Source organism: Hydrogenophaga sp. UC242_50, assembly GCF_042697355.1.
GTDB lineage: Bacteria > Pseudomonadota > Gammaproteobacteria > Burkholderiales > Burkholderiaceae_C > Hydrogenophaga.
This window is the reverse complement of sequence record NZ_CP170553.1, coordinates 411,525-853,436: the sequence shown is the minus strand read 5'-3', so window position 1 is coordinate 853,436 and position 441,912 is coordinate 411,525. Positions and strand designations below refer to the sequence as shown.

Below are 441,912 nucleotides of genomic sequence, written 5' to 3'. Positions count from 1 at the left end.
CGAGGACGAGTGGGGCGAGCTGCGCTACAGCGAGCACGGCCCCGAGGGCGCGCGCGTGGGCTGCCTGCATTTCGACTTCCACAACGGCGCCATGTCCACCGGGCGCTGCGAGCGCCTGCGCGCGGCCTGGCAGGCGGTGCGCGAGCGGCCGGTGAACGTGCTGCTGCTCATGGGCGGCGAGGACTTCTTCAGCAACGGCATCGACCTCAACGCCATCGAGGCCGCCGCCCACCGCAGCGGCGACAGCGCGGCCGACGCCTCGTGGCGCAACATCCAGGCCATGAACGACCTGGCCCTGGCGGTGATCGAGACCACCGACCGCCTCACGGTGAGCCTGCTGCGCGGCAACGCGGGCGCGGGTGGCGCCTTCCTCGCGCTCGCGGCCGACGAGGTGTGGGCGCACGAGGGCGTGGTGCTCAACCCGCACTACAAGAACATGGGCAACCTGTACGGCTCGGAGTACTGGACCTACCTGCTGCCACGCCGCCTGGGCGAGGCCGGTGCGCAGGCGCTCATGCGCCAGCGCACGCCGCTGCGCGCGCTCGACGCCTGGCACCTGACGCTGATCGACCACTGCGACGGAACGGGACGCGAGGGCTTTGAAGACCGTTGTCTGCAGCGCGCGCTGGCGCTCGCGGCCTCCTACAATCTGCCGCAGAGGCTGGCGGCCAAGCAGGCCACCCGCGAGCGCGACGAAGCGCGCCGCCCGCTGGCCCACCACCGCGAACAGGAACTCGCGCGCATGCACCGCAACTTCTACGGCTTCGACCCCAGCTACCACGTGGCGCGCCACCATTTCGTGCACAAGCTGCCGCACGCGTGGACGCCCCGGCATCTGGCCGTGCACCGATGAACGCGCCCTTCCCCACCGACGTGTTGCCCACCGTGCTGGTGGTGGACGATGAGGTGCGCTCGCAGGACGCGATGCGCCGCACGCTGGACGAGGACTTCACCGTGTTCACCGCCAGCAGCGCCGACGAGGCGCGCGGCCTGCTCGAACGCCAGCCGGTGAGCGTGATCCTGTGCGACCAGCGCATGCCCGGCATGACGGGGGTGAGCTTCCTCAAGGAAGTGCGCGAGCGCTGGCCCGATGCGGTGCGCATGGTGATCTCGGGCTACACCGACAGCGAAGACATCATCGCCGGCATCAACGAGGCCGGCATCTACCAGTACATCCTCAAGCCCTGGGCGCCCGACCACCTGCTGGACTCGGTGCGCAACGCGGTCGAAGCGCAGGCCCTGCAGCGCCAGACCAGCCGACTCGACCTGGAGCTGCGCACCAGCACCGGCGTGCTGCGCCAGCGCACCGCCACGCAGATCGACCGCGCGCGCGCCAGCTTCGGTTTCGACCGCCTGGTGCGCGCCCCCGGCAGCCCGCTGGACGGCGTGTGCGCGATGGCGCAGCGCGTGGCGCGCTACGACCTCTCGGTGCTGGTGCTCGGCGAATCGGGCACCGGCAAGGAGCTGCTGGCGCGCGCGATCCACTACGCCTCGCCGCGCCTGACCGGCCCCTTCGTGGTGGAGAACTGCGCCGCCATTCCCGACACGCTGCTGGAGTCCGAGCTGTTCGGCCACAAGCGCGGCGCCTTCACCGGCGCGTACGAAGACCACCCCGGCCTGTTCCAGCGCGCGCACGGAGGCACGGTGTTCCTCGACGAGATCGGCGAGACCTCGCCGGCCTTCCAGGTGAAGCTGCTGCGCGTGCTGCAGGAAGGCGAGGTGCGGCCCGTGGGCGGCGCGCGCCCGGTGCCGGTGGACGTGCGCGTGATCGCCGCCACCCACCGCGACCTGGAGCAGCGCGTGCGCGAAGGCCTGTTCCGCGAAGACCTGTACTACCGCCTCGCGGGCGTGAGCATCACCGTGCCGCCGCTGCGCGAGCGCGCGGCCGACATCGCGCCCATCGCCCGCCAGCTGCTGCAGGACGTGGCGCGCGAACTCGGCCACCCCGGCGCCACCCTGCCCGACGCCACGCTGGCCTGTCTGCTGGCCTACCCCTGGCCCGGCAACATCCGCGAGCTGCGCAACGAGATCGCGCGCGCGCTCGCGCTGCAGGACGGCAGCGCGCTTGACGCCGCCGCGTTTTCGGGGCGCGTGCTGCAGGGCCATGGCAATGGCGGTGACGACCTGCAGGCCGCGCTGCCCACCAGCGGCACCCTGGCCGAGCGGCTGGACGTGATCGAAGCCATGGTGCTGCGCGAGACGCTGCAGCGGCACCGCTGGAACAAGACCCGCGTGGCGCAGGAGCTGGGCCTCTCGCGCGTGGGCCTGCGCGGCAAGATGCAGCGCCTGGGATTGGAGAAATGACATGGCACTGAACGTCCTGTGGTTGCAATCCGGTGGGTGTGGTGGCTGCAGCATGTCGCTGCTGTGCGCCGACACCACCGACTTCCAGGGCCACCTGCGCGACGCGGGTGTGAACCTGCTGTGGCACCCCTCGCTCTCGATGGAAAGCGGCGACGAGCTGCTGGACCTGCTGGACGCGGTGCTCGATGGCCGCACGCGGCTCGATGCGCTGTGCGTGGAAGGCTCACTGCTGCGCGGGCCCAACGGCACCGGCCGCTTCCACATGCTGGCCGGCACGCAGCTGCCGATGATCGAATGGGTGAAACGCCTGAGCGCGCGCGCCAAGCACGTGCTGGCCGTGGGCAGTTGCGCGGCCTGGGGCGGCATCACGGCGGGCGGCGACAACCCCACCGACGCCTGCGGCCTGCAGTACGAGGACGACGAAGCCGGCGGCCTGCTGGGCGCAGCCTTCCGCTCGGCCAGCGGCCTGCCGGTGATCAACATCGCGGGCTGCCCCACGCACCCGAGCTGGGTGATCGACACGCTGATGGCGCTGGCCGCCGACGGCTTCGGCGCCGGCGAGCTCGACCCGCTGAACCGCCCGCGCTTCTACGCCGACCAGCTGGTGCACCACGGCTGCACGCGCAACGAGTACTACGAGTTCAAGGCCAGCGCGGAAAAACCGTCGGACCTGGGCTGCATGATGGAGCACATGGGCTGCAAGGGCACGCAGGTGCACGCCGACTGCAACACGCGGCTGTGGAACGGCGAAGGCTCGTGCACGCGCGGGGGTTATGCCTGCATCGCCTGCACCGAGCCCGGCTTCCAGGAGCCGGGCCACCCCTTCCACGAAACGCCCAAACTCGCCGGCATCCCCATCGGCCTGCCCACCGACATGCCCAAGGCCTGGTTCGTCGCGCTGGCCTCGCTCTCCAAGAGCGCCACGCCCAAGCGCGTGAAGCACAACGCCGTGGCCGACCACCTGGTGGTGACGCCGGCCATCCGGAAGACCCGCCTCAAATGAGCCGTCTTCTGGTCGGTCCTTTCAACCGCGTCGAGGGTGATCTCGAAGTCCAGCTCGACGTGCAGGGCGACCGTGTGGCCTCGGCCCAGGTCAACGCCACCATGTACCGGGGTTTCGAGCAGATCCTGCAGGGCAAGGCGCCGCACGACGCGCTGGTGTACGTGCCACGCATCTGCGGCATCTGCTCGGTGTCGCAGTCGGTCGCCTCGGCGCGCGCGCTGGCCGCGCTCGGCGGCATCACCATGCCGGCCAACGGCCAGCACGCGAGCAACGTGATCCTGGCGACCGAGAACCTGGCCGACCACCTCACGCACTTCTACCTGTTCTTCATGCCGGACTTCACGCGCCCGGTGTACGCGGCCCACGCCTGGCACGCCGAGGCGGTGCGCCGCTTCGCGCCGAACCATGGCGAGCAGGTGCGCGCGGCCACCGCCGCGCGGCAGCGCTGGCTCACGCTGCTGGGCACGCTGGGTGGCAAGTGGCCGCACACGCAGTCCATCGAGCCGGGCGGCTCCACGCGGCCGATCGACGCGGCCGAACGCGTGCGCCTGCTCTCGCGCGTGCGCGAGTTCCGCGCCTTCCTGGAGCGCCAGCTGTTCGCCACGCCGCTGGAGGCCGTGACCGCCATCGCCACCGAAGACGCGCTGTGGGACTGGCACGCGCGGGACCCGCTGGGCGGCGACCTGCGCTTTTTCCTCACGCTGGTGCGCGACCTGCAACTGCAGACCCTGGGCCCCGGCCCGGGGCGTTACCTGAGCTACGGCGCCTACGCCCAGCCCGAGGGCGGCTTCGCCCTGCCCGGTGGCGTGTGGCGGGCAGACACCGCGCGGCTCGACGCGGTGGACGCGGCGGCCATCACCGAGGACGCCACGCACGCCTGGCTGGCCGACGGCGCCGGCCCGCTGCACCCACTGGTGGGGCAGACGAAACCCGACCCCGACAAGGCGCGCGGCTACACCTGGAACAAGGCGCCGCGCCTGGCCGGCGAGGTGGTGGAGACCGGCGCGATCGCGCGCCAGCTCGCGGCCGGCCACCCGCTGGTGCGCGACGCCGTGGCGCGGCACGGCGGCAACGTCTACACCCGCGTGCTGGCGCGCGCGCTCGAACTCGCGCGCGTGGTGCCGCTGATGGAGGACTGGCTGGGCGCGCTGCGGCCCACCGAGCCATTCTGCGTGCCCTCGGACCTGCCCGACGAGGGCAGCGGCATGGGCCTGTCGGAAGCGGCGCGCGGCAGCCTGGGCCACTGGGTGGTGGTGCGGCGCGGGCGCATCGCCAACTACCAGATCGTCGCGCCCACGAGCTGGAATTTTTCGCCGCGCGACGCCGCCGGCACGCCCGGCGCGCTGGAGCAGGCGCTGGTGAACGCGCCGGTGCGCGAGGGCGAGAAGACGCCGGTGGCCGTGCAGCACATCGTGCGCTCCTTCGACCCCTGCATGGTCTGCACGGTGCACTAGATGCGCACGAAAAAAGCGCGCGCCAAGAGTCCCTTGCCCACCGTGCCGATGGAGGGCGTGGACGAGTCCACCTGGATGGACGTGATCCAGAAGATGGACGAGGTCTACACCCGCCTGATCGACGACGAGGTGGAGCTGGAGAAGAAGAACACCGAGCTGGAGCAGTCGCAGCAGTTCATCTTCAGCGTGCTGACCTCGATGTCGGACGTGCTGGTGGTGTGCGACGCGAACGGGGTGATCGAACAGGCCAACGCGGCGCTGTGCGAGCTGACCGGCCGCCCCGAGGAACAGCTCAGCGGCACGCCGCTGTACGCCTTGCTGGCCGACGACGCGAGCCGGGAGCTGGCGCGCGCGGCCATGGAGAAGGCCGACGCGCCGCGCGCGGGCGAGGCGATCGAGCTCAACCTGCTGGACCGCCAGGGCCAGGCCGTGTCGGTGGACGCGAACTGCACGCCGCGCATCGGCGACAAGGGCCGGCGCGTGGGCACGGTGTGGGTGGGCCGGCCCACGGCCGAACTCAAGCGCGCGTACCACGAGATGCGCGCCGCGCACGAGGCCCTCAAGCGCACGCAGCAGCAGCTGCTGCACTCGGAGAAGATGGCCTCGCTGGGCCAGCTGGTGGCGGGCGTGGCGCACGAGCTCAACAACCCGATCAGCTTCGTGCTGGGCAACGTGCACGCGCTCAGCAAGTACAGCGAACGGCTGCGCACCTACCTGGCCGCGATGCACGCGCACGAGCCCGAGGCGGTGCTGGACGAGATGCGGCGCAAGCTGCGCATCGAGCACCTGCTGGCGGACCTGCCTTCGCTGATCGAGGGCACGCTGGAGGGCGCGCAGCGCACGGCCGACATCGTGCACGGGCTCAAGCGCTTCTCGGCCATGGACTCGGAAGAGCGCAAGCCGGTGAACCTGGTGGAGGTGATCGAGCGCGCGATCCACTGGGTGCAGAAGGGCCGCTCGGCCCCGGTGGAGGTGCAGTGGCAGGCCGGCGAGACCTGCACCGTGATGGGCAGCGCGGGCCAGCTGCAGCAGGTGATGATGAACCTGCTGCAGAACGGCTTCGACGCCGTGGGCCAGCGCGAGGCGCCGCGCATCGTGGTGTCGCTGGAGCGCGCGGACGGCACCGTGCGCGTGGCGCTGCGCGACAACGGCCCGGGCATCCCGCCCGAGCACCTGCTGCGCATCTTCGACCCCTTCTTCACCACCAAGCCGGTGGGCAAGGGCACCGGCCTGGGCCTGTCGATCAGCTACGGCATCGTGGAGCAGCACGGCGGGCGGCTGAGCGCGCGCAACGTCGAGGGCGGCGGCGCGGAGTTCGTGCTGGAACTCCCTCAGGCATAGGCCTCGGCCATCGCGTCCAGCGGCACCGGTTTCATCTTGCCGGCCTGCCCTGCGCTGCCGAAGGCCTCGAAGCGCTCGCGGCACACGCCGCGCGCGGCCTTCTTCGCCGCCAGCAGCGCCTTGCGCGGGTCGAACTCGCTGCGCTCTTTGGCGAAGGTCTGGCGCATGGCACCGGTCATCGCCAGGCGGATGTCGGTGTCGATGTTGACCTTGCGCACGCCGTTCTGGATGCCGCGCCGGATCTCTTCCACCGGCACGCCGTAGGTTTCCTTGATGTCGCCGCCGTGCTCGCGGATGATGGCCAGCCACTCCTGCGGCACGCTGGAGCTGCCGTGCATCACCAGGTGGGTGTTGGGCACGCGGGCGTGGATGGCGGCGATGCGGTCGATCGCGAGGATGTCGCCGGTGGGCTGGCGCGTGAACTTGTAGGCGCCGTGGCTGGTGCCGATGGCGATGGCCAGCGCGTCCACGCCGGTGCGGCGCACGAAGTCCTCGGCCTGCTCGGGGTCGGTGAGCATCATGTCGTGCGTGAGCTTGCCCACCGCGCCCACGCCGTCTTCTTCGCCGGCCTCGCCGGTTTCGAGCGAACCGAGGCAACCGAGTTCACCTTCCACCGACACACCGACGGCGTGCGCGAGCTCGCAGACGCGGCGCGTCACCGCGAGGTTGTAGTCGTAGGTGGCGGGCGTCTTGCCGTCCTCGCGCAGGGAGCCGTCCATCATCACGCTGGTGAAGCCCGAGCGGATGGACTGCATGCACACGGCCGGCGTGGCGCCGTGGTCCTGGTGCAGCACCACGGGCAGGTCCGGGTGGGCTTCCACCGCCGCCAGCACCATGTGGCGCAGGTAGGCCTCGCCCGCGTACTTGCGCGCCCCCCGCCGAGGCCTGCAGGATCACCGGGCTGTCGGTCTCCTGCGCGGCCTCCATGATGGCCAGGATCTGTTCGAGGTTGTTGACGTTGAAGGCGGGCACGCCGTAGCCGTGTTCGGCCGCGTGGTCCAGCACCTGGCGAAGGGAAACGAGCGCCATGGGAAAGCTCCTGGGTGAAGTGAAAAGGAAAAAAATCAGGCCGCGCGGCGTTCGAGGACCTCGAAGGCCGGCAAGGTCTTGCCTTCGAGCACCTCGAGGAAGGCGCCACCGCCGGTGGAGATGTAGCCCACGTCCTTCTCGATGCCGTACTTGGCGATGGCCGCCAGCGTGTCGCCACCGCCGGCGATGCTGAACGCGCTGCTCTTCGCAATGGCGTCCGCGATGGCCTTGGTGCCGCCCTCGAAGGCCGCGAACTCGAACACCCCCACCGGGCCGTTCCACACGATGGTGCCGGCCTGCATCAGCTGCGCCGCCAGCTTGGCTGCCGTCTCGGGGCCGATGTCCAGGATCAGGTCGTCGTCCGCCACCTCCGTGGCCTTCTTCACCGTGGCCGGCGCGTCGGCCGCGAAGGCCTTGGCCGTGACCACGTCGGTGGGGATCGGCACTTCGGCGCCGCGCGCCTTCATGGCCTCGATCACCGCCTTGGCCTCACCCACCAGGTCGGCCTCGGCCAGGCTCTTGCCGATCTTGAGGCCGGCCGCCAGCATGAAGGTGTTGGCGATGCCGCCGCCCACGATCAGGTTGTCCACGTTGTTCGCCAGGCTCTTGAGGATGGTCAGCTTGGTGCTGACCTTGCTGCCGGCCACGATCGCACCAGCGGGCGCTTCGGGGCCGCGAGGGCCTTGGCAATCGCGTCCATCTCGGCGGCCAGCAGCGGGCCGGCCGAGGCGATGGGCGCGGTCTCGGCGATGCCGTAGGTCGTGCCTTCGGCGCGGTGGGCGGTGCCGAAGGCGTCGTGCACGAAGATGTCGCACAGGGCGCCGAGCTTCTTCGCCAGTTCGGGGCTGTTCTTCTTCTCGCCCACGTTGAGGCGGCAGTTCTCCAGCAGCACGACTTCGCCGGGAGCGACCGAGAAGTCGCCGTCGATCCAGTTGGCGACCAGGCGCACCGGGCGGTCCAGCAGCTCGCCCAGGCGCGCGGCCACGGGGGCCAGCGAGTCCTCGGGCTTGAAGGCGCCTTCGGTGGGGCGGCCCAGGTGGCTGGTGACCATCACGGCCGCGCCGGCGTCCAGCGCCAGCTGGATGGCCGGCAGGCTCGCGCGGATGCGCGTGTCTTCGGTGATGCGGCCGGCGCCGTCCTGCGGCACGTTGAGGTCCGCCCGGATGAAGATCCGCTTGCCGCGCGCGAAGCCGCTCGCGCACACGTCGCCGAAACGCAGCGCGCTCATGCGAAACCGCCCACGACGCGCGCCATCTCCAGGCACTTGTTGGAGTAGCCCCACTCGTTGTCGTACCAGCTCACGACCTTGATGAAGGTCTTGTCCAGCGCGATGCCGGCGTCGGCATCAAAGATCGAGGTGCGCGTGTCGCCCCGGAAATCCGTCGCCACCACCTTGTCCGTCGTGTAGCCCAGCACGCCCTTCAAGGCGCCTTCGCTCTGCGCCTTCATCTCCGCGCAGATCTCTTCGTACGTCGCGTCCTTGTTCAGCTCCACCGTCAGGTCCACCACCGACACGTCGCTGGTCGGCACCCGGAAGCTCATGCCCGTGAGCTTCTTGTTGAGCTCGGGAATCACCACGCCCACGGCCTTGGCCGCGCCCGTGCTGCTGGGGATGATGTTCTCCAGGATGCCGCGGCCACCGCGCCAGTCCTTGTTGCTCGGGCCGTCCACCGTCTTCTGCGTGGCCGTGGCCGCGTGCACCGTGGTCATCAGGCCGCGCTTGATGCCCCACTTGTCGTTGAGCACCTTGGCGATCGGCGCCAGGCAGTTGGTGGTGCACGAGGCGTTGGAGATGATGGCCTCGCCCTTGTAGGTCTTGTCGTTGACGCCGAAGACGAACATCGGGGTGTCGTCCTTGGAGGGGGCCGAGAGGATGACCTTCTTCGCGCCCGCGTCCAGGTGCTTCTGGGCCGTGACCTTGTCCAGGAACAGGCCGGTCGATTCGATGACGACGTCGGCGCCGACTTCGTTCCATTTGAGGTTGGCGGGGTCGCGCTCCTGCGTCAGGCGGATCTTCTTGCCGTTGACGATCAGGGTGTTGCCCTCGACCTTGACTTCGCCCTTGAAGCGGCCGTGCACGCTGTCGTACTGCAGCATGTAGGCCAGGTAGTCGGGCTCGAGCAGGTCGTTGATCGCCACCACTTCAATGTCTTGGAAGTTCTGGATGGCGCTGCGCAGCACGTTGCGGCCGATGCGGCCGAAGCCGTTGATGCCGAGGCGGAGGGGAGCTTTCTGTGTCATGGGGGTTCAGTTCAGCAGGGCGGAGAGGTCGGGAATGACGCGGTCGGGCGCGCAGGCGGTGATGGGCTCGCCCATGTTGTAGCCATAGGGCAGGGCCCAGACGCGCACACCGGCGTTGCGCGCGGTGGCCACGTCGATGGACGAATCGCCCACGAAGAGCGCGCGCTCGGGCGGCACCTGGAACAGCGCCAGGCAGCTGTGGATGCCGGCCGGATCGGGCTTTTTGGTGGGCAGGGTGTCGCCGCTGATCACACGGTGAAACAGGGGCGCGAGGCGGTGCGCGTCCATCACGGTGGCGGTGTAGCGGCTTTCCTTGTTGGTGACCACGGCGAGTTTCACGCCGCGTTCGCGCAGGGCGGTGAGGGTTTCGCGCACCTGGGGGTAGAGCTGGCTGCGCGTGCCGCAGCGGCGCTGGTAGTGGCGGTCGAACTCGGCGGCGATCAGCGGCAAGGCGCTGCTGGCGCGCACTGCGGCCACCTCGGTCTTGCCGGCCGAGGCCAGGGCCTGGATCAGCAGCTCGCGCGTGCCGTGGCCGATCCAGCGCTCCACCTGCACCGGCGAGACGGCGGGCAGGTCGAAGCGCACCAGGGTGTCGTTGACGGCGTCGCCGATCTCGCCGGCGGTGGCGACCAGCGTGCCGTCGAGGTCGAACATCGCCAGGTCGATGGCGCTCATGGTGAAACCTCCGTGCTGCGCACTGCGGTGCGAGCTGGCTTGGGGCGGCCCGGCGCGGCGCTCATGCGGCCTCCGCCTCGATGCCGGCCCGCACACGGGGGGCGCGGATGCAGCAGCGCGCGCACCTCGTCGGCCACGCGCGCCGCGGTGATGCCGAAGTGCGCGTACAGGTCTTTCGCGGGAGCCGATTCGCCGAAGCTGCTCATGCCCACGACACGGCCCGTGCGGCCTACGTACTTGCGCCAGAAGTCGGGGTGCGCGGCCTCCACCGCCACGGCGGGCAGCGCGGGCGGCAGCACGGCGTCCTGCCAGGCGGTGTCCTGCCGGTCGAACACGCTGGTGCTGGGCATGGAGATCACGCGCACGGCGATGCCCTCGGCCGCGAGCGCGGTCTGCGCCTGCAGGGCCAGCACCGTTTCGGAGCCGGTGGCGAGGATGAGGGCCTGCGCGCCCGGCATGTCCGAGAGCACGTAACCGCCGCGCTGGATGGCGGTGGCGCGGGTCTCGTCGCCCAGCGGCGGCAGGTTCTGGCGCGAGAGCGCGAGCGCGGTGGGGCCGTCGCGGCGCTGCAGGGCGTGGGCCCAGGCCACGGCGGTTTCCAGCGCATCGCCGGGTCGCCACACGTCCAGCCCCGGGATGAGGCGCAGGCTGGGCACGTGCTCCACCGGCTGGTGGGTCGGGCCGTCTTCGCCCAGGCCGATGGAATCGTGCGTGAAGACGTGGATCACCTGCAGCTTCATCAGCGCGGCCATGCGCACGGCGTTGCGGCTGTAGTCGCTGAAGGCGAGGAAGGTGCCGCCGTAGGGAATGAAGCCGCCGTGCAGGGCCAGGCCGTTCATGATCGCGGCCATGCCGAACTCGCGCACGCCATAGCTCAGGTGGTTGCCGCCGGTGAAGCGGCCGGCCTTGTCGGGGCCGGCGGTGACGCAGCCCTTGAAGTTCGTGAGGTTGGAGCTGGTGAGGTCGGCGCTGCCACCGAAGATTTCGGGCAGTTGCGGCGCCAGGGCGTCGAGCGCGAGCTGGCTGGCCTTGCGCGTGGCGATGGCGTCGGTGCGCCGGCCCAGGGCCGCGACGAGCGCGGGCAGGCCGTCGGCGAAACCCTCGGGCAGTTCGCCGACCAGGCGGCGGTGAAACTCGGCGGCCTCGGCCGGGTAGGCCTCGCGGTAGGCGGCGAAGCGCGCCTGCCAGTCGGCTTCGAGCGCGTGGCCGCGTTCGGTGGCGTTCCAGGCGGCGGCGATGTCGGCCGGGATCTCGAACGGCGCGGCGGTCCAGCCCAGGGCCTCGCGCGTGGCCTGCACTTCGGCCGCACCGAGCGCGGCGCCGTGCACGTCGTGGCTGCCCTGTTTGTGGGGCGCGCCCTTGCCGATGATGGTCTTGCAGCAGATCAGCGTGGGCTTGCCTTCGGCCTGTGCGCTGGCGCTGCGCGCGCGGCGCAGCGCCGCGTCGATCGCGCCGGGGTCGTGGCCGTCCACCGTGACCACCTGCCAGCCGTAGGCGGCGAAGCGGCGCGGCGTGTCGTCGGTGAACCAGCCCTGCACGTGGCCGTCGATGGAGATGCCGTTGTCGTCGTAGAGCGCCACCAGTTTCGACAGGCGCAGCGTGCCGGCGAGCGAGCACGCTTCGTGGCTGATGCCTTCCATCAGGCAGCCGTCGCCCAGGAACACGTAGGTGTGGTGGTCCACGATGGCGTGGCCCGGCCGGTTGTACTCGGTGCGCAGCAGCTTCTCGGCCAGCGCCATGCCGACGGCGTTCGCCAGGCCCTGGCCGAGCGGGCCGGTGGTGGTTTCCACGCCGGGCGTCACACCGACCTCGGGGTGACCGGCGGTCTTGCTGTGCAGGCGGCGGAACTGGCGCAGGTCGTCCATCGACAGGTCGTAACCCGTGAGGTGCAGCAGCGCGTAGAGCAGCATGGAGCCGTGGCCGTTGGAGAGCACGAAGCGGTCGCGGTCGAACCAGTTCGGGTTGGCCGGGTGGTGGCGCAGGTGGCGGTTCCACAGCACCTCGGCGATGTCGGCCATGCCCATGGGCGCGCCGGGGTGGCCGGACTGCGCGGCCTCCACCGCGTCCACCGAGAGCAGGCGGATCGCGTTGGCCATGCGGCGCGCGAGGTCGAGGTTCGGGGGTTGGCGCGCGCTCATGCGAACGCCCTTTGTTTGCGCTCCATCATGCGCCAGATGAAGGGCGTGAAGATCAGCTGCATCGCCAGCTCCATCTTGCCGCCGGGCACCACGATGGTGTTGGCGCGCGACATGAAGGAGTCGTGCACCATGCTCAGCAGGTACTGGAAGTCGATGCCCTTGGGCTTGGCGAAGCGGATCACGACGAAGCTCTCGTCGGGCGCCGGGATCTCGCGCGCGATGAAGGGGTTGGAGGTGTCCACGCAGGGCACGCGCTGGAAGTTGACGTGCGTGTGCGCGAACTGCGGGCAGATGTAGTTCACGTAGTCGGGCATGCGGCGCAGGATGGTGTCGGTGACGGCCTCGGTGCTGTAGCCGCGCTTGGACTTGTCGCGCCAGAGCTTCTGGATCCATTCGAGGTTGATCACGGGCACGACACCGATGAGCAGGTCGGGGTGCTGGGCGATGTTGACTTCGGGCGTGACCACGGCGCCGTGCAGGCCTTCGTAGAACAGCAGGTCGGTGTCCTGGGGCAGCTCCTGCCAGGGCGTGAAGGTGCCGGGCGCCTGTTTCCAGGGCGCGGCCTCTTCGGCGTCGTGCAGGTACTTGCGCGACTGGCCGGTGCCGCTGCGGCCGTAGCTGGCGAACAGCGCCTCCAGCTCGGGGAACAGGTTGTTCTCGGGGCCGAAGTGGCTGAAGTGGCCGTTGCCCGCGCGCTCGGCCTCGGCCTGGCGCAGCTTCATTTGCTGACGGTCGTGGCGGTGGAAGCTGTCGCCTTCGATGATGGCGGCGGTGACGCCTTCGCGGCGGAAGATGTTCTCGAAGGTGCGGGTGACCGAGGTGGTTCCCGCGCCCGACGAGCCGGTGATGGCGATGATGGGGTGGCGCTCAGACATGGTGATGTCCCGTGGAGTTGAAGAATCGGTGCCAGCGCAGGTCAGACGCGGAACAGGCTGCGCTCGTGGAACAGGGGGTTGTCCAGGTCTTTGCGCGCCGGCGGCTCGGCGTGGTAGCGCTCGATGCGCTCGACCTCGTGCTTCGAGCCGAACACCAGGCCGATGCGCTGGTGCAGGCCGTCGGGCTGCACGCCCAGCATGGGCACGCGCCCGGTGCTGGCGCGGCCGCCGGCCTGCTCCATGATGAATCCGATGGGGTTGGCCTCGTACAGCAGGCGCAGGCGGCCGGGCTTGGCGGGGTCCTTGCTGTCGCGCGGGTAGAGAAAGACACCGCCGCGCATGAGGATGCGGTGCGCCTCGGCCACCATGCTGGCGATCCAGCGCATGTTGAAGTCCTTGGCGCGCGGGCCGGTCTTGCCGGCCAGGCACTCGTCCACGTAGCGCTTGACCGGCGCTTCCCAGAAGCGGCTGTTGGAGGCGTTGATGGCGAACTCCTGCGTGTCGGCGGGCACGGTGAGCTCGGGGTGGGTGAGCATGAACTCGCCCAGGTTGGGGTCGAGGGTGAAGCCGGTCACGCCGTTGCCCACGGTGAGCACGAACATGGTGGTGGGGCCGTAAAGCGCGTAGCCGGCGGCCACCTGCTGCGTGCCGGGCTGCAGGAAGTCGGCCTCGGTGACTTCGCGGTCCTCGCTGGCCGGCGCGCGCAGCACCGAGAAGATGCTGCCCACGGAGACGTTCACGTCGATGTTGCTGGAGCCGTCGAGCGGGTCGAACACCAGCAGGTACTTGCCGCGCGGGTAGGTGCCCGGGATCTGGTACGGCGCGTCCATTTCCTCGGAGGCCATGCCCGCGAGGTGGCCGCCCCACTCGGTGATGCGCAGAAAGTAATCGTTGCTCAGCACGTCCAGCTTCTTCTGCGTCTCGCCCTGCACGTTGACCGAGCCGCCGGCGGCGGCGGCGTGGTTGCCCAGCACGTCGCCCAAAGCCCCGAAAGCGACGGCGCGCGCGATGGCCTTGCAGGCCATCGCCACGTCGAGAATGAGGGCGTTGAAATCGCCGCTGGCTTCGGGGAAGCGGCGGCGTTCTTCGATGAGGTACTGGGTGAGGGTCTTGCGGCCGGTCAGTGGCATGGCGTGGTTCTCCGCGGGGCGTTGCTGGAATGGAAGTCCGGGGTGGTGGCGGCGTGGCGCATCGCGCTCATGACGCCGTGGTAGCCGCCCGCCGCGTCGGCGGCGCCGAAGATGGCGCTGCCGGCCACGCAGATGTCGGCGCCGGCCTGGACGATCTCGCCGATGTTGTCCAGCTTCACGCCGCCGTCCACCTCCAGCCAGATCGGCTGGCCGCCGGTGGCGGTGTGGGCGTCGATGCGGCGGCGCGCCTCGCGCAGCTTGTGCAGGGTGTGGGGAATGAAGGCCTGGCCGCCGAAGCCCGGGTTCACGCTCATGAGCAGCACCAGGTCCAGTCTGTCCATGACGTGCTCCATCCAGGCCAGCGGCGTGGCGGGGTTGAGCGCGAGGCCGGCCTTGCAGCCGTGCGCGCGGATCAGCTGCAGCGTGCGGTCCACGTGGCGCGAGGCCTCGGGGTGGAAGGTGATGCAGTTGGCGCCGGCCTTGGCGAACAGCGGGACCAGCGCATCCACCGGCTCCACCATGAGGTGCACGTCGATGGGGATCTGCACGTGCGGGCGAATGGCTTCGCAGACCTGCGGGCCGATGGTGAGGTTGGGCACGTAGTGGTTGTCCATCACGTCGAAATGCACGAAGTCGGCGCCGGCGGCTTCGATGGCGCGCACCTCCTCGCCCAGGCGCGCGAAGTCCGCCGAGAGGATGGAGGGCGCCAGGCGCACGCTGGGCGACGGGGTGAACTTGGGCGGGCGGGACATCGTGGGGCGACTCTGTGTTGGAAAAAAGAAGCTCAGGCCGACTCGAACAGCGTGGTGCCGGCGTGCCAGCGCCGCAGCGCCTCCACCGTGACCCAGCGCTGCTCCATGCCGGCCACGCCGCTGGGCAGCAGCTGGTCCACGTCGCCCAGGTGGGGCAGCACGAGCAGGGCGTCGTCGAAGCGGTGGTCGGCCGTGTGCACGGTGGGCGTGACCAGGGTCTGCAAGCCGGCGTCGGTGGCCGCGCGCAGGCCGTTGGCCGAGTCCTCGAAAGCGAGGCAGGCGCTGGCCGGCAGCCCCAGCGTGGCGAGCACCTGCTGGTACACCTGCGGGTCGGGCTTCTTGCGCGGCGCGGTGGACGCGTCGCCGATGGCGGCGAAGTGGCGTTTCCAGTCCGGGCCCAGCGGGGTGCGCAGCAGGGCGTCGATATTGGCCGGCGTGGTGGTGGTGGCGATGGCCAGGCGCAGGCCGCTGGCCAGGGCTTCGCGCATGAGCCGCAGCACGCCGGGGCGCAGCGCGAGCTGGCCGCCGCTCACGCGGTTTTCGTAGAGGCGCGTCTTGATGGCGTGCACGCGCTCGATGGTGGCTTGCGCGGCCTGGCCGCCGGCCACGTCGGGCTCGACCATGCGCCAGTGGTGGGCGATGCGCTCCTTGCCACCCGAGACCTGCAGCAGGCGGATGTAGGTGGCGTCGTCCCAGTGCCAGCCCAGGCGCACCTCGGCGAAGGCGGCGTTGAAGGCGGCGCGGTGCGCGGCCTCGGTGTCGGCCAGGGTGCCGTCCACGTCGAAGATGAGGGCCTCAAGCATGGCCGGCCCCTTCGGTGTCGCTGAACAGGCGGCTGGCCAGGATGTCGGGCGCCTGCAGCGTGGTGAGTTCTTCGGCCGTGAGCTCGCGCTGCGGCTGCGCGAACAGGCGGCTGGCCTGGCGCAGGCGCGCGCGGTCCAGCGCGTTGCGCACGCTGCGCGCGTTGGCGAAATGGGGTTGCTGCAGGCGCAGGCCCAGGTAGCGCTCGAAGGCCTCGGCGGCCTCGGGGCTGAAGCGGTAGTTCTGCTCGGCCAGCATCTGGCGCGAGATCCGCATCAGTTCGTCGGCCGAGTAGTCCGGGAACGCCAGGTGGTGCGCGATGCGCGAGCGCATGCCGGGGTTGGACTGGAAGAAGGTGTTCATGCGGTCCTCGTAGCCGGCGAGGATCACCACCAGGTCGTCGCGGTGGTTCTCCATCACCTGCAGCAGGATCTCGATCGCCTCCTGGCCGTAGTCGCGCTCGTTCTCGGGGCGGTAGAGGTAATACGCCTCGTCGATGAACAGCACGCCGCCCATGGCCTTCTTGAGCACCTCGCGCGTCTTGGGCGCGGTATGGCCGATGTACTGGCCCACCAGGTCGTCGCGCGTGACGGCCACCAGATGGCCTTTGCGCACATAGCCCAGGCGGTGAAGGATCTGCGCCATGCGCAGGGCCACCGTGGTCTTGCCGGTGCCGGGGTTGCCCGAGAAACACATGTGCAGGCTGGGCGGCTGCGAGGGCAGGCCCAGGCCGGTGCGCAGCTTGTCGATGACGAGCAGCGCGGCGATGTCGCGCACGCGCGCCTTGATGGGCGCCAGGCCCACGAGCTCATCGTCCAGCTCCTGCAGCACGGCCTCGACCTGCGTGTCGGCCAGCACGGCACCGACCGAGCGCGCGGGCGGTGTGCGCAGCCGATGCCGCCGCGGTGGTCACGGCGGCATCGGTGGACAGCGGCGGCGGCGTGCTGCCGGGGATGAGGTACGACATGGCGGCGCGCTCCCCGGTGATCAGGCGGCGGTGTCGCGGTAGCGTTCACCCTCGGGGCGGTCGGCACCGTAGCCGCGCGTGGTGTAGCGCAGGCTGCGGCCGTTGACTTCCTGGCGCTCCAGCATGAAGCCGGGCTCGCTGGCCGGGCGGTTGACGATGAAGCTCATGGCGATGGTCTCGACGTTGCGCGTCGAATCGAAGGCCATCAGGCGGATGTAGTGGCGCGGGAAGGCCTTGCGGCAGGCCTGCAGCTCCTCCAGCACGCCGGCGGCGTCGTGCAGGTCGAACATGGGGTTGCCGTACATCGACCAGTAGGTATTGCGCGGGTGCGGGTCGTCGGTGTATTCCACGCTCCAGGCGTAGCCGCGCTTGAGGCCGTATTCGATCTGCGCGGTGATTTCCGGGTCCGTGAGGTCGGGCAGGAAGCTGAACTGGCCTTGCGTGATGCGGCCGGTGGCGTTGGTCATCATGGTGTGCGGTCCTCGAAGTGAATGGGTTCAGGCCATCGCGGGCGTCGCGACGTAGTCGCTGCTGTCCGTGCTCTGGTAGTTGAAGCTGATCTCGCCCCAGGTATCGAGCGCGGCCTTGAGCGGGCTGCAGTGCTGCGCGGCCTGCTTGAGGATGGAAGGGCCTTCCTGCAGCAGGTCGCGCCCTTCGTTGCGCGCCTTCACCATGGCTTCGAGCGCCACGCGGTTCGCCACCGCGCCGGCCTGGATGCCCATGGGGTGGCCGATGGTGCCGCCGCCGAACTGCAGCACCACGTCGTCGCCGAAGAGCTCGATCAGCTGGTGCATCTGGCCGGCGTGGATGCCGCCCGAGGCCACGGGCATGACCTTCTTGAGGTCGGCCCAGTCCTGGTCGAAGTAGAGGCCGCGCGGCAGATCGGTCTTGGTGTAGCTGTCGCGGCAGACGTTGTAGTAGCCCTGCACGGTGAGCGGGTCGCCTTCGAGCTTGCCGACGGCGGTACCGGTGTGCAGGTGGTCGCAGCCCGCCAGGCGCAGCCACTTGGCGATCACGCGGAAGCTCACGCCGTGGTTCTTCTGCCGCGTGTAGGTGCCGTGGCCCGCACGGTGCATGTGCATGATCATGTCGTTCTTGCGACACCAATTGGCGATGCTCTGGATCGCGGTGTAGCCGATCACCAGGTCCACCATCACGATCACCGAGCCCAGCTCTTTCGCGAACTCGGCGCGCTCGTACATGTCTTCCATGGTGGCGGCGGTCACGTTCAGGTAGCTGCCCTTGACTTCACCGGTCTCGGCGCTGGCCTTGTTGACCGCGTCCATCACGAACAGGAAACGGTCGCGCCAGTGCATGAAGGGTTGCGAGTTGATGTTCTCGTCGTCCTTCATGAAGTCCAGCCCGCCCTTGAGGCCTTCGTAGACCACGCGGCCGTAGTTGCGGCCCGAGAGGCCCAGCTTGGGCTTGGTGGTGGCGCCCAGCAGCGGGCGGCCGAACTTGTCCAGGCGCTCGCGCTCGACCACCAGGCCGGTGGGCGGGCCCTTGAAGGTCTTCACGTAGGCCACGGGAATGCGGATGTCTTCCAGCCGCGCGGCCTTCAGCGGCTTGAAGCTGAAGACGTTGCCGATCAGGCTCGCCGTCATGTTGGCGATGGAGCCTTCCTCGAACAGGATCAAGTCATACGCCACCCAGGCGAAGTACTCGCCCGGGCGGTTGGGCACGGGCTGCACCTTGTAGGCCTTGGCGCGGTAGCTGTCGCAGGCGGTGAGGCGGTCGGTCCACACCACTGTCCAGGTGGCCGTGCTCGACTCGCCGGCCACGGCGGCCGCGGCCTCCTCGGGGTCCACGCCATCCTGCGGGGTGATGCGGAACAGGCACAGCGTGTCCGTGTCCTTGGGCACGTAGTCGGGCATCCAGTAGCCCATCTGCTTGTACTTGAGCACGCCCGCGCTGTAGCGCTTCTTGGCGTCGGTGATCTCGGTTGAACCAGTGGGGGCGTTGCTCATCGGTGGCTCCAAAAGTGGGGTTTGTCTGGGGTGGAGCGGACTGTAGATTTCGGATTGAATAAAGTAAATTCACGATTTTTAGAAGTTCGATTAAGGAATTGCTGAATGAAGAACGCCACCTTTCGGCAGCTGCGGGTCTTCAGCGAGGTGGCGCGCCACCTCAGCTTCGCGCGCGCGGCGCAGGTGCTGCACCTCACGCCGCCGGCGGTGACGATGCAGGTGAAGGAACTGGAAGGGCACGTGGGCATGCCGCTCTTCGAGCGCAACGGCCGCAAGGTGGCGCTGACCACCGTGGGCGAGTACATGCTGGTCTACGCGAGGAAGGTGCTGGCGACGCTGAAGGACGCGGAGGACGCGGCCGCGCGGCTGCAGAAGCTGGAGACCGGCACGCTGGTGATCGGCATGGTGAGCACGGCCAAGTACTTTTTGCCGCACCTGCTGGCCGAGTTCCGGCGCGAGCATGGCCGCATCGACATCCGCCTGGCGGTGAGCAACCGCGAGCAGCTGGTGAAGATGCTGCATGCCAACGAGGTGGACATCGCCATCATGGGCCGCCCGCCCAAGGAACTGGCGACGCGCGCCGAGCCCTTCGCGGCGCACCCGCACGTGTTCGTGGCGCCGGTGGACCACCCGCTCGCGCACGCGGGCCATGTGCCGGCGGCGCTGCTGCGGGAATACGACTTCATCGTGCGCGAGCAGGGCTCGGGCACGCGCGCGGCGCTGGAGAAATTCCTGGCCGACGAGCACGTGGAGCTGCGCGTGATCATGGAGATGGCCAGCAACGAGACCATCAAGCAGGCCGTGATGGCCGGCATGGGCCTGAGCTTTCTGTCGCTGCACACCATCGGCCTGGAGCTGAGCAACCAGCTCATGACCGTGCTGGACGTGGAGGGCGCGCCGGTGGTGCGCGCCTGGAACGTGGTGCACACGCAGTCCAAGCTGCTGTCACCGGCGGCGGAGGCGTTCCGCTACTTCGTGCTGGAGCGCGGGGAGGCGTATCTGGCGGAGAGTTTTCCCGCCCCACCGCCGCCCGCGCGCTGATGGGGTTTGAAGCGGCCCAGGCCGATCAGGACACCCGCCGGTCGTGGGAGCCCACCTCGATCACCCACCGGATGCCTTCTTCGCCCAGGTGGGTTTCGAAGGTGTCCAGCAGCCGGTCGTACCGGTCGACCGCCTCCGCATCACCACGCCGCAAAGCCGCGGCACGGACTGGCACACCTTCGCAGTTTTTCGGCCAGCAGCAGCGCCTGGAGTTCCCGGGGCTTCAGGCTGTCTTTCAACCACTCCAGCGCGAAGCCATGGAGATGGAACTGCTCGGCCGTCCCCCCACAACAGCACCTGGTGAAGGGCTTGGGCGTTCGTCGCGCACTGACGGGGATCGCGGAGTGCCTCGATCGTCTTGCACAGCAACTTCGAGGCTTGCACGGCCTCTTCGATGGACATCGTCTGCCGAAGCTGGGGATGCTTGTTCAGATAGGCGAACCATTCCAGGCCAGGCTCATGGTTGCCCCATTTCGCCTGCACGTTCCGCGCTTTCTCCAGCATCATCCCGCGCTGCATCGCGTCCTGGGCGAAGTACTGGCGAGCGTGGTCGAAGCTCAAGGGGGTCTCGGAACGGTCCTCTTCCAGGAACTGGACGGTGTCGGGGCTGTAGTTGTAGTAGTCGCGGGCAGCCTCCAGGTTGAAGCTCGGAGTCGGATGGGAGATCGGGTTCATTCTGAAAAAAAAGTCGGTAAGCAAACGGGAAACGTCGATTCCCTCGACCGTGCAGGCGCACGGCCGAGGGAACCACGGCAAAAGTGCGGCGCGGCGTGAATTGGTTCATTCAGGACATTTCATCCCGCGGACCGCCATGCCCCGTCGTCTCCCCTGGGCTTCGACCGTCGATCTCAGAAGTGGTGGCGCAGGCCCACTTCGTAGCCACTGGAGCTGGTGCCGGGCGCATTGCCGGCCGGGCCGCCCGAGATGGCGAAGGTGGCCCGCCCTTTGTTGGAGACGTGGCCGGCGTTCACGTACACGGCCGTGCGTTTGGAGAGGTTGTGCACATAACCCACCGCGAAGCGCTGGGCGTCGTCGGCGGCGATGCTGGCGCCCGCCGCGTCCCGGCCGCTCTGGTCCACCTTGACGTAGGAGGCCTTGATCACCCCCACGCCCACCGGCACGCTGAGGCCGACCAAGAGCGCCTTGTGCTTGGAGCCCAGGTAGGCCGATTGCGTGAAGCTGCCCGAGAGGATGGCCCCGCCGAAGTGGTACGAGGCGCGCGCGCCCGATTGTTTGAACTGCGCGTTGGTCGCGTCGATGCGGGTGTTGCCGTAGAAACCGCCGACGTCGAACGGGCCCGCCGCGTAGCCCAGGCGCGCCCCGTGGTAGTCGTAGCTGCCCTGCGCGTTGCCCTCCTCGCCCGGCGCGACCATGAGCTGCCCGTACACCCCGCCCAGGTTGGTGGGCAGGAGGTATTGCAGGGCATTGTTGGAACGCGACAAGGTGGTGGCGCCCGCGCCGAAGGCCCGGCGCAGCGCGACGGAGGGGGCCGAGGCCCACATGTTGATCGCGCCACCCACGCCGACCACCACGAAGGGGTCGGTGCCGGCCCAGGACAGGAAGGCCGGGTTCCAGTCGCGGCCGAGCCGCACTTCACCCCAGGGGCCAGCCAGGCCGACGGTGGAGCGGCGGTCGAAGAACTGGTTGCTCACGGCGGAGGTGCCGGTGTCGGCGTTGAAGGCGCCTTCCAGCCAGAAACTGGCTTTCAGGCCGCTGCCCAGGTCTTCCACGCCGCGCAGGATGAAGCGCGAGGTGGAGTTGCTGCCACTGGCCAGGGAGGTCAGCGAGCCTTGTGAGTTGGTGCTGTGGCGCACCGCGGCGTCCACCACGCCGGTGAGCGTGACGTTGGATTGGGCGCTCGCGCCGGCGCCGAGCGCGCACAGCACCGCGCCAGCCAGCAGCTGGTTGCATGTCATTGGTTTGTCTCCGGGGGAAAAGGAAGGGGAAGTGAAACGGGCGCGGCTGCGCCCTGGCATCAGTCGAGCTTCACGCGGCCCGACTTGATGATCCTGTCGAACTGCACGATCTCGCGCGCCGTGACGGCGCTGAGTTCCTGCGGCGTGCTGCCGATCGCGCTGTAGCCCTGCCCCTCGAGCAGCTTCTGCACCGAGGGTTGTTTCAGGGCCGCGGCGAAGGCGCTGTTCAGTTTTTCCGTGACACCGGCAGGCAGACCGGCCGGGCCGAAGTAGGCGAGCCAGCCGGAGGCGGCCACGCCGTCCACACCCAGTTCCTTGAGCGTGGGCACGTCGGGGAACAGGCGCCAGCGCTCTTCGCCCGAGGTGGCGATGACGAGCAGCTTGCCGCTGTCCACGTAGGGTTTGACGCTGCCGCTGATGAGCACGAACTGGACCTGCCCGCCGAGCAGGTCGGTCACGGCCGGCGCTTCGCCCTTGTAAGGCACATGGACCGCCTTGATGCCGGCCGCCTCCAGGATGGTCTCCGACCAGAGGTGGGAGCTGGTGGCGTTGCCCGCCGAGCCGTAGGCCATCTCACCCTTGAGCGAGCGCGCGTAGGCCACGAAGTCCTTGAAGTTGCGCGCGGGGATGCGGTGCGGGTTGATGGCCAGCCCGACCTCGGTGCGCACGGCGATGGTGATGGGCGTGATCTGCCGGTTCAGGTCGGCGTAGCGCGGGTCGGTGACGGGCAGCAGGGACAGGGTGGCGGGCACGCCCAGGCCGATGGTGTAGCCGTCTTTCGGCGCGCGCACGATGGCGTCGGTGCCGATGCGGCCGCTGGCCCCGGTGCGGTTGTCCACCACCACCGTCTGGCCCAGGGTCTTGCTGACTTCGGCGGCCAGGGAGCGGGTGACGTTGTCGGCGAAGCCCCCGGGCGGGTACGGCACGATGAGGGTGATGGGCTTGCTCGGCCAGGTGTCGGCCATCGCCAGGTGGGGCAGCACCGCGAGCGCGGCCATGGCCGCCAGGCGGCCCAGGGTCTTGTGAAGGGGGCTCATGGAAACGGTCTCCGTTCTTGTGGGGGGCGATGATGGGCGTCGGTCAGTGCGCGGGGGCCGTGCGGCCGAGGAAGGACAGCAGCACCTGGTGGTACTCGTCGGGCCGCTCGGCCCAGCCGAAGTGGGCCACGCCTTTCATCTCGTGGTACTCGCCCCGCTTGAGCAGGCCGGCCATGCGGCGCATCACCGCAGCGGGGCAGGTCTCGTCGAGTTCACCGGCGATGCACAGCGTGGGCGCGGCGATGCGCGACAACACGTCTTCTTCGAGGTAGGCGGCCGTGGCCTGGATGGCTTTCTGGAAACCGGCAGCGTTCATGAGGCGGACGTTGTGCAGCACGTGGTCGATGGCGGGGCCCTGCGCGCCCGGTCCCATCATCGAGCGCAGCATTTCGGGCGCGTAGTCCGCGATGGCGCGGCCCTGTGTCAGGGGCGCCACGGCGCGTGGCCAGGAAGTTGGCCTGCCATTCAGGGCCCGAGTGGTTGAAGGTGTGCGCGGTGGCCGAGAGCACCAGCGCCTGCACACGGTCGGGAAAGAGGTCCGCCGTTTTCTGCGCCACCATGCCGCCCATGCTGTGGCCGAGCACCACGTTGCGCCCCGTGCTGGTCGCGCCGATCAGGCGGCCGGCCACGCGCGCCATGTCGGTCATGCTGAGGGTGTCGGGCACCGGGCTGGTGCCGTAGCCGGGCGCGTCCCAGGCCACGACGCGGTAGCCGGCCTGGTTGAGCGCCTGCGTGGTGCAGCGCCAGTATTCCTTGGCGCCGTAGGCACCGTGCAGCAGGTAGACCGTGGTCGGCCCTTCGCCCGACACCAGGTAGTCGGGCAGCTCATAGGTTCGCATGTCGGGATCCTTGGTTCAAAGAGAGGACGTGGCGGCGACCCAGCGCGCCAGATGGGCCGCCAGCGCCTCGGGCTGCTCCAGGGGAAGCAGGTGGCCGGCGCCGGGCACGGTGTGGAATTCGGCCCCCGGAATGCCCTGCGCGAGCGCGCGCTGGTGCTCGGGCGCGAACAGCTTGTCGTGCGAGCCGGCGACGATCAGCGTGGGCACGCGGCCGTCGAGCAAGGCGCCGCGCTCGGGCCGCGCGAGGCTGGCTTCCTGGTGCGCCATGAAGCGCTCGGCGCCGTAGGCGGCCACCATGGCCGTGCGCCGCTGCATCAGCAGCGCATCGCCCAGGCTGTCGGGGTGGAAGGCGGCCGCGGTCTGCGCCGCGACCAGCTGGGCGTCGCACCGTTCGCCGCCGTGTCAATGGCCTGGCGGCGCGCGGCGGCCTGTGCCGCCGTGTCGGCCTGGGGCCCACTGCAGACCAGGCCCAGGCCGCTCAGGCGCTCGGGGGCCAGCGCCCGCATGGCCAGCGCGACGTAACCCCCGAAGGAGAAGCCGACGAGGTGAAAACGCGCGGGCAGCGTCTTGAAGAGCGCGGAGGCGATCGCGTCGACGTCGGCCAGGGCCGGCAGTTCGGGCGTGTGGACCGCGAGGGTGGAAGGCAGGGCGCTTCGCACGCCATCGAAGACCGCGGCGGTGGTGTTCAGGCCGTGCAGGAGCACGAGGGGATGCGAGGGCATGGTGCTCACGCCAGCGCGGCCGGGTCGCGGTGTTCGCCGTCGATGCGGTCGCCCTCGACCCAGCAGGCGTGGGTGCCGACGCACATGCGCTCGGGCAGCACGATGGTGGCCAGCGGGCCGCGCGCGACGTCGGCCGCGTCGAGCACCAGCACCTCGGAGCGGTTCTGGCGCATGTCGGCCACCATCACGACGACGTAGCCGTCGTCCTCGGCCTTCGCGCCCAGGCGGCGCGCCACCTGCGGCTCGCTGCCGTAGCGGCCCTCGCCGTATTCGTAGCGCTGCGCCGCGCCGGTGAGCAGGTCGAAGCGCTTGAGGCCGGCGAACAGCCAGTCGCCGGGCTTGTACAGCACGTTGTAGCTGTAGCGGTAAGGGCGGCCCACGTAATCGTTGCTGCAGACCGGGAACTCGGTGACCTCGTCGTCGAGGTACTGCTCGGTGGTCTGGCCGGTCTTCAGGTTGAAGCGCCAGCGGTGCATCAAGGTCTTGTTGTGGTGCTTGTCGAGGTTGGCCAGGATGCGGTCGTACACGTTCATGTCGGCGCTCACCGGGATCTTCTTGAAGTCCGGCATGATGCAGCCGTCCATCACCACCTCGTCGCCGTCTTCGTAGCAGTTCGAGAGGTGGAGGATGAAGCAGGGCTTGGCCTCGAACCAGCGCACCTGGCTGCTGTCCCCATGGCGCGGGATGACGCCGAAGCGCGCCGCCTGGTCGCGGTTGAACACCAGATCGTGCTCGCCGGTCTTGAGCTTGACCGGGTCGAAGTACAGCGGCAGGTCGTGCAGGATGGTGTAGTGCTTCGTGATGCCCAGGTCGTGCGGCCAGCGCGCGCCCGGCAGCTCGATCGGCACGTAGTGCACCAGCTGGTTGTGGCGATCGACCACGCCGTAGTGCATGTACGGCCATTTCTCGGGGTAGTTGAAGAACATCATCTCCCCGGTTTCCGGGTCGACCTTGTAGTGCGAGCTCACGCCCTCGGGCACCTTGCGCGCCCAGTTGGCGTCGGGCCCGAGCGTCTCCAGCGTGCGCGGGTCCAGGCGCCAGGGTTCGCTGCCTTGCGACATGCTGGCGATCAGCTTGCCCGCGTGGCAGATCACGTCGGTGCCCGCGTTGTCCTTCATGGCGCCGATGGCGCCCCAGCCGCGCCGCGAGGCCAGGTGCGGCTGCAGCAGGCCCGGCCACAGGGAATGGCCCGCGCCCTTCTCCGCCAGGTAGCCGGTGGTGCGCACCAGGCGGTTGCGGTAGGTGGCGCGGCCGTTCTCGAAATGCACCGCGTGCAGCATGCCGTCGCCATCGAACGGGTGGTAAATGCCCAGCGGTTCGTGCACCTGGTTGTGCGTGTTGCGCACGTAGATGCCGTGCAGGTCCTTCGGGATCTCGCCGATCACCTGCAGGCTGTCGGTGTCGGCCGTGTACTCGTTCGCGTTGGGCGTGAACGGGCCCTGAAGAAAAGGGTTGTCGTTGTCCGCCCGGATCGTCAGGGCGATCCTGTCCACCACCTCAATCATTTGCCCACTCCAATGGTTGCCTGTGCCAATCAATGAAGAGAGTATCCGGCAATCAATTGCTTGTGGCAAGCAATTTTCGATCGATAATGGAAAGTACCTAGCACGCACCGACGACATGACCAAAAAAGCCAAGTCACCGCCTGTCCAGAGCACCATCTTCCTGTGGCTGGGCAAGGCCTACCACGCCGCCACCAACGCCTTCGAGGAGAGCACGGGCGTCACGGCCGCGCGCTGGCGGCTGCTCTTTCTGATCCACCGGCAGCGGGGCTGCACGCAGAAGGCACTGATCTCGGAGATCCGCGTCGACCCCGGGTCGATCACCCGCCAGCTCAAGGCACTGGAGGCGGAGAAGCTGATCGTTCGCGAAGACGATCCGGCCGACAACCGGCTGACGCGCGTCTCGCTGTCCCCGCTGGGCGACAAGCTGGTGCAGGGCATTCTGGAGAAGCGCAAGCGCTTCCTGGAGACCATGCTGCAGGGCATTCCGCCCGAGGAGGTGGACGCCTGCATCCACGTGCTGGAGCGCATCAGCATGAACGTCGGGGACGACCGCCCGATCCCCTGAGGCGGCGGCCGCGTGGCGTGACGCCGGCTCAGCCGTGCCGCAGGCAGAGCCTGTTGACCGGCGCCGACACGCGAGGCAGGGCCATGGTGGTGCACAGGCCGGCGGCAAAACTGGCGACGCTGGCGGTGCGCAACGGCACATAGTCCAGGCCGTTGTGCTGGCAGGCGCGCTGCAGCGCCACGGCGGATTCGCGGTCCACGCAGTCCAGCGGCGCGACAACGAGGTCGGCCCAGGTCAGCGCGGCCAGCAGCAGTTCGTTGCGCGGGTCGATGACGCTGCCTTCATGCCGCCGGTACTCGCCGCCGTGCCGCTCCACCAGCGCGCGGATGGACGGATTGGCGCTGGGGCGTCCGCCCACGTAGAGCAGCTTGCGGCCACGGATGAGCGGCCCGAGCGACGTGGGTTCGGCGCCTTCGCCGTTCATCCAGCCGCGCAGCTGTTCTTCCACCACCGTCAGCTCGCGCCCGAGTTCGCCGAGCTGGACCTGGAGCTGGATCGTTTCCTGCTCCAGGCGCAAGGCGTTGGCCTCGGCAGCGAGCGCGGCGACTTCGGCCTGCTCCCGGCGACCGCCCTGGAACATCAGCGCCGACGACAGCGACTCGGCCCGCTCCCGCGCGTCCCTGGCCGCTTCGAGCAAGGTGGCGCTCAGCCGCCACGATTCGTCGATGGCCGCCACCTGCGTGCGCAGGGCGCCGATCTCGGCCGCGTCGCGTTCGCGCTGCGCGCTCGCGGCGCTGGTGAGCGCCTCGATGTCGCGCGAGATCAGTCCGCTCAGCCGGGGCGTGCTGCGGCGGTCGGTGAGCAAGGCCCAGCAGGCGCCGCGCACCTCCCCCGCGCGGGTGGCCGCTTCCCACAGGCTCAGCAGATCGGCCTCGGTGCGGGCCCGGGAGCACTGCTCGATGGCCTCCCGATGCCGCTGGTCCAGCAGGCCCTGCAAGGCGCGGGCCACGCCGGCGTGCTGCGAGGCGAGCCGCGCGGCCTCGCACCGCAGCGCGAAGTCCGACGGGTTCAGCACGTCGGTGAAGGGCGCCATGAGCTGCCGCAGACCGTGCGCGGGCAGGCAGGTGCGCAGCACCATGCCCTGCAGATGGGGGGCGAGACAGACCCAGTGCAGACGGTGACCGGGATGGGCAGTGGGGGATGGCATGCGGTGGGCGCTTTCGATATATACAACCGAATATAGCGATACTGTAACCGAGCCCCCTGGTGCCGCGGGGTCGAACCGGCCCCCCTGCCGTTCGCCGTTTCCCGTTCTCCCTCGTGAAAATTGCCACAACTCCTACACGGCGATCGCGTCCTGCGTCATATTCTTGCCGCGCAACGGTGGCAGCATGTGCGAAAGAAGTTTCAAGTGCATGCGACCCATCCCTTGTCCAATTGCTTCTGGGAGTGCTTTCGTGTTTATCTACAAGATTTTTGGTGAACAACCCGGCTTTGCCGAAGGGCTGATCTTCAACAGCTGCGTGAAGAACCTGCAGAACCAGCCCGACCTGTGGCTCGACGAGTGTCCGTACCTCTACCCGCGTTCGTCCTCCCGGCTGCCCGAAGGCTTGCGCGTGGTGCAGCTCGGCACGGCCGAAGAGCACGCGCCTCAACAACCCAGCCCCCCGCGCTGGATGCTGGCCGCCTGAGCCCTCGGGCCGCCCGCCCCTCTCTTGGAGGGGTTTTTGTCATGTGGGACATCTCCTACATCCGCATTTTTGGTCTTCCTACAGAGTCGCCCGAGGTTCAAATCCACACTCGTCTCCTGCTGTCACGGACCGTTACCGTTGATTCAAGGAGATGGCGATGAAAGAATTTTTCAAGCTGTACGTGATCACGGTGGCCGGCATGGCGGCCATCGCCTCTCTCCTTCACTTGGCCGTGGCCCTGGGCCAGGACCAGTCTCCCTGGAACGCGCTGATCTACCTGGGCATTTCCAGCGGCGCACTGGGTCTGATGGGCCTGCTGGACATGGAGAAGCGCATCGACCAGATGACCGCCTGACGGCCCGGGCGGTTGGCCCGTTCAGGCGGCCGTTCCAGCGGCCCGCTCGCAGCGGCGGAAGAAATCGCGCATCAGCGCGGCGCATTCGGCGGCGTGCGTCTCCAGCAGAAAATGCGGCCCATCCAGGATGTGGGCTTCCATGCGCGGCAGGGCCTTCATCCACGAAAGCGTTTCGGCCAGATCGAAAAAGACGTCGTGCCGGCCCCAGAGCATCAGCGCCGGAGGTTGCCAGTGGGCCAGGCAGTCGGCGATCTCGCCAAAGCGCGCGTGGTGCTGGCCGTAGTCGAGCACGAGCTGGCGGTGCATCTCGATGCGCCCGGGCAACGACATGACGCGCCAGTCCTCTTCCCACACACTCGAATCGATGCGCCGCGCGATGTCGTCGGGCACACCCCCCACGTACTGGTCGCGCGTGCCCGCCCGGGTCAGGTGCGCCGTGGCCGCCGCGGCGCGCTCGGGCGTGGGGTCCTGAGGTCCGCGAAACCCGCGAAGGACGGGGGATCGATGGGCTCGGACTGCCCGAAGCCGGGCAGGTCGGGCGCGATGACGAAACAGTCCTGCGCCAGCCCGTCGATGACGTTGCGGAAGGACGCCGACGAACTGGGGAAGCCGTGCAGCAGCAACAAGGCCGGCCGGTGGGGGTCGCCCGCAAGGCGCAATGCCACGCGGATGCCATCGATTGACAGGGTGTCCATGCGGCGCCGGCTCAGGATGCCTTGGGCTTCCTGGCGTGCTGCTTGTGCCAGTCCTTGAGCGAGAAGTCGGGGTACCCGTCAAAGCGCTGGTCGCCCTTGCGGCCTTCCACGCGCACCCACGGGGCTTTGGAGTCCAGCAGGATGTGCACGTTCGCGGGCGGCTCGGGCAAGGGCGTGTCGATGGCGCCCGCGTGCGGGTGCACCAGCTCGGGCCAGCTCGGGTCGTACAGCCAGAGCGCGGTGCCGCACACGCCGCAGAAATGGCGCTGGCCGGTGCTGTGCCGCACCTCGTCGCCCTCGGTGATGCTGGCCTGGTAGACGCGCAGGTGCCGCTTGCCTTTCACCTTCAGCGTGCGGTGGTCGGCGCCCAGGTTGATCGCGTAACCACCGGTGCCCGCGGTCTTGCGGCAGATGGAGCAGTAACACCGCATGAAGGGCACGGGCTCGGCCGAGTCGACCGAGAAGGTCACGCGGCCGCAATGGCAAGAGCCTTCGAGCTTCATGGCGATCTCCTTGCAAACCCCCATTGGGCCCGCCCGATGCCTCGAAGGCTGTCGGACAACGCCCTGCAACGACGGGCGGCCCTACCGGCTCAGTTGCGCCAGCGCCGCTTGCAGCCCCTGCAGGCCACCCACGCGCTGGTCGTTGATGAAGATCTGCGGCATCTGCCGCACGGAGGGCCCGCACTTTTCGTAGAAGGCCATGCGTTCGGCTTCGTCGTCGATCTTGATTTCCTCGAAACCGAGCGAACGGGATTTCAGCAGCATCTTGGCCGACTCGCATTGCGGGCAGGCGGACTTGGAGTAGACGACGATTTTGAGTGACATGGCTGAGAGTTTACGGGGGGAGGGTATGCGCGACAGGGCAAAAAATCGGCATAGAACTTTCGATCGACAACGCGGTACTCAGGCCGCCATGGGAGTTTTTTTGACAGGCCTTCAGCGCAAAGCGCCTGGTTCGCGACCGTTCATGACGAGATGTACTCACTGGATACCCGATACGCATTCGACACCGAATACCAAGACCTGCGACATCAAGAAGAAGATGATGATTCATCAGACGAGCGCGTGGCACTGCGTCTGCTGATGCAAAAGGGCGAGATCGCCACCCTCTCCCGCTTTCCCATCCAAGACCCCAAGCAAACCGCCGACCTCTGCCTTGAGTTGGTCATGGACCACCCGGAGTCCGTGGCCGTCCTGCTGTGGAACCGCGAGGTGCGGGATGCCTTCGCCACCCTGCTGGGCAAACCGATGCACAGGCATCGTGGCCAGGACCGCTGGGAACGCGCCACGATGCTGGCGCTCGACACGGGGCTGCCGCCCGAGTGGTTCAGCGGCGCCCGAAGTGACCAACGCAGAAAATCGTTCCACACCCACGTCGCCGAAAAGAGCGCGAAGCACAAGAACCACACCTGGCAGGTTCCGGGGAGGGTATCCAAGGTGTACGAGGTCGGGAAGCCCGCTCCCTACCGAGGTCTGCACGTGAACTCGCTGTTGAATCAAAACGGCAAGATCCGGGACGCGTTGTGCCGCCACATGGCGTGGGAAGCGACCATGGCCTTCATGCAAGGTTGCGAATGCTTCAAGCAGTTCTTGTGCAACGTGGCTGAAGGCACCTACCCCTTCGACGTCGACACACTGGAGCATCTGCATTACGAGCACGTGTGCGACAGCAGCGACAGCCGTGTCCAGTTCACGCCACAACACTTCGGCCGCCTCCTCGTGCGCCTGCTCTCGTGCATGAAACCGGGTGAGCGCCAAGGACACTTGATCTGCTGGAACATCCCGAACGACCTCCATGCTCACGGCCACGAGATGGCCGTGTTGCTCGAGAAGGGGGACGATGGGATTGACAAGGTCTGGCTGTACGACCCCAATGTTTCCGGCAATGCCCTGCACATCAAGACCTCGCCCGACGGACTTTCAAGCCACAGCATCGCGCTCTATGACGCGCTGGGCTACATCGTCAAATCGGCGAACGTGCTGTCCATGGACATCGGCAACCGGACACTGGCCAAAGCTCGGGCAGGTCACTTCATCGAGTCGGACGACATAACGCTTCTGGAAAGCTTCGTGGAAGCCCTGGCCAACGGCACCGTGCATGAAATGGCGGCGGCACTGAAAACGATCAGGAACTGGAACGCCTTCGCTCACATGCACGCGGAGGTGCGGCGCGCCCTGACCATGGCGGTGCAATGGGGCCACGTGCAGGCCATCGGATGGCTTGCACAATGGCTGCACACCACAGAGGTGCATGAGAGCTTCCAGGAAGCGATCGATGAGGATCCCGAGCAGGCGGCGAAGCTGTGGAGCTTGGCGTTGAACAACGAGACCATGCTCGATCTGCTCACCCGCGAAGAAGAGGTTCCTTTGCGCACCGCAACCGCGCTGGCCTACCTGAATCTGCTCGCAGGCGCTTCACGGCACATGAACAAGGCCTCGAAGCGGGAGCTGTACAAGATCCTGCATGCCTTTCAGAACGGCTCGCCCTGCTGCTACGAGAGGCTCTCTTGGGGCCACCAACTCCTGAGTCGCGACGCCGGCTTTCGCACCGCGTTCGAGCAGCTCATGGCGAAGCTGAAGTTCTGGTGAACCCCGGGCCGCCCCGCGTCCTCAGTCGATCTGGATCTTCGCGTCGCGCACGATGCGCGCGTAGGTCGCGATCTCCTTGGTGATGTAGGGTGCGAACTGCGCCGGGCCCATGGGCGCGGCGATGAAGCCTTGCGCACCCAGGCGCTCGGTCACCAGCGACGAGCGCATGGCCTTGGCGCTTTCTTCCGTGAGCCGCTTGCTGATCGCCTCGGGCAGCTTGCCCGGCGCCCACAGGCCGTACCAGGTCACCATCTCGAAACCGGGAATGCCGGACTCGGCCACGGTGGGCACGTTCGGCATGCTCGGAAGGCGCGCCTTGGTGGTGACGGCCAGGGCCTTGAGCTTGCCGCTGGCAATGTGCGGCGCGGTGGACGGCAGGGCGTCGATGATCACGCTGATCTGGCCGCCGAGCAGGTCGTTCAGGGCCGCCGCCGTGCCGCGGTACGCGACGATGGGCATCTCCAGCTTGCCGCCGAACTTGATGGCTTCGAGCGAGACGTGCATGGGCGAACCGATGGCCGAGGTGCCCAGGCTGAAGCCCTGCGGTTTGGCGCGCGCGGCTTCGAGGAAGTGCTTCAGGTCGTCGGCCGGCACGCTGGGGTGCGCCGCCACCACCATGGGCACGGAGCCCAGGAACGAGACCGGCGTGAAGTCCGTGACCACGTCGTAGGGCACCTTGCGCACCATCAGCGGGTTGGCGATCAGCGTGGGCGACTGCACCAGCAGCGTGTAGCCGTCGGCCGGGGCCTTGGCCGACGAGGTCGCTGCCGATGACGCCGCTGGCGCCCGCGCGGTTCTCCACCACGAAGGGTTGTCCCATCTGCTCGGTGAGGCGCTGCGCGAGCACGCGCGCCACCAGATCGACCGTGCCGCCGGGCACGTAGGGCACGATGATGCGCACCGGGCGGTTCGGGTAGGTCTGGGCGTGCGCCGCGAGGCCGGTGGCGGCGAGCAGGCCGGCCAGCAGCGCGCGGATCCATGGGTTCTTCATCGTCGTGTCTCCTTGAAAGGTGGGTGTGGCGACTAGCAGCAGGGCATCTTCAGCAGGCGCAGCGCGTTGCCGAAGTAGATGCCCTCGCGCTCTTCTTCGGACAGCTTGAGCGAGTCGATGGCTTCGGGAATCGTGCGGATGAACATGGGGCCGCCTTCGGGATCGAAGGGGCAGTCGGACGCGAACACCACCTGCTTCGCGCCGAAGAACTCGAGCCCGCATTGCAGCCCCGCGCGCCCACCGGCCAGCGCGGTGTCCGCGTAGAACAGGCGGAAGTAGTCGATCGGGCGCTTGGCCGATGCTTTTGAGCAGGCCTTCGTAGTCTTCGTCCGAGGTGCGGCTGCCGAACTGGTCCAGCCCCGGGCCGACGCGGCCGTCGAAGAACGGGATCATGGCGCCCATGTGGTGGGTGATCACCTTGAGTTCGGGCAGCCGGTCGAAGAAGCCGGAGAACACCATGCGCGTCATGGCCGCGCTGGTTTCGTAGGGCCAGCCGAAGGTCCACCAGATCTCGAACTTGGACTTCTTCTCCGAGGCGTAGTCGGGCATGTTGGCGCCGCGCGCCGGGTGCATCCACACCGGCACGTCGTGGGTCTTCACGGCGGCTTCGAAGATGGGCCAGAACTCGGGCTCGTCGAGCGGGCGGCCGTTCACGTTGGTGAACACCTGGATGCCGCGCGCGCCCAGCACGTTGATGGCGTATTCCATTTCTTCCAGGCAGGCGGCCGGGTTGTTCATGGGCAGCGAAGCCACGAAGGCGGGGAACTTGTCCGGGTGCGCGTCGCGGATCTTGGCCATCTCCTCGTTGGCCAGGCGGGCCAGCGCGGGCGAGTCCTCGGGGCCGGCGATCAGCTCGATGGGCGGGTTCGACAGCGTGAGGATCTGCTGGTACTCGGGAAAGCCTTCCATCATCTTCAGGCGCGCGTCCAGGTCGTACAGCACCGGAATCGTCAGCCAGCGCTTGATGGCGCCCTTGTCCTTGGCCAGCTCGGCCATGCGCTCGAAGTACTTGCGCGGCAGGATGTGGGCGTAACTGTCGATCTTTCGCATGGGCTTTTCTCGCTCTTTATTCACCAATTGGAGAATTATAGGGAAAAGCAAAGGGGCGTGGGGCCCCCGATTTCCCCTGGTTTTCCCTGAGCAGTGAAGAAAGCCGCTACGCGAGCACGAACGCCGAGATCACCTCGGTGATGTGGGCCAGCCGCTGCGTGAGCTGCTTGGGCGCCTTGAAGTCGCGGTTGAAGCCGGCCGAGAGGGTGTGGATGTTGGAGAGGTAGAAGTACGAGCAGCCGGCGATGGTGATGTAGAGCTGCACCGGGTCGATGCCGGCGCGGAACAGGCCCGCCTTCTGGCCGCGCTCCAGGATGTCGCCCAGCGACTGCACCAGCGGCGAGTTCAGCTCGCGGATGCGCTGCGAGCCGTGCAGGTGGCGCGCCAGGTGCAGGTTCTCGCTGTTGAGCAGGGTGATGAACTCGGGGTGGGCGATGTAGTAGTCCCAGGTGAATTCCACCAGCCGGCGCAGCGCGATCAGCGGCGGCATGCCCTGCAGGTCCAGGTAGAGCTGGGCGTTGCGGATCTCGGCGTAGACGCTCTCCAGCGCGGCGGCGAACAGGCCGTCCTTGTCCTTGAAGTAGTAGTAGACGAGCTTCTTGTCCACCGCCGCCTTCTCGGCGATGCGCTCCACGCGCGCGCCACCCAGACCGGTGCGGGCGAATTCTTCGCGCGCGGCGACCAGGATGGCGGCCTTGGAGCGCTCGGCGTCGCGGATCTTGGGCTCGGAAGGGGCCTTTCTGGCGGTCACGGCGGAGGTCCTTGTGCGGGGGAAAGTGGGGCGGGCAATGCCGCCACAGCGTACCCGAACTCCCCCGCGCAGCCCTTTATTCACCATTAAGTGAATAAAGGGCTTTGCCAGGGCGCACCGCCAGGCGCCACAGGCGCGCGGCGCGGCCGATGAAGAAACCCGTGAACGCGCCGTACAGGGCCGCGACGCACAGCACGTACTGCGTGTCCCGGACCAGCTGCGGCGCCATGGTGAGATCGACCCCGACCACGTACTTCACCAGAAAGATGCCCACGATCAAGCCCAGCGGGACGGTGCTGCCCGGCAGGCGGTACAGGCGCCGCGCCGGGTCGTACTGGGCGCCATCGGCGCGGCCGCGCGCGACCAGGGCGAAGGCCAGCACCGCGGCGATGAGCCAGGCCGAAACGGCAAGGCCCCGGTGGGGCGTCGCACCGAAGGCCGAATACGTGCCCGAGACCGAGAAGAGCGTCATCGCCAGGGGCATCAGCGACACGCGGGCCAGGCTGGCGCTGCGCTCGCGCAGCTGGCTGGCGCCCAGCGCGAGCAGCGCCACGAGCAGGCCCCACACCCACAACGGTGTCTGGCGCAGGACGGGGACGACGGCTTCGGGGTGGTTGGCGAGCAGTTGCAGCAGCATGGTGGGCTCCGCGAGGAAGGGGTTGAGGGAGGACGCACTGTGCCGGGGGCGAGGGCGCCTGGCGATCCCGTTGCGACGAAACTGCGTGGGTGCGGCGCGAAGAGCCGTCTGACGAGGGCGAACGGCGGCGGCCGCGTCGGACGCCTCCGACACACGACCCCGCCAAGCACCCCCTGTTGCCGCGCCTCCCACTGTGCCAAGCTGTAGGGCATCGGATCTTCGCTTGATCCGGCAACTTCAAGAGTGCGCCTGTGAACAAAACCTTCGAGTTCGTCAGCGTGCGCGGCGCACGCGAACACAACCTGAAGAACGTCGATGTCGACGCGCCCCGCAATGCACTGGTCGTCTTCACCGGCATCTCCGGCTCCGGCAAATCCTCGCTGGCGTTTGGCACCATCTATGCCGAGGCACAGCGGCGCTACTTCGACTCGGTGTCGCCCTACGCCCGCCGGCTGATCGACCAGGTCGGCACGCCCGATGTGGACAGCATCGAAGGGCTGCCGCCCGCCGTGGCGCTGCAGCAGCCCAGGGGCTCGGCGGGCTCGCGCTCCACGCTCGGTTCGGTCTCGATGATCTCCAACATGCTGCGCATGCTGTACTCGCGCGCCGGTTGGTACCCGCGCGATCAGCCCATGCTGTTCGCCGAGGACTTTTCGCCCCACACGCCCCAGGGCGCCTGCCCGGTCTGCCAGGGACTGGGGTTTGTCTACGACGTGACCGAGAAGGCCATGGTGCCCGACGACACGCTGAGCATCCGCGAGCGCGCCATCGCCGCGTGGCCGCCGGCCTGGCATGGGCAGAACCTGCGCGACATCCTGGTCACGCTGGGTTACGACGTCGACACGCCGTGGCGCGATCTGCCCAGGAAGGACCGGGACTGGATCCTGTTCACCGAAGAGCAGCCCACCGTGCCGGTGTACGCCGGCTTCACCCCGGCCGAGACGCGGGCCGCGTTGCGCCGCAAGATGGAGCCGAGCTACCAGGGCACCTTCACGGGCGCGCGCAAGTACGTGTTGCAGACCTTCGCCACGACCTCCAGCGAACTGATGAAGCGCCGCGTGGCGCGCTTCATGTCCGGCACGGTGTGTCCTTCGTGCCAGGGCAAACGCCTGAAGGCCGAGGCACTCTCGGTGACCTTCGCCGGCCTGGACATCGGCGAGCTCTCCCGCTTGCCATTGACCCGGCTCGCGCAGGTGCTTGAACCGGCGGCCGCCGGCCGGCTCGCATCCACTTCGGCGCCAGCGGCCACGCCCAGGGGCCGCGCCCGCCGGGCCATGGCCCCGCGCCCGGGTCATGAAGGCGCTCCCGACGTGCGGCGAACGCCCCACCTCTCGGAAGAGAAACGCATCGCCGCACAACGGATCGCCCAGAACGTGCTGGAGCGCGTCAAGACCTTGGAGGACATCGGTCTGGGCTATCTGTCGCTCGACCGGCAGACACCCACCCTGTCGTCGGGCGAACTGCAGCGCGTGCGGCTGGCCAGCGCAGATCCACGCGAACCTCTTTGGCGTGCTCTACGTGCTGGACGAACCCTCGGCAGGCCTTCACCCCGCCGACGGCGTGGCGCTGCTGGCGGCACTGGACCGCCTCAAGCGCGCCGGCAATTCGCTCTTCGTGGTCGAACACGATCTCGCGGTGATGAAACACGCCGACTGGATCGTGGACGTGGGCCCTGAAGCGGGCGAGAACGGCGGGCGCGTGCTGTACAGCGGCCCGCCGGCGGGCCTGCGCCGCGTGCCGGACTCCCACACCGCGCGGCACCTCTTCGCCGCGCCGCCGCCGCGCAGGCGGGCCGTTCGCCCACCGCGGGGCTGGCTGAAGCTGACCGGCGTCAGCTGCAACAACCTGCACCGCCTCGACGCGGCTTTCCCCATCGGCGTGCTGACCGCGGTGACCGGTGTCTCCGGCTCGGGCAAGTCGAGCCTGGTGGGCCATGCCCTGGTGGACCTCATGGCGGACCACCTCGGCCATGAACCGCCCCAGCGCGACACGGGCGACACGGCGGAGGACGCCGAGGTCGGCGGCGCGGTGGTGAGCGGCGGCCGGATCGAAGCCGGTGCCGATGCCTTTCGCCGCCTGGTGCGGGTTGATCAGAAACCGATCGGCCGCACGCCGCGCTCCAACCTCGCCACTTACACGGGCCTGTTCGATGCGGTGCGAAAACGCTTCGCCGCCGAGCCTGCGGCGCGGTCGCGGCGATGGGGCGCAGGGCGCTTTTCGTTCAACGTGCCGGGCGGTCGTTGCGACACCTGCGAAGGCGAAGGTTTCGTCCATGTGGAACTGCTCTTCATGCCCAGCGTGTACGCACCCTGCGCCACCTGCGGCGGGCAGCGCTACAACGAGAAAACCTTGCAGATCACCCATGCCGGCAAGAACATCGCCGAGGTGCTGGCCATGACGGTGGAGGAAGGCGTGGCCTTCTTCCAGGAAGACCCGGCGATCCACCGGCCCTTGAAGCTGCTGCAGGACATTGGCCTGGGCTACCTGCGGCTGGGGCAGCCCGCCACCGAACTCTCCGGCGGCGAGGCACAGCGCATCAAGCTGGCCACGGAGCTGCAGCGGCCCAACCGCGGGGACACGCTCTACGTGCTCGACGAGCCCACCACCGGCCTGCATCCCGCCGATGTGGATCGGCTGATGGCGCAGCTGAATGCACTGGTGGACGCCGGCAACACGGTGGTGATGGTGGAGCACGACATGCGTGTCGTGGCCGCCAGCGACTGGGTGATCGACGTGGGGCCGGGCGCCGGCCATGAAGGCGGCCGCATCGTCGTGGCGGGCACGCCCGACGCGGTGGCGGCCTGCCCCGGCGGCCCGACGGCACCCCATCTGGCGGCGGCGCTCGGTGCACGCTGACCGACAATCGCCCCATGCAATTCCAGCCCATCCTCGAGGACATCGTCGCCACCCTGCGCCCGACCCTGGGGGCGCAGGGCCGGGTGGCCGACTACATTCCCGCGCTGGCGCGCGTGCCCGCGGCGCAGTTCGGCATCGCCTTGCGCACCTGCGACGGCGAGGAGGCGCAGGCCGGCGACAGCGCCACCCCCTTCTCGATCCAGAGCATTTCCAAACTCTTCGCCCTGACCCTGGGCATGCGAGCCATGGGCGAGCGCCTGTGGGAACGCATCGGACGGGAACCCTCCGGCAACCCCTTCAACTCCTTGGTGCAGCTGGAGGCCGAACAGGGCACGCCGCGCAACCCCTTCATCAACGCCGGCGCGATCGCCGTCACGGACCGGCTGGTCAGCCAGGGCGATCCCAAGGCGGCCATGCTGGAGCTGGTGTCCAGCCTGTGCAACGAGCCGGTGCACTTCGACGAGGAGGTGGCGGCATCGGAGGCCGCGACGGGCTTTCGCAACATCGCGCTGGGCAACTTCATGAAGAGCTTCGGCAAGATCGACAACGACGTCGCGGCCGTGCTGGACGCCTATTTCCACCACTGCGCGGTGCGCATGAGCTGCCAACAGCTGGCGCGCGCCACCGGCTTCCTGTGCCGCGACGGCCGCCACCCTTTCAGCGGCGAGCCCCTGCTGAGCGAGCGCCAGACGCGCCGGATCAACGCGCTGATGTTGACCTGCGGCACCTACGACGCGGCAGGGGAGTTCGCCTTCCGGATCGGCCTGCCCTGCAAGAGCGGCGTGGGCGGGGGCATCGTGGCGGTGGTGCCCGACCGCCTGAGCCTGTGCGTGTGGTCACCCGCGCTGGATGCCACGGGCAACTCGCTGCTGGGCATGCAGGCGCTGGAACTCTTCGCCTCGCGCACCGGGCTGTCCGTGTTCTGACGGAGCGCGCGGCGTCACCCGCGAGGCTGGCTGCCGCAAGCCAGCGCCAGGAACGATTCGACCAGGGGGTTGTCGCGCCGCGCCTGCGTCGCGAACGCCAGGCTGTAGCGCAGCGGACGCCGGCCTTCCAGCACCGGCACGTAGGTCACGTGGGGCATCTGCATCGCGGCGAAGGAGCTCGGCACCAGCGCGACGCCGACACCGCTGGCCACGAGCATGATCTTGGTCACCATCTGGGAGACCTCCTGCACCACCTTCGGAAAGAAGCCGGCCCGCTGGCAGGCGGCGAGAAAGATGCTCTCGAAGCCGGGCCCCGCCGAGAACGGGAACGAGATGAACGACTCGGTGCGCACCTGGCTCAGCTGGATCGACTTGCGCGACGCCAGCGGGTGCCAGGACGGCAGGGCGATGACGATCTTTTCTTCCTTGAAGTGGTCGACGACCAGGCCCTTGGAGTCCTGCAGCGGCGCGACGATCAGGGCGATGTCCGTGGCCCCTCGCCGCAGCGCCTCCAGCTGCCCGCCGGTGGTGTCGCTGTCCAGCAGGACTTCGACGCCCGGGTACTCCTTGCGAAAGAGCAGCACGAGATCGGGCAGTGGCCCGAGCGCGGCGCTGGCCACAAAAGAAAGCCGGATGCTGCCGGCGGTGCCGTCGGAGGCCCGCTGCGCCAGGCTCATGCCGTGGGCCGCCTGCGCCAAGGTGCGGCGCGCTTCACGCAGGAAGATCTCGCCGACCGGGGTGAGCCGCACGTGGCGCCGGCCCCGGTCGAACAGGGGCTTGCCGACCGCTTCTTCAATGCGCTTGATGGCATGGGACAGCGGCGGCTGCGACATGTGAAGGCGCAGGGCCGCCCGGCGGAAGTTCAACTCTTCAGCGACGGCGACGAACTGGTGCAGCTGGCGCAACTCGATCATGTTGATATCTTTGAGCTATCAATAAATAGCAAAACGGTATTAGAAGTATCACTGAACCGTCCGCAGAATGGGCGCTCATCCATCAAAAAGAAGCGGTCATGAGCGACAAAAAATCCGTTGAAACGTGCGCCTTGCAGCTCACCCATTTCGGCGCCGCGGGCTGGCGGATCACCGACGGCAAAACGGTGCTCCTGGTCGACCCCTACTTCTCCCGCGTGCGTTACGCGGGCAAGACCTTCGGCGACCCCGACGCCCCGATCTCCCCCGGCGACACGCGGCCGATCTTTCGTCCGCAGGACGTGTTGTCGTCCGACACCGGGCTGGTCGACCGGCACATTGACAGCGCCGACTACATCGTCATCTCGCACTCGCATTTCAACCATTGCATGGACATGCCGCACATCGCGCGCAAGACCGGCGCGCTGGTGATCGGGACGTACAGCACCACCAACATCGCGCGCGCCAACGGCGTGGACGAGCAGCAGCTCATCACGGTGAAGGGCGGCGAGGACTACCAGTTCGACGATATCGCCATCCGGGTGGTGAACAGCCTGCACTCGCCGCTGGCGGCCAAGCGCTACTTCGAATGGGGCGAGGTGCCGCGCGATGTGGATCGGCCGCTGCGCATGATCGACTACTGCGAAGGCGGCACGATGGGTTATTACATCCGCTGGGGCGGGCACCGCATCGTCGTGTTCGGCTCCATGAACTACATCGAGCGCGACCTGCTGGACATCGACGCCACGATCGCGCTGGTGCCCGCCGCGCGCCCCCGGCTGCATGTGCGCGACTACACCGACCGCCTGCTGCGCCGACTGGGCCTGCCCAAGCTCGTGATCGCCACCCATTGGGATGTGCAGACCGCGCCGTATGGCGCCTCGCAGGCCGAGGCGCTGGCCCAGGCGGAGACTTTTGTGCAGGAGGTGAACACCACCTCGCCCGACTCCCAGGTGATCGTGCCGCTGCACTTCGACACGGTGCATGTGGACGCCAGCGGCCATGCCTGGAAGGTGGACCACGGGCAGGCCTGACTTGTGCTTCAGGCTCAAGTCGCTCCACCCTGGAAACGTCTCGGCGGTCGGTAGAGGAAGACAAGAAAAAGCGCGATGTGCTGCGCCCTGGTTTGCCCCCGGGCGCGCGGGTTCTCTGCGGGCAAATGGAGTACTTTCATGAATCAGATGGTCAAGACATGGGTCCAGGCGACCCTCGGTGCGGTCCTTGCCGGGTTGGTGTCCAGCGCGGCGGCCACGGACTTCCCGGTGCGCCAGGTGCGCCTCGTGGTCCCGGTGGCGCCGGGTGGTCCGAACGACACCTTCGCGCGCACGCTGGCCCCCAAGCTGGGCGCCGGCCTCGGGCAGCAGGTGGTGATCGAAAACATCCCGGGCGCCGGGGGCAACCTGGCCACCGCTTCGGTGCTGCGACAGCCGCACGACGGCCACAACCTGGTGCTGCACGGCATGACCTACGCGGTCAACCCGTCGATCTTCGGCGCCGCGTCGTCCTACAAGGTCGGCGACTACACCGCCGTCTCCATCGTGGCCAAAGGCCCGCTGGTGCTGGTGGCGCACCCGTCCCTGGGCGTGAAGAACGTCAAGGAGCTCATCGCCTACCTCAAGAGCAAGCCGACCGGCGTGGACTACGCCTCGGGCGGTCCGGGCACCTCGCCGCACCTGGCGGCCGAGCTGTTCAAGCTGGCCGCCGGCGTCAACATGCAGCACATCCCGTACAAGGGCACGGGCGCCTTCATGCCCGACCTGCTGGCCGGGCGCGTGCCGGTGGCTTTCGTGAGCCCGCTGGTGATCAAGCCGTCCATCGCATCGGGCCAGCTCATCGGCCTGGGGGTGACCGGCGCCCAGCGCAGCAAGGGCTGGGATCTGCCGACCATCGCCGAGGCGGGCGTGCCGGGTTTTGACTTCGAGGCCTGGTACGCCATCATGGCGCCCGCCGCCACGCCGCCCGATGTCGTGCTCAAGCTCAACAAGCTCATCGACGACGCCGTCAACACGCCGGAGGCCCAGGAGAAGTGGCAGAGCCTGGGCGTGGAAGTCATGCGCGGCACGCCGCAGGAAGCCCAGGCCTACGTCATGAGCGAGTACGCCAAGTGGGCCAAGGTGGTCAAGGCCGCCAACATCAAGGCCGACTGACGCATGCTGTATGAAAACGGAACCGTCTTCGACGGGCGCGATGTCCTGCCCACGGGCCACGCGGTGCTGGTGGAAGCCGGCCGCATCCACGCGGTGGGGCCGGCCGACCGCTTCACCGGTTACCAGGGGCCGCGCTTCGACCTCGGCGGCGACACCCTGCTGCCCGGGCTGATCGACTGCCATGTGCACCTCACCATGTCGGGCGACGGCAAGACCGTCACCGGGCAGGGCAACGACCACGCGGCGCTGACGCTGCAGGCGCTGGAGAACGCGCAGGCCTCCCTGCGCGGCGGCATCACGGCCCTGCGGGACTGCGGCGGCGTCGACCACGTGGAGTTCGCCGTGCGCGACGCCTGCAACGCCGGGCGTTTCCTCGGGCCGTACATCCGGGTGTCGGGCAAGGTGATCTGCATGACGGGCGGCACCAAGTGGAAGATCGCGCGCGTGGCCGACGGCCCGCAGGAGGTCGTCAAGGCGGTGCGCGAGCAGCTGCTGGCGGGCTGCGACTGCGTCAAGCTGATGGCCACCGGCGCCGTGCTGCACGCCGGCACCGACATCGAGGACGCGCAGTACACCGAGGAAGAGCTGGCCGCGGGCGTGGCCGAGGCCCGCCGGTTTCGCAAGCCCACCGCCGCCCATGCGATCGGCACCCAGGGCATCCTGAACGCCGCGCGCGCGGGCGTGACCTCGGTGGAGCACGGCATGTTCATGACCGACGAGACCGTGCGCCTGATGCTGGAGCGGCAGATCTTCCTGGTGCCCACGCTGGCCGCGGTGGAGCAGGTGCTGCTGAACCCGCAGGCCGTGTCGCCCGCGTCGCTGGCCAAGGCGCAGCGCGTGGCCGCGCGGCACCGCGAATCGGTGGGCCTGTATTACCGCGCCGGCGGCCGCATCGTGATGGGGGCCGACACCGGCACGCTGTGCAACCCGCACGGCAACAACGCGCAGGAGCTGCGCTACATGGTGGCCTGCGGCATGTCGCCGCTGGCCGCGCTGGTCGGCGCTACCTCGCTGGCGGCCGACCTGTTGAACCTGCCCGACCGGGGCGCGCTGGTGGCCGGCCACATCGCCGACATGCTGATCGTGCGCGGCGATCCCTTCACCCAGATCGAACAAGTGGCGGATCGGCGCCACCACCGCTTGGTCATCAAGGCCGGGCAAGTGGTCGCCGGCCCCGAATCGGGACTGACATGAACCTGCCTTTCGATTTTCAGAACCCCTACGCGAGCGTCCGTCTGCCGGGCTTTTTCAGGAACGTGGTGTCGACCTCCACGCCACTCGGCGCGCAGGCCGGTCTTCGCATGCTGCTCAAGGGCGGCAACGCGGTGGACGCGGCCATCGCCGCCGCCGCCGCGCTGACCATCACGGAGCCCGTGAGCAACGGGCTGGGCAGCGATGCTTTCTGCATCCTGTGGGACGGCCAGGGGCTGCATGGCCTCAATGCCTCGGGGCCGGCGCCGGCCGGCTGGTCGACGGACTATTTCCGCCGCAAGTACGGTGAAGACCCGAAGACGCCGCCCAAGCGCGGCGTCGACGCGGTGACCGTGCCCGGCGCCGTGGCCGCGTGGACCACGCTGCATGCGCGCTTCGGCAAGCTGCCGTTCGCCGACCTGATGGAGCCCGCCATCGAGGCGGCCGAGGGCGGCTATGGCGTGCCCCCCGTGGTGCACCAGAAATGGAAGGCCGGCGCGCCCGAGCTGGCGGCGCAGCCCGGCTTCGCGCAGAGCTTCCTGCCCTTCGGCCGCGCGCCGGACATCGGCGAGCGCTTCCGCTTTCCCGCGGCGGCCCGCGCCCTGCGCGCCATCGCCGAGACCCGGGGCGAAGCCTTCTACCGCGGCGAGGTGGCGGCGGCCCTCGTGCGTTTCGTGAGGGACGCCGGCGGCGTGCTGAGCGAACAGGACCTGGCCAGCTTCCAGCCCGAATGGGTCACCCCGATCTCGCGCGACTACCGGGGCTACACGCTGCACGAGATACCGCCCAACGGCCAGGGCATCGCCGCGCTCATGGCGCTGGGCATCCTGGCGCAGTTCGACCTGGCGTCGTTGCCGGTGGATTCGGCCGACTCGCAGCACCTGCAGATCGAGGCCATGAAGCTGGCCTTCGCCGACGTGTACCGACACGTCGCGGACAGCCGCCACCTGCAGGTCACGCCCGAGCAGATGCTGGACAACGGCTACCTCGCGTCCCGCGCGCGGCTGATCGACATGGGCCGCGCCCAGACCTTCGGCGCCGGCAACCTGGTGCGCGGCGGCACGGTGTACCTCACGGCGGCCGACGAGAACGGCATGATGGTGAGCTTCATCCAGAGCAACTACATGGGCTTCGGCTCGGGCTGCGTGGAGCCGGGCTTCGGCGTCAGCCTGCAGAACCGGGGCCATGGTTTCAGCCTGGACCCCAGCAGCCCCAACGCCGTGCAGCCGGGCAAGCGGCCGTTCCACACCATCATCCCGGCCTTCCTCACCCATAGCGGCCAGCCGGTGATGAGCTTCGGCGTGATGGGCGGCAACATGCAGCCGCAGGGCCACATGCAGACGCTGGCGCGCATGCTGGACTACGGCCAGAGCCCGCAGGCCGCCTGCGACGCGCCGCGCTGGCGCTTCGACCAGGGCCTGGACATCAACGTCGAAGGCGCGATGAACCGCCAGACCGTCGCCGAGCTGGAGCGGCGCGGCCACCGCGTGAAGACCATCGACGACGCCTACCAGGACTTCGGCGCCGGGCAGTTCATCTGGCGCCTGGACGGCGAAGGGGCGGGCTACGTGGCCGCCAGCGACCCCCGGCGCGACGGGCAGGCCGTGGGCTGTTGAAGGACGCTCACTCCGGCTTGAACCCGGCCTCCTTCAACAAGCCCGCGCTCTGCGCCACATCGCTGGCGATGTACTTGCGGAAGGTGTCCACCGATTCCACCACCGGCTCCACGCCCAGCGAGGCGAGCGAGCCGGCCTTGGCCAGTTCTTCCGTGGCTTTGTTGATGGCCTTGTTGAGGAACTGCACGCGGTCGTCCGGCGTACCCTTGGGCGCCCACACGCCGTACCAGGACACGTACACCAGGCCGGGGTAGCCGCTCTCGGCGGCCGTGGGCACATCAGGGGCGATGCTGCTGCGCTTGGCGCCGGTCTGGGCGATGGGTTTGACGCGGCCGCCCTTGGCCATGGGCTGCAGCGAGATGATGGAATCCACCAGCACCTGCACGTGGCCGCCGGCCACGTCGGTGGCGGCGGGCGCCGTGCCGCGGTAGGGCGTCATGGTGAAGTTGACCTTGCCCTGCTTGGCCAGCAGCAGCGTGGCGAGGTGGCTGGGCGCGCCGAGCGCGGGGATGGCGGCGTTCCAGTGGTTGCCGGATTTGCCGGCCGCGTCGATCACCTCGCGCAGGTTCTTCTGCGGCGCGGTGGGCGGGATCACGATGAGCAGCGGCGCCTCGCCGGTGCGGGCCACGGGGGTGAAGTCGGTCACCGGGTCGTAGGGCGGCGTGGCCAGCACGTGGCTGGCGAGCACGTGCGTGGCGGCCGAGAACAGCAGGGTGTAGCCATCGGGGTGCGCGGTCTGCACCGCCTTGCCACCGATGGTGCCGCTGCCGCCGGCGCGGTTGTCCACCACCACGGTCACGCCCAGGTCGGTCTGCAGCTGTTTGGCGAGCAGGCGCGCCGCGCCGTCCACGCCGCCACCGGCCGCGAAGGGCACGATGAGCTTGATCATGTTGTCGGGGAATTTCCCCTGGGCCAGGGCGGGTGCCACGCCCACGGCGGCGAGGGCGAGGCCGGTCATCCAATGCTTCATCCACTTCATGTCTGTCTCCTTCGGGTTTGTGGTCAATCGGGTTGAGGGGCGGGGGTGCGGCGCGCGCGGCGCCGTTCGAAAACGCTCAGCGTGGCGTCGATGTCTTCGGCATCGATGCCGCGCGTGATGAACACGATGCGCGTGCGCCGGTCGTCGCTGGGCCAGCGCGGCAGCGTCTCGGGCGGGTGGAACAGGTGCTGCACGCCGTGGATGACGAGCGGGTGCTCCGGGTCGTCGTCCAGGTGCACGATGCCCTTGACGCGCAGCAGGTCGTCGCCGCGCATCTTCGCGATCATGTCCAGCCAGGCGAAGAAGCCTTCGCGCGAAAGCGGCCGATCGCGCACGATGACGTGCGAGCGGATGCGGTCGTCGTGCCGGCTGGCACCGTGCCCGCCGGACGCGGGAAAGAAACTCGATCGGCCGGTGTCGGGCACGGCGGTGAAGGCGGCGGCCGGGCGCGCCAGCAAGGCCTGCAGGGCGTTCAGGGCACCGTCGGCGTCGGTGCGGATCTCGGCCAGCGGGTTGATGTCGCGCAGCCGCTGCACCAGCGGTTCGAGCTCGGGCGCCGCCGCGAGATCGGTCTTGGTGAGCAGCAGGCGGTCGGCCACCGCGGCCTGTTTCACGGCCTCGGGGTGCTGGTCCAGCGTGGCCATGGCGTGGCAGGCGTCCACGGTGCAGGCCACGCCCGCCAGGCGCCACGCACCCTGCAGGCGCGGGTCGCCCATGAGCGTGTGCAGGATGGGCGCGGGGTCGGCCAAGCCGGTGGTCTCCAGCACCACGTGGCGCAGCTCGCCACGCTGCGCGGCCGGTGTGGCGGCCAGCCGCTCGAAAGCTTCCACCAGGTCGCCCCGGATGGTGCAGCAGATGCAGCCGTTGGCCAGCAGCACCATGTTCTCTTCGGTGTGGTCGACCAGGTCGTGGTCGAGCCCGACGGACCCGAACTCGTTGATGACCACGGCCGTGCCCTGCATGCCGGGCTCGCGCAGCAGGCGGTTGAGCAGCGTGGTCTTGCCGCTGCCGAGGAAGCCGGTGAGCACGGTGACAGGCACAGCCTTCGTCATGACATCTCGCCCATGGGGCCATGCAGCTTGGCAAACGATTCGAGCGTGCGCGCCAGCCGCGTGAGCAGCCAGTCGGCATCGGCTTCGTCGGCCTCGCCCGCTTCCAGGCGGGTGAGCAGCTGCATCACCGGCTGGCGCTGTTCGGCGATCGGCCCGGGCTGCAGCAGGAAGGCCTCCACGCTGGGCACGCCCAGGCGCTCGCTCTCGGCCCAGAGGTAGTCGGCGATGTCGAGCTCGAAGTCCTGCAGCGAGACGCTGACCCCGCCCACGCCGCAGCCGCAACCCGAGCCCAGCGTGACGTGCTGGGCGCTCAGGCGGCTCCACAGGCCCAGCAGGCGGGCGGCGCGGGGGTCGGCGGCGGCCACGGTGGCGGCGTCCATCTCAGGCCTGCGCGGCGGCGGCGCGCAGCCGGGCCGTGGCGGCGGCGTCGAGCTGCTGTTGCCCGTCGAGCGCCACGCGGTAGACCTCGCGCGCCACCTCGGCGCTCACATAGCCTTCGCGCACGTCCTCGGCCACCTTCTCGGCCTCGCGCTCCAGCGGGCTGCCGAAGCCACCGCCGCCGCCCGAGAGCATCTTGTAGGCGTCGCCGCGCTCCAGGCGCACGTTGAAGATCTTGGCGTTGAGGTGGTCGCTCTTCCACTCGCCCTTGTGGCGCACGGCCAGGCCGTTGCCCATGGCGTCGCCGCCGCCTTCCAGGCCCCAGGGCTTGCAGTGCACGCGGTCGATGCGGGTGGTGACGGTGAAGGGCGAGAGCGCCTGCACCACCATCTCGGCACCCAGGCCGCCGCGGTACTTGCCGGCGCCCGCGCTGTCCTGGCGGATCTCGTACTTCTCGACCAGCACCGGGTACTTGGCTTCGAGCTGTTCGGTCGGGCTGTTGTGGGTGTCGCCGTCGTTGATGCAGACGGTGACGGACACGCCGTCTTCGGTGCTCTTGGCGCCCCAGCCGCCGCCCAGCGGGCCGATGCCCACGATGAACAAACGGCCGTCTTCGGGCGAGATGCCGTGGATGTTGGGGAACACCAGGTCGGCGTGGTGGCCGGCGATGGCGCGGTCGGGAATCGCGGGCGCGAGCGCCTTGAAGATGGTGTCGATCACCGTCATGGGGAAGGTCATCCACACGCGCATCGGGTAGGGGCGCTCGGCGCTGATGACGGTGCCCATAGGCATGATGACCTTGAGCGAGCGGAAGCTGCCGTCGTTGACCGGGTAGTCGGTGGGCGTGGTGAGGCACTTGTAGGCCACCTGCGCGCAGGCGATGCCGGTGGTGAAGCCCGAGTTGTAGAAACCGCGCACCTGCTTGCTCACGTCGGAGAGGTCCACCGTCATCTCGTCGCCCTTCACGGTGACCTTGACGCGGATGGGGATGCGCTTGCCGATCTCCAGGCCGTCGTCGTCCATGTAGGACTCGGCTTCGTACACGCCGTCGGGGATCGACAGCGTGTTCTTGCGCGCCACGGCCTCGCTGGAGTCCATGATCTGGCGGATCGAGCCGTTGACCGCGTCGGCACCGTAGCGCTGCAGCAGCTCCACGTAGCGGCGCTCGCCGGTGGTGATGGCGGTGATCTGCGCGCGCAGGTCGCCCAGCGCGCGCTCGGGCATGCGCACGTTCATGGCGATGATGTCGATCAGGTCCTGGTTGACCACGCCTTCGCGCTGGTACTTCACGATCGGGATCTGGATGCCTTCGCTGAAGATGTCGGTGGTCACGTTGCCCAGGGTGCCGCCCACGTCGAGCCAGTGCGCCATGCAGCAGGTGAAGCCTTCGAGCTGCCCTTCGTGGAACACCGGCATGGTGAAGGTGAAGTGGTTCAGGTGGCTGCCAGTGGTGTAGGCGTCGTTGGTGACGAGGATGTCGCCCGGCTTGATGTTCTCAACACCGAAATGTTTGATCTTCGCCTTCACCGTCTCGGCCATGCCGCGGATGAACATGGGCAGACCCAGGCCGATGGAGACGGTGTCGCCTTCCTTGGTGAACAGGCCCACCGTGAAGTCCAGCGCTTCATAGATGATGAGGTTGTAGGCGGTGCGCGTGAGGTTGGTCTTCATCTCCTCCGTCACGGCGAAGAGGCCGTTGCGGATGATCTCGACGGTGACGGGGTCAACCGTCGTGCTGGGCAGGTCTCGTGTGTTCATGAGCGGTCACTCCCGATGGCGATTTGCAGGTTGCCCAGGCCGTCGACGCGCAGTTCGTCGCCGGGCTGGACCACGGTGGTGGAGGCGTGTTCTTCGATGAGGGCCGGGCCGCTGATGAGGTTGCCGGCGCGCAGCAGGTCGCGTTTGTAGATGGGCGTGTCGGCCCAGCCGCCGGCGCGGAAGTACACCGGCTTGGTGCCGCGCAGGGCGGCGGCTTCGGGCTGTGCCGCGCCTTCGTCCACATGGTGGCGCGGCGGTTTCTTCATGGTGCCGAGCACGGTCACGCGCAGGCTCACGAGGTCGGCCGCTTCCTGAGGCGCGGAGGTGCCGTAGCGCACCTTGTGCACCTGGTCGAAGTGGTTCTTGATGGCCGAGCGGTCCTTGTCGACGAAGAAAGCGCCGGGCAGGTCCACCGTGACGGCATGCTCCTGGCCCACGTAGCGCATGTCGGCGGCGCGCTCGATCACGATGCCGTCGGGCGTGATGCCGGAGGCGGCGAGCGCGGCGCGGCCTTCGTCTTCCATGCCCTTGTAGAGCGCTTCGATCTCGTCGAAGGACACGTCGTTGAGCTTGCGGAACACCGAGCGCACGTAGTCGTAGCGCAGGTCGGAGAACAGCATGCCGTAGGCCGAGAAATAACCCGGCGCGTACGGGATGAGCACCTTGCGGATGCCGATCTCGCGCGCGATGGCCGAGGCGTGCAGCGGGCCGGCGCCGCCGTAGACCACCATGGTGAAGCTGCCGGCGTCCAGACCGCGCTCGGTGGTCACGGCCTTGACCGCGTGCGACATCTGGGTGACGGCGATGCGCAGGATGCCGTCGGCGGCGGCGGTGGTGTCCAGCCCCAGGGGCTTGGCGCAGCGCGCTCTTCCATCTGGCGCTGCGTGCCGGCCAGGTCGAGCTTGAGTTCGCCGCCGAGGAAGTGGTCGGCGTCGAGGCGGCCGAGCACCAGGTTGGCGTCGGTCACGGTGGGTTCGGTGCCGCCGCGGCCGTAGGCCACGGGGCCGGGGATGGAGCCCGCGCTCTGCGGGCCCACGCGCAGCGCGTTGCCGGTTTCCACGCGGGCGATGGAGCCGCCGCCGGTGCCGACCTCATGGATGTCCATCATCGGGATCTGGATCGGCAGGGCGCGCTCGTAGCCGCCGATGAGCGCGCTGCCGGTGGTCAGCGGCCGGCCTTCGCTGATCACGCCGGCCTTGGCGGTGGTGCCGCCCATGTCGAAGGCGATGGCGTCGCCCATGCCGAGCTGGGCGCAGATGGCCTGGGCGCCGATCACGCCGGCCGCCGGGCCGGACTCCAGCATGCGCACGCAGTCGCGCCGCGCGTGCTCGCTGGGGAACAGGCCGCCGGTGGACTGCACCACGTAGAAGTCGCCCTCGAAGCCCTTGTTGCTCAAATGCTCTTCGAGCTGGCCGAGGTAGGCCGAGACGCGCGGGCCCACGTAGGCGTTGGCCACGGCGGTGGAGACGCGCTCGAACTCGCGGTATTCCTGGCTCAGCTCGTGCGAGGCGCAGACGAAGGCGCCGGGCAGTTCCTCCTGCAGGATCTGTTTCACGCGCTGTTCGTGCGCCGGGTTGCGGTAGGAGTGCAGCAGCAGCACGGCCACGGCCTCGATGTTTTTTCCGCCGAGTTCGCGCGCCAGCTCGCGCACGGCGGCCTCGTCCAGCGCCTTGTGCGTGCTGCCGTCGGCGCGCAGGCGCTCGGCCACTTCGTAGCGCAGCGAGCGCTTGACCAGCGGCTCGTGCTTGTTGAAGAACAGGTTGTAGGCGTCGGGCCGGTTGACGCGGCCGATCTCGTAGATGTCGCGAAAGCCCTCGGTGATCAGCAGCGCGGTCTTGGCGCCGTTGCGCTCCAGCAGGGTGTTGATGGCGATGGTGGAGCCGTGCAGGAACAGGTGGCCGTCGCGCAGGTCGATGTTCGCGCTGTCCAGCGTGGCCTGGATGCCGTTGACCAGCTGGCCATGGGTGGACAGGGCCTTGCCGAACAGCAGCTGGCCGGTGACTTCGTCGAAGGCGGCCATGTCGGTGAAGGTGCCGCCGATGTCGACGGCGACGCGCAGCCGCGCGTCATGGGGGGTGAGGTTGGTGTTGCTCATGGTGTGTTCCTCGGGTGCGTGCGGCCAGTCATGCCGTGACGCCGATCGGGTTGCGGAGAATTCCGAGGCCGGTGATCTCGACCTCGACCACGTCGCCTTCTTTCATGTAGAGCGGCGGCTCGCGGCGGTCGCCCACGCCGCCGGGCGTGCCGGTGGCGATCACGTCGCCGGGCGAGAGCGGCGTGAAGCGCGAGATGTAGGCCACGATGGTCGGGATGTCGAAGATCAGGTCGCCCACGCTGGCGTGCTGCATCACCTGGCCGTTGACGCGGGTTTCGAGCTGCAGCTTCGTCACGTCGGGCACCTCGTCGCGCGTGGCCAGCCAGGGGCCGAAGGGGCCGGTGCCGGGGAAGTTCTTGCCGGGCGTGAACTGGTGGGTGTGTTTCTGCCAGTCGCGCACGCTCACGTCGTTGAAGCAGGCATAACCGGCGATGTGCTCGAAGGCGTCTTCCTTCGCGATGTGGCGGCCGCCCTGGCCGATCACGAAGGCGAGTTCGCCCTCCCAGTCGAAGCGGTCGGAAAACGCGGGGCGCAGCACGGTGTCGCCGTGCGCGGCCAGGCTGTCGTTGAAGCGCAGGAACAGCGAGGGGTGTTCGCTGTCGGCGCGCTTGGTCTCGGCCACGTGGCTCTTGTAGTTCAGGCCCACGCAGATCAGCTTGCCGGGGTTGGGGATCACGGGCAGCAGGCGCACCTGCTCGGGCGCGAGCGAGGGGCCGGCCAGGCCGTTCAGTTCACCGAGCGCGTTGGCGGCGATGGCGGCTTTCAGGTCGGCGTGGCGCGCCTGGAAGGCGGCGGGCACCGGGGTGTGGCGGCCGTCGCTGCCGACCACCCCGTAGGTGGCGCGGCCGTCGGTCTCAAAGCTGGCGAAACGCATGGTGGGCTTGTCTCCGGGTGGGGCGCTGCGGGCAGCGCGGGGGTGATGGGGACGCAGTCTAGGAAAGCGCCCGCCATCTGCCTAGAATGCAAACGGAGATTTCAGACATGCCTTGATTGGCATATCAGAACCGGAGACCCCATGAACCCCAACGACTTCCGGCTGTTCCTCGAGGTGGCCGAACTCGGCAGCTTCACCAAGGCAGCGGCGCTGCGCCAGACGGTGCAGTCGCACATCAGCCGGCAGATCGGCGAGCTGGAGAAACAGTGCGGCGGCGCGCTGTTCCGGCGCACCGGGCGCGGCGTGACGCTGACCGACCTGGGCCGCCACGTGGAGGCGCGCGTGCGCGGCTGGGTGCGCGACACGGACCAGCTGCTGGCCGACATCCGCATCGACGCCGGCGAGCCCATGGGCGAGGTGCGGCTGGGCATCCTGCCCTCGGCGGCGCACCCGCTGATCACCCACGTGTTCCTGCGCCTGCAGGCGGAGTTTCCGAAGATCAAGCTCAACGTGCGCGAGGGCCAGGGCGGCGAGCTGGACACGCTGCTGGACATGGGCAGCGTGGACATGGCCGTCCTGTTCCGCTACCAGAAGCCCACCAGCGCGGACGAGCAGCTGCTGGCCGTGGCGGGCACCTACCTGGTGTCGCGGCCGGACGACCCATTGACGCAGAACGACACCTTCGAATTCGCGCGCCTGGCCGGGCTGCGCCTGGTGCTGCCGCGGCGGCCCGCGCACTGGCGCGCGGTGCTGGACGAGACGGCGCGCAGCAAGGGCTTCGTGCTGCAGGCCGAGGTGGAGGCCGATTCGCTGCGCGTGCAGCGCGAGCTGGTGGCGCACACGCGCGGGCTGTACTCGCTGCTCGGGCCGTTCTCCATCGACGCCGAGCTGCGCGCGGGCCGGCTGCGCGCCTCGCGCGTGGTCAACCCCGACCTGCGGCGCCACGTGACCCTGGCCCTGCCCAAACAGGGCCAGCTCACGCCGGCGAGCAAGATCGTCGCGCGCATGCTGCGCGAGACGGTGGAGGGCTGGGGCAACCGGCTCAGCGAACCCGGCGGTTCACCCGCCCTCTAGTCCCGGTTCACCAGGGCAGGGTGAAGGTCTTGCCGTTGCAGAAGGACTTCATGGCCTCCTGCACGCCTTCCTTGTAGCCCAGGCCCGAGTCCTTGATGCCGCCGAAGGGCGTGAGTTCGATGCGGTAGCCTGGCACTTCCCACACATTCACCGTGCCCACCACCAGCTCTTTCGCGAAGCGCGTCGCGTGGTCCATGCGGTTGGTGCAGATGCCGGACGAGAGACCGTAGGCCGTGCCGTTGGAGATGCGGATGGCTTCGTCGATGTCGCGGAAGGTGATGATGGGCGAGACCGGGCCGAAGGTTTCCTCGCGCACCACGGTCATCTCGGGCCGCACGTTGTCGAGCACGGTCGGTGCGTAGAGCGCGCCCTCGCGCTGGTTGCCGGTGAGCAGGCGCGCGCCCTGCGATACGGCTTCGTTCACCAGGGCCTGGAAGCGCTCGGCGGCCTGGGCGTCGATCACGGTGCCCATGTCCATCTTGGCGTCCATGGGGTCGCCGTGCTGCCAGCGGCGGGTCTTCTCCACCACGAGTTCGGTGAACTCGGCCGCCACCGAGGCCTGCACCAGCATGCGCTTGACCGCGGTGCAGCGCTGGCCCGAGTTCTTGTACGAGCCCTGCACCGCGAGGTCGGAGGCCTTGTCGAGGTCGGCGTCCTCCATCACGATCAGCGGGTCGTTGCCACCGAGTTCGAGCACGATGCGGCGGTAACCGGCCTTCTGCGCGATGTACTTGCCGATGGGCACCCCGCCGGTGAAGGTGATCAGGTCCACGTGCTCGTTGACCAGCATCTCGTCGGCGATCTCGCGCGGGTCGCCGGTGATGACCTGGAACATCTCGGGCGGCAGGCCGGCCTCGTACAGGATGTCGGCCAGGAAGTAGGCCGAGAGCGGCACCTTCTCGGAGGGCTTGAGCACCATGCGGTTGTTGGTCGCGATGCTGGGCACCACCTTGTGCGCCACCTGGTTCATGGGGTGGTTGAACGGCGTGATGGCGGTGATCACGCCTTGCAGCGGCTCGCGCATGGTGATGACCTTGCGCTTCTTGCCGTGCGGCGTGAGGTCGCAGGAGAACACTTGGCCGTCGTCGCGCAGCGCCTCGTTGGCGCCGAACACCAGCACGTCGGCCACGCGGCCGATTTCGTACATCGAGTCCTTCTTGCACAGGCCCGACTCCAGCGTGATCAGCGTGGAGGCCTCGTCGGCGCGCGCGCGCAGCAGGGCCGAGGCCTTCTGCAGGATGCTGGAGCGCTCGTAGCGCGTGAGCTGGGCCTGGTAGGCGTGGGCGATGTGGTACGCGCGGCGCACGTCGTCCAGTGTCGCCAGGGGCACGGTGCCCACGCGCTCGCGGTTGTAGGGGTTGATCACGTCGAGCGTGCGTTCGCGCGCGATGCGCTCGCCGCCGATGCGCAGCGCCTCGGCGCGGAAGTGTTCGCTGTCGCGCAAGGGGTTGCGTGCGTTCATGCCAGGGTCTCCTCGGCGCTGCCAATGAAATTCTTGCCGCGCGCGCCACCCTGGGCGTGCAGCACCATCTGTTCGGCTTCTTCGTCGCTCACGCCGTAGTCGCAGAAGCGCGTGCCGACGCCGAACTGTTCGATGAAGCGCGCCAGGCGCACGGGGGCGCTGGACAGCGGCCCGCCCAGCGCCTGCTCGAGCACCGCGTCGCGGTCGTCCCGGCGGCCGATGGCGCGCGCCAGCACCATGGGCAGCGGGAAGGAGCAGGCGATGCCGTGCGGCAGGCCGTAGCGCAGCGTCATCTCGTAGGAGATGGAGTGCGCCAGCGCCGTCTTGGTGTTGGAGAACGCCATGCCGGCCTTGAGCGCGGCCAGCGCCATGCGCCCGCGCAGCTCCAGGTTGCCGAGCTCGCGCATCAGGCGCGGCAGCACGTCCAGGATGTCCTTCACCGCCGAGATCGCGAACGCGTCCGAGACCGGGTTGGCGTTGACGTTCCAGATCGATTCGAGCGCGTGCGACAAGGCATCGAGCCCGCTCTGCAGCGTCACCGCGGGCGGCAGCGAGAGCATCAACTCGGGGTCGATGAGGGCCGCCGTGGGCCAGGTCTGCGGCAGGTGCAGCGAGTACTTCTTCTGGCTTTCCCGGTCCCAGATGGTGGCCCAGGGCGTGACCTCGCTGCCGGTGCCGGCGGTGGTGGGCACGGCGATCAGGGTCTTGACCGCGTGCGGCGTGAAGGCCGCGCCGGTGGCCAGCAGGTCGACCAGCTCCTGGAAGCGGCCGCTGGCGGTGCCGACCATGAGCGCCTTGGCGGTGTCGATGGCGCTGCCGCCACCGACGGCCACGATGACCTCCACGTCGGCGTGTTCGCGCCAGAAGGCCTCGTGCGTCGCGGCGAGCTCGGCCACGTCGGGGTTGGGCAGCACCTGGTCGATCACGCAGGCCAGCTGCGCGCCGAGCACGCCCTCCAGCCGGGCCAGCAGGCCGAGCTGGCGCGCCTCGGGGAAGGTCACCAGGGCGGCCTTGCGGCCCCCCAGCAGCTTCGGCAGAGACAACAGGGCCCCTGGCCCGTACACGCTGTGCACGGGATTGAAGTAGTTCGCGGTCATGGAAAGCCTTCAGGCGGTCGTGAGCACGGCGTGGTTGAGCGCCAGGTCGAAGATGTCGAAGTTGCGCAGCCGGCGCCCGGGGAGCAGGCCTTGCAGCTTCCGGTTGAACAGCAGCGGCACCTTCTGTTCGGACAGGCCGCCGTGCGAGCGCAGCGGCACGGTCAGGCCGCTGAGGTCGTGTTCGGCGGCGCGCGTGCCCAGCACGGTGAGGTGGTCGGAGATCACCACCAGGTCGCCGATGCGGTCGGGCGGCAGCTCGAAGCGGTCGGCGGCCTCGTCGCGCGTGAGCACGGCTTCGATGCCGTCGTGGCTCATGAGGGCGCTGGCGATGGTGCGGGCGTTCGCGCCGCGCGGCAGGTAGACGGTGGCGAAGGAGCCGAGCGCGCCGTGGTGCACCACGTAGGGGTCGGTGATGGGCAAGATCACGCGGCTGCCATCGGCCCCGGCGGTTTCGTCCAGCACCTCCTGCAGGAAGACGATGCGCGGCTGGCCGGCGGCGTCGGTCTTGGGGCTCATGCCGTGGTCGGCGGTGAGCGCGATCACGGCACCGAGCGCGTCGAGTTGGGCGAGGTAACCGTCCATCATGGCGTAGAAGTCGTTCGCGCCCTGCGTGCCCGGCGCGCACTTGTGCTGCACGTAGTCGGTGGTGGAGAGGTACATCAGGTCGGGGCGGCGCGCCTCCAGCAGCTTCACACCGGCGGCGAACACGAACTCGCTCAGGTCGGCGCTGTAGACCGAGGGCACGGGCTTGCCCACGAGCTCGAGCACCCGGTCGATGCCGCTGTCGGCCACGGTGGCCTTGTCGGCCTTCTCGGCCGAGAAGCAGATGCCGCCCTGGAGCTGGTGGCCCAGCAGGGTGCGCAGCTTGTCCTTGGCGGTGACCACGGCCACGCTCGCACCGGCCCGGGAGAACGCGGCCAGCAGCGTCTCGGCCCGCAGGTAGGCCGGGTCGTTCATCATCACTTCCTTGCCCAGCGCGGTGTCGAGGAAGTAGTTGCCGCAGATGCCGTGCACCGAGGGTGGCGCGCCGGTGACGATGGACAGGTTGTTCGGGTTGGTGAAGCTGGGGACCACGCAGTCGCCGACCAGCGAGGTGCCCTTGGCCAGCATCTTTTTCAGGAAGGGTGCCACGCCGGCCTGGATGGCCTGCGTGATGTAGTCGGGCTCGCAGCCATCGACACACACCACCACCACCGGCTGCGCCGGCTTGTTGTACTCGCGGTCATTGACCTTGAGTTTGAATTGGTCCGGGGCCATCAACGTGCTCCTTGTTGGATCCAAGCGCGAAGCTTGCTGGAAACGTAATCGGCGGTCATGACCATGGCCACGATCACGAGAATGCAGGTGGCCGTGTCCTGGTACTGGAACAGCTTCATGCTGCCCACCAGTTCGAAGCCGATGCCGCCCGCGCCCACCATGCCCAGCACGGTGGCCTGGCGCAGGTTGGTCTCGAAGCGGTAGAGGATGACGGCGATCCAGGTCGTGACCACCTGCGGCAGCACGCCGAAGATGATGATCTGGATCGGGCCCGCGCCGGTGGAGCGCAGGGCTTCGATCGGGCCCTGGTCGATGTCTTCGATGGACTCGGCGAAGAACTTGCCCAGCATGCCGGCGCCGTGCAGCGCGAGGGCCAGCACACCGGGGAACGGGCCCAGGCCGACGGCGGCGACGAAGATCAGCGCGAGGATGATCTCGTTGATGCCGCGCATGATGTTGAGCACCTGGCGCATGAAGTGGAACACCACGGGGTGCGGCGAGAGGTTGCGCGCGGCCAGGAAACACACCGGCACCGCGAGCACGAAAGCCAGCAGCGTGCCCCAGATCGCGATCTGCACGGTCTCGATGGCGGGCGTGACCAGCTTGGACGCGAATTCCCAGTTGGGCGGGAACATGCGCGAGAGGAAGTCGCCGATCCAGGGCGCGCCCTTGACCAGTTCGCTGAAGCTGACCTGGCTGCCGATGGCGGCCCACCAGATGACGGCGAGCAGGGCCAGGCCGGTGACGGCGTATTTCCACCAGCCGTCGTTGCCGCCGCTCTTGGCGACGAGCAGGTTGTAGCGTCCGATGCCGATCATGGTTGCTCCAAAGCCAGTTGGGGAGCGGCGTGCGCCGCGACAGGGGACGGCGCGGCCACCGAGGCCGCCGGTGCGTCGGGTGGGGTCGGGCCTTCGAGGCCGCCGGGGTAGATGCGCTGCAGCACCTCGTCGGTGAGTTCGTCGGGCCGGCCCTCGAACACGATGCGCCCGCCGGCCACACCGATCACGCGCTGGCCGAACTCGCGCGCGTAGTCCACCTGGTGCAGGTTGCAGATCACGGTGATGCCGGAGTCGCGGCTGGCCTGCTGCAGGTAGCGCAGCACCTTGCGCGAGGTCTTGGGGTCCAGGCTGGCCACGGGCTCGTCGGCCAGGATCACCTTGGGGTGCTGCGCCAGGGCGCGGGCGATGCCCACGCGCTGCTTCTGCCCGCCCGAGAGGGTGTCGGTGCGCACGTCGGCCTTGTGCTCAAGCTCGACGCGGCGCAGGCATTCGCGCGCGGCGTCGATGTCCTCGCGCGGGAACAGCTGGAACCACGACATCAGCGCGGGCATGGAGCCCAGGCGGCCGGTGAGCACGTTCTTCAGCACCGAGAGGCGCGGCACCACGTTGTAGTGCTGGAAGATCATGGCCACGTCGCGGCGCACCTTGCGCAGGCCGGCGCGGTCGCCGCGCGAGAGCTCGCCGTCCACCCGGATCTCGCCGCCCGAGGGCTCGGCGAGGTGGTTGATGCAGCGCAGCAGCGTGGACTTGCCCGCGCCCGAGGCGCCCAGGATCACCACGAACTCGCCCTTGCGCACGCTCAGGCTGACGTCGTGCAAGGCCACGAAGTCGCCGTAGCGCTTGGTGAGGTTGCGGATCTCGATCATTTCATCTTCCTCAGATCGAGGTTGAGCAGCTTGGCGGTGTCGCGGATCACGTTGTAGGCCGCGTCGTTGGTGGGGTGGAAGCCGTTGAGCTGGCCCTGGTCGGACCAGGGGATGTCCTTGACCTGCAGGAAGGCGGCCTGCACGCGCTTCTTGAGATCGGCCGGCAGGTCGGTGCGCCACACGGTGGGCGACTCGGGGATGGGGTCGGACTTCCACACCTCGACCAGGTCCTCGCGCTTGGCCAGGCCCTTGGCGATGGCCGCGTCCAGGATGCGGTCGGCGATGGCGGCGGCGTCCACCTTCTTGTTCTGCACGGCGATCGCGCTGGAGTCGTGCGAGCCCGAGAAGATCACGCGGCCGAAGTCCTTGTCGGTGTCGAAGCCGGCCTTCATGAGACCGGCCTTGGGGAACAGGTGGCCCGAGGTGGAACTGGGGTCGACGAAGGCGAAGGTCTTGCCCTTCAAGTCGGCCACGGTCCTGATGCCGCTGTCCTTGTGCGCGATCACCTGGCTGTAATAGAACGTGCGCCCGGCCTTCTTGGTTTCGGCCACGGCGAAGGCCTCGATGGGCGCGATGGTGGCGCCGAGCACGTACGAGAACGGGCCGAGGTAGGCCACGTCCAGGCGCTTGGAGCGCAGCGCCTCGATCACGCCGTTGTAGTCGGCCGCCACGAAGGGCTTGACCGGCATGCCCAGCGCGGCGGACAGCATGTCCATCATCTTCTGGCTGTTGGCGATCATGGCGCGGGAGTCTTCCGACGGGATCAGGCCGACGGTGAGCACCTGTTGCGAGCGGGCGGGGAAGGCGATCGTGCCGGCCACGGTGGCGGCGGTGCCGATCAGCACCTTTCTGCGATTCATCATGAGCTTGTCTCCGGGGGTTTGTAGGGGCATGAAAATTCTCCATCTTCGACTGAGCGGACTTGCCCGGCTTGGAGTTTTTCAGCCGGGTGTGACGCGCCTGTGACAACGATGAAAAATCACGAGCGTCCGGTGGTTCTGTCGACTCCTGCACCGCTCTGGACGCAGTAAACCACCGCCGTTCAGCCGAGACCAATTCAAAGATTGGCGGAGTTCTATACAATTTTTCTATGCGACTGACTCAGCTCCGATCCTTCTACGCCGTGGCCCGCATGGGCAGTTTCACCAAGGCCGCGGAGCACCTGCACGTGAGCCAGCCCACCATCACCACGCAGGTGCGCTTTCTCGAGGAGAGCTACAAGGTGGAGCTGTTCCACCGCAGCGGTCGCCGCGTGCAGCTCACGCAGCTGGGCGAACAGCTGATGCAGCTGGCGCAGAACATCTTCAGCCTGGAGGGCGACGCGGTGAGCCTGCTGCGCGACGCGGGCGAGCTGCGCACCGGCCAGCTGCGCGTGGCGGCCGTGGGGCCGTACCACGTGACCCGGATGCTGGCGGACTTCAGCCAGCACTACCCGGCCATCAAGGTCAGCGTGAGCACCGGCAACTCGCAGGACGTGCTGGACCGCCTGCTCGACTACCGCGCCGACGTGGGCGTGCTCGCGCAGCTGGTGAAGGACGACCGTTTCCTCTCGGTGCCGTTCAGCCGCCACCCGGTGGGCATCTTCACCTCCAGCGAGCACCGCTTCGCGCGGCGCCGCAGCATCCGGCTGGCCGAGCTGCAGGGCGAGCGCATGATCCTGCGCGAGCAGGGCTCGACCACGCGCAAGGCGCTGGAGCTGGCCTTGCACAAGGCCGGCGTGGAGCCCGAGGTGGTGATGGAGATCAGCAGCCGCGAGGTGATCCGCGAGGCCGTGTCGCAGGACATCGGCATCGCCGCGGTGTCCACGGTGGAGTTCGTGCCCGGCCCGGGCCTGCACCTGGTGAGCATCAGCGACGCGGACATCTACACCTACGCGCACGTGCTGTGCCTGGCCGAGCGGCGCAGCGCGCGCATGGTGCACGCGTTCTTCGAGACCGTGTCGCCGCCCACCGAAGGCGTCCACCGGCCGGCCCGCAAGAAAGGCAACGGACGGTAGGCGCGAAGGGACGGTTTTACCGAAGGGGCGGGCTCTTCACCTGCAGCGCGCCCGGCGGCGAGACCACGGCCGGCGCCTCGACGATCCCCGTGGCGTCGTCCATGCCCGTGCGGTGTCGGTCGCGCACGAAGAGCGCGCCGATGAGCACCGCGAGGGCCGACACCGCCACGGTGTAGACCAGCCCCTGGAAGATGTTGCCCGAGGCGACCACCATGGCCGTGGCGATGAAGGGGGCGAAGCCGCCGATCCAGCCGTTGCCGAACTGCAGGGCCACCGAGACGCCGCTGTAGCGCACGCGCGTGGGGAACTGCTCGACCAGGAAGGCGCCCATGGGGCCGTAGACCATGGTCGCCAGGAACACCAGGCAGAACAGCATCAGCACCACCATGGGCGCGTTGATGCGCGCCGGGTCGGCGCTCACCGGCATGCCGCGCTCGATCAGCGCCTCGCGCAGCGCGGCCTGGTCGAAGCCGTCCCAGCGCTGCTCGCCCAGCACCACGCGCAGCTCGCCGCTGGCGGGCTGGATGGTGTAGGGCACGCTGTTGGCCGCGAGGAAGGAGCGCGCGCGCGTGCAGGGCTTGGTGGCCTTGGGCTGGAACAGCTGGCCGATGAAGGTCTGGTCTTCGCGGCAGTCGCCGCCTTCGATGACCACCACCGTGCGCTCGCGGAATTCCTGCAGGCCCGGGTTGCCGTACTTCGCCATGCCTTCGAAGATGGGAATGAAGAGCAGCGCGGAGAGCAGGCAGCCCGTGAGCATGATCCACTTGCGCCCGATGAGGTCGGAGAGCCAGCCGAAGAACACGAAGAAGGGCGTGGCGAGGATGAGCGCGATGGTGAGGTAGGCGTAGGCCGACTGGGGCGGCAGCTTGAGCGTGGCGGTGAGGAACTGCAGGCTGTAGAAGTGGGCGGTGTACCAGATCACGGCCTGGCCGGCGACCGCGCCGAAGATGGTGACGAGCACGATGCGCAGCGTGGGGCCGTGCGCGAAGGTGTCCTTGATCGGGTTGCGCGAGCCCCGGCCTTCGGCCTTCATCTGCTGGAACACGGGCGACTCTTCGAGGCGCGCGCGCACGTACATGGAGTACGCCAGCAGCAGGATGGAGAGCATGAAGGGCACGCGCCAGCCCCAGGCGAGGAACTGCTCGGGGCTGAGCACCGAGCGCAGCGCGAGGATGACCGCCAGCGACAGCAGCAGCCCGATGGTGCCGGTGATCTGCAGCCAGCTGGTCATGAAGCCACGTCGGCGCACCGGCGAGTGTTCGGCGATGTAGGTCACGGCACCGCCGAACTCGCCCCCGAATGGCCAGGCCCTGCAGCAGGCGCAGCGAGACCAGGATGGCCGGCGCGGCCCAGCCGATGGTCTCGAAGGTCGGCAGGAAACCGATGGCCGCGGTGGCCACGCCCATGATCATCATGGTGATGAGGAAGGTTTTCTTGCGCCCCACCGTGTCGCCCAGGCGGCCGAAGAACACGGCGCCGAAAGGCCGCAGCACGAAGCCCGCGCCGAAGGTGGCGAGCGAGGCGAGGATGGCGGCGGATTCGTTGCCCTGCGGAAAGAACAGGGCGCCGAAGAACACGGCCAGGCTGCCGTAGATGAAGAAGTCGTACCACTCGAACACGGTGCCGAGGGCGGCGGCGAAGACGACGCGGCGCGTCTCGGCGGGGGAAGGTGTTGTTGTGCTCATGATCTTGTCTCCGTGATGGTGTTTATTGAACCGCAGGAAGCCGGCCGATGAAGTGGCGCAGGCCGTCGTTGAACTCGGCCGGCTGCTCCAGCATGGGGAAGTGCGCGGCCTGCGGGATCAGCAGCAGCTCGGCGTGCGGCAGGCCCTGGGCCAGCGCGCGCGATTCGGCGGGCGGCGTGATGCGGTCCTCTTCGCCGCAGACCACCAGCGCCGGCAGCTGCAGCCGGGCCAGCTGCGCGCGCGAGTCGGCCGCGTTGAGCGAGGCGATCGCCTGGCGGGCGACGAAGGCGGGCGTCTGCGTCACCTCCTGGCGCGCGAAGTCGATCAGCGCGCGCGGCGCCACCGAGCCGAACGAGCGCTCGATGACCGCCTGGCTGGCCGGCTCCACGCCCAGTTCGTCGATCGCCTTGAGCACGTTGTCCACGCGCACGTCCGGCCCCAGGCCGTGGGGCGTGGCGCCCACGAGCACCAGCGCGCGCAGAAGGTGGGGGGTTCTTGAGCGCGAAGGCCTGGGCGATCGTGCCCCCCATCGAGAGGCCGATGAGCACGGCCTCGGTGATGCGCAGCGTGTCGAAGACCCGTTCGAGGTCGCTCACGAAGGCCTCCATGGTGTAGTCGCGGTGGGCCGGGCGCGGCGAGCTGCCGTGCCCGGGCAGGTCGATGATGACCAGCCGGTGGGTGGTCGAGAAGGCCTCGATCTGTTCGCGCCAGAACGCGCCGGTGGTCGTGAAGCCGTGGCACAGGAACAGGGTGGGGCCGCTGCCGTGCACCGTGACGCGCGTGTCGCCGATCAATGTGGAACTCATCTTGGGGTCTCCAGGGTTGGGCTGAGAAAAGCCGCCGCCAGGCGGCCTGCCCGTCTTCGCACGACATGTGCCAGTGCGCGCCTCGGCCGCCCCGCGAGGCAAGACCGTTGTTTCTCAAGGGAAAAACCGCGCGTTGGGCCCGATTGACGGTTTCGCGGCCGGCGGCTAGTCTCAAATTCGCGTCTCAAATCTGAGAACCGAGAGGAACCCACCATGCCCTTTCCCGACTGGTTCGGCTCCGGCCAGAACGAGGCGGTCTTTCTGCGCCGCCTGCTGGACCACGTGTCGGACTGCCTGGTCGCCGTCGACACCGAAGGGCGCGTGGTCCTGATCAACGAGCCCTACTGCCGCCTGCTCGGCGGCCGGCAGGAGGATTTCATCGGCCGCCACATCACCGAGGTGGTGTCGGAGAAGACGCGCCTGCACCTCGTGGCGCAGGGCGAGGCGGTGGTGACGGGCGTGCCGCTGGAGGTGCGAGGGCAGCAGCTGTTCGCGCGCCAGGTGCCGGTGTACCAGGACGACCGCATCATCGGCGCGGTCGGGCTGGCGCTGTTCTCCAACCTGAATGCGCTGAAGAAGGCGGTGGCGCTGGCGGCGCAGCAGGACCTGTCGATCCGCAGCGCGGGCAGCGGCTGGGTGGCGCGCCACGGCGTGCAGGACCTGATCGGCACGGGCGCGCGCATGGACGCCCTGCGCGCGCGCATCGTGCAGGCCGCGCAGCACGCGCTGCCGGTGCTGATCCAGGGCGAGAGCGGCAGCGGCAAGGAACTGGCCGCGCACGCCATCCACGCGCACTCGGCGCGGGCGCGGCGCCCCTTCGTGTGGGTGAACTGCGCCTCCATCCCCGAGGGCCTGATCGACGCGGAGCTGTTCGGCTACGAGAGTGGCGCCTTCACCGGCGCGCGCGCCCGGGGCAAGCCCGGCAAGTTCGAGATCGCCAACGGCGGCACGCTGTTCCTCGACGAGATCGGCGACATGCCGCTGCACCTGCAGGCCAGCCTGCTGCGCGCGGTGCAGAACCAGGAGATCGTGCGCCTGGGCGGCACCGCGCCGATCGCGATCGACACGCGCATCGTCTGCGCGACCCACCGCGACCTGCCCGCCCTGGTGCGGCGCGGCGCCTTCCGGCTCGACCTGTACTACCGCCTGAACGTGGCCGGCCTGCGCATGCCGGCGCTGCGCGAGCGCGACGACCTGGCGGACTTCATCGGCCTGCTGCTGCAGCGCGTGGCGCAGCGCGAGGGCCTGGAGCCGCGCCGCATGCCGGCGGCGGTGCTCGCGCGCTTCGTGCAGTGCCCCTGGCCGGGCAATGCGCGCCAGCTGGAGAACGCGCTGCTGCGCTTCCTGCTCTCGGGCGAGGTGGCGCTGGACGAGGACGCCGGCCTGGGCGCCGACACCGGGCGCCCCGTGGCGGATGCAGCGAATGCGGCGGACGGCGGCTACTCGCTGCAGGCCGGGCTGGACCGCGAGCGGGACGCGCGCATCCGCCAGGCCCTGCGCGCGGCCGAGGGCCGGAAAGACGAGGCCGCGCGGCTGCTGGGCATCAGCCGGGCCTCGCTCTACCGCGAGCTGCGCCGCCTGGGCGCGGGCTGAACCGCGGCGCCGCTCAGACCCAGCCTTCGAGCACCACCTTGCCGCGCGCCTTGCCCGATTCGATCAGGGCGTGGGCGCGCTTCAGATTCGCGGCGTTGATGGGGCCGAAGTGCTCGGCCAGCGTGGTGCGGATCAGGCCGGCATCGACCAGCGCGGCCACTTCGTTGAGCAGGCGGTGCTGGCCGATCATGTCGGCGGTGCCGAACAGCGCGCGGGTGAACATCAGCTCCCAGTGCACCGAGACCGACTTGCGCTTGAACTTCGTCACGTCCAGCGAGGCCGGGTCGTCGATCAGGCCGAACTGGCCCTGGGGCGCGATCGCCTCGACGATCTGATCGAAGTGCGCATCGGTCTGCGTGAGGCTCACGATGCGGTCCACCTGGGGAAAGCCGATGCGCTTCAATTCCGCGGCGATCGGCTGGCTGTGGTCAATCACGTGGTGCGCGCCGAGCGCCTTCACCCAGGCCTGCGTCTCGGGCCGCGAGGCGGTGCCGATGACGGTGAGACCGGTCAGCCGCGTGGCCAGCTGCGTGAGGATGGAGCCCACACCGCCCGAGGCTCCGATGATGAGCAGCGTGCCCGCGGTGGGCGACTTGCCGGGGGCGACACCCAGGCGGTCGAACAGCATTTCCCAGGCGGTGATGGCGGTGAGCGGCAGCGCCGCGGCCTGCGCGAAGTCGAGCGACTGGGGCATGCGGCCGACGATGCGCTCGTCCACCCGATGCAGCTCGCTGTTGGTGCCGGGGCGCGCGATGGAGCCGGCGTACCAGACGCGGTCGCCCGGCTGGAACAGCGTGACCTCCGGGCCCACGGCCTTGACGATGCCGCTGGCGTCCCAGCCCAGCACCTTGTGGGCCTCGCCCTCGGCCGGCGCGCCGCTCTTGCGCACCTTGGCGTCCACCGGGTTGACCGACACGGCTTTCACCTCGACCAGCAGGTCGCGGCCCGCTGCGCACGGGGTCGGGCAGGGTGATGTCGATCAGCGAATCGGCGGCGCTGATGGCCTGGGGCTTCTGGTATCCAACGGCTTTCATGGGGGTGCTTTCAATTGAGAAGGGAATAAGAAGGAACTCAGGCAGCGACAGCGTAGTCCGTGTAGCCGCGCGCGCCGCCGCCGAACAGCGTCGTCGGGTCGATCTCGGCCAGCGGCAGGTTGGCCGCGAGGCGCGCCGGCAGGTCGGGGTTGGCGATGAAGGAGCGGCCGAAGGCCACGAGGTCGGCCAGACCGGCCTGCAGGATGGCCTCGGCGCGCGGCGCGTCGTACTTGCCCGCGACGATCACGCGGCCCTGGTAGGCGCGGCGCAGTTCGCGGCGGAACGCTTCGGGCACCTGGCGCGCGTCGTCCCAGTCGGCTTCGGCCAGGTGGAGGTAGGCCAGGCCGATCTCGTCGAGCTGTTTGGCCAGGTGCAGGATGGTGGGCACGATCTCGGGGCAGTCCATGTTGCGCTGGGTGATGAAGGGCGCCAGCCGCATGCCGGTGCGCTCCGCGCCGGCCTCGCTGGCCACGGCGGCGGCCACCTCGGCGGCAAATCGCGTGCGCTGCGCCATGCCGCCGCCATACGCGTCGGTGCGGTGGTTCGAGGTGGTGCGCAGGAACTGGTCGATCAGGTAGCCGTTGGCGCCGTGGATCTCCACGCCGTCGAAACCGGCGCGCATGGCGTTGGCGGCGGCGCGGCGGTAGTCACCGATCGTGGCCTGGATGTCCTGCAGCGTCATGGCGCGCGGCACCGGGGCATCCACCATGCGGCCCACGCCGTCCTCGCCCATCACCCAGACCTTGGCGTCGGGCGAGAGGGCCGAGGGCGCCACCGGCAGGCCGTCGGCATGGAAGCTGGCGTGCGACATGCGGCCCACGTGCCACAGCTGCAGCACCATGCGCCCGCCCGCCGCATGCACCGCGTCGGTCACGCGGCGCCAGCCGTCCACCTGGGCTTCGCTGTGGATGCCGGGCGTGAAGCTGTAGCCCTGGCCCTGCGGCGAAATCTGGGTGGCTTCGGACACGATCAGGCCCGCGCCGGCGCGCTGCGCGTAATAAGTGCGATGAGCTCGTTGGGCACGTTGCCGGGCTGGCTGCTGCGGCTGCGCGTGAGCGGCGCCATCACCAGGCGGTTGGGCAGCTGCAGCGGGCCGAGTTCGAGGGGGCGGAACAGGGTGGAGGTCATGGTGGGCTTTCGGTGAAATGGGAATGAACGGATGGTCTCTCGATCCGTTCATTTGAAAAACCACCTGGCCTTTGAATGCATCTTCAAGCAGAATTTGAAGATCATGAAAGCCCTGCAGGACCTGGACATCTTCGTGCGCACCGTCGACAGCGGCAGCCTCTCGGCCACGGCGCGCGCGCTCGACCTCACGCCGGCCGCCACCAGCGCGGCGCTCAAGCGGCTGGAGGCCGAACTCGGCGTGCCGCTGTTCGTGCGCTCCACCCGCAGCCTGCGGCTCACGCAACAGGGCGAGCGCTTCCTGGAACAATGCCGCCCGGCGCTGGAGGCGCTGCAGCAGGCCAGCCAGCAGATCGGCGCGGGCGAGCAGGCCTTGCAAGGCGTGCTGCAGCTCGCCGCGCCGTCGGACCTCGGCCGCAACCTGCTGCTGCCCTGGCTCAACGAGTTCCAGGACACGCACCCGAAAGTGGACGTGCGCCTGCTGCTCTCGGACAGCATCGCCAACGTCTACAGCAACCCGGTGGACGCGGCCTTGCGCTACGGCAAGCCGCGCGACTCCAACCTGGTGGCCCTGCCGCTGGCGGCCTCGCACCGGCGCGTGCTGTGCGCCTCGCCGGCCTACCTCGCGCGCTACGGCGCGCCCGCCACGCCGCACGAGCTCAGCGGGCACGACTGCCTGTGCTTCATGCTCAACGACGAGGTGCACGACCGCTGGCGCTTCTCGCGCGGGGACGGCGAGGCTGAGATCACGGTGCGCGTGAAGAGCGTCAATGTCTCCAACGACGGCGACGCCGTGCGGCGCTGGGCCCTGCTGGGTAAGGGCATCGCCTACAAGTCGTTTTTCGACGTGGCCGACGACCTGGCGCAAGGCCGCCTGCAGGCCCTGTGCATCGACTGGACCACCGAAGCCGTGCCGCTGTTCCTCGTGCTGCCCAGCCGGCGCCAGCTCACACCGCTGATGCGCTGCCTGCGCGACTTCATCGCCGAGCGCACCGCGCCCTTGCTCGCTCAGGCGCCGGTCTGACGGTTCAGCCGCGCCAGCAGCTCGGCGCGGATGTCCTTCTTCATCACCTTGCCGACCTTGGAGCGCGGCAAGTCGGGCCAGACCTCGACCCGCTTGGGCGCCTTCACGCTGCCGATGCGCGCCTTCACGAAGGCGATGATCTCCTCGGGCTGCAGGCTGCGGCCCGCGTGCGGCTGCAGCACCGCCACCACCGCCTCGCCCCACTTCTCGTCGGGCAGGCCGATCACGGCGCTGTCCTGCACGTCGGGGTGCTGCATCAGCGCCTGCTCGACCTCGACCGAGTAGACGTTGAAGCCGCCGGTGATGATCATGTCCTTGGCACGGTCCACGATGTAGAGGAAACCGTCCGCGTCCAGGCGGCCGATGTCGCCGGTGTGGTGCCAGCCGAAGCGGCCGGCCTCGGCCGTGGCTTTCGGATCCTGGTAGTAGCCCATCATCACCAGCGAGCTGCGCACCACGATCTCGCCGGTCCCGCCCGGGGGCAGCAGCACGCCTTCGCTGTCCATGGTCGCCACCTGCACCAGCGGGCCGGGCCGCCCGGCGGACGAGAGGCGCTCGCGCGCCACGCTGCCGTCGGCGTGGAAGTGTTCGCGCGGCGACATCATGGAAATCATCATCGGCGCCTCGGTCTGGCCGAAGAGCTGCGCCATCACCGGGCCGATCTTGCTCAAGGCTTCTTCCAGCCGCGCGGCCGAGATCGGCGCGGCGCCGTACCAGAAGCACTGCAGCGAATCGAGCTGGGTCGTGGCGCAGCCGCTCGTGCTGCAGCAGCATGTAGATCAGCGTGGGCGGCAGGAAGGTGTGGGTGACGCGGTGGCGCTCGATCAGCGACAGGAACTCGCCCAGGTCGGGCTTGGGCATGATGACCACGCGCCCGCCCAGCGCCATCACCGGCAGGCACAACACGCCGGCCGCGTGCGTGAGCGGCGCGAGCGCGAGGTAGGTGGGCCGGCCGTCGAACGGGTAACCCATGAGCGTGAGCGCGCTCATGGTCTCCAGGTTGCGGCCCGAGAGCATCACGCCCTTCGGGCTGCCGGTGGTGCCGCCGGTGCCCGCGATCATGGCCAGGTCGTCCACCGGGAGCACCTCCACCGGCTCGTCGCTGGTGCCGTCGGCCCATTGCGCCCAGGAGGGCGCGAAGGGCAGCACGGCGTCGAGGCACACGTACACGCGCACCTTGGGCAGCTGCGCGCGCATCTGCTCGACCATGGGCGCGTAGGCGCTGTGGAAGATCAGGCAGCTGCAGTCGAAGGCGTCGAGCACGTAGCGGTTTTCCGAGGCCTCGTTGCGCGGGTTCACCGGGCACCACACGGCGCCCGCGCGCGAGATGCCGAACACGCAGGCAAAGGCCAGCGCGTCGTTGCTGGAGAGCACCGCCACCTTGGCGCCGGGGTCGATGCCGGTGCGCGCCAGCGCGCGCGCCACGCGGTGGCTGATGCGCCGCACGTCGTCGTAGCTCAGGTCCATGCCACCCATCGAGAGACAGGGCGCGTCCGGGCCGAGCATGGCCCCCTTGTCGAGGTAGTCGATCAGTCGCATGGAGGGGCCCGTTTCACACGTGCACGGTCAGCACCGGGGCCTGCACCAGGCCGAAGCCGCGCAACGCACCGAGCAGCTCGTGGTGGCCGAAGGCCTGGCAGCCCGAGGCGAAACCCACGCGCTTCGGTGGCTGCTGCAGCAGCCAGTTGGCGGCGAAGGCCTGCATCATCCCGGTCTGCTTGTAGTTGCAGTTGCCGAAGATGACGCAGTGCGCGCGACCCAGCGGGCCCGAGGCGTGCACCGAGTCGACCGACTTGTTGATGCGCGGGTTCTCGCGCGGCGGCATGGTGTTCATCACGCCGGCCGCGGTCTGCGCGAGCGCGGCGTAGCGGTCGTCGGGGTTCATGTCCTTGGTGGCTTCCAGCGCGGCGGCCACGATCAGCGGCACGCCCTGCATCAGCGGCTTGTTGAACACGCCGCCGAGCACCTTCACGTTCGCCACGCGCGGATCGCGCTTGAACCACACCGGGTGCGAGGTGCCGCCCCAGGGCAGGGCCAGCGCCATCTCGTGCTGGCCGGGAATCGCCAGCTGGTAGAGCCCGGCGTCGGGCTGCCATTCGACGAACTGGTTCTGCTGCAGGTGGTAGGCCTTGGCCATGGCGGCATTGACCAGGATGGTCTGCGTGGACGCGATGGTCGGGCTGCCGCCCCAGAACACCGCGATGTCCAGCGTGTCCAGGCCGGGCGTCTCCAGGCAGAGCTGCGCGGCGATCTCGCCGGTGGTGTACATCTGCGCCAGGCCGGGCGAGAGCAGCAGGCCGGCGTTGGCGAACTTCTCGCCGTACTGCTCGTCCAGCGTGATCAGCCAGTCCTGCTCGCCGGTGGTGTCGGTGTAGTGGCACTTCGCGGCCAGGCAGGCCTGCACCACCTCGGGGCCGAACTTCGCGAACGGGCCGACGGTGTTGAGCACCACCGAGGCGCCCTTGAAGAGCTCGGTGAGCGCCTTGACCGAGTGCTCGACCTCCACCACCTCGAAGCTCGCGGTCTCGATGCCGGGCACGTTGGCCTGCATGGCGGCGTTGAGCTTGTCGGCGCTGCGGCCGGCGGCGATGAAGGGGATGTTGTACTCGCGCAGGTACTCGCAGACCAGGCGGCCGGTGTAGCCGGAGGCGCCGTAGACGATGACGGGTTTCTTGCTGGTTTTGCTCATGGTGTTCTCCCGGTTCACATGCCCATGCCGCCGTCGACCGGCAGGCCCGCGCCGTTGATGAAGCGCGCCGCGTCCGAACAGAGGAAGACCACCGCGTCCGCCATGTCGCCCACCTCGCCCAGGCGGCCCGAGGGGGTCTGCTCGATGATCGCGCCCACCGCCGCGTCGGGCGAGGCGAACAGGCCGGCGGCCACCACGTCGGTGGCCAGCTTCATGCCCATCTCGGTCGGCACCAGGCCGGGGTAGATGCAGTTCACGCGCACGCCGTAGCCGAGTTTGCCGGCTTCCATCGCGGCCACGCGGGTGAGGCGGTCCACCGCCGACTTGGTGGCCGAGTAGCCCGCGATGGCGGGGAAGGCGATGGTGGCGGCGACCGACGAGATGTTCACCACCGCCCCACCCTGGCCGGCGGCGCCGTTGGGCCGCATGGCGCGGAAGGCGTGCTTGAGGCCCAGCGCCGTGCCGACGATGTTCACGTCCAGCATCTTGCGCAGCGACTCGGGCTCGATGTCGGCCACCAGCGCGGTGACCTCGATGCCGGCGTTGTTGATCAGGATGTCGAAGCCGCCCAGCGTGTCCACCGTGGCCTTCACGGCGGCCTGCCAGTCGGCCTCCTGCGTCACGTCGAGCTTCACGAAACCGGCTTTCGCGCCGCCGGTGACGGGCAGCTTGCCCGCCGTCTCCTGGCCGAGCGACGTGAGCACGTCGCCAATCATCACCGAGGCACCCGCTACCGCGAGCGCCTGTGCCATGCCTTCGCCGAGGCCGCGCGCGCCCCCGGTGACCAGGGCCTTGCGGCCGGTCAGATCGAACTTCGCCATGTTTGTCTCCTGGTGTGTGTGGACCGTGTTCTTCGAGGAACGGCTCCATGCTACGGAGCTTTCTTGACAAGTGTCAAGATTTTTCTTGACGACTGTCCAAATTCGAATGGCGCGGGCGGGCGGCCGTCCTTACAATGGCCCGATGAGCAAAGCGCCCCCCCGCAACGACAAGTTCAACGAACGCCGCGCCGAACTCGGCGAGGCCGCGCTGCAGACGCTGGCCGACCTGGGCTACGCGCGCACCAGCCTGCGCGAGATCGCGCAGAACTCGGCGTTCTCGCACGGCGTGCTGCACTACTACTTCACCGACAAGCTCGACCTGATCCTGTGCAGCGTGCGCCAGTACAAGGCGCGCTGCGTGACGCGCTACGACGAGGTCACGACGACCTCCACCCACTTCGAACAACTGCTCGACGGTTTTGCCGAGGCGCTGGGCGAGACGCTGCGCACCGAGACCACCATGCACCGGCTCTGGTACGACCTGCGCTCGCAGGCGCTGTTCGAGGAGGCGCTGCGCGACGACGTGGAGGCCATCGACAAGAGCCTGGAGAAAATGATCTGGCGCGTGATGCAGCGCCTCTCGGAGCTCGCGGGCGCGCCGGTGAAGGCGCCGAGCGAGGTGGCCTACGCCCTGCTCGACGGCCTGTTCCAGCAGGCCCTGCTCAAGCACCTCTCAGGCGACAGGAAGGCCATCGCCACCCTGCAGGCCGGCGTGCGCCTGGTGGTGCTGCAGATGATCGACGCGCCCGCCGCCGCCACGCCCCAGCGCGCGAAGAAGGCGCCCAAGCGCAAGCTCGCCATCGCCTGAGCCGGCGCTACGTCGTGGCCTTGAGGCCGGCCACGCCGACCAGGATCAGGCCCATGCAGGCGAGCCGGAACGGGTCGCCGCTCTCCCCCATCCAGGTGATGCCCGACAGCGCCACCGTCACGCAGCCCACGCCCACCCACACGGCGTAGGCGGTGCCCATGGGCAGGTCGCGCAGGGCCAGCGTCAGCAGGCCCAGGCTCAGCGCGACCACGCCGAGGCCGATCACGCTGGGCCAGAACACGGTGAACTCCTGCGAGCGCTTGAGCGCGATCAGCCACACCGGCTCCAGCAGGGCCGCGAAGAGCAGGATCAGCCAGGCGGTTTTTTCCTGAGAGGCGATCATGCGGCGTACCCCCCGTCGACGGCGATCGATGCGCCCGTGATGAAGCGCGCGCCGTCGCCGGCCAGGAAGGCCACCAGCGCCGCCACCTCGTGCGGCTCACCGTACCGGCCCAGCGCCACATGGGCGCGCTCGCCCTCGGCCTGCGGGCTGTCCGCCGGGTTCATGTCGGTGTTGATCGGGCCGGGCAGCACCAGGTTGGCCGTGATGCCGCGCGGCCCGAGGTCGCGCGCCAGGCCCTTGGTGAGGCCGACCAGCGCGGCCTTGCTCATCGCGTACAGGCTCCAGCCCGCCTCCGGCACGCGCTCCGAGAGGCAGCTGCCGATGCTGATCACGCTGCCGCCCGGCGCCATGTGCGGCACCGCGGCGCGCGTGGCGATCACCGTCGCGGCCATGTGCACGGCGACCAGCGCGTCGAGCTGCGCATCGGTGGTCTCGTCGATGGCGCCACCGGCGTAGATGCCCGCGTTGTTGACCAGGATGTCCAGCCGGCCGTGCACCTCGCGCGCGCGGCCCACCGCGGCGGCCAGGGCCAGGCGGTCCGCGCTGTCGGCCTGGATGGCGCTGCAGCGCACGCCCTCGGCCACGATGGCGTCGTGGGTGCGCTGCGCCTGCGCCGAGGCGTGCTGGTGGGTGAACGCCACCTCGGCGCCGTGCTGCGCGAGCTGGCGCGCGATGGCCGCGCCGATGCCCCGGCTGCCGCCGGTGACGAACGCCACTTTGCCCTGGAGCGGTTTCATGTCGAGTCCTTTTCGTAGTGATGACTTCAAAATGGTAGAAAGGCGGACCGGTTCGCGTCCGGCCCGAATTCTTCGACCACTCATACAGAAAGGAAACGCCATCGCGCCCGAGGTCGCCCACCCGGTTTCACGCGCGATGCCGTGCTCGCCAAGGCCATGCTGGTGTTCTGGGACCGCGGCTACGACGGCACGTCCATCGCCGACCTCACCACGGCCATGGGCATCAACCCGCCCAGCCTCTACGCGGCCTTCGGCTCCAAGGAAGCGCTGTTCCGCGAGGCGGTGGACCTCTACGAGCGCACGGAAAACCCCGAGGCCGAGCTGGCGCTGACCGACGAGCCCACGGCCTTCGAGGCCATCGCGGCCATGCTGCGCAGCCACGCCATCGCCTACGTGAACCCGAGCCGGCCCAGCGGCTGCATGGTGGTGCTCGGCGCCACCGTGGGCGTGCCGGCCAACGAGAAGGTGCGCGCCCACCTGCGCGAGCTGCGCCTGCGCGCGCAGGACGCGATCCAGCACCGCATCGAGTGCGGCATCGCCGACGGCGACGTGCCGCCGCAGGTCGACTCGGCGCTGCTCGCGATGTACTACACCACGGTGCTCGAGGGCCTGTCGATGCAGGCGCGCGACGGCATGGGCGAGGAACAGCTGCTGCGCATCGTTGACTGCGCGATGGCCTCGTGGCGCAGCTCGGTGGTGGTGGCGTCGAAGCGTTAGCGCCGGGCGCGGTTGCGCCGTTGATCGGGTGAAATATGACGATCATCATATTGACGGCTACAATCCCGCCACCATGGAAATCGCGCCCAACCGCAAGGCCCTCACGCACGAACGCATCGTGGACACCGCGTCGCGGGCGATCCGCCGCGCGGGTTTCCAGGGCGTGGGCGTGGCCGACATCATGAAAGAGGCCGGCCTGACCCACGGCGGCTTCTACGCCCACTTCGCCTCGCGCGACGCGCTGCTGGCCGAGGCCCTGGCGCACGCCGGGCAGCAGAGCGCGGCGCGCATCGCCAAGGGCAACGCCGCGCGCGAGGCCGAGGGTGCGAGCCCCCTGCGCGCGCTGGTGGACGGTTACCTGTCGGAGCGCCACCTGAGCGGCACCGAAAACGGTTGCGCGGTCGCGGCCCTGGTGTCGGAGATGCCGCGCCAGTCGCCCGATGTGCGCGCCGCCGCCGCCGAGCGCGTGCGCGGCCTGGTGTCGGCGGTCGAGCGCGCGCTGCCCGAGGGCGCGGCCCCTGGCCTGGCCGCCGCCATCGCCAGCCAGCTGGTGGGCGCGCTGCAGCTGGCGCGCGCGCTGGGCGACAACGCCGAGGGCAAGGCCCTGCTGGCCGACAACCGCCGCGCCCTGCTGGCGCGGCACGACGTTTCTTCTTCCCCTTCCACCTGAACCCTGCCGGCTTTCATGTGCCCCGTTTTGCTTCGCCCACAAATATGACGATCGTCATATTCACCTTGTCTCCCTTCCTTCATTGACTGGACTTTCACCATGCAGCTTCACAACGCCACCGTTCTCATCACCGGCGCCAACCGGGGCATCGGCCTGGCCTTCGCGCGCGAGGCGCTGGCGCGCGGCGCGCGCAAGGTCTACGCCGGGGCGCGCAACCCGGCCAGCGTGACGCTGCCGGGCGTGGAGCCGATCGCGCTGGACGTGACCGACCCGGCGGCGGTCGCCGCCGCGGCGCGCCACGCGAGCGACGTGACGCTGGTGGTCAACAACGCCGGCATCGCTTCGCTGGGCGGCTTCCTCGCCGATGGGGCTGAGGCCTCGGCGCGCGCGCACCTGGAGACCAACTTCTTCGGCCTGCTGCGCGTGAGCCAGGCCTTCGCGCCGGTGCTCGCGGCCAACGGCGGCGGCGCGCTGCTCAACGTGCTGTCGATCGCGAGCTGGATCAACTCGCCCATGCTGTCGGTCTACGGCGCGAGCAAGTCCGCCGCCTGGGCGCTCACGAACGGGCTGCGCCACGACCTGCGCGCGCAGGGCACGCAGGTGCTGGGCCTGCACATGGGTTTCGTGGACACCGACCTCACGCGCGGCATCGAGATGCCCAAGTCCACGCCCGAGGCCATCGTGCGCCGCGCCTTCGACGCGCTGGAAGCCGGTGCCGAGGAGGTGCTGGGCGACGAGCTCACGCAGCAGGTCAAACGCGGCCTCTCGGCCGAACCCGGCATCTACCTGCGCGATGCGCGCGCCTGAGCGGAGCCCCCCCATGAGCGCTGTCCTGCCCGTCGACGCACCGCGCGCCGACCCCGCCCAGACCCGCGTGCAGCAGATGCTGCACGCGCCGCTGCTGCCCACGCTGTTCCGGCTGCGCGCGCCCAATGTGATGGGCCTGTTCGCCATGACCATCGTGATCGGCTACGACGGCTACATCCTCGGGTTGGTGGGGGCGGACGCGCTCGCCGGCATCGCGCTGGTGTTCCCCTTGTCGATGCTGATGCTGCAGATGTCGGCCGGTGGCATCGGCGGCGCGACCACCGCCGCCGTGGCGCGCGCGCTGGGCGCGGGCCGGCGCGAGGACGCGAGCCGGCTGGCGCAGCAGGCCTTGTTGATCGCCGCGCTGCTGGCAGTGCTGTTCATGGCGGCCATGCTCGGCGGCGGGCGCGGCATCTTCGCCGCCATGGGTGGGCGCGGGCCGGCGCTGGAGGCGGCGCTGGCGTATTCGAACGCGCTGTTCGCGGGCGCCGCGGTGATCTGGTTCACCAACGTGCTGGCCGCCGTGGTGCGCGGCGCGGGCAACATGCTGCTGCCCTCGCTGCTGCTGGTGGCCACCGCGCTGATGCACCTGGGCCTGAGCCCGCTGCTGGTGTTCGGCTGGGGCCTGGTGCCGGGCATCGGCGTGGCCGGCGCGGCCCTGAGCACGCTCACGGTGAACGCGCTGTCGGCCCTGGTGATGGTGGCCTGGCTGCTGCGCCGCGACGGCGCGGTGCACCTGGGGCGCACACCGTGGTGGCCCCAGCGCTCGCTGTGGCGCGAGATCCTGCGCGTGGGCCTGCCGGCCTCGCTCAGCCCGGTGATCAGCAACGCCTCCATCGCGGTGCGCACGGCGTTCGTGGGCCACTACGGCACTGCCGCGCTCGCGGGCTATGGCGTGGCGGCGCGACTCGAGTACATCCTGGTGCCGATCGCGTTCGGCTTCGGCACCGCGCTGACCGCGATGGTCGCGACCAACATGGGCGCGGGGCAGGCCCCGCGCGCGGTGCGCGTGGCCTGGGCCGGTGGCGCGGTGGTGGCGGCCATCACGGGCGCCATCGGCGTGGCGACCGCGATCGCACCCGGGCTGTGGATGAACCTCTTCACGCAGGACGCCGCGGTGCTGGCCTTCGGCGCCAGCTACCTGAACATCGTCGGCGGCTGCTACGGCTTCTTCGGCCTGGGCCTGGCGCTGTTCTTCGCTTCGCAGGGCGCGGGCCGCATGTTCTGGCCGCTCGCGGGCAGCATGGGCCGCCTCGTCATCCTCGGGGTGGGCGGCTGGCTCTGCGTGCATGTGTTCCAGACCTCGGCCAGCGGCCTGTTCGCGGTGGTCGCGCTCAGCCTGGTCGTTTATGGTTCCACCCTGGCGATCGCGATCCGGCTGGGCAGCTGGACGCGTTGAGCCCCTCGCCCTTTCATTCCAAAAGACAGGAGACCCGCATGACCGATCTCACCGAACAATTCAACCAGCGCGGCGTGGGCAAGCTGCCGGGCCATCTCGGCCTGGTCTTCACGCAGGTGAGCCCGCAGGAGGTGCGCGCCGAACTCGCCGTGCAGCCCCACACCATGGCACCCAATGGTTTCCTGCACGCGGGCAGCGTGGTCACGCTGGCCGACACGGCCTGCGGCTACGGCTGCGTGGCGAACCTGCCCAAGGAGGCCAACGGCTTCACCACCATCGAGCTCAAGAGCAACCACCTGGGCACGGCGCTGGAAGGCACCATCGACTGCGCTGCGCAAAACCCGCGCACCTGGGCCGCACCACGCAGGTGTGGGACGCGGTGGTCACGCACCGCGAGACGGGCAAGACGATTGCCCTGTTCCGCTGCACGCAGATGGTGCTGTACCCCAAGGCGGCGGGCTGAGCGCGCACCGGGTTGAATCCAGTGGCGGGATGAGCGCGTATCCAGTGGGCAAGCCAACGCCGGCACCGCCGGCACAACCCCAAGGAGCCTCCCATGAAACTCGCCCGCCTCTCCCTCATCGCCCTGGCCCTCTCCACCGCCTGCGCCGGCATGGCGCTGGCCGCCGACGCTGCGTCGCCCAAGACGCGCGACCAGGTGCGCGCCGAACTCGCCGAAGCGCAGCGCAACGGCACGCTGATCGCCGATCGCCAGACCGGTGCCACCTACCGCGACCTGAACCCTGGCCGCTACGCCACCATGCCCATGGCATCGATGAAGACCCGCGCCGACGTGCGGGCCGAGCTGCGCACCGCCTGGGCGCGTGGTGAGCTGGTGGCCGACGGCCAGACCGGCATCACCTACCGCGAACAGGCGCCGCACCGCTACATGACGCAGACCCTGGTGGTGGTCCAGCGCTGAACGGCCCGCCCACCGGAGCCCCGGCGTCTTTCAGCGATGTCGGGGCTTCGGCGCATGGGGTGCGCGCCGCGCTACAGTTCAACCCCATGCCCCGCATTGCTGTCATCGACTTCGAAACCACCGGCATCTCGCCCACCATGGGCGACCGCGCCACCGAGGTGGCGCATCGTCATCACCGAACAGGGGCGCGTGGTGGACCGCTACCAGAGCCTGATGAACGCGGGCGTGCGCATCCCGTCTTTCATCACGCAGCTGACCGGCATCACCAACGCCATGATCGAGACCGCGCCACCGGCCGACACCGTGATGCGCGAGGCCGCGCGTTTCGTGGGCGAGGTGCCCATGGTGGCGCACAACGCGGCGTTCGACCGCCGCTTCTGGACAGCCGAGCTCGAGCGCGCCGGCGCGCCGGCGCCGCAACCCTTTGCCTGCACCGTGCTGCTCTCGCGCCGGCTCTACCCCGAGGCGCCGAGCCACAAGCTGGGTTCACTGGTGGATTTTTTTCGGCTGCCGCGCACCGGTCAGGCACACCGGGCCTTGGCCGACGCCGAGATGGCGGCCGAGCTGCTGGGCCGCATCCAGCACGACCTGCGCGCACGCCATGGTGTGGACGAGCCCGATCACGGTTTTCTGATGGCCCTGCAGCGCTGCACGCGCGCCGCCCTGCCTCGTTTCATCCAGACGCACACACAGCGCCCGGATGCGCAGGCCCTCAAACCACGCGCAGCTTGATCGGCCCCAGCGACCAGGGCTGCCAGTTCATCGCCACGTACGAGGTGGTCTTGTGCACGCTGTTGTCGTAGGCGCCGGCCATGTAGGACAGCTCGGCGCTGGTGCGGTACTCGGCGCCCAGGCCCAGGTTGTTCTCGTTGTAGCCGTTGTGGCGGGCAAAGTGGCGCGAGAAGCCGCCCACGTTGATCCAGACCTCGTTCTTGAAAGGCTCCAGCACCATCGCGGGCGGGTCGCTGGGCGCGGTCGTCTGCGCCAGGGCCGGGCCGCTGCCCAGGCACACTGCCACGAGTCCGAGGTAAAAGGTCTTCATCGTCCTGTCCATCTTCCATCGCCCACGCGGTGGGGCTGTCTCTGTCTATCTCGACCGCGCGCTTCGGCGCCTGAAACCGCCCATGCCCCAGAATCCACCGAACGTGACCTTTTTGCGCGCCCACGGACCTCGGGCCGCTTCTTTGTCATCCGCCCGACATTTCGATCTGCCATGAAAACCCACACCCCGCACACCGTCCTGTCCACCCACGACACCACCCGCATCGACGACCTGCGCATCGGCGCGGTGCGCCCCCTGATCACGCCGGCCCTGCTGCAGGAATGGCTGCCCGCGCCCGATCCCGCGCAAGCCCTGGTGGAAAGCAGCCGCGCCGCGATCTCGCGCGTGCTGCATGGGCAGGACGACCGCCTCGTGGTCGTCGTCGGTCCGTGCTCCATCCACGACCACGCCCAGGCCATCGACTACGCCGAGCGCCTCAAGGCCCAGGCCGACGCGCTGCAGGAGGACCTGCTGGTGGTGATGCGCGTGTACTTCGAGAAGCCGCGCACCACGGTGGGCTGGAAGGGCTACATCAACGACCCGCACCTCGATGGCAGCTTCGCGATCAACGAAGGGCTGGAAATGGCGCGCGCGCTGCTGCTGGAGGTGCTCGCGCTGGGCCTGCCGGTGGGCACCGAATTCCTGGACCTGCTCAGCCCGCAGTTCATCAGCGACCTGGTGAGCTGGGGCGCGATCGGCGCGCGCACCACCGAGAGCCAGAGCCACCGGCAGCTCGCCAGCGGGCTGAGCTGCCCGGTGGGCTTCAAGAACGGCACCGACGGCGGGGTCAAGGTCGCGTCCGACGCGATCCAGGCCGCGCGCGCCGCGCACGCCTTCATGGGCATGACCAAGATGGGGCAGGCCGCGATCTTCGAGACGCGTGGCAACGACGACTGCCACGTGATCCTGCGCGGCGGCGCGCAGCCCAACTACAGCGCCGCGGACGTCGCCGGTGCCTGCGGCCTGCTGCAGAAAGCCGGCCTGCGCGAACAGGTGATGGTCGATGTGTCGCACGCCAACAGCAGCAAGCAGCACCGCCGGCAGATCGACGTGGCCGCCGATGTGGCCGCGCAGATCGGCGCGGGCGAGCGCCGCATCGTCGGTGTGATGATCGAGAGCCACCTGCACGAAGGCCGGCAGGACATCGTGCCCGGCCAGCCCCTGCAGGCGGGCGTGAGCGTGACCGATGCCTGCATCTCGTTCGAGCAGACCGTGCCGGTGCTCGAAGGCCTGGCGGCCGCCGTGCGGGCCCGGCGCACGCGCGGGTAGGCACCATGGCCCTGCGCTGGCGCGGTCCGCCCACCGTCAACCTGGCCCTGCAGGGCGGCGGCGCGCACGGCGCTTTCACCTGGGGGGTGCTCGATGCCCTGCTGGAGGATGGGCGCCTGCGCTTCGACGGCGTGAGTGGCACCAGCGCGGGCGCGATGAACGCGGTGCTGCTGGCGCAAGGCCTGATGGCCGGGGGAGCGGAGGGCGCGCGCGCCGCGCTCAGGGGCTTCTGGAGCGCCGTGGCGGCCAGCATGCCGTTCGAGGTGGCCTTGCCCACGGCCGACGGCAAGGACATGCGGCTGGCGCCGGCCATGCAGCTGATGCTGCAGTGGACCCACTACTTCTCGCCCGAGCAGCTCAACCCGTTCGACCTCAACCCCTTGCGCAAGATCCTGTCGAGCCAGGTCGATTTCGAGCGCCTGCGCGCGCGCAGCCCGGTCAAGCTGTTCGTCGCGGCGACCAACGTCAACACCGGCAAGCTGCGGCTGTTCCGCTCGGGGGAGCTCACGCCCGACGCGGTGCTGGCCTCGGCCTGCCTGCCCACCATGCACCGCAGCGTGGTGATCGATGGAGAGCCTTACTGGGATGGGGGTTACGCGGCCAATCCGGCGGTGTTCCCGCTGTTCCACGAGTGCCGCGCGCGCGACATTGTGCTGGTGATGCTGGCCCCGCTCAAGCACAGCGCCACGCCGCAGTCGGCGGCGGACATCAAGAGCCGCATGATGGAACTGGCGTTCAACGCCACCTTCCTGCGCGAGATGCGCATGTTTGCCCACCTGCGCGAGCGCGCGGCCCACAGCCCCTGGTGGCGCCGGGGCGAACTCGACCGGCGCCTGGCCGGCACGCACTTTCACGTGATCGAGGCCAGCGAGGTCATGCGCGAGCTGAGCGCCGAGAGCAAGGCCGCGGCGAACATGCGCTTCTTTGAAATGCTGTTCGCGCTGGGCCGCGAGCACGGCAGCGCCTGGCTGTCGGCGCACCACGCCGACGTGGGCCGACGCAGCAGCGTCGACCTGCAGGCGCTGTTCTACTGAGAAAACGAAGGATCAGCGCGGCTTGCGCGGCACCATCGGGCCGCGGCCTTCGATGTGGCGGAAGTTGATGCGGCCCTTGGTCAGGTCGTAGGGCGAGAGCTCCAGCGACACCCGGTCACCCGCCAGGATGCGGATGTGGTTCTTCTTCATCTTGCCGGCCGAATAAGCGATCAATTGATGACCGTTGTCCAGCGTGACGCGAAAGCGCGTGTCGGGCAGCACCTCGTTGACGATGCCCATCATGTCGATCAGTTCTTCTTTGGCGATGGTGTTTCCTTTGCTTGAAGTGTATCGGTCAGTTCGGGCGGGCGGAAAGGCGGACCGAGTCGTGCACCCAGTCAATGCCTTGCGCAAGGGCGTAATCGGCCGCCGCGTCGTGTGTGGGAAAGGCGCTGTCGAACCGGATCACCCGGTCGGTGGACGCGCTGCCATGGCCGCTGGCAATGGAGACCTGCGCGGCAAAAAGGCCGTTCCGGCAGAAGGCGGGGCAAAGCCGCGATGCGGTATTTGCCCATGGTGAGGGGAGACAGTCTCGTAATCGTTGTGTCGTTCGTGTGAATCATCAAAAACATCAGTGGGCGGGACGCGCGGTCGGTACCGTGGCGTCGTGGATGCCCGAAACAAATAACAGGTGGCAGCCCCATGCGCCGGGGTGCCCCACCGGTTCATCCGATCTCGGCGTGGCGCGGATGCGTCAAGCCAGAACCGGCGCACGAGCCACGGCAGAGGCATCGGCAACAGCAGGGAGGAAGAAGGCCACGGTGCTGTGAGAAAGCGGTGTGGCGGCACCTTGGAGGGGCTGGACCAGCAGCCCCTCTGCCGGGGGCGGTTGCATCCTGGCAGTGAAGTCGGGATGCGGCTGGTCGCTCAAGGCGACTGCGTAATGTAACACAAAAGAGCCAGCCGCGCTGGCTGCCCTCAGGCGCCGCCTGACGCCTGGGCCCCAAAGGAAGAAATGGTCTCCTGGATGAGATTCGCCAGTTTTTCGTAGGGCAGGGGCTTGTAGGCGATGACAACGGCGGTGGCGGTGCTTTCCGGGCCATGCCGGATTTCCACATCCCCGGTCAGCAGAATGGACGGGATTTGTGCCCCGGCCCGCTTGCGGACCCGTTTGATCAATTCATAGCCGGACAGTCCGGCGTCCAGATGAAAGTCGGTCAGGATCAGGTCGATCGGGCTGGACGTCATTTCCAGCTTGGCTTCCAGGCCAACCCAGTCGCACGCGGCGATGACGCGGCAACCCCACTCCTCCAGCGTGCGCGCCATGCTTTCCAGCACGATTTCATCGTTGTCCACGACGACGATGCGCAACCCACGAAGGTAGGTGTCCTTGGCGGGTGCGACCACCGCCTGCAGGTCCTGGCTGCGGGGCAGGGTCAGGAAGAAGGTGGTTCCCTGCCCCACCAGCGATTCCACCTGAATGGGGGCTTTGATGAGATCGGCCGTCTGTTTGACGATGCGCAGAACCGAGCCCGATGCCATCCACCGAGTCCTTTCGATAAGGCAATCGGACAAAAGGCTCGAATATCTTGTTCAGGTCGTCCGTCGGGATGCCGATCCCGTTGTCCGCGACGGTGATCACCACCGACTGGGGCGCCGGCGACGTGGCAGTGATCCGCACCAGGCCGCGCGACGAATACTTGATGGCGTTGGACAGCAGGTTCGTCAGGATCGTTCTCAGATGATGGGGATCGGTCAGCACGCTCAGTTCGTGCGCCTCGAAAACGACGCTCAAACCGCTGGTGCTGGCCGTCTCTTCAAACTCATTGGCCAAGGAGCTGAACATCTTTTCCAGCGAGATGGCCTCCGACAACGTCGTGACCTGCCCGGAGTTCAGCCGTGTGACGGCCATCAACATGGTGAGGGATTTCGAAAGCGAGTTGACCACTTCGTTCACCGCTTCGACCTCCAACGCATCGCACGCGGGCGCCTCATTCGCCACAAAGGAAGTTCCATGAAGACCCCATTCCGCGTTCTGCTGCTTTGCGCCGTCGGCCTTGTGGGCCAGCAAGCACTGGCTGCCAATGTCAGCGCCACCTTCAACGCCTCTGTCACGCTGACCTCCGTCTGCCGGGTCAAGACCGGCTCGGACAACCAGACACTCAATTTCGGCACCTACACCGCGTTCCAGGGCGGCGCACAAAACGCCGCCGGCATCAATATCGATTTCGAATGCACGCGCGGTTTTGCCGCCGCCCCCACCGTGGCCTTCGACACCGGCACCGACATGACGAGCACCGCTGCGGCAGCCACGGCGACGGGCGAAGGCGTGGTTGCCGGCCTGCGCTACACGCTGGCCGTGGCAGCAGGTGCCATCACAGCGGGCTCGGCAGCCACGACCTCCAGCATCGGCACGGCCGACACCTACCGCTATGCCGTGTCAGGCGCCATGCCTCCAGGCCAGGCAGGCACTCACAACCCAGGTCTGCAGACGCAGGCGCGCCAGCTGATCATCACCTATTGACGCCCGAGATGTCATGAACGCAGTCTGCAGCACCCACCGCCGAGCGGTGGGTGTGTTGTGCGGTCTTCTTCTGACGTGGCCCCTCGCGGCCGGCGCCGCAGCCACGGCGGGCTTTCACGTCGCGGTGAAGATGGCATCGACGTCACAAGGCACCTGCGTGAGTGAGCCTCTGAACGAAGCTGCCGATTTCCAGGTGACGTGCACCAGCGGTCAGTTCGTGGACATCTTGCCAATGCCCCTCCATGCCTTTGTGGGCACATCGGGCGGCCATTTTCGCTATCTCATGATGCGCGGAGCGTCCGACTCGGCCCGTTCCGCCCGTTTCCCGGTCTCGCGGGATCCACCAGCCTCCGTCACCGCGATGCGAGTGTCCTCGGGCCACGAGCGGACCGACGAGCCGGTGGAGATCCTGGTGTCTTTCTAGTGTCTCTGTACTTCCTGCGGAGGATGCCCGTTCCTTGCAGAGCAGGCTCAAGCCCATGAACGTTTCTGCCTCTCTCGCCCGATCGACGTGGCTCCGGTGTCTTGCACTTGCTTTCTCCACGCCCGCCTTGGTATGGGCCCCTGCGGCCGAGGCGGGTGCCTTTTCGATTTCGCCGGTCCGCATCCACATGACCCCACGCGAGCGGGTCGTGGCCGTGTCCATCAGCAACGAGGGTGAGACCGAGGTGGCCTTGCAGGCGGACCTGCACCCGGTCCGCAGGCGATAGCAGCAACCTGAGCTACCGCCTCAAGGCGGACGACGGGCTCAACGCAACGTCCTCTCAGCCCTTCCGGCGTGTGCGCCTGAGCAGCAGCTCCAACTACCTCAGCTACTCCCTGCGCCGCGGCGGCACTTGCAACAACAACACCAACTGGCGCGCGCCCGCCACGGGCACAGGCAATGTGGAAACCGGCACTTTGAACTTTGGTGCCGCCTTGACGGCCACGACCACGCTGACCTATTGCATCCGGGTTCAGGTGGGCTTTGGCGGCAACCCCTCCTCACCCGCGGCCGGCGTCTACAGCGACACCTTCAACATCTTCGCGCAATACCCCAACAGCAACGCGGGCGCGCTCAGCCCCAACGCACCGGTGGTGATGACAGTGGGCGTGAACAACCAGTGCGTGTTCAACACCTACCCGGGCAACCTGGCGTTCAACTACACCGCGTTCAGCGCCACAGCACAAACCTCAACCACCAGCTTCATGTTGCGCTGCAGCTCGGGCCTGCCGTGGACCATCTCTGTGAGCCCGAACCCCGCCGTGCTCCAAGGTCTGCGGTACACCATCACCCCGTCGCCCGCTTCGGGCAGCGGCAACGGCAACACCGGCCAGGCGGTCACGCTCACCGGCAGCATGCAGGCGGGTCAGGCAGGCACCTGCACCGGGCCCACATGCTCGGGCACCCAGGCGCACACGGTGTTCATCACCTACTGAACGCCCGTGTGACCGTGGTCAAAAAAACCGTTTTCGAAAACCGGGTGCCGGGGAGACAATGGCGGTCGATCCCAGGAGACGCAGCATGGACCGATTCACGGGTGGTTGCCTGTGCGGCAACGTTCGAATTGAAGCCACCGGCCGACCCCATCGGGTGGGCCTGTGCCACTGTCTCGACTGTCGGAAACACCACGGCGCGCTCTTCCACGCCTCCGCGATCTTTCCGCAGAACGCCGTGACCGTCGAAGGCGAAACGAGCGACTACGCCGGCAGGTTTTTCTGTCCTCGCTGTGGTTCGTCGGTGTATGGGCGCAGTGGCGACGAAATCGAAGTCAACCTGGGCACCCTCGACGCGCCCGACCAGTTCGTGCCCACCTACGAACTCTGGACCGTGCGCCGCGAATCCTGGCTGCCACCGTTCCCACTCGCCAGGCGGTATGAGCGCGACGAGGAGGAAACGGGCCGTCCCGAGGCATGAGCGGCGAATCCTTGCGCCCTCTGCGGCCGCGATGCTGCCGCGGCTAACATCTGGCGATGTCAGAAACCCAGCAATGCAAAACGATACTGGCCGTGGACGACCACGAACTGGTGCGGATGGGTCTGCGCCAGGTGATCGATCAGCACTTCGCCGACCGTTTCCATGTGGCCGATGCGCACAGCCTGGAGCAGGCCCTGCTGTTTCTGAAGCAGCGCGCCGAGGAGGTCTTTCTGCTGTTGCTCGATCTGAACCTGGGCGACACCCGCGGCCTGACCGGCCTCAAACTCCTGCGGCAGCTCTATCCGCAGTTGCCGATCGTGGTCGTGTCGGGCACGCACGATCCCCGCGTTCGCGAAGAAGCCTTGGCGCACGGTGCCTGGGGCTACTTCTGCAAGACGGGCGATACCGATGGATTGAAGGGCATGCTCGCGGCGATTGAGAGCGCCTCCACGGCCAGCCATCGCCCGGGGAAACACGGCGCGGCGGCCCGCAGCCAGAACCTGAGGCCTGGCGTCCGGTTGACCGACCGCCAGGTCCAGGTCCTGGAGCTGCTGCTCAGCGGCCTCGACAACCAGGCGATCGCCGCCGAAACCGGGCTGGTGCTGGGCTCGGTGAAGAATTGCGTTTCGACGATTTTTCTCGTCTTCAACGTTCGCTCCCGCGCCGAGCTGATCGGGCTGTTTTCCTGAGCCTGGTGTGATCGAGAAGCTGCTGACGAGCATTCACCGGGCGCTGGGCGTGCAAGCCCGGTCGCCACTGACCGTGCAGCGCATCCAGCTCGCGCTCCTGCTGCAAAAGACCGGGCCGGTGCGCATCCTCTCGCCCATCCCTTTCGCCACGCCGCTGGCGATCCTGTTCTACCTGAATGGGACGTCCCTGCTTCCCCTGGTCTGGCTCGGCCTGTTCTACATCGTCGTCTTCACGAGCTACGTGCAGCGCAGAAAGCTGGAGGCCCACGGCCCCCTGCAGGACCACGAGTTGCCCCGCATCCTGCAAGGCCGTGTCCGGGACATCTTTCTGCTGGGCGCCATGTGGGGGGCCGCACCCTGGCTGCTCAACGCGCACCGGAACGTGGACCCTCTGATTCTCATCTCCGTGTTCATCATGGGTGCGATATCGCTCGGCTCCGCGATCGTCTCCACCCACCGCCAGACCATCGCCGCGTTCAGCGTCCCGGCGGCGGTCGGCATGATCTCCGCCTGCCTCTGGCACGGTGGCCTGGTCGGTTCGGTGCTGGCCTTCTGCATGACGCTTTTTCTGGTGATGACGCTCAAGTGGACGTTCCAGCAGGCGGACCTGCTCGAGCAGTCGCTGACGGTGCGCTTTGAAAAGGAAGACCTCGCCCGCCGCCTGGCCCAGCAGGTGGAACTGGTCGAAAACGCCAACCGGGAAAAAAGCCGCTTTCTCGCGTCCGCCAGCCACGATCTGCGCCAACCGCTTCATGCCATCTCGCTGTTCACCTCGGTGCTGGAACGGTCCCAGCTCGATCCGGACAGCGCACAGACGGTCACGCGGTTGAGCCACTCGGTGCGCATGCTGAACCAGTCGCTGGACACCATGCTCGACATCTCCCGGCTGGATGCGGGCGCCGTGCAACCCGCGCTGGCGCCCGTGCGCGTGCACGAGCTGTTCCTGTCGCTGAACCACATGTTCTCCGGCAGCGCCCAGGAGCGCGACCTGCAGCTTCGGTTCCGGGCGCCGGGCGATCTGGTCGTCGTGAGCGACGTGCAGCTGCTCACGCGCCTGCTCGGCAATCTGATCGACAACGCCATCAAATACACGCGCACCGGTGGTGTGCTCGTCGCGGCAAGGGCGGGGGTCCCCGCGGGACGGGCCGGTTGGGTCCGCTTCGAGGTGGTCGACACCGGCATCGGCATCGCGACAGAACATCAACAACGGGTGTTCGACGAGTTCTACCAGCTGGCCAATCCACAACGCGACCGCGCATCCGGTCTGGGCATCGGCCTGTCCATCGTCAAACGGCTCTCGAGCCTGCTGGAACATCCCATGGCGCTCTCATCGATGCCGTCGCGAGGCACACGCTTTCGGGTGTGGGTGAAACAGGCCGACGGGCGCAGGCTCCATCCAGCAAGCCCTGCAGACGCTGGCCTTGTTCCCCCGGTTCACGCCGCGAACAGCCTGCCGCGCCATGTGCTCGTCATTGACGACGAGCCGGCCAGCCGCGAGGCCATGGCATTGGTGCTCTGCGCGCGCGGTTGCACGGTGTACCCCGCCAGCGATCTGGCGCAGGCGCAGCACCTGCTGCAGCGACACCCGATCGACGCCGTCGTTTCCGACTTCCGGCTCCCGGGAGAACGCAACGGCCTGGACTACCTCCTGGTCCTGCGCAACACCTCACCCCACCTGCGCACCTTGCTGGTGACCGGCGAGACCGCGCCGCAACGCATCACCGACATCCGAACCAGCGGTGTGCCCTTCCTGCACAAACCTGTGCAAGCGCAACAGCTGCTGGACGCGCTGGCGCGCTGATCTGCCGTTCTCACCCGCCGCCATGTGACCGGGGTCACTTCACGCCAGGGAGGGTCGCGATGAATACTCGCGATCGTCTGTTGACCATCTCTCCTTCCGACCCAACCACGTCCCGCCCCGGACCCGTTCCCATGCGCAAACTCCTTCTTGGCCTGACCCTGTCCTTGCTCGCCGCCGTGTCCGTCGCGGCACCCGATCCGCAGTGTGCCGAGTACGACAAGCTCCGCACCCAGAGAGACAACGCATTGCGCGCGAAGAACTTCAAACTGTATTGCGATGCCCTGTCGGGTTTGATCAAGCTGATGCCGGCAAAACCGCCCGAACAGGCGCGGCTCCAGTGCGAAGCCAAGGCCACGAACATGAAGGTCGAGACCTGGCTCGGCATCCGCCCCGAGGTGGTGTCCACCATGACGAGCACGTTTGACGAGCAATGCAGGTGACAGGGGGCATGCAGTAAGGTGTCGTGAGGGCCGAGCACATCCATCGCTGGGGCCTGGTGCCCGACGGCCCGCCTGTCGTCACGAACAGCGGGCAGCTCCTGCCCGTGCGGTTCCACGGGACGCCCGCCATGCTGAAGCTGGCCACCCAACAGGAGGAGCGGGCCGGCGCGGCATTGATGGCCTGGTGGCAGGGCGACGGTGCGGCCAGGGTGCTGGCCCACGAGGGCCCGGCGCTGCTGTTGGAGCGCGCGCCAGGCGGCATGGCGCTCGCCGAGATGGCTCGCCATGGGCGCGACGATGAAGCCTGCAACATCCTGTGTGCCGTGGTCGCCCGACTGCACGCGCCCCGGCCAGGGCCGCCACCGGCACTCACCGACTTGCCCACCTGGTTTCAAGGGCTGGAGGCCTGCGCGGCAGCAAGAGGCGGCATCTTCGCCACGGCCGCAGCGACCGCACGGGACTTGTTGGCCTCGGCGCGGGATGTCGGTGTGCTTCACGGGGACATCCACCACGGCAACGTCCTGGACTTCGGTCCACGCGGTTGGCTCGCGATCGACCCCAAGGGCCTGTGGGGCGAACGCGGTTTTGACTACGCCAACCTCTTCTGCAATCCCGACGCTGAGACCGCCACCTCGCCGGAGCGGTTTCTCCGCCGGCTGGAGGTGGTTGCCGCCTCGGCGGGTCTCGAGCGCAGGCGGCTGCTTCAATGGATCCTGGCCTGGGCGGGCCTTTCCGCTTGCTGGCATCTGGAGGACGGCTCCGCGCCGGACACGGCCTTGGCGATGGCCCACATGGCATCGGCCCATCTCTGAGCGGTCACGAGCACCGTTTCTTCTCCAGCCGCATGGCGCCCGAACAGGGCCGCTTCACAGGTCCTGTTCAGGCCCGCGCCAATGCCGTGAGAGGAGAGGCGCGGCTGAGGCGGTTCACGGGGTCACAAGCTCGAAACCTATAATTGTGGGGCTCACGCGCCAGGTGTGAGGCCGAATGGGGACGACCCCATCGGCATGGATTCAACCGCGAGGGACGGCCCCCGCACTGCTTGTGAAAGTGGTCGCCATGGTCAACGCCTCCCCCCTCCACCCACCCGCCGCGCGCGCGCGGCTCATCTCTCCAGCCACCTGGGCGCTTCTGCTCGGTGCATGGGTTGTGGTGGGGTTGTTCTCTTTTTACGGTTCCTCCTGGCTGGCCGCGCCACTCACACCCGGTGTCGCCGGCCTGAGCTTCGCCGTGCTGCTGGCGCACCATCGTGGCGGCATCGTTTGGTGTCGTGCATGAGGCGGACTACCTGGCGCACAAACTGGGCGAGCCGTACGGCACGCTCATCCTGACGCTGTCCATCGTGTCCATCGAGGTCATCCTGATTGCCTCGGTGCTCTTGGGTCCGGGGGAAGCTCCCACGATCGGGCGCGATTCCATTTTTGCCGTGTTGATGATCATCCTGAACCTCGTGATGGGGATCTGCCTGGCGGTGGGCGCTGCCCGGCATGGCGAACAGGAGTTCAATGCGCAGGGGGCGACGGCCTACCTGTCGATGATTGCCCTGTTGACCACGGTGGCCCTGGTGCTGCCCAAGTTCACCAGCACAGCGGGTGAATTCGGGCCTGAGCAGGCGATGGGCATCGGTGTCCTCACCGCGCTGCTGTACGCGGCCTTCCTGTGGAAGCAGATCGGCAGCCACAAGCGCCTCTTCGTTCAGCCCCCTCCCGGGGCGATGGTGGTGCGCCGCATGGAACGCACCTCCAGGGCGCCGACCGAGACCGAAAAGGCGGAGGGTTCTGTCCAGCAAAGCAGGAAGGATGTCTGGGTGCATTCGCTGCTGCTGCTGGCCATGATTGTTCCGATCGTTCTGCTGGGCCACCACCTGGCCGTCGTGCTCGACTACGGCATTGCGGCCGCGGGCGCGCCCGTGGCCGTGAGTGGCGTGCTCATCGCCCTGATCGTGTTCACCCCCGAGTCCTTGACCGCCGTGCGCGCGGCGCTGGGCAATGAGATGCAGCGGGCCGTCAACCTGTGTCTGGGTGCCTTTGTCTCCACCGTGGGGCTCACGGTTCCCGCGGTGCTGGCGATTGGCTTGTTGTACGACAAGCAGGTCGTCATGGGCATCTCCCACATGGACACGGCCCTGTTTGTGCGCACCGCCGTGCTGAGCATGCTCACCTTCAACGGCCAGCGCACCTCGGCGCTGCAGGGTTACATGCACCTCGCGCTGTTTGCCGTGTTCGCCGTGCTGTTGTTCTTTCCCTAGCCGCGCCATGGGCGGCCCACGGTGGATGCGGTCGAAACATCTGCGAACAGCATTTCAGCGGCCATGCGGGCAGACTATGGCCCATGAAAATCCTTGCCCTCGTCTTCTCCCTGAGCGCCGTGGCGTTCGCGCCCATCCCGGTGATGGCGCAGCAGACCCCCGCGAAGCCCGCCGCCAAGCCAGCGGCCAAACCCACCACCACGACCAAACGCGCGCCGCTGGCGCGCTCCGCGGCCAAGGCCGTGGAAGAAGTGACACCGATCGAAGAGGATTCCAGCGTGAACCTCACCGAAGCCGATCTCGCGGTCGCGCAGCGCGTGTACCTCGGCAACATCCCCTGCGAACTGGGCTCGGCTGTGGAGATCGTGCCCGCCAAGCGGCAGGGGTTCTTCATCGTGCAGGTGAAGAACATGCGCAACGCGCGGTACTACATGCACCCGGTGGAAAGCCGCACCGGTGCCATCCGGCTCGAAGACCCGAAGCGGGGCGCCATGTGGCTGCAGTTGGGCAACAAGTCCATGCTCATGAGCCAGCAACTGGGCAAGCGGCTGGCCGATGAATGCATGAGTCCCGAGCAGCTGACGCTGGCCGGTGAGATGAAGCGCAACCCGCCCAAGGGCCTGCTGGATCCGGTGGACCCCCCACCGGCCGCCGCGCCACCCACCCCGCCGGCCAACCCCAACTAGCCGCCGTCCACCTTGAGGCGTATATAATTCATATACGTTTCATATATAGGTGATGAATGGGGATCGTCAAGATTTCGGACCTGATGCACGAGAACCTGCGCGTGGCGGGGAATGCGCTGAGCAGGTCCATCAATGCGCAGGCCGAACACTGGATGCGGGTTGGCATGCTGACCGAGCTTCACCCGGCGCTGGACCACCGGGAGATCTGCCAGCTGTTGGTGCGGGCGGAACTCGCGGGGGGCCTGGACATCACCGTGGCGGCCGCGACCCCACCGGGCAAGTCCCGCACAGCCCCGGCGGGCCAGCGCTAGTGGCTCGCGGCATCACCATCAAGTCCGCCGAGGACATCGAGATGGCGCGGCGCGCCGGCAGGCTGGCCGCGGAGGTGCTCGGCATGATCGAGCCCCACGTCGTCCCCGGGGTCAGCACGGAGACGCTGGACCGGATCTGCCACGACCACATCGTGAATGTCCAGGGCGCCATCCCGGCCAACCTGGGGTACCACGGGTACCCCAAGACCATCCTCACCTCCGTCAACCAGGTGGTCTGCCACGGCATCCCCTCGCCCGACAAGCTGCTGAAGAAGGGCGACATCATCAACATCGATGTGGCCGTCAACCAGGACGGCTGGTTCGGCGACACCAGCCGCATGTACTTCGTCGGCACACCCAACGTGCTGGCCCGGCGTCTGGTGGAGACCACCTACGAAGCCCTGCTGGCCGGCATCCGGCAGGTCAGGCCCGGCGCGACGCTGGGGGACATTGGCGATGCCATCCAGTCCGTCGCCCATCGAGAGCACTTCAGCGTGGTGCGCGAGTACTGCGGGCACGGCATTGGCCGGATCTACCACGAAGAACCGAACGTGCTTCACCATGGCCGGCGCGGCGAGGGGCTCAGGCTGGAGCCGGGGATGGTCTTCACCATCGAACCCATGCTCAACGCAGGCCAGCGCGAGACCCGGACCTTGGCCGATGGGTGGACCGTCGTGACCAAAGACCGCTCCCTGTCCGCCCAGTGGGAACACATGGTGGCCGTCACGCCCGAGGGACACGAGGTGCTCACGCCCTGGCCGGGTGGCACGGGTGCCCGCGCACCGGTGTGACGCCCGGGTTTTGACCCTCTGATAGACTGCGACGCTCTGCGGGAGAGCGAGGCGTGTCGCGCCTCCGCCGAAGGCGCAAACTCCCATGATCGCTCAGGCCACCGGACCGCAGACACATTTCGCCGACTGGAGAGAGGCCGAGCCGCACCGCGCGCGCACCGGCACACCGAAGGGGCAGACTGCCGACGCAGTCGAAACTCTCAGGTAAAAGGACAGGGGGAGAGGCGCTTTCACCTGAGCCTTGCCCATGTTCTCCTTTCGAACCCCTTTCACGGCCCGGTTCTTCGCCGCGCTGGCCCTTGGCCTGTGCATCGGCGTTGCCCTCGGCGCCGCCCATGCCTTGCACCGCCTGTGGCAGCAGGTGCCCGAGGTTGGTCACCTGGCCCACTACGAACCGATGCTGCCCATGCGCATCCACGCCAGGGACGGCAGCCTGCTCGCCGAGTACGGCGAAGAGCGGCGCGAGTTCGTGCCGATCGAGCGCATCCCGTTGCGCATGCAGCAGGCCTTGCTGGCCATCGAGGACGCGCGGTTCCACGAACACGGGGCGGTGGACTACGCGGGCCTCGTTCGCGCGGCGCTCGGCAACCTCCTGGCCGGTGGGCACGCGCAAGGTGGCAGCACCATCTCCATGCAGGTCGCGCGGGTCTTCTTCCTGAGCCGGGAGAAGACCTACCGGCGCAAGGTCATGGAGATCATGCTGGCCTACAAGCTCGAATCGGTCTACAGCAAGGACAAGATCCTGGAGCTGTACATGAACCAGATCTACCTGGGCGAACGGGCCTACGGTTTCGCGGCGGCCGCATCGGTCTACTTCGACAAGACGCTCGACCAGCTCAGCGTCGCCGAGGCGGCCATGCTGGCCGGCCTGCCCAAGGCGCCCTCCGCCTACAACCCGGTCGCCAACCGCGAGCGCGCCACCGTGCGCCAGCAGCACATTCTCAAGCGCATGCGCGAGCTGGGGCATCTCGATGAGCCGGCCTATGAGCAGGCCCGCGCCGAGCCCCTGACCTTGGCGCTGAACCACCCGTCGACCGACCCGGCATCGGCCTACGCGGTCGAACAGGTTCGCAAGATGCTGGTGGAGCGTTATGGGGACGAGGCCTACTCGCGGGGCCTGGATGTGACCACCACCATCCACGTGGCCGAGCAGCGCGCCGCCACCCATGCCTTGCGCGCCGGCCTGTTGAATGCACAGCACCAGCGCGGCCCCGCGGGGCCGGAAGGCCATCTGAAGCAAGCCGTGCAGGCCGACGACCCGGCCGGCATCCGCCGGGCCCTCGCGCCCTACCGGGACAGTGGCGCCTTGCGCGTGGCGCACCGTGCTGGAAGCCTCGACCTCCGCCGGCATCACGGCCGCCCTGCGCGACGGCACCGTGATTCGCATTGCACGCCACACGCTGAGCCCGGGCAGCAGCGCGCTGCTCAAACCCGACGCACCGGCGCGCAGGCGCATCGAACCGGGTGCCGTCGTTCGTGTCGTGGCCGACACGGCCGGGCGCTGGCGGCTGACACAGCTGCCGCAGATGCAGGGCGCGCTGGTGTCCATCGATGCGAGGTCGGGTGAGATCCTGGCACTGGCCGGGGGCTTCGACTTTGCGTTCAACCAGTTCGACCACGCGGTGCAGGCGGTGCGCCAGCCGGGATCGACCTTCAAGCCCTTCGTGTTTTCCGCCGCGCTGGAAAAAGGCTATTTCCCCGGCACCCTGGTCGACGACACGCAGCGGCTGGTCACGCCCTCGGCGCGCGGCCGCAAGGCCTGGCGACCGCGCAACTACGGCAACCAGTACGAAGGCTTCATCACGGCCCGGCGGGCCCTGGCGCGCTCGAAGAACGTGGTGGCGGTCAACCTCATGGACGCCGCCGGCACGGAATATGTGCAGCAGTTCGCCACCCGTTTCGGTTTCGCGGCCGAGCTCAATCCTCCGATCCTGCCGCTGGCGCTGGGCGCGGGTGCGGTGACCCCGCTGCAGCTCACCGAGGCCTACGCGGTGTTCGCCAACGAAGGAGAACGGGTCGAGTCCCGCCTGGTGCTCAAGGTGAGCGAGCGCGGCGGTGCGGTGCTCTACGAAGCGCCGCCGGTGTCGCCCCGCGGCCAGGTGATCTCCCCACGCAATGCCTACGTGATGGACAGCATGCTGCGCGACGTGGTGCGGCACGGCACGGGGCGGCGAGCGAGCGCACTCGGGCGCGAGGACACAGCCGGCAAGACCGGCACGTCCAACGACGCACGCGATGCCTGGTTCGCCGGTTATTCATCGGGCGTCGCTTCGGTGGTGTGGATCGGGTACGACCAGTCGCGCAGCCTGGGCAACGCGACCGGGGGAAGCCTGGCATTGCCCGTCTGGACGGATTACATGAAGGTCGCCGTCGCCCAGCGGCCCGAGCAGGAGCGCCGCATGCCGGCGGACCTGGTGCCATGGGGCGACGACTACGTCTACCCGGAATCCCTGGAGGGCCCCTGCACCGTCGAGCCCCACACCTTCATCCAGGGCCCGTTCGAATGCCGCAGCGGCATCCCGGCCCCGGGGGAATGAAAAAGCGGCGTTGCTCGGCCCCGATTTGCCCCAACAAACAGGCCCAGAGGAGAAGCCAGACAAGCTGGAAACCGCGTCCTTGCACCCTTCCAGCAAGAACATAGCAGCGCCGCGAAACCCGGGATGGGTGCGGCTCTTCCACCGCATCACGCCAGCAAGCCGGCGCCACCCCCTAGAACATGGAGTCTAGGAATTGGCGGATGTTCCGCGCACCGGTGGCATGAAGTGGGCTGAAAACGGCCCGAGATGGGGAATCGGAGGCGCGAACTGCAAAAGTTCACCCGATCCGCCATCGATCACTTGCGGTCGGGCAGCTCGATCTTGACCTCGAGCACGTCCAGGTTGTCCTGGCGGTCGAGCTGGACCTTGATGTCGTCCGGGTTGATCTTGATGTACTTGCCGATCACCGCGACCAGCTCGCGCTGCAGCGCGGGCAGGTAGTCGGGCTCGGAAGCGCTGCGCCCGCTGCGCTCGTGCGCCAGGATGATCTGCAGGCGCTCCTTGGCGACGCTGGCGGTTTTCTTCTTTTCACCCAGCAGGAAAGACAGGATCGACATGCCTTACTTCCCTCCGAACAGGCGCTTGAAGAAGCCCACTTTTTCGGCCTCGATGAAGCGCAGTGGTTTGTCGGCACCGAGGAAACGGTCGATCACGTCGCTGTAGGCCTCGGCCACGTCCGTGCCCTTGAGGTGGATGGCCGGCATGCCCTGGTTGGAGGCGGTCAGCACGCTTTCGCTTTCCGGGATCACGCCGATCAGCTTGATGCGCAGGATGTCCTGGATGTCGCTGAGCGAGAGCATCTGGCCATCGGCCACGCGGCCCGGGTTGTAGCGCGTGATCAGCAGGTGTTCCTTGATCGGCTCCTTGCCCTCGATGGCGCGCTGCGTCTTGCTGCCCAGCATGCCCAGGATGCGGTCGGAGTCGCGCACGCTGGAGACCTCGGGGTTGGTCACCACCAGCGCCTCGTCGGCGTAGTGCATCGCCATGAGCGCACCGGTCTCGATGCCGGCGGGCGAGTCGCAAATGATGTACTCGAAGCCCATGGCCGACAGGTCGGTCAGCACCTTGTGCACGCCTTCCTGGCTCAGGGCGTCCTTGTCGCGCGTCTGGCTGGCGGCCAGCACGAACAGGTTGTCGCACTGCTTGTCCTTGATCAGGGCCTGGTTCAGGTTGGCCTCGCCCTGGATGACGTTGATCAGGTCGTACACCACGCGGCGCTCGCAGCCCATGATCAGGTCCAGGTTGCGCAGGCCCACGTCGAAATCGATGACGGCGGTCTTGTGGCCGCGCAGGGCCAGGCCCGAGGCGAAGCTGGCGCTGGTGGTGGTCTTGCCCACGCCGCCCTTGCCGGAGGTGACGACAACAATCTTGGTCATGGTGAAAGTCCTTCGATTCGAATAAGGGGTGAGACTCAGACGCCGATGGCGTCGATCACGAGTTTGTCGCCATCGGGCCCGGGCACCAGGCGCACCTGCGCGGTCTTGCCCTGGACCGATTCGGGCAAGGCCACTTCGCTGGTGCGGTAGATGCCGGCGATGGAAATGAGTTCGGGCGCCATGGACAGCGCGAAGATGCGCGCCTCCCCGTAGCCGCGCGCACCGGCGATGGCCTTGCCACGCAGCGGCGCGTACACGTGGATGTTGCCGTCGGCGATCACCTCGGCACCCGGGTTGACCATCGCCATGACCACCAGGTCGCGGCCGCGCGCGTAAACCTGCTGGCCCGAGCGCAGGGGCTTGTCGATCACCAGCGCACCGGGCATGGGCATCGGCTGGGGCGCGGCCACGGGTTCCGGCGAGGCGGTCTCGGTCGGTACCGCCGACGGGGCGGCCCGTTGCACGGTGGCATCGGGCGCGGGCGTGAGGCCGGCGGCCACGGCCAGCGCGGTCTGTTCGATGGTGCCGCCGCGCACGGCCAGGGGCGTGAGGCGGTGCTGGCGCAGCAAGGTCTGCAGCGCGCCGAAGTCGGGCAGGGCATGGGCCTCGGCCACGTTCAACGGGTGCAGGTCGATGACCACCGGATCGTGGTCGAAGAAATCGGGCATGTCGCCAAAACGCTGGGCGAACTCCTGCGCCAGGAGATCCAGGTTGGACGACTTGAGCATCAGGGCCACCAAAGGCAGGTGGGCGCTCTTGATTTCGAAGGTGGCGGGCGCGTTTCCTGCGAGGGCGACAGACATGGGCGAAACAGATCCAAAAACGGGCCAGCCGCAGGAACGCCGGGTCGGCAGGTCTGGCTGTGAAGCGGCGCATCTTACCAGCCGGGTTGACGGGTTTTGGCCCGGGAAGGTGTGCAGGTGTCAGGGCATGTTTCAGCAACCGACGAGCGGGTTTTGCACAAACCTGTGAATAATTTTTTAACAACGCATGAGTTATCCACAGAAAAGTGGGTAACTGCCTTGTTATCCCCGTTTCGAGCGCCAAGGAACCGTGCCCTTCACACAGGCTTCTGAGCGAGCCAAGTCCTTGATCCAGCAAGAAAAAGGGCGCTTGTCCACACCGGACAGCGCCCTCTACTACTACTGCTATTTTGTATTTAAAGATTTAGAAGAATAGTGGAACGGGAACCCGGCGCGGTCCGGGCGCCTGTTCAGGTCGGCTTTTTCACGCCCGGTTGCTCGCCGTGGTGCCGATGCTCACCCCGGTGGCCGCGGTGCATGCCGGCGCGCTGGAAGCCGCCCAGGTGTTTTGAATCAAAGACTTTTTGTTGATCGGCGTTCAACACCGCGTAGAAGCTCTTGATCGCGTCGACGCGTTTGGCCATCGCGGCGTCGCGCTCGGCTTTCAGGGCCTGCATCTTGTCCAGGCGCTGCGGGGTGGTCAGCTTGGACCAGTCTTCCCGGGTGCCCTGGCGCGGCATGGCGCCGACCTGAGGCTGGGTGCGGGCGATGAAGGCGTTCCAGGCCGGTTCCTGCTCGGGGGTGAGCTTGAGCTCGGCCTTGAAGGCCGCCTGGCGCTCGGCCATGCGCTTCTGCATCTGGGCGTGGCGTTCGGCGCGTTTCTGGTCGCGCTGCTCGGCGGTGGGGGCAGCGGGTTTGACGGCCGGCTTGGCCGCCGTGTCGGCCTGGGCCACCACGGTGACGGTGTTGGCCGTGCCGGCGGCCAGGGCCGAGGGGTGCAGGGCCGAGGCCTGCACCAGGGCGGTGGCGAAGGTGCCCACCAGGGCGGTGGCCAGGGTGGTGGCGATCAGCGCGCGTTTCGGAAGCGATTTCATGAGGACTCCTGGTGTCTGTTGAGGATGGATCTCCACAGGACAGGTGTCGGGCTGCGGAGTGGTTTCAGTGTCTGGCGCGCGTGTTTCCACCCCGTGCCGCCGATGTGGCGGGTTTGTAAAGTTTTGTGCTGCTTTTTGCAGCAACTGTGCAAGCGGGGTGGCTCAGGTCGTCGAGGATGGGACAGTCGGGTCGGTCGTCGCCGGGGCACAGGTGCAGCAGCTGGTCCAGCGTGCGCTGCATGGCCTGCAGGGCTTCGATGCGCTGGGCCAGTTCGTCCAGGTGTTTCTGCGTGATGCGCTTGACGCTGGCGCTGCTGCGCCGGCGGTTGTGCCAGAGGCTCACGAGCTCGGTGATGGCGTCCAGGCCGAAGCCCATGTCGCGCGCACGGCGGATGAAGCGCAGCGTGTGCACGTCGGCCAGGCTGTACTGGCGGTAGTTGCTGTCGGTGCGGGGCACGGGCGTGAGCAGGCCCAGGCTCTCGTAGTGGCGCAGCATCTTGGGCGAGATGCCGCTGAGCTGCGCCGCCTTGCCGATGCTGACCGGCCAGTGGATCAGCGCGTCGCCCGGGTCTTGCTCGCCGGCGGGGGCCAGCGCGTGCAGAAAGCGGTCGGTGCGCATGGGGTCAGGCCGCCACTTGGTAGCCTTCTTCGCGGATCGCTTCGACCAGGGCTTCGCGCGTCTGCGTGCTGTTCACCTCGACGCGGTTCTGGCCGCGGTCGATGCGGACTTCGGCCTGGGGATCGAGCAGCTTGATGGCGGTGGTCACGGACTTTTCGCAGTGGCCGCAGGTCATGCCGTGCACATCGAGGACTTGTTTCATGGTGTCTTTCTTCAAAGGTGGATGGAACATGAAGCCATTGTGATCCTTGACATGGTGTCAAGGTCAAGCGGTGGTCGCGCTGTCACAGTTCGCTACAAGCGCGTTTGACCTTCCCATGGTGGTAAAGCTTATGCTGACCCCATGAACACGATCGCTGCCTCTCCCGACGCCGGTGCCACCTTCTCGACCTATCCATTGACCCAGATCGATCTGGGTGTGGGTGGCATGACCTGCGCCTCGTGCGTGACGCGGGTCGAGAAGGCCTTGCGCAAGCAACCGGGCGTGAGCGACGCCACCGTGAACCTGGCCACCGAGTCGGCGCGCGTCACGCTCAGTGGCGTGGACGAGGCCGAATCGCTGGCGCGCATCAAGCGCGCCGTGCGCGACGCGGGTTACGAGCCGCGCACGCTGGAAGCCCTGGACGAGGAGGACACCGAGCGCGTGATGGGCGTGCCGCGCGACCTGCTGCCGGTGCTGATCGGTGTGTTGCTCTCGGCACCGCTGGTGCTGCCCATGGTGGGGGACCTGTTCGGCCAGCACTGGATGCTGCCGGCCTGGATCCAGTTCCTGCTGCGCACGCCGGTGCAGTTCGTGTTGGGCGCGCGTTTCTACCGCGCCGGCTGGCACGCGCTCAAGGCGCGCACCGGCAACATGGAACTGCTGGTGGCGATCGGCACCACGGCCGGTTGGGCGCTGTCGACCTGGCTGTGGTGGCGCGCCGAAGCGGGCGAGGTGCCGCACCTGTACTACGAGGCCTCGGCGGTGGTGATCACGCTGGTGCTGCTGGGCAAGTGGCTGGAGGCGCGCGCCAAGCGCCAGACCACCACGGCCATCCGCGCGCTGCATGCGCTGCGGCCCGAGCGGGCCCACCTGTTGCCCGATGGCATTCGCCGCACCGAGACCACCGATGTGGCGGTGGACGAGCTGCTGCCGGGCGATGTGATCCGCGTGTTGCCGGGTGAGCGCTTCGCGGCCGACGGCACGGTGGTGCAGGGGCACACCCAGGCCGACGAGTCCATGCTGACCGGCGAGTCCCTGCCGGTGTCCAAGGACGTGGGCGATGGCGTGACCGGCGGCTCGCTCAACGGCGAGGGCGCGGTGGACGTGCGGGTGCGCGCGGTCGGCGCGCAAAGCGTGCTGGCCCAGATCATCGGCCTGGTGCAGGACGCGCAGGCCGGCAAGGCACCGGTGCAGCGCATGGTGGACCAGGTGGCGGCCGTGTTCGTGCCGGTGGTGCTGGTGATCGCGCTGGTGACGCTGCTGGGCTGGCTGGGGACTGGCGCACCGATGGAAGAGGCCTTGCTGCACGCGGTGGCGGTGCTGGTGATCGCCTGCCCCTGTGCCTTGGGCCTGCGCAGCACCCGCGGCCATCATGGCCGGCACCGGCGTGGCGGCGCAGCACGGCATCCTGATCAAGGACGCGCAGGCGCTGGAGATCGCGCACAAGGTCGACACGGTGGCCTTCGACAAGACGGGCACGCTGACCGAGGGCCACCCGCGCCTGACGGTGATCGAGGCCGCACCGGGCGTGGACGAGATCGCCGTGCTGCAGGTGGCGGCGGCGCTGCAGGCGCAGAGCGCGCACCCGCTGGCGCGCGCGGTGCTGGAGGCCGCGGCCTCCAGGTCCATCAAGGTGGCGCCGGACGCCGCGCAGGACGTGCAGGCGGTCTCGGGCCGGGGCAGCCAGGGGCGCGTCAACGGCGCGCTGCTGGCCCTGGGCAGCCTGCGCTGGATGGGTGAGCTCGGCGCGAAGCTGGGCCCGCTGGACGAGCGCGCCAAGGCCTTGCAGGCCGAGGGCGCGACGGTGTCGGTGCTGGCCAGCCAGACGCCGGGTGATGCGGCCTCGGCCGCCACCTGGGCGCCCCTGGCCCTGCTGGCCTTCGGTGACGAGCCCAAGGCCGGCGCGGCCGAGGCCATTGCCGGCCTGCGGGCGCAGGGCATGCGGCTGTTCATGGTCTCGGGCGACAACCGCGGTGCGGCGCTGGCGATGGCCTCGCGGCTGGGCCTGCGCGCGGACCACGACGAGGTGATCGCCGAGGTGCTGCCGGGCGACAAGGCGACCGTGGTGCGCAAGTTGCGCGCGGCCGTGGTGGGCGACCGCCTGCACACCGTTGGCCATGGTGGGCGATGGCGTGAACGACGCGCCCGCGCTGGCCGCCGCCGACGTGGGCATGGCCGATGAGCCACAGCCAGGGCGCGAGCGCCGACGTGGCGATGCACGCCGCCGGCATCACGCTCATGCGCGGCGACCCGCTGCTGGTGGCGGCCGCGCTGGACATCTCGCGCCGCACGGTGCGCAAGATCCGGCAGAACCTGTTCTGGGCCTTTGCCTACAACGTGGCCGGCATCCCGCTGGCGGCACTGGGCTTTCTCAGCCCGGTGGTGGCGGGCGCGGCCATGGCCCTGAGCTCGGTGAGCGTGGTCGGCAACGCGCTGCTGCTCAAGCGCTGGAAGCCGCCGCAGCGCTGAGCCCGCGCTCAAGGCTTGATGCACGTCAAGGCGCGCGCGCGGCCGCCGCGCGATGCTCGGGGCTCCTGCAGGAGGAGGAGACTTCCCATGACGACGACACACGACGCCGTGCGCGTGATCCTTGACGAGCACGCCAGCCTGAGCGCGATGCTGACCACGCTGTCGCAGATGGTGCGGATCGGCCCCGATGCGTCCGGCGAGGGTGGCCCCGAGCGTTACTTCGACGTGCTGCGCGCGATGCTGTTCTACATCGACGCCTTCCCCGAGAAGAACCACCACCCCAAGGAATCCAACCTGCTTTTCCCGCGCCTGGCGCGCGCGGCGCCGCAGCTGATGCCGACCATCGAACAGCTCGAGCGCGACCACATGAGCGGCGAGATGCGGGTGCGCGAACTGATGCACCTGCTGATGGCCTGGGAGTACATGGGCGACCTGCACCGCCCGGCCTTCGTGGCCGAGGCGCAGCGCTACGTGGCGTTTTATCTGGACCACATGCGGCTGGAAGAAACCGCCCTGCTGCCGGTGGCCGAGAAGGTGCTGACCGAGGCGGACTGGGCCGTGCTGGACGAGGCCTTCACCCGGCACACCGACCCCTTGAACCCGCGCAGGCCGCGCGACCCGCAGTTCGACCGGCTGTTCACCCGCATCGTGCTGCGCGCGCCCGCGCCGCTGGGGCTGGGCGAGGCCTAGGCCGCGAGCGCGGTCAGCAGCGCGTCGAAGACCTGCAGCAAGTGCGCCACGTCCTGCGCGGTGGTGGCGGGCGAGACCAGCATCATGCTGTGGAAAGGCGTGAGCAGCACGCCCCGGTTGAGCATGAAGAGGTGGGTGAGGGCTTCGAGTCCGGCCTGGGCGTGGTCGCGCACGTCCTGCGCGTCGCGCGGGGTGTGCGGCATGAACTGCAGCTCCAGGCGCGCGCCCAGGCGCGTCACCGTCCAGGGTTTGGCGGCGCGGGCGATGCGCTCGCGCAAACCGGTTTCGAGCCGCTCGGCCAGCGCCAGCATGGGGGTGTAGCTGGCATCGGTGTGCAGGTGGGTGAGCGCGGCCTGCAGCGCGGCGAGTGTGAGCGGATTGCCCGAGAGCGTGGTGCCGATGCCGCTGTGGCCTTCGGGCGCGGCGTCCTTGGCGCGCGCCATGCGGTCGGCCATCTCGGCGGTGAAGCCATAGACCGCGCAGGGCAGGCCGCCGGCCACCGCCTTGCCGACCACCAGGAAATCGGGCTCCAGCGCGTGGGCCCGCGCGTAGCCGCCCAGCGCGGTGGAGATGGTGTGGGTTTCGTCGCACACGAACAGCGCGCCGTGCCGGCGGCACAGGTCGCGCGCCGCGTCCCAGAAGCCGGGCGCGGGTGGCACCAGGCCGAAGTTGGTGAGCGCGGGCTCGGCCAGCAGGCAGGCCACATCGCCCCGGGCCAGCGCGGCCTCGAGCGCGGGCAGGTCGTTGAAGGGCACGACGCGCGTGAAGGCCGCGTGGTTGTGGACCTGGCCGAGCACCGAGGCGCGCGGCAGCGTGCGGCCGGTCGCGGGGTCCAGGTCCACCAGGGTGTCGTCCACCGCGCCGTGGTAACAGCCGTCGAACACCAGCAGCTGGGGCCGCCGGGTGATGGCGCGCGCCCAGCGCAGCACGAAGCGATTGGCGTCGCTGGCGGTCAGCGCCAGCTGCCACATCGGCAGGCCGAACACGCGCGCGAGCCCTTCGCCCACCGCCACCGCGTTGGCCGCCGGCAGCATGCAGGTGAGGCCTTGCGCGGCCTGCTGCGCGATGGCCTGGGCCAGCGGTGCCGGGCTGTGGCCGAACATGGCGCCGGTGTCGCCGAGGCAGAAGTCGGTGTGCCGCAGGCCGTCCACGCAGGTGAGCGAGGCGCCTTGCGCTTCGCGCACGAACAGCGCGGCGGGGCTGGGCCAGTCGCGCATCCAGTGCAGGGGCACGCCGAACAGGTAGTGGGCCTGCGCGGCCTGGGCGAGTGCCAGGGATTGCGGGTGCGTGGCGATGAAACGTTCGCGCTCGGCTTGCTGGAGCGCGGCGATGTGTCGAGGGTCGGGCATGGCGCCAGCTTAAGCGCGGTGGTGCGGTGTGGGGCCGCTGCGTGGCAGTGGACATTTCGTTGCGCGCCGAATTGGCACCGGTGCGGTGGGGCACCGCTTGAACCACAATGGCCCAGCCATGAACCCACGCACCGAACCCGTCTCCCTCACCGACGTGCCCGACACCACGCCCTACGTGCGGCTCGCGCTGGCGCTCTCGCTCGGCGCGGCGGTGTCGCTGGGCATCACGCGCTTCGCCTACGGCCTGCTGCTGCCGCCGATGCGCGAGGACCTGGGCTGGAGCTACACGCTGGCCGGCGCGATGAACACCTTCAACGCGCTGGGCTACCTGATCGGCGCGCTGCGCCACGCCCTGGCTGATGCGGCGTTTTTCGCCCACCGGCCTGCTGCTGTCGGGCTCGCTGCTGGCCTCGCTGTTCATGGGCCTGAGCGGTTTCTTCACGGCCGCCGCGCCGCTGCTCGCGCAGCGCCTGCTGGCGGGTGTGGCGAGTGCGGTGGTGTTCATCGTGGGCGGGCTGCTGGCCGCGCGGCTGGGCGCGCGCCAGCCGCGGCGCAGCGGCTTCCTGCTGGGCCTGTACTACGGCGGCACGGGGCTGGGCATCGTGGTCTCGGCGCTGGGCGTGCCGCCGGTGCTGGCGGCGGCGTCCCAGCCGCACGGCTGGGCCTGGGCCTGGTGGGGGCTGGCGCTGGTCTGCCTGCTGGCCACCGCGCTCATGGCCTGGCCGGCGCGCGTGCTGGCCGCTCACGCCGTGCCATCGGCCAGCGCGCAGGCGGGCGGCGGGCGTGTGTTCCAGGTGCGCGACTTCGTGTTCTCGCTCGCGGGTTACGCGGGCTTTGGCGTGGGCTACATCGGCTACATGACCTTCGTGATCGCGCTGCTGCGCGAGCAGGGCGGTTCGTCCGGCTCGATCACGCTGTTCTATGCCTTGCTCGGGGTGGCGGTGGTGGCCTCGTCGCGCATCTGGGCCGGCCTGCTGGACCGGCACCGCGACGGCCAGGCACTGGCGCGGCTCAACGCCTTGCTGGGCGTGGCGGCCATCGTGCCGGCGCTCACCAGCAGCTGGCCGCTGGTGCTGACCTCGGGCCTGGTGTTCGGGGGGGTGTTCCTGTCGGTGGTGGCCTCGACCACCGCGCTGGTGCGGCACAACCTGCCGCCCGCGCAGTGGGCCGCGGGCATCAGCGCCTTCACCATCGTGTTCGCGGCCGGCCAGATCGTCGGCCCCACGGTGGTGGGCTTCATCGCCGACGGCCCGGGCGGCCTGGCGCGCGGCCTGGTGTTCTCGGCCGTCGCGCTGTGGCTGGGCGCGGCGTTCGCGATGAAGCAAAAGGCGCTGGTGTGAGACAACGCCCTCCAGGGTGCCCGTGGAACCGGCTTTGCCGGGCCGCCAGGCACGCCCCCTGGAGGGGGTGACGCCGCAGGCGGCGCGGGGGGTGCTTCTCTAGATCAGGCCTTCGGCCTTCATGGCGGCCTGCACGGCCGGGCGGGCACCCACGCGGGCGCGGTAGGCCGTGAGGTTGGCCAGGCCGGTGATGTCCACGCCCACGCGCGGCGCCCAGTTGGTGACGGTGAACAGGTAACCGTCGGCCACGCTGAAGTCGTTGCCCATCAGGTACTGCTTGCCGGCGAGCTGGCTGTCGACCCACTTCAGGCGCTGGCCCAGCTTGTCCTTGGTGGCGGTCTTCACCTCGTCGGGCGTGGCCGGGTTGAACAGCGGCGAGAAGCTCTTGTGCACCTCGGTGCCGATGAAGTTCAGCCATTCCTGCAGGTGGTAGCGCGCCAGCGTGCCGTTGGCCGGGGCGAGGTTCTTCTGCGGCACCTGGTCGGCGATGTACTGCACGATGGCCGGGCCTTCGCGCAGGCGCTCGCCGCCGTCGAGTTCGAGCAGGGGCACGTAGCCCAGCGGGTTGATGGTGTAGTAGTCGGTGCCGTCGGGCAGCTGGTGCGTCTTGGTGGGCGCGGGCACGGCCTCGAAGGCCAGGCCGGCTTCGTGCAGGGCGATGTGCGGGGAGAGCGAGCAGGCGCCCGGGGAGTAGTAGAGCTTCATGTGTGGTCGTCCTCAGGAAGGCGCCGCCGGATGGCGGCACCGGGCCCGATGCTACCGGCGCCCGGGATTTCCTGCTGCGCCAGGGCCCTAGCGGAACACGTTGGCCCAGATGTCCAGCCGCGCGTTGACGGTGTCCTGGTCCCACACCACGAGGGCGTTGCCGTTGGCGTCCATGCGCACCGAGCAGCGGTTGACGCCGCCGGTGTTCACCGCGTCGAGCAGCGTGGGCGCGCTCCAGCTGCCGGTGGTCACGCGGTGGTGGCTGCCGTAGAGGTCGCGGTGGTTGCCGCCGGAGAGGGTGTGGCTCCAGACCACGGTGGCGTTGCCGGCGGGGTCCATGGCCACCTGGGGCTCGCCTTCGCTGTCGCTCGCGCCCAGCGGGGTGTCCAGCCGCACCGCCGCGCCCCAGGCGCCCGCGCCCACGCGGCGGCGCGCCCAGGTCCGCAGGCCGTCGGCCAACGATTCCTGCCAGACCGCCGTGGCCGTGCCATTGGCGTTCATCGCGACCCGGGCCCGGGCGCTGTTGTCCGTGCCGCCGCCCGACAAGACCTCGGCCGCGCCCCAGGTGCCGCCGGCGTAGCGCCGTGCGTACACGGTGGACGAGGTGGTGGCCGTGCCCTGCGACCAGACGGCGATGGTGTTGCCGGTGGCGTCGGCCGCGAGGGCCGGTGCGCCCAGGCTGAAGCTGGTGTTGTTGTCGTCCAGCAGGTCGGCGCTGGACCAGCCGACGCCGTTGAACCGGTTGTGCCAGACCCGCGGAACCCCCGCGCTGATCTGCGTCCAGACCGCCAGGGCGCTGCCGTTGGCGAACACCTGGATCTGCGCGTCGGAGGCGTCGCCCGTGCCGCCGTCGATGGACGAGCCCGTCGAGTCCCAGGAGCCGCCTTGCAGGCGGGCGCTGCGCACGCGCTCGAAGTTGCCGTCGTGCTGGATCCAGATCGCGCGGGCCGCGCCGCTGGCGTCCATGCCGATCTGCGGCGCGCGCGCGTGGCCGGCATTGCCTTCCACGTCCTGCGGCGCGCCCCAGGTGCCGGCGGTGTAGCTCGCCGCGACCAGGCCGCGGTGGGAGACGATGTTCTCGCGCACCCAGATGGCGACGGCGTTGCCCGCGCTGTCCACCGCGATCCGGGGCTCGGTCGCGTTGCCCGAGTGGTCGTCGATCACCTGCGGCGTGCCCCAGCCGCCACCTGGGGTGTAGCGCGCGGCCCAGATGTTGTCGAAGCTGCCGTTGCCCTGCGCCCAGACCGCGAAGGCGTTGCCCTGGCTGTCGGTGGCGACCACGGGGTTGAAGGCGCGGGCGAGGTCGTTCGTCTCGATCAATGCCGCGCCCTGCCAGGCCTGGGTCGCGCCAGCGGTGCAGTTCACCGCGACGTTGTTCACGTCGGCGTTGGCCGTGCCGCCGCCGTTCTGCACGGTGCAGGTCTGGCCGGCGGGCTGGGTGCCGACGGTGACGTTGTAGGGCACGCCGGCTGCGCACCGGCGTGGGGAAGGTGAACGGGCCGTCGGTGTTCACGGCGAGGTCGTCCGCGCCGTTGTTGCGCAGCACCACCGTGCCGGCGAGGCCGCTGACGTTGCCGCCGATGGTCTGCGTGGTGGTGGGCACAGGGACGGCCACGTTGATGACCGTGGCGTCGTAGTAGCGCGCCTGGAAGCCGTCGCCGCGCTGGCAGGCGACGTAGGTGGCGACCACGTGGCGGCCCTGGTCGAGGTGGCTGAGCGAGAGCACCGGCAGCACGGTGGTGCCACCCGCGCCGCGCCCGCCGTGGGCGCCCTGGGTCAGGCCGATGTTCGCCTGGTCGTACAGCGTTTCCACCACCTGCGGGTGGCGGTCGAGCTGGCGACGGACCATGGTCACGCGGGCGCTCGCGCAACTGGGCCAGAGGTTGTAGACCGCGGTGAAGGTCAGCGTGGCCGCGGCGTCGAGCCGGTAGGAGCCGCCCGAGCTGTTGTAGGCGTTGGAGTAGCCGGTGAGCGTGAGGGCGTTGCCGGGGTTGCGCACCACGCTGGTGTGCCCGCGTGGGGAGAAGCAGCGGTCCGGATTGGGTGGCGCGTTGGCGGGGGTCGAACAGGCCGCGATCACCATGCCCCACGAGAAGGTGTTGCGCCGCACGCTGGCGAAACCGCCGGCGAGGGTGGCCTCGCTCTCCTGCCAGTCGGCGTCGGTGGAGGCCATCCACGCCGTTGGGCCGGTGGTGCCGGCGGGCACCGGCAGGCGGATCGTGACCGGGGTTTCGAAAGCGATGCCGTGCGGCGTGAACTCGTAGGTGGCGGCGGGCGCGGGCCAGAAGGCGTCGCGCACCGGCGCGCCCGCGCTGGAGCGCGCGATGCCGATGGTGGTGTTGCCGCGCAGCGCGCCGGGCGGGATGACCACCTGCGCGCCATCGGGCCCGGTGAGGGTGCCGCCGGCCGGGCCGATCACCGCCGTCACGCGCTCGGGCTCGGCCGGCGCCTCGGGCGGGTTGCTGCTGCCGCCGCAGGCGCCGAGCAGCGCGGGCAGCAGCACACAGGCGATGAGCCACAGCGGCAGGGACAGGCGTGGGCGTGGGGATGGTGTGACAGCGAACATGAAGACCTCCGGGCGGTGGGGCTGCCCTTGGGTCCGCACGATAGGCAAAGCCGGGTGCGCGCGACAGTGCCGAAAGTCACGACGTGAAGGCGGCGGGGGCGGTGCCCGGCGGGGCGAGGCGGGCCAGGGCCTGCAGCAGGCGGTCGGGATCGACCGGCTTGAACAGCACCGGCACGCCCGAGTCGCGCACTCGCTGCAGGCGATCGGGCGCGGTCTCGCCGGTGATCAGCAGCACGGGCAGCGCCAGGCCGAAACGCGCGCGCAGGCGCTGCGAGGCGGCCAGGCCGTCGGCGCCCTCGGCCAGGCGGTAGTCGCAGAGCATCGCGTCGAAGGGCTCTTGCCGCGCAGCGGCGGCCTGCAGGGCGAGTGCCGCGCCGTCCTCGTCGCGCGCGGTCTCCGAGGCCACGCCCCAGGTCTGGAGGAAGGCACTCAGCGCATCGGTGATGTCGGCCTCGTCGTCGACCAGCAGCACGCGGCGCGGCAGCGCCTGGCTGGCCGCCAGGGTGGCCGGCGGGCTGTAGAGGGTGGGCTCGGGCGTGGGCTTGGCGCGGGGCACGGTGACGCGAAAGCGCGTGCCATGGCCGGGCCAGGAGCGCAGGCGCACCGGGTGGTTCAACAGCAGGGAGAGCCGGCGCACGATGGACAGGCCGATGCCCAGGCCGCGCGTGCGGTCGCGGCCCGGGTTGTCGACTTGGTAGAACTCGTCGAACACGCGGTCGGCGTGCTCGGGCGCGATGCCGATGCCGGTGTCCACCACGTCGATCCAGACCTGCGCGCCGCGCGGCCGCGCCACCACCAGCACGCCGCCGCGCGCGGTGTACTTGATGGCGTTTTCGATCAGGTTGCCCAGCAGGCGCCGCAGCAGGTGCGGGTCGGTGCGCACCCACACCGGCGTGGCGCGCAGGCGCAGCTGCAGTTCGCGCTCTTCCGCGCGCGAGGCGAACGAGGGGTGCAGGGCCTGCAGCACGGTGTTGAGCGGCACGTCCTGCACATCGGCCTCGATCACGCCGGCGTCGAGCCGCGAGACGTCGAGCATGGTGTCCAGCGAGGTGCCCAGCGAATGCACCGCGCCCATGAGGCGCTGCGCGTGGGCGTGCGTGGGCTGGCCTTGCAGTTCCTTGTCGAGCACGGCACCGAAGAGCGCGATGGCGTGCAGCGGCTGGCGCAGGTCGTGGCTGGCGGCGGCGAAGAAGCGCGTCTTGTCCTCGCTGGCGCGCTGGGTGGCGGCCATCTGCCCGGCGAGCTGCTCGGCCAGCGCCTCTTTCTCGAAGCGCATCTGCAGCGAGGCGGTGAGCAGCAGGTGCTGGCGGCGCGCGAAGTGCAGCATGGCGCCGGTGTAGATGCCGACGCAGGCGCCGAGGAAGAGGTGCGTGGGGTCGCCGCGCCAGAGCAGGGCGGAGATCAGGCCGGTCATCATGGGCAGCACGAAGGCCAGCACCGAGGCCCAGCGTGGCGCCACCGACGGCACGCCGCCGCTGATGAGGCCGAGCATGATGAGCATGAGCAGCGTGGTCATGGGCAGGTCGTCGGCCGGCATGAACAGCCAGGGCGCCAGGCCCCAGGTGGCGCTGTAGTACAGCAGCTCGCGCCACTGTCGCCGGGCCCAGAACGCGCTGCGCGCGGCGGCCTGGCGGTCGCGGAAGTAGGCGTGGATGAGCGGGTAGCGCAGCACCTGGATGGTGTGCAGGCCCAGCCACACGAAGATCAGGGGGTCGCGCAGCTGCCACCAGAACAGCGCGCACAGGGCCCAGGCCAGCACCGCGTCGGCGATGGTGGAACTCAGCGAAGTGGCGTACAGCGCGGCGACCTGCTCGCGCAGCACGCGCTGCTGGGTCAGGTCGCCGGTGTCGGCTTCGCTCACCGCAACAGGCTGATGAGTTGCGCGCGCGACCTCACGCCAAAGAGCAGCAGCAGCGCCGAGACATGGTTCTTCACCGTGCCTTCGCTGAGGTGGGCGCGTTCGGCGATGTCGCGGTTGGACTGCCCGGCCAGCACCCATTCCAGCACCTGCACCTGGCGGTCGGTGAGCTGCAGCGACTCGCCATTGGCGTTGTTGCGCACGCTGCGCAGCACCGGCTCGGTGGGCGCGGCGGGTCCGGGCGCCGGCGCGGGCCCGAACAGGCCCAGCGAGCGGATGTAGCCGATGACCTCCTTGAGGTCGCCCGACTTGGCGAGGTAGGCGCGCGCGCCGCGCGAGAGGGCGTGGCGCATCAGGCCGGGGTCGTTCACGCCCGAGAGCACCACCACCGGCGCCTCGGGGAAGGCCTTGACGAAGGCCGTCAGGCCCGAGAGGCCGTGGGCGTCGGGCAGGTGCAGGTCCAGCAGCACCAGGCCGATGCGCTGCCGGTAGCGGCCGTACAGCTCCATCGCCTCCTGCAGGGTGCGCGATTCCAGCACCTTGATCTGACGCCCGCTGTCGGTGGCGTGGGCCTGCACCAGGGTGAGCAGGCCCAGGCGCAGCAGGTCGTGGTCGTCCACCACCAGCAAGCCGGTGGCGCCGTGCGGGTCGGGCGCGGCGTGGGCGGGTGGGGCAACCAGGGCATGCATGGTGCGGGCATGTTAGGCGCTGGGGGCGCATCGCGGAAGTGACGAAAGTCACCCCGGCCGGTGGACACCGACGCCGCCGGTCAATTGGACTCATGGGCGGTACCGGCGGGGGGTATCTTCTGGCACCCTGTTCACCGAGGACGTTTTCATGGCCGATGGGTCAGTTCGCCTACGCCAGCAACACCAACCGCTTCCTCGCCTGCGCCCCGCTGGCCGACCAGCCTTTTGCCGTCGCGGGCGTGCCATTCGACGGCGTGGTGACCAACCGGCCGGGCGCGCGCTTCGGCCCGCAGGCGATCCGCGCGGCCAGCCTGATGCTGTGCGACGGCATCCACCCGGTGTTCGACGTCTCGCCCCTGGCGCACCTGGGCGACGCGCTGGACCTGCGCCTGCCCAACGCCTCGCCGCTGCCCGAGGTGCGCCGCCACATCGAGGAACAGGCGGCGGCGCTGATGGCGAAGCACCATTGCGTGTTCCTGGGCGGTGACCACTCCGTGACGCTCTCGCTGCTGCGCGCCGCGAAGGCCCGGCACGGCGGCGAGCCGCTGGCGCTGGTGCACTTCGACGCGCATTGCGACACCTGGGCCGACCACTTCGGCGAACCGGCCGGCCACGGCACCTGGACCTACGAGGCCCTGCAGGAAGGGCTGGCGAGCCCGGCGCACACGGTGCAGATCGGCATTCGCTCCAGCGGCGAGCGCGCGGCGCGCGAGTACGTGGCCGACCAGGGCGGCCAGATCTTCACGGCGCGCGCGCTGCGCGGGCTGGACGGCGCGGGCCTGCAACCCGCCATCGAGGCGATCCGCGCGCGCATCGGCCAACGCCCCTGTTACCTCACGCTGGACATCGATTGCCTGGACCCGGCCTTCGCGCCCGGCACCGGCACGCCCGAACCCGGCGGCATGACGAGCTCGCAGGTGCTCACCTTCCTGGAAGCCTTGGCCGACCTGAACTGGATCGGCATGGACTGCGTGGAGGTGGCCCCGGCCTACGACCACGCCGAGCTCACCACCAACGCGGCGGCCACCTTCGTCTGGACCTACCTCAGCGGCCAGGTCGCCAAGCGGCAGAGGGGTCTCTGATGTCACTCATCGGTTCGGACACCCAGCTCAACCAGAAAAGTTACTACGAGGCCAGCGTGCAGCGGCCCGAGGTGCTGCCGCCGCTGGAAGGAGCCGTCGAGGCCGACGTGGTGGTGGTCGGCGCAGGTTTCTCCGGCCTGAGCGCGGCGCTCGAACTCGCGCAGCGCGGCCTCTCGGTGGTGGTGCTGGAGGCCGATCGCATCGGCAGCGGCGCGAGCGGGCGCAACGGCGGCCAGGCCATCGTGGGTTACGCGAGTGGGCAGGGCCCGTTCGAGCAGCAGCTCGGCGCCGAGGACGCCAGGCGCGCCTGGGACATGTCGCTGGAGGCGCTGGACCTGATCGACGCGCGCATCGCCGAACACGGCATCGAGTGCGACCGCGTCAACGGTTATGTGTACGTGGCCGACTCGGCGCGCAAGGCGCAGGAGCTGCACGAGGAGATGGAGGGCCTCAAGCGGCGCGGCCTCGCGGTGGACTGGGCCGAGGGCGCCGACCTGCCGCGCCTGATCAACAGCCCGCGCTACGTGGCGGCCGCGCGCGAGCAGCGCTCGGGCCACCTGCACCCGCTGAAGTACGCGCTGGGCCTGGCGCGCGCCGCGCAGGCCGCGGGCGCGCGCCTCTTCGAGCACTCGCCCGTGACCGGCCTGCAGCGCGGCGCCACGCTGGTGGCGAGCACCGCGCGCGGCCAGGTGAAGGCGCGTTTCGGCGTGCTCGCGGGCAACTGCATGCTGCCCGAGTACGGCCCGCGCGTGGCGCCCGAGATCGCGCCGCGCATCATGCCGGTGGGCACCTACATCCTGGGCACGGCGCCGCTGGACCCCGAGCTGTGCGCGCGCCTGATCCCGCGCAACGCGGCCGTGTGCGACAACAACTTCGTGCTCGACTACTTCCGCTTCAGCGCCGACCACCGCATGCTGTTCGGCGGGCGCGTGAGCTACACCACCCGCACGCCGGTGAACCTCGAGGCCCTGATGCGCCAGCGCATGGGCGAGGTGTTCCCCGCGCTGCGCGATGTGCCGATCGAGCACCTGTGGGGTGGCTTCGTGGACATCAGCATGAACCGCGCGCCCGACTTCGGCCGCCTCGGCGACAACCTGTATTACCTGCAGGGCTTCAGCGGCCACGGTGTGGCGCTCACCGGTCTGGCCGGCCGGCTGGTGGCCGAGGCCGTGGCCGGGCAGGCGGCGCGTTTCGACGTGTACGCGCGCCTCAAGCACCGCCGCTTCCCCGGCGGCGCGCTGCTGCGCACCCCCAGCCTGGCGCTGGGCATGTTGTGGCACCGCCTGCGCGATGTGATCTGAGTCAGCCGGCGAGGACCTGCCGCACGGCGTTGGCGCAGCAACGGCCCGCAGCGCTCGATCTCGGCCAGCGGCGCGTAACCGTACCCGATCACCAGGCCGCGCAGGTCCTTGCGCTGCAGGCAGTAGGCCGAGAGCGGGCGCACCGTGAGGCCGTGCTGTGCGATGCGCTGCGCCAGCGCCCGGTCGTCCACCTCGGGCGGCAGGCGCAGGCACAGGTGCAGGCCCTGCTCGGCGCCGCTGATGCTGGGGCCGTCGGGCAGGTCGTCGCGCAGCACCGGTTTCAGGGCTTCGAGCAGGCACTGGCGGCGCTCGCCGTAGTTCTGGCGCGCGCGGCGCAGCGCGCTGGCGAAGTGGCCCATCTCGATGAACTCGGCCAGCGCGGCCTGCACCGGCATCTGGCCCGGGCGGTTGAGGTCGTAGTGGGCTTGCTTGAAGGCCGCCACCAGCGGCTTGGGCACCACCAGGTAGCCGATCTTCAGCCCCGGGTAGAGCACCTTGGAGAAGGTGCCCATGTAGAACACGCGGCCATCGGTGTCCAGGCCTTCCAGGCTGGAGATCGGCGGGCCGCTGAAACGGTACTCGCTGTCGTAGTCGTCTTCCAGCACCCAGGCGTCGTGCGCGCGCGCGGTGGCCAGCAGCTGGTGGCGCCGGGGCAGCGACATCACCGCGCCGGTGGGGTACTGGTGCGAGGGCGTGACGTAGATCAGGCGCGGCGGGCGCGCGTTGTCGGCCGTGCTGGGGTTGATGCCCTGCTCGTCCACCGCCACCGGGTGCAGGGCGAGGCCGGTGGCGATGAAGGCCTTGACCGCGCCCCAGTAGGCCGGGTCTTCCACCCACACCGTGTCGCCGTGGTCGGCCAGCAGGCGCGCGCAGAGCTCGAGCGACTGCTGGGTGCCGCTGGTGATGACGACCTGGTCGGCCTCCAGGTGCACGCTGCGGAACACGCGCAGGTAGTCGGCCACGGCGCGGCGCAGCGGCGCGTAGCCGCCCGAGTCGTTGTAGTCCAGCATGTCCGGGTAGGTCATGCGCCAGTGCTTGTTCTGCAGGCGCTGCCAGAGCGTGAGCGGAAAAGCGCTGAAGTCGGCGATGCCGGGCGTGAAGGGCTGCACCTCCAGTTCGGTGGCGCAGAAGGTGCTGGACAGCGCCAGGCCGCGTGTGGACAGGCGGGCGGCTTGCACCGTGGCGGCCGCCCGGCCCGGCCCCGGGCGCGCCGAGCGCCCTGGCGTGGTGCGCGGCACGTTGTCGTTGACGAAGGTGCCACTGCCCACGCGGCTGGCGAGGTAGCCCTCCACGCTGAGCTGGTTGATCGCGGCCACCACCGTGTTGCGCGAGAGGCGCAGGTCCTGTGCCAGATCGCGGCTGGACGGCAGGCGTTCGCCCGCGCCCAGCTTGCCGTCCAGCATGGCGCGGCGCAGCGCCTCGTAGAGCTGCCGGTGCAAGGGCAGGGCGTCCTGCGAGCCCAGGCGGCTCATTTCAGCCAGAAGAAATTCAGACAGCATGCAAAGCCTTATCCGGAGCGAAATCCCCCATCCAGGCGTACCGTGGAACCGGCTTGGCCGGGCCACAGGTGCGGTCCCCCTCCGGGGGGAAGCCGCGTCAGCGGCGCAAGGGGGGGAGCCATTGGCACCATAACATGGGGCCAAATGGCCCTCGTTCCAATCCAATTGGCCCCCCACAATGAATGCCATTGTCTGGAGTCTTCATGAACAAGCCACCTTGCATGGTCTGGCTGCCTGCCGACCACCGCCTGATGGGCGATCACGGGCATCAGATGCCCTTTCTGTTGCTGGGTGACAAATACGCCCGGGCCGTCAAGGTCGGGGCGGACGCCCAGCCGGTGATGTTCCCGCTGGCCGACACCGGCCAGATCAGCGAACTGCTGGCCCTGGTGGACGGCGTGATGCTGACCGGCTCACCCTCCAACGTGCACCCCTCCCATTTCGACGAGGACGTGGCCGACCCCAGCCTGCCGCTGGATGCCGACCGCGACCTGCTCACGCTGGCGCTGGTGAAGGCCTGCGTGCACGAGGGCGTGCCGCTGCTGGGCATCTGCCGCGGTTTCCAGGAGATCAACGTGGCCCTGGGCGGCACGCTGCACCAGCGCGTGCACGAGGTGCCCGGCATGATGGACCACCGCGAACCCAAGACCGCGCCGCCCGACGAGCAGTACGCGCCGCGCCACGCCATCCGCTTCGCGCCGGGCAGCGTGTTCGAGGAGTGGGCCGGCGGCCGCGAGACGCAGGTCAACTCGCTGCACGGCCAGGGCATCAACCGCCTGGCCGCCGGGCTCGACGCCCTGGCGCACGCGCCCGACGGCCTGGTGGAGGCCTTCGGTGTGCGCGGCGCGCGCACCTTCGCCTACGCCGTGCAGTTCCACCCCGAGTGGCGCTGCTGGGAAACCCCTTTCTACGCCGCGATCTTCGAGGCCTTCGGCCGTGCCTGCCGCCAGCGCATGAACCTGCGCCTGCAGCACGCCGACCTCGCGCGCAGCGCCGCCAGCGCCAGCGCCTGACCCCCTTTTCGCTCTGCCGACCGCCTTACCCGAACGACAACACACCCACAGGAGATGGCACATGACAGCCCCCCAAAAGATGAGCTTCAACGATCTGGAGAACTGGCTCAACCAGAACCGCGTGACCGAAGTCGAGTGCCTGGTGCCCGACCTGACCGGCGTGGCGCGCGGCAAGATCCTGCCGCGTGAGAAGTTCACCGAGGACCGGGGCATGCGACTGCCCCAGGGCATCGTGGCCATGGGGGTGACGGGGGAGTTTCCGGCCAGCGGGCCTTACTACGATGTGATCGAGCCGACCGACCGCGACATGCAGCTGCGCCCGGACCCGACCACCGCGCGCATCGTGCCCTGGGCCACCGACCCGACGGCGCAGGTGATCCACGACTGTTTCGACCACGCCGGCAAGCTGGTGCCGTTCGCACCGCGCAGCGTGCTGCGCCACGTGTGCGACCTGTTCGACGCCGAGGGCCTGGACCCGGTGGTCGCGCCCGAGCTGGAGTTCTACCTGACCGCGCGCAACACCGACCCGAACACGCTGCTCAAGGCCCCCATCGGGCGCAGCGGCCGCGCCGAGACCTCGCGCCAGTCGTACAGCATCGACGCGGTCAACGAGTTCGACCCGCTGTTCGAGGAGATCTACGACTACTGCGACAAGATGAAGCTCAACGTGGACACGCTGATCCACGAGGCCGGCGCGGGGCAGATGGAGATCAACTTCTTCCACGCCCACCCGCTGGGCCTGGCCGACGAGGTGTTCTTCTTCAAGCGCACGGTGCGCGAGTCGGCGCTGCGGCACGACATGTACGCCACCTTCATCGCCAAGCCGATCGCGGGCGAGCCCGGCTCGGCCATGCACGTGCACCAGAGCATCCTGAACAAGGCCACCGGCAAGAACATCTTCAGCAACGACGACGGCACGCCCTCCGAGGCCTTCTACCACTACATCGGCGGCCTGCAGCGCTACATCCCGGCGGCCATGGTGCTGGTGGCGCCCTACGTGAACAGCTACCGCCGCCTCTCGCGCCACACGGCCGCGCCGATCAACATCGAGTGGGGCCACGACAACCGCACGGTGGGCATCCGCTCGCCGATCTCCAGCCCCGAGGCGCGGCGCGTGGAGAACCGCGTGATCGGCGCCGACGCCAACCCGTACGTGGCAATGGCCATGACGCTGGCCTGCGGCTACCTGGGCCTGAAGAACAAGATCAAGCCCAAGCCCGAGATGAAGGGCGACGCCTACCTCTCGCCCTACTCGCTGCCGCGCAGCCTGGGCGAGGCGCTGGACTGGCTGCGCCGCGAGACCGACCTGCACGACGTGCTGGGCAAGGAGTTCATCACCATCTACACCGAGATCAAGGAGCTGGAGTTCGACGAGTTCATGAAGGTGATCTCGCCCTGGGAACGCGAACACCTGTTGCTGCACGTCTGAGTTTGAAAGAAGAGCCCCGCATGAACACCTCCTCCCTCATCGCCCCACCCGCGCTGGTTCGCCGCGCCGAGCAGCAGGACACCAAGGCCATCCAGGCGCTGGACAGCGCGCACTTCATCCACCCCTTCACCGACCACGGTGACCTGGCCACGCGCGGCTCGCGCGTGATCACGCGCGCCGACAACATCTACATCTGGGATTCCGAGGGCGCGAAGATCCTCGACGCCATGAGCGGCCTGTGGTGCGTCAACGCCGGCTACGGCCGCAAGGAGCTGGCCGACGCCGGTTACCAGCAGACCATGACGCTGCCGTTCTACAACGCCTTCTTCCAGACCACCAACGTGCCGGCGGTGCAGCTGGCGACCAAGCTGGCGCAGCTCGCGCCGCAGGTGGGCGGGCGCAAGTTCGAGCATGTGTTCTTCAGCTCCAGCGGCAGCGAGAGCAACGACACCAACGTGCGCATGGTGCGCCGCTACTGGGACCTGCTGGGCCAGCCGCAGCGCAAGGTCATCATCAGCCGCCACAACGCGTACCACGGCAGCACCATGGCGGGCGCCTCGCTCGGGGGCATGAGCGGCATGCACGCCCAGGGCGACCTGCCCATCCCCGACATCGTGCACATCGAGCAGCCGCATTTCTTCGAGAACGCCAACCCCGGCGAGAACGAGGCCGACTTTGGCCTGCGCGCGGCGCGCTGGCTGGAGGAGAAGATCCTCTCCATCGGTGCCGACAAGGTGGCGGCCTTCATCGCCGAGCCGGTGCAGGGCGCCGGGGGGGTGATCATTCCGCCGGAGACCTACTGGCCGGAGATCCAGCGCATCGTGGACAAGCACGGCATCCTGCTGATCTCCGACGAGGTGATCTGCGCCTTCGGCCGCCTGGGCCACTGGTTCGCCTACGAGAAGTTCGGCATCCGGCCCGACCTGGTGACCTTCGCCAAGGGCGTGACCAGCGGCTACATCCCGCTGGGCGGCGTGATGGTGGGCGACCGCGTGGCCAAGGTGCTGATCGAGAAGGGTGGCGAGTTCAACCACGGCTACACCTACAGCGGCCACCCCGTGGCCTGCGCGGTGGCGCTGGCCAACATCGAGCTGATGGAGCGCGAGAAGCTGGTCGAGCGCGTGAGGGACGACACCGGCCCCTACCTGGCCGAGCGCTTCGAGGCGCTGGAAGACCACCCGCTGGTGGGTGCGGCCCAGACCTGTGGCTTCGTCGCCGGTCTGGTGCTGGTGAAGGACAAGGCCAAGAAGCAGATGTTCGACGAGGCCCTGGGCGTGGGCATGCGCTGCCGCGCGCACTGCTTCAGGAACGGCCTGATCATGCGCGCCGTGGGCGACCGCATGATCATCGCGCCGCCGCTGGTGATGACGCGCGCCCAGGTCGACGAGATGATGGAGCTCATCCACCGCTGCCTGGATGCGACCCTGGAAGAGTTGCGCGCCGAGGGCCTGCTGGCCTGACCAGGGCCCGTCCGCACCTGGAAAAGTCGCGTGAACAGGCCCTAGAATGTTTTCCGGATATTCCACCAGCCCTGTGCCTGGTGGCGCTGTCCGGCGCTGGGTCTGAATATTGCTAGCACGTTCAGCCATGTCGGCCCCGCCCGGTTGAGTTCTTTCGGTCAATTACCTCCCTGGAGTGAGCAACACCATGAAAAAGCAAGTCCTGGTTCTGGCGATGTCGGCGATCCTGCTGGCCGCCTGTGGCAAGAAAGAGGAGCCCGTCGCCGCGCCCGCGGCACCGGCGCCTGTGGCGGCCGCCCCCGCCGCACCGGCCGGCCCGGTGCTGGACGATGAAAAGGTCGTCAACGTCTACAACTGGCCCGACTACATCACCGAGTCCCTGATCGCCGACTTCGAGAAGGAATACGGCGTCAAGGTGAACTACGACACCTTCGAGAACAACGAAGCGCTGCACGCCAAGCTGGTGGCCGGCAACTCGGGCTACGACATCGTGGTGCCCACCGCCGACTTCGGCAAGCGCCAGATCGAGGGCGGGCTGTACCAGCCCATCGACAAGAGCAAGCTCAAGAACTACGGCAACCTCGACCCCGACTTCATGAGCAAGATCGCCGGCGTGGACCCCGAGAACAAGTACCTGGTGCCCTGGGCCTGGGGCTTCACCACCGTGGGCATCAACAAGCAGAAGGTCGAGAAGGCGCTGGGCGGCATGCCCATGCCCGAGAACGCCTGGGACCTGGTCTTCAAGCCCGAGTACTCCAGCAAGCTCAAGTCCTGCGGCATCGCCTACCTGGACTCGCCCAGCGAGATCCTGCCGGTCGCGCTGCACTACGTCGGCAAGCCGGCCTACAGCGAGAACCCGGAAGACTTCAAGCTCGCGGGTGAGATGCTCAAGAAGGTGCGCAAGGACGTGCGCCTGTTCTCCAGCACCATGATCGACGACATCGCCGGCGGCAAGGCCTGCGCCTTCATCGGCTGGTCCGGCGACATCAACATCGCCGCCGGCCGCGTGAAGGAAACCGGTGGCAAGGACGAGATCGTGCCGCTGCTGCCCACCGGCGGCGGCCGCGTGTTCATCGACACCATCGCGCATCCCCAAGGACGCCAAGCACGTGAACAACGCGCACGCCTTCATCGACTTCTACCTGCGCGCGACCAACGCCGCGGCCATGGCCAACGAGATGAACTACCCCACCGGCAACAAGGCCGCGCTGGCCGACATCAAGGACGAGGTGAAGAACAACAACACCATCTTCCTGGGTCCGGAAGACACGGCGCGCCTGATCCCCACCGGTGGCTTCTCCAACGACTCCCTGGGCGTGGTCAACGAAACCTACAACGCCTTCAAACGCGGCAAGTAAGCACCACCGTTCCCTTACTCAGGTAGAAGGGCCGCTCATCCTCCCCGGTTGAGCGGCTTTTTTTGTTGGTCCAGCGAAGAAGAAACGGACATCCACATGGCAGACACAACGGGTTTTCTGGTGACCGAGAAACTGGTCAAACGCTTCGATGAAGCGGTCGCGGTCGACGAGGTGTCGCTATCGATCGGCAAGGGCGAGATCTTCGCGCTGCTGGGCAGCTCGGGCTGTGGCAAGTCCACCCTGCTGCGCATGCTCGCGGGCTTCGAGAAGCCCACCTCCGGGCGCATCCTGCTCGGCGGCCAGGATGTGGCGGCCATGCCGCCCTACGACCGCCCGGTCAACATGATGTTCCAGTCCTACGCGCTGTTCCCGCACCTGGACATCTGGGAGAACGTGGCCTTCGGCCTCAAGCGCGAAGGCCTGCCCAAGGCCGAGATCCAGCAGCGCACCGACGAGATGCTGGCCCTGGTGCAGCTCACGCCGTATGCCAAGCGCAAGCCGCACCAGCTCTCGGGCGGCCAGCAGCAGCGCGTCGCGCTGGCGCGCAGCCTGGCCAAGCGGCCCAAGATGCTGCTGCTCGACGAACCGCTGGGCGCGCTGGACAAGAAGCTGCGCGAGCAGACGCAGTTCGAGCTGGTCAACATCATCGAGAAGGTGGGCGTGACGGTGGTGATGGTCACGCACGACCAGGAAGAGGCCATGACCATGGCGCAGCCGCATCGCCATCATGAGCAAGGGCCGCGTGCTGCAGGTGGGCACGCCCGAAGAGATCTACGAGCACCCGAGCAACCGCTTCGTGGCCGACTTCATCGGCAACGTCAACCTGTTCGAGGGCCGGCTCAGCGTGGACGAGACCGACCGCTGCGCGGCCACCACCGGCATCGGGGAAATCCACGTCGGCCATGGCGTGAGCGGCACGCTCAACATGCCGGTGGCGATCGCGGTGCGGCCCGAGAAGATCGAGATCGGCAAGCGCCGACCGGACGGCGCCGGCCCCAACCTGTTCACCGGCAAGGTCAAGGAGATCGCCTACTTCGGCTCCTACAACACCTACATCGTGCTGGCCACCGACGGCAGCAAGGTCAAGATCACCGAGGCCAACACCTCGCGCCACGACCTCTCCGACATCACCTGGGAAGACGACGTGTACTTCTGGTGGGACGACCGCGCCGGCGTGGTCTTGCGCGATTGACCCCCTGCGCCGCTTCGCGGCTTCCCCCTGAGAGGGGGATGGCGCGAGAGGCCCGGCGAAGCCGGTTCCTCCGCACCCCTGGACAGCGTGTTTGGTTCGCTTACTTTTGCAGGAACTTCGTATGGCCTCAATACCCCTTCCCGGCAAGCGCTTCGTGATCGGCGTGCCGTACGGCTGGCTGATCCTGTTCTTCTTCCTGCCCTTCCTGATCCTGCTGTACATCAGCTTCGTGGACATGAGCGGCGACATCAGCCCGTTCAAGCCCATCTGGGACCCGGTGAGCGGCATCCTGAGCCTGAAGTACGAGAACTACCTCTCGATCTTCCGCACCGAAGAGGGCGCGCCGCTGTTCCGCACGCTCTACATCGACGCCTACCTGCGCTCGATCTGGTACGCGCTGTGCACCGCCATCCTGTGCCTGATCATCGGCTACCCCTTCGCGTACTTCATCGCGCGCTCGCCCGCCAGCGTGCGCCCGGCGCTGCTGCTGATGGTGATGCTGCCGTTCTGGACCTCGTTCCTGCTGCGCGTCTACGCCTGGAAGGGCATCCTGGCCGACCAGGGCGTGCTCAACCGCCTCCTGATGTCGATCGGTCTGACCAGCGAGCCCATCCCCATGCTGTACACCAACGTCTCGATGCTGATCGGCATGACCTACGTGTACCTGCCGTTCATGATCCTGCCGCTCTACGCCAACCTGGTGAAGATGGACTTCCGCCTGCTGGAGGCCGCCTACGACCTGGGCACCTCACCGTTCAAGGCCTTCTGGCTGATCACGGTGCCGCTGTCCAAGGCCGGCATCGTGGCCGGCTTCATGCTGGTCTTCATCCCCTGCGTGGGTGAGTTCGTGATCCCCTCGCTGCTGGGCGGTCCGGAGAACCTCATGATCGGGCGCGTGGTGTGGGACGAGATGTTCACCGCCAACGACTGGCCGCGCGCGACCGCGCTGGCCGTGGTGATGATCGCGCTGATCGTGATCCCGCTGGCGCTGTACTACCACTACAGCAGCGATCCCGCCGAGAAGCGCTGAGGAGTCGGACCATGAAACAAGTCCTTGAAAAACACTTCGGCAAGTTCTGGCTGGCGCTGGTGTTCGCCTTTCTCTACCTGCCGCTGGTCTTCATGATCGTGTTCTCGTTCAACAGCACGCGGCAGGACGCGCGCTTCACCGGCTTCTCGCTGCGCTGGTACGAGGCGCTCACGCGCGACACCAAGATCGTCGAAGGTTTCTGGCTCTCGCTCAAGGTGGCGGCCATCACCGGCGTGCTCTCGGCGGTGCTGCGCACCTTCGCGGCGTTCGTGCTGGTGCGCTACCGGCGCTTCCTGGGCCGCACCGTCTTCAGCGGCATGGTGAACGCGCCGCTGGTGATGCCCGAGGTGATCATCGGCCTGTCGCTGCTGCTGCTGGCCGTGGGCGCGCAGAACCTGTTCGGCTGGCCGCAGCGCGGCATGCTCACCATCATCCTGGGCCACACCCTGCTGGGCATGGCCTATGGCGTGGTGGTGATCCAGTCGCGCCTGCTGGAGATGGACCGCTCGATCGAGGACGCCGCCATGGACCTGGGCGCCCGGCCGCACCAGGTGTTCTTCCTGATCACGCTGCCCAACATCTTCCAGGCCCTGCTCGCGGCCTTCCTGTTGGCCTTCACGCTGTCGTTCGACGACGTGGTGATTTCCGAGTTCCTCTCCGGCCCGGGCGTGAACACGCTGCCGCAGGTGATCTTCGGTTACGCGCGGCGCGGCATCAACCCGACCATCTACGCGGCGGCCACGCTGCTGATCGTGACGGTGACCATCGTGATCGTGAGCTATGCGATCTGGGTGGCGCGCGCCACGCGGCGGCGCGAGCGGGAGATCGCGGCGGCGCTCAAGAGCTGACGCGGCCCCGCTGCCGATGTCCAAGGCCACCTTCGGGTGGCCTTTTTGTTGGCCGGCCGGCTGAACTTTCATGGGGTGCCCCTCACTTGCCTCTGGTCCGTCTTCATCCCAGAGGAAACCATGAACACCGAGGACTACCAGAACCTCATCCGGCGCTTCTGTGAGCAGGAGCGGCTCGACCCCGACGATCTCTTGCGCGATGGCCTGCTCACCGTGGACGGGCGGCGCGTGGCGCATCCATTTCGAGCCCGGCATCAGCGCCGATCACATTCTGGTCCGGGCCGAGCTGGGCGAGATCCCGGCCTTCCTCCGGCCTCAGTGCCATCGGTCCATGCTCACAGCCAACCATCGGTGGGGACTGGGCGGGACCACATTCAGCGTGCCGCCGGATTCGGAGGAAGCCGTGCTGACCTCCCGGTTAGCGGTCCATCCCTCCATGGCCGCGCCCGAGCTGCGCCACGCATTCGATGCGCTGGGTGTCTTGTTCAGGCATTGGTCCAACACCGTCGAAGACCTCCACCGCAACCTCTCACAACCCTGAAAAATCCCATGAACAGCAGCTTCCACATCGATCGGTCCGCCGCTCACATTCCCCATGCCATCGATCTCAATGAGGTGGCCTTGGAGGTGCCCCGGAATCTCACGGAGCCCCATAGAGAGGTCTCTCGGGAGGAGGTGGTGTCTCAACTGAGCCACTTGCCGGTCGACAACCCGCCGCGGTCGGGGATTGGCCTGTCGAGCGGTGCGGGGATCGTCCGCCATGAAACCCAGGTCAACCCGCCTGGTGGGTCGAGCGGACTTCCTGTGGTCATCGCCCAAGCGCGCAGCGATCAGCCGCTTGGCATGCCAGTCCTCACGAACAACCAATTGTCGGAGCGCCCGCGGGCGCGCAATGACGATTCCTACGAGGATCTTAAGAACAGCTGCCGCGAGTACTGGCAGTGCGTGGAAACGGACGATCGATGCGTTCAAAGAGCGCGCTGTTTGACGTTTCACGGCACATCCCTGGGACTGACCGTGGCCAGCGGCGGCGTGTACGCCGTGGGGCTCGGCGTGGTTTATTGCTGTGCGCTTTTCTGTCTCAGTGGAGGAAACCAGGGCGGCGGGAAAAATCCGTGCTTGCCCAAGACCTTCTCGAAGAGCTGTCTTCCGAGCTGCTGATCGGTTGAAGATGCCGGGTTCGGCCACCTTCGGGTGGTCTTTTTTCGGGTGACGCACTGGATCGTTGCCAGCTCGAAAAAGTGGATACGCAGTTCGTCGCGTTTCGGGCGTAGCATGGGGCCAATCCTTGGCCCAGCAACCCCGGAACCCGCTTCATGACCGACCTCTCCTTCGACGGCCGCGCCTTCATCAACGGCGAGCGCATCGCCGCGCGCGACGGCCAGACCTTTGACTGCATTTCGCCGGTGGACGGCCGTTTGCTCACCGCCGTGGCGCGCTGCGGCGAGGCCGACATCGACGCGGCCGTGGCCGCCGCCCGCGCGGCCTTCGAGGACCGCCGCTGGAGCGGCATGGCGCCCGCGCAGCGCAAGCGCGTGATGATCAAGTTCGCCGAGCAGCTGATCGCCCACGCCGACGAACTGGCGCTGACCGAAACCCTGGACATGGGCAAGCCCGTGAAGTACGCGCGCAGCGTGGACGTGAACAGCGCGGCCAATTGCATTCGCTGGTACGGCGAGGCGGTGGACAAGGTGTACGACGAGATCGCGCCCACGCCCAGCACCGCGCTGGCGCTGATCACGCGCGAGCCGGTAGGTGTGGTGGGGGTGATCGTGCCCTGGAACTACCCCATGATCATGGCGGCCTGGAAGATCGCGCCCGCGCTCGCGGCCGGCAACTCGGTGGTGCTCAAGCCGAGCGAAAAATCGCCCCTCACCGCGCTGCGCCTGGCCGAACTCGCGCTGGCCGCCGGCATTCCACCCGGCGTGTTCAACGTGGTGCCGGGCTATGGCGCCGAGGCCGGCAGCCCACTCGCGCTGCACATGGACGTGGACTGCATCGCTTTCACCGGCAGCACGCGCGTGGGCAAGCAGATCCACGTGATGGCCGGGCAGAGCAACCTCAAGCGCGCCTGGACGGAGCTGGGTGGCAAGTCGCCCAACATCGTGTTCGCCGACTGCCCCGACCTCGATAAGGCGGTGGAGGCCGCGGTGGGCAGCATCTTCTTCAACCAGGGCGAGAGTTGCAACGCGCCGTCTCGGCTCTTCGTCGAGGCCTCGATCAAGGAGGCCTTCCTGGAGAAGGCCCTGAAGCTGGTGCCGCAGTACCAGCCGGGCAACCCGTTGGAGAAAAGCACCGTGATGGGCGCGATCGTGGACCGCACGCAGCTCGACACCGTGCTGCGCTACATCGACAGCGGCCAGCAGGAGGGCGCGAAGCTGCTCGCCGGTGGCGCGGCGGTCGAGCCCGTGAAGGGCGGTCTGTATGTGCAACCCACCATCTTCGACGGCGTGACGAACACCATGACCATCGCGCGCGAGGAAATCTTCGGCCCGGTGCTTTCGGTGCTCTCGTTCACCGACGCGGCCGACGTGGTCAAGCAGGCCAACAGCAACATCTACGGCCTGCAGGCCGCGGTGTGGACGCGCGACATCAACAAGGCGCACGGCGTGGCGCGCGCGCTGCGCGCGGGCACGGTGCACGTGAACTCCTACGACGAGGACGACATCACCGTGCCTTTCGGTGGCTTCAAGCAGAGCGGCGTGGGCCGCGACAAGTCGCTGCACGCCTTCGACAAGTACACCGAGACGAAAACCACCTGGATCCGGATCGACAGCCCCCTCTGAGGAGACCTGACATGAACGCACCGCAGAAAGCCGCCAACCTGAACGCCCCGCACACCAACGCCAGCTGGCACGCGCGCCGCCAGGCCGCCACGCCGCGCGGCGTGGGCGTGTTCGGCGACTTCTTCATCGAGCGCGCGAAGAACGCCGAGTTCTGGGACATCGAGGGGCGCCGCTTCATCGATTTCGCCGGCGGCATCGCCGTGCTCAACACGGGTCACGTGCATCCCAAGGTGCAGGCGGCGATCGCCGCGCAGCTGCAGCGCTTCACGCACAGTTGCTACCAGGTGGTGCCCTACACCGAGTACGTGGCGCTGGCCGAGCGCATCAACGCGCTGGTGCCGATCGACGGGCCGGTGAAGACGGCCTTCTTCTCCACCGGTGCCGAGGCGATCGAAAACGCGATGAAGATCGCGCGCTCGGCCACCGGGCGCACCGGTGTCATCGCTTTCGGCGGTGCGTTCCATGGCCGCACCATGTTCTCGGTCGCGCTCACCGGCAAGGTGCAGCCGTACAAGGCCGGTTTCGGCCCGTTCCCGCCCGAGATCTACCACGTGCCCTTTCCGGCCCAGGGCGCCTCGCTGGATGAGACGAAGCACGCCATGGAGCAGCTCTTCAAGTGCGACATCGAGCCCTCGCGCGTGGCGGCCATCGTGTTCGAGCCGGTGCAGGGCGAGGGCGGTTTCAACGTGATCCAGAAAGAGGCCGTGCAGTGGCTGCGCGCGCTGTGCGACCAGCACGGCATCCTGCTGGTGGCCGACGAAGTGCAGACCGGCTTCGCGCGCACCGGCAAGATGTTCGCCATGGAGCACTTCGGCGTGAGCCCCGACCTCATGACCATGGCCAAGAGCATGGCCGGGGGCACCACCTTGTCGGCGGTGAGCGGCAAGGCCGCCGTCATGGACGGCCCCGCGCCCGGCGGCCTGGGTGGTACCTACGCGGGCAACCCGCTGGCCATCGCGGCCTCGCTCGCGGTGCTCGATGTGATGGAAGAAGAGCAGCTGCCCGCGCGCGCGCAGAAGCTGGGCGACCAGCTCATCGCCCACCTGATCTCGCAGCGCGCCCTGTACAAGTCCCGCATGGGCGACGTGCGCGGCCTGGGCGCCATGGTGGCCTGCGAGTTCATCGACCCGGCCACCGGCGCGCCCGATGCCGACACCACCAAGCGTGTGCAGATGGCCGCTTTGAAGCGCGGCCTGCTGTTGCTCACCTGCGGTGTGTACGGCAACGTGATCCGCTTCCTGTTCCCGCTCACCATCGAGGACAACGTGTTCGCCGAAGGCCTGGCCGCGTTCGATGCCGCGCTGGCCGAGGTGCTCGCTTGAGCCTGGTTGCGCACGCTGGAGGAACGCGTCGCGGTCCTGCGCGCGCAGGGCATCCATTCGGTGCTGCGCACCTTCACCGACCTGCTGGGTGCGCCCAAGGGCAAGCTCGTGCCGCTGGAGCGCCTGCAGCAGGCGGTGGAGCAGGGCGCCGGTTTCTCCGGTCCCAGCATCGCGGGCACCGGCCTGCCGCGCATGGGCGCGCGCAGCGAGTACATGGGCCGGGTGCGGCCCGAGAGCCTGCGGCCCATGCCCTTCATGCCGGGCGTGGCGCACGCGGTGTGCGACGGTTACGCCGGCGGCGAGCCGCTGGACACCTGCCCGCGCCAGGTGCTGCAGCGCCAGGTGGCGCGCCTGAAAGCCGAACGGGGCTGGACGCTGTGGGTCGGCATCGAGCCCGAGTTCTTTCTGCTGCAGCGCGACGCGCAAGGCCAGTGGCGCTTGGCCGATGGGGAAGACAGGCTCGCCAAACCGTCCTACGACCTGCAGGCCATGGGCCGCAACTTCGGTTTTCTCGACGAGATGCGCCGCACGCTGGAGGCGCTGGGCTTCCAGCTGGAGCAGATCGACCACGAGGACGCGAGCGGGCAGTACGAGATCAACTACCGGCACGACGACGCGCTCGCCGCCGCCGACCGCTACCAGCTCTTCAAGCTCGCCGCGCAGGCGGTGGCGCGGCAGCACGGTCTGGTGTTCTCCACCATGCCCAAGCCGCTGGCGCACGCGCCGGGCAGCGGCCTGCATTTCCACCTGAGCCTGACGGACGAGCAAGGCCGGCCCGTGATGGCCGATCCGGCCGGCGTGCTGGGCCTGAGCGAGACCGGCCAGCGCTTCGCCGCCGGCCTGCTGCACCACGCCGACGCGCTGGCCGCGCTGTGCGCGCCCACGGTCAACAGCTACAAGCGCCTGGCCGCGAGCCGCAGCGCCTCGGGCACCACCTGGTCGCCTGTGTGGAAGGCCCTGGGCGACAACAACCGCACCTGCCTCGTGCGTGGCGTGGCCGGGCGCATGGAATGGCGCCTGCCAGACCCGGCGTGCAACGTCTACGTGGCCATCGCCGCCACGCTGGCCGCGGGCCTCTCGGGCATCGACCAGGCGCTGCCACCGGTGGCGCCCTGCGAGGATGACCTGTACGAGCGCCACGCCATGGGCGATGCCCTGCCCGCGCGCCTGCCGCGCGACCTGCTCGCCGCGCTCGACGCCCTGGCGGCGGACGCGGCCTTGCGCGAGGCCGTCGGCCCCGCCCTCTGCGCGCAGTTCCTGGCGCTCAAGCACGACGAATGGGCGGCCTGGAGCCAGCAGGTGAGCGAGTGGGAACTGCGGCGCTACGCCGACGCGCCCTAGCCGGCGCGGCCGGTTTCGGGATAATCGCGCCCTTGTGAGCCTGCCCGAACCGACCACCCCCCCCGCCAAGACCTGGACCAAGACCGCCGACCGGCCGCTGCGCAGCTGGTCCAAGTCGCTGGGCATCTGGGTGTTCGCGCATTTCGTGGACGTGCCCGTGCCCTGGCGCGCTGTGCGCCAGACCGATGCCCGGGCCTTGCTGGCGTATGAACACGAGCGCCTCGTGGCCCTGGCGGCCGCTGGGGAGCACGTGCCCCCGGTGCTGGCCTTCGACGGGTTCACGCTCACCACCGGCGACATCGGCGAGACGGTGGACCTGCAGCTGCACCGCCTGCCCGAGGGCGAGCGCCTGCCGTTGATGGTGGCGGCCAGCGCCGACCTCGCGGCCTTCCACGCGCGCGGCCAGTGGCACGGTGGGGCCCAGTTGCGCAACACCACCTGGGACGGCCGGCGCTTCGCGCGGCTGGACTTCGAGGAGCGCCTGCGCCCGGGCATGGCGCTGGAGACCGTGCAGGTCTACGACGTGCTGCAGATGCTGCTCTCGCTGGCGCGCTACCTGCAACCGCTGGGGCCCGGCGCGGTGCTCGCCGTGCTGCAGGCCTATGAGCAGGGCGGCACGGGCGGACCGGCGCTGCGCGCCTTCATCGCCCACCTGCTGCCGCGCTTGCAGCGCGTCTCGCGCATCGCGGCGTGGTCGAAGCGGCTGGACGGCTCGCGGGAGCTGATGCGTTTGCGCACCGTGCTCGAAGGCATGGCGGCGTTTGTGGCGTCGCCTACCTGATCTGCGCGCCGCTTCTGGGCCTCAGGTCTTGTAACCCGGATCGAGTTTGTCCACCTTGCGCAGCAGCGCCGGCCACGCGAGCTGCGCGCCCTGGCCGGCGGTGGCGATGCGCATCACGTCGGCCATGCCGGCGAGGATGCGGGGATCGACCTGCGTGAGTTCACCGCCGCCGGCCAGCGCGTCGATCTGGATGCGGCAGGTGTTCTCGAAGGTGTACATGGACAGGAAGGCGTCGGCGATGGTGCGGCCCACGGTGAGCAGGCCGTGGTTGCGCAGCACGAGGTAGTTGGCCTGGCCCAGGTCGGCTTGCAGGCGCGGCTTCTCCTCGGGGCGGAAGGCCACGCCCTCGTAGCCGTGGTACGCCAGCGAGGCCAGCACGAAGGTGCTCTGCTGGCTGATGGGCAGGATGCCGGCCTTCTGCGCGCTCACGCCCACGCCCGCGCGCGTGTGGGTGTGCAGCACGCAGCCGGCCTCGGGCCGCGCTTCGTGCACGGCGCTGTGGATCACGAAGCCGGCCGGGTTCACCGGGAAGGGCGAGTCGTGCAGCTTGTTGCAGGCCATGTCGACCTTGACCAGGCTGCTGGCCGTGATCTCGTCGAACATCAGGCCGTAGGGGTTGATGAGGAACTGGTGTTCGCCCCCGCTCACGCTGTCGGGCAGCTTGGCGCTGATGTGGGTGAAGACCAGGTCGCTCCAGCCGTAGGCGGCGACGAGGCGGTAGCAGGCGGCGAGGTCGCAGCGCAGCGCCCATTCTTCGGCGCTGACGACTTCTTTCAGGGAAGGGATGTGCATGCGAAGCGCTCCGTGGGGCAGGACGGCCATGCTATCGCGCGCCCTGCGGGGCCGCTGTCACCTGTGCGTGGCGGGCTTGCCACGCTAGTCCGTCTTCTCGTGCTGCTCCCGACTTTCCCCGTTCATGGAATCCGTCCGCTGATTGTGTTGCCCTTGTCCGCTTCTCGGCGTTGTCCGTTGACGTGCGTTGTTGTTGGACTCATTGCCGTGGCCGACGTGGAGCTGGGTTTCCGACTCAATGGCTAGCTCGATGTGCTGGTGCGAGGCCTTCATGGAGCTTTTCGTGCCGGCCGTATTCCCGGACTGGGTTAGCGAATCTGTCTCCTGCGGACTCTGCAGTTCTCCGTTCTCCCGACGTCGAGCGGAGGACGCCTCGATGCGTTCAAAGTGATCGCCCGCCTCACCGTGAATCGAAAGTCGGTGCCGGATGTGAACCATGTTTTCGGCAGGGTCGTTGAGGGCATTCCCCTCGGCGTCGTACATGACGGTGGTGCTTTCCCCATGCAGTGCGAGGGGGCGATTCAGCACCCGGGCCAGGCACGGAAGCACCCGCGTGGGCAGATAGCACCCGTCTTGTTCGTAGTAGCGGGCAACGGAGTGCAGCAAGGCAGCTCTTTGACTCTCCTCGTTCAGCCATCTGTTTGCCACCAAGGGGTGTTGTTCGGGCCTGGATGCTTCGAGTTCACTTCGCAGTGTCTCCGGCAGGGTTTCAAGCAGGCGGTTGCCGTCCAGAACCGCATATGCCGGCTCTCCGGCATCCGCACGCATCTGAGAGACGGCCTGTTCCAGGTGGTGCTCCACCAAGTTGAGACTTTCCGCAGAATCGGCGCTGTTCTGCGCCAATCGGCGGATCTGGTTGCACAGGGCTGCCCTGATGCGAGCGGCGTCGCACCTCCACTCGCCGCCATCGAGGACGTCGGCAGCGGCGTGCAGAAGACAGTCGCCGCCGCCGGCTGTGCGGGGCCACTTCGCTTCCAGGTTGAGCACGGCGCCGCGAAGCACCGTGACGCCCTGCAACGCCGCGAGGTACCAGTCTTTGGAAGGTATCAGTGATTGGATGGCGCTGACGGGCTGGTTCATGGCGACGCGCGAGCCACCCCGACGCGCCACTTCTTTCACGGTGATGCCGGGTCCGGTGAGCCAGCCGTGTCCTCGCCGAAGATGCCCATGGAAGAAGCAGGCAAGCAGGATGACGCCGAAGACCCCGTCGATTCCCTCGTTGAGGCCGCGAAACGCGAAGGTCCTCCATGAGTCGCTCGAAAACATCCCAAGCTCCCGGTTCATGCCACTGTAGTCGGGGTGCAGGAGGTTGCGCAGGGCCACCCAACGGCTCAACGTGATGCTCATCCCCGCATACAACACCATGTGGGTGCCCAATCGCAGGAGGTGGGTTCTGGTGTTTGCATTCAATGCCCAACGCAGAGCGCGCTCTGGATGCAGACGAACTTCAGGAAAAATGCGGCCGGCCTGAGCCTGAATGAAGTCGCGCGTCAGTGCGGCGATGGCGATGCCGAGGTAGTTGGTCGCGGTGTCCGTCCTCGACAGGTCGCTTTCCTGCCTGTAGACGGAGGCAAGGGTGAGGGCGACGCCCACGGCGGCGGTCCCGACGCCGATCCAGGTTCTTGCCGAGCGCCGTTCCCAGGTGCCGGCCGAGCCGAAGAAAAAACCCGCGAAAGCCACCGCTACAACGCTGATGGCCGCGATTCCGTGATGCGCCCCCGGCACTCCCTCAAAGCGGTCTTGGTTTTCCTCCGTCCCCAGGATCTGGGCCAGTCTCTGGGCGGTGGACTCCTGCTGCGCTTGCGGCACGCCGTGACACAGGATGCGGGCACTCAAGGTGACGGCAAACCCCACCCCAGACGAGATGATGCTGGCGGACATGTCGCGCAAGCCCGTCCAGAGCGCCATCGCCAAGATGTCGCCGATCTCAATGGCACTGTGGGGGGAGACGGTGAGTGGATAGATCGGCCCGTAGATCGGATGTGTGAGGGGGGCAGAGACCTTGTTACCCATGCGCCAACCAGACCTTTCTCCAGCCCATGGCCTGTGTCGCCAGGTTTTCCAGGCGTTGGGCAAGATCTTCGGCACGCATGTCTTGCAGGCGCTCTTCCATGCACAGCAGCAGGTTGCGCTCCGTGTCCGCGCCAAAGGTGGGCGAACCGCCGCCGTACAGGGTCAGGTTCAACTGGAGCAGCGCCAGCAGAACGTCGGCGCTGCGCACCTCGGGCACCGGGCCGAACACACAGTGGATGAACAAGGCCTCGGGGTCGATCGAGCGGTGGCTCACGAGGCACTCGACGCCGTCCACCTGGAATGTGGCGCATCGGTAGTCTTTCATGGGCAGATCCAGCCACGCGGTGGCGGGCGCCACGCCCACCAGTTCGCAAGTGGCGTTGATGAGGGGGCCGAAGGCATCGGGGCCTTGTGGGGTTGCAGGAGGAGATTCGAGTTTCATCGCGACGGGGGGTCTGTCGAAGCTGCGGGTGCGCAGCGGGCTTGCGCACGGGGGGTGGCCTGGGTGCGCACTCAGCGTGCCACGGCCGGGCACGAAGGCTTGAGTGCGGGGGCTATCCCGGTGGTTCGCGATGCGGGCCGTTTTTTGCGCGTCCAGCGCAGGGAGCGCGAAGCGCGCTTCAGCGCGCGGGCTGCGTCAACCGTTCGAGTTCGCCGAGCCAATGCATCGCGTGCTCCCGGCTGTTGCCGCACATGGCGGCCTGCGGCTGCAGCGAGCCGCACACGGCCGGGCGCTCGGGCCGGCCGAACAGGCGGCAGCGCAAGGCGGCATCGAGGTGCGGGCAAGGCACGCCGGCAGGCTTGCCATGGGGCAGGCCGGGCAGGGGGCTGCTGATCGACGGCGCGGTGCAGCAGGCGGCGCAGCCGGGCCGGCAGGCCATGGCGGAAGCAGGGGGGAGCATGGGTGGCATTGTCGCGCGCGGGCAGGGGCTTACACTGGTCCATCGCTGGTGCCCCTGGGTGCCCTTGCCTTTCACCGGAACACGTTCATCCCTTCATGCCCGTGACCACCGCCACCCCCGAGACGCTGGTGTCCCGTCTGAGCCAGTGGCGCCTGTGGGTGTATGCGGCGCTGGCCGTGCTGCTGGGTGCGCTGCTGCTGCAGGCCGGCCACAAGCTCATGACCGAGCTGAGCTACGGCGAGATCGTGGACGCGGTGCGCGCCACACCGGCCACGGCGCTCGCGTTGTCGGTGCTGCGCACCGCGGCGAGTTACTTCGCGCTCACGTTCTACGACCGCACGGCCCTGGCCTATGCGGGCGCGCAGCTGCCGCAGCGCGTGGTGGCGAAGACCGCGTTCATCGCCTATGCGCTGTCCAACACCATCGGCCTGGGCGTGCTCACGGGCGGCGCGGTGCGCATGCGGCTGTACGGGGCGGCGGGGCTGGAAGCGGGCCTGGTCTCGCGCGCCATCGTGTTCAACGCCTTCGGGTTCGGCATCGGCATCGTGGTGGTGGGTGCGGGCGCGCTGGTGTGGGGCGCGGGCACGGTGCAGTCGGTGTTCGGCACGCCGCCGGGCCTGTTGCGTGGGCTGGCCGTGGCGGTGCTGCTGGCGGCGGGCGCGTTCATTGGTTTCTGCCGGCGCGGCGGCGAGACGGTGTTCCGGGGCGTGGTGCTGCGCCTGCCGAGCGCGTCGCTGGCGCTGCAGCAGTTGTTGATTTCGGCCGTGGACGTGGTGGCCGCCGCGGCCGCTTTGTGGTTTCTGCTGCCAGCCGGGGCCATTGCCTTTCCGGCCTTCGTGGGTTTCTTCGCGCTGGCGATCGCGCTGGGCGTGATCAGCCACGTGCCGGCCGGCCTGGGGGTGTTCGAGGCGGTGATGCTGTTGGCGCTGGGCCACCATGTGCCGGCCGAGCAGCTGGCCGCGGCGTTGGTGATGTTCCGCGTGGTCTACCACCTGCTGCCGCTGGCGCTGGCCGTGGCGATGCTGGCGGGCGCCGAATGGCAGCGCGGCGCGGCCACGCCGGTGGTGAAGGCGGCGGCGAGCCTCTCGCCCTTGTTGTTGTCGGCCTTCACCTGGGTGGTGGGCGTGGTGCTGCTGGTCTCGGGCGTGACGCCGGCCACCGAGGGCGCCACCGAACTGCTCTCGCGCCACATGCCGCTGCCGGTGGTGGAGGCGGCGCACTTCCTGGGCAGCATCGCGGGGCTGGCGCTGCTGTTCGTGGCGCGCGGCATGTTCCTGCGGCTGGACGCGTCGTGGTGGGCCGGGCTGGGCCTGGCGCTGGTGAGCCTGGTGCTGTGCCTGCCCAAGGGCATCGCGGTGTCGGAAGCGGTGCTGCTGCTGGTGCTGGCGGGCGCGCTGGCGCTCTCGCGCAAGCAGTTCAATCGGCGCGCGGCGCTGTTCTCGCAGGCCTTCACCTGGGGTTGGCTGGCCGCGGTGGCGGCGGTGGTGATGGCGGTCACGGCGTTGCTGTTCTTCGTGTACCGCGACGTGGACTACGTGAACCAGGTCTGGTGGCAGTTCGAGTTCGACGGTTACGCGCCGCGTTCGCTGCGCGCCCTGGTGGCCGTGTGCCTGATCACGCTCGCGGTGGCGCTGAGCCGGCTGCTGCGCCGGCCGCAGGCGGTGCTGGTCAAGCCCGACAGCGGCGCGCTGGAGCAGGCCGCGCGCATCGTGCGCGCCCAGCCTTCGGCCGGTGCCGGGTTGGTGATGATGGGCGACAAGAGCTTGATGGTGTCGGACACGCAGCGCGCCTTCATCATGTTCGGGCGGCGCGGCCGCTCGTGGGTGGCGCTGTACGACCCGGTGGGGCCGGTGAATGAATGGGCCGAACTTGTGTGGCGCTTCGTGGAGCAGGCGCGCGAATCGGGTGGGCGCGCGGCCTTCTACCAGGTGCGCCCCGAGGGCCTGCCGGTGTACCTGGACGCGGGCCTGCGCGTGCACAAGCTCGGCGAATGCGCGCTGGTGGACCTGCCCACGTTCACCTTGCAGGGCAAGGCGCGCGCGAACCTGCGCCACGGCGTGGCGCGTGCGCAGCGCGATGGCCTGAGCTTCGAGGTGCTGATGCCGGAGCAGGCGGTGGCCGTGTTCAGCCAGCTGCAGTTGATTTCGGACGCCTGGTTGAGCGAGCATCAGACGGCGGAGAAAGCCTTTTCGCTGGGCGCGTTCCGGCGCGACTACGTGCTGCGCCAGCCGGTGGCGGTGGTGCGACAGGGCGAACGCATCGTGGCCTTCGCCACGCTGCTGCGCACCGACCAGAAGCTGGAGGCCAGCGTGGACCTGATGCGCCAACTGCCCGACGCGCCACGCAGCGCGATGGATTTTCTTTTCGCGCAGACCATCCTGCATTTCCAGGCGCAGGGTTACCAACGCTTCAACCTGGGCATGGTGCCGCTCTCGGGCATGGCGCAGCACCCGCTGGCGCCCAACTGGCACCGCCTGGGCCGGCTGCTGTTCAACCACGGCGAGAACTTCTACAACTTCCAGGGCCTGCGCGCGTTCAAGGAAAAATTCGACCCGGTCTGGGAGCCGCGCTACCTGGCCTCGCCGGGTGGGTTCGCGCCGTTTTTCATCCTGGCCGACGTGGCCGCGCTGATCGCGGGTGGCCTGCGCAAGGTGATCTCCAAATGAAGACCAGGACCTCGCTCATCGCGGCCTGTCTGCTGGCGGCCCTGGCGTTGCCCGGGGTGGCGCTCGCGCAGGCGAAGGCCGCTGCCACCACCGAAACACTTTCGCACGGCAACTTCAAGAACCTGTCGCTGTACCGGCCGCTGGGTGAGGCCAAGTCCTTCGTGCTGTTCCTCTCGGGTGAAGGCGGCTGGACGCCCGCGCTGGCCGCCCAGGCGCAGGCCCTGGCCGGGCAGGGCGCGCTGGTGGCCGGCATCCACACGCCGCGCCTGCTGGCCGCGCTGACCAAGGACGGCGGCGACTGCCTGCTGCCCGATGGCGACCTGGAAAACCTCTCGCACTTTTTGCAGGGGTATGCGCGCCTGCCGGCCTACTTCCCGCCGCTGCTGGTGGGCGAGGGGCAGGGCGGTACGCTGGCCTACGCGATGCTCGCGCAGGCACCGGACCAGACCTTCGGCGGCGCGGTCTCGATGGGTTTTTGTCCCACGCTGTCGGTGAAGCGGCCGCTGTGCAAGGGTGAGGGCGTGCACTTCACGCGCCGGGCCGACAGCTCGGCCTTGACGCTGCTGCCGTCACCGCAACTGCACGCGCCCTGGACGGTGCTGCGCGACAGTGAAGACAAGGCCTGCGCGCTGGCGACGGCACAGGATTTTGTGGCCCAGGTGCGCGGTGCCCAGCTGATGAACGTGGCCGGCCCGGATGCCACGTCCTCGCTGCTCGATGCGCAGCGACAGCTCAGCCGCGCGCCCGCTGTCGCGGCGCTCCCGCCCGACACCGGTGTGGCCGACCTGCCCCTGGTGCCCGTGCCCTCCGCTGGCACCTCCGACACCTTTGCCGTGCTGCTTTCCGGCGACGGCGGCTGGGCCGGCATCGACAAGGAGCTGGCCGCGAAGTTCGCGGCGGCGGGCGTGCCGGTGGTGGGGCTGGACTCGCTGCGCTACTTCTGGTCGGCGCGCACGCCCGAGGGTCTGGCCAAGGACCTGGACCGCGTGCTGCGCAGCTTCGCCGTGCAATGGAAGAAGAGCCGGGCGCTGCTGATCGGCTATTCGCAGGGTGCGGACGTGCTGCCCTTCGCGGTGCCGCGCCTGCCCGCGAGCTCGCGTGGGCTGGTGGCGCACACGGTGCTGATCGGGCCGGGCGAGAAAGCGTCGTTCGAGTTCCGTCTGAGCAACTGGGTCAAGCGCGACAGCGGCGGCCTGCCGCTCAAGCCCGAACTGCAGAAGCTCGCGGCAGCCGACACGCTGTGCGTCTACGGCACCAACGACCGCGACACGGTCTGCCCGCGCGTGCCCACCACACAGGTGACGCCGGTGCCGCTGCCGGGGGACCACCATTTCAACGGCGAGTACCAGAAGCTGGCCGACGAGATCCTGCGGCGCACGCGCTGAGCGCATGCGGTGGTCAGCTGTTGAAGCGCTGCGCGGCCCAGAGCGCCTGGTCGACCACGCCCTGCACGCCCAGGCGCGCGGGCTCGGCCAGTTGCCCGCTGGCATCGAAGGCCTCGCCCGCCCGCGCCAGCGCGAACTGGCGCGGGGTCAACCAGCACTGCAAATTCAATAGCAGTGGAGACAGGTGGGACAGGCTTCTCAGGCCACCCAGACCGCCAGGCGAGGCGCTCAGCAGGCCCACCACCTTGCCGGCGAAGGGCTTGAGTCCGTCGCCCCACTCGGGGTCGCCCTTGACGGGGCTGGAGACCCAGTCGATGGTGTTCTTGAGCAGGCCGGTGTAGCTGCCGTTGTACTCGGGTGAGCAGATCACCCACGCCGGGTGGGCGCAAAAGATTTCCTTGAGGCGGATCGCGGCGGCCGGCGTGCCGCGCGCTTCCAGGTCGGCGTTGTACATCGGCAGGTCGAAGTCGGCCAGTTCGAGGTGGGTCACCGGGGCGCCGGCGGCGCGCGCGAGGTCGGCGGCGACTTGCGCCAGACGGCGGTTGTGGGACTGGGCGCGGGTGCTGCCCGCGAAGACGAGGAGGGGTGGAAAGGTGCTCATGGCCGGGATTCTGGCACCGCCGCCGCGCAGCATTCCTGCGTTCCGTGAGAGGGTGGAAGGGGCAGGAAATCCCCAACGGTGGGACAATCGCAGGTTGCCCGGGCGCACCGGGCCTGCATTTCCCCGGAAGAAGCACCATGTTGTACCCACAGGAATTCGATGTCATCGTCGTTGGCGGCGGGCACGCCGGCACCGAGGCCGCGCTGGCCGCCGCGCGCATGGGCTGCGCCACGCTGCTGCTCACGCACAACATCGAGACCCTGGGCCAGATGAGTTGCAACCCGTCGATCGGTGGCATCGGCAAGGGGCACCTTGTGAAAGAGGTGGATGCGCTGGGGGGCGCGATGGCGCTGGCGCACCGACGAGGGCGGCATCCAGTTTCGCATTCTCAACAGCTCCAAGGGCCCGGCCGTGCGCGCCACGCGCGCCCAGGCCGACCGCGTGCTCTACAAGGCCGCGATCCGCCGCACGCTGGAAAACCAGCCCAACCTCTGGCTGTTCCAGCAGGCGGTGGACGACCTGATGGTCGAAGGTGACCGGGTGGTGGGGGCTGTAACGCAAGTGGGCATCCGCTTCCGCGGCCGCACCGTGGTGCTGACGGCGGGCACTTTTCTGGACGGCAAGATCCATGTGGGCCTGAACAACTACGCGGCCGGCCGCGCGGGCGACCCACCGGCGGTGTCGCTCTCGGCCCGCCTGAAGGAGCTGCAGCTGCCGCAGGGCCGCCTGAAAACCGGCACGCCGCCGCGCCTGGACGGCCGCAGCATCGACTATTCCAAGTGCACCGAGCAGCCGGGCGATGGCGTGCCCGGCGGCATGAATCCGGACCGGCCAGTGCCGGTGTTCAGCTTCATGGGCAGCACGGCGATGCACCCGCAGCAGGTGCCGTGCTGGATCACGCACACCAATCAGCGCACGCACGACATCATTCGCTCGGGCTTCGACCGCAGCCCCATGTTCACCGGCAAGATCGAGGGCGTGGGCCCGCGCTACTGCCCGAGCGTGGAAGACAAGATCAACCGCTTCGCCGACAAGGACAGCCACCAGATCTTCCTGGAGCCCGAGGGCCTGACCACGCACGAGGTCTACCCCAACGGCATCTCGACCAGCCTGCCGTTCGACATCCAGTACGCGCTGGTGCGCAGCATGCCGGGGCTGGAGAACGCGCACATCCTGCGCCCGGGCTACGCCATCGAGTACGACTACTTCGACCCGCGCTCGCTCAAGAACAGCTTCGAGACCAGGCAGATCCAGGGCCTGTTCTTCGCCGGCCAGATCAACGGCACCACGGGCTACGAAGAGGCGGCGGCGCAAGGCCTGTTCGCCGGGCTGAATGCCGCGCTGCAGTGCCGCGGCGAAGCGGCCTGGCTGCCGCGCCGCGACGAAGCCTACCTGGGCGTGCTGGTGGACGACCTCGTCACCCAGGGCGTGACCGAGCCCTACCGCATGTTCACCAGCCGCGCCGAGTTCCGCCTGCAGCTGCGCGAGGACAACGCCGACATGCGCCTGACCGAAGCCGGCCGCCGCCTGGGCCTGGTGGGCGACGCGCAATGGGACGCTTTCTGCCGCAAGCGCGACGCGGTTTCACGTGAAACAGAGCGCCTGAAGGCGACCTGGGTGAACCCGCGCAACCTGCCGGCGGAAGAGGGCGAGCGTGTGCTGGGCAAGGCGATCGAACACGAGCACAACCTGTTCGATCTGTTGCGCCGGCCCGGTGTGGCCTACGCGGACCTCGTGGGCATGGACGGCGGCAAGCACGCGGCGCCCGAGGTTTCACGTGAAACACTGGCCGAGTTGCTCGAGCCGGTGGTGGAGCAGCTGGAGATCGCCGCCAAGTACTCGGGTTACATCGACCGCCAGAAGAACGAGGTGGAGCGCGCCGCCCACTACGAAGGCCTGAAGCTGCCGGCCGACCTGGACTACCTGCAGGTGACGGCGCTGTCGTTCGAGGCGCGGCAGAAGCTGGCCAAGCACCGGCCCGAGACCCTGGGCCAGGCGTCCCGCATTTCGGGCATCACGCCGGCCAGCATTTCCCTGTTGTTGATCCACCTGAAAAAGGGTGGCTTCAAGGGCTTTGCCACCTTGCCTGCCGACGCCGCCGCATGAGCGATCTGCGCACCACCCTGCAGGCCGGGCTGCAGTCGCTTCGGCTCGACCTCGATGCCCGTCAAGTGGACCTGCTGCTGGACTACCTCGGCCTGCTTCAGAAATGGAACAAGGTCTACAACCTCACGGCCGTGCGCGACCCGGCCGAGATGATGACGCACCACCTGCTCGACAGCCTGGCCGCCATCGGCCCGCTGCAACGACAGACGCAGGGCAGGGCGCTGCAGCTGCTGGACGTGGGTTCGGGCGGCGGGCTGCCTGGCGTGGTCATCGCCATCGCGTGTCCGCAGATCCAGGTGACCTGCGTGGACACGGTGGCCAAGAAGGCGGCCTTCATCCAGCAGGCGGCGGCCACGCTCAAGCTGCCCAACCTGCGGGGCCTGCATGCCCGGGTGGAGAGTCTCAACGCCCTCTCCGGTCAAGGCTATGACGTGGTGTGCTCGCGGGCGTTCGCGTCCTTGGTTGACTTCACGAACTGGTCGCGCGGCGCCCTGGTCGAGGGCGGCATCTGGATCGCCATGAAAGGCAAACACCCGGCGGATGAACTCGATGCCCTGAACGCCGCCACCCCCGGGGTGGATGTGTTTCACGTGGAACAGCTGCAGGTGCCCGCCCTGGAGGCCGAGCGCTGCATCGTCTGGATGCGCCCGGGCCCCGCCGCTGTTGCCTGAACATCACAGCCGGCGCGTGGCGGGCGCTTAAACTCGACCCTCCACTTCTCGGGGTTCCTCCATGTTCGGCATCGCAGATTACGGCGCTTTCGTGGCCGCCATCGTCCTCTTTTTGCTCATTCCCGGACCCGGGAACCTGGCGCTGATCACTTCCACCAGCAAGGGTGGGGTGAGCGGCGGCCTGGCCGCCACCTTCGGCGTGATCGCGGCGGACCAGGTGCTGATGTGGCTGGCCGTGGCCGGTGTGGCGGCCTTGCTCGCGGCCTACCCGGCGGCCTTCAGCGCGGTGCAGTGGCTGGGCGCGGCCTACCTGGCCTGGCTGGGCTGGAAGATGCTGACCGCCAAACCCGGCGACGCCCCGGTGCTCAACATCCGCCCGCGCCAGTATTTCCAGCAGGCGGCGGTCATCACCCTGCTCAACCCCAAGGCCATCGTGTTCTACATGGCCTTCTTCCCGCTGTTCGTGGACCCGGCCCGCCACCAGGGCCTGATCACCTTCGGCGCCATGGCCGTCACCGTGGCCGTTCTCACCTTCCTCTATGGCCTGGTGGCCGTGCTGCTCACCCACTTCCTGGCCGCGCGCCTGCGCGCCAACCCGGTCATCGGCCGCACGCTGGAGAAGCTGGCGGGGGTCTTCCTCATCGGCTTCGGCATCAAGCTGGCCCTCTCCAAATAAGAAGCAGCACCATGGCGAAAATATTTTGTGTGGCGAACCAGAAGGGCGGGGTGGGCAAGACCACCACCACCGTCAACCTGGCTGCCGGCCTGGCCAAGGTGGGCCAGCGGGTGCTGATGGTGGACCTGGACCCCCAGGGCAACGCCACCATGGGCTCGGGCGTGGACAAGCGGCAGATGGCGCTGTCGGTGTACGACGTGCTGCTGGAGTCGGCCTCGGTGGCCGAGGCGGCGGTGTATTCGGAGAAGTGCGGTTACCACGTGCTCGGCGCCAACCGGGAGCTGGCCGGGGCCGAGGTCGAGCTGGTGGAGGTGGAGCGGCGCGAGAAGCGCCTGAAGACCGCCTTGGCCGAGGTGGGCGATGCCTACGACTTCGTGCTGATCGACTGCCCGCCCAGCCTGTCCATGCTCACCCTCAACGGCCTGTGCGCGGCGCACGGCGTGATCGTGCCCATGCAGTGCGAGTACTTCGCGCTCGAAGGCCTGACCGATCTGGTGAACACCATCAAGCAGGTGCACGCCAACCTGAACAAGGACCTGGCCATCATCGGCCTGCTGCGCGTGATGTTCGATCCCCGCATCACCTTGCAGCAGCAGGTGAGCGACCAGCTCAAGGCCCACTTCGGCGACAAGGTGTTCGACACCGTGATCCCGCGCAACGTCCGCTTGGCCGAAGCCCCGAGCTACGGCCTGCCCGGCGTGGTGTTCGACCCGGCGGCCCGCGGCAGCCAGGCCTTTGTGGCCTTCGCGCAGGAGATGGTCGCGCGCATCGGCAAGCTCTGAGCGGAGGGTGTTTCACGTGAAACCTCAGAACATCCTCATCCTCCCCGGCTGGCAGAACAGTGGCCCCGACCATTGGCAGAGCCGCTGGGAGGCCAGCCACGGCTACCGCCGGGTGGACCAGCACGACTGGATGCGCCCCAAGCGCGGCGACTGGATCGCCCGCCTGGAAGAGGTGCTGCTGGGCTGCGACGAACCCGCCGTGCTGGTGGCGCACAGCCTGGGCTGCCTGCACACGGCGGCCTGGGCCTCGCACTCGAAGAACACCGATCGTGTGAAAGCCGCGCTGCTGGTGGCGCCAGGGGATGCCGAGCGGGAAGAGATGCGCCCGGTGTTGCCGAGCTGGTCGCCCATCTCCCTGCAGCGCCTGCCGTTCCCCAGCGTGCTGGTGGGCAGCCGCAACGACCCGTACTGCAGCTTCGAGCGGGCCCAGGCGTTCGCCATGGCCTGGGGCTCGCGCTTCGTCGACCTGGGCGAAGCCGGCCACATCAACGCCGAGTCCGGCCTGGGCGACTGGCCGACCGGCCATGCCGTGCTGGCCGAACTCATGAACCTCTGACAATCGAAAGAAGAAGACCCATGGTCACCAAGAAACCCAAGGGCCTCGGCCGCGGACTCGAAGCCCTGTTGGGCCCCAAGGTGGAAGAGGGCGCCGCCGCGCCGGCCGCCGCCGAGGGCGCGCCCAGCAGCCTGCCCGTGACCGAGCTGGTGGCGGGCATGTACCAGCCGCGCACCCGCATGGACGAGGGCGCGCTGTACGAGCTGGCCGAGTCGATCAAGGTGCAGGGCGTGATGCAGCCCATCCTGGTGCGGCAGCTGGCCGATGGCCCGAACGCCGGCAAGTACGAGATCATCGCGGGCGAACGGCGCTTCCGCGCCTCCAAGCTGGCCGGCCTGGACAGCGTGCCGGTGCTGGTGCGCGACGTGCCCAACGAGTCCGCCGCCGCCATGGCGCTGATCGAGAACATCCAGCGCGAAGACCTCAACCCGCTGGAAGAGGCCCATGGCCTGCAACGCCTGGTGAAAGAGTTTGGACTCACTCACGAGCAAGCGGCCCAGGCCGTGGGGCGCTCGCGCAGCGCCGCGAGCAACCTGCTGCGCCTGCTGCAGCTGGCCGAGCCGGTGCAGACCATGTTGATGGCGGGCGACCTCGACATGGGCCATGCGCGCGCGCTGCTGGCCCTGGACAAGGCCCACCAGATCACCGCCGGCAACCAGATCGCGGCCAGGAAGATGTCGGTGCGCGAGGCCGAGGGCCTGGTGAAGAAGCTGGGCGCCGAATTCGCGCTGGCGCCGCAGAAGCTCAAGAAGGAGAAATCGCGCGACATCCGCCGGGTGGAAGAAGAGCTGGCCGACCTGCTGACGGCGGACGTCGAGGTCCGGGTCAAGAAGCGCGTGAAGCGCCACGGCCGCTTCGAGGACATGGGCGAGGTGGTGATCCAGTTCGGCTCGCTGGAGGCCCTCAACGGCATCATCGACCGGCTGCGCGGCACCGCTGCCCACTGACGGCCCCGCCTGCGCCGGGAGAAACAGGCCTGTTTCTCCCGGCTTTTTCCCCGCATTGCACCACTTGACAGCCGCATAACCTGAGCTGGCCCGGTCTTGCGGCGTTGTGCCTTGCTCTGAAAGTTGCCACTCGACTTGGGCCACCTGAGGAGGTACCCATGTCGCAACGCTTGAATCTGGGGCAGCGGCTGCTGCTCATCAATGCCACGCTCGTCGTGCTGCTGCTGGCCGTCGCGGCCACGGTCTGGATCATGATGGGCCGGGTGGTGGATGCCGCCGAACGCATCAACGAAACCAACGTGCCCCAGCTGCAGATCATTGCCGAGCTGGAGCTCAACGTCACCCGCACCTCGCTGCAGGTGCGCCACGCGATCCTCTCGCGCAACCCCCAGGAACTCGACGCCACGCTGGCGGACATCGGCGAGAAGAAACGCCTGCTGCTCGACGCGCTCAAGGTGTTCGGCGAGGGCATGATCGACGACGCCGGGCGACAGGCCTTCGCGCCCCTGCCGGCCCTCATGACCGAGTTCTGGCGCATCGGCGAGGCCAACGTGAAGCTCATCCAGGAAGGCAAGAAGGACGAAGCCTTCGCCTACCTGGTGGACCACACCATCCCCGCGCGCAATGCCCTGTTGAAGCCCTTGGCCCAGGAGAAGAAGCGCCAGGGCGAGCGCCTGGCCTACCGCATCGACGAGATCGAGAGCCTCTCGAAGCTCGACCGCAACATCGTGGTGGTCTCCGTGGTGGTCGTTGCCCTGGGGTTGGCCGGGCTGGCGATCTACCTGCGCAAGGTGGTGCGCTCCCTCGGTGCCGACCCCGATGAACTCAAGCGCATCGCCGACGCGGTGGCGTCTGGCGACCTCGGTGTGTCCATGCGGGTGCGCGAGGGCGACACGCACAGCGCCCTGGCCAAGCTGCGCACCATGACCGAACGGCTGCGCCACGTCCGTGCACGCCGTGCGGCAGGGGGCCGAGGCCGTCTCCAACGGCAGCGCGGAAATCGCCTCGGGCAACAGCGACCTCTCGCGCCGCACCGAAAGCCAGGCCAGCGCGCTCGAGCAGACCTCGGCATCGATGGAGCAGCTGGGCAGCACCGTGACCCAGAACGCGGAACACGCGCGCACCGCCAACCAGCTCGCGCAGGGCGCCTCCAGCGTGGCCCAGCAGGGTGGCGAGGTGGTGAACCAGGTGGTCGACACCATGAAGGGCATCGAGAACAGCTCGCGCAAGATCGCCGACATCATCGCGGTGATCGACGGCATTGCCTTCCAGACCAACATCCTGGCGCTCAACGCGGCGGTGGAAGCCGCGCGCGCCGGGGAGCAGGGCCGGGGCTTCGCGGTGGTGGCCGGCGAGGTGCGCAACCTCGCGCAGCGCTCGGGGCAGGCCGCGAAGGAAATCAAGGACCTGATCGGTGAGAGTGTGGAGCGCGTGGAACGCGGCGTCACCCTGGCCGACAAGGCCGGCACCACCATGCAGGAGGTGGTGGGCAGCATCCGCCGCGTCTCCGACCTGGTGGGCGAGATCACCAGCGCCAGCGCCGAGCAGAGCGCCGGGGTGTCCCAGGTGGGCGAGGCTGTTCTGCAGATGGACCAGACCACCCAGCAGAACGCCGCGCTGGTCGAGCAGATGTCCGCCTCGGCCACCAGCCTGCGGCAGCAGGCCGAAGACCTGGTCCGGGCGGTGGCGGTGTTCCGCCTGGGCGCGGCGGCCTGAGCCCGGTTGCAGGCTTTCACAGGCGGAGCGGGCACTTCTGAGCACAATGGGGTGGCTGTCCCGCACACCATCCCATTTTTCAGGAGCCTCCCGATGACGATGTCGAACCTCTCCAGCCCACGCGTGTCCCGCCGTCCCCTGCTGGGCGCCCTGGCCACCGGCCTGCTGCTCACGGCCTGCGGCACGCCCATCACCAACCCGCCGTCCTACACCGTGACCGGCACGGCCCGCTTCGAAGGGACGATCGCCCTGCCGCCCAACGCGGTGCTTGACGTGTCGGTGGCCGACGTGTCCCGCGCCGATGGCGGCTCCGTCACGCTGGCCCACTTCGCCGGCCCCGCCAGCGGCCCGCAGCCGCTGCGCTTCAGCCTGCCGGTGGAGCAGCGGCGGGTGCAGGAGAAAGGCAGCTACTCGGTGCGCGCCGAGATCCTGGTGGACGGCAAGGCCTTGTACGTCACCGACAGCGCCTACCTCGTGCTCGGCCACTCGGGCACGACCCATGCCGACGTGCTGCTGCGCCCCGTCGACACCCGCGCGCAGCCCGCCGCGCCCAGGATCGAGAACGTGCGCTGGGTGCTGGTGTCGCTCGACGGCCAGCCCCTGCCCACGCAGGACCCGGCCAAGGCGCCGCACTTCGTCTTGAACAGCGACGGCCGCCGCGTGACCGGCTCGGGTGGCTGCAACGAACTCATCGGCACCTACACCCTGAACGGCCAGGCCCTGCAGATGCTGCGCGGCCCACGCCGCGAACTGCAGACCTGTGCGGCCGACATGGAGCGCGAACGCGCCTTCATGTTCGCGCTGCGCAGCCACCGAACAGTGGGCCATGCAGGGCCCGCGCCTGCGCCTGCTGGACCGGCTGGGCGCACAGGTGGCGGTGCTGGAGGCGCGCCCGGCGCCCTGACGCCCACCGATCGAACCTCCCGGGGTACACGCATCGGGGTGCCGGTGCGTCGATTCGTTCCCTGAACAGAGTCCTTCAATGACTCATGACGCGAACTCGTGCGTCATGTGCGTTGTGGTGCGCGCGCCGAAATAGATTGCGCGGCTGAGCGTTCTTGAGCCCAGGCCCTCTTTCAGAAGGGCCCATACGAACAATTCAAGAACCGAGGGAGGACATCCAACATGGGTTCGTTATTCCTGAGTTCATCTCCCGCGCGATGAGCCATTTCGACATCCTCATCGTCGAAGATCACCCGATGATGATCCGTTCGATCACGGCCAGCCTGGCGGTGCTGCACCCTCAGGCCCACGCGGACTGTGGCGTCGTGATCGTGGGCTCGCTGATGCAGGCGAAGAAGCGCCTGCTGCGGCGGCGCGAGCCGCCCAGCTTGGTCATTGCCGATCTCAATCTGCCGGATTCCCGGGGGTTGGCCGACCTTGCGCGCCCTGCGGGAGGTGGCGCCGGGCATCGCCATCGTCGTCTTCAGCGCCAGCGACGACAAATCCACCGAGCAGGCCGCGCTCGACCTGGGTGCGCAGGCCTTCATCTCCAAGTCGGCGCTGCCTCAGAACTTCGTCCAGAAGCTCCAGCCTTTCCTGCCAGGATCGGCAACGCCGTGCGCTTTGGGTCTGTCGGTGCCGGCCAGCGAGGGGGAGGCACCACATCACCCCGTCGACCTGCTCACGGAGCGCCAACGTGCGGTGCTGGCCGAGGTCGCGAGTGGCTATCGCAACCGGGAGATCGCGTTGCGCCTCAAGATTGGTGAGCAGACTGTCAGCACCCATCTGAACACCATCTTTCAACGTCTGGGCGTGCAGAACCGGACTCAGGCCTCCATGCAATACATGGCATGGGTCAAAGCGCATGGCTTGCTGGGTTAGACCGCTGCTCACGGCGGCCCTGCTGTTCGGGACTTGGGCCGGTGCGGCCGCGATGGCGCTGGACCCCGTCACGGACCGAGTGCCGCTGTGGTCGGCGCTGCAGGCCGTGGCCGACCCCCAGGGCGAATACGGTCCCGAACAGATCGCTGCACGGGTCGCATCGGGTCAGGCGGCCCGCCTGCCGCACGCCAACCACGCCTTTGGCGAGGGCCTGCCTTACCCCTACTGGGCGCAGCTCACCCTGAACAACCCCGATGCCAAGCCCCGATCCTGGGTGCTCACCTACGAGTTGCCAACCCAGGATGAGGTGCGACTGTGGCTGCAGGACGACCGCGGGCAGTGGGTGGAGCATGCGCAACTGGAGCGTCTTCGTCCACTCGCCATCTCCTCCGGTCTGCTCTACCCAGCCTGGCGGCTTCACTTGCAGGGCCGGCAGGAGGTGCGCCTGATGCTGCGGCTCGATGGCTACAACCTCATGCGCTTTCCTCTGTTTGCGATGCAGGACGACGCCTTCGTGCTGACGCAGGGGAAGCTGCATCTGGGCATCGGCATGATGCTGGCCGTGCCCCTGGTGGTGGTGCTGTACGTGCTGACGCTGATCCCGGTGGCGGCGGACCGCTCACTGCCTCTGTTCCTGGCCATGGCAGCCTGCGAGATGCTGGGAGCCATGTGGGTCTCCGGCGCGATGCACCATTTGCTGCCGTGGCTGGATCGCTGGCAGACCGGGTGGCTGGGCTGGGCCGGCTACGTCGGCCTGCTCGGACTGAGCGCCTTGCACGCCCGGGTGTTTCTGGACACGCGCGCCGAGGACCCCATGGCGGACCGTTTGCTGAGCCTGGGCGCATGGCTCTGGCTGATGGTCGTGCCGCTGGTGGCAGGCCTCTGGCCCTACACCTCCCGCCGGATGCTGGTGATGGGCGGAACTGTCTACGCCTTCGCCATGATGGTCCTGGCCTTGCGCCACGCTATCCGGCGCGCGGAGATGCACCGCTTGCTGTTTCTGGCCGTGTGGGGGGTCTATGCGTTCTCGGGCCTGCTGTATGTGCTCTATCGGCTGATGGAACTGCCCATCCATGTCACCCTGATCTCCAACTTCGTGCAGGGCGCCCTGGTGGCGGCCTTGCTGGGTTGTGCGGTCAGTGCGCAGATTCTGCGCAGGCGCAACCTGCTGCGCGCCAGCGTCTCGCGGGCGCAAGACCGCAGCCTGCTTTACGCCGCCGCGCAGCACGACCTTCTGCAGCCACTGCAGAGCGTGAACCTGTACGTGCAAGCTTTGCGGGATGCACCCCTGCGCAAACAGGAGGGGCTTCTGCAAGGCATTGACGAAGCCATGAGAACCGTCAACGACTTCATGGTCAGCATGCGCCAGATGAGCACGAACGAGCAACCCGTGCTGGACCTCAAGGTGGTCAGCCTGCACGCCGTGCTCGAACCCGTGGTGCAGGAGTTTCGCCAGTGGACGCGGGCGCACCACATCACCCTGCGCTACCTGCCGGTGCACCGGCTTGTCCGCACCGACGTTTTGATGCTGCAGCGCATCGCCCGCAACCTGTTGTCCAACGCCTTGCGCTACACGGACGAAGGCGGCCGCATCCTCATCGGCTGCCGCCGCCGGCAGGGGCGTCTGTGGCTTATGGTGATCGACACCGGCATCGGCATGAGCGAGGCCGATGCGGCCCGGTGCTTCGAGGCATTCCAGCGCGGCGGCGAGCTGGAGCGCGTGCCCGAGGGCATGGGAATTGGCTTGTACAGCGTCAAGCGCATGGCGACCTTGCTGGGGCAGTCGACCAAGCTCGCTAGCGTGCGCGGCAAAGGAACTTCGGTGGGCGTGTCCGTGACGGAATGCGCCTCCATGTGAGAGGCATGCAGCTGGAGGACCTCAAAGCGCGAAGATCTTCCCCGGGTTCATGATGTTGTCCGGGTCGAGCGCGCGCTTGATGGTGCGCATCATGTCGACCGCGCCGGTGCCGGCCTCGGTCACCAGGAAGTCCATCTTGTGCAGGCCCACGCCGTGTTCGCCGGTGCAGGTGCCTTCCAGGCTCAGCGCGCGCGCCACCAGCTTGTGGTTGAGTTCCTCGGCCAGCGTGTGCTCTTCGGGCTTGTTGGGGTCGATCAGGTAGCCGAAGTGGAAGTTGCCGTCGCCCACGTGGCCGACGAGGAAGTAGGGCAGGCCGGCAGCGTCGGCTTCGCTCACCGAGTCCAGCAGGCAGTCGGCCAGGCGGCTGATGGGCACGCAGGTGTCGGTGGAGATCGCGCGGCAGCCCGGCTTGCTCTGGATCGCGGCGAAGTAGGCGTTGTGCCGCGCCGTCCACAGGCGCGTGCGCTCCTCGGGCGTGTCGGCCCATTCGAAGGCGTTGCCACCGAACTCGCTGGCGATCTCCTGCACCGTCTCGGCCTGTTCCTTCACGCTCGCGGGCGAGCCGTGGAATTCCATCAGCAGCATGTTCTCTTCGCGCAGGCCGAGCTTGCTGTGCGTGTTGACCATGCGCACGGTGTTGTGGTCGATGAGTTCGCAGCGCGCGATCGGCACGCCGAGCTGGATCACCTGGATCACGGTGTGCACCGCGGCTTCGATGGTGGGGAAGGAGCAGGTCGCGGCCGAGATGGCTTCGGGCAGCGGGTAGAGCTTGAGCGTGATCTCGGTCATCACGCCCAGCGTGCCTTCGCTGCCCACCATCAGGCGCGTGAGGTCGTAGCCGGCGCTGCTCTTTCTGGCGCGTGTGCCGGTGCGGATGACCTCGCCGCGCGCGGTGACGACTTCGAGCGCCAGCACGTTCTCGCGCATGGTGCCGTAGCGCACCGCGTTCGTGCCCGAGGCGCGCGTGGCCGACATGCCACCGATGGAGGCGTCGGCGCCCGGGTCGATCGGGAAGAACAGGCCTTCGCTTTTGACCGCTTCGTTGAGCGCCTTGCGCGTCACGCCGGGCTGCACGGTCACGGTCAGGTCTTCAGCGTTGATGGACAGCACGCTGTTCATGCGGCTCACGTCGATGCTGATGCCACCCTGCACGGCCAGCAGGTGGCCTTCGAGCGAGGAGCCCACACCGAAGGGGATCACCGGCACGCGGTGCTGGGCGGCCAGCTTCACGGCATCGGCCACGTCCTGCGTGCTCTCGGCGAACACCACGGCCACCGGCGGCGGCACCTCGTACACCGACTCGTCGCGGCCGTGCTGCTCGCGCACCACCAGGGCGGTGGAGCATTGCGCGCCGAATCGCGCCTGCAGGGCCGTGAGGAACTCGGCCGGGACGGCGCGCTGGTGGACTTCGGGGGTGAGGTGGCTCAGGGCGGTGGGGGCGTTCATGGGGCTTGTCTCCGGCAGCAGTGGGGTGTGCAGTCGGTCAGTTTAAGCCTTGGGGGCCGCCGTGTGCGGCCCGGGCGCCCCGCCCTCAGCGGCGGGCGGGCAGGAGGGCGGTGTGGGGGTTCAGGCGCACGGGACGCGGTGTGTCGGCCTGGCGCGAGGACGGGGTGAAGGCGGAGAGGGCGTGGCGCGTGGGCGGTGCGACCTGCACGCTGGAGAGACCGGCCAGCCCCAGGGCGCAGGCGGCCATCAGCTGCACGCTGCGTTTCTCGAAATCCGAGATGGAGAGCGGGGACTGGAGACGAAAGCGGGACATCGGTGTGACTCCTTTGAAACGGGGAACGAAGCCGCATTACGCCCGCATCATCGGCCCGGGCCAAGCGCTTTTGCCTGCCGTTGCGCTCTGCCAAACACCTTTGCCTCAGACACATTTCCCCTCATCCGGTTACGGGTTCCGGCCGGATGCCCGACCTCGGGGACAATCGCTGTCTCACCATCGGCCAACAAGAGGCATTTCATGGGCAACCGACTCACCCAGATCGCCACCCGCACCGGCGACGCCGGCACCACCGGGCTGGGCGACAACACCCGCGTTTCCAAGGACAGTCTGCGCGTGCACGCCATGGGCGACGTGGACGAGCTCAACTCGCACATCGGCGTGTTGCTGTGCGAGGAGATGCCCGAGGGCGTGCGCCAGCTGCTGGTGGAGATCCAGCACCAGTTGTTCAACCTGGGCGGTGAACTGTCCATCCCGGGGTTTGAACTGCTCAAGCCCGAGGCCGTGCTCGCGCTCGACGAGGCGCTGGCCACGCACAACGAGGCCCTGCCGCGCCTGCAGGAGTTCATCCTGCCTGCCGGCAACCGCGCGGCCAGCCAGGCCCATGTGTGCCGCACGGTGGCGCGCCGCGCCGAACGCGCCGTGGTTGCGTTGGGTCAAGCCGAAGAGCTGAAGGAAACGCCGCGCCAGTACCTCAACCGCCTGAGCGACCTGATGTTCGTGCTCGCGCGTGTGCTCAACCGCATGAACGGCGGTGACGACGTCTACTGGAAGAGCGAGCGTCTGGCCAAGGCCGACGCACCATGAGGGTCGCCGTCGCCGCCTGGCTGGTGCTGGGCCTGGCCACCGGGGTGGTGGGGCCTGCCGCCGCGCAAGGCAAGGGCAAGAAGGCCGACACGGCGAGTGAGGTGACGCTGGTGTGCGAGGCGGCCTACCAGCCCGCGCGCACCACGTGGACGCGCACCGTGCGCATCGGCTACGACAAGAAGCGCGTGCGCTCGGTGCACATCGACGGCGTGCCGGTCTACACCTTCACGGTGCGGGAGACCGTGATCCTCACTGCGGTCGACAACGAGCGCATCCAGATCGACACCGCCGCCCAGACCTGGACCAGCGACTTCCGGAGCCAGGCCACGGCGCAGGGGCGCTGCGAACGCGGCTGAGCCGCCGACCGGTCAGCGCGGCCCCAGCACCGCCATCGTGATGCGCGAGACGCAGGTGAGTTCACCCGCCTCGTTCGTCAGGTCGATCTGCCAGACCTGCGTGGTGCGGCCGATGTGCACCGGCCGCGTGACGCCGGTCACCCAGCCGCTGGTGGCGCCCTTGAGGTGGTTGGCATTGATGTCCAGGCCCACCGCGCGGTGGCCTTCGGGGCAGCTGTAGGCCGCACCGCACGAGCCCAGCGTCTCCGCCAGCACCACGCTCACGCCGCCGTGCAGCAGGCCATACGGTTGTTTGGTGCGGGTGTCCACCGGCACGCGGGCGCGGATGAAGTCGTCGCCGACCTCCAGGAACTCCACGCCGAGGTGTTGCACGGCGGTGTCCTTGTGGATGGCGGTGAGTTCGGCGACGGAGATGGGTTTTTTCCAGATGGGCAAGGTCGGGCTCCTGTGATGGTGGGGTCACTATAGGAGACGGCCGGTTTCCCACGCAGAAGGCGGCGAATGCCTACAGACGGCGGCGGCGCGCGCCCGCACCATCCAGGTTGGAGCAACCCCCTTCATGACACTCGCACGCCGCTGGGCCCTGGCCGCAGCCGCCCTGGTGGCGCTGTTGGTGTTCGCCTGCCTGGCCGTGTGGGCGTGGCTGCCCAGCGATGACGAGCTGGCGCGGCGGGTGGAGGCCGAATTCGAGGCCCGCCTGGGCCAGAAGCTCGTGGTGGGCGCGGTGCGCTGGCGCGTGCTCGGCGTGCCGGAAGTCGAGGTGCTGGACGCCCGCACCGAACAAGCCGAAGCCATCGAGGTGCGGCGCATCGCGATCCGCCCCCAGCTCATGCCCTTGTGGCGCAAGCGACTGGTCATCGACCGCCTGGAGGTGGATGGCGCCGTGGTGCCGCGCAAGGCGCTGGCCGCCTACCGGGGCAAGACCACGGACAGCCAGGCGGGCACGCTGGTCTTGCGCTCGATCGTGTTCACCGACGTGACCTACATCTCCTACAGCGAGGTGCCCCTGGTGTACGAGGGCGAGATCGAGCTGGACGAGGACCGTCGGCCGGGCCGCCTGCAGATCCGCCGGCCGGACGCGAATCCACCGGTCTCGCTGGACGCCACGCGCGACGGCCGAGCCGAAGGCGGCGCGGACCTCTACCAGCTGCGTGTGCAGGCGGGTGGCGGATCGGCGAACGGCCAGGCACGGCTGCGCAGCCTCGGCCGACGGCCGCATGGTGCTCCAAGGGGAGCTCGCGCCACGGCGCGTGGACGTGGCTGCGCTGATGGGCGCCTTTCACCGGCGCTCGTTCGTCGGTGGCCTTGCCTCGGGCCAAACGGCACTGAGCGCCGAAGGCGACACGGCGGTCGAGCTGTTCCGCTCGCTGCGCACGCGCAGCGTGCTCGACGTGGAGCGCGCCCGCCTGCTGCGCATCGACCTGGACAAGGCCATCAAGTCCCTGGGCGAGGACCGCGCCGGCCAGACGCCGCTGGACAGCCTCAGCGGCGTCATGGCCACGCGCAACACCGAACAGGGCATGCGGACGGAGTTCACCGAGGTGAAGGCGGTGGCGGGCAGCTACAGCGCCACGGGCAAGGCCACGTTGCACCGCCAGCAGATCGACGCGCAAGGGGAGCTGGCGATCGGTGGCGGCATCGTGAGCGTGCCCTTCGCCGCGAAGGGGCCCACGCGCGAGCCGGCGGTGGAGATTTCCTGGGGCGCCCTGGCCGGGGCGGCGGTCGGCACGGCGATCCTGCCGGGCATCGGCACCGCCATCGGGTCCCGGATCGGCGGCGCGGTCAGCGGGCCGCCGAAGGTGGGGGCGGACAAGGCCGCCCCCGAGCGCACGCGCCGGTGAGGAGGCTCAGGCCTTGGGCGTGGCCCGGCCGCGGTTGAGCAGGGCGTACAGGATGATCGCGCCGAAGGTGGCCGTTCCGATGCCCCCCAGCGCGAAGCCGCCGAACTTCAGCGTGTAGTCGCCCGTGCCCAGGATCAGCGTGATCGCGGCCACCAGCAGGTTCTTGTTGTCGGAGAAATCGACCTTGTTGTCGACCCAGATCTTGGCGCCGGCGATGGCGATCAGGCCGAACACCACGATGGACACGCCGCCCATGACGGCCAGCGGAATGGCCTGGATCAGCGCGCCGAACTTGGGGCTGAAACCCAGCAGCACGGCCATCAGGCCCGCCACCAGGAAGATCGCGGTGGAGTAGATCTTGGTCGCGGCCATCACGCCGATGTTCTCGGCGTAGGTCGTCACGCCGGTGCCGCCCGCGCTGCCGGCCACCATGGTGCGCACGCCGTCGCCGATGAAGGCGCGGCCCATGTACTGGTCCAGGTTGCGGCCGGTCATGGCGGTCACGGCCTTGATGTGGCCCAGGTTCTCCGCCACCAGGATGATGGCCGCCGGCGCGATCAGCAGCATGGCGTTCATCTGGAACACCGGCGCGCTGAAGCTGGGCATGCCGAACCAGGAGGCGTTGGCGATGCCGGAAAGATCCAGCGGCTTGCCCATGCCCAGCCCGTTGGTGAGCACGGCGTAGAGGATGCTGGCGATGATCAGGCCCATGAGGATCAGCAGGCGCTGGACCATCCCGCTGGTGAACACGGCCACCAGCGCCACGCAGACGAAGGTGATGCCCTGCATCCAGGCATCGAAGCCGGTGGGCGCCATGTTCTTGATGGGGATGCCGGCCAGGTTCAGGCCGATCACCGCGACCACCGCGCCGGTGACCACCGGCGGCATGAAGCGCTCGATCCAGCCCGTGCCCACGGCCTGCACGATGGCGCCGATGAGGGTGTAGACCAGGCCGCAGGCGATGATGCCGCCCAGCGCCACGCCGATGTTGGCGTTGGGGCCCGGGCCCGCGTAGCCGCTGGCGGCGATCACCACGCCGATGAAGGCGAAGCTCGAACCCAGGTAGCTGGGCACCTTGCCGCCGGTGATGAGGAAAAAGATCAGCGTGCCGATGCCGCTCATGAGGATGGCGACGTTGGGGTCGAAGCCCATCAGGATGGGGGCGAGCACCGTGGCGCCGAACATGGCGATCAAGTGCTGCACGCCCATCACCGCCGTCTGTGCGCAGGGCAGGCGCTCATCGGGCGCGATCACGCCGCCTTGGTTGAGCGTGGAAGCCGATTTCTCCGTCCAGTTGAACATGCCCATGGCACGGTCTCCTCGTTGTCGTGTTGTGAAAAAAGGCGCCCCTCGCGCCGCAGGCATTGTGCCCGCAAAGCCTCTGAGCCGCAGCAGACTTAACACGCTTAAGTTTCGACTCCAAGGCGCGCAAAGTTTACGCAGAACCCCGCATGAGGGAGGCCGTTTTTCGCTCCTAAAGTGCGCCTTCACCCTTCAAACCCGAAACGCTGGAGACACCATGGAATTCCTCAGCACCGCCGACTTCTGGGTCGGTCTGGTGAAGATCATCTGGATCAACATCATCCTGTCGGGCGACAACGCCGTCGTCATCGCCCTGGCGGCGCGCTCGCTGCCGGCCGAGCAGCAACGCAAGGCCATCCTGTTCGGCTCGGGCGCGGCCGTGGTGCTGCGCATCGTGCTCACGGTGGTGGCGGCCAAGCTGCTGGAGCTGTCGTTCCTGCAGGTCATCGGCGGCGTGCTGCTGCTGTGGATCGGCTACCAGCTGCTCAGCGGCGACGAAGACGGCGAGGACGGGCACCACAAGGGCACGGGCACGATGATGGCCGCCATCCGCACCATCCTGATCGCCGACCTGGTGATGAGCCTGGACAACGTGATCGCCGTGGCCGCGACGGCGCAGGGCAACATGGTGCTGCTGATCCTGGGCCTGGCGATCAGCATTCCGCTGGTGGTTTTCGGCTCCACGCTGATGATCAAGCTCATGGGGCGCTTCCCGGTCATCGTGACCCTGGGCGCCGCCCTGATCGGCTGGGTTGGCGGCGAAACCGTCGTCAACGACCACCTGATGCAGGGCTACACCATGGCCCACCCCTGGCTGCACTACGTCGCGGCGGCCACGGGGGCGCTGCTGGTGGTGGGGCTGGGCAAGTTCATGCAGGCCCGCGCCACGAGCAAGGCCGAGGCCTGAGGGGGGCGCCAGCGCCCTGGCCCCGCCCGTCTCTCAACCGATCGCGGGCAGCACCTCGCCCCGGCTCTCGCCGAAGCCGATGCGCGCCGCGCCCGGCTTCTCGCACCAGCCGCGCAGGATCACCGTGTCGCCGTCTTCCAGGAAGCGGCGCTGCGCGCCGATGCCCGGCAGCGGCACGTCCTTTGTGCCGCCCACGCTGAGTTCCACGATGGCGCCGGCCTCGGCGTGCGTGGGGCCCGAGATGGTGCCGGTGCCCAGCAGGTCGCCGGGCTGCAGGTTGCAGCCGCCCACGCTGTGCTGCGCGACCATCTGCGCGATGGTCCAGTACTGGTGGCGAAAGCTCGTGGCCGAGAGGCGGTCGGGCGCGATGCCGCGCTCGCGATGCTCGCGCGACTCCAGCCGCACTTCGAGCTGCACGTCCACGCCGCCGCGCTCGCTGTTGGCCGCGCTGTCCAGGTAGGCCAGCGGCTGCGGCTCGTCGGCCGGGTGCGCGAAGGGCACGCGGTAGGGCGCGAGCGCTTCCAGGGTCACGATCCAGGGCGAGACCGTGGTGCAGAAGTTCTTGCCCAGGAAGGGGCCCAGCGGCGCCATTTCCCAGAACTGGTGGTCGCGCGCCGACCAGTCGTTGAGCAGGCACATGCCGAAGATGTGCTGCTCGGCCTCGGCCAGCGGAATCGGCTGGCCCATGGCGTTGCCCGGGCCGATGTAGAAGCCCATCTCCAGCTCGTAGTCGAGCCGGCGGCAGGGGCCGTAGACCGGCGCGGCGGCGCCCGGTGCCATGGCCTGGCCCATGGGGCGGCGAAACGCCGTGCCGCTGACCACCACGCTGGAGGCGCGGCCGTGGTACGCGATCGGCAGCCACTGGAAGTTGGGCGTGAGCGGGTCGTCCGGGCGCATGACGCGGCCCACGTTGCGCGCGTGGTGGATGGAGGTGTAGAAGTCGGTGTAGTCGCCGATGCGCGTGGGCACGCGCATCTCCACCTCGGCCTGCGGCACCAGGCTGGCGCGCAGCGCGTTCACGCCGGGGCCGTTGGCGCCGGTCTTGAGCAGGTCGAACAGCGCGTGGCGCAGCGCGCGCCAGGCGGTCGGGCCCAGGGCCAGGAAGTCGTTGAGCGCGTCACCGGTGCAGGCGTTGACGGCCTGCGAAGCCGGGCCCGAGACCGCGTTGTCGCGCGCGATCGCGGCCAGGTCGATCACCTGGTCGCCGATCGCCACGCCACCGCGGAAGGCCTCGCTGGAACCCTTGCGGCGGAAGACGCCGAAGGGCAGGTTCTGGATCGGGAAATCGGTGCCCGGGGCGTTGGCCGATTCGAGCCAGCTGCGGGTGTTCGCGTCGTGGGTGTGGTTGAGTTCCATGGTCATGCGGCGGTGGCTTGGAGGGCGTCGTCGAAGATGGCCACGGCACGGGTCCAACCCGCCGAGGCGCCTCGGATCTTGTGGGGGAAGCAGGAGATGAAGAACCCGTCGGCCGGCAAGGCCTCGAGGTTGTGCATCTTCTCGATGTGGCAGTAGCCGATGTCGCGCCCGGCCTTGTGGCCTTCCCAGATCAGCGAGGCGTCTTTCGTCTCGCCATACTTCTGCGCGGTGTGCACGAAGGGCGCGTCCCAGCTCCAGGCGTCGGTGCCGGTCAGGCGCACGCCGCGTTCCAGCAAATACATGGTGGCTTCATAGCCCATGCCGCAGCCGGCCGAGACGAAGTCGTTGTGGCCGTAGCGCGAACCGGCGCGCGTGTTCACCACCACGATCTCCAGCGGCTTGAGGGTGTGGTTGATGCGCTTCAACTCGGCTTCCACGTCGGCGGCCGTGACCACGTAGCCGTCGGCGAAGTGGCGGAAGTCCAGCTTCACGCCGGGCTGGAAGCACCACTCCAGCGGCACGTCGTGGATGGCGATCGCGGGCTTCTTCTCGCCCAGCGCCTTGTCCATGGTGGAGTGGAAGTGGTAGGGCGCATCGAGGTGCGTGCCGTTGTGCGTGGAGAGCTGCACCAGCTCCACCGCCCAGCCTTCGCCGTCGGGCAGGTCTTCCTTCTTCAGCCCTGGGAAGAAGGGCTCGATCTGCTCGAAGGTGTTGTCGTGCGTGAAGTACTGGATCTTGGGGGCGAACGCGGGCGGGTCGCTCACCACGTCGTTCTCCAGGTAGATGGACAGGTCGATGAATTTGCGGGGCATGGCGGTGTTCTCCAGTGGGGCGGTGATGTTGGGAATCAGGGGCGTTGCCAGCGCAACAGCGAGCGTTCGGCCAGGGCCAGCACCACGTTGCTGGCAAAGCCCATGGCGCCGAGCAGCACGATGCCGGCGAAGAGTTCGCTGGCCTGGAACGAGCGCGCGGCCAGCAGGATGGCCTGGCCCAGGCCGGGTTGCGAGGCGATCATCTCGCCCACCACCGAGACGATGAGCGAGACCGTCATCGACAGCCGCATGCCGGCCAGGATGTCGGGCATGGCGTTGGGCAGGCCGATCTTGAGCACGAAGGCCAGGTGGCTGAGTTCCAGCGAGCGCGAGACCTCGCGCAACTGCTTGTGCACGTTGGCCAGGCCGTGCAGCGTGGCCAGCAGCACCGGCCACATGGCACCGAAGGCGACCACGGCCAGCACCATGCCGCCGGAGAGGCCGAAGAGCGCGATGGCCAGCGGCATCACGGCCGAAGCCGGCAGCGGGCGGATGAACTCCAGGGTCGGGCCGATCCATTCGCTGGCGCGCTGCGAGCTGCCGATCAGCGCGCCCAGGGCGATGCCCAGCGCGCTCGCCAGCACCCAGCCGCTGAACATGCGGCTGAGCGTGGCCCAGGTGTAGGCCGCCAGGTCGCCGCCGGCCAGGCCTTGCACCAGGCTTTGCAGCGTGGCCTGTGGCGTGGGCAGGAAGGCGCGGTTGACCCAGCCGCTGGTGCTGGCGGCCCACCACAGGGCGATGAAGGCGGCCAGCACGAGCACGGAGCCCGAGGCGCTGCCGAGCGCGTTCAAGGTGCGGTTGGTTTTGTGTGCGGCGCTCATTCGAAATCCTTCGTGCTCCGCACCGCGGTGCGAGCTTGCTTGGGGCGGCCCTGCGCGGCGCTCATGCGGCCTGCTCCCCCATGGCGCGCGCCACGCGGCGCTGCAGCGCGAGCGCGCCGACGTTGATGACGTAGCCCACGACACCGATCCAGGCCAGCCAGGCCAGCATCAGCGCCGGGTCCAGGCTTTGTTGCGCGATCATCATCGCGTAGCCCATGCCGTGCGGGTTGGCCGCGATCTCCACCGTGACGGCGACCACCAGGGCGATCGCCACGCCCAGGCGCAGCGCGACGAACAGGCGCGGCACGATGGCCGGGCCGATGATCCAGGCGAAGCGCTGCCGCGGCGTGAGTTCCAGCGCGCGCGCCACCTCCAGCAGGCGGGGCTCGACCTGTTGCACCGCGGCCTGCGTGAGCACCAGCATGGGCCACAGGCAGGCGAAGGCGACCACGCTGAGCTCCATGCGCAGGCCGAAACCGAACACCAGCATGGCCAGCGGGATCAGCGCCACCGACGGAATGGGGCGCGCGACTTCCACGCTCAGGAAACCGAGCTGCGCGGCGCGCCGCGACAGGCCCAACAAGGTGCCCAGCAGCAGGCCGCCGAGCGCGCCGATCAGCAGGCCGAGCGCGGCCGTGCCGAGCGTGAAGGCCGTGGCCTCCAGCAGCGAGCCGTCGGTGACCGCGCCGCCGAAGGCGCGCAGCGCGGCGCTGGGCGGGGCGATGGCATCGCTGCCCTGGCCCGTGGTGCGGGCCCAGATTTCCAGCGCGCCCAGCAGCAGGGCCGGGAACGCAAGGGACTTCAGCTTCATCGTTCAGTGCCCGAGGTAGTGGTAGAGCTCGCGGCGCAGGCGCAGGAACTCGGGGTGTTCCTTGGTGCTGAGCTGGTCGCGCGGCTGTGGCAGCGGCACGTCGATCAGCGCGGCCAGGCTGGGCAGCTCGGGCGTGGGGTTGCTGCGCAGCGCGATCACGCGGTCGCCCAGGTACAGCGCTTCCTCCAGGTCGTGGGTGACGAACATCACCGTCAGGCCTTCCTCGCGCACCAGGCGCGCCAGCTCGTCCTGCAGGGTCTCGCGCGTCATCGCGTCGAGCGCGCCGAAGGGCTCGTCCATCAGCATCACGTCGGGCCGCTGGGCCAGGCAGCGCGCGATCTGCACGCGCTGCTGCATGCCGCCCGAGAGCTGCGCCGGGAACTTGTGCCCGTGCGCGGCCAGGCCCACGGTTTTCAGCACGTGCTCGATGCGCGCGGGCCGTTCGGCCGCCGGCACGTTCGCCGCCTCCAGCGCCAGGCTCACGTTGGCCTGCACCGTGCGCCAGGGCAGCAGGGCGCGCCCGTAGTCCTGGAACACGAACGCCACCTCGCGGCTCGGGCCGGTGATGGGCGCGCCCTGGCGGCGCACGCTGCCCTGGCTGGGCGTCACGAAGCCGGCGGCGGCGCGCAGCAGCGTGGTCTTGCCGCAGCCCGAGGGGCCGATCACGCACACGAACTCGCCGCGCTTCACCGTCAGTTCGGTGGGTGAGAGGATTTGCCGGCCACCGAGTTCGATGGCGACGCGGTCGAAGTGCAGAACGGTATCGGTCATGGTCGAAGCGGCGCTGGCGTGGGGCGTGGCGTGCCTCACTTGGCGATCAGGCGCGCCACGTCGGGCACCGTCTTGAGCATGCCCTGGTCCTTCATGAGGTCGACCCAGTAGCTGAGCTGCTTCTCGGTCACCACCGCCATGGGGGGCGAGATCTGCACCTTGGCGATCACCTCGGGCGGCAGCTTGATGTACTTGCCGATGGCCGCGCGCACGGCAGCGTCGTTCTTCGGCTGGTTCATGAAGGCCGCGGCCTCCTGCACGGCCTCGCGGAAGCCGCGCGCGGCCGACGGGTTCTTGCGCACCCAGTCGCGGCGCGCGACGTGGATGATGGTGGGCTGGTTCTCGGGCAGGAAGGTCGAGTAGTACGAGGCCACGTAACCCACGCCGGAGTCGGTGATGCGGCTCATGAAGGGGTCGGCGCTCACCACGGCGTCCACCGAACCGCCGCGCAGCAGGTCGCCGTGCTGCGGGAACGAGGCTTCGACGAAGTTCACCTTGGTGTAGTCCACGCCCTGGCTCTTGAGCCAGGCGCGGAAGGTCACGTGCAGGAAGGCGCCCAGGCCGGGCACGCCAATCTTCTTGCCCACGCAGTCCTGGGCCTTGCGGATGCCGCTGCCGGCCTTGCGCACCAGGCCGAAACCGGTGATGGTCTTGGAGGTCACGCCGGCACCGGCGACCACCACGTGGTCCAGGCCGCCGTCCACCGACTGCAGGTACACGCTGGGCGTGGGGCCGCCGATCTGCAGCGAGTCGGCCTGCACCGCGGCCGGGATGGTGGAGTTGATCGGGATGAACTTGAGCTCCACGTCGAGCAGGCGCTTCTTGAAGTAGCCGTTCTCGGCCGCGACGAACACCGAGGCGAAGTCGGTCACGGCGGTGTAGCCGAACACGATCTTGGTGGGGCTCTGCGCGAAAGCCGGCAGGCTCACGGCGGCGGCGGGAACAGAGGCCAGGGCGGCCAGGGCGGTGCGACGTTTCATTGGGGTCTCCTGTGGTTGGTTTTGCTCGGGGGGCGGGGCGAAAGCGGGGGCGGGGGGCACAGCGCGGCGCGCAGTCCCCCCACGATGAAGCGCACCAGCCGCTCGGCGGCGGCCGGGTCGTTGGCGCGGTTGATGTTGAGCGAGAGGCGCTCCACGCGCACATCCACCAGGTGGTGCAGCAGGGCGCCGAGCGCGAACTGGTAGCCCCAGGCGGCCTCGGCGCGGCTGGCGCGCGGCAGGGCGTGGTGCAGCGCATCGATGAAGCGGTGCGCCAGCGGGTCGAAGAACTCGCGCAGCACGCGGTCGGACTCCTCGCCGTGGTAGGCCAGTTCGCGGCCGACCAGCTGGGCGTAGAACTGCCCCTCGGGGCTGGAGCGCATGCGGATCACCGGCGCCACGAAGGCCTCGACGATGCGCGGCAGGGTCTGCGGGTCGTCGGGGTCCTGCGAGGCGGCGTCCAGCGCGGCCAGCCGCTCCTCGATGGTGTGGCTCCAGTGCGCGAACACCGCGTGGAACAGGTCCTGCTTGGGGCCGTGGTAGTAGGCCACCAGCGCCAGCGGCACGCCGGCCTCTTCGGCGATCTGGCGGATCGTCACCGCGTGGTAGCCGCGCTGCGCGAACAGCTTCTCGGCCGCGAGCAGGATGGCCTGCTGGCGGTCGGGGCGGGGCGCGGCACTCTTCTGGCGACGGGCAGGCTCAGGCTTGCGGGACGGCATGGCGGTATTGAACATGTGTTCAAAAATGTTGTACACCCGTACAAACCCTGGGCCGGGTCGTGCGGAAGGCGGGCGCTGGTGTGTTACCAGTGCACCATGGGCAGGCCGGGCACGGGCGAGGTGAAGAAGGGGATGGTGGTGCCCATGAGGCTACCGATGTAGACCGTGCGCAGGTCGGGCCCGCCGAAGGTGACGCTGGCCATCCAGGGCGCCAGCGTGCCGCGCGCGCGCAGCATGTCCTCGGCGGTGAGCGTGCCGTCGTTCATGTGGTCCAGCAGCACCTTCGAGGCCTCGGGGTTGCCGTCGTCGAGCAGCAGGCGCCGCTCGCCCTGCGGCGTGAGCGCGATCAGCTGGTCGGTCATCACCAGCGTGCACCAGAGGTTGCCGAAGGCGTCGAACGCGATGCCGTCGGGGAAGCCGCCCAGGTGGGAGGGCCCGAACACCTCGCGGTCGGCCAGGGCGACGCCCTGGGCCGACTCCACCACGCGCATGCGGCTGATGTGCGGCCCGGTGGTCTCGACGATGTAGAGCCATTCCTCGTTCGCGTCGAAACGGATCTCGTTGGTGAAGTGAAAGCCGTCGGCCACCACGCGCAGGCCGCGTTCGTCCACCACCGCGATGTAGCCGTCGCGCACGCGGCTGCTGGCCGCCACGGTCCAGGGGTTCACGCGCGTGGAGACGGTGAGCCAGATGCGGTTCTTCGAATCGCGCAGCACGAAGTTGACCTTGCCGATCGCCTGGCCGTCGATGGTGTCGTGCAGCGTGCGCGTCTGGCCGTCGCGCGCCATCACCTCCAGCCGGTCGGTGCCGAAGTTGGCGATCAGCACGTCGCCATTGGCCGCGAAGGCCAGGCCGTTGGGCAAGGTGCCCTGCGTGTACTTGGCCTCCACGTCGTGCAGCGAAGCCTGCGCGGCGCTGGCGAAGCGCTGGTCGGCGCGCTGGCCGATGAAGCGCTGCTGCCCGTCGGCGCCGATGCGCGTGACGCCGCCGCGCGCGTCGGCCGCCCACAGCGTGCCGTCGCGCTCGGCCAGGATGCACTCGGGCCGTTGCAGGTCCTGGCCGATGGTGCGGATGGCGGCGCGGTCGACCTGGAAGCCGTCCAGCGGGTTGTTTGTCGAAGGCATGGTGGGTTCCCCGATGAGGCGGGCCGCGGGCTGCGGCCGGCGAAGGGGGCATTGAACGGTTGGCGCCGATTCTTGTACAACCGTACAAACCCTAGTCGTACCGGGCGCGGGCCCGGTCTAAGCTCGGCGCATGACCGCGCCCCACGTGCCCCAGATCCGCCTCTACCAGCAATGGCTCGCCGAGCACCGCGGCCTGCGTTTCGACGACTACGGCGCGCTCTGGCGCTGGTCCATCACCGACCTCGACGGCTTCTGGCAAAGCATCTGGGACTACTTCGAGCTGCAGTCGCCCACGCCGCACACGGCCGTGCTGGCGAAGAACGTGATGCCCGGCGCACCCTGGTTTCCCGGCGCGCGCATGAACTACGCGCAGCAGGTGTTCCGCCACGTGCGGCCGGCGCACGAGGCGGGTTTTTCCGCCGTGGTGAGCCGCAATGAAAAGGGCCGGCACGTGGAGCTGAGCTGGCCCGAGCTGCGGCGCCAGGTCGCCTCGCTCGCGCAGCACCTGCAGGCCCAGGGCGTGCAGCCGGGCGACCGCGTGGCGGCCTACCTGCCCAACATTCCCGAGGCCATGGTGGCTTTTCTCGCCACGGTGTCCATCGGCGGCGTGTGGAGCATCTGCGCGCCCGACATGGGCACCAACGCCGTGCTCGACCGCTTCCGCCAGATCGAGCCGGTGGTGCTGATCGCCTGCGACGGCGTGAGCTACGCCGGCCGCGACCACGACCGCCTGGCGGTGGTGGCCGAGCTGCGCGCGGCCCTGCCCACGGTGCGCCACGTGGTGCTGCACACCAACCTGGCCGAAGGCGAGGCGGCGCAGGCCGAGGCGCTGCAGGCCGCATCGCCCTGTGCCAGCTTCGCGGCCGCCACCGCGCGCGACGATGCCGCCACCGCCGCCTTCGAACCCTTGTGGCTGCCGTTCGACCACCCGCTGTGGATCGTCTATTCCAGCGGCACCACCGGCCTGCCCAAGCCCATCGTGCACGGCCATGGCGGCACGGTGATCGTGGGCATGGCGCTCAAGATCCTGCACAACGACGTGGGCTGCAGCTACCACCCCAACAGCTGGGGCGAGCGCTTCCACTGGTACAGCTCCACCGGCTGGGTGATGTGGAACGCGCAGACCAGCGGCCTGCTCAACGGCACCACCTGCGTGATCTACGACGGCAACCCCGGCGGCAGCAAGGACAAGCCCGACTGGACCACGCTCTGGCGCTTCGCCGCCGAGTTGGGCGTGACCTTCTTCGGCGCGGGCGCGGCCTTCTTCGCCAACTGCATCAAGGCCGGCGTCGACCTGGCCGCGTGTGGCGACCTGTCCGCCGTGCGCGCGCTCGGCACCACCGGATCACCGTTGTCGGAAGACGCGCAGCGCTGGGGCACCGATCAGTTCCGCCGCATCGCGAAGAGCGAGGCGCAGCAGGACATCTGGTGGTGCAACATTTCGGGCGGCACCGACTTCGCGGGCGCTTTCATCGGCGGCAACCGCGAGCTGCCGCAGACGCCCGGGCGCATGCAGTGCCGGCTGCTGGGCTGCGCGGTCGAAGCGTGGAACGAGCAGGGCCAGCCGGTGATCGACGAAGTGGGCGAGCTGGTGTGCGCGCAACCGATCCCGTCGATGCCGCTCTACTTCGTGGGCGACGTGGACCACCAGCGCCTGATCGGCAGTTATTTCGACACCTACCCGCCGGGCCAGGGCCGCAAGCCCGGGGGTGGCGACCTCGGCCCTGAGGCCGGCGCGGTCTGGCGGCACGGCGACTGGCTGCGCATCGGCGCGGACGGCTCCTGCGTGATCTACGGCCGCTCGGACGCCACCATCAACCGCCATGGTCTGCGCATGGGCACGAGCGAGCTCTACAGCGCGGTCGAGGCCCTGCCCGAGGTGATGGACTCCATGGTGGTGGACCTCGAGTACCTCGGGCGCGAGAGTTACATGCCGCTGTTCGTGGTGTTGCGCGAAGGCACCGTGCTCGACGATGCGCTCAAGGCGCGCATCAACGACAGCATCAAGACCGCGCTGTCGCCGCGCTTCGTGCCCAACGGCGTGTTTCAGGTGGCCGAGATTCCGCGCACGCTCTCGGGCAAGAAGCAGGAACTGCCGATCAAGAAACTGCTGCTCGGCCAGCCGCTGGAGAAGGTCATCAACCGCGAGGCCATCGCGCAACCCGGGCTGCCTGGATTGGTACGTGAAATTCGCGGCTTCGCGGGCGCGGGCGTAGCTGCTCTGCCAGGTTTTCGCGCCTGCACCTCGTGGTGCCCGCGAGTGCCGGGCGCTCTGCTCCGCGGGTGTCCCCCGGCGGCTGGTGCCGCCTCCTCCTTGACCCCGCTGCGCAGAGCGCCCGGCACTCGCGAGCCGCAGCGTGCTGAGGGTGGGCGGGGGTGTTCGACCGTCCGCGTGCCACAGAGGGGGAGGTCACCGGGTGTCCGGCGCAGCGGCGTAAAGGAGGAGGGGCGGCGAAGCCGCCCCGGGGGACAGCCGCGGAGCCGGGCACCCGGCGGCCTCCCCCGTTCGTGTCGGCGTGAACCCTCAGTTCGCCACCGTGAAGCGCTGGCGGGTGTGCTTGGGCGTCTCGATTTCGTCCACGATCGCCACCGCCAGATCAGCCACCGAGATGCCGGCAGGCGCTTCGCCCTGGCCGGGCAACAACTGGTCACCACCCGTGCGGTACTGGCCCGTGCGCTCACCCGGCGCCAGTGCGATGGGGGGAGAGATGAAGCTCCATTCCAGTTCCTTCTCACCCCGCAGGCGCGTGAGCAGGTCGCGCGCGGCCAGCGCACCCTGTTTCCACTCGGCCGGAAACTCGGGCGTGTCCACCAGCTGCAGACCGGGCGCCACCTCCAGGCTGCCCGCGCCGCCGACCGCCAGCACGCGCTGCACACCGGCCTGCTTCGCGCCGGCCAGGATGCCGTCGTAGCCCAGGCCGAACAGGCGGTGGATCTCGGCCTCGCTCCAGCCCGGGTTGTAGGCGCTCACGATGGCGTCGTGGCCGGCCACGGCCCGGGCCACCTGCGCGGCGTCGGTCACGTCGGTCTTCACCACCTGCAGCCGGGGCTGGGCGGCCAGCTTGTCGGGGTGGCGGGCGAGGGCGGTCACGCTGTGGCCGCGCGAAAGCAGTTCGGTGAGCACGGCGCTGCCGACGAAACCGGTGGCACCGATGAGGGCGATCTTCATGACGGGACTCCTGAAAAGGTTGGGATGGATCTAGTGTCCTGGCTACACGAAAAGCGCGGTAGGCGGCAAAATCCGCTTTCTTCTTGTAGAAAATCTAATCAATGAGCAGCGAAACCACCGCCTGGACCGACAAGCTCAAACGCATGGCGCTGTTCGCGGAGATCGTGGACAGCGGCTCGCTGAGCGCCGCCGCTCGCCGCCTGGGCAGCACACCCTCGGCCGTGAGCCAGCAGCTGCGCCTGCTCGAAGAGGCCCTGGGACTGGTGCTGCTGCACCGCTCCACCCGCCGCCTCACGCTCACCGAGGCCGGTGAGCGTTATTACCCCGCCTGCGCCGCCATGGTCGCCCAGGCCCGCAGTGCCGACCAGGCGCTGGAGCGCCTGCGCGACGAACCCGAGGGCGAGCTGCGCCTGGCCGCGCCGATCGGCTTCGGCGAGCTGCTGGCCAGCGCGCTCGAACCGCTGCGCCGCCACCCCCGGCTGCGGCTGCACCTGTTGCTGGACGACACGCCCATCGACCTCATCGGCGAGCGGGTGGACCTTGCGCTGCGCGTAGGCCGCTTCACCGATTCTTCCCTGGTCGCGCGCCGCCTGGGGGAACTCCAGCGCCAGCTCTGCGCCGCGCCGCGTTACCTGGCCGAACGCGGCTGGCCGCGCCACCCAGGCGAACTCGCCGGGCACGACTGGCTGGGCCTGCCGCCGCGCGGCACGGCGGTGGACACGCTGAGCTTCCAGGGCCCGCAAGGCGAGCGCGAAGAGGTGCGCGTCGAAGCGCGCCTGCTGGCCTCGCAGGTGACCGCGCTGCAGGCCATGGCGCTGGCGGGATGGGGTCTGTACGTGGGCATGGCCGACGACGTGCGCCAGGCCCAGGCCGAAGGTCGGCTTGCGCCCGTGCTGCCGGACTGGCGGCTGGAGCCGGCGGCGGTGTTTGCGGTCACGCCCCGGCGCGGCGAACAACCGGCCAAGGTGCGCCATGCGCTGCAGGCCCTGCAGCAGCACTTCGCGGCCCGGCCGGGCTGAGCGCCTCTTACAGCGCGGCGAGCTTCGCCATGCCCCAGGCGACCACGCCCACCTGCACCAGGTTGAGCAGGATGCCCGCCATGTGCAGGCGCCGGAAACTCGGGATGGCGGAGGCGTCTCCGCCCGCGATCCGTTCCCGCAGCGCGTCCATGCGCGGGACGACCCAGCGGCGCACCGCGAAGACAAAGGCCGCCACACCGCCCATCGGCCAGCCCCACCGCGACGCGGCCCACCGCCAGCTGGCCCAGGCCCCCGAGGCTGGCGGCGACCACCACCACCGAGTAGTAGTAGTTGAACAAGCCCCGGACGAAACGCGCGTCCTGCGGCGTGTCGTGTTTCAGGATGAGCAGTGGCGGCGACGCAAAGGTGAAGAACACCATGGGAAAGATCAGCGCGACCAGCGACAGCAGCACGACAGCCTTGGACAGCATGGGGTTCTCCTTGCCGCGGTGGTCTCGGCTGGGGCGCCGCGGGCCATGGGGGCCGGCTGATGCTCATCCGCCAAACTGACGGATGACTTACATCGCACGGCCACCCGTCCGCTGCGGTGCTTGCCGCCACGGGCCTCAGAGCGGTGCGTCGCTGGAAGGGGTCTTCGTGCTGTGGGTGAGGCCCATGTGGATCCCGCTGCCGGCATGGGACCACAGCCGCTTCGCCAGTTCTTTCGAGTGCTGTTGGGCCGCCCGGTCCTTCAGGGCCGACAGCGCCATCAACAGGTCGAGGGGCCCTTTTTCGGGCGGCCTCCTTCAGCCCCTCCTGCCAGTCGCTCGGCAGCGGCACGCCACGGGACCTGAAGTGGACTTGAATCCACTGGCGGGCTTTCTCCGTGTCTCGGTGGATGGCCTGGCGCAGGGCGGCCACACCCATGCGGCTCAAGGCCTGAAGCGACTTCACAAGGCCCTTGTACGAGCCTGCCGCGATCTCTGGATGGAGCGCCCGCATTTTCTGCAGTTCGGCGGCGCCCGCGATCTTTTGCGACCGCAGGAACTTGGCCGACCAGAAGGGATTGCCCGTGGCGTGGCCCCTTTTCAGCTGGTCGAGCTCGGTCTGGATCGCCTGGATGTTCTTGGCGCGGGCGGTCTTGTTGGGCCACGCCAGCGCGGCGCGGTAAAAATTGAGCCGGTTCGGGTCCAGCGGGTGGCCCAGCCTCGGTGTCGACGTCGCCACGCCGTGTTGTTGGGCGAGCTTCTCCAGGCGAAAGAACGCCTGCAGATGGGTGACGCAGCCGGATGCGTCGGGCGCGGCTTCCGCGCGCTCCCTGGCGGTGTGCAGCTGCGCCTCGAGGCAGGCCAGGGCGGTCTTGCGCTGGCGAGGGTCGCGGCTCTGGAGCGCCTTCTCCAAGGCCCCAGGGGCGCTGTACAGCGCGGCCTGGTGCGTGGGGTCCGCCGACGCCAGCGACAACTTCCCAAGCGAGGTGGAGGACAGGTTCAAAGGGGAGAGGGGGCTGCCCAGGCAACGCTCGAACAGGTACCGGATGAACGCGCCTTCATCGTTCAGGCGGTAGCCCTTAAAACCGAACACACCACCGCCTTCGCCGGCACCGATCGTCCAGGTGTCCAGTTTCTGCCCCGACAGTTGTCGGGCCATCGCCAGCGCGTGCTGGACGTCCGGGTCCTCCACGGAGCGGCCCGCCGTTTCGCAGCGCAGGCGGAGCTCGCGCAAGGCCGCGAGGCGGCAGAGGGCCTCGGGAAAGCCGCCACCCGTGGGGTAGGCATGCAGTGAGGCCACCACCTTGGACAGGGTCTGGCCCCGCAGTTTTTCGGACACGGACAGGAATTGCTGCAGCAACCGCAGCACGGCATCCACGTTGCGTGCATCCATGTCGTGGAGGGAGGTGATGCCCAGCGCGGCATAGAACGCCTCGCCTTCTGAAGGCATGCCCTTGACGGTGGCTTCCACGAGCGCCTGCACGTGCGGCACGAGCTGCCGTTTGCCGGCCGCATCGCTGGCCTGGCAGATGGACATGAACGACGCCAGCGTGTCGGTCTGCAAGGGCGCGGTCCGAGCGTGCCCTTGCAGGACGGTCAGAAAGCCGCCCGCGTCCCGCGGCGAGATGCCGTAGCCGTTCTGAAGGACCTGCTGGTACTTGACGTTGGCGAAATCGTGGTCGTCGCGCAGGCATATTTCGATGTTGCGCCACTGGCCGCCGGCGATCCAGCCGGCGACGGTGGCGCGCGCCTGCGCCTCCTGTTTCGCCTCGTGGCGGCGGGTCTGCAGCAGGTCCCAGGCGTCTTGCGGCGTGTTCATCACCTCGTGGGTGTGCACACACAGGCGGCGCAGGAAGGGCTGGAAGCCCTCATCGTTCCAGTGCCGGTGGATGAGCCGCGGGGTCAGGGACGATTGGCGAAGGTCCCCCATGCCGGTGCCCGGCGCGAGGTGCCGGGTCCAGCGCGGTTGGACCGGCTCGGCCGGGCGGGCGATGTCCGTCGGCGCGTGGCCGAGGGCTTGCCACCGGTCCAGGGCCATCAGCTGGTCCCAGGCGGAAACGTCCGAACGCGCATGGAAGCGCCGCAGCGCCTCGGCCTCCGACGGGGAGCTGGCCTGCGAGCCCAGCTGCACGATGAGCCGGGTGAGCGGCTCGCGGTCGCCATGGATGGCCGCGTCGATCACCGAGGGCGAGAGGCCGAGGGCGATCAGCATCTGCCGGGTGCGGTGTTGTGTGGTTGGCGCCAGAAGCCGATCGACCAGGCTGCGCGCGATGGCCTGGATCGGGCGACCCTGGTCAGGGTCGGCCAGGCCCGGCATCGCGCCGGTCTTGCGGTCGTGGTGGGCCGCCACCGCGCGGCAGGCCTTGTCGTGGCGCTTCTGCTCAGCGGCCCTGACCTTGGCGCGAATGCCGTACCACAGCATGTAGCCGCCCGCGAGGAGGATGCCCACCAGGCCGGGGATGCCCATGGTGGCGGCGCCGAACAAGGCGCCGCCGCCCAGCGCGGTCAGCGCTGTGGCTGCCACGGCGCCCCCCAGGCTGGTGCCGCCGTAGATGCCGCGGATCCAGCCGTGCAGGTCCAGCAGGTTGGCGTCCAGCCGTTTCAACTCCCGCCATTGGTGGCGGTGCTCCATCAGCTCCAGCAACTCGGGGCAATCCGCGCCGTGGGCTTCGAAGACGTTCTTGTCGAACCGCTCGGCCAACAGCAGCGTCTTGCGCTCCCGGCGGGCATCCATGCCCTCGCAGACGGCCTGCAGGATGTGGAGGACGCCCGTCACCATGTTCATGGAGCCGGAGAGGTAGGGCAGGGCGACGGCGATGTTCTTGGCCGCGCCGGTCAGCGGCCCGCTGGTCGACAGGCCGCTGACCACGGCCGACGGGACGGTCTTGAGCAGGGAGAGCGAGCCGAAACCGACGTCGCGCACCCCGGCCAGCAGGCAGCGGGGGATGAGATGGCCCGGCTCCAGGCACTGCTTGAACGTCGCCGCGTGGGTGTCCGCCAGCGCCCGCAGTCTGGCCTGAGCTTCCTTGAGCAATGACAGGTCGCGCGGGTTCTGCGCGCCTGGAGGCCGTCGCAGGAACTCCGCCTCCAGGCCTGCCAGGGCCTGGAGGCCGGACGCCGCGCTCAGGTAGACGCGGCAGGCTTCCAGTTCCTGCTCGCGGCCCGCCAGCGCGCCGCGGATGCCGTCCCAGGTGATCTTGGTGTCGCCCGCCTGTCCCAGGCCGACGACCAGCGCCGGCAGGTTGTGCAGCCCCGAATTCGGGTGCTCGGCGCCCGTCTGGAAATCGATGCCCGTCCCGAAGCCCGCGCCGACGGTGGCGTACAGCAGGACGCACCACACTGGGTAATAGTGTTGGGCGGAAACGAGGGGGTCGAGGTCGTCCTTCAGGGGGGTGAAGGCCACGCTCTGGAGGATGTCGGCCACCCGCTGCTGGACGTCGAGGGAGGGCCCCTCGGCCTGCAAAAAGGACGGCCGCAAGAGCTCGAGGGGAATCTGGCTGGCCTCCCAGGCGGAGTCGGAGGGCGACGATCCGTTGGCCGGGGAGTGGGCGTCTTCGATGAGCGTCCTCTCATCGGAGTCCACCGTCTGGTCGCCGAAGGGCAGAGGGAATGAATAGACCGGCAAGCAGGCGCTGATGGTGCTCAAAATGTCCTCCCTGTTTCAGTTTCGTGGGTGAAAGAACTGAAACAGGGAAGTGATCCGAATCTCCTGCGGGGTTCGGCTGCGCACCCAGGGATTTCCCAGGGGAGGCGCCCCGGGCCGCCGAAAGGCCTCGTTCAGCCGCGCCGGCTCACCAGCACGATGCCCAGCGCCACGCCCACCAGCGCCACCACCAGCTGCGGCGTGAGCGGCTCGTTGAGCAGCACCACGCCGAACACCAGCGCGAACACCGGGGTGAGAAAGGTGAAGGTCGACATCTGCGTGGCAGGGTAGTGCCGCAGCAGCCACATCCAGGTGAGGTAGCTCGCGAAGGCGCCGACCACGGTCTGGATGCCCAGCGAACCCCAGGCGCGCGCCGAGTAGTCGAGTGACCACACCTCGCCCAGCGCGAGCGAGATGAAAGGCGCGACGACCGCCGTCACCGCCACCTGGTAGAACAGGGTTTTCTCCGCGCTCGCGCCCGAGAGCTTCGTGGCTCGGATGGTGAGCGTGGTCAGGCCCCAGAGCGTGCCGGCGGCCAGCGCCATCGCGTCGCCCAGCCACGCACCGGCCACCGGTGAGCCGTGCATGAAACCTTCGCTGAAAGCCAGCGCCACGGCGGCGAAGGCGATCACCAGGCCCACCCACTGGATGCGCCGCAGCCGCTCGCCTGGCACCACGCGCGGCAGCAGCAGCGCCACCACGAAGGGGCTGGTGTAGAGGAACACCGTGAGGCGCGATGCGCTGGTGTGCAGCAGCCCGAGGTAGATGAAGGCGAACTCGCCGGCGAACAGCGAACCCGCGAGCAGGCCGGCCTTGAGCGTGCCGTCGCGCGTGAACAGCGGCACACCGCGCACCCGGCACCAGGCCCAGATGAGCACGGCCGCGCCCCAGAAGCGCAGCGAGGCCTGCCACAGCGGCGGCACCTCGGCCACGGTGTCCTTGATCAGGATCTGCTGGAAACCCCAGAAGGCGCAGCACACCACGAGCAGGGTGATGGCGAGGGAGTCGAGGTGGGTCTTGCGGTCGGCCGGTGAAGTCATGCCGGCGATTGTCGGCGCGCGCCGATGTCCCGGCTGTCGCGTGGGCTTCGTGCGGGGTCAGCCGGGCTGCGCGAGCCGGCGCAGCTGGTCCTTGAGCCGGCGCACCTCGGCCGCGCTCAGGGTGCCGAGCACCGCCGCCTCGTGCTCGCGCGCCTGCGCGATCAGCGGCGTCACCTTTTTCTGGCCGGCGGGGGTGATGTTCACCAGCGTGCGGCGCTGGTCGGCCGGGTCGTCGCGCAGCGCCACCCAGCCCTGGGCGGCCAGGCGCTGCACGAGTTTGGTCACGGTGGGTTGCTGGCTCAACACCTCGAACGCCAGCTGGCCCACCGGCATGGGTGGACGGCCGGTGAGCGTGGCCAGCACGCGCCATTCGATGCTGCTCAGGCCGGCGTCGCGCACCACGGCGTCGAAGTCCTTGAACAGCGCATGGTTGGCCTGCCCGAGCAGGTAGCCCAGGTAGTCGTCCGTGAAGCGCTCCGCCGTCATCGCCTTCAGAGCGGGTGCTCGGTGTAGAAGCGACCGCCGTGGAACAGCAGCGGCGAGGCCTCGGGCCGATGCCGGCAGCGCTCCACCTCGCCCACGAAGATCACGTGGTCGCCTTCGGCGTACTGGCTGCGGTTGAAGCACTCGAAGCTCGCGGCGGCGCCGTCGAGCAGCGGCGCGCCGCTGGCCCCGCTGGTGAAACCCACGCCGGCCCAGCGGTCGGTGTCGCGCGCGGCAAAGCGCTCGGCCAGCGACTGCTGGTCGGCCGCGAGCACGTTGATGGCGTAGTGCCGGCCATTCGAGAACGCGGCCATGGAGCCCGCCACGCGCGCCAGGCTCCAGAGCACCAGCGGCGGCGACAGCGAGACCGAGTTGAAGGAGTTGGCCGTCAGGCCCACGAGATCGCCGCTGTCGGTGCGCGCGGTCACGATGGTCACCCCGGTGGCGAACATGCCCAGCGAGGCGCGGAACTCGTGCGCCGAAAAATCAGGGGGCCGGGCCTGGTGGCCGGCGGAGCGGGCTGGGGACATGGTTGGAATTTATATGAAAATTCATGAATAATGGCAATGCCGGCTGCAAGACCCTGACGCGGTCCGGCCCAAGACAAGGAAAGCCCATGCTGCAGGAGCGGACCGAACCCGCCTGGATCGATGCCTTCGAAACCGTGCTGCGCCGCTGCGCGGTGCAAACCGGCGATACGGTTGGCGATTCTCGGCGAAAGCCAGAGCCGGCCCGTGCTGATGGAACTGGCGCGGCTCGCGGCGGCCCGCCTGGGGGCGCGCAGCTTCACGCTCACGCTGCCCTCGGTGTTCAGCACCGGCGAGCCGGTCTCGCGCTCCACCGGCGCCAGCCCTGCCCTGCAGCAACTCGCGCCGGTGATTGCCGCGCTGTCGGGTTGCACGCTGGTGGTGGACTGCACGGTCGAGGGCCTGATGCACGCGCCCGAGTTGCCCGCCATCCTGAAAGGCAATGGCTTCACCCAGCCGCGCGTCGTCTACGTGAGCAACGAACACCCCGAGGCGCTGGTGCGGCTGCTGCCCGACGACGCGACCGAGGCGCGCGTGAAAGACCACGTGAAACGGGTGCGCGGCGCCCAGGCCTTGCGCGTGAGCTCCGCCGCCGGCACCGACCTCACCATCTCGCTGCAGGGGGCGGTGGTGGGTGGCAACTGGGGCAGCACCACACGCGCCGGCACGCTCACGCACTGGCCCGGTGGCATGGTGCTGGCCTTTCCGGCGGCCGGCAGCGTCCACGGCACGCTGGTGCTGGCCGAGGGCGACGTGAACCTCACCTTCAAGCGCTACATCGAGCGCGCCATCACAATGACCATCGAGAACGACCACGTGACGCGCATCGACGGCAGCGGTGTGGACGCCGAGCTGCTGCGCAGCCACTACGCGGCCTGGAACGAGAAGGAGGCCTACGCGGTGAGCCATGTCGGATACGGCCTCAACGAAGCCGCGCGCTGGGACAGCATGGCGCTCTACGACAAGCGCGATTTCAACGGCACCGAATTGCGCGCCTTCGCGGGCAACTTCCTCTACAGCACCGGCGCCAACGAAGTGGCCGGGCGCCACACGCGCGGTCACTTCGACTTCCCCCTGCGCGGCTGCACGGTGGCGCTGGATGGCCGTGTGGTGGTCGACGCCGGCCGGGTGGTGGCCGCATGATCCCGCGCTTCACGACCCTGGGCAGCGGGCCCACCGTGCTGATGCTGCACGGCATCGGCGGCGGCCACGTCGCGTTCGCGCCGCAGGTGGAAACGCTGGCCGCCGCGGGTTACCGCGCGGTGGCCTGGGACATGCCGGGCTACGGCCACAGCGCGCCCATCGAGCCCTACACCTTCAAGGGCCTGGCGCAGAGCTGCATCGACCTGATCGACGCGCTGCAATGCGAGCACGTGGTGCTGCTGGGCCACAGCATGGGCGGCATGGTGGCGCAGGAGGTGGTGGCGCGCCGGCCCGAGCGCGTGAGCCGGCTGGTGCTCTGCGGCACCTCGGCCGCCTTCGGCAAGCGCACCGACGGCCGCAGCGCCGACGCCTGGGCGCAGCAGTTCATCGCGCAGCGCACCGCGCCGCTGGACGCGGGCCAGAGCATGGCCGAGGTGGCGCAGCGGCTGGTGCCGCAGATGGTCGGCCCCGGCTCCCTGCCCGAAGGCCTGCGCCTGGCCGAGCACTGCATGGCCGGCGTGCCCGCCGCCACCTACCGCCGCGCGCTGGATTGCCTGGTCACCTTCGACCGCCAGGCCGCGCTGGGCGACATTCGCGTGCCCACGCTGCTGATCGGCGGCGAGTTCGACCGCGTCGCCGCGCCCGCGGTGATGAAGCAGATGGCCGAGGCCATTCCCGACGCGCGCTACGCCGAACTCAAAGGCATCGGCCACCTGATGAACCTGGAGGCGCCCGACGACTTCGACGCGCTGCTGCTCGACTTCCTGGCGCAGACGCGCGCGCTGCACTGAGCGGCACTTTCCAAGGCGGTCCATGCGGCGAATCCACCTTGCTCTGCCACCGCTCTGGTGCTGGCCGCACTGGGGGCCGGGGCCGAGCCCGACGAGGCGCTGCTGGGCAAGGCCCAGGGTTATCCGGTGGGCAACGCCACCACCTGGGGCAACAACCCCTACCGCGTCGGGTCCTGGTCGGCGCTGGACCGTGTGCCGGGCGTGCACGTGGCCCGGGTGGCGCCGGCATCGCACGCGCGGCCGCTGCCCGCCATGGCCGCGCCGCCCGCCGTGCACTACCGCCACCGCGAGCACAGCTACTCGCTGGACGACTACCTCGAGCACCAGCGCGCCACCGGCCTGCTCATCCTCAAGGACGGGCAGATCGTGGCCGAGCGCTACCGCTACGGCCGCGAACCCGGCGCGCGCTTCCTGTCCTTCTCCATGGCCAAGAGCGTGACCTCGCTGCTGGTGGGCATCGCCCAGGCCAAGGGCCTCATCGCCTCGCTCGACGACCCGGCGGAGAAATACGCCCCCGCGCTGGCCGGCACGCCCTACGGCGCCACGCACCTGCGGCACCTGCTCACCATGACCTCGGGCCTGCAGTTCAGCGAGCGCTACGACGGCAACGACGACGTGACGCGCCTGGCCGTGGCCTTCATGCAGTCGCCCCGCGGAGCCATGGAGGTGTTGCAGACCATCACGCAGCGCAACGCGCCGCCCGGCGAGCGCTTCGCCTACGCCAGCGGCGAAACCGAGGTGCTGGGCTACGTGTTGCGCGGCGCCACCGGCCAAGGCCTGGCCGCGCTGACCCAGGCCTGGCTGTGGCAGCCCATGGGTGCCGAGCACGAGGCGTTCTGGCGCACCGGCGGCGACGGACAGGAAGGCGCCTTCGCCTTCTTCAACGCCTCGCTGCGCGACTGGGGCCGCCTGGGCGTGCTGCTGGCCGACAACGGCCGCGTGGGTGAGCACCAGGTGGTGCCGCGCGACTACCTGATGGACGCCACCGACGAGTACCGACAGAGCCACGCGCTGCGGCCCGGCCGCAGCATCCCCTATTACGGCTACGGCTACCAGTTCTGGCTGCTGCCCTTCAAGGAGCGCACCTTCCTCATGCGCGGCGTGCACGGGCAGCACCTGTTCGTGCAACCCGCCAGCGGCCTCGTGATGGTCGTCACCTCGGCCTGGGAGCACCCCGGCGGTGGCGGGGACGACAACGCCCGGACTGAGACCGACGCGCTCTGGCGAGGCGTGCTGGCCTCGCTGGGCGGGCGCATCGACTGATCCTTTTTCCCCTCGTTTTCAAGGGACACACCCATGGACGCCTTCCCCTCCCTGAGCTTCACCCCCGCCGTGGGCGACCTGCTTTTCACCCCGCTGCAGCGCGAGCTGCTCCAGCGCGCCCACACGCTCGGCCGCGACCGCTTCGCAGCGCGCGCGCCGCAATGGGACCGCGAGGCCAGCTTCCCGTTCGCCAACTACGACGACCTGCGCGAGGCCGGCTTCCTCCGGCTGTGCGTGCCCACCGCACACGGCGGCCTGGGTGCCGACTACGCCACCTACATGATGGTGGCCGCCGAGATCGGCCGCTTCTGCGGTGCCACCGCGCTGACCTGGAACATGCACATCTGCAGCACCATGTGGACCGGCGTGCTGGCCGACGGCATCGCCATGACCGAGGCGCAGCGCGCCGAACACCTGGCGCGGCGCGAGTTGCACTTCCAGCGCATCGTGAACGAGGGCGCGGTCTACGCCCAGCCCTTCAGCGAAGGCAGCGCCGCCGCCGCCGGCCGCGCGCCCTTCGGCACCACCGCGAAGAAGGTCGAGGGCGGCTGGCTGGTCAACGGCCGCAAGATCTTCGCCAGCCTCTCGGGCGCGGCCGACTACTACGGCATCCTCTGCACCGAAGACAAGGGCGACGACCACCCCGACGCGCGCGACACGCTCTACATCAGCGTGCCCGCCACCAGCGCGGGCTTCTCCATCAGCGGCGAATGGGACCCGCTGGGCATGCGCGGCACCGTCAGCCGCAACCTCGCGTTCAAGGACGTGTTCGTGAGCGACGCCGAACAGCTCATGCCGCGCGGTATCTACTTCAAGGGCGCGCAGACCTGGCCCGCCATGTTCTTCACGCTCTCGCCCACCTACCTGGGCATCGCCACCGCGGCCTACGACTTCACGGTGAAGTACCTGCGCGGCGAGGTCGAGGGCGAGCCGCCGGTGAAGCGCCGCCAGTACCCCACCAAACAGATCGCGGTGGCGCAGATGCGCATCCAGCTCGAAAGCATGAAGAGCCTCTTCCAACGCGCCATCACCGAGGCCAAGCCCAACCCCACGAAAGACGAGAAGCTGCGCCTGTACGCCGCCCACTACAGCGTGATGGAAGGCGCCAACGACATCGCGCGCCTGGCCATCCGCACCTGCGGCGGCCAGAGCATGATGAAACACCTGCCGCTGGAGCGCCTGTACCGCGACAGCCGCTGCGGCGCGCTCATGCTGCCCTGGACCGCCGAACTCATCCTCGACCGCATGGGGCGCGAGACGCTGTACGAGGCCGGCGAGCGCGACGAATGAACTGGGAACGAATGGCGGGGCCGGGCTCCTAGAATGCCGGGATGTTCCAAGCCCGCCGGTTCCCTTCCGTTCTGCCGCTGTGCCTGGCGCTGCTGGGCCTGTTGACCACCCCCGCCCAGTCGGCGCCGGCCCACCCCTGCGAGGCCCTGGTCGCGCGCCTGCCCAACCTCAAGCGGGCGCTGTGCGACGCGGCCGAACTCAAGGCCACGCCCGGCCGCTCGGTGCAAGGCCGCACGATCTACGCGCGCGACGTGAGCGCGCCCGACGCGAAGCTGCGCGTGCTGGTGGTGGGCGCGATGCACGGCGACGAACTCTCGTCCGCCGCCGTGGCCCTGCACTGGATCCAGCACGCCGTGCAGATGCCGGCCAACGCGCACTGGCGCTTCATCCCCGCGCTCAACCCCGACGGCCTGCTGGCCCGCCCCGCGCGGCGCACCAACGCCAACGGCGTGGATCTCAACCGCAACTTTCCCACGCCCAACTGGCAACGCGAAGCCAAGGTGTACTGGGAGCAGCGCACCCGCAAGGACCCGCGCCGCTGGCCGGGCTCGAGCCCGCTGTCCGAGCCCGAATCGCGCTTCCTGCACGACGAGATGGCGCGCTTCCAGCCCCACCTCATCGTCAGCATCCACGCGCCCTATGGCGTGCTCGACTTCGACGGCCCGGGCGTGCCGCCGCCCAAGCTCGGGCGCCTGTACCTCGACCAGGTCGGCATCTTCCCCGGCAGCCTGGGCAACTACGGTGGCGTGCACCAGGGCATGCCGGTGGTCACGGTGGAACTGCCCAGCGCGCTGCGCACGCCGCTGGACGCAGAGATGCGCCAGATGTGGATGGACATGCAGCGCTGGATGGGCGAGCGCCTGCGCCCCGAGGACGCCGCGCCGATCGTGCTGCCGGTGAAGACCGCCCGCAAGACCGGCTGAAGGGTCAGGGCGCGGGAGTGGCCGCGTTGCCGCGCACCAGCGACCACAGCGCTTCGGCCGACTCGGTCATCTCCATCGGCTGGCGGTACAGGCGGATCTGCATCGCCAGCGCCCATTCCTCCCCACCGGCGACCACGAGCTGACCGCCCGCGAGCTCGGCCGCCACCAGGCTGCGCGGCAGCCACGCGATGCCCCGGCCTTCCAGCGCCATCGCCTTGAGCACCACCGCGTGGTGCGCGGCGAACACCGTGTGGTGGGGCACCTCACCACCGAGCAGCGGGCGCAGGCAGGCCTGCAGCATGCGGCCCAGGCCCGACGAGGCGTGGTACGCGAGGATGGGCAGGGGCTCCTGCGCGGGCGTGGGTTCGCCCAGGCGGAAGGCGGGCGTGCCATCGGGCCGCGCGGCCGCGACGGGCAGCAGCGTCTCTTCGCCGATGGGGTGCATGGGGTGGCCCGAAGCCTCCAGCCGGCCCGGCACCTCGGGATGTCCATAACAGAGCAGGAACTGCACACTGCGCTGCAGCATCAGGTCTTCGCAGGCCTCCAGGTTGTTGGAATGCATCTGCACCGTGCGCGGGCCCAGCGTCTGCTCCACGCGCGAGAACCACGATGGAAAAAATGCCAGCGAGAGCAGGTGCGTGGCCGCGAAACGCAGGCCGGCCGCGGCCTCGTCGTGCGCTGCGCGCGCCAGGCTGCGCGCCGACTCCAGCCGGCCCAGCAGGTCTTCGAGCAGCGGTTTGAAGCGTTGACCGGCCGGCGTGAGCACGGCGGGGTGCGCGCTGCGGTCGAACAGCGGCACGCCCGCCCATTCTTCCAGTGACTTGATGTGGCGGCTGAAAGCCGGTTGCGCGATGTGGCGCGCCTGCGCCGCGCGCGAGAAATTGCCGCTCTCGGCCAGCGCGAGGAAATCCTCCAGCCAGTCGAGGTCAAGGGGTCGGTTGCCGGGGCCCATGGGCGAGAGATAGTTGTATGCGATTCGGGTATTGGACGCCGTGCGGTCCGCCGGGAATGATGCCACCCATTGCTTCTTCCTTCACCCCCAACAGCACCATGAAAATCGTCGACATCGCCGAATCCACCCGCCCCATCAAGTCGGACATCCGCAACGCCTACATCGACTTCTCCAAGATGACCCTGAGCCTGGTGGCCGTGGTCACCGACGTGATCCGCGACGGCAAACCCGTGATTGGCTACGGCTTCAACTCCAACGGCCGCTACGGCCAGGGCGGCCTGATCCGCGACCGCTTCCGCCCGCGCGTGCTCGAAGCCGAGCCGGCCAGCCTGCTCGACGCCACCGGCGACAACCTCGACCCGCACAAGGTCTGGGCGCAGATGATGATCAACGAAAAACCCGGCGGCCACGGCGAACGCTCGGTGGCCGTGGGCACCATCGACATGGCCGTGTGGGACGCCGTCGCCAAGATCGCCAACCAGCCGCTGTACCAACTGCTCGCCGAGCGCTACGGCAACGGCACACCCGACCCGCGCGTGTTCGTCTACGCCGCCGGCGGCTACTACCACCCCGGCAAGGGCCTCGATGGCCTGCGCAAGGAGATGGAAAGTTACCTGGAGCGCGGTTATTCGGTGGTGAAGATGAAGATCGGCGGTGCTTCGCTTGCCGACGACTGCGAGCGCATCGAATCCGTGCTCAAGATCCTCGGCCCCGGCCAGCAGCTCGCGGTGGACGCGAACGGCCGCTTCGACCTGAAGACCGCGATCGACTACGGCAAGGCGATGTCGCAGTACCCGCTGTTCTGGTACGAAGAAGCCGGCGACCCGCTGGACTACGAACTGCAGGCCGAACTCGGCAAGGTGTATGCCGGCCCCATCGCCACGGGCGAAAACCTGTTCTCCATGCAAGATGCGCGCAACCTGATCCGCCACGGCGGCATGCGCCCGGACCGCGACTGGCTGCAGTTCGACTGCGCGCTGAGCTACGGCCTGGTGGAGTACCTGCGCACGCTGGAGATGCTCAAGCAACACGGCTGGTCACCCAGCCGTTGCATCCCCCACGGCGGCCACCAGATGTCGCTCGCCATCGCGGCCGGCCTGGGCCTGGGTGGCAACGAGAGCTACCCGGATCTGTTCCAGCCGTATGGCGGTTTCCCCGATGGGGTGAAGGTGGAGCAGGGTTATGTGAGCTTGCCCCCGCTGCCGGGGATCGGGTTTGAGGGCAAGTCGGATCTCATTTCGGAGATGCGGGCGCTGGCTTCGTGAGGCGGGGTGTGAAGTCCAGCACCTTGAGTGAAGGACGTCGCGCTGTTGACGGCGTCGCTTCGTGGACCACTTGCCCTTTGACCTTCACGACCTGGTTTTGATGGTTTTCGGCCTCGGAACGGTGCAAGCCCAGAAGCTCCCACTGTTCCTTGTCGGAAACCACAACCACGGCTTGCACGAAGGGTTCGTTCCCTTTCAACACCAGCGTGCCTTCGATTTCGGTCGTGCCGGCGTTCGCCGCACCGCCTTGACAGGCAACGGCCAGTGGCAAGCTGGCTGTGACCGCGAGAGAGGTCAGCCACCGGCGCATCGACGGGATGTTCTTCAGCATCGCTGGCGCTCCAGGGCTTTCAGTGAATGACCACGGAGAGGGATGCACCCGGAGGAACTCTCACCGAATCGATGTAGGTGCCGGTGACGCGTTGCCGCACGACAGGCAAGGTGGCAAGCGACTTGATCTGTGTGGGGGCTGACGAAGGCAGAACCCGCTGGCTCTTGAAGGCGAACGCATTGATGGCGGGAACACTGAAACCACTTTCCGATCGCGCCGGGAATCCGTAGCCGGTCGGCGCACTGGCCGCTGGCAGCACGCCTGCCGCGCTCACGGTGAAGCGCCGGAACTGCTGCGCCAGCGAGGACGTGGGTGCCGCCACCTTGATCGCGGCGTCCAGCGCAAGGAGGGAGTTGGCCTGGGACTGCGTCAGCAGGTTTTTGAAGAATCCCACACCCAGTTGCCGCACGAGGAACCCGCCGAACGATCCCGACACGGAGTAGCTGTCGCAACTGCCCGAATAGGGTGTCCACGTCGTCAACGGGCATTGGAAGGACGAATACCCCAGACCATTGCCGCCGAGGTACTGGGGCAGGCGCAGGTCCCGGATGGGGTTGAAGGTGGTCAATTGATTGGCCACCAGATCTTCCATGGCCACGGCGCTCATTTCATTCAGCCAGGTGTCAAAAGCATGGCTGAAACTCATTCCGATGCCACGTCGATAGAAGTTGCTCATGTGCATCAACTCATGGGCCAGGGTGAGGATGCCGCTTTGCAGACCCGTGCTGCCGTCGCGGTACAGGGTCTCGGTGTCCAGGTAGATCGAAAGAGACTCGTTGCTTGTAGTTATCGCACTCTTGAGGAAGTTGTTGATGGCGTAGAAATAACCGACGGTGCCATAGGCGTTGCCGTTGTTGTCAAAGTTGAGCAAGACGATGTCCAGCGGGCGGTTGGTGTTGTCGATCAGATCGCTGTAATTGTGTGCGCCCCACAACGGCCCTCCCACCGAAAGCAGGCTGTCGTACACGCCATTGGACTGCGTGAGCTTGGTGGCCGAGGTGTCCAGGATGGCGTCGGTGATTTTGGGTGTGGCGTATTCCGAGGTTTCCACCCAGAAATTGACCTGTCGGCCGTCGGACGCCACCACTTGCTTGATCAAGGTGGTGGTTCGGTTGGTGGTATCGGTGTGCCTGAACGGCTGCGTGTCGCCCACGACGTGGACCGTTGAAGCTTGCGGGCTGCTGATCAGCGAGCGAGCGCGACCTTGTGCATCAAGGATCGCCTGATGCCACCCGGCGCGATTGAACTCCGCAATGCTTGCTTTCGTCGGATCTTCCAGTTGCGACGCAGATGCGGTGAACAGATCTCTGGCGGAGAAGTTGGGGATGGAGCCAGACGGGAGTGGCACGGCGGCCATGCTTTCGTTGGTCAGGATCAGCTGCACGTCCTGTCCGGCCAGGCCCGAGATCGAGATGGGAATGTCCTTGGCGGCGCTGCCCGAGTTGGTGGTCTGCCAGATGCCCGTCCCGCTGCCCGCGTACGTCGTGGCGCTGGTGGCGGCACAGGACTGACAGGCAGGCTCAACGGCGCTGATTGGGCTGCTCGGAGAAACCGGAGAAGAATTGCCGCCCCCACTCGGAGAGGCGCTGTCTCCACCACCACCGCCACAACCGGCGATGTGCAGTGAAATCAGGAGGGCAGACAGAAGTGCAATGCGTTGCTGAGATATGGATAGATTGACCATAAAAGTACGTGCGAATTCAAACCACTGTCTTGTGAACAGTGGTTGATTTTGAGAATGTGGAGTGTCCGTAGACGTTGACTTCAACCCCGATGCATGAGCGAGGTTGAGGCACGGCGATATGCAGCCATGCAATGCAGTGCGGTTGAATTAAATCAAGCGTTGATGTTTCCTCCCTCCCTGCGCAATCGCGAGTGACATCGACCCTTTTGGTCGGTCATGCACGCGTTTTGTGAAGTTGTTTGCGCGACGGCAAATTGCCTTCAGGCAGTTTGCCGGGAGTGAGTCGTCGCCAGTGCAGGCGGGGACGAAGAATCGCTATGAGGGAACAAGGCGTCCCTGCGAAGGAAGCAATGGCAAAAAGGCGGAAGCGGGCTCAGCCCCGCGAAGTCGCCTGCAACCGCCGCACGCCAGCCGGCGCGGTCGCCTGCGTGCGGGTTCCCATGCCCTGGAACCCGAAGTTCATCGCTGGTTGCTCACCGTGGATGAATTCTGCAATCGCTTTGCCGGAGCCCGCGCCATGCGTCCAGCCCAGCGTGCCGTGGCCGGCGTTGATCCAGAGCTTGCGCAGCTTGGTGCGGCCGATCAAGGGGATGTTCGTCGGCGTGGCGGGGCGCAGGCCGCACCAGAACTGCGGGTCACCGCCTTCGTCGGCCGTGCGGGTGTCGGCCACACCGGGGAACACCTGCTCGATGCGGCGCACCAGCATGTCGCAGCGCTTGCGCGCCAGCGGCGTGTCGAGCGAGAGATCGAAGCCGCCGAGTTCGATGGTGCCGGCCACACGCAGCTGGTTGCCCAGCCGCGAGACGGCGCATTTCATCTGGTCGTCGAGCAGGCTCACAGAGGGCGCGCGCTCGGGGTTCAACAGGGGCAGGGTGGCGCTGTAGCCTTTGCCAGGGTAGATCGGCACGTTCACACCCACCGAGGCGAGCAGCGGCGTGGAGTACGAGCCACAGGCCACGACGAAGGCGTCGGCCTTGAGCACGCTGGCCAGGCCGGTGATGCGGTCGCGCACGCGCACCTGGCGCACTTCGCGGCCGTCGCTTTCCAACTGCTCGATGTCGTGGCCGAACAGCAGCCGCGCGCCGCGCTGGCCGCACAGGGCCGCGAGTTGCTGCGTGAACACGCGCGCGTCGCCCGATTCGTCGCTCTGGGTGTAGGTGCCACCGACGATGCGATCCCCAAAGGCCTGGAGCGCTGGTTCGATGGCAAGCAACTCTTCGCGAGTGACCACGCGGCGCTGCACGCCGAAGCGCTGCATCACCGCGGCCGCGTCGGCCGCGCCATCGAAGGATTTCTGGTCGGTGTAGTAGTGCGCGATGCCGCGCTCGAGGCGGTTGTATTCGATGCCGGTCTCGGCCACCACGTCCTTCAGGGCCGCATGGCTGTAGGCGCCCAGCGCCACCAGTTGCGCCACGTTGCGCACGAAGGCCTTGTCGTTGCACTGGGCCAGGAACTGCAGGCCCCAGCGCCATTGCGCCCAGTCGAGCTGTGGGCGGAACAGCAGCGGCGATTCGTCGGAGAACATCCACTTCAGGGTCTTCAGTGGCGCGTCCTTGTTGGCCCAGGGTTCGCAATAGCTCACCGAGATCTGCGCCGCGTTGGCGAAGCTGGTCTCCAGCGCGGCGTCCGGCTGCCGGTCGACCAGGGTGACCTCGTGGCCTCGCTGCAGCAGGTGCCACGCCGTGCTGACTCCGATGATGCCCGCGCCCAATACCGTGACTTGCATGATCCGCTCCACAAAAAAGGGGATGGTGAATGCGCCGCAGTATGGAAAATATCGGGTGCTTGGTGAAGTGAAATTAAACTAAAATCGCATTCATCAGAACGACTTATGTGCAGGCCACAAGCCGCGCACGCCGCTCTCTGCCGGAGGTTTCCCATGAGCACCTTTGATCCAGACGCCCTTGAATGCCTGGCCGCCATCATCGAAGAGGGCGGTTTCGAGCGCGCCGCGCAGCGCCTCTCGATCACGCAATCCGCCGTCTCGCAGCGCCTGCGCGCGCTGGAGGCGCAGGTCGGCACGGTGCTGATCGTGCGCAGCCGCCCGCTCAAACCCACGGCGGCGGGGCAGCTCATGCTCAAGCACGCCAAGATGATGCGGCTGCTGCGGGCCGATCTGGAGAAGGACCTCAAGGAGCTCGCGCCCAGTTCCACCGGCAACGGGCGCGACGACGAGCGCATCTCGGTGGCGATCAACGCCGACAGCATCGCCACCTGGGCCTTGCCCGCGCTCGACGCCCTGGCGCAGGGCGGCCTGCCGATCGAGATCATCACCGACGACCAGGAGTTCACCCACGAGTGGCTGCGCGAAGGCCAGGTGCTGGGCTGCGTGACCTCGCTGGGGCAGGCCTTGCGGGGCTGCAAGATGGAAGCCCTTGGCACCATGGACTATGTGGTGGTGGCGCAAGCCGCCTACGCCGCCGAGCATTTGCCCAAGGGCCTGAACGCGCACAACTTCCACAAGGTGCCCTTCGTGGCCTTCAACCGCAAGGACAACCTGCAGCACGGCTTCGTGTCCAAGGCCTTCGGTCTTTCGCGCGTGATGCTCAAGCAGTTGTTCGTGCCGTCCAGCGAAGGCCAGGTGCGCGCGGTGATGGCGGGCTGGGGCGTGAGTGTGTTGCCCGAACTGCGCGTGCGCGACCTGTTGGCCCGCGGCGAGCTGGTGAACCTCGCGCCGCGCCATCGGCTGGGCGTGGCGCTGCATTGGCATTGCTGGAACCTCAATTCCGACGTGCTCGATGCGCTGAGCACGGCCCTGCGCCGCGCCGCCGCCCACAACCTTCGAGGCGTCGAGGCGGTGGCGGCCTGAGGTCGGAAAACCCGTTCGGCCGAATGGTGACTCACCGGTCATGATGTCGACGCATGCGTCGATCTGATGCAGAATCCGGGACCAGTCACAAGGGCTTCCATGGTCAGCGCCGTCGCCAAATCCCCCGTTCTTCCGGTTCCCAAGCGCAGTTTCCGCGCGCAGATGCACCTGGCGCGCGAGGACGCGATCATCACGGCGGTGAACCGCCTGCTGGCCGAAAAGGGCTTCGAGGCCATGACCCTGGACGAGGTGGCGATCGAGGTCGGCATCGCCAAGGCCAGCCTCTACAAGCATTTTTCCAGCAAGGAAGACCTCGCGGCGGCGGCCATGGTGCGGGTGATGGAGCGCGCCCTGGCGTTTCTTGACAAGCTGCAGGGCGAGTCCACCGGCGCGCGACCGATCGACCAGCTCAAGGCCGTGGCGCGCTGGACGATGGAGGTGCAGCTGGCCGGTGAAATGCCGTCGCTGCCGAGCGAGAACTCCAGCCTGCGCGCCGCGCTGACCACCAACAAGGCCTATGTGGATGGCCTCATGGAGGTGAGCGAGCGCCTGGGCGCCTGGATCACGGCGGCGCAGGCCGACGGCAGCCTGAACCCGGCCCTGCCACCCATTGCCGTGCTCTACACCTTGTACGCACGCGCCTGCGACCCGGTGCTTGGTTTCCTCAAAGGCAGCGAGCAGTACGACAACGAACAGATCATCCAGATGGTGCTGAGCACCTGTTTCGACGGGCTGCGGGCGCGCTGACGGCGCTGGCCGCACGACCATGAAAAAGGGCCGCGGATGCGGCCCTTTCTGCGTGAGCGCGGGGGGTGTCAGCGCACCAGCAGCACCGGCACACCGCAGTGGGCCAGCACCTGCGTGGCGACCGAACCCATCACCAGGTTGCCCAGGGCGCTGTGGCCGTGCGAACCCATCACCAGCAGGTCGAACTTGCCGCCGTCGGCTGCCTTGGAAATCTGTTCGCCGGGCGAGCCGACCTTGTGGATCGCCTTGGCATCGATGCCATGGCGCTTGAGGAACTTGCGCACCGTGCCGGTGACCTTGGCGGATTCTTCCTCGTAGTACTCGTTGGCCGCCGCGGCGCCCACGGCCGCGCGTGCGCGGGGTGGCAGCGGGGCTTGCACGGTGATCATCGAGAAGCTGTTGTTCGAGCCGAACATCTCGCCGTGCGTGGCCAGGTAGGCCAGCATCTTCTTGGTGTAGGCGCTGCCATCGACAGCCAGCAGAATCTTCATAGGTTCTCTCCTTCTAGGTTGAATCAGTGCGCAGTGTATGTCCTTGGCGCACAAGGACCTTGCGCTGGCTCAAACCGCGGCAAGGCCCGGCCGCGCCGGCACGTCGATCAGCTGGTCCGGCAGAAAACCGTCCTGTTCGTTCTTCACCGCGTAGCCCAGCGGGTTGCGCCACGATGCGGCAACGCCCGACCTGCACGTCCGTGGGGCAATGCAGGTGCCCGTGCAGCCAGAGGTCGGCCTGCGGCAGCCAGGCGTCCAGCCCGTTGCAGAAGCCGGCCGTGCCCGGGCTCAGGCCGTAGCGCGGGTCGGCGCTGTGCAGGGTGGGCGCGAAGTGGGTGACGACGACGGTGGGGCCGTCGAACGGTTCGGCCAGGGCGCCGCGCAGCCAGTGCTGGCACTCCAGGGCGAGGGCGCGCATGGCTTCGGCGTCGAACAGTTGCCCGTCGCGCTGGCCGGCCATCTTGACGAGGTAGTGGTTGGCGGCGCGGTAGGCCTTCTCGCGCTCGCCGAGCACGTCGTAGTCGCTCCACAGCGTGGTGCCCACGAAGCGCACGCCCTGCATCACGCGCGTCTCGCGCTCCAGCCAGATCAGGCCCAGGCGCTCGCAGGTCTCGCGCAGGCGGTCGTGGGCGTCGTCCACATCGAGCGCGTCGTACTCGTGGTTGCCCGGCACGAACAGCACCGGCACCGGCCAGTCGGCAAAACGGCCCAGGCCCCAGTCGGCTTCGTTCATGGCGCTGCCGTCGCGGCGCAGCTGGTACGAGCCGACATCCCCGGCCAGCACCAGCAGGTCGGCGCCCGGTGCCGGCATGGGCACAAAGTCGGGGTTGGCTTCGAGGTGCAGGTCGCTGAGCAGCTGGAGTTTCATGCGCGCATTGTGGTCCAGGGCGCTCAAGCCTTGGGCTTGCGGGGGCGTTGCGGCGGTGGTGCGTTGGTGGGTGGGGCAGGGCGAAAACCGATGTTGGCGGCGCGCGCCACCGTCTCCCGCAGCCAGCGGTGCGCCGTGTTCTGTGTGGCCTGGCGGTGCCACAGCGAGTCCACGTGCACGGGGGGCACCTGCAGGGGCAGGTCGCACAGGGCCAGCTCGTGCTCCATGCCGGTGGCGCCGACGAAGTGGCGCGGCAGCACCGTGAGCAGGTCGGTCGTGCGCACCACCCGGCCGGCGGTGAAGAACTGGTTGACGGTGATCACGACGCGGCGCTGGCGCGAGATGGCCGCGAGCGCCTCGTCCACGAAACCGAAGGGGCGGCCCGAGAAGCTCACCAGCATGTGGCGCGCATCGCAGTAGCTGTCCAGGCTCAGGGGCTGGCCGGCCAGCGGGTGCCCGCGCCGCATGACCACCACGTACTCGCCGTCGTACAGGCGCTGGTGGTGGAAGTGCGGGTCGTTTTCCTGCAGGTGCATGGCGCCCAGTTCGGCCAGCACGCCGGGAAAGTGCCCGATCGCCAGGTCCACCGTGCCCGACTCCAGCAGGCCGCGCGGGTCGCGCGTGGTCAGCGGCAGCACGCGCAGGTTCACGCCGGGCGCCTCGCTCTCCAGCAGGTCCATCAGCCCGGGGATGAGCTTGGCGGCGGTGGCGTCGGCCATGGCGAGCACGAAGGCGTTGCGCGCGCTCGCCGGGTCGAAGGCGCCCGGGGCGAGCGACTCGCGCAGCATGTGCAGGGCATCGCGCACCGTGGGCCACAGGGCCAGCGCCACCGGCGTGGGCTCCACCCCATAGCCCGAGCGGCGCACCAGCTCGTCGCCCATCACCTCGCGCAGGCGGCGCAGCGCGTTGCTCACCGCCGGCTGCGTCATGGCCAGGTTGTGGGCCGCGCGGGTGAGGCTGCGCTCGGTCATCACCTCGTCGAAGACGCGCAGGAGGTTCAGGTCGAGGGTTCGGAAATTCAGGCCATTTATCACCCGGGTGAATATAAGACATCACAAAGATAAAGTGGCTAAATACTAGGGCAAACCCTAATATTCGCTTGTCCAAAAGACATTTTTCTATTTCTGGAGTTCGCCATGAGCACATACGCATCCCTTCCTTCTGCCCCGCTGGGCCTGCGCCCGGCATCCACGCCCGCGCACAAGGGTGTCGACGGCATTCAGCGCCGCAACGACAGTGCGCGTGGTCTTTCCGTCATGCTGCTGGCCGCCGTCGTGGCCGCCATGGTCGTGGTCGCCGATCGCCTGATCAGCACCTGGGCCGATGGCCAGCTGTTCCTGGCCTGGGTCTTCCTGTGGGTCGTGGTCTTCGCCGGCATGGCCCTGTTTGCCGACACGGCCCGTTCGCTGGCCCGCCGCGCGGTGGTTTCGCTGGACGGCTGGTCGCAAGCCCTGGCCGAAGCGCGCGCCGAAACCCGTCTCTGGGAAATGGCCCGCATGGACCACCGCCTGATGAACGAGCTGATGGCCGCCCGCGCCCGCGCTGCGGACGAGAGCGAAGTCGAGGCCCCGGTGGCGCAGGCGACGTCCTTCACCGAAGCCCTGGAGCCGCTGGGTCTGCCCGAAGCCACCCGGGCCGCTGAACCGCAGGTGGGCTACTGGGAACGCCTGGGCACCGCCCGCGCGCGCAACCGCCTAATGTACTACATCTGAGCGTTCCACGCGCCCACAAAAAAGCCACCGGGTCCGGTGGCTTTTTTTTGCCCTGGCCGGTGGGTCCGGGGCGCGCCGGTGGGCCGCAGATCGTGCGGACCACCGGTGTGATCGAGTGCGGCCTGTCTCAGGCCGCCAGGCGCTTCTCGATCTGCGCTTTGGTCTCCTCGAGTTCCCGGGGCAAGTGGTAGGCCAGCTGGGTGAACAACTCGGCGTGCAGCTCGAGTTCCTGGGCCCAGGCGGCGCGGTCGATGTGGGTCACGGTGCGGTACTGGTCGGCGGAGAAGTCCAGGCCGTTCCAGTGGATGTCTTCGAAGCGCGGGCTCACGCCGAAGGCGTGTTCGGTGCCGGCGCCGGCCTGGCCTTCGAGGCGGTCGATCATCCACTTGAGCACGCGCATGTTCTCGCCGAAGCCGGGCCAGACGAACTTGCCGGCCTCGTCCTTGCGGAACCAGTTCACGCAGTAGATCGCCGGCAGCTTGGCGCCCTGGCTGGCCAGCTTGCCGCCCACGTCGAGCCAGTGCTGGAAATAGTCGCTCATGTTGTAGCCCGTGAAGGGCAGCATGGCGAACGGGTCGCGGCGCACCACGCCTTGCGCGCCAAAGGCGGCAGCGGTGGTTTCCGAACCCATGGTGGCGGCCATGTAGACGCCTTCGGTCCAGTTGCGGGCCTCGGTCACCAGCGGCACGGTGGTCGAGCGGCGGCCGCCGAAGATGAAGGCGTCGATCGCCACGCCCTTGGGGTCGTCCCAGGCCGGGTCGAGTGCGGGGTTGTTGGTGGCGGCCACGGTGAAGCGCGCGTTCGGGTGGGCGGCCTTGGCGCCGGTTTCCTTGGCGATCTGGGGCGTCCAGTCCTTGCCTTGCCAGTCGATGGCGTGGGCCGGGGCTTCGCTCATGCCTTCCCACCACACGTCGCCGTCGTCGGTCAGCGCGACGTTGGTGAAGATCACGTCGCGGTCCAGGCTGGCCATGCAGTTCGGGTTGGTCGCCGTGTTGGTGCCCGGCGCCACGCCGAAGTAACCGGCTTCGGGGTTGATGGCGTACAGGCGGCCGTCCTTGCCGGGCTTGATCCAGGCGATGTCGTCGCCGATGGTCGTCACGCTCCAGCCCTCGAAGCCCTTGGGCGGGATCAGCATGGCGAAGTTGGTCTTGCCGCAGGCGCTGGGGAAGGCGGCGGCCACGTGGTACTTCTTGCCCTGGGGGTTGGTCACGCCCAGGATCAGCATGTGCTCGGCCAGCCAGCCCTGCTGGCGGCCCATGTTGGACGCGATGCGCAGCGCAAAGCACTTCTTGCCCAGCAGGGCGTTGCCGCCGTAGCCCGAGCCGTAGCTCCAGATCTCGCGCGTCTCGGGGTAGTGCACGATGTACTTGGTGGTCGGGTTGCAGGGCCAGGCGGTCTGATCGGTTTCGCCTTCGGCCAGCGGTGCGCCCACGGTGTGCACGCAGGGCACGAACTCGCCGTCGGCGCCGAGCACGTCGAACACGGCCTTGCCCATGCGGGTCATGAGCTTCATGTTGACCGCCACGTAGGCGCTGTCGGAGAGCTCGATGCCGATGTGGGCGATCGGGCTGCCCAGCGGGCCCATGCTGAACGGCACCACGTACATGGTGCGGCCGCGCATGCAGCCGTCAAACAGCGGCTGCAGGGTCGCGCGCATCTCGGCGGGCGCCTTCCAGTTGTTGGTCGGGCCGGCGTCTTCCTGTTTTTGCGAGCAGATGAAGGTGCGGTCTTCCACGCGCGCGACATCCGACGGGTCGGAGCAGGCGAGGAAGCTGTTGGGGCGCTTGACCGGGTCGAGCCTCTTGAGCGTGCCGGCGTCCACCAGCTGCTGGCACAGGCGGGCGTACTCCTCCTCGCTGCCATCGCACCAGTAGATGCTGTCGGGCTTGCACAAGGCGGCCATGTCGGCCACCCAGGCGATCAGCCGGGCGTTCTTGACATAGGAGGGGGTGTTGAGGGCCAGGCCCTGCATCACGGGTGAGTTCATGGAGTCGCTCCAGAAGTTTGTAAACCGGCATGCCTCAGAGACACCGACAGCCGCGGGCGTCATGCAGATGACGGGGCGGCTGTCCAAGGGGTCCCTTTGGCGAAAAAGGGCGGTCGGCGCGTGGGGGGCTGCGGTGCGGATGGCGGGGCAGCAAGGGGAGATGAAACCCGGGTCGGTGGATCCGGGCTTGATCAGCGTGTCGGCCAATGCCCCGATTTTAAGAAAGCGACCGCTCCGTTACGAGGCGGTTACATGCAAAACCCGCATAACGTGATGCATTAAACGGTTGGGCCGGGTGTAGGGCGGGGCGCCCAAAAAGAAAGGCCGAAGGCCCCGGCGGGCGTTCGGCCTGGCGGAACCCGGGTGGGTTCAGGCCATGTAGATCGCGATGAAAGCGAGCAGGAACATCAGCACGCCACCGGCGACCGGCAGCACGACGGGCATGTAGGGGACGATGGATTCCACCATGTCCTGGGGCTGGTCGTGGGGGGTGTGCTGCTGGTGCTGGGCCATGTGACGCTCCGTCGAAAGTTCAAAACTCCCGGGATTTTACGGGATGCGGCGCGGCAGGTTCAGAGCAGGGCGTAGGTCGTGCTCGCGCGGCACACGCTTTTGCCGTCGCTGACCCCGCTGATGTCGATCTCGCCGAACACCAGGTTCTTGCCCGCGCGCACCACGCGCGCGGTGATGCGCGCGTCCTGACCGGAGAGCGGCTTGAGGAAGCTGGTGTTGAGCTGCACCGTGGTCATGGGCCGGCGGGTGCCGAGCTGGGTGACGATGGCCAGCACCATGGCGGTGTCGGCGGCCGACATCATGGCCTGGCCGCACAGCATGCCGCCCACGCGCGAGAGCTGGTCGCTCTGCGGCAGGCGCAGGGTGACTTCGCCGTCGGCGAAGGACTCGACCCGCAGGCCCATGGCCTGGATCCAGGGTGCGAACCAATCGGCCAGCAGGCCTTGAAGCAAATCAACGGTGACGGGGGTCTCGGGGTTCTGCGTCATGCGCTCAGTCCTCGCGGCGGAATTTGGAGAGCCAGTGGTCCATCAGCTTGCCGGCCGCTTCGCGCCCACCCAGACCGAAGGACAGCGCCACGGCCACGGCCACCGCACCCAGCGTGAGGCCGAAGGCCAGGTTGACGATGTCGTCGGCGATGCCCATGGCGCGCAGGCCCATGGCGATCACCAGCGCCAGGATGGCGTAGCGCCCGATGCGCGCCAGGCCCTTGGTGCCGGGGCCGCTGGCGCGGTCGATGGCGTCGTAGGCCAGGTTGGCGAGCCAGAAACCGATCACCAGGATGGCCGAGCCCAGCAGGATGTCGCCACCAAAGCGGATGAAGCTGGCCACGATGCTGCTGACCTGTCCGAAACCGAGCTGCGCGGCCGCCTCCACGGTGGCGAACAGCATGGCGAAGAACAACACGACCCGGCCCACGGCGGTGGAGGCGCTGGTCTTCTCGAAGGCATGGGCCATGTTCACGCGCGCGGGCAGGGTGTCAAAGCCCAGCGTGGCCAGCAGGGTCGCCAGCAGCTTGCTGGCGAACGAGGCCACCAGCCAGGTGACGACCAGGATCAGCGCGGCGGCGATCAGGTTGGGCACGGCCTGCAGCAGGGTGTTGAGCATGTCGGTGGCCGGGCGCGAGATGGCTTCGATCTTGAGCGCGTCGAGCGCGGCGATCAGCGACGGCAGGAACACCGCCACGAACACCAGCATGCCGATCACCCGCGAGAGCTGCACCGTGTCGGCCAGCCCGGCGCGGCTGCCGAGCTGGTCCACGCCGGCGGTGCGGCTCAGGTGGGTGGTGAGGTTGCGCAGCACCGTTGCGCACGATCCAGCCCACGCCACCGATCACGAATGCGGCCACCGCGTTGGGCAGCATGTCCAGGGTCTTGGTGACCATGGCGCGCAGGGGGTCGAGCAGGCCGTCCATCTGCAGCGCGCCCAGGATGGCCGGCACGAACAGCAGGATCACCAGCCAGAACAGCGCGCCGGCGAGGCTGTCGCTGATGGGCGCCATGTCGGCGTGCTCCGAGAGCTTTTCGTCGAGCGTGGTCTTGTCCAGCAGCTTCTGTGAGAGCGCGCGCACCACGCCGGCCACCAGCCAGGCCACCAGCGCGAGCAACAGGCCACCCAGCAGGCGCGGCGCATATTCAAAGAGCTGGGTGGTGAAGACCGAAAACGGGCCGGAAACGATGGCGAGGTTCAGCGAGTTGAACACCGCCACCAGGGTGAGCAGGATCACGATCCAGAACAGCGCGAGAGCGACCGCGCCCTCGATGTCCACGCGCGTGTTGGTGAGTTTGCCGAAGCGGTGGTTGACGCCCACGAAGCCCAGGCTCTTGCGCGTCGCGGCGCGCACCAGCACCGCGATGAGCCAGCCCAGGATGAAGATGGCGAGCGCGCCGAGCAGTTGCGGGATGTGGGTGCCCAGCGTGCTTTGCAGCGAGTTCCACAGCGTGTTCGTGTCCATGCCCTACCTCCTGTCGCGTTGGCCGTTGATCGGCCGATGATGCCGGAGGCCTTGCCGCAGCGTCAACCGGTGGGCGCGCGGGTCAGAGCAGGGTGGTGTCGAAGCCCGCTTCGCGCAGGCGCTCGATGACCTGTTCGATGTGTTCGCGCCCACGCGTCTGCAGCACGAGTTCGATCGCCACGTTCTGCGCCGCCAGCAGCGTGAAGGCGCGCTGGTGGTGCACTTCGTCGATGTTGGCGCCGGCCTCGGCCACGGTGGCCGTGATGCGCGCCAGGTTGCCGGGCACGTCGCGCGCGTTGACCTGGATGCGCGCCAGGCGGCCCGCGCGCACCATGCCGCGCTCGATGATGGAGGCCAGCAGCATCGGGTCGATGTTGCCGCCGCTAAGCACCAGACCCACGCGCTTGCCCGCGAAACGCTGCGGGTGTTTGATGAGCGCGGCCAGGCCGGCGGCGCCCGCGCCTTCCACCAGCGTCTTCTCGATCTCCAGCAGCATCACGATCGCCTGCTCGATGTCGCCCTCGTCGACCAGCAGCAGGTCGTCCACCCGCTGGCGGACGATGGCCTCGGTGACCACGCCCGGCGTGCCCACCGCGATGCCCTCGGCAATCGTGCTCGTGCCCTGCGGCAGGTTCGTGCCCTTGATGGCGTTGACCATGGCGGCAAAGCGCTCGGTCTGCACGCCCACGATCTCGATGTCGGGCCGGATCGCCTTGGCGGCCGTGGCGATGCCGGCGATCAGGCCGCCGCCGCCGATGGCGATCACCAGCGTGTCCAGGTCGGGCTGCTCGCGCAGCATTTCCAGCGCCACCGTGCCCTGGCCGGCGACGATCGCCTCGTCGTCGTACGGGTGCACGAACACCAGGCTCTGCTGCTGCGCCAACTCACGGGCGTGCGCGCGAGCCGCATCCAGCGTGTCGCCGTGCAGCAGCACCTCGGCGCCGAAGCCGCGCGTGCGCTCCACCTTCACGCCCGGCGTGAAGCGCGGCATGACGATCACCGCGCGCACGCCCAGCCGGTGCGCGTGGTAGGCCACGCCCTGGGCATGGTTGCCCGCGCTCATGGCCACCACGCCGCGCGAGCGCTCCTCGGGCGTGAGCTGCGCCAGCTTGTTGCAGGCGCCTCGTTCCTTGAAAGAGGCGGTGTATTGCAGGTTCTCGAATTTCAGGAAGACCTGACAGCCGGTGAGCTGGGAGATGGTGCGCGATTCGACGAAGGGCGTGTCCAGCACCTGGCCGGCGAGGCGACCGGCGGCGGTCTGGATGTCGTGTAGTTGCAGCATGGCGCGATTGTGTACCGGCCGTGACGGTGTGGTGCGAGGGCAAAGCCCGACAAATTGCTCAAACCGTTCGTATCACTCTCTTCCATGATTCATCAAGCTGGGTTATGGTCCGCTGAAATGTCGGCTCCCCTGGCATGGCGTCACGGGAAGGCATTTCTGGAGGTGTCTGGATGACCAAGCGCTCGCTGCAGTCCGCTGCATCGGCGGCCCGCACCGTACTCGATGCACGCGAAGGCCGTGCCCCTCTCGCGGGCGAGGGGCGCGTTTTCGTGCCCCATGGCCTGCGCCAGGCGCCCGTGCTCGACCTCATGTGCTCGCATTTCGTGCTCACGCTGGCCGCGCGCCAGGGCCCGCGCTTCAACGTGCGGCGCGACCTCAACACCTTGCTCTCGCTCGCCGGCCGCCACCTGGTGTGGCCCCACACCGTGCTGCTGCGCCTGCGCGAGTTCCTGCAGCGCCGCTGCAAGGACAACGAACTCTGGAGCGGCCACGACGGCCTGACCACCAACGCCTTCATGGAGCGCTACGGCGTGTGGCGCGGTCCGTACGAAGAAGGTACGCTGTTCTTCTACCTGGACGAGTACGCCAAGGAGTCGCCCAAGGACCTGCTGTCGGTGCTGGCGGTCACCGGCGACTGGCTCAGCCACTCGCTCAAGAAGCAGTCCACGCTGGTGGAGAAGAACATCGACGCGCTGGCCAGCCTGCTGCAGCTCAACCGCGCCGAGCGCGCACTGCTGCTGTACGGCACGCTCGCGCGCTACCAGCGCGACCTGCGCTCCATCCTGGTCGAGTTCAAGGTCAACAACGCGCCCGAGGCCTACGCGGCCATCGCCGACGTGGCCGGCGTGAAGGCCAGCGAGGTGGGCGAGGCGCTGCGCGCCGGCTCGCGCCTGGAGCGCATCGGCATGGTGGAGAACCTGATCTCCGAGCACAACATCACCGACCTGGCCGACCTCATGAAAGTGAGCGAGAAGCTGCCACCGGTGCTGATGCGTGAGTACCGCACGCAAAGCGAGCTCATGGCCGTGTTCACCCGGCCGGCCGCGCGCTCGGCGCTGACCGCGAAAGACTTCGACTATGTGGGCGAAGACGTGCGCCTGCTCTGCGGCCTGCTGCGCGAGGCCGTGGCGCGCAAGGAGCCGGGTGTGAACGTGCTGATGTACGGTCCGCCCGGCACCGGCAAGACCGAACTCGCGCGCGTGGTGGCGCAGGCCGCCGGCCTGGAACTCTTCGAGGTGGAGTACGCCGACCGCGACGGCAACGCGCTCTCGGGCCGCGACCGCTACCGCTCGCTGCAGATCGCGCAGGTGTTCCTCAAGGGCACGGCGCACTCGGCGCTGCTGTTCGACGAGGTGGAAGACGTGTTCCCGCCGATCTCCAGCGAGGCGGCGCAGATCATGGCGCGCGCCGAACACGTGGCGGCCGCGCACACCGGCAGCGTCAGCGGCAAGGCCTGGGTCAACCAGATCCTGGAGACCAACGCCGTGCCCACGCTGTGGGTGACCAACCGCATCGAGCAGATCGACCCGGCCTTCCGCCGCCGCTTTGCCTACCACCTCGAACTCAAGAGCCCGCCGCCCGGCGCGCGCGAGCAGCTGGTGCGCAAGACGCTGGAAGGCGCGCCGGTGTCCGATGGCCTGGTGGCGCGACTGACCGAACGCAAGGGCCTCACGCCCGCGCAGATCCGCACCGCGCTGCGCTTCGCGCAGCTGGCGGGCCAGCCCGCGCCCAAGCGCGGCAGCAAGGCGCGGGCGGCCGAGGCGGCCGCGCCCGTGCTCGACGAACTGATCGAGCGCCAGCTCAAGAACGCCGACCTGGCCCTGGGCCGCAAGCCCGACCTGGTGCAGCGGCCCAGCGCCACGCAGTACAGCCTGGACATGCTCAACGTCGAATCGCGCTACGAACTGCCGCGCGTGATCGCCGCGCTCAAGGCGCGCGGCCATGGCTGCCTGTGTTTCCACGGCGCGCCCGGCACCGGCAAGACCGCGCTGGCCGAGCACATGGCCCAGCAGCTGGACCGCCCGCTGATGATCCGCCGCGCGAGCGACCTGGTGAGCAAGTTCGTGGGCGAGACCGAGCAGCAGATGGCGGCCATGTTCCGTGAGGCCGAGGCCGAGAAGGCGGTGCTGCTGCTCGACGAGGCCGACAGCTTCCTGCAGGACCGGCGCGGCGCGCAGCGCACCTACGAGGTGACCGAGGTCAACGAGATGCTGCAGGGCATGGAGCGCTTCGCCGGCATCTTCATCTGCACCACCAACCTGATGGACAGCATCGATCAGGCGGCACTGCGGCGCTTCACCTTCAAGATCCGTTTCAAGCCGCTCACGGCGAGGCAGCGCGAGACCATGTTCGTGGTGGAGGCCCTGGAGGGCGATGCCACGCGCCTGGACGCGGGCTTGGCCGCCCGGCTGGCCAAGCTGGAGCAGCTCTGCCCGGGCGACTTCGCGGCCGTGAAGCGCCAGGTGGAGATCCTGGCCGAAGCGCTGGCCCCCGAGGAGTTCATGGCCCAGCTGGAGGCCGAGCACCGCATCAAGCCCGAAGTGCGCGAGGCCAGGGGCATCGGCTTCGTGCACTGATCGAACGAGGCAAAAGAAAAGGCCACCCGAAGGTGGCCTTTTCTTATCCAGTGGCAGCGCGGAACCGGCTTTGCCGGGCCGCTGCCGCCGCCCCTGGGGGTGACGCCGCAGGCGGCGCAGGGGGGATGGTCAGTGCAACAAGGCCATCGGGCCGCTGGGCAGGTCGTCCGCCGAGTACTCGGGGTGGTTGGAGACGAAGAAGCGCAGTTTCTGGTCGAGCCGGGCGACGCGGCTGTTCGCCACGCTTTCGCAGTGGTGCTTGGAAATCAGGCTGAACAGCTTGCTGCGCAGGAACCAGAGATCCTTGGGCGTCTGGCAGGACATCAGCGCGGCGTGCACGCGCTGGCGCACCGGGTCCTTGATGTCGGCCATGGCTTCATGGAACTCGTCAACCAGAAAATCCAGTTCCAGCACCTGGGTGTCGTGGTACTGCGGCTGTACCTGCCGGGATTTGCCAAACCATGGCAACCTGAAAAACATGACGCGCTCCGTTTCGTGGGTCTCAGGCCGAGGGGACAAGAAGTCCTCCGGCTACATCTGAAACATCGGCGCGGCAGGCGCAAGCTTGAGCGGCAGCGGGGCCCGACAGGCGGTGCGCCGACAGGCGGTTGAGGGTCTAGAACCTAGGTAATCAAAGGCCGGGAAAGCGCCCGGCTGGCATCAGACGAAAGCACTCACGACCCGAAGCACGTCCGAGCCGTAGGCTTCGCGCTTTTCTGGCCGATGCCGGCAATGCCGTCCAGATCGGCCAGGGTTTCGGGTTTGCGGCCGGCGATCGCGCGCAGGGTCGCGTCGTGGAAGATCACGAAGGCCGGCAGGTTGTGCTCGCGCGCCACGCCCGCGCGCCAGGCCTTGAGGGCCTCCAGGCATTCGCGTTCGGACAGGCTGAGCGGCACGCCATCGTCCTTGGCGGTGGCGCGCGAAGCGCGTTGCCGGCCGCTGCGCGCCGAGCTGGTGGCCTTGTCCGCCAGCGACTTGAGCCACACCGGGCTCTGGCCCTTGAGGATGTCGCGCGCCGCGTCGGCCAGGTGCAGGGTGTTGTAGGGCGCGTCGTGCACCTGCACCGCCTCGCGCGCGATCAGCTGACGCAGCAGCGCGCGCCACTGGGTTTCGGAGAGGTCGGCGCCGATGCCGAAGGTGGACAGCTTCTCGTGGCCGTACTGCTTGACCTTGTCGGTGGCCTTGCCGCGCAGGATGTCCATGATGTGGCCGGCACCGAAGGCGGTGCCGCTGGCCTGCTGAACGCGGTAGATGCACGAGAGCAGCTTGCGCGCCGATTCGGTCGCGTCGTGCAGCTCGGGCGGCGTGAGGCAGTTGTCGCAGTTGCCGCAAGGCTGGCTGGCTTCGCCGAAGTACGACAGCAGGCGCACGCGCCGGCAGTCGCTGGCTTCGGCCAGCGTGAGCAGCGCGTCGAGCTTGCCGCGCAGCACCTGCTTGAATTCGTCCGCCGCCGGACTTTCGTCGATCATGCGGCGCTGGTTCACCACGTCCTGCAGGCCGTAGGCCATCCAGGCGTTGGCGGGCTCGCCGTCGCGGCCCGCGCGGCCGGTCTCCTGGTAGTAGCCCTCGATGTTCTTGGGCATGTCCAGGTGGGCCACGAAGCGCACGTCGGGCTTGTCGATGCCCATGCCGAAGGCGATCGTGGCCACCATGATCAGGCCCTCCTCGCGCAGGAAGCGGTCCTGGTGGCGCTGGCGCACGGCCGCGTCCAGGCCCGCGTGATAGGGCAGCGCGTTGAAGCCGGCCTCGCACAGCATCGTGGCAGCTTCCTCGACCCGGCGGCGCGACTGGCAGTAGACGATGCCGGCGTCGTGACCGTCGGCACCGGTGTGCTCGTCGCGGATGAAGCGCTGCAGCTGGGTTGTGGCGTCCTTCTTCTCCACCAGCTGGTAGCGGATGTTGGGCCGGTCGAAGCTGCTGATGAAGGTGCGCGCTTCCTGCAGCTGCAGGCGCTCGACGATGTCGGCGCGCGTGAGGTCGTCGGCGGTGGCCGTCAGGGCCACGCGCGGCACGCCGGCGTAGCGCTCGTGCAGCACCACCAGGGCGCGGTACTCGGGGCGGAAGTCGTGGCCCCACTGGCTCACGCAATGCGCTTCGTCGATCGCGAACAGGCTGAGCTTGCCGCGCTCGTGCAGCGAGTCCAGCAGGGCCAGGAAACGCGGCGTGGTCAGGCGCTCGGGCGCCGCGTAGAGCAGGGTGAGCTCGCCGCGCAGCATCTGCTTCTCGACCTGCTGCGCGTCTTCCAGCGACAGGCTGGAGTTGAGAAAGGCCGCGGCCACGCCAGCCTCGATCAGCGCGCCCACCTGGTCGTGCATCAGCGCGATCAGCGGCGAGACCACCACGGTCAGGCCCTGGCCGGCGCGCTCGCGCACGATGGCCGGCACCTGGTAACACAGCGACTTGCCGCCACCCGTGGGCATGAGCACCAGCGCGTCGCCACCGGCGCCCACGTGCGAGACGATGTCGGCCTGCGGGCCCCGGAAGGCGTCGTAGCCGAACACCTCGTGCAACACGCCGAGGCTGGTTTCCAGGATTTCGCTGCCGGGGGCGATGTCGATGGCTTCGGTCATCCGTTTTACATCTGCTCCCAGGGCAGGCCGTCGTGGCGCCAGCCGTTGAGGCTGGAGCGCTTGAAGTCGTCGTTGAGTTCGCCCTCGAAGCCGTGCAGCACGTGCGCCACGTCGCTGAAGCCGGCGGCCTCCAGGGCCTGGCCCGCGTCCAGCGTGCGTTTGCCGCTGCGGCAGATCAGCAGGATCGGCCGGTGCTTGCCGCCGGCCTCCTGTTCGACCGACGACGCAAAGCGCGCCGGGTCGGGCGTGAGGTCGGGGTATTCGTACCAGGGAATGTTCTCCACGCCGGGCGGGCGGCCCACGTAGAGCGACTCGATCTCCATGCGCACGTCGACAAACAGCGGGGGCTCTTCGCCACGGGCCGCGCGCTGCTCGCGTTCGGCCTGCAGCCATGCCCAGGCCTGCTGGGGCGTGAGGTGTTTCATGGCGGGTATTGTCGGGGAATTCGCAGGGCCGCCCGGATGACCGTGGGCCCTGGGCCTGGGAGGCTACCTACAATCCAGGGCATGAACGCCCCTGCCTACACCCGCGCCCAGGCGCTGCCCGAGATCCTGAAGCACCGCATCGCCATCCTCGATGGCGCCATGGGCACCATGATCCAGCGCTTCAAGCTGGGTGAGGTCGAGTACCGGGGCGAGCGTTTCAAGGACTTCCACAAGGACGTCAAGGGCAACAACGAGCTGCTCAGCCTCACGCGCCCGGACGTGATCCGCGACATCCACGAGGGTTACCTCGCCGCCGGCGCCGACCTGATCGAGACCAACACCTTCGGCGCCACCACCATCGCGCAGGACGACTACGAGATGGGCCACCTCGCGCGCGAGATGAACCTGGCCTCGGCCCGCCTCGCCCGCGAGGCCTGCGACAAGTTCAGCACGCCCGACAAGCCGCGCTTCGTGGCCGGCGCCCTGGGCCCCACGCCCAAGACCGCGAGCATCAGCCCCGACGTGAACGACGCCGGCGCGCGCAACGTCACCTTCGAGCAGCTGCGCGCGGCCTACCTGGAGCAGATCGAGGCCCTGGTCGAGGGCGGGGCCGACGTGCTGCTGGTCGAGACCATCTTCGACACGCTCAACGCCAAGGCCGCGCTGTTCGCGGTGGACGAGTTCTTCGAGCAGTCGGGCCAGCGCCTGCCGCTGATCATCAGCGGCACCGTGACCGACGCCTCCGGCCGCATCCTCAGCGGCCAGACCGTGACCGCCTTCTGGGCCAGCGTGCGCCACCTACAGCCGCTGGCCGTGGGCCTGAACTGCGCGCTGGGCGCGGCGCTGATGCGCCCCTACATCCAGGAACTGGCCAAGGCCGCGGGCGACACCTTCATCAGCTGCTACCCCAACGCCGGCCTGCCCAACCCCATGAGCGACACCGGCTTCGACGAGACGCCGGCCGACACCAGCCGCCTGCTGCGCGAGTTCGCGGCCGAAGGTCTGGTCAACATCGTGGGCGGCTGCTGCGGCACCACGCCGCAGCACATCGAGGCGATCCGCCTGAGCGTGGAGCCCATGGCGCCGCGCAGCGTGCGGCGCGACTTCTTCTACAAGGAAGCGGCCTGAAGTCCCACGGCGGCGCGGGGTTTGAAGGACCTCGTGCATAATCGCCGTTCCCTTCAAGGGGAGTAGTCAGTCCACCACCCGGCGTCCAGCCGGGCCTCGGTGGGCGGGGTTTCCGTCATTACGTGGCCTGCGGGCCACCGGGAATCCAGAGCCGCGCCACGCGCGGTGGTGACAAGACCTTGGGGTGTTTGTTCAACACCAACCTGAGGTTTTTCAATGGAAAGCATTGCCCCGCTGTGGCTGTGGGTCGTCTTCGTCGTGTTCGTCGTGGCGGCTCTGTTCGTGGATTTCGTCGTGCTCAAGAAGCAGGGCTCGCACGCCGTGGGCGTGAAGGAGGCGCTGAACTGGTCGTTCGCCTGGGTGGCGCTCAGCCTGCTGTTCAACGGCCTGTTCTGGTGGGCCGTGAAGGACGCCACCGGTTCGAGCGCGATCGCGACCGAGAAGTCGCTCGAATTCCTCACCGGCTACCTGATCGAGAAGAGCCTGGCGGTCGACAACATCTTCGTCTTCCTGCTGATCTTCAGCTACTTCGCCGTGCCGGCGGCGTTCCAGAAGCGCGTGCTCATGATCGGCATCCTGGGCGCGATCGTGTTGCGCACCGTGATGATCCTGGTGGGCGGCTGGCTGCTGGCGCAGTTCCACTGGATCCTCTACGTGTTCGGCGCCTTCCTGGTGCTCACCGGCGTGAAGATGTGGTGGGCCGCCGGCCAGGAGCCCAGCCTGGACGAGAACCCCGCGCTGAAACTGCTGCGCCGCGTGCTGCCCGTGAGCAAGGGTTTTGACGGCGAGAAGTTCTTCACCGTGGAGAACGGCAAGCGCATCGCCACGCCGCTGCTCATGGTGATCTGCCTGGTCGGCTTCACCGACGTGATCTTCGCGGTCGACTCCATCCCGGCCATCTTCGCGGTCACGCGCGACCCGTTCATCGTGCTGACCAGCAACGTGTTCGCGATCCTGGGCCTGCGCGCCATGTTCTTCCTGCTGCAGGCCGCGGCGAGCCGCTTTCACCTGCTCAACTACGGGCTGGCGCTGATCCTGGTCTTCATCGGCACCAAGATGCTGCTGATCGACATCTACAAGATCCCGGTCGCGGTGGCGCTGGGCGTGGTGCTGTCCATCCTGGCCGTCACCATGCTCTGGAGCGCGCGCACGGCGAAGGCCTGACGCTTCAGTCCAGGTCGGGCACCAGCCGGTCGATCTCCTGCTGCATGGAGAACACCAGCTGGCTGTAGAGCTGCAGCTTGCTGTCGGCCTCGCGCAGGCGCCGGCTCAGGCGCAGCGCCACGGCGCTGAGCAGTTTGGCGGCGGTGGCGGGCTCTTCGGCGATCAGCGCCTCCAGCGCATCGCGCGTGAGCACCGCGCAGCGCACTTCGGTGCTGGCGGTGCAGGTGGCCGAGCGCGCCGCGCCGTCCATCAGCGACATCTCACCCATCAGGTGGCCGGGGCCGAGCACGTTGACGGTCTGGGCGTCGACGCGGCTCACGTTGAGCGCCTCGACCGTGACCTCGCCTTCCACCACCAGCGCCATGAAGCCGTCGTCACCGCTGCCCCCGCTGTCGCCCTGGCGGATGATGGCCTCACCCTCGGCGCAGCGCCGCACCTCCATGTAGGCCACCACCGTGAGCGCCTCGCGCTCGCTGAGCTGGATCAGCGCGTTCGCCGAGCGCAGCAGCTCCGCCGCGCGCCGGGCCGTGCCCGAAGCGCTCGCGCGGGCGCGGCGCTCGTTGGGGCGCGCGCCGAACAGGGTGTTGAACAAGGCCATGGCGGGTGACGGGTGGGCGGGGTGGGCAAACCAAGCGATTGTCGTGCCTTCTGGCGCTATGCACCGCTTTGGCACATCGATTGCTTGGGTAAGGCCCATGCACCTGGACGCCAACCACCTCGTCAGCCGGCCCGAAGCGCCCGCCACCACCGGCGCCTGGCGCGACCCGCTCGCGCTGCTGCTGGCCTCCACCGGGGAGGGGGTGTTCGGCGTGGACCTCGACGGCCTGTGCGTGTTCATCAACCACGCCGGGGCCCGCATGATCGGCTTCGAGCCGGCCGAGCTGCTGGGCTCCAACATGCACGACCTCACCCACCACTCGCACGCCGATGGTGCGCACTACCCGGTGGAGGACTGCCCGATCTTCAACGCCTTCCGCCAGGGCCTGCCCTGCCGCATCGACAGCGAGGTGTTCTGGCGCCGCGACGGCAGCAGCTTCCCGGTGGAGTACTCCAGCCACCCCATCGTGGACGGCGGCGAGGTGCGCGGCGCGGTCGTCACCTTCGTCGACATCACCGAGCGCAAGCGCGCCGCCGACGCCCTGCGGCGCGCCAAAGACCAGCTGGAAGAGCGTGTAGGTGAGCGCACGCTCGCGCTGGCCACCGCATTGAAGCAGGTGCGTGAACTGGCCGCCCGCTCGGAAACCGTGCGCGAGGACGAGCGCACCCGCATTGCGCGCGAGGTGCACGACGAGCTGGGCAGCCTGCTGGTGGCGCTCAAGATGGACGTGAACTGGATGGACAAGCGCCTGTCCGAGCAGGAGCAGCGCAGCGCCGACGCCGCGCACGACATGCGCGAGCGCATGCGCTGCAAGTGCCAGAACATGAGCCGGCTGATCGAGACCGCGGTGGACAACGTCGGCCGCATCATCACCGACCTGCGCCCCAGCATCCTGGACCACCAGGGCCTGTGGGCCGCGCTGGAGTGGCAGGCGCAGGAATTCGTGCAGTCGGCCGAGCTGGCGCTGGACTGGCACCTGGCCGTGGCCGAGGCCCCCGAGCCGCCCGAACCCCTGGCCATGGCGGTGTTCCGCATCTTCCAGGAGATGCTCAGCAACGTCGGGCGCCACGCGCACGCCGACCGCCTGGGTGTCCACATCGTCGTGCGGGGGACTGCCCTGCAACTGACCGTGCAGGACAATGGCGTGGGTGCGCCGCCGCAGGCCTTCGAGGCCGCGAATGCCTATGGCGTGATGGGCATGCGCGAGCGGGCGCGCCATTTCGGTGGCGATATTCAAATAGAGAGCGCACCAGGCCAGGGCACCCGCATGTGCCTGACGGTGACGCTGCTCCCGGAGACACAGGCACAGACATGAACACCTCTTTCGACCTGCTGGCCGAGACCATCCGCGTGCTGATCGGCGACGACCACCGCATCGTGCGCGAAGGGCTCAAGCAGATCCTGGCCGACGCGCCCGATGTGCAGGTGGTGGCCGAGGCCCAGACCGGGCCGGACGTGCTGGCGCAGGTGCGCGAGCTCGGCGGCAGCCTGGGGCTGGACCTGGTGCTGCTCGACATCGCCATGCCCGGGCTCGACGGGCTGGACGTGCTGCAGGCCATCAAGCGCGAGCACCCGCGCCTGCCGGTGCTCATGCTCAGCACCTACCCCGAGAAGCAGTACGCGGTGCGCTGCATCCGCCTGGGTGCCTGCGGCTACCTGAACAAGAGCGCCGACCCCGACGACATGCTCGCCGCCGTGCGCAAGGCCGCCGGCGGCGCGGTGTTCGTGAGCCAGGCCACGGCCGAGGCGCTGGCCGCCGCCGTGGGCAGCGCGGGCGCGCAGGGCGGGCCCGAGGCGCTCTCGCACCGCGAGTACCAGGTTTACCGCCTGCTCACCCAGGGCCGCACCGTGAGCGAAATTGGTGCACAGCTCGGCCTGGCACCCAACACCGTGAGCACTTACCGTGCGCGCGTGCTCGAAAAGACCGGCGCGAAGAACGACGTGGAACTCGCGCTCTACGCCGAACGCCACGCGCGCGCGCCCGAAAAGCGCCTGAGATCGCCTGAAAGGCCGCGTTTTGTAGGGCTAGCCCTACACCGCGTCGGTCGGCGCGGCACGACTTGCGCCACGCAGCGCGCGGCACCCGGCTTCTGGCCCGGTGCTTGCAAAGAGCCCCTCGTCTTCAACACACGAGGTGCGCCATGTCCGACTTCTTCGATCCCTACAACGCCGATCGTCCGCTCATGATGAAGTGCAGCTGCGGGCGCGAGCACACCGTGGCCGACCACCACGCCGAGGTGGCCGCCGACAGCGCCGCCATCGAACTGCGCCGGCGCAGCGAGACCGCCGAGTTCGAGGCCTACAGCAACGAGTTCATCGAGGCCACCCTGGTCAAGGCGCTGTTCCCGCAGGACGAGATGCGCCGCCGCTTCCTGCGCGCGGTGGGCAAGGGCACGGCCATGGCCGCCATCGCCAGCGTGCTGCCGGTGACCAGCCTGCAAGCCCTGGCGCAGGAGGCCGGCACCAAGAAAGGCACGCTGGAGAAGACCAACCTCAAGGTCGGCTTCATCCCCATCACCTGCGCCACGCCGCTGATCATGGCCCACCCGCTGGGCTTCTACAGCAAGCAGGGCCTCAACGTCGAAGTCACCAAGACGGCGGGCTGGGCCCTGGTGCGCGACAAGATGATCAACAAGGAGTACGACGCCTCGCACTTCCTCTCGCCCATGCCGCTGGCATCTCGCTCGGCCTGGGCAGCAACGCCACGCCGATGAACGTGGCGCACCATCCAGAACATCAACGGCCAGGCCATCACGCTGAGCCTGAAGCACAAGGACAACCGCGACCCGAAGAACTGGAAGGGCTTCAAGTTCGGCATTCCGTTCGACTACTCGATCCACAACTTCCTGCTGCGCTACTACCTGGCCGAAGCCGGCCTGAACCCCGACACCGACGTGCAGCTGCGCGTGATCCCGCCGGCCGAGATGGTGGCGAACCTGCGCGCGGGCAACATCGACGGCTTCCTCGGCCCCGACCCCTTCAACCAGCGCGCGGTGTTCGACGAGGTCGGTTTCATCCACGTGCTCACCAAGGACCTCTGGAACGGCCACCCCTGCTGCGCCTTCGGCACCAGCACCGAGTTCATCCAGAAGAACCCCAACACCTTCGCCGCGCTCTACCGCGCGGTGCTCACCTCGGCCGCCATGGCGCGCGACCCGAAGAACCGCGAGCTCATCGCCAAGGTGATCGCGCCCAGCCAGTACCTCAACCAGCCCGAGGCCGTGCTCACGCAAGTGCTCACCGGCCGCTTCGCCGACGGCCTGGGCAAGATCCAGACCGTGCCCGACCGCGCCGACTTCGACCCCATGCCCTGGCAGAGCATGGCGGTGTGGATGCTCACGCAGATGCAGCGCTGGGGCTACATCAAGGGCGAGGTGAACTACCAGCAGATCGCCGAGAAGGTTTTCCTCATCACCGACGCGCGCAAGCACATGAAGGAACTCGGCCAGCCCTTCGCGGCCGGCCCGGGTTATGCCAAGCACACCATCATGGGCAAGGTGTTCGACCCGGCCAAACCCGCCGAGTACCTGAAGAGCTTCGCGATCCAGAAGGCGGCCTGAGCATGAAAGTCGCGAGCCTCAACCTGCGCGCCGCGCTGGTCTCCCTGCTGCTGTTCGCCGTCTTCATCGGCGCCTGGCAGCTCTCCACCAGCGGGCCCAGCATCGGCGGTTCTTCGGCCGGCATGACGGCCGAGGAGATCGAGTACGCCAAGATGATGGGCAAGGATCCCGGCGCGGCCAAGAGCACCGGCTTCCCGCCGCCGATCGAGGTGGCGAAGGCGAGCTGGGCGCAGCTGGCCGACCCGTTCTACGACAAGGGCCCGAACGACAAGGGCATCGGCATCCAGCTCGCGCACTCGCTGGCGCGCGTGGGCCTGGGCTTCGTGCTGGCGATGGCCGTGGCGATCCCGCTGGGCTTTCTCATCGGCATGTCGCCGCTGATGCGCAAGGCCTTCGACCCCTTCGTGCAGGTGCTCAAACCCATCAGCCCGCTGGCCTGGATGCCGCTGGCGCTCTACACGCTCAAGGACTCGGACGTCAGCGGCATCTTCGTCATCTTCATCTGCTCGGTCTGGCCCATGCTGATCAACACCGCTTTCGGCGTGGCCTCGGTCAAGCGCGAGTGGCTCAACGTGGCCAGCACGCTGGAGGTCAACCCGATCCGCAAGGCCTTCCAGGTGATCCTGCCGGCGGCCGCGCCCACCATCCTCACCGGCATGCGCATCAGCATGGGCATCGCCTGGCTGGTCATCGTGGCCGCCGAGATGCTGGTCGGCGGCACCGGCGTGGGCTACTTCGTGTGGAACGAGTGGAACAACCTCTCGCTCACCAACGTGATCTTCGCCGTGCTGCTCATCGGCGTGGTCGGCATGCTGCTCGACCTGATGTTCGCCCAGCTCCAGAAGGCGGTGACCTATGTGGAGTGAGTCCAGCGTGCGCGAAGGCGCGGTGGCCGCCCAGCCCGCCGCACCGGCCCCAACGAAAGCCCCCAAGATGACCGGTTTCCTCCAGGTTGAAAACCTCGCCAAGGCCTACCAGGCCGACAAGCCGGTGTTCGCCGACGTGTCCTTCGCCATCGACAAGGGCGAGTTCGTCTGCATCATCGGCCACAGCGGCTGCGGCAAGACCACCATCCTCAACGTGCTCGCGGGCCTGGACACCGCGAGCTCGGGCCACTGCTTCATGGACGGCCGCGAGATCGCCGGCCCCAGCCTGGAGCGCGGCGTGGTGTTCCAGAGCCACGCGCTCATGCCCTGGCTCACGGTGCGGCAGAACATCGCCTTCGCGGTGAAGTCGCGCTGGCCCGACATGCCGCGCGCCGACCTCAACGCCCACGTCGAAAAGTTCGTCGCGCTCGTGGGCCTGAGCCCGGCCATCGACAAGAAGCCCAGCCAGCTCTCGGGCGGCATGAAGCAGCGCGTGGGCATCGCGCGCGCCTTCGCCATCCAGCCCAAGATGCTGCTGCTCGACGAACCCTTCGGCGCGCTGGACGCGCTCACGCGCGGCACCATCCAGGACGAGCTCATGGGCATCGTGCGCGAGACGCGGCAGACCGTCTTCATGATCACGCACGACGTGGACGAGGCCATCCTGCTGGCCGACCGCATCCTGCTCATGAGCAACGGCAGCGAAGGCGCCAACGGCTACGTGCCCGGCGGCATGGCCGAGGTGGTGGTCAACCCGCTGCCGCGCAGCCGCACGCGCGCGCAGCTGCACCACCTGGATGGTTATTACGACCTGCGCAACCACATCGTCGATTTCTTGGTCTCGCGTGCGCGAGCCCATTGAACCCCCCGCGTCGCCTTCGGCGCCTCCCCCCTCAGAGAGGGGGGGACACCTGGGGCCGGCGGAGCCGGACCCGCGGTGTCCCTGGATCGACCCCTTTCACTCAACCGTTTCATCAACAAGAGGCAACACATGAACCGACTCGACGTCACCGAAAAGATCATTTCCACCAAGGTGTCCAAAGGCATCAGCTGGGCCGACGTGGCCAAGAAGGTGGGCCAGTCCAAGGAATGGACCACGGCGCTGTGCCTGGGCCAGATGACCGCCTCGCCCGCCCAGGCCAAGGTGGTGGGCAAGATCTTCGGCCTCTCGGTGGAAGAGCAGAAGTGGCTGCAGGTCGTGCCCTACAAGGGCTCGCTGCTCACGCCCGTGCCGACCGATCCGCTGATCTACCGCTGGTACGAGATCGTCAGCGTCTACGGCACCACCATCAAGGAGCTGATCCACGAGGAGTTCGGCGACGGCATCATGAGCGCGATCGACTTCAGCATGGACATCGAGCGCCAGGCCGATCCGAAAGGCGACCGCGTGAACGTGGTGCTCTCGGGCAAGTTCCTCCCGTACAAGCAGTACTGATGGAACCGCGCCCGCCGCTGCCACCGTTCACGCGCGAGTCGGCCGTCGAGAAGGTGCGTCTGGCCGAGGACGCGTGGAATTCGCGCGACCCCGACCGCGTCGTCAAGGTCTACACCGAGGACACGCGCTGGCGCAACCGCGCCGAGTTCCCGGTGGGCCGCGACGCGGTGCACGCCTTCCTGGTGCGCAAGTGGGCGAAGGAGCTGGACTACCGGCTCATCAAGGAGCTGTGGGCCTTCGAGGCGAACCGCATCGCGGTGCGCTTCGTCTACGAATGGCGCGACGACTCGGGCCACTGGTTCCGCTCGCACGGCAACGAGAACTGGCAGTTCAACGACCTGGGCTACATGGAACAGCGCCACGCCAGCATCAACGACCGGCCGATCCACGAGAGCGAGCGGCTGTTCCACTGGCCGCTCGGCCGGCGGCCCGACGACCACCCGGGGCTGAGCGCGCTCGGGCTGTGAGCGCGGCCCTCAGGCCGCGGGTGTTCCGGGGGCCTGCAGCTCCAGCCAGTCCTGGAAGGCCTTCATGGCCGCGCTCTTGCGCCGCGTCTTCAGGCGCGTGAGCCAGTAGCCGCCCACGTCCACCTCGGCCTCGAACAGGCGCACCAGCCGCCCGCTCTGCAGGTCGCGGGTGAACAGCGACACCGGCAGCAGGGCCACGCCCGCGCCCTGGGCGGCGGCATCGGCCAGCACCAGCGAAGAGTCGAACATCGGCCCGGTGAGCAGCGGCGCGCGCCCGCCCACTGCCTCGAACCACTGCGCCCACTCGTCCGAGCGGTAGGAGCGCAGCAGCGTCTCGCGCCCCAGGTCGGCCACCGCGCGGATGCGGTGCGCCAGGGCCGGCGCACCCACCGGCGCCAGCGGCGCGGCCAGCAGGTGCCGCGTCTGCAGGCCGGGCCACTGGCCGTCGCCGAAGCGGATCGCGCAGTCCAGGCCCTCGGCCGCGAGGTCGATGCGGTTGTTGTGCGTGAACAGCCGCAGCTCCACGAAGGGGTGGCGCGCCTGGAAGTCGCGCAGGCGCGGCAGCAGCCAGCCCACCGCGAAGGTGCCCACCGCGCCCACCGACAGCACCTCGCGCTTGTGCGCGCCCTTGAAGCTCTCCAGCGTGGCCGAGACGCGCGCGAACGCGTCCACCAGCGTGGGCAACAGGGCCATGCCCTCGTCGGTCAGCGCCAGGCCGCGTGGCACGCGCCGGAACAGCGGCTTGCCCAGGCGCTGCTCCAGGTTCTTCACATGCTGGCTCACGGCGGTCTGCGTGAGGTTCAACTCCTGCGCGGCGCGCGTGAAGCTCAGGTGGCGCGCCGACACCTCGAAGGCGCGCAGGGCGTTGAGTGGCAGGTCCATGGCTTTAATCCCCAAGTTTTTCCGTGGTGTGGCCTCGATTATTCCCGTTTGAACGGGATGGCCGTCCTGCCTACGATGCAGGCCTGATTCACGAGGAACCACCATGACCGACCGACGCACCTTCTGCCTGGCCTCCGGCGCCACCCTGCTGGGCCTGATCCACGGAAATACTTGGGCCGACACCGGCGCGCTGCAGGACGCCCTGCGCGAGATCGAGGCCACCGCCCGGGGCCGCCTGGGCGTGCACCTCATCGACACCGCCACCGGGCGCGAACACGGCTGGCGCGCGGACGAGCGTTTTCTGATGCTCAGTTCGTTCAAGTTGCTGGCCAGCGCGCTGGTGCTGGACCGGGCGGACCGGGGCGAAGAGTCGCTGGAGCGGCGCATCCGTTACCGCCGGCAGGACCTCGTGTCGTGGTCGCCCGTGACCGAGCGCCACGTGGGTGGCGAGGGCCTGAGCCTGGCGCAGCTGTGCGAAGCCACCATCACCACCAGCGACAACACCGCCGCCAACCTCATCCTGGCCAGCTACGGCGGCCCGGCCGCGCTCACCGCCTACGCGCGCCGGCTCGGCGACCGCGTGACCCGGCTGGACCGCACCGAGCCCGAGCTGAACCGCCGAGCCGCGAGTGGAGAGCCCCTGGACACCACCACGCCGCGCGCCATGGCGCACACGCTGCGCGCGCTGCTGGTGGGCGACGCGCTGGCGCCGGCCTCGCGCGCTCGGCTGCTGCAATGGCTGCTGGCCAACACCACCGGCGGCAAGCGCCTGCGGGCCGGGCTGCCGGCGGGCTGGCAAGTGGGCGAAAAAACCGGCACCGCCGGCGATGACGCCAACGACATCGGCATCGCCTTCCCGCCACAGCGCGCGCCGGTGATCGTGACCGCCTACCTCGCCGAGAGCGCCACCGACGGCGCGACGCGGGAGGCGGCGCTGGCGGGTGTGGGGCGGCTGTTGGCTCGGCTGTGACGACGCAGGTTCAGTGGGGCTGTGACTTTGGAAACAGCACCACGCCGGGGAGACCTTCAAAGTGGGCATCGCAGGTGAGCAACTCAGCCCGTTGTTGCACGGCGGTGGCATACACGATGGCGTCGGCTGTGGCCAGCTTGTGCTGCCGATGCAGATCGGCGGCCAGCAGAGCGGTGGCGGTGTCCAACGGCATCACCTGGCATTTCATGGTGTAGGCCACCACCTGATCGGCCTGCGACTCGCCGAGTTCGCGCCACAACCATTTGGACAACTCCAGTTGCACGATGGTGGGCACGATACACAAATCTTTGACCGGGATTTCCTTCTCCAGCTTCTTGCCGATCGGCGAGGCAACCAACCACTCGATCCAGGCGGAGGTGTCGATCACCCGCAAGGGCGCGGCCATCAGTAGCGGTCCTTGCGGTCGCGGTAGCCATCTTTGCGAGCGCCCTTGGCGATGCCCGCGAGTTCCTGAAGCTCAGGCACGGGCATGACCAGCACACCCTTGTTCTTGGGGATGAACACGAACTCCTGACCGGCTTCCCAATGCAACTCGTCTCGAACGGCCTTGGGAATGGAAATCTGGAACTTGCTGGAAAGCGTGGCGGTGGCAGACATGTCTGGCTCCTGGTGCATCGATCTTAATTTGGTAAGAATACACCAGATGCCCTTCTGCCGTGGACCCGGCTAGCCCGGCAGCGGAATCCACTCCTGGTTGTCCTCCGGCGGCAGCGGGATGCGGCCGGCGGCCCAGTCGGCCTTGGCCTGCTCGATGCGTTCCTTGCGCGAGGACACGAAGTTCCAGAAGATGTGGCGCTCGCCCAGCGGTTCGCCGCCGAAGATCATCAGCGTGCTCTTGGTGTGCGCGGTGATCACGGCGTCGCTGTCGTCGCCGAACACCAGCAGCTGGCCGGGCACGTAGGTCTGACCGCCGTACTCGACTTCACCGCGCGCCACGTAGGCCGCCTGTTCGCGGTGGCCGCCCGGCAGGGCCAGGCGCGCGCCGGGCTGCCACTCGGTGTGCAGGTAGAACAGCGGCGAGTGCGTGCGCACCGGGCTTTTCATGCCGTAGGCCTCGCCCGCGATCAGGCGCATCCACACACCCCCCTCGTCGCGCACCGGCAGGTCGGCGGCGGGGTAGTGGGTGAAGGCCGGTTCGGTTTCTTCATCGGCCTCGGGCAGCGCCACCCACAGCTGCATGAGCTCGAGCCCGCCGCCGGCGAAGGAGTCCGGGTGCTTGAAGCGCTCGGAATGCGAGATGCCGCGCCCGGCCGTCATCCAGTTCACGTCGCCCGGGTTGATGAGCTGGTGCACGCCCAGGCTGTCCTGGTGCGAGACCTGGCCGCTGAGCAGGTAGCTCACGGTGGACAGGCCGATGTGCGGGTGCGGCCGCACATCGGCGGCGCGCGTGTCCTCGGCCGCCAGCGTCACCGGCCCGGCGTGGTCCACGAAGATCCACGGGCCGACCATGCGGCGCTTCGCGTAGGGCAGCACGCGCCGGACCTTCAGGCCGTGGCCCAGGTCGGCCTCGCGGGCGGTGATCACCATTTCAAGCATCTCTTTTCCTTTCGTGGGTTCAGGCCGTGGCGCCGGCGATGCGGCCCATCTTGCCGCTCTGGAAGTCGGCAAAGGCCTGGTGGATCTCGGCCTCGCTGTTCATCACGAACGGACCATACCCCACGATGGGCTCGTCGATCGGTTCGCCCGCCAGCCAGAGCACGGTGGCGTCTTCCAGCACCTCGAAGCTCACGTCCTGCCCGTCGCGCGAATGCACGGCCATCTGCGCGGCGCTCACTTCCTTGCCGTCGGCCAGGCGCAGCCGGCCGCGCAGCACGAAGGGCGCGGTGGTGTGGCCTTCGGCCGCCGGCAGCGTCACGGTGTGGCCGGCCTTCAGCCGCAGGTCCCAGACCTGCATGGGCGTGAAGGTGCGGGCCGGGCCTTGCGTGCCCAGCAGTTCGCCCGCGATCACGCGCGCCGTGCCGGCCCCATCGGGCAGGTCGATCTGCGGAATCTGATCGCGTGTGATGCCCTGGTAACCCGGCGCGGCCATCTTGTCGCGCGCGGGCAGGTTCACCCAGAGCTGCACCATCTCGAACGGGCCGCCCTGTTTCGCGAAGTGCTCGCCGTGGTACTCCTCGTGCACGATGCCCGAGGCGGCCGTCATCCACTGCACCTCGCCGGGGCCGATGGTGCCGCCGCCGCCGCTGGAATCGCTGTGCGAGACCTCACCGTCGTAGACGATGGTCACGGTCTCGAAGCCGCGGTGCGGGTGCTGGCCCACGCCCCGGCGCTTCGTGGTGGGCTCGAATTTCGTCGGGCCGCCGTAGTCCAGCAGCAGGAAGGGCGAGAAGCGCTCCGCCGCGCCGTTGTACGAAAGATGCTGCGCACCGGAAAGCCGTCGCCGACCCAGTGGCCGCCGGCGCTGCGTTGGATGAAAGAAACGGTTTTCATGGGGGTGTTCTCCTGTATGAAAGAGCACTGTACCGGGCTGGCGTTCCCTTGATAAGCCGGTAAGATCACAAATCATTTTTCAATGAGATGAACAATCAACACCCCGACCTGAACGACACCCTGGTGTTCGTGCGCGTGGCCCAGGCCGGCGGTTTCAGCGCCGCCGCGCGGCTCATGGGCATGCCCACGTCCACGCTGAGCGTGCGCGTGTCGCGGCTGGAGCAGCGCCTGGGCGTCACGCTGCTGCAGCGCACCACGCGCCGGCTGCGCCTGACCGAGGCCGGCCAGGCCTACCTGCGCCAGGCCGCGCGCGGGCTGGACGAGATCCTGCAGGCCGAAGCCCAGCTCGACGCCGGCAAACACGAGGCCCAGGGCCTGCTGCGCATCACGCTGCCGATCGACATGGGCGACGAGCAGCTGCTGGGCATCCTGAGCGGCTACCGCGCGCGCCACCCCGGCGTGGCGGTGGAGCTGGTGTTTTCCGACGCCCGGCTCGACCTGGTGGAGCAGGGGCTGGACCTGGCGCTGCGCGCGGGCGAGCTGGCCGATTCCAGCCTGGTGGCGCGCCAGATCGGCCAGGCGCGCTGGGCGCCCTTCGCCCACCCCGACTACCTGGCGCGCGCGCCCGCCTTGCGCCAACCCAAAGACCTCGCGCAGCACGCCGCCCTGTGTTTCAGCCCGCTCGGGCGCGACAGCTGGACGCTTTCGCGCGGCAAGGCCCGGGTGCAGGTGCCGCTGCGCAGCGCCTTCGCCGCCAACGACATGCGGCTGATCCGCCGCCTCGCGCTCGACGCCCAGGGCGTGGCCCTGTTGCCGGACTACGTGTGCCGGCGCGAGGTCGACCACGGCCAGCTGGTGCCGCTGCTGCCGGGCTGGCACGCGCGCACCGACCCTATCCACCTCGTCTACCCGGGCCAGCGCTTCGTGCCGGCCAAGCTGCGCCACTTCATCGACGAAGCCGGGCCGGCCCTGGCCGCGCTGTTCGACCGCTGAGCCCGGCGCTAAGCTTCTCGTCCCATGCGCATCGAACACCTCCGCCAACGCCTGCGCGCGCTCGGCGCCAACCCCCGCCACGAGCAGCGCGTGCTGCGCCTGTGGTCGCAGGCCCTGCCGCAGGACGCGGGCCGGCGCCAGGTCGAGCATTTCCTGCCCGCGACGCTGGTGGCGGCCTTGCCGGCGCTGGCCGAGGAGCTCGCGGGCCTGGCGGTGCTGCGCTCCGAACACCCGGGCGAGGACGGTTCGGCGCGCCTGCTGGTGGCGCTGGCCGATGGCCAGACCGTGGAGAGCGTGCTGCTGCCGCGCGACGGCCTGTGCGTGTCCACCCAGGTGGGTTGCGCGGTGGGCTGCGTGTTCTGCATGACGGGCCAGGGCGGCCTGGTGCGCCAGGTCGGCAGCGCCGAGATCGTGGCGCAGGTGGCGCTGGCGCGCACGCGCCGCGTGGTGAAGAAGGTGGTGTTCATGGGCATGGGCGAGCCCGCTCACAACCTGGACAACGTGCTCGAAGCCATCGACCTGCTGGGCACCGTGGGCAACATCGGCCACAAGAACCTGGTGTTCTCCACCGTGGGCGACCCGCGCGTGTTCGAGGCCTTGCCGCAGGGCCGGGTGAAGCCCGCGCTGGCGCTCTCGCTGCACACCACCAAGGCCGGTCTGCGCGAGCAGCTGCTGCCGCGCGCGCCCCGCCTCACGCCCGAGGCACTGGTGGACGCGGGCGAGCGCTACGCGCGCGCCACCGGCTACCCCATTCAATACCAGTGGACGCTGCTCGAAGGCATCAACGACGGCGACGACGAGATCGAGGGCATCGTGCGGCTGTTGCACGGCAAGTACGCCATCCTGAACATGATCCCGTACAACACGGTGGACGACCTGCCGTACCGGCGCCCGAGCTGGGCCCAGGCGGCCGAGATCGCGCGCCGCCTGCACCGGCGCGGCATCCTCACCAAGCTGCGGCAGTCGGCCGGGCAGGATGTGGAAGGCGGCTGCGGCCAGCTGCGCGCGCGGGCGGAAAAACCCGCGCGCCGCACGATCCCGCTGCGCGCGCAAGGCACCCCCAGCGCCTGAGGGCGGTCAGGGCTGTCCGGGGCCCTGACCCGGCGGCGGCGTGAACACCACCTGCACGCCAAAACCGCGCCGCGCGGTGGCGAAGCGGCGCACGTGGTGGCGCCAGGCCAGGCCGTGCCGGTCCTCTTCGCAGTGCTCCAGGTAGGGCGGGCGGGTGTCGTCGTCGAACAGCATGGCATGGGGCAGGCGCGCCAGACATTCCAGCGCTTCCAGGCGGCCGTCGGTGAGGGCGATCACCCCGCCGCCATCGAACTGGTGGAAGAGCGGGGCGCCGTGGCACGCGCTGGCGCGCACGAAGGCGTGGACCTCCTCGTGGCGGGCGGTGGGGACGAGCAGCGGGCTCAGCCGCACCAGATCGCTCGTGCCGAAGTCGCGCTGGCCGCGGCCGCCCGGCCGGGGCCGGCCGAAGAACACCTGGCGCAGCCGCTCGCGGGCAGGGTCATGCGCGGCCACGGCGATGAAGTGGTGCGTGAAGCGCGCGTCGTCGGTGCCTGCTGCCAGCGTGTCGTTGCGGTTCAGCAGTTGCCAGACCAGCAGCGCCAGCAGCACCTCGATCTGGTGTTCTCCCTGGGTCAAAGCCAGGCGGTGCACGGGCCGCTCCAGCCGCAGCGAGTGCGGGTCCATCGCTTCGTGCGCCATGAGGGTGTCCTGGATCGCCCGGCGCTGCCGGTCATGAAAGCCCTGCCCGCCGCGCAGGCAGATCGCTTCCTGGCCAAACCACCAGCGCAGCAGGGCCGTGGTGGTGGGGGTGAGGCGGGGTGCCACAGCCTGGGTCATCTTTGTCCTCCTTGAGACAATGTGAACAAATCAATCAAGATGTGAGTTCAAAACTCAAATGGATATTAATCTCGCGCGCGGCCGAAAACTAGCGTTCGGTGCATGAATCAGAAGCTCGAATTCGCTCAACGGCTGCGCGAAGCCATGCTGGCGGTGGGTCTGCAGCCCCGGCCCGGCGTGCTGCACAACCTGTTCAATGCCCGCTATTGGGGGACCTCGGTGTCCTTTCAGGCGGTGTCGTGCTGGCTCAAGGGCCAGGCCATTCCCGCGCAGGACAAGCTGCAGCTGCTGGCCGAGATCCTGAAGGTGGAGCCCGAGGTGTTGCGCTACGGCCCGGATGTGCGCCGCCGCGTGCAGGAGAAGCGCAAGCGCTGGGACGAGGCCCTGAGCTTCGAGGAGCGCGAGATGTTCGACGCCTACCTCAACCTGCCGGTGGGGCAGCGCAAGGTGGTGCGCGAGGTGATCCTCGCCTTCGCGCTGGCGCACGAGAAGACCCAGGGCTGAGCGCGCGCACCGCTCAGCTCAGCTCAGTGCAGCGTGAGCGGGTGCGAGGTGGTCTTGACCCGCACCACCGCCGCGCGCGGTGCGTATGGCGCGGGGGCCGTGCCGCAGAGCTCGGCCGCGATGGCCCGGGCCTGGCGCGCGATCGGTTCGATGAAGCGGCTCGGCTGCCCGTTCACCGCGATGCAGTCGCCCAGGGCGTGGATGCGGTCGTCGCTGGTGCGCAGCGTGGCGGCGTCCACCGCGATGCCCTGGTCCCACGCGAGCCCGGCGCTGCGCGCCAGCCGGGTCGGCGTCTGCAGGCCGGCGGCGGCGATCACCTGGTCGGCCGCGAAGCGCTGGCCGCAGGCGGTGGTGAGCCGGTAGCGGCCGGCCACCGGCTCCAGCCGCGCCACCTGCACGCCCCCCACGAAACGGATGGCCAGGTCTTTCCAGGCATCGAGCAGCGGCGCGCCCGCCTGCTCGGCGGGCCAGCGCGCCAGCGGTGCGGCCTGCACGTCCAGCAGGGTGATGCGGTGGCCGCCGAGCGCGAGGTCGTTGGCGAGTTCGCTGCCGATCAGGCCGGCGCCGACGATGCGCAGCGTCCTTCGTTGAATTCCCCAGCGCGGCGCGCAGCCGCCGGTAGGCGTCGAGGTGGTTGATGCGCCAGCACAGCGCGGCGGGCAGGGCCGGCGGCAGCGCGGCCTGGGCGCCATGCGCCAGCACGAGGTGGTCGTAGCGGAGCACGCCGCGCGTGGTGCGCAGCGTGCGCGTGTCGGGGCAGATGCGCACGGCCTGGGTGTGGGCGAGCAGGCGCAGGTTCAGGCGCGCGGCCGCCGCGGGGCCGCTTTCCTTGGCGAGGGTGTCGGGCGCGAGCCCGCGCGCCAGCGAGACGGACAGCAGCGGCTTGTCGTACAGGTCGCCCGCGCACTGGCTCACCAGGGTGATCGGCCGCTTCGCGTCGAGCGCGCGCAGCGCCTCGGCCATCTGCCAGCCGGCGCGGCCCGCGCCCACGATCACCACGCCGGCCGCGCCACCGCGCGCGGCCACCGGCGCGCTGCGGGGCAGGGCGGCGCGCAAGGTTTCCAGAGAGGGCGGCGTGTAAGGCCGGAAGTCGGCCTTGGTCACGCCGCACAGCGGGCAGGCCCAGTCGTCGGGGATGTCGGCGTAGCGCGTGCCGGGCGGCAGGCCGCCGTCGGGGTCGCCGTCGGCTTCGTTGTAGAGGTAGCCGCAGGCGTCGCAGAGGTAGGTCTGGTAGGGCGCGAGCGCCTGCATGGCCGCCGTGACCGGGGACAAGGAGGGGGCGGTGTTCATGACGGCATCACCTCGGCGGACAGGCGCGCGATTTCCTTGCGCAGGTGCTTGATGGCGGGCGTGACGATGGCCACGAAGTGCGATTCGCGCACGCGGCGCTGCACGTCCGAGCTCATGAGGTAACCGCGCGCGCCCTGGTGCAGCAGGGCCGACTGCGCGGCGCGCAGGCTCAGCTCGGCGCCGTGGGCGCGCGCGTCGAGCACGTCGATGAAGAAGTCCACGCTGTCGTTGAACGGCGTGTCGGCGAGTGCCATCACGCGCGCCGTCAGCGCGTCCAGCTCGGCCTGCAAGGCGTCGGGCCGGTCTTCGAGAAACTGGTTCACGTGGCCCAGCTGCGCCTCCACCGCCCACATGCTGTCGATCGCGCCCTGCGCCACGCCCACCGCCATGCCGCACTGGAGCAGCACGAAGGCCGCGCGGATGCGCGCGATGAAGGGTTTGGCCGGTTCGGCCATGCGCTCGTTCGCGCCGATGAACACGTCCTTCAGGCGCAGCGCGTAGGTGCCGGTGCCTTCCATGGCCGAGAAGCTCGGGCATTCGCGCAGCTCCACACCAGGCGCGTCGCAGCGCAGCAGGAACATCAGCTCGTGGCCCAGTGGCTCGCCCTGCGCATCCACCACCGCCGCGAGCGCGCCGCAGGCGTGGCCCGGGCCGAGGTTGCTGACCCAGGGCAGGGTGCCGCTGACCAGGTGGCCCCCCTCGACCGGCGTGGCCTTGAGCAGCAGGCTCTCGATCTGCGCATAACTTTTCATGGGGTTGGACATGGCGGTGCCGCCCAGGGCCTCGCCGCTGGCCAGCGCCCGCAGCGCCGCGCCGCCCAGCGCCGGGTTGCCGCTGGCCTGCATGTACAGGCCGCAGACCAGCTGGCACCAGACCATGAAGCCGGTGGCGCCGCAGACGCGCGAGACCTCGGCCATGGCGCGGATCGCCAGGCCGTAGTCGGCGCGCCCGGCCGGTGCGTCCAGGTGGGCCCCCAGCGCGCCGAGCGCGCCCAGCTGCTGCAGCACCTCGCGCGGGTAGTGGCCTTCGCGGTCGATGGCTTCCACCACCGCGGCCAGCGGGCCTTGCGCCACGGTGCGCACCGCGGCCAGCAGCGCGTCGGCCGTTGTTTCGTGGGTCAGTTCGCGGGGCAGGTCGTTCGGGTTCATGCGCGGTCCAGGAGGTTGAAGGGGCAGGCAGGCAGGCAGGCGGCGGCGCTCAGGCCAGGTCGACCGTCATCGGGATCGGGTTGCGCAGGGTGTTGCGCAACGGGCGAGTAGAAGTTGGCGTGCCGCACGATCTCGTCGAGCACCTCGCGCGGGGCGTCGCCCTCCACCAGCACCTTCACGCGGATGGCCTGGAAGCCCATCTCGGGCGGCGTCTTCTCGAGCGCGCCACCGGCGCCCCAGGCGGCGGGGTTGCCGATGTCGCCCTCGAGGAAGACCTCGAGCTTGCTGAGCTTCACGCCCTTCCAGGTCGCGACCGCCGTGATGCCCACGGCCAGGCAGCCGCCCAGGCCCGAGAGCACGATCTCGCCCGGGGCGGGGGCGGTGTCCTGACCGAACAGGTGCAGCGGCTCGTCCACCACCACCGGCGCGTGCTGGCCCACGGTGGAGAGCGAGCGGTACTGGCCCTCCATCACGGTGTGGACCTTGTTGGTGCCGCGGCTGGCCGGGTTGGCCTTGCCCTTGGCGGCGAAGGCGGCGAGGCCGGCGCCGTCGATCGGGCGCAGCCACGCCTTCACGGTGGTGCTGGCGGGGGCGGTGGGTTCAAGGGTGTCGGTGGCGGACATGGGGTCTCCAGGGTTGAAAAACGGGAAGGGTTGAGATCAGGCGGCGAGCGCCAGGCTGGGCTTCTTGCTCGACTTCGCCAACGGCAGGCCGGTCTCGATCGGCAGGCTCTCGTCGCGCGACCACTCGTTCCACGAGCCGAAGTACATGCGCACGTCGCTGAAGCCGGCCTGTTTGAGGGCCAAGAAGGTGTTGGACGCGCGCGCGCCCTTGAAGCAGTAGAGGTAGACGGTGTCGTCGGGCGCGATGCCGGCGGTGGCGCACTCGGCCTTCACCTCGTCGGGCGTCTTGAACACCGGGCCCTGGGCGGACGGCTTCATGAAGCGGTACCACTCGACCCACTTGGCGCCGGGCAGGCGGCCCTTGCGCGGCGCGAAGTCCTTGCCGTAGGGCGAGGAGCTGTCGCCGATCCACTCGTCCACGTCGCGCACGTCGAGCAGCACGGTGTCGGTGCCCAGCGCGGCCTGCACGTCGGCCTGGGTGAGCATCACGTCGCTGCCCGCCAGCTCGGGGAAGGTGGCCGGCGTGGGCGTGGCGGCCTCGGTGGAGACCGGCAGGCCCGAGGCCTTCCAGGCGCTGAAGCCGCCGTTGAGCACCTTGATCCTGGGGTAGCCCAGCCAGGTCAGCAGGTAGTAGCCGCGGCAGGACTGGCCGTAGCCGCTGTTCATCGCGTCCTCGTAGAACACGGCGGTCTCTTCGCCCGAGAGGCCGGCGGCGCCCAGCGCGGCGGCGAAGGTGGCCTTGAGGGCTTGCAGGCCTTCGGGCGTGGAGGTGGCGAGGTAGGTGAAGACCTCGCGCAGGTTCACCGCACCGGGGATGTGGCCGGCGGCGTAGGTCTCGGCGTCGCGGGTGTCGATGACCACCACGGGTTCGGACGACTGCAGGGCCTGCAACTGGGCGGGGGCGATCAGGATGGCGTCGATGCTCATGGAAACCTCACGAAAAAAGCGGCCGGCGGGATTGCCTGCGGTGCCTTTTCGCAACCCGCGTGCCAGCCTCGTGAAGTTGCCTGAAATGGCTGTCAAGTCATTGTTTTCATTGAGTTTGATGCTATTGAAAATAGAGCGCTGCCATCCGTGACCAGATCCTTGTCGCTTCAATGTGTCGACACAATGTCGACGCATTGGGAGGTGCAAACCAGAGACACCGAGGAACCGGCTTCGCCGGGCCTCAGGTGTCGTCCCCCCTTCGGGGGGAAGGCGCCGAAGGCGGCGCAGGGGGGAGCTTCTTCATCCTGTAGGCGAACTGGCGCAACGTCAACCCGAGGCTTTGCGCCGCGCGCGACTGGTTGCCCTGGTGCCGGGCCAGCGCCTCGCGCAGGGCCTGCGCGCTGTGCGACTGCGCGCTCTGGTAGTCGCGCACCAGCGGCTCATCGTCGTCGGCGGTGGCCGCCGTGCCCTGGGGCATGAAACGCTCCAGCGTGGCGGCCGTCACCAGGGTGTGGTCGGCCAGCAGCACCAGGCGCTCGATCAGGTTGCCCAGTTCGCGGATGTTGCCCGGCCAGTCATGCGCTTCCAGCCGGGCCAGCGCGTCGGGCGCGAGGTTCACGTTGCGCTGGTGCGCCTGGTTGGCGCGGTTCACGAAGTGCAGGGCCAGCGCGCGCACGTCCTCGCCGCGCTCGCGCAGGCTGGGCAGGCGGATCGGGATCACGTTGAGGCGGTAGTACAGGTCCTGCCGGAAGCGCCCGGCCTGCACCTCGCGCGCGAGGTCGCGGTTGGTGGCGGCCACCAGGCGCACGTTCACCTTCAGCTCGCGCGTGCCGCCCAGGCGCACCAGCGTGCCTTCCTGCAGGGTTCGCAGCAGCTTGGACTGCATGGCCAGCGGCAGCTCGCCGATCTCGTCGAGGAAGATGGTGCCGCCGTGGGCCTGCTCGAACCAGCCCGCGCGCGCGGTGTTCGCGCCGGTGAAGGCGCCGCGCTCGTAACCGAACAGCTCGGACTCGAACAGCGTGTCGGGAATCGCCGAGCAGTTGACCTTGATGAAGGGCTGGTCGTGCCGGCCGCTGGCTAGGTGCACCGCGCGCGCGAACAGCTCCTTGCCGGTGCCCGACTCGCCCAGCAGCAGCACCGTGGCCTGCGACTGCGACACGCGCTCGAGCTCGCCCAGCGCCTGCAGCAGCGCGGGCGAGCGGCCGATCAGGCCGTAGCGGGCGCTGGCGCTGTCCAGCGCGCGGGCCAGGGCCGCGTTGCGCGCCAGCAGCTGACGCGTCTGCTCGGCCACCAGCTGTTCGAGCCGCAGCAGCTGCCCGGCCAGCGTGGCCAGGATGCGCAGCACCGCCAGATCGTCGTTGAGGTGGCGCTGGCGGCTGCGGATGCGGTGGCAGGCCAGCACGCCGATGGTGGCGCCGTTGACCTCGATCGGCAGCGCGATGAAGGCCACGGTCTGCGGCGGCAGGCGATCGCGCGGCACCGTGCGGAACAGGAACAGCGGTTCGGCGTCCACGTCCTGCACGATCGCGGGCAGGCCGGTGGCCAGCACGCGCCCGGTGATGCCCTCGCCCCAGCGGAACACGCCGCGCTGCACCTCCTCGGCCGTGAGGCCGTAGGCGTGGCGCACCGAGGCCGTGCGCTCTTCGCCCGGCGCGGCCTCGCCGGCCAGCACCATGCGGCCCCGGTTCAGGCCCAGCAATTCGCTCATCAGGTGCAGCATCTCGCGCAGCACGAAGGCCGGCGCCAGGCTGCGGCCCACCAGCTTCATCACTTCGCGCATGAGCAGCAGCTCCTGGGCGTGCCAGTCGGTTGCGGGGCTGTCGGGGTCGCTGGGGCTGGAAGGCATGGGCGCGGGGCAAGCAAACATCGCACCAATGGCGGGCGAAGCCCGCCCTGGCGAGCTAAAATCGCCGCTTCTCAAGGAGCGTTGCAGCGCCGGCGGGTTTTTCAGCCCTCACCGTGCGTCAGGCTTGAGTGGGCGCGAACAGGCCCAAACGGCGCTCACCGGTCTGTTTTTCGCAAACTGCCTTGGTGAGCCTCATGTCCTCCGAATCCGCTTCTCCGTCCCCGTCTTCCCCCGTGCCGCCGATGCTGCTCTCCGGCCTGGAGCCGCTGCGCATCGAGCCGGGCAGCCTGTTCGTCAACGTGGGCGAGCGCACCAACGTCACCGGCTCCAAGGCCTTCGCCCGCATGATCCTCGAGGGGCGCTTCGAAGACGCGCTGGCCGTGGCGCGCCAGCAGGTGGAGAACGGCGCCCAGATCATCGACGTCAACATGGACGAGGCCATGCTCGACAGCAAGGCCGCCATGGTGCGTTTCCTCAACCTGATCGCCGGCGAGCCCGACATCGCGCGCGTGCCGGTGATGGTGGACTCCTCCAAGTGGGAGGTGATCGAGGCTGGCCTGCGCTGCGTGCAGGGCAAGGGCGTCGTCAACTCCATCTCCATGAAGGAAGGCCTGGACGAGTTCAAGCGCCAGGCGCGCCTGGTCAAGCGCTACGGCGCGGCCGCCGTGGTCATGGCCTTCGACGAAAAAGGCCAGGCCGACACCTACGAACGCAAGGTCGAGATCTGCGAACGCGCCTACCGCGTGCTGGTCGATGAGGTGGGCTTCCCGCCCGAAGACATCATCTTCGACCCCAACATCTTCGCCATCGCCACCGGCATCGAGGAACACAACAACTACGCGGTGGACTTCATCAACGCCACGCGCTGGATCAAGCAGCACCTGCCGGGCGCCAAGGTCAGCGGCGGCGTGTCCAACGTGTCGTTCAGCTTCCGCGGCAACGACCCGGTGCGCGAGGCCATCCACACCGTGTTCCTGTACCACGCGATCCAGGCCGGCATGGACATGGGCATCGTCAACGCCGGCATGGTGGGCGTGTACGACGAGCTCGAGCCCGAGCTGCGCGAGCGCGTGGAAGACGTGGTGCTCAACCGCCGGCCCGATGCGGGCGAGCGCCTGGTGGAGGTGGCCGAGAGCGCCAAGGGCTCGGCCAAGGACGACAGCAAGAAGAACGAATGGCGCGCGCTGCCGATCCGCGAGCGGCTGAGCCACGCGCTGGTGCGCGGCATCAACGACTTCATCACCGAAGACACCGAAGAGATGTGGCGCGAGATCGAGGCCGGCGGCGGCCGCCCGCTCAACGTGATCGAAGGCCCGCTGATGGACGGCATGAACGTGGTCGGCGACCTGTTCGGCCAGGGCAAGATGTTCCTGCCGCAGGTGGTGAAGAGCGCGCGCGTGATGAAGCAGGCCGTGGCGCACCTGCTGCCCTACATCGAGGCCGAGAAACTGGCCCTGCAGGCGGCCGGCGGCGACGTGAAGCCCAAGGGCAAGATCGTGATCGCCACCGTCAAGGGCGACGTGCACGACATCGGCAAGAACATCGTCACCGTCGTGCTCCAGTGCAACAACTACGAGGTCGTGAACATGGGCGTGATGGTGCCCTGCCACGAGATCCTGGCCATCGCCAAGGCCGAGGGCGCCGACATCGTGGGCCTCTCGGGCCTGATCACGCCCAGCCTGGAAGAGATGCAGTACGTGGCCGGCGAGATGCAGAAGGACGAACACTTCCGCGGCCGGGGCATCCCGCTGCTGATCGGTGGCGCCACCACCAGCCGCGTGCACACCGCGGTGAAGATCGCGCCGCATTACGACGGCCCGGTGGTCTACGTGCCCGACGCCTCGCGCAGCGTGAGCGTGGCGCAGGGCCTGCTGTCCGACCAGGCCGCGGCCTACATCGCCGAGGTCAATGCCGACTACGAGCGCGTGCGCACCCAGCACGCCAACAAGAAACAGGTGCCGCTGTGGCCGCTGGAGCGCGCGCGCCTGAACAAGACGCCGATCGACTGGAAGGCCTACACGCCGCAGAAGCCCAAGTTCATCGGCAAGCGCGTGTTCAAGAACTTCGACCTGCACGAGATCGCCAAGTACATCGACTGGGCCCCGTTCTTCCAGACCTGGGACCTGGCCGGCCCCTTCCCCGAGATCCTGAAGGACGAGGTGGTGGGCGAAGAAGCGCGGCGCGTGTTCAGCGACGGCAAGCGCATGCTGCAGCGCCTCATTGAAGGCCGCTGGCTCAGCGCCAGCGCGGTGGTGGGCCTGTACCCGGCCAACAGCGTGCACGACGACGACATTGAGCTCTACACCGACGAGAGCCGCCGCGAAGTCGCGTTGACCTGGCACGGCCTGCGCCAACAGGCCGAGAAGCACGAGATCGACGGCGTGATGCGCCCCAGCCGCTGCCTGGCCGATTTCGTCGCGCCCCAGGGCGAGGCCAACGACTACGTGGGCATGTTCGCCGTGACCGCCGGCCTGGGGGTGGAGAAGAAGGAAAAGCAGTTCCTCGACGACCTCGACGACTACTCCGCCATCATGCTCAAGGCCCTGGCCGACCGCATGGCCGAGGCGCTGGCCGAGTGCATGCACCACCGCGTGCGCACCGACCTCTGGGGCTACGCGGCCGACGAGGCGCTGAGCAACGAAGAGCTGATCAAGGAAAAGTACCAGGGCATCCGCCCGGCGCCGGGCTACCCCGCCTGCCCGGACCACTCCGTCAAGCGCGCGATGTTCGACGTGCTGCAGTGCGAGGACATCGGCATGGGCCTGACCGAAAGCCTGGCCATGACCCCGGCGGCCAGCGTGAGCGGCTTCTACCTCGCCCACCCGCAGAGCACCTACTTCAACGTCGGCAAGATCGGCGACGACCAGGTGGACGACCTGGCCGAGCGCAGCGCCGTGGCGCGCAACGAGCTGCAGCGCTGGCTGGCGCCGAACCTGTGAGGACGGAGACGATGACGTCGAAGAACCCACGGCCCAACGACGATCTGCTTTGGAAAGGCGTGTTGCTCGCCGCCATTGGCCTGATCGTGCTGATCGCACCCCACCGCCTCCAGTCGCCGGCGCTGCGGGACATCGTCGCGGGCTCGGCGGGCCTGGGCTGGCTGGCGCTGGTGTTGGGCGCCGGGTGCCTGGCGGTGTGGGGATGGCGCGGGTACAGGCATTGGAAGCGCCAGTAGGTCACCGACCTTGTCACGGGGCGCCATGGCGGCGCGCCGGGAACCTCCTCATGCGGCGGCGGCTCTGCCTTCCGTACATCCCCTTTTTGATGTTGGCTTCTTAAAACCTTTTCACCATGAACCTGCTCAACAACCTTTTCAACCACCCCCGGCTCGGCGTCATCCTGTTGCGCTGGACGCTCGCGCTCCTGATGGTGCTGCACGGCTGGGCCAAGATCACCGGCGGCGTGGGCGGCATCGAAGGCATGCTGGTCGCCAAGGGCCTGCCCGGCTTCCTCGCCTATGGCGTGTACCTGGGCGAGTTCGTGGCGCCGCTGTTCCTGCTCGCGGGCGTGTGGGTGGTGCCGGCGGCCCTGGTCATCGCGATCAACATGGCCTTCGCCGTGGGCTTGGCGCACATGGGCCACTGGTTCGATCTCACCAACACCGGCGGCTGGCGCCTGGAACTGCAGGCCTTCTTCTTCGTGACCGCGCTGGTCGTTGCCTTCACGCACCGCATCGGCCCGAACAAGTGAGGAGGTTGGCGGGGCGCCAAGCCCCATCACAGGTCTGACGTGATCCGCTGCTGTGCGTTGAACTGCAGGATCAGTTCCTGGGCAGTTTGCAGCAGCGCTTCCTCTTCCAGGGAGAGGGCGCACAGCGAGCCCTCATCGCTCGCCGCCAGCAGCATCCTGGTCAATGCCACGGCGCAGAGAATGCGCATTGCCTGAGGCGATTCCTTGCGCATGAACGCCATGACCAGCACAGTGGTCGTCAGGGCCCAGCCCTGGAGGCGTCCATCGGACAATCCCGGCAGGTCGTTGAATGCGAGTTCAACGACCTGCCGGGCCAGGGTCGCTGGGCGACCCAGAGAGACACCCATGTTGCGGCACAGTTCAAACTGCGTTTGAATGGCCGCTTCGGCCTTGCGCCTTCGGAACACTTCCGGCGCTCCTGAAAAAAAGCCCATACACATCTCCTTGCGGCTGCACGCGAGTTCTTCTGGAATTCGCGTGCAGCGACTGACATTGCGGTATGCGCATCATAATGTGACTTAAAGGAGGCTGACTCAAACACGTCACAGCCAGAGACTTGAGCGATGTCTCGTTCATCGGCCAGCGCTCCCCCAACCCTCATTTCGGCCCGAGAGGCCCTGGCCCTGAACATGATCCGGCTGCGCGCCGAGCGGGGCTGGTCCCAGGAAGACCTGGCCCATGAGGCCGGGTTGCACCGCACGTTCATCGGCCACGTGGAACGGCAGGCGCGCAACATTTCACTGGACAACGTGGAGCGCATTGCCCACGTGTTCGGCCTGCAGGCGCATCAGTTGCTGGCGCCGGTGGCCAGGCCCAGGAACCCGGGTTCCTAGGCCTTCGCATCGAGCGATCAGACGTTCATGATCGCCACGGCGCGCGAGTTCAGGTAGGCCTCCATGGCCTCGGGACCGCCTTCGGAGCCGTAGCCCGAATCCTTGATGCCGCCGAACGGCATTTCCGCCGAGGGCATCGCGGGCATGTTGACCCACAGCATGCCCACTTCCACCCGGCGCGCGAGCAGGTCGGCGTTTTTCAGCGAGCGCGTGAAGGCGTAGCCGGCCAGGCCGTAGGGCAGGCGGTTGGCTTCGGCGATGGCTTCGTCCAGGGTGTTGAAGCTGCGCACGGCGGCCATGGGGCCGAAGGGCTCGTCGTTGAACACGCGGGCTTCGAGTGGCACGTCGGTGAGGATGGTGGGCCGCCAGAAGTTGCCTTCGTCGCCGATGCGCTCGCCGCCGGTGGCCAGCGTGGCGCCGCGCTCCACGGCGTCCTTGGTGAACTCGGCCATGGCCGTGACGCGGCGCGGGTTGGCCAGCGGGCCCATCTGCGTGCCCTCGGCCGTGCCGTCGCCCACCGCGAGGCCGGCCGCGTGTTTGACAAGCGCGGCCGAGAACTCCTTGGCGATGCTCTCGTGCACCAGGAAACGCGTGGGCGAGATGCAGACCTGGCCCGCGTTGCGGAACTTGGCGCCGCCCGCGGTCTTCACGGCCAGGGCCACGTCGGCGTCTTCCGCCACGATCACCGGTGCGTGCCCGCCCAGCTCCATGGTCACGCGCTTCATGTGCTGGCCGGCCATGGCCGCGAGTTGCTTGCCCACCGGCGTGGAGCCGGTGAAGGTGATCTTGCGGATGACCGGGTGCGCGATCAGGTAGCTGGAGATCTCGGACGGCGTGCCGTAGACCAGGCCGAGCACGCCCGCGGGCAGGCCGGCGTCGGCGAAGGCGCGCACCAGTTCGGCCGGCGCGGCCGGGGTTTCTTCGGGCGCCTTGACGATCATGGAGCAGCCCGTGGCCAGCGCCGCCGCGAGCTTGCGCACGACCTGGTTGATGGGGAAGTTCCAGGGCGTGAACGCGGCCACCGGGCCGACCGGGTCTTTCAGCACCATCTGGCGCAGGGCCAGGTTGCCGCGCGAGGGCACGATGCGGCCGTAGACGCGCAGGCCTTCGTCGGCGAACCACTCCAGGATGTCGGCGGCGGCCATGGCCTCGCCCTTGGCCTCGGCCAGCGGCTTGCCCTGCTCCTGCGTGAGCAGGCGGGCGATGGCGCCGGCGCGCTCGCGCATCAGGCCGGCGGCCGCGCGCATCACCTTGGCGCGCTCGATGGCCGGCGTGTCGCGCCAGGTTTCGAAGCCCTTCTGCGCGGCGGCCAGGGCCAGGTCCAGATCGGCCTGGCGCGCGTGCGCCACGCGCCCGATTTCCTTGCCGGTCGCCGGGTTGAACACGGCCAGCGTCTCGCCCGCTTGGGCATCGCGCCAATGGCCTTGGATGAAGAGTTGGGTGTTGGGGTACGTCAAGGAAGTCTCCTGAAGCGGTGAAAGCGGCGGTGAAAGCGGAACCTTAACAGCAGTCGAATGGCCGCGCGGGCACGGTGGCATGCGGGAAATCTCGAGCCTTATCGCGTGCGCTTGTCCGCGATAATTCCCGGGCCGCTTCCTGCGGTGATCACGACATGACACTTCAGCAGCTGCGAACTTTCCTGGCCATTGTCGAGTTTGGCAGTTTTCGCAGAGCCGCGCGAGAGCTCGACGTGTCCCAGGCGGGCTTGACCACCAGCATCCAGGCGCTTGAAAACGAGCTGAAGCTGCGGCTGATCGTGCGATCGACCCATGGGATCACCTTGACGGCGGAGGGCCGGCAGATCTACGAGCGCGCGCAGATCGTCGATCGCGAGTCGCGCCAGATCCTCAGCGACGCCGATCGCCTGCGTGGCAAGAGCGGCGGTCACCTCAGCATTGGCCTGGGCCCCACGCCGACCGCGACCCTGTTGCACCACGTGGTGCCGGACTTCCACAAGCGTTTCCCCGACGTGCGGCTGAACCTGACCAGCGGGGTGTACGAGCACCTGGAGTCCGCCTTGCAACAGGGCAAGGTGGAACTCGCGATCACGGCGGTGCCTGGCGAAGGCGTGTCACCGAACCTGACGAGCGTGGAGCTGTTCCGCAGCGATCTGGCCGTGATCGCCCGGGAAGACCACCCGCTGGCGGGCGCCGATTCCATCCGCGAGCTGCTCGAGACCGAATGGGTGCTGCTGGGCTCGCCGGGCGGCCCGGGTGGCACGGTGACGCAGTACCACATCGAGCACGGGTTGCCGGCGCCCCTCATCGCGGCCACGTGCGAGTCCCTGACCCAGCTGGCGGCCCTGGTGCGCGGCACCGACTGGATGGCCGTCATCCCGGCCGTGATGATCGACCGCGGTCTCATGGGCGACGGACTCGCGACCCTCAAGCTGCGGGAGGCGGTGCCGCGCTATGTCAACAGCGTGGTCTACCGCCGCGAGCCCCCGCTCTCGCCAGCGGCCCAGGCCTTCGTCGCCATGTGCCGCTCGTGCGCGCGCGCGCTGGCCCTGGGGGTCAGGCCCTGAGCCTTTCCGCCCGGGTCAGAAGACGTGGCGCATGCCGATCTGGACCCCGCGGACGTCCGCGCCCGCGGCCGGGCTGCCGCCCGCGTCGGCGCGGCTGGGCCACAGGCCGAACGCGGCCGCACCGTCGTTGCGCTGGTGGGCGACGCTCACGTACACCGAGGTGCGCCGGGACAGGGGTTGCAGGTACTGCACCGCCCACAGGCGCGCGTCCGAGCCGGCGGCGTCGTCGACGTTGCGCACCTGGTAGGTGGCGTTGATTTCACCCGGCCCCACCGGCACCTTGACGCCGACGGAGCCGCCGCGCATGCCGAACGAGCCATCGACATCGGATTTGGTGAGATAGCCGTACAGCTTCGCCACCCGGAAGTCGTAGCTCGCGCCCAGGCTGACCGTGTCGGTGGAGACCGAGGCCCGCCCGGGCTGGCCCGCCGAGGCGCCGGTGGTGTTCAGGCGGTCGTAGACGGCGCCGACGTACAGCGCGCCCTGGGCGTATTCCAGGGCATAGCTGGCGGGATGGCCAAACGGTGAGGCGCCCTCGTTGGTCGCCACCATCACGCGGCCCACGAAGCCGCCGACGGTGGGCGAGGTGTACTGGATCGCGTTGTTGTATTGAACCGGATAGCCCAGGTTGCCCGCCGCCCCCCCGCGCTGGAACAGCGTCTGCATGGCACCCATGCTCGAGCGCTGGAACGGGTCGATGCGCAGCGACATCGCGATGCTGGGCGTGAACTGGCTGCCCAGGGCCAGGCTGCCCAGCGTGGCGTGGCGCAGGCCCACCACGGTTTCGCGGTTGAAGGCCTGCGTGGGGCTGGACAAGGTGCCGGTGTCGGCGTTGAAGCCCTGCTCCAGCTTGAAGAAGGCCTGATGCCCACCGCCCAGATCCTCCGTGCCGCGCACGCCCCAGCGCGAGGTGTCGCTGGACAGCAGCGTGTGGCGGCGGGCGGCCGTCAAGGCCGTGCCGAACATGCGCACGGCGTTGACGGACGCGTCCAGGCGCCCATACAGCTGGACCGATGACGTGCCGCCCGGGGCCTGGGCGAACGCGAGGGGCGGCACGAGCAGGCACGCGCCGATCACACTCTTCTTCTTCATGTTGTCTCCTTCCGTGGGAAGCGCTCGGGGCGAGCGCGAATGGCAGCGCCTGGCGGCGCCGCCGGTTACAGATCCAGCACGACCTCCGCATCCGCCTCGGCGGCGCGGGAGCAGCACAGCACCATCCTGGTTTTCCGTTGTTCCTTGCTCAGCACGAAGTCGCGATGGTCCACCTCGCCTTCGATGTAGGGAACGGCGCACACACCGCACAGGCCGTCGCTGCACTTGACGTCCACCTGCAGCCCGCAGGCGGCGAGCGCCTGCACCGCCGATTGCTCGGCGGTCACGGGAATGGTCCTGGCGGAGCGCGCCAGGCGCAGCACGAAGGGGTGGCGCGCGCGCGCGGGGGCCTCGGGGACCGAGAAGTACTCCCGGTGCAGGCTCTCCTCGGGCCAGCCGAATCCGCTGGCGGTGTCGAACACCGCGTCCATGAAGGCCGAGGGGCCGCAGGTGTACAGGTGGCTGTCCGGCACCGGATCGCGCAGCACGTCCGCGATGTCGAGCCGGCGTTCGTCGCTGAAGTGGAAGTGCACCCGGCTGGCCCAGGGCATGGCCTCGAGTTCCGGAATGAACGCGGCCTGGGCCCGTGTCCTGGACTTGTAGTAGAGGTCGAAGTCGGCGCCCATCGCGTGCAGCTCGTGCGCCATCGCGATCAGCGGGGTGACGCCGATGCCGCCGGCCATGAGCACGTGCCGCCGGGCCGAGGGCACGATGGGGAAGTGGTTGCGCGGCCGCGAGATCACCACCGGCGTGTCCTGCCGCAGCATCTGGTGGATCTTGAGCGAGCCCCCCCGGCCCTGGTCCTCGCGCAGGATGCCCAGCAGGTAGTGCCCGCGCTCGGCGGGGTTGCCCGCCAGGCTGAACTGCCGGATGTACTCCGGCGTGACGGTGACGTCGACGTGGGCGCCGGCCGCCCAGGCGGGCAGGGGCTGGCCGTCTTTCGACACGATCTCGAACAGGTCGATCTTGCCGTCGGCCGAGCTCTGCCAGCGGCGGCCGATGCGCGCGACGATCACGGGCGGCGCCTCGACCAGCGGGCGCAGGGGCGGAACGAGGTTGTCGGTGTCGCCGTCCTTGATGCGCTGCTGGTGTTGCTGGGGGCTGAGCAGCTGCCGGTACGCCTCGATGCCGGCCTCGCGGTCCAGGGGACTGGGCATCGGCAGGGGCAGGGGGGCCAGCGGCGCGGGGTAGGCCGCCAGCGTCTGGTCTTCGTGCTTCAACCGGATGTGCTTGTTCAGGCCGCGCGTGTTGACCTCCTGGGCCTGCACGATCCGGCCGGTGCCATCGTTCGTGATGTCCCACCACCACTTTTTCCTGGCGTTGATGCCACCCCGTCCGAGGGCATCGTCCAGCCGCGCGAGCCATTGGGCCGCGACCGGCATGTGGATGGCCGCCCACCGGAAGGGTTTCTCCTGCACCAGCCCGGGCAGGTTCCAGGGGCAGGCCTTCATGCAGCGGCCGCACATGGCGCCGCCCAGGTTGGTCATCCGGTAGCGCGTGCATTTCTCGACGTCGGCTTTCCAGATCTCGTAGCCGTTGAACATCACCTTCGGACCCGCCGAGATCGCGCCCGATGGGCACTCGCGCGCGCACTTGTTGCAGGAGTCGCAGAAGTTCTGCAGGCCGAAGTCGATGGGTTTGTCGGGCTGGACCGGAAAGTCCGTGGTCATGACGCCGGTCTTGCTGCGCGGGCCCAGGAACGGGTTGAGGATCGTCTCGCCGATCCGGCTGACCTCGCCCAGGCCGGCCAGCAGCACCAGCGGGGTCTGGATGACGTCGCTGTCGGCCGCCGAATGGGCCGTGGCGCTGAAGCCGAGGTTGCGCAGGTGGTCGCCGAGGACCCCGCACACCAGGCCCGCGCGCATGTAGGTGCGCATCGATTGGGCGCTGGAGATCCAGTCGTCGCCCGAGGCGCCTTCCATGGTTTCGTAGCCCTGGTCGATCATCACGGTGGCCGCGAAGGGGTGGGCCACCGGCATTTCGGTGCCGTCCTGCCGGTGCGAGTACCAGACCCACGCCGGCGCGCGGGAAAGGCCCGCCAGGTCCGCGCCGAGGAAGTGCAGCGTCGCCTTCACCAGGTCCGCGTTGTGCGCCGGATCGCTGTAGGGGGCCTGCTCGGCCGCCGGCTCGCCCCGCTGCAGCACCGAGTACACGTTCAGCGCCAGGCGCAGCGCCGCGGCCAGGGGCGCCTTGGCGACCGAATAACCGTCCTTGGACATGTCCTGCGTGGTCTTGCCCAGGTCGCCGAACGCGGCCCGCAGGAAGAACTCGCTGCTCTTGGGCACGCGCGGGATGCGGGCTTCGTCGATGTAGGTGGTGGTCTCGTCGACCCGCTTGAGCGTCTCGACCGGGTAGCGGCTGTCCCGGTAGTGGCGGCCCTGGAAGTCGATCGCATTGGAGGCGTTCTTCGGGCTCGCCGAGCCGATCCACCAGCTCGGGCCCTGGGCATGGAAGCGTTCGGCGAGCGAGGGTGGCGCCAGGGCCTGGTCGGGCTCGAGCGCCAGGTTGGTGGTGACCACGGCCAGGCCGAAACGGTCGCCGATGAAGGGGTTGACGACGGTGTCGCCTTCCCGCCGCGCCAACCCGCTGGACACCGCCAGGCGCAGGAGGTTCACGTTGGTGGTGGTGGCGGTGTGGCTGCGTGCTTCGTAGCCGAGGATGCGCAGGTAGTCTGCCAGGACCGCCGCCGTCTCGGCCGCGCGCAGCGCGGCGCGCCAGGCCTGCATGCCGACGATCCAGTCCGAACCGGGCTCGTCCTTCGAGGGGTCGCGGGGGTGCTCGACCATCAGGACCAGCGCGTGCGTGTGGTGCTCGATGCCCGACTCGCACAAGGCCATCGAACGCTTCATCTGGCGCAGCACGGCGTTGGGGTTGAAGCGCAGCCGCAGCTTGGTTTCCGACTGCTCGTAGGTCGCGGTGCGGAAGTCCGGGTGTTCCACCGGTTGCGCCAGCAGATCACCGGCATCCAGACGGCACACGCCCGCGATCGAGGTGTCCAGAAAGTAGGCGGCGGACTTGAGGTGTTCGGCCCGCTCGCGCGGGCTCGAGGGAATCTCCGCCTCGGTCGGGTTGCGGTCGCCTTCGCGCACCTGGTCGAGCGCGCACATGAAGCGGCTGATGGAGGACGCGAGCGTGGAACGGGGCCCGGGTTCGCGCGGTGGGCGCAGCACGCCGGTCTCGCGAATGTGGTCCAGGTCGGGCGCGGCGGCCCGGCGGCTCAGCCGCTCGCTGGGGTAGGCGCCCAGGTGCACGGGCCGTTCGTCATGGGAGAAGAGGCGCATGGCGGTTTACTCTTTGATGCCGCGGGCTTTGACGATGGCGCCGTAGCGCTCGCTGTCGCGCCGGATCTGCGCCCCGAAGTCCGCGGGGGTCATGGGCGTGGCTTCCGCGCCCAGGGCGCGGATCTGTTGCGCCACCGCTGCCGAGGCCAGCAGCTTGTTGATCTCGGCGTTCATCCGGGCCACGATCGCCGCGGAGGTGCCGGCGGGGGCGTAGACGCCGTGCGTGGTGCCCGCGTCGAAGCCCGCCAGGCCCTGCTCCTGGATGGTGGGCGTGGCCGGGAACAGCGGTGAGCGTTTGGTGGTGCCGACCGCCAGCAGGTGAAGCCGGCCCGCGCGGATGTGTTCGAGCGCGATGCCGGGGTCGAAGGCGAACTGCACGACACCGCCCAGCAGGTCCTGCAGCGCGGGCGACGAGCCCCGGTAGGGCACGTGCTCGGCCCGGATGCCGGCCTGCTCCTTGAGCATCTCGGCCGCCACGTGCGGCGCGCTGCCGTTGCCCGGGGTCGCGTAGGACAGCTTGCCGGGGTGGGCCTTGGCGTAGGCCAGGAAGCCCTGGAAGTCGTTGAAGCCCAGGCGCGCATCCGACACCAGGAACAGTTCGATCCGGGCCGCCGCGGCCACCGGCATCAGGTCCTTGTCCGGCTGGATCGGCAGGCGCGGCAGGGTGTGCACGGAAATCGACATCGCGCTGCCGGACGTCACCAGGAAGGTGTAGCCGTCGTTGGGCGCGCGCGCGACGGCCTCGGCGGCGATCATGCCGGTCACGCCCGATTTGTTCTCCACCACCACGGGTTGGCGCAGCGCCTCCGTCAGCCCCGGCACCAGGGCCCGCGCGATCACATCCGGGGAACTGCCGGGCGGAAAGCCGACGATCAGGCGGATCGGTTTGCTTGGCCAGTCGGCGGGCGTGTTGGCGCTGGCGGCATGGGCGCCCGGGAGCAGCGCGGCGCAGACCGCCAGGCGGCCGATCCAGGTCGAGAGTCGAGAGCGGTGTGGCCGTGGGGATGTCGTTGTCATGTTGTCTCCTGGTGGGGTGAGGGGGCGCGATCCGATGCGTGGCCGGATCGTCAGGTGGTGGTGTGAAGCGGGGGGTCCACGTCCTCGAGCACGAGCAGCCCGTAGGCCGTGTTCGACGCCGGGACGTGATAGAAGCGGTGCACCACGTCGACCTCGGCTTGCAGGGCCCCGCGCATGACGAGCCACATCACGCACTCCAGGCCTTCCGAGCCGGCTTCGCGCAGGAGTTCGAGGTGGTCCTTTTGAGCGACCTGCTCGGGCGCGGCGACAAAATCGTCCAGCCAGGCGTTGTCGAATTCGGCGTTGATCAGGCCGGCCCGTTCGCCCTGCAGCTGGTGCGAGAGGCCGCCGGTGCCGATCACGGCCACGCGCACGTCGGCGGGGTAGGCCTCGATGGCTTTGCGGATCGCCTGGCCCAGCTTCAGGCAGCGCCGGCCCGTGGGAGGCGGGTACTGGATGACGTTCACGCACAGCGGGATCACCTGGCAGGGCCAGGACGTCGGCTGGCCGAACAGCACGGAGAGCGGCACCGTCAGGCCGTGGTCCACCGTCATTTCGGAAACCACCGTGATGTCGAACTCGTCCAGGATCAGCGATTCGGCCAGGTGCCAGGACAGTTCGGGCGCACCCTGGACCACCGGCACCGGACGGGGGCCGTAGCCCTCGTCGTGCGGCTGGTAGCGCTCGGCCACCCCCAGCGCGAACGTGGGCGTGAGCGCCAGGGAAAAGCAGGACGCGTGGTCGTTGTAGACGACGATGCAGACGTCCGGCTTCGCGCGCGCGATCCAGTCCCTGGCCGCCTGCATGCCGTCGAACACCGGCTTCCAGTACGGCTCCTGCGTCTTGCCGCCATCGACCGCGGCGCCGATCGCGGGCACGTGCGAGGTGCCCACGCCACCAATCACCTTAGCCATGGGCCGCCTCCCGGTTCTGTTGCCGGCTGCGAAGGCCCGCGACCGCGCGGCCGCCGCCCACCATCATTCGCCGGAAGTCCTCGACCGTCGTCGGCGTGGCCGACATGGCGGCCCCGACGTGCTGCATGCTCAGGCCGTCGAAGATGGCCAGCTTGAAGGTGTAGTAGATGTTGCCGCCCAGGCGCAGCAGGGCCAGCCAGTCGCGCTGGAGCACGGCCTCGCGCTGGGCCTCTGTCATCGGGTAGCGGGCCAGGCAGCCCTGCGGGTCGGCGCGGAAGGCGTCGCGGTGGTCCGCGATGTCCAGCGATTTGCAGAACATGTTGAGCCCGTAGCCCATGCGCTGATGGGTGCCGTCGAACACGTAGGTGCCCGGGATGTCGTGGTAGTCGCGTGTCTGGGGTGTCATCAGGTGTGTTCCAAAGGGAGGCCGGCGTACTGTTCGGCAAGGGCCACTTGCGCGCTGGGAGAGGACTTCAGGAAATCCAGCTCGTACTCCTGCGCGCGCTGGTCGAAGGCGGTCGAGGAGGGGAAGCGGTGCAGCAGGTTGGTCAGGTACCAGGAGGTGCGCACGGAGTGCCACACGCGCCGCAGCGCCGTCTCGCTGTAGCTGGCCAGCAGGTCCGGGCTGCCGGTGCGGTAGCGGTGATCGAGCGCGCGGCTCAGGTAGTGCACGTCCGAGAAGGCGAGGTTGAGGCCCTTGGCGCCCGTGGGCGGCACGATGTGCGCCGCGTCGCCGGCGAGGAAGAGCCGGCCGTAACTCATGGGCTCGGCCACGTAGCTGCGCAGCGGCGCGATGGACTTCTCGATCGAAGGCCCCTCCACGATCGAGGCGGCCATGCTGGCCGGAAAACGCGCCTTGAGTTCGGACCAGAAGCGCGCGTCCGGCCAGTCCTCGATGTTGGTGTCCAGCGGCACCTGGATGTAGTAGCGGCTCAGCGTCGGGCTGCGCATGGACGCGAGCGCGAAACCGCGCGGGTGGTTGGCGTACACGATGTCCGGCAACGGGGGTTGCGGCGTGAGGATGCCCAGCCAGCCGAACGGGTAGATCTTCTCGAACTCCTTCAGCACGTCGGCCGGGATCGCGCGGCGGGACACGCCATGGAAGCCATCGCAGCCGGCGATGTAGTCGCACTCGATGGTGACGCGGCGGCCATCGAGCTGCAGGCTGACGCTGGGCGCATCGGTGTCGACACCGTGCAGCGCGACCTCGCCCGCGTTGAAGATCACGCGGGCGTTGCGCCGGTCGGCCGCCGCGAACAGGTCTTCCTGGATGCTGGTCTGGCCGTAGGCGACGAAGCGCTTGCCCACGTGCTTGTGCACGTCGATGAAGAACTCGCTGCGGCCGGCCCACACGATCTTCATGCCGTCGTGCGCATGGCCTTCCTGGTCCATGCGCGCCGAGAGGCCGTACTGGCGCAGCATGTCCACGGTGGTCTGCTCCAGCACGCCGGCGCGGATGCGCGCCTGGACGTAGTCGCGGCTCTGGCGTTCCACGACGACGCTGTCGATGCCGTGGTGGTGAAGGATTTCCGAAAGCAGCATGCCCGCCGGGCCTGCCCCGACGATGGCGACTTGGGTTTTCATGGTGATGTGCAAAAAGGCGCTGGTTGAGTGGGGCGGATCGTAGGAAGACCCTCCGTCCGCAACAAGTCAGCGCGGTGCTATAGCGATCGCTTCGAGCGATCACCTGAAACGCGCACGCGGAACCACAATGCCGGCATGAGCAGAAGCAGAGCGGCCGTGCGGGCCATGAAGCAACAGGCCGCGTGCGCCGGGGCGAATCCACAGCGCGCGCAGGAGGCCCTGATGGCGCTGCTGGAGCGCAGCATCCGCTTTCGCCATCGGAGGTTGGCGGTGTTGCGCCTGTGCGATGCCATGGAGTCCGGTGCACCGGTGCCCGAGGCGCAGTGGCGCTACTGCCTCGAGGCCATGCCGTGGGACGACCTCGCGTTGCGGGCGCGGCTGGAACGGGCCGCCCGCCGCCGGACGGCCGACCCCTCCTGGATTGTTCAATCTTCCTGATGAGTTGTTCAAAATCTTCCGCTTGATGCAGGGACGGGCTGGGGCTGTAATTCCCGCTCGGAACCGTTCTTGGCATGGGTCGGGCAAGAGATCTCGTGCGTGGACACCGCCATTTCAATGCCCTCAGGAGACCTCACATGCCCATGTCCGACGACGACCGGAAAAAACTGTCCCACCGCCTCTACACCGCCATGGTCCTTCCGTTGAAGGACGACGAGATCGACGAGCCCGGGCTGCGCCGGCTGGTGCGCTACTACGCGGACCACCGCTTCGCTCAGGTCGGCGGCCTGATCGCGAACCCCGAAGCGGGCGAGGTCTCGTACCTGAGCCGCGAGGAGAAGCGCCGCGTGCTGGAGATCGTGATGGAGGAAGCCCGCGGCCGGCTGCCGGTGCTGGCCGGCACCTTCGGCTGGACGACCAAGGACGCCGTGCAGGCGGCGCAGGACGCCAAGGAATTCGGCGTGGACGGCATCTTCGTCATCCCGCCCGCCGGTTCCATGGACGTGTCGGTGGCCTGGGACGCGGCCCGCTACCCCGAGGTGTGGCTGGACCAGATCCGCCTGCAGCAGGAGGCGGTGGACCTGCCCATCTTCGCGCACCCGATCTCCAACGCCACACCGCAGTGGGGGCTGGGCCTGCCGCTGGAGGCCACGCTGGCGATCTGCCGCGCCGTGCCCAATGTGATGGGCTGGAAGATGACCTATTCGCCCCAGGGCGCCCGGGTGATCGCCCGCGCGCTGCGTGAGCACCTGCCCAACGTGGCGGTCCTGCCGTCCAGTGCCCACCTCTTCCACGACTACCTGGCCTCCGGCTGGCAGTTCGACGGCGCCATCAGCGGCTCCTTCAACTACGCGATGGAGCCCATGCTGGCGCACATCGAGGCCTTCGAGCGCCTCGATCTGAAGGCCGCGCGCGAGATCTGGAACGGCGGCATGGCGCAGCTGCACGAATACGTGTATTCGGAGCCGGGCCGACTGCACGTGCGCTACAAGATCGCCACCTGGCTGCGCGGCCTGATCGATTCGCCCCTGATGCGCGCGCCCATGCCGCGCCCCCGCCCCGAAGAGATTCGCACGCTGGCCCGGCTGATGTCCGCCTGCGGCCTGGACGTGGTGCGCAGCGAAGCCGAACAATCCATCTGACCCGAGGGCCCTCACCATGAACCCCAACCGTCGCACCGTGTTGATCTCCGCGGCCGGCATGGCCGCCGCGCTGGCGATGCCCGCGCACGCGCAGGCGCCTTTCCCGAACCGGCCCATCCGCCTGGTCGTGCCTTTCCCGCCGGGGGGCTCGACCGACGTCGCGGCCCGCACGATCGCCGAGCGCATGGCGCAGGACCTGGGGCAACCCGTCATCGTCGACAACCGCCCCGGCGCCGGCACCACCATCGGGGCGGCCAACGTCGCGGCCGCCGCGCCCGATCGCCACACGCTCTACATCACCGGCACCATCAGCCACGCGTCGGCCGCCGCGCTGTACAACAAGCTGAGCTACGACCCGGTGAAGTCGTTCACGGCGGTGGGCTTCGTCACCGAGTCGCCCTTCATCCTGGCCGTCAACAGCGCGGCGCGCGAACACACGGTGCAGGAGCTGATCCAGGCCGCGCGCGCCCAGCCCGGCGAGATCACGTACGCCTCCAGCGGCAACGGCGCGGCGCCCCACCTCTCGGCCGAGTTGCTGGCCCGTTCGGCCGGCGTCAAATTCCTGCACGTGCCCTACAAAGGCGTGGGCCCGGCCCTCACCGCCTTGCTGTCCAACGAAGTGCGTTTCACCGTGGCCGACGCCGGCGCCGTGCCGCACATCGCCGGTGGCCGCCTGCGCGCGCTGTCGGTGCTCAGCGCCAACCCCTCCCCCATGCTGCCCGGCGTGCCCGGGCTGGCCTCGTCGGGCATCAAGGACGTGGACATCTCCAGCAACCTCGGCCTGCTTGCGCCGGCCGGCACGCCCACCGACGTGCTGGACAAGCTCCACGCCAGCCTGAACCGCTCGCTCGCCCAGGAGGGCATCAAGGCCAAGCTGGCCGGCCTGGGGCAGCTGGTCGCCCCGCGTTCGCGCGATGAGTTCATGCGCACGCTGGTGAACGACGTGCAGCGCTACGCCAGCGTGGTGAAGGAAGCGGGCATTCGGATCGACTAGGGGCTTCCGACGGGTCGTTGAAAGAGCGTCCGCCATGGGATGCCACGGTGACAGACGTGGTCAGGGATCGCACGTGTTGCCCTCGGGCAATCGACCGGCGCTGCCCGAGACAGCGCGGTTGTAGGCAAGGTATTGCTTGGCGCGCAGCTTGGTGTTGGCGGTGATGGCTTCGATCTTGCTGCTCAAGTCATAGCCCTGTTGGTAGTCAGGCATGAAAGATAGTCGCAAGCATTTCACACTGGCCATTGACACATCGCCCAGCCTGTCCAGTTCGGCCTTGTTGTTCTGGTCCACCAGCAACTCGGCTTGCCGCACACGGGCGGCCTGTTGCGCTGCTTTCTTTTGCACATCCGTGATGGGCAGGGCCGCGATCCAGGCATCGATGTCATCGCGGATGCCGTTGTTGTCGCCATCGGGCCCTCGAAGATCGCTGGAGCGGTCCAGTTGGGGCAGTTGGCCGCTGTCTTCCAGGGCCTTGATCTGTTCGGCCAGGGTGGGCGATGCCGGGGCGGGTGAACCGGGGGGCGGCGTGCCGCCCGGCGCGTTGCTGGACGTGGTGTTACCGCCGCAGGCCGGCAGCCAAGCGACCAGCAACAGCGAAAACATTGAAATGAGAAAACGATGATGGTTCATGGTGCGTGGGTGGGTCAGTGGATGAGCGTGTCCAGCGACTGGACGATCAAGCCCCGGGTGCGGGCGTAGGCCGCGCGCGCCGTGTCGAGGTAGGTAGGCTCGAAGCCATGGCCCGTCGCGTCCCTGAGGCGCGGGGGAATGGTGATGTTGGCGGGCGGCACGCTGTTGGCACCGGTGAGGCGCAAACCGTTGATGACCAGGTCGATGCTGGCGAGCACATAGTCGCCTCGCAGCGTGGGCGAAGCTGGAGCGACATGCACCACCTGGGCCGCGACGTTCGGACGCGCAGCCCGGATGGCATCGTGGGCGTTGTTGACGAAGAGGTTGCCTTGCGAGTGGGCCACCAGCAGCAGGCTGGCGCCCTCGTCGGCATAGCGCAGCAGCCGTTCAAGGTGGGCGGCCCGGTTTTCGTAGGTGGGGGACTGGGTGAACAGCGTGAGCAGCTTGAGCGTGCTGGCTGTCAGCTGGTTGAGGGCGGCGCTGGCGGTGGCGTCCAGCCACTGCAACAAGGCGTTTCCCCCGGTGCCCAGCAGGTGGAGCAGGCGCCCGGTGGTCGAGGTGTCGTGCTGATGGCGCCCGGTCAGAATGTCCCAGAAGGTTTCCCAGCGGTCGGCGAACACGCCGCCCAGTTCCCGGCTGCGCTGCTCGAACACCTCGGCCACGTCTTCAAGGCACGAGGGTTTGCCCATCACACCTTCCCCGCAAGCGGTCTGGTTGTAGAACCAGTCGTACTTGAGTGGCGCTTCATTGTGCTGAGAGCCGAATTCGACTTCGAGCCGGTCAATGCTTTTCTGTGCTGCCTCTCTCGTATTCGCCACCCCGTTGAAGAACCCGATCACCACTTCCTTTCGCGACTTCACCGTCCACCACCCCGAGTTGCTGCAGTCGGTGCAGGTGGCGGTGAAGGTGATGGGGGTGTTGGAGCGTTGCTTGGGCACGTACTGCAGCAGCAGACGGCCGTTGCTGTCGGTTCGCCAGTGGTTGCATCCCGCCCCACACAGCAGGCCGCCATGCTGGCCGTTGTCGGAAAGCTGAACCTTGACGGGGTGCTGGGTGATCGGCCTGCCGTCGAGCGATACCTGGGCCGTGAGATCGATGGGCGTGAGTTCCTTGTCGACGGTGTCGTGGGTGCCAACCAGCGTCACGGTGTAGGGCATGTAGGTGGGTGTCACGCAGGCTGCGTAGGCGTTGGGGTCATCGCTCTGCTTGCACACCCCCTTGGCATCGCAGAGGGTGTTGAGCGCCCGCAGTTCCCGCACTTCCACCCGGTAGCTATAAGGCTCGGGAACGTTGTAAAGCACCCCTGATGAAGTGGACCCGCCCCAGTACTCACAGCGGGTGTACTGCCCACGGGCCGGAGGATCACATCGGAGTGGGATGGCGCCGAAGCTCGCATAGAGGAATTCGGCCATGGAGGGATCCCCTCGGTAGGCGCGATAACCATCAAAGAACTCGTGCTGCAGTTTTTGCTGCGGCGTCAGCGCCCACTCGGCGGGGAAGGAGACATCGCCCCACGAGTACAGGGAGAAGCATGTGGCTTCGGCGTTGGCCCGAAGGTGCGTGGTGGCCCCGAGGAACAGCAATACCCATAACCAAAAACGAAGTCCCTTTTGCATATGCATCCTTGATTTTGAATTCCTTCTTCCTATTTTTCAAAACCAAAAATCAATGTAAATACCTCATTTTTGGGGTTCTGAGTGTCGCAACACCCGGCGGTACTGCACCGCCTCCGCCACGTGCGCGGTGGCGACCGCTTCCGCGCCCGAGAGGTCGGCGATGGTGCGCGCCACGCGCAGGGCGCGGTGCGTGCTGCGCGCGCTCCAGCCCAGGCGCGCGGCGGCGGTGTGCAGGAACTTCAGCGCGGCCGGTTCGGCGTTCACGTGCGCGTCCAGCGCCTGCCCGGCCAGGGTCTGGTTGGTGCTGCCCTGGCGGGCCTGTGCGCGCTGGCGCGCGAGGTGCACGCGCTCACGCACGGTGGCGCTGGGCTCGCCGGCCGCGCCGTGCAGCAGGTCGTCCGGCGGCAGCGCGGGCACCTCCACATGCAGGTCGATGCGGTCGAGCAGCGGGCCGCTGAGCTTGCCCTGGTAACGCGCGATCTGGTCGGGCGTGTCGCGACAGGCGCGCGTGGGGTGGCCCAGAAAACCGCAGGGGCAGGGGTTCATCGCGCCGATGAGCTGGAAGCGCGCCGGGAACTCGCTCTGCATGGCCGCGCGCGAGATGCGGATGTGGCCGCTCTCCAGCGGCTCGCGCAGGGCCTCCAGCGCCGAGCGTGGAAATTCCGGCAGCTCGTCGAGGAACAGCACGCCCTGGTGCGCCATGGAGATCTCGCCCGGCCGCGGCGGCGAGCCGCCCCCCACCAGGGCCACGGCGCTGGCGCTGTGGTGGGGCGCGCAGGTCGGGCGCTGGCCCCAGCGCTCCAGGCTGAAGCGCCCGGCCAGCGAGGCCACGGCGGCGGACTCCAGCGCCTCCAGCGTGCCCATGGGCGGCAGCAGGCCGGCAAAACGCTGGGCCAGCATGGACTTGCCCGAGCCCGGCGGGCCGACCAGCAACAGGCTGTGGCCGCCGGCCGCGGCGATCTCCAGCGCGCGCTTGGCGGCCACCTGGCCCTTGACGTCGATCAGGTCGGGGTAGCGGGGCAGGGCGGCGCGCGCGGTGGGCGCCAGGCGGGCCCAGCCGGCCTCGTCGGGTGGCGGCGGTGGCGCCGTGTCGGACTCGCGCTCGGGCAGGAAGCGCGCGACCACATCGAGCAGGTGGCGCGCGCGGTAGACCTGCGCCTGCGGCACCAGCGCCGCTTCCTCGGCGCTGCCCGGCGGCAGCACCAGGCGGGTCGGGCGCTCGGTGTCCTGCCGGTGCACGGCCAGGCTCATGGCCAGCGCGCCGCGCACCGGCCGCAGCTCACCACCGAGCGAGAGCTCGCCCGCGAACTCCCAGCCGGCCAGCCGCGCCGCGTCGATCTGCCCGCTGGCGGCGAGGATGCCCAGGGCGATCGGCAGATCGAAGCGGCCGGAGTCCTTGGGCAGGTCGGCCGGCGCCAGGTTCACGGTGATGCGCTTGTTCGACGGGAACTCCAGCCCCGCGTTGGCGATGGCCGAGCGCACGCGCTCGCGCGCTTCCTTCACGCCGGTGTCGGCCAGGCCGACCAGCGTGAAACTGGGCAGGCCGTTGGCGAGGTGGACCTCGACGCAGACCGGGCGGGCTTCCAGGCCGAGCAGCGCGCGGCTGTGCACCAATGACAGACTCATGTGTGGTTTCTCCCTGTTTCGGTGCGCGCCCAGGCCACCCGCTGGGGCAAAAGGCGCCCCGTGGGCCGCACCCAATTGGTGCGCACAGCTTTGGTGTGGCCGTGGGCGATCGGGGCGGCGGTGGCGCCTGAAAAATCCGGGCGCGCGGCCCAACTGTAGGTGGCCGCCAGGACCCGAACCCGGGGGGGTACGCGGGCGGGGGCCGTTGGCACGGTCCATGCTTGGGGGTGTAAGCGATTGAATCCGGGCCGTGGAGTTCCATGGTCCCTCCGCAAACCGCGGTGTCGGCCCTCCGGTCTGAGCACCCTTCCGTTCTAGAAGAGGAATCACAGCATGAAAATGGTTTCAGCCATCATCAAGCCGTTCAAGCTGGACGAAGTGCGCGAAGCACTTTCCGGCATGGGCGTGCAAGGCATCACCGTCACCGAAGTCAAGGGCTTCGGCCGCCAGAAGGGCCACACCGAGCTGTACCGCGGCGCGGAGTACGTGGTCGACTTTCTGCCCAAGGTCAAGATCGAGGCCGCCGTGTCCGACGAGCTCGTCGAGCGCGTGATCGAAGCCATCGAAGGTGCCGCGCGCACCGGCAAGATCGGCGACGGCAAGATTTTCGTCACTTCCCTGGAACAGGTGGTGCGCATCCGGACCGGCGAGACCGGCAAGGAAGCGCTCTGATCGCCGCCCCCTGAACAAGAAAGATCACGGACATGAAAAAACTCATCGCAACCCTGTTCCTGGGCATGGGCCTGGCCTTCGGTGGCCTGAACGCCATGGCGCAGACCGCCGCGCCCGCGGAGGCCCCCGCGGCCGCCGCCCCTGCCGAAGCGGCGCCGGCCGCGGCCCCCGCTGCGGCTGAAGCAGCCCCCGCTGCCGCCGCCGAAGCCGCGCCGGCCGCTGCCGCGCCCGCGCTGGACACCGGCGACACCGCCTGGATGCTGACCTCCACCATGCTGGTCATCCTGATGACCATCCCGGGCCTGGCCCTGTTCTACGGCGGCCTGGCCCGTTCGAAGAACATGCTGTCGGTGCTGATGCACGTGTTCGTCATCTTCTCGCTGATCACCATCCTCTGGTGCGTCTACGGCTACAGCCTGACCTTCGTGGGCGAAGGCAAGTTCGTGGGCGGCTTCGACAAGGTCTTCCTCAAGGGCATCACGGCCGACACGCTCTCGGGCCTGCTGCCGACGATCCCCGAGTTCGTCTTCGTGGCCTTCCAGTCGACCTTCGCGGCCATCACCTGCGCGCTGATCGTGGGCTCGTTCGCCGAGCGCATCAAGTTCTCGGCCGTGCTGCTGTTCTCCGTGATCTGGTTCACCTTCAGCTACATCCCGATGGCCCACATGGTCTGGGGCGGTGGTCTGCTGGGCGCCGACGGCGCGCTGGACTTCGCTGGCGGCACCGTGGTGCACATCAACGCCGGTATCGCCGGTCTGGTGGGTGCCTACGTGGTGGGCAAGCGCATCGGCTACGGCAAGGAAGCGCTCACCCCGCACAGCCTGACGCTGACCATGGTCGGTGCCTCGCTGCTGTGGGTCGGCTGGTTCGGCTTCAACGCCGGCTCGGCGGGTGCCGCCAACGGCGTGGCCGGTCTGGCCTTCATCAACACCATCCTCGCCACCGGCGCGGCCACGCTGTCCTGGATCGCGGGTGAAGCGCTGCACAAGGGCAAGGGCTCCATGCTGGGTGCCGCTTCGGGTGCCGTCGCCGGCCTGGTGGCGGTCACGCCGGCCGCTGGCTTCATCGGCCCGATGGGCTCCATCGCCCTCGGTCTGATCGCCGGCCTGGTCTGCCTGTGGGGCGTGGGTGGTCTCAAGAAGATGCTGGGTGCCGACGACGCGTTCGACGTGTTCGGCGTGCACGGTGTCGGCGGCATCGTCGGCGCCATCCTGACGGCGGTGTTCGCCGCCTCCAGCCTGGGCGGCGTCAAGGCCGACGACTACGCCATCGGCGCCCAGCTCTGGGTGCAGATCAAGAGCGTGCTTGTGACCATCGTCTGGTCCGGCGTGGTGTCGTTCGTGGCCTACAAGATCGTGGACATGATGGTCGGCCTGCGCGTCAGCGAAGAAGCCGAGCGCGAAGGCCTGGACATCACCTCGCACGGCGAGACGGCCTACAACCGCTGAGTTCTCCTGGGATCGATCTCCCCCTGGTGGGAGGTCCAGCCCGCGAGCCGACAGGCCCGCGGGCTTTTTTCATGCCGGGGCTCGGCGGCGGGCGACGTCCCTCAGGTACAGCAGCAGCAGGCGCACCAGTTCCGAGCGGACCGCCGTCGACGCCAGCTCGCCGCGGCGGATGGCGTTGTGGATGACGCCATCCAGCGCGTCGGACACGAGGGTGCCCGCGAGCGCGTCCGCGGCCGCCGCGGTCGCCTGGCCGCGGTAGTGGGCGACGGCGCTGGCGTGGCAGCCCAGGTAGGTTTTTTCGAAGGCGCTGTGCGGGTCGCGCAGGCCTTCGGCGGCCAGGACCTCGTCGAGCAGGACCTGGTGCAGGCCAGGGTTCCCGGCGTGCACCGCGATCATGTCGTCGACGAGTGCTTCGACGTACCGCCTCAGGCTTTTCCCGGCGGCCGGCTTTTGCACCGCCGACAGGCAATCGTCCAGGTGCTGGCGGCGGATCGCGTCGATCAGCGCGTGCTTGTCGGGAAAGTACTGGTAGAGCGATCCGATGCTCACGCCGGCGGCCTCCGCGACCGCGTTGGTCGTGAACCCCGCCCAGCCGCGCTGGCCCAGAATGCGAGCCCCTGCCTGGACGATCGCGTCCACCGTCGTGCGCGAGCGGGCCTGGCGAGGTTGTTTGCGCATGGGCGCGGACGCGGCGGGAATGCGAGTAGACATGCGGCCTCCCAGGTCAGAGGATGTGAGCCATTGACTCACATTCTGAAGGAGATGGGCCATGAGCTCTCTGGCATCGCTGCAAAGCCTGTTCCGCTACCAGGCCTGGGCGCACGGCGAACTCGTCGACGCACTCCAAGGGCTCGATGCCGGGGGCCACGCCCCGGCGCGGCACGACGCGCTGCGGCTGCTCAACCACGTCCTGACCGTCAACCGGATCTTCATGGCCCACCTGACCGGGCAGCCGCACGGCTTCACGGCGGACAACACGCCCGACACGCCGACGCTGGCGGCCCTGGGGAAGGCCCTGCGCAACGCGGACCGCTGGTACCTGGACCACCTGCGCGACCTGACCCCCGAGGCGCTGGCCGAGCCCTGGCCTTTCGCCTTCACCGATGGAGACCGAGGGTGCATGACGCGCGAGGAAATGCTGCTGCACGTGATCGTGCACGGCAGCTACCACCGGGGCGAGGTGGGGCGCCTGCTTCGCCAGGCCGGCGCGCCACTGCCCTGGGACACCTTCGCGGTCCACCTGCATGGCCGCGAGCCTCAGCGGCGGGCCGCACCGGCGGGGGTCTCTAGTCGAGCCGGATGCCAGCCTGCCGGACCACCTTGCCCCACTTGTCGTACTCGCTGCGCACGAAGCGCGACAGCTCCTCGGGCGTGCTGCCGGCGGGCTCGGCGCCCAGCGCGCTCAGGCGCTGCAGCAGGGCCGGGTCTTTCAGCGCGCTCACCACCTCGGCCTGCAGCCGCTGCACGATGGCCGGCGGCGTGCCGGCCGGCGCGAACAGGCCGTACCAGGCGCTGACCTCGTAGCCGGGCACGCCGGACTCGGCGATGGTGGGCACCTCGGGGAAGGCGGACGAACGCCGCGCGTTGCGCCACCGCGATCGGGCGCAGCTTGCCGGCGCGGATGTGCGGCTCCACCGTGGCCAGGTCGAAGGTCATGTTCACCTGACCGGCCACCACGTCGGTCACGCCCTGCACCACGCCCTTGTAGGGCACGTGCACGATGTCCACGTTCGCCATCGTCTTGAGCAACTCGCCCGCGAGGTGCTGCGAGGCCCCCCGCGCCGCCGGAGGCGTAGGTCAGCTTGCCGGGGTTGGCGCGCGCATAGGCCAGCAGCGAGCGCATGTCGGTGGCCGGCACGGCCGGGTTGGTCACCAGCATCAGCGTGCCGCTGGCCACCAGGCTGATGGGCGTGAAGTCCTTGAGCGTGTCGTAGGGCATGCGCGAGAACAGGTGGGCGTTCACCGCGTTGGTGCCGATCGAGCCCATCAGCAGCGTCAGGCCGTCGGGCTTGCTCTTGGCCACGGTGTCGGCGCCGATGTTGCCGCTGGCCCCGGGCTTGTTCTCCACCACGAAGGGCTGGCCCAGGCGCGGGCTGGCGTGCTGCGCGATCGCGCGCGCCAGGATGTCGGTCAGGCCACCGGCCTGGAACGGCACCACGATGCGCACGGGAGCGCTGGGGTAGTCGCTCGCGCCGTGCGCGGTGAGGCCGCAGGCGGCCAGCAGCAGGGCGGTGATGGTTTTTTTCATGGTGTGTCTCCTCATTGTGGTGGGGGAAATCGGGATCAGTGCGTGCCGTCCAGGATGGCGCCGTCGGCCTGCAGGCGCGAGCGCAGCGCCTGCACGGGCAAGGTGGCGAAGTCGGCAACACCGGCGCCGCTGTCGAGCAGCAGGGCCGCGGCGGTGCCCGCGGCCTGGCCCATGGCCAGGCAGGGGCCCATCACGCGCGCCGAGCCGTTGGCGCCGCGGTCCGAGGAAAAGATGCGCCCGGCCGCCACCACGTTGCGCACGCCCTGCGGCAGCAGGCAGCCCCAGGGAATGTCGTAGGAACCCCCATCGCGCACCGGAATGCGGATCTGCCCGGTGCCCGACTGGTGGATGTCCACGTGGTGCGAGCCCTTGGCGATGCCGTCGTCGCGCTTGCGCGCGCTCAGCACGTCGTCTTCCGACAGGCTGTCGTGGCCGACGATGCGGCGCGTCTCGCGCACGCCCACGCGGGTGGCGATGCCGCTGAAACCGGCCTGCTCGAAGCCCGGCACATGGCGCTGCATGAACGCGCTGCATTGCCAGACCTGGTCGGACAGCGTTGGCCAGCGTGGCGCTGAGGGCCTGCGTGCGGGTGCCGTCGATGCCGCCCACGCGCGTGCTGTTGAGGCAGACCTCGCCGCGCTGGCGCGAGGTGGGCTGGACCATGATGAGCGCCGTGGGGTAGAGCTCGCCGCGTTCGATCGCGCCCGCCACCAGCGGGCCATCGCCCTTGAGGAACACCGTGGGCTCGCCCTGGGCCTGCGCGGCCTGCGCCAGGGCCTGGTCGGTGCGGCCCTGGCGGATCGCCTCGCTCTCGCCCAGCGCGAAGTGCTCGGGGTGCGCGTGCAGGAACTCGAGCAGCGGCGCGGTGCGCACGCCGGCCATGCGGAACATCATGGAGACCGGCTGCATCTCGCCCTGGCTGCCGCCGTGCAGCGCCTGGCCGCCCGCGGCGCGCACGATGTCGGCGTCGCCCGAGCAGTCGATGAACAGCGGCGCGCGGATCTCGGTCAGGCCCTCCTTGTTGCGCACCTGCAGCGCGTGCACCGTGCCGCCGTCGCGCACCACGCCGGTGGCGGTGGTGTGCAGCAGCAGCTGCACACCGGCGCGCGCCAGGCAGCGCGCCACCGCGAGCTTCATCACCTCCGGGTCCAGGCACACGTACCAGATCAGCCGCCAGTCGTTGAGCGGCCCGATGTAGCCGCCCAGGCGCTCGCACTCGGCCAGCAGCTCGCGGCCCGTGCCGCCCAGGATCCATTCGCCGCGCGCGTTGAGCGCGCCGTCGATCGCCATGCCGCTGACCAGCTCGCCGCCGGGCAGGGCGCCGGCCTCCACCAGCGTGACGCGCGCGCCGCCGCGCGCCGCGGCCAGGGCCGCCGCCACGCCCGCCGCGCCGGCGCCCAGCACCACCACATCGCTGTCCATCGCCTGGCGCGTGACCGCGAAATCCTCGAATGTCTGCATCGTGTCCCACTTTCCGTTGGTGTGCCGATCCCGTGATCGGCCCTGGGGAAATTATTCCGAGCGCGGTCGATGGCAGGGGCATGGGTGCGCCCGGTTTTTCCGTATAGTGGACAAAATGTCTTCCGCCATTTCTTCGCCCGATGGGGCCCGCAGCCTGCACCGCGCCATCGGCCTGCTGCGCCTGCTGTCCATGCGCACCGCCACCGGCTGGCGGCTGAGCGACCTCGCGCAGGAGGCCGGGCTGGAACATTCGACCGTGCACCGCATGCTGGCCTGCCTGCTCGACGAGGGGCTGGCCGTGCGGGTGCCGGGCACGCGGCGCTACTCGCTGGGGCCGCTGGCCCACGAGTTCGGCGTGGCCGCCGCGCCGCACTTCGCGATCGAACGCCTGGCCGCGCCCGGGCTCGCGCGGCTGGCCGCCGAAACGCGCGACATCGTGTTCCTGAACGTGCGCAGCGGCGCCGAGTCGGTGTGCGTGGCGCGCTTCGAGGGCCGCAAGGCACTCAAGGCCTACACCGTGGACGTGGGCACGCGCCGCCCATTGAGCCTCTCGGCCGGTGGGGTCGCCATGCTGATCGCGTTGCCCCGCGCCGAGCAGACGCGGCTGGAAGCGCAGAACCTGCAGGCCATCGTGCGCCGGGGCGAGGCGCGCCAGACGGCGGTGCGGCGCATGGTGCAGCGCTCGCGCCGGCTCGGTTATGGCTTCAACCAGGAGGACATCATCCCGGGCATCGCCGCCCTGGGCGTGGCGATCCGCAGCCCGTCGGGGGCGCCGGTGGCCTCGCTGAGCCTGGCCGCGACCGGGGCCGACCTGGCGGCCCGCCAGCCGCGCCTGCTGACCTTGCTGCGTGCCGAGGCCGAGCGCATCGCCGCGCAGCTGGCGCCGCTGCGATACCCCCCCTGATATCGCCTGCCGGCCGCGCCTATGATGCGCGCCCGACACCCACATTCAGGAGGAGTCCCATGTTCCGTGCACCACCGCGCCTTGTCGCCCTCGTTCTGTTCGCCAGCCTGGGCCTGAGCAGCCTGCCGGGGCAGGCCGCCAGCGGCGGTCAGCGAAAAGCGCCGTCCAAGGTCACGTTCCACAAGGCGCCGTCGGAAGAAGCGCCGGCCGCGCGCGACAAGCGCCTCAAGCGCGAGTGCCAGGGCCGGCCCAACGCCGGCATGTGCATGGGCTACACCCGTTAGGGCACGCCGCGATTGCATCGCGGCGTGCAGAAAATTCAAAGCCGGAAAGAGGTCGGGCGACTACCATCGTCGCCATGTCTTTCCCGCCCCACGAGACCCCCGGCGAACTGATCGACCGGGTCCGCGCCGCCGCGGCCGCGCACGCACCCCTGCACATCGCCGGAGGCCGCACCAAGGCCTTCTACGGCGAGGCCGTCGCGGGTGACACCCTGTCCACCACCGGCTGGTCGGGCATCGTCAGCTACGAGCCGACCGAGCTGGTGGTCACGGTGCGCGCGGGCACGCCACTGGCCGAGCTGGAGGCGGTGCTGGCCGAGCGCGGCCAGTGTTTCCCGTTCGAACCACCGCACTTCGGCCCTGGCGGCACTGTGGGCGGCATGGTCGCCGCGGGCCTGGCCGGCCCGGCGCGCGCCAGCGCCGGCGCGGTGCGCGACTACGTGCTCGGCGCGCGCTTCATCAACGGGCGCGGCGAGCTGCTCACCTTCGGTGGCCAGGTCATGAAGAACGTGGCCGGCTACGACGTGAGCCGCGTGCTCGCGGGCTCCCTGGGCACGCTGGGCGTGATCACCGAGGTCAGCCTCAAGGTGCTGCCGGTGGCGCCGGCCGAGGCCACGCTCGTGTTTGCACTCGGCCAGCACGAGGCGCTGGAGCAAGTGCACCGCTGGGGCGGCCAGCCACTGCCGGTCAACGCCAGCCGCTGGACCGCGGACCGCCTCACCGTGCGCCTGCGCGGTGCCGTCGCGGCGGTGGAGGCCGCCTGCGAGCGCCTGGCGCGCGAGGCCGGCGGCACCCGCCTGGACCCCGCGCAGGCCGGCCGCGACTGGGCCGACGCCCGCGACCAGCGCCTGCCGTTCTTCGAGGCACCGGCGGCCGACCTGGGCCTGTGGCGCCTGTCGGTGCCGCAGACCGCGCCGGTGCTGGACCTGCCCTGGGCCCCGCTGATCGAATGGCAGGGCGCGCAGCGCTGGCTGTGGGCGCCCGCGGGCGCGGCCGGCCAGATCCGCGCGGCCACCGCGGCCGTGAACGGCCACGCCACGCTGTTCCGCGCCGGGGCCGACGGCGCGCCCGGCGTGCCGCGCTTCCACCCGGCGGCCACCGCCATCCAGACCATCACGCAACGCCTGCGCGCCGAGTTCGACCCGGCGGGCATCTTCACCCCGGGCCGCATGGGCTGACCGGAACCGAGCGACCATGCAAACCCAGCTCTCTCCCGAATACCAGCAGCGCGCCGACGGCCGCGCGGCCGAGGCCATCCTGCGCAAGTGCGTGCACTGCGGCTTCTGCACCGCCACCTGCCCCACCTACCAGCTGCTCGGCGACGAACTCGACGGCCCACGCGGGCGCATCTACCTGATGAAGCAGGTGCTCGAAGGCGCCGAGCCCACGCGCAAGACCCAGCTGCACCTGGACCGCTGCCTCACCTGCCGCAACTGCGAAAGCACCTGCCCGAGCGGGGTGGACTACGGCCACCTGGTCGACATCGGCCGCCAGATCGTGGACGAAAAGGTGCCGCGCCCGATGGGTGAAAAGGCCGTGCGCTGGTTGCTCAAGGAGGGCCTGACCTCGCCGCTGTTCGCGCCGGCCATGAAGCTCGGCCAGATGGTGCGACCGTTGCTGCCCGGCCTGCTCAAGGACAAGGTGCCCGCGCCGCGCGCGGCCGGCGCCTTGCCCACGCGCACGCACGCGCGCCGCGTGCTCCTGCTCGCGGGCTGCGTGCAGCCGGCGATGATGCCCAGCATCCACGCCGCCACGGTGCGCGTGCTCGACGCCGCCGGCATCCAGGGGGTGCTCGCGCCCGAGGCCGGGTGCTGTGGCGCGGTGAAGTTCCACCTGAACGACCAGGACGGCGGGCGCGCCCAGATGCGCGCCAACATCGACGCGTGGTGGCCGCTGATCGAAGGCGGCGTCGAGGCCATCGTGATGAACGCCTCGGGCTGTGGTGTGACGGTGAAGGCGTACGGGCACATCCTTCAGGGCGACCCGGCCTATGCGGCCAAGGCCGCGCGCGTGAGCGAACTCACGCGCGACCTGAGCGAGCTGCTGCCCGCGCTGGTGCCGGTGCTGCGGCCCTTGTTGAAGCAGGCGCCGGACGCGGCGCGCGTGGTGGCCTTCCACCCGCCCTGCACGCTGCAGCACGGCCAGCAACTCAAGGGCGGTGTGGAGCAGCACCTGGGTGCCTTGGGTTTCACGGTGCAGGTGGCGAACAACGAGGCGCATCTGTGCTGCGGTTCGGCCGGCACCTACTCGGTGCTCAACCCCGAGATCGCGCACACCCTGCGCGACCGCAAGCTCGGCCACCTGGATGAGCTGCGGCCGGCGGTGATCGCCAGCGCCAACATCGGTTGCATCACGCACCTGCAGAGCGGCACGGCCACGCCGGTGCGGCACTGGGTCGAGGTGCTAGACGAGGCTTTGGGGTTCTGAGTTTTCCGCTCCACCGGGTTGACGAGGTCGGGTGGTCCGGGCAGGCTGGCGCCGGCCGCTCGCGGGCGTCTGCCCGGGCCCACCGCCACCCTTTCGTCAACACCGGGTGGGCGCGCACCCTCTGTGGCAACCGCGAATGGGGCCGGCGCCCTCCTGCCCGGACCACCCGCCCCACGACAAAAGTAGGCGTGCCAAGCTGGGTGTGCCCACGCTTCTTGCAGGACAGTGGCGGCGTCCGAATGCGCAGGCCCCCATTCGCGGTTGCCACAGAGGGTGCGCGCCAACCGTGGTGTTGATGAAGTGACGTTTGCGTGCCCGGGCAGACGCCCGCGAGCAGGGCCGGAGCAGTCGGATCCCGCCACTGTCCTGACGCGAGGTCTCCCGCCAGGGCCTTCAGCGCGCCGCCGCCGCTGAGCCGGGTGAGACGCGGCCGCGCTGGCCGATCGCATCCCGATGGCGGCGGCTGCAGGGCACCGTGGAGCCATCGCGCATGGTCAGGCGCGCATCGCCGCTGTCCAGCGGCTCGATCTCGGCGACATGGTCGAGGTTCACCGCGTGGCTGCGGTGCACGCGCACGAAACGCTCCGGGTCCAGCTGCTGCAGGAACTCGGTGAACGTCGAGCGCAGCAGATAGTCGTGCCCATTGACGTGCAACCCCACGTAATTGCCCTGGGCCTGCACCCACTCGATGTCCGACGCGGCCACCAGGAACTCGCGGCGCAGCTTGCGCACCAGAAAACGCGCCGGACGCGGCGCGGGCAAGGGCGCCGCGTCGGCGCCGCCAGGGGCCGGCTCCGGGGCATCGAGCAGCTTCGCCTCGCCGGTGAGCCGCAGCATCAGAAAGCGGTAGCTCATCAGCGCCGCGACGATCAGGGCGTAACTGCGCACGTCCTTCAGGTACTCGTAAGCCAGCTGCAGCGGCCAATCGCCGAAGCCATAGCGCGCGCCCACGAGCGCGTAGGCGGCCTGGCGCAGCAACACCATGCCCGCCACATGCAGGACGCAGAACACCACGCTGGCCACCAGATGCAGCGGCAGGGCGGTGCGCAGCGTCTCCCAGCGCAGCGGCACGCCGCGCTCGAACACCACGATCGCCGGGATCAGCAGGCCGGCCGCCAGGGCGCTGGAGACCTCCCACACCACCGGCTGCCACGCGGCGACCCGCGGCAGGTCCACCCAGGCCACCAGGGTGTTGAAGGCCGCCTGCAGCGCCAGCACCCCCACCCAGAACGCCACTTCGACCCGGCGGCGGATCGCCGGGTAGCGCGCAAACCAGTCGGGTGCATAGGCCATGGCCGCCAGTCTAGGCCCGAGGGGCCGCCCCGCCCATCCCTGCGGTGAGCCACCCGTCACAGCCGGCCCACGGGTCGTCCCAAAGCGCTGCGTGGGAGCGCGCGCCGGGCCAAGAATCGGCGCCTTTCCCGTCCGACCGAGGGGCCCTTCATGAACCGCCGACACGACATCGATGCCCTGCGCGCCCTGGCCTTCGGCCTGGTCATCCTGTACCACGTGGCCATGTACTACGTCGCCGACTGGCATTGGCATCTGAAAAGCCCGCACGTCGCCGAATGGCTGCAGTGGCCGATGCGCGCGCTCAACCTCTGGCGCATGGACCTGGTGTTCCTGATCTCCGGCGTGGCCTTCGCGTTCCTGCGGCAGGGCCACGCGCCGCTGAGGCTGATCGGGCGGCGCAGCCTGCGCCTGGGGGTGCCGCTGGCGTTCGGCATGGCCGTGGTCGTGCCTTACCAGGTGTATGTGCAGGTGGTCGACAACGGCAGCATCGGGCCGGGTTTCCTGGCCTTCCTGGCGCGTTACTTCACCGGCGGCCCCTGGCCGCGCGGCGCCTTCGACGGCTGGGAGGCCGGTGTCACCTGGAACCACCTCTGGTACCTCGCCTACCTGTGGGTGTACACGGGGGTGCTGGCGCTGCTCACGCCGGTGCTGGACTCGGCCGCAGGCCAGCGCCTGCGCATAGCGTTCACCCGGCTGCGCGGCCCGGCGCTGCTGCTGTTGCCCGTGGTGCCGCTGGCCCTGTACTCGTTCACCCTCTGGCCGCGCTTTCCACCCACCCACGATCTGATCCACGACGCCTGGCTGCACGCGGTGTACTTCACGCTGTTCGTGTACGGGTACTGGATCGGGGTGGACGCGGGGCTCTGGGCCGCGCTGCGCCGCCTGCGCTGGATCGCCCTGGCGCTGGCGCTGGGCTGGTTCGCGCTGCACGTGGGCCTGCGCACCGCGGCGGTGGGCGGGGCGCCCGGCTGGCGCCTGGCGGCGCGGCTCGCGGCCGACGCTTACCTGTGGACCACCCTGGTGGCGGTGCTGGGCTGGGCCCACCACCGGCTCAACCGGCCCTGGCCCTGGCTGGGGTGGGCCAACGAATCGGTGTACCCCTGGTACGTGCTGCACCAGACGCTGATCCTGGCGCTGGCCGTGCTGCTGGCGCCGCTGGCGCTCGGGCCGGTGGCGGAGCCGGCCGTGCTGCTGCTGGGCACGGTGCTGGGCTGCTGGGTGCTCACCGATGGCCTGGTGCGCCGCTCGGCGTGGCTGCGCCCGCTGTTCGGCCTCAGCCCGCGAGCGCGGCCTCGATGTCCTTCGCCAGCTTCTCCGGCGCGTCCTGCGGCGCGTAGCGCTTGAGCACGCGGCCGTCCTTGCCCACGAGGAACTTGGTGAAGTTCCACTTGATGGCCTTGCTGCCCAGCAGGCCCGGGGCCTCGGCCGTGAGCCACTGGTAGAGCGGGTGCGCGTTCGCGCCGTTGACGTCGATCTTGCCCATCATGGGAAAGCTCACGCCGTAGTTGAGCTGGCAGAAGCTGGCGATCTCGTCGTTGCTGCCCGGGTCCTGGCCGCCGAACTGGTTGCTCGGAAAACCCAGCACCACCAGGCCGCGCGCGCCATACGCCTGGTGCAGCTTCTCCAGCCCGCCGAACTGCGGCGTGAACCCGCAGGCGCTCGCGGTGTTGACGATCAGCAAAGGCTTGCCCTCGAACTGCCGCAAAGGCACGGGCTTGCCGTCGATGGACTGGGCTTCGAAGTCGTAGATGCTGCTCATGCGGGCTCCTGGGACGGGTGTGGGTGCAGTGTGACGGATTGTGCGCCGCAGCGGGGATGTACGACGAAAGGTGCATTCGCGGGCGCTGGCGTAACGCTTCCCCCTTCCCCCGGCCTGGGCGGTGCGGGCATACTGACCCGCAACATCCAATAACGAATCTGGGGCTGGAGATGGTGGCTGCATACACCGTGGCGCTGGTGGGGTTCTCCCAGACCGAGTCGTCGACATTCGAATCGTTCTTTCGCCTGGCCTCGCGCCGGCCGCCGGGCTACCTGGTGCAGGACGAGGTCATGGACGCGCAGATCCTGATCGTCAACGCCGACAACGTGCAGGCCGTGGTGCTGGTGCGCGACGCCGAGCTGCCCGGCCGGGTGATGCTGGTGGGCAGCTCCGACGGCGGCACCGGCTGGCCGCTGCAGCGCAAGCCCGTCAAGCTGGTGCGCATGCTGGCCGCGCTCGACGAGATCGTGGGCGCCACCCGGCCCCCGCCCGCGCGGCGCCGCGCGCCCGATGCCGCGAACGGCGGCGAGCCCTTCCCGCCGTCCCAGTTCCAGGGCCTGGACGCGAGCATGCAGCTGGCCAGCGGGCGCGCGATGCCCACCCCCCAGCACCCGCCCCAGGTCGCGCCCGGCGCGGGGGCCGACCGGGGTTTTGCCCTGACCCAGCCCTATGGGGCCTTGCTGCCGCTGCCTGCTGTGGCGCCGGCCGCGCGCGTCGGCCGGCGCCGCTCGCCCGACACCGAGTTTCCGCCCACGCGGCCGCTGGTGCGCGGCGAGGTGGTTGCTGCTGCTCCCGCGCGCGGCAGCGCCGTGCCAGCGCCCGCGCCGGCCGCACGCCCTGGCGTGATGCGCATGACCGACTTCGGCAGCCTCGAAGACCTGCCCGCGCCGGCCGCGCCCCGCACCCGCTCACCCAAGTCCCGCCTCAGCGCCGACAAGGCCGCGCCCGCGCCCGACGTGCCGCGCGGCGACATGCTGCTGGTCGCCGAGAGCCTGGTGGAAGGGCGCATCCTGCTCAAGCGCTTCAAGAAGTACGGCCTGACGGTGGACTGGTCGCGCGAAGGCGCGCAGGCGCTGGTGATGCTCAAGGCCCATGCCTACCGCGTGGTGGCGATCGACCGCCTCAAGGGTGAGCCCGACGCCAACCACATCTGCCGCGCCGCCAAGCAGACCAAGGGCCCCAAGGGCGCACCGGTGGTGATCATGTTCGCGCCCACCGCGGGCAGCATGGACCGCATGAAAGCCGGGCTGGCCGGCAGCGACGCCTACCTCTCACGCTCCGTGGGCGAGGCCGAGCTCTACAAGGTGCTGGCCCAGCACCGCCTGGTGAGCCTCAACGGTTTCGCGCCCACCAACGTCGGGTTCTAGGAAGCACCCCCCGCCGCGCTTCGCGCGACCCCCTCCAGGGGGCAACACCAGCGGCCCGGCAAAGCCGGTTCCGCGGTGTTTCTGGACGGGCGTCACTTCGCGCGTTGCGCCTCAACCGTGCAGGTCGTCGCGGCGGGCGATTTCCAGCAGGCGTTCCAGTTCGTGCGGGTGCGTGCGCTGGTTGTGGCGGTGCCACAGCGCGATCAGCGCCATGCAGCCAGCCACCAGCACGCCGAACGCCGTGATGGCCGCGAACGCCGACCAGCCCATGCCGGTGGAGAAGCTGTAAAGCGCGCCCAGGCTCAGGATGCAGGCCTGCTCGTTGAAGTTCTGCACCGCGATCGAGCGGCCCGCGCCCATCAGGTTGTGGCCCCGGTGCTGCAGCAGCGCGTTCATCGGCACCACCAGGAAACCGCCCAGGCCGCCCAGCAGCACCAGGAAGGGCGCGGCCACCCAGACGTTGTCGATGAAGTTCATCAGGATCACCAGCACCCCCATGGCGATGCCCAGCGGCATCACGCGCGTGGCCTGGTCCAGCCGCATGCGCATCGACGCGACCACCGCGCCCACGGCGGTGCCCAGCGCCACCACGCCCACCAGCGACGAGGCCTGGGTGGTGCCATAGCCCAGCGCGGCGCCGGCCCAGGCCAGCACGATGTAGCGCAGGTTGCCCGAGACGCCCCAGAACAGCGTGGTGGTGGCGCAGCGAGATCTGGCCCAGGCGGTCGCGCCACAGGCGGCTGTTGCAGCGCCAGAAATCGGGCAGCAGGGCCAGCGGGTTCTTCGGCATGGGCCGCGGCGTCACGCCGGTGAGCGGAATGCGCGTGTTGAACCAGGCCGCCAGCGCGTAGACCACCACGAGCGCGGCCACCGCCGCTTCGGCCGCATGGTGGATGCCGGGCAGGTCGAGGGCCAGCAGCCGGGCCGAGATCCAGGGGCTCACCAGCTGGCCGCCGAGCAGCACGCCCAGGATGATGGAGGCGATCGTGAGGCCTTCGATCCAGCCGTTGGCCTTGACCAGCTGCGAGGGCGGCAGCAGCTCGGTGAGGATGCCGTACTTGGCCGGCGAGTAGGCCGCCGCGCCCAGGCCCACCAGGGTGTAGGCCAGCAGCGGGTGCACGCCCGCGAGCATCAGCAGACAGCCCGCGACCTTGATGGCGTTGCTGATGAACATGACCTGGCCCTTGGGCCTGGCGTCCGCGAAGGCGCCGACGAAGGGCGCGAGCACCACGTAGAACAGGGCGAAGAGCGGCACCAGGGCGGCGCTCTGCCACTCGGGTGCGCCGCGCGTGCGGAGCAGTTCGATCGCGGCCACGAACAGCGCGTTGTCCGCCAGCGAACTGAAGAACTGCGCCGTCATGATGGTGTAGAAGCCGCGCTTCATGGAGATGATTTTGTGTGCCGGGGCGTTTCAGCCAGGGGGAGCTGAGCCGATGCACCGGCCTTTTTTGTGCGACAGTTGACGGGTCTCCAGACGATGCCGGGTTATAGCACGCCACCCTGAAAATACCGGGGCGGGTTCCACCGGGTTTTCACCCGGCAGTCCAACCCGCGACTTCCCGCACGCTCCCTCGACGAAGACCGCACCCTGCCGCCATGCCCCGTCCCATCCTTGCCACCGTCCATGCCGACGCCCTGCAGCACAACCTGGCGCGCGCGCGCCACTTCGCGCCCGATGCGCGCGTGTGGGCCGTGGTCAAGGCCAATGCCTACGGCCATGGCATCGAGCGCTGCTTCGACGCGCTGCGCAGCGCCGACGGTTTTGCCCTGCTGGACCTGGCCGAGGCCGAGCGCCTGCGCGCGCTCGACTGGCGCGGCCCCATCCATTTGCTCGAAGGCGTGTTCGAGCCGCGCGACCTGGAGCTGTGCTCGCGCCTGCACCTGTGGCACACGGTGCACTGCACCGAGCAGGTCGACTGGCTGGCCGCGCACAAGACGCAGGTGCCGCACCGCATTTTTCTCAAGCTCAACAGCGGCATGAACCGCCTGGGGTTCACGCCCGCGGCCTTCCGCAGCGCCTGGGCGCGGCTCAACGCGCTGCCGCAGGTGGACGAGATCTCGCTCATGACGCACTTCAGCGACGCCGACGGCGCGCGCGGCATCGCGCACCAGGTGGCCGCGTTCGAGGCCGCCACCGCCGACCTGCCCGGCGAGCGCACGCTGTGCAACAGCGCGGCCATCCTGCGCCACGCGAAGCTGGCGCTGCGCGGGGCGCAGAGCCTGTCGGCCGACTGGGTGCGCGAGGGCATCGCGCTGTACGGCAGCGCGCCCGATTTCCCCGAAAAGCGGGTGAGCGATTGGGACCTGCAACCGGCCATGACGCTGTCCAGCCGGGTGATCGGCACGCAGACGCTGCAGGCCGGCGATACCGTGGGCTACGGCTCGACGTTCACGGCCGAGGGGCCGATGCGCATCGGGGTGGTGGCCTGTGGTTATGCGGATGGTTATCCGCGGCACGCGCCCACGGGCACGCCGGTGCTGGTGGATGGGGTGCGCACGCGCCTGATCGGGCGGGTGAGCATGGACATGATCACGGTGGATCTTTCTTCCGTTCCGTCCGCGGGGATCGGGGCGGAGGTGGTGTTGTGGGGGCGGGCCTCGTCGTCTTCCGGCGAGGTGCTGCCGATCGATGAGGTGGCTTCTTCCGCGGGCACCATCAGCTATGAGTTGATGTGCGCGGTGGCGCCTCGGGTTCCGTTTGCGCTCTCCTGATGTAAGGTTTTTCTTTCGTGGCGAGCCGGGTCTCGGCCCGGCCACACGGCACAGGCGGGATCGGATTCGGGATCGGGGGCGGGCTCCCCCTCATTCGTTCTGTTGCTTCAGCGTCCCGGCGAACAGTGTGCGAACCCGTAGCGCTCGCAGAAGGGGCTGCCGAGGATGGGCAGCCATGTCGGGATGTCGTGGAATTCGCGCGCGACTTCGGCGAGCACGGTGTCGTGGAAGGGCTGGTATTTGAAGCCTTGGCCGTCGACGGCGTAGAAGGCGACGCCGTCCACCTCGAAACGTTTGGCGCTCACGCGCTCGAAGTAGGGTTCGAAGTCCGCCAGCTGGGGTTCGTCGTAGAGGAACACGCGGATGGGCTGGCCGTCGTACCGGCGGAAGTCGATGATCTGGTCGTCCTGCCGCGCATGGTGTTTGCCCACGCCGAAGACGGGCACGTATTGCTTGTGGTGGAAGGCGAGCATGGCCGCCGGGTTGTAGGTGCGGCCCATGAGGGTGGCGCCCGCCGGCAGGTCTTTCTCCAGCGCGGCGACCACGGCGGCGGTTTCGCGCAGGAAGACCGCGCGGTCGTAGATCTTGAAGGGCTGCCACCAGGCGAGCGGTGCCCAGGCGATGGCGGCGACCACGAGCAGGTGGGGCACCGAGAGCGCCACGGTCCAGGTCAGGCAACGGCGCAGCGCGCGCGGGTCCAGCCGCAGGCCGGCCCAGACCACGAACAGCGGCACGAAGCCCAGCACCCAGTGCAGGCCGATGGTGCGGCGCGTGCTCAGCAGCGCGAACAGGATCAGCGGGAACAGCCACAGCACGGCCAGGGTGCGGGAGGTGGTGGGCGAGACGCCGGGCGCCACGCGCGCGGCGGCGGCGCGCCACAGCAGCCAGGGCGTGAGCAGGTAAAGCGCCATCGCGAGGTACACGCCGAAGGTCTCGAACGACCAGGCCGAGCCCTCGTTGCGGTTGAACACGTTGAACATCACGTTGCTCCAGCCGTGCGTGGCGTTGAAGGCGATGTTGAGCGCGATCGAGGGCAGGGCGAGCACGAAGATGAGGAACGGGCCCCACCAGCGTTCGCGCCGCCAGCCGAAGCAGTGCGCCGCGTAGGCGAAGCCCAGCAGCGCCGCGAAGTACTTGGAGAGGAAGGCCAGGCCGAGGAAGGCGCCGGCCAGCGCGTACCAGGGCGCGCTGCGCTGCGCGCTGGTGTCGGCGCGCAGGTAGCACCAGGCCGAGAGCACCATGAAGAAGATCAGCGGCGTGTCGGTGGTCACCAGCACGAACATCCACGACCAGGGCATCGCCAGGTAGACAGCGCCCGCCAGCCAGGCACTGGCCTCGCGGTCTTCGGGCAGGAAGCGGCGCAGCAGGTCCACCACGCCGAGCGCGATGAGGCTGGTGAGCAGCAGCGTGAAGCTGCGCAGCGCCAGCGGGTGGTCGCTGATCTGGCGCAGCGCCGCGATCAGCCAGCCCACCATGGGCGGGTGGTCGGAGTAGCCCCAGGACGGGAACACGCCCCACTGGTAGAAGAAGGCCTCGTCGCCGGTGATGGGGAAACCGGCGGCGATGACCAGCTTGAGCAGCAGGGTGGCGGCGAACGCGACCCAGAAGATCTGGCGCGAGGTGTGGGCGGAAAACTCGGAGGCGTGCATGGTCAGGGAATCAGGCGTCCAGGGCGAGCAGGCTCACGCCCACCACGATCAGCGTGCAGCCGGCCACGCGCAGCCACGAGAAGGGTTCGCCGAGCCAGAGCACGCCCAGCGCGAGCGTGACCACGAAGCCCAGGCTCACCAGCGGGTAGGCCACGCTCACGTCCAGCCGCGAGAGCACCCACAGCCAGAGCACGGCGCTGGCGCCGTAGAGCATCAGGCCGACCCACACCAGCGGGCTGCTGAGCGCCTGCAGGTAGGTGCCGCCGACGTCGGCGGCGGCGCTGGGCGCGCCCATGCCGCGCTTCATGGCGATTTGCGCGGCCGAAGACAGCAGCACGCAGAACAGGGCCAGGCCCAGGGCGATGGATTTCATGGGAGGGGGTGTCCTGGGTTCAGAAACCGACGGTGCGCCACGAAGCCGATGCCGCCCATCACGAGCAGCGTGGCCCAGCTGAACGGGTCTTTCAGCGCGAACTGCAGCGGGTCCTCGCCGTGCAGCTCGCGCCGCCCGGTCTTGAGCCAGATGCGCATGACCCACAGCAGCAGCACGGGCGCGGCGGCCCACAGCCAGTCGGCGTGGGCGTAGAGCTTCTGGCTGTTCTGGCTGTCGATGTAGAGCGTGAGCACCAGCACCGCCATGAAGCCGCTGGACATGCCCATGGCGCGCAGCGAGGCCAGGTCGCGCGGCTGGTAGCCCCGGCCGGGCGCGAGCGTGCTGCGGTCGTCCGCCAGCTCTTCGAGCTCGGCGCAGCGCTTGACCAGCGCCAGGCTCAGGAACAGGAAGATCGAGATCGCCAGCAGCCAGTTGGACAGGTCCACCCCCGAGGCCACCGCGCCCGCGCCGATGCGCAGCGTGTACAGGCCCGAGAGCACCAGCACGTCGATCAGCGCCAGCCGCTTGAGGTACATCGAGTAGGCGAGCGTGGTCACGGTGTAGGCCAGCAGCATCACGGCAAAGCCGATCGAGACCGCGAAGGCCAGCACGAAGGCCAGCACCAGCATGGCCGCGCCCAGCCCCACGGCGGTGGTGATGCCGATGGCCCCCGAGGCCAGCGGGCGGTTGCGCTTGATGCGGTGCGCGCGGTCGTTGGGCAGGTCCAGCAGGTCGTTGACCAGGTAGGTGGCCGAGGCGCACAGGCCGAAGGCGATGAAGGCGAGGAAGACCGCGCCCCAGAGCGCCGGGTCCAGCGAGTGCGCGGCCAGCAGCGGGATGAACAGCAGGCCGTTCTTGGACCATTGCTTGAGCCGGATCGCGCGCAGCACGGTCTTGAGGCTCAGCGGCTCGCGTTCGAACACCCGCGCCTGCGGGTGCGTGCGCTGCAGCGAGGCCACCACGCCGCTCGGGGCGTTCACCGCCACCGCCTCGGCGCTGCCGGCCCACACGTCGAGGTCGTCGCGGCTGTTGCCGGCGTAGGCCCAGCTGCCGTGCCCCTGGGCGCGGGCGTGGGCGTCGATCGCCGCGCGCTTGTTGCCGCGGCTGAGGTTGATGCCGTCGGCCTGCGCGTTGGTGCCCAGGCTGTCGTCGAACACGGCCAGGTGCGAGGCCACGTCCTGCACGATGCGCGCGTCGGCCGCGCTGGCGAGCACCAGGGGCCGGCCGCGCGCGTGTTCGTCGCGCAGGTACTGAACGAAGGGCTCGTTGTAGGGCAGGCGCGCGGGGTCGGGCCGCACCGCGCTGGCCAGCCGCTGCTTGAAGCCGGCCTTGCCCAGCGGGAGCCAGGTGAGCATGCGCAGCAGGTTCAGCGGGTTGGCGCGCACGAACAGCATGGCCGATTCGTGCAGGGTGTCGCTGCGCGTGAGCGTGCCGTCCAGGTCCACATAGAGCGGGCAGGCATCGGTCGGCGCGGGGGTGGTGTTGGGCGTCAAGGTGTGCGTCCAGGGAAGTGTGGGCCGATTTTAGGGGTCGGTCCTCACTTCCCTCGTGACGCGCCGGCCCGTTTCTCCCCGGTCCGTGCATTGCGCACGCTGCGGTGGTTTCGGCGCGCCGCGCCCGGGGGCTCAGCCCCTGACGGGTCGCGGCGGCAGCTTCAGGCGGCCGGCCAGCCAGTGCAGCGCGATCGCCGGCACCAGCAGGCACAACAGGCCCAGCGCCCAGGCGATCCACACCAGGGGCGTGACCCAGGCCATCAGGCCGCTGCCCGAGGGCAGAACCTGGCCCAGCCACTGCACCAGGCCCAGCCACGCGCCCTGCATGGTTTTCACCCAGGCCGGATCGACCCACAGGGCCAGCCAGTCGGGCACCGGCCATTGGCCCGCGGCGGTGGCCAGGTCGGTCGCCTGGCCCGTGCCCACCAGGGTCAGCAGCCATTCGGTGATCTGCACCGAGGCCGCGGCCAGGCCGGTCCAGCACAGGGCCAGCAGGCCGAACACCCCCCAGATGAGCGGCTTCATGACAGGGCTCCCACCGACCAGGCGACCCGGCGGGTCGCCGGCTGCTGCCGCCAGGCCCGGGTGAAGGTGTCCAGCAGGGCGGCTTCGCCATCGGCCTCGTGGCCGTCGGCCTGCACGATGGCCTGGCACAGGTCCACCACCAGCGTGCGCAGGGCGGGGTCGCGCACCTCGTCCAGCAGCTGCTGGCGCAGGGCGTCGTCCATGTCGGCCGAGCCGCTCCAGCGGCCCTGGGCGGCGGCCAGCAGGTCCTCGCAGAAGTGGTCGAGCACGGTCTTGAGGGCTCTGGCGCTCAGGCCCAGCCGGCGCGAGGCCCGGATGCGGTCGAGCGCGCGGATTTCGGTCAACGAGTAGTTGCCGTCGGCCACCAGGGCCATGGCCAGCAGGCGCGCGGCCGCCTGCGGGCTGTTGGTGGGATAGGTGCGCATGGGCGTCGATGTCCTTGGAGAGGGAAAGCCTCGACGATACGCAGTTTTGAACTTCGCAAAAAGCAGCAAATCAGAGAAGCAATATCCTAAAAATACGAAGCATGGACCCGGAACTCAACTACAAGCACCTGTATTACTTCTGGGTCACGGCCAAGGAGGGCGGCATGTCGCACGCGGCGGCCCGCCTGGGCATGGCGGTGCAGACCGTGAGCGCGCAGGTGCGCCAGCTGGAGCAGTCGCTCGGCCACGCGCTGTTCAAGCCGGCCGGGCGCGGCCTGGCGCTCACCGAGGCCGGGCAGACCGCGCTGGCGCTGGCCGAGCAGATCTTCTCGCTCGGCGAACAGCTGCGTGGCGCGGTGAGCGATGCCGCCAGCCAGCAGCGGGTGCGCCTGGTGGTGGGCATCTCCGACGGCCTGCCCAAACTGGCGGTGCGCGAGCTGCTCGCGCCGGTGCTGACCGAAGCGAACCTGCGCCTGCTCTGCCACGAGGACAGCTTCGACGACCTGCTGGCCGCGCTCGCGCTGCACCGGCTCGACGTGGTGCTGTCCGACCGGCCCGCGCCGGCCAACCCCAACCTCAAGCTGTACAGCCACGCGCTGGGCGCCTCGCCCCTGGGCTGGTACGCGCCCTCGGCCCTGCTGGCCCAGGCGCGGAGCGACTTTCCGCGCGGCCTGTCGCAGGTGCCGGTGCTGCTGCCCACGGCGCAGTCCTCGGTGCGCCTGCGCATCGACCAGTGGTTCGAGCGCCAGCGGGTGGCGCCGCGCGTGGTGGGCGAGTTCGAGGACAGCGCCCTGTTCGCCACCTTCGGCGCCTCGGGCATGGGCGTGCTGCCGGCCGCCGAGCGCATGCGCGAGCAGCTCGCGCAGGCTTATGGCCTGGCCTGGGTCGCGCCCTGCGACGGGGTGCAGGAGCACTTCTATGCGATCGGCACCGCGCGCAAGGTGCAGCACCCGCTGGTGCAGCGCCTGCTCAGCGCGGCGATCGCCTGAGCCGCCCGCGGCCGACCGCCACGAAGGCCAGACCCACCAGCAGGAACACCACCAGCAGGCCCAGCGCGTTCAGCAGGGTGCGTGGGTAACCCAGCGTGCGCAGCGCGATGAACGGGTAGGGGTAGGTGCCGAGCCAGAGGCCGCGCAGCAGCGCGTAGCCCAGGTAGGCCAGCGGCCAGGCGGCCCAGGCCAGCGGCGCGCGCCAGGCCATGCGGGCGGGCGGCACCGCCAGCCACCAGTGCAGCACGCCCAGCAGCGGCACGGCGTAGTGCAGGGTGATGTCGGCCAGCTTCTGCAGGCCCTGCGGATCCCACACGTGGCGCAGCAGCAGGTGGTAGGTGAGGCCCACCAGCGCGATGTTCACGGCCACCGCCGTGGCGACCCCGGGCCGCCGGAACCAGCGCCCGGCGGCGCTGCCCGGCCGCCAAAGCGCCAGGCTCAGGCTCACGGCCACCAGCAGGTTGGTGAGCACCGTGAAATAACCGAGGTAGACCACCAGCCCGCCCAGGGGCGTGCCACCTTGCGCGACGACCAGCCGCAGCGAGAGCAGCAGCTGCAGGCCCAGGCCGAACCACGCGAGCGCGGCCACCAGAAGGCTCAGGCGCGGGTGGCGCCAGGGCATGTCAGCGCGCGGCCGGGGCCGTGTTGGCGGCGCAGACGAAGACGCATCCCGGCGGTGTGCGGCCGACGAAGCGGCCGTCGGGGCACTGCAGCACATCCTGCGTGCACATGATGGGTGAGCGCTCGCTCGCGGGCGGTGTGGGTGTGGTGGTGGAGCAGGCGGCCAGCCACGGCAGCAGCGTGGCGATGCAGAGCGCGAGTTTTTTGTTCATGGTCTGCATGGTCAGCGCGGTTCGCCGCCGGTGTCAATGGGCGGGGCGGGCGGCGCGATGGCGGGTGGGGCGGCGGGCTCCGTGGTGTCGATGCCGAAGGCGGCCGCGCGCGCGCGCACCCGGGTCGCGGTCTGGATGTCCCAGACCGCCACGAACATCGCGGCGATCACCGGACCGATCACGAAACCGTTGATGCCCATGACCGCGATGCCGCCCACCGTGCTGATCAGCACCAGGTAGTCCGGCATGCCGGTGTCCTTGCCGACCAGCAGCGGGCGCAGCACGTTGTCGACCAGGCCGATCACCAGCACGCCGTACAGCGCCAGGCCCACGGCCTGCCAGACCTCGCCGGTGGCGAACAGCCAGATCGCCACCGGGCCCCAGACCAGGCCCGCGCCCACCGCCGGCAGCAGCGAGAGCACCGCCATCAGCACCGCCCACAGCAGCGCGGCGTTCACGCCCAGCACCCAGAACGCCAGGCCACCCAGCGCGCCCTGCACCAGCGCGACCACGAGGTTGCCCTTCACGGTGGCGCGCAGCACGGTGCCGAACTGCTCCAGCAGCTCCTGCTTGTCGTCGGGCGGCAGGGGGATCGCCAGGCGGATCGAGCGCACGAGGGAGCCGCCGTCGCGCACCAGGAAGAAGGCCAGGTAGAGCGCGATGAACAGGCCGATCACCAGGCCCAGCATGTCCTGCCCCAGGTTGAAGGTCTGCGTGGCGATGAACTGGCTGCCCTGCGTGAGCGCCTGCGTGAGCTTGCGCTGGATCAGGTCGAAATTGCCCAGGCCGAAGCGCGCGAGCAGGTCGGTGAGCCAGTCGGGCAGGGCGTTGAACACGCCGCGCAGCCACTGCGCGGGCTTGATCTCGCCCGACTCGATGCGGGCGTAGAGCTGGCTGGCCTCGCGCGTCAGCGAGGCGGCCACCAGCACCGTGGGCAGCACCACGATCACCACGGCGGCCAGCATGGTGGTCAGCGCCGCGAGGTTGCGGCGCTGGCCCAGGCGCGGCAGCAGCCAGCGGTTCAGCGGGGCGAACAGCAGCGCGATGATCGCGCCCCAGAGGATGGTGCCGTAGAAGGGCAGCAGGATCCAGATGAAGGCGACCGTCACCGCCCCCAGCAGCACGCGCAGCATGAGCGAACCGGAGACCGGCGACATGGACGGCGGGCTGGGGCGGGGCGGCTCGGGCGTCTGGGCCGGTGGCGCTTCGTTGGAAGGTGGCATGGGCGCTGAGGGAGAAAAAGGGTGCTCAAAGTATGGGGCCGATTGCGCCACCCTTGGAAAGCTGTTTAAATGCCATCCATATGGAATCCATATGGATGGTGAAATGACCGACCGAACCCTCGAACCCAAGCCCCGCATCGGGGACTCCGAAAAGATGACCGTGAACCTCGGCGTGGTCGATCTTGGCCAGGTGGACCTGCTGGTGCAGGAAGGTTTCTATTCGAACCGGTCCGACCTGGTCCGCACGGCGGTGCGCAACCTGCTGACCCAGCACGGCGACACCTTGCGGCAGACCGTCGCGCGCCGCACCCTCACTTTGGGCCTGCAGCACCTCGGCCGGGCCGATCTCGAGCGCGCCGTGGCGGCGGGCGAGCGCCTGCGCGTGCAGGTCGTGGGCCTGGCGCGCATCGACGACGACGTCACGCCCGAGCTCGCGCGCGCCGCGATCGAGTCGGTCTCGGTGCTCGGCGCCTTCCACGCCAGCGCCGCGGTGCGCCGCGCGCTGGCCGACCGCACCGTCTGAACCGGTTTTTTTCCTCTGTCTTCCTCCTTCGAAAGCGCCCATGACCCCCCATCCCACGATCCCGGTGAGCGTGCAGCACACCATTGAGCAGGCCCTGGCCCGCGCCGGGCTGGACGGTCGCCCGGGCCCGTTGCAGGGGGTCACCGACACCATCCGCCAAGCGCTGGCGGGCGCCGGTCTGGCCGACGTGTTCGCGCCGCGCCGCCCGGCCCCGTCCCCCACGGCCGCTGGGGGCGCCGAGGTCATTGACGTCGTCGCACGCGACCCGGGCGAGGGCCAGTTCCTGCGCCGCCGCTTCACCCATCCCACCGGGTCGCGCGACTACAAGCTCTACCTGCCCGCCGCGCGCGCCGGCGCGGCCAGCGCCGCGCCCCTGCCGCTGGTGGTGATGCTGCATGGCTGCACGCAGTCGGCGGACGACTTCGCCGCCGGCACGCAGATGAACCGCCTGGCCGACGCCCAAGGTTGTCTGGTGGTCTACCCCGAGCAGCCCGCGGGCGCCAACCCATCGCGCTGCTGGAACTGGTTCCGCGCCGAGGACCAGGGGCGCGAGGGCGGCGAGCCCGCGCTCATCGCGGGCATCGTGCGGGCCGTGGCGGCCGAGCACGCGGTGGACCCGCGCCGCATCTTCGTGGCCGGCCTCTCGGCCGGCGCGGCAATGGCGGTGATCCTGGGCGAGACGCACCCCGATCTGTTCGCCGCCGTGGGCGTGCATTCGGGCCTGCCCTACCGCAGCGCGAGCGACATCCCCTCGGCGCTGGCCGCGATGAAGGGGCGGGGCGCGGCCGCGCCGCCGCCCACCGGGCGGGCCGTGCCCACCATCGTCTTCCATGGCGACCGCGACCACACCGTGCAGGCGCGCAATGGCGAGCGCGTCGTCGAACACGCCGCCCAGGCCCACGGCCCGCAAGGCCTGCACGTCCACACCGAGACGGCCACCGTGCCCGGTGGCCGGCGCTACACCCGCACCGTGCACGCCGACGCGGCGGGCCGGCCCTGGGTGGAGTGGTGGACCCTGCACGGCGCCGGCCATGCCTGGTCGGGCGGGCATGCGTCGGGTTCGTACACCGACGGCAGCGGCCCCGACGCCTCGGCCGAGATGCTGCGCTTCTTCCTGGCCCAGTCGCCCGCGCCATGACGCCGCCACGCTCCTTTTCCGCATCGCTGGCCGCGCGCGCCGGCCTGCTGCTGGCCCGTTTCGACGGCGCGGTGATGCGCGTCGAGTCCACCCGGCCCATCGCCGAGGGGTCTGGGGCTCGCCGTGCCTTGGCCCCCGCCACCTGGGCGGCCCTGCAGGCGTGGTGCTTCACAGACGAGCGCTTTGCGCTGGCGCAGCGCTGGCGCAGGGGCCAGCGGCCGAGCGGGCCGGGCTGGTCGAGGCGTTCTCGCGTCGGCTCGACGGCAGCGACCAGCTCGCCGCCGCCGGTGGTGCGCTCGCGGGCCTGCTGCTGCGCCTGCGCGTGAAGGGCCAGGACGCGATGTGGTGGCGCCAACGCCAACCCTCGGACCCCTGGGACGCCGGTTACCTGATCGGCGAACCGCAGGCCCTGCGCGCGTTCCGGCCGCGCCGCGCCACCCTGATGGTGGCCGAGGAGGAGGGGGTGGACGGGGCCGCGCTGAGCGAGGCCGTGCAGACCCTGGCCGCGAACAGCGCGGGCTTTCACCAGCCGGTGCGGCTGCTGGTGCTGGGCCGCAGCATCGACGCCCGGGCCTGGTCCAGCAGGCCGAGCAATTCCGTCGGCCATCACCGAGATCGCCTGGCCTTCCGAGGCCGTCGGCCCGGCCGCGAGCGCCTCCACCGCCAGCGCCAGCCGGTAGGCCCGCTCCAGGGCCTCGGCCAGGGCCAGCGCGTCGGGGCCGGGCGGCATGGGGGTCCCTACAGGGCGCGCGCCAGCATCAGCGCACCCAGGGCGATGAACACGCTGTAGAGCGCGCGCTGGAACACCAGCAGCGGCAGGCGCCGGCGCAGCACCGAGCCGAGCCAGAGCCCGGTGAAGGCCGCCCCCAGCGCGATGGCGTGGCCCGCCAGCGGCACCGCCGCGCCGCTGAGCACGGCCAGTGGCCCGAGCCGCAACGCCAGGGCCAGCGTGGCGCACCAGGAAACTCAGGCCCAGGGCCTGGATCATCACCTCCTTCTCCAGCCGCAGCGACTGCAGGTACGGCACCATGGGCATCACGAACACCCCGGTGGCGGCGGTGAGCAGGCCCGAGAGCGCGCCCGCCACGCCGCCCAGCGGGCGCGCGAAGCGGCCTGGATCGGGCAGGGCCGCCCTGGCCAGGCCCCACAGGCCGTAGGCCACCAGCACCGTGCCCAGGGTGAGGCGCGCGCCCGCGCCGGCGCTGCCCAGATCGGGCAGCGGGCTGAACACCGTGGCCGCCGCCAGCATCAGCCACATGGGCCACAGGCGGCGCGCCAGGGCACGGGCGTGCGGCCCGATGCATTGGGCGATGTTCGTCAACAGCGAAGGCAGCAGCATCAGCGTGGCCGCGGCGGCGGTGGGCATGAACAGGCCGAGCAGCGCGACGGAGAAGGTCGGCAGGCCCATGCCGGAAATGCCCTTGACCGCGCCAGCGGCCAGAAAAACGACGGCGATCAGCCCGAGCAGCGAGAGGTCCATGGGGCGGCATGGTGCGGTCCGGGGCCCGGTCTGTCCATCGCGCATCGCCAGAGGTATCCTTCGCCGATTCCGGAGGATCGCCCATGACCGCCCCCCGCGCCGCGCCCACCTACCGCGTCGACCCGTTCGACCTGCGCCTGTTCGCCGCCGTCGTGGAGCACGGCTCCATCACCGCCGGGGCGCGCCACATCCACCTCTCGCTGGCCGCAGCGAGCACGCGGCTGCAGCAGCTGGAGCACGCGCTCGGCGCCACCCTGCTGCGGCGCTCCAAACAGGGCGTGCGCACCACCGACGCCGGCCGCACCTTGCTGCTGCACGCGGCGCGCCTGCAGCGCGGCATGGAAGCGCTGCACGCCGACATGGCGGCCCATGCCCACGGCGTGCGCAGCACGGTGCGAGTGATCTGCAACACCGCCGCCATGACCGAGCACCTGCCGGGGCTGCTCGGCCGCTTCCTGGTCGAGCACCCGGACATCGACGTCGACCTGCGCGAACTCAGCAGCCTCGACGCGCTGCTCGGCATGCGCCAGGAGCAGGCCGACATCGGCATCGTGTCCGACCACGTGGGCACCGAAGGCCTGGCGCACCCGGGTCTTCCGCGAAGACCGGCTGGTGGCGGTGCTGCCCCGGCAGGGCGCGCGCGCCACGCGCCGACCGCTGCCTTTCGTGGACTTGCTGGACCGCCCCTTCGTCGGGCTGCCGGTGGAGAGCGGCCTGAGCCGCCTGCTGCACGACCAGGCCTTGCAGCATGGCCGGGGCCTGCACCACCGGGTGCGGGTGCGCGGGCTGGACGCGGTGATGCAGCTGGTGGGCGAGGGCGTGGGCGTGGCGGTGGTGCCGCAGGCCACGGCGCTGCGCCTGGCGAACGAGCGCGTGGTGGTGCGCCCGCTCGGCGATGCCTGGGCCACGCGGCGTCTGCTGCTCTGCACGGCGGGCGATGCGCCGCCCGGCGCGGGGGCGGCGGCCCTGCACGCCTTCCTCGCCCGGCACAGCGAGGCCTAGGGCCGGCCGCCGCGCCGAGGTCCACGCCAGTGGGTGGCCGCGCCGAGGCGCCGTGAGGGTCTCTCGGCGCTTTTTTCATGGCGAAACGCCGTGCAATCCCTCCCAACCGTTCGTCGGATTGATTTTTAACAATCTTTTAACTAATTGTTAACTAATATAAGTGAGTGAGTGCTCGCGGCTGCTATCGAATATAGAGCTGAAAATTTGTCCAAAATTTGGATGGTATTTCAAAAAACAAAATAAAAACAACAATCTTTTAACAATTGAATTCATGCTCAGGCATGTTTTTTCCTACAGCACTTTTTCAAATTCATGACTTTTAACGCACTAATTAAGTCGTGAATTTGTAACAAGCTGCACGTCCCGATACAGTGCGCACTTGTAACCAAATGCATTGAAGTGCCTGGGCCCCGGTCCATGCGCCGCCGTGCGATGGCGTTTCAGGTCCACCGGGCCGGGCGCCCCAAGGGACACGCGACGGTCGTTCGCGTGCCACTCAGAGGGAAAAAACATGCTTCGATTTTTTGCACGTGGCCAGGCCACGGGTGAGGGCGCGCCTGCGCGTTCGCCAGCCTTCCTGCGCGCGTTCGGCCGGCCCGTTCGCGCGCTCGGCCTGTGGGCGGCGGCCACGGTGTTCTCGGTGGGCGCGGCCCAGGCCACGCTGGTGGTGAGCCAGGCGGTGAGCGCCAGCACGATCGCGGTGGGCGACCGCACGCGACTGACCATCACCATCAGCAACAGCGACACGCAGGAAGACAACGCCGCGCTGACCAACACCCTGCCGCCGCAGCTGCGGTTCTATCCCGCCGGCCATCCGGGCTACGTGGCCCCCACGAGCACCTGCGCCGGCGCGTCGATCAACCTCGGCGCGGGCCCCGGCGGCGTCGACCGGCTCCAGGTCAGCGGCTTCACCATCCCGCCCCACGTCGGCGGCGTGGACGGCAGCTGCACGATCTCGGTGGACCTCACCTCCTACGACGGCGGAGACATCTGGGACAACGTCATCAACCCCGGCGACCTCTCGCCCGCGGCGGTCTCGGCGGCGACGCAAAGCGTGTCGGTCACCGAACTCAGGAACCCCACGGTGTCCAAGAACCTGGGCGGCGCCACGCTCACCCAGGGCCTCTCGCGCACCGCGACCATCACGCTGAGCAACCCCAACAGCGCGTACAACATCCCGCTGACCAGCTTCACCGACAACCTGCCTTCCAACCTGCAGGTCACCGGCGTGGTCTCCAACACCTGCGGCAGCACGGCAGGTTTCACGGCCAGCAGCGTCACCCTCACCGGCGGCGCGATTCCCGCCGGCTCACCCGGCACCTGCCAGCTGCAATTCACCGTGCGCGGCGTGCTGCCGGCCGCCACCGCCTCGCTGGCCGACGTCAACAGCCTGCCCGCCGGCGCCGTGGGCAACACGCGTGGCCTGACCTCGCCCGCGGACACCACCAACATCACCGTCAACAGCCCGATCACGGTTGCGCAAGGGCTTCTCGGTCACGCCGCTGACGGCGGGCGCCGACTCGCTGATGACCGTGCGCATCGGCAACAACAGCGCCGCCGCGCTCACCGGCGTCGGCCTGAGCGACACCACCGTGGGCGCGCGCTGGCCGGCCGCGCTGACCAACTCGGGCGCCATCGGCGCGGCCCAGCTCAGCGGTTGCGGCGCGGGCGCGAGCCTGGTCGCCGGGCCCGGGGGCCAGGGCTTCGTGCTCGCGGGCGCCGAGATCGCCGCCGGCGGCGAATGCCGCGTCCAGTTCAACGTCACCTCGACCACCACCGGCACCCACACCAACGCGCTGCCCAGCGGCGCGGTGAGCAACACCCAGGGTTTCACCTCGCCCGCGAGCTCGGCGCCGATCGAGGTGCGCGACAACGCGCTCACGGTCGCCAAGGCGATCACCCCGACCACCGTGGCGCCCGGCGACGTGGCGCTCTTCTCGGTGGCGGTCACTTCGTTCAGCCTCACGCCGCAGACCAGCGTGAACTTCACCGACACCCTGCCGGCGGGCATGGTCTACGTGGACGCCACCACCGGCGGCATCACGCCCGTCATCAGCGGCGGCTGCAGCTTCGCCGGCGGCGTGCCCATGCCCACGCCGCTGGCGCCACCACGCCGGGTTTCAGCTTCAACTTCCCCGGCGCCGCACCGGGCGGCACCACCTGCGTGGTGAGCTTCACCGCGCGCGTGCCGGCCAACGCCGTGCCGGGCGCCACGCTCACCAACAGCAGCTTCAGCGCCGGCAACGGCACGGTCACGGGCAGTTCGGGCGCGGTGAGCCTCACGGCGGTCAACCCGCTGGTGGTCACCAAGACCTTCGACGGCGTGACCGCGCGCCAGCGTTTCCAGGGCGCGCCCTCGGTGGCGCAGATCGAGCTGACCAACAACAACTTTTCGGCGCTCGCCGGCCTCGCCTTCAGCGACAGCCTGCCCGCCGGTCTGCGCGTGGCCGACCCGGCCAACGCCACCACCACCTGCGGCGGCAGCGTCAGCGCCAACCCGGGCGACACGTCCTTCTCGCTCAGCGGCGGCAGCCTGCCGGCGCGCGCGGGCACCAGCCCCTTCTCGCCCGGCCAGTGCAGCGTGCGCGTGAACGTGGTCGGCGGCACGATCGGCGTGCACACCAACAGCATCCCGGCCTACAACGGCAGCAACGCGGCCGCCACCGTCAGCGCCACCGGCACGGTGGCGAACGTGCCCGGCACCACGGTGCGCAACCTCAACGCCACCTCCGCCACGCTGGAGTACCTGCCCGCGCTGACCGTTGCGCAAGACCTTCCTGACCAACCCGGTGCAGGTGGGTGGCACCAGCCGCGTGCGCATCACGCTGGGCAACACCGGCAACGGCCAGCTCACCGGCGTGCGCGCCACCGACCCGCTGGCCGGCACCGGCCTCACGCTCGCGACCCCGGCCAAGGCCAGCACGACCTGCGCCGGCCCGGTGGTGCTCGACGCGCCCGACGGCGGCAGCACCGCCTCGATCAGCGGCGCCACCATCGCCGGCGGCACCAGCTGCGACTTCCTGTTCGACGTGCTGAGCACCAGCGGCACACCGTCGGTGAACACGCTCGCGCCCGGCGCCGTCACGGCCGACGGCGGCGTTGCGCAGCACCGGCACCACCACGGCCACGCTCAACAAGGTCACCAGCCGCGTGAACCTGACCAAGAGCTTCGCGCCCACCTCCATCGCCGGGCCTGGCAGCGTCTCGCGCCTGACCATCGTCATCGACAACACCACCGCCACCGCGCTGACCGAGCTCGCGGTGGCCGACAACATGCCCGCCGGCATGGTGGTCGGCGTGGTGCCCAACGCCGCCACCACCTGCCCGGGCGGCCGCGTGGAGGCCGTGACCGGCACGCGCGTGGTGCGCCTGAGCGGCGGCACGCTCGCGGGCAACGCGAGCTGCACGGTCTCGGCGGACATCACCTCCAGCGTCGTCGGCACGCTCAACAACACCCTGCCGGCCGGGGCCATCACCAACACCCAGGGCGTGACCAACGCCAGCCCCTTCACCGCCAACCTCGGCGCGCTCGCGGGCATGGGCGTGGAGAAACACTTCGAGCCCTCCGCCGTGGCGGCCGGCCAGCCCGCGCGCCTGGTGATCCAGGTGCGCAACTCGCTGCCGCAGCCGCTCACCAACATCTCCACCACCGACCACCTGCCCGCCGGCATGGTCGTGGCGCAGCCCGGCCAATGTCAGCACCACCTGCGCGGGCGCGGTGATCACCGCCGTCGGTGACAAGGTCTCGTTCCGGGGCGCGCAGCTGCCCGTCGGCCCCAGCGTCTGCGAGGTGCGCGTCAACGTGGTCGTGCCGGTCGCGGGCGCCTACGTCAACACCATGCCGGGCGGCACCGTGATCGCCAACGACGGCGCGGTGACCAACCCGCAGCCCGGCCCCAGCGCCACGCTGCACGTGCTGCAGCCACCCACCATCGCCAAGGCGTTCGCGCAGGGCACCGTGGCACCTGGCGTTGCGCAACCGCCTCACGGTGACCATCAGCAACCCCAACGCCGCCCAGGCCCTGACCGGTGTCGTGCTGCGCGATCCGCTGCCCACCGGCCTGTTCGTGGCCCAGGTGCCCAACGCCTCGACCACCTGCGCGGGGGGCACGGTGAGCGCCGTCGCCTCGGCCGACAGCGCCCAGATCGCCGGCGCCACCGTGCCGGCCGGGGGCTCGTGCAGCTTCGCCTTCGACACCGTCTCCAACGTGCCGGGCCTGTACACCAACACCATCCCCGCCGGTGCGATCACCAGCAACGAGGGGGTCAGCAACCCCGACCCGGCGAGCGCGCCGGTGCGCGTGCTGGAGCCGCCCACGGTGGTGAAGGCCTTCGTGCCGCCGAGCATCTCGCCCAACGGCGTGTCCCGCCTGACCATCACGCTGGGCAACGCCAACCCGGCGGCCCAGACGCTGGCGCAGGCGCTGGACGACACGCTGCCGGCCGGCGTGCTGGTCGCGCCCACGCCCGCCATCGGCGGCACCTGCAGCACCGGCTCGGTCACGGCCGCGGCCGGCACGGCGCTGGTGCGCTACGCCAGCGGCGCGAGCATCCCGCCCGGCGGCTGCACGATCTCGGTGAACGTCACGGCCAGCGTGGCCGGCACCTACCCCAACCGCATCCTGGCCGGCGCGCTGCGCACCGACGCGGGCAGCAACCCCACGCCGGCCGAGGCCCCGCTGGTGGTCAGCCCGCTGGGTTCCATTTCCGGCCGCGTCTACCTCGATGCCAACAACGACGGCGCCTTCACCGCCGGTGAAGCGCCGCTGGCCGGCCAGGCCGTGAGCCTGCTGCGCGCCAGCGACGGCCAGGTGCTGCAGAAGACCACCACCGACGCGGGCGGCTTCTACGTGTTCAGCGGCCTGGTGGATTCCGCCACCCTGGGCTCGGCCTACACCGTGCGCTACCTGCGCTCGGGCAGCGACTCGGTGGGCGGCAGCGCGCTCGCGCCGTCGAGCGCGCTCAACGCCTCGAGCCGCAGTTACCAGGCCCGCGTGACCGCCGCGACCGCGGCCGAAGCCAGCCTGGTGGGCGGCACCGGCCAGGTTGCGACGCCCAGCGTGGACGGCATCAACGCGGTCTCGCTGCGCAGCGGCATCCGGCTCGACGCGGCCGGCGGCAACGTGGCCAGTTCGGTGGGCAACCACTTCGGTGAACTGCGCGCGTCCGAGATCGCTGGCCAGGTCTACCGCGACGACAACCACAACGGCGTGCCCAACGGCACCGAGCCCGGCCTGCCGGGCGTGCAGATCACGCTGGTGGGCGTGGACGACCGGGGCAACCCGGTCTCGCTGACCACCACCACCGACGCCAGCGGCCGCTACCGCTTCACCGACCTGCGGCCCAGCTGCAGCCCGCTGGCGGCCCCGACCTGCCCGGGCTACGTGGTCACGCAGGGCGCGCAGCCCGCCGGCACGGTCAACGGCATTCCCACGGCCGGCACGGTCAACGACCTGGGCTCGGGCGGCGCCACCGGCACCGCCGGCACGGCCTCGAACAACGCGCCCGCCATCAGCCACGGCGCACCGGCCTACAGCATCCCGGCCGGCACCAGCCGCATCGCCGGCATCGTGCTGCCGCCCAACGCGCGCTCGGCCGGCAACAACTTCGGCGAGATCGGCAACGACCGCAGCATCAGCGGCCGCATCTTCACCGACGGCAACGGCGACGGCGCCTTCAACGGCAGCGATGCCGGCGTGGGCAGCGGCGCGGGCGGCGCGAACAACGTGCCGCAGACGCTGACGCTCACCGGCAACGACCTCAACGGCAACCCGGTGTCGATCACCACCACCACCGACGCCAGCGGCCAATACAACTTCACCGGCGTGCCGCCGGGCACCAGCTACACGGTCACCTGCACCACCTGCGCGCCCCCGGCCGGCTTCCTCAACAGCACCGCGCCGCTGGCCTGGCCGGGCAGCACCGGCGGCACGGCCGGCGGCACCCAGGCCGTGCCCGCGATCACCGGCATCGACCTCAGCGGCGTGAAGACCGCCTCGGTGGACAACCACTTCACCAAGACCCTGCCGGGCAGCCAGATCTCGGGCGTCGTCTACTTCGACCCCGACAACAGCGGCGGCGTGTTCACGCCCGACGACCAGCCGGTGCCGGGCCGCACCCTGGAGCTGCGCGACCAGGCGAGCAACGCGCTGATCGCCACCACCACCACCGACGCCAGCGGCGCCTACAGCTTCAGCGGCCTGCCGGTGGGCAACTACCGCGTGCTCATGCCGGCGCTGCCGACGGGCACCACCCACGGCATCACCAGCGCCGGCACGCTGGCGGGCGCGCCCAACGGCACGCCCAGCGCGCCGGGCGCGGCGCCCGCGTCCATCGCCAACATCGCCGTGGCCGCGAACCAGAGCACGGCGCACCACAACTTCCCGCTGGTCGCCAACATCCAGATCGCCGGCCGCGTCTACGAAGACCGCGACTTCGACGGCCAGTTCGGCGGCACCGACGTGGGCCTGCCCGGCGGCACCCTGGGCCTGGTCGGCACCGACGCGTTCGGCAACCCCATCACGCGCTACACCACCACCAACGCCAGCGGCCAGTACAGCTTCACCGGCCTGGCGCCGGGCAACTACACCGTGCGCCAGACCCAGCCGCTGGGCTACACCAGCGTGGCCAACACGCCCGGCCCCGTGACCGGTGGCAGCGCCGGCACCGTGGGTCCGCTCGGTGGCGCCGTGGAGACCATCGCGCTGCGCTTCGTCGCCACGCCCGGCGCGGCGCTGCAGGTGAACTTCGGTGAAACGCAGGGCGAGGGCGTGCGCGGCTACAAGTCCGCCCGCATCGTCTCGCCGGCCGCCGCCCTGGGCGTCTCGCCCGGTGCCGAGGTGGTCTGGCAGGTGATCTACCAGAACGACAGCGCCTACCCGGTCACGGTGGACGTGCGCGACACGCTGCCCGACTTCATGACCCGCGCCGGCGCGCCCGCCATCACCCATGGCGGCGGCAACGGCGGCGTGTTCACGCCCAACGCCGGCTTCACCGGCACCGCGGGCGGTGACCTGCTGGGCTCGGCGAACCTGCCCGCAGGCGCCTGGGTGTCGGTCGACATCCCGGTGATCGTCACGGCCGGCGCCACCACCACGCGCTTCAACCAGGCCACGGCCGGCCCCACCGGCATCCGCACCGACGCGGTGGACAACGGCACGCCCACCGGCGGGCCGGGCCAGCCGCCCTCGGGCGTGATCCCACCGGGCAGCGTGCCGCAGACGCCGTACCAGACCCCGGGCCTGGACGCCACCGGCGTGCCGCTGTCCTCGCTGCCCGCCGCGCTCTCGGGCTTCGTCTGGCGCGACAACAACGGCGACCGCCGCCGCGACGGCAATGACACACCCATCCCCGACTGGGCGGTGGAAGTGGTCGGCAGCGACGGCCAGGCCGTGGCCTGCCGCCTGGTGCCGTCCAACAGCGCGCAGGGCTGCGTGAGCATGCCCGACGGCCGCAGCCTGTTCCGCACCGGGGCCGACGGCGCCTACGGCGTGATCGGCCTGGTGCCCGGCGACTACAAGGTGTACTTCCGCGACCCGGCCAACAACGTCATCTACGGCACGCCGCAGAACAGCGGCGCCGACACGAACTCGCGCCTGGCCCGCGAGCGCGACCACCTGGCCGTCTCGCTGCAGCCCGGCGCCAACCTGCAGCAGCAGGACCTGCCGCTCGACCCCTCGGGCGTGGTCTACGACGCCAACACCCGCGCGCCGGTCGACGCCTCGCTGGTGCGCTTCTGCGGCCCGGCCGGCTTCAACCCCGCCACCATGCTGGTGGGTGGCGCGAGCTACGTGGCCGTGGGCAACTGCGCGCAGATGACCACCGGGCCGCTGGGCTTCTACCAGTTCCTGCTGGCCCCGGGCGCGCCCACCGGCGAGTACACGCTGAGCGCCTCGGCGCCCAACTACGCGCCCACGCCGATCGCCTCGATCCCGCCGGCCCCTGGCGTGTTCACGCCCTCGGGCGCCTCGCCCTACCTGGTGCAGGCCCAGGCCGGCCCGCCGCCGATCGGCCAGCCCACCACCTACTACCTGCGCCTGAACCTGGCGCCGGGCATGCCCGACCTGATCCACAACCACATCCCGCTGGAACCCTTCAACGGCGCCGGCCTGTTCCTGCAGAAGCAGGTGCTGCGCGACGTGGTCGAGATCGGTGACTCGGTGCAGTACACGCTGCGCGTGCAGAGCCCCAACGGCGCGGCGAGCAACGTGGTCATCACCGACAGCCTGCCGGCCGGCCTGCGCCTGATCCCGGGCACGGTGGCGCAGGACGGCGTGGTCGTGGCCGACCCGGCCGGCTCGCCCGGCCCGGTGCTGAACTTCGCGCTGGGCAACTTCGCCGCCAACACGCCGGTCACCGTGACCTACCGCGTGCGCGTCGGTGTCGGCGCCCAGCAGGGCGATGGCATCAACCGCGCCCAGGCCGCAGGTGTGGTGGGGGGCGTGCCCGTCACCTCCAACCGCGCGCAGGCCCGCATCCGCATCACCGGCGGCGTGTTCTTCCAGGAAGCCTGCGTGATGGGCAAGGTGTTCATGGACTGCAACCGCAACCGCATCCAGGACGCCGAGGAAGTCGGCATCCCCGGCGTGCGCCTGTACCTGCAGGACGGCACGCACCTGGTCTCCGACAGCGAAGGCAAGTACAGCATCTGCGGCCTGCCCGCGCGCACCTCGGTGCTGCGCGTGGACCCGACCACGCTGCCGGCCGGCAGCCAGCTCGTGACCAGCAGCAACCGCAACGCGCTGGACGCCGGCAGCCTGTTCCTCGACCTCAAGTTCGGCGAGCTGCACCGCGCCGACTTCATCGAAGGCAGCTGCTCGCCCGCCGTGCTCGAGCAGGTGGAAAACCGCCGCCGCCTCGGCCAGATCGTCGCCCCGCTGGTCGACCCACCGACACCCACCCCGCGCGTCTTCCGCTCCGGCCCGCCGGCCCGCGTGGGAGGTGCGAAATGAAAGCCCGTCTTCCCATGCGATCCGCTCTGACCTCGGCCGTGCTGCTCCTGCCCCTGGGCCTGGCGCTCGCGCAGACCACCGCGCCCCTGGCCCCGCGTTTCACGCCCCTGGCCCCGGGCAGCGACCCGGCCCGGGGCCCGGGTGAGACCGCGCTGCCCGCGCCCACCACCGCGCTGCCGCTGGCCGCGAACTGGCGCGCCACCAGCCTGGCCGACCACGGCCAGCTGGTGCTCGAGGCCGCGCAGGACCAGGTCGCCGCCGACGGCCGCTCGGTCGTGCTGCTCACCCTGCGCCTGTTCGACCGCGACGGCCAGAAGGTGACCACGCCCATCGACGTGACCGTGCGCCACCACCCGGGGGCGCGTGCGCCTGCCCGATGCCGCCGTGGACGAACCGCCGCGCCAGAACCTGCGCCTCACGGTGCGCGGGGGCGAGGCCGTGGTCGAGCTCGTCGCGTCCTATGAGCCGGGCGATGCCGAGCTGCAGGTGCAGTCCGGCAACGTGGTGGTGCACGGGCGCGTGGGCATGGTGACCGAGCGCCGGCCCATGATCGCCGTCGGCGTCATCGAAGGCACGCTCGACCTCAGCCGCCTCAAGGCCTCGCAGGTCAGCCCGGCGCGCGAGAACGACGGCTTCGAGCTCGAGATCCAGCGCCACGCCAACGGCTTCGACAACGGCAAGGGCTCGCTCGGCGCGCGCACCGCGTTCTTCCTCAAGGGCGTGGTGAAAGGCGAGACCCTGCTCACCCTGGCCTACGACTCCGAGAAGGAAAGCCGGGGCCGGCTGTTCCGCGACATCCAGCCCGACCAGTACTACCCGATCTACGGCGACTCCTCGCTGCGCGGCTTCGACGCGCAGTCGCGCCAGCGCCTGTACGTGCGGGTCGACCAGGGCCGCTCCTTCGTGCTGTTCGGCGACTTCAACACCGGCACCGGCGGGCCCGCGCGCGAGCTCAGCCGCCTCAACCGCTCGGTCTCCGGCCTGCAGCTGCACCACGAGGGCGAGACCTTCGAGGCCAACGCCTGGGTGGTGCGCGACAACGTCGCGCAGGTGGTGGACGAACAGCCCGCGCGCGGCGTCTCCGGCCCCTACCGGCTCTCCAGCAGCGAGGGCATCTCGGGCTCCGAGAAGGTCGAGATCCTCACGCGCGACCGCAACCAGCCCTCCATCATCCTGCGCGCCGAGCCCATGGTGCGCTTCGTGGACTACGAGTTCGAGCCCTTCGCCGGCAGCGTGGTGTTCCGCGCGCCCGTGCCCTCGGTAGACGCGAACATGAACCCGATGTCGGTGCGCATCACCTACGAGGTGGAGCAGGGCGGGCCCAAGTACTGGCTCGGTGGCGTGGACGGCTCGTGGCGCATCACGCCCGCGCTCGAGATCGGCGCCAGCCACGTGGAATCGCAGGACCCGTCCGACCCCTACAAGCTCAGCGGCGTGAACGCCACGCTGCGCCTGGGCGAGCAGAGCTGGGCGCTGGTGGAGCTGGCGCGCTCCGACCGCGAGGCCCTGGGCGAGCGGGGCAAGGGCGACGGCGCGCGCGTGGAAGTGCGCCACCAGGGCGAGCGGCTCGACGCGCGCCTGTGGGCCGGCGAGACCGACCGCGAGTTCTCCAACCTCTCGTCCTCGTACAACGGCGGGCGCGCCGAGGCCGGCGCGGTGGCGAGCTACCAGATCAACGAGGACTGGTCGCTGCGCGTGGACGCCATGCGCTCCGAGGACAAGGCGGTGGAAGCGGTGCGCGAGACGGCCTACGCCGGCGTGCAGTACCGCCTCACGCCCAAGTGGACTGTGGGCGTGGGCCTGCGCCATGGCCGCGACGAAGGCGGCGTGCCCAACGCGGCCTCCGCCTGGGGCGTGAACATCCCGCAGACCTCGGGCTTCACGCCCTTCCAGATCAACGCGCCGCTGTTCTCCGCCGCGCCGGGCCAGACGCGCAGCTTCACCGCGCTCTCGCTGAGCGCGCAAGGCCAGCTGAGCGACCGCCTCACCGTGCTCGGCGAACTCGAGCAGGACGTGGAGAACGCGCGCGGCCAGCGCATCACGCTCGGCGCCGACTACCGACTGAGCGAGCAGTTCCGCGCCTACGGTCGCGCCGAGGTGTCCAAGGGCCTGGGTGGTGTCAACGGCCTGGCCACCGATGGGCGCGAGACCGCGCTCGTGGCAGGCCTCTCCAGCGAGACCTTCCGCGACGGCGAAGTCTTCAACGAGTACCGCCTGCGCGACGCGATCTCGGGCGAGGACGCGGTCAACGCCATCGGCCTGCGCCAGACCTTCCGCGTGGCCGAGGGCGTGCGCTACAGCGCCAGCGTCGAACACCAGAAGGCGATCGCGGGCGATGCCTCGTCCGCCACCGCGCTCACCGGCGGCATCGACCTGGCCTACGACCCGACCTGGCGCGCCACCGGCCGCCTGGAGTGGCGCCGCGACCGCAACCACGACGCCTGGCTCTCCACCCTGGGCACCACGGTGAAGATCGACCGCGACTGGTCTTTGCTCGCGCGCAACACGCTCTCGCTGCAGAACGCGCGCCACGCGGGCGCCTTCGACCAGTGGCAGGACCGCTTCCAGATCGGCGCGGCCTACCGCCAGACCGACCTCAACCGCGTCAACGCGCTCGGCCTGTACGAGCTGCGCGCCGAGAACGACGAAAACCCCGGCGTGGACTACCGCCGCACCTCGCACGCGGTCTCGCTGCACGCCGACTACCACCCCAGCCGGCCCTGGTGGCTCACCGGGCGCCTGGCCGGCAAGCGCGTGTCCGAGCGCTTCCTCGGCGGCATGCGCTCCAACTACACCGCCTGGCTGGTCGGGGGCCGCATCACCTGGGACCTGTCCGAGCGCTGGGACGTGGGCCTGCAGCACCACCTGATGTGGAGCCCGCAGGGCAACACACGCCAGGACTCCTTTGGCGTCGAAGCGGGTTACCTCGTCAAGGCCAACCTCTGGCTGTCCTTCGGCGTGAACCTGCGCGGCTTCCGCGACGACGAGCTGACCGGCGCGGCCTACACCCGCAAGGGCGTGTACCTGCGGCTGCGCTTCAAGTTCGACGAGACCCTGTTCCGGGGCAGCGATCCCGCCACCAACCGCGCCCTGAGCCCGCTGGCTTCGGCCGCCCGTCCCTGATCTGTTGAGAGGCCCTTGCCATGACTTCCAAATCCTTTCTTCTGTCCCTGCTGGCGCTGGCGGCCCTGAGCGGCTGCGCCGTGACCGACCCGCGCGCCACCGACCGCGCGCCCGGCGCCGTGCCGCCCTTCGCCGAAGCCACGCGCTTCACCGACGAGGCGCAGCGCGCCGACCACCGCACCCTGCAATCGGTGCAGGACCGCCTGGCCGCGCTGCAGAAAGACGGCCGCGTGCCCCAGACCAGCTACCCCTGGGCCAAGGCGCAGTGCTGGCTCGACATGGCGCGCCAGAACTACCACGAGAACGACCGGGGCCCGGTGATCGGTGAGGCGCTGGCCGAGTCGGTCAATCTGATGGAGGCGCTGGAGAAGGGCACCACGCCGGCGGTCACCAACCCCCTGATCGGCGGCGCCGTGCGCCTGCGCGAAGACCTGTGGGCGCGCGCCGAACGCGGGCGCACCGGCGCGGGTGCGGCCTGCGTGGCGGCCCAGGCCGCGTGCCTGGACGTGCAGCTGGTGTGGATGGGCCACGAGTACGCCGAAGGCGGCTGGCGCCACGCCAACCCCTACATCGGCATGGCCGAAACCATGGCCGCGCGCCTGGAGACCGCCCAGGCCGCCTGCGCCGGCCCGGGCGTGGCCGCCGCGCCCGCGCCGGCACCCGCACCGGTGGTGGTCGAGCGGATCATCGAACGCCTGGTGCTGCGCCACCGACGCGGTGTTCGAGTTCGACCGCTCGGGCCTGAACGACATCGGCGCGGCCGGCCGCGCCCGCCTGGACGTGCTGGCCGATCGCGCCAAGGGCCTGCAAGGCATCGAACGCATCGTGCTGATCGGCCACACCGACCGCCTGGGCAGCGACGCGCACAACCAGCCGCTCTCGCTGCAGCGCGCCACCGCCGTGCGCGACCACCTCGTGGCGCGCGGGCTCGATGCCGCGCTGTTCACGGTGGAAGGCAAGGGCAGCGCCGAGCCGGTGAAGACCTGCAGCGACGGCCTGGCGCGCAGCGCGCTCATCGCCTGCCTGCGCGACAACCGGCGCGTGGAGGTGGAGATCCGCGGGCGGGTGCAGCCGGTGTCGGCTGTGCCTCGGCGCTGATTCACATCCACGGGCTTCTGAATATGTCTGCGGATATGAGGGCGCAGTGGTTTGCTCAGTCCATCTTCCTGAAGGGGTATCCCCCTTCATAGGCGATCCATCCCGTGCCCTGGTTGCACGCGATTTCCCTGTACATGAAAGACTTCACCACCCGCTCCCCGCCCAGCTCACAGATGGCCCCTTTTTCGACGATGAACTTCAACTCATCGGCTTCATCTGCCTCCTTGAAAACCCTGACATCTTCAAGCGCTTCCCACTTTCCCTCGGGTTTTTTGCAGCTTGGCAGAAGGGTCATGCAGAGAAGGGTGAGGAGAATGGCTTTCATCTCTTCGGATAGTCGATGATCCTGACGACCCGCTTCGACTTCTTGATGGTGGTCAGCAACTCTTTGGGAGCCACGCCAGCTGTCGACGCGGGGGCAAAGAAAAATCTGGGGTCGTGAGCCAGTATGCCAATGCTTTCGAGAACATCGGCGACATTGGTCGAACAGCTGTTTGATATCAGGTTGTAACCTTGGCCCAGGTTCTTCCTTCGCTCAAATTCACGGCGCATCTTTTCGCGCTCTGCCGGCGAAACGCGCAACACCACGCCAATCGAGTCGCGATACGAATTTCTGACGATGTAAACGTCTTTGGGCCGCCGGTCATACCCATCGTGTGACATGCCGTAAACCATGCCATCGATCTCCATGGCAACGTGGCCCCATTGCGAACCCCGGCTGACGATCCGACCGTCGCTGACGATGATCTCCACAGTCGTTGAATCGGTTGCGATTGGCTTGATGGAGGTGTCACTGTGTGGCGTGCTTTTGACCCTTGCAATCAAACGCAGGACTTCTCCGTCCGGGCTCTGAATGACTTCTTCAGGCATTCGATCACCCCGCGATGTAAAAATTCATCTCCCTGGCTTGTTCGCCGGTGAGATGAAGTTGGGTGCGTCCGGCTTCGTCTGTCGTGTGGAATTCGATGGGACCGTTTCCCTTTCGCACGCCGTAGTAGGTATTGCTCATGGCATTGCCCTGGGCATCTCTGAGTACGTAGAGATCATCAAATCCGGTTTTGTTGTTCAGATGCAATGCCTCTTGCATCAGGCTGATCGGGGCACTTTCTGCAATCAGCACCGCACCGCAGGTGGTTGAGTGCCCCTCGGTTGACATGGGCAGGGCCGCATTCGTGTCTGTGCATTGGTCCAGTCCTTCTGCAACCACAAAGAAGTGGGGCTTGCATTTCGGGCAATAGACCTTGTCGCCCTTGCGGACAACAGGAATGTTGTGCCATGAGTTGGTCTCGCTCCCAGAAATGACGACTCCTCCGTGGCTGGTTTTGTCGCCCAGCACACATTGGGATTTGCCGTGCAGATTCATTCTTTGAGCCATATAGTTCCATTTTTTGGATGATTCAGAAGAAATGCAGTATAAAAGTTTTAAATTACGATATATCCAAACATCCATGTCACTGTCTTGTGTGGCCGCTGGCCGACTCAAGGCATCTTCTTGCGGATGGTCGCCTGCAGGGTCTGCAGTTCCAGCAAGGCCTCGCGCACCACTTGGCTGCCCCAGGCGTCCTGCATCTGGCGCTCGTTGCGCACCATCACCAGCCGGCTCGGGCGGCTCGGGCCTTTGAGCCGGCGCAGCACCACCTGGCGCGGCGCCATCGGCGCGCACGAGGCCGGCTCAGGCCCGCGCGTCGAAGCCTTCCGCCAAGGCCCCGCGCAGCCACGCCACGAAGGCCGACACCGCGCGCGGCACGTGGCTGGCGTAGGGCCGGATCGCGTAGATCTGCGGGCTGAAGCTGCCCACCGAGGCCCAGTCCTCCAGCACCTCCACCAGCTGGCCCGAGCGCAGCGCCGCCTGCGCGCTGAAGTCCGGCACCAGCGCGATGCCCAGGCCGGCGATGGCGGCGTCGCGCAGGGCCTCGCTGTTGTTGGCGCAGAACGGGCCCGACACCGGCACCGTGATCCGCTGGCGCGGCGCCTTGCGCCGGCCTTCGGGCGGCAGAAAATGCCAGGCCGGCGTGTCCTGCGCGCGCGGGTAGTGCAGGCAGGCGTGCTGCGCGAGGTCGGGCGGCGCGGCCGGGTGCCCGTGGCGCCGTAGGTAGTCGCGGCTGCGCCACCAGCACCGAGCGCGTGGCGCACAGCGGCCAGGCCACGTGCGTGTCCGGCGGCGCGGCGGTGTGGCGGATCGCGAGGTCGAAGCCCTCGGTTGCGCAGCGAACTCAGGCGGTCCGACAGGTCCAGCTCCAGCCGCACCTTGGGGTGCTCGCGCGCGAAGGCCGCGATGCGGGGCACCAGCTGCTGGCGCGCGAACGCCACCGGCGCCGTGACCCGCACCAGACCGGCCGGTTCGTCGGCCAGGTCGCGCACGCTGGAAAAACTCTGCGCGATGCGCTCGAACGGGTCGCGCAGGCCGTCCACCAGGCGCTGGCCGGCCTCGGTCAGGCGCACGCTGCGCGTGGTGCGCTGCACCAGGGGCAGGCCGGCGGCGCGCTCCAGCTCGCTGATGCGCTGGCTCATGGCGGCCTTGCTCACGCCCAGGCGCTGCGCCGAGGCGGTGTAGCTGCCCTGCTGCGCCAGCACCGTGAGCCAGTGCAGGTGCATCCAGAGGTCTTCCACTTTTTTGTCATTCATGGCCCTATTGTTCATCATGGCAAACAATCAATTCAGGTCCGGCCACTAGGCGAGGGGTTTTCCGCTGCCTAAACTGGCCCTCTTTCCTTCGACACCCTCCCGCGAGACCGCCATCGCCACCACCCCCCATTCCATCGATCACTTCATCCACGGCGCCGTGAACGCCGGCAGCTCGCCGCGCCGCCAGGACGTGTACAACCCCGCCACCGGCGCGGTGAGTGGCAAGGTCGCGCTGGCGAACGCGGCCGACGTGGGCGCGGCCGTGGCCGCCGCGCAGGCCGCGTTTCCCGCCTGGGCCGACACGCCACCGATCCGCCGCGCGCGCGTGATGTTCAAGTTCCTCGAACTGGTGAACCTGCACAAGGACGACTTGGCCCGCCTGATCACCGCCGAGCACGGCAAGGTGTTCACCGACGCGCAGGGCGAGGTCTCGCGCGGCATCGACATCATCGAGTTCGCCTGCGGCATCCCGCAGCTGCTCAAGGGCGACTTCACCGACCAGGTGTCCACCGGCATGGACAACTGGACCCTGCGCCAGCCGCTGGGCGTGGTCGCCGGCATCACGCCGTTCAACTTCCCGGTGATGGTGCCCATGTGGATGTTCCCGGTGGCGATCGCCGCGGGCAACACCTTCATCCTCAAGCCCAGCCCGATCGACCCCTCGGCCTCGCTGTTCATGGCCGAGCTGCTCCAGCAGGCCGGCCTGCCCGATGGCGTGTTCAACGTGGTGCAGGGCGACAAGGAGGCGGTGGACGCGCTGCTGGTGCACCCGGACGTGAAGGCCATCAGCTTCGTCGGCTCCACGCCGATCGCCAACTACATCTACGAGACCGGCGCGCACCACGGCAAGCGCGTGCAGGCCCTGGGCGGCGCGAAGAACCACATGGTGGTGATGCCCGACGCCGACCTGGACCAGGCGGTGGACGCGCTGATCGGCTCGGCCTATGGCTCGGCCGGCGAGCGCTGCATTGCCATCAGCGTGGCGGTGCTGGTGGGCGACGTGGCCGAGCGCATCATGCCCAAGCTGGTCGAGCGCACCCAGGCGCTCAAGGTGCTCAACGGCACCAACCTCGCGGCCGAGATGGGGCCCATCGTCACGGCGGCCGCGCACACGCGCATCGCGGGCTACATCGAGGCCGGCGCGAAAGAGGGCGCCACCCTGCGGGTGGACGGCCGGGGCTTCCAGGGCGGCGACGCGGGCGAGGGCTGCGACCACGGCTTCTGGATGGGCGGCACGCTGTTCGACCACGTGACCACCGACATGAAGATCTACAAGGAAGAGATCTTCGGCCCGGTGCTCAGCTGCGTGCGCGTGCCCGACTTCGCCAACGCCGTGCAGATCATCAACGACCACGAGTTCGGCAACGGGGTGAGCTGCTTCACGCGCGATGGGAACGTGGCGCGCGAGTTCGCGCGGCGCATCCAGGTCGGCATGGTCGGCATCAACGTGCCGATCCCGGTGCCCATGGCCTGGCACGGCTTCGGCGGCTGGAAGAAGAGCCTGTTCGGCGACATGCACGCCTACGGCGAGGAGGGCGTGCGCTTTTACACCAAGCAGAAGTCCATCATGCAGCGCTGGCCTGAAAGTATCGGGAAAGGTGCGGAGTTCATCATGCCCACGGCAAAGTAGGTTCCCCCTGCGCGCCTTCGGCGCTTCCCCCCGAGGGGGGACGCTGTCTTGGGCCGGCGGAGCCGGACCCTTGACAGCCCTGGTATCTTCGCCGGCGACATCACAACGACAACAACATTGGGACAAGCATGAGTGAGACGACCTTCGACTACATCGTGATCGGCGGCGGCACCGCGGGTTGCCTGATGGCCAACCGGCTGTCCGCCGACCGGAGCAAGCGGGTGCTGCTGATCGAGGCCGGCCGCAAGGACGACTACCACTGGATCCACATTCCCGTGGGTTACCTGTACTGCATCGGCAACCCGCGCACCGACTGGCTCTACCAGACCGAGGCCGAGGCCGGGCTCAACGGCCGTGCGCTGCGCTACCCGCGCGGCAAGACGCTGGGCGGCAGCTCCAGCATCAACGGCATGATCTACATGCGCGGCCAGTCGCGCGACTACGACCAGTGGGCCGCGCTCACCGGCGACGACGCCTGGCGCTGGGAGAATGCGCTGCCCGATTTCAAGCGCCACGAGAACCACTACCTGGGCGACGAGCAGAACGCCGCCCAGCGCGACCCGAACTTCCGCGCGTACCACGGCCATGGCGGCGAATGGCGGGTGGAGAAGCAGCGCCTGCGCTGGGATGTGCTCGACGCGTTCGCCGAAGCCGCGCAGCAGGCCGGCATCCCGCACAGCATCGACTTCAACCGCGGCGACAACGAAGGCGTGGGCTATTTCCAGGTGAACCAGAAGGAGGGCCTGCGCTGGAACACCGCGCGCGCCTTCCTGCGCCCGACCTGTTATGGCCGGCCCAACTTCGAGCTGTGGAACAGCGCGCAGGTCACGCGCCTGGTGACGCAGCGCGGCGCCGACGGCGAGCTGCGCTGCACCGGGGTGGAGGTGTGGGACGGCGTGGCGCACGTGACCGCCGAGGCCACCAGCGAGGTGGTGCTCTGCGCCGGCGCCATCGGCTCGCCGCAGATCCTGCAGCTCTCGGGCATCGGCCCGGCCGCGCTGCTGCGCCAGCACGGCATCGACGTGGTGGTGGACCTGCCCGGCGTGGGCGCGAACCTGCAGGACCACCTGCAGATCCGCTCGGTCTACACCGTCAACGGCGCGCCCACGCTCAACGTGCTGTCCTCCTCGTGGATGGGCAAGGCGCGCATCGGGCTGGAATACCTGTTCAAGCGCAGCGGGCCGATGAGCATGGCGCCGTCGCAGCTGGGCGCCTTCACGCGCAGCGACCCGGCCCAGCCCTACGCCAACCTCGAATACCACGTGCAACCGCTCTCGCTCGATGCCTTCGGCGAGCCGCTGCACAGCTTCCCGGCGTTCACCGCCAGCGTGTGCAACCTCAACCCCACGAGCCGGGGCACGGTCAACATCCGCAGCGCGAACTTCGAGGACGCGCCACTGATCGCGCCGAACTACCTGAGCACGGCCGAAGACCGGCAGGTCGCGGCCGACAGCCTGCGCGTAACGCGCAGGATCGTCGCGCAACCGGCGCTGCGCAAGTACCAGCCCGAGGAGTTCAAGCCCGGCCTGCAGTACCAGACCGACGAGGAGCTCGCGCGCCTGGCCGGCGACATCGCCACCACCATCTTCCACCCGGTGGGCACCACCAAAATGGGCCGCGCCGACGACCCCATGGCCGTCGTCGACAGCCACCTGCGCGTGCGCGGCGTGGCCGGGCTGCGCGTGGTGGACGCGGGCGTGATGCCCACCATCACCAGCGGCAACACCAACAGCCCCACGCTCATGATCGCGGAGAAGGCCGCGACCTGGATCGTGGCAGGAGAGTGACCCCCCTGCGCCGCTGACGCGGCTTCCCCCCTGAGAGGGGGGACGACCCCTGGGGCCGGCGGAGCCGGACCCTCGGTGTCTCTGGATGCGATTACCTCAACCGGCCGACGTACTGGTTTCCGTCACCTTTGCCGCGCAGCGCCTCGGTGGCGACGTCGAGCAGGGTCTTGCGCGGCGGCACGCCCATGGCGGGAATGGCCGCCTCCAGCTTCTCGGCCCAGGGCAGCAGCTCCTCGTGCCCGTCGCTCGCGGCTTTTTCGCGCGCATGGCGCACGATCTCGCGCGCGTAGTCGGCGTTGGTCGCCATCCACTCCGTGTCCGTCACCCGGCCGGTCTTGCGCCGCAGCAGCACGTGCAGGTGGGCGGCGATGGCGAAGGGGTCGGGCGCGGTGCTCATGGGGGGGGTGCCGCTGCTCAGTGGCCGAGCTGTTCGTTGTGCAGGGACACATCCAGCCCGGCGCGCTCCACGCCCTCGCGCACGCGCAAGGTGGTGAAGCGCGAGGTGATCCACAGCACGACCGCCGTCATCACCAGGCTGTAGGCCAGCACCGCCACGCAGGCGATCAGCTGCGCCAGCAGGCTGGCCTGCACGCCTGATATGGCCGGGTCGGCCAGCACGCCGGTGAGCAGCGCGCCCACCAGACCGCCGACGCCGTGCACGCCGAACACATCGAGCGAGTCGTCCGCGCGCAGCTGGCGCTTGAGCGCGGTCGCGCCCCAGTAACAGGCCACGCCGGCCACCAGGCCGATGAGGAGGGCGCCGCGCGGCGTGACGAACCCGGCCGCCGGCGTGATCGCCACCAGCCCGGCGACCACGCCCGAACACAGGCCCAGCAGCGAGGCGCGCTTGCGCGCCAGCCACTCGGCGGCCATCCAGGCGAGCGCGCCCGAGGCGGCCGCCACGTGCGTGACCAGCAGGGCCAGGCCCGCGCGGCCGTCGGCGGCCAGGGCCGAGCCGGCGTTGAAACCGAACCAGCCCACCCACAGCAGGCCGGTGCCGGCCATGGTCAGGCCCAGGTTGAACGGCACGAAGGGCTCCTGCCCGTAGCCCGAGCGTGGGCCCAGGGCGTAAGCGCAGACCAGGGCGGCCGCGCCGGCGTTGATGTGCACCACCGCGCCGCCGGCGAAATCCAGCGCACCCAGCTGCGCGAGCCAGCCGCCCGGTTCCCACACCCAGTGCGCGACCGGCGCGTACACCAGCAGCAGCCACAGGCCGGCGAACAGCAGCAGCGCGCCGAAGTGCATGCGCTCGACCAGCGCGCCCACCACCAGCGCGCAGGTGATGATGGCGAAGGTGAGCTGGAACATCGCGAACACCGATTCCGGCACGTGCTGCGCGATGTGGCTCACCGCCACCTGGCCGGTGGTTCCCAGGTAGTCCATGCCCGAGAAGCCCATGCGGCCGAGACCGCCGATGAAGCCGCCCAGCGCGCCGCCGGGGGTGAAGGCCAGCGAATAGGCCAGCGCGAACCACAGCACGCTGACCACGGCGGCGATGCCGACCACGCTCGCCATGGTGTTGATCACGTTCAGGCGGCGCACCATGCCGCCATAAAACAGGGCGATGCCCGGCAGCGTCATGAGCAGCACCAGCGCGGTGCTGACCATGAGCCAGGCCGTGTCGGCCCCCTGGATGGCGCTGGCCGCGACCAGGCCTGGTGCATCGAGCGTGACTTTTGTCACGGCTTCTGTGGTTTCGCCTTGCGAGGCGGCCAAAAGCTGCGCAGAGCAAGGTGGGCAGGAGCAGGCCCCGCCGAACGAAATAGCGGTATTGGTGCATGAATGGCTCTCTTCCAACGACGAACAGACCGTTGCATTTCCTGTGCCAAACCGCCAGAAAGCAAGGGAAAGCCCGGATGCACAGCCCTGGTGCGGGCCGCTACAGTGCATGCACTCGCCAACAGCGCCCAGCGCTGGTGACCGCGGGGGACCGAGGAGACAACCCAGTCCAATTCGAACAACGGTTTCAGCGTCCTCCAGAGATGCCAGATTCCTCGAGCCGACCCCACAAGGGTCGGCTTTTTTTTGCCCGGAGCCGTCCGGCGACAATCCTGGGATGGAACTGCTTCTGGTCTCGCTGGCGTCGCTGTTCGCCGGTTTTGTCGATTCGATCGTGGGTGGCGGCGGCCTCATCCTGGTGCCGGCGCTGTTCGCGATGTTTCCCACCACCCACCCGGCCACGCTGTTCGGTGTGAACAAGGGCGCCTCGGTCTGGGGCACGGCGGCGGCCACGCTGCAGTACGCGCGCCGGGTCGAGATGCCCTGGCATGCGCTGCTGCCGGCGGCGGCGGTGGGTTTTGCCGGCTCCATGGCGGGGGCCTGGACGGTCACCGTGATCTCGCCCGACTTCCTGCGCCGTGCCCTGCCGCTGGTGCTGCTGCTGGTGCTGGGCTACACCCTGGCGCGCAAGGAGCTGGGTCGGCACCACACGCCGCGCTTCAGCGGCCGCCAGGAAATGCTGGCCGCAAGCCTGCTCGGTGCCGTCATCGGCTTCTATGACGGCTTCTTCGGCCCTGGAACGGGCAGCTTCTTCGTCTTTCTGTTCGTGCGCTGGCTGGGTTACGACTTCCTGCACGCCAGCGCCAGCGCCAAGCTGCTCAACACCGCCACGAACCTGGCCGCGCTGGCGCTGTTCGCCTGGAAGGGCCATGTGTGGTGGCATTTCGTGCTCGCCATCGCCATCGCCAACGTGGTCGGCAGCCTGCTGGGCACGCGGCTTGCCCTGAAACACGGCAGCGGCTTCGTGCGCATCGTGTTCATCTTCGTGGTGAGCGCGCTGATCCTCAAGACCACGTACGACGCCTGGATCCGACGCTGACACCCACTTCCAAGGAGGCCCTTATGCCGTCTCGCTCCATCCGTGCACAGACCCTGGGTTTTATGGGCTGGCTGGCGCTGGTGCTGCTGGCGGGGGGTCTGGGTGCCCTGGCGTCGGTGGAGGCCGCGTCGTTCTATGCGCAGCTGAACCGGCCCGGCTGGGCGCCACCGGCGGGCGTGTTCGGACCGGTGTGGTCGCTGCTGTATGGGCTGATGGCGGTGGCCGCGTGGCTGGTCTGGCGCGAGCCGGCCCAGCCGTCGCGGGCACCGGCTTTGGTCGTCTTCGTGTTGCAACTGGCGGTCAACGCGCTGTGGTCGTGGCTGTTCTTTGCCTGGCACCGGGGGGCCTGGGCGTTGGCCGATGTGCTGTTGCTGCTGGTGCTGATCGCCACGGCGATCGCGCTGTTCCGGCGCGTGCGCCCGCTGGCCGCGTGGCTGCTGTGGCCCTACCTGGCCTGGGTGGCTTTCGCGAGCGCGCTCACCTGGGCGATGTGGCGGGCCAACCCGGGCGTGCTGTAGCGCGGGCCCTCAGGGCGCGACCGGGGCGTCGGGCGGCCAGGGCAGGCTGCTGGCCTTGAGCGGCGTGCCGATGGGGGCGCTGGCCTGGCCCACGCGCACGGCGGCCAGGTCCTGCGGGTTGGGGTACTGGTCCATCAGCAAGTAGTCGAACACGCGGCGCGCGATCGGGGCGGCGTGTGCCGCGCCGAAGCCGGCGTTCTCCACGATCACCGCCAGCGCCACGCGCGGCTGGTCCACCGGCGCGAAGGCCAGGTACAGCGAGTGGTCGCGCTGGTGCTCTTCGAGCCGGCGCGCGTCGTAGCGCTCCTTCTGCCCGATGGTCACGGCCTGCGCCGTGCCGGTCTTGCCGCCGCTGGCGTAGCCCGCGCCGGCGAACACGCGGGTGGAGGTGCCTTCGGTGGTCACGGCCTGCATGGCGTTGAGCACGATGCGCACGTTCTCGGGCTTGAAGCCGAGGTTTTCGGGCGGCGGGCCGGGCAGCGGCACGCGCTCGCGCGTGATCACGTTCTCGGTCGCCATGGTCAGGTGCGGCTTGTACTTGATGCCGCCGTTCGCCAGCGTCGCCATGGCGTGCGCGATCTGCAGCATGGTGAAGTTGTTGTAGCCCTGGCCGATGCCCAGCGAGATGGTCTCGCCCGCGTACCAGCGCTGCTGCTCGGGCCGCTTGTAGGTGTTGCGCTTCCAGGCCTGGCTGGGCAGCACGCCGCGCACCTCGCCCTTGAGGTCGATGCCGGTGATCTGGCCGAAGCCCAGCGGCTTCATGAAGTCGTGCATGGTGTCCACGCCCATGTCGTTGGCCAGCGAATAGAAATACGTGTTGCTGGACTTGACGATGGCGCGGTGCATGTCGACCGCGCCCAGGCCGTCGCCGTGGCTGCGGAAGCGGTGGCCGCCGAACATCCAGTAGCCGGGGTCGTTCATCACCAGGCTCGCGCTGCGCGAGCCGGTTTCGAGCGCGGCCAGCGCCATGAAGGGCTTGTAGGTGGAGCCGGGCGGGTAGGTGCCGCGCAGGGCCCGGTTCAGCAAAGGCTTGTCCATCGACTCGTTGAGCGCGCGCCAGTTCTCCACGTCGATGCCCTCGACGAACAGGTTGGGGTCGAAGGTGGGCTTGCTCACGAAGGCCAGCACCTCGCCCGAGCGCGGGTCGATCGCCACCAGCGCGCCGCGCCGCTCGCCGAACATGTCCTCCACCAGCTTCTGCAGCTGGATGTCGATCGACAGCACCACGGCGTTGCCCGGCGTGGCCGGCGTGTTCGCCAGCGAGCGCACGGCACGCCCGCCGGCCGAGGTCTCCACGCGCTGGAAGCCGGTGATGCCGTGCAGCTCGCGCTCGTAGCTCTGCTCCGCGCCGAGCTTGCCGATGTATTCGGTGCCGCGGTAGTTGGCCTGGTCCTCTTCCGGCCAGTCGGCGATGAGCTCGGTCTCGCGCTGGTTGATGCGCCCGATGTAGCCGATCACGTGGCTCGCCACCTCGCCGTTGGGGTACTGGCGCAGCAGGCGCGCGCGCACGTCCACGCCGGGGAAGCGGTAGCGCTGCGCCGTGAAGCGCGCGACCTCCACGTCGGTCAGGCGGGTGCGCAGCGGCAGCGAGTCGAAGCGGTGCGACTCCTCCAGCAGCTTGCGAAAGCGGCGCTGGTCGCGCGGCGTGACCTCCACCAGCTCGCTCAGGCCGGCGATGGTGGCGTCCATGTCCTCCACGCGCGAGGGCGTGATCTCCAGCGTGTAGGCCGAGTAGTTGGTGGCCAGGATGCGGCCCTTGCGGTCCAGGATCTGCCCGCGGTTGGGCACCACCGGCAGCACGGCCGTGCGGTTGCTCTCGGCCTGCGCCGCCAGGTCCTCGTGGCGGATCACCTGCAGGTAGACCATGCGAGAGGCGATCAGCCCGAACGCGAACACCACCGTGAGGCCGATCAGCAGCGCCCGGGTGCGGAACTGCGCCAGATCGGCTTCGACGTTGCGGATTTCCGTCATGACCGTGTTTTATCCGAGATGGCAAAGACCGCGTGAGTTTGCCGACCCGCGGCCAGTGCCAGCGCGGAACCGGCTTTGCCGGGCCGCAGCTGGCGCCCCTTGGGGGGTGACGCCGAAGGCGGCGCGGGGGGTGCTCATAGAGGTCTGTTGTCGTCGGGGTTGGGCGCGCGGCGCTGCGGCGCCAGCAGCAGCACGCTCACCACCGGCCAGAGCGCGGCCTCGATCACCGGGGCCAGCAGGTAGAACACGCCGGGGAAGCTGCCACCGGCGGCCATGCGCACCAGCAGTTCGAGCACGTGCGCGGCCACGAACAGCGGCAGCACCTGCACCGACTGGTTGGGCACGCTGAACCAGAGCAGGCGCCGGTGCATGGAAATGCCGAGGAAGCCCAGCGCGGTGTAGGCCAGCGCGTGCTGGCCGAGCAGGGCGCCCTGGTGCACGTCCATGGCCAGGCCAAAGGCAAAGGCCACGCCCACACCGATGCGCAGCGGCTGGTGCACGCTCCAGAACACCAGCACCACGGCCAGCAGATCGGGCACCCAGGCGGCGCGGCCGAACAGGCCCATGTTCATCAGCATGTTGAACACCAGCGCGGCCAGCAGGCTGAACCAGATGAAGCCGGGGTTGGCGGGCAGCAGCAGCTGCTGGCCGGGACGCATGATCATGGCGCGGTGCTCCGGACACCCGGGCGGTTGGCGCGCGCCGGGCGGGGGGTGTCGGCGGCTTCGGCCAGGGGGGAGGGCGGAACCGAGGCCGCGATGGAGCCCAGCACCAGCACGTGCAGCGTGCCCTGCACGCGGGCCAGGGGCTCGCACTGGATGCGCGCGAAGGACGACTCGGCCTGGCGCTCGACCAGGGTCACGCGCGCCACCGGCAGGCCGGCGGGGTAGACGCCGTCCACGCCGCTGGTGGAGAGCAGGTCGCCTTCGGCGATGTCGGCGCTGGCCAGGGTGTAGCGCAGCTCCAGGCCGTCGCCGCTGGTGGACGGCTGGCCGTAGGCCACGCTGCGCACGCCGGTGCGCGTGTTGAGCACGGGAATGGCCTGGTCGCGGTCGATCAGCAGCGTGACCTCGGCCACCAGCGGGTAGACCCGCGTGACCTGGCCCAGCACGCCGCTTTCATCGACCACCGGGGAACCTGCCTCGATGCCGTGCGTCTGGCCGCGGTCGATCACGATCTTGCGCGAGTAGGGGTCGGCCGCGTCGTACAGCACCTGGGCGCCGATGGCCTGGGTGCCGATGCGCTCGCGCATGGCCAGCAGTTCGCGCAGGCGCTGGTTTTCCAGGGTGATCTGCTCCAGCTGCAGGCTGCGCTCGGCCTGCACCGCCAGGCGCTGCAGCGCCTCGCCTTCGCTCTTCTGCGCGGCGTGCAACGAGGTGAAGTAACCGCCCGCCATGGAGGCCAGCTGCACCGGCTGCAGCACCGCCCATTGCACGGGGTAGAGCACCACGGCCATGGCGGTGCGGATCGGCTCGGTGAGCCGAAAGCGCAGGTCGGCCACCATCAGGAACAGCGCCAGGGCGCTGAACACCACCAGCTTGGACAGGGCCGACGGACCCTGCTTGAAGAACGGGGGCGGGGTGCGGTCCAGGGTGCCCAGTGGCATGGCGCTCGGAGGGGTCTGGTCGGTGGTGGGGAGGCGCGGCCGCCGGGCGGCGGCCGGGGTTTATTCGCTGGTGAAGATCGTGCCCAGGCGCTCCATGCGCTCCAGGGCCATGCCGCAACCGCGCACCACGCAGGTGAGCGGCTCTTCGGCCACCAGCACCGGCAGGCCGGTTTCTTCGGCCAGCAGGCGGTCGAGGTCGCGCAGCAGCGCACCGCCGCCGGTGAGCATCATGCCGCGCTCGGCGATGTCGGCGCCCAGCTCGGGCGGCGTGTGCTCCAGCGCCATCTTCACGGCCGTGACGATGTTGTTGAGCGGATCGGTCAGGGCTTCGAGGATCTCGTTGCTGGAGATGGTGAAGCTGCGCGGCACGCCCTCGGAGAGGTTGCGGCCCTTGACTTCCATTTCCTTGACTTCGCTGCCGGGGAAGGCCGAGCCGATCTGCTTCTTGATCGCTTCGGCCGTGGGCTCGCCGATCAGCATGCCGTAGTTGCGGCGGATGTAGGCAATGATGGCGTCGTCGAAGCGGTCACCGCCCACGCGCACGCTGCCCTTGTAGACCATGCCGCCCAGGCTGATGACGCCCACCTCGGTGGTGCCGCCGCCGATGTCGACCACCATGGAGCCGGAGGCGTCCGACACCGGCAGGCCGGCGCCGATGGCCGCGGCCATGGGTTCCTCGATCAGGTAAACCTCGGACGCGCCGGCGCCCAGGGCCGATTCGCGGATGGCGCGGCGCTCGACCTGGGTCGAGCCGCAGGGCACGCAGATGATGATGCGCGGGCTCGGCTTGAACATCGAGCGCGGGTGCACCATCTTGATGAACTGCTTGAGCATCTGCTCGGTGACGGTGAAGTCGGCGATCACGCCGTCCTTCATGGGGCGGATGGCCTCGATGTTGCCGGGCACCTTGCCCAGCATGGCCTTGGCCTCGTGGCCGACCGCCTGGATGGTCTTCTTGCCCTGGGGGCCGCCTTCGTGGCGGATGGACACGACGGAGGGCTCGTCGAGCACGATGCCCTTGTTGCGAACGTAGATGAGGGTGTTGGCGGTGCCGAGGTCGATGGCCAGGTCGGTCGAAAATTGCCGACGGAAAGCTTCAAACATGGTGCATGGGTCCTGTGGGGCACGGGCGCGGCTGTGCGCGCTCGTCGCCGGGTATGGGGCCGGGTCGTTGGCCGGGCATCGGTGCTAAGTGGTTGATTCCTAGGCGAAAACCGCAACGGCACGGGCGCTGCCGTTAAACCTTGGATAATACCGTATCCCCTGTGTACAACTGCGCGCAAACAGGGTGCATTTTGTCCAGTTACAAGCCGTTTCAGGGCGGAAAACCCGCAGACGGTGCGTCTCTTCCCCATCCGGAACCCTCTTTTGCCATGTCCCTGACCCCGTCCGACATCGGGCGCATCGCCAACCTCGCGCGCCTGGAGCTCTCCGGCGCGCAGAGCGAGACCATGCGCATCCAGCTCAATGGCTTCTTCGACATCGTCGAGCAGATGAACGCGGTGGACACCACCGGCGTGGAGCCCCTGGCCCATCCCACGGCGGTGATCGACCACGTCTCGCTGCGCCTGCGCCCGGACGTGGCGAGCGAGCCCAACGACCGCGAAGCCAACCAGAAGAGCGCCCCGGCGGTCGAGCGCGGCCTGTTCCTCGTGCCCAAGGTGATCGAATGAACGATCTGCACATCCTGGGCGTGAGCGAGCTGGCCGCCGCCATCGCCGACAAGAAAACCAGCAGCGTCGAGGCCGCCCAGCACCTGCTGGCGCGCGCGAAGCAGCACAGCGCGCTCGGCGCCTACCTTTCCTTCAATGAAGAGGCCACGCTGGCCCAGGCCCGCGCGGCCGACGCGCGCATCGCCGCCGGCGAACGCACGCCGCTGCTGGGCGTGCCGCTGGCGCACAAGGACATCTTCGTCACCAAGGACTTCGCCACCACCGCCGGCTCGAAGATGCTGGCGGGCTACCAGAGCCCGTTCGACGCGACCGTGGTGCGGCGCCTGGCCGCGCAGGGCGCGGTGACGCTGGGCAAGCTCAACTGCGACGAGTTCGCCATGGGCGGCAGCAACGAGAACTCGGCCTTTGGCGCGGTGCACAACCCCTGGGACACCACGCGCGTGCCGGGCGGCTCCTCGGGCGGCTCCGCCGTGGCCGTCGCCGCGCGCCTGGCACCCGCCGTCACCGGCACCGACACCGGCGGCTCGATCCGCCAGCCGGCGAGCTTCTGCGGCATCACCGGCATCAAGCCCACCTACGGCCGCTGCTCGCGCTACGGCATGGTGGCCTTCGCCTCCAGCCTGGACCAGGCCGGCCCGATGGCGCGCAGCGCCGCCGACTGCGCGGTGCTGCTCAGCGCCATGGCCGGCCCCGACATCGACCGCGATTCCACCAGCCTGGACCACCCGGCCGAGGACTACACCGCGCTGCTCGGCCAGCCGCGCGAAGGCGCCACCGCCGCTCAGCCGCTCAAGGGCCTGCGCATCGGCTTGCCCAAGGAATTCTTCGGCGAAGGCTGCGCGCCCGACGTGCTCGCCACCGTGCGCGCCGCGCTGGCGGAGTATGAAAAGCTCGGCGCCACGCTGGTCGAGGTCTCGCTGCCGCGCACCGAGCTCTCCATCCCGGTCTACTACATCATTGCGCCGGCCGAGGCCAGCTCCAACCTCAGCCGTTTCGACGGTGTGAAGTTCGGCCACCGCGCCGCGCAGTACGGGGACCTGACCGACATGTACAAGAAGTCGCGCAGCGAAGGCTTCGGGCCCGAGGTGCAGCGCCGCATCATGATCGGCACCTACGTGCTCAGCCACGGCTACTACGACGCCTACTACCTGCAGGCGCAGAAGATCCGCCGCCTGATCGCGCAGGACTTCCAGGCCGCGTTCGCGCAGTGCGACCTGATCGCCGGCCCGGTGGCGCCCACCGTGGCCTGGAAGCTCGGCGAAAAGAGCAACGACCCGGTGCGCAACTACCTGGCCGACATCTACACCCTCTCCACCAGCCTCGCCGGCCTGCCCGGCATGAGCGTGCCCGCCGGCTTCGGCGCGGGTGGCCTGCCGGTGGGCCTGCAGCTTGTGGGCAACCATTTCCAGGAAGGCCCGCTGCTGCAGGCCGCGCACGCCTTTCAGCAGGCGACCGACTGGCACACCCGCGCTCCGCAAGGCTATTGACATGAGTTCCAGCAAATCCCTTCTGGTCGGCGGCTACGAGGTGGTGATCGGTTTCGAGACCCACGCCCAGCTCGCCACGCAATCCAAGATCTTCAGCCGCGCGCCCACGGCCTTCGGCGCCGAGCCCAACACGCAGGCCTGCGCGGTGGACCTGGCTTTGCCCGGCACGCTGCCGGTCATGAACCGCGCGGCCGTCGAACTCGCGATCCGCCTCGGGCTCGCGCTCGGTTCGCACATCGCCGAGCAGAGCGTGTTCGCGCGCAAGAACTACTTCTACCCCGACCTGCCCAAGGGCTACCAGATCAGCCAGTTCGAGATCCCGGTGGTGCAGGGCGGCGAGGTCTCGTTCTTCCTCGGTGACGAGAAGAAGACCGTGCGCCTGGTGCGCGCGCACCTGGAAGAAGACGCGGGCAAGAGCCTGCACGAGGACTTCATCGGCCAGAGCGGCATCGACCTCAACCGCGCCGGCACGCCGCTGCTTGAGATCGTGACCGAGCCCGACATCCGCTCCAGCGCCGAGGCCGTGGCCTACGCGAAGGAGCTGCACAAGATCGTCACCTGGATCGGCATCTGCGACGGCAACATGCAGGAAGGCTCGTTCCGCTGCGACGCCAACGTCTCGGTGCGCAAGCCCGGCGCGCCGCTGGGCACGCGCCGCGAGATCAAGAACCTGAACAGCTTCAAGTTCATGCAGCAGGCCATCGACTACGAGGTGCGCTGGCAGATCGAGCAGATCGAGGACGGCCACGCGATCCAGCAGGCCACCGTGCTGTTCGATCCCGACACCGGCGAGACGCGTGCCATGCGCACCAAGGAAGACGCGGCCGATTACCGCTACTTCCCCGACCCGGATCTGCCGCCGCTGGTGATCGCGCGCGACTGGGTGGACCAGGTGAAGGCCGCCATGCCCGAGCTGCCGCGCGCGATGGCCGAACGCCTGGTGCGCGACTACGGCCTGCCCGAGTACGACGCCACCACGCTCACGCAAAGCCCGGCGATGGCCGCCTACTTCGAGACGGCGGCCCAGGCCAGCGGCCAGGCCAAGCTGGTCAGCAACTGGATCATGGGCGAGGTCTCGCGCCGGCTCAACGCCGAGGAACGCGACATCGCCGGCGTGCCGGTGAGCGCGGCGCAACTGGCGGCCGTGATCGGGCGCATCGCCGACGGCACGGTGTCGAACAACGCCGCCAAGCAGGTCTTTGACGCCCTGTGGACCGGCGAGGGCCGCGAGGTCGACGCCGTCATCGAGGCCAAGGGCCTCAAGCAGATGAACGACAGCAGCGCGCTGGAGAAGATCATCGACGAGGTGATGGCCGCCAACGCCGAGATGGTCGAGCAGTTCCGCGCCGGCAAGGACAAAGCCTTCAACGCCCTGGTCGGCCAGGCCATGAAAGCGAGCAAGGGCAAGGCCAACCCGCAACAGGTCAACGACCTGCTGCGCCAGAAACTCGGTTGAGGGTCAGCGCCCGGCGGATGCCGGGCTGCCGACGCCGGTGCGGTTGCCGCCCGCGGCCGTCCAGAGCTGGCGCAGCTTGGCCAGCTCTTCGTCGAAGCGGGCGTTGATGCGCTGTTTTTCCTGGACCTGCTCGTCCAGGAAGCGCTTCTGCACCACCATCTGCTTCTCGTTGTCTTCGATCTTGCGCTTGAGCCAGTTGGGCGCCTTGCTGACGTCGTTCTGGTAGAACTCCAGCTCGACGTTGATGTCCTTGCGTTGCGCCACCAGCGCCAGCTCGCGCTTGTTCACCGCGCCGATGACCTCGTCGATCTGCGCCAGGGCGTCGGCCCGCTCCTTGTCGTGCACCCCCTGGTTGGGGTAGCGGATCATCAGGGCGCGTTCGCGGCGCTTTTCTTCCTGCAGGCGGCTGCGCTGTTCCTCTTCCTGTTTGCGCTGGGCGTCGAGCCTGGCGCGCTCGTCGGCGGTGTAGCTCGGCGGCAGCGTCTTGCGCACGGTGCCGCTGTTGCCCAGCTGCTGCTGCTCACGGTCCAGGCATTCGACGATGGGGCGGTCTCGAACGATGGTGTTGCCCTTGGCATCCTTGCAGGTGTACATGCCCGCCTGCGCGTGTGCCGTGTCCCACAGGCCCCCGCCGAGCAACAGCGCGCCACCGGCCAGCCACAGGCGGCGGGAGAGAACGGAGAACAGGGGGTGGTGCAGGGTCATCGTGGAAGAAGGGTCAGGACACGCCGTAGCGTTGCCGGTAGGCCAGCACCCGTTCGCGGTGCGAATCGAACTCGCCGCCAGAGCGGGCGGTCAAATAGTGCAGCAAATCGGCCAGCCTCGCAATCGTGCAGACCTGCATGCCCAGCTCGCGCTGGACATATTGCACGGCGCTGTGGTCCACGTCGCGCACCTGGCCGTCGGCGCCGACCTCGGTGGCCTTTTCCTGGCGGTCCAGTGCGATCGCGATGGCGTGCGGCGTGGCGCCGGCGGCGCGGATCAGCGCGATGGATTCGCGCGCCGCGGTGCCGGCGGACATCACGTCGTCGACGATCAGCACGCGGCCCTTGAGCGGCGCGCCGACCAGGGTGCCGCCTTCGCCATGGTCCTTGGCTTCCTTGCGGTTGTAGGCGAAGGGCACATTGCGGCCCAGCCGCGCGAGCTCGATGGACACCGCCGCGCCCAGTGGAATGCCCTTGTAGGCCGGGCCGAAGATCATGTCGAACTCGATGCCGCTGGCGACCAGGGCTTTTGCATAGAATTGTGCGAGCCGGCCCAGCTTGGCGCCGTCGTCGAACAGACCGGCGTTGAAGAAATACGGGCTCATGCGCCCGGCCTTGGTCTTGAATTCACCAAAGCGCAACACGCCGGCATCGACGCAAAACTGCACGAATTCCTGCGCGAGCGCAGCATCGGGCGCGCCGGCCTTCGCCGCGCCTGTATCCAACACCATGGAGACATCCTTGTTCAAACTGACCAGCCTCAACCTCAACGGCATCCGTTCCGCCACCACCAAGGGGCTGGAGAAATGGCTCGCCGCGCACCGGCCCGATTGTATTTGTGTGCAGGAGGTCAAGGCCCAGGCCGCCGATGTGAGCGGCCGCTTTGAAGAAATCGCCGGCCTCAAGGGGCACTTCCACTACGCCCAGAAAAAGGGTTACTCGGGCACGGCGGTGTACACCCGCCACGAGCCGAGCGACGTGATCATCGGCTACGGTTCAACCGAGTTCGACGCCGAGGGCCGCTTCACCGAGCTGCGCTTCGACACGCCCCAGCGCAAGCTCTCCATCCTGAGCGTCTATTTCCCCAGCGGCTCCTCGGGCCCCGAGCGGCAGGAAGCCAAGTACCGCTTTCTCGATGGCTTCTACCCCCACCTGCAGGCGCTCAAGGGCGGGCGCGAGTTCATCCTGTGCGGCGACGTGAACATCGCCCACCAGCAGAAAGACCTGAAGAACTGGCGCAGCAACCAGAAGAACAGCGGCTTCCTGCCCGAGGAGCGCGCCTGGATGACCAAGCTGCTCGACGAGGCCGGGCTGGTGGACGTCTACCGCCGGCTTCAGCCCGACACCACCGACACCTGCTACACGTGGTGGAGCAACCGGGGCCAGGCCTACGCGAACAACGTCGGGTGGCGGCTGGACTACCACCTCGCCACGCCGGCCATGGCAGCGCTCGCGCGCAGCGAGTCCATCTACAAGGGCGAGAAGTTTTCCGACCACGCGCCGCTGACGATCGAATACGACTTCCAACACTGAGCGAAGGAGCGGCCCATGTTCCCGACGGAGATCCTGCTGGCCTACGTGGCCGCCTGCACCCTGGTGGTGGTGTCGCCCGGGCCCGACAACATCCTGGCCATCGGCCGGGGCCTGAGCCAGGGCCCACTGGCCGCCGCGCTCTCGGCCTTCGGCGCGGGACTGGGCATCCTGTTCCACACGCTCGCGGCCACCTTCGGCCTGTCGCTCATCATCCAGGGCTCGCCCGAGGCGTTCTGGGCCGTGAAGGTGGTGGGCGCGTTGTACCTGCTGTGGCTGGGTTACAAGGCGCTGGTCGCCGGTGACCTGATCTCGTTCCAGCCCTCGGCGCGCGTGCCGCTGCGCAAGGTGCTGCTCACGGGCGTGTTGTCCAACGTGCTCAACCCCAAGCCGGGCCTGTTCGTGCTGGCCTTCCTGCCGCAGTTCGTGAGCGCGGGGCGCGGCCCGGTGGTGGTGCAGATGCTGGTCTACGGCGCGATCTTCGCGCTGATGACGGCGGTGATCTTCGCGCTCATGGGCGGCTTCGCGTCCCGCCTGGCGGGCTGGCTGCAGGCGCGACCGCGCATGGTGCGCGGCGTGAACGTGGGCGCGGGCCTGACCTTCATCGCCGCCGGCCTGTCGGTGCTGTCGCTCAAGCAGCGCAGCGCGTTGTAACCCTCCGGGGCCGGGCGGGCGGCTCAGTCCGACGGGGGCAGGCTGTAGCCGCGCCCCTTCGATGCATGCGCTTCGATCAGCTCGTGCATCAGCCGCATGAACTCCTTGCGGTCCTTGGGCGGGAGCGGCTCAAGAAACAGGTCCTGCGAGCGCAGCATGGGGGGGACCACCTTGGCCAGCAATTGCTCACCCTCTGACGTCGCCGTGACCTGACGGACCCGCTTGTCCGTCGGTGACACCTCGCGTTTGACCAGCCCTCTGGATTCCAGGCGGTCAATCACATTGCCGATGGTCGACGTGTCAAAGCCGATGGTCCGGGCCAGCGTGCCCTGATCGATGCCCGGCGACTTGCAGATCGTCTGCAGCGACGAGTACTGCACGGGCGTGACATTGATGTCGCCCATCTCCTGCACGAACAACGCCACCACGATCTGGTGGATGCGGCGCGCGTAGTGCCCGGGCAAATCGTTGAGGTCGACCTCGAGGTGTTGTTGGCTCTTCATGACGTGTCCCTAGGGTTAGCCCCAATTTTACGAGAAATGGAATTCACTAAACTGAAGTTCAGCATGCTGAATATCAGTATGCGTCCTACTACATTCTCACCCATCGACAGCAGGAGACGCCTCATGAACTTCCGATACCGACTCCACGGGCTGGTGGCGATCGCCGGCCTCCTGGTCCTTGCCACGGGGGCTCCCGCGCACGCCCAGACCGGGCCCGTCAAGGTCGGGCTGGTCCTTTCGCTGACCGGCCCCTTTGCCGCCACCGGCAAGCAGATCGAAGCCGGCGCCAGGCTCTACCTCACCCGCCATGGCGACACGATGGCGGGCCGCAAGATCGAGTTCGTCGTCAAGGACGATGGCGGCTTGCCGGACCAGGCCAAACGCATCGCGCAGGAAATGGTCGTCAACGACAAGGTGGATGTGCTGGGGGGCTTCGTGCTCACGCCGCTGGCGCTTGCGGTCGCGCCCGTGGCCTCCCAGAGCAAGACGCCGGCCATCGTCATGTCGGCGGGCACCTCCAGCGTCATCGACGCGTCCCCGTTCTTTGTGCGGGTGAGCTTCACCCTGCCGCAGAACTCGGTCGGCGTGGCCGAGTGGGCGCCCCGCAACGGCATCAAGAGCGTGGTGACGCTGGTCAGCGACTACGGCCCGGGCATCGACGCCGAGCTGTCCTTCAAGAAGCGCTTCGAAGCCAGTGGCGGCGCGGTGAAGGAGGCCATCCGGGTGCCGGTGCGAAATCCCGACTTTTCGCCCTTCCTGCAGAAGGTCCGGGACGAAAAGCCCGACGCCGTGTTCGTCTTCCTGCCCGCCGGTGTGGGAACCCAGTTCATGAAGCAATTTGCCTCGCGTGGCTTGGACAAGGCCGGCATCCGGCTGATCGGCACGGGTGACGTGACCGAAGACGACATCCTCAACGACATGGGCGACGTCGCCCTGGGGGTGGTCACGTCTCACCACTACTCCGCCGCGCACCCCTCGCCTGAAAACCAGGCGTTTGTGGAGGCCTTCAAGAAGGCCAATGGTGGCAAGCGGCCGAACTACATGGCCGTGGCTGGGTACGACGGCATGCGCGTGCTCTCGAACGCGTTGAAGTCCACGGGCGGCAAGGGGGGCGAGCCGCTGTTGAACGCGATGAAAGGGCAATCCTTCGACAGCCCGCGCGGGCCTGTGCAGATCGATCCGCAGACGCGAGACATCGTGCAGAACGTCTACATCCGGCGCGTCGAACGCAAGGAGGGCGAGCTCTACAACGTGGAGTTCGATGTCATGAAAGCCGTGCGCGATCCCGGGCGCGGCAACTGATCCCAGGAGATCTCAATGGCTTGGTTGAAAAACGCCTGGTACGTCGCAGGCTTTCAGAACGAACTCGATGGCGGCAAGGTCGTTGCCCGCACCTTTCTGGGAACGCCCGTGGTGATGCTGCGGCACTCCGATGGGCGCATCGCCGCGCTGGAGGACATGTGTCCTCACCGGCTCATGCCCTTGTCCGCCGGCAAGCGCATCGGCGACGAGCTCGAGTGCGGCTACCACGGCATGCGCTTCGGTGTGACAGGTGTGTGCACGCTGGCACCGGGTCAGTCGCACATCCCGGCGCAGGCCTGTGTGCGCAACTACCCGTTGGCGCAACGCCATGGGCTGCTCTGGATCTGGATGGGGAGGCCCGATCTCGCCGACGCCGACCTCGTTCCCGACATCCGCTGGAACGACCACCCGGAATGGACGCCGTCGCGTGGTTACCACCATGTGGAGGCGGGCTTCCAGTTGTCGGTCGACAACCTGATGGATCTCGGACACGAAAGCTGGGTGCACCTGCGCACCATCGGCCAGGAGGACGAGGAAGCGATTCCCAGCTATCCCGTCAAGGTGACGGTCAAGGGCGAAGGCCTGCTGCACGCGCACCGCGAGATGCCCAACATCGACGCGCCGCCGTTCTTCGCGATGGTGCTGGATCACCAGGGCAAGATCAACCGCTGGCAGACCGCCGTCAGCCTGGCGCCCTCGATCTGCATGACCGATTTCGGCGTGTACCCGGTGGGCACCTCCGCGGACCACGCCTACAGAAGCCATGTCCTGCACCTGCTCACACCGGAGAGCGAGAAGACCACCCACTATTTCTGGTCGGTCGCCCGCAACCGGCGCCTGGACGACGAGGGCCTGACGCAGGCGGTCTGCCGGGCGATCGAGCAGACTTTCGACGAGGATGCCCTGGTGCTCAAGATCCAGCAGTCGCAGGTGAGCAGGCACGGGGGCGCCGTACCGCGCGTGGCCCTGAAGGTGGACGAGGCGCCGATCCGGGCGCGCCGCCTGCTCGAGGCGCTGGTGAGGAAGGAAAACGAGGACCCGAACTTCGTCTACCGGCCGCAACTGATGATGGAAGACACCACGCCCGAGTTGGCGATGGTGTGACAGAGCATGTTGACGATCCTGTTCGATGGCATCGCCTACGGCATGCTGCTGTTCGTCCTGGCGGTGGGTCTCTCGGTGACCATGGGCTTGATGAACTTCATCAACCTCGCGCACGGCGCTTTCGCCATGGTCGGGGGGTACACGACGGTGCTGCTCCTGCAGCGGGCCGAGATGCCCTTCCTGTTGTGTCTGCCCATCGCCTTCCTCGTCGCGGCCGCCCTGGGCGCGGTGCTGGAGGGCACGCTCTACCGGCGCCTGTACCAGCGTTCCCACCTGGACCACGTGCTGTTCTCGATCGGCCTGGTCTTCATGGCGGTGGCGGGCTTTGACTACCACTTCGGCTCCTCGCCGCAAAACGTGCTGCTGCCCCAGTGGCTGATGGGGCGCACCGAGATCGGTTCGGGCGATCTGACGCTGGCCATGGGCCACTACCGCCTGTTCATCATCGGCGTGTGTGCCGCCGTCACGCTGGTCCTGCAATGGATCCTGGCGTCCACGCGCTTTGGTGCCCGCCTGCGCGCCTCCGTGGACGATCAGCGCGTGGCCGCCGGTCTGGGCATCAACGTGAATGTGGTGTTCCTGTCCACCTTTGCGTTCGGCTCCGGCCTTGCGGGCCTGGGGGGCGCGCTCGGCGCGGAAGTCCTCGGGCTGGACCCGACCTTCCCGCTCAAGTTCATGATCTATTTCCTGATCGTGGTGGCCGTCGGTGGAACCTCCTCCGTCACCGGACCGCTGATCGCTGCCATCCTGCTGGGCGTGGCGGATGTCGCGGGCAAGTACTACATCCCCAAAATGGGCGCGTTCATCGTTTACGTCCTGATGATCGCCATCCTGCTCTGGCGCCCCCATGGCCTGTTCGTCCGTCAAGGGAGGCGCGCATGAACCCCATCTGCATCTCGCAGCGCAAGCTGCTGGGCGCCGCGCAATGGCGCTGGTGGGAGCCCGTGCTGTGGGTGGCGGCCTTCGCATCGCCGATCCTGCTGCCCCAGCACGCACACGCCATCGGCGAGATCGCCATCGTCGCGCTGTTCGCCATCTCGCTGGACCTGGTTCTGGGCTACGCCGGCATCGTGTCGCTGGGGCATGCGGCCTTCTTCGGTCTGAGCGCCTACGCGGCGGCGTTGTTCGCCAAGCATGTGCATCCCGACCCCTTGCTGGGGCTGGTGATGGGGGTGTTGCCCGCGGCGCTGCTGGGTTTTGTGGCCAGTTTCACGGTTCATCGGGGAACCGATCTCACCCGCGTGATGGTGACCCTGGGCACCTCGTTGATCCTGCTCGAGGCGGCGAACAAGCTGGACTGGCTCACCGGCGGGGCGGATGGCTTGCAAGGTGTCGCGATGGCGCCGGTGCTCGGGCGCTTCGAATTCGACCTGGTGGGCCGCACGGCCGCCTACTACGCGCTGTCCGTCTTGCTGGTGTGCTTCCTGGTCGTGCGTCGGGTGATGAACTCCCCCTTTGGCATGTCCATGAAAGCGATCCGCGACAACCGCCTGCGCGCCACCGCCATCGGCATCCCGGTCAACTCGCGGCTGACCGCCGTGTACACCCTCGGCGCGGCGCTCGCCGGCGTGTCGGGCGCGCTGCTGGCGCAGACCTCTGCGTTCGCCTCGCTGGATGTCTTTGACTTCCACCGCTCGGCCGATGTGCTCCTGATCCTCGTCATTGGCGGCGCGGGCTGGCTGTACGGCGGTGTGATCGGGGCCATTGTCTTCAAGTCCCTGCACGGAGTGGTTTCCGGCCTCACACCCCAGTACTGGACCTTCTGGCTGGGCCTGTTCCTGGTGGTGCTGGTGCTGGTCGGCCGCGATCGCCTGGTGCGCCCCTGGCGCTGGTTCGGGCCCTGGCGGAAAGTGACCCGACGACAACAGGGGATCGCGACCAAGGTGGGAGGTGAAGCATGAAGGACGTGGTTCTGGCCGCCGAGGGGCTGGTCAAGCAGTTCGGCGGCATCACCGCCACCGGCAACGTGACGCTGGGCATCGAACGCGGCGCGCGGCATGCGCTGATCGGCCCCAATGGGGCCGGCAAGACGACGCTGGTCAACCTGCTGACGGGTGTGCTGGATCCCACGAAAGGGCGCATCGTGCTCGAGGGGAAGGACATCACGGGGCTGTCCCCGCACGAACGCGTCAAGCGCGGCCTGGTGCGCACCTTCCAGATCAACCAGTTGTTTCCATCCATGACGCCTCTGGAGACGCTGGCGCTCGTGATCGCCCAGCGCGCGGGAGACGGCGCGTCGTTCTGGCGCCCTTTGGGGCGCAGCGAGCAAGTGGCGCGCGAGGCCGATCGCCTGCTCGAACAGTTCCATCTGGAGCCGGTGGCCGATGTGCCGACGGAACGGTTGCCGTATGGCAAGCGCCGCCTTCTCGAGATCGCGATGGGCCTGGCTTGCCGCCCCCGGGTGCTGCTGCTCGACGAGCCCGTGGCCGGCGTGCCGGCGGGGGAGCGGGAAGAGATTCTCCGAACGGTCGCCTCGTTGCCGGACGACGTGTCGGTGCTCCTGATTGAACACGACATGGACCTCGTCTTCAGCTTCGCCCGCAGCATGACCGTTCTGGTGAACGGGTGCGTCCTCACCGAAGGAACGCCCGACGAGATCGCCCGCGATCCGCGCGTGGCCGAGGTGTACCTCGGCCATGGACAGGAGGTCCCTGCATGAGCGCGCTGCTTCAACTGGAGAACGTGTCGGCGGGGTACGGCGAGGCCGTTGTGCTGCATCACGTGTCGTTTGCCTTGAACGAAGGCGCCACCCTGGCGCTGCTGGGCCGCAACGGCGTCGGGAAAACGACGCTGATCGACACCCTGGCGGGGGCGACCCGCCAACATGCCGGCCACATCCGGTTGGCCGGCCGATCGCTGCAGGGCCTGGCCTCGCACCAGCGCGCCGCCTCGGGCATCGGCTGGGTGCCACAGGAGCGCAACATCTTCAGATCGCTGACGGTCCATGAGAACCTGAGCTCGGTGGCCCGCCCGGGGCGTTGGACGCCGGCTCGCGTCTACGAGATGTTTCCCCGGCTGGCGGAACGCAAGTCCAACCTGGGCACGCAACTGTCCGGCGGGGAGCAGCAGATGCTGGCGGTGGGACGGGCGCTGGTGCTCAATCCGAGGCTGCTGCTGCTGGACGAGCCGCTGGAAGGCCTCGCTCCCATCATCGTGGAAGAGCTCCTGCGGGCCATCCGGCGCATCACGCGCGATGAAGGCATCTGCGCCATCATCGTCGAGCAGCACCCCCAGGCCATCCTGCGGATCAGCGACCAGGCCATCGTGCTCGATCAAGGCGCGGTGCGCTTCGATGGCCGCGCGGAGGAACTGCTGAACGACCGGACCCGGCTCGACGCCTTGATCGGTCTGTCCCAGGGCGCGTCCGGTTCGGCCCGTCCCGCGCGAGAGCTTCAACGATGACCACCTGTTCCAATCCCCTGCGCGTTCGCGTGATGCGCAAAGAACCCCTGGCGCGCGACATCGCCCTGTTCGAATTGAGGGCCGAGGGGGCTTCGGTGCTGCCGGCGTTCGCCGCCGGCTCGCACATCGATGTCTTTCTTCCCAATGGCCTCACCCGCCAGTACTCGCTGTGCAACGATCCTGCCGAGGCGCACCGGTACCAGATCGCGGTGCTCAAGGATCCCCATGGCCGTGGGGGGATCCCGGGCCATGCACGAGTCCGTGCAAACCGGCGATGTGATCTCCATCAGCGCACCGAAGAACCACTTTCCCCTGGCGCACGCGGCCGACTCGTCGCTGCTGCTGGCCGGCGGCATCGGCATCACGCCGCTCCTGTGCATGGCCGACCGGCTTTCGGCCCTGCAGCACCCCTTCGAGATGCACTACTGCGCGCGCTCCGTGGAGCGAATGGCCTTCCGGGACCGCATCGGCCGTTCTGGCTACGCGGACAGGGTGGCGTTCCACTTTGACGATGGCGCCTCTGATCAGCGGCTGGACATCGGCGAGCTGCTGCGGGACCCTCGGCGCGGCGTTCACCTGTACACCTGCGGCCCGCAAGGCTTCATGGATGCCGTGCTGTCCACGGCCCGCCAGGCCGGCTGGCCCGAGGACCGGCTGCACCATGAGTTTTTCAACGCCCGGCCGGTCCAGAAGAGCGATGACGGCGGCTTCGAGGTTCAGTTCGCCAGCTCGGGTCGCGTGATCCACGTGCCGGCGGACCAATCCGTGACCGCCGCGCTGGCCGCGGCGGGCGTGCCTGTGCCGACCTCCTGCGAGCAGGGTGTGTGCGGCACCTGCCTGACGCGCGTCGTGGCGGGCGAACCGGATCACCGCGACCTGTACCTCTCACCGCAGGAGCAGGCCTCCAACAGCCAGTTCCTGCCTTGCTGCTCTCGGGCCAAATCGGCCCGTCTGGTTCTGGACCTCTGACGATCCCGGGCGGCCTTCGAATCGTCAGATGCCTGGCGTTTAAAGTACGGTCGCCCGTTCGACGGCGTTCCATCCTGATTCGCAAAGACCAGTCCCGATCCATGCTCCGCTACCACACCGTTCCCGTCACCGCGTTCGCGCAGAACTGCTCCCTCGTCTGGTGCGACGACACCATGGACGCGGCGGTCATCGATCCCGGCGGTGACCTGGAGCGCCTGTTGGCCGAGGTGCAGCGGCTGGGCCTGAAGCTCAAGGCCATCTGGCAGACCCATGCGCACATCGACCACGCGGGTGGCACGGCCGAACTCGCGCGCCGCCTGAGCCTGCCCATCATCGGCCCGCACCCGGGCGACCAGTTCTGGATTTCGGGCCTGCCGCAGCAGGGCGCGATGTTCGGTTTTCCACCGGCCGAGGCCTTCACGCCCACGCGCTGGCTGGCCGATGGCGACACGGTGCAGATCGGCCATTGCACGTTGAACGTGCGGCACTGCCCGGGGCACACGCCGGGCCACGTGGTGTTTCATTCGCCGCAGGCCAAGCGCGCCTTCGTGGGCGATGTGCTGTTCGCCGGCAGCATCGGTCGCACCGATTTCCCGCAGGGCAATCACCAGCAGCTGATCGACAGCATCACGGGCCGCCTCTGGCCCATGGGAGACGACACGGTGTTCATTCCCGGCCATGGGCCGGAGAGCACCTTCGGCCGGGAGCGCCAGAGCAACCCGTACGTGCGCGGGACCTGAGCTCAGCCCTTGCGGGCCTGTTCGTAGAGGCTCTGCACCTTGGGCACGTTGGCTTCCAGTTCGCGGATGCGATCAGGGCCGCTGGGGTGGGTGGAGAGGAAGCTTGCGCCCGAGCCCCCGCCGTTGGCGGCCATCTTCTGCCACAGGCTCACGCTGGCGCGCGGCTGGTAGCCCGAGCGGGCCGCGAGTTCCAGGCCCACCAGGTCGGCCTCGGTCTCGTCCTCGCGGCTGAACTTGAGGGTGAGCAGCTGCGTGCCGAGGTTGGCGGCCACGTCGCCCAGCTGGCCCAGGCCCAGCAGTTGTGCCGCAATCGACAGGCCGATCCCGGTGGCGTTGCTCTTGCGCACGCGCGAGCGGGCGTGCTCGCGCAGCGCATGCGCCATTTCGTGGCCCATGATCATCGCGGTCTCGTCGTCGGTGAGGCCGAGCTTTTCCAGGATGCCGGTGTAGAACGCGATCTTGCCGCCCGGCATGCAGAAGGCGTTGATCTGCGTGCTCTGGATCAGGTTGACTTCCCACTTCCACTGCGTGGCGCGCTTGTTCCATTGCGCCGAGTGGGGAATGATGCGGCGCGCGATGGTGCGCAGGCGCTGCACCTGCGGGTGGCCGTCGGGCATCAGCACCTTCTTGGCGTTGGCCTCGGCCATCATCTGGCCGTACTGCTGGCCGGCGGCGTTTTCCAGCTCATCGGCCGGCACCAGCTTGCGCAGCGTGGAGCCCTCGCCCACGTTCACCTGCGCGACGGCCGGCAGGGCCGACGCCGCGGCGGCGGCGGTGCCCGCCAGCACGAAGGCGCGGCGGGCCGACCACACGTGTTCGGGCCGAGGGGTCTCAGGGGCGGGGGACTTCAGGTCGCAGAGCAGGCACATGCGTGAATAATAGACAAAGCCGGGCATTTGTGCCTGCACCTTTTTTCCTTTTATCCACTTCCATGTCCGTGCCCCCCACCTTGCCGCAGACTGCCCCCACGGACGCTGACACCACCGCCCGACCCACCTGGGGCGAGACCTTGCGGGTGTACCTGGAGCCGGCCAGCCTGCGCATGTTCGCGCTCGGGTTCTCCGCCGGCCTGCCGCTGCTGCTGGTGCTGGGCACGTTGAGCTTTCGCCTGCGCGAGGCCGGGCTGGACCGCACCACGATCGGCTACCTGAGCTGGGTCGGCCTGGCCTACGGCTTCAAATGGTGCTGGGCGCCTTTGGTGGACCGCCTGCCCATTCCGCTGCTCACGCGCTGGCTCGGCCGGCGGCGCAGCTGGTTGCTGCTGTCTCAGGCGTTGATCATGGCCTCGCTGGTGGGCATGGCGCTGGCCGATCCGCGCACCGAGCTCCAGCTGGTCGTGTGGTGCGCCCTGGCCGTGGCGTTTGCCTCGGCCACGCAGGACATCGCGCTGGACGCCTTCCGCATCGAATCGGCCGACGTGCGCCACCAGGGCGCGCTGGCGGCCACCTATCAGACCGGTTACCGGCTGGCCATGATCTGGGCCGGGGCGGGCGTGCTGTGGATCGCCGCCCGCGCGGAAATCGCCCCCGCCGCCGGGGCCACCGCGCCCGGCGCGCTCTACCAGCAGGCGGCCTGGACCACCGCCTACCTGGTGATGGCCGCGAGCATGCTCGTGGGGGTGCTCACGGTGCTGTTCTCGCGCGAACCCGCGCGCGTGGCCTTGCCTCCCGCGAAGAACGCCGCCGACTGGCTGCGCGGCGCGCTGATCGAGCCGTTCGCCGACTTTCTGCGGCGCTACGGCAAGCAGGCGCTGCTGATCCTGGCGCTGATCGGCGTCTACCGCATCAGCGACGTGGTGATGGGCATCATTGCGCAACCCCTTCTATGTGGACATGGGCTACACCAAGGACGAGGTGGCGGCCGTGACCAAGGTGTTCGGCGTCATCATGACGCTGGTCGGCGCCTTCATCGGTGGTGCGCTGTCGCTGCGCCTGGGCGTGATGCGGGTGCTCATGCTGGGCGCCGTGCTCTCGGCCGCGAGCAACCTGCTGTTCGCCTGGCTGGCGGGGCACGGGCACGACGTGACGGCGCTGATTCTGGTGATTTCCGCCGACAACCTCAGCGCCGGGGTGGCCTCGGCGGCGTTCATCGCCTACCTCTCGGGCCTGACCAATGTGCGCTACTCGGCCACGCAGTACGCGCTGTTCAGTTCGATGATGCTGCTCGCGCCCAAGTGGCTGGCGGGCTACTCGGGCGCTTTCGTGGATGCCTACGACTACACGACCTTCTTCATCGCCACGGCCTGCCTCGGTGTGCCGGTGCTGCTGCTGATCTGGCTGGCGACGCGCCTGGCACCGGTCGAGCCCAAGGCCTGAGGCTCAAGCTTCCAGCAGGGCCTTGACGGCCGGCTTCTGCACCTTGCCCAGCGCGGTCTTGGGCAAGGCCGCCACGCGGTGCCATCGGCGCGGCCACTTGTAGCGCGCCAGCCGGCCGTCCAGAAAGCCCTGCAGCGCGGCCGCCCAATCTTCGGCCGCGCCGTCGCGCAGCACCACCACGGCCACCACCGCCTCGCCCCAGCGCGGGTCGGCCTGGCCGACCACCGCACATTCGACCACCCAGGGGTGCTGCACCAGCAGGTTCTCGATCTCGGCGGGGTAGATGTTCTCGCCGCCCGAGATCAGCATGTCCTTGGCGCGGCCGACCACGGTGAAGCTGCCGTCGGCCGCCTGTTGCGCGAGGTCGCCGCTGTGGAAGAAGCCTTCGGCGTCGCAGGCCGGCTGGTCGGGCCAGTAGCGTTGCACCACATTGGGCCCACGCAGCCACAGCTCGCCGACTTCGCCGACGCCCACCGGCTGGCCGGCGGGGTCGCGCAGCGTCACCTGCACGCCGGGCGAGGGCCAGCCGCAGGCGCCCAGGTGGCTGGCCGCATGGGCGGGCGGCAGGGCGATGGAGAACGGGCCGGTCTCGGTGCTGCCGTACACATTGCACACCGGCACGCCGCGCGCGTGGCAGGCTTCGATGAGCGGGGCGGGCAGCAGGCTGGAGCCGGCCCAGATGGCGCGCAGACTGCCCAGGTGGGTGCCGGACCAGTCGGTGTGCGTGGTGAGCGCCTGCAGCGTGGCGGGCACTTGCAGCGTGAGGGTGGGACGGTCGTCGTGCAGGCTGCGCAGGGTGGTGCCGGCGTCGAATCGGCTGTGCAGCAGCACCTGCGCGCCCACCGAGAGCGCGGGCAAGGTCTGGATGCACAGGCCACCGACATGGAACAGCGGCAGCACGGTGAGCACCGTGTCGTGTTCGCTCAGGCCCTGCACCTGCGCGGCGATCGCCATGTTGGCCAGCAGGTTGCCCTGGGTGTGCACCGCACCCTTGGGCGCGCCCATGGTGCCCGAGGTGTAGACCAGCAGCGCCGGGTGGTCGGCGCTGCCCTGCTCGCCTGCGCCGTCGGCCACGGGATCGACCGGCAGGCCGTCCAGGTGGAGCGTGGCGGGGTGGGCGAGCGATCGGGCCGCGGCGGCCAGCGCCGTGTCGTGCACCAGCAGGGCGGGGCGGCAATCCTGCAGCAGCGCGGCCCACTCGGCGGGCGAGAGGCGGTGGTTCAGCGGCACCAGCACCGCGCCCAGCCGCGCCAGCGCGAAAAGCAGGGCGATCTGCGCCGGGTGGTTCAAACCCAGCCAGACCACGCGGTCCCCCTCGCGCACGCCGTGGGCGCGCGCGAGCCCCTGCGCCAGCGCGTCCGCGTGCCGGGCCAGCTCGGCAAACGACAGCTGGCCCCAGCGCGGGTCGGGGCTGGCCTGGCCCGGCTCGCGCCAGCGCAGCGCCGTCGCCTGCGGTCTTGCCTGGGCCTGCTGGCGCAGCAGAGCGGCCAGCGAACCGGCAGGCAGGGTGGGGGGCGGGGTGGGCGGTGCCATTTACATGACTTTACGTGACCCGAAAGCCCGCTTCACACAGCGCTGACACGATGATGGGCTCCGGCGCCCGCCGCTACACTGAAAACCATGAACGCTCCCCTGCTGATGATTGAAGACGACGGCCGCCTCGCGCAGATGGTGGTGGAGTACCTGGGCCAGTCGGGTTTCGAGGTGACCCACGCCAGCGATGGCGAAGCCGGCCTGGAGCAGTTGCAGCTCATTCAGCCGCAGCTGGTGATCCTGGACCTGATGATGCCCGGCATCGATGGGCTGGAGGTCTGCCGGCGCATCCGTTCGATGCCGGGTGAAGCCGCGCGCGTGCCGGTGCTCATGCTCACGGCCAAGGGCGACCCCATGGACCGCATCATCGGCCTGGAGCTCGGCGCCGACGACTACCTGCCCAAACCCTTCGAACCGCGCGAGCTGCTCGCGCGCGTGCGCGCCGTGCTGCGCCGCCGCGGCGAGCCCACCGGCAGCGCGGCTGTGTCGCGCTCCACGCCGGTGCTGCGTTTCGGTTCGCTCGACATCGACCGCGACGCCCGCACCGTGCAGGTGGCCGGCCAGCCCTGCGAGCTGACCTCCTACCAGTTCGATCTTCTGGTCGCCATGGCCGAGCGCGCGGGCCGGGTGCTCACGCGCGACCAGATCATGGAAGCGGTGCGCGGCCGCGAGCTCGAAGCCTTCGACCGTTCGATCGACGTGCACATCGGGCGCATCCGCAACGCCATCGAGGCCGACAGCAAGGACCCCAAGCGCATCCTCACGGTGCGCGGCGTGGGCTACGTGTTCGCGAAGCAGCAGGAATGAGTTCGCTCTTCGGCTCCCGGCTGTACGTCCGCATCTGGCTGGCGGTGGTCGCCGCGGTCACGGTGCTGACGTTGGTCACGGGTTGGCTGTGGCAGCAGGCGCTGGACGAAGACCGCGCCGAGCGTGAGGCGCGGGTGACCCGCACGATCATCGTGCGCGATGGCGCGCGCGAAATCGTGGGGCAGGCGCCTGCGCGGGCGGTCAGCATTCCCGGCGAGGGCTGGGAATTCGAGGTGGTGATGAAGGATGGGCAGACCCTGTACGTGCTGCTGCCGCGCCCGCCCCGCCCGTCCGGGGGCAACAACCCGGGGCGCCGCGCGCCCGAGTGGTTCCAGACACCGACCGGGTTTGCCTGGCTGCTCGGCCTGGTGGCTTTCGCCGTGGCCCTGGGCGCCTACCCCATCGTGCGGCGCCTGACCAAGCGCCTCGAAGCGCTGCAGAAGGGCGTGGAGCGCTGGGGCGACGGTGACCTCTCCACCCGGTTGCCCATGCAGGGGCAGGACGAGGTCGCGTTTCTGGCGGCCCGTTTCAACGCCGCGGCCGAACGGGTGCAGACACTGCTGCAATCGCACAAGGCCTTGCTGGCCAATGCCTCGCACGAACTGCGTTCGCCATTGGCCCGCATCCGCATGGGCTTGGAGCTGCTCGACAAGGACAACGCAAGGGCGCCGCAGCGCGCCGAGATCGCCCGCAGCATCGAAGAACTCGACCAGCTGATCGACGAGATCCTGTTGGCGAGCCGGCTGGACCTGATCGACGCGCGCGACGCGAGCGCGCTCGGCCCCACGGAAGAGGTCGACCTGGTGGGCCTGGCGGCCGAAGAATGCGCGCGCACCGGTGCCGACCTGGAGATCGCGGCCGGTGCCACGCCCGTGCTGGTGCACGGCCAGGCCCGCCTGCTGCGCAGGGTGTTGCGCAATCTGCTGGAAAACGCGCGCCGCTATGGCGATGTCGGCGCGTCGGCCGATTCGCAGGTGCGCCTGAGCATCTTTGCGCCCACGTCTGCCCCGGGGCAGGGCGCACCGCGCGTGACACTCTGGGTGGAGGATCGGGGCCCCGGGGTGCCCGCCGATCAGCGCGCGCGCATCTTCGAGCCCTTTTACCGCCTGCCCGGCGCCAGCGAACGCGAAGGCGGGGTGGGCCTGGGCCTGTCGCTGGTGAAGACGATCATCGAGCGCCACGGGGGCCGCGTGCGCTGCGAGGACCGTCCCGGCGGCGGCGCGCGCTTCGTGGTGGACCTGCCGGTCTGACGGATGGCGAGGCAGGCCAGCTGCCGCTGGTCTGCTGAGCTGGCGGAGATTTCGCGCGCCCGGATGTCGGTCACGAGGCCGTTCTTGGATTCCGAGGGGATTTTCGGGTTTTATTCACCAAGAAAACGGCCCGGTTCCCACAAATGGGGGATGGCCGAAAACAGAGCCTCAGCGCACAATTCGCATCGATGCTGTCACAACATCAGAACAACGGATCCGGCAAACACCACACGTCATGAAAAACGTTTGAATCTGGTCTCCCAACGACGTCCCTTCAAGGACTTTCAAAAGCCACCCTGCGGTGGCTTTTTTTTGTTCAGACGCGGGTGGATTCCAGGCTGCTCCCCGGAGAGGAGTGCAGCCAGTCAACGACCTCTCCGGTGGGTTGGTAGCCCTGCACGCAAGCCTGCAACAGGGCCCGCAAGGTGGTCACGTCGTTCGACTCCATGGCCTCTTCCAGCGACTTCAGCAAGGCCTGCAGCTCGCTCCAGGGCAGCATGTCTTCCTGTGCCTTCATGATGCGAGCGTGTTGCGTGGGTTGAGGGTTGTCGCCGATCAGCAGCTCCTCGTACAGCTTCTCGCCCGGTCGCAGCCCGGTGATCTGGATCTCGATGTCGCCAGTGGGGTTCTGCTCGCTCTTCACCTGCAGGCCCGAGAGTTCGACCATGCGCCGGGCCAGGTCGATGATGCGCACGGGCTCGCCCATGTCCAGCACGAACACGTCGCCGCCATGCGCCATGGCGCCGGCCTGGATCACCAGCTGAGCGGCTTCGGGAATGGTCATGAAGTAGCGCGTGATGTCCGGGTGGGTCAGCGTGATCGGCCCACCGTTCTTGATCTGCTCGCGGAACAAGGGCACCACCGAACCGCTGGAGCCCAGCACGTTGCCGAAGCGCACCATGGCGAACGTGGTGGCGCCACCGGGCTCGGCGGCCATCGCCTGCAACACCATTTCGGCCAGGCGCTTGCTCGCGCCCATGACGTTGGTGGGGCGCACCGCCTTGTCGGTGCTGATCAGCACGAAGTTGGCGGCGCCGGCGGCCTGCGCGGCGCGCGCGCACACCCAGGTGCCCCAGACGTTGTTGCGCAGGCCTTGGACCGGGTTGTGCTCCACCAGCGGCACGTGTTTGTAGGCCGCGGCGTGGTACACCGTGTCGGGCCGCCAGGCCTGCATGATCTGCGCGATGCGGGCTTCGTCCTGCACCGAGGCCAGCAAAGGCACCAGTTGCACGCCTGGCGCGGAGGCCTCGTTGTCGAACAGCGCTTCCAGTTCGCGGTGGATCTGGTAGAGGGCAAATTCGCTGTTCTCCACCAGCAGCAGGATGTGCGGCCCGCAGGCAGCGATCTGCCGGCACAGCTCGCTGCCGATGCTGCCGCCCGCACCCGTGACCGCCACCACCTTGTCCTGGATCAGGCTGTGGAGCAGCGCGGTGTTGGGCGTGACCGGATCGCGGCCCAGCAGGTCTTCGATGTCGAGCTCGCGCACGTCGCTCATCGTCACCCGGCCCGCCGCGAGGTCGGACATGCCGGGCAGGGTTCGCACGTGCACGGGCAGGTGGCGCAGGGTGTCGAGGATGTCCAGACGGCGCTGGCGCGTGATCGAGGGCAGCGCGAGCAGCACGTCCGTCACGCCCAGATTGGGGATCAGCCGCACCAGCTCGGCCGGGTCGTGCACCGTGCGGCCATCGAGGCTGTTGCCCTGCAGCTGGTCGTCGTCGTCGATGAAACCGAGCAGGCGCTGTTCGCTGCCGCGCGAGAGCGCTGCCGCGAGCTGCCGTCCCGCCACGCCGGCGCCGTAGATCAGGATGCCTGGCAGATGCTCGCGCTGCAGCATGGTGCGGTACAGGCCGCCCAGCCAGTAGCGCACCACCAGGCGGCTGAATCCGATGGTGACGAGCAGCAGCAGGGGCTGGATCACGCCCACGGTGCGGGGCACGCCTGGAATGCCGATCACGGTGAACACCGTGGCATAGAACAAGCTGTACAGCACCATGGCCTGCGCCAGGCTGACCATGGCATTCCATCCGGCGTAGCGGAAGATGGCGCGGTACAGGCCGAAGCGGATGAACAGGGGCAGGGCGATCAGCACCGCTCCCATGATGGCCAGCACATGCGCGGGGGTCAGTTGCACCCAGTGCTCCAGCCGCAGGCAAAGCGCGAGCCAGACGGTGAGCGCACACAATGCAATGTCCACCAGCACCGCGGACAGGCGCTTGGCGGCCCGTGGCATGTGCAGAAGCGTGGCGGCGGCTTGGCTTCGATGGTCCCTGTTTTTCATTCTTTTAGTGGGCCACACCATCCCGGCGCAGCACTTTGACAAACGTCATCCAGAGTATCTGCAGGTCGAATCCCAGGCTCTGGCGCTGCAGGTATTCTGCATCCAGCGCCACCTTCTGAGGAATCGGCAGCTCGTCGCGGCCATTCACCTGGGCCCAGCCTGTCAAGCCAGGGACCAGCTCGTGCACACCCTGCTGCGTGCGCAGGGCGATCAGGTCGTCCTGGTTGAACAGCGCGGGGCGAGGGCCCACGAAGCTCATGTCGCCCCTGAGAATGCTCCAGAGTTGGGGCAGCTCGTCCAGGCTGCTCTTGCGCAGGAACGGGCCGATGGGTGTGAGGTACTTGGCCGGATCGGTCAGCAGGTGGGTCGCCACCGCAGGCGTGTCGGTGCGCATGCTGCGGAACTTGGGCATGCGGAAGATGCGGTTGTGGCGGCCGACGCGGTTGGACCAGTAGAGCGCGGGCCCTGGAGACGTAAGCCGGACCGCCAGGGCGACGAGCGCCACCGGCACGAGCAGAACGAGGCCCGCTGCGAGGGCGAGTGAGAGGTCGAACAGGCGTTTCATGAGGGCACCTTGGGGGCGGCCCGCCGCAGGCCTTCTTCCACCGTGATCGGTGGTGACCAACCCAGTGTGGCCTGGGTGTGGTCGATGTTCACCTGCAGGTTGCCGAGCACGCGCTGGGCCACGTCCCGCTTGCCCAGCACCGTGGCACCCAGGTGCAGCAGAAACACCGGGACCGGCAGCAGGCGCGCCGGACGGCCTATGGCCTGGCCCATGCGCTGTATCAACGCGGTGGTGGAGAGGTCTTCGCCGTCGCTCACCAGAAAGGTCTGGTGGGCCGCGGCCGGATGGTCCACGCAGGTGAGCAGCAGGTCGATCAGGTTGTCCAGCGCCACCAGGCTGCGTCGGTTGTGCCGGACCGCACCCAGCGGCAGAGGCAGGCCGCGCTGAACGGCGCGCAGAAGGCTGCCGAAGTTGGCCTTCACGCCCGGGCCATACACCAGGGGCGGGCGGACGATGGTCACTTCCAGCCCGGTCTGTTCGGCGACGTGACGCAGCCCCTGTTCGGCTTCGGCCTTCGAGACGCCATAGGGGTCCTGGGGTGCGGGCACGTCGCTGGCGAGAAAGGGCCGCTGCGCCTGCGTGCCCTCGCCGTTGACCTTGATGGAGCTGACGAACACGAAGCGCCGCACGCCGGCCGCTGCTGCCTGTCGCGCGAGGTTGAGCGTGCCGTCCACGTTGACGCGGCGGAATTCACTCAGGGGGTCGGTGGCCGATTCGTTCATCACATGCACACGCGCCGCGGTGTGGATGACGCTGTCGCAACCTTGCAGGGCGTCGGCCCACGGGGTTTGGCCGTCGATGGACGGCACGCTGACCGACGGCACATTCGTGGCTGCGGCGCCAGCGGTGCGCACGGCAGCGCGCACCGCACGGCCGGTGGACTGGGCCTGGCGGCACAAGGCGGTACCCACAAACCCACTGGCGCCGGTGATCAGCAGTGTGCTCATGACGGTGCCCTGACTTGGATCTGCACGGCTTCCTCCAGCAGTTGCTCCAGACGGTCCATCAGCGCGTCGCGGTCGAATTCGTTCTTCGCGTAGACGCGGCCGTTGCTGCCCATGGCCCGACGCTCGTCAGGGGTCATCGCGGCCATGGCCAGCGCGGCATCGGCCAGGCCAGCCGCATCGCCAGCTTCGCACACGAGGCCCGCTTGTGCCGAGCGGATCACGTGGGCTCCCTCGCCGTCGAGCATGCCCAGCAGCGGAATGCCGGATTGCAGGTAGCTCTGTACCTTGCCGGGAATGGTCAGACTGAACACGGGGTCCTTCTTCAGCGAAACGAGCAGAGCATCGGCGTGAGCATAGAACGACGGCATGCGTTCGACCGGGTACCGGCCGAGCAACAGCACGCGCTCTTCCAGCCCCCGGCGGCGCACCTCTTCCTGAAGCCAGTCCGACTTGCGGCCGTCGCCGACAATGAGCCAGCGCACACGGGGATTGTCCTTGAGCCGCGTCGCGGCCTCCACCACGGCGGGCAGGTCCTGCGCTTCGCCGATGTTCCCAGCGAACAGCACGCTGAACGTCCCCGGCAGGCTCGGTACTTCGGGGGCGGGGGTGACTAGGTCCTGGGCGAACACCGGCTCCGACCAGCTGGGAAAGTAGCGGATCTTGCCGGGGTCGGCGCAGTACTGGGCAATGCTTGCCTGGAAGCCGCGGGACTGGCCCAGCACCAGCGTGCAGCGGTTGTAGATGAAGCTCACCAGGTGCCCCACCGCACCCAGCAGGCGCGGCGAGCGCACCACACCGATGGCGGCCAGCGTCTCGGGCCAGAGGTCGAGCGCCCAGAACACCACTGGGGCGCGTTTGAGACGGCCCATCAGAATGGCCGGCAGGCCCACTGTGATGGGGGAGGGCTCGAACACGAACACGGTGTCGAAAGCTTCCCCGCGCAGCCGCCAGGGTCCGGCCAGACTGGCGCCCACCACGTAACTGAGGTAATTCAGCGCCAGCCGCAGCGAGCCCTGCGCCCGCGCCAGCATGGGCGCTCGGACGACGCGCGCCCCGTGGTACGTGTCAAACTCCGCAGGATTGTCACGAAAGGCGGGGAAGACCTGGCCGGCGGGGTAGTTCGGCTTGCCGGTCAGCACCGTGACGGCGTGTCCGCGCTTCGTCCATTCCTGGACGAGATCGTTGATGCGGAAATTCTCTGCGCAGAAAAGTATTGGCTGACCACCAAGATTCGCAAGGCAGGTCCGGATCAGGTTTTTTTCCAGACCACGCGGTTGACGTAGTCCGTGTAGCTGTGAACGATGCGCACCACCTTGTCCGACACATTGGGCATGCTGTAGTCGGCCACCTGGCGCAGCAGGCGCTGCTCGCCGCGTGGCTGCGAGGCCAGGATCGCCAGGCCTTGCAGCACCCGTTCAGTGTCGAGGCCGACCATCATCACGGCGGCTTCTTCCATGCCTTCCGGCCGCTCGTGCGCCTCGCGCAGGTTGAGCGCGGGAAAGTTCAGGATCGAGGATTCCTCGTTGATCGTGCCGCTGTCGGACAGCACGGCCCGCGCCTGGATCTGCAGCTGGTTGTAGTCGGTGAAGCCCAGCGGCTTGAGCAGGCGCACCAGCGGGTGGAAGGCCACCGCCTGGCTGTCCACCCGTTTCTGGGTGCGCGGGTGCGTGGAGACGATCACGGGCATCTGGTAGTGGCTCGCCAACTGGTTCAACACGTCCACCAGTTTCGAGAACTGCACGTCGGAGTCGATGTTCTCCTCGCGGTGCGCACTGACGACGAAGAACCGGCCTTCCTGCAGGTCCAGCCGGGTGAGCACGTCCGATGCCTCGATGCGGTCCCGGTAGTGCGCCAACACCTCCGCCATGGGGCTGCCGGTCTTGATCACCATGTCCGGCGGCAGCCCTTCGCGCAACAGGTATTCGCGCGCGATGCTGCTGTAGGTGAGGTTGATGTCGGCGGTGTGGTCCACGATGCGGCGATTGATCTCTTCCGGTACCCGCATGTCGAAGCAGCGGTTGCCGGCTTCCATGTGGAAGATGGGCACCTTGCGGCGCTTCGCGGGAATCACCGACAGGCAGCTGTTGGTATCGCCCAGCACCAGCAGCGCATCGGGTTGCTCGCTGGCCAGCACGCCATCCACAGCCGCGATGATCTTGCCGATCGTTTCAGCCGCGTTCGCGCCAACCGCATTGAGGAAGTGGTCGGGCTTGCGAATGCCCAGATCGTCAAAGAAGATCTGGTTGAGTTCGTAGTCGTAGTTCTGGCCGGTATGCACCAGGACGTGTTCGCAGTGCTCATCCAGGCGCGCCATGACGCGCGAGAGGCGGATGATCTCCGGCCTGGTGCCCACCACCGTCATCACCTTGAGTTTTTTCATGACGGAGCCTTTCAGACCGGACAAGCGAAGGTGTCCGGGCGTTCGCGATCAAAGATTTCATTGGCCCAGAGCATGACCACCATGTCGCGTTCACCCGTGTTGGTGATGTCGTGCGTCCAGCCGGGCACGGTCTCCACCACTTGGGGTGCGTCCGCGTCCGTGTGCAATTCGTGGGTCTCTCCCGTGAGCATCTGCCGGAAGCGGAATCGGGCCTGGCCGTGGATCACCAGGAACTTCTCCGTCTTGCTGTGGTGGTAGTGGCCTCCCCGCGTGACGCCTGGCAGCGCGGTGAAGAACGAGAACTGGCCGCAGTCCGGGGTCTTGAGCATCTCGACGAAGACGCCGCGCGGATCCGCGTGCCGGGGCACGGCATAGGCAAAGTCCGTGGGTGGCAGGTAGCTCACGTAGGTCGAGTACAGCGCCCGCGTCAGGCCGGTGCCCACGCGATCGGTCACCAGGGTGAGCCGGCTAGCCTTGAAGTTCGCGATCCTCTCGGCGACCTCACCGACGGTGGTGGTGTACTGCGGAGTGAGGGTGGCGAAACCCTGGGCGTCGGTCGATGCCTCGGCACCATCCATCAACTGGACGAAACGGGCGATGACATCGTCGACGTACACGAGCGTCAGCGGTGCGGCGGGGTCGTTCACCTGGATCGGCAGCTCACGGGCGATGTTGTGGCAGAAGGTTGCGACCGCCGAGTTGTAGTTGGGGCGGCACCATTTGCCGAAGACATTGGGCAGGCGGAACACGTGCACGGCCGTGCCGTGCTGGCGTTGCAGTTCGAACAGCTCGCGCTCCGCGGCCTGCTTGCTGCGGCCGTACGGGTTGTCGTTGGCGGCCTGCGTGGAGGACGTGAGGATCACCGAAATGGGGCGATGCGCGGCGCGCGCCGCGATCGCCTGGCACAGCGCCCGGGTCAGGTCGGCGTTGCCCCGCGTGAACTCCTGGGGATCCTGGGGGCGGTTGATGCCGGCGAGGTGGAACACCACGTCCACGCCGTCGAGCAGGCGGGGCAGATCCGTGGTCGGGTTGTCTCGCGTGAACGGAACCACTTCCACGTCCTTGCGCTCGGCGAGGTGCAGCAAGAGGTTCTTGCCGATGAAGCCCTGAGCTCCCGTGATCAAGACCTTCATCGCCTCACTCCTCGGCCGCCGCGGCTTCACCGCGCGCAATGCGCTGCATGAAGTCCAGCTTCAGCAGCAGGGCCTTCATGCCCTCCACGTCGAGCCGCGTGGTGTTGTGCGAGTGGTATTCGTCCGCATGCAGGGCTTGCGTCAACCGCTCTTCACCTTCATCCACGTACTTCGCGTAGTTCAGGTCACGGCCGTCCGGGGGCACGCGGTAGTAGTCGCCCAGATCCTGCGCACACGCCATTTCCTCGCGGCTGAGCAAGGCTTCGTAGAGCTTCTCTCCGTGGCGGCTGCCCATCACGCGCACCGGGTGTTCGGTGGCGCTCATCAGCTGCAACAGCGCCTGCGTCAGCACCTCCACCGTGGCGGCCGGGGCCTTCTGCACGAAGATGTCGCCGTTGTGGCCGTGTTCGAACGCATACATCACGAGGTCCACGGCATCTGCCAGCGTCATCATGAATCGCGTCATGGCCGGGTCGGTGATCGTGATGGGTTTGCCGCTGCGCACCTGTTCCACGAACAGGGGGATGACGGAGCCCCGCGAGGCCATCACGTTGCCATACCGGGTGCCGCAGATGACGGTGCCGGTGCCTTCCAGGTTGCGGCTGGCGGCCACCATCACCTTTTCCATCATGGCCTTGCTAATGCCCATCGCGTTGATGGGATAGACGGCCTTGTCGGTGCTCAGGCAGACCACCCGGCCCACGCGCGCCGCGATGGCGGCCTCCAGCACGTTCTCGGTGCCCATCACATTGGTGCGCACGGCTTCCATGGGGTGGAACTCGCACGAAGGCACCTGCTTGAGCGCGGCAGCATGAAACACGTGATCGACCCCGCGCATGGCGGTGGCGACGCTGCGGGCATCTCGCACATCGCCGATGTAGAACTTCAGCTTGGGGTGGTTGAAATGCTTGCGCATGTCGTCCTGCTTCTTCTCATCGCGGCTGAAGATGCGGATTTCGCGCAGGTCGGAACTCAGGAAGCGGCGCAGCACGGCGTTGCCGAAACTGCCGGTCCCTCCCGTAATCAGAAGCGTCTTGTCTTTGAACATCGGAGCCTTGTCACCTTGATGCATGTGCCGCCAGGCCGGCGTGGTAGATGTCTTCGCGCTGGGCGGGGTTGGGGTAGTTGATCAGAACCGCGCGGTACGGTCCCTTGAAGACGAAGAGGCTGCCCGCCGACGCACCCACCACCCCGCACGCCTGCAGCAGGGCCTCGATGTCCTGGTGGGAGCCGGCACCGCCCAGAAAGGTCAGCGGAATCTGCAGCGATTGCCGCATCTTCAGCGCGAGCGGAATGTCATAGCCCTTCATCTGACCATCCCGGTCGACGGAGTTGATGACGATCTCGCCGGCACCGGCGGCCTGCAATCGCTGGGCGAACTCGACGGGGTCGTGCTTGTGCACCTGTGTGCCGTTGCGCGTGACCACCTCGTAGCCCTTGGCGAACAGCCCGGTCTTCTTGCGCACGTCCAGCACGGCCACCACGCTTTGCCGGCCCACGGCCTCGGCCATGCGGGTGAGCAGGGTGGTGTCTTCAACGGCGGCCGCACTGACGGCCACTTTCTCCACGCCCAGCCCGATGATCTTGCGGGCCTGCTCCGGTGTCTTCACGCCACCGCCGTAGCACAGGGGCATGCGGCACTCGGCGGCCAGGTGCGCAATCATCCGGTAGTCGGGCTCGGTGCCGTTGACCGTGGCGTCGATGTCCAGGACCACCAGCTCGTCGGCCTCTTTCTCGTTGAAGATCTTGACCGCGTTGATCGGATCGCCCACGTACTTGGGATCGCGAAACCCGACGGTTTTCACCAAGCCACCTTGGTGAACCAGCAGACAGGGTGTGATTCGAGGGCGCAGCATCAGAATTCCGCGAAGTTTTTCAGAAGCGCGGCACCCCAGTGGTGGCTCTTCTCGGGATGGAACTGCACCCCGGCCACGTGGTCGCGCTGGACGGCACAGGCAAACTTGAAGCCGTAGTCGGCATGCGCCACGGCGTGGGCCTCGTCTGCCGCTTCAAAATAATAGGAATGCAGGAAGTAAAACCGCGCATCGCTCTCCAGCCCCTTGAACAGTGCATGGGAGGCACCGACGGGAGACACGTCGTTCCAGCCCATATGGGGCATGGGCAGGGTCGCTGACGCCGGATGGTTCGCAAAGCTGCGCACCCGACCCTTCAACCAGCCCAGGCCGGCGGCAGTGCCTTCGTCACTGGAATCGGCCAGCATCTGCATGCCGACGCAGATGCCCAGCACAGGCACCCCATCCTCCCGCACCAGCCGATCCAGCGGCTCGCGCATGCCGGAAGCATTGAGCAGCTCCATCGCATGGTCGAACGCGCCCACGCCCGGAAGGATGAGCTTCTTCGCGCCCAGCAGGTCGCCGGCGGTTTGTGCGCGCGTGGCCTCGACGCCCAGGCGCTTGTACATGTTGACAAACGCCTGCACATTGCCCACGCCGTAGTCGACGATGTGGATCACCGGAACAACCTTCTTTCCAAGCCCAGCATCCGCATGGCGCTGGCACCGATGCCGATCGCCCAGCGCTTGTTGCTGTAGTCGCGGTACGTCCTGTTCTCACCATCGAAGATGCCCTGGAGCTCGTCCACGGAGAGCCCCAGCTTGTTCGCCACGTACTCGAACTCCTGCTTCAGGAAGTGCTCGTCCATTTCGGGCCTGGACAGGCGCTCCAACGCCGCTTCGCGTGTCATCTGGCCGGTGAGGATGAGGCTGGAGAAGTGCGCCCGGCGCTTGTGGTAGCCGAACTTGCGCGGCATCCAATAGTCTTCATAGAAACGCGTGAAGCGCGATTCGTGGTGCTTGTGCTGGAACTTCTGCCAGCCGAAGCGGCGCTCCAGTTCGGCCTCGGCGTCCTTCTTGATGTAGGGCACGAGGTTCAGGGGCTTGACGATCTCCATGCCCAGGATCTTCTGGTAGTACAGCTTGTAGACCAGGATGTCGACCAGGGGGAAGGTCTTCAGCTCACGTTCGCCAAAGCGGCGGTGAATGTCCTTGAAGAGCGTTTTGTCGATGCCGGGATAACCGCCCCATTCCTCGGGCTCGCGGCAGCACTCGGTCGAGAAATTGGAACCCGTCAACACGTACTTGATGCGGTTCTTGCGCGCGAACTTGTACAGGGCGGAAAAGAACGCGGCGTCCTGTGGCAGGTCCTGGTCGGCAATCTGGGCGTGCAGGAAGGCGACCTGCAGATCCTTCATTTCCTGCCAGTTGATCACCTCCGTGTAGAGGTCCAGGCCCAGCCCGTCCACGAGCTTTTCGATGTTGCCGACGGCCTGGTCGGTGTTCCAGCCCGCATCGACGTGAAACAGCAGCGGGCGCAAGCCCATCCTCTCCTTGGCAATGAACGCCGCGTAGGAGCTGTCCAGGCCGCCGCTCAGCCCGATGATGCAATCGAACGGCTGACCCTTGCCGCTGGCGCGGATCTTTTCCGAAAGTGCGTCCAGCTCGGCGCTGCCTGCGGCACCCGTATCCCAATTGGGCTGAATGACCTTGTCGAAGTTGTTGCAGTAATCGCAAACACCTTGCGCGTCGAAAGAGATGTTCGGGTCCGAGGTGTCCATGATGCAGCGCGTGCACATCTGGGGCTCTCGTTTGATCATGTGGGAGGGCATCGCTTATTGTATCTTTCGGCCCGCCTGGGCACGGCGGGCGAAAAGGAAGAAAAACAACCAGAATAGGCCGCCGAAAGACATCATGGCGGTGAAGAATGGGCCATTGATCAGCACCAGCCCCAATGGAATTGCAATCAGAGCGGGAAAGCAGGATTCAAATCCACGGGACAGCCGGTCCAATGCAATGAGCCACAGGGTGAGGAGCGCGCACATGAAGAGAATGCCCCATGCGCCCGCGCCGGCAACCCCGTCGTATGCAAACAGATTGGCGTTTGAATTGATGTCCAGATTCAGCAGATGCTTTGCAACAATGCGCCCGAGCTGCGGCCAGTGCTGATCACCGTCCAATGCAACCGGCGAAGACACGAATGAGGCAATGCCGCGAACATGGCTCCAGAAGGTGTACCCATACTCGGCAAAAACCTCCTGGTACTGCCAGAGCATGGCGCCCGGGACCGAGAAGGTTCTGAAGACCAAGTACAGCGACAACATGTTGGCCAATGTGCTGGTGGCGCGAAACGTGATCGAGAACACGAAGAGCGCAGAAATGGCGATCAGCGTGATGAGCATCAATGTCGGGTGCGAAAGCCGGGAGCGAAGCACCAGGAAGCTCATGATCATGACCACCGGCAACAGAAACACCGTTCTCTCCGCCGTGATGGAATACATCAGGAAAAAGCCACCCAATGCCAGCGCAATGTACAGGGGATTCTTCCGGATCAGGCCAATTGAAAGCAGGGCGGGGGCAAAGACAAATGCCAGATAGGTTTGCCCATAGGCTTCGAAAAGATTTCTGCTGCGGCCGGCTTCGCGTTGCGCGTAAGTGCCACCCAGGCCCACAAAATTCATCGTATCCCAAAAGGCGTACAACAGGAATCCTGCGCAAATCAGGAGCAGGGCGGTGAACAACAGAGCGTAATTGCGACCTGCAATGCCGGTCGAATTTCTGTCATCGCTGCCGCCCCATTTCTGGGTGGCATGCAACAGGAACAAATAGCCGGCAGTGAGCGCGGACAGATTGACTCCGTATTTCTTCAGCGCCGCTTCTTCGGTGGCCAATGTGATCACCAGCGTGGGAAGAAAAACGATGACATACATCATGAATGAAATGATGCCGGAGGGTCGCAGTAAATTCAGCGGCAGCGAAAATGCAACCAGCAGGACCGAAATGACGATGAACACCCATTCCGGCACCCCCATGGGCACATACGGGAAGCCCAGGTAGGCGTGTTCAGGGTAGAGGTAGGCCGCGTGGGTTTTATGGATGACGATCGCAAAAATCATCGAAAAAATGAACAACCATGGTTTCGGTGCTTTTGCGCATTCAGCAAATCGTGAGGGGGTCAAGGCTGCGATCGTTCTCATGGGTTTAATGCGATGGCGGGACGGCGCGGGTGATGCGGTCGGCCAGGGTTTGATAGTCAAGGTGCTTGATGGCGAAGGCGTGGGAGTGCTCGGCCATGGCTTTGAGTTGTTGCGGCGATCGAGAAATCTCCGCCAGCACCGCATCGAGTGTCCGGTCCTTGCCGATCAGCCAGCCGTTCTGGCCCACGTAGCGCCGGTGGCTCGGCACATCGTCCAGGATGACCGCGCAGCGCAGGCAAAGGCTCATCTGCATGGTGGCCGATTGCGTGCCGGGCTGTACGTAGACGTCCGCGGCACACAGGATCGATTGCAGATCGGCGGCAGATTTCCAACCGGCGAAGACAATCCGGCTGTCGGCATCGATCAGCTTCATGGCCTCGGCCGCGATGTCGTCGTGAAGATGGCCCACCACCAGAAACCGCAGGTCCGGATCGGGCTGCCGGACAAAGGCCTGCAAGGATTGCAGCAATTTCTTGTGGACGTCCATCTTTCCGGATTGCACCAGCAAGGTGTGCGTATCCAGGATGTTGTAGGCCGACCGGGTGGCGGCCCGGGCATCGAAATAGGCCTGGTCGGGAAGCACGTTGCCGCCCAATGGGAAAAACTCGATCTTCTCAACAGGCACGCGGTAAAAGTCCCGAACGAAGCTGATGGTTTCGTCGGAAATGCAGAGTACCTTGTCGATGGAGCGGAGGGCCGCATGCAGAATGGTCCGGTAGTAGCTCCAGTGAAGCAGGTACCGCGACAGAAAGGAGCGGGCGCTGTTGTTGAAATCCTCGTGGCTGTCGGCGAAGAAGGCCACGTCCGGATGGGCGCGCTTGTAGCGGCTCACCGTCAGCAGTTCCCAGCCACAGAGGCCGTGGAAGAGGATCGCATCAGGGCGCTCGGCGGACAGCAGCCGGTGGACATCCGGGTGCAGCCTGAGTTTGGGGGCCAGCATCTTCGGAATCCAGCGTCGATAGGGGAGCCTGATGACCCTGGCGCCATCGGTTCCCATGTAGCTGCCGGGCTGGACATGCTTGAGCGCTCCATCGGGACCGAAGGACTCCGTGGAGGCGATCACCACCACGTCATGACCGTCCAGGACGTGCTGGCGGACGAGCTCGTTCTCCTGGTACGAAAACCCGTCCACATAAAAGCAGGACAGGCACAGATGGGCAATCTTCACAGACGGCCCTCGTGGCGAAGCATCTGCTCGGGATCATTGAAATGGACCGCCACGCGGCGCAGTTCCGCTTCAGGCAGAGCCCACCAGGCCATGTCCAGCAGCGCGGCAACGACCTTGTCTTCGAAGCGCATCCGGATGAGTCTGGCGGGATTGCCGGCGACGATGGCATACGGCGGGACGTCCCGGGTCACCACACTGCCCATGCCGACGATGGCGCCGTGCCCGATCTGAATGCCCGCCTTGATGAAGACGCCCTCCCCAATCCAGACGTCATCGCCAATGCGGGTTTTCAACTCCGGCAGGAACGCATGGTGGGCGAACTTGGCCTGCACGCTGTCTTTGTGGGACAGGAATACGGGGCTGGTGGAGACAAATGCCGCCGGATGGGCCACGCCGCCAATGGACACCCTGTTGCCAATCGAGCAGAACGCACCGATTTCGCCATTCAGGATTGAACAGTCGTAGCCGCAAAAGGAATGCCGGTCGATTGTCGAGTCGTAAACCGTGCTGCCAGATTCAACCTTTGACGTGCGGTCAATGGCGGACCGTCTAATGGCATTCCCCCGGATCTTCTTGAGAATCTTGGAGTAGATCAGCTGGATTGTCATGTGGATGGGGGTGGGCATTTCATGGAATGCACCGCTTTGTCATTGCGCGGGTGCCCTGGCTGCCAGTGTGATCGATGCGCGCTTCGCGCGCGATGCCGTCCTTCAAATTGAAAGAAACGATGTCATTGGTAAAAAAGCGCGTCACAAGTGCTGAAGAGGTAACACTTTGGCGCTGCCTGTGGAGACGGGTGAATTCGTCGACGGCCTGCATGTTACCGCCGCTGGGGGGTCGATTGCCTTCCGAGAGCGGCTGGAAACATCAGTAACTTCCCGACCACCAATTCAGAAGGAGACCTGCCTCCGCTACAATTCCCCACCCACTATCGCCTGACGACCCAGGCGTCCTCGAGGAGGCTGGTCATGCCAGGCGGGAGTGGTGCCTATCTCCAAGAAGTAGATCATGAACGCCGGGACGGATCCTCCTCGGCGAAGACGGCCCATATTACAACCACGAAAGCGCAACCAGCGCGGCGAGGCCTGATGCTCTGGCACGTCCGGGAGTCCATCATGTCACCAACTGTTTCCCTTTGCTGCCTGCTACGTGCCGCGGTTTTCGCACGACACGCTGGCCAGTGGCCTCTCCCTCCAACTTTCCCTGCTTGAATACCTTATGTACCGAAACAAAAAGGTCAGTGTTGTCGTACCGGCGTTCAATGAAGAAACCCAGATCAATCGGGTTATCGACACGATGCCGGAATGGGTGGACCACATTGTCATCGTCAACGACCGCAGCCGGGACCGGACATCCGAGGTGGTGCGCGCCAACGCCGTGTACACGACCGGGCGCATTCAACTCATCGAGCATGAGGTGAATCAGGGCGTGGGCGGAGCGATCGCCACGGGCTACAAGTGGTCGCGCGACAACGGCATCGACGTGGCGGTGGTGATGGCGGGTGACGGACAGATGGACCCGGCCGACCTGCCCGCCATCCTGGATCCCGTGGTGGACGATGAGGCCGACTACACCAAGGGCAATCGACTGGTGACGGGGGAAGCCTTCCAGAAGATCCCCAAGATCCGGTTCTTTGGCAACTCCATCCTGTCGCTGCTCACCAAGATCGTTTCGGGCTACTGGCACGTGGCGGATTCCCAGACCGGGTACACCGCGATCAACGCCCAGGCCCTGGAGGCCATCGACTGGGATCGCATGTACAAGCGTTACGGCCAGCCCAACGACCTGCTGGTCAAGCTCAATGTGGCGGGCATGCGGGTTGTCGACGTGCCGATCGAGCCGGTGTACGACGTGGGCGAGAAGTCGGGCATCCGCGTGCGCAAGGTGATCTTCACCATCGGGTCGCTTCTGGTCAGGCTCTTCTTCTGGCGCCTGAAGGAGAAGTACGTCATCCGCAACTTCCATCCGCTGGTCTTCTTCTACGCCTTTGGCTTCTTTGGCGTGGCCCTGAGCGCGATCATGTTCATCCGCTTGATTGCGCTCTGGATCGGCCTGGGGCATATCCCCGAGATCACATTCCTCAGCTGGCTGTTCTCCTTCTCCCTCGGGTTCAACTCGCTGTTCTTCGCCATGTGGTTTGACTATGAAGAGAACAAGCACCTGAATCCGCCCCTGCGCAGTCGGGACGTGAGGGCGCGCAAGCGCGCAGCCTGACTCGCATGGTGAAAGGGCTCGTCCAGGGCATCGTCACCAGCCTGCGGCAGCACAAGCTGTCGCAGGACATCGCGTACAGCCTGTGCAGCTTCGCGGTGCTGGCCGTCAGTGGCATCGTCATCAACGTCATCATCACGGCGTTGCGCGATGCCGCTGCCCTGGGCGTGTTCAATCTGGCCTATGCGGTCTACATCGTTGCATCGCAGGTGGCGACCTGGGGGCTGCACTATTCCGTGCTGCGCCACGGCGCCTACCACGCCGATGACCTGCGCGAGCGCACGGGGCTGTTGAGCACGGCCGCGCTGTGCGCGCTGCTGTTCGGGTGTGTGGCTGCCGGCATGCTGTGGTGGGCACAACCGCTGTTCACCCGGTTGTTCAGCAGCGAAGCCGCTGGCACCGCCGTGGCGTTCAGTGCGGCCGGCCTGGCGCTCTTTCCGCTCAACAAGGTGTTGCTCGCCTATCTGAACGCATTGCGCTGCATGCGTGCCCATGCCGTGTTGCAGGCCCTGCGCTACATCCTCGTCATGGTCGGCGTGGCATTCGTGGCCGCATCCGACTGGCCCGCGGAGGCCGCGACACTGTCGTTCGTGATGGCGGAGGCGGTGACCTGCCTCTCGGCGCTCATCTTCATCGGCGCGGCGCGTTTGAGCCAGTGGCCCCGCTTCTCGATGGCGTGGTGCCGGCGCCACCTGGCGTTCGGCAGCAAGAGCCTGCCGGCGGGCATGTTCACCGAGGTGAACTCGCGCGTGGACGTGCTCATGATCGGCGTTTTCCTCACGGACCGGGCGGTGGGCATCTACAGCTTCGCTGCCATGCTGGTCGATGGGGCTTACCACGTGCTCGCCATGGTGCGCCTGAACTTCAATCCCGTGCTGGTGGCCGCGCTCAAGCAGGGCGACTGGAACCGCCTGCGCAGCTTGCGTTCGCTGTCGGCGCGTTATGCGGTTCTCGCCACGCTGACCCTGTCGCTGGGCCTGGTGGCCGCCTATGGGGTGGCCGACGCCTGGATCGTTCCCGGCAAGGGCCTGGCTGAAGGGCTGCCTTCGCTGATCATCCTGTTGATCGGTTTGAACCTGATCGCCACCTGGGTACCCTTCGACAACCTCATGCTGGTGTCCGGACACCCCGGCTACCAGACGCTCCAGCAGCTGATGGCCGTTGGCGTCAATGTGGCCTGCGCCGCATGGCTTCTGCCGCTGTGGGGGCTGGAGGGCGCGGCCATGGGCACGGCCCTGAGCTACGTGACCGGCATTGCCGTCCTCTTCATACTCGCTCGTCGCAAGATCGGCTGGCACCTAATTTCCAACACCTTTCGGAACTGATCATGTGTGGCATTTTTGGAGTTCTTCTTCAGCGGGATGCGCCGGTAAAGCGTGACACCGTCGAATCGGTGATGTCCCGTCTCTACGTGTTGTCGGAGAGCCGCGGGAAAGAGTCCGCAGGCGTGCACGCCTTCCTGCCGTCGAAGGGGCTGGCATGGACCGTCAAGGGGACCCAGTCTGCGGCCGAGTTTCTCAAGACGGACCCTTTCCGCCATGCGATGAAGGCGGCACTGGGTGGCGCGTTCGGTACCGGTGCCGCGTTGCAGGAACCGCTGGTGCTGTTGGCCCATTCCCGTCTCGTCACCAATGGCACGGCGGCCTTGCCGCAGAACAACCAGCCGGTGCGGTCCGGTCGCGTCAGCGTGATTCACAATGGCATCGTGGTCAATGTGGACCCGCTCTGGGCGGCCCATCCCGAACTCCAGCGCCAGGCCGAGGTGGACACCGAGGTGCTGGCCGCCATGCTGGATGCGGCCCTCAAGGTGGGCGCAGAGCCCGCGCAGGCGACACAACACATCTACGCCGCTCTCAAGGGGGCGGCCTCGATGGCGTGGGTGCACGATGGCTTGCCTCTCGTGACCCTGGCCACCAACACCGGCGACATCTACCTGGCCATGGACCCGCAGTCACAAATGTTGGTGTTCGCCTCCGAGCGGTACATCCTCGAACAGGTGCTTGGGGCGGTGGGGCCGGACGATGGCTTGCCGAAGGCCGAGGCCATCGAGTGGCTGGGCGCCGGCCATGCGTTGTGCTTCGATGTCGGCGGCACTGCTGCACCGCGGCGCCATGCGCTGTTTCAGGACACATCGAACGCGGGTGAGCCAGGCCGCCCGGTGGCCGTGACGGCCGCGCCCACGGTTCACCACGACAGTTTCACCGGCCGCATCGAGCCGGTGGGTGTGCTGACCCGCCTGGCGGACGAGTCCCTGGTCCGCTACGGTGAAGCCCGCGTCCGGGCCTTGCGCCGGTGCACGCGCTGCGTGCTGCCCGAGACTTTTCCCTTCATCGCCTTCGACCACGACGGGGTGTGCAACTACTGCCGCAGCTACCGGCCCCGCTACGCCGGCATGCACCCGGAAGAGACCCGCAAGAACTTCATCGCGTCCCTCGAGCGCTACCGCCGCAACACGGCCGGCCCCGATGCGATCGTGCCGTTCAGCGGTGGCCGCGACAGCAGCTACGGCCTGCACCTGATCAAGAAGGAGTTCGGGCTCAAGCCGGTGACCTTCACCTACGACTGGGGCATGGTGACCGATCTGGCGCGCCGCAATGTGGCCCGCTTGTGCGGTCAGCTGGGCATCCAGAACATCCTGGTCTCGGCCGACATCAAGACCAAGCGCGACAACATCCGCAAGAACGTCAGCGCCTGGCTCAAGCAGCCCGATCTGGGCATGGTCCCGCTGTTCATGGCAGGCGACAAGCATTTTTTCCGGGTCGTCAACGAACTCAAGCGACAGACCGGCATCCAGCTCGATCTCTGGTGCGCCAACCCGCTGGAGAACACCGACTTCAAGTCCGGCTTCTGCAACGTGTCGCCCGACTTCGAGAAGAAGCGCCTGGACTACCTGTCGCTGGGGCGCAAGGCGCGCCTGGCGGGCTACTACGCCACGCGTTTCTTGAAGAACCCGCGCTACCTCAACAGTTCGCTGCAAGACACCTTTGGTGCTTTCCTCGCCTACTACGTGGAGCCGCGGCACGATTTCTACTTCATGTTCGACCACTTCATCTGGAACGAGGACGAGGTCAATCGCACGTTGCTGGGCGAGTACGAGTGGGAGCTCTCGCCCGATTCCCCGAGCACATGGCGGATCGGTGATGGCACAGCGCCGTTCTACAACTACATCTACATGACGGCGCGAGGATTCACCGAGTTCGACACCTTTCGCAGCAACCAGATCCGCGAGGGGCAGATCACCCGCGCGCAGGCGATGGAGTCGATCATGGTGGAGAACCGGCCCCGCGTGCCTTCGCTGCGGTGGTACCTGGACACCATCAACCTGGACTTCAACGACACCATCCGGCGCATCAACACGCTTGACACCCTGGGACTGCACCGATGAAGCACGCGAGCCGCGCCATGTCTGGATGGAATTTGTGTCGTGCCGCCGCACTGTGCGGTGCCGTCCTGATGACCGCTTTCCTGGGAGCGTGCAGCGCCGATGCGCCATCGCCAGCCGCGGTGGAAGCCGAGCTTCGCCGGCTGGGTGCGGATCTGCACGAGCGCATCAACCCCGCGCACCCAGGCCGGGGCACGACGGACTATCCGGGCAACACGGCCGAAGATGTGCCCAAGTCGTATGCGATGGTCCTGCTGGCCGAGCTCGACCGGATGGACGCCGGCTTGAAGCCGGAGAGCCGGAACATGGCGGCGGCGGCGGGCCGATGGCTGCTGGACCATGCGGATGAAAATGGCGACGGCGTGATCGGATGGGGCGTCCCCGTGGCATGGGACGCCTATGGCGACGGCTCGATCAACCCGGCGAACACCGAGTACACGATCTCGACCGCGATCGTGGTCGATGCGCTGCTCACGTGGAGTGAACGCGACGCCGATGCGCCCGCTCGCGAGATCATGGACATCATCGATCGCTCGCTGCAGCCGTACCTGGACAAGGCGATGCGCACGCCCAGTGGCCTGGTGCCCTATTCGCTGCGGGTCTCCGACCGCCCCTACGACACCTTCAACCCCGCCGCCTACCTGGCGGGGCAGCTGCAACGGTTCAGCCGCAAGACGCAGGACCCCGTGCGCCAGATGCAGTTGCGCACCGTGGCCGACGACACCATGCGGTCGTTGCTGGAGTACCGCCAGAATTCGCCCCTGAAGGGGCGCTGGTACTGGAACTATTCCGTGCAGGAAGAGGTGGCGAACGACCTGCCCCATGCGGGCTACATCATTGACGGCATTCGCACCTACATCGCCTACGAAGGCCTGTTGGGCGAGCAGTTCGACCGTTTCGCCGTGCTCGCCCATTTGCGGGACTTCCCCGTGGGCGGAGAGACGGTGCGTGCCTGGCCATCGTTCCGGCGCGACGTGCGCCATTCCCGCGCGCTCGTACGACCTGGGCTTTGCGCTGCACCTCGTGTGTTCGGAGCCCTACGTGGCGGATCTGCGCGACACCATGCTGGCCATCCTGCCCAGGTACCGCAACGAGCAGGGCCAGTACACCAAGTACCCGGCGGGCACCGAGGGCCAGGAAGTGCTGTCGGTGGCCGAGTACGAGGCGTATCTGTACCGCGGTGTCATGACGTGCCTGAGCGCGCTGACGAAATCGGTCGCTCCCACGGCGGGGGCCGACCGTCCTCTGCACGCGTCGGAGAACACCCGCCGGCTCATGGACCGCGACCTAGCCGTGGTCAGCCCGGCATCGGCGGCCCTGCCTTTGCTGGGCGCGCCGATGGGGGCCGTGACAATGGACCCGCACGTCATGTCCGTGGTCCATTCGCCCGCAGGGGGGGCGCAGAAGTTGCCCGAGCCGGGTGTTCCGTTGGCCTGGTTTGACTCGTCATCGTCCCGCCTGGCGCTGTTCAGGCAATTCCCCTCGGATCGGCTGATGCTCCAGCGGTACGGTGCCGACGGCCGCGCCGAGTGTTCGGTGCCCGTGCATCACGAAGGCCGTGCCGAGGCCAACCCCATCCTGCGCGCAGCCACGGTGCATGGCGAGCGGCTGTATGTGGTCTATTACGACAACCCCGGTTCCGCCAACTGGCTGGTGAGCTGGCCGCTGGCGACGGTGTGCACCGACAGGATGTCCACGCCGATCAAGCTGCCTTCGCTGGAAGATCCCGCGGGTTCGACCTACGAGATGATCCCGGCCTTGCGGTTTCTCTCGCAGGGCGACCGCCTTTACCTCGTGGGGGGCGCCCTCGAGGCCCAGGTGGACGCCAACGGCCTGACGGCGCGGCGCGTGGAGGGCTGCCGCCACGTGATCGAGTCCACCCTCACGCCAAGAGGGCCTGCGCACCTGTGCATTGCCGCCGAAGCCGGCGCCACGGGCGCACGCGGCTTCAAGGTGGTGGCGCCCCACGGTGTGGAGGCGCCCACCGTGGACCCCGCGCTCGGCGTGCCCTGGGGACTGTCCTGGTCGGTGAGGCGCCTGCAGATCGACCATGCGCGCTCGCCCGAACAACTGGGCCAGCTGTTTGCGCGGGACTTTCTTGCCGCGCAGCACCGTGGGTGGTTCGAGTTCGGCATCAACAACGACGAGGGGCGAATTCCCTGGTCGCAGATCTACTACCTGAACGGCCTGCTGGATCTGCTCGACGTGGCGCGCCGCAGCGATGGTGCCCGACGCGTTTTCGGCCCGCTGGTGAGTGGCGTGCGCCAGAGACTGGATCTGGAAATCGCGTTGATCGACCGGCACCAGGCCGCAGGCCGCTACCGCACGCGCGCTTTCACGGTGGACCGCAGCCAGGCGCTTTTTGCCGTGCAGACCGCCCGCCTGCTGCTGCTGTTCCAGCGCTACCGATCCGAAGTGCCCGGGGCGCTGCCCCTGGCTTCTTTCAACAGCCTGAAGCGGGATGTGCTGACGCTGAAGGACCACATCGAAGTCCTGGCGCGGCAGGGTGAGACCGAACAATGGCTGGCGCCCGGGCGGGCCCATCTGCGCTGGCCCAAGGGCAGCAAGTTCTATTTCGACGGCCTGGCGGTGCCCTTCAACCACCAGAATGAATGGGCCTATGCCGTGGCTGAAAACGCGGATCCGGTGGCGGACGCCGCGCCGCTGGCCGCGGCGCGCGACATCGTCCAGCACTTCGTGGACCGCATCGCCCCAGGCGGGCAGTTGCCCGCGACGGGTGTCTGGGACTACTGGTGGGGACGCGCCCACGATGGCTGGACCTCGGCGGACAAGGTCTCTGAGAACAAGCCCGAGTACCCGGGCGACAAGGGCAAGGCCTGGATCTCGTTTCGCACCATCGACGCGATGGCCCTGCTGTCGGTCAGCCGCCAGGCCGATCCGGCCGTTCACGCAAAGGCGCTGGAATCCGCGGCCGCGCTCACCAGCAAGGGCTTGTTGTATCCCCTGGCCAACCAGGCGCTGGCGGCGCACACGGGCCGCATCCACCTGCAGCCCGAGGTGGCAGACGAGTACGCCCGGTTGACCTCACCCTGGGAGCTGGCGAACGTGGTCTGGAGCCTGGCGCGGCTGGCACCGGACGGGCAGCGATGAGGCCCGCTCGCGCGATGAGCGCGGTGACAGGGTCGTTGCGGGCAGGCCAGAGACGCCGATGAACCACCTTCCAGCCTGGGGCGCGTTGGCGCTGCTTGTGGTCGCCTCCACCTTCGTCGGGGGCGGCATGGCGCGCGCCATGCCGTGGCGCAGCACCGTGCACGCGCACCGGCTTCGGTGGCCTCTGGCGGCGGCGCTGGCGCCGTTCCTGCTGGGGCTGGTGACCGTGCGCAGCCCTCCTGGTGGCCGACGGCGCACCGCCCACCGTTCACGTCGGCATCGTCGGCGCCGTGCTGCTGCTGATCGGTGCGGTGTTGTGGCGCAAGACGCCTCGGCCGGCGCCGGTAGGTGCCGCGGACGTTCCGACCCGCCGTGGCCCCCTGTGGTGGTTGCTGGCGGCGACCCTGGTGGTCTGCGTGGGCAGCCTGCTGTACCTGGCGCTGGCGCTTCCCCTGACCGAAAACGACTCGCTGGAGTACGGCCTGGTGGGGCGCGCCATCCACGAGGCGCAGAGCCTGCGCGTGTACCCGCTGCTCGACACCGACCAGGCGGCCTCGGGCTTCTTCGCGCCCTGGACCCACCCGCCGCTCTACACCAGCCTGATCTATCTGACCTACGTCCTGCAGGGGAACGCGGAACAGGCCCTGCTGATGAAGTTCCTGGCGCCCTGGTTCATGCTCACGGCCGCCTGGGGGGTGTTTGCCCTGGGCCGTTTGCACGGGCCGCACACCGCCTGGATCGCGGCCTTGCTGTTCGTGACCACGCCACTGCTGTCGGTGGGCGCGCAGACGGCGGCCATCGACGCTTTGCCGGTGGCCGGCATAGTCTTGATGATGCTGGCGCTCATCGGCTTCGACCCGGAGCGAAAGAGCGCGCCGATTTACACCGGTCTGCTGGTGGGCCTGGCCTTGTGGACCCATTCCCAGGCCATTCTGTACATCCCCATCCTGATCGGCACGGTCATCGTGTCGGGCGGCCTGCGCGCGTGGCGTTCTTCCACCGTGTTTGCGCTCAAGGCCCTGGTGACCCTCGCCGTGGTTGCCGCCTTTCCGTATGGCCGCAACCTGGCGATCTACGGCTCCTTGATTTCGGACAATCCGGTGGTGTTCGCCTTGCCCAGCCTGGACTGGGACAGCTACTTCAAGTACGCCCGCTCCATCTACGACTGGAGCACGCGCCTGCAGTATGGGGTGCTCAAGGGCCTGCTCAGCCCACGCAGTTTCGGCCTGGTGTTCTGGATGGGGTTGGTGGCGCAGCGCGTACCTGTTGTTCTCCGGCACACTGCGCCGCTGGCTCACCCAGCTCATCAAGGCGCCGCGAAGCCAGTGGGAGCCGATGGGCCCGGTCCTGGTTTCCCTTTGCATCTGCGGCATCTACTTTTCCGGCGTGCTCCTCTCGTTGGCCCTGGGGACCGACCTGATGGTCAAGAACGACCGCTATCTACTGGTGATGGTGCCCGCGGTGTCGGTGGTGGCGGCCTGCGGATGCACGGACATCCTCTCCCGGTTCTGGCCGGTGTGGACGGGCCATGAGGCCGGTGCGGCCAAGCGGCGGCTCACGAAGCTGACCCTGTCGCTCACGCTGGCCTTTCACGCGGCGGTGTTCCTGCTGTTTGCCAACCTGGTGCAGTGGGGCCAGTTGTTCAACCTGAAAGCCCTGGTGTCCGACTTCATGCCGCGGCAGGTCTATGGCATGTTGTTCGCCGGCGAATCGCCCAGGGCCCTCGGCCAACTCGGCGATCTGGTCATCGACGATCCGGCGGAGAACATTCCGGGCATCGGGATCGCCAGAAACCTGAATGCCGATGTGCCCCCCGACAGGAAGGTGCTGGCGATCCGTCCGGCTGACATGTTCTACACGGACCGGCGAATGGTCAGCTACCTCGACCCGAAAATGGTGCCTGTCTACGGTGAACGTGACCCGGTTCGGTTCGTGTCGAAGCTGAAGGAACTGGGCATCGAGTATGTCCAGGTGCCGAACTACTTCATCCCGCCGGTCTCCAACTCCGCCTTGATGTCGGTGCTGGCCCAACCCGGGCTTTCCACCCTGGTGCGCGACGTTTACGCGCATCAGCTGTATCGATTGGCGCCCGCGGACCCTGACGGCCCGCCAGGCGAGGCACCGCGTTCGATGGATCTGTCCCGCAAGACCTGGGTCGAGTACCCCAGCCTGGGGACGGGGCGTCTGTCGGTGGCCGTCCGGAGCCTGGGCCGGCAGGTCGATGGCCTGCCGTATTCCAACGGCTCCTCCTCCATCTTCATGCCGGCCAGCTACAGCCACACCCTGGAGCTCGGCGGCGGCCAGCCGCATGATCCTGTGGGAAACGAGCCGATCGCCGTTGAGCCCGGCGGGGAATACACGATCACGCTGGGTGTGGAGGGCGATGGCTTCATCCGCATCTGGATCAGCCAGCTGAGTTCACCGGATGTCGAGCTGCGGCGGGGCGATCTGATGGGTGACTTCGCGCTTTCGCCGGAGGTGCCCCGGCTGACATTCCAGCGCCGGTTTCGCGTCATGGAGGGGGCCCGCTATGTGCGAATCGCCGTCCAGCGTCTGGGCATCTCCCAGCTGACGCTCGAGCATGCCGATCTGCGGCAGCTGAAGAAGGGCCAGCCCGCGCACTGAGGCGCCGGGGTCTAGGGCCGGAACGCGGCCACCAGGAAGAAGAACGCGGCAGCCAGGGCGATCCAGAACAGACCCACCGGCAGGGCACGCCGGCTCGATTCGAGAAAGCGCCTCCAGTCCAGGCCGGTGCGCCACAGGATGGTGAGCAGGTACAGCAGGTAGAACAGGAAGCCGGAGACCGCGTACCACTCCGAGATGTGGGCGGGGGAGAGCGACACCGCCAGCCACACCATGCTCACCCGCAGCGCCAGGCCGAACAGCTGCAGCGCGAAGGCCAGCCGCTGATGCCCGGTGACGTGCAGCCCCATGGAGATCGGTGTGCTGAGAAACTGCAGAACGAACCAGGGCGTCATCCAGGCCACGAGCACGCCGGCGCGTTCCCAACCCGCACCGAAAATGAGGCCGAACACCGCGGGCGAGACGATGCCCACCGCAAGCAGCGGGCCGGTGCCGGTTTTCAGCAGCCCGCCCAGCACCTCCGCGGTGAATTCGCCCAGCAGCCCCTGGCGGTGCTTGTTGGCGGCGCCGGCAAGGTAGACCTGTCCCACCGCCGCACCGACCAGGGCCATGGGTGCCTGCATGACATAGGTCGCCAGCATGAGGTAGCCGGCTTCCTTGGGCGCGGCGAGCGCCGCGATCATGATGACGGGCAGGTGGATGGCTGCGCTGTTGCACAGCGCTTCGAAGGTGGAGTATTTGGGAAAGCGGTCGTAGCGCTTGAACGTCTGGCGAAGCTCGCTCCAGGCCATGCGCTTGAACGCAGCGCGGGCGGGGTGTCCTGCCAGCAGGCGGTAGCCCAGGAAGAGACAGGCTGCGCCGGTGTTCATCGCATGCCCGAACAAGAGGCCGCCGGGGCCCACGCCCAGGGCGCCGGAGCCGATCTGGGTGCCCGCGCTGGCGGTGGATTGCGCCACACGGCTCCGGGCGATCAGCCCGAATGCCTTCTCGCGCACGAACCACATCTGCAGCGCACTGTAGCCACCCCCCAGCAGCACGCTGATGGGCAGCAGCCACAGGTAGGTCTGCAGCCCGGGCTGGTTCAGCTTGTTCGCGATCCAGCCTGGCGCCACCAGCACCGCGATCAGCACCACCACCGAGCAGGCGAGCGCCGCGCCAAGGGCCAGGGCGAGCAGCCGCAGGGCCTCGGCGTCCTCTTCGGGCAGCGCGACGGCCACATCGAATCGCAGGCAGGCGACCACGGAAATGATCGACACCAGGCCGGCGAAGACCGCCAGCAGGCTGAAGTCCGCCGGGGTGTAGAGGCGGGACAGCACGGGCAACGCGGCGGCCGTGATGCCGTGTCCCACTGCGGTGCCGCCCACCAACACCGCCACGGAGCGCAGGAAGCTCATGCCAGGGGGCGGCGGGTGGCCGCGCGATTCATGCGGCCTGCAGGGCTTGCAGGCAATCGGCGACACGCTCCTGATCGGCCTGCGACAGGTGCGGGCCCATGGGCAGGCTGATGACCTCCTCGGCCACGGCGTCACCCACCGGCAGCACGGCGCTCTCATCGGCCACCGCAGGCTGGCGGTTCAGCGGGATGGGGTAGTGGACGGCCGTGGGAATGCCCGACGCGTTGAGGCGGGCCTGCACGCTGTCTCGCTGCTTCACCTGAACGGTGTACTGCGCCCAGGCCGACACGTTGTGCGGCTCCACCCAGGGCGTGGTCAATGCGCTCGACGGGGCCAGCAGCTGCGCATAGCGCTGCGCCACCACCTGCCGCTGTGCGATCTCGGCGTCCAGCACGGCGAGCTTGGGCAGCAACACGGCGGCCTGGATGGTGTCCAGGCGGCTGTTCACCCCCACGCGGATGTGGTGGTAGCGGCGGTCCTGTCCATGGCGCGCGATCTGTCGCATCACCCGCGCGAGTTCATCGTCGTTCGTGAAGATGGCGCCGCCGTCACCGTAGCAGCCCAGCGGCTTGCTGGGAAAGAAGCTGGCGCAGGCGATGGTCGTGAGGTTGCAGCTCTTGTGTCCCTTGTAGGTCGCACCGAAGCTCTGTGCCGCGTCCTCGATCACCGGAATGCCGTGGCGCGCGGCGATGGCGTTGATGGCGTCGTAGTCCGCGCACTGGCCGTACAGGCTCACCGGGATGATGGCCTTGGTGCGCGGCGTGATGGCGGCTTCGAGCTGTGCCGGATCGAGGTTGCAGGTGCGCGCGTCGATGTCCACATAGACCGGCTTGGCGCGCAGCAGGGCCACCGTCTCGGCCGTGGCGATGTAGGTGAAGCCGGGTGTGATCACCTCGTCGCCGGGGCCGATGCCCAGCGCCATCTGGGCGATCTGCAGCGCGTCGGTGCCGTTGGCGACCGTGATGCAGTGCCGGGCGCCGGTGTAGGCCGCCAACCGTTCTTCGAGCTCCCCCACTTCGGGGCCCAGGATGTACTGCCCGTGGTCCAGCACGCGCTGGATGCCCGCATCAATGTCCGCCTTCAGGCGCTGGTATTGGGATTTGAGGTCGATGAAGTCCATGGGATTGGCTCGTGGTGTGAAGTTCAGGGGGCGAGCTGGCAGACACCGTCCACCAGCAGGTAGCGTTGGCCGGTGTGCGAGCAGGTGGTGCTGGCGTTGCCACTCAGGGGGAGGTCGAGTTGCTCGCCGTACTGGCTGCACCAGCCGATCTGGCGCGCGGGCACGCCCACCATCAGCGCGTAGGCCGGCACGTTCTTGTTCACCACCGCCCCGGCCCCGATCAGCGCGAATTCACCGACGGTCACACCGCAGACGATGGTGCAGTTGGCGCCCAGGGTGGCGCCGCGCCGCACCAGCGTGTCGCGGTACTCGTTCTTGCGCTCGATCAGCGCCCTGGGGTTGTACACATTGGTGAACACCATGCTGGGGCCGCAGAAGACGCCTTCTTCCAGCGTGACGTTGTCATAGACGCTCACGTTGTTCTGGATCTTGCAGCGGTCGCCGATCGACACCCGGTTGCCGACGAACACGTTCTGCCCCAGCGAGACGCCAGCGCCGATGCGCGCGCCACCGCAGACATGCACGAAGTGCCAGACGCGCGAACCTGCGCCGATGACGGCACCGTCATCGACGATCGCACTGGGGTGGACGGTGTAGCTCATGCTGGATCAACGCTGGGTTGGCTGTGTTTGAAGGGCTGAATATATCTCTGCAGCGAAAAGGCGCCCGTACGCCCGGGACCCCACTTCGTTCAGGTGGTGGTGGTCCATGTAGATCAGCTGATTGTCGTGGAACGGCTTGGTCCGGAAAAAATCCGTTGCGCCGTAGTTCAGGAAGCGGACATGCGGGAACGGCCGGGACAGCTGCTGGATCGCCGCGTTGGCGGCCTCTGCGTCGGCCGATGAGGCGATGGGGGCGTTCAGCCCGAGCTGGCTGAACCGCACCGACCGCACCGGATTGCCTTGCAGCATGGGGACCTGTGCCAGCACGATGACCGACTGGTGCTGGCGGGCCGTCTCCTGGAAGAACGCTTCCAGGGCCTTGAGGAACTGCGGGCTGTTCGCGTGTCGGGACCACATGCCGGCGACGATGACCGTGTGCACCGCAGGCCGCAGAGCGTTGACGAACCGGGTCTGGTCCTGGCACGGCTGCCGGTCGTAGACGGGAATCCTGTCCACGTCGAAGCCATCGATCGGCACGCAGTTGCTGGCCGAGACGACCTGAACGGCGAAACCTTTCTCCCGTCCGGCGACGTCAAAGGCCGGGTTGAGTTGCGCGGCGTGGCTGTCGCCCAGCACCAGGGCCAGCGGTGGCGCACCCGGCATGCCCCGCAGGCAGTCGCCCACCTTGCGCTCATGGCAGATCTGGCTGGGGTCGGCGTAGCGAAGGGTGGACGGCGTCATGGGATGAACGATGGAGGCGTTCAATCGATTGACCGTCATCAGCGGGATCGCCACCACTGTGGCGCCCAGCAACAACCAGCGCGGCCAGCGTTGGCGGCTGAACTGGAGTCGGCGCGCGGGCGTCTCGATGAACGACCACGAAAGCCAGGAGAGCAGCAAGGTGATGGCCGCGAATGCGAGCCACAGCACGGGCGCGAGCTCATAGGCCTGGGTGATGTAGCGCAGGAAGGCCAGCACGGGCCAGTGCCACAGGTACAGGGAGAAAGACAGGCCCCCCAGCCAGACCATCCCGGGCGACTTCAGCCAGCCCGTTGCCCGGCCTTCGGCGCGGCCCGCGATGACCAGCATCACGCCCAGGCAAGGCCACAGGCTCCACAGGCCCGGGAAATGCTGTTCTGGAATGAAGACCCATGACGACAGCATCAGGACCAGGCCGAGGAGGCTGGCGCCTGCGCGTTGCCGGGCGGTCCACCCGTTGCCCACGCCATGCAGCGCCATCAGGGAGCCCAGCAGGAATTCGGGCATCCGTGCGATCAGCGAGTAGTACGCGTCGCGCGAGCTGACCGGGTCGGCCAGCTGCCATTGCGCAAACGCCAGACCCGCCACGATCAGCAGCAGAAACAAGGGCGTGAGCGTGGACCGGCGCAGCAGGACAAAGCACAACGGGAGCAGCAGGTAGAACTGCATCTCGATCGCCAGGGACCAGGTGTGCAGCAGCGGCAGCTCATGGGCGTCCGGTGTGAAATAGCCGTTGAAGTTCGAGAAGAAGTGGTTGCTGGTGAACTTCAGGGACGAAGACAGGCTGCGCTTGAACAGCGCGAAGTCGGGTGGCAGGAACACGATGGCCGCCACCACCGCGCACACGAGCAGCGTGACCACGTAGGCCGGCACGATTCGCTTGGCGCGGCTCCAGTAGAAGCCGGACAGGGAAATCCGCCCCTCGTTTTTCAGCAGCAGGCTCGAGATGATGAAGCCCGATATCACGAAAAACATGTCCACCCCGACGAATCCGCTGGGCAGCCAGGATTTGTCGAGGTGGAAGGCGAGCACGGCCAGGACGGCCAGCGCACGCAATCCCTGGATGTCGAGCCTGATGTCCTGGGTGCTCAGGCTCGGCGCGGGGGCGGACATGGGTTTGAACGACGACCTGTCGCGTGCCGATCAGGCGAGTTCGAGCCGACTCAGGAAAGGGTGGCCTTCATCGCTGGCCGCACGGACGGGGCGGAACGTGCGGATGACGTTGACCGTTTCGATGCAGTGGCGCGCATCTTCCACACCGTAGCCGCGCCCGGCCAGAATCTCGCGGTAGCTGGTGGTGTGCAGGTCGGTGAAGCCTTCGGAGAATTCCAGCTGCTCACCGCTGATGTCGATGTTGCGGTAGGTCGTCTTCTTGCCCTTCACCTCGTCGGGCAGGTCGTTGGCATCGATGGACAGGAACCAGCGGACCCGGGCGCGCTCGTACTCCAGGTAGCCCGCGGCCTTGGCTTCACCGGCATGGTGGACCACGTTGCGCTGCAGTTTGCCGAAGATGAAGTGCAGCATGTCGAAGAAGTGCACGCCGATGTTGGTTGCGCACGCCGAAGGCCTTGCGGGGGTCGCCTTTCCAGCTCTCCGCATACCAGCGCCCACGCGAGGTGATGTAGGTCAGCTCGACGTCGAACTTGGTGTCCACCGGTGCCGCTGCCACCTTTTCCTTGAGCTTCAGGATGGCGTCGTGGTGGCGCAGCTGCAGGATGTTGTACACCCGGCGCCCGGTCTCGCGCTCCACCAGCGCCAGCTCGTCGAGCAGTTCGGGGGTCGGCACCAGCGGCTTTTCGCAGATGACGTCGCAGCCCAGCCGCAAACCGGCCGCGATGTGGGCATGGTGCAGGTAGTTGGGCGAGCAGATGGCCACGTAGTCCAGCGCCGTTTCGGGCTGCCGCTTGAGCTGGTGTGCGTACTCCTGGAAACGCTCGAACTCGGTGAAGAACTCGCTCTGCGGCGAGATGCTGTCGATGATGCCCACCGAGTCGTTGATGTCGTACGCCACGGCCAGGTGGTGGCCGGTGTCCTTGATGGCGCGCATGTGGCGCGGAGCGATGTAGCCGGAGGCGCCGATGAGTGCAAAGTTCTTCATGTGGATGGTTCAGAAGCGGAAGACATGGAAACCCTGGGCGTCCAGGGCATGGCGGTCGTAGAGACTCTTGAGGTCCCCGATCACGGGCGCGTGGGTGCGGGTGCAGACGGCGCGAAGCGCTTGCGGTCCAAGCTCGCGGAACTGCTGATGCCCGACCGCCACGATCAGGCTGTCGACGGGTTGGTCGGCGCTCAGCCTGGACAGGCTGATGCCGTACTCGTGCTCCACCTCGGCGGGATCCGCCCAGGGGTCTTCCACCACCACCTTCACGTTCCAGCCCTGGAGTTCGCGCACCAGATCCACCACCTTGCTGTTGCGGATGTCGGGGCAGTTCTCCTTGAAGGTGATGCCCATCACGCCCACCGTGCTGCGTGCCACGTCGATGCCGTTCTTGAGCATTCGGCGGATCATGCTGCGCGCGGCGTAGCGCGCCATGTTGTCGTTGATGCGCCTGCCCGCGAGGATCACCTGCGGGTGGTAGCCGAGTTCTTCCGCCTTGTGGGTGAGGTAGTACGGGTCCACGCCGATGCAGTGACCGCCCACCATGCCGGGCCTGAATGGCAGGAAGTTCCACTTGCTGCCCGCCGCCTCCAGCACCTCCAGCGTGTCGATGCCGATGCGGTCAAAGATGACGGACAGCTCGTTGACGAAGGCGATGTTGAGGTCGCGCTGGCTGTTCTCGATCACCTTGGCCGCTTCGGCCACCTTCAGGCTGCTCGCTTTCCAGGTGCCGGCCTTGATGATCTGGGAGTACAGGGCGTCGACCTGGGTCGCCACTTCGGGCGTGCTGCCGCTGACGATCTTGCGGATCGTGGTCAGGGTGTTGACCTTGTCGCCCGGGTTGATGCGTTCGGGGCTGTAGCCGCAGAAGAAGTCCTTGTTGAAGACCAGGCCGCTCAGCTTCTCCAGGACCGGAACGCAGACTTCCTCGGTCGCGCCGGGGTACACGGTGGACTCGTAGATCACCACGTCGCCGGACTTGAGCGCCCGTCCCACCGTCTCGCTGGCCTTGACCAGCGGGGTCATGTCGGGCCGGTTGGCCTTGTCCACCGGCGTGGGCACCGTGACGATGAACACCTGGGCATCCCGCAGCTCGGCGGCATCGCAGCTGTAGCGCAGCTGCTTCGCCTGGGCCAGTTCCTGGGCGTTGCACTCGAGGGTGTGGTCACGGCCTTGCCTGAGCTCCTCGACGCGATGGGCATCGATGTCGAAGCCCAACACAGGGCGGTGCTTGCCGAATTCGACGGCCAGTGGCAGGCCCACATAGCCCAGGCCGATGACGGCAATGGTTTTTTGATCCAGGTTCATGTGCAGATCGATGAGGTGGGGATTTTTCAGATATCGGACGCGCTGAGCGTGGTGCCCAGTTGGTCCTTGGGAGACAACAGCGGCTGCACACCTGCAGGCCACTGGATGCCGATCTCGGGGTCGTTCCACGCAATGCAGCGTTCGTGCTGCGGGGCGTAGTAGTCGGTGGTTTTATACAGGAAGTCGGCGGCGTCGCTGAGCACCAGGAATCCGTGGGCGAGGCCCGGGGGCACCCAGAGCTGGCGGTGATTGTCCTCGCTCAATTCGCAACCGACCCATTGGCCAAACGTCGGCGATTGGCGGCGGATGTCCACCGCCACATCGAACACCGCGCCCCGCACCACCCGCACCAGCTTGCCCTGGGGTTGCTGCACCTGGTAGTGCAGGCCGCGCAGCACCCCACGGGCGCTGCGGCTGTGGTTGTCCTGGACGAAGTCCAGGTCCAGGCCCGTGGCCTCGTTGAAGGCCTTCTGGTTGAAACTCTCGAAGAAGAAGCCCCGTGCGTCGCCGAACACCCTGGGTTCGATGATCAGCACGTCGGGAATGCGGGTGGGGGTGACCTTCATCGCTGCACCGGTTCCTTGAGCAGGCGCATCAGGTACTGGCCGTAGCCGTTCTTGAGCACCGGTTGCGCCAGAGCCTCCAGCTGTGCGCTGTCGATCCAGCCGTGTCGCCAGGCAATCTCTTCCGGACAGGCGATCTTCAAGCCCTGGCGGTGTTCCAGCGTCGCGATGAACTGGCTGGCCTCCAGCAGGCTGTCGTGCGTGCCGGTGTCCAGCCAGGCGTAGCCACGCTGCAGTATCTGCACGTTCAACAGGCCCCGGTCCAGGTACGCCTGGTTGACGTCGGTGATCTCCAGTTCGCCGCGCGCGCTGGGCTTCACGGCCCGGGCGATGTCGATCACCTGGGCGTCGTAGAAATACAGGCCCGTCACCGCGTAGTTGCTTCTGGGTTCGGCGGGTTTCTCTTCGATGCTGCGGGCCTTGCCCTGGGCGTCGAAGGCCACCACGCCGTAGCGCTGCGGGTCGTTCACGTGGTACGCAAACACGGTGGCGCCGCTGGCCTGCTGGTCGGCGCTGGCGAGCAGGCTCGCAAAATCGTGTCCGTAGTAGATGTTGTCGCCCAGCACCAGGGCGCTGGGGCTGTTGCCCACGAAGTCGGCGCCGATGATGAAGGCCTGCGCCAGGCCATCGGGGCTGGGCTGCACCGCGTACTGCAGGTTCATGCCCCAGGCGCTGCCGTCGCCCAGCAACTGCTGGAAGCGCGGCGTGTCCTGCGGCGTGCTGATCACCAGCACCTCGCGGATGCCGGCCAGCATCAACGTGGTCAACGGGTAGTAGATCATCGGCTTGTCGTACACCGGCAGCAATTGCTTGCTGATGGCCAGTGTGGCCGGGTGCAGGCGGGTGCCCGAGCCGCCTGCGAGGATGATGCCTTTGCGTTGCGTCATGCGGATGTGCCCGTGGGTCCAAGGATTTCGGCAAGCATACGCCGCACGCCAAGCTGCCAGTGGGGCAGGGCCAGGCCGAAGGTGTCGCACAGGCGCGTGGTGTCCAGGCGCGAGTTCAGGGGGCGCCGGGCGGCTGTCGCGAAGGCGCTGCTGGGCACCGGCGCCACGTCCTGCACCTTGAGGGGCAGGGCAGGGTGCAGGGCCCGCGCCGTGTCGAACACGAAGCGGGCATAACCGTTCCAGCTCGTTTCGCCGGCGGCGCTCAAGTGGTAGGTGCCGGCGCAGGCGGGCTCGCGCAGCACCTGCCGCATCGCGTGGGCCGTGACGTCGGCGATCAGCTCGGCGCCGGTGGGCGCCCCCCACTGGTCGTCGATGACGGTGAGGTGTTCGCGTTCCTGGGCCAGGCGCAGCATGGTGCGGGCGAAGTTGCCGCCGCGCGCCGCGTAGACCCAGCTGGTGCGCAGGATCAGGTGCCGCGCCCCGCTGGCGCGCACCAGGTTCTCGCCGTCGCGCTTGGTCGTGCCGTAGACGCTCAATGGCGCGGTGGCGGCGTCCTCGCGCCAGGGAAGGTGGCCGCTGCCGTCGAACACGTAGTCGGTGGAGTAGTGCACCAGCAGGGCCCCCACGGTGTGCGCGGCGTCGGCCAGCGCCCCGGGAGCCACGGTGTTGACGGTGTGCGCCAGCCCGGGCTCGCTTTCGGCCCGCTCCACGGCCGTGTGGGCCGCGGCGTTGACGATCACGTGGGGGCGCAGCCGCTGCACGGTCTCGCGCAGCGCGTCGGGCCGGGCAAGGTCGCCGCAGCCGCCATCGGCTTCGGTGCTGTGCCGGTCGAGCGCGACGAGTTCGCCCAGCGGCGCGAGACTGCGCTGCAGCTCCCAGCCGATCTGGCCGTTCTTGCCGAGCAGCAGGATCTTCATGCGGCGGCCGGTGCCCCGTATTGCGCCTGCACCCACTGCCGGTAAGTGCCGCTCTGCACGTGCGCCACCCAGTCGGGGTGGTCCAGGTACCACTGCACGGTCTTGCGGATGCCGGTCTCGAAGGTCTCGGCCGGCTTCCAGCCAAGCTCGGCCTCGAGCTTGCGCGCGTCGATAGCGTAGCGCCGGTCGTGCCCGGGGCGGTCTTTCACGTGCGTGACCTGCGCGGTGTACGAGCCGCCGTCGGCGCGTGGGTGCAGTTCGTCGAGCAGGGCGCAGATGGTGTGCACGATGTCGATGTTGGGCTTCTCGTTCCAGCCCCCCACGTTGTAGGTTTCGCCGACCGAGCCGGCCTCCAGCACGCGGCGGATCGCGCTGCAGTGGTCTTTCACATACAGCCAGTCGCGCACCTGCAGGCCGTCGCCGTACACCGGCAGGGGCTTGCCCGCCAGCGCGTTCACGATCATCAGCGGGATCAGCTTTTCGGGGAAGTGAAAGGGCCCGTAGTTGTTGCTGCAGTTCGTGGTCAGCACCGGCAGGCCGTGCGTGTGGTGCCAGGCGCGCACCAGGTGGTCGCTGGCGGCCTTGCTGGCCGAGTAGGGGCTGTTGGGTTCATAGGCGTGGGTTTCGGTGAAGGCGGGCGCGCCGGGCGCCAGGCTGCCATACACCTCGTCGGTGCTCACGTGCAGGAAACGGAAGGCCGACCGGTCGGCCTCGGGCAGGCCGCTCCAATGGGCACGCACCGCTTCGAGCAGGCGGAACGTGCCCACCACATTGGTCTGGATGAAGTCTTCCGCGCCGTGGATGGAGCGGTCCACATGGCTCTCGGCAGCGAAGTGGATCACGGCGCGCGGCCGGTGGTCGGCCAGCAGGCGGGTCAGCAGGGCGTGGTCACCGATGTCACCCTGGACGAACACGTGGCGTGCGTCGCCCTGCAGGCTGGCCAGGGTTTCCAGGTTGCCGGCATAGGTGAGCTTGTCGAGGTTGATGACCGGCTCATCGTGGAGCGCCAGCCAGTCGAGCACGAAGTTGGCGCCGATGAAGCCGGCGCCACCAGTGACCAGAATCATCGGTTGTCCCTGTCCCTTGGGGGTTGGTCTTCAAGCGCCCGTCAAGGGTGCCTGGCCCACCGCATTATCTTCGGTCTCCCGGGGCTTCCGGGCGGCCGCCGTGTTCGTTTAGTGACCGTGTGAAACGGTCTCGCCCGCCTTCAGGCGGTACACCGTGCCGCAGTAGGGGCACTTCGCCTCGCCCGTGACGGCCACGTCCAGGTAGACCTTGGGGTGGCTGTTCCACAGCTTCATGTCGGCCAGCGGGCTGGGGCAGAACACGCCTCCATGGGCGTTGAGGTCGGAGGCCTTGAGTTCGACGGCTGCTTTGCTCATGGCGTGTTCCTCAGACCTTGGCCAGCCAGTGGGCGTACTTGGGGTTGCGGCCGTTGACGATGTCGAAGAACGCGCTCTGGATCTTCTCGGTGATGGGGCCGCGGCTGCCCACGTAGTCGCCCTTGCCCAGCTCGATGCGGTCGAGTTCGCGAATCGGGGTGACTTCGGCCGCGGTGCCGGTGAAGAAGGCCTCGTCGGCGATGTAGACCTCGTCGCGGGTGATGCGCTTCTGCACGATCTCCAGGCCCAGGTCCTTGGCGATGTGGAACACCGTGTTGCGGGTGATGCCGTTGAGCGCGCCGGCCGAGAGGTCGGGCGTGTAGATCACGCCGTTTTTCACCACGAAGATGTTTTCGCCGGCGCCTTCGCTCACGAAGCCGCTGGAGTCCAGCAGCAGGGCCTCGTCGTAGCCCTCGTCGGTGGCCTCCATGTTGGCCAGGATGGAGTTGCTGTAGTTGCTCACCGCCTTGGCCTGCGTCATGGTGATGTTGACGTGGTGGCGGGTGTAGCTGCTGGTCTTCACGCGGATGCCGCGCTTGAGGCCTTCGTCGCCCAGGTAGGCGCCCCAGGCCCAGGCCGCGACCATCAGGTGGATGGTGTTGCCCTTGGGCGACACGCCCAGCTTCTTGTCGCCGATCCAGGTCAGCGGGCGCAGGTAGCAGCTCTCGAGCTTGTTCTCGCGCACCACGGCCTTCTGGGCCTCGTTCACCTCGTCCTGCGTGAACGGGATCTTCATGCGCAGGATCTTGGCGCTGTTGAACAGGCGCTCGGTGTGTTCCTCGAGCCGGAAGATCGCGGTGCCACCCTGGGTGTTGTAGGCGCGCACGCCCTCGAAGGCGCCACAGCCGTAGTGCAGGGTGTGGGTCAGCACGTGGATCTTGGCGTCGCGCCAATCCACCATCTGGCCGTCCATCCAGATCTTGCCGTCGCGGTCGGACATCGAGGGAACGATGGGGCTCATGTGGGGGTCCTTGGGTTGTTCGTGGGGCAGTCCGGCTGCCAAACCCATGATTTTACGGTGTCGGGCTGCCACCCTCCGGTGCCGCCGGGGCCTCATCCGTGGCGGGGCGGTGCAGCTTCCAGCCCTGCAGCTTGCCGTTGAGGAATTCCGCCGTCACGGTCGAGTCGCCGTTGTCGCGCCAGCGGTAGACCTCGGGTTGCACACTTTCTTCGGACAACCGCTCGCCCAGCGAGCGGGTCATGGCCATCACGTGCATCAGGGTGACGCCGGGCTTGAGCTTGGCGTTGAGCATCACCGCGCTGTCCACGTAGCCGATGGGGCGGTCGGACGCGCGCTTGAGCACCGTCATGAGGCGGGTGAAGTGCAGCAGCAGCCACATGGTCAGGCCGCCGCCGACGGCGGCCACCCCGGGCCAGCCGTAGGTGCGGTGGGACAAATACAGCAGGCCCAGGCCGGCCGCGAGGTAAAGCAGTTTCTGGAATCGCATAAAGGGGATTGTCGTTGCTGGCCGGGGCGGGCCGTTTGCGGCAAGTACGGATGGCCCGGCTCAGGCCAGGCTGCGCGCCAGTTCCATGGCTTCCTCGATCCGGTCCACGCCGTGCACCGTGAGGCCCTCGAAGGCCTTGTCGTTCTTGCGCGGCAGGTTGGCCTTGGGCACCACGGCCACGCTGAAACCCAGCTTGGCGGCTTCCTTGAGCCGGTCCTGGCCGCGTGGCGCGGGGCGCACCTCGCCCGCCAGGCCCACCTCGCCGAAGGCCAGGAAGCCCTTGGGCAGCGGTTTGCCGCGCAGACTGGAGGTGATGGCCAGCATCACCGCCAGGTCGGCCGCCGGCTCGCTGATGCGCACGCCGCCGACCGCGTTGACGAACACGTCCTGGTCCATGCAGGCCACGCCCGCGTGGCGGTGCAGCACCGCCAGCAGCATGGCCAGGCGGTCGCGGTCCAGGCCGACCGACAGGCGCCGGGGGCTGGGGCCGCCGCTGTCCACCAGTGCCTGGATCTCCACCAGCATGGGCCGCGTGCCCTCCAGCGTCACCATCACGCAGCTGCCGGGCACCGGCTCGGAATGCTGCGAGAGAAAGATCGCGCTCGGGTTGCTCACGCCCTTGAGGCCTTTTTCCGTCATCGCGAACACGCCGATCTCGTTCACCGCGCCGAAGCGGTTCTTGATCGCGCGGATCAGGCGGAAGCTGCTGTGGGTGTCGCCTTCGAAATACAGCACCGTGTCCACCATGTGCTCGAGCACGCGCGGGCCGGCGAGGGCGCCTTCCTTGGTCACGTGGCCGACCAGCACGATGGCCGTGCCGCTGGCCTTGGCCGCGCGCGTGAGGTGGGCCGCGCACTCGCGCACCTGCGCCACCGAGCCCGGGGCCGAGGTGAGCTGCTCGGAGTACACGGTCTGGATCGAGTCGATCACAGCGATGGCGGGCCGTGTCGCGTCCAGCGTGACCAGGATCTTCTCGAGCTGGATCTCGGCCAGCACGCTGACCTGCGAGCCGTCCAGCCCGAGCCGGCGCGAACGCAGGGCCACCTGGGCGCCGCTTTCCTCGCCGGTCACGTAGAGCGTCTTCAGGCCGGCGCGCTGCAGCGAGTCCAGCGCCTGCAGCAACAGCGTGGACTTGCCGATGCCCGGGTCGCCGCCGATCAGCACCACGCCACCCTCCACGATGCCGCCGCCCAGCACGCGGTCCAGCTCGTCGTGGCCGGTGGGCGTGCGCTGCACGTCGGTGGCCTCGATGTCGGCCAGGGTGGTGACCTCGGCCGTCTTCGCCAGCGAAGCGAAGCGGTTCTTGGCCGGGGCGGTCGATTCCGCGACCGATTCGACCAGGGTGTTCCAGGCGTTGCAGTGCGGGCATTTGCCCAGCCACTTGGGGCTGGTGCCGCCGCATTCGTTGCAGATGTATTGGGTTTTGTCTTTGGCGATGGTGCCGGGCAAATATAGTCGACACCCTCATGTCCCCACCTGTTCCCGCCGCCGCCCTGCAAGTGCTGCCTCCCGGCGCGCAAGCGCTGTCGGCCGCCGCGCGCGCCTACAACCTGCAACTCACCCGCATCGACAAACTCAAGCGCCAGCTGGCCGAGATGGATGCGCTCGCGCAGCAGCACCGCCAGGAACGCCACCAGGCGGTCGACCCACTGCGCCGGCAGCTGGCCCGGGACCAGCGCGCGCTGGCCCTGGCGCTGGACGGTCAACTGCAAGGCAAGCTGCTGAGCCGCGTGCAGGCCGACACCGCGCGCGCGCTGCTGCGCCGCCTGGTGCGCGCCCTGGCCGAAGCGGGGGACGCCGCGATGCGTGAACTGCACGACCGCCACAGCCCACGCACCCTGGCGCAACTCCAACAGGACTCGGCCGATGCGCTGCGCCAGCGCCTGGAGGCGGTGCTGGGCGAGCCACTGGACGACGAGGGCCAGAACCTCAGCGCCGAACAACTGCTGCACGCCGGCATGGAGCGCCTGCGGCGTTCTCAGGCGGATGCGCAGCAGCAGCGCCGGGGGGCCGCGCAAGCCCGGCGCGAACGCAAGAAGCCTGGCGCCGCGGCGCGCCAGACCCAGCAGCACGATGCCGACACCTTGTTGCGCCGCCTGTTCCGCCAGCTCGCCAGTGCCCTGCACCCCGACCGCGAGACCGACCCGCAGGCGCGGTTGCGAAAGACGGCCTTGATGAGCGAGGCCAACGCCGCCTACGAACAACGCGACCTGGTCGCGCTGCTGCAGATCCAGGCCCGCGCCGAGCTCGCCGACCCCGCTGCCGGGCAGCAGCTGTCCGACGAGCGCCTGGCCTCGCTCACGCTTTTGCTCAAGGCCCAGGTGGCGGCATTGGAGCGCGAGCGCGCCGCGCGGCAGAGCGCGCTGTCGGACGAGTTCGATCTGCCAGAGGGCGTGTCAACCAACGCCAACACCTTGTTGCAGAGCCGGATCGATGAGACGCGCGCGCTGGAGGGCGCCCTGGCTCAGCTGGCGCGCGACCTCGAGCAGGCGGAGGATCCCGCGCGGCTCAAGCGCTGGCTCAACGCGCAGCGCGATCTGGCGTGAACCCCTGAATCAGTTCCTGCACGAGCTCCGCCGCAGGCACCTCCCGGCAGCCACTCGCGTTCTGACCCGACCACAGCGGTGAGAAGTCGCCGCTGCCCTTGGCCTCCCAATGCGCGCGCAGCGGCGCCATGGCCGCCGTGGCCAGCGGGAACGCCGGCGCGACCGGGTTCATGGGGCCGAGCTCACGCATCACGCGGTTGACGATGCCGCGCGCCGGGGCGACCGGTGAACAGGTGGGTGAGGGCGGTGTGGTGCGCCGCCTCGCTCTGCAGAGCCGCGCGGTGCAGCGCGCTGGTGGTGGCTTCGGGGCAGCACAGAAAAGCCGTGCCCACCTGCGCGCCCGAGGCGCCCAGCGCCATGGCCGCGGCCACGCCCGCCGCATCGGCAATGCCGCCGGCCGCGATCACCGGCACGCCCACGGCCGCCACGATCTGCGGCAGCAGCGCGAAAGTGCCGGCCTGCGTCGTGAGGTCGTCCGTGAGGAACATGCCCCGGTGGCCGCCGGCCTCGACGCCCTGGGCAATGATGGCGTCCACGCCGAAGGCCTCCAGCCAGCGCGCCTCTTCAACCGTGGTGGCCGAGGACAGCACCACGCTGCCCCAGCCCTTCACGCGGTCCAGCAGGTCCAGGTCGGGCAAGCCGAAATGGAAGCTCACCACCTTGGGCCGGAAGCGTTCGAGGATGTCGGCCGCCGCGCGGTTGAATGGCACGCGGCCCGGCCCGGTCGGCACGGCATCGATGTCCAGCCCCGCTTCGCGGTAGTAGGTGCCCAGCCAGGCGCGCCACGCCGCTTCGCGCGCTTCGTCGGCCTCGGGTGGTGCGTGGCAGAAGAAGTTGACGTTGAACGGCCGCTCGGTGCCGGAGGCCAGTGCCGTCAGCTCGCGGTCCATGGCTTCGGGCGAAAGCATGGCGCAGGGCAGGGAGCCCAGCGCGCCCGCGTTGCTCACCGCCACCGCCAGGGCCGCGCCCTGCACGCCCGCCATCGGCGCCTGGATCAAGGGGTATTCCGTACCGAGCAGGGCAGTGAGTGCGTTCATGCGCGCATTCTCACCGCGCCGCCGTTCCGGGTAAACCCTTGATTTGTTTCCAGAATAATCATTTAATATATTAAATAAATGGACGACACCACCCCTTTCATCCACCGCAACCTGCCGCGCCTGCTGCTCGAAGCGCGCGAGGCCGTGATGCTGCACACCCGGCCCAGCCTGCGCCAGTACGGCCTGTCCGACCAGCAGTGGCGCGTGCTGCGCGTGCTGGGCGAACACGCGCAGCTGCCTGGCGGGGTGGAGACCGGGCGCGTGGCGCGCGAGGCCTTTCTGCTCGGCCCCAGCCTCACCGGCGTGCTCACCCGCATGGAGCGCGACGGCCTGATCGCGCGCAGCCGCTGCCCGCAGGACGCGCGGCGCACCGTGGTGCGCGCCACGCCAGCGGGGCTCAAGCTGGTGAAGGGCCTCTCCAGCACCATCGAGGCGCACTACGCCTGGATGGAGCAGCGCCTGGGCAAGGCCCGGCTGGCGCAGCTCTACGCCCTGCTCGACGAGGTGATCGCGCTCGAACAACCCCTGAACACCGAAGAGGCCGATGGCCTGGAGGACGACGCCGCATGAACCCGATTCCCTGGATGCCGGCCGGCACGGTCTACGGCACCCTGCTCAACTTCCAGCGCGAACACGCTCTGTGGGCGCCGCGCATGCACGAGGCGCCCTACAAGGCGCCGCCGAAAGCGCCGGTGCTCTACGTCAAGACCGCCAACACCTTCACGCCCCTGGCCAGGCCATCGCGCTGCCCGCCGGTGCGGCGGTGCAGGTGGCGGCCTCGCTCGGCCTGGTGATGGGCGAGGGCAGCGTGCTCGGCGCGGTGCTGTTCAACGACGTGGCCATCGCGCACGAGAGCTACTACCGCCCGCCCGTCAAGGCGCGCTGCATCGACGGTTTCCTCGGCGTGGGCGCCGAGTGCGTGCCCATCGCACAGCTCGGAGGCCTGGCCGGGCTGGTCGATCTGCAGATCGAACTGCACATCAACGGCGTGCACCGCCAGACCACGGTCCTGGCCGAACTGCTGCGCGACGCCGCCACCTTGCTGGCCGACGTGAGCGAGTTCATGACCCTGCGGCCGGGCGACGTGCTGATGCTGGGCTCCGACTGCCTGGCCGACGGCACGCGCCCGCTGGTGCACCCGGGCGACACGGTGGAGATCACCGCCCCGGGCTTCGCGCCCACCTTGCACAGCTTCACACAGGAGGTGGCCGCATGAAGCGCGCCCGCATCGCCTGGGCCGGCGCGGTCCACGACGCCATCGAGTCCGACGGCCAGCTCGAACTGCTCACACCGGCCCTGAAAGGCCGCCGCGTGGCCTTTGACGACGTGGTCTGGCTGCCACCGTTGCAGCCCCTGCCGCCGCAGCGCCCGCGCACCGTGCTCGCGCTCGGCCTGAACTACGCCGACCACGCGAAGGAACTGGCCTTCAAGGCGCCCGAGGAACCGCTGGCCTTCGTCAAGGGCGAGGCCTCGCTCACCGGCCACCGCGGCTTCACGCGGCGCCCGCCCGGCGTGGATTTCATGCACTACGAGTGCGAGCTCGCGGTGGTGATCGGGCGCACCGCCAAGCGGGTGAAGAGGGCCGACGCCCTGGACTTCGTGGGCGGCTACACGGTGGCGAACGACTACGTCATCCGCGACGTGCTGGAAAACTGGTACCGACCCAACCTGCGCGCCAAGAACCGCGACACCTGCACGCCCATCGGCCCCTGGCTGGTGGACGCGGCCGACGTGCCCGATCCGATGAACCTCGCGCTGCGCACCACCGTCAACGGCGAGGTGACGCAACAGGGCAGCACGCGCGACATGATCTTCGACGTGCCCACGCTGATCGAGTACTTCAGCGCCTTCATGACGCTGCAACCCGGCGACCTCATCCTCACCGGCACGCCCGACGGCGTGGTCGACTGCCGGCCCGGCGACGTGATCGTCACGTCCATCGAAGGCATCGGCGACCTCGTCAACACCATCACCCAACACCCCTGAACCGCAGCATGACGACGACGATCCAGCACCTCATCAACGGCAAGGCCGTGCGCCAGCGCCGCGAGCTTCGAGACCCTCAACCCCGCCACGCAGGACGTGCTGGCCGAGGTCAGCGCGGGCGGCGCGGCGGAAATCAACGCCGCCGTGCAGGCCGCGAAGGACGCGTTCCCGAAATGGGCTGGCCTGCCGGCCACCGAGCGCGCGAAGCTCATGCGCAAGCTGGGCGAGCTGATCGCGGCGAACGTGCCCGAGATCGCGCAGACCGAAACCAACGACTGTGGCCAGGTGATCGCGCAGACCGGCAAGCAGCTGGTGCCGCGCTCGGCCGACAACTTCCACTACTTCGCCGAGATGTGCACGCGGGTGGATCGCCAGCACCTACCCCACGCCCACGCACCTGAACTACACGCTGTTCCACCCGGTGGGCGTGTGCGCGCTCATCAGCCCGTGGAACGTGCCCTTCATGACCTCGACCTGGAAGGTCGCGCCCTGCCTGGCGTTCGGCAACACGGCGGTGCTGAAGATGAGCGAGCTGTCGCCCCTGACGGCCGCGCGCCTGGGCGAGCTGGCGCTGGAGGCGGGCATTCCGGCGGGTGTGCTCAACGTGGTGCATGGTTACGGCAAGGACGCGGGCGAGCCGCTGTGCGCGCACCCGGACGTGCGCGCGATCTCCTTCACCGGCTCCACGGCCACGGGCAACCGCATCGTGCAGAGCGCGGGCTTGAAGAAGTTCAGCATGGAGCTGGGCGGCAAGAGCCCGTTCGTGATCTTCGACGACGCGGACCTGGACCGTGCGCTGGACGCGGCGGTGTTCATGATCTTCAGCAACAACGGCGAGCGCTGCACGGCGGGCAGCCGCATCCTGGTGCAGCAGAGCATCTACGCCGACTTCGTGGCGAAGTTCGTGGAGCGCGCCAAGCGCATCACGGTGGGCGATCCGCTGGACGAGAAGACCATCGTGGGCCCGATGATCAGCCAGGCGCACCTGGCCAAGGTGCGCAGCTACATCGAGCTGGGCCCGAAGGAGGGCGCCACGATGTTGTGCGGCGGCTTGGACCGGCCGTCGTACGCGCCGGAGCTGTCCTCGCGCGCTGCGCAGGGCAACTACGTGTGGCCGACGGTGTTCGCGGACGTGGACAACCGCATGCGCATCGCGCAGGAGGAAATCTTCGGCCCGGTGGCATGCCTGATTCCGTTCCGCGACGAGGCGCATGCGATCGAGCTGGCGAACGACATCCAGTACGGTCTTTCGAGCTATGTGTGGACGGAGAACCTGGGGCGTGCGCACCGGGTGGCGGCGGCCGTGGAGGCGGGCATGTGTTTCGTCAACTCGCAGAACGTGCGGGATCTGCGCCAGCCGTTTGGTGGCACCAAGGCGAGCGGCACGGGGCGCGAAGGGGGTACCTGGAGTTATGAGGTGTTCCTGGAGCCCAAGAACGTCGCTGTGTCTCTCGGGTCGCATCACATTCCCCACTGGGGTGTCTGAAATGCTTTCGCTCCAACGGGTGGGCGGGATCGAACGAGCAGGGCGCTCTGCTCCGCGGGTGTCCCCCGACGGCTGGTGCCGTCTCCTCCTTTACCCCGCTGCGCAGAACGCCCTGCCCGCCCGATCCGAAACGGCGCTGGCACACAAGCTCCGTCGAGCGCGCGGTCCGCAGTGGGTTTGCCAGTGGGGGTGGCCGCCGCAGCGAAGTAAAGGGGGAGGGCTGGGCGCAGCCCAGACCGGAGGACATGAGCGGAGGCGGCCACCCCCACTGGCAAACCCACGGAGCATCTACAAAAAGCCAGAGGACCGATCATGGGCAAACTAGCACTCGTCGCAAAGATCACCCACGTCCCGTCGATGTACCTGAGCGAACTCGACGGCCCGAGAAAGGGCACGAGGCAGGACGCCATCGACGGCCACGTGGAAATCAGCCGCCGCTGCCGCGAACTCGGTGTCGACACCATCGTCGTCTTCGACACCCACTGGCTCGTCAACGCCAGCTACCACCTCAACTGCGCGCCCCACTTCCAGGGCACCTACACCAGCAACGAGCTGCCCCACTTCATCAGCAACATGCCGTTCGAGATCCCGGGCAACCCCGAACTCGGCCAGCTGCTCGCCAAGGTGTGCAACCAGCACGGCGTCGAAACCCTGGCCCACGACGCCACCACCCTCGGCCCCGAATACGGCACCCTCGTGCCCATGCGCTACATGAACGCCGACCAGCACTTCAAGGCCGTCTCGGTCTCGGCGCTGTGCCAGTCGCACTACCTCAACGACAGCGCGCGCCTCGGCTGGGCCATGCGCAAGGCCGTCGAAGACCACTACGACGGCACCGTCGCCTTCTTCGCCAGCGGCTCCCTCAGCCACCGCTTCGCGCAGAACGGCCTTGCGCCCGACTTCGCCTTCAAGATCTGGACCCCCTTCCTCGAAACGCTCGACCGCCGCGTCGTCGAGATGTGGGAGCAGGGCGAGTGGAAAGCCTTCTGCGAAATGCTGCCCGAGTACGCCGCCAAGGGCCACGGCGAAGGCTTCATGCACGACACCGCCATGATGCTCGGCGCCCTCGGCTGGAGCGACTACGACGGCCAGGCCGAGGTCATCACCCCGTACTTCGGCGCCTCCGGCACCGGCCAGATCAACGCCGTCTTCCCCGTCACGCCGCAGACCGGCGCGGCCATCCCCGCCGCACAGGCCTCGTCGGCCAAGGGATACCAGGCCGTCTCCCGACTCTGAGAACGCCACCCATGCCGCACCTCGTCATCCTCTACACCCCCAACCTCGACAAGCCCGCCAGAGAAGGCGGTACCGACATGGGCGCGCTCTGCCGCGAGCTGTGCGACGCCATGCTCGCGGTGCGCGACGAGGCCGACAAGCAGGTCTTCCCCACCGGTGGCACGCGCGTGCTGGCCTACCCGGCGGCGCACAGCGCCATCTCGGACGGCGGCGCGGCCGGCATCGCCGCCGGCCTGGGGGGCGACTACGCCTTCGTCTACATGAACGTGCGCATGGCCCAGGGCCGCAGCGCCGTCACCCACCAGCGCGTGGGCGAGGCGCTGCAGGCCGTGGTGAAGGCGCACTTCGCCGTGCAGCTCGCCACGCGCGCCATCGGCATCACCGTGCAAGTGGACGAGGGCCACGAGGTGTTCGACGCCAAGACCAGTTCCCTGCACCCGCTGTTCAACCGGAGCTGACCCCATGCTCGACGACACCCTCATCCAGCGGCTCGCGGCCGAGCTCGACGCTTCGGAACGCAGCCGCGTGCCGCTGGAGCACTTCTCCAAACGCTTTCCCGGCATGACGGTCGACGACGGCTACCGCGTCGGCCGTGCCTGGGTGGGCCTGCAGGTGGCCGCCGGCAAGCAGGTGATCGGCCACAAGATCGGCCTCACCAGCCGCGCCATGCAGATCTCCAGCCAGATCGACGAGCCCGACTACGGCACCCTGCTCGACAGCATGCGCTTCACCGCCTCGGCGGGCGAGGTGCTGCAGATCCCGACGTCGCGCTTCATCGCGCCGCGCGTGGAGGTGGAGCTCGCCTTCGTGCTCAAGTCGCCTCTGCAGGGCAAGGACGTGACGGTGGAAGACGTGCTCGCGGCCACCGAGTACGTGACGCCCGCCATCGAGATCATCGATGCGCGCATCGAGCAGTTCGACCGCCACACCAAGGTGATGCGCAAGGTGTTCGACACCATCAGCGACAACGCGGCCAACGCCGGCATCGTGATCGGCGAGGGCGATCTGCGTTACCGCGCCGACCCGTTCACCCTCGACCTGCCCTGGTGCGGCGCCATCCTGCGGCAGAACGGCGTGGTGGAAGAAACCGGCTTGGCCGCCGGGGTGCAAGGCCACCCGGCGGTCGGCATCGCCTGGCTGGCGCACAAGCTCGCGCCCTGGGGCGAATCGCTTCAGCCTGGCCAGATCGTGCTGGCCGGTTCGTTCACCCGGCCGGTTGCCGCCCGCCAGGGCGACCTGTTCGAGGCCGACTACGGCCCGCTCGGCAGTCTTCGGTTCCAGTTCGTCTGAGTTTCTCTCCCCACCCCATGCAAACCCCCGTCAACCCCTTCAAACAGGCGCTCGCCGAGCGCCGCGCGCAAATCGGCTTCTGGCTCGGCCTGGCCAACCCCTACAGCGCGGAAATCTGCGCCGGTGCCGGCTTCGACTGGCTGCTGATCGACGGCGAGCACTCGCCCAACGGCCTGCAGGACCTGCTGTCGCAGGCCCAGGCCATCGCCGCCTACCCGGGCGCGCACGCCATCGCGCGCGTGCCCGTGGGCGATGCGGCGATCATCAAGCAGTACCTCGACGTCGGCCTGCAGACCCTGCTGGTGCCCATGGTGGACACGCCCGAGCAGGCGGCCCAACTGGTGCGCGCCTGCCGCTACCCGCAGAACGACGGCCAGGGCGGCGTTCGCGGCATGGCCGGCGCCCGGGCCTCGCGCTGGGGCCGTTACCCGAACTACGCGAAAGAGGCCAACGCCCAGGTCTGCCTGCTGGTGCAGGCGGAGACGCGCGAGGCCCTGCAGCAGCTTGATGCCATCGCGGCCACGCCCGGCGTGGACGGCGTCTTCATCGGTCCGGCCGACCTTTCCGCCTCGCTCGGCCACGTGGGCGACCCGGGCCACCCCGAGGTGCAGGTCGCGATCGAGGACGCTATCGCGCGCATCCTGCGCGCCGGCAAGGCGCCCGGCATCCTGACCACCGACGAGGCCCAGGCGCGCCACTACCTCGCCTTGGGCGCGGTGTTCGTGGCCGTGGGGCTGGACACCCAGATCCTCGCGCGCCAGACCAGCGCCCTGGCCGCGCGCTTCAAGACCGATGCGCCCGCCGTGCCTGCCCAGGCCAAGGGCAGTGTGTACTAGGAGACCACCCCCATGAACGCCGCCCTGCCCACCACCACCGCCACGCCCGCCGGCATGCACCCGGACGAATGGGCCGCGCGCGTCGAGCTCGCCGCCTGCTACCGCGTCTTCGCCATGCTGGGCTGGACCGAGATGATCTACAACCACATCACGCTGCGCCTACCCGCCAGCGTGACGGGGGAGGAAGAAGGCCGACCCGCCGCCGGGCCGCCCCAAGGCGGGGCAGCCCCCTCGGGGGGCAGCGAACCACGCGAAGCGGGGAGCGTGGGGGCCTGTGGAAAGCAGTTCTTGATCAACCCCTTCGGCCTGCACTACAGCGAGGTCACGGCGCGCAACCTGGTGAAGATCAACCTGCAGGGCGACGTGCTCGACGGTTCGCCGCACCCGGTCAACCCGGCCGGTTTCACGGTGCATGCCGCCATCCACGACGGCCTGCCCGGTGCGCACTGCGTGATGCACACCCACACCACCGCCGGCGTGGCCGTCGCCTGCCTGAAGGACGGCCTGCAGCAGACCAACTTCTACACCGCGCAGCTGCACGGCATGGTGGCGTACCACACCTTCGAAGGCATCACCATCCACGCGGACGAAGCGCCGCGCCTGCTCAAAAGCATTGGTGACCGCCCGGCCGTGATCCTGCGCAACCACGGCCTGCTGGCCTGGGGCGCCACCCTGCCGCAGACCTTCGCCATCCTCTGGACGCTGCAGCGCGCCTGCGAAATCCAGATGGCGACGTTCTCGATGGGCGGCGCGCAGGCGGCCCTGCCGGTGCCCGAGGCCATTGCGGAAAAATGCACGCGCGACGCGCTGCAGTTCAACCCCCACCACGGCGCCGGCCGTGACGTGTTCGACGCGCTGGTCCGGCAGGTGAACCGCCTGGACCGCAGCTACCTGGAGTGAGCCCTTGACCTCTTCCCCTGACTTTCAGCGCGTGGCGATCGTCGGCGCGGGCGCCATCGGCGGCTGGCTCGGCGTGCGGCTCTCGCACACCGGTTGCATCGTGAGCGCGCTCGCGCGCGGCGAGACGCTCGCGGCCCTGCAGCGCGATGGCCTGCAGCTGCACCAGGACGGCCAGCTGCAGGGCGCGCCGGTGCAGGCCGCCGCCAGCGCCGTGACCCTGGGCGTGCAGGACCTCGTGATCGTGGCCGTGAAGGCCCCTTCGCTGCCCGACCTCGCGCGCGGCATCGCGCCGCTGATCGGCCGCCACACCGTGGTGCTCACCGCCATGAACGGCGTGCCCTGGTGGTTCTTCAACGGCTTTGGCGGCGAGCGTGCCGGCACGCGCCTGAAAACGGTGGACCCCGAGGGGGAGATCGAGCGTTGCATCCCGGCGCGCCACGTCATCGGCGGCGTGGTGCACGCGAGCTGCTCGGTGGACGCGCCCGGCGTGATCCGCCACCACTTCGGCAACGGCCTCATTCTTGGCGAGCCTTCGGGCGAGTCCAGCGAGCGGGTGGCGGCCCTGGCCGAGCTGCTGCGGCGCGCCGGGCTCAACGCCACGGTGTCGCCGCAGATCCAGAAAGACGTCTGGTACAAGCTCTGGGGCAACATGACGGTGAACCCCGTGAGCGCACTCACCGGCGCCACCACCGACCGCATCCTGGGTGACCCACTGGTGCGCGACTTCATCAGCCGCGTCATGCTCGAGGCCAAGGACATCGGGGCGCGCATCGGCATCCCGATCGACCAGCAGCCCGAAGACCGCCACGCGGTCACGCTCAAGCTCGGCGCGTTCAAGACCTCGATGCTGCAGGACGTGCAGGCGCACAAGCCGGTGGAACTCGACGCCCTGGTGACCGTGGTGCGCGAACTCGGCCAGCTCACCGGCGTGCCCACGCCGTTCACCGACGCGCTGCTGGGCCTCTCGCGCCTGCAGGCGCAGACGCTGAACCTCTACCCCTCAGCCCAGTAACGCTGGGAACAGCTTCACCAGGCCGGTCGCCATCACCTCGACCGACAGCGCGGCCAGGATCAGGCCCATCAGCCGCGTCATCACGTTGATGCCGGTCTGGCCCAGGAAGCGCGCGATCGGCTCGGCCAAGGTGAAGCAGATGGCCGTGGCCAGGGCGATCACCACGCCGTAACCCACCAGCGCGGCGTGCTGGAAGAAGGTCTTGGCCTGGTCGGCGTAGATCACCACGGTGGACATGGTGGCCGGCCCGGTGAGCAGCGGGATGGTCAGCGGCACCACCGCGATGGAGGTGCGCGCCGAGGTGTCGCTCAGTTCCTGGTCGGTGGCCTTGGCCTCCGCCGGCCGCGCGTTGAGCATGGACAGTGCCGAGGTCAGCAGCAGCATGCCGCCGCCGACCTGGAAGCTCGCGAGCGAGATGCTGAAGAACTCCAGGATCTGCAGGCCGATGACGGCGCAGGTGGCGATCACCGCGAAGGCGCTGAAGGCCGAGATCATCACCGTGCGCTGCCGCTGCTGGCGCGAGAAGCCCTGCGTGTAGTGGATGAAGAAGGGCACGATCGCCAGCGGGTTGACGATCGCCAGCAGGGTGATGAGTGGCTTGAAATCCATGCCCAGGATTGTGGGGCATGGCCGCCTGATCAGGCGGCCGGCTGGCCAGGCTCGCGTCGCCGGAACATGCCGTAGCCCTCCATGTAGAGCACCTTGTCGCCGTGCTGGTTGAACATCTCCCAGGTGGTGCGCACCAGGCCCACGTCCAGGCGCTTGCTCATGGGGCGTTTTTCCAGGATCGTGTGCTGCAACCGCAGCGTGTCGCCCGGGAACACCGGCTTGAGCCACTTCACGCTCTCCAGGCCGGGCGAGCCCAGGCTGGAGCTTTCGTTGAGGAAGTTGGTCACCATCAGCCGCATCGCCATGGCGCAGGTGTGCCAGCCGCTGGCGCTGAGCGCGCCGAACACCGAGGCTTTGGCGGCCTCGGCGTCGAGGTGGAAGGGTTGCGGGTCGAACTGGCGCGCGAAGGCCACCGTCTCCTCTTCGGTCGGCGTGATGGTGCCCAGGTCGCGTGTCTCGCCGACCTGCAGGTCTTCCCACCAGTACTTGATGTGCGAGGTGTCGGGGGTGTTTGTGGTCGTGGTCATGTCAGCGTCCTCCAGAGACGTCCATCAGGGTCATGGTGGTGTAGCTCGCGGCGTCGGACAGCAGCCAGACGATGGCCTGCGCCACTTCGTCGGCCCGGCCGCCGCGCTGCATGGGCACCAGGTGTTTCAGGTCACGCACCCGGTCGGGCAGGCCGCCCGAGGCGTGGATCCCGGTCTCGATCAGCCCCGGGCGCACCGCGTTGACGCGCACGCCCTCGCTCGCGACTTCCCGCGCCAGGCCGATGGTGAAGGCGTCGATCGCGCCCTTGGCCGCCGCGTAGTCCACGTACTGGCCGGCCGAGCCCAGGCGCGAGGCCGCGCTGGAGAGGTTCACGATGGACCCGCCTTCGCCGCCGTGTTTTGTGCTCATGCGGCGCACCGCCTCGCGCGCGCACAGCATCGAGCCGATCACGTTGATGTCGAACATGCGGCGCCAGCGCGCCACGCTCATCTCGTCCACGCGGGCCGTCACGTCGACCACGCCCGCGTTGTTCACCAGGCCGTGCAGGCGGCCGAGCTTGGCGTCGATCTTCGCGAACATCGCGAGCACCTGCTCTTCGTCCGCCACATCGGCCTGCACGCTCATGGCCGTGCCGCCCTCGGCGCGGATCGCGCGCACCACCTCGTCGGCCGAGAGCGAGTTCGCGGTGTAGTTCACCGCCACCGCCCAGCCCTGCCGCGCGGCCAGCCCGGCGGTGGCCGCGCCGATGCCGCGCCCGCCCCCGGTGACCAGCAGCGCCCGGCCTGTCATCTCAGCCATAACCCGTCTCCTGCAGAATGTGGTGGCATCGCGTACAACACGGGCTCGCCACCGAGCTTGCCATTACAACAGCGACAGGAGACCGACATGCGTCGCACAGTCGACTATTACTTCGTCCCGCAAAGCCCCTGGGCCTACCTGGGCCACGCGCGTTTTGCGGCCTTGCTGCGCGAGACCGGCACGGCCGTGCGCGTGCGGCCCATGGACCTGGGCAAGATCTTCCCGCTGTCCGGCGGGCTGCCCCTGCAGAAGCGCGCGCCGCAGCGCCAGGCCTACCGCCTGCTCGAGCTGCGCCGCTTCAGCGAGGCGCTGGACATCCCGCTCCACCCCGAGCCCCGCTTCTTTCCCGTGGCGGGCGACCCCGCCGCGCGGCTGATCACCGCCGTGGCCCAGCACGACGGCGACGAGGCCGCGATGCGCCTGACCGGCGCGGTGCTGGCCGCCGTCTGGGCACAGCAGCGCGACATCGCCGACGACGCCACGCTGGCGGCCCTGCTGGCCGAGACCGGTCTGGATGCCGCGCGGCTGGCGCAATCCCGGCAGCCCGAGGTGCAGGCGCGCTACGACGGGCACACGCAGGCCGCCATCGACCTCAGCGTGTTCGGCGCGCCCAGCTACGTCATCGACGGTGAACTGTTCTGGGGCCAGGACCGCCTCGACTTCGTGGCGCGCCGGCTGCGCGCCTGACTTTTTCAACCCGACAACAGGAGAAACACCATGGGTCAGACGATCGAACTCACCTCCGCCGACGGCTTCAAATGCCCGGCCTACGTGGCCCAGCCCAGCGGCAAGGCCAAGGGCGGCCTGGTGCTGCTGCAGGAAATCTTCGGCTTGAACTCGCACATCCGCTCGGTGGCCGACGGCTACGCGGCCGATGGGTACTTCGTGGTCGCGCCGCACACCTTCCACCGCGCCAAGCCCGGTGTGGAACTCGGCTACACCGAGGCCGACATGAAGGCCGGCATGGAGCTCAAGGCCGCCGTGGAAGGCCTGCCGGCGCCGGGCGTGATGCCCGACATCCAGGCCGCGATCCAGCACGCGGCGCAGGCCGGCAAGGTCGGCATCCTCGGCTACTGCTGGGGTGGCCTGCTCACCTGGCGTTCGGCCAGCGCGCTGCAGGGACTGTCCGCCGCCGCGCCGTACTACGGTGGCGGCATGACGGTGGGCGCGGAGCTCGAGCGCCGGCCCACCGTGCCGGTGATGGTGCATTTCGGCGCGCAGGACCACTGGATTCCGCTCGACACGGTGGAGGCCTTCAAGAAGGCCCAGCCCGGCGTGACGGTGCACGTGTACGACGCCAACCACGGCTTCAACTGCGACCAGCGCGGCTCGTACAACGAGGCGGCGGCCAAGCTGGCGCGCGAGCGCACGCTGGCTTTCTTCGCGCAACACCTGGGCTGACACCGTGTGGCGCGCCGCGGCATCGCTGGGGCTGCTGATCGGGGCCTGCGCGGGCGTGGCGGCCGCCGACTACAGCGGCCCGCTGTTCGACGCGCACCTGCACTACAACAACGAAGCCTGCACGCACGACACACCGGCCCCGGGCTGCCCGCACCCCATGGCCGATGTGCTCGACCGCATGCAGCGCAACGGGGTGCGCGCCATCGTCGCCAACTCGCGGCCCAACGACGGCACCAAGGCGCTGGCCAGCGCGCGCGAGCAGACGCGCAAGGCCGGTGTCGCGGTCGTGCCCTTCGTGCGCCTGTACCGCGACCGCGCCGACTACAACAACTGGTTCCGCGACCCCACCATCGTCGAAATGGTCAACGCCGAACTCCAGCGCGGCACGCCCGCCGGGCCCTACCGCGGCCTGGGCGAATTCCACCTGTACGACAGCGCCAACGCCAATGGCCCGGTGGCCAAACAGCTCATGGCCCTGGCCGAAGAGAAGGACCTTGCCATCCTCGCGCACGTGGACGATGCGGCGATCGACTTGCTGATGGCCAACACGCCTTCCAAGGGCCGCAGGTCGCTCCTGATCTGGGCCCACACCGGCATCGGTGGCACGCCGGTGGCGCGGGTGGACGAACTCTTCGCGCGTTACCCGCGCCTGGTGGGCGAGCTGTCGTACCGCCCCGGCCTGACCTGCGCCGACGGCCAGCTCTGTCCCGAATGGCGCGCGCTGCTGCTCAAGTACCCGGACCGTTTCCTGATCGGCTCGGACACCTGGATCAACCAGCGCTGGTTGTACTACGACGAGCTCATGAAGGGCTACCGCACCTGGCTGGGCGGGCTGCCGGCCGACGTGGCGCGGCGCATCGCCTGGGACAATGGCGCGAAGCTCTTTGGCGTGCCCCCACCCACCCCTTGAATCCCATGATCCAACTGCACTTCGCCCCCAGCAGCGCCGCCATGGTGCCGCACATCCTGCTCGAAGAAATCGGCGTGCCCTACGAGCGCGTGCTGGTCGACAAACAGAACGGTGGGCACAAGACGCCGGCCTACCTCGCGCTCAACCCGAACGGCCTGATCCCGGTGCTGGTCGACGGTGATCTGGTGCTGTATGAAACGGCCGCGATCTGCCTGCACCTGAGCGACACTCACCCGAAGGCCGCGTTGATGCCACCCATGGACACGCGCGACCGTGCCCATGCCTACAAGTGGCTCATGTGGCTGACCAACACGCTGCAGGCCACGCTCATCGTCTACTTCTACCCCGAGCGCTGGGCCGATACCGGGCACACCGAGGTCGCCGCGGAAGTGCAGCGCAACGCCCAGGCCCGCGTGGGGCCGCTGCTCAACCAGCTGGATGCCGAAATCGAACGCCGTGGCGGTCCATGGTTCATGGGCGAGCAGTTCACGCTGCTCGATGCCTACGTGTTCACGCTGTGCCGCTGGACGCGCAACTTCCCCAGCGCGCCGGCGCGGGACCGTCAGCACCTGGGCCCGTACCTGCAGCGCATGCTGGCAAGGCCATCGGTGCAGCGGGTGCTGCGCAATGAGGGCCTGGCGCCGCCTTACGTGTGAGGCTTCAGCGGCTTGTGCGCACCAGGTAGCGCTTGCGCCAGAACAGCACGCCGAGCACCACGGCGGTCAGTGCCATGGAGCCGATGGCCCACCAGAAGCCGGTCTGCTGGTGCAGCAGCGGGATGAACTGGAAGTTCATGCCGAAGATGCCCGCGATCAGGTTCAGCGGCAGGAAGATGGCGGTCAGTGCGGTGAGCGTGCGCATGATGTCGTTGGTGCGGTTGCTCTGCGCCGAGAAGTGCATCTGCACCGCGGTTTCCGCGTTCTGCTCCAGCCGGCGCACGTGGTGCACCACGCGCTCGATGTGCTCGAGCACATCGCGCGAACGCACCTTGAGCAGCTCCAGCCCGCGTTGCCCGCCGATCGCGTCGGTCGGCTCCCAGGTGGCGAGGTTCTCGTTCCAGTCCTGGATGGCGGAACGCTGGTCCTCGCAGATCTCGTCGAGCTGGTGCAGCGAGATGCGCGCGTCCAGCAGCGAGCCCCAGTTGCTGAAGCGGGCCTTGGGCATCAGCAGTTCGGTCTGCCAGTGGTCGAGCTGGCGCGTGAGCTCGCGGCGCAGCGCGAGGTAGCCGTCGACCATCTGGTTGACGATGCGCAGCATCAGGTCGGCCGGGCTGGGCGGCAGGTGCACGCCGGCCGCGCGCGAAGCGGCGGTGGCGGCCGAGAGCAGCCGCGTGGCGTACTGTTCCAGCGCCTGGCAGCCGACGGGGTGCACCGTGAGCAGCACGCGGTCGAACACCGCGAAGCCCACCGGGCTGGTGTCGATGCGCCGCAGCACGGGCGGGCCGCCGCGTTTGACGGACTGGGTGAGCACCTCGCCGGGGTGGGCGAGGTCGGTCTCGCTGTGGCCGGCGGCCAGCCGGCGGAACACCAGGATGTCGTACTGCGAGGTGTAGTCGTAGTGCGAGGGCAGCTGGTTGTTCAGCAGGTCGGCGATGTGCAGGTCCACCAGGGTCATGCCGCACAGCACCTGCAGGGTGGACTGCACCGCGCCCTGTTCCAGCTCGAACTCGCGCCGCCCGCAGGCGATCCAGATGTAGCCTTTCTCCGGCAACACCATGGGCAGGGCGCCGGATTCGTTCACCGAGCCGGGCAGGACGTGGAAGATGCGCATGGTGGGGTGGGTGCCTGGTGTCAGCCGCGCAGCAGGCGCGCCGCGTCGCGCGCGAAGTAGGTGAGCACGCCGTCGGCGCCCGCGCGCTTGAAGGCCAGCAGGCTTTCCATCATCACCGCGTCGTGGTCCAGCCAGCCGTTGAGGGCGGCGGCCTTGAGCATGGCGTACTCGCCGCTGACCTGGTAGGCGAAGGTCGGCACGCCGAACTCGTCCTTGACCCGGCGCACGATGTCCAGGTAGGGCATGCCGGGTTTGACCATCACCATGTCGGCGCCTTCGGCCAGGTCCAGCGCCACCTCGCGCAGGGCTTCGTTGGAGTTGCCCGGGTCCATCTGGTAAACCTTCTTGTCGGCTTTGCCCAGGTTGGTGGCGGAGCCGACCGCGTCGCGGAAAGGGCCGTAGAAGGCGCTGGCGTACTTGGCGCTGTAGGCCATGATGCGCGTGTGCACCAGGCCGTTGGCCTCGAGCGCGGTGCGGATGGCGCCGATGCGCCCGTCCATCATGTCGCTGGGGGCGACCATGTCCACGCCCGCCTGCGCCTGCGTCAGGGCCTGCTTCACCAGGATCTCCACCGTGGGGTCGTTCAGGATGTAGTTGTGCTCGTCGAGCACGCCGTCCTGTCCGTGGCTGGTGTAGGGGTCCAGCGCCACGTCGGTCATCACACCGAGCTGCGGGAAGCGCTTCTTCAGCTCACGCACCACGCGCGGCACCAGCCCGTCCGGATTCAGGGCCTCCTGGCCGTCCGGCGTCTTGAGCGACTGGTCGATCACCGGGAACAGCGCCATGGCCGGGATGCCCAGCGCCACGCAGTCCTCGGCCACTGGCAGCAGCAGGTCCAGGCTCAGGCGCTCCACGCCCGGCATCGAGGTCACGGCTTCGCGCCTGTTCTGGCCGTCCAGCACGAACACCGGGTAGATCAGGTCGGCCGGGCTGAGGCGGTGCTCACGCACCAGGTCGCGGGAAAAGGCATCCCGGCGCAGGCGGCGGGGGCGGCTGTGGGGGTAGGGGGCGGGGGCGTGCATGCGCGTATTGTGGCAAACGCCCCTTTTCGCCGTGTTAAGGCCGCCGCGACGCGGCTTGCCCGGCTGAACTGGGAAAGTTGACAGGGGGCTGGGCGCCCGAAAATGCGCCGCAGGTGTGGTGAACTCCACGGTAAGAAGAAAATACTGGTCTCCGAGTGCTCACCATCCGGCGTGTCAGCCGCTATTCTTCAGTCAACACATCTTGTTACTGATCCGCGGGAGACCCTGCGCACCACCAGTCCGCCCATGTTGACCACCAAAAAGCCCTCTTCGCACAGCTTTGCCAACACCAAGCCCAGCGCCAGTGAGCCCGAGTCGTGGTCGCTGGACGAGCATTGGCCGACCCTGTTGTCCGGCTTGGCCGATCAGGTCACGGAAGGGGTGAGTGCACTGCAGAACACCATCGATCTCCTGCTGAGCAAGGGCACCATCAGCCGGCAGGAGCACCGGGCGCTGAGCATCCCGGCCGAGCGCATCAAGCAGTCCGGCGTCAGCGCGCAGCAGATCCACCGCTTCTATGGCGGGCGCATCCGGCAATCGCATGAAAAGGTGGGCATGGCCGACCTGGTGGAAGGCGTGCTGCAGGAGCGCAAGAAGGAATTTGCCGTGCTGGGCATCGAGATGCGGCGCAAGCTCAAGCCGGTCGAGGTGCTGGTGGACCCGACCGTGGCCCACACCTTCGTCAACGCCGTGCTCGACTGGGGGCTGCCGTTCGGCAGTCGCATGGACGTTCGCATGGACACCAATGCCTGGCCGCGGCACGCCCGGTTGCAGTTGCGCGTCTCCAACGACGGCGCACCCCCATCGAGCCACGCGTCGGCGGACAGCCTGAGCTGGCTGCTGGTGCGCCAGATCGCGCTCGCGGCCGGCGGCATCGAAATCGACCGCCAGGTCACCGACGATGGCGTGAACTTCACCGCCCTGTTCAGCCGCACGGTGCAGGCGGTGGACGGCATCTCGGCCGTGGACCTCTCAGACGACCATTCCTCGATGTTCAAATCGCTGTCCGGCGTGTATGTGCTGACCATCTCGCCCACGTTGCAGATCCGCGCCGATGTGCGCGACGCCTTGCGCGAGATCGGCATCGGTTCGGACAGCGTGGTCGACTTCCGGCAGGCGCGCGAGGCGATCCTCTCCCGCATGCCCAACCTCATCGTCGTGGATGCCGGGATCAAGGACGAAGGCTTCGATCAGTTCCGCCGCGAACTGCTGCGCGAAGTGTTGGAGTTCCCCTTCGTCGAGATCTCGCCGGACGACAGCTCGTTCGACATGTCGGGCTTTGGTGAGTTCTCCATGGCCAAGGTGGGGCGGGGTAACATCCGCGAAGCCCTGGGCACGGCGGTGATGTTTGAACTCGCCAAAATGATGTGACCTGTTCCGCCTACAACAAAAAATCGAACAGAACAATGTCAGAACTGACAGGTCCTCTTGGTTTCCGCCCCTTCTTGGTGTAATATTTCTGTCGAGCTTGCCGAAAGGTCGGCTCCCCGCTTTTCCTCCCTGAGCGGGTGCCTTAGTGTGTGACAGCAAAAAGGCTTCCTGACCCGGCCCGAAAGGCCGGGTTTTTTTTGCCCTGTCAATTCTGGCGATTTGCCCGCCTCGACCCGTTCCCTGAAGCCCCGGGGCTACACTGCCCGGATGCTCTGGGTCAAGTCCTTCCACATCGTTTTCGTGGCCAGCTGGTTTGCCGGCTTGTTCTACCTGCCGCGCATCTTCGTGAACCTGGCGATGGTGCCTCCCGAGAGCGTCGCGGAGCGTGAGCGCCTGCTTCTGATGGCGCGCAAGCTGATGCGTTTCACCACCATTCTGGCGGTGCCGGCCCTGGCCCTGGGGCTGTGGCTCTGGCTGGGCTACGGCATTGGCCGGGGGGCGGGCAACGGCTGGATGCACGCCAAGCTTGCCGCGGTCGTCCTCATCCTGGGCTATCACCATGCCTGCGGCCTGCTGTTGCGCCGGTTCGTGAAAGGTACCCAGCGGCGCAGCCACGTCTGGTACCGCTGGTTCAACGAAGTGCCTGTGATCCTGCTGGTGGCCGTGGTGGTGCTGGTGGTGGTCAAGCCCTTCTGACGCTTTGAAAACCCGCTCCTCCGCCTGGCCGCTGGCACTGTTGTTTGCTGGTGTGGTGGTGTACGCCAGCCTGTACCCCTTCACGGGATGGCGCGTGCAGGGCGTGTCGCCGTTGGCCTTCCTGTGGGCGCCGCTGCCGCAGTACTGGACCGGTTTTGATGTGGCCTCCAACCTGCTGGGCTATGCCCCCCTGGGTTTTTTGTTGAGCCTGGCGATGCTGCGATCGGGCTGGGGGCGGTGGTCCTGGTGGTTGGCGTTCGGGGTGTCGGCCTTGTTGTCCCTGGCGGTGGAGACTCTGCAGAATTACCTGCCGATGCGGGTGCCGTCCAATGTCGACTTCGTGCTCAACAGCGCTGGCGCGGCCCTCGGCGCCGCCTGTGCCTGGGGCTTGGAGCGCCTGGGGGTGCTGCGCCACTGGAGCCAGTTTCGCGCCAACTGGTTCGAGCCCTCGGCCCACGGCAGCCTGGTGCTGCTGGCGCTCTGGCCGTTTGCGCTGCTCTACCCGCTGTCGGTGCCGTTTGGTCTGGGTCAGGTCTGGGATCGGCTGGAGGCTGGCCTGGTGCTCTTGCTGGAGGACACCCCTTTTCTGACCTGGGTGCCCGTGCGCCTGGAAGCTCCCGACCCGCTCAGCCCGCTGGCCGAGGCCTTTTGCATTTCGCTGTGCTTGCTGTCGCCTTTGCTGATGGGGTTTGCCGAAATGCGATCGGTGCTGCGCCGGGTCTTCTTCCTGCTGATGTTCTTTCTGGCCGCGGCGGGCGCGGCGGGCCTGTCGGCCGCCCTCACCTATGGGCCATCCCATGCCTGGGCGTGGGTCAGTCCGCAGGCCACCATGGGCCTGGTCATGGCGGTGCTGCTGGGCCTGGCGATGCTGGGGCTCCCGCGCCGGTTGTGCAACGTGGTGATGCTGCTGACCCTGGCGGTGTCGCTGACGCTCCTCAACCTCGCGCCCGACAGCCCCTACTTCGCGCAGTCGCTGGAAGTCTGGGAGCAGGGGCGCTTCATCCGTTTCCACGGAATTTCGCAGTGGCTGGGCTGGCTGTGGCCCTTCGCCGCCCTGATCTTCGGCCTGCGCGTGGTCGCGCGTGCACCGCTGGCCTCGGAGCGGACCACTAAAATTCCGCCATGAGCGAAAACAAGTCCTACTACGAGCGGCACATCTTCTTCTGCCTCAATCAGCGAGAAGGCGGCGAAGCCTCGTGCGCCCAGCACCGGGCGCAGGCCGCATTCGATCGCTGCAAGTCGCAGGCCAAGGCGCTGGGCCTGTCGGGCGCGGGCAAGGTGCGCGTCAACAAGGCAGGATGCCTGGACCGCTGTGCCGGCGGCCCGATCGCCGTCGTGTACCCGGAGGCGGTCTGGTACAGCTACGTGGATGAGCACGACATCGATGAAATCGTGCAATCGCACCTGCGCGACGGTGTGGTGGTGCAACGCCTGCTGACGCCACCGGACGTGGGGCGCTGAGGCGCGATGAACGCACAAACCGAGTTTCTGTCGATCGTTGGCCCCGCGGGCCAGCTGGAGCTGGCGATCGACCGCCCCACGGAAGCGGCGCGAGGCACCGCCGTGATTGCCCACCCCCATCCCTTGCACGGTGGCACGCTGACCAACAAGGTGGTCCAGACCCTGGCGCGGGCCTGCGTGCAAGCCGGCTGGACCGCGGTGCGCTTCAACTTTCGCGGAGTCGGCCAGAGCGAGGGTGTCTACGACGAAGGGCGCGGCGAGCTCGACGATCTGATGGCGGTGATCGAGGCGCAGGCGCCAAGCGGCCCGCTGTGCCTGGCCGGCTTTTCGTTCGGCTCTTTCGTGACCAGCCATGCCGCCGCCCGGCTGCACGACTCGCGGGACATTCAGCACCTGGTGCTGATCGGGACCGCGGCCAGCCGTTTCGAGGTGGCGCCGGTGGCGGCGGAACTTCATGCCCGCACGCTGGTCGTTCATGGCGAGCAGGACGACACGGTGCCCTTGTCGTCCGTCATGGACTGGGCCCGCCCCCAATCGCTGCCGGTGCTGGTGGTGCCCGGTGGCGGCCATTTCTTCCACGGCCAGCTCCCGTTGTTGCGGGATCTGGTGCTGCGTCACCTGCGGGCCTGACCGCTCGCGGGTTCTCTTGTTTTCCCCTTTGAAGGACCGGATTTTGTTGCGTCGTCTCTTTTCCCGTTTTCTGTTGTGCCTGTCCCTCGGTGTGATGGTGCCCGCGCTGGCGCAGATGCCCGCCCCGCCCGAGGTGGCCGCGCGCGCCTACCTGCTGCTGGACGCGACCTCCGGCCAAGTGCTCGCCTCCAAGGACCCGGACCAGGCGGTCGAGCCCGCGTCGCTGACCAAGCTCATGACTGCCTACCTGGTGTTTGACGCGCTCAAGGCCGGCAAGATCAGCCTCACCCAGACCTTTGGCGTGAGCGAGCGCGCCTGGAAGATGCCCGGATCGCGCATGTTCATCGACCCCAAGATGCAGGTGCCGGTGGAGGATCTGATCAAGGGCATGATCGTGCAGTCGGGCAACGACGCGACGGTGGCGCTCGCCGAGGGCGTGGCCGGGTCGGTCGAACGCTTCGTGCAGCTCATGAACGAACAGGCCAAGGCCCTGGGCATGGCGTCCACCACCTACCGCAACGTGGAAGGCCTCACCGAAGCCGGTCATACCACCACCGCGCGCGACTTGGCCACGCTGCGCCACGCGCCTGATGGCCGACTTCCCCCAGTACGTGCCGTACTACGCCATCCAGCGCTACCGCTACCCGGGCACGCCCGCCGCCAACGACACCAACCGCAACCTGCTGCTGTTCCGCGACCCGAGCGTGGACGGCCTGAAAACCGGGCACACCAACGCGGCCGGCTATTGCCTGGTCGCCACCGCGCGCCGGCAGGTGCCAGGCCTGGGTGAGGGTGCCCAAGGGCAGCGGCGCCTGATCAGCGTGCTGCTGGGTGCATCCAGCGAAAACGCCCGCGCCGCCGAAAGCCAGAAACTGCTCAACTGGGGCTACACCGCGTTCGACGCCGTGCGCCTGATCCCCGTTGGTCAGCCGGTGGCGACGCCCCGCATCTGGAAGGGCAAGGCCGATCAGGTCCGCCTGGGCCGGGCCGAAGGCGTGGTTGTGTCGGTGCCCGCGGGCGAGGGCGCCAAGCTCAAGTCCGAGGTGGTCCGCCCCGATCCGCTGGTGGCGCCCCTGATGAAAGGGCAGTCCGTCGGCACGCTGCGCGTGACCACCGCCAGCGGCGCCACGGTGGCTGAAATCCCGTTGACCGTGCTCGAGACGGTCGAGGAAAGCGGCATCTTCGGCCGCGCGTGGGACGCGATCCGCCTCTGGATCCAGTGACGCTTCGAGCTCCACGGCCCTTCCGAGGGCTCGCATTGTCAGAAAATCGGCCACGTGCTACAGTAGAGGGCTTTTCGGAATCTTCCGAGGAGTTTTCGTTTTCGCTTTTTTCAAACGTTTAGGGACGTTTTAATGCCAACCATCAATCAACTCGTGCGCCACGGCCGGGAGGTCGAAAAGACCAAATCCAAGAGCCCGGCCATGGAAAACTCTCCGCAGCGTCGCGGTGTGTGCACCCGTGTGTACACCACGACCCCCAAGAAGCCCAACTCCGCTCTGCGCAAGGTTGCCAAGGTGCGCCTGACCAACGGTTTTGAGGTGATCTCCTACATCGGCGGTGAAGGCCACAACCTCCAGGAACACAGCGTCGTGCTGGTCCGTGGCGGTCGTGTCAAGGACTTGCCCGGTGTGCGTTACCACATCGTGCGCGGTTCGCTCGATCTGCAAGGCGTGAAAGATCGCAAGCAGTCGCGCTCCAAGTACGGTGCCAAGCGCCCCAAGAAGGCCTGATCGTTCGAAATTTCCGGTGTTTGTTCCGCCTGGCAGGTGGTTCAAGCGCAGTGGCCCACAACACGGAATGGTCCGTGCGGGTCGAGTAAGTGAGAGTTTTGCATGACTCTCGCGGCCCCTGAAAAGGTGCCAACTGAAGCAATATGAGGTGAAAAAATGCCACGTCGTCGCGAAGTCCCTAAACGTGAAATCCTGCCGGATCCCAAGTTCGGCAATGTCGAGCTCTCCAAGTTCATGAACGTGATCATGGAAGGCGGCAAGAAGGCAGTCGCCGAGCGCATCATTTACGGTGCGCTGGAGCAGATCGAGAAGAAGAGCGGCAAAGATCCGGTCGAAATCTTCTCGGTCGCCATCAACAACGTCAAGCCCATGGTGGAAGTGAAGTCCCGCCGCGTGGGCGGTGCCAACTACCAGGTGCCGGTCGAAGTCCGGCCCGTGCGTCGTCTGGCCCTGTCCATGCGCTGGATCAAAGAGGCTGCCCGCAAGCGCAGCGAGAAGTCCATGGCCCTGCGCCTGGCGAACGAGCTGATCGAGGCCACCGAAGGCCGTGGCGGCGCCATGAAGCGGCGTGATGAAGTGCACCGCATGGCCGAAGCCAACAAGGCCTTCAGCCACTTCCGCTTCTGATCCGGGCTGCCGTCCAGTAGAGCATCCAGAACCGAGAGCCCGCATTCCCTGAATCAGGGGAGCGGGCTCGTCCCCTTTTCGGAGTATTTCCATGTCCCGCACCACGCCCCTTGAGCGTTATCGCAACATCGGTATTTCCGCGCACATCGATGCCGGCAAGACCACCACCACCGAACGCATCCTGTTCTACACCGGTGTGAACCACAAGATCGGCGAAGTTCACGATGGCGCCGCCACCATGGACTGGATGGAGCAGGAGCAGGAGCGTGGCATCACGATCACCTCGGCTGCCACCACCTGCTTCTGGAAGGGCATGGACCTGTCCTACCCCGAGCACCGCTTCAACATCATCGACACCCCCGGCCACGTGGACTTCACCATCGAGGTGGAGCGTTCCATGCGCGTGCTGGACGGCGCCTGCATGGTGTACTGCGCCGTGGGCGGCGTGCAGCCGCAGTCGGAAACTGTTTGGCGTCAGGCCAACAAGTACAAGGTGCCCCGCCTCGCGTTCGTCAACAAGATGGACCGCACCGGCGCCAACTTCTTCAAGGTCTATGACCAGATGCGTCTGCGCCTGAAGGCCAACCCTGTGCCGATCGTGATCCCGATCGGCGCCGAAGACAACTTCAAGGGCGTGGTCGACCTCATCAAGATGAAGGCGATCATCTGGGACGAGGCGTCCCAAGGCATGAAGTTCGAGTTCCAGGACATCCCGGCCGAACTGCAGGCGCAAGCCGAAGAATGGCGCGAGAAGATGATCGAGGCCGCCGCCGAATCCAGCGAAGAGCTGATGAACAAGTACCTTGAGGAAGGCAACCTGACGGAAGCCGAGATCAAGCAAGGCATCCGTGCGCGCACGCTGGCCACCGAAATCCAGCCGATGCTGTGCGGCACCGCGTTCAAGAATAAGGGCGTGCAGCGCATGCTCGACGCCGTGATCGACTTCCTGCCCTCGCCAGTGGACATTCCTCCCGTGGGCGGCACCGATGACAACGAGGAGCCCACCTCGCGCAAGGCGTCCGACGACGAGAAGCTGTCCGCCCTGGCGTTCAAGCTGATGACCGACCCGTACGTGGGCCAGCTCACGTTCGTGCGCGTGTACTCCGGCGTGCTCAAGAAGGGCGACTCGGTCTACAACCCGGTCAAGGGCAAGAAGGAGCGCATCGGTCGTATCGTGCAGATGCACGCGAACAACCGCCTGGAAGTGGAAGAAATCCGCGCCGGCGACATCGCTGCCTGCGTGGGCCTCAAGGACGTGACGACGGGTGAGACCCTGTGCGATCCGGACGCCATCATCATGCTCGAGCGCATGGTCTTCCCCGAGCCCGTGATTGCGCAGGCCGTGGAACCCAAGACCAAGGCCGACCAGGAAAAGATGGGCATTGCGCTGCAACGCCTGGCTTCCGAAGATCCTTCGTTCCGCGTCAAGACCGACGAAGAGTCCGGCCAGACCATCATCTCTGGCATGGGCGAGTTGCACCTGGAAATCATTGTCGACCGCATGAAGCGCGAGTTCGGCGTGGAAGCCAACGTCGGCAAGCCCCAGGTGGCTTACCGCGAAACCATCCGCAAGAGCGTGGACGAAGCCGAAGGCAAGTTCGTGCGCCAGTCGGGCGGTAAGGGTCAGTACGGCCACGTGGTGTTCAAGATCGAACCCAACGAAGCCGGCAAGGGCTTCGAATTCGTGGACGCCATCAAGGGCGGCGTGGTGCCGCGCGAGTACATCCCGGCGGTGGAAAAGGGCGTGATCGAGGCGCTCAACGCCGGTGTGCTGGCGGGCTTCCCCGTCGTGGACGTCAAGGTCACGCTGCACTTCGGTTCGTACCACGACGTGGACTCGTCCGAAATGGCGTTCAAGATGGCCGCCATCTTCGGCTTCAAGGAAGGTTGCAAGAAGGCCAGCCCGGTCATCCTGGAACCCATGATGGCCGTGGAAGTGGAAACGCCTGAAGACTACGCCGGCAACGTGATGGGCGATCTGTCCAGCCGTCGCGGCATGGTGCAGGGCATGGAAGACATGGTGGGCGGCGGCAAGGCCATCAAGGCCGAAGTGCCCCTGTCCGAAATGTTCGGCTACTCGACCACGCTGCGCTCGATGTCGCAAGGCCGTGCCACGTACACGATGGAGTTCAAGCATTACTCCGAAGCGCCGCGCAACGTGTCCGAAGCCATCGTGGCTGCACGCGCGAAGTAAATACCTTGGGGGTGGGGCGCTTTCGGGCGCGCTGTCCCCAATTGATCAGCCGGTCTGCGACCATGCGCCGCCCTGTTCCCGTGCGGGGCGATCCAGCAGTGTGGTGCAGACCTTAAACCGTGACACGGGTTTGTTCTTTAGGAATTGAAAATGGCAAAAGAGAAATTTGAGCGGACCAAGCCGCACGTGAACGTGGGCACGATTGGTCACGTGGACCATGGCAAGACGACGCTGACGGCGGCGATCACGACGGTGCTGGCGGCCAAGTTCGGCGGCGCGGCCAAGGCCTACGACCAGATCGATGCGGCACCGGAAGAGAAGGCGCGCGGCATCACGATCAACACCGCGCACGTGGAATACGAGACGGCCAACCGCCACTACGCCCACGTGGACTGCCCCGGCCACGCCGACTACGTCAAGAACATGATCACCGGTGCCGCCCAGATGGACGGCGCCATTCTGGTGTGCTCGGCCGCTGACGGCCCGATGCCCCAGACCCGCGAGCACATCCTGCTGGCGCGCCAGGTGGGCGTGCCTTACATCATCGTGTTCCTGAACAAGTGCGACATGGTCGACGACGCCGAGCTGCTCGAGCTGGTCGAGATGGAAGTGCGCGAGCTGCTGGACAAGTACGACTTCCCGGGCGACGCCACCCCCATCATCCACGGCTCGGCCAAGCTCGCCCTGGAAGGCGACAAGGGCAAGCTGGGCGAAGAAGCCATCATGAAGCTGGCTGACGCGCTGGACACCTACATCCCCACGCCCGAGCGCGCGGTGGACGGTGCCTTCCTGATGCCGGTGGAAGACGTGTTCTCCATCTCGGGCCGCGGCACCGTGGTGACGGGCCGTATCGAGCGCGGCATCATCAAGGTCGGCGAAGAAATCGAGATCGTGGGCATCTCCGCCACGCAGAAGACGACCTGCACGGGCGTGGAGATGTTCCGCAAGCTGCTGGACCAGGGCCAGGCGGGCGACAACGTGGGTATCCTGCTGCGCGGCACCAAGCGCGAAGACGTGCAGCGCGGCCAGGTGCTGTGCAAGCCCGGCTCGATCAAGCCGCACACGCACTTCACGGGTGAGGTGTACGTGCTGTCCAAGGACGAAGGTGGCCGTCACACGCCGTTCTTCAACAACTACCGTCCGCAGTTCTATTTCCGCACGACCGACGTGACCGGCTCGATCGAGCTGCCCGAAGGCAAGGAAATGGTGATGCCGGGTGACAACGTGTCGATCACGGTCAAGCTGATCGCCCCGATCGCCATGGAAGAAGGCCTGCGCTTTGCCATCCGCGAAGGCGGCCGCACCGTCGGCGCCGGCGTCGTCGCAAAAATCATCGCGTAAGGAGCGGGTATGTCCACCAAACAAAAAATCCGCATCCGCCTCAAGGCCTTCGACTACAAGCTGATCGACAGCTCGGCCGCCGAGATCGTTGACACCGCCAAGCGCACCGGCGCGATCGTCAAGGGCCCCGTGCCCCTGCCGACCCGCATGAAGCGCTTCGACATCCTGCGCTCGCCGCACGTCAACAAGACCAGCCGCGACCAGCTCGAAATCCGCACCCACCAGCGTCTGATGGACATCGTGGACCCGACCGACAAGACGGTCGACGCCCTGATGAAGCTCGACCTGCCGGCTGGTGTGGACGTCGAAATCAAGCTGCAGTAAGTTTCTCGCTTGAGCACCGTCGGGCCAGTCGCCCGGCGGTGCTTGCAGAGAAAAAGCCCGCCGGTTATACTGGCGGGCTTTCCGGCTTCTGGTCGGAGATTTCGTGGTGCCGTTTGATCCTGAATCATCGGCCCTTAGCGCGGAGCCTCGGTTCCGCACCATCAGCCCCGGCCAATTGAAGTCGGGAACGGAGAAAACAATGAGTCTTAGCAACTCCCTCGGGTTGTTGGGTCGCAAGGTGGGCATGATGCGTCTGTTCACCGATGACGGGGACGCAGTGCCTGTCACGGTGGTCGATGTGTCGAACAACCGTGTGACGCAGGTCAAAACCCTGGCCCATGACGGCTACGACGCGCTGCAGGTCACCTTTGGTGCCCGCCGTGCCTCCCGCGTGACCAAGCCCGAAGCGGGCCACCTGGCCAAGGCCGGTGTCGAAGCGGGTGAAATCATCCAGGAATTCCGCGTCGCCTCCGACGTCGCTGCCCAGTACCAGCCCGGTGCCGTGGTGGCCCCCAATGCGATCTTCGCGGCGGGTCAGAAGGTGGACGTGCAAGGCACCTCGATCGGTAAAGGCTTCGCCGGCACCATCAAGCGCCACAACTTCAGCTCGCAGCGCGCCTCGCACGGCAACAGCCGTTCGCACAACGTGCCGGGCTCCATCTCCATGGCCCAGGATCCGGGTCGCGTGTTCCCCGGCAAGAAGATGACCGGGCACATGGGCGATGTGACCAAGACCATCCAGAACCTCGACATCGTGCGCGTGGACGAAACCCGTCAACTGCTCATGATCCGCGGCGCCGTTCCCGGCTCCAACGGCGGTTTCGTGACCGTGCGTCCCGCCATCAAGGCCAAATCCGGCAAGGGAGCAAACTGATGCAAGTTGAACTCCTGAACGACCAGGGTCAAGCCTCGTCCAACGTGGACGTGCCCGAGACCGTGTTTGGTCGCGACTACAACGAAGCCCTGATCCACCAGCTCGTGGTGGCTTATCAGGCGAACGCCCGTCAAGGTACGCGTGCACAAAAAGACCGCCAGATGGTCAAGCACTCGACCAAGAAGCCGTTCAAGCAGAAGGGCACCGGCCGCGCACGCGCCGGTATGACGTCTTCGCCGCTGTGGCGCGGGGGCGGTCGCATTTTCCCGAACAGCCCTGACGAAAACTTCACCCAGAAGCTCAACAAGAAGATGTACCGCGCCGGCATGGCGTCCATCTTCTCGCAGCTCGTGCGTGAAGGCCGTCTGGCCGTGGTCGATTCCCTGAAAGTGGACTCGCCCAAGACCAAGCAGCTGGCCGACAAATTCAAAGCCATGAACCTGCAATCGGTGCTGGTGATCGCCGAGGAAGTCGACGAGAACCTGTACCTGGCTTCGCGCAACCTGCCCAACGTGCTGGTGGTCGAGCCGCGTTACGCCGATCCGCTGTCGCTGGTGCATTACAAGAAGGTCATCGTCACCAAGGCGGCGATCGACCAGCTCAAGGAGATGTTCGCATGAGCGTCACGAAATACGACGAAGGTCGCCTGATGCAGGTCCTCGTGGCACCGATCGTGTCCGAGAAGGCCACCCAGGTTGCCGAGCAAACCAACGCCGTGATGTTCAAGGTGTTGCGTGATGCCTCCAAGCCCGAGATCAAGGCGGCCGTTGAACTGATGTTCAAGGTCCAGGTCAAGGGCGTTTCCGTGCTCAACCAGAAGGGCAAGTCCAAGCGCTTTGGCAAGACCGTCGGTCGTCGCGACCACGTTCGCAAGGCCTATGTGACGCTGATGCCCGGTCAAGAGCTGAACTTCGGCGGAGAGGGCGTTTAATCATGGCAGTCATCAAGATGAAACCGACTTCGCCAGGCCGTCGCGGCATGGTGAAGGTCACGCGTGACCAACTGCACAAGGGTGCGGGTTTTGCGCCCCTGCTGGAGCCCCAATTCCAGAAGGCCGGCCGCAACAACAACGGTCACATCACCACCCGCCACAAGGGCGGTGGTCACAAGCACCACTACCGTGTGGTCGATTTCCGTCGCAACAAGGACGGCATCCCGGCCAAGGTCGAGCGCATCGAGTACGACCCGAACCGCACGGCGCACATCGCGCTGCTGTGCTACGCCGACGGCGAGCGCCGCTACATCATCGCCCCGCGTGGCGTTGAAGTGGGCGCAACCTTGCTGTCCGGCTCGGAGTCGCCGATCCGCGTGGGCAACACCCTGCCGATCCGCAACATCCCGGTCGGTTCGACCATCCACTGCATCGAGCTGCAGGTCGGCAAGGGCGCGCAAATCGCCCGTTCCGCCGGCGCCTCGGCTGTGCTGCTGGCCCGCGAAGGCATCTACGCCCAGGTGCGCATGCGCTCGGGTGAAGTGCGCAAGGTCCACGTGGATTGCCGCGCCACCATCGGCGAAGTGTCCAACCAGGAACACAGCCTGCGCCAGTTGGGCAAGGCCGGTGTGAAGCGTCACATGGGCATCCGCCCGACCGTTCGCGGTACCGCGATGAACCCGATCGACCACCCGCACGGTGGTGGTGAAGGCAAGACCGGCGAAGGCCGCGCTCCGGTGGATCCGTGGGGCAACCTGACCAAGGGCTATCGCACCCGCAACAACCGCCGCACGCAGTCGATGATCGTCTCGCGTCGCAAGAAGTAAAGGGTTGACAACATGACTCGCTCACTCAAAAAAGGTCCGTTTGTCGACCATCACCTGTTGGCCAAGGTTGAAAAAGCCCAAGCCACCAAGGACAAAAAGCCCGTCAAGACCTGGTCGCGCCGCTCGATGATCCTGCCCGATTTCATCGGCCTGACCATCGCCGTGCACAACGGCAAGCAGCACGTGCCCGTGTACATCACCGATCAGATGGTGGGACACAAGCTCGGCGAGTTCTCGCTGACGCGCACGTTCAAGGGCCACCCGGCCGACAAAAAAGCGAAGAAGTAAGGACTAACCATGGAAACCCGTTCAATCGTTCGAGGCGTTCGCCTCTCGGTCGACAAAGGCCGACTGGTTGCCGACCTGATTCGTGGCAAGAAGGTCGACCAGGCCCTCAACATCCTGGCGTTCACGCAGAAGAAGGCCGCTGGCATCGTCAAGAAGGCTCTTGAGTCCGCCATCGCCAACGCGGAACACAACGACGGCGCCGACATCGACGAACTGAAGGTCAAGACCATCTACGTCGAGCAAGGCACCACGCTCAAGCGCTTCTCGGCCCGCGCCAAAGGCCGCGGCAACCGCATCAGCAAACCCACGTGTCACATCTACGTGACGGTTGGCAACTGAAGAGGTCACAGGAATATGGGACAGAAAATCAACCCCACCGGGTTCCGCCTCGCAGTTTCCCGCAACTGGGCCAGCCGCTGGTACGCGAGCAACCGTGACTTCGCCGGCATGCTGGCCGAAGACATCAAGGTGCGCGAGTACCTCAAGGGCAAGCTGAAGAACGCCGCCGTTTCGCGCGTCGTGATCGAGCGCCCCGCCAAGAACGCCCGCATCACCATCTACTCGGCGCGTCCGGGCGTGGTGATCGGCAAGAAGGGCGAGGACATCGAGAAGCTGAAGAAGGAACTGGCCGCCAAGCTGGGCGTGCCGGTTGCGGTCAACATCGAAGAAGTGCGCAAGCCCGAAATCGATGCCAAGCTGATCGCCGACAGCATCACGCAGCAGCTCGAGAAGCGCATCATGTTCCGCCGCGCCATGAAGCGCGCGATGCAGAACGCCATGCGCCTGGGCGCACAGGGCATCAAGATCATGTCGTCGGGCCGTCTCAACGGCATTGAAATCGCTCGTTGCGAGTGGTACCGCGAAGGTCGCGTGCCGCTTCACACCCTGCGCGCCGACATCGACTACGGCACGTCCGAAGCCAAGACCACCTACGGCATCATCGGTGTCAAGGTCTGGGTCTACAAGGGCGACACCCTGGGCCGCAACGATGCGCCCGTGGTGGCCGAGCCGCGTGTGGAAGAAGAGCGTCGTCCGCGTGGTCCGCGCCGCGAGCGTCCGGCAGGTCCTCCTGCCCGCGCCGCAGTTCGCCGCCCTGGCGCCAATGCCGCTCCGGCCGATGGCAGCGACAAGCCTGCCGAAGCCACCGGCACCGAAACCAAACCCGCCGTTAAGCGCGTTCGCAAAGACGCCGCGCCCGCATCTGCAGCTGCGGACGGCAAAGGAGAATAAACATGTTGCAACCTGCTCGCCGCAAGTTCCGTAAAGAACAAAAAGGCCGCAATACCGGCGTCGCCACCAGTGGCGCCACCGTCGCGTTCGGCGACTTCGGCCTGAAGTCGACCGACCGCGGTCGTCTGACGGCTCGCCAGATCGAGGCCGCACGCCGTGCGATCTCCCGTCACGTGAAGCGTGGCGGCCGCATCTGGATCCGCGTGTTCCCGGACAAGCCGATCTCCCAGAAGCCTGCCGAAGTCCGTATGGGCAACGGCAAGGGCTCGGTGGAGTACTACGTGGCCGAGATCCAGCCTGGCAAGGTGCTCTACGAAATCGTGGGCGTGCCCGAACAGCTGGCCCGCGAGGCATTCACGCTGGCGGCCGCCAAGCTTCCGTTGCGCACCACGTTCGTGACGCGCATGTTGGGTCAGTGATTCAGGAGAACACAAGATGAAAACTGCTGAACTGCGCCAAAAGGATGTGGCCGGCCTCGAAGCCGAAGTGAAGGCACTGCAAAAGGCCCACTTCGGTCTGCGCATGCAAAAAGCCACGCAACAACTCAACAACAACGCCACGCTGGGTGACACCCGCCGTGCGATCGCTCGCGCCAAGACCATTCTGGCCGAGAAGCAGCGCGCCGCCGCCGCGGCCAAATAAGGAGTGACCATGACGGAAGCTAAAACATCCCTCAAGCGCACCTTGGTTGGCAAGGTGGTCAGCGACAAGCGTTCCAAGACCGTGACGGTGTTGGTGGAGCGCCGTGTGAAACACGAGCTCTACGACAAGATCGTGGCGAAGTCCAGCAAGTACCACGCTCACGACGAAAAGAGCGAGTACAAGATGGGCGACGTGATCGAGATCACCGAGAGCCGTCCGCTGTCCAAGACCAAGAACTGGGTCGCCACGCGCCTGGTGCAAAAGGCCGCGCTGGTCTGAGCCCCATTGCGTTGCTTGCAGCGCAGATCGAAAAAGCGACCGACAATCCGGTCGCTTTTTCTTTTCCGGCCCGGCATGAACGGGCCTTCCAGCCACGGCCTGCGGGCCACACAACGAGGAGCACGACATGATCAAAGTTGGTGACAAGATTCCGGCGGCCACGCTGATGGAATACAGCGAAGTCGAAGGCAATGGCTGCAGCATCGGCCCGAACCCGGTGGACGTGCAGAAGGCGTCGGCGGGCAAGACGATCGCCGTGTTCGCGCTGCCCGGTGCGTTCACGCCGACCTGTTCCGCCAAGCACGTGCCGGGCTTTGTCCAGCACGCCGCCGACTTCAAGGCCGCGGGCGTGGACGAGATCTGGTGCCTGAGCGTGAACGACGCTTTCGTGATGGGCGCCTGGGCGCGCGATCAGAAGACGGGTGACAAGGTGCGCATGCTGGCCGACGGCAGCGCCGATTTCGCCAAGGCCACGGGCCTGACCCTGGACCTGACCGGCCGCGGCATGGGCCTGCGCAGCAACCGTTACTCGATGCTGGTCAAGAACGGCGTGGTGCAGTCGCTGAACGTGGAAGGCCCCGGCAAGTTCGAGGTGAGCGACGCCGACACCCTGCTGGCCCAGGCCAAAGCCGGCGCCTGATCCGCCACCCAAGAAAAAAGCCGCCGGTGTCGCCACCTGGCGGCTTTTTTGTGGGCGCTTGTCCGGCTAGAGATCGACCTTGAGGTAATGCGCACCCGGAATGGGGTTGTGGTAATACGGCGCCACCTCGACAAAACCCATCTCCTGGTACAGCGCGCGCGCCGTTTCCATGTCGCTCAGGGTGTCGAGCAGCATGGTGGTGTAGCCCGACAGCTGGCCGTCCGACAGCACGCGCTCCACCAGCAGGCGGCCCAGGCCGAAGCCGCGAAAGGCCGGGCGCACGAACAGGCGCTTCATCTCGCAGGCGTTGAGGTGGTCGGTGTTGTAGAGCGGGCGCATGGCGCAGCAGCCGGCGGGTTCGCCGTCCACGCAGGCCAGCAGCAGCGTGCCCGCCGGTGGGGCGTAAGCGCCGGGCAGTTCGGCGAGCTCGGCGTCGAAGCCCTGGAAGCACAGGTCGATGCCCAGTCCTGCCTGGTATTCCAGGAAGAGCTGGCGAACGGTCTGCAGATCGTCGGGAAACTGGGCCGGTCTCAGCGAGATCACGGCGGTTCCGGTGTCGGTCATGGCGGTGGGGAGGGCGGGCGCGAGGCCCGGTGGGTGGCGTGGCTGCCACTATACGACAGCATGGGCCGACCGCCGCCTCAGAAGGCGTTGCCCAGGCTGACCAACCAGCTCACCGCCGCGGCGCACAGGCCAAGCACCACCAGGGCCAGCAGGCGCGTGCCCGCCGTGTCGCGGGTGCTGGGCACGGGGACCGGCACCTGCTTGTCGCCCACCACCATGGGGCGCACGAGGCCCTGCTTCTTCACCCACTTGTAGTAGGCGATGGCCAGCAGGTGCAGGCCCACGAGCACGAAGACGATGAGCTTGCCGACTTCCTTGTGGTAACCGGTCGCCAGCGACACCGTTTCGCCCGAGACGAAGCGCACCAGCGGGCCGAAGAAGGCGATCTCGTCGTCGCTCATGAGACCGGTGCCCACTTGGGCGGCGAGGATCAAGAGGAGCGCGAAGACCGAGAGGGCCCCCAGCGGGCTGTGGCCCACCGAGTGCTCGGGCCGGCCCCGTCCCCGGAGGTAGGCCACCAGCGACGAGGGGGCATAGATGAAGCGGGTGAAGCGCGACCAGTGGCCGCCGATGAAGCCCCAGACCAGGCGGAACAGCAGCAGGGTCAACACCGCGTAGCCCAGGCGAAGGTGCCAGTTCATCCAGTTGCCGCCGATGCTGCCGGTGACGATCAGCCCGATGACGCAGGCCGCGAGCAGCCAGTGGAACAGACGGGTGGGCAGGTCCCAGACGCGGATGGTGTGCATGGTGATCGTGGAGGGTTGGATTCGGAATCGAGGAATAGAGAAGGTATATCGGAAAACGTTCCAGTGGAACTTTCGCCGATTCCCTACACTCCTGAGCGGGTGGCTCCCGGAGCCACGCCGCAACGCCCCACAACCTCCTCAGGAGTTTTCATGAAAATAATCGCTCCCCTCGCCTTGGCCCTGGCCTTCGGCACCCTGTCGGCACCCGCCTTCGCGCAATTCCAGAAGCCCGAAGACGCGGTGAAGTACCGCAAGGGCGCCTTGACCGTGATGGCCAACCACTTCAGCCGCATCGGTGCGATGGCCAACGGCCGCGCGCCCTTCGATGCCAAGGTGGCCGCCGAGAGCGCCGCGATCGTGGAGACCATGAGCAAGCTGCCGTGGGAAGGCTTCGTGCCGGGCACCGACAAGGGCGACACCGGCGCCTTGCCCGTGATCTGGACCGAACAGGCCAAGTTCAAGGAGAACTCGGAGAAGCTCCAGAGCGCCACCGCCCAGCTGGCGGCCGCCGCGAAAACGGGCAACCTCGACAGCGTGAAGACCGCGTTCGGCGCCACGGCCCAGACCTGCAAGGCCTGCCACGACGCGTTCCGCAAATAAGACGGATCGCCTCCAAACAAAAAGGCCGGGAACGATCCCGGCCTTTTTTCATGGAAGCTCGCGCGTGAAGGTTCAGGCCTGCTGGGCCAGCAGCTCTTCGATCAGCTTGTGCAGCGCGGGAAAATCGGGTTCCCCCACATAGCGTTTGACGATGCGGCCCTGTTTGTCCACCAGGTAGGTGGTGGGCGTGAGCTTGACGTCGCCCCATTGCTTGGCGATGTCGCCGGTGTTGTCCAGCGCGACCTTGAAGGGCAGCTGGCGCGACTGCGCGAAGTTGAGCACCCAGGCCGGCGGGTCGTACTCCATCGCCACGGCCACGGTCTCGAAGCCCTGTCCCTGGTACTTCTGGTACGTGGCGACGATGGAGGGCATTTCCTTCACGCAGGTGACGCAGGTCGTGGCCCAGAAATTCACCAGCGTGACCTTGCCCTTGAGGTCGGCGGTGGTGGCCTTGCTGCCATCGAGCAGCACGAAGGTGGATTCGGGCGCCGCGTCGCGGCCCGCGCAACCCGCCAAGCCCAGGGCGCCGAGGGCACCCAGCGCGGCGGCCGCTTGAAGGGTGCGCCGGCGGTGCTGGCCGCGGGGGCTGAGATCGGTCATTGTCTTTTCACTTCCCGGGGGCTACATTGCCCCACGTCATTCATTGAACAGCTTGCTTCCCGGAGGAACCGCCATGCAGCGCCGCCAGTTTACCCAGTCCACCACCGCGATGATCGGCCTTCTGGTCCTCGCCGCCCATCAGCAGGCCAGGGCCTTGTCCTTGGGCGATCTCACCGAAGGCGACGCCAGCCAGGGCATCAAGGTGGCCCTGGAAAAGGGCGCGCTGGCCGCGGTGGCCTTGCTGGGCAAGACGGATGGATTCCTGGGCAACCCAAAAGTTCGGATTCCCTTGCCCGGATTTCTCGAGGATGCGTCCAAGCTGCTCAAGATGACCGGCCAGGGCAAACGGGTCGACGAACTCGTCACCAGCATGAACCGGGCTGCCGAGGCGGCCGTGCCGATGGGGCGCGATGTGCTGGTGGGGGCGGTGAAGTCCATGAACGTGACCGACGCCAAGAACATCCTGGGCGGGGGCGACAACGCCGTGACGCAGTTCTTTGCTGAAAAAACGCGCAGCCCGCTGGGCGAGAAGTTCCTGCCCATCGTGACCAAGGCCACAGAGAAGGTGGGTCTGGCGAACCAGTACAACAAGGTGGCTGGCAAGGCCGCGGGCATCGGGCTGGTCAAGTCGGAAGACGCCAACATCCAGCGCTACGTCACCGGCAAATCGCTCGACGGGCTCTACACCATCATTGGCGAGGAAGAGCGCAAGATCCGCCAGGACCCGGTGGGCACCGGCAGCGCCATCCTGAAAAAGGTCTTTGGCACCTTGAAGTAAGCGCCTCCTTGCGATACTTTTTCGAAATTACTTGAGCTTCTGCCTGGCCTCGGCCAGGCGGGCCTCCAGGTACTCACCGTAGAAGTCGGGCACCGCAATGCCGACCAGGCGCTCGGCGAGTTCCCGCCCGTCCGGGCCGAAGAACAGCACCGTCGGCGTGAAGCGGGCCTTCCACGCCCGAGCCTGCTCGGCCGGCGTGCTCAGTTGCCCATCAAAACCTTGCAGGTTGCCGGTGCGGTCCATCACGTCGATCTGCACCGCGTGGACCTTACCTTCTCGCCGCATGGGCAGCAGGTAGTGGTTGCGCACGATGGCGCAATAGGGGCAGCCGGTCAGCGTGGTCATCACCACCAGAGGCTCGCCGCGGGCGGCCGCGGCTTGCGCGGCGCCGCGCAGCGAGGTGGGGGTGGGCAAGGCCTGCGCGGCGGTGGCGGGTGGGGGCGTGGCGATGTCGCTCATGGGTGTCACGAAGTTGGGGCGTCGTGGTTCAGACCGCGCCGCGGCGTTGAAGTTCGGCCAGGCGCTCGGGCGGGCAGGCCAGCCAGTCATCCAGCACCTCGGCCGTGTGCTGGCCCAACAGCGGTGGCGGCAGGTCGTTGCGCACCGGCGTGGCGCTGAGCTTGAGCGGGCTGGCGACGAGGTCGACCGCCTCGGCCAGCGGGTGCGACCAGGTGTGCACCATGTCGCGCGAGCGCACGTGCCCGTCGGCGAACACCTCGGCGAGGTTGTTGATCGGGCCGCAGGGCACCTTGGCGGCCTCCAGCGCGGCCAGCCAGTCGGCTTTGCCGCGCGTCTTGAGCAGGTCGGCCAGCAAGGGCACCAGCACCTCGCGGTGGCGCACGCGGTTCTGGTTCTGCGCGAAGCGCGGGTCGGTGGCGAGCCCGGGCCGTCCGGCCACCGCGCAGAACTTGGCGAACTGGCCATCGTTGCCCACGGCCAGGATGATGTATTGCGCCTGACCTTGTGCATCCGGCGCGACCTCAAAGGCCTGGTACGGCACGATGTTGGCGTGGGCATTGCCCGCCCGGCCCGGCACCTTGCCTTCATCCCGGCCGCGCACCAGGTAGTTGGCGCCCAGATTGGCGAGCATGGCGACCTGGGTGTCAAGCAGCGCCATGTCGATCTGCTGGCCTTCGCCGGTGCGCTCCGCGTGGCGCAGCGCGGCCTGGATGGCGATGGTCGCGTACAGGCCGGTGAACAGGTCGGTCACCGCCACGCCCACCTTCTGCGGGCCGCCGCCGGGCAGCGCATCGCGCTCGCCGGTCACGCTCATGAGGCCGCCCATGGCCTGGATGGCGAAGTCGTAGCCCGCGCGGTCCTTGTAGGGACCGGTCTGGCCGAAGCCGGTGATGGAGCAGTAGACGAGTCGGGGGTTGATCGCGCGCAGCGCGGCGTAGTCCAGACCGTAGCGCGCCATGTCGCCGACCTTGTAGTTTTCGACGAACACATCGGCCTTGGCGGCCAGCTCGCGGATCAGGGCCTGGCCCTCGGGCGTGGCGATGTCGCAGGTGATGGAGCGCTTGTTGCGGTTCGCACCCAGGTAGTAGGCCGCCTCGGCGGTGTCCTGGCCATCGCGTCCCTGCAGAAAGGGCGGGCCCCAGCCGCGGGTGTCGTCGCCGCCGGGATGGCCCGCGCCCGGAGGGCGCTCCACCTTCACCACATCGGCGCCCAGATCGGCCAGCGTCTGCGTGCACCAGGGGCCGGCGAGCACGCGCGAGAGATCAAGTATGCGGATACCATCCAGAGCATTCATGTTGCCATTGTGCGCGACCCCGCCTTCGCTGCGGTGTCCCGGCGGTGGCCTCTCTGGCTGGAATTCCATGTCTGTCCCCGTTCCCGGCGGTGCGCCGCGCCGCCGCCTGCGCCCGCTGGGGCTCGCGCTGTCCGCCGGGCTGGTCCTCAGTGCGTGCAACCCCACCTTCAACTGGCGCGAATTGCGCCCCGAGGGCACGACTTTGCTGGCGCTCATGCCCTGCAAGCCCGAGTCCGCCGCGCGGCCGGTGCCGCTCGATGGCGGTGCGCCGGCCGAGTTGCACATGCACAGCTGCGACACGGGTGGCCTGACCTTCGCCTTGGCCTGGGCCGAGCTGGGTAACGCCGCCCGCGTGCCCGCCGCGCTGAACGGCTGGCGCCGCGCCTCGCTGGGGGCCGTGCGCGTCGACCCGGCGCGGGCCGACGACCCCGCGACACGCTGGCCGGCGGCTGTGCCCGGCGCCACCCAGGCCCTGGGCCTGGCGGCGCAAGGCACCGACCACCAAGGCCAACCGGTGCAGGTGCGCGCGGTGCATTTCGCGCGCGGCACGCAGGTGTACCAGGCGGCAGTCTATGGCCCCGCGCTGCGCGACGACGTGACCACCGCCTTTTTTGACGGACTCAAGCTGCCATGAACCCGACTGTTCGACCCGGTCCCGTGCGCCTCGACGGCGCGGTGGCGCCGCGCCCCCCGCAAAGCGAGTTGCTCGCGCCGCGCACGGTGGTCATCGTCTTCCTGACCTTCGCGCTCGCGTATTTCCTGTCGGCGCTGTTGCGCGCCATCACGGCCACGCTCTCGCCCACCCTGAGCGCCGAGATGTCGCTCAATGCGGGCGATCTCGGCCTGCTGGCCGGAGGCTATTTCTTCGGCTTCGCGCTCACGCAACTGCCGCTGGGCAACTGGCTGGACCGCCATGGCCCGCGCACCGTGATCCTGTGGTTCCTGGGGGTGGCGGTTGCCGGCTGTGCCGCGTTTGCGCTGGCCACCAGCTTCACCTGGCTGCTGGCCGCGCGCGTGCTCATCGGCATGGGCGTGAGCGCCTGCCTGATGGCCCCGCTTACCGGCTATCGGCGCTGGCTCACGCCCCTGGCGCAGATGCGCGCCAATTCCTGGATGCTCATGACCGGCTCGTTCGGCATGGTGGCCGCCACCTTGCCGGTGCAGTGGCTGATGCCGCTGACCGGCTGGCGCGGCCTGTTCTGGCTGCTGGGCGGGTTGATCCTGCTGTCGATGGTGGGCATCGTCTGGACGGTGCCGCGCTGGCGGCGGACCGAGCCGGCGGAGGCCGCCGCGCCGGTTTCCGAGCCGGGTTACGGCATGGTCTGGCGCCATCCCTATTTCCGCCAGATGGTGCCGATCGGCTTCGTCAACTACGGCGGCATGATCGCCGTGCAGACGCTGTGGGCCGGGCCCTGGATGGTGAAGGTCGCGGGCTACACGCCGGAGCAGGCGGCCGGCGGCCTGTTCGGCATCAACCTCTGCATGCTGTGCACCTTCTGGCTCTGGGGGGTGTTCAACCCGCGGCTGGCGCGCCAGGGCTGGCTGCCCGAGCGCCTGATCGCCTGGGGCCTGCCGCTGAGTTTCGTGGTGCTGGGCGCCATCGTGCTGCTGGGCGAGCGCGCCGGCTGGCCGCTCTGGGCCCTGTATTGCGTCAGCTGCACGGTCGGCTCGCTGTCCCAGCCCGCCGTGGCCCTGGCCCTGCCGGCCGAGGCCGCCGGGCGGGCGCTCTCGGGCTACAACCTGGTCATCTTTGGTGGCGTGTTCGTGGTGCAGTGGGGCATCGGGCTGCTGATCGATGCCCTGGGGCTGTTCGTGGACAACGAGGTCGCCCGCTACCGCGGCGCCATCACCCTCTTTGCCGTCTGTGGCGTTCTCGCCTACGCCGTGTTCCTGCGCGCCCACCTGCGCCGCGCGGCCGGCCGCGCGGGCTAAACTGGGGCCATGAACGGCATCCTCATCATGGCGCACGCGCCGCTGGCCTCCGCACTGCGCCAGTGCGTGCTGCATGTGTTCCCCGACAGCGCCGACGCGGTGTCGGCGCTGGATGTGCAACCCAACGTGCCGCCCGAGGAGTCGCTGGCGCAGGCCCGCGCGCTGATGCGCCAGATGCACCTGCCGCAGACGCTGGTCGTGACCGACGTGTTCGGCGCCACGCCCTGCAACGTGGCGCAGAAACTCATCGACGGCATCAATTCCAAACTCATCACCGGCGTGAACCTGCCCATGCTGTTGCGCACCGTGTCGTACCGCCATGAATCGCTGGATGCGCTGATCTCGCGCGCCATGATCGGCGCCACGCAAGGTGTCATCCAGGTGGCGGTGACCGCGCCCCAGAACCAGGCCAAACGAGCCACGCATGATCAAGACCACCGTGACCATCAGCAATAAGCTCGGGCTGCACGCGCGCGCCTCGGCCAAACTCACCAAACTCGCCGGCGGCTTCGCCTGCGATGTGTGGATGTCGCGCGGCGAACGGCGCGTCAACGCCAAGAGCATCATGGGCGTCATGATGCTGGCCGCCGGCATCGGCAGCGTGGTCGAGATCGAGACCGATGGCAAGGACGAGCAACCTGCCATGGACGCGCTGGTGGCGCTCGTCAACGACAAGTTCGGCGAGGGCGAATGACCATCTCCATCCACGGTCTGGCGGTCTCCCGGGGCATTGCCATCGGGCGGGCCGTGATCGTGGCGTCCAGCCGTGTGGACGTGGCGCACTACTTCGTGCAGGCCGAGCAGGTCGAGAGCGAGATCGAACGCCTGCGCCACGCGCGCAACGCGGTGGCCGAGGAAATCGTGAAGGTGCAGCACAGCCTGCACGACCTCGGCCCCAATGACGCGCACCCCGAACTCACCGCGCTGCTCGACGTGCACCTGATGCTGCTGCAGGACGAGCAGCTCACCAGCGGCGTGAAGCACTGGATCGTGGACCGCCACTACAACGCCGAATGGGCGCTGACCACCCAGCTCGAGGTGATCGCGCGCCAGTTCGACGAAATGGAAGACCCGTACCTGCGCGAGCGCAAGGCCGACCTGGAGCAGGTGGTCGAGCGCATGCTGCGCTTCATGCGCGGCGTGGCCTCGCCGGTGGCGCCGGGTGGCGAAGCCAAGGCGGTGCACGACAGCAGCATCGAGGCGCCGCTGGTGCTGATTGCGCACGACCTGTCGCCCGCCGACATGCTGCAGTTCAAGCAGAGCGTCTTCGCCGGTTTCGTCACCGACGTGGGCGGCAAGACCAGCCACACCGCCATCGTCGCGCGCAGCATGGACATCCCGGCGGTGGTGGGCGCGCGCTCGTCCAGCCAGCTGATCCAGCAGGACGACTGGGTCATCATCGATGGGGATGCCGGCGTGGTGCTGGTCGATCCCTCGCCCATCCTGCTGGCCGAGTACGGCTTCAAGCAACGCCAGGGCGAGGTCGAGCGCGAGCGCCTCTCGCGCCTGAAGAACACGCCGGCCGTCACGCTCGATGGCCAGAAGATCGAACTGCTGGCCAACATCGAACAGCCCGAGGACGCCGTGGCGGCGCTCAAGGCCGGCGCCGTGGGCGTGGGCCTGTTTCGCAGCGAGTTCCTGTTCATGGGGCGGGCCGGCAAACTGCCCGACGAGGAAGAGCAGTACCACGCCTACCGGCGCGCGGTCGAGGGCATGCAGGGCCTGCCGGTCACCATCCGCACGGTCGACGTGGGTGCGGACAAGCCGCTGGACCGGGGCGCCTCGCGCGCGGGCGAGGACCACCTCAACCCGGCGCTGGGTTTGCGCGCGATCCGCTGGAGCCTGGCCGAGCCGGCCATGTTCCTGGTGCAACTGCGCGCCATCCTGCGTGCCGCCGCGCACGGCCCGGTGCACCTGCTCATTCCCATGCTGGCGCACGCCAGCGAGATCCGCCAGACCCTGGCGCTGGTCAACCGCGCCCGCGAACAGCTGGACAACGCCGGCATCGCCCATCGCCACGTCAAGCTCGGCGCGATGATCGAGGTGCCGGCCGCGGCCTTGACCATTCCGCTGTTCCTGCGCTATTTCGATTTCCTGTCCGTCGGCACCAACGACCTGATCCAGTACACGCTGGCGATCGACCGCGCGGACGAAGCGGTGTCGCACCTCTACGACCCGGTGCACCCGGCGGTGCTGCACCTGCTGGCCAGCACCATCGAGCAATGCCGGGCCAAGGGCAAGGGCGTGAGCGTGTGTGGTGAGATGGCGGGCGACGTGAGCCTCACGCGGTTGCTGCTGGGCCTGGGGCTGCGCAGCTTTTCCATGCACCCCTCGCAGATCCTGGCGGTCAAGCAGCAGATCCTGCGCTGCGACACCACGCGCCTGCAGACCTGGGCGCAGAGCGTGCTCGCCGCGGAAGACCCCGCGGCCCTGATGACCGACTAGTTGCCGTGCTCCGGCGCCGGCTGCGGCTGGTGCGCCGAGATGCCCGCCAGCACGCTGGCGCTCACGAGCACCATCGCCAGGGCCTCCAGCGCGGTGGGCCAGCGCGCCTCCCACAGGAAGCCGTAGAGCAGGGCGAACAGGGTCTCGAACAGGATCATCTGCCCGATCATGGTCAGCGGCAGCAGGCGGCTGGCCCGGTTCCAGAACGCGTTGCCGAGGATCGAGGCCACGATTGCGCATGCCGGCGGCCACGCCGATGAAGCTTCCCCATTGCGCGCCGGTGTGGTCGCTCAGGCGGCTGCCCATGAAGGCTGGCACCGCCAGCAGCAGGGCCAGCCCACCCGTCACCAGGCCGGTGAGCAGGCTCCAGTCGTGCGAGGACACATGGTCCAGGCGCACCAGCCAGCGGCTGTTGCTCACGGCGTAGGCGGTCCAGGCCGCCAGCGCACCGAGGGCGCAGAGAAAACCTGTGAGGCGGTCGGCCACCGGCGCCTCGGACGGCACGCCCAGCGCCTGCCAGGCCACGCAGGCGATGCCCGCGATGCCCAGCGCCAGGGTGAGCGCGAGCCGGCGCAGCGGTACGGCCCCGTGGCCCCGGCTGCCGATGAGCGTGACCGCCACCGGCAGGAAACCGATGACCAGCGAAGTCATCGGCCATGCCACCGAGCTGAACGGCGGATGCCAACAGCACGTAGTACAGGATGTTGCCCAGCAGGCTCAGGCGCAGCAGGGCCCACCACTCCGGTCGGCCCAACCGGGGCGCCACGGCGCGCCAGCGCGGCGCGATCAGGGCCAGCGCCACCAGGCCATAGGCCAGGTAGCGGGCGGCCGAGAGTTGCAAGGGCGAGAAGTCGCGCGCGAGTTCGGGGGCCAGGAACACGAAGCCCCAGGCGGCACCGGCGGCGGCGCCAAAGCCGATGCCCAGTGCCAGGGAGTGGTTGGGCCGGCTCATCGGTGGCCGGGCAGGAAGGAGAGGCTCATGCCCGGAGCTTAGCCCGGGCCTTCGTCGCGATCCGCTGGTGTGTCGTCGCGTTTCGCGGGTCTTGAGTGGCGCTCAGCCGCGGGGCGGCTCGCGGCGCAGGGCGGCCGTCAGGGCCGAGGGCGAGCGGTAACCGATGCGCCGCGCCGTCTCGGCCACGCTCAGCCCATGGGCGCGCCAGGCGCGGGCCTGGGCCAGGCGCTGTCGGCGCAGCCACTGCATGGGGCTGTCGCCCTGCTCGGCCTGGCAGCGCGCGGTGAACTGCGATGGGCTCAGGTGCACCTGCGAGGCCAGGTCGGCCACGGTCAGCGGGGTTTGCCAGCGCGCTTGCAGCCACTGGTTCAGCGCGGCCCAGTCGATGGGGCGGCGAGGCCGTTCCAGGGGCAGGGCGGTGGCGGGGCCGTGTTGCAACCAGGCTTCGAGCAGCAGGCCGGCGCCGGCCTGGCGGGCGCGTGGCAGGCCCGCCGACACGGCGGCGGCCAGGTAACGCGCCAGGGGCTGCACGCCGGGGGGCGGCGCCGCGACGGCCCGGGCCCAGGCGGGGTCGTGCGAGTCCAGCACCAGGCAGCGCGTGGCGTCCCGTCCTTCGAAATCGTGGTGTTCGCCCGGCGGCACCACGCAGCCGTCGCCGGCGGCGATGCGTTGCCCGCGTCCCGCCACCTCCAGTTCGAGCACACCTTCCAGGCCCACCAGGATCTGGAAGTGGTCGTGGTCGTGGCTGCCGTGCGAGGCGCCGTAGTCGCGCACGCTCAGGTGGTCGTGCGCGGCGGGCATGTCACTTCACTTCGGGGTTGAGCACGCCATGGGCCTGCTGGTCGGCGTGGTACGAGCTGCGCACCATGGCGCCCACGGCGGCATGCGTGAAGCCCATTTCGTAGGCCTTGGCCTCGAACATCTTGAAGGTGTCGGGGTGCACGTAGCGGCGCACCGGCAGGTGGTGGCCGCTGGGGGCGAGGTACTGGCCGATGGTCAGCATGTCGATGTGGTGCGCGCGCATGTCGCGCATCACCTCGAGGATTTCCTCGTCGGTCTCGCCCAGGCCGACCATGAGGCCGCTCTTGGTCGGCACGTGCGGGAACAGCGCCTTGAACTTCTTGAGAAGGTTCAGGCTGAACTGGTAGTCCGAGCCCGGGCGTGCTTCCTTGTACAGGCGCGGCACGGTCTCGAGGTTGTGGTTCATCACATCGGGCGGCGCGGCTTTGAGGATGTCGAGCGCGCGGTCGTCGCGGCCCCGGAAGTCGGGCACCAGCACCTCGATCTGCGTCTGGGGCGACAGGGCGCGCGTCTTTTCGATGCAGGCCACGAAATGGCCGGCACCGCCATCGCGCAGGTCGTCGCGGTCCACGCTGGTGATCACCACGTACTTCAGGTTCAGCTGCGCGATCGTCTTGGCCAGGTTGTCGGGCTCGTTCACGTCCAGCGGATCGGGGCGGCCGTGGCCCACGTCGCAGAACGGGCAGCGGCGCGTGCACTTGTCGCCCATGATCATGAAGGTGGCTGTGCCCTTGCCGAAGCACTCGCCGATGTTCGGGCAGCTCGCTTCCTCGCACACCGTCACCAGCTTGTTGGTGCGCAGGATGTCCTTGATCTCGTAGAAGCGGGTGGTCGGGCTGCCGGCCTTGACGCGAATCCACTCGGGCTTCTTCAGCACCTCGGCCGGCACGATCTTGATCGGGATGCGCGCGGTCTTGGCCTGGCTTTTCTGCTTGGCCGTGGCGTCGTAGCTGGCAGCGGGCTGGGCGTCGCGGACGGTGCTGCTGGCGGGGGCCGTGGGGGTGTCGAGGCGGGTCATGGCATGGGCGCGGTTGGGGTCAGGGGCTCAGGGTGGCGATGAGCTTCTGGCTCAGCACCGCCGCGGCGTCGTCCCAGGACGCCGCGACCCCGATTGTAGAAAGGTCGACCGTGGGCAGGCCCGCGTAGCCGCAGGGGTTGATGCGATCGAAGGGTTGAAGATCCATCGCCACATTGAGCGCCACGCCGTGGTAAGTGCAGTGGCGGCTGACCTTGATGCCCAGCGCGGCGATCTTGCCCAGGCCGGTGAAGTCGGGTGGGGGCAGGGGTTCGCCCGGGTTCCGTTTCTGCGGCCGCTGCGGCAGCAGGGCGTGGCTGCCGGGGTCGTCCAGCCGCACGTAGATGCCGGGCGCGCCAGCCACGCGGTGGCCGGTCACGCCGAAGGTAGCCAGGGTGCGGATCACCGCCTCTTCCACGCGGTAGACATACTCCTTGACGAAGTAACCCGCGCGCTGCAGGTCGATCAGCGGGTAGGCCACCACCTGGCCCGGCCCGTGGTAGGTCACCTGGCCGCCGCGGTTGGTCGACACCACCGGGATGTCGCCCGGGGCCAGCAGGTGGTCTTCGCGACCCGCCAGGCCCTGGGTGAAGACGGGGTCGTGTTCGCAGATCCAGAGTTCGTCGGGCGTGTCGGCCGTGCGCGCCGCGGTGAAGGCCTGCATCGCCTCGTAGGTGGGCGCGTGGTCCACCCGGCCCAGTGTGCGAATGATCACAGCACGACTTTGACCATCGGGTGCGTGGTCAGCGTGCGGTAGAGCTCGTCGAGCTGCTCGCGGCTGGTCACGTGCACCGTGAGCGTGAGGCCCAGGTAGTTGCCGGCCTTGCTCGGGCGCTGTTCGATCGTGCTTTCGTCGAAGCCGGGGTCGAAGGCGCGCGCCACATGCGTCATGGCGGTGGCAAAACCTTCCACGTTGGCGCCCATCACCTTGATGGGGAAGTCGCTCGGGTAGGTGATGAGCGATTGTTCGGGGGGGATGTCGGGCGGGAGTTCCATCGGTCCATTTTCCAGTTCTTCAGATCGATTGCGCGGCCACCGCGCGCTGGTAGCCCGCATAGAGGCTCGCGCAGACGGGGCCAGGCTGGCCGCGCTGGGCGCCATGCCCCACCGGCGCGCCGTCCAGCGTGGTGATGGACAGCACTTCCTTGGTGGCCGAAGACAGCAGCAGCTCGTCGGCCGACAGCACCTCCGCGCGCGTGACGCGGCGAAGCTCGTGCCGGAGGCCTTGCTGCCGGCAGAGTTCCTCGACGAGCCCGAAGCGGATGCCCTCGAGCACGAGGTTGTCCTTGGGCGGGCCCATGACCACGCCATCCTTGACCGCCCACACGTTGCTGGACGCGCCTTCGCTCAGAAAGCCGTCGCGGAACATCACGACCTCCACCGCGCCCGCATCGGCGGCGATCTGGCGCGCCATCACCGAGCCCAGCAGGCTGGTGGCCTTGATGTGGGCCTTGCGCCAGCGAAAGTCATCGGCGGTGACGCAGGCCACGCCGTGGGCGCGTTGCTCCGGGGTTGCGCAGCTTCATCGGGTTGGCCATCGCGAACACCGTGGGTTGGAGGCCGGGCGGCATCACGTGGTCGCGCGGGGCCACGCCCCGGGTGATCTGTATATAGACGAGCTGGTCGTGCACGCCGCGGGTCTGCTGGTCGGCGATCAGGCGCCGCGCGATGCCCAGCCATTCGTCGGGCGAAAACGGGTTGGGAATGCGCAGTTCGCGCAGCGAGCGCTCCAGCCGCGCCATGTGTTCGGCGAAGCGGAACACGCGGCCGCCATAGGCGGGGAGCACCTCGTAGATGCCGTCGCCAAAGATGAAACCGCGGTCGAGCACACTCACGCGGGCCTCCCGCAGCGGACCGTAGTCCCCATCCAGGAAGCACAGGGAGTCGGGCAGGTCGGTCATGGCGGGATTATCGGCCGCACCCTCGGGGCGCGTGGCGGGCACGGTTATCCCGTCCGCCGAATATTGACGGAGGGCTGGGGTTTCTACGTATAATGAGCGGCTTTGCAACCCAGGCGCTTTGTCGTCTGTTTGTCACGCGCGAGGTCGAACATGACGCAAGGCCATTCGATCCCGCCCGGTTGGACAGACCAGGAAGATGGGGAGCAGGAATCCGATTTCAAGCCATTGACGCGCGAAGAAGCGCAGCAGTGGCGGGTTGGCCAGCCAGTGCTCTCGCTCTGGCGGCTGGTGATGGTGCAGTGGCTGGTGGGGCTGGCGGCGAGCATCGTGGGTGGACTGCTGTGGCAGTCGTCCTCGGTGGCGTGGTCGGTTCTGTATGGCGCGGCGGCGGTGGCAATTCCTTCGGCTCTCATGGCCTACGGGTTGACCTCCAGTGCAATGTCCCGTGTGTGGGCGAAGCACGCCAACGCGGCATTTGCCGGCTTCCTGCTGTGGGAGGGCGTCAAGATCCTGTTGGCGGTGGTCATGTTGGCCGCAGCCCCCTGGGTGGTCTCTCCCTTGAATTGGTTCGGCCTTCTGGCCGGGCTTGTGTTGGTTCTCAAGGTCTATTGGTTTGGATACCTCATCCAGGCCAAGCGATCAAATGCAAACGGTTGACTCTCCGGCTCATCGGACACACGAACATGGCTGCTGAAGGCACTTTGACCCCGGGCGAATATATCCGCCACCACCTCGTCCACTTGACGAACCACAAGCAGGAATCCATCGTCGATTTCTCGGTGATCAACCTCGACTCCGTCGTGGTGAGCGCGCTGCTGGGTCTGCTCACGGTGTTCGTGCTCTGGCGTGCCGCCCGCGTTGCGCACGGCCGGCGTGCCCGGCCGCTTCCAGGCCGCCGTCGAAATGCTGGTGGAAATGGTCGATTCGCAGGCCAAATCCGTCATCCACAACGCCCAGAGCCGCAAGCTCGTCGCCCCCCTGGCGTTGACGGTGTTCGTCTGGATCTTCATGATGAACTTCATGGACATGATCCCGGTGGACCTGATTCCCCAGATCTGGCACAGCGCCGGCCCGGCCATGGGCTTCAAGGACTACCTGCGCGTCGTGCCAACCGCCGACCTGTCGACCACCCTGGGTCTGTCGGTGTCGGTGCTGCTGATGTGCCTGTTCTACAACATCAAGATCAAGGGCCTGGGCGGCTGGGCGCACGAACTCGTGAGCGCGCCTTTCGGCACCAGCAAGAACCCGGTCTGGGCCCTGCTGCTGGGCATCGTCAACTTCCTGATGCAGATGATCGAGTTCGTCGCCAAGACGGTCTCGCACGGCATGCGGCTGTTCGGCAACATGTTCGCCGGCGAGCTGGTGTTCATGCTGATCGCCCTGCTGGGCGCCTACGCCACCCTGTCGCTGGGCGGCTCGCTCTTCTTCATCGGTCACCTGATCGCTGGCACGGTGTGGACCTTGTTCCACATTCTGGTCATCACCTTGCAAGCGTTCATCTTCATGATGCTGGCCCTGATCTATCTGGGGCAGGCGCATGACGCTCACTGACGCGGCTCTCTAGGTCGCATTCGGTTTCTCTCGTTTCTTTCCTTTCTCAACAAACTTCCACTTCATAGGAGTCATCATGGAAAACGTTCTGGGTCTTGTCGCACTGGCTTGCGGTCTCATCGTCGGTCTGGGCGCCATCGGCGCATCCATCGGCATCGCGCTGATGGGCGGCAAATTCCTCGAATCGTCGGCCCGTCAGCCCGAGCTGATGAACGACCTGCAGACCAAGATGTTCATTCTGGCCGGTCTGATCGACGCTGCCTTCCTGATCGGCGTTGGCGATCGCCCTGCTGTTCGCTTTCGCGAACCCGTTCACGCTGTAAATCGGCTCGCTGCCCCGCGCGGGCTGGTGTTGCGGTGACGGCCTTCCATCCCGTCGCCACCATCCGCCACCCGTGTCGGCAGTCGGTGCGTCACCCCTCTTGTCAACACACAGAAAGGCGTTGCGATGAACATCAATGCAACCCTCTTTGCGCAGGCCATCGTCTTCGCGATTCTGGTGTGGTTCACGATGAAATTGGTGTGCGCACCCATCGCCAAGGCGCTCGATGAGCGTGCGTTGAAGATTTCCGAAGGCCTGGCCGCTTCCGAAAAAGCCAAGACCGAACTGGCCGTGGCGCAACAAGCGGGTGGAAGAAGAGTTGAGCAAATCGCGCAACGAATCCGCCACCCGCCTGGCCGACGCCGAGCGACGTGCCCAGACCGTGATCGAAGAAGCCAAGGCCCGTGCCACCGAAGAGGCTTCGAAGATCGTGGCGGCCGCCCGCCAGGACGCCGATCAGCAGGTCGTCAAGGCCCGCGAAGCCCTGCGCGAGCAGGTGGCTGCCTTGGCCGTCAAGGGTGCCGAGCAGATCCTCAAGCGCGAAATCAATGCCGGCGTTCACGCCGAATTGCTGGGCCGCCTGAAGACCGAGCTCTGATCCGAGCCTGACGCCACCGACCGGCATTCAAAGGACCACCATGGCAGAAATCGCCACCATTGCCCGCCCCTATGCGGAAGCGCTGTTCAAGGCCGCAGGCCCTGACGCGGCTGGCGCCGCGGCCTGGCTCGACGAGCTGGCTGCCCTGGCCGCCAATGAACAGCTGCGTCAGTTCGCCGACAGCCCCAAGACCGAACCCGATCAGGTGCTTTCGCTCATGACCGGCCTGCTCAAGAGCAGCCTGCCCGCCATCGGCCAGAACTTCCTGCGCACCGTGATCGAGAACGGCCGCATCGAGGCCCTGCCCGAGATCGCCGCCCAGTTCCGCGCGCTGAAGAACGCGCAGCTGGGGGCGTACGACGCGGTGGTCCACAGCGCCTTCGAGGTGGACAGCGCCACGCTGGCCGAGCTCTCCGGGGTGCTGGAAAAGCGCTTTGGACGCAAGCTCAACCTCCAGGTGAAACTGCAGCCCGATCTGATCGGCGGCATTCGCGTGGTGGTGGGCGACGAGGTGCTCGACACCTCGGTCAAAGCCCGCCTGGAACAAATGAAGATTGCCCTGACGGCCTGACGGCTGTTTTTCCGGGCGCGCCTGCACACCATTTAACGAAAGAAGGAAAGAGTCATGCAACTCAATCCCGCCGAAATCTCCGAACTGATCAAGTCCCGCATCGAGGGTCTGGGCGCATCCAGCGATGTGCGCAACCAGGGCACTGTGGTCTCGGTCACCGACGGTATCGTCCGTGTCCACGGCCTGTCCGACGTGATGCAGGGCGAAATGCTGGAATTCCCGGCCAACAAGGATGGCGTGCCTTCCTTCGGCCTGGCGCTGAACCTCGAGCGCGACTCCGTCGGCGCCGTGATTCTGGGCGAGTACGAGCACATCTCCGAAGGCGACACCGTGAAGTGCACGGGCCGCATCCTGGAAGTGCCGGTCGGTCCCGAGCTCGTTGGCCGCGTGGTCAACGCCCTGGGCCAGCCGATCGACGGCAAGGGTCCGGTCAACGCCAAGATGACCGACGTGATCGAGAAGGTCGCCCCGGGCGTGATCGCCCGCAAATCGGTGGACCAGCCGGTGCAGACCGGCCTGAAGTCGATCGACTCCATGGTGCCCGTCGGCCGTGCGCCAGCGCGAGCTGATCATCGGTGACCGCCAGACCGGCAAGACCGCCGTGGCGATCGACGCGATCATCAACCAGAAGGGTCAGAACATGACCTGCGTCTACGTCGCGATCGGCCAGAAGGCCTCGTCGATCAAGAACGTGGTGCGTGCCCTGGAGCAGGCTGGCGCGATGGACTACACCATCGTCGTGGCCGCTTCGGCTTCCGAATCCGCTGCCATGCAGTACCTGTCGGCCTACTCCGGCTGCACCATGGGCGAATACTTCCGCGACCGTTGCGCAGGACGCGCTGATCGTTTATGACGATCTGTCCAAGCAGGCCGTGGCCTACCGCCAGGTCTCGCTGCTGCTGCGCCGCCCACCAGGCCGCGAAGCCTACCCCGGCGACGTGTTCTACCTCCACAGCCGTCTGCTCGAACGCGCAGCCCGCGTGAACGCCGACTACGTCGAAGCCTTCACCAAGGGTGAAGTCAAGGGCAAGACCGGTTCGCTGACCGCACTGCCCATCATCGAAACGCAGGCCGGCGACGTGTCCGCTTTCGTGCCGACCAACGTGATCTCGATCACCGACGGCCAGATCTTCCTGGAAACCAGCCTGTTCAACGCCGGTATCCGCCCCGCCATCAACGCCGGTATCTCGGTGTCGCGCGTCGGTGGTGCTGCCCAGACGGACCTGATCAAGAAGCAGTCCGGCGGCATCCGTACCGACTTGGCCCAGTACCGTGAACTGGCTGCGTTCGCGCAGTTCGCTTCCGACCTGGACGAAGCCACCCGCAAGCAGCTCGACCGCGGTGCCCGCGTGACCGAACTGCTGAAGCAGGCCCAATACGCGCCGCTGTCCATCAGCCTGATGGCCGCCTCGCTGTTCGCTGTGAACAAGGGCTATCTGGACGACATCGACGTCAAGAAGGTGCTGTCGTTCGAAGCCGGCCTGCACGCCTTCCTGAAGGACAAGCACGCCGCCCTGCTGCAGAAGATGGAAGGCGGCAAGGCGCTGGACAAGGACAAAGAAGCCGAAGCCCAGCTCGCCGCCGCGGTTGCCGATTTCAAGAAGACCGGCACGTACTGATCCGCCCCATTGACCAGCTAAGGAGCCCCAATGGCAGCAGGTAAGGAAATACGCGGCAAGATCAAATCGGTGGAGAACACCAAGAAGATCACCAAAGCCATGGAAATGGTCGCCGCCTCCAAGATGCGCAAGGCGCAGGAGCGCATGCGCTCCGCGCGTCCCTACGCCGAGAAGGTGCGCCAGATCGCTGGCAACCTGAGCCGGGCCAACCCGGAGTACACGCACCCGTTCATGCAGACCAACGACGCCAAGACCGCCGGTTTTGTCGTGGTCACGACCGACAAGGGTCTGTGCGGTGGTCTCAACACCAACGTGTTGCGTGCGGTGACGACCCAGCTCAAGGAACTGCAGGCCCAGGGCGTGAGCGCCGAGGCCGTGGCGATCGGCAACAAGGGCCTGGGCTTCCTCAACCGCATCGGTGCCAAGGTGGTGTCCAGCGTGACCGGGCTGGGCGACACGCCTCACCTGGAAAAGCTGATCGGCCCCGTCAAGGTGCTGCTCGATGCGTACACCGAAGGTCGCATCAACGCGGTCTACCTGTCGTACACCAAATTCATCAACACGATGAAGCAGGAATCGGTGATCGAGCAACTGCTGCCGCTCAATGCAGGCACCTTGCAGGACAACGCCGGTGGCCGCGACTGGGACTACATCTACGAACCCGATGCAGCCACCGTCATCGACGAACTGCTGCTGCGCTACGTGGAAGCCCAGGTGTACCAGGCGGTCGCCGAGAACATGGCGTCCGAGCAATCCGCCCGCATGGTGCGCATGAAGGCCGCCACCGACAACGCCGGCAGCGTCATCGGTGAACTCAAGCTGGTCTACAACAAGACCCGTCAGGCCGCGATCACGAAAGAACTTTCGGAAATCGTCGCCGGTGCCGCCGCGGTCTGAAGCAGCCGCCCAACCGAATCCAGAGAAAACAGAAGGTATCCATCATGTCTCAAGTACAAGGCAAGATCGTCCAGTGCATCGGCGCCGTCGTGGACGTGGAATTTCCGCGCAACCAGATGCCGCGCGTTTACGACGCGCTGAAAATGGAAGGCTCCACCCTGACGCTGGAAGTCCAGCAGCAGCTGGGCGACGGCGTGGTGCGCACCATTGCGCTGGGCTCGTCCGACGGCCTGCGCCGCGGTATGGTGGTGTCCAACACCGCCAACCCCATCATGGTCCCGGTCGGCAAGGCCACCCTGGGCCGCATCATGGACGTGCTGGGTGCGCCTATCGACGAGCGTGGCCCGGTCGATCAGACCCTGACGGCTTCGATCCACCGCAAGGCTCCCGCCTACGACGAACTGTCCCCCTCGCAGGAACTGCTGGAAACCGGCATCAAGGTGATCGATCTGGTCTGCCCGTTCGCAAAGGGCGGCAAGGTGGGTCTGTTCGGTGGTGCCGGTGTGGGCAAGACCGTGAACATGATGGAACTCATCAACAACATCGCCAAGGCCCACAGCGGTCTGTCGGTGTTCGCTGGTGTGGGTGAGCGCACCCGCGAAGGCAACGACTTCTATCACGAGATGGCCGACTCCGGCGTCGTGAACCTCGAGAAGCTCGAGGACTCGAAAGCTGGCCATGGTCTACGGCCAGATGAACGAGCCGCCGGGCAACCGTCTGCGCGTGGCCCTGACCGGCCTGACCATCGCCGAGTCGTTCCGCGACGAAGGCCGTGACGTGCTGTTCTTCGTGGACAACATCTACCGCTACACCCTGGCCGGTACCGAAGTGTCCGCCCTGCTGGGCCGCATGCCTTCCGCCGTGGGCTACCAGCCGACGCTGGCCGAAGAAATGGGCCGTCTGCAAGAGCGCATCACCTCCACCAAGGTCGGCTCGATCACCTCCATCCAGGCCGTGTACGTGCCTGCCGATGACTTGACCGACCCGTCGCCCGCCACCACCTTCGCCCACTTGGATTCCACCGTGGTGCTGAGCCGTGACATCGCCGCGCTGGGCATCTACCCCGCCGTGGACCCGCTGGACTCCACCAGCCGCCAGCTCGATCCGCTGGTGGTGGGCCAGGACCACTACGAAACCGCCCGCGCCGTGCAAGGCACGCTGCAGCGCTACAAGGAACTGCGCGACATCATCGCCATCCTGGGCATGGACGAACTGGCGCCGGAAGACAAGCTGGCCGTGGCCCGCGCCCGCAAGATCCAGCGTTTCCTGTCGCAGCCCTTCCACGTCGCTGAAGTGTTCACCGGCTCGCCCGGCAAGTACGTGCCGCTGGCCGAAACCATCCGTGGTTTCAAGATGATCACCGCCGGTGAATGCGACCACCTGCCCGAGCAGTCGTTCTATATGGTCGGCACGATCGACGAAGCCTTCGAAAAGGCCAAAAAGGTGGCGTAAAGCGGCGCCCCGGGGCGTCTGGCGTTGTTGCCGTGCTCGCCGTACCTTGGTACGGCTCCGCGCGGCGCCTAGCCAGCCACCCCGCTGCTTGCTTTCCACTCACCTTTTTTATTGGAGTAACTATGAGCACCATCCGCGTCGATGTGGTCAGCGCCGAAGAATCCATCTTCTCCGGCGAAGCCAAGTTCGTGGCGCTGCCGGGCGAGGCCGGTGAGCTGGGCATCCTGCCCGGCCACATTCCGCTGATCACCCGCATCAAGCCCGGCGCCGTGCGCATCGAGAAGGCCGATGGCGGTGAAGAATTCGTGTTCGTGGCCGGTGGCATTCTGGAAGTGCAACCGCACCACATCACCGTGTTGTCCGACACCGCGATCCGTGCGCACGACCTCGATGAGGCCAAGGCGACCGAAGCGCGCCGGCAGGCCGAAGAGGCCGTGAAGAACGCCAAGAGCGATCTCGATCTGGCCAAGGCCACGTCGGAACTCGCGGTCATGGCCGCGCAGATCGCCGCTCTGCGCAAATACCGCCAAAAGAAATAAGCGACGACTTCGTGTCGTTTATCAAAGAAGGACCGGCCTCGTGCCGGTCTTTTTGTCGGCTTTTGCGGCGAGCCGTGTGACAGTCCGCATACCATCTCGGACAAGACAAGAACACGTTGGGAGCATCGCCGATGTCATCCATTTTTGAGAGCCCCGACATGGCCCCGGAAGAGGTGGCAGCCCGTTTGCTGGTCACCTCGTCGGCGCTGGCCGACCTCACCCTGAGCGATGCGTTGAAAGTGGTGGGCTACATGCGGCCCAAGCTCATCAAGGCGGGCGCGGTCATCATCCAGGAGGGGGAGGTCAAGCAGACCGACTACATGCTGCTGGTGCTGGAAGGCGACATCGCGGTCGAGAACGAGTTGCCCGGCCTGCATGAGAGCATGGTGGTGAACATCATGGGCCCCGGCCACCTGATCGGGGAAATGGGCGTGCTGGATGGCGCGCCGCGCTCGGCCACCTGCACCGCCAACACCGACATCGCGGCGGCCGTGCTCTCGCGCACGGCCTTGATGCGCCTGCTCAAGGACGACCCGAGGTTGGGCGCCCGCTTGCTGCTGGCGATCTCCAAGCGCATGGCCGATCGACTGCGCGAGACCACGCGCAAACTCAAGACCTTTGCCCAGATGAACAAGGCGCTGCAGCAGGAGTTGAATGTGGCGCTCAACAACGGCCGCACCGCGCAGGACAAGCGGCGCGGCTGAGTCCGCCGGCGCTCTTCAGCGGCGCACGACGCCGTCGGCCAGCTCGTTGCGCCGGGTGGCGCCGGCGTCGGCCGGGAAGTGCAGCACCAGCAGGGCGGACACTTCTTCCAGGGCCTGCGTGAGCCCATCCTCGAACGCCCCCTCGCGCAGGCGCGCGCCCAGACGGTCCACGATGGCCTGCCATTCGGCCGGCGCGACGCGTTGCGCCAGCGCCCGGTCGGCCACGAACTCGATGGCGTGCTCGGCCAGCAGCAGGTAGATCAACACACCGTTGTTGTGCTCGGTGTCCCAGATGCGCAGGCGGCCGAACCAGGTCAGCGCGCGCTCGCGCACCACGGTGGACAGCGGGGTGCTGGCATTGATGCGCCAGAGGTAGCTCAGGGGCAGGGCGGCTTCGACGCACAGCCGCACCTCGCCGCTGTGCCGGCCTTCGCTGGCGGCCACGCGCCGCGCCAGACGCTCGGCCATGTCGTCGGGCACCGCGCGCGCGGTGTCCGAGGCGTCCAGCCAACGGTGCTTCAGGATGCGGGCGAGTTTGTTCATGGCCTGTTGCCCTCACCAGCCGCCGGAAGCGCCGCCGCCGCCGAAATTGCCGCCACCGCCCGAGCTGAAACCACCACCGCCAAAACCCCCTCCGCGTCCTCCGCCCCCACCTCCGAAGCCGCCACCGCCCCAGCCGCCGCCACGCCCACCGCGGCCGGAGCCTCCCGAAGTGGGTGCCGGCAGGAACTGCAGGAACAGCGCGGCCAGCATGCCGAGCAGGCCGGCGCCGATGCGCACCCAGACCACGGCGGTCAGCACCCAGGCCAGGCCACCGGCACCGATGCCCGTGAACACCGTGCCCAGCTTGTTGCCGAAGATGCCGCGCAGCACGGCCGAGAACATGGGCACGGCAAAGACCAGGAACACCAGCACCTCCATGCCGTCGAAATCGTCGAGGCCGGCGCCATCGCGCGTGGCCTGTTCCGCAGGCAGGGGCAGGTTCTCTCCCCGGATGCGCGCCAGGATCTGATCGACCCCGGCCTCGATGCCGGCGGCGTAGTTGCCGATGCGGAACGCGGGCGTCACCGCGCCGTCGATGATGCGCTTGGCGATCAGGTCGGGAATCGCGCCTTCCAGCGCCTTCGCGGTGGCGATGCGCAGGCGCCGGTCGTCCTTGGCGATCACGAACAGCACGCCGTCGCCCACATCGCGCCGGCCGATCTTCCAGGCGTCGCCCAGGCGCTGCGTGTAATCGGCGATGTCTTCGGGTGCGGTGGTGGCGCACCATCACCACCACCACCTGCGAGCCGTTCGTCTTTTCAAAGGCCGCGAGCTTGGCCTCGATGGCGGCGAGGCTCGCCACATCGAGCGTGCCCGTCTGGTCGATCACGCGCGCGCGCAATTCGGGGATGGGCTGCAGGCCTTGCGCCAGCGCCCAGGAGGGGAAGAACCAGAGCCCCAGGGCGGCCAGCAGCCACCGGGCCAGGCGCAGCGTCATGGCTTCTTGAAGTCCACCGTGGGCGGTGTCGAGATCGCGGCCTCGTTGGCGACCTGGAAGTTGGCCTTGGGGCTGTAGCCGAAGACCATCGCGGTGAGGTTGGTGGGGAAGCTGCGCGCGAGCACGTTGTACTCCTGCACGGTCTGGATGTAGCGGTTGCGCGCCACGGTGATGCGGTTCTCGGTGCCTTCGAGCTGCACGCGCAGGTCGCTGAAGCCCTGGTTGGCCTTGAGGTTGGGGTACTGCTCCACCACCACCATCAGGCGGCTGAGCGCGCTGCCCAGTTCGCCTTGCGCGGCCTGAAACTGCTGCATCGCAGCCGGGTTGTTCAAGGTCTCGGGCGTGACCTGGATCGACGTGGCCTTGGCGCGGGCCTCGATCACGCGGGTGAGCGTTTCCTGCTCGAAGTTGGCCTCGCCCTTGACGGTGGCGACGATGTTGGGGATCAGGTCGGCTCGGCGCTGGTATTGGTTGAGCACCTCCGACCAGGCCGACTGGCTCTGCTCGTCCAGGCGCTGGAAGTCGTTGTACCCACAGCCCGTGAGGCTGGTGGCGAGCAACAGGGCGGCGGCCCCGGTGGACAGGCGTCGAATGGATGTGCGCATAAAACCTCCGCTGGATGAGATCAGGTCGATCAGCGGGAATATACCCGGGGGTGCACCCGGGCAACCGGGCACTGGCGGCAAAATAGCCCACATGCGAAAACCCAAACTGCCCCCCGGTTCGGCGGACGACACGGAGGCGGCCTTCTACGACGCGCTGCAACACGCCGACATCGAGCGCCTCATGGCCTGCTGGGCGGACGAGGACGACATCGTGTGTGTGCATCCGGGTGGTCCCCGGCTCGTGGGGCACGCCGCGGTGCGCGCCGCGTTCGAGACCATGTTCGCCAGTGGCAGCGTGCAGGCCCAGCCCGAGAAGGTGCGCCGGCTCGATGCCGGTGGCTGCAGCGTGCACAGCGTGGTCGAGCGCGTGGCCGTGATGACGGACGATGGCATGCAACACGCCTGGGTGGTGGCGCACCAACGTCTATGCCAAGACCGCCCAGGGCTGGCGCATGGTCGCGCACCACGCCAGCCCCGGCTCACGCACCGAGCCGCTCGAGGCCTTCACCACCCAGCCGGTGCTGCATTGAAGTCCGACCGCTTTTCCTACCGCGCGCCGTGGTGGTTGCCCGGAGGCAACCCGCAGACGGTGTGGGCCGCGCTGGCCAGCCGCCGCCATTTCGGACCGCCGCCGCGCTGGAAGCGCAGCCGATGGAAGACGCCCGATGGCGACTTCATCGACGTGGACCAGGCCTTGCACAGCAGCGCGCAGGAGGCGCCCCTGCTGGTGCTGTTCCACGGGCTGGAGGGTTCTTCCGCGAGCCAGTACGCCGTGGCCTTCGCCGATTTCTCCGCCGCCCACGGCGTGGCCTACGCGGTGCCCCACTTCCGGGGATGCTCGGGCGAACTCAACCACGCGCCACGCGCCTACCACTCGGGTGACTTCCAGGAGATCGACTGGATCCTGCGCCGTTTTGCCGAGGAACACCCGGGCCGGCCGCTGATCGCCGTGGGCGTGTCGCTGGGTGGCAATGCGCTGATGCGCTGGGCCGGTGAGATGGGCACGGAAGCGACCTCCTGCGTGCGCGCCATTGCATCGGTGTGTTCCCCGCTGGACCTGGCCGCGGGCGGCCACGCCATCGGGCGCGGCTTCAACCGCGTGGTCTACACCCGCATGTTCATGCGCTCCATGGTGCCCAAGGCGCTCGGCAAGCTGGAGCAGCACCCTGGCTTGTTCGACCGGCAGAAGCTGCTGGCCGCGCGCGACCTCTACGAGTTCGACAACCTTTTCACCGCGCCCCTGCACGGCTTCAAGGACACGACCGACTACTGGGCGCGTGCCTCGGCCAAGCCGGTGCTTCACAGCATCCGCGTGCCCGCGCTCGCGCTCAATGCGCGCAACGACCCCTTCGTGCCCGCCGAGTCCCTGCCGACCCAGCAGGACGCGGGCCATCACGTCACCCTGTGGCAGCCCGAGCAGGGTGCGCATGTGGGCTTTCCGGTCTCGTACGGACCCCTTGGCCTTCCCGGGCATGTGCGCGCGATGCCCGAGGCCGTGGGAAACTGGCTGCTCGCCCACCTTTGAGGAGCCTCGCCATGGACGACATCGTCAAGGCCGCGATGGCCAAGTGGCCCAATGTGCCGCACTGTTATGGCTGGCTGGGCCTGGATGCCCGCGGCAACTGGTACATGCGCGACGACCGCACGCAGGCGCAAGGGCTTTTCCCCGCCAGCAAGGGCTCGCTGCTCAAGCACGACAAGCTCATCGAGTTCATCCACCGCAACTACGCGGCCGACGCGCAAGGCCAGTGGTACTTCCAGAACGGGCCGCAGCGCGTGTACGTCGAACTCGAGGCCACGCCGTGGATCTGGCGCCTGCAGCCCGAGGGTGGTGTGTTGTCCCACACCGGCCTGCCGGCGCGCGTGCAGGAAAGCCTGCTGGACGAATTGGGCCGGCTGTACCTGGTGACCGATCTGGGTGTCGGGCTGGTGCACAGCGCCGACATGAACCTGGCCGCCGACGCGGTCGAAGCCGGCCGCTGGCGCCCGGCCGAGGTGCGCGCCGATGCGCTGCCAGCGCGGTTCGGCTTCATTCCCCATCCCCAGGCGCTACAAGCCGCCTGAGGGCGGCCGCGCGCGGGCACAAAAAGCCGGCACGGGGCCGGCTTTTTGGGGGAAGGGGACGCGCCTTACTTCACCGCGTTCAGCATGTACTGCACGGCGGCCTTGATGTCGGCCTCCGCGGCGGCGCCTGCGCCGCCCTTGGGAGGCATCGCACCCTTGCCCTTGATGACCGTGGCGGTCAGGGTGTCCAGGCCAGCGCCCACGCGGGGTGCCCAGGCGGCCTTGTCGCCGAACTTCGGTGCACCGGCCACGCCGGCCACGTGGCACACGGCGCAAGCCTGCTTGTACAGGGCCTCACCGGCGCCAGCGGCCACGGTGGCCGAGGCGGCAGGTGCCGGCGCAGCGGCAGCGGGCGCCGGAGCCGCTGCGGCCACGGCAGGAGCGGGGGCAGGCGTTGCAGCGGCCGCAGGGGCTGCTGCAGCGGCGGGTGCCGGTGCCTGGGGCTCGGGGAACTTGCCGCCAGCGGCGTTGGCCAGGTGCACCACGGCGCGGCCGATCTCGGTGTCGCGGAACGCGCCGCCGCCTTGCGCGCCCATGGCGCCCTTGCCCTTGAGGGCGGAGGTCAGCAGGGCTTCATAGCCGGTGGCGATGCGGGGGCCCCAGGCGGCGGCGTCGCCGAACTTGGGCGCACCGGCCAGGCCCGCCGCATGGCAGGCCGCGCACTGGGCGGTGTACACCGACTCGCCGGAAGCCAGCGGGCGGTTGGCGTCGCGCAGCTCCACCGTGCCCACGCGCTGGATGCGCTGGGCAACGGCTTGCTCCATGTCCACCGCGCCGGCCGCCGGCTTGTTGGCCGAGACCACGTAGTACACCAGGCCGATGATGATGAAGATGGGCGCGACGAACGCAAAGAAGGCCGTCCACATCAACTGGGTTGGCGTCTTGATGGGACCGGTATGGTGTTCTTCGTGCGCGTGGTCGCTCATGATGTCCTCAGGGGGTGGCGAAGCAAGGCCTGTTCGGGTGTGGGGCGTGCCCGTGTCAGGCCGGGCAAACAGCCTTGGATTATAGCCAAGCCCCCTTGGCACCCACCGAGCGCCGCCCCCTCGGCTGATAGAATCGCTGGCGTTGCGGCTGTAGCTCAGTGGATAGAGTATTGGCCTCCGAAGCCAAGGGTCGTGGGTTCGATCCCCGCCAGCCGCACCAACCACGTTCAAGCCCTTGAGTTGCCTCAAGGGCTTTGTCGTTTCCGAGGAGGCTCTTTCGAGGGTTGCTCACAGCTGCTGTGCCCAAGGGTGTGGACAACCCCTGGGACAACTGCCGCAGGCCGCGGCCCGCCTGGCGGCGCGAGCGATGCTCAAAAAAAGGGCATGACAAAGCGGGTCTGACCGTGCCCGCGGCGCCGATATCAGTACGGCCGCCCGTCCTTGTGCGTGAAGGCCCAACGGCCGTCGACCTGCACGGCCCGCAGGTCGTCTTCCGGGTAGCTGACCTCGTCGCCTTCGCTGCGGTCACCCACCTCCAGGTACAGCACCGGCTCATCGGTTTCGTTCACCAGCTTGTGGCCGTTGCCGCTGCCGGCCGGAAAACCCGCGCACATGCCGGGCGACAAGGGCGTGGCGCCCTCGTCGGTGTACAGCGTCGGGTGCCCAGCCAGGATGTAGACGAACTCGTCCTGCCGGCTGTGGGCGTGGCGCAGCGCCGACACCGACTTCGGCGGCAGGGTCGTGTGGTTGACCCCGAAGTGTTTCAGGGCAAACAAGTCGCCCAGGGGACGCTTGACGCGCCCGGCCACGCGGGCCGCAAAAGGCTCGGGATAGTTCGAGGGCTTGGTGCGCGCCGGGGCGTCGGCGGCCACCACGGCCAGGGGTTTCGAGTCGGTGGGCATGGGAAGGCATTGTGGGCGGGCGCTGAAAAGCGGGCAAGAGCGGGCCCTCTTCGGCGCATCGCCGCCAGGCGGGTGGCTCAAGATCGTGGCCAATCCGCCGATGCCCTGGGGGTGGTGGCGCTGGGCCATGACCGCCAAAAGCGGGCTGGCCCGGGACGCCGATCCCCTTACTCCTCCAGAAAGTTCTCCCGCATGAAACTCAACGACATCAAGGTTGGCAGCCGCCTGGCCATCGCCTTCGGACTGGTTCTGCTGATCACGGCCCTGATGGCCGGCATCGGCGTCTGGCGCCTGCAGGAGCTGGTGCAGACCACGCGCACGCTGGCCGGGGAAGACAACGAAAAACTGCAGCTGGCCGCGCGCTGGCGCCAGACCATCGACATCAACTGGGTGCGCACCCGCGCGGCCATCCTGGATTCCGACACCAGCCGCATCGCCACGTGGCAGGCGGACATGGACGAGACCTCCAAGATCTCGCAGGCCTCGCGCGATCGCATGGTCGAGCTGGTCAAGTCCGACACCGGCAAGAAGATGATCGCCGACATCGACGCCGCGCGCGAGGCCTACCGCACGCCGCGCGGTGTCGTGATGAAGGCGCGCATGGCCGGTGAAGACATGAGCGCCGCGCTGGACCGCGACCTCAGACCCCTGGCCGAGGCCTATATCAACACCATCCTGAAACTGGAGCAGCGCCAGCAGGGCATCTACGACGCGGCCTTGAAAGAAGCCGAAGAGATGGCTGCGAATGGCCGCACCATCCTGATCATGGGCGGCGTGCTCGCGACCCTGCTGGGCGCGGCGGCCGCCTTCGTGCTCAGCCGTTCGATCACCGTGCCGCTGCGCCAAGCCGCCGAAACCGCGCGCCTGATCGCCGACGGCGACCTCACGCGCGCCATCCCCGCCGAGGGCCGCGACGAAGCCGCCCAGTTGCTGCAGGCCCTCAAGGGCATGCAGGACAGCCTGGGCCGCGTGGTCTCCAACGTGCGCGGCAACGCCGAGGGCGTGGCAGTCGCCAGCGCCGAGATTGCCCAGGGCAACAACGACCTGTCGGCCCGCACCGAGCAGCAGGCCAGCGCGCTGGAGGAGACCGCCGCGTCCATGGAGCAGCTCAGCTCCACCGTGCGCCAGAACGCCGACAACGCGCAGCAGGCCAACCAGCTCGCGATGAGCGCCTCCACCGTGCGCACGCAGGGGGGCGAGGTGGTCGCCCAGGTGGTGGACACCATGCGCGACATCAACGACAGCAGCCGCAAGATCGCCGACATCATCGGCGTGATCGACGGGATCGCGTTCCAGACCAACATCCTGGCGCTGAACGCGGCGGTGGAAGCCGCGCGCGCCGGCGAGCAGGGCCGGGGCTTTGCGGTGGTGGCCGGCGAGGTGCGCAACCTCGCGCAGCGAAGCTCGGAAGCCGCCAAGGAAATCCGCGGCCTGATCACCGCCAGCGTGGAGCGCGTGGAGCAGGGCAGCTCGCTGGTCGACCGTGCCGGCGTGACCATGACCGAGGTGGTGAACTCGATCCGCCGCGTCAACGACATCATGGGCGAGATCAGCGCGGCCAGCCAGGAGCAGAGCTCGGGCGTGGCTCAGGTCGGCGAGGCCGTCACGCAGATGGACCAGGCCACGCAGCAGAACGCGGCGCTGGTGGAAGAGAGCGCGGCCGCGGCCTCCAGCCTCAAGACCCGCGCCGAGCAGATGGTGCAGGCCGTGGCGGTGTTCAGGCTCTCGTCGGGCTGAGCCAGCGGCGCAGCGACAGCCAGGCAAAGACCGCGCCCACGGCGGCGCCGGCCAGCACGTCCAGGAACACGTGCTGGCGGATCGCCATCGTGGACCAGACGATCACCCCGCAATGCAATACGCTGAGCCAGCGCAGCGCGGCCGGCGCGCCGGTCTCCCGGAAGATGCGCTGGAACCAGAAGGCCGAGAACACCGCCGAACCCACGTGCAGCGAGGGACAGGCGTTGCCCGAGGCGTCGATGCCTTTCAGGAAGGCCAGCCGGGGATGCTGGGACCAGTCGATGTCGGTCAACGGTGTCTGGGTCGGGGCCAGCCAGAACAGCGCCAGGCAGAACACGCACAGCGCGCCCACCCACAGGCCGTAGCGCAGCAGCTCGCGCAGGTTGGGCAGCAGGGCCGGTGCCAGCGACACGTAGACCCACAGCGACACGTAGGCGTAGAAGGCGCCGGGCAGGAACGGTACCCAGTCGTCCACCACGAGCATGGGCATCATGAGCGGTTCGGCCATCGGGTGGTGCAGCACCCAGAAGTAGGCCTGGAAGAACAACACCATGAACGCCATGGTGCCGAAGGCCTTGAGGTACCACAGCGTGACGAACCGGGACAGGAGCTGGCGGTACCAGGCGCGTTCGGTGGGGGTGGGCATGGGTGTGGGTGGGGCCGGCGCAGGGGGCCGGCCTAATGTACGACACGCGTGTGACAGCCGGCCTTCCTGTAGCCCCTTTGTATAATCCCATGCCCTGTGAAGCAAGGGCGGCGCGCCCGCCCAAGGCCGTACCAGAACCCCAAGACGGTCTTTGCTTCGGAGGAGTTCCCCCCATGTTCGTTTTTGCGCATCGGCTTGCGTGCAGGCCCCACCGTGCCAGTCTCATCCTTGGGCAATTTTCATGAGCTCCACTGAACTGATCCGCACCTTCCTCGTCGACCGCCTGGGTGTCCAGCCCGATCAGGTGCTGCCCGATGCCTTGCTGGCCGAGCTCGGGGTGGACTCGCTGATGCTGGCCGAACTGATGTTCGAAGCCGAGGACCGGCTGGGCATCGACATCCCCTCCGACGTGCAGCCGCCCAAGACGGTGGCAGAGATGCAGGCCGTGATCGATTCGCTGGCCGCGCTCAAGGCCGGTTGAACATGCGCCCCCACCGCGTCGCGATCACCGGCATCGGGGTGATCAGCCCCTACGGCGGTGATGCCCGGGATTTCTTCGAACGCCTGCTGGCCGGGGAATCCGCCGTGCGCCACCTGCGGGTGACGCAGGACCTGCCGCGCCCGCTGTCCCACCCGTTCGTGGGCTGCGCCGGCTTCGACCCCGAGGCCGCGCTGGGCAAGCCGCTGGCGCTGATGATGGAGCGTTTCGCCCAGCTCGGCGTGGCCGCGGCCTTCCAGGCCTGGGAGCAGGCCGGCCTGCCGCGCCAGGCCACGGACACCGAGGGCGCCGAGCGCGAGGCCTGGGGCTGCATCTGGGGCACCGCCCTGGGCGGCCTGGAGGCGCACGAGCGCGGTGGCCGCGATCTGTGGATCCGGGGGCGCGAGCGCGTCTCGCCGCTGTCGGTGGTGCAGGGCATGAACAACGCGGTCAACGCCCACATCTCCATCCAGCTCGGCCTGGGCGGCGTGAGCACCAGCCACACGGCGGCCTGCGCGTCCTCCAGCATCGCCATCGGCGAGGCCTTCCGGCGCGTGCGCAGCGGTGAGGCCACGGTGATGGTCACCGGTGGCTCCGACGTCTGCCAGTCCTACAGCGTGTTGCGCGCCTGGGACGCCATGCGCGTGATGGCACCCGGCGACGCCGACACCGCGCCCGCCGCCTGCCGCCCGTTCGCGGCCGACCGCGCCGGCCTCGTGCTCGGCGAAGGCGGGGCGGCGCTGGTGCTGGAGGCCTGGGACCACGCGGTCGCCCGCGGCGCGACCATCCATGGTGAAATCGTGGGCTATGGCACCAGTTGCGATCACAGCCACCTGGTCCGCCCGCACCGGCAGGGCCAGGTGCGCGCCCTGCGCGCCGCGCTGGCCGACGCCGGCCTGGCGCCGGCCGAGATCGGCTACGTCAACGCCCACGGCACGGCCACCCCCGAGGGCGACCCGGTGGAGGTCGCGGCCCTGTGCGAGGTGTTCGGCGACGGCGCCGCGGAGTTGCCCGTGAGCGCCACCAAATCCATGCACGGCCACCTGCTCGGCGCCGCCGGCGCGATCGAGGCCGTGCGCCACCGTGCTGGCGCTGCGTGAGCAGGCCATCCCGCCCACCGCCCACCTGGCCGGTCGCATCGACCCCGCCTGCGAGGGCGTGGACCACGTGCTGCAAGGCCGCCGCCAGGTGCCGCTGCGCGCGGCGCTGTCCAATTCCTTTGCCTTCGGTGGCAGCAACGCCGTGCTGGCGTTCCGCGCGCCGCCCCTTTGAAGACCCCTTTTCCCGAGTGACCGTCATGACCCAACCCGTCTCCCCTGAAACCGTCGATGCCCTCTGGCCCGAGGTGGTCGCGCTGATCATCGAAGCCCTCAACATGGAGCTCGCGCCCGCCGAGGTGGATCCCGACGGCCCCTTGTATGGCGACGGCATGGGCCTGGACTCCATCGACATGCTGGAGATCTCGCTCGTCATTTCCAAACGCTATGGCTTCCAGATGCGTTCGGACAACGAGGACAACGAGAAGATCTTCGCTTCGCCGCGCGCCCTGGCCGCCCACATCGCCAGCCAGCGCACCCAGTGAGATGACCGCTTCCACGCTGCTGCGGGACCTCGGCGCGCTGCTCCTGATGGTGGCCTGGGTGATCGCGGCGCACGTGGGCAGCAACGGCTGGGGCAATGCCGACTTCAACGCCGCCGTGGCCGTGCTGCCCATCGCCGTGGCCGTGCTGATGGCGCTGTGGCGGCTGCCCCATTGGGCCGTGCGCGGGGCCGGCGTGCTGGCGCTGGGCGCCTTGCTGGCCTGGCTCTGGCCGCGGCTGCGCCACAACGTGGCCCTGCTGTACTACATCCAGCACCTGGGCATCCACATCGCGCTGGGCGTGCTGTTCGGCAAGTCGCTGATCGGCCCCGGCGACGCCCTCATCACCCGCATGGCGCGGCGCATCTTCGGGTCCGAGCTGTCCGAGCGCAAGCTGCGCTACACGCGCGGCGCCACGCTGGCCTGGACGATCTTCTTCTTCGCCAACGCGCTGGTCTCCACCGGGCTCTTCATCTGGGCGCCGCCAGCCATCTGGTCGATCCACGCCAACGTGCTGACCGGTCCGCTGATTGGCCTCATGTTCCTGGGTGAGCACCTCGTCCGCCTGCGGGTGCTGCCGCCGCACGAACGCCCGGGCCTGGCCGACATCCGGCGGGCCTACCAGCGCGAGTCGGCGCGCCGCAGCGCCGCGCCACCACCGCCATGAACGACACCCTGCCGTTGATCGGGGCCCACGGGCTCGACGATGTGTTCGCCTGGCGCGCGCAGGGCGCGGTGCGCGTGCGCGAGTTCCTGGCCGACGCGCACGCACTCGCCGCCCGCCTGCCCGAGGGCGGCTGGCTGCTCAACGTGTGCGAAGACCGCTACCACTTCGCGGTCGGTTTCGCCGCCGGACTGCTGGCGGGCAAGGTCAGCCTGCAGCCCTCGTCGCAGTCGCCCGAAACGCTGCAGCGCCTGGCGGCCGACTACCCCGGCGTGTCCTGGCTTGGCGACCGCCCCGGGGCGGTGCCCGACCTGCCCGGCCTGGTGTTCCCCGATCTTTCCGTGCAGCCCCGGCCCGAGATCCACGACATGCCCCGGCTGGACGCCGAGCGCGTGGTCGCCATCCTGTTCACCTCGGGCTCGACCGGCCTGCCCCAGCCGCACCGCAAGACCTGGGGGAAGCTGGTGCTCAACGGCCGCGCCGAGGCCACGGCCCTCGGCCTCATGCAACGGCCGCAATCCATCGTGGGCACCGTGCCCATCCAGCACAGCTACGGTTTCGAGTCGACCTTTCTGATCGCGCTGCACGGCGGCTGCCAGTTCGCGGCCGGCAAACCCTTCTACCCGCAGGACATCGTGGCCGCGCTGGACGCCGTGCCGCGCCCGCGCATGCTGGTGACCACGCCGTTCCACCTCTCCGCGCTGCTGGCCTCGGAACTGCCGCTGCCGCCCATGGACCTGGTGCTCTCGGCCACCGCGCCGCTCAGCCCCGATCTCGCGCGCCGCGCCGAAGAACGCTGCGGCGCGCCGGTGCACGAGATCTACGGCTCCACCGAATCCTCCGCGCTGGCCAGCCGCCGCACGCTCGACGGCGCGGCCTGGCGGCTCATGGAGGCCGTGCACCTGGAGCACGAGGGCGACACCACCTACGCCAGCGGCGGGCATGTCGAAGGCCGCGTGCCGCTGGCCGACATCATCGAGTCCGGCACCGAGGGCTGTTTCCTGCTGCACGGCCGCCACGCCGACCTGATCAACATCGCCGGCAAGCGCACCTCGCTGGCCTACCTGAACCACCAGATCGGCGCGCTGCCCGGCGTGGTGGACGCGGCCTTCTTCCTGCCCGATGAGCTCGGCGACGACGGCGTGACGCGCCTGACCGCCTTCGTGGTCGCGCCCACGCTGGACGCCCGCGCGCTCATGGCCGGCCTGCGCCAGCGGCTGGACGCGATCTTCCTGCCGCGCCCGCTGGTGTTCGTCGAGGCGCTGCCGCGCAACAGCACCGGCAAGCTGCCGCGCCAGGCCTTGCAGGCGCTCTACACCGAGAAAGTGGGCCCTGGCCATGGACGAGGCTGAGTTCCACTGGGCCGTGCCGCCCGACCACCCGGCCTTCGCCGGGCACTTCCCGGCGCGCCCCATCGTGCCGGGCGTGGCGCTGCTCGATCAGGCGATCGTGTTCGCGGGACAGATGCGCCAACGCCCGTGGCAGGGCGGGTGGCAGGTCGCGCAGGCCAAGTTCTTCGTGCCGGTCGGGCCGTCCCAGGTGCTGCGCTTCGCGCTGCAGACCACGCCGCGCGGCGCCATCGCCTTCAGCGTGAGCTGCGAAGGCCGCGAAGTGGCGGCGGGCAGCCTCGTGCCCCCGGCGCCATGAGGGGCGACACGCCACCCGAGTGGATGCGCCAGCGCGAACGCAGCCACCTTGGCGCGCTGCGCTTCATGGTCTGGCTCTCGCTCACGCTGGGCCGCCCCTTCGGCCGCCTGGTGCTGCGTTTCGTCACCCTGTACTTCGTGCTCTTCTCGCCCCGCGCGCGCCGCGCCGGCCGCGACTACCTGCGCCGCGCGCTCGGCCGTGCGCCCACCTGGCGCGACGGTTACCGGCACGTGTTCAGCTTCGCGAGCACCGTGCACGATCGCATCTACCTGCTCAATGACCGCTTTGATCTGTTCGACATCACGTTCGTGGGCGACGACGCGCTGCACGATATCTTGCAGCGCCAGCGCGGCGCCCTGCTGCTCGGCGCCCACCTGGGCAGCTTCGAGGTCCTGCGGGTGATGGCGCATGCCCGGGCCCACGTGCCCGTGGCGATGATGATGTACGAGGACAACGCGCAGAAGATCAACGCCATCCTCAACGCCATCAAACCGGGCGCCCAGCAGGACGTGGTGGCGCTCGGCCACCCCGATACCATGCTCAAGGCGCGCGACAAGCTCGACGACGGCCACCTGGTCGGCCTGCTGGCCGACCGTTCCCTCGCCAACGACAGCACGGCAGAATGCATGTTTCTGGGCGCGCCGGCGCGGTTCGCGGTCGGGCCCTGGCGCATGGCCGCCATGCTGCGCCGGCCGGTGTTCTTCATGGCCGGCCTGTACCTGGGCGACAACCGCTACGAACTGCGTTTCGAGCTGCTGGCCGATTTTTCCAACGTCGAGCGCGGCGAGCGCGACGCCGCCATCGCGCAGGCCATGCAGGCCTATGCCGACCGCCTGAGCGAACTCTGCCGCCGGGCGCCTTACAACTGGTTCAATTTTTACGATTTCTGGCAACGCACATGATCCGACGACTCTTCTGCGGCCTCGCGCTGCTGGGCTTCACCGCCCTGGCGCACGCCGCCCTCGATCTCGACCAGCTGATGGCCGAGCTCGCCCGCAACCCCGGCGGGCAGGCGAAGTTCGTCGAGAAGCGCCACCTCGCGCTGCTCGACAAACCCGTCATCGCCACCGGCGAGATGCGCTACACGCCGCCCGACCGGCTGGAGAAACGCACGCTCACGCCCCAGGTCGAGACCATGGTGCTCGACAAGGACACGCTCAGCGTGGAGCGCGACCGCCGCCGCATGACGATCCGCCTGAGCGCGCGCCCCGAAGTGGCCGCCTTCGTGGACAGCATCCGCAGCACGCTCGCGGGCGACCGCGCCGCGCTGGAGCGCCACTACAAGCTCTCGCTCAGCGGCAGCCTGGAGGCCTGGGTGCTCGTTCTGGTGCCCAACGACGAGCGCATCACCAGCCTGCTCAAAAGCATCACCGTCAAGGGCGTGCGCCAGCAGGTGCTGGGCATCGACTACCTGCAGGCCGACGGCGACCGCACCGAAATGACGATCGAGCCGACGCCATGACCCGAAGCGTGTGGCGTGCCCTGCTGATCTGGCTGGCGGCGATGGCCGTCGGCCTGGGCCTGTTGTGGAACACGCGTTTCTCGGCCGACGTCTCCTTCTTCCTGCCGTCCAAGCCCACGCCCGAGCAGTCGGTCATGGTGGACCAGCTGCGCGAGGGCGCGGTCTCGCGCCTGCTGATGCTGGCCATCGTCGGCGGCAGCGCCGACCAGCGCGCCGACGCCTCGCGCGCGCTGCGCGCCTCGCTCAAGGACGAGCCCAGCCTGGACACGGTGCAGAACGGCGAGGCGGAGGCGCTGGACGCCGCGCGCGATTTCCTGCTCGACCACCGTTACGTGCTCAGCGGCGCCGTCACGCCCGAGCGCTTCAGTGTGGAGGGCCTGCGCAGCGCGGTGAACCACAGCGTGGACCTGCTCAGCTCCTCGGCCGGCCTGCTGTTCAAGCCCTACCTGGCGCGCGACCCCACCGGCGAGCTGGTGGAACTGGTCTCGGGCCTGAACGCCGGCGTGCAGCCCAACGAGCAGGACGGCGTATGGGCCTCGCGCGACGGCGAACGCGCCATGCTGGTGGTGCAGACGCACGCGCTGGGCTCCGACACCGACGGCCAGGCCGCCGCCATCGACCTGATCCGCGAGCGCTTCGCGCAGGTCGTGCAGCAGCAGCCCGGCCTGCAGGCCCTGACGCTGGAGATGTCCGGCCCCGGCCTGTTCGCGGTGCGCGCGCGCGCCACCATCCAGGAAGAGGTCAGCCGCCTCTCGCTCATCAGCACGGCCATCCTCGCGGTGATGCTGGGCTTCGTCTACCGCCGTGGCCGCCTGATGTTGCTCACGCTGGTGCCGGTGCTCAGCGGCACCCTCGCGGCCATCGTGATGGTGGGCCTGGTGCACGGCACCGTGTTCGGCATCACCGTGGGCTTCGGCGCCGCGCTCATCGGCGAGGCGGTGGACTACGCCATCTACTACTTCGTGCAGTCGGGGCGGCAGGGCGTGGGGTCCTGGCGCGAGCAGTACTGGCCCACCATCCGCCTGGGCGTGCTCACCTCGGTGCTCGGTTTCGGCGCGCTGCTGTTCTCGGGTTTTCCGGGCCTGGCGCAGCTGGGCCTGTACGCCATCACCGGCGTGCTCACGGCCGCGCTGGTCACGCGCTACCTGCTGCCCCAGCTCGCGGGCCCGGGCGTGCACCTGCACGACGGCGCGCGCCAGGGCCGCCTGCTGCGCCCGCTGGTGGACCATGCCACCGTGCTGCGCTGGCCGTTGCTGGCGCTGGTGCTGGTCTCGTGCGTGTACCTGGTGCAGGAGCGCCACGATGTGTGGCAGTCCGACCTGTCCGCGCTGTCCACCGTGAGCCAGGCCGAAGGCGAACTCGATGCGCGGCTGCGCGGCGACTTGGGCGCGCCCGATGCGCGCTACATGGCCGTGATCACCGCGCCCGACCGCGAGAGCGCGCTGCAGGCCGCCGAGCGCGCGGGTGCCAAGCTGCGGCCGCTGGTCGAGCAAGGCCTCATCGGCGGTTTCGACACCCCGGCGCGTTTCCTGCCGAGCGAGGCCACGCAGGCCGCGCGCCGCGCCAGCCTGCCCACGCCCGACGAACTGCGCGAGCGGCTGCGCAGCGCGCTGGTGGACGCCCCGCTCTCGGCCGATCGCCTGCAGCCCTTCCTGGACGACGTGGCCGCCGCGCGCAGCGCACCGAACCTCACGCGCCAAGACCTCGAGGGCACGGGCCTGGGGCTGGCGGTGGACGCGCTGCTGATGCAACGCCCCAGCGGCTGGAGCGTGCTGCTGCCCCTGCGCCCCTCGGCCGAGGCCACGGGCGCGGACATCCCGGTGGCGGCCGTGCGCGAGGCGCTGGCCGGCAGCGGCGCGCTCTTCATCGACCTCAAGGGCGAATTCGACACGCTCTACGGCGAGTACATCGACGAGGCCATCGTGCTCTCGCTCGCGGGCTTTCTCGCCATCGTCGTGGCCATGGCCTTCGTGCAGCGCAGCGCGCTGCGGCTGGCCAGCGTGATGCTGCCGCTGGTGATGGCGGTGCTGGTCGTGATCGCCGGCCTGCACTTCTTCGGCGTGCGCCTGCACCTGCTGCACCTGGTGGGCATGCTGCTCACCGTGGCCGTGGGCTCCAACTACGCGCTGTTCTTCGACCGCCTCGCGCTCGGCGAGGTGCTGGACGACGAGACCCTGCTGTCCATCGGCGTGGCCAGCTTCACCACCGTCATCGGTTTCGGCGTGCTGGCCTGGTCGACGGTGCCGGTGCTGCACGCCATCGGCGTGACGGTGGGGCCGGGCGCGGTGCTGGCGCTGGTGCTGTCGGCGGCCTTCGCCGTCAGAAGGCCCGCGCCGTGAAGGCCTTGCGCACGGTCGGCACCTCGGGCGCTGCGCCGCAGCTGCTCGTGATGCTGCCCGGCGTTGGCGATGCGGCCCGAAGAGCTCTTCGAGGCCGGCTTCGCCGACGCCATCGAACGCCGGGGCCTGGCGCTGGACCTGCTGGCGGTGGACCTCAGCGGGCTCGGGCTCGACGCCGTCGACACCTGGGACGCCTTGCAGCACCAGGTGCTCACCCCGGCGCGCGAGCGCGGCGCGCGCGTGTGGCTGGGCGGCATCTCGCTCGGTGGCATGGTCGCCATGGCGCACCTGGCCGCGCGGCCCGGCGTGGCCGACGGCCTGTGCCTGCTCGCGCCCTACCCGGGCAGCCGCCCGAGCGTGAACGTGATCGAGCGCGCCGGGGGCATCGATCGCTGGCAGCCCAGCGCGCAGGACCTGCAGGATCCCGAGCTGCGCGTGTGGCAGTGGCTCCAGAACCCGCCGGCCGAGCTGCCGGTGTTCGTCGGCCACGGCACGGAAGACCGGTTCGCCGCGCGCATCGCGCAACTGGCCGAGCGCTTCCCGGCCGCCTCGCGCCACACCGTGCCGGGCGGGCACGACTGGTCGGCCTGGCGGCCGCTGTGGGCGCGTTTCCTCGATGCCGGGCACTTCCACTGACATCGCCACGAAGCGCTGGAGCCCATCCCCTTTCCTGAGCGCGAGCGCCGCCGTGCACGGGGCGGCCGTGCTCGGCACGCTGGCCGTGCCGGCCGCCTGGCCCTGGGCGGTGGGCGCGCTGGTGGCGCAACCACGCGCTGCTGGCCGGTGCCGGCCTGTGGCCGAGCTCGCGCCTGCTCGGGCCCAACCTGATCCGCCTGCCCGAGGCCTCGGTGCGGCGGCGCGAGGTCGCGCTGACCATCGACGACGGGCCCGACCCCGAGGTGACGCCGCGCGTGCTCGACCTGCTCGACGCCGCGAACGCGAAAGCCAGTTTCTTCTGCATCGGCCGCATCGCCGAACGGCACCCCGCGCTGTGCCGCGAGATCGTGCGGCGCGGCCACCGCGTGGAGAACCACGGGTACGCGCACAGCAACGCGTTTTCGCTGTTCGGCCCGGGCGCCATGCGGCGCGACATCGTGCGCGCGCAGGCCACGCTGGCCGACCTCACGGGCGAGGCGCCGCGCTTCTTCCGCGCCACCGCCGGCCTGCGCAACCCCTTCCTCGACCCGGTGCTGCACGGCCTGGGCCTCACGCTCGCCACCTGGACGCGCCGCGCCTACGACACCCGCACCGGCGACCCCGAGCGCGTGTTCCAGCGCCTCTCGCAACACCTGGGCCCGGGCGACATCGTGCTGATGCACGACGGCCACTGTGCCCGCACCCCCGCCGGTGAACCCGTCATTCTCGTGGTGCTGCCGCGCCTGCTGCAGACCCTCGCCGAGCGCCAGCTTCCTCCCGTCACCCTGAACCAAACCCTTCCCCCATGAGCCGTCAATCCGTCCAGCTGCTGGTCAACGAAGCCAGCCAGACCTTCCGCCCCAGCGGGCGCTTCGCCTACCACTACGCGCGCGGCAAGCTCGGTTACGACAGCATCTTCCACGAGATGCTGCGCCGCGGCCTGCTGCCCGAAGGCGGCCACTACCTCGACCTCGGCTGCGGCCAGGGCAGCCTGTTCGCCTGGCTGCTGGCCGCGCGCCGGCTGCACGAGCAGGGCCGCTGGCCGGCGGGCTGGGCGACGCCGCCACAGCCCAGGAAGCTGCGCGGCATTGAGCTCATGCAGCGCGACGTGGACCGCGCCGCGCGCGCCTTCGGCCCGCAGCACCCGGTGGTGCGGGTGGAGCAGGGCGACATGAACGCGGTCGACTTCGGCCGGCCCGACGCCATCCTCATCCTCGACGCGCTGCACTACTTCAGCCACGAGCAGCAGCGCGAGGTGCTCGCGCGCATCCGCCAGGCGCTGCCGCCCGGGGGCGTGTTCCTCACCCGCATCGGCGACGCGGGCGCGGGCCTGACCTACCGCATCTGCAACGGCGTGGACCGGCTCGTCACCTACACGCGCGGGCACCGCCTGCCGCGCCTGTACTGCCGCACCCTGCAGGACTGGGTGGCCGAGCTGCGGCAGCTGGGCTTCGTGGTCGAGACCGAGCCCATGAGCGGGCGCAAGCCCTTCGCCAACGTGATGCTGGTCTGCCGGGTACCGCACTGAGCGCGGGCGGTTTTCCTGCCACCATCTGAGACAATGCCCGAACCCGTTTTTGCCCCTGCCCGTGAAGCCCCTGCTGCTGTCCGCCTACACCGCCACCACCTGCCTGGGGGTGGGACTCGATGCCCACCGCGAGGCCGTGCGCCAAGGCCGCAGCGGGCTGCGGCCCTGCCATTTCGAAACCGTGGAACTGCCGACCTGGGTGGGTGAGATTCAGGGTGTGGACGCCCAGGCGCTGCCCGCCTCGCTGGCCGCCTACGACTGCCGCAACCACCGGCTGGCCTTGCTCGCGCTGCGCGCCGATGGTTTCGAAGACCGCGTGCGCGCCGCCGTGCAGCGCCATGGCGCGGGCCGCGTCGGCGTCTTCATGGGCACCAGCACCTCGGGCATCCTGGAGACCGAGCTCGCCTACCGCCAGCGCGACCCCGCCAGCGGCGCGCTGCCCGCCGCCTTCAGCTACGCCACCACGCACAACCCGTATTCGCTCAGCGAGTTCCTGCGCGAACACCTGGGCATCACCGGCCTGGCCATGACGATCTCCACCGCGTGTTCGTCCAGCGCCAAGGTGTTCGCCGCCGCCGCGCGCCAGATCGAGCTGGGCACGATCGACGCGGCCCTGGTCGGCGGCGTGGACTCGCTGTGCCTGACCACGTTGTACGGTTTCGCCTCGCTCGAACTCACCTCCGCCGAGCCCTGCCGACCCTACGATGCGGGGCGCGACGGCATTTCCATCGGTGAAGGCGCCGCCTACGCGCTGCTGGAGCGCGGCGCTGACGCCCCCGACGCGCAGGCCGTGTGGCTGCTGGGCGCGGGCGAATCCAGCGACGCGCACCACATGTCCGCGCCGCACCCCGAAGGCCTGGGCGCGAAGCTGGCCATGGAGGCCGCGCTGCGCTCGTCGTCCTTGAACGCGGGCGACATCCACTACATCAACCTGCACGGCACGGCCACGCCGGCCAACGACAGCGCCGAAGGCAAGGCCGTGGCCGCCGTGTTCGGTGACCGCGTGCCGTGTTCGTCCACCAAGGGCGCCACCGGCCACACCCTGGGCGCGGCCGGTGCGGTGGAAGCCGTGCTGTGCGCGCTCGCCCTGGTCGATGGCTATGTGCCCGGCAGCCCTGGCACGCGCGAGCGCGATCCCGCCATTCCGCTGCGCTACCAGCTGCAGGGCGAGCCCGCCGCGCTGCGCCACGCGCTCACCAACTCCTTCGGCTTCGGGGGCAGCAACTGCAGCCTGGTGTTCGGGAGGGTGCAGGCATGAACGCGCCCCTGACCGCCTGGATCACCGGCATCGGCCTGATCGCGCCGGGCCTGCCCGACTGGCCCAGTGCGCGCGCCGTGCTGCGCGGTGAGCAGGCCTGGGCGCCCGCGCCCTCGGTGCTGCCCACGCCCAGCCTGCTGCCGCCGGCCGAGCGCCGCCGCGCCAGCCGCGTGATCAAGCTCGCGCTGGGCATCGGCCTGGAAGCCGCGGCCGGTGCCGACGTGTCCACCCTGGCCACGGTGTTCAGCGCTTCGGGCTCGGACGGCCACAACTGCCACGCGCTGTGCGAGCAGCTCGCCACCGACGACCGCCACATCTCGCCCACGCGCTTCCACAACTCGGTGCACAACGCGCCCGCCGGCTACTGGGGCATCGCCACGAAGTCGATGGCGCCGTGCCAGGTGCTGTGCGCCCACGACGGCAGCTTCGGCGCCGGCCTGATCGACGCGCTCGGCCAGGTGGTGCTGGACCGCCAGGCCACGCTGCTGCTGGCCTACGACAGCGAGTACCCCGAACCCCTGTTCGCCAAGCGGCCCGTGCCGGACTGCGCGGGCGTGTCCCTTCGGCTGGAGTGCGAGCCCTCGCCGCAGGCGCTGGCGCGCATCACCGTGCAGACCACCGAAGCGCCCGCGCGGCCCCTGGAGCAGGCCACGCTGGAACCCTTGCGCGCGACCATTCCCGCGCTGCGTTCGCTGCCGCTGCTGGAGCGCCTGGCGCAAGGCCGCAGCGGCGAGGTCTGCATCGACTACCTGCCCGGCCTGCGGCTCGCGGTCCGGATCGACCCCGCATGAGCGCAGCGCCGGGCCGTTCCCAAGCAAGCTCGCACCGCGGCCCGCAGGGCGAAGGTGCGCCAGTGAACCCGGCCACGCTGAACCACGAGGGCATCGCGGCCCGCATCCCGCACCAGGGCACCATGTGCCTGCTCGACGCCGTCACCGAGTGGTCGGCCGATCACGTGGTGTGCCGCGCCGTGGGCCACGCCGACCCGGCGCACCCGCTGCGCGCGCACGGCCGCCTGGGCGTTGCGCAGATGGCATCGAGTACGCGGCCCAGGCCATGGCGGTGCACGGCGCGCTGGTGGCCGGCACCGAGGCCGCGCCGCGCCAGGGTTACCTCACCAGCGTGCGCGGCGTCAGCCTGCACGCCGAGCGGCTGGACGACCTGCCGGGCCCGCTGGACGTGCGCGCCGAGCGCCTCTCGGGCGATGCCTCCAACGTGCTCTACCGCTTCACCGTGGGCCACGCCGGCCGCTGCCTGCTCGAAGGGCGCGCGGCCGTGGTGCTCGACGCCGACTCCCTGAACCCCAACAAGGACCCGCAGCCATGAAACGAGCCCTCGTCACCGGCGGCAGCGGCGGCATTGGCGCGGCGATCTGCCAGCGCCTGGCCACCGACGGCCACCACGTGATCGTGCACGCCAACCGCCAGCTCGACAAGGCCCAGGCCATCGCGTCGACCATCCGCGACAGTGGCGGCAGCGCCGAGGCCGTGGCCTTCGACGTGACCGACCGCGTCGCGCACCGCCGCCGCGCTGGCCACGTTGACCGAGGCGGGTGCGATCCAGGTCCTGGTGAACAACGCCGGCATCCACGACGACGCCGTGTTCCCCGGCATGAGCGGCGAGCAGTGGGACCGCGTGCTCAATGTCTCGCTCAACGGCTTCTACAACGTGACGCAGCCGCTCACCATGCCCATGATCCGGAAACGCTGGGGCCGCATCGTGAGCATCTCGTCCATCGCCGGCCTCATGGGCAACCGGGGGCAGGTCAACTACGCGGCCGCCAAGGGCGCGCTGCACGCGGCGAGCAAGTCGCTCGCGCTCGAACTCGCCAGCCGGGGCATCACCGTCAATGCGGTGGCCCCGGGAATCATCGAGACCGACATGATCGAAGGCGCCTTCGACGCCGAGGCCATCAAACGCCTGGTGCCCATGCAGCGCGCGGGCCGCGCGGACGAGGTGGCCGAGCTGGTGGCGTTTCTGGTGTCCGACAAGGCGGCCTACGTGAGTGGGCAGGTGATCTCCATCAACGGTGCGATGTGCTGAGGGCCTGCCTGTGAAACCTGAAAACCTCTCCCCGTTCATCCTGCTGTGCGGCCTCGCGGCGGGCCTGCCCGCACAGGCGCAGACCGAGACGCCCCCCACGCTGGAGGCCTGCGCCGCCATCGGTGCCGCGGCCGATCGCCTGACCTGTTACGACAAGCTCGCCGGGCGCGCGCCGGCGCCTGTCGCCCCGGTGGCGCAGCAACCGTTCGGCGGCGAAGCGGCCACGGCGGACCCGACCCCCTCGCTGCTGTCGCAGTCGGGCGGGCAGCTGCCCCCGGCGGCCGCACCGGCGTCTTCCAGCAGCCTGCTGGCCAAGTTCTGGGAGCTGGACCCGGCCGACAAGCGCGGTGTGTTCAATTTCGTGGGTTACCACCCGAACTACGTGCTGCCCGTGCACGTCACCTCCCGCATCAACCGCTCGCCCCAGTCGCCGACGCAGGCGGCCGTGACCGCGCCCGACGATCGCCGGGAAGAGGCGAAATTCCAGCTGTCGCTGCGCACCAAGTTCCTGCAGAACGTGGGTTTTCCTGGCGCCGATCTGTGGGGCGCCTTCACCCTGCAGACGATGTGGCAGGTCTACAACCACGCCGACTCGCGGCCCTTTCGCAACACCGACTACCAGCCCGAGTTGATCTACGTGGTGCCCACCGCGCCGCAGTTCCGCGCCTTGCCGCTGGGTTGGCAATGGCGCTTCACCCAGCTGGGCCTGGCGCACCAGTCGAACGGGCAGTCCGACCCCTTGTCGCGCAGCTGGAACCGGGTCTACCTCGGTGCCGGCTTCGAGCGCGGCAACTGGACCTTCACGACGAAACTCAACAAGCGGCTGCGGGAACGCGAAGAGAACGACAACAACCCCGATCTCCTCGACTACCGGGGCAAGGCGGAGTTCAACCTCGGGTGGGCGAGCGGGGTGCACACCGCGTCGCTGGTGCACCGCAGCACGCTGCGCGGTGGCAACCGCGGGAGCACGTCGCTCGAATGGACCTACCCCGTGGTGCGCGACCAACCCAATGGGCTGCGCTGGTACGTGCAGCTGTTCAGTGGTTATGGCGAAACGCTGTCGGACTACAACTTCCGCCAGACCAGCCTGGGCGCGGGCGTGAGCTTCCTGCAGTTCTGAGCCGGCCGTCAGGGATGGCGCAGCGCGCTGGCGCCGCGCGCAGCGCTGCGCAGCTTGGGTTCCACGATGGGCACCGTGAGCATGGTGCTGGCCACCGCCATCAACAGCAGCGCGGTGAAGGTCTCGCTGGTGATCACCTGCTTGTCCAGCAGGATGTTGGCGAAGATGATCATGATCAGCGCCTTGGTCTGCAGCAGCCAGCCGATCAGGGAGGCCTCGCCCGGCGGCCACTTCAGCACGCGGCCGGCCAGGTGCACACCGATCAGCTTGCCACTGACCGAGGCCAGCAGCAGCAGGGCCGCCATGCCGAACACCGCCGCACCGCCCACGTCCCAGTTGGTGCGCAGGCCGGTGGAGAGGAAGAACACCGGCATGATCACCAGCAGCACGAGGTGGCGCAGCTGGTCCAGCTTGTCCTGGTCGAACCAGTCGGCGTCCATCACCACACCGGCCAGGAAGGCGCCCACCATGTAGTGCAGGCCCGACCAGTCGGCGCCGAAGGCGCAGACCGCGAGCCAGATCAGCGCGACGGCCCAGCGGTCGGCTTCGGCCAGGCGGCGCATCAGGTGGCGGAAGGCCCAGCTCAGCACGACGAAGGCGAGGATGAAGGCGCCCTGTTTGCCCACGCGCTGCCAGTCCATCAGGATCAGCGCGAGCACGCCCCAGATCGCGATGTCGTCCACGCTCGCGTAGCGCAGGATGCGCTGGCCCAGCGGCTGGCGCAGCAGCTGCGGCTTCTCCATCAGCAGGATCAGGATGGGCAGCGCGGTGACCGCGCAAGCCATGCCCACGCCGAGCACGAACTGCCAGGGCCGCGCGGACGCGCCCATCCAGCCCGGCATGCCCAGCATCACCAGCGCGGCCGCGCTGCCCAGCAGCAGCGGCGCGCCCAGGGCCAGACCGGCGGTGATGCCGCTCTCGCGCCGGTGTTTCCAGGCCTGGCGCAGGTCGAGTTCGATGCCCGCGATCATCACGAACAGCATCACGGCCCACCACGCGATGCCGTTGAGCGACTGGATCACCGCCGGGTTGAAGACGAAGGCGTGGTACTCGGGGAAGGCCTTGCCCAGCACGCCGGGGCCGAGCAGGATGCCGGTGACGATCTGCACCACCACCAGCGGCGCCCAGTAGTCGGTGCGCCCCAGCCGCCAGATCAGCCACGGCACGGTGAAGATGATCGCCATGGCGATCAGGAAGATCTCGGTGGTGTTCATGGCGGGGTGGTTGTCAGCCGGTCAGGCGCCGCCAGAGCAGCAGGGGCAGGCGCAGCACGAAGCCGGTGAACAGGCGCGTGTGCATGCCGCTGAGCAGCAGGTTGTCGCGCAGGTAGTTGAAATGTGAGACGCCACCCTCTTCGGGCGTGAAGTAGCGCACCGGGGCGTCGATGTTGATCGGCCGCACGCCGGCCCAGCTCAGGCGCACCACGGCCTCGGGGTCGAAGTCGAAGCGGCGCATGAAGCGCGTGCCGTGCATCACGCGCATCAGCGGCGCGATCGGGTAGACGCGAAACCCGTAGAGCGAATCGCCGATGCCGAAGCCCAGCGTTTCCAGGTTGGCCCAGCCGTTCGAGAGCTTGCGGCCCAGCACGCGCACCAGGGGCGCTTCGGGACCGAACACCGGCTTGCCCAGCACCATGGCCTCGGGCTCGGCCTGCGAGGCGGCCATGAAGTCGGGGATCAGGGTTTCGGGGTGCTGGCCGTCGGAGTCCATGGTCAGCGCGTGCGTGAAGCCCTGCTGCGCCGCGACCGTGATGCCGTGCAGCACGGCCGAGCCCTTGCCCTGGTTCTCGGGCAGCACCAGCACGCGCAGGCCGGGGTCGCTGGCGGCCTCTTCGGTCAGCCAGTCGGCCGAGCCGTCGGTGCTGCCATCGACCACCACCCACACGGGCGTCCATTGCGCGCGCGCGGGCGCGCACCGTCGCCAATACCTTGCGGCCCGGGTTGTAGCTGGGAATGAGGACCAGGTGCGTGGTGCTGGAAACGGGCATGGATCAGGCGGCGGCGGACGACGCCATCGGTGGGGAAGAGGGGTCGAGCATGGCACGGAAATAGTCTTCCAGCTCCTGCGTGAAGGCGCCCGGGTTGCGTGGCGCCTCGAAACGCCGGCCCAGGCGGATGCGGCAGGTCAGCGGCAGCAGGGGGCGGCGCCAGATCGGCCAGCCCTTGCCCAGGTAGGGGCTGGAAAACTCCACGATCAGTGTCTGCACCGGCACCTCGGCGCGGGCGGCGATCAGCGCGGTGGAGCGCGAGAGCGGGTTGATCGGGTTCGCCGGGTAGCCGCGCGTGCGCGTGCCCTCGGGGAAGATCAGCACCTGCGCGCCCTGCTGCAGCTCGCGGCGGCAGTTCAGCACGGCGGTGAGCAGGTTGTCGTTGCGCACGTAGCGCGCCAGGCGCGCGCCCGCGCCGAGCAGCGGGTTGTCCATCAGGTCGGCCTTCATGAAGCAGACCGCGTTGGGCAGGCGCGAGGTGATCAGCACGGCGTCGAGCAGCGAGGGGTGGTTGGCCGCGATGACCATGGGCCCCTGGTCGCGCAGCGCATCGATCTCGGACAGGTCGAAGCGGCAGGCGCACAGCAGGCGCAGGATGCCGACGTACAGCCGAAAGCCGCGCATGATGGCCTGGCGGCCGAGCCAGCGGCCCAGCGGCCGGGGCAACACCGGGTACAGGGCCAGCGCCGGTGGCGTCCAGCTCAGGCACACCAGCGCCAGCGCGCTCAGGCCCACCACCATCGCGAGGTGCTCGTACACGCTCCACAGCAGCGAGGTCGGGCGGGTCGCCGCCGTGCTCATGGCGACCCCAGCGGGTGGATGGCCTGGCTCTCGATTTCCACCAGCAGGTCGGCGCGGCAGATGTCGGCCTGCACGCACACCAGCGAAGCGCCGCGCAGCAGCGGCTGCAGCGTGCGCTGCACGGTGTCCACGTCGGCGGCGTGGCGCACGTAGGCGCGGTGGCTCAGGCCGGTGAACGAAAACGGCCGGCCCGAGCGCGCCACGCGGTTGGCCTCCTGCAACAGGCACTCGATGTTGCGCACGGTCTCCTCGCACTGCGCGGCCACATCGCCGGGATGCACCGTGGCGTGCCCCACGATGCTGGCCGTGCCCGAGACGAACAGCGCCTCGCGCCCGCGCGGGTAGGCCAGCGCGGCGCGCGAAAAGGTGGGGGCGCGCGGCCCGTACTGCGAGGGGTAGCGCCAGGCACTCACCTGGCGCGGGTTCTCCAGCGGCACCACCGGCGAGCGGCCGGCCAGGAAGGCCACCGAGAGCGGGCCACCGGCCACGCCGATGGCGCAGGCCGCGGGCACCTGGCCACCGGTCTCGCGCTGCGCGTGCACGAAGGCTTCGTAGCGGCCGAGGTTGAACTGGCGATAACGCTCCAGCCCGTGCGACTCGCCGTTGATGTCG

General features: G+C 68.5%; 411 protein-coding genes, 1 tRNA gene, 58 pseudogenes and 2 riboswitches (2 of these 472 running past the window's edge). Of the genes and pseudogenes, 245 read left to right on the top strand and 225 right to left on the bottom strand.

The annotated features are described in order from the left end of the window. The 5 genes in view from ACFJGX_RS04425 to ACFJGX_RS04405 are tightly spaced (at most 1 nt apart) and all read left to right on the top strand, a layout consistent with a single transcriptional unit that may run on beyond the window. Positions 1-853, top strand: partial view of an enoyl-CoA hydratase-related protein gene (locus ACFJGX_RS04425; protein ID WP_382322564.1) — the 3' end only. 884 nt of this gene lie to the left of the window's left edge; only the last 853 of its 1,737 coding nucleotides appear in the window; its start codon lies beyond the left edge, outside the window; the stop codon is at positions 851-853. Further along, positions 850-2,304: a sigma-54-dependent transcriptional regulator gene (locus ACFJGX_RS04420; RefSeq protein ID WP_382322565.1), complete on the top strand. Its 1,455-nt coding sequence runs from the start codon at positions 850-852 to the stop codon at positions 2,302-2,304. The genes ACFJGX_RS04425 and ACFJGX_RS04420 overlap by 4 nt, the downstream gene beginning before the upstream one ends. 1 nt (position 2,305) lies before the next feature. Beyond that, on the top strand, positions 2,306-3,307 hold the full coding sequence (locus ACFJGX_RS04415; protein WP_382322566.1) for a HupU protein: 1,002 nt from the start codon (positions 2,306-2,308) through the stop codon (positions 3,305-3,307). Next, complete coding sequence (locus ACFJGX_RS04410) at positions 3,304-4,761, top strand: nickel-dependent hydrogenase large subunit (RefSeq protein WP_382322567.1); 1,458 nt, start codon at positions 3,304-3,306, stop codon at positions 4,759-4,761. Before ACFJGX_RS04415 ends, ACFJGX_RS04410 begins: the two co-directional genes overlap by 4 nt. After that, on the top strand, positions 4,762-6,102 hold the full coding sequence (locus ACFJGX_RS04405; RefSeq protein ID WP_382327837.1) for a sensor histidine kinase: 1,341 nt from the start codon (positions 4,762-4,764) through the stop codon (positions 6,100-6,102). On the opposite strand, the pseudogene fba reads toward ACFJGX_RS04405, so the two are convergent. The 13 genes and pseudogenes from fba to ACFJGX_RS04340 form a co-directional block, all read right to left on the bottom strand. Then, positions 6,093-7,131, bottom strand: a pseudogene (gene fba, locus ACFJGX_RS04400) (class II fructose-bisphosphate aldolase). The gene ACFJGX_RS04405 and the pseudogene fba overlap by 10 nt on opposite strands. A 35-nt stretch (positions 7,132-7,166) precedes the next feature. Next, positions 7,167-8,359, bottom strand: a pseudogene (locus ACFJGX_RS04395) (phosphoglycerate kinase). Then, positions 8,356-9,372, bottom strand: a complete 1,017-nt coding sequence (gene gap / locus ACFJGX_RS04390) for a type I glyceraldehyde-3-phosphate dehydrogenase (protein ID WP_382322571.1) — start codon at positions 9,370-9,372, stop codon at positions 8,356-8,358. The pseudogene ACFJGX_RS04395 and the gene gap overlap by 4 nt, the downstream one beginning before the upstream one ends. Positions 9,373-9,378: 6 nt before the next feature. Beyond that, positions 9,379-10,047 carry an HAD-IA family hydrolase gene (locus ACFJGX_RS04385; RefSeq protein WP_382322572.1) on the bottom strand — a complete coding sequence of 223 codons (669 nt, stop codon included), beginning with the start codon at positions 10,045-10,047 and terminating at the stop codon, positions 9,379-9,381. Next, the gene (gene tkt, locus ACFJGX_RS04380) at positions 10,044-12,185 is read right to left on the bottom strand and encodes a transketolase (RefSeq protein WP_382327835.1); all 2,142 of its coding nucleotides are present in this window, start codon (positions 12,183-12,185) and stop codon (positions 10,044-10,046) included. Before tkt ends, ACFJGX_RS04385 begins: the two co-directional genes overlap by 4 nt. After that, the gene (locus ACFJGX_RS04375) at positions 12,182-13,060 is read right to left on the bottom strand and encodes a phosphoribulokinase (protein WP_382322574.1); all 879 of its coding nucleotides are present in this window, start codon (positions 13,058-13,060) and stop codon (positions 12,182-12,184) included. Before ACFJGX_RS04375 ends, tkt begins: the two co-directional genes overlap by 4 nt. A gap of 41 nt (positions 13,061-13,101) precedes the next feature. After that, positions 13,102-14,190, bottom strand: coding sequence for a class 1 fructose-bisphosphatase (locus ACFJGX_RS04370; RefSeq protein ID WP_382322575.1), 1,089 nt, complete (start codon positions 14,188-14,190; stop codon positions 13,102-13,104). After that, positions 14,181-14,942: a ribulose-phosphate 3-epimerase gene (gene rpe, locus ACFJGX_RS04365; RefSeq protein WP_382322576.1), complete on the bottom strand. Its 762-nt coding sequence runs from the start codon at positions 14,940-14,942 to the stop codon at positions 14,181-14,183. The genes ACFJGX_RS04370 and rpe overlap by 10 nt, the downstream gene beginning before the upstream one ends. Positions 14,943-14,974: 32 nt before the next feature. After that, entirely contained in the window at positions 14,975-15,745 is a 771-nt protein-coding gene (locus tag ACFJGX_RS04360; protein ID WP_382322577.1) for an HAD-IA family hydrolase, read from the bottom strand. Then, positions 15,738-16,601 (bottom strand): CbbX protein, encoded by an 864-nt coding sequence (gene cbbX / locus ACFJGX_RS04355; protein ID WP_382322578.1) that lies wholly within the window; start codon positions 16,599-16,601, stop codon positions 15,738-15,740. Before cbbX ends, ACFJGX_RS04360 begins: the two co-directional genes overlap by 8 nt. After that, on the bottom strand, positions 16,552-16,710 hold the full coding sequence (locus ACFJGX_RS04350; RefSeq protein ID WP_382327833.1) for a hypothetical protein: 159 nt from the start codon (positions 16,708-16,710) through the stop codon (positions 16,552-16,554). The genes cbbX and ACFJGX_RS04350 overlap by 50 nt, the downstream gene beginning before the upstream one ends. 20 nt (positions 16,711-16,730) lie before the next feature. Further along, entirely contained in the window at positions 16,731-17,180 is a 450-nt protein-coding gene (locus ACFJGX_RS04345) for a ribulose bisphosphate carboxylase small subunit (RefSeq protein ID WP_382322580.1), read from the bottom strand. Between the two features lie 27 nt (positions 17,181-17,207). After that, positions 17,208-18,677 carry a form I ribulose bisphosphate carboxylase large subunit gene (locus ACFJGX_RS04340; protein ID WP_382322581.1) on the bottom strand — a complete coding sequence of 490 codons (1,470 nt, stop codon included), beginning with the start codon at positions 18,675-18,677 and terminating at the stop codon, positions 17,208-17,210. A 105-nt stretch (positions 18,678-18,782) separates the two neighbouring features. Here ACFJGX_RS04340 and ACFJGX_RS04335 point away from each other — a divergent pair, with 105 nt between their 5' ends. After that, positions 18,783-19,718 (top strand): LysR substrate-binding domain-containing protein, encoded by a 936-nt coding sequence (locus tag ACFJGX_RS04335; protein ID WP_382322582.1) that lies wholly within the window; start codon positions 18,783-18,785, stop codon positions 19,716-19,718. A 60-nt stretch (positions 19,719-19,778) separates the two neighbouring features. Here the strand turns inward: ACFJGX_RS04335 and ACFJGX_RS04330 are convergent, their stop codons facing one another. The 8 genes from ACFJGX_RS04330 to ACFJGX_RS04295 all read right to left on the bottom strand — a co-directional run bounded on the left by ACFJGX_RS04330 (position 19,779) and on the right by ACFJGX_RS04295 (position 25,737). Then, on the bottom strand, positions 19,779-20,393 hold the full coding sequence (locus ACFJGX_RS04330) for a hypothetical protein (protein WP_382327831.1): 615 nt from the start codon (positions 20,391-20,393) through the stop codon (positions 19,779-19,781). A 173-nt stretch (positions 20,394-20,566) separates the two neighbouring features. Further along, positions 20,567-21,634, bottom strand: coding sequence for a porin (locus ACFJGX_RS04325; protein ID WP_382322584.1), 1,068 nt, complete (start codon positions 21,632-21,634; stop codon positions 20,567-20,569). 59 nt (positions 21,635-21,693) lie between these two features. Then, positions 21,694-22,671, bottom strand: a complete 978-nt coding sequence (locus tag ACFJGX_RS04320) for a Bug family tripartite tricarboxylate transporter substrate binding protein (protein ID WP_382322585.1) — start codon at positions 22,669-22,671, stop codon at positions 21,694-21,696. Positions 22,672-22,714: 43 nt separating this feature from the next. Beyond that, entirely contained in the window at positions 22,715-22,927 is a 213-nt protein-coding gene (locus ACFJGX_RS04315; protein ID WP_382327829.1) for an alpha/beta fold hydrolase, read from the bottom strand. Then, entirely contained in the window at positions 22,884-23,510 is a 627-nt protein-coding gene (locus ACFJGX_RS04310; protein ID WP_382327827.1) for an alpha/beta fold hydrolase, read from the bottom strand. The genes ACFJGX_RS04315 and ACFJGX_RS04310 overlap by 44 nt, the downstream gene beginning before the upstream one ends. Positions 23,511-23,525: 15 nt before the next feature. Further along, positions 23,526-23,825, bottom strand: a complete 300-nt coding sequence (locus tag ACFJGX_RS04305) for an alpha/beta fold hydrolase (RefSeq protein ID WP_382327825.1) — start codon at positions 23,823-23,825, stop codon at positions 23,526-23,528. Further along, entirely contained in the window at positions 23,825-24,232 is a 408-nt protein-coding gene (locus ACFJGX_RS04300) for an alpha/beta fold hydrolase (RefSeq protein ID WP_382327823.1), read from the bottom strand. Before ACFJGX_RS04300 ends, ACFJGX_RS04305 begins: the two co-directional genes overlap by 1 nt. Positions 24,233-24,237: 5 nt before the next feature. Next, on the bottom strand, positions 24,238-25,737 hold the full coding sequence (locus tag ACFJGX_RS04295) for a carotenoid oxygenase family protein (RefSeq protein WP_382322589.1): 1,500 nt from the start codon (positions 25,735-25,737) through the stop codon (positions 24,238-24,240). Positions 25,738-25,852: 115 nt separating this feature from the next. Between ACFJGX_RS04295 and ACFJGX_RS04290 the strand changes: the two genes are divergently transcribed. After that, the gene (locus tag ACFJGX_RS04290) at positions 25,853-26,302 is read left to right on the top strand and encodes a MarR family winged helix-turn-helix transcriptional regulator (RefSeq protein ID WP_382152407.1); all 450 of its coding nucleotides are present in this window, start codon (positions 25,853-25,855) and stop codon (positions 26,300-26,302) included. A gap of 28 nt (positions 26,303-26,330) precedes the next feature. Here the strand turns inward: ACFJGX_RS04290 and ACFJGX_RS04285 are convergent, their stop codons facing one another. Continuing rightward, positions 26,331-27,449: a DUF2325 domain-containing protein gene (locus tag ACFJGX_RS04285; protein ID WP_382322590.1), complete on the bottom strand. Its 1,119-nt coding sequence runs from the start codon at positions 27,447-27,449 to the stop codon at positions 26,331-26,333. 250 nt (positions 27,450-27,699) lie between these two features. Here ACFJGX_RS04285 and ACFJGX_RS04280 point away from each other — a divergent pair, with 250 nt between their 5' ends. Next, positions 27,700-27,933: a hypothetical protein gene (locus ACFJGX_RS04280; RefSeq protein ID WP_382152402.1), complete on the top strand. Its 234-nt coding sequence runs from the start codon at positions 27,700-27,702 to the stop codon at positions 27,931-27,933. Positions 27,934-28,090: 157 nt separating this feature from the next. Further along, positions 28,091-28,288, top strand: coding sequence for a hypothetical protein (locus ACFJGX_RS04275; RefSeq protein WP_382322591.1), 198 nt, complete (start codon positions 28,091-28,093; stop codon positions 28,286-28,288). 21 nt (positions 28,289-28,309) lie between these two features. Here ACFJGX_RS04275 and ACFJGX_RS04270 read toward each other — a convergent pair whose 3' ends face one another. From ACFJGX_RS04270 to ACFJGX_RS04255, 4 genes are all read right to left on the bottom strand, one after another. Beyond that, on the bottom strand, positions 28,310-28,678 hold the full coding sequence (locus ACFJGX_RS04270; protein ID WP_382322592.1) for an alpha/beta fold hydrolase: 369 nt from the start codon (positions 28,676-28,678) through the stop codon (positions 28,310-28,312). Positions 28,679-28,713: 35 nt separating this feature from the next. Then, positions 28,714-28,983, bottom strand: coding sequence for an alpha/beta fold hydrolase (locus ACFJGX_RS04265; RefSeq protein ID WP_382322593.1), 270 nt, complete (start codon positions 28,981-28,983; stop codon positions 28,714-28,716). 11 nt (positions 28,984-28,994) lie between these two features. Continuing rightward, positions 28,995-29,486, bottom strand: coding sequence for a GFA family protein (locus ACFJGX_RS04260; protein WP_382322594.1), 492 nt, complete (start codon positions 29,484-29,486; stop codon positions 28,995-28,997). A gap of 81 nt (positions 29,487-29,567) precedes the next feature. Beyond that, complete coding sequence (locus ACFJGX_RS04255; RefSeq protein ID WP_382322595.1) at positions 29,568-29,810, bottom strand: glutaredoxin domain-containing protein; 243 nt, start codon at positions 29,808-29,810, stop codon at positions 29,568-29,570. Between the two features lie 150 nt (positions 29,811-29,960). On the opposite strand from ACFJGX_RS04255, the gene ACFJGX_RS04250 reads away from it, so the two are divergent. After that, complete coding sequence (locus tag ACFJGX_RS04250; protein ID WP_382327821.1) at positions 29,961-31,574, top strand: hypothetical protein; 1,614 nt, start codon at positions 29,961-29,963, stop codon at positions 31,572-31,574. A 21-nt stretch (positions 31,575-31,595) separates the two neighbouring features. Here the strand turns inward: ACFJGX_RS04250 and ACFJGX_RS04245 are convergent, their stop codons facing one another. Next, positions 31,596-32,294 (bottom strand): Bug family tripartite tricarboxylate transporter substrate binding protein, encoded by a 699-nt coding sequence (locus ACFJGX_RS04245; RefSeq protein WP_382327819.1) that lies wholly within the window; start codon positions 32,292-32,294, stop codon positions 31,596-31,598. 28 nt (positions 32,295-32,322) lie between these two features. Here ACFJGX_RS04245 and ACFJGX_RS04240 point away from each other — a divergent pair, with 28 nt between their 5' ends. After that, positions 32,323-32,601 (top strand): hypothetical protein, encoded by a 279-nt coding sequence (locus ACFJGX_RS04240; protein ID WP_382327817.1) that lies wholly within the window; start codon positions 32,323-32,325, stop codon positions 32,599-32,601. Here ACFJGX_RS04240 and ACFJGX_RS04235 read toward each other — a convergent pair. The 4 genes and pseudogenes from ACFJGX_RS04235 to ACFJGX_RS04220 form a co-directional block, all read right to left on the bottom strand. Beyond that, positions 32,598-32,792, bottom strand: coding sequence for an amidohydrolase family protein (locus ACFJGX_RS04235; protein ID WP_382328602.1), 195 nt, complete (start codon positions 32,790-32,792; stop codon positions 32,598-32,600). The genes ACFJGX_RS04240 and ACFJGX_RS04235 overlap by 4 nt on opposite strands. Before the next feature lie 223 nt (positions 32,793-33,015). Next, positions 33,016-33,363: pseudogene (locus ACFJGX_RS04230) on the bottom strand (amidohydrolase family protein); the annotation flags it as partial. A gap of 358 nt (positions 33,364-33,721) precedes the next feature. Continuing rightward, positions 33,722-34,366 carry a TetR/AcrR family transcriptional regulator gene (locus ACFJGX_RS04225; protein ID WP_382152382.1) on the bottom strand — a complete coding sequence of 215 codons (645 nt, stop codon included), beginning with the start codon at positions 34,364-34,366 and terminating at the stop codon, positions 33,722-33,724. Positions 34,367-34,442: 76 nt separating this feature from the next. Further along, entirely contained in the window at positions 34,443-35,003 is a 561-nt protein-coding gene (locus ACFJGX_RS04220; RefSeq protein WP_382322599.1) for a DUF6622 family protein, read from the bottom strand. Between the two features lie 251 nt (positions 35,004-35,254). On the opposite strand from ACFJGX_RS04220, the pseudogene ACFJGX_RS04215 reads away from it, so the two are divergent. Then, positions 35,255-37,859: pseudogene (locus ACFJGX_RS04215) on the top strand (excinuclease ABC subunit A). Between the two features lie 14 nt (positions 37,860-37,873). Further along, positions 37,874-38,785, top strand: a complete 912-nt coding sequence (locus ACFJGX_RS04210) for a glutaminase (protein ID WP_382322600.1) — start codon at positions 37,874-37,876, stop codon at positions 38,783-38,785. 14 nt (positions 38,786-38,799) lie between these two features. Here ACFJGX_RS04210 and ACFJGX_RS04205 read toward each other — a convergent pair whose 3' ends face one another. Continuing rightward, a complete protein-coding gene (locus ACFJGX_RS04205; RefSeq protein WP_382322601.1) occupies positions 38,800-39,699 on the bottom strand; it encodes a LysR substrate-binding domain-containing protein in 900 nt (299 codons plus the stop codon). Positions 39,700-39,797: 98 nt separating this feature from the next. Here ACFJGX_RS04205 and ACFJGX_RS04200 point away from each other — a divergent pair, with 98 nt between their 5' ends. The 4 genes from ACFJGX_RS04200 (at position 39,798) to ACFJGX_RS04185 (ending at position 44,650) form a co-directional block, all read left to right on the top strand. Beyond that, positions 39,798-40,730 carry an MBL fold metallo-hydrolase gene (locus ACFJGX_RS04200; RefSeq protein WP_382322602.1) on the top strand — a complete coding sequence of 311 codons (933 nt, stop codon included), beginning with the start codon at positions 39,798-39,800 and terminating at the stop codon, positions 40,728-40,730. A gap of 138 nt (positions 40,731-40,868) precedes the next feature. Then, a complete protein-coding gene (locus ACFJGX_RS04195; protein ID WP_382327815.1) occupies positions 40,869-41,843 on the top strand; it encodes a Bug family tripartite tricarboxylate transporter substrate binding protein in 975 nt (324 codons plus the stop codon). Between the two features lie 3 nt (positions 41,844-41,846). Continuing rightward, positions 41,847-43,037 (top strand): amidohydrolase family protein, encoded by a 1,191-nt coding sequence (locus ACFJGX_RS04190; RefSeq protein ID WP_382327813.1) that lies wholly within the window; start codon positions 41,847-41,849, stop codon positions 43,035-43,037. Next, positions 43,034-44,650: a gamma-glutamyltransferase family protein gene (locus tag ACFJGX_RS04185; protein WP_382322603.1), complete on the top strand. Its 1,617-nt coding sequence runs from the start codon at positions 43,034-43,036 to the stop codon at positions 44,648-44,650. The genes ACFJGX_RS04190 and ACFJGX_RS04185 overlap by 4 nt, the downstream gene beginning before the upstream one ends. A gap of 7 nt (positions 44,651-44,657) precedes the next feature. On the opposite strand, the gene ACFJGX_RS04180 is transcribed toward ACFJGX_RS04185, so the two are convergent. The 6 genes and pseudogenes from ACFJGX_RS04180 to ACFJGX_RS04155 form a co-directional block, all read right to left on the bottom strand. Beyond that, entirely contained in the window at positions 44,658-45,620 is a 963-nt protein-coding gene (locus ACFJGX_RS04180; protein WP_382328600.1) for a Bug family tripartite tricarboxylate transporter substrate binding protein, read from the bottom strand. A 32-nt stretch (positions 45,621-45,652) separates the two neighbouring features. Continuing rightward, positions 45,653-46,681 (bottom strand): CobW family GTP-binding protein, encoded by a 1,029-nt coding sequence (locus ACFJGX_RS04175; RefSeq protein ID WP_382327811.1) that lies wholly within the window; start codon positions 46,679-46,681, stop codon positions 45,653-45,655. Then, positions 46,678-47,061, bottom strand: a complete 384-nt coding sequence (locus ACFJGX_RS04170; protein ID WP_382322607.1) for a hypothetical protein — start codon at positions 47,059-47,061, stop codon at positions 46,678-46,680. Before ACFJGX_RS04170 ends, ACFJGX_RS04175 begins: the two co-directional genes overlap by 4 nt. Before the next feature lies 1 nt (position 47,062). Further along, the gene (locus ACFJGX_RS04165) at positions 47,063-48,817 is read right to left on the bottom strand and encodes a hydantoinase B/oxoprolinase family protein (RefSeq protein ID WP_382322608.1); all 1,755 of its coding nucleotides are present in this window, start codon (positions 48,815-48,817) and stop codon (positions 47,063-47,065) included. Further along, positions 48,814-50,912 (bottom strand): annotated as a pseudogene (locus tag ACFJGX_RS04160) (hydantoinase/oxoprolinase family protein). The gene ACFJGX_RS04165 and the pseudogene ACFJGX_RS04160 overlap by 4 nt, the downstream one beginning before the upstream one ends. Before the next feature lie 28 nt (positions 50,913-50,940). Next, on the bottom strand, positions 50,941-51,786 hold the full coding sequence (locus ACFJGX_RS04155; RefSeq protein WP_382327809.1) for a fumarylacetoacetate hydrolase family protein: 846 nt from the start codon (positions 51,784-51,786) through the stop codon (positions 50,941-50,943). Between the two features lie 141 nt (positions 51,787-51,927). Here ACFJGX_RS04155 and ACFJGX_RS04150 point away from each other — a divergent pair, with 141 nt between their 5' ends. Then, positions 51,928-52,860 carry a LysR family transcriptional regulator gene (locus ACFJGX_RS04150; protein ID WP_382327807.1) on the top strand — a complete coding sequence of 311 codons (933 nt, stop codon included), beginning with the start codon at positions 51,928-51,930 and terminating at the stop codon, positions 52,858-52,860. A 7-nt stretch (positions 52,861-52,867) separates the two neighbouring features. On the opposite strand, the gene phnY is transcribed toward ACFJGX_RS04150, so the two are convergent. From phnY to phnD, 6 genes are read right to left on the bottom strand one after another with little or no spacing between them, the layout of a single operon-like run. Beyond that, positions 52,868-54,322 (bottom strand): phosphonoacetaldehyde dehydrogenase, encoded by a 1,455-nt coding sequence (phnY, locus tag ACFJGX_RS04145; protein ID WP_382327805.1) that lies wholly within the window; start codon positions 54,320-54,322, stop codon positions 52,868-52,870. After that, complete coding sequence (psrA, locus tag ACFJGX_RS04140) at positions 54,319-55,419, bottom strand: iron-containing alcohol dehydrogenase PsrA (protein ID WP_382327803.1); 1,101 nt, start codon at positions 55,417-55,419, stop codon at positions 54,319-54,321. The genes phnY and psrA overlap by 4 nt, the downstream gene beginning before the upstream one ends. A 9-nt stretch (positions 55,420-55,428) precedes the next feature. Then, complete coding sequence (gene phnA, locus ACFJGX_RS04135; RefSeq protein WP_382322611.1) at positions 55,429-56,676, bottom strand: phosphonoacetate hydrolase; 1,248 nt, start codon at positions 56,674-56,676, stop codon at positions 55,429-55,431. Next, positions 56,676-57,494 (bottom strand): phosphonate ABC transporter, permease protein PhnE, encoded by an 819-nt coding sequence (gene phnE / locus ACFJGX_RS04130; protein ID WP_382322612.1) that lies wholly within the window; start codon positions 57,492-57,494, stop codon positions 56,676-56,678. The genes phnA and phnE overlap by 1 nt, the downstream gene beginning before the upstream one ends. After that, on the bottom strand, positions 57,491-58,321 hold the full coding sequence (phnC, locus tag ACFJGX_RS04125) for a phosphonate ABC transporter ATP-binding protein (protein ID WP_382327801.1): 831 nt from the start codon (positions 58,319-58,321) through the stop codon (positions 57,491-57,493). Before phnC ends, phnE begins: the two co-directional genes overlap by 4 nt. Next, complete coding sequence (gene phnD, locus ACFJGX_RS04120) at positions 58,318-59,181, bottom strand: phosphonate ABC transporter substrate-binding protein (RefSeq protein WP_382325808.1); 864 nt, start codon at positions 59,179-59,181, stop codon at positions 58,318-58,320. The genes phnC and phnD overlap by 4 nt, the downstream gene beginning before the upstream one ends. A gap of 230 nt (positions 59,182-59,411) precedes the next feature. On the opposite strand from phnD, the gene ACFJGX_RS04115 reads away from it, so the two are divergent. Beyond that, positions 59,412-60,317: a LysR substrate-binding domain-containing protein gene (locus ACFJGX_RS04115; protein WP_382322614.1), complete on the top strand. Its 906-nt coding sequence runs from the start codon at positions 59,412-59,414 to the stop codon at positions 60,315-60,317. A gap of 118 nt (positions 60,318-60,435) precedes the next feature. On the opposite strand, the pseudogene ACFJGX_RS04110 reads toward ACFJGX_RS04115, so the two are convergent. From ACFJGX_RS04110 to ACFJGX_RS04100, 3 genes and pseudogenes are all read right to left on the bottom strand, one after another. Further along, positions 60,436-62,002, bottom strand: a pseudogene (locus tag ACFJGX_RS04110) (MFS transporter); the annotation flags it as partial. Between the two features lie 22 nt (positions 62,003-62,024). Then, entirely contained in the window at positions 62,025-62,471 is a 447-nt protein-coding gene (locus tag ACFJGX_RS04105) for an alpha/beta fold hydrolase (RefSeq protein ID WP_382327799.1), read from the bottom strand. Between the two features lie 73 nt (positions 62,472-62,544). After that, positions 62,545-62,808, bottom strand: a pseudogene (locus tag ACFJGX_RS04100) (alpha/beta fold hydrolase); the annotation flags it as partial. Positions 62,809-63,021: 213 nt separating this feature from the next. Here ACFJGX_RS04100 and ACFJGX_RS04095 point away from each other — a divergent pair. Then, entirely contained in the window at positions 63,022-64,401 is a 1,380-nt protein-coding gene (locus ACFJGX_RS04095; protein WP_382322616.1) for a sigma-54 interaction domain-containing protein, read from the top strand. Positions 64,402-64,414: 13 nt separating this feature from the next. On the opposite strand, the pseudogene ACFJGX_RS04090 reads toward ACFJGX_RS04095, so the two are convergent. Together ACFJGX_RS04090 and ACFJGX_RS04085 are read right to left on the bottom strand one after the other, a co-directional pair. Then, positions 64,415-65,435 (bottom strand): annotated as a pseudogene (locus tag ACFJGX_RS04090) (zinc-binding alcohol dehydrogenase family protein). A 37-nt stretch (positions 65,436-65,472) separates the two neighbouring features. Continuing rightward, positions 65,473-66,563 (bottom strand): annotated as a pseudogene (locus ACFJGX_RS04085) (alkene reductase). Between the two features lie 103 nt (positions 66,564-66,666). On the opposite strand from ACFJGX_RS04085, the gene ACFJGX_RS04080 reads away from it, so the two are divergent. After that, positions 66,667-67,584, top strand: a complete 918-nt coding sequence (locus tag ACFJGX_RS04080; protein WP_382322618.1) for a LysR family transcriptional regulator — start codon at positions 66,667-66,669, stop codon at positions 67,582-67,584. Here the strand turns inward: ACFJGX_RS04080 and ACFJGX_RS04075 are convergent. The 4 genes and pseudogenes from ACFJGX_RS04075 to ACFJGX_RS04060 form a co-directional block, all read right to left on the bottom strand. Further along, a complete protein-coding gene (locus ACFJGX_RS04075) occupies positions 67,569-68,267 on the bottom strand; it encodes an AMP-binding protein (protein ID WP_382328598.1) in 699 nt (232 codons plus the stop codon). The genes ACFJGX_RS04080 and ACFJGX_RS04075 overlap by 16 nt on opposite strands. A 124-nt stretch (positions 68,268-68,391) precedes the next feature. Then, positions 68,392-69,051, bottom strand: a pseudogene (locus tag ACFJGX_RS04070) (AMP-binding protein); the annotation flags it as partial. 85 nt (positions 69,052-69,136) lie between these two features. Continuing rightward, entirely contained in the window at positions 69,137-70,273 is a 1,137-nt protein-coding gene (locus tag ACFJGX_RS04065; RefSeq protein ID WP_382327797.1) for a DUF5938 domain-containing protein, read from the bottom strand. A 14-nt stretch (positions 70,274-70,287) separates the two neighbouring features. Continuing rightward, positions 70,288-71,094, bottom strand: a complete 807-nt coding sequence (locus ACFJGX_RS04060) for an SDR family NAD(P)-dependent oxidoreductase (RefSeq protein WP_382322621.1) — start codon at positions 71,092-71,094, stop codon at positions 70,288-70,290. Positions 71,095-71,236: 142 nt separating this feature from the next. Here ACFJGX_RS04060 and ACFJGX_RS04055 point away from each other — a divergent pair, with 142 nt between their 5' ends. Continuing rightward, positions 71,237-71,902, top strand: a complete 666-nt coding sequence (locus ACFJGX_RS04055; protein WP_382322622.1) for a TetR/AcrR family transcriptional regulator — start codon at positions 71,237-71,239, stop codon at positions 71,900-71,902. A 7-nt stretch (positions 71,903-71,909) separates the two neighbouring features. On the opposite strand, the gene ACFJGX_RS04050 is transcribed toward ACFJGX_RS04055, so the two are convergent. Both ACFJGX_RS04050 and ACFJGX_RS04045 read right to left on the bottom strand, forming a co-directional pair. Beyond that, a complete protein-coding gene (locus tag ACFJGX_RS04050) occupies positions 71,910-72,245 on the bottom strand; it encodes a multidrug efflux SMR transporter (protein ID WP_291111674.1) in 336 nt (111 codons plus the stop codon). Further along, the gene (locus ACFJGX_RS04045) at positions 72,242-72,982 is read right to left on the bottom strand and encodes an SDR family NAD(P)-dependent oxidoreductase (protein WP_382322623.1); all 741 of its coding nucleotides are present in this window, start codon (positions 72,980-72,982) and stop codon (positions 72,242-72,244) included. The genes ACFJGX_RS04050 and ACFJGX_RS04045 overlap by 4 nt, the downstream gene beginning before the upstream one ends. Before the next feature lie 141 nt (positions 72,983-73,123). Between ACFJGX_RS04045 and ACFJGX_RS04040 the strand changes: the two genes are divergently transcribed. The 7 genes and pseudogenes from ACFJGX_RS04040 to ACFJGX_RS04010 all read left to right on the top strand — a co-directional run bounded on the left by ACFJGX_RS04040 (position 73,124) and on the right by ACFJGX_RS04010 (position 78,229). Next, positions 73,124-73,699: a TetR/AcrR family transcriptional regulator gene (locus tag ACFJGX_RS04040; protein WP_382327795.1), complete on the top strand. Its 576-nt coding sequence runs from the start codon at positions 73,124-73,126 to the stop codon at positions 73,697-73,699. A gap of 73 nt (positions 73,700-73,772) precedes the next feature. Continuing rightward, the gene (locus ACFJGX_RS04035; protein WP_382322625.1) at positions 73,773-74,369 is read left to right on the top strand and encodes a TetR/AcrR family transcriptional regulator; all 597 of its coding nucleotides are present in this window, start codon (positions 73,773-73,775) and stop codon (positions 74,367-74,369) included. A gap of 99 nt (positions 74,370-74,468) precedes the next feature. Further along, positions 74,469-75,176: an SDR family oxidoreductase gene (locus tag ACFJGX_RS04030; protein ID WP_382322626.1), complete on the top strand. Its 708-nt coding sequence runs from the start codon at positions 74,469-74,471 to the stop codon at positions 75,174-75,176. Between the two features lie 13 nt (positions 75,177-75,189). Further along, positions 75,190-76,575: an MATE family efflux transporter gene (locus ACFJGX_RS04025; protein ID WP_382327793.1), complete on the top strand. Its 1,386-nt coding sequence runs from the start codon at positions 75,190-75,192 to the stop codon at positions 76,573-76,575. A gap of 38 nt (positions 76,576-76,613) precedes the next feature. Then, positions 76,614-77,038 (top strand): annotated as a pseudogene (locus ACFJGX_RS04020) (PaaI family thioesterase). A gap of 93 nt (positions 77,039-77,131) precedes the next feature. Beyond that, positions 77,132-77,497 carry a DUF4148 domain-containing protein gene (locus ACFJGX_RS04015; RefSeq protein WP_382322629.1) on the top strand — a complete coding sequence of 122 codons (366 nt, stop codon included), beginning with the start codon at positions 77,132-77,134 and terminating at the stop codon, positions 77,495-77,497. 86 nt (positions 77,498-77,583) lie between these two features. Then, positions 77,584-78,229 (top strand): annotated as a pseudogene (locus tag ACFJGX_RS04010) (PolC-type DNA polymerase III). Here ACFJGX_RS04010 and ACFJGX_RS04005 read toward each other — a convergent pair. Beyond that, on the bottom strand, positions 78,210-78,539 hold the full coding sequence (locus tag ACFJGX_RS04005) for a hypothetical protein (protein ID WP_382322631.1): 330 nt from the start codon (positions 78,537-78,539) through the stop codon (positions 78,210-78,212). The pseudogene ACFJGX_RS04010 and the gene ACFJGX_RS04005 sit on opposite strands and share 20 nt — an antisense overlap. A 171-nt stretch (positions 78,540-78,710) precedes the next feature. On the opposite strand from ACFJGX_RS04005, the gene ACFJGX_RS04000 reads away from it, so the two are divergent. Continuing rightward, positions 78,711-79,808 (top strand): 3-deoxy-7-phosphoheptulonate synthase, encoded by a 1,098-nt coding sequence (locus ACFJGX_RS04000; RefSeq protein WP_382322632.1) that lies wholly within the window; start codon positions 78,711-78,713, stop codon positions 79,806-79,808. A 5-nt stretch (positions 79,809-79,813) separates the two neighbouring features. After that, positions 79,814-80,842 (top strand): patatin-like phospholipase family protein, encoded by a 1,029-nt coding sequence (locus ACFJGX_RS03995; protein WP_382322633.1) that lies wholly within the window; start codon positions 79,814-79,816, stop codon positions 80,840-80,842. A gap of 12 nt (positions 80,843-80,854) precedes the next feature. Here the strand turns inward: ACFJGX_RS03995 and infA are convergent, their stop codons facing one another. The 3 genes and pseudogenes from infA to ACFJGX_RS03980 form a co-directional block, all read right to left on the bottom strand. Then, the gene (gene infA, locus ACFJGX_RS03990) at positions 80,855-81,109 is read right to left on the bottom strand and encodes a translation initiation factor IF-1 (RefSeq protein ID WP_056265133.1); all 255 of its coding nucleotides are present in this window, start codon (positions 81,107-81,109) and stop codon (positions 80,855-80,857) included. Between the two features lie 651 nt (positions 81,110-81,760). Beyond that, complete coding sequence (locus tag ACFJGX_RS03985; RefSeq protein ID WP_382327791.1) at positions 81,761-82,324, bottom strand: response regulator; 564 nt, start codon at positions 82,322-82,324, stop codon at positions 81,761-81,763. Positions 82,325-82,364: 40 nt separating this feature from the next. Further along, positions 82,365-82,628, bottom strand: a pseudogene (locus ACFJGX_RS03980) (sensor histidine kinase); the annotation flags it as partial. On the opposite strand from ACFJGX_RS03980, the gene ACFJGX_RS03975 reads away from it, so the two are divergent. From ACFJGX_RS03975 to ACFJGX_RS03900, 16 genes and pseudogenes are all read left to right on the top strand, one after another. Further along, positions 82,585-82,800 carry a hypothetical protein gene (locus ACFJGX_RS03975; RefSeq protein WP_382328854.1) on the top strand — a complete coding sequence of 72 codons (216 nt, stop codon included), beginning with the start codon at positions 82,585-82,587 and terminating at the stop codon, positions 82,798-82,800. The pseudogene ACFJGX_RS03980 and the gene ACFJGX_RS03975 sit on opposite strands and share 44 nt — an antisense overlap. Next, positions 82,797-83,306, top strand: coding sequence for a hypothetical protein (locus ACFJGX_RS03970; protein WP_382322635.1), 510 nt, complete (start codon positions 82,797-82,799; stop codon positions 83,304-83,306). Before ACFJGX_RS03975 ends, ACFJGX_RS03970 begins: the two co-directional genes overlap by 4 nt. A 13-nt stretch (positions 83,307-83,319) precedes the next feature. Further along, positions 83,320-83,730: a hypothetical protein gene (locus tag ACFJGX_RS03965; RefSeq protein ID WP_382322636.1), complete on the top strand. Its 411-nt coding sequence runs from the start codon at positions 83,320-83,322 to the stop codon at positions 83,728-83,730. 233 nt (positions 83,731-83,963) lie between these two features. Further along, positions 83,964-84,725, top strand: coding sequence for a spore coat protein U domain-containing protein (locus ACFJGX_RS03960; protein WP_382327789.1), 762 nt, complete (start codon positions 83,964-83,966; stop codon positions 84,723-84,725). Positions 84,726-84,810: 85 nt separating this feature from the next. Continuing rightward, positions 84,811-85,203 carry a GFA family protein gene (locus ACFJGX_RS03955; protein ID WP_382163630.1) on the top strand — a complete coding sequence of 131 codons (393 nt, stop codon included), beginning with the start codon at positions 84,811-84,813 and terminating at the stop codon, positions 85,201-85,203. Positions 85,204-85,295: 92 nt separating this feature from the next. Then, positions 85,296-85,892, top strand: coding sequence for a response regulator (locus tag ACFJGX_RS03950; protein ID WP_382322637.1), 597 nt, complete (start codon positions 85,296-85,298; stop codon positions 85,890-85,892). Positions 85,893-85,899: 7 nt separating this feature from the next. Further along, the gene (locus ACFJGX_RS03945; RefSeq protein ID WP_382322638.1) at positions 85,900-87,693 is read left to right on the top strand and encodes an ATP-binding protein; all 1,794 of its coding nucleotides are present in this window, start codon (positions 85,900-85,902) and stop codon (positions 87,691-87,693) included. Between the two features lie 131 nt (positions 87,694-87,824). Continuing rightward, on the top strand, positions 87,825-88,133 hold the full coding sequence (locus ACFJGX_RS03940; RefSeq protein WP_382322639.1) for a hypothetical protein: 309 nt from the start codon (positions 87,825-87,827) through the stop codon (positions 88,131-88,133). Between the two features lie 23 nt (positions 88,134-88,156). Then, entirely contained in the window at positions 88,157-88,945 is a 789-nt protein-coding gene (locus tag ACFJGX_RS03935; protein WP_382327787.1) for an aminoglycoside phosphotransferase family protein, read from the top strand. Positions 88,946-89,192: 247 nt separating this feature from the next. Continuing rightward, a pseudogene (locus ACFJGX_RS03930) lies at positions 89,193-90,381 on the top strand (calcium:proton antiporter). Between the two features lie 83 nt (positions 90,382-90,464). After that, positions 90,465-91,067 (top strand): hypothetical protein, encoded by a 603-nt coding sequence (locus ACFJGX_RS03925; protein ID WP_382322641.1) that lies wholly within the window; start codon positions 90,465-90,467, stop codon positions 91,065-91,067. 56 nt (positions 91,068-91,123) lie between these two features. After that, on the top strand, positions 91,124-91,378 hold the full coding sequence (locus ACFJGX_RS03920; protein ID WP_382322642.1) for a ParD-like family protein: 255 nt from the start codon (positions 91,124-91,126) through the stop codon (positions 91,376-91,378). Then, the gene (map, locus tag ACFJGX_RS03915; RefSeq protein ID WP_382322643.1) at positions 91,378-92,169 is read left to right on the top strand and encodes a type I methionyl aminopeptidase; all 792 of its coding nucleotides are present in this window, start codon (positions 91,378-91,380) and stop codon (positions 92,167-92,169) included. Before ACFJGX_RS03920 ends, map begins: the two co-directional genes overlap by 1 nt. A gap of 29 nt (positions 92,170-92,198) precedes the next feature. Continuing rightward, a riboswitch (glycine riboswitch) is annotated at positions 92,199-92,288 on the top strand. Between the two features lie 128 nt (positions 92,289-92,416). Then, positions 92,417-93,061 (top strand): annotated as a pseudogene (locus ACFJGX_RS03910) (transglycosylase domain-containing protein); the annotation flags it as partial. A gap of 406 nt (positions 93,062-93,467) precedes the next feature. Further along, positions 93,468-93,635, top strand: a pseudogene (locus tag ACFJGX_RS03905) (hypothetical protein); the annotation flags it as partial. Beyond that, positions 93,569-94,511: pseudogene (locus ACFJGX_RS03900) on the top strand (penicillin-binding transpeptidase domain-containing protein); the annotation flags it as partial. The pseudogenes ACFJGX_RS03905 and ACFJGX_RS03900, both read left to right, overlap by 67 nt. A gap of 491 nt (positions 94,512-95,002) precedes the next feature. Here the strand turns inward: ACFJGX_RS03900 and minE are convergent. The 6 genes from minE to ACFJGX_RS03870 all read right to left on the bottom strand — a co-directional run bounded on the left by minE (position 95,003) and on the right by ACFJGX_RS03870 (position 98,740). Continuing rightward, positions 95,003-95,263, bottom strand: a complete 261-nt coding sequence (gene minE, locus ACFJGX_RS03895; protein WP_204735402.1) for a cell division topological specificity factor MinE — start codon at positions 95,261-95,263, stop codon at positions 95,003-95,005. A gap of 3 nt (positions 95,264-95,266) precedes the next feature. Then, positions 95,267-96,082, bottom strand: coding sequence for a septum site-determining protein MinD (minD, locus tag ACFJGX_RS03890; protein ID WP_291116397.1), 816 nt, complete (start codon positions 96,080-96,082; stop codon positions 95,267-95,269). Positions 96,083-96,117: 35 nt separating this feature from the next. Next, on the bottom strand, positions 96,118-96,885 hold the full coding sequence (gene minC, locus ACFJGX_RS03885; RefSeq protein WP_382322644.1) for a septum site-determining protein MinC: 768 nt from the start codon (positions 96,883-96,885) through the stop codon (positions 96,118-96,120). A gap of 410 nt (positions 96,886-97,295) precedes the next feature. After that, positions 97,296-97,919, bottom strand: coding sequence for a Spy/CpxP family protein refolding chaperone (locus ACFJGX_RS03880; RefSeq protein WP_382327785.1), 624 nt, complete (start codon positions 97,917-97,919; stop codon positions 97,296-97,298). A 64-nt stretch (positions 97,920-97,983) separates the two neighbouring features. Continuing rightward, positions 97,984-98,415, bottom strand: a complete 432-nt coding sequence (locus ACFJGX_RS03875) for a MerR family DNA-binding protein (RefSeq protein WP_382163800.1) — start codon at positions 98,413-98,415, stop codon at positions 97,984-97,986. 127 nt (positions 98,416-98,542) lie between these two features. Next, positions 98,543-98,740, bottom strand: coding sequence for a heavy-metal-associated domain-containing protein (locus ACFJGX_RS03870; RefSeq protein ID WP_382163603.1), 198 nt, complete (start codon positions 98,738-98,740; stop codon positions 98,543-98,545). 141 nt (positions 98,741-98,881) lie between these two features. Here ACFJGX_RS03870 and ACFJGX_RS03865 point away from each other — a divergent pair. Together ACFJGX_RS03865 and ACFJGX_RS03860 are read left to right on the top strand one after the other, a co-directional pair. Continuing rightward, positions 98,882-101,209 (top strand): annotated as a pseudogene (locus ACFJGX_RS03865) (heavy metal translocating P-type ATPase). Positions 101,210-101,296: 87 nt separating this feature from the next. Next, complete coding sequence (locus tag ACFJGX_RS03860) at positions 101,297-101,899, top strand: hemerythrin domain-containing protein (protein WP_382163599.1); 603 nt, start codon at positions 101,297-101,299, stop codon at positions 101,897-101,899. Here the strand turns inward: ACFJGX_RS03860 and ACFJGX_RS03855 are convergent. After that, on the bottom strand, positions 101,896-103,248 hold the full coding sequence (locus ACFJGX_RS03855; RefSeq protein ID WP_382322647.1) for a transaminase: 1,353 nt from the start codon (positions 103,246-103,248) through the stop codon (positions 101,896-101,898). The genes ACFJGX_RS03860 and ACFJGX_RS03855 overlap by 4 nt on opposite strands. A 118-nt stretch (positions 103,249-103,366) precedes the next feature. On the opposite strand from ACFJGX_RS03855, the pseudogene ACFJGX_RS03850 reads away from it, so the two are divergent. Then, positions 103,367-104,588 (top strand): annotated as a pseudogene (locus ACFJGX_RS03850) (YbfB/YjiJ family MFS transporter). Between the two features lie 99 nt (positions 104,589-104,687). On the opposite strand, the gene gstA reads toward ACFJGX_RS03850, so the two are convergent. Beyond that, a complete protein-coding gene (gene gstA / locus ACFJGX_RS03845; protein ID WP_382322649.1) occupies positions 104,688-105,293 on the bottom strand; it encodes a glutathione transferase GstA in 606 nt (201 codons plus the stop codon). A gap of 87 nt (positions 105,294-105,380) precedes the next feature. Continuing rightward, on the bottom strand, positions 105,381-106,757 hold the full coding sequence (locus ACFJGX_RS03840) for a hypothetical protein (RefSeq protein WP_382327783.1): 1,377 nt from the start codon (positions 106,755-106,757) through the stop codon (positions 105,381-105,383). Positions 106,758-107,284: 527 nt separating this feature from the next. Here ACFJGX_RS03840 and ACFJGX_RS03835 point away from each other — a divergent pair. Then, complete coding sequence (locus ACFJGX_RS03835; RefSeq protein WP_382327781.1) at positions 107,285-107,557, top strand: hypothetical protein; 273 nt, start codon at positions 107,285-107,287, stop codon at positions 107,555-107,557. Positions 107,558-107,935: 378 nt separating this feature from the next. Here ACFJGX_RS03835 and ACFJGX_RS03830 read toward each other — a convergent pair whose 3' ends face one another. Both ACFJGX_RS03830 and ACFJGX_RS03825 read right to left on the bottom strand, forming a co-directional pair. Then, the gene (locus tag ACFJGX_RS03830; protein ID WP_382322653.1) at positions 107,936-109,720 is read right to left on the bottom strand and encodes a hybrid sensor histidine kinase/response regulator; all 1,785 of its coding nucleotides are present in this window, start codon (positions 109,718-109,720) and stop codon (positions 107,936-107,938) included. Then, on the bottom strand, positions 109,717-110,406 hold the full coding sequence (locus ACFJGX_RS03825) for a DNA-binding response regulator (RefSeq protein WP_382322654.1): 690 nt from the start codon (positions 110,404-110,406) through the stop codon (positions 109,717-109,719). The genes ACFJGX_RS03830 and ACFJGX_RS03825 overlap by 4 nt, the downstream gene beginning before the upstream one ends. Before the next feature lie 155 nt (positions 110,407-110,561). On the opposite strand from ACFJGX_RS03825, the gene speB reads away from it, so the two are divergent. Both speB and ACFJGX_RS03815 read left to right on the top strand, forming a co-directional pair. Further along, positions 110,562-111,488, top strand: a complete 927-nt coding sequence (speB, locus tag ACFJGX_RS03820) for an agmatinase (protein WP_382322655.1) — start codon at positions 110,562-110,564, stop codon at positions 111,486-111,488. Beyond that, positions 111,488-112,594 (top strand): annotated as a pseudogene (locus tag ACFJGX_RS03815) (NAD(P)/FAD-dependent oxidoreductase); the annotation flags it as partial. The gene speB and the pseudogene ACFJGX_RS03815, both read left to right, overlap by 1 nt. Here ACFJGX_RS03815 and ACFJGX_RS03810 read toward each other — a convergent pair. After that, entirely contained in the window at positions 112,588-114,288 is a 1,701-nt protein-coding gene (locus ACFJGX_RS03810; RefSeq protein WP_382327779.1) for a PLP-dependent aminotransferase family protein, read from the bottom strand. The pseudogene ACFJGX_RS03815 and the gene ACFJGX_RS03810 overlap by 7 nt on opposite strands. Before the next feature lie 203 nt (positions 114,289-114,491). Between ACFJGX_RS03810 and ACFJGX_RS03805 the strand changes: the two genes are divergently transcribed. The 13 genes and pseudogenes from ACFJGX_RS03805 to ACFJGX_RS03745 all read left to right on the top strand — a co-directional run bounded on the left by ACFJGX_RS03805 (position 114,492) and on the right by ACFJGX_RS03745 (position 128,848). Then, positions 114,492-115,301, top strand: coding sequence for a gamma-glutamyl-gamma-aminobutyrate hydrolase family protein (locus ACFJGX_RS03805; RefSeq protein WP_382322658.1), 810 nt, complete (start codon positions 114,492-114,494; stop codon positions 115,299-115,301). Between the two features lie 61 nt (positions 115,302-115,362). Further along, positions 115,363-116,730, top strand: a complete 1,368-nt coding sequence (locus tag ACFJGX_RS03800; RefSeq protein ID WP_382327777.1) for a glutamine synthetase family protein — start codon at positions 115,363-115,365, stop codon at positions 116,728-116,730. Positions 116,731-116,750: 20 nt separating this feature from the next. Beyond that, the gene (locus ACFJGX_RS03795) at positions 116,751-118,190 is read left to right on the top strand and encodes an aspartate aminotransferase family protein (RefSeq protein ID WP_382322659.1); all 1,440 of its coding nucleotides are present in this window, start codon (positions 116,751-116,753) and stop codon (positions 118,188-118,190) included. A gap of 187 nt (positions 118,191-118,377) precedes the next feature. Beyond that, entirely contained in the window at positions 118,378-119,574 is a 1,197-nt protein-coding gene (locus ACFJGX_RS03790) for an extracellular solute-binding protein (RefSeq protein WP_382327775.1), read from the top strand. 70 nt (positions 119,575-119,644) lie between these two features. After that, positions 119,645-120,740 (top strand): annotated as a pseudogene (locus tag ACFJGX_RS03785) (ABC transporter ATP-binding protein). Between the two features lie 121 nt (positions 120,741-120,861). Further along, positions 120,862-121,770, top strand: coding sequence for an ABC transporter permease (locus ACFJGX_RS03780; RefSeq protein ID WP_382322662.1), 909 nt, complete (start codon positions 120,862-120,864; stop codon positions 121,768-121,770). 11 nt (positions 121,771-121,781) lie between these two features. Continuing rightward, positions 121,782-122,618 carry an ABC transporter permease gene (locus tag ACFJGX_RS03775; protein ID WP_382327773.1) on the top strand — a complete coding sequence of 279 codons (837 nt, stop codon included), beginning with the start codon at positions 121,782-121,784 and terminating at the stop codon, positions 122,616-122,618. Between the two features lie 199 nt (positions 122,619-122,817). Beyond that, a complete protein-coding gene (locus tag ACFJGX_RS03770; protein WP_382327771.1) occupies positions 122,818-123,159 on the top strand; it encodes a type III secretion system chaperone in 342 nt (113 codons plus the stop codon). A gap of 8 nt (positions 123,160-123,167) precedes the next feature. Continuing rightward, complete coding sequence (locus ACFJGX_RS03765) at positions 123,168-123,779, top strand: hypothetical protein (protein ID WP_382322664.1); 612 nt, start codon at positions 123,168-123,170, stop codon at positions 123,777-123,779. Between the two features lie 155 nt (positions 123,780-123,934). Next, a complete protein-coding gene (locus tag ACFJGX_RS03760) occupies positions 123,935-125,404 on the top strand; it encodes an aldehyde dehydrogenase (RefSeq protein ID WP_382322665.1) in 1,470 nt (489 codons plus the stop codon). 11 nt (positions 125,405-125,415) lie between these two features. Beyond that, complete coding sequence (gene gabT, locus ACFJGX_RS03755) at positions 125,416-126,726, top strand: 4-aminobutyrate--2-oxoglutarate transaminase (RefSeq protein ID WP_382322666.1); 1,311 nt, start codon at positions 125,416-125,418, stop codon at positions 126,724-126,726. A gap of 6 nt (positions 126,727-126,732) precedes the next feature. Further along, positions 126,733-128,067, top strand: a complete 1,335-nt coding sequence (locus tag ACFJGX_RS03750; RefSeq protein WP_382327769.1) for a type III glutamate--ammonia ligase — start codon at positions 126,733-126,735, stop codon at positions 128,065-128,067. Positions 128,068-128,101: 34 nt separating this feature from the next. After that, on the top strand, positions 128,102-128,848 hold the full coding sequence (locus tag ACFJGX_RS03745; protein WP_382322668.1) for a hypothetical protein: 747 nt from the start codon (positions 128,102-128,104) through the stop codon (positions 128,846-128,848). A gap of 21 nt (positions 128,849-128,869) precedes the next feature. Here ACFJGX_RS03745 and ACFJGX_RS03740 read toward each other — a convergent pair whose 3' ends face one another. From ACFJGX_RS03740 to ACFJGX_RS03725, 4 genes are all read right to left on the bottom strand, one after another. Next, on the bottom strand, positions 128,870-129,640 hold the full coding sequence (locus ACFJGX_RS03740; protein ID WP_382322669.1) for a class II aldolase/adducin family protein: 771 nt from the start codon (positions 129,638-129,640) through the stop codon (positions 128,870-128,872). Positions 129,641-129,724: 84 nt separating this feature from the next. Further along, a complete protein-coding gene (locus ACFJGX_RS03735) occupies positions 129,725-131,653 on the bottom strand; it encodes a hypothetical protein (RefSeq protein WP_382322670.1) in 1,929 nt (642 codons plus the stop codon). Then, positions 131,646-132,095 (bottom strand): CesT family type III secretion system chaperone, encoded by a 450-nt coding sequence (locus tag ACFJGX_RS03730; RefSeq protein WP_382322671.1) that lies wholly within the window; start codon positions 132,093-132,095, stop codon positions 131,646-131,648. Before ACFJGX_RS03730 ends, ACFJGX_RS03735 begins: the two co-directional genes overlap by 8 nt. Before the next feature lie 178 nt (positions 132,096-132,273). Next, positions 132,274-132,534: a YkgJ family cysteine cluster protein gene (locus tag ACFJGX_RS03725; RefSeq protein WP_382325812.1), complete on the bottom strand. Its 261-nt coding sequence runs from the start codon at positions 132,532-132,534 to the stop codon at positions 132,274-132,276. 116 nt (positions 132,535-132,650) lie between these two features. Here ACFJGX_RS03725 and mprF point away from each other — a divergent pair, with 116 nt between their 5' ends. Together mprF and ACFJGX_RS03715 are read left to right on the top strand one after the other, a co-directional pair. Continuing rightward, positions 132,651-135,221 (top strand): bifunctional lysylphosphatidylglycerol flippase/synthetase MprF, encoded by a 2,571-nt coding sequence (mprF, locus tag ACFJGX_RS03720; RefSeq protein ID WP_382327767.1) that lies wholly within the window; start codon positions 132,651-132,653, stop codon positions 135,219-135,221. Further along, a complete protein-coding gene (locus ACFJGX_RS03715; protein WP_382322673.1) occupies positions 135,218-136,606 on the top strand; it encodes a virulence factor family protein in 1,389 nt (462 codons plus the stop codon). The genes mprF and ACFJGX_RS03715 overlap by 4 nt, the downstream gene beginning before the upstream one ends. Positions 136,607-136,619: 13 nt before the next feature. Here ACFJGX_RS03715 and ACFJGX_RS03710 read toward each other — a convergent pair whose 3' ends face one another. Then, positions 136,620-137,207, bottom strand: a complete 588-nt coding sequence (locus ACFJGX_RS03710; RefSeq protein ID WP_382322674.1) for an NADPH-dependent FMN reductase — start codon at positions 137,205-137,207, stop codon at positions 136,620-136,622. Between the two features lie 137 nt (positions 137,208-137,344). On the opposite strand from ACFJGX_RS03710, the pseudogene mnmG reads away from it, so the two are divergent. From mnmG to ACFJGX_RS03660, 10 genes and pseudogenes are all read left to right on the top strand, one after another. Next, a pseudogene (mnmG, locus tag ACFJGX_RS03705) lies at positions 137,345-139,313 on the top strand (tRNA uridine-5-carboxymethylaminomethyl(34) synthesis enzyme MnmG). After that, positions 139,310-139,984, top strand: a complete 675-nt coding sequence (rsmG, locus tag ACFJGX_RS03700; RefSeq protein ID WP_382327765.1) for a 16S rRNA (guanine(527)-N(7))-methyltransferase RsmG — start codon at positions 139,310-139,312, stop codon at positions 139,982-139,984. The pseudogene mnmG and the gene rsmG overlap by 4 nt, the downstream one beginning before the upstream one ends. Positions 139,985-140,045: 61 nt before the next feature. Beyond that, positions 140,046-140,660, top strand: a complete 615-nt coding sequence (locus tag ACFJGX_RS03695) for a LysE family transporter (RefSeq protein ID WP_382322675.1) — start codon at positions 140,046-140,048, stop codon at positions 140,658-140,660. 11 nt (positions 140,661-140,671) lie between these two features. Then, positions 140,672-141,442, top strand: a complete 771-nt coding sequence (locus tag ACFJGX_RS03690) for a ParA family protein (RefSeq protein WP_297399002.1) — start codon at positions 140,672-140,674, stop codon at positions 141,440-141,442. A gap of 16 nt (positions 141,443-141,458) precedes the next feature. Further along, positions 141,459-141,998: an RBBP9/YdeN family alpha/beta hydrolase gene (locus tag ACFJGX_RS03685; RefSeq protein ID WP_382322676.1), complete on the top strand. Its 540-nt coding sequence runs from the start codon at positions 141,459-141,461 to the stop codon at positions 141,996-141,998. A 20-nt stretch (positions 141,999-142,018) separates the two neighbouring features. Next, positions 142,019-142,945 carry a ParB/RepB/Spo0J family partition protein gene (locus ACFJGX_RS03680; RefSeq protein ID WP_382322677.1) on the top strand — a complete coding sequence of 309 codons (927 nt, stop codon included), beginning with the start codon at positions 142,019-142,021 and terminating at the stop codon, positions 142,943-142,945. 158 nt (positions 142,946-143,103) lie between these two features. Next, positions 143,104-144,661 (top strand): annotated as a pseudogene (locus tag ACFJGX_RS03675) (methyl-accepting chemotaxis protein). Between the two features lie 93 nt (positions 144,662-144,754). Next, on the top strand, positions 144,755-145,630 hold the full coding sequence (locus ACFJGX_RS03670) for a YbaY family lipoprotein (RefSeq protein ID WP_382327763.1): 876 nt from the start codon (positions 144,755-144,757) through the stop codon (positions 145,628-145,630). Positions 145,631-146,041: 411 nt separating this feature from the next. Continuing rightward, positions 146,042-146,485 carry a LuxR C-terminal-related transcriptional regulator gene (locus ACFJGX_RS03665; protein WP_382327761.1) on the top strand — a complete coding sequence of 148 codons (444 nt, stop codon included), beginning with the start codon at positions 146,042-146,044 and terminating at the stop codon, positions 146,483-146,485. After that, positions 146,469-148,343, top strand: coding sequence for an ATP-binding protein (locus ACFJGX_RS03660; RefSeq protein WP_382327759.1), 1,875 nt, complete (start codon positions 146,469-146,471; stop codon positions 148,341-148,343). The genes ACFJGX_RS03665 and ACFJGX_RS03660 overlap by 17 nt, the downstream gene beginning before the upstream one ends. Positions 148,344-148,364: 21 nt before the next feature. On the opposite strand, the gene ACFJGX_RS03655 is transcribed toward ACFJGX_RS03660, so the two are convergent. After that, positions 148,365-149,789 (bottom strand): FAD-binding oxidoreductase, encoded by a 1,425-nt coding sequence (locus ACFJGX_RS03655; protein WP_382322681.1) that lies wholly within the window; start codon positions 149,787-149,789, stop codon positions 148,365-148,367. An 85-nt stretch (positions 149,790-149,874) separates the two neighbouring features. Further along, a complete protein-coding gene (locus tag ACFJGX_RS03650; RefSeq protein WP_382163517.1) occupies positions 149,875-150,102 on the bottom strand; it encodes a hypothetical protein in 228 nt (75 codons plus the stop codon). 201 nt (positions 150,103-150,303) lie between these two features. On the opposite strand from ACFJGX_RS03650, the gene ACFJGX_RS03645 reads away from it, so the two are divergent. Together ACFJGX_RS03645 and ACFJGX_RS03640 are read left to right on the top strand one after the other, a co-directional pair. Next, on the top strand, positions 150,304-150,870 hold the full coding sequence (locus ACFJGX_RS03645) for a cob(I)yrinic acid a,c-diamide adenosyltransferase (protein WP_291119221.1): 567 nt from the start codon (positions 150,304-150,306) through the stop codon (positions 150,868-150,870). Continuing rightward, on the top strand, positions 150,867-151,226 hold the full coding sequence (locus tag ACFJGX_RS03640; protein WP_382322682.1) for a hypothetical protein: 360 nt from the start codon (positions 150,867-150,869) through the stop codon (positions 151,224-151,226). The genes ACFJGX_RS03645 and ACFJGX_RS03640 overlap by 4 nt, the downstream gene beginning before the upstream one ends. A gap of 12 nt (positions 151,227-151,238) precedes the next feature. On the opposite strand, the gene ACFJGX_RS03635 is transcribed toward ACFJGX_RS03640, so the two are convergent. Beyond that, complete coding sequence (locus tag ACFJGX_RS03635) at positions 151,239-151,661, bottom strand: hotdog fold thioesterase (protein WP_382163513.1); 423 nt, start codon at positions 151,659-151,661, stop codon at positions 151,239-151,241. 70 nt (positions 151,662-151,731) lie between these two features. Beyond that, on the bottom strand, positions 151,732-152,445 hold the full coding sequence (locus tag ACFJGX_RS03630; protein WP_382327757.1) for a hypothetical protein: 714 nt from the start codon (positions 152,443-152,445) through the stop codon (positions 151,732-151,734). On the opposite strand from ACFJGX_RS03630, the gene ACFJGX_RS03625 reads away from it, so the two are divergent. After that, positions 152,444-153,067: a hypothetical protein gene (locus ACFJGX_RS03625; protein ID WP_382322684.1), complete on the top strand. Its 624-nt coding sequence runs from the start codon at positions 152,444-152,446 to the stop codon at positions 153,065-153,067. The two genes, ACFJGX_RS03630 and ACFJGX_RS03625, sit on opposite strands and share 2 nt — an antisense overlap. Before the next feature lie 6 nt (positions 153,068-153,073). Here ACFJGX_RS03625 and ACFJGX_RS03620 read toward each other — a convergent pair whose 3' ends face one another. Then, a complete protein-coding gene (locus tag ACFJGX_RS03620) occupies positions 153,074-154,375 on the bottom strand; it encodes a solute carrier family 23 protein (protein ID WP_382327754.1) in 1,302 nt (433 codons plus the stop codon). A gap of 211 nt (positions 154,376-154,586) precedes the next feature. On the opposite strand from ACFJGX_RS03620, the gene ACFJGX_RS03615 reads away from it, so the two are divergent. Next, on the top strand, positions 154,587-155,276 hold the full coding sequence (locus ACFJGX_RS03615) for a TerC family protein (protein WP_382322685.1): 690 nt from the start codon (positions 154,587-154,589) through the stop codon (positions 155,274-155,276). Between the two features lie 33 nt (positions 155,277-155,309). Here the strand turns inward: ACFJGX_RS03615 and fahA are convergent, their stop codons facing one another. The 8 genes from fahA to ACFJGX_RS03575 all read right to left on the bottom strand — a co-directional run bounded on the left by fahA (position 155,310) and on the right by ACFJGX_RS03575 (position 162,667). Then, entirely contained in the window at positions 155,310-156,632 is a 1,323-nt protein-coding gene (fahA, locus tag ACFJGX_RS03610) for a fumarylacetoacetase (protein WP_382325814.1), read from the bottom strand. Between the two features lie 2 nt (positions 156,633-156,634). After that, positions 156,635-157,444: a cyclase family protein gene (locus tag ACFJGX_RS03605; protein ID WP_382163506.1), complete on the bottom strand. Its 810-nt coding sequence runs from the start codon at positions 157,442-157,444 to the stop codon at positions 156,635-156,637. 35 nt (positions 157,445-157,479) lie between these two features. After that, the gene (locus tag ACFJGX_RS03600; RefSeq protein ID WP_382327752.1) at positions 157,480-158,265 is read right to left on the bottom strand and encodes an ABC transporter permease; all 786 of its coding nucleotides are present in this window, start codon (positions 158,263-158,265) and stop codon (positions 157,480-157,482) included. 61 nt (positions 158,266-158,326) lie between these two features. Further along, positions 158,327-159,076, bottom strand: a complete 750-nt coding sequence (locus ACFJGX_RS03595) for an ABC transporter permease (protein WP_382322688.1) — start codon at positions 159,074-159,076, stop codon at positions 158,327-158,329. Between the two features lie 3 nt (positions 159,077-159,079). Further along, positions 159,080-159,847, bottom strand: a complete 768-nt coding sequence (locus tag ACFJGX_RS03590; RefSeq protein ID WP_382163500.1) for an ABC transporter ATP-binding protein — start codon at positions 159,845-159,847, stop codon at positions 159,080-159,082. Positions 159,848-159,882: 35 nt separating this feature from the next. Beyond that, positions 159,883-160,827, bottom strand: coding sequence for an ABC transporter substrate-binding protein (locus tag ACFJGX_RS03585; protein ID WP_382327750.1), 945 nt, complete (start codon positions 160,825-160,827; stop codon positions 159,883-159,885). Beyond that, the gene (locus tag ACFJGX_RS03580; RefSeq protein ID WP_382322690.1) at positions 160,824-161,543 is read right to left on the bottom strand and encodes a TetR/AcrR family transcriptional regulator; all 720 of its coding nucleotides are present in this window, start codon (positions 161,541-161,543) and stop codon (positions 160,824-160,826) included. The genes ACFJGX_RS03585 and ACFJGX_RS03580 overlap by 4 nt, the downstream gene beginning before the upstream one ends. Before the next feature lie 83 nt (positions 161,544-161,626). Then, positions 161,627-162,667 (bottom strand): SMP-30/gluconolactonase/LRE family protein, encoded by a 1,041-nt coding sequence (locus tag ACFJGX_RS03575; RefSeq protein WP_382322691.1) that lies wholly within the window; start codon positions 162,665-162,667, stop codon positions 161,627-161,629. 130 nt (positions 162,668-162,797) lie between these two features. Between ACFJGX_RS03575 and ACFJGX_RS03570 the strand changes: the two are divergent. Beyond that, positions 162,798-164,883 (top strand): annotated as a pseudogene (locus ACFJGX_RS03570) (acetoacetate--CoA ligase). Positions 164,884-165,191: 308 nt separating this feature from the next. Here ACFJGX_RS03570 and ACFJGX_RS03565 read toward each other — a convergent pair. Next, on the bottom strand, positions 165,192-165,836 hold the full coding sequence (locus ACFJGX_RS03565; RefSeq protein WP_382322692.1) for an NAD(P)-dependent oxidoreductase: 645 nt from the start codon (positions 165,834-165,836) through the stop codon (positions 165,192-165,194). Between the two features lie 101 nt (positions 165,837-165,937). Here ACFJGX_RS03565 and ACFJGX_RS03560 point away from each other — a divergent pair, with 101 nt between their 5' ends. Next, complete coding sequence (locus ACFJGX_RS03560) at positions 165,938-166,855, top strand: LysR family transcriptional regulator (protein WP_382327748.1); 918 nt, start codon at positions 165,938-165,940, stop codon at positions 166,853-166,855. Positions 166,856-166,862: 7 nt separating this feature from the next. Here ACFJGX_RS03560 and ACFJGX_RS03555 read toward each other — a convergent pair whose 3' ends face one another. Next, positions 166,863-167,051, bottom strand: coding sequence for a hypothetical protein (locus ACFJGX_RS03555; RefSeq protein ID WP_382327746.1), 189 nt, complete (start codon positions 167,049-167,051; stop codon positions 166,863-166,865). A 370-nt stretch (positions 167,052-167,421) separates the two neighbouring features. Beyond that, positions 167,422-167,565, bottom strand: coding sequence for a hypothetical protein (locus ACFJGX_RS03550; protein WP_382327744.1), 144 nt, complete (start codon positions 167,563-167,565; stop codon positions 167,422-167,424). Positions 167,566-167,656: 91 nt separating this feature from the next. Between ACFJGX_RS03550 and ACFJGX_RS03545 the strand changes: the two genes are divergently transcribed. After that, positions 167,657-168,577 (top strand): hypothetical protein, encoded by a 921-nt coding sequence (locus ACFJGX_RS03545; RefSeq protein WP_382327743.1) that lies wholly within the window; start codon positions 167,657-167,659, stop codon positions 168,575-168,577. A gap of 189 nt (positions 168,578-168,766) precedes the next feature. Then, a complete protein-coding gene (locus ACFJGX_RS03540; protein ID WP_382327741.1) occupies positions 168,767-170,320 on the top strand; it encodes a hypothetical protein in 1,554 nt (517 codons plus the stop codon). Positions 170,321-171,060: 740 nt separating this feature from the next. On the opposite strand, the gene ACFJGX_RS03535 is transcribed toward ACFJGX_RS03540, so the two are convergent. Genes ACFJGX_RS03535 through ACFJGX_RS03525 form a run of 3 tightly spaced genes read right to left on the bottom strand, consistent with a single transcriptional unit; the run spans position 171,061 to position 172,979 of the window. Next, positions 171,061-171,966, bottom strand: a complete 906-nt coding sequence (locus ACFJGX_RS03535; RefSeq protein ID WP_382322695.1) for a DMT family transporter — start codon at positions 171,964-171,966, stop codon at positions 171,061-171,063. 57 nt (positions 171,967-172,023) lie between these two features. Beyond that, a complete protein-coding gene (locus tag ACFJGX_RS03530; protein WP_382322696.1) occupies positions 172,024-172,452 on the bottom strand; it encodes a MarR family winged helix-turn-helix transcriptional regulator in 429 nt (142 codons plus the stop codon). A gap of 5 nt (positions 172,453-172,457) precedes the next feature. Next, complete coding sequence (locus ACFJGX_RS03525; RefSeq protein WP_382322697.1) at positions 172,458-172,979, bottom strand: flavin reductase family protein; 522 nt, start codon at positions 172,977-172,979, stop codon at positions 172,458-172,460. An 86-nt stretch (positions 172,980-173,065) separates the two neighbouring features. On the opposite strand from ACFJGX_RS03525, the pseudogene ACFJGX_RS03520 reads away from it, so the two are divergent. From ACFJGX_RS03520 to ACFJGX_RS03500, 5 genes and pseudogenes are all read left to right on the top strand, one after another. Further along, positions 173,066-174,119: pseudogene (locus ACFJGX_RS03520) on the top strand (peptidase M29). Then, positions 174,116-174,910, top strand: coding sequence for an alpha/beta fold hydrolase (locus tag ACFJGX_RS03515; RefSeq protein WP_382322698.1), 795 nt, complete (start codon positions 174,116-174,118; stop codon positions 174,908-174,910). Before ACFJGX_RS03520 ends, ACFJGX_RS03515 begins: the two are co-directional and overlap by 4 nt. A 57-nt stretch (positions 174,911-174,967) precedes the next feature. Further along, positions 174,968-176,173 (top strand): serine hydrolase domain-containing protein, encoded by a 1,206-nt coding sequence (locus ACFJGX_RS03510; protein ID WP_382327739.1) that lies wholly within the window; start codon positions 174,968-174,970, stop codon positions 176,171-176,173. Between the two features lie 33 nt (positions 176,174-176,206). Beyond that, positions 176,207-177,463, top strand: coding sequence for an acyl-CoA dehydrogenase family protein (locus tag ACFJGX_RS03505; protein ID WP_382322700.1), 1,257 nt, complete (start codon positions 176,207-176,209; stop codon positions 177,461-177,463). Positions 177,464-177,504: 41 nt separating this feature from the next. Continuing rightward, positions 177,505-178,386: a M14 family murein peptide amidase A gene (locus ACFJGX_RS03500; protein ID WP_382322701.1), complete on the top strand. Its 882-nt coding sequence runs from the start codon at positions 177,505-177,507 to the stop codon at positions 178,384-178,386. A gap of 4 nt (positions 178,387-178,390) precedes the next feature. Here the strand turns inward: ACFJGX_RS03500 and ACFJGX_RS03495 are convergent, their stop codons facing one another. Continuing rightward, positions 178,391-179,338: a LysR family transcriptional regulator gene (locus tag ACFJGX_RS03495; protein WP_382322702.1), complete on the bottom strand. Its 948-nt coding sequence runs from the start codon at positions 179,336-179,338 to the stop codon at positions 178,391-178,393. A gap of 98 nt (positions 179,339-179,436) precedes the next feature. On the opposite strand from ACFJGX_RS03495, the gene ACFJGX_RS03490 reads away from it, so the two are divergent. Further along, a complete protein-coding gene (locus tag ACFJGX_RS03490; RefSeq protein WP_382322703.1) occupies positions 179,437-180,603 on the top strand; it encodes a mandelate racemase/muconate lactonizing enzyme family protein in 1,167 nt (388 codons plus the stop codon). On the opposite strand, the gene ACFJGX_RS03485 is transcribed toward ACFJGX_RS03490, so the two are convergent. From ACFJGX_RS03485 to ACFJGX_RS03475, 3 genes are all read right to left on the bottom strand, one after another. Next, the gene (locus ACFJGX_RS03485) at positions 180,572-180,934 is read right to left on the bottom strand and encodes a hypothetical protein (RefSeq protein ID WP_382322704.1); all 363 of its coding nucleotides are present in this window, start codon (positions 180,932-180,934) and stop codon (positions 180,572-180,574) included. The genes ACFJGX_RS03490 and ACFJGX_RS03485 overlap by 32 nt on opposite strands. Before the next feature lie 19 nt (positions 180,935-180,953). Further along, positions 180,954-182,618, bottom strand: coding sequence for a hemagglutinin (locus ACFJGX_RS03480; RefSeq protein WP_382327737.1), 1,665 nt, complete (start codon positions 182,616-182,618; stop codon positions 180,954-180,956). A 373-nt stretch (positions 182,619-182,991) separates the two neighbouring features. Continuing rightward, positions 182,992-184,344 (bottom strand): D-amino acid dehydrogenase, encoded by a 1,353-nt coding sequence (locus ACFJGX_RS03475; protein WP_382322706.1) that lies wholly within the window; start codon positions 184,342-184,344, stop codon positions 182,992-182,994. A 153-nt stretch (positions 184,345-184,497) separates the two neighbouring features. Here ACFJGX_RS03475 and ACFJGX_RS03470 point away from each other — a divergent pair, with 153 nt between their 5' ends. Further along, positions 184,498-185,427: a LysR family transcriptional regulator ArgP gene (locus tag ACFJGX_RS03470; protein WP_382322707.1), complete on the top strand. Its 930-nt coding sequence runs from the start codon at positions 184,498-184,500 to the stop codon at positions 185,425-185,427. Between the two features lie 99 nt (positions 185,428-185,526). Beyond that, positions 185,527-186,174 (top strand): TetR/AcrR family transcriptional regulator, encoded by a 648-nt coding sequence (locus tag ACFJGX_RS03465; RefSeq protein ID WP_382163460.1) that lies wholly within the window; start codon positions 185,527-185,529, stop codon positions 186,172-186,174. A 68-nt stretch (positions 186,175-186,242) separates the two neighbouring features. On the opposite strand, the gene ACFJGX_RS03460 is transcribed toward ACFJGX_RS03465, so the two are convergent. The 3 genes and pseudogenes from ACFJGX_RS03460 to ACFJGX_RS03450 all read right to left on the bottom strand — a co-directional run bounded on the left by ACFJGX_RS03460 (position 186,243) and on the right by ACFJGX_RS03450 (position 188,564). Continuing rightward, on the bottom strand, positions 186,243-186,665 hold the full coding sequence (locus ACFJGX_RS03460; protein ID WP_382327735.1) for a universal stress protein: 423 nt from the start codon (positions 186,663-186,665) through the stop codon (positions 186,243-186,245). 69 nt (positions 186,666-186,734) lie between these two features. Beyond that, a pseudogene (locus ACFJGX_RS03455) lies at positions 186,735-187,533 on the bottom strand (metallophosphoesterase). Between the two features lie 23 nt (positions 187,534-187,556). Continuing rightward, a complete protein-coding gene (locus ACFJGX_RS03450; protein ID WP_382325816.1) occupies positions 187,557-188,564 on the bottom strand; it encodes a LysR family transcriptional regulator in 1,008 nt (335 codons plus the stop codon). A gap of 105 nt (positions 188,565-188,669) precedes the next feature. Here ACFJGX_RS03450 and ACFJGX_RS03445 point away from each other — a divergent pair, with 105 nt between their 5' ends. Beyond that, a complete protein-coding gene (locus ACFJGX_RS03445; RefSeq protein WP_382322708.1) occupies positions 188,670-189,245 on the top strand; it encodes a hypothetical protein in 576 nt (191 codons plus the stop codon). A gap of 127 nt (positions 189,246-189,372) precedes the next feature. On the opposite strand, the gene ACFJGX_RS03440 is transcribed toward ACFJGX_RS03445, so the two are convergent. The 5 genes and pseudogenes from ACFJGX_RS03440 to ACFJGX_RS03420 form a co-directional block, all read right to left on the bottom strand. Beyond that, the gene (locus ACFJGX_RS03440) at positions 189,373-191,232 is read right to left on the bottom strand and encodes a phosphoenolpyruvate carboxykinase (GTP) (RefSeq protein WP_382163452.1); all 1,860 of its coding nucleotides are present in this window, start codon (positions 191,230-191,232) and stop codon (positions 189,373-189,375) included. Between the two features lie 369 nt (positions 191,233-191,601). Beyond that, positions 191,602-191,745, bottom strand: a complete 144-nt coding sequence (locus ACFJGX_RS03435) for a hypothetical protein (protein WP_382163450.1) — start codon at positions 191,743-191,745, stop codon at positions 191,602-191,604. Positions 191,746-191,804: 59 nt separating this feature from the next. Next, positions 191,805-192,233, bottom strand: coding sequence for a PaaI family thioesterase (locus ACFJGX_RS03430; protein ID WP_382322709.1), 429 nt, complete (start codon positions 192,231-192,233; stop codon positions 191,805-191,807). Between the two features lie 4 nt (positions 192,234-192,237). Then, positions 192,238-193,699 (bottom strand): annotated as a pseudogene (locus ACFJGX_RS03425) (mechanosensitive ion channel). A gap of 82 nt (positions 193,700-193,781) precedes the next feature. After that, positions 193,782-194,981 carry a threonine ammonia-lyase gene (locus ACFJGX_RS03420; protein WP_382163442.1) on the bottom strand — a complete coding sequence of 400 codons (1,200 nt, stop codon included), beginning with the start codon at positions 194,979-194,981 and terminating at the stop codon, positions 193,782-193,784. A gap of 308 nt (positions 194,982-195,289) precedes the next feature. Here ACFJGX_RS03420 and ACFJGX_RS03415 point away from each other — a divergent pair, with 308 nt between their 5' ends. Next, complete coding sequence (locus tag ACFJGX_RS03415; RefSeq protein WP_382163792.1) at positions 195,290-197,557, top strand: ATP-binding protein; 2,268 nt, start codon at positions 195,290-195,292, stop codon at positions 197,555-197,557. Positions 197,558-197,686: 129 nt separating this feature from the next. Here ACFJGX_RS03415 and ACFJGX_RS03410 read toward each other — a convergent pair whose 3' ends face one another. From ACFJGX_RS03410 to ACFJGX_RS03400, 3 genes are all read right to left on the bottom strand, one after another. Beyond that, positions 197,687-198,037, bottom strand: a complete 351-nt coding sequence (locus ACFJGX_RS03410) for a hypothetical protein (protein WP_291120422.1) — start codon at positions 198,035-198,037, stop codon at positions 197,687-197,689. A gap of 194 nt (positions 198,038-198,231) precedes the next feature. After that, positions 198,232-200,127 (bottom strand): DNA helicase RecQ, encoded by a 1,896-nt coding sequence (gene recQ / locus ACFJGX_RS03405; protein ID WP_382327733.1) that lies wholly within the window; start codon positions 200,125-200,127, stop codon positions 198,232-198,234. A 5-nt stretch (positions 200,128-200,132) separates the two neighbouring features. After that, complete coding sequence (locus ACFJGX_RS03400) at positions 200,133-200,552, bottom strand: rhodanese-like domain-containing protein (protein WP_382163436.1); 420 nt, start codon at positions 200,550-200,552, stop codon at positions 200,133-200,135. Between the two features lie 81 nt (positions 200,553-200,633). On the opposite strand from ACFJGX_RS03400, the gene ACFJGX_RS03395 reads away from it, so the two are divergent. Continuing rightward, on the top strand, positions 200,634-201,680 hold the full coding sequence (locus ACFJGX_RS03395) for a homocysteine S-methyltransferase family protein (protein WP_382322711.1): 1,047 nt from the start codon (positions 200,634-200,636) through the stop codon (positions 201,678-201,680). Positions 201,681-201,896: 216 nt separating this feature from the next. Continuing rightward, complete coding sequence (locus ACFJGX_RS03390) at positions 201,897-202,844, top strand: TerC family protein (protein ID WP_382322712.1); 948 nt, start codon at positions 201,897-201,899, stop codon at positions 202,842-202,844. Positions 202,845-202,848: 4 nt separating this feature from the next. Here ACFJGX_RS03390 and ACFJGX_RS03385 read toward each other — a convergent pair whose 3' ends face one another. Further along, a complete protein-coding gene (locus tag ACFJGX_RS03385; protein WP_382322713.1) occupies positions 202,849-203,442 on the bottom strand; it encodes a cyclic nucleotide-binding domain-containing protein in 594 nt (197 codons plus the stop codon). A gap of 97 nt (positions 203,443-203,539) precedes the next feature. Here ACFJGX_RS03385 and ACFJGX_RS03380 point away from each other — a divergent pair, with 97 nt between their 5' ends. From ACFJGX_RS03380 to ACFJGX_RS03350, 7 genes and pseudogenes are all read left to right on the top strand, one after another. Continuing rightward, positions 203,540-204,757, top strand: a complete 1,218-nt coding sequence (locus ACFJGX_RS03380) for a PAS domain S-box protein (protein ID WP_382322714.1) — start codon at positions 203,540-203,542, stop codon at positions 204,755-204,757. After that, positions 204,754-205,416 (top strand): annotated as a pseudogene (locus ACFJGX_RS03375) (response regulator); the annotation flags it as partial. The gene ACFJGX_RS03380 and the pseudogene ACFJGX_RS03375, both read left to right, overlap by 4 nt. Before the next feature lie 167 nt (positions 205,417-205,583). Beyond that, positions 205,584-207,002 (top strand): annotated as a pseudogene (locus ACFJGX_RS03370) (CmpA/NrtA family ABC transporter substrate-binding protein). Positions 207,003-207,004: 2 nt separating this feature from the next. Next, the gene (gene ntrB / locus ACFJGX_RS03365; protein WP_382163424.1) at positions 207,005-207,868 is read left to right on the top strand and encodes a nitrate ABC transporter permease; all 864 of its coding nucleotides are present in this window, start codon (positions 207,005-207,007) and stop codon (positions 207,866-207,868) included. Then, positions 207,858-208,730 (top strand): ABC transporter ATP-binding protein, encoded by an 873-nt coding sequence (locus tag ACFJGX_RS03360; RefSeq protein ID WP_382163422.1) that lies wholly within the window; start codon positions 207,858-207,860, stop codon positions 208,728-208,730. Before ntrB ends, ACFJGX_RS03360 begins: the two co-directional genes overlap by 11 nt. A gap of 129 nt (positions 208,731-208,859) precedes the next feature. Next, positions 208,860-209,303, top strand: coding sequence for a cyanase (gene cynS, locus ACFJGX_RS03355; protein ID WP_382322715.1), 444 nt, complete (start codon positions 208,860-208,862; stop codon positions 209,301-209,303). Beyond that, on the top strand, positions 209,303-209,770 hold the full coding sequence (locus tag ACFJGX_RS03350) for a DUF1348 family protein (protein WP_382322716.1): 468 nt from the start codon (positions 209,303-209,305) through the stop codon (positions 209,768-209,770). The genes cynS and ACFJGX_RS03350 overlap by 1 nt, the downstream gene beginning before the upstream one ends. 9 nt (positions 209,771-209,779) lie before the next feature. Here ACFJGX_RS03350 and ACFJGX_RS03345 read toward each other — a convergent pair whose 3' ends face one another. After that, positions 209,780-210,652, bottom strand: a complete 873-nt coding sequence (locus ACFJGX_RS03345; protein ID WP_382322717.1) for a LysR family transcriptional regulator — start codon at positions 210,650-210,652, stop codon at positions 209,780-209,782. 103 nt (positions 210,653-210,755) lie between these two features. On the opposite strand from ACFJGX_RS03345, the gene bla reads away from it, so the two are divergent. After that, entirely contained in the window at positions 210,756-211,622 is an 867-nt protein-coding gene (gene bla / locus ACFJGX_RS03340) for a class A beta-lactamase (protein ID WP_382322718.1), read from the top strand. A gap of 10 nt (positions 211,623-211,632) precedes the next feature. On the opposite strand, the gene ACFJGX_RS03335 is transcribed toward bla, so the two are convergent. From ACFJGX_RS03335 to ACFJGX_RS03320, 4 genes and pseudogenes are all read right to left on the bottom strand, one after another. Continuing rightward, positions 211,633-212,028 carry a type II toxin-antitoxin system VapC family toxin gene (locus tag ACFJGX_RS03335; RefSeq protein WP_382327731.1) on the bottom strand — a complete coding sequence of 132 codons (396 nt, stop codon included), beginning with the start codon at positions 212,026-212,028 and terminating at the stop codon, positions 211,633-211,635. Then, the gene (locus ACFJGX_RS03330; protein WP_382322720.1) at positions 212,028-212,240 is read right to left on the bottom strand and encodes an AbrB/MazE/SpoVT family DNA-binding domain-containing protein; all 213 of its coding nucleotides are present in this window, start codon (positions 212,238-212,240) and stop codon (positions 212,028-212,030) included. Before ACFJGX_RS03330 ends, ACFJGX_RS03335 begins: the two co-directional genes overlap by 1 nt. A 69-nt stretch (positions 212,241-212,309) precedes the next feature. Beyond that, complete coding sequence (locus ACFJGX_RS03325) at positions 212,310-213,179, bottom strand: pirin family protein (protein ID WP_382322721.1); 870 nt, start codon at positions 213,177-213,179, stop codon at positions 212,310-212,312. 19 nt (positions 213,180-213,198) lie between these two features. Beyond that, positions 213,199-214,073 (bottom strand): annotated as a pseudogene (locus tag ACFJGX_RS03320) (pirin family protein). An 87-nt stretch (positions 214,074-214,160) separates the two neighbouring features. On the opposite strand from ACFJGX_RS03320, the gene ACFJGX_RS03315 reads away from it, so the two are divergent. Then, positions 214,161-215,066 carry a LysR family transcriptional regulator gene (locus tag ACFJGX_RS03315; protein WP_382322723.1) on the top strand — a complete coding sequence of 302 codons (906 nt, stop codon included), beginning with the start codon at positions 214,161-214,163 and terminating at the stop codon, positions 215,064-215,066. A 24-nt stretch (positions 215,067-215,090) separates the two neighbouring features. Continuing rightward, positions 215,091-216,137, top strand: coding sequence for an RNA methyltransferase (locus ACFJGX_RS03310; protein ID WP_382322724.1), 1,047 nt, complete (start codon positions 215,091-215,093; stop codon positions 216,135-216,137). 6 nt (positions 216,138-216,143) lie between these two features. Here the strand turns inward: ACFJGX_RS03310 and ACFJGX_RS03305 are convergent, their stop codons facing one another. Then, positions 216,144-216,914 carry a hypothetical protein gene (locus tag ACFJGX_RS03305; protein ID WP_382322725.1) on the bottom strand — a complete coding sequence of 257 codons (771 nt, stop codon included), beginning with the start codon at positions 216,912-216,914 and terminating at the stop codon, positions 216,144-216,146. 102 nt (positions 216,915-217,016) lie between these two features. On the opposite strand from ACFJGX_RS03305, the gene ACFJGX_RS03300 reads away from it, so the two are divergent. Then, positions 217,017-217,418: a transcriptional regulator gene (locus ACFJGX_RS03300; RefSeq protein WP_291115161.1), complete on the top strand. Its 402-nt coding sequence runs from the start codon at positions 217,017-217,019 to the stop codon at positions 217,416-217,418. 23 nt (positions 217,419-217,441) lie between these two features. Here ACFJGX_RS03300 and ACFJGX_RS03295 read toward each other — a convergent pair whose 3' ends face one another. The 5 genes and pseudogenes from ACFJGX_RS03295 to ACFJGX_RS03275 all read right to left on the bottom strand — a co-directional run bounded on the left by ACFJGX_RS03295 (position 217,442) and on the right by ACFJGX_RS03275 (position 221,406). Next, the gene (locus ACFJGX_RS03295; RefSeq protein WP_382328596.1) at positions 217,442-218,110 is read right to left on the bottom strand and encodes an FAD-dependent oxidoreductase; all 669 of its coding nucleotides are present in this window, start codon (positions 218,108-218,110) and stop codon (positions 217,442-217,444) included. Next, positions 218,079-218,669 (bottom strand): annotated as a pseudogene (locus ACFJGX_RS03290) (rubredoxin); the annotation flags it as partial. The pseudogene ACFJGX_RS03290 and the gene ACFJGX_RS03295, both read right to left, overlap by 32 nt. 35 nt (positions 218,670-218,704) lie before the next feature. Next, on the bottom strand, positions 218,705-219,856 hold the full coding sequence (locus ACFJGX_RS03285) for an acyl-CoA dehydrogenase family protein (protein WP_382327729.1): 1,152 nt from the start codon (positions 219,854-219,856) through the stop codon (positions 218,705-218,707). Between the two features lie 49 nt (positions 219,857-219,905). After that, positions 219,906-220,479 (bottom strand): annotated as a pseudogene (locus ACFJGX_RS03280) (OsmC family protein). A 36-nt stretch (positions 220,480-220,515) separates the two neighbouring features. After that, positions 220,516-221,406 carry a sulfurtransferase gene (locus ACFJGX_RS03275; protein WP_382322727.1) on the bottom strand — a complete coding sequence of 297 codons (891 nt, stop codon included), beginning with the start codon at positions 221,404-221,406 and terminating at the stop codon, positions 220,516-220,518. Here ACFJGX_RS03275 and ACFJGX_RS03270 point away from each other — a divergent pair. Next, on the top strand, positions 221,399-221,557 hold the full coding sequence (locus tag ACFJGX_RS03270) for a hypothetical protein (protein ID WP_382322728.1): 159 nt from the start codon (positions 221,399-221,401) through the stop codon (positions 221,555-221,557). The two genes, ACFJGX_RS03275 and ACFJGX_RS03270, sit on opposite strands and share 8 nt — an antisense overlap. A 90-nt stretch (positions 221,558-221,647) precedes the next feature. Here the strand turns inward: ACFJGX_RS03270 and ACFJGX_RS03265 are convergent, their stop codons facing one another. Next, a complete protein-coding gene (locus tag ACFJGX_RS03265) occupies positions 221,648-223,252 on the bottom strand; it encodes a sigma-54 interaction domain-containing protein (RefSeq protein WP_382322729.1) in 1,605 nt (534 codons plus the stop codon). Between the two features lie 67 nt (positions 223,253-223,319). Next, a riboswitch (S-adenosyl-L-homocysteine riboswitch) is annotated at positions 223,320-223,416 on the top strand. Between the two features lie 78 nt (positions 223,417-223,494). On the opposite strand from ACFJGX_RS03265, the gene metH reads away from it, so the two are divergent. The 3 genes from metH to ACFJGX_RS03250 all read left to right on the top strand — a co-directional run bounded on the left by metH (position 223,495) and on the right by ACFJGX_RS03250 (position 226,942). After that, on the top strand, positions 223,495-226,191 hold the full coding sequence (gene metH, locus ACFJGX_RS03260; RefSeq protein ID WP_382325818.1) for a methionine synthase: 2,697 nt from the start codon (positions 223,495-223,497) through the stop codon (positions 226,189-226,191). 11 nt (positions 226,192-226,202) lie between these two features. Continuing rightward, entirely contained in the window at positions 226,203-226,427 is a 225-nt protein-coding gene (locus tag ACFJGX_RS03255; protein ID WP_291120089.1) for a hypothetical protein, read from the top strand. Positions 226,428-226,543: 116 nt separating this feature from the next. Continuing rightward, complete coding sequence (locus ACFJGX_RS03250) at positions 226,544-226,942, top strand: DoxX family protein (protein ID WP_291120091.1); 399 nt, start codon at positions 226,544-226,546, stop codon at positions 226,940-226,942. Positions 226,943-226,968: 26 nt separating this feature from the next. On the opposite strand, the gene ACFJGX_RS03245 is transcribed toward ACFJGX_RS03250, so the two are convergent. After that, positions 226,969-227,376 carry a hypothetical protein gene (locus tag ACFJGX_RS03245; protein ID WP_382322730.1) on the bottom strand — a complete coding sequence of 136 codons (408 nt, stop codon included), beginning with the start codon at positions 227,374-227,376 and terminating at the stop codon, positions 226,969-226,971. Positions 227,377-227,505: 129 nt separating this feature from the next. Between ACFJGX_RS03245 and ACFJGX_RS03240 the strand changes: the two genes are divergently transcribed. After that, positions 227,506-227,775, top strand: a complete 270-nt coding sequence (locus ACFJGX_RS03240) for a helix-turn-helix transcriptional regulator (protein WP_382327727.1) — start codon at positions 227,506-227,508, stop codon at positions 227,773-227,775. 17 nt (positions 227,776-227,792) lie between these two features. On the opposite strand, the gene ACFJGX_RS03235 is transcribed toward ACFJGX_RS03240, so the two are convergent. Further along, the gene (locus ACFJGX_RS03235; protein WP_382327725.1) at positions 227,793-229,232 is read right to left on the bottom strand and encodes an NAD-dependent succinate-semialdehyde dehydrogenase; all 1,440 of its coding nucleotides are present in this window, start codon (positions 229,230-229,232) and stop codon (positions 227,793-227,795) included. 155 nt (positions 229,233-229,387) lie between these two features. Between ACFJGX_RS03235 and ACFJGX_RS03230 the strand changes: the two genes are divergently transcribed. Continuing rightward, complete coding sequence (locus ACFJGX_RS03230; protein ID WP_382322731.1) at positions 229,388-230,299, top strand: LysR family transcriptional regulator; 912 nt, start codon at positions 229,388-229,390, stop codon at positions 230,297-230,299. A gap of 15 nt (positions 230,300-230,314) precedes the next feature. Here the strand turns inward: ACFJGX_RS03230 and ACFJGX_RS03225 are convergent, their stop codons facing one another. From ACFJGX_RS03225 to pobA, 6 genes are all read right to left on the bottom strand, one after another. After that, on the bottom strand, positions 230,315-231,391 hold the full coding sequence (locus ACFJGX_RS03225) for a porin (protein WP_382322732.1): 1,077 nt from the start codon (positions 231,389-231,391) through the stop codon (positions 230,315-230,317). A gap of 65 nt (positions 231,392-231,456) precedes the next feature. Then, the gene (locus tag ACFJGX_RS03220; protein ID WP_382327723.1) at positions 231,457-234,672 is read right to left on the bottom strand and encodes a 4Fe-4S dicluster domain-containing protein; all 3,216 of its coding nucleotides are present in this window, start codon (positions 234,670-234,672) and stop codon (positions 231,457-231,459) included. Positions 234,673-234,678: 6 nt separating this feature from the next. Then, positions 234,679-235,689 carry a Bug family tripartite tricarboxylate transporter substrate binding protein gene (locus ACFJGX_RS03215; protein ID WP_382322734.1) on the bottom strand — a complete coding sequence of 337 codons (1,011 nt, stop codon included), beginning with the start codon at positions 235,687-235,689 and terminating at the stop codon, positions 234,679-234,681. 50 nt (positions 235,690-235,739) lie between these two features. Next, positions 235,740-236,603: a class III extradiol dioxygenase subunit beta gene (locus tag ACFJGX_RS03210; RefSeq protein WP_382322735.1), complete on the bottom strand. Its 864-nt coding sequence runs from the start codon at positions 236,601-236,603 to the stop codon at positions 235,740-235,742. Beyond that, positions 236,596-237,009, bottom strand: a complete 414-nt coding sequence (gene ligA / locus ACFJGX_RS03205) for a protocatechuate 4,5-dioxygenase subunit alpha (protein WP_382163377.1) — start codon at positions 237,007-237,009, stop codon at positions 236,596-236,598. The genes ACFJGX_RS03210 and ligA overlap by 8 nt, the downstream gene beginning before the upstream one ends. After that, complete coding sequence (gene pobA, locus ACFJGX_RS03200) at positions 237,009-238,187, bottom strand: 4-hydroxybenzoate 3-monooxygenase (protein ID WP_382322736.1); 1,179 nt, start codon at positions 238,185-238,187, stop codon at positions 237,009-237,011. The genes ligA and pobA overlap by 1 nt, the downstream gene beginning before the upstream one ends. A 135-nt stretch (positions 238,188-238,322) precedes the next feature. Here pobA and ACFJGX_RS03195 point away from each other — a divergent pair, with 135 nt between their 5' ends. From ACFJGX_RS03195 to ACFJGX_RS03185, 3 genes are all read left to right on the top strand, one after another. Then, positions 238,323-238,625: a hypothetical protein gene (locus ACFJGX_RS03195; RefSeq protein WP_382163373.1), complete on the top strand. Its 303-nt coding sequence runs from the start codon at positions 238,323-238,325 to the stop codon at positions 238,623-238,625. 137 nt (positions 238,626-238,762) lie between these two features. Then, the gene (locus tag ACFJGX_RS03190; RefSeq protein WP_382322737.1) at positions 238,763-239,767 is read left to right on the top strand and encodes a dihydrodipicolinate synthase family protein; all 1,005 of its coding nucleotides are present in this window, start codon (positions 238,763-238,765) and stop codon (positions 239,765-239,767) included. 16 nt (positions 239,768-239,783) lie between these two features. Then, on the top strand, positions 239,784-240,761 hold the full coding sequence (locus ACFJGX_RS03185) for a Bug family tripartite tricarboxylate transporter substrate binding protein (RefSeq protein ID WP_382327721.1): 978 nt from the start codon (positions 239,784-239,786) through the stop codon (positions 240,759-240,761). Between the two features lie 60 nt (positions 240,762-240,821). Here the strand turns inward: ACFJGX_RS03185 and ACFJGX_RS03180 are convergent, their stop codons facing one another. From ACFJGX_RS03180 to ACFJGX_RS03170, 3 genes are all read right to left on the bottom strand, one after another. Then, positions 240,822-241,394: a hypothetical protein gene (locus ACFJGX_RS03180; protein WP_382327719.1), complete on the bottom strand. Its 573-nt coding sequence runs from the start codon at positions 241,392-241,394 to the stop codon at positions 240,822-240,824. A gap of 14 nt (positions 241,395-241,408) precedes the next feature. Beyond that, positions 241,409-243,010 (bottom strand): hypothetical protein, encoded by a 1,602-nt coding sequence (locus ACFJGX_RS03175; protein WP_382322740.1) that lies wholly within the window; start codon positions 243,008-243,010, stop codon positions 241,409-241,411. Positions 243,011-243,073: 63 nt separating this feature from the next. Beyond that, positions 243,074-244,636, bottom strand: coding sequence for a YifB family Mg chelatase-like AAA ATPase (locus ACFJGX_RS03170; RefSeq protein ID WP_382322741.1), 1,563 nt, complete (start codon positions 244,634-244,636; stop codon positions 243,074-243,076). A 333-nt stretch (positions 244,637-244,969) separates the two neighbouring features. On the opposite strand from ACFJGX_RS03170, the gene ACFJGX_RS03165 reads away from it, so the two are divergent. Together ACFJGX_RS03165 and amt are read left to right on the top strand one after the other, a co-directional pair. Then, complete coding sequence (locus ACFJGX_RS03165) at positions 244,970-245,308, top strand: P-II family nitrogen regulator (RefSeq protein WP_291124926.1); 339 nt, start codon at positions 244,970-244,972, stop codon at positions 245,306-245,308. A 32-nt stretch (positions 245,309-245,340) separates the two neighbouring features. Then, positions 245,341-246,756, top strand: coding sequence for an ammonium transporter (gene amt / locus ACFJGX_RS03160; RefSeq protein ID WP_382163367.1), 1,416 nt, complete (start codon positions 245,341-245,343; stop codon positions 246,754-246,756). 69 nt (positions 246,757-246,825) lie between these two features. Here the strand turns inward: amt and ACFJGX_RS03155 are convergent, their stop codons facing one another. After that, complete coding sequence (locus ACFJGX_RS03155) at positions 246,826-247,434, bottom strand: TetR/AcrR family transcriptional regulator (RefSeq protein ID WP_382322742.1); 609 nt, start codon at positions 247,432-247,434, stop codon at positions 246,826-246,828. A gap of 91 nt (positions 247,435-247,525) precedes the next feature. Here ACFJGX_RS03155 and ACFJGX_RS03150 point away from each other — a divergent pair. Beyond that, positions 247,526-247,945, top strand: a pseudogene (locus ACFJGX_RS03150) (DinB family protein); the annotation flags it as partial. Positions 247,946-248,042: 97 nt separating this feature from the next. Here ACFJGX_RS03150 and ACFJGX_RS03145 read toward each other — a convergent pair. From ACFJGX_RS03145 to ACFJGX_RS03125, 5 genes and pseudogenes are all read right to left on the bottom strand, one after another. Beyond that, positions 248,043-248,288 (bottom strand): tripartite tricarboxylate transporter substrate-binding protein, encoded by a 246-nt coding sequence (locus ACFJGX_RS03145; protein ID WP_382322744.1) that lies wholly within the window; start codon positions 248,286-248,288, stop codon positions 248,043-248,045. A 112-nt stretch (positions 248,289-248,400) separates the two neighbouring features. Next, positions 248,401-248,493 (bottom strand): annotated as a pseudogene (locus ACFJGX_RS03140) (hypothetical protein); the annotation flags it as partial. Between the two features lie 103 nt (positions 248,494-248,596). Then, positions 248,597-248,815 (bottom strand): annotated as a pseudogene (locus tag ACFJGX_RS03135) (Bug family tripartite tricarboxylate transporter substrate binding protein); the annotation flags it as partial. 224 nt (positions 248,816-249,039) lie between these two features. Beyond that, positions 249,040-249,726 (bottom strand): FAD-dependent oxidoreductase, encoded by a 687-nt coding sequence (locus ACFJGX_RS03130; protein WP_382328594.1) that lies wholly within the window; start codon positions 249,724-249,726, stop codon positions 249,040-249,042. A 163-nt stretch (positions 249,727-249,889) separates the two neighbouring features. Beyond that, positions 249,890-250,426: pseudogene (locus ACFJGX_RS03125) on the bottom strand (FAD-dependent oxidoreductase); the annotation flags it as partial. A 154-nt stretch (positions 250,427-250,580) separates the two neighbouring features. Between ACFJGX_RS03125 and ACFJGX_RS03120 the strand changes: the two are divergent. From ACFJGX_RS03120 to glcF, 4 genes are all read left to right on the top strand, one after another. Continuing rightward, positions 250,581-251,369: an IclR family transcriptional regulator gene (locus tag ACFJGX_RS03120; RefSeq protein ID WP_382322745.1), complete on the top strand. Its 789-nt coding sequence runs from the start codon at positions 250,581-250,583 to the stop codon at positions 251,367-251,369. Positions 251,370-251,428: 59 nt separating this feature from the next. Beyond that, positions 251,429-251,653 (top strand): hypothetical protein, encoded by a 225-nt coding sequence (locus ACFJGX_RS03115; RefSeq protein WP_382163356.1) that lies wholly within the window; start codon positions 251,429-251,431, stop codon positions 251,651-251,653. A 74-nt stretch (positions 251,654-251,727) separates the two neighbouring features. After that, on the top strand, positions 251,728-252,828 hold the full coding sequence (glcE, locus tag ACFJGX_RS03110; protein ID WP_382322746.1) for a glycolate oxidase subunit GlcE: 1,101 nt from the start codon (positions 251,728-251,730) through the stop codon (positions 252,826-252,828). A gap of 16 nt (positions 252,829-252,844) precedes the next feature. After that, on the top strand, positions 252,845-254,077 hold the full coding sequence (glcF, locus tag ACFJGX_RS03105; RefSeq protein ID WP_382322747.1) for a glycolate oxidase subunit GlcF: 1,233 nt from the start codon (positions 252,845-252,847) through the stop codon (positions 254,075-254,077). A gap of 393 nt (positions 254,078-254,470) precedes the next feature. Here the strand turns inward: glcF and ACFJGX_RS03100 are convergent, their stop codons facing one another. After that, positions 254,471-255,370: a LytTR family DNA-binding domain-containing protein gene (locus ACFJGX_RS03100; protein ID WP_382327716.1), complete on the bottom strand. Its 900-nt coding sequence runs from the start codon at positions 255,368-255,370 to the stop codon at positions 254,471-254,473. A gap of 150 nt (positions 255,371-255,520) precedes the next feature. Between ACFJGX_RS03100 and ACFJGX_RS03095 the strand changes: the two genes are divergently transcribed. Next, on the top strand, positions 255,521-256,714 hold the full coding sequence (locus ACFJGX_RS03095) for an acyltransferase (protein WP_382322749.1): 1,194 nt from the start codon (positions 255,521-255,523) through the stop codon (positions 256,712-256,714). Here ACFJGX_RS03095 and ACFJGX_RS03090 read toward each other — a convergent pair. Continuing rightward, a complete protein-coding gene (locus ACFJGX_RS03090) occupies positions 256,644-257,129 on the bottom strand; it encodes a glutathione peroxidase (RefSeq protein ID WP_382163347.1) in 486 nt (161 codons plus the stop codon). The two genes, ACFJGX_RS03095 and ACFJGX_RS03090, sit on opposite strands and share 71 nt — an antisense overlap. Positions 257,130-257,302: 173 nt before the next feature. On the opposite strand from ACFJGX_RS03090, the gene ACFJGX_RS03085 reads away from it, so the two are divergent. Beyond that, a complete protein-coding gene (locus ACFJGX_RS03085; RefSeq protein ID WP_382327714.1) occupies positions 257,303-258,496 on the top strand; it encodes a hypothetical protein in 1,194 nt (397 codons plus the stop codon). A gap of 111 nt (positions 258,497-258,607) precedes the next feature. Here the strand turns inward: ACFJGX_RS03085 and lplT are convergent. Then, positions 258,608-259,880, bottom strand: a pseudogene (gene lplT, locus ACFJGX_RS03080) (lysophospholipid transporter LplT). 212 nt (positions 259,881-260,092) lie between these two features. Between lplT and alr the strand changes: the two are divergent. Then, positions 260,093-261,208, top strand: coding sequence for an alanine racemase (alr, locus tag ACFJGX_RS03075; protein ID WP_382322751.1), 1,116 nt, complete (start codon positions 260,093-260,095; stop codon positions 261,206-261,208). Positions 261,209-261,315: 107 nt separating this feature from the next. Here alr and ACFJGX_RS03070 read toward each other — a convergent pair whose 3' ends face one another. The 5 genes from ACFJGX_RS03070 to ACFJGX_RS03050 form a co-directional block, all read right to left on the bottom strand. Further along, on the bottom strand, positions 261,316-262,857 hold the full coding sequence (locus ACFJGX_RS03070; protein ID WP_382322752.1) for an ArnT family glycosyltransferase: 1,542 nt from the start codon (positions 262,855-262,857) through the stop codon (positions 261,316-261,318). A gap of 10 nt (positions 262,858-262,867) precedes the next feature. Beyond that, positions 262,868-263,230 carry an SMR family transporter gene (locus ACFJGX_RS03065; protein ID WP_382163338.1) on the bottom strand — a complete coding sequence of 121 codons (363 nt, stop codon included), beginning with the start codon at positions 263,228-263,230 and terminating at the stop codon, positions 262,868-262,870. Beyond that, entirely contained in the window at positions 263,227-264,723 is a 1,497-nt protein-coding gene (locus ACFJGX_RS03060) for a UbiA family prenyltransferase (RefSeq protein ID WP_382327712.1), read from the bottom strand. The genes ACFJGX_RS03065 and ACFJGX_RS03060 overlap by 4 nt, the downstream gene beginning before the upstream one ends. A gap of 132 nt (positions 264,724-264,855) precedes the next feature. Further along, entirely contained in the window at positions 264,856-265,248 is a 393-nt protein-coding gene (locus tag ACFJGX_RS03055) for a hypothetical protein (RefSeq protein WP_382322754.1), read from the bottom strand. After that, positions 265,245-265,673 carry a TerB family tellurite resistance protein gene (locus ACFJGX_RS03050; RefSeq protein WP_382322755.1) on the bottom strand — a complete coding sequence of 143 codons (429 nt, stop codon included), beginning with the start codon at positions 265,671-265,673 and terminating at the stop codon, positions 265,245-265,247. The genes ACFJGX_RS03055 and ACFJGX_RS03050 overlap by 4 nt, the downstream gene beginning before the upstream one ends. Before the next feature lie 101 nt (positions 265,674-265,774). Between ACFJGX_RS03050 and ACFJGX_RS03045 the strand changes: the two genes are divergently transcribed. Beyond that, a complete protein-coding gene (locus tag ACFJGX_RS03045) occupies positions 265,775-266,662 on the top strand; it encodes a LysR family transcriptional regulator (RefSeq protein WP_382327710.1) in 888 nt (295 codons plus the stop codon). On the opposite strand, the gene ACFJGX_RS03040 is transcribed toward ACFJGX_RS03045, so the two are convergent. The 3 genes from ACFJGX_RS03040 to ACFJGX_RS03030 are packed head-to-tail and all read right to left on the bottom strand — an operon-like array spanning position 266,643 to position 268,652. Next, positions 266,643-267,284, bottom strand: coding sequence for a Pr6Pr family membrane protein (locus ACFJGX_RS03040; RefSeq protein WP_382327708.1), 642 nt, complete (start codon positions 267,282-267,284; stop codon positions 266,643-266,645). The two genes, ACFJGX_RS03045 and ACFJGX_RS03040, sit on opposite strands and share 20 nt — an antisense overlap. A gap of 1 nt (position 267,285) precedes the next feature. After that, positions 267,286-267,504: a hypothetical protein gene (locus ACFJGX_RS03035; protein ID WP_382327706.1), complete on the bottom strand. Its 219-nt coding sequence runs from the start codon at positions 267,502-267,504 to the stop codon at positions 267,286-267,288. Positions 267,505-267,506: 2 nt separating this feature from the next. Beyond that, positions 267,507-268,652, bottom strand: a complete 1,146-nt coding sequence (locus ACFJGX_RS03030; protein ID WP_382325822.1) for an AI-2E family transporter — start codon at positions 268,650-268,652, stop codon at positions 267,507-267,509. Positions 268,653-268,821: 169 nt separating this feature from the next. Here ACFJGX_RS03030 and ACFJGX_RS03025 point away from each other — a divergent pair, with 169 nt between their 5' ends. From ACFJGX_RS03025 to ACFJGX_RS03015, 3 genes are all read left to right on the top strand, one after another. Beyond that, entirely contained in the window at positions 268,822-269,241 is a 420-nt protein-coding gene (locus ACFJGX_RS03025; RefSeq protein WP_382322760.1) for a CopG family transcriptional regulator, read from the top strand. 40 nt (positions 269,242-269,281) lie between these two features. After that, positions 269,282-270,379 (top strand): alpha/beta hydrolase family esterase, encoded by a 1,098-nt coding sequence (locus ACFJGX_RS03020; RefSeq protein ID WP_382322761.1) that lies wholly within the window; start codon positions 269,282-269,284, stop codon positions 270,377-270,379. A gap of 163 nt (positions 270,380-270,542) precedes the next feature. Continuing rightward, on the top strand, positions 270,543-271,169 hold the full coding sequence (locus tag ACFJGX_RS03015) for a hypothetical protein (protein ID WP_382327705.1): 627 nt from the start codon (positions 270,543-270,545) through the stop codon (positions 271,167-271,169). Here the strand turns inward: ACFJGX_RS03015 and ACFJGX_RS03010 are convergent. After that, positions 271,118-271,315, bottom strand: coding sequence for a hypothetical protein (locus ACFJGX_RS03010; RefSeq protein ID WP_382325912.1), 198 nt, complete (start codon positions 271,313-271,315; stop codon positions 271,118-271,120). The two genes, ACFJGX_RS03015 and ACFJGX_RS03010, sit on opposite strands and share 52 nt — an antisense overlap. A gap of 85 nt (positions 271,316-271,400) precedes the next feature. Next, a pseudogene (locus ACFJGX_RS03005) lies at positions 271,401-271,787 on the bottom strand (sulfite exporter TauE/SafE family protein); the annotation flags it as partial. Positions 271,788-271,867: 80 nt separating this feature from the next. On the opposite strand from ACFJGX_RS03005, the pseudogene ACFJGX_RS03000 reads away from it, so the two are divergent. Beyond that, positions 271,868-272,861, top strand: a pseudogene (locus tag ACFJGX_RS03000) (LysR family transcriptional regulator). A 972-nt stretch (positions 272,862-273,833) separates the two neighbouring features. On the opposite strand, the gene ACFJGX_RS02995 reads toward ACFJGX_RS03000, so the two are convergent. Continuing rightward, the gene (locus tag ACFJGX_RS02995; protein WP_382327703.1) at positions 273,834-274,334 is read right to left on the bottom strand and encodes a hypothetical protein; all 501 of its coding nucleotides are present in this window, start codon (positions 274,332-274,334) and stop codon (positions 273,834-273,836) included. A 2-nt stretch (positions 274,335-274,336) separates the two neighbouring features. Between ACFJGX_RS02995 and ACFJGX_RS02990 the strand changes: the two genes are divergently transcribed. The 7 genes from ACFJGX_RS02990 to ACFJGX_RS02960 all read left to right on the top strand — a co-directional run bounded on the left by ACFJGX_RS02990 (position 274,337) and on the right by ACFJGX_RS02960 (position 286,033). After that, complete coding sequence (locus ACFJGX_RS02990; RefSeq protein ID WP_382327701.1) at positions 274,337-275,032, top strand: hypothetical protein; 696 nt, start codon at positions 274,337-274,339, stop codon at positions 275,030-275,032. After that, positions 275,029-276,015, top strand: a complete 987-nt coding sequence (locus ACFJGX_RS02985; RefSeq protein WP_382327699.1) for a hypothetical protein — start codon at positions 275,029-275,031, stop codon at positions 276,013-276,015. Before ACFJGX_RS02990 ends, ACFJGX_RS02985 begins: the two co-directional genes overlap by 4 nt. Continuing rightward, positions 275,961-276,599, top strand: coding sequence for a hypothetical protein (locus ACFJGX_RS02980; protein WP_382327697.1), 639 nt, complete (start codon positions 275,961-275,963; stop codon positions 276,597-276,599). The genes ACFJGX_RS02985 and ACFJGX_RS02980 overlap by 55 nt, the downstream gene beginning before the upstream one ends. Positions 276,600-276,832: 233 nt before the next feature. Next, positions 276,833-281,812 (top strand): SdrD B-like domain-containing protein, encoded by a 4,980-nt coding sequence (locus ACFJGX_RS02975; protein WP_382327695.1) that lies wholly within the window; start codon positions 276,833-276,835, stop codon positions 281,810-281,812. A gap of 14 nt (positions 281,813-281,826) precedes the next feature. Then, complete coding sequence (locus ACFJGX_RS02970) at positions 281,827-282,276, top strand: hypothetical protein (RefSeq protein ID WP_382322765.1); 450 nt, start codon at positions 281,827-281,829, stop codon at positions 282,274-282,276. After that, positions 282,176-284,935: a hypothetical protein gene (locus ACFJGX_RS02965; protein ID WP_382327693.1), complete on the top strand. Its 2,760-nt coding sequence runs from the start codon at positions 282,176-282,178 to the stop codon at positions 284,933-284,935. The genes ACFJGX_RS02970 and ACFJGX_RS02965 overlap by 101 nt, the downstream gene beginning before the upstream one ends. Positions 284,936-285,403: 468 nt before the next feature. Then, complete coding sequence (locus tag ACFJGX_RS02960) at positions 285,404-286,033, top strand: OmpA family protein (RefSeq protein WP_382327691.1); 630 nt, start codon at positions 285,404-285,406, stop codon at positions 286,031-286,033. Between the two features lie 55 nt (positions 286,034-286,088). On the opposite strand, the gene ACFJGX_RS02955 is transcribed toward ACFJGX_RS02960, so the two are convergent. From ACFJGX_RS02955 to ACFJGX_RS02935, 5 genes and pseudogenes are all read right to left on the bottom strand, one after another. Next, positions 286,089-286,358: a hypothetical protein gene (locus ACFJGX_RS02955; protein WP_382163313.1), complete on the bottom strand. Its 270-nt coding sequence runs from the start codon at positions 286,356-286,358 to the stop codon at positions 286,089-286,091. After that, positions 286,355-286,903, bottom strand: a complete 549-nt coding sequence (locus tag ACFJGX_RS02950) for a hypothetical protein (RefSeq protein ID WP_382322768.1) — start codon at positions 286,901-286,903, stop codon at positions 286,355-286,357. Before ACFJGX_RS02950 ends, ACFJGX_RS02955 begins: the two co-directional genes overlap by 4 nt. 4 nt (positions 286,904-286,907) lie before the next feature. After that, the gene (locus tag ACFJGX_RS02945) at positions 286,908-287,483 is read right to left on the bottom strand and encodes a PAAR domain-containing protein (RefSeq protein ID WP_382322769.1); all 576 of its coding nucleotides are present in this window, start codon (positions 287,481-287,483) and stop codon (positions 286,908-286,910) included. 29 nt (positions 287,484-287,512) lie between these two features. Then, positions 287,513-287,686: a hypothetical protein gene (locus ACFJGX_RS02940; protein WP_382327689.1), complete on the bottom strand. Its 174-nt coding sequence runs from the start codon at positions 287,684-287,686 to the stop codon at positions 287,513-287,515. A gap of 19 nt (positions 287,687-287,705) precedes the next feature. Beyond that, positions 287,706-288,658 (bottom strand): annotated as a pseudogene (locus ACFJGX_RS02935) (LysR family transcriptional regulator). 112 nt (positions 288,659-288,770) lie between these two features. Here ACFJGX_RS02935 and ACFJGX_RS02930 point away from each other — a divergent pair. Together ACFJGX_RS02930 and ACFJGX_RS02925 are read left to right on the top strand one after the other, a co-directional pair. Then, a complete protein-coding gene (locus tag ACFJGX_RS02930) occupies positions 288,771-290,288 on the top strand; it encodes a CoA-acylating methylmalonate-semialdehyde dehydrogenase (protein ID WP_382328592.1) in 1,518 nt (505 codons plus the stop codon). Between the two features lie 128 nt (positions 290,289-290,416). Beyond that, positions 290,417-292,075 (top strand): GMC family oxidoreductase, encoded by a 1,659-nt coding sequence (locus ACFJGX_RS02925; protein WP_382327687.1) that lies wholly within the window; start codon positions 290,417-290,419, stop codon positions 292,073-292,075. Positions 292,076-292,166: 91 nt separating this feature from the next. Here ACFJGX_RS02925 and ACFJGX_RS02920 read toward each other — a convergent pair whose 3' ends face one another. Beyond that, entirely contained in the window at positions 292,167-292,472 is a 306-nt protein-coding gene (locus ACFJGX_RS02920; protein ID WP_382163301.1) for a hypothetical protein, read from the bottom strand. A gap of 17 nt (positions 292,473-292,489) precedes the next feature. Further along, complete coding sequence (locus ACFJGX_RS02915; RefSeq protein ID WP_382328590.1) at positions 292,490-293,683, bottom strand: ammonium transporter; 1,194 nt, start codon at positions 293,681-293,683, stop codon at positions 292,490-292,492. A gap of 448 nt (positions 293,684-294,131) precedes the next feature. On the opposite strand from ACFJGX_RS02915, the gene ACFJGX_RS02910 reads away from it, so the two are divergent. Both ACFJGX_RS02910 and ACFJGX_RS02905 read left to right on the top strand, forming a co-directional pair. Further along, positions 294,132-294,893 (top strand): sulfite exporter TauE/SafE family protein, encoded by a 762-nt coding sequence (locus tag ACFJGX_RS02910; RefSeq protein ID WP_382327685.1) that lies wholly within the window; start codon positions 294,132-294,134, stop codon positions 294,891-294,893. A gap of 23 nt (positions 294,894-294,916) precedes the next feature. Continuing rightward, on the top strand, positions 294,917-295,411 hold the full coding sequence (locus ACFJGX_RS02905) for a TspO/MBR family protein (protein WP_382327684.1): 495 nt from the start codon (positions 294,917-294,919) through the stop codon (positions 295,409-295,411). Positions 295,412-295,420: 9 nt separating this feature from the next. Here ACFJGX_RS02905 and mrdA read toward each other — a convergent pair whose 3' ends face one another. The 4 genes from mrdA to ACFJGX_RS02885 form a co-directional block, all read right to left on the bottom strand. Beyond that, positions 295,421-297,382 carry a penicillin-binding protein 2 gene (gene mrdA / locus ACFJGX_RS02900; protein ID WP_382322772.1) on the bottom strand — a complete coding sequence of 654 codons (1,962 nt, stop codon included), beginning with the start codon at positions 297,380-297,382 and terminating at the stop codon, positions 295,421-295,423. Between the two features lie 134 nt (positions 297,383-297,516). Next, positions 297,517-298,047, bottom strand: coding sequence for a rod shape-determining protein MreD (mreD, locus tag ACFJGX_RS02895; protein ID WP_291118056.1), 531 nt, complete (start codon positions 298,045-298,047; stop codon positions 297,517-297,519). Continuing rightward, the gene (gene mreC / locus ACFJGX_RS02890; RefSeq protein ID WP_382322773.1) at positions 298,044-298,988 is read right to left on the bottom strand and encodes a rod shape-determining protein MreC; all 945 of its coding nucleotides are present in this window, start codon (positions 298,986-298,988) and stop codon (positions 298,044-298,046) included. Before mreC ends, mreD begins: the two co-directional genes overlap by 4 nt. A gap of 60 nt (positions 298,989-299,048) precedes the next feature. Further along, complete coding sequence (locus tag ACFJGX_RS02885) at positions 299,049-300,092, bottom strand: rod shape-determining protein (RefSeq protein ID WP_066269288.1); 1,044 nt, start codon at positions 300,090-300,092, stop codon at positions 299,049-299,051. A gap of 269 nt (positions 300,093-300,361) precedes the next feature. Here ACFJGX_RS02885 and gatC point away from each other — a divergent pair, with 269 nt between their 5' ends. The 3 genes from gatC to gatB are packed head-to-tail and all read left to right on the top strand — an operon-like array spanning position 300,362 to position 303,604. Next, positions 300,362-300,661, top strand: a complete 300-nt coding sequence (gene gatC / locus ACFJGX_RS02880) for an Asp-tRNA(Asn)/Glu-tRNA(Gln) amidotransferase subunit GatC (protein WP_382322774.1) — start codon at positions 300,362-300,364, stop codon at positions 300,659-300,661. Beyond that, positions 300,658-302,148, top strand: a complete 1,491-nt coding sequence (gene gatA / locus ACFJGX_RS02875) for an Asp-tRNA(Asn)/Glu-tRNA(Gln) amidotransferase subunit GatA (protein ID WP_382327682.1) — start codon at positions 300,658-300,660, stop codon at positions 302,146-302,148. Before gatC ends, gatA begins: the two co-directional genes overlap by 4 nt. A gap of 1 nt (position 302,149) precedes the next feature. Then, the gene (gatB, locus tag ACFJGX_RS02870; RefSeq protein ID WP_382322776.1) at positions 302,150-303,604 is read left to right on the top strand and encodes an Asp-tRNA(Asn)/Glu-tRNA(Gln) amidotransferase subunit GatB; all 1,455 of its coding nucleotides are present in this window, start codon (positions 302,150-302,152) and stop codon (positions 303,602-303,604) included. Between the two features lie 3 nt (positions 303,605-303,607). Here the strand turns inward: gatB and ACFJGX_RS02865 are convergent, their stop codons facing one another. Together ACFJGX_RS02865 and pyrE are read right to left on the bottom strand one after the other, a co-directional pair. Then, positions 303,608-304,309, bottom strand: a complete 702-nt coding sequence (locus ACFJGX_RS02865) for a DUF4124 domain-containing protein (protein WP_382322777.1) — start codon at positions 304,307-304,309, stop codon at positions 303,608-303,610. Positions 304,310-304,322: 13 nt separating this feature from the next. Then, positions 304,323-305,039, bottom strand: a complete 717-nt coding sequence (pyrE, locus tag ACFJGX_RS02860; protein ID WP_382163284.1) for an orotate phosphoribosyltransferase — start codon at positions 305,037-305,039, stop codon at positions 304,323-304,325. A gap of 10 nt (positions 305,040-305,049) precedes the next feature. Between pyrE and ACFJGX_RS02855 the strand changes: the two genes are divergently transcribed. Next, positions 305,050-305,841, top strand: a complete 792-nt coding sequence (locus ACFJGX_RS02855) for an exodeoxyribonuclease III (protein WP_382163282.1) — start codon at positions 305,050-305,052, stop codon at positions 305,839-305,841. A gap of 15 nt (positions 305,842-305,856) precedes the next feature. Then, positions 305,857-306,492 (top strand): LysE family translocator, encoded by a 636-nt coding sequence (locus ACFJGX_RS02850; RefSeq protein ID WP_382322778.1) that lies wholly within the window; start codon positions 305,857-305,859, stop codon positions 306,490-306,492. A 23-nt stretch (positions 306,493-306,515) separates the two neighbouring features. Here ACFJGX_RS02850 and ACFJGX_RS02845 read toward each other — a convergent pair whose 3' ends face one another. Then, entirely contained in the window at positions 306,516-306,995 is a 480-nt protein-coding gene (locus ACFJGX_RS02845) for a MarR family winged helix-turn-helix transcriptional regulator (RefSeq protein ID WP_382322779.1), read from the bottom strand. Positions 306,996-307,118: 123 nt separating this feature from the next. On the opposite strand from ACFJGX_RS02845, the gene ACFJGX_RS02840 reads away from it, so the two are divergent. The 8 genes and pseudogenes from ACFJGX_RS02840 to ACFJGX_RS02805 all read left to right on the top strand — a co-directional run bounded on the left by ACFJGX_RS02840 (position 307,119) and on the right by ACFJGX_RS02805 (position 314,512). Further along, positions 307,119-308,297, top strand: coding sequence for an ABC transporter substrate-binding protein (locus tag ACFJGX_RS02840; protein WP_382322780.1), 1,179 nt, complete (start codon positions 307,119-307,121; stop codon positions 308,295-308,297). Positions 308,298-308,312: 15 nt separating this feature from the next. Beyond that, complete coding sequence (locus ACFJGX_RS02835) at positions 308,313-309,401, top strand: Rieske 2Fe-2S domain-containing protein (RefSeq protein WP_382322781.1); 1,089 nt, start codon at positions 308,313-308,315, stop codon at positions 309,399-309,401. 6 nt (positions 309,402-309,407) lie between these two features. Next, positions 309,408-310,283, top strand: coding sequence for a branched-chain amino acid ABC transporter permease (locus ACFJGX_RS02830; protein WP_382322782.1), 876 nt, complete (start codon positions 309,408-309,410; stop codon positions 310,281-310,283). Further along, positions 310,280-311,302, top strand: coding sequence for a branched-chain amino acid ABC transporter permease (locus ACFJGX_RS02825; RefSeq protein ID WP_382322783.1), 1,023 nt, complete (start codon positions 310,280-310,282; stop codon positions 311,300-311,302). The genes ACFJGX_RS02830 and ACFJGX_RS02825 overlap by 4 nt, the downstream gene beginning before the upstream one ends. Further along, a complete protein-coding gene (locus ACFJGX_RS02820) occupies positions 311,299-312,060 on the top strand; it encodes an ABC transporter ATP-binding protein (protein WP_382322784.1) in 762 nt (253 codons plus the stop codon). Before ACFJGX_RS02825 ends, ACFJGX_RS02820 begins: the two co-directional genes overlap by 4 nt. Further along, a complete protein-coding gene (locus tag ACFJGX_RS02815; protein WP_382322785.1) occupies positions 312,057-312,803 on the top strand; it encodes an ABC transporter ATP-binding protein in 747 nt (248 codons plus the stop codon). Before ACFJGX_RS02820 ends, ACFJGX_RS02815 begins: the two co-directional genes overlap by 4 nt. After that, positions 312,800-313,772, top strand: a pseudogene (locus ACFJGX_RS02810) (PDR/VanB family oxidoreductase). Before ACFJGX_RS02815 ends, ACFJGX_RS02810 begins: the two are co-directional and overlap by 4 nt. Positions 313,773-313,873: 101 nt before the next feature. Then, positions 313,874-314,512 (top strand): MBL fold metallo-hydrolase, encoded by a 639-nt coding sequence (locus ACFJGX_RS02805; RefSeq protein ID WP_382322787.1) that lies wholly within the window; start codon positions 313,874-313,876, stop codon positions 314,510-314,512. 2 nt (positions 314,513-314,514) lie between these two features. Here ACFJGX_RS02805 and ACFJGX_RS02800 read toward each other — a convergent pair whose 3' ends face one another. Then, the gene (locus ACFJGX_RS02800; protein WP_382327680.1) at positions 314,515-315,381 is read right to left on the bottom strand and encodes a M48 family metallopeptidase; all 867 of its coding nucleotides are present in this window, start codon (positions 315,379-315,381) and stop codon (positions 314,515-314,517) included. A gap of 62 nt (positions 315,382-315,443) precedes the next feature. Here ACFJGX_RS02800 and ACFJGX_RS02795 point away from each other — a divergent pair. Next, positions 315,444-316,827: pseudogene (locus ACFJGX_RS02795) on the top strand (AmpG family muropeptide MFS transporter). 3 nt (positions 316,828-316,830) lie between these two features. Here ACFJGX_RS02795 and ACFJGX_RS02790 read toward each other — a convergent pair. Next, positions 316,831-318,360: a class I adenylate-forming enzyme family protein gene (locus ACFJGX_RS02790; protein ID WP_382322789.1), complete on the bottom strand. Its 1,530-nt coding sequence runs from the start codon at positions 318,358-318,360 to the stop codon at positions 316,831-316,833. An 87-nt stretch (positions 318,361-318,447) separates the two neighbouring features. Here ACFJGX_RS02790 and ACFJGX_RS02785 point away from each other — a divergent pair, with 87 nt between their 5' ends. Continuing rightward, positions 318,448-319,167, top strand: a complete 720-nt coding sequence (locus ACFJGX_RS02785; RefSeq protein WP_382163268.1) for a response regulator transcription factor — start codon at positions 318,448-318,450, stop codon at positions 319,165-319,167. Further along, entirely contained in the window at positions 319,164-320,417 is a 1,254-nt protein-coding gene (locus tag ACFJGX_RS02780) for an ATP-binding protein (RefSeq protein WP_382327678.1), read from the top strand. Before ACFJGX_RS02785 ends, ACFJGX_RS02780 begins: the two co-directional genes overlap by 4 nt. Positions 320,418-320,733: 316 nt before the next feature. Here ACFJGX_RS02780 and ACFJGX_RS02775 read toward each other — a convergent pair whose 3' ends face one another. The 14 genes from ACFJGX_RS02775 to ACFJGX_RS02710 form a co-directional block, all read right to left on the bottom strand. Then, entirely contained in the window at positions 320,734-322,647 is a 1,914-nt protein-coding gene (locus ACFJGX_RS02775; protein ID WP_382322790.1) for a polysaccharide biosynthesis protein, read from the bottom strand. A 52-nt stretch (positions 322,648-322,699) separates the two neighbouring features. After that, positions 322,700-323,260, bottom strand: coding sequence for a sugar transferase (locus tag ACFJGX_RS02770; RefSeq protein ID WP_382322791.1), 561 nt, complete (start codon positions 323,258-323,260; stop codon positions 322,700-322,702). Further along, on the bottom strand, positions 323,257-324,207 hold the full coding sequence (locus ACFJGX_RS02765; RefSeq protein ID WP_382322792.1) for a UDP-glucose 4-epimerase family protein: 951 nt from the start codon (positions 324,205-324,207) through the stop codon (positions 323,257-323,259). The genes ACFJGX_RS02770 and ACFJGX_RS02765 overlap by 4 nt, the downstream gene beginning before the upstream one ends. Further along, positions 324,204-325,346, bottom strand: coding sequence for a glycosyltransferase family 4 protein (locus tag ACFJGX_RS02760; RefSeq protein WP_382322793.1), 1,143 nt, complete (start codon positions 325,344-325,346; stop codon positions 324,204-324,206). The genes ACFJGX_RS02765 and ACFJGX_RS02760 overlap by 4 nt, the downstream gene beginning before the upstream one ends. 110 nt (positions 325,347-325,456) lie before the next feature. Further along, complete coding sequence (gene wecB, locus ACFJGX_RS02755) at positions 325,457-326,587, bottom strand: non-hydrolyzing UDP-N-acetylglucosamine 2-epimerase (protein ID WP_382322794.1); 1,131 nt, start codon at positions 326,585-326,587, stop codon at positions 325,457-325,459. Positions 326,588-326,598: 11 nt separating this feature from the next. Further along, the gene (locus ACFJGX_RS02750) at positions 326,599-327,720 is read right to left on the bottom strand and encodes a capsular polysaccharide biosynthesis protein CapF (RefSeq protein WP_382322795.1); all 1,122 of its coding nucleotides are present in this window, start codon (positions 327,718-327,720) and stop codon (positions 326,599-326,601) included. A 4-nt stretch (positions 327,721-327,724) separates the two neighbouring features. Next, positions 327,725-328,768, bottom strand: coding sequence for a polysaccharide biosynthesis protein (locus ACFJGX_RS02745; RefSeq protein WP_382327676.1), 1,044 nt, complete (start codon positions 328,766-328,768; stop codon positions 327,725-327,727). A 10-nt stretch (positions 328,769-328,778) separates the two neighbouring features. Next, positions 328,779-329,576: an AglZ/HisF2 family acetamidino modification protein gene (locus ACFJGX_RS02740; protein ID WP_382322796.1), complete on the bottom strand. Its 798-nt coding sequence runs from the start codon at positions 329,574-329,576 to the stop codon at positions 328,779-328,781. Then, complete coding sequence (gene hisH, locus ACFJGX_RS02735) at positions 329,576-330,193, bottom strand: imidazole glycerol phosphate synthase subunit HisH (RefSeq protein ID WP_382322797.1); 618 nt, start codon at positions 330,191-330,193, stop codon at positions 329,576-329,578. The genes ACFJGX_RS02740 and hisH overlap by 1 nt, the downstream gene beginning before the upstream one ends. Then, on the bottom strand, positions 330,190-331,332 hold the full coding sequence (locus tag ACFJGX_RS02730) for an N-acetyl sugar amidotransferase (RefSeq protein ID WP_382322798.1): 1,143 nt from the start codon (positions 331,330-331,332) through the stop codon (positions 330,190-330,192). Before ACFJGX_RS02730 ends, hisH begins: the two co-directional genes overlap by 4 nt. Before the next feature lie 15 nt (positions 331,333-331,347). Beyond that, entirely contained in the window at positions 331,348-332,709 is a 1,362-nt protein-coding gene (locus ACFJGX_RS02725; RefSeq protein WP_382327673.1) for a hypothetical protein, read from the bottom strand. Positions 332,710-332,713: 4 nt separating this feature from the next. Then, positions 332,714-333,877 (bottom strand): glycosyltransferase family 4 protein, encoded by a 1,164-nt coding sequence (locus tag ACFJGX_RS02720; RefSeq protein ID WP_382322800.1) that lies wholly within the window; start codon positions 333,875-333,877, stop codon positions 332,714-332,716. Beyond that, on the bottom strand, positions 333,874-334,503 hold the full coding sequence (locus tag ACFJGX_RS02715) for a CatB-related O-acetyltransferase (protein ID WP_382322801.1): 630 nt from the start codon (positions 334,501-334,503) through the stop codon (positions 333,874-333,876). Before ACFJGX_RS02715 ends, ACFJGX_RS02720 begins: the two co-directional genes overlap by 4 nt. Before the next feature lies 1 nt (position 334,504). After that, entirely contained in the window at positions 334,505-334,696 is a 192-nt protein-coding gene (locus ACFJGX_RS02710; RefSeq protein WP_382322802.1) for a hypothetical protein, read from the bottom strand. A gap of 399 nt (positions 334,697-335,095) precedes the next feature. Here ACFJGX_RS02710 and ACFJGX_RS02705 point away from each other — a divergent pair, with 399 nt between their 5' ends. The 7 genes from ACFJGX_RS02705 to ACFJGX_RS02675 all read left to right on the top strand — a co-directional run bounded on the left by ACFJGX_RS02705 (position 335,096) and on the right by ACFJGX_RS02675 (position 345,206). Next, a complete protein-coding gene (locus ACFJGX_RS02705) occupies positions 335,096-336,091 on the top strand; it encodes a glycosyltransferase family 2 protein (RefSeq protein ID WP_382322803.1) in 996 nt (331 codons plus the stop codon). 5 nt (positions 336,092-336,096) lie between these two features. Then, entirely contained in the window at positions 336,097-337,413 is a 1,317-nt protein-coding gene (locus ACFJGX_RS02700; protein WP_382322804.1) for a lipopolysaccharide biosynthesis protein, read from the top strand. Positions 337,414-337,415: 2 nt separating this feature from the next. Further along, positions 337,416-339,473: a glucosamine 6-phosphate synthetase gene (locus ACFJGX_RS02695; protein ID WP_382328588.1), complete on the top strand. Its 2,058-nt coding sequence runs from the start codon at positions 337,416-337,418 to the stop codon at positions 339,471-339,473. After that, positions 339,470-340,912, top strand: coding sequence for a hypothetical protein (locus tag ACFJGX_RS02690; protein WP_382327671.1), 1,443 nt, complete (start codon positions 339,470-339,472; stop codon positions 340,910-340,912). The genes ACFJGX_RS02695 and ACFJGX_RS02690 overlap by 4 nt, the downstream gene beginning before the upstream one ends. 52 nt (positions 340,913-340,964) lie before the next feature. Further along, positions 340,965-342,581, top strand: a complete 1,617-nt coding sequence (locus ACFJGX_RS02685; RefSeq protein ID WP_382327669.1) for a hypothetical protein — start codon at positions 340,965-340,967, stop codon at positions 342,579-342,581. A 242-nt stretch (positions 342,582-342,823) separates the two neighbouring features. Then, entirely contained in the window at positions 342,824-344,113 is a 1,290-nt protein-coding gene (locus ACFJGX_RS02680; protein WP_382322806.1) for an ArnT family glycosyltransferase, read from the top strand. Further along, complete coding sequence (locus ACFJGX_RS02675) at positions 344,001-345,206, top strand: hypothetical protein (RefSeq protein ID WP_382322807.1); 1,206 nt, start codon at positions 344,001-344,003, stop codon at positions 345,204-345,206. The genes ACFJGX_RS02680 and ACFJGX_RS02675 overlap by 113 nt, the downstream gene beginning before the upstream one ends. An 11-nt stretch (positions 345,207-345,217) precedes the next feature. Here the strand turns inward: ACFJGX_RS02675 and ACFJGX_RS02670 are convergent, their stop codons facing one another. The 14 genes and pseudogenes from ACFJGX_RS02670 to radA form a co-directional block, all read right to left on the bottom strand. Continuing rightward, complete coding sequence (locus tag ACFJGX_RS02670; protein ID WP_382322808.1) at positions 345,218-346,558, bottom strand: lipopolysaccharide biosynthesis protein; 1,341 nt, start codon at positions 346,556-346,558, stop codon at positions 345,218-345,220. A gap of 28 nt (positions 346,559-346,586) precedes the next feature. Beyond that, positions 346,587-347,678 (bottom strand): DegT/DnrJ/EryC1/StrS family aminotransferase, encoded by a 1,092-nt coding sequence (locus ACFJGX_RS02665; protein ID WP_382322809.1) that lies wholly within the window; start codon positions 347,676-347,678, stop codon positions 346,587-346,589. 23 nt (positions 347,679-347,701) lie between these two features. Next, positions 347,702-348,280 (bottom strand): UDP-2-acetamido-3-amino-2,3-dideoxy-D-glucuronate N-acetyltransferase, encoded by a 579-nt coding sequence (wbpD, locus tag ACFJGX_RS02660; RefSeq protein ID WP_382322810.1) that lies wholly within the window; start codon positions 348,278-348,280, stop codon positions 347,702-347,704. A 6-nt stretch (positions 348,281-348,286) separates the two neighbouring features. Further along, positions 348,287-350,152, bottom strand: coding sequence for an acyltransferase family protein (locus ACFJGX_RS02655; protein WP_382322811.1), 1,866 nt, complete (start codon positions 350,150-350,152; stop codon positions 348,287-348,289). Between the two features lie 30 nt (positions 350,153-350,182). After that, positions 350,183-351,137, bottom strand: a pseudogene (locus tag ACFJGX_RS02650) (Gfo/Idh/MocA family protein). 9 nt (positions 351,138-351,146) lie between these two features. Next, positions 351,147-352,445, bottom strand: coding sequence for a nucleotide sugar dehydrogenase (locus ACFJGX_RS02645; RefSeq protein WP_382322812.1), 1,299 nt, complete (start codon positions 352,443-352,445; stop codon positions 351,147-351,149). A 26-nt stretch (positions 352,446-352,471) separates the two neighbouring features. Beyond that, positions 352,472-353,011, bottom strand: a complete 540-nt coding sequence (gene rfbC, locus ACFJGX_RS02640; RefSeq protein ID WP_382322813.1) for a dTDP-4-dehydrorhamnose 3,5-epimerase — start codon at positions 353,009-353,011, stop codon at positions 352,472-352,474. Then, positions 353,008-353,895 carry a glucose-1-phosphate thymidylyltransferase RfbA gene (gene rfbA, locus ACFJGX_RS02635; RefSeq protein WP_382322814.1) on the bottom strand — a complete coding sequence of 296 codons (888 nt, stop codon included), beginning with the start codon at positions 353,893-353,895 and terminating at the stop codon, positions 353,008-353,010. The genes rfbC and rfbA overlap by 4 nt, the downstream gene beginning before the upstream one ends. Further along, positions 353,892-354,812: a dTDP-4-dehydrorhamnose reductase gene (gene rfbD, locus ACFJGX_RS02630; RefSeq protein ID WP_382322815.1), complete on the bottom strand. Its 921-nt coding sequence runs from the start codon at positions 354,810-354,812 to the stop codon at positions 353,892-353,894. Before rfbD ends, rfbA begins: the two co-directional genes overlap by 4 nt. Next, positions 354,809-355,879, bottom strand: coding sequence for a dTDP-glucose 4,6-dehydratase (gene rfbB / locus ACFJGX_RS02625; protein WP_382322816.1), 1,071 nt, complete (start codon positions 355,877-355,879; stop codon positions 354,809-354,811). The genes rfbD and rfbB overlap by 4 nt, the downstream gene beginning before the upstream one ends. Positions 355,880-355,987: 108 nt before the next feature. Then, positions 355,988-356,194 carry a zinc-finger domain-containing protein gene (locus ACFJGX_RS02620; RefSeq protein ID WP_382322817.1) on the bottom strand — a complete coding sequence of 69 codons (207 nt, stop codon included), beginning with the start codon at positions 356,192-356,194 and terminating at the stop codon, positions 355,988-355,990. A 10-nt stretch (positions 356,195-356,204) separates the two neighbouring features. Next, a complete protein-coding gene (locus tag ACFJGX_RS02615) occupies positions 356,205-357,155 on the bottom strand; it encodes a branched-chain amino acid transaminase (protein ID WP_291116073.1) in 951 nt (316 codons plus the stop codon). 52 nt (positions 357,156-357,207) lie between these two features. Then, complete coding sequence (locus ACFJGX_RS02610) at positions 357,208-357,642, bottom strand: glycerate kinase (RefSeq protein ID WP_382163201.1); 435 nt, start codon at positions 357,640-357,642, stop codon at positions 357,208-357,210. A gap of 60 nt (positions 357,643-357,702) precedes the next feature. After that, entirely contained in the window at positions 357,703-359,079 is a 1,377-nt protein-coding gene (radA, locus tag ACFJGX_RS02605; RefSeq protein ID WP_382328587.1) for a DNA repair protein RadA, read from the bottom strand. Between the two features lie 29 nt (positions 359,080-359,108). Between radA and ACFJGX_RS02600 the strand changes: the two genes are divergently transcribed. Continuing rightward, positions 359,109-360,188: a hypothetical protein gene (locus tag ACFJGX_RS02600; protein ID WP_382322818.1), complete on the top strand. Its 1,080-nt coding sequence runs from the start codon at positions 359,109-359,111 to the stop codon at positions 360,186-360,188. On the opposite strand, the pseudogene ACFJGX_RS02595 reads toward ACFJGX_RS02600, so the two are convergent. Next, positions 360,163-361,225, bottom strand: a pseudogene (locus ACFJGX_RS02595) (NAD(P)H-dependent flavin oxidoreductase). The gene ACFJGX_RS02600 and the pseudogene ACFJGX_RS02595 overlap by 26 nt on opposite strands. A 78-nt stretch (positions 361,226-361,303) precedes the next feature. On the opposite strand from ACFJGX_RS02595, the gene hpaR reads away from it, so the two are divergent. The 11 genes and pseudogenes from hpaR to ACFJGX_RS02540 all read left to right on the top strand — a co-directional run bounded on the left by hpaR (position 361,304) and on the right by ACFJGX_RS02540 (position 369,971). Next, positions 361,304-361,795 carry a homoprotocatechuate degradation operon regulator HpaR gene (hpaR, locus tag ACFJGX_RS02590; RefSeq protein WP_382322820.1) on the top strand — a complete coding sequence of 164 codons (492 nt, stop codon included), beginning with the start codon at positions 361,304-361,306 and terminating at the stop codon, positions 361,793-361,795. Continuing rightward, on the top strand, positions 361,792-362,019 hold the full coding sequence (locus ACFJGX_RS02585) for a hypothetical protein (protein WP_382327667.1): 228 nt from the start codon (positions 361,792-361,794) through the stop codon (positions 362,017-362,019). Before hpaR ends, ACFJGX_RS02585 begins: the two co-directional genes overlap by 4 nt. After that, positions 361,989-362,441 (top strand): fumarylacetoacetate hydrolase family protein, encoded by a 453-nt coding sequence (locus ACFJGX_RS02580; RefSeq protein ID WP_382327665.1) that lies wholly within the window; start codon positions 361,989-361,991, stop codon positions 362,439-362,441. The genes ACFJGX_RS02585 and ACFJGX_RS02580 overlap by 31 nt, the downstream gene beginning before the upstream one ends. Continuing rightward, the gene (locus ACFJGX_RS02575) at positions 362,438-363,211 is read left to right on the top strand and encodes a fumarylacetoacetate hydrolase family protein (RefSeq protein ID WP_382322823.1); all 774 of its coding nucleotides are present in this window, start codon (positions 362,438-362,440) and stop codon (positions 363,209-363,211) included. Before ACFJGX_RS02580 ends, ACFJGX_RS02575 begins: the two co-directional genes overlap by 4 nt. Before the next feature lie 8 nt (positions 363,212-363,219). After that, positions 363,220-364,697 (top strand): annotated as a pseudogene (gene hpaE / locus ACFJGX_RS02570) (5-carboxymethyl-2-hydroxymuconate semialdehyde dehydrogenase). 312 nt (positions 364,698-365,009) lie between these two features. Continuing rightward, entirely contained in the window at positions 365,010-365,933 is a 924-nt protein-coding gene (gene hpaD / locus ACFJGX_RS02565; protein ID WP_382322824.1) for a 3,4-dihydroxyphenylacetate 2,3-dioxygenase, read from the top strand. An 11-nt stretch (positions 365,934-365,944) separates the two neighbouring features. Continuing rightward, the gene (locus tag ACFJGX_RS02560) at positions 365,945-366,391 is read left to right on the top strand and encodes a 5-carboxymethyl-2-hydroxymuconate isomerase (protein ID WP_382322825.1); all 447 of its coding nucleotides are present in this window, start codon (positions 365,945-365,947) and stop codon (positions 366,389-366,391) included. A 4-nt stretch (positions 366,392-366,395) separates the two neighbouring features. Beyond that, entirely contained in the window at positions 366,396-367,223 is an 828-nt protein-coding gene (gene hpaH, locus ACFJGX_RS02555) for a 2-oxo-hept-4-ene-1,7-dioate hydratase (RefSeq protein ID WP_382163182.1), read from the top strand. A gap of 17 nt (positions 367,224-367,240) precedes the next feature. Then, positions 367,241-368,059: an aldolase/citrate lyase family protein gene (locus tag ACFJGX_RS02550; protein WP_382327663.1), complete on the top strand. Its 819-nt coding sequence runs from the start codon at positions 367,241-367,243 to the stop codon at positions 368,057-368,059. 12 nt (positions 368,060-368,071) lie between these two features. After that, positions 368,072-368,959 (top strand): class II aldolase/adducin family protein, encoded by an 888-nt coding sequence (locus ACFJGX_RS02545; RefSeq protein ID WP_382327661.1) that lies wholly within the window; start codon positions 368,072-368,074, stop codon positions 368,957-368,959. Between the two features lie 4 nt (positions 368,960-368,963). Continuing rightward, entirely contained in the window at positions 368,964-369,971 is a 1,008-nt protein-coding gene (locus tag ACFJGX_RS02540) for a 2-dehydropantoate 2-reductase (protein WP_382322828.1), read from the top strand. Here the strand turns inward: ACFJGX_RS02540 and ACFJGX_RS02535 are convergent. From ACFJGX_RS02535 to ACFJGX_RS02525, 3 genes are read right to left on the bottom strand one after another with little or no spacing between them, the layout of a single operon-like run. Next, entirely contained in the window at positions 369,960-370,580 is a 621-nt protein-coding gene (locus tag ACFJGX_RS02535) for a MarC family protein (RefSeq protein ID WP_382163174.1), read from the bottom strand. The genes ACFJGX_RS02540 and ACFJGX_RS02535 overlap by 12 nt on opposite strands. Positions 370,581-370,609: 29 nt before the next feature. After that, entirely contained in the window at positions 370,610-371,107 is a 498-nt protein-coding gene (locus tag ACFJGX_RS02530) for a MaoC family dehydratase (RefSeq protein ID WP_382322830.1), read from the bottom strand. Position 371,108: 1 nt separating this feature from the next. Next, complete coding sequence (locus tag ACFJGX_RS02525; RefSeq protein ID WP_382325837.1) at positions 371,109-371,858, bottom strand: SDR family oxidoreductase; 750 nt, start codon at positions 371,856-371,858, stop codon at positions 371,109-371,111. Positions 371,859-371,954: 96 nt separating this feature from the next. On the opposite strand from ACFJGX_RS02525, the gene ACFJGX_RS02520 reads away from it, so the two are divergent. Genes ACFJGX_RS02520 through ACFJGX_RS02505 form a run of 4 tightly spaced genes read left to right on the top strand, consistent with a single transcriptional unit; the run spans position 371,955 to position 374,834 of the window. Then, positions 371,955-372,554 (top strand): 2-hydroxychromene-2-carboxylate isomerase, encoded by a 600-nt coding sequence (locus ACFJGX_RS02520; RefSeq protein WP_382322831.1) that lies wholly within the window; start codon positions 371,955-371,957, stop codon positions 372,552-372,554. A gap of 30 nt (positions 372,555-372,584) precedes the next feature. Further along, positions 372,585-373,268, top strand: a complete 684-nt coding sequence (locus ACFJGX_RS02515; RefSeq protein ID WP_382322832.1) for a dienelactone hydrolase family protein — start codon at positions 372,585-372,587, stop codon at positions 373,266-373,268. A gap of 4 nt (positions 373,269-373,272) precedes the next feature. Continuing rightward, a complete protein-coding gene (locus tag ACFJGX_RS02510; protein WP_382322833.1) occupies positions 373,273-374,178 on the top strand; it encodes an amidohydrolase in 906 nt (301 codons plus the stop codon). 5 nt (positions 374,179-374,183) lie between these two features. Further along, positions 374,184-374,834, top strand: a complete 651-nt coding sequence (locus tag ACFJGX_RS02505) for a glutathione S-transferase family protein (protein ID WP_382327659.1) — start codon at positions 374,184-374,186, stop codon at positions 374,832-374,834. A gap of 4 nt (positions 374,835-374,838) precedes the next feature. Here ACFJGX_RS02505 and ACFJGX_RS02500 read toward each other — a convergent pair whose 3' ends face one another. Together ACFJGX_RS02500 and hemB are read right to left on the bottom strand one after the other, a co-directional pair. Continuing rightward, complete coding sequence (locus ACFJGX_RS02500) at positions 374,839-375,948, bottom strand: magnesium transporter CorA family protein (protein ID WP_382322835.1); 1,110 nt, start codon at positions 375,946-375,948, stop codon at positions 374,839-374,841. A gap of 20 nt (positions 375,949-375,968) precedes the next feature. Continuing rightward, positions 375,969-376,970: a porphobilinogen synthase gene (gene hemB, locus ACFJGX_RS02495; protein ID WP_382322836.1), complete on the bottom strand. Its 1,002-nt coding sequence runs from the start codon at positions 376,968-376,970 to the stop codon at positions 375,969-375,971. Positions 376,971-377,216: 246 nt separating this feature from the next. Between hemB and ACFJGX_RS02490 the strand changes: the two genes are divergently transcribed. The 22 genes and pseudogenes from ACFJGX_RS02490 (at position 377,217) to ACFJGX_RS02385 (ending at position 393,058) form a co-directional block, all read left to right on the top strand. Beyond that, the gene (locus tag ACFJGX_RS02490; RefSeq protein ID WP_382322837.1) at positions 377,217-378,341 is read left to right on the top strand and encodes a hypothetical protein; all 1,125 of its coding nucleotides are present in this window, start codon (positions 377,217-377,219) and stop codon (positions 378,339-378,341) included. Positions 378,342-378,608: 267 nt separating this feature from the next. Then, positions 378,609-379,037 (top strand): CopD family protein, encoded by a 429-nt coding sequence (locus ACFJGX_RS02485; RefSeq protein WP_382325839.1) that lies wholly within the window; start codon positions 378,609-378,611, stop codon positions 379,035-379,037. 4 nt (positions 379,038-379,041) lie between these two features. Beyond that, positions 379,042-380,163, top strand: a complete 1,122-nt coding sequence (locus ACFJGX_RS02480) for a VanZ family protein (protein WP_382322838.1) — start codon at positions 379,042-379,044, stop codon at positions 380,161-380,163. Next, positions 380,160-380,498 (top strand): ferredoxin, encoded by a 339-nt coding sequence (locus ACFJGX_RS02475; RefSeq protein WP_382163155.1) that lies wholly within the window; start codon positions 380,160-380,162, stop codon positions 380,496-380,498. The genes ACFJGX_RS02480 and ACFJGX_RS02475 overlap by 4 nt, the downstream gene beginning before the upstream one ends. A gap of 6 nt (positions 380,499-380,504) precedes the next feature. After that, complete coding sequence (locus tag ACFJGX_RS02470; RefSeq protein ID WP_382322839.1) at positions 380,505-381,128, top strand: alpha/beta hydrolase; 624 nt, start codon at positions 380,505-380,507, stop codon at positions 381,126-381,128. Positions 381,129-381,222: 94 nt separating this feature from the next. Next, a pseudogene (locus tag ACFJGX_RS02465) lies at positions 381,223-382,351 on the top strand (D-alanyl-D-alanine carboxypeptidase family protein). A gap of 132 nt (positions 382,352-382,483) precedes the next feature. Continuing rightward, the gene (rpsL, locus tag ACFJGX_RS02460) at positions 382,484-382,861 is read left to right on the top strand and encodes a 30S ribosomal protein S12 (RefSeq protein ID WP_068169701.1); all 378 of its coding nucleotides are present in this window, start codon (positions 382,484-382,486) and stop codon (positions 382,859-382,861) included. A 156-nt stretch (positions 382,862-383,017) separates the two neighbouring features. Continuing rightward, on the top strand, positions 383,018-383,488 hold the full coding sequence (rpsG, locus tag ACFJGX_RS02455; protein ID WP_137918320.1) for a 30S ribosomal protein S7: 471 nt from the start codon (positions 383,018-383,020) through the stop codon (positions 383,486-383,488). Between the two features lie 91 nt (positions 383,489-383,579). Then, on the top strand, positions 383,580-385,682 hold the full coding sequence (fusA, locus tag ACFJGX_RS02450) for an elongation factor G (RefSeq protein WP_291116159.1): 2,103 nt from the start codon (positions 383,580-383,582) through the stop codon (positions 385,680-385,682). Positions 385,683-385,832: 150 nt separating this feature from the next. Continuing rightward, the gene (tuf, locus tag ACFJGX_RS02445; protein WP_382162668.1) at positions 385,833-387,023 is read left to right on the top strand and encodes an elongation factor Tu; all 1,191 of its coding nucleotides are present in this window, start codon (positions 385,833-385,835) and stop codon (positions 387,021-387,023) included. A 9-nt stretch (positions 387,024-387,032) separates the two neighbouring features. Next, on the top strand, positions 387,033-387,347 hold the full coding sequence (gene rpsJ / locus ACFJGX_RS02440) for a 30S ribosomal protein S10 (RefSeq protein WP_056266806.1): 315 nt from the start codon (positions 387,033-387,035) through the stop codon (positions 387,345-387,347). A 199-nt stretch (positions 387,348-387,546) separates the two neighbouring features. Next, positions 387,547-388,221, top strand: coding sequence for a 50S ribosomal protein L3 (gene rplC / locus ACFJGX_RS02435; RefSeq protein WP_137918338.1), 675 nt, complete (start codon positions 387,547-387,549; stop codon positions 388,219-388,221). Then, positions 388,221-388,841: a 50S ribosomal protein L4 gene (gene rplD, locus ACFJGX_RS02430; RefSeq protein WP_291114572.1), complete on the top strand. Its 621-nt coding sequence runs from the start codon at positions 388,221-388,223 to the stop codon at positions 388,839-388,841. The genes rplC and rplD overlap by 1 nt, the downstream gene beginning before the upstream one ends. Next, positions 388,838-389,152 carry a 50S ribosomal protein L23 gene (rplW, locus tag ACFJGX_RS02425; protein WP_068174618.1) on the top strand — a complete coding sequence of 105 codons (315 nt, stop codon included), beginning with the start codon at positions 388,838-388,840 and terminating at the stop codon, positions 389,150-389,152. The genes rplD and rplW overlap by 4 nt, the downstream gene beginning before the upstream one ends. Positions 389,153-389,154: 2 nt before the next feature. Next, a complete protein-coding gene (gene rplB, locus ACFJGX_RS02420; protein WP_291114567.1) occupies positions 389,155-389,979 on the top strand; it encodes a 50S ribosomal protein L2 in 825 nt (274 codons plus the stop codon). A gap of 12 nt (positions 389,980-389,991) precedes the next feature. Next, positions 389,992-390,267, top strand: a complete 276-nt coding sequence (rpsS, locus tag ACFJGX_RS02415; RefSeq protein WP_204735724.1) for a 30S ribosomal protein S19 — start codon at positions 389,992-389,994, stop codon at positions 390,265-390,267. A 9-nt stretch (positions 390,268-390,276) separates the two neighbouring features. Beyond that, complete coding sequence (gene rplV, locus ACFJGX_RS02410) at positions 390,277-390,606, top strand: 50S ribosomal protein L22 (RefSeq protein ID WP_137918325.1); 330 nt, start codon at positions 390,277-390,279, stop codon at positions 390,604-390,606. 15 nt (positions 390,607-390,621) lie between these two features. Then, the gene (rpsC, locus tag ACFJGX_RS02405; protein WP_291114559.1) at positions 390,622-391,497 is read left to right on the top strand and encodes a 30S ribosomal protein S3; all 876 of its coding nucleotides are present in this window, start codon (positions 390,622-390,624) and stop codon (positions 391,495-391,497) included. Positions 391,498-391,499: 2 nt separating this feature from the next. After that, positions 391,500-391,916 (top strand): 50S ribosomal protein L16, encoded by a 417-nt coding sequence (gene rplP, locus ACFJGX_RS02400; RefSeq protein ID WP_066089098.1) that lies wholly within the window; start codon positions 391,500-391,502, stop codon positions 391,914-391,916. Positions 391,917-391,932: 16 nt separating this feature from the next. Continuing rightward, positions 391,933-392,139: a 50S ribosomal protein L29 gene (rpmC, locus tag ACFJGX_RS02395; protein WP_291114553.1), complete on the top strand. Its 207-nt coding sequence runs from the start codon at positions 391,933-391,935 to the stop codon at positions 392,137-392,139. Between the two features lie 9 nt (positions 392,140-392,148). Beyond that, entirely contained in the window at positions 392,149-392,418 is a 270-nt protein-coding gene (gene rpsQ / locus ACFJGX_RS02390; RefSeq protein WP_291114550.1) for a 30S ribosomal protein S17, read from the top strand. A 127-nt stretch (positions 392,419-392,545) separates the two neighbouring features. Next, positions 392,546-393,058, top strand: coding sequence for a peroxiredoxin (locus tag ACFJGX_RS02385; RefSeq protein ID WP_382322840.1), 513 nt, complete (start codon positions 392,546-392,548; stop codon positions 393,056-393,058). A 66-nt stretch (positions 393,059-393,124) separates the two neighbouring features. On the opposite strand, the gene ACFJGX_RS02380 is transcribed toward ACFJGX_RS02385, so the two are convergent. Continuing rightward, positions 393,125-393,622 carry a GNAT family N-acetyltransferase gene (locus ACFJGX_RS02380; RefSeq protein WP_291114544.1) on the bottom strand — a complete coding sequence of 166 codons (498 nt, stop codon included), beginning with the start codon at positions 393,620-393,622 and terminating at the stop codon, positions 393,125-393,127. 77 nt (positions 393,623-393,699) lie between these two features. Beyond that, complete coding sequence (locus ACFJGX_RS02375) at positions 393,700-394,368, bottom strand: cytochrome b/b6 domain-containing protein (protein WP_382322841.1); 669 nt, start codon at positions 394,366-394,368, stop codon at positions 393,700-393,702. 150 nt (positions 394,369-394,518) lie between these two features. Between ACFJGX_RS02375 and ACFJGX_RS02370 the strand changes: the two genes are divergently transcribed. Continuing rightward, positions 394,519-394,968: a c-type cytochrome gene (locus ACFJGX_RS02370; protein WP_382163149.1), complete on the top strand. Its 450-nt coding sequence runs from the start codon at positions 394,519-394,521 to the stop codon at positions 394,966-394,968. A gap of 72 nt (positions 394,969-395,040) precedes the next feature. On the opposite strand, the gene ACFJGX_RS02365 is transcribed toward ACFJGX_RS02370, so the two are convergent. After that, the gene (locus ACFJGX_RS02365; protein ID WP_382163147.1) at positions 395,041-395,568 is read right to left on the bottom strand and encodes a TlpA family protein disulfide reductase; all 528 of its coding nucleotides are present in this window, start codon (positions 395,566-395,568) and stop codon (positions 395,041-395,043) included. A gap of 73 nt (positions 395,569-395,641) precedes the next feature. Here ACFJGX_RS02365 and ACFJGX_RS02360 point away from each other — a divergent pair, with 73 nt between their 5' ends. Then, a complete protein-coding gene (locus ACFJGX_RS02360; RefSeq protein WP_382322842.1) occupies positions 395,642-396,346 on the top strand; it encodes a DUF4197 domain-containing protein in 705 nt (234 codons plus the stop codon). A 27-nt stretch (positions 396,347-396,373) separates the two neighbouring features. On the opposite strand, the gene ACFJGX_RS02355 is transcribed toward ACFJGX_RS02360, so the two are convergent. Next, positions 396,374-396,805: a thioredoxin fold domain-containing protein gene (locus ACFJGX_RS02355; RefSeq protein ID WP_382322843.1), complete on the bottom strand. Its 432-nt coding sequence runs from the start codon at positions 396,803-396,805 to the stop codon at positions 396,374-396,376. Between the two features lie 28 nt (positions 396,806-396,833). Next, positions 396,834-398,099 carry a CaiB/BaiF CoA transferase family protein gene (locus ACFJGX_RS02350; protein ID WP_382322844.1) on the bottom strand — a complete coding sequence of 422 codons (1,266 nt, stop codon included), beginning with the start codon at positions 398,097-398,099 and terminating at the stop codon, positions 396,834-396,836. A gap of 67 nt (positions 398,100-398,166) precedes the next feature. Here ACFJGX_RS02350 and ACFJGX_RS02345 point away from each other — a divergent pair, with 67 nt between their 5' ends. The 5 genes from ACFJGX_RS02345 to ptsP are packed head-to-tail and all read left to right on the top strand — an operon-like array spanning position 398,167 to position 402,476. After that, positions 398,167-398,733 (top strand): hypothetical protein, encoded by a 567-nt coding sequence (locus ACFJGX_RS02345; protein WP_382322845.1) that lies wholly within the window; start codon positions 398,167-398,169, stop codon positions 398,731-398,733. Further along, positions 398,730-400,031, top strand: a complete 1,302-nt coding sequence (locus ACFJGX_RS02340; RefSeq protein WP_382322846.1) for an MFS transporter — start codon at positions 398,730-398,732, stop codon at positions 400,029-400,031. The genes ACFJGX_RS02345 and ACFJGX_RS02340 overlap by 4 nt, the downstream gene beginning before the upstream one ends. A gap of 9 nt (positions 400,032-400,040) precedes the next feature. Next, positions 400,041-400,487, top strand: a complete 447-nt coding sequence (locus ACFJGX_RS02335) for a PTS sugar transporter subunit IIA (RefSeq protein WP_382163137.1) — start codon at positions 400,041-400,043, stop codon at positions 400,485-400,487. Next, on the top strand, positions 400,456-400,725 hold the full coding sequence (locus tag ACFJGX_RS02330; RefSeq protein WP_297398850.1) for an HPr family phosphocarrier protein: 270 nt from the start codon (positions 400,456-400,458) through the stop codon (positions 400,723-400,725). Before ACFJGX_RS02335 ends, ACFJGX_RS02330 begins: the two co-directional genes overlap by 32 nt. Further along, positions 400,722-402,476 (top strand): phosphoenolpyruvate--protein phosphotransferase, encoded by a 1,755-nt coding sequence (gene ptsP / locus ACFJGX_RS02325; RefSeq protein ID WP_382327657.1) that lies wholly within the window; start codon positions 400,722-400,724, stop codon positions 402,474-402,476. Before ACFJGX_RS02330 ends, ptsP begins: the two co-directional genes overlap by 4 nt. Here ptsP and ACFJGX_RS02320 read toward each other — a convergent pair. The 6 genes and pseudogenes from ACFJGX_RS02320 to ACFJGX_RS02295 all read right to left on the bottom strand — a co-directional run bounded on the left by ACFJGX_RS02320 (position 402,473) and on the right by ACFJGX_RS02295 (position 407,145). Continuing rightward, positions 402,473-403,428: pseudogene (locus ACFJGX_RS02320) on the bottom strand (DMT family transporter). The gene ptsP and the pseudogene ACFJGX_RS02320 sit on opposite strands and share 4 nt — an antisense overlap. Positions 403,429-403,530: 102 nt before the next feature. Then, complete coding sequence (locus ACFJGX_RS02315; protein ID WP_382322848.1) at positions 403,531-404,229, bottom strand: AraC family transcriptional regulator; 699 nt, start codon at positions 404,227-404,229, stop codon at positions 403,531-403,533. 1 nt (position 404,230) lies between these two features. Continuing rightward, positions 404,231-405,247: a lipoyl synthase gene (gene lipA, locus ACFJGX_RS02310; RefSeq protein ID WP_291114503.1), complete on the bottom strand. Its 1,017-nt coding sequence runs from the start codon at positions 405,245-405,247 to the stop codon at positions 404,231-404,233. 19 nt (positions 405,248-405,266) lie between these two features. After that, on the bottom strand, positions 405,267-405,959 hold the full coding sequence (lipB, locus tag ACFJGX_RS02305) for a lipoyl(octanoyl) transferase LipB (protein WP_382322849.1): 693 nt from the start codon (positions 405,957-405,959) through the stop codon (positions 405,267-405,269). Next, entirely contained in the window at positions 405,956-406,240 is a 285-nt protein-coding gene (locus tag ACFJGX_RS02300) for a DUF493 family protein (protein ID WP_382163125.1), read from the bottom strand. The genes lipB and ACFJGX_RS02300 overlap by 4 nt, the downstream gene beginning before the upstream one ends. Before the next feature lie 19 nt (positions 406,241-406,259). Then, a pseudogene (locus ACFJGX_RS02295) lies at positions 406,260-407,145 on the bottom strand (D-amino acid aminotransferase). A gap of 150 nt (positions 407,146-407,295) precedes the next feature. On the opposite strand from ACFJGX_RS02295, the gene ACFJGX_RS02290 reads away from it, so the two are divergent. The 10 genes and pseudogenes from ACFJGX_RS02290 to ACFJGX_RS02245 all read left to right on the top strand — a co-directional run bounded on the left by ACFJGX_RS02290 (position 407,296) and on the right by ACFJGX_RS02245 (position 415,398). Beyond that, positions 407,296-407,802: an ATP synthase subunit I gene (locus ACFJGX_RS02290; protein WP_382322851.1), complete on the top strand. Its 507-nt coding sequence runs from the start codon at positions 407,296-407,298 to the stop codon at positions 407,800-407,802. A 26-nt stretch (positions 407,803-407,828) separates the two neighbouring features. After that, a pseudogene (gene atpB, locus ACFJGX_RS02285) lies at positions 407,829-408,696 on the top strand (F0F1 ATP synthase subunit A). A 76-nt stretch (positions 408,697-408,772) separates the two neighbouring features. After that, positions 408,773-409,019, top strand: a pseudogene (atpE, locus tag ACFJGX_RS02280) (F0F1 ATP synthase subunit C). Between the two features lie 125 nt (positions 409,020-409,144). Then, a pseudogene (locus ACFJGX_RS02275) lies at positions 409,145-409,616 on the top strand (F0F1 ATP synthase subunit B). A gap of 40 nt (positions 409,617-409,656) precedes the next feature. Then, positions 409,657-410,187, top strand: a complete 531-nt coding sequence (locus tag ACFJGX_RS02270) for a F0F1 ATP synthase subunit delta (protein WP_291114483.1) — start codon at positions 409,657-409,659, stop codon at positions 410,185-410,187. Positions 410,188-410,241: 54 nt separating this feature from the next. After that, a pseudogene (gene atpA, locus ACFJGX_RS02265) lies at positions 410,242-411,806 on the top strand (F0F1 ATP synthase subunit alpha). Positions 411,807-411,836: 30 nt separating this feature from the next. Further along, positions 411,837-412,703 carry a F0F1 ATP synthase subunit gamma gene (gene atpG, locus ACFJGX_RS02260; protein ID WP_382327655.1) on the top strand — a complete coding sequence of 289 codons (867 nt, stop codon included), beginning with the start codon at positions 411,837-411,839 and terminating at the stop codon, positions 412,701-412,703. Positions 412,704-412,747: 44 nt separating this feature from the next. Continuing rightward, a pseudogene (gene atpD / locus ACFJGX_RS02255) lies at positions 412,748-414,155 on the top strand (F0F1 ATP synthase subunit beta). A 122-nt stretch (positions 414,156-414,277) separates the two neighbouring features. Beyond that, the gene (locus ACFJGX_RS02250; protein WP_382327653.1) at positions 414,278-414,694 is read left to right on the top strand and encodes a F0F1 ATP synthase subunit epsilon; all 417 of its coding nucleotides are present in this window, start codon (positions 414,278-414,280) and stop codon (positions 414,692-414,694) included. 158 nt (positions 414,695-414,852) lie between these two features. Then, on the top strand, positions 414,853-415,398 hold the full coding sequence (locus ACFJGX_RS02245) for a cyclic nucleotide-binding domain-containing protein (protein ID WP_291114468.1): 546 nt from the start codon (positions 414,853-414,855) through the stop codon (positions 415,396-415,398). 15 nt (positions 415,399-415,413) lie between these two features. Here the strand turns inward: ACFJGX_RS02245 and ACFJGX_RS02240 are convergent, their stop codons facing one another. The 3 genes from ACFJGX_RS02240 to ACFJGX_RS02230 form a co-directional block, all read right to left on the bottom strand. Next, the gene (locus ACFJGX_RS02240) at positions 415,414-415,941 is read right to left on the bottom strand and encodes a TPM domain-containing protein (RefSeq protein ID WP_382163109.1); all 528 of its coding nucleotides are present in this window, start codon (positions 415,939-415,941) and stop codon (positions 415,414-415,416) included. A gap of 12 nt (positions 415,942-415,953) precedes the next feature. After that, positions 415,954-416,601, bottom strand: coding sequence for a TPM domain-containing protein (locus ACFJGX_RS02235; RefSeq protein ID WP_382328585.1), 648 nt, complete (start codon positions 416,599-416,601; stop codon positions 415,954-415,956). Positions 416,602-416,874: 273 nt separating this feature from the next. Further along, entirely contained in the window at positions 416,875-417,483 is a 609-nt protein-coding gene (locus ACFJGX_RS02230; RefSeq protein ID WP_382322857.1) for a LemA family protein, read from the bottom strand. Between ACFJGX_RS02230 and ACFJGX_RS02225 the strand changes: the two are divergent. The 3 genes and pseudogenes from ACFJGX_RS02225 to ACFJGX_RS02215 form a co-directional block, all read left to right on the top strand. Then, positions 417,470-417,796, top strand: a pseudogene (locus ACFJGX_RS02225) (YybH family protein); the annotation flags it as partial. The gene ACFJGX_RS02230 and the pseudogene ACFJGX_RS02225 overlap by 14 nt on opposite strands. A 213-nt stretch (positions 417,797-418,009) precedes the next feature. Beyond that, a complete protein-coding gene (locus tag ACFJGX_RS02220; protein ID WP_382328583.1) occupies positions 418,010-419,008 on the top strand; it encodes a YheT family hydrolase in 999 nt (332 codons plus the stop codon). Between the two features lie 11 nt (positions 419,009-419,019). After that, the gene (locus ACFJGX_RS02215) at positions 419,020-419,547 is read left to right on the top strand and encodes a DUF2946 family protein (protein ID WP_382322858.1); all 528 of its coding nucleotides are present in this window, start codon (positions 419,020-419,022) and stop codon (positions 419,545-419,547) included. A gap of 65 nt (positions 419,548-419,612) precedes the next feature. On the opposite strand, the gene ACFJGX_RS02210 is transcribed toward ACFJGX_RS02215, so the two are convergent. Next, positions 419,613-420,473 carry a c-type cytochrome gene (locus tag ACFJGX_RS02210; RefSeq protein WP_382322859.1) on the bottom strand — a complete coding sequence of 287 codons (861 nt, stop codon included), beginning with the start codon at positions 420,471-420,473 and terminating at the stop codon, positions 419,613-419,615. Positions 420,474-420,617: 144 nt separating this feature from the next. Between ACFJGX_RS02210 and ACFJGX_RS02205 the strand changes: the two genes are divergently transcribed. Continuing rightward, a tRNA-Arg gene (locus tag ACFJGX_RS02205) sits at positions 420,618-420,693 on the top strand. A 202-nt stretch (positions 420,694-420,895) separates the two neighbouring features. Here ACFJGX_RS02205 and ACFJGX_RS02200 read toward each other — a convergent pair. Next, on the bottom strand, positions 420,896-421,375 hold the full coding sequence (locus ACFJGX_RS02200; protein ID WP_382327651.1) for a cupin domain-containing protein: 480 nt from the start codon (positions 421,373-421,375) through the stop codon (positions 420,896-420,898). 192 nt (positions 421,376-421,567) lie between these two features. Between ACFJGX_RS02200 and ACFJGX_RS02195 the strand changes: the two genes are divergently transcribed. Continuing rightward, positions 421,568-423,112, top strand: coding sequence for a methyl-accepting chemotaxis protein (locus tag ACFJGX_RS02195; protein ID WP_382327649.1), 1,545 nt, complete (start codon positions 421,568-421,570; stop codon positions 423,110-423,112). Here the strand turns inward: ACFJGX_RS02195 and ACFJGX_RS02190 are convergent. After that, positions 423,093-423,758, bottom strand: coding sequence for a phosphatase PAP2 family protein (locus tag ACFJGX_RS02190; RefSeq protein ID WP_382322861.1), 666 nt, complete (start codon positions 423,756-423,758; stop codon positions 423,093-423,095). The genes ACFJGX_RS02195 and ACFJGX_RS02190 overlap by 20 nt on opposite strands. 241 nt (positions 423,759-423,999) lie before the next feature. On the opposite strand from ACFJGX_RS02190, the gene ACFJGX_RS02185 reads away from it, so the two are divergent. The 18 genes and pseudogenes from ACFJGX_RS02185 (at position 424,000) to ACFJGX_RS02100 (ending at position 438,512) form a co-directional block, all read left to right on the top strand. Continuing rightward, complete coding sequence (locus tag ACFJGX_RS02185; protein WP_382322862.1) at positions 424,000-424,239, top strand: acyl carrier protein; 240 nt, start codon at positions 424,000-424,002, stop codon at positions 424,237-424,239. A gap of 2 nt (positions 424,240-424,241) precedes the next feature. Next, the gene (locus ACFJGX_RS02180; protein ID WP_382327647.1) at positions 424,242-425,336 is read left to right on the top strand and encodes a beta-ketoacyl-[acyl-carrier-protein] synthase family protein; all 1,095 of its coding nucleotides are present in this window, start codon (positions 424,242-424,244) and stop codon (positions 425,334-425,336) included. Continuing rightward, on the top strand, positions 425,320-425,508 hold the full coding sequence (locus ACFJGX_RS02175) for a hypothetical protein (protein ID WP_382327645.1): 189 nt from the start codon (positions 425,320-425,322) through the stop codon (positions 425,506-425,508). Before ACFJGX_RS02180 ends, ACFJGX_RS02175 begins: the two co-directional genes overlap by 17 nt. 25 nt (positions 425,509-425,533) lie before the next feature. Then, the gene (locus ACFJGX_RS02170) at positions 425,534-425,818 is read left to right on the top strand and encodes a phosphopantetheine-binding protein (RefSeq protein ID WP_291114403.1); all 285 of its coding nucleotides are present in this window, start codon (positions 425,534-425,536) and stop codon (positions 425,816-425,818) included. 1 nt (position 425,819) lies between these two features. Continuing rightward, a complete protein-coding gene (locus tag ACFJGX_RS02165; protein ID WP_382322864.1) occupies positions 425,820-426,482 on the top strand; it encodes a hypothetical protein in 663 nt (220 codons plus the stop codon). Next, positions 426,479-427,831: an AMP-binding protein gene (locus ACFJGX_RS02160; protein WP_382327643.1), complete on the top strand. Its 1,353-nt coding sequence runs from the start codon at positions 426,479-426,481 to the stop codon at positions 427,829-427,831. The genes ACFJGX_RS02165 and ACFJGX_RS02160 overlap by 4 nt, the downstream gene beginning before the upstream one ends. Beyond that, complete coding sequence (locus ACFJGX_RS02155) at positions 427,818-428,126, top strand: hypothetical protein (protein ID WP_382322866.1); 309 nt, start codon at positions 427,818-427,820, stop codon at positions 428,124-428,126. Before ACFJGX_RS02160 ends, ACFJGX_RS02155 begins: the two co-directional genes overlap by 14 nt. Next, positions 428,123-429,028, top strand: coding sequence for an acyl-CoA synthetase (locus ACFJGX_RS02150; RefSeq protein ID WP_382322867.1), 906 nt, complete (start codon positions 428,123-428,125; stop codon positions 429,026-429,028). Before ACFJGX_RS02155 ends, ACFJGX_RS02150 begins: the two co-directional genes overlap by 4 nt. Next, on the top strand, positions 429,025-429,588 hold the full coding sequence (locus ACFJGX_RS02145; RefSeq protein WP_382322868.1) for a LolA-related protein: 564 nt from the start codon (positions 429,025-429,027) through the stop codon (positions 429,586-429,588). The genes ACFJGX_RS02150 and ACFJGX_RS02145 overlap by 4 nt, the downstream gene beginning before the upstream one ends. Continuing rightward, on the top strand, positions 429,585-431,927 hold the full coding sequence (locus ACFJGX_RS02140; RefSeq protein ID WP_382322869.1) for an MMPL family transporter: 2,343 nt from the start codon (positions 429,585-429,587) through the stop codon (positions 431,925-431,927). Before ACFJGX_RS02145 ends, ACFJGX_RS02140 begins: the two co-directional genes overlap by 4 nt. 69 nt (positions 431,928-431,996) lie before the next feature. After that, the gene (locus ACFJGX_RS02135; protein WP_382322870.1) at positions 431,997-432,563 is read left to right on the top strand and encodes an alpha/beta fold hydrolase; all 567 of its coding nucleotides are present in this window, start codon (positions 431,997-431,999) and stop codon (positions 432,561-432,563) included. Next, a pseudogene (locus tag ACFJGX_RS02130) lies at positions 432,544-433,372 on the top strand (polysaccharide deacetylase family protein). The gene ACFJGX_RS02135 and the pseudogene ACFJGX_RS02130 overlap by 20 nt, the downstream one beginning before the upstream one ends. Continuing rightward, entirely contained in the window at positions 433,369-434,091 is a 723-nt protein-coding gene (locus ACFJGX_RS02125; protein ID WP_382322872.1) for a methyltransferase domain-containing protein, read from the top strand. Before ACFJGX_RS02130 ends, ACFJGX_RS02125 begins: the two are co-directional and overlap by 4 nt. Before the next feature lie 61 nt (positions 434,092-434,152). Further along, complete coding sequence (locus ACFJGX_RS02120; RefSeq protein ID WP_382322873.1) at positions 434,153-435,349, top strand: beta-ketoacyl-[acyl-carrier-protein] synthase family protein; 1,197 nt, start codon at positions 434,153-434,155, stop codon at positions 435,347-435,349. Further along, positions 435,346-436,140, top strand: coding sequence for a beta-ketoacyl synthase chain length factor (locus tag ACFJGX_RS02115; protein WP_382327641.1), 795 nt, complete (start codon positions 435,346-435,348; stop codon positions 436,138-436,140). Before ACFJGX_RS02120 ends, ACFJGX_RS02115 begins: the two co-directional genes overlap by 4 nt. Positions 436,141-436,262: 122 nt before the next feature. Then, positions 436,263-436,675 (top strand): annotated as a pseudogene (locus ACFJGX_RS02110) (3-hydroxylacyl-ACP dehydratase). Next, a pseudogene (gene fabG / locus ACFJGX_RS02105) lies at positions 436,672-437,392 on the top strand (3-oxoacyl-ACP reductase FabG). The pseudogenes ACFJGX_RS02110 and fabG overlap by 4 nt, the downstream one beginning before the upstream one ends. A gap of 10 nt (positions 437,393-437,402) precedes the next feature. Next, entirely contained in the window at positions 437,403-438,512 is a 1,110-nt protein-coding gene (locus ACFJGX_RS02100) for a phospholipase A (protein WP_382322874.1), read from the top strand. Positions 438,513-438,520: 8 nt separating this feature from the next. On the opposite strand, the gene ACFJGX_RS02095 is transcribed toward ACFJGX_RS02100, so the two are convergent. The 4 genes and pseudogenes from ACFJGX_RS02095 to ACFJGX_RS02080 all read right to left on the bottom strand — a co-directional run. Next, positions 438,521-439,726 (bottom strand): cation:proton antiporter, encoded by a 1,206-nt coding sequence (locus ACFJGX_RS02095; protein WP_382322875.1) that lies wholly within the window; start codon positions 439,724-439,726, stop codon positions 438,521-438,523. A 13-nt stretch (positions 439,727-439,739) separates the two neighbouring features. Further along, positions 439,740-440,499 (bottom strand): annotated as a pseudogene (locus ACFJGX_RS02090) (glycosyltransferase family 2 protein). 3 nt (positions 440,500-440,502) lie between these two features. Continuing rightward, the gene (locus tag ACFJGX_RS02085) at positions 440,503-441,300 is read right to left on the bottom strand and encodes a lysophospholipid acyltransferase family protein (protein ID WP_382322877.1); all 798 of its coding nucleotides are present in this window, start codon (positions 441,298-441,300) and stop codon (positions 440,503-440,505) included. Further along, positions 441,297-441,912 carry the 3' portion of a hypothetical protein gene (locus ACFJGX_RS02080; protein WP_382322878.1) on the bottom strand. It continues 263 nt past the right edge of the window, so only the last 616 of its 879 coding nucleotides appear in the window; its start codon lies off the right edge, out of view — the gene reads right to left on this strand; its stop codon occupies positions 441,297-441,299. The genes ACFJGX_RS02085 and ACFJGX_RS02080 overlap by 4 nt, the downstream gene beginning before the upstream one ends.

Excerpts from the sequence above, each read along its gene's own strand:
- ACFJGX_RS04420 (WP_382322565.1), top strand. The coding sequence starts at position 850 with ATGAACGCGCCCTTCCCCACCGACGTGTTGCCCACCGTGCTGGTGGTG.
- ACFJGX_RS04415 (WP_382322566.1), top strand. The coding sequence starts at position 2,306 with ATGGCACTGAACGTCCTGTGGTTGCAATCCGGTGGGTGTGGTGGCTGC.
- ACFJGX_RS04410 (WP_382322567.1), top strand. The coding sequence starts at position 3,304 with ATGAGCCGTCTTCTGGTCGGTCCTTTCAACCGCGTCGAGGGTGATCTC.
- ACFJGX_RS04405 (WP_382327837.1), top strand. The coding sequence starts at position 4,762 with ATGCGCACGAAAAAAGCGCGCGCCAAGAGTCCCTTGCCCACCGTGCCG.
- gap (WP_382322571.1), bottom strand. The coding sequence starts at position 9,372 with ATGACACAGAAAGCTCCCCTCCGCCTCGGCATCAACGGCTTCGGCCGC.
- ACFJGX_RS04385 (WP_382322572.1), bottom strand. The coding sequence starts at position 10,047 with ATGAGCGCCATCGACCTGGCGATGTTCGACCTCGACGGCACGCTGGTC.
- tkt (WP_382327835.1), bottom strand. The coding sequence starts at position 12,185 with ATGAGCGCGCGCCAACCCCCGAACCTCGACCTCGCGCGCCGCATGGCC.
- ACFJGX_RS04375 (WP_382322574.1), bottom strand. The coding sequence starts at position 13,060 with ATGTCTGAGCGCCACCCCATCATCGCCATCACCGGCTCGTCGGGCGCG.
- ACFJGX_RS04370 (WP_382322575.1), bottom strand. The coding sequence starts at position 14,190 with ATGCCACTGACCGGCCGCAAGACCCTCACCCAGTACCTCATCGAAGAA.
- rpe (WP_382322576.1), bottom strand. The coding sequence starts at position 14,942 with ATGTCCCGCCCGCCCAAGTTCACCCCGTCGCCCAGCGTGCGCCTGGCG.
- ACFJGX_RS04360 (WP_382322577.1), bottom strand. The coding sequence starts at position 15,745 with ATGCTTGAGGCCCTCATCTTCGACGTGGACGGCACCCTGGCCGACACC.
- ACFJGX_RS04350 (WP_382327833.1), bottom strand. The coding sequence starts at position 16,710 with ATGTCGTACCTCATCCCCGGCAGCACGCCGCCGCCGCTGTCCACCGAT.
- ACFJGX_RS04345 (WP_382322580.1), bottom strand. The coding sequence starts at position 17,180 with ATGATGACCAACGCCACCGGCCGCATCACGCAAGGCCAGTTCAGCTTC.
- ACFJGX_RS04340 (WP_382322581.1), bottom strand. The coding sequence starts at position 18,677 with ATGAGCAACGCCCCCACTGGTTCAACCGAGATCACCGACGCCAAGAAG.
- ACFJGX_RS04335 (WP_382322582.1), top strand. The coding sequence starts at position 18,783 with ATGAAGAACGCCACCTTTCGGCAGCTGCGGGTCTTCAGCGAGGTGGCG.
- ACFJGX_RS04330 (WP_382327831.1), bottom strand. The coding sequence starts at position 20,393 with ATGAACCCGATCTCCCATCCGACTCCGAGCTTCAACCTGGAGGCTGCC.
- ACFJGX_RS04325 (WP_382322584.1), bottom strand. The coding sequence starts at position 21,634 with ATGACATGCAACCAGCTGCTGGCTGGCGCGGTGCTGTGCGCGCTCGGC.
- ACFJGX_RS04320 (WP_382322585.1), bottom strand. The coding sequence starts at position 22,671 with ATGAGCCCCCTTCACAAGACCCTGGGCCGCCTGGCGGCCATGGCCGCG.
- ACFJGX_RS04310 (WP_382327827.1), bottom strand. The coding sequence starts at position 23,510 with ATGCGAACCTATGAGCTGCCCGACTACCTGGTGTCGGGCGAAGGGCCG.
- ACFJGX_RS04305 (WP_382327825.1), bottom strand. The coding sequence starts at position 23,825 with ATGCAGCGGCGCACGGCCATGGTGGCCGCCTACGGCGCCGAGCGCTTC.
- ACFJGX_RS04300 (WP_382327823.1), bottom strand. The coding sequence starts at position 24,232 with ATGCCCTCGCATCCCCTCGTGCTCCTGCACGGCCTGAACACCACCGCC.
- ACFJGX_RS04295 (WP_382322589.1), bottom strand. The coding sequence starts at position 25,737 with ATGATTGAGGTGGTGGACAGGATCGCCCTGACGATCCGGGCGGACAAC.
- ACFJGX_RS04290 (WP_382152407.1), top strand. The coding sequence starts at position 25,853 with ATGACCAAAAAAGCCAAGTCACCGCCTGTCCAGAGCACCATCTTCCTG.
- ACFJGX_RS04285 (WP_382322590.1), bottom strand. The coding sequence starts at position 27,449 with ATGCCATCCCCCACTGCCCATCCCGGTCACCGTCTGCACTGGGTCTGT.
- ACFJGX_RS04275 (WP_382322591.1), top strand. The coding sequence starts at position 28,091 with ATGAAAGAATTTTTCAAGCTGTACGTGATCACGGTGGCCGGCATGGCG.
- ACFJGX_RS04265 (WP_382322593.1), bottom strand. The coding sequence starts at position 28,983 with ATGGACACCCTGTCAATCGATGGCATCCGCGTGGCATTGCGCCTTGCG.
- ACFJGX_RS04260 (WP_382322594.1), bottom strand. The coding sequence starts at position 29,486 with ATGAAGCTCGAAGGCTCTTGCCATTGCGGCCGCGTGACCTTCTCGGTC.
- ACFJGX_RS04255 (WP_382322595.1), bottom strand. The coding sequence starts at position 29,810 with ATGTCACTCAAAATCGTCGTCTACTCCAAGTCCGCCTGCCCGCAATGC.
- ACFJGX_RS04250 (WP_382327821.1), top strand. The coding sequence starts at position 29,961 with ATGTACTCACTGGATACCCGATACGCATTCGACACCGAATACCAAGAC.
- ACFJGX_RS04220 (WP_382322599.1), bottom strand. The coding sequence starts at position 35,003 with ATGCTGCTGCAACTGCTCGCCAACCACCCCGAAGCCGTCGTCCCCGTC.
- ACFJGX_RS04210 (WP_382322600.1), top strand. The coding sequence starts at position 37,874 with ATGCAATTCCAGCCCATCCTCGAGGACATCGTCGCCACCCTGCGCCCG.
- ACFJGX_RS04205 (WP_382322601.1), bottom strand. The coding sequence starts at position 39,699 with ATGATCGAGTTGCGCCAGCTGCACCAGTTCGTCGCCGTCGCTGAAGAG.
- ACFJGX_RS04200 (WP_382322602.1), top strand. The coding sequence starts at position 39,798 with ATGAGCGACAAAAAATCCGTTGAAACGTGCGCCTTGCAGCTCACCCAT.
- ACFJGX_RS04195 (WP_382327815.1), top strand. The coding sequence starts at position 40,869 with ATGAATCAGATGGTCAAGACATGGGTCCAGGCGACCCTCGGTGCGGTC.
- ACFJGX_RS04190 (WP_382327813.1), top strand. The coding sequence starts at position 41,847 with ATGCTGTATGAAAACGGAACCGTCTTCGACGGGCGCGATGTCCTGCCC.
- ACFJGX_RS04185 (WP_382322603.1), top strand. The coding sequence starts at position 43,034 with ATGAACCTGCCTTTCGATTTTCAGAACCCCTACGCGAGCGTCCGTCTG.
- ACFJGX_RS04180 (WP_382328600.1), bottom strand. The coding sequence starts at position 45,620 with ATGAAGCATTGGATGACCGGCCTCGCCCTCGCCGCCGTGGGCGTGGCA.
- ACFJGX_RS04175 (WP_382327811.1), bottom strand. The coding sequence starts at position 46,681 with ATGACGAAGGCTGTGCCTGTCACCGTGCTCACCGGCTTCCTCGGCAGC.
- ACFJGX_RS04170 (WP_382322607.1), bottom strand. The coding sequence starts at position 47,061 with ATGGACGCCGCCACCGTGGCCGCCGCCGACCCCCGCGCCGCCCGCCTG.
- ACFJGX_RS04165 (WP_382322608.1), bottom strand. The coding sequence starts at position 48,817 with ATGAACACACGAGACCTGCCCAGCACGACGGTTGACCCCGTCACCGTC.
- ACFJGX_RS04155 (WP_382327809.1), bottom strand. The coding sequence starts at position 51,786 with ATGCGTTTCGCCAGCTTTGAGACCGACGGCCGCGCCACCTACGGGGTG.
- ACFJGX_RS04150 (WP_382327807.1), top strand. The coding sequence starts at position 51,928 with ATGAACCCCAACGACTTCCGGCTGTTCCTCGAGGTGGCCGAACTCGGC.
- phnY (WP_382327805.1), bottom strand. The coding sequence starts at position 54,322 with ATGAACGCACGCAACCCCTTGCGCGACAGCGAACACTTCCGCGCCGAG.
- psrA (WP_382327803.1), bottom strand. The coding sequence starts at position 55,419 with ATGACCGCGAACTACTTCAATCCCGTGCACAGCGTGTACGGGCCAGGG.
- phnA (WP_382322611.1), bottom strand. The coding sequence starts at position 56,676 with ATGGCCCCGGACCAATTCAAACTCAAGGTCAATGACCGCGAGTACAAC.
- phnE (WP_382322612.1), bottom strand. The coding sequence starts at position 57,494 with ATGATCGGCATCGGACGCTACAACCTGCTCGTCGCCAAGAGCGGCGGC.
- phnC (WP_382327801.1), bottom strand. The coding sequence starts at position 58,321 with ATGATCGAGATCCGCAACCTCACCAAGCGCTACGGCGACTTCGTGGCC.
- phnD (WP_382325808.1), bottom strand. The coding sequence starts at position 59,181 with ATGAATCGCAGAAAGGTGCTGATCGGCACCGCCGCCACCGTGGCCGGC.
- ACFJGX_RS04115 (WP_382322614.1), top strand. The coding sequence starts at position 59,412 with ATGCGACTGACTCAGCTCCGATCCTTCTACGCCGTGGCCCGCATGGGC.
- ACFJGX_RS04095 (WP_382322616.1), top strand. The coding sequence starts at position 63,022 with ATGCCCTTTCCCGACTGGTTCGGCTCCGGCCAGAACGAGGCGGTCTTT.
- ACFJGX_RS04080 (WP_382322618.1), top strand. The coding sequence starts at position 66,667 with ATGAAAGCCCTGCAGGACCTGGACATCTTCGTGCGCACCGTCGACAGC.
- ACFJGX_RS04065 (WP_382327797.1), bottom strand. The coding sequence starts at position 70,273 with ATGAGCAAAACCAGCAAGAAACCCGTCATCGTCTACGGCGCCTCCGGC.
- ACFJGX_RS04060 (WP_382322621.1), bottom strand. The coding sequence starts at position 71,094 with ATGGCGAAGTTCGATCTGACCGGCCGCAAGGCCCTGGTCACCGGGGGC.
- ACFJGX_RS04055 (WP_382322622.1), top strand. The coding sequence starts at position 71,237 with ATGAGCAAAGCGCCCCCCCGCAACGACAAGTTCAACGAACGCCGCGCC.
- ACFJGX_RS04050 (WP_291111674.1), bottom strand. The coding sequence starts at position 72,245 with ATGATCGCCTCTCAGGAAAAAACCGCCTGGCTGATCCTGCTCTTCGCG.
- ACFJGX_RS04045 (WP_382322623.1), bottom strand. The coding sequence starts at position 72,982 with ATGAAACCGCTCCAGGGCAAAGTGGCGTTCGTCACCGGCGGCAGCCGG.
- ACFJGX_RS04035 (WP_382322625.1), top strand. The coding sequence starts at position 73,773 with ATGGAAATCGCGCCCAACCGCAAGGCCCTCACGCACGAACGCATCGTG.
- ACFJGX_RS04030 (WP_382322626.1), top strand. The coding sequence starts at position 74,469 with ATGCAGCTTCACAACGCCACCGTTCTCATCACCGGCGCCAACCGGGGC.
- ACFJGX_RS04025 (WP_382327793.1), top strand. The coding sequence starts at position 75,190 with ATGAGCGCTGTCCTGCCCGTCGACGCACCGCGCGCCGACCCCGCCCAG.
- ACFJGX_RS04015 (WP_382322629.1), top strand. The coding sequence starts at position 77,132 with ATGAAACTCGCCCGCCTCTCCCTCATCGCCCTGGCCCTCTCCACCGCC.
- ACFJGX_RS04005 (WP_382322631.1), bottom strand. The coding sequence starts at position 78,539 with ATGAAGACCTTTTACCTCGGACTCGTGGCAGTGTGCCTGGGCAGCGGC.
- ACFJGX_RS04000 (WP_382322632.1), top strand. The coding sequence starts at position 78,711 with ATGAAAACCCACACCCCGCACACCGTCCTGTCCACCCACGACACCACC.
- ACFJGX_RS03995 (WP_382322633.1), top strand. The coding sequence starts at position 79,814 with ATGGCCCTGCGCTGGCGCGGTCCGCCCACCGTCAACCTGGCCCTGCAG.
- ACFJGX_RS03985 (WP_382327791.1), bottom strand. The coding sequence starts at position 82,324 with ATGGCATCGGGCTCGGTTCTGCGCATCGTCAAACAGACGGCCGATCTC.
- ACFJGX_RS03970 (WP_382322635.1), top strand. The coding sequence starts at position 82,797 with ATGAAGACCCCATTCCGCGTTCTGCTGCTTTGCGCCGTCGGCCTTGTG.
- ACFJGX_RS03965 (WP_382322636.1), top strand. The coding sequence starts at position 83,320 with ATGAACGCAGTCTGCAGCACCCACCGCCGAGCGGTGGGTGTGTTGTGC.
- ACFJGX_RS03955 (WP_382163630.1), top strand. The coding sequence starts at position 84,811 with ATGGACCGATTCACGGGTGGTTGCCTGTGCGGCAACGTTCGAATTGAA.
- ACFJGX_RS03940 (WP_382322639.1), top strand. The coding sequence starts at position 87,825 with ATGCGCAAACTCCTTCTTGGCCTGACCCTGTCCTTGCTCGCCGCCGTG.
- ACFJGX_RS03925 (WP_382322641.1), top strand. The coding sequence starts at position 90,465 with ATGAAAATCCTTGCCCTCGTCTTCTCCCTGAGCGCCGTGGCGTTCGCG.
- ACFJGX_RS03920 (WP_382322642.1), top strand. The coding sequence starts at position 91,124 with ATGGGGATCGTCAAGATTTCGGACCTGATGCACGAGAACCTGCGCGTG.
- minE (WP_204735402.1), bottom strand. The coding sequence starts at position 95,263 with ATGTCGATCCTGTCTTTCCTGCTGGGTGAAAAGAAGAAAACCGCCAGC.
- minD (WP_291116397.1), bottom strand. The coding sequence starts at position 96,082 with ATGACCAAGATTGTTGTCGTCACCTCCGGCAAGGGCGGCGTGGGCAAG.
- minC (WP_382322644.1), bottom strand. The coding sequence starts at position 96,885 with ATGTCTGTCGCCCTCGCAGGAAACGCGCCCGCCACCTTCGAAATCAAG.
- ACFJGX_RS03880 (WP_382327785.1), bottom strand. The coding sequence starts at position 97,919 with ATGAAATCGCTTCCGAAACGCGCGCTGATCGCCACCACCCTGGCCACC.
- ACFJGX_RS03875 (WP_382163800.1), bottom strand. The coding sequence starts at position 98,415 with ATGCTGCGCCACTACGAGAGCCTGGGCCTGCTCACGCCCGTGCCCCGC.
- ACFJGX_RS03870 (WP_382163603.1), bottom strand. The coding sequence starts at position 98,740 with ATGAAACAAGTCCTCGATGTGCACGGCATGACCTGCGGCCACTGCGAA.
- ACFJGX_RS03860 (WP_382163599.1), top strand. The coding sequence starts at position 101,297 with ATGACGACGACACACGACGCCGTGCGCGTGATCCTTGACGAGCACGCC.
- ACFJGX_RS03855 (WP_382322647.1), bottom strand. The coding sequence starts at position 103,248 with ATGCCCGACCCTCGACACATCGCCGCGCTCCAGCAAGCCGAGCGCGAA.
- gstA (WP_382322649.1), bottom strand. The coding sequence starts at position 105,293 with ATGAAGCTCTACTACTCCCCGGGCGCCTGCTCGCTCTCCCCGCACATC.
- ACFJGX_RS03825 (WP_382322654.1), bottom strand. The coding sequence starts at position 110,406 with ATGCATGCCCTGGTTGCCCCACCCGCCCACGCCGCGCCCGACCCGCAC.
- speB (WP_382322655.1), top strand. The coding sequence starts at position 110,562 with ATGGGTCAGTTCGCCTACGCCAGCAACACCAACCGCTTCCTCGCCTGC.
- ACFJGX_RS03810 (WP_382327779.1), bottom strand. The coding sequence starts at position 114,288 with ATGCTGTCTGAATTTCTTCTGGCTGAAATGAGCCGCCTGGGCTCGCAG.
- ACFJGX_RS03805 (WP_382322658.1), top strand. The coding sequence starts at position 114,492 with ATGAACAAGCCACCTTGCATGGTCTGGCTGCCTGCCGACCACCGCCTG.
- ACFJGX_RS03800 (WP_382327777.1), top strand. The coding sequence starts at position 115,363 with ATGACAGCCCCCCAAAAGATGAGCTTCAACGATCTGGAGAACTGGCTC.
- ACFJGX_RS03795 (WP_382322659.1), top strand. The coding sequence starts at position 116,751 with ATGAACACCTCCTCCCTCATCGCCCCACCCGCGCTGGTTCGCCGCGCC.
- ACFJGX_RS03790 (WP_382327775.1), top strand. The coding sequence starts at position 118,378 with ATGAAAAAGCAAGTCCTGGTTCTGGCGATGTCGGCGATCCTGCTGGCC.
- ACFJGX_RS03780 (WP_382322662.1), top strand. The coding sequence starts at position 120,862 with ATGGCCTCAATACCCCTTCCCGGCAAGCGCTTCGTGATCGGCGTGCCG.
- ACFJGX_RS03775 (WP_382327773.1), top strand. The coding sequence starts at position 121,782 with ATGAAACAAGTCCTTGAAAAACACTTCGGCAAGTTCTGGCTGGCGCTG.
- ACFJGX_RS03770 (WP_382327771.1), top strand. The coding sequence starts at position 122,818 with ATGGCCTGCTCACCGTGGACGGGCGGCGCGTGGCGCATCCATTTCGAG.
- ACFJGX_RS03765 (WP_382322664.1), top strand. The coding sequence starts at position 123,168 with ATGAACAGCAGCTTCCACATCGATCGGTCCGCCGCTCACATTCCCCAT.
- ACFJGX_RS03760 (WP_382322665.1), top strand. The coding sequence starts at position 123,935 with ATGACCGACCTCTCCTTCGACGGCCGCGCCTTCATCAACGGCGAGCGC.
- gabT (WP_382322666.1), top strand. The coding sequence starts at position 125,416 with ATGAACGCACCGCAGAAAGCCGCCAACCTGAACGCCCCGCACACCAAC.
- ACFJGX_RS03740 (WP_382322669.1), bottom strand. The coding sequence starts at position 129,640 with ATGCACATCCCTTCCCTGAAAGAAGTCGTCAGCGCCGAAGAATGGGCG.
- ACFJGX_RS03735 (WP_382322670.1), bottom strand. The coding sequence starts at position 131,653 with ATGGGTAACAAGGTCTCTGCCCCCCTCACACATCCGATCTACGGGCCG.
- ACFJGX_RS03730 (WP_382322671.1), bottom strand. The coding sequence starts at position 132,095 with ATGAAACTCGAATCTCCTCCTGCAACCCCACAAGGCCCCGATGCCTTC.
- ACFJGX_RS03725 (WP_382325812.1), bottom strand. The coding sequence starts at position 132,534 with ATGGCCTGCCGGCCCGGCTGCGCCGCCTGCTGCACCGCGCCGTCGATC.
- mprF (WP_382327767.1), top strand. The coding sequence starts at position 132,651 with ATGCCCGTGACCACCGCCACCCCCGAGACGCTGGTGTCCCGTCTGAGC.
- ACFJGX_RS03715 (WP_382322673.1), top strand. The coding sequence starts at position 135,218 with ATGAAGACCAGGACCTCGCTCATCGCGGCCTGTCTGCTGGCGGCCCTG.
- ACFJGX_RS03710 (WP_382322674.1), bottom strand. The coding sequence starts at position 137,207 with ATGAGCACCTTTCCACCCCTCCTCGTCTTCGCGGGCAGCACCCGCGCC.
- rsmG (WP_382327765.1), top strand. The coding sequence starts at position 139,310 with ATGAGCGATCTGCGCACCACCCTGCAGGCCGGGCTGCAGTCGCTTCGG.
- ACFJGX_RS03695 (WP_382322675.1), top strand. The coding sequence starts at position 140,046 with ATGTTCGGCATCGCAGATTACGGCGCTTTCGTGGCCGCCATCGTCCTC.
- ACFJGX_RS03690 (WP_297399002.1), top strand. The coding sequence starts at position 140,672 with ATGGCGAAAATATTTTGTGTGGCGAACCAGAAGGGCGGGGTGGGCAAG.
- ACFJGX_RS03680 (WP_382322677.1), top strand. The coding sequence starts at position 142,019 with ATGGTCACCAAGAAACCCAAGGGCCTCGGCCGCGGACTCGAAGCCCTG.
- ACFJGX_RS03670 (WP_382327763.1), top strand. The coding sequence starts at position 144,755 with ATGACGATGTCGAACCTCTCCAGCCCACGCGTGTCCCGCCGTCCCCTG.
- ACFJGX_RS03660 (WP_382327759.1), top strand. The coding sequence starts at position 146,469 with ATGGCTTGCTGGGTTAGACCGCTGCTCACGGCGGCCCTGCTGTTCGGG.
- ACFJGX_RS03655 (WP_382322681.1), bottom strand. The coding sequence starts at position 149,789 with ATGAACGCCCCCACCGCCCTGAGCCACCTCACCCCCGAAGTCCACCAG.
- ACFJGX_RS03650 (WP_382163517.1), bottom strand. The coding sequence starts at position 150,102 with ATGTCCCGCTTTCGTCTCCAGTCCCCGCTCTCCATCTCGGATTTCGAG.
- ACFJGX_RS03645 (WP_291119221.1), top strand. The coding sequence starts at position 150,304 with ATGGGCAACCGACTCACCCAGATCGCCACCCGCACCGGCGACGCCGGC.
- ACFJGX_RS03640 (WP_382322682.1), top strand. The coding sequence starts at position 150,867 with ATGAGGGTCGCCGTCGCCGCCTGGCTGGTGCTGGGCCTGGCCACCGGG.
- ACFJGX_RS03625 (WP_382322684.1), top strand. The coding sequence starts at position 152,444 with ATGGTGCTCCAAGGGGAGCTCGCGCCACGGCGCGTGGACGTGGCTGCG.
- ACFJGX_RS03630 (WP_382327757.1), bottom strand. The coding sequence starts at position 152,445 with ATGCGGCCGTCGGCCGAGGCTGCGCAGCCGTGCCTGGCCGTTCGCCGA.
- ACFJGX_RS03620 (WP_382327754.1), bottom strand. The coding sequence starts at position 154,375 with ATGGGCATGTTCAACTGGACGGAGAAATCGGCTTCCACGCTCAACCAA.
- ACFJGX_RS03615 (WP_382322685.1), top strand. The coding sequence starts at position 154,587 with ATGGAATTCCTCAGCACCGCCGACTTCTGGGTCGGTCTGGTGAAGATC.
- fahA (WP_382325814.1), bottom strand. The coding sequence starts at position 156,632 with ATGGAACTCAACCACACCCACGACGCGAACACCCGCAGCTGGCTCGAA.
- ACFJGX_RS03605 (WP_382163506.1), bottom strand. The coding sequence starts at position 157,444 with ATGCCCCGCAAATTCATCGACCTGTCCATCTACCTGGAGAACGACGTG.
- ACFJGX_RS03600 (WP_382327752.1), bottom strand. The coding sequence starts at position 158,265 with ATGAGCGCCGCACACAAAACCAACCGCACCTTGAACGCGCTCGGCAGC.
- ACFJGX_RS03595 (WP_382322688.1), bottom strand. The coding sequence starts at position 159,076 with ATGAAGCTGAAGTCCCTTGCGTTCCCGGCCCTGCTGCTGGGCGCGCTG.
- ACFJGX_RS03590 (WP_382163500.1), bottom strand. The coding sequence starts at position 159,847 with ATGACCGATACCGTTCTGCACTTCGACCGCGTCGCCATCGAACTCGGT.
- ACFJGX_RS03585 (WP_382327750.1), bottom strand. The coding sequence starts at position 160,827 with ATGAAACGTCGCACCGCCCTGGCCGCCCTGGCCTCTGTTCCCGCCGCC.
- ACFJGX_RS03580 (WP_382322690.1), bottom strand. The coding sequence starts at position 161,543 with ATGCCGTCCCGCAAGCCTGAGCCTGCCCGTCGCCAGAAGAGTGCCGCG.
- ACFJGX_RS03575 (WP_382322691.1), bottom strand. The coding sequence starts at position 162,667 with ATGCCTTCGACAAACAACCCGCTGGACGGCTTCCAGGTCGACCGCGCC.
- ACFJGX_RS03565 (WP_382322692.1), bottom strand. The coding sequence starts at position 165,836 with ATGAAGATCGCCCTCATCGGTGCCACCGGTTTCGTCGGCAGCGCCGTG.
- ACFJGX_RS03560 (WP_382327748.1), top strand. The coding sequence starts at position 165,938 with ATGAGCAGCGAAACCACCGCCTGGACCGACAAGCTCAAACGCATGGCG.
- ACFJGX_RS03550 (WP_382327744.1), bottom strand. The coding sequence starts at position 167,565 with ATGGCGCTGTCGGCCCTGAAGGACCGGGCGGCCCAACAGCACTCGAAA.
- ACFJGX_RS03535 (WP_382322695.1), bottom strand. The coding sequence starts at position 171,966 with ATGACTTCACCGGCCGACCGCAAGACCCACCTCGACTCCCTCGCCATC.
- ACFJGX_RS03530 (WP_382322696.1), bottom strand. The coding sequence starts at position 172,452 with ATGACGGCGGAGCGCTTCACGGACGACTACCTGGGCTACCTGCTCGGG.
- ACFJGX_RS03525 (WP_382322697.1), bottom strand. The coding sequence starts at position 172,979 with ATGTCCCCAGCCCGCTCCGCCGGCCACCAGGCCCGGCCCCCTGATTTT.
- ACFJGX_RS03515 (WP_382322698.1), top strand. The coding sequence starts at position 174,116 with ATGATCCCGCGCTTCACGACCCTGGGCAGCGGGCCCACCGTGCTGATG.
- ACFJGX_RS03505 (WP_382322700.1), top strand. The coding sequence starts at position 176,207 with ATGGACGCCTTCCCCTCCCTGAGCTTCACCCCCGCCGTGGGCGACCTG.
- ACFJGX_RS03500 (WP_382322701.1), top strand. The coding sequence starts at position 177,505 with ATGTTCCAAGCCCGCCGGTTCCCTTCCGTTCTGCCGCTGTGCCTGGCG.
- ACFJGX_RS03495 (WP_382322702.1), bottom strand. The coding sequence starts at position 179,338 with ATGGGCCCCGGCAACCGACCCCTTGACCTCGACTGGCTGGAGGATTTC.
- ACFJGX_RS03490 (WP_382322703.1), top strand. The coding sequence starts at position 179,437 with ATGAAAATCGTCGACATCGCCGAATCCACCCGCCCCATCAAGTCGGAC.
- ACFJGX_RS03485 (WP_382322704.1), bottom strand. The coding sequence starts at position 180,934 with ATGCTGAAGAACATCCCGTCGATGCGCCGGTGGCTGACCTCTCTCGCG.
- ACFJGX_RS03480 (WP_382327737.1), bottom strand. The coding sequence starts at position 182,618 with ATGGTCAATCTATCCATATCTCAGCAACGCATTGCACTTCTGTCTGCC.
- ACFJGX_RS03475 (WP_382322706.1), bottom strand. The coding sequence starts at position 184,344 with ATGCAAGTCACGGTATTGGGCGCGGGCATCATCGGAGTCAGCACGGCG.
- ACFJGX_RS03470 (WP_382322707.1), top strand. The coding sequence starts at position 184,498 with ATGAGCACCTTTGATCCAGACGCCCTTGAATGCCTGGCCGCCATCATC.
- ACFJGX_RS03465 (WP_382163460.1), top strand. The coding sequence starts at position 185,527 with ATGGTCAGCGCCGTCGCCAAATCCCCCGTTCTTCCGGTTCCCAAGCGC.
- ACFJGX_RS03460 (WP_382327735.1), bottom strand. The coding sequence starts at position 186,665 with ATGAAGATTCTGCTGGCTGTCGATGGCAGCGCCTACACCAAGAAGATG.
- ACFJGX_RS03445 (WP_382322708.1), top strand. The coding sequence starts at position 188,670 with ATGAGCACATACGCATCCCTTCCTTCTGCCCCGCTGGGCCTGCGCCCG.
- ACFJGX_RS03440 (WP_382163452.1), bottom strand. The coding sequence starts at position 191,232 with ATGAACTCACCCGTGATGCAGGGCCTGGCCCTCAACACCCCCTCCTAT.
- ACFJGX_RS03435 (WP_382163450.1), bottom strand. The coding sequence starts at position 191,745 with ATGGCCCAGCACCAGCAGCACACCCCCCACGACCAGCCCCAGGACATG.
- ACFJGX_RS03430 (WP_382322709.1), bottom strand. The coding sequence starts at position 192,233 with ATGACGCAGAACCCCGAGACCCCCGTCACCGTTGATTTGCTTCAAGGC.
- ACFJGX_RS03420 (WP_382163442.1), bottom strand. The coding sequence starts at position 194,981 with ATGCTGCAACTACACGACATCCAGACCGCCGCCGGTCGCCTCGCCGGC.
- ACFJGX_RS03415 (WP_382163792.1), top strand. The coding sequence starts at position 195,290 with ATGTGCTCGCATTTCGTGCTCACGCTGGCCGCGCGCCAGGGCCCGCGC.
- ACFJGX_RS03410 (WP_291120422.1), bottom strand. The coding sequence starts at position 198,037 with ATGTTTTTCAGGTTGCCATGGTTTGGCAAATCCCGGCAGGTACAGCCG.
- recQ (WP_382327733.1), bottom strand. The coding sequence starts at position 200,127 with ATGACCGAAGCCATCGACATCGCCCCCGGCAGCGAAATCCTGGAAACC.
- ACFJGX_RS03400 (WP_382163436.1), bottom strand. The coding sequence starts at position 200,552 with ATGAAACACCTCACGCCCCAGCAGGCCTGGGCATGGCTGCAGGCCGAA.
- ACFJGX_RS03395 (WP_382322711.1), top strand. The coding sequence starts at position 200,634 with ATGAACGCCCCTGCCTACACCCGCGCCCAGGCGCTGCCCGAGATCCTG.
- ACFJGX_RS03390 (WP_382322712.1), top strand. The coding sequence starts at position 201,897 with ATGGAAAGCATTGCCCCGCTGTGGCTGTGGGTCGTCTTCGTCGTGTTC.
- ACFJGX_RS03385 (WP_382322713.1), bottom strand. The coding sequence starts at position 203,442 with ATGGCCTTGTTCAACACCCTGTTCGGCGCGCGCCCCAACGAGCGCCGC.
- ACFJGX_RS03380 (WP_382322714.1), top strand. The coding sequence starts at position 203,540 with ATGCACCTGGACGCCAACCACCTCGTCAGCCGGCCCGAAGCGCCCGCC.
- ntrB (WP_382163424.1), top strand. The coding sequence starts at position 207,005 with ATGAAAGTCGCGAGCCTCAACCTGCGCGCCGCGCTGGTCTCCCTGCTG.
- ACFJGX_RS03360 (WP_382163422.1), top strand. The coding sequence starts at position 207,858 with ATGTGGAGTGAGTCCAGCGTGCGCGAAGGCGCGGTGGCCGCCCAGCCC.
- cynS (WP_382322715.1), top strand. The coding sequence starts at position 208,860 with ATGAACCGACTCGACGTCACCGAAAAGATCATTTCCACCAAGGTGTCC.
- ACFJGX_RS03350 (WP_382322716.1), top strand. The coding sequence starts at position 209,303 with ATGGAACCGCGCCCGCCGCTGCCACCGTTCACGCGCGAGTCGGCCGTC.
- ACFJGX_RS03345 (WP_382322717.1), bottom strand. The coding sequence starts at position 210,652 with ATGGACCTGCCACTCAACGCCCTGCGCGCCTTCGAGGTGTCGGCGCGC.
- bla (WP_382322718.1), top strand. The coding sequence starts at position 210,756 with ATGACCGACCGACGCACCTTCTGCCTGGCCTCCGGCGCCACCCTGCTG.
- ACFJGX_RS03335 (WP_382327731.1), bottom strand. The coding sequence starts at position 212,028 with ATGGCCGCGCCCTTGCGGGTGATCGACACCTCCGCCTGGATCGAGTGG.
- ACFJGX_RS03330 (WP_382322720.1), bottom strand. The coding sequence starts at position 212,240 with ATGTCTGCCACCGCCACGCTTTCCAGCAAGTTCCAGATTTCCATTCCC.
- ACFJGX_RS03325 (WP_382322721.1), bottom strand. The coding sequence starts at position 213,179 with ATGCTTGAAATGGTGATCACCGCCCGCGAGGCCGACCTGGGCCACGGC.
- ACFJGX_RS03315 (WP_382322723.1), top strand. The coding sequence starts at position 214,161 with ATGAACAATCAACACCCCGACCTGAACGACACCCTGGTGTTCGTGCGC.
- ACFJGX_RS03310 (WP_382322724.1), top strand. The coding sequence starts at position 215,091 with ATGCGCATCGAACACCTCCGCCAACGCCTGCGCGCGCTCGGCGCCAAC.
- ACFJGX_RS03305 (WP_382322725.1), bottom strand. The coding sequence starts at position 216,914 with ATGACCCAGGCTGTGGCACCCCGCCTCACCCCCACCACCACGGCCCTG.
- ACFJGX_RS03300 (WP_291115161.1), top strand. The coding sequence starts at position 217,017 with ATGAATCAGAAGCTCGAATTCGCTCAACGGCTGCGCGAAGCCATGCTG.
- ACFJGX_RS03295 (WP_382328596.1), bottom strand. The coding sequence starts at position 218,110 with ATGGCGCCCAGGCCGCGCTGCCGCCGGCCCTGCCCGCCGCGCTGTGCT.
- ACFJGX_RS03285 (WP_382327729.1), bottom strand. The coding sequence starts at position 219,856 with ATGAACCCGAACGACCTGCCCCGCGAACTGACCCACGAAACAACGGCC.
- ACFJGX_RS03270 (WP_382322728.1), top strand. The coding sequence starts at position 221,399 with ATGCTCATGGAAACCTCACGAAAAAAGCGGCCGGCGGGATTGCCTGCG.
- ACFJGX_RS03275 (WP_382322727.1), bottom strand. The coding sequence starts at position 221,406 with ATGAGCATCGACGCCATCCTGATCGCCCCCGCCCAGTTGCAGGCCCTG.
- ACFJGX_RS03265 (WP_382322729.1), bottom strand. The coding sequence starts at position 223,252 with ATGCCTTCCAGCCCCAGCGACCCCGACAGCCCCGCAACCGACTGGCAC.
- metH (WP_382325818.1), top strand. The coding sequence starts at position 223,495 with ATGCTGCTCTCCGGCCTGGAGCCGCTGCGCATCGAGCCGGGCAGCCTG.
- ACFJGX_RS03255 (WP_291120089.1), top strand. The coding sequence starts at position 226,203 with ATGACGTCGAAGAACCCACGGCCCAACGACGATCTGCTTTGGAAAGGC.
- ACFJGX_RS03250 (WP_291120091.1), top strand. The coding sequence starts at position 226,544 with ATGAACCTGCTCAACAACCTTTTCAACCACCCCCGGCTCGGCGTCATC.
- ACFJGX_RS03245 (WP_382322730.1), bottom strand. The coding sequence starts at position 227,376 with ATGGGCTTTTTTTCAGGAGCGCCGGAAGTGTTCCGAAGGCGCAAGGCC.
- ACFJGX_RS03240 (WP_382327727.1), top strand. The coding sequence starts at position 227,506 with ATGTCTCGTTCATCGGCCAGCGCTCCCCCAACCCTCATTTCGGCCCGA.
- ACFJGX_RS03230 (WP_382322731.1), top strand. The coding sequence starts at position 229,388 with ATGACACTTCAGCAGCTGCGAACTTTCCTGGCCATTGTCGAGTTTGGC.
- ACFJGX_RS03225 (WP_382322732.1), bottom strand. The coding sequence starts at position 231,391 with ATGAAGAAGAAGAGTGTGATCGGCGCGTGCCTGCTCGTGCCGCCCCTC.
- ACFJGX_RS03220 (WP_382327723.1), bottom strand. The coding sequence starts at position 234,672 with ATGCGCCTCTTCTCCCATGACGAACGGCCCGTGCACCTGGGCGCCTAC.
- ACFJGX_RS03215 (WP_382322734.1), bottom strand. The coding sequence starts at position 235,689 with ATGACAACGACATCCCCACGGCCACACCGCTCTCGACTCTCGACCTGG.
- ACFJGX_RS03210 (WP_382322735.1), bottom strand. The coding sequence starts at position 236,603 with ATGGCTAAGGTGATTGGTGGCGTGGGCACCTCGCACGTGCCCGCGATC.
- ligA (WP_382163377.1), bottom strand. The coding sequence starts at position 237,009 with ATGACACCCCAGACACGCGACTACCACGACATCCCGGGCACCTACGTG.
- pobA (WP_382322736.1), bottom strand. The coding sequence starts at position 238,187 with ATGAAAACCCAAGTCGCCATCGTCGGGGCAGGCCCGGCGGGCATGCTG.
- ACFJGX_RS03195 (WP_382163373.1), top strand. The coding sequence starts at position 238,323 with ATGAGCAGAAGCAGAGCGGCCGTGCGGGCCATGAAGCAACAGGCCGCG.
- ACFJGX_RS03190 (WP_382322737.1), top strand. The coding sequence starts at position 238,763 with ATGCCCATGTCCGACGACGACCGGAAAAAACTGTCCCACCGCCTCTAC.
- ACFJGX_RS03185 (WP_382327721.1), top strand. The coding sequence starts at position 239,784 with ATGAACCCCAACCGTCGCACCGTGTTGATCTCCGCGGCCGGCATGGCC.
- ACFJGX_RS03180 (WP_382327719.1), bottom strand. The coding sequence starts at position 241,394 with ATGAACCATCATCGTTTTCTCATTTCAATGTTTTCGCTGTTGCTGGTC.
- ACFJGX_RS03175 (WP_382322740.1), bottom strand. The coding sequence starts at position 243,010 with ATGCAAAAGGGACTTCGTTTTTGGTTATGGGTATTGCTGTTCCTCGGG.
- ACFJGX_RS03170 (WP_382322741.1), bottom strand. The coding sequence starts at position 244,636 with ATGAGTCTGTCATTGGTGCACAGCCGCGCGCTGCTCGGCCTGGAAGCC.
- ACFJGX_RS03165 (WP_291124926.1), top strand. The coding sequence starts at position 244,970 with ATGAAAATGGTTTCAGCCATCATCAAGCCGTTCAAGCTGGACGAAGTG.
- amt (WP_382163367.1), top strand. The coding sequence starts at position 245,341 with ATGAAAAAACTCATCGCAACCCTGTTCCTGGGCATGGGCCTGGCCTTC.
- ACFJGX_RS03155 (WP_382322742.1), bottom strand. The coding sequence starts at position 247,434 with ATGCGCAAACAACCTCGCCAGGCCCGCTCGCGCACGACGGTGGACGCG.
- ACFJGX_RS03130 (WP_382328594.1), bottom strand. The coding sequence starts at position 249,726 with ATGGCCCGCTGGTGGCGGGCGCGATCGAACGCGGCGAGCTCTACCCCA.
- ACFJGX_RS03120 (WP_382322745.1), top strand. The coding sequence starts at position 250,581 with ATGTCTTCCGCCATTTCTTCGCCCGATGGGGCCCGCAGCCTGCACCGC.
- ACFJGX_RS03115 (WP_382163356.1), top strand. The coding sequence starts at position 251,429 with ATGTTCCGTGCACCACCGCGCCTTGTCGCCCTCGTTCTGTTCGCCAGC.
- glcE (WP_382322746.1), top strand. The coding sequence starts at position 251,728 with ATGTCTTTCCCGCCCCACGAGACCCCCGGCGAACTGATCGACCGGGTC.
- glcF (WP_382322747.1), top strand. The coding sequence starts at position 252,845 with ATGCAAACCCAGCTCTCTCCCGAATACCAGCAGCGCGCCGACGGCCGC.
- ACFJGX_RS03100 (WP_382327716.1), bottom strand. The coding sequence starts at position 255,370 with ATGGCCTATGCACCCGACTGGTTTGCGCGCTACCCGGCGATCCGCCGC.
- ACFJGX_RS03095 (WP_382322749.1), top strand. The coding sequence starts at position 255,521 with ATGAACCGCCGACACGACATCGATGCCCTGCGCGCCCTGGCCTTCGGC.
- ACFJGX_RS03090 (WP_382163347.1), bottom strand. The coding sequence starts at position 257,129 with ATGAGCAGCATCTACGACTTCGAAGCCCAGTCCATCGACGGCAAGCCC.
- alr (WP_382322751.1), top strand. The coding sequence starts at position 260,093 with ATGCCCCGTCCCATCCTTGCCACCGTCCATGCCGACGCCCTGCAGCAC.
- ACFJGX_RS03070 (WP_382322752.1), bottom strand. The coding sequence starts at position 262,857 with ATGCACGCCTCCGAGTTTTCCGCCCACACCTCGCGCCAGATCTTCTGG.
- ACFJGX_RS03065 (WP_382163338.1), bottom strand. The coding sequence starts at position 263,230 with ATGAAATCCATCGCCCTGGGCCTGGCCCTGTTCTGCGTGCTGCTGTCT.
- ACFJGX_RS03055 (WP_382322754.1), bottom strand. The coding sequence starts at position 265,248 with ATGAAGCCGCTCATCTGGGGGGTGTTCGGCCTGCTGGCCCTGTGCTGG.
- ACFJGX_RS03050 (WP_382322755.1), bottom strand. The coding sequence starts at position 265,673 with ATGCGCACCTATCCCACCAACAGCCCGCAGGCGGCCGCGCGCCTGCTG.
- ACFJGX_RS03045 (WP_382327710.1), top strand. The coding sequence starts at position 265,775 with ATGGACCCGGAACTCAACTACAAGCACCTGTATTACTTCTGGGTCACG.
- ACFJGX_RS03040 (WP_382327708.1), bottom strand. The coding sequence starts at position 267,284 with ATGCCCTGGCGCCACCCGCGCCTGAGCCTTCTGGTGGCCGCGCTCGCG.
- ACFJGX_RS03035 (WP_382327706.1), bottom strand. The coding sequence starts at position 267,504 with ATGCAGACCATGAACAAAAAACTCGCGCTCTGCATCGCCACGCTGCTG.
- ACFJGX_RS03030 (WP_382325822.1), bottom strand. The coding sequence starts at position 268,652 with ATGTCGCCGGTCTCCGGTTCGCTCATGCTGCGCGTGCTGCTGGGGGCG.
- ACFJGX_RS03025 (WP_382322760.1), top strand. The coding sequence starts at position 268,822 with ATGACCGACCGAACCCTCGAACCCAAGCCCCGCATCGGGGACTCCGAA.
- ACFJGX_RS03020 (WP_382322761.1), top strand. The coding sequence starts at position 269,282 with ATGACCCCCCATCCCACGATCCCGGTGAGCGTGCAGCACACCATTGAG.
- ACFJGX_RS02970 (WP_382322765.1), top strand. The coding sequence starts at position 281,827 with ATGCGATCCGCTCTGACCTCGGCCGTGCTGCTCCTGCCCCTGGGCCTG.
- ACFJGX_RS02955 (WP_382163313.1), bottom strand. The coding sequence starts at position 286,358 with ATGAAAGCCATTCTCCTCACCCTTCTCTGCATGACCCTTCTGCCAAGC.
- ACFJGX_RS02950 (WP_382322768.1), bottom strand. The coding sequence starts at position 286,903 with ATGCCTGAAGAAGTCATTCAGAGCCCGGACGGAGAAGTCCTGCGTTTG.
- ACFJGX_RS02945 (WP_382322769.1), bottom strand. The coding sequence starts at position 287,483 with ATGGATGTTTGGATATATCGTAATTTAAAACTTTTATACTGCATTTCT.
- ACFJGX_RS02940 (WP_382327689.1), bottom strand. The coding sequence starts at position 287,686 with ATGGCGCCGCGCCAGGTGGTGCTGCGCCGGCTCAAAGGCCCGAGCCGC.
- ACFJGX_RS02925 (WP_382327687.1), top strand. The coding sequence starts at position 290,417 with ATGAGTGAGACGACCTTCGACTACATCGTGATCGGCGGCGGCACCGCG.
- ACFJGX_RS02920 (WP_382163301.1), bottom strand. The coding sequence starts at position 292,472 with ATGAGCACCGCGCCCGACCCCTTCGCCATCGCCGCCCACCTGCACGTG.
- ACFJGX_RS02915 (WP_382328590.1), bottom strand. The coding sequence starts at position 293,683 with ATGGTCAGCACCGCGCTGGTGCTGCTCATGACGCTGCCGGGCATCGCC.
- ACFJGX_RS02910 (WP_382327685.1), top strand. The coding sequence starts at position 294,132 with ATGGAACTGCTTCTGGTCTCGCTGGCGTCGCTGTTCGCCGGTTTTGTC.
- ACFJGX_RS02905 (WP_382327684.1), top strand. The coding sequence starts at position 294,917 with ATGCCGTCTCGCTCCATCCGTGCACAGACCCTGGGTTTTATGGGCTGG.
- mrdA (WP_382322772.1), bottom strand. The coding sequence starts at position 297,382 with ATGACGGAAATCCGCAACGTCGAAGCCGATCTGGCGCAGTTCCGCACC.
- mreD (WP_291118056.1), bottom strand. The coding sequence starts at position 298,047 with ATGATCATGCGTCCCGGCCAGCAGCTGCTGCTGCCCGCCAACCCCGGC.
- mreC (WP_382322773.1), bottom strand. The coding sequence starts at position 298,988 with ATGCCACTGGGCACCCTGGACCGCACCCCGCCCCCGTTCTTCAAGCAG.
- ACFJGX_RS02885 (WP_066269288.1), bottom strand. The coding sequence starts at position 300,092 with ATGTTTGAAGCTTTCCGTCGGCAATTTTCGACCGACCTGGCCATCGAC.
- gatC (WP_382322774.1), top strand. The coding sequence starts at position 300,362 with ATGTCCCTGACCCCGTCCGACATCGGGCGCATCGCCAACCTCGCGCGC.
- gatA (WP_382327682.1), top strand. The coding sequence starts at position 300,658 with ATGAACGATCTGCACATCCTGGGCGTGAGCGAGCTGGCCGCCGCCATC.
- gatB (WP_382322776.1), top strand. The coding sequence starts at position 302,150 with ATGAGTTCCAGCAAATCCCTTCTGGTCGGCGGCTACGAGGTGGTGATC.
- ACFJGX_RS02865 (WP_382322777.1), bottom strand. The coding sequence starts at position 304,309 with ATGACCCTGCACCACCCCCTGTTCTCCGTTCTCTCCCGCCGCCTGTGG.
- pyrE (WP_382163284.1), bottom strand. The coding sequence starts at position 305,039 with ATGGTGTTGGATACAGGCGCGGCGAAGGCCGGCGCGCCCGATGCTGCG.
- ACFJGX_RS02850 (WP_382322778.1), top strand. The coding sequence starts at position 305,857 with ATGTTCCCGACGGAGATCCTGCTGGCCTACGTGGCCGCCTGCACCCTG.
- ACFJGX_RS02845 (WP_382322779.1), bottom strand. The coding sequence starts at position 306,995 with ATGAAGAGCCAACAACACCTCGAGGTCGACCTCAACGATTTGCCCGGG.
- ACFJGX_RS02840 (WP_382322780.1), top strand. The coding sequence starts at position 307,119 with ATGAACTTCCGATACCGACTCCACGGGCTGGTGGCGATCGCCGGCCTC.
- ACFJGX_RS02835 (WP_382322781.1), top strand. The coding sequence starts at position 308,313 with ATGGCTTGGTTGAAAAACGCCTGGTACGTCGCAGGCTTTCAGAACGAA.
- ACFJGX_RS02830 (WP_382322782.1), top strand. The coding sequence starts at position 309,408 with ATGTTGACGATCCTGTTCGATGGCATCGCCTACGGCATGCTGCTGTTC.
- ACFJGX_RS02825 (WP_382322783.1), top strand. The coding sequence starts at position 310,280 with ATGAACCCCATCTGCATCTCGCAGCGCAAGCTGCTGGGCGCCGCGCAA.
- ACFJGX_RS02820 (WP_382322784.1), top strand. The coding sequence starts at position 311,299 with ATGAAGGACGTGGTTCTGGCCGCCGAGGGGCTGGTCAAGCAGTTCGGC.
- ACFJGX_RS02815 (WP_382322785.1), top strand. The coding sequence starts at position 312,057 with ATGAGCGCGCTGCTTCAACTGGAGAACGTGTCGGCGGGGTACGGCGAG.
- ACFJGX_RS02805 (WP_382322787.1), top strand. The coding sequence starts at position 313,874 with ATGCTCCGCTACCACACCGTTCCCGTCACCGCGTTCGCGCAGAACTGC.
- ACFJGX_RS02800 (WP_382327680.1), bottom strand. The coding sequence starts at position 315,381 with ATGTGCCTGCTCTGCGACCTGAAGTCCCCCGCCCCTGAGACCCCTCGG.
- ACFJGX_RS02790 (WP_382322789.1), bottom strand. The coding sequence starts at position 318,360 with ATGGCACCGCCCACCCCGCCCCCCACCCTGCCTGCCGGTTCGCTGGCC.
- ACFJGX_RS02785 (WP_382163268.1), top strand. The coding sequence starts at position 318,448 with ATGAACGCTCCCCTGCTGATGATTGAAGACGACGGCCGCCTCGCGCAG.
- ACFJGX_RS02780 (WP_382327678.1), top strand. The coding sequence starts at position 319,164 with ATGAGTTCGCTCTTCGGCTCCCGGCTGTACGTCCGCATCTGGCTGGCG.
- ACFJGX_RS02775 (WP_382322790.1), bottom strand. The coding sequence starts at position 322,647 with ATGCCACGGGCCGCCAAGCGCCTGTCCGCGGTGCTGGTGGACATTGCA.
- ACFJGX_RS02770 (WP_382322791.1), bottom strand. The coding sequence starts at position 323,260 with ATGAAACGCCTGTTCGACCTCTCACTCGCCCTCGCAGCGGGCCTCGTT.
- ACFJGX_RS02765 (WP_382322792.1), bottom strand. The coding sequence starts at position 324,207 with ATGAGCACACTGCTGATCACCGGCGCCAGTGGGTTTGTGGGTACCGCC.
- wecB (WP_382322794.1), bottom strand. The coding sequence starts at position 326,587 with ATGAAAAAACTCAAGGTGATGACGGTGGTGGGCACCAGGCCGGAGATC.
- ACFJGX_RS02750 (WP_382322795.1), bottom strand. The coding sequence starts at position 327,720 with ATGAAGGTCTTGATCACGGGAGCTCAGGGCTTCATCGGCAAGAACCTC.
- ACFJGX_RS02745 (WP_382327676.1), bottom strand. The coding sequence starts at position 328,768 with ATGTTCAAAGACAAGACGCTTCTGATTACGGGAGGGACCGGCAGTTTC.
- ACFJGX_RS02740 (WP_382322796.1), bottom strand. The coding sequence starts at position 329,576 with ATGCTGCGCCCTCGAATCACACCCTGTCTGCTGGTTCACCAAGGTGGC.
- ACFJGX_RS02730 (WP_382322798.1), bottom strand. The coding sequence starts at position 331,332 with ATGATCAAACGAGAGCCCCAGATGTGCACGCGCTGCATCATGGACACC.
- ACFJGX_RS02725 (WP_382327673.1), bottom strand. The coding sequence starts at position 332,709 with ATGAGAACGATCGCAGCCTTGACCCCCTCACGATTTGCTGAATGCGCA.
- ACFJGX_RS02715 (WP_382322801.1), bottom strand. The coding sequence starts at position 334,503 with ATGCCCACCCCCATCCACATGACAATCCAGCTGATCTACTCCAAGATT.
- ACFJGX_RS02710 (WP_382322802.1), bottom strand. The coding sequence starts at position 334,696 with ATGCAGGCCGTCGACGAATTCACCCGTCTCCACAGGCAGCGCCAAAGT.
- ACFJGX_RS02705 (WP_382322803.1), top strand. The coding sequence starts at position 335,096 with ATGTACCGAAACAAAAAGGTCAGTGTTGTCGTACCGGCGTTCAATGAA.
- ACFJGX_RS02700 (WP_382322804.1), top strand. The coding sequence starts at position 336,097 with ATGGTGAAAGGGCTCGTCCAGGGCATCGTCACCAGCCTGCGGCAGCAC.
- ACFJGX_RS02695 (WP_382328588.1), top strand. The coding sequence starts at position 337,416 with ATGTGTGGCATTTTTGGAGTTCTTCTTCAGCGGGATGCGCCGGTAAAG.
- ACFJGX_RS02690 (WP_382327671.1), top strand. The coding sequence starts at position 339,470 with ATGAAGCACGCGAGCCGCGCCATGTCTGGATGGAATTTGTGTCGTGCC.
- ACFJGX_RS02685 (WP_382327669.1), top strand. The coding sequence starts at position 340,965 with ATGCTCCAGCGGTACGGTGCCGACGGCCGCGCCGAGTGTTCGGTGCCC.
- ACFJGX_RS02675 (WP_382322807.1), top strand. The coding sequence starts at position 344,001 with ATGGTCAAGAACGACCGCTATCTACTGGTGATGGTGCCCGCGGTGTCG.
- ACFJGX_RS02670 (WP_382322808.1), bottom strand. The coding sequence starts at position 346,558 with ATGAGCTTCCTGCGCTCCGTGGCGGTGTTGGTGGGCGGCACCGCAGTG.
- ACFJGX_RS02665 (WP_382322809.1), bottom strand. The coding sequence starts at position 347,678 with ATGGACTTCATCGACCTCAAATCCCAATACCAGCGCCTGAAGGCGGAC.
- wbpD (WP_382322810.1), bottom strand. The coding sequence starts at position 348,280 with ATGAGCTACACCGTCCACCCCAGTGCGATCGTCGATGACGGTGCCGTC.
- ACFJGX_RS02655 (WP_382322811.1), bottom strand. The coding sequence starts at position 350,152 with ATGTCCGCCCCCGCGCCGAGCCTGAGCACCCAGGACATCAGGCTCGAC.
- ACFJGX_RS02645 (WP_382322812.1), bottom strand. The coding sequence starts at position 352,445 with ATGAACCTGGATCAAAAAACCATTGCCGTCATCGGCCTGGGCTATGTG.
- rfbC (WP_382322813.1), bottom strand. The coding sequence starts at position 353,011 with ATGAAGGTCACCCCCACCCGCATTCCCGACGTGCTGATCATCGAACCC.
- rfbA (WP_382322814.1), bottom strand. The coding sequence starts at position 353,895 with ATGACGCAACGCAAAGGCATCATCCTCGCAGGCGGCTCGGGCACCCGC.
- rfbD (WP_382322815.1), bottom strand. The coding sequence starts at position 354,812 with ATGAAGATCCTGCTGCTCGGCAAGAACGGCCAGATCGGCTGGGAGCTG.
- rfbB (WP_382322816.1), bottom strand. The coding sequence starts at position 355,879 with ATGATTCTGGTCACTGGTGGCGCCGGCTTCATCGGCGCCAACTTCGTG.
- ACFJGX_RS02620 (WP_382322817.1), bottom strand. The coding sequence starts at position 356,194 with ATGAGCAAAGCAGCCGTCGAACTCAAGGCCTCCGACCTCAACGCCCAT.
- ACFJGX_RS02615 (WP_291116073.1), bottom strand. The coding sequence starts at position 357,155 with ATGAGCCCCATCGTTCCCTCGATGTCCGACCGCGACGGCAAGATCTGG.
- ACFJGX_RS02610 (WP_382163201.1), bottom strand. The coding sequence starts at position 357,642 with ATGCGATTCCAGAAACTGCTTTACCTCGCGGCCGGCCTGGGCCTGCTG.
- ACFJGX_RS02600 (WP_382322818.1), top strand. The coding sequence starts at position 359,109 with ATGTCCCCACCTGTTCCCGCCGCCGCCCTGCAAGTGCTGCCTCCCGGC.
- hpaR (WP_382322820.1), top strand. The coding sequence starts at position 361,304 with ATGGACGACACCACCCCTTTCATCCACCGCAACCTGCCGCGCCTGCTG.
- ACFJGX_RS02585 (WP_382327667.1), top strand. The coding sequence starts at position 361,792 with ATGAACCCGATTCCCTGGATGCCGGCCGGCACGGTCTACGGCACCCTG.
- ACFJGX_RS02575 (WP_382322823.1), top strand. The coding sequence starts at position 362,438 with ATGAAGCGCGCCCGCATCGCCTGGGCCGGCGCGGTCCACGACGCCATC.
- hpaD (WP_382322824.1), top strand. The coding sequence starts at position 365,010 with ATGGGCAAACTAGCACTCGTCGCAAAGATCACCCACGTCCCGTCGATG.
- ACFJGX_RS02560 (WP_382322825.1), top strand. The coding sequence starts at position 365,945 with ATGCCGCACCTCGTCATCCTCTACACCCCCAACCTCGACAAGCCCGCC.
- hpaH (WP_382163182.1), top strand. The coding sequence starts at position 366,396 with ATGCTCGACGACACCCTCATCCAGCGGCTCGCGGCCGAGCTCGACGCT.
- ACFJGX_RS02550 (WP_382327663.1), top strand. The coding sequence starts at position 367,241 with ATGCAAACCCCCGTCAACCCCTTCAAACAGGCGCTCGCCGAGCGCCGC.
- ACFJGX_RS02545 (WP_382327661.1), top strand. The coding sequence starts at position 368,072 with ATGAACGCCGCCCTGCCCACCACCACCGCCACGCCCGCCGGCATGCAC.
- ACFJGX_RS02535 (WP_382163174.1), bottom strand. The coding sequence starts at position 370,580 with ATGGATTTCAAGCCACTCATCACCCTGCTGGCGATCGTCAACCCGCTG.
- ACFJGX_RS02530 (WP_382322830.1), bottom strand. The coding sequence starts at position 371,107 with ATGACCACGACCACAAACACCCCCGACACCTCGCACATCAAGTACTGG.
- ACFJGX_RS02525 (WP_382325837.1), bottom strand. The coding sequence starts at position 371,858 with ATGACAGGCCGGGCGCTGCTGGTCACCGGGGGCGGGCGCGGCATCGGC.
- ACFJGX_RS02520 (WP_382322831.1), top strand. The coding sequence starts at position 371,955 with ATGCGTCGCACAGTCGACTATTACTTCGTCCCGCAAAGCCCCTGGGCC.
- ACFJGX_RS02515 (WP_382322832.1), top strand. The coding sequence starts at position 372,585 with ATGGGTCAGACGATCGAACTCACCTCCGCCGACGGCTTCAAATGCCCG.
- ACFJGX_RS02505 (WP_382327659.1), top strand. The coding sequence starts at position 374,184 with ATGATCCAACTGCACTTCGCCCCCAGCAGCGCCGCCATGGTGCCGCAC.
- ACFJGX_RS02500 (WP_382322835.1), bottom strand. The coding sequence starts at position 375,948 with ATGCGCATCTTCCACGTCCTGCCCGGCTCGGTGAACGAATCCGGCGCC.
- hemB (WP_382322836.1), bottom strand. The coding sequence starts at position 376,970 with ATGCACGCCCCCGCCCCCTACCCCCACAGCCGCCCCCGCCGCCTGCGC.
- ACFJGX_RS02490 (WP_382322837.1), top strand. The coding sequence starts at position 377,217 with ATGTTGACCACCAAAAAGCCCTCTTCGCACAGCTTTGCCAACACCAAG.
- ACFJGX_RS02485 (WP_382325839.1), top strand. The coding sequence starts at position 378,609 with ATGCTCTGGGTCAAGTCCTTCCACATCGTTTTCGTGGCCAGCTGGTTT.
- ACFJGX_RS02475 (WP_382163155.1), top strand. The coding sequence starts at position 380,160 with ATGAGCGAAAACAAGTCCTACTACGAGCGGCACATCTTCTTCTGCCTC.
- ACFJGX_RS02470 (WP_382322839.1), top strand. The coding sequence starts at position 380,505 with ATGAACGCACAAACCGAGTTTCTGTCGATCGTTGGCCCCGCGGGCCAG.
- rpsL (WP_068169701.1), top strand. The coding sequence starts at position 382,484 with ATGCCAACCATCAATCAACTCGTGCGCCACGGCCGGGAGGTCGAAAAG.
- rpsG (WP_137918320.1), top strand. The coding sequence starts at position 383,018 with ATGCCACGTCGTCGCGAAGTCCCTAAACGTGAAATCCTGCCGGATCCC.
- fusA (WP_291116159.1), top strand. The coding sequence starts at position 383,580 with ATGTCCCGCACCACGCCCCTTGAGCGTTATCGCAACATCGGTATTTCC.
- tuf (WP_382162668.1), top strand. The coding sequence starts at position 385,833 with ATGGCAAAAGAGAAATTTGAGCGGACCAAGCCGCACGTGAACGTGGGC.
- rpsJ (WP_056266806.1), top strand. The coding sequence starts at position 387,033 with ATGTCCACCAAACAAAAAATCCGCATCCGCCTCAAGGCCTTCGACTAC.
- rplC (WP_137918338.1), top strand. The coding sequence starts at position 387,547 with ATGAGTCTTAGCAACTCCCTCGGGTTGTTGGGTCGCAAGGTGGGCATG.
- rplD (WP_291114572.1), top strand. The coding sequence starts at position 388,221 with ATGCAAGTTGAACTCCTGAACGACCAGGGTCAAGCCTCGTCCAACGTG.
- rplW (WP_068174618.1), top strand. The coding sequence starts at position 388,838 with ATGAGCGTCACGAAATACGACGAAGGTCGCCTGATGCAGGTCCTCGTG.
- rplB (WP_291114567.1), top strand. The coding sequence starts at position 389,155 with ATGGCAGTCATCAAGATGAAACCGACTTCGCCAGGCCGTCGCGGCATG.
- rpsS (WP_204735724.1), top strand. The coding sequence starts at position 389,992 with ATGACTCGCTCACTCAAAAAAGGTCCGTTTGTCGACCATCACCTGTTG.
- rplV (WP_137918325.1), top strand. The coding sequence starts at position 390,277 with ATGGAAACCCGTTCAATCGTTCGAGGCGTTCGCCTCTCGGTCGACAAA.
- rpsC (WP_291114559.1), top strand. The coding sequence starts at position 390,622 with ATGGGACAGAAAATCAACCCCACCGGGTTCCGCCTCGCAGTTTCCCGC.
- rplP (WP_066089098.1), top strand. The coding sequence starts at position 391,500 with ATGTTGCAACCTGCTCGCCGCAAGTTCCGTAAAGAACAAAAAGGCCGC.
- rpmC (WP_291114553.1), top strand. The coding sequence starts at position 391,933 with ATGAAAACTGCTGAACTGCGCCAAAAGGATGTGGCCGGCCTCGAAGCC.
- rpsQ (WP_291114550.1), top strand. The coding sequence starts at position 392,149 with ATGACGGAAGCTAAAACATCCCTCAAGCGCACCTTGGTTGGCAAGGTG.
- ACFJGX_RS02385 (WP_382322840.1), top strand. The coding sequence starts at position 392,546 with ATGATCAAAGTTGGTGACAAGATTCCGGCGGCCACGCTGATGGAATAC.
- ACFJGX_RS02380 (WP_291114544.1), bottom strand. The coding sequence starts at position 393,622 with ATGACCGACACCGGAACCGCCGTGATCTCGCTGAGACCGGCCCAGTTT.
- ACFJGX_RS02375 (WP_382322841.1), bottom strand. The coding sequence starts at position 394,368 with ATGCACACCATCCGCGTCTGGGACCTGCCCACCCGTCTGTTCCACTGG.
- ACFJGX_RS02370 (WP_382163149.1), top strand. The coding sequence starts at position 394,519 with ATGAAAATAATCGCTCCCCTCGCCTTGGCCCTGGCCTTCGGCACCCTG.
- ACFJGX_RS02365 (WP_382163147.1), bottom strand. The coding sequence starts at position 395,568 with ATGACCGATCTCAGCCCCCGCGGCCAGCACCGCCGGCGCACCCTTCAA.
- ACFJGX_RS02360 (WP_382322842.1), top strand. The coding sequence starts at position 395,642 with ATGCAGCGCCGCCAGTTTACCCAGTCCACCACCGCGATGATCGGCCTT.
- ACFJGX_RS02355 (WP_382322843.1), bottom strand. The coding sequence starts at position 396,805 with ATGAGCGACATCGCCACGCCCCCACCCGCCACCGCCGCGCAGGCCTTG.
- ACFJGX_RS02350 (WP_382322844.1), bottom strand. The coding sequence starts at position 398,099 with ATGAATGCTCTGGATGGTATCCGCATACTTGATCTCTCGCGCGTGCTC.
- ACFJGX_RS02345 (WP_382322845.1), top strand. The coding sequence starts at position 398,167 with ATGTCTGTCCCCGTTCCCGGCGGTGCGCCGCGCCGCCGCCTGCGCCCG.
- ACFJGX_RS02340 (WP_382322846.1), top strand. The coding sequence starts at position 398,730 with ATGAACCCGACTGTTCGACCCGGTCCCGTGCGCCTCGACGGCGCGGTG.
- ACFJGX_RS02335 (WP_382163137.1), top strand. The coding sequence starts at position 400,041 with ATGAACGGCATCCTCATCATGGCGCACGCGCCGCTGGCCTCCGCACTG.
- ACFJGX_RS02330 (WP_297398850.1), top strand. The coding sequence starts at position 400,456 with ATGATCAAGACCACCGTGACCATCAGCAATAAGCTCGGGCTGCACGCG.
- ptsP (WP_382327657.1), top strand. The coding sequence starts at position 400,722 with ATGACCATCTCCATCCACGGTCTGGCGGTCTCCCGGGGCATTGCCATC.
- ACFJGX_RS02315 (WP_382322848.1), bottom strand. The coding sequence starts at position 404,229 with ATGCCCGCCGCGCACGACCACCTGAGCGTGCGCGACTACGGCGCCTCG.
- lipA (WP_291114503.1), bottom strand. The coding sequence starts at position 405,247 with ATGACCCGCCTCGACACCCCCACGGCCCCCGCCAGCAGCACCGTCCGC.
- ACFJGX_RS02300 (WP_382163125.1), bottom strand. The coding sequence starts at position 406,240 with ATGGAACTCCCGCCCGACATCCCCCCCGAACAATCGCTCATCACCTAC.
- ACFJGX_RS02290 (WP_382322851.1), top strand. The coding sequence starts at position 407,296 with ATGACGCAAGGCCATTCGATCCCGCCCGGTTGGACAGACCAGGAAGAT.
- ACFJGX_RS02270 (WP_291114483.1), top strand. The coding sequence starts at position 409,657 with ATGGCAGAAATCGCCACCATTGCCCGCCCCTATGCGGAAGCGCTGTTC.
- atpG (WP_382327655.1), top strand. The coding sequence starts at position 411,837 with ATGGCAGCAGGTAAGGAAATACGCGGCAAGATCAAATCGGTGGAGAAC.
- ACFJGX_RS02250 (WP_382327653.1), top strand. The coding sequence starts at position 414,278 with ATGAGCACCATCCGCGTCGATGTGGTCAGCGCCGAAGAATCCATCTTC.
- ACFJGX_RS02245 (WP_291114468.1), top strand. The coding sequence starts at position 414,853 with ATGGCCCCGGAAGAGGTGGCAGCCCGTTTGCTGGTCACCTCGTCGGCG.
- ACFJGX_RS02240 (WP_382163109.1), bottom strand. The coding sequence starts at position 415,941 with ATGAACAAACTCGCCCGCATCCTGAAGCACCGTTGGCTGGACGCCTCG.
- ACFJGX_RS02230 (WP_382322857.1), bottom strand. The coding sequence starts at position 417,483 with ATGCGCACATCCATTCGACGCCTGTCCACCGGGGCCGCCGCCCTGTTG.
- ACFJGX_RS02215 (WP_382322858.1), top strand. The coding sequence starts at position 419,020 with ATGGACGACATCGTCAAGGCCGCGATGGCCAAGTGGCCCAATGTGCCG.
- ACFJGX_RS02210 (WP_382322859.1), bottom strand. The coding sequence starts at position 420,473 with ATGAGCGACCACGCGCACGAAGAACACCATACCGGTCCCATCAAGACG.
- ACFJGX_RS02200 (WP_382327651.1), bottom strand. The coding sequence starts at position 421,375 with ATGCCCACCGACTCGAAACCCCTGGCCGTGGTGGCCGCCGACGCCCCG.
- ACFJGX_RS02195 (WP_382327649.1), top strand. The coding sequence starts at position 421,568 with ATGAAACTCAACGACATCAAGGTTGGCAGCCGCCTGGCCATCGCCTTC.
- ACFJGX_RS02190 (WP_382322861.1), bottom strand. The coding sequence starts at position 423,758 with ATGCCCACCCCCACCGAACGCGCCTGGTACCGCCAGCTCCTGTCCCGG.
- ACFJGX_RS02185 (WP_382322862.1), top strand. The coding sequence starts at position 424,000 with ATGAGCTCCACTGAACTGATCCGCACCTTCCTCGTCGACCGCCTGGGT.
- ACFJGX_RS02180 (WP_382327647.1), top strand. The coding sequence starts at position 424,242 with ATGCGCCCCCACCGCGTCGCGATCACCGGCATCGGGGTGATCAGCCCC.
- ACFJGX_RS02170 (WP_291114403.1), top strand. The coding sequence starts at position 425,534 with ATGACCCAACCCGTCTCCCCTGAAACCGTCGATGCCCTCTGGCCCGAG.
- ACFJGX_RS02165 (WP_382322864.1), top strand. The coding sequence starts at position 425,820 with ATGACCGCTTCCACGCTGCTGCGGGACCTCGGCGCGCTGCTCCTGATG.
- ACFJGX_RS02160 (WP_382327643.1), top strand. The coding sequence starts at position 426,479 with ATGAACGACACCCTGCCGTTGATCGGGGCCCACGGGCTCGACGATGTG.
- ACFJGX_RS02155 (WP_382322866.1), top strand. The coding sequence starts at position 427,818 with ATGGACGAGGCTGAGTTCCACTGGGCCGTGCCGCCCGACCACCCGGCC.
- ACFJGX_RS02150 (WP_382322867.1), top strand. The coding sequence starts at position 428,123 with ATGAGGGGCGACACGCCACCCGAGTGGATGCGCCAGCGCGAACGCAGC.
- ACFJGX_RS02145 (WP_382322868.1), top strand. The coding sequence starts at position 429,025 with ATGATCCGACGACTCTTCTGCGGCCTCGCGCTGCTGGGCTTCACCGCC.
- ACFJGX_RS02140 (WP_382322869.1), top strand. The coding sequence starts at position 429,585 with ATGACCCGAAGCGTGTGGCGTGCCCTGCTGATCTGGCTGGCGGCGATG.
- ACFJGX_RS02135 (WP_382322870.1), top strand. The coding sequence starts at position 431,997 with ATGCGGCCCGAAGAGCTCTTCGAGGCCGGCTTCGCCGACGCCATCGAA.
- ACFJGX_RS02125 (WP_382322872.1), top strand. The coding sequence starts at position 433,369 with ATGAGCCGTCAATCCGTCCAGCTGCTGGTCAACGAAGCCAGCCAGACC.
- ACFJGX_RS02115 (WP_382327641.1), top strand. The coding sequence starts at position 435,346 with ATGAACGCGCCCCTGACCGCCTGGATCACCGGCATCGGCCTGATCGCG.
- ACFJGX_RS02095 (WP_382322875.1), bottom strand. The coding sequence starts at position 439,726 with ATGAACACCACCGAGATCTTCCTGATCGCCATGGCGATCATCTTCACC.
- ACFJGX_RS02085 (WP_382322877.1), bottom strand. The coding sequence starts at position 441,300 with ATGAGCACGGCGGCGACCCGCCCGACCTCGCTGCTGTGGAGCGTGTAC.